General features: G+C 72.4%; 392 protein-coding genes, 1 tRNA gene, 4 pseudogenes and 2 riboswitches (2 of these 399 only partly in view). Of the genes and pseudogenes, 178 read left to right on the top strand and 219 right to left on the bottom strand.

Annotated features, from left to right (window positions below):
- Positions 1–645: the 5' portion of a hypothetical protein gene (locus ACIQGQ_RS16290; RefSeq protein WP_402395843.1), read on the bottom strand. The gene continues 540 nt to the left of window position 1, outside the view; the window shows 645 of its 1185 coding nt (coding positions 1–645); its start codon is at positions 643–645; its stop codon lies off the left edge, out of view.
- The gene (locus ACIQGQ_RS16285; protein WP_402395841.1) at positions 642–1646 is read right to left on the bottom strand and encodes a 5-dehydro-4-deoxyglucarate dehydratase; all 1005 of its coding nucleotides are present in this window, start codon (positions 1644–1646) and stop codon (positions 642–644) included. The genes ACIQGQ_RS16290 and ACIQGQ_RS16285 overlap by 4 nt, the downstream gene beginning before the upstream one ends.
- Before the next feature lie 266 nt (positions 1647–1912).
- Here ACIQGQ_RS16285 and ACIQGQ_RS16280 point away from each other — a divergent pair, with 266 nt between their 5' ends.
- From ACIQGQ_RS16280 to ACIQGQ_RS16270, 3 genes are all read left to right on the top strand, one after another.
- Positions 1913–2722 carry an NAD-dependent epimerase/dehydratase family protein gene (locus ACIQGQ_RS16280; protein WP_402395838.1) on the top strand — a complete coding sequence of 270 codons (810 nt, stop codon included), beginning with the start codon at positions 1913–1915 and terminating at the stop codon, positions 2720–2722.
- Between the two features lie 136 nt (positions 2723–2858).
- The gene (locus ACIQGQ_RS16275; RefSeq protein ID WP_402395836.1) at positions 2859–3077 is read left to right on the top strand and encodes a hypothetical protein; all 219 of its coding nucleotides are present in this window, start codon (positions 2859–2861) and stop codon (positions 3075–3077) included.
- Between the two features lie 110 nt (positions 3078–3187).
- Complete coding sequence (locus ACIQGQ_RS16270) at positions 3188–4414, top strand: TerD family protein (protein WP_402395833.1); 1227 nt, start codon at positions 3188–3190, stop codon at positions 4412–4414.
- Between the two features lie 85 nt (positions 4415–4499).
- Here the strand turns inward: ACIQGQ_RS16270 and ACIQGQ_RS16265 are convergent, their stop codons facing one another.
- From ACIQGQ_RS16265 to ACIQGQ_RS16255, 3 genes are all read right to left on the bottom strand, one after another.
- The gene (locus ACIQGQ_RS16265) at positions 4500–5966 is read right to left on the bottom strand and encodes an alkaline phosphatase PhoX (protein WP_402395830.1); all 1467 of its coding nucleotides are present in this window, start codon (positions 5964–5966) and stop codon (positions 4500–4502) included.
- Between the two features lie 171 nt (positions 5967–6137).
- On the bottom strand, positions 6138–7601 hold the full coding sequence (locus ACIQGQ_RS16260; protein WP_402395826.1) for a hypothetical protein: 1464 nt from the start codon (positions 7599–7601) through the stop codon (positions 6138–6140).
- A gap of 179 nt (positions 7602–7780) precedes the next feature.
- A complete protein-coding gene (locus ACIQGQ_RS16255; protein WP_402395824.1) occupies positions 7781–8497 on the bottom strand; it encodes an antibiotic biosynthesis monooxygenase in 717 nt (238 codons plus the stop codon).
- A gap of 137 nt (positions 8498–8634) precedes the next feature.
- Between ACIQGQ_RS16255 and ACIQGQ_RS16250 the strand changes: the two genes are divergently transcribed.
- Positions 8635–9768, top strand: coding sequence for a lipid II:glycine glycyltransferase FemX (locus tag ACIQGQ_RS16250; protein WP_402395821.1), 1134 nt, complete (start codon positions 8635–8637; stop codon positions 9766–9768).
- A gap of 3 nt (positions 9769–9771) precedes the next feature.
- Here the strand turns inward: ACIQGQ_RS16250 and ACIQGQ_RS16245 are convergent, their stop codons facing one another.
- Positions 9772–10470 (bottom strand): DUF4232 domain-containing protein, encoded by a 699-nt coding sequence (locus ACIQGQ_RS16245; protein WP_402395818.1) that lies wholly within the window; start codon positions 10468–10470, stop codon positions 9772–9774.
- Between the two features lie 152 nt (positions 10471–10622).
- Between ACIQGQ_RS16245 and dapA the strand changes: the two genes are divergently transcribed.
- A complete protein-coding gene (gene dapA, locus ACIQGQ_RS16240; protein WP_402395815.1) occupies positions 10623–11513 on the top strand; it encodes a 4-hydroxy-tetrahydrodipicolinate synthase in 891 nt (296 codons plus the stop codon).
- Here the strand turns inward: dapA and dapD are convergent.
- Positions 11504–12493 carry a 2,3,4,5-tetrahydropyridine-2,6-dicarboxylate N-succinyltransferase gene (dapD, locus tag ACIQGQ_RS16235; RefSeq protein ID WP_366298820.1) on the bottom strand — a complete coding sequence of 330 codons (990 nt, stop codon included), beginning with the start codon at positions 12491–12493 and terminating at the stop codon, positions 11504–11506. The genes dapA and dapD overlap by 10 nt on opposite strands.
- A 175-nt stretch (positions 12494–12668) precedes the next feature.
- Between dapD and ACIQGQ_RS16230 the strand changes: the two genes are divergently transcribed.
- Complete coding sequence (locus tag ACIQGQ_RS16230; RefSeq protein ID WP_402395811.1) at positions 12669–13556, top strand: winged helix-turn-helix transcriptional regulator; 888 nt, start codon at positions 12669–12671, stop codon at positions 13554–13556.
- 31 nt (positions 13557–13587) lie between these two features.
- Here the strand turns inward: ACIQGQ_RS16230 and ACIQGQ_RS16225 are convergent, their stop codons facing one another.
- Together ACIQGQ_RS16225 and ACIQGQ_RS16220 are read right to left on the bottom strand one after the other, a co-directional pair.
- Positions 13588–14124, bottom strand: a complete 537-nt coding sequence (locus ACIQGQ_RS16225) for a TetR/AcrR family transcriptional regulator (protein WP_402395808.1) — start codon at positions 14122–14124, stop codon at positions 13588–13590.
- On the bottom strand, positions 14124–14444 hold the full coding sequence (locus tag ACIQGQ_RS16220; RefSeq protein WP_352275058.1) for a multidrug efflux SMR transporter: 321 nt from the start codon (positions 14442–14444) through the stop codon (positions 14124–14126). The genes ACIQGQ_RS16225 and ACIQGQ_RS16220 overlap by 1 nt, the downstream gene beginning before the upstream one ends.
- A gap of 212 nt (positions 14445–14656) precedes the next feature.
- On the opposite strand from ACIQGQ_RS16220, the gene ACIQGQ_RS16215 reads away from it, so the two are divergent.
- Positions 14657–15688: a hypothetical protein gene (locus ACIQGQ_RS16215; RefSeq protein ID WP_402395804.1), complete on the top strand. Its 1032-nt coding sequence runs from the start codon at positions 14657–14659 to the stop codon at positions 15686–15688.
- Positions 15689–15733: 45 nt separating this feature from the next.
- On the opposite strand, the gene ACIQGQ_RS16210 is transcribed toward ACIQGQ_RS16215, so the two are convergent.
- The 10 genes from ACIQGQ_RS16210 to ACIQGQ_RS16165 all read right to left on the bottom strand — a co-directional run bounded on the left by ACIQGQ_RS16210 (position 15734) and on the right by ACIQGQ_RS16165 (position 24267).
- On the bottom strand, positions 15734–16087 hold the full coding sequence (locus tag ACIQGQ_RS16210; RefSeq protein ID WP_402395801.1) for a VOC family protein: 354 nt from the start codon (positions 16085–16087) through the stop codon (positions 15734–15736).
- A 54-nt stretch (positions 16088–16141) separates the two neighbouring features.
- Positions 16142–17536, bottom strand: a complete 1395-nt coding sequence (locus tag ACIQGQ_RS16205) for a hypothetical protein (RefSeq protein ID WP_402395798.1) — start codon at positions 17534–17536, stop codon at positions 16142–16144.
- 150 nt (positions 17537–17686) lie between these two features.
- Positions 17687–18040, bottom strand: coding sequence for a metal-sulfur cluster assembly factor (locus ACIQGQ_RS16200; RefSeq protein ID WP_352275055.1), 354 nt, complete (start codon positions 18038–18040; stop codon positions 17687–17689).
- A complete protein-coding gene (gene sufU, locus ACIQGQ_RS16195; protein ID WP_402395794.1) occupies positions 18037–18492 on the bottom strand; it encodes a Fe-S cluster assembly sulfur transfer protein SufU in 456 nt (151 codons plus the stop codon). Before sufU ends, ACIQGQ_RS16200 begins: the two co-directional genes overlap by 4 nt.
- Positions 18493–18517: 25 nt before the next feature.
- Entirely contained in the window at positions 18518–19774 is a 1257-nt protein-coding gene (locus ACIQGQ_RS16190) for a cysteine desulfurase (protein WP_402395791.1), read from the bottom strand.
- On the bottom strand, positions 19771–20535 hold the full coding sequence (gene sufC, locus ACIQGQ_RS16185; protein WP_402395788.1) for a Fe-S cluster assembly ATPase SufC: 765 nt from the start codon (positions 20533–20535) through the stop codon (positions 19771–19773). Before sufC ends, ACIQGQ_RS16190 begins: the two co-directional genes overlap by 4 nt.
- 7 nt (positions 20536–20542) lie before the next feature.
- Positions 20543–20860, bottom strand: coding sequence for a bifunctional 3-phenylpropionate/cinnamic acid dioxygenase ferredoxin subunit (locus ACIQGQ_RS16180; RefSeq protein ID WP_402395785.1), 318 nt, complete (start codon positions 20858–20860; stop codon positions 20543–20545).
- Complete coding sequence (gene sufD / locus ACIQGQ_RS16175) at positions 20860–22041, bottom strand: Fe-S cluster assembly protein SufD (protein WP_402395782.1); 1182 nt, start codon at positions 22039–22041, stop codon at positions 20860–20862. Before sufD ends, ACIQGQ_RS16180 begins: the two co-directional genes overlap by 1 nt.
- A gap of 67 nt (positions 22042–22108) precedes the next feature.
- Positions 22109–23530 carry a Fe-S cluster assembly protein SufB gene (gene sufB / locus ACIQGQ_RS16170; RefSeq protein WP_366298799.1) on the bottom strand — a complete coding sequence of 474 codons (1422 nt, stop codon included), beginning with the start codon at positions 23528–23530 and terminating at the stop codon, positions 22109–22111.
- Positions 23527–24267, bottom strand: a complete 741-nt coding sequence (locus ACIQGQ_RS16165) for a helix-turn-helix transcriptional regulator (protein ID WP_402395779.1) — start codon at positions 24265–24267, stop codon at positions 23527–23529. Before ACIQGQ_RS16165 ends, sufB begins: the two co-directional genes overlap by 4 nt.
- A gap of 176 nt (positions 24268–24443) precedes the next feature.
- Here ACIQGQ_RS16165 and ACIQGQ_RS16160 point away from each other — a divergent pair, with 176 nt between their 5' ends.
- The 3 genes from ACIQGQ_RS16160 to ACIQGQ_RS16150 all read left to right on the top strand — a co-directional run bounded on the left by ACIQGQ_RS16160 (position 24444) and on the right by ACIQGQ_RS16150 (position 27224).
- Complete coding sequence (locus ACIQGQ_RS16160) at positions 24444–25370, top strand: ABC transporter ATP-binding protein (RefSeq protein ID WP_402395776.1); 927 nt, start codon at positions 24444–24446, stop codon at positions 25368–25370.
- On the top strand, positions 25367–26134 hold the full coding sequence (locus tag ACIQGQ_RS16155) for an ABC transporter permease (RefSeq protein ID WP_402395773.1): 768 nt from the start codon (positions 25367–25369) through the stop codon (positions 26132–26134). The genes ACIQGQ_RS16160 and ACIQGQ_RS16155 overlap by 4 nt, the downstream gene beginning before the upstream one ends.
- Positions 26135–26210: 76 nt before the next feature.
- A complete protein-coding gene (locus ACIQGQ_RS16150) occupies positions 26211–27224 on the top strand; it encodes a heme A synthase (RefSeq protein ID WP_402395771.1) in 1014 nt (337 codons plus the stop codon).
- 86 nt (positions 27225–27310) lie between these two features.
- Here ACIQGQ_RS16150 and ACIQGQ_RS16145 read toward each other — a convergent pair whose 3' ends face one another.
- Both ACIQGQ_RS16145 and ACIQGQ_RS16140 read right to left on the bottom strand, forming a co-directional pair.
- Positions 27311–27667 carry a hypothetical protein gene (locus tag ACIQGQ_RS16145; protein ID WP_402395769.1) on the bottom strand — a complete coding sequence of 119 codons (357 nt, stop codon included), beginning with the start codon at positions 27665–27667 and terminating at the stop codon, positions 27311–27313.
- Positions 27668–27763: 96 nt separating this feature from the next.
- Positions 27764–28717 (bottom strand): heme o synthase, encoded by a 954-nt coding sequence (locus ACIQGQ_RS16140; RefSeq protein WP_352275043.1) that lies wholly within the window; start codon positions 28715–28717, stop codon positions 27764–27766.
- A 319-nt stretch (positions 28718–29036) separates the two neighbouring features.
- Between ACIQGQ_RS16140 and tkt the strand changes: the two genes are divergently transcribed.
- Genes tkt through pgl form a run of 5 tightly spaced genes read left to right on the top strand, consistent with a single transcriptional unit; the run spans position 29037 to position 35601 of the window.
- Complete coding sequence (tkt, locus tag ACIQGQ_RS16135) at positions 29037–31124, top strand: transketolase (protein WP_402395766.1); 2088 nt, start codon at positions 29037–29039, stop codon at positions 31122–31124.
- A gap of 34 nt (positions 31125–31158) precedes the next feature.
- Positions 31159–32277, top strand: a complete 1119-nt coding sequence (gene tal, locus ACIQGQ_RS16130; RefSeq protein WP_402395763.1) for a transaldolase — start codon at positions 31159–31161, stop codon at positions 32275–32277.
- A gap of 5 nt (positions 32278–32282) precedes the next feature.
- Positions 32283–33815 carry a glucose-6-phosphate dehydrogenase gene (gene zwf / locus ACIQGQ_RS16125; RefSeq protein WP_366298782.1) on the top strand — a complete coding sequence of 511 codons (1533 nt, stop codon included), beginning with the start codon at positions 32283–32285 and terminating at the stop codon, positions 33813–33815.
- Positions 33812–34822 (top strand): glucose-6-phosphate dehydrogenase assembly protein OpcA, encoded by a 1011-nt coding sequence (gene opcA / locus ACIQGQ_RS16120; protein ID WP_402395759.1) that lies wholly within the window; start codon positions 33812–33814, stop codon positions 34820–34822. Before zwf ends, opcA begins: the two co-directional genes overlap by 4 nt.
- Positions 34819–35601: a 6-phosphogluconolactonase gene (gene pgl / locus ACIQGQ_RS16115; protein WP_402395757.1), complete on the top strand. Its 783-nt coding sequence runs from the start codon at positions 34819–34821 to the stop codon at positions 35599–35601. Before opcA ends, pgl begins: the two co-directional genes overlap by 4 nt.
- Before the next feature lie 64 nt (positions 35602–35665).
- On the opposite strand, the gene ACIQGQ_RS16110 is transcribed toward pgl, so the two are convergent.
- The 14 genes from ACIQGQ_RS16110 to ACIQGQ_RS16045 all read right to left on the bottom strand — a co-directional run bounded on the left by ACIQGQ_RS16110 (position 35666) and on the right by ACIQGQ_RS16045 (position 50352).
- Complete coding sequence (locus ACIQGQ_RS16110; protein ID WP_402395754.1) at positions 35666–37207, bottom strand: PH domain-containing protein; 1542 nt, start codon at positions 37205–37207, stop codon at positions 35666–35668.
- The gene (locus ACIQGQ_RS16105; protein ID WP_402395751.1) at positions 37204–37707 is read right to left on the bottom strand and encodes a PH domain-containing protein; all 504 of its coding nucleotides are present in this window, start codon (positions 37705–37707) and stop codon (positions 37204–37206) included. Before ACIQGQ_RS16105 ends, ACIQGQ_RS16110 begins: the two co-directional genes overlap by 4 nt.
- A 4-nt stretch (positions 37708–37711) precedes the next feature.
- Complete coding sequence (pgi, locus tag ACIQGQ_RS16100) at positions 37712–39364, bottom strand: glucose-6-phosphate isomerase (protein ID WP_402395748.1); 1653 nt, start codon at positions 39362–39364, stop codon at positions 37712–37714.
- A 152-nt stretch (positions 39365–39516) separates the two neighbouring features.
- The gene (locus tag ACIQGQ_RS16095; RefSeq protein WP_266720873.1) at positions 39517–39852 is read right to left on the bottom strand and encodes an RNA polymerase-binding protein RbpA; all 336 of its coding nucleotides are present in this window, start codon (positions 39850–39852) and stop codon (positions 39517–39519) included.
- A gap of 109 nt (positions 39853–39961) precedes the next feature.
- A complete protein-coding gene (secG, locus tag ACIQGQ_RS16090) occupies positions 39962–40198 on the bottom strand; it encodes a preprotein translocase subunit SecG (RefSeq protein WP_402395745.1) in 237 nt (78 codons plus the stop codon).
- A gap of 115 nt (positions 40199–40313) precedes the next feature.
- Positions 40314–41102, bottom strand: coding sequence for a triose-phosphate isomerase (tpiA, locus tag ACIQGQ_RS16085; RefSeq protein WP_376688069.1), 789 nt, complete (start codon positions 41100–41102; stop codon positions 40314–40316).
- Positions 41103–41108: 6 nt separating this feature from the next.
- Positions 41109–42320 (bottom strand): phosphoglycerate kinase, encoded by a 1212-nt coding sequence (locus ACIQGQ_RS16080; RefSeq protein ID WP_402395742.1) that lies wholly within the window; start codon positions 42318–42320, stop codon positions 41109–41111.
- Between the two features lie 108 nt (positions 42321–42428).
- Positions 42429–43439, bottom strand: coding sequence for a type I glyceraldehyde-3-phosphate dehydrogenase (gene gap, locus ACIQGQ_RS16075; protein ID WP_402395739.1), 1011 nt, complete (start codon positions 43437–43439; stop codon positions 42429–42431).
- Positions 43440–43698: 259 nt separating this feature from the next.
- Positions 43699–44688, bottom strand: a complete 990-nt coding sequence (whiA, locus tag ACIQGQ_RS16070) for a DNA-binding protein WhiA (protein ID WP_352275030.1) — start codon at positions 44686–44688, stop codon at positions 43699–43701.
- Positions 44679–45713, bottom strand: a complete 1035-nt coding sequence (yvcK, locus tag ACIQGQ_RS16065; protein ID WP_402395736.1) for a uridine diphosphate-N-acetylglucosamine-binding protein YvcK — start codon at positions 45711–45713, stop codon at positions 44679–44681. Before yvcK ends, whiA begins: the two co-directional genes overlap by 10 nt.
- Positions 45710–46693, bottom strand: a complete 984-nt coding sequence (gene rapZ / locus ACIQGQ_RS16060; protein ID WP_402395733.1) for an RNase adapter RapZ — start codon at positions 46691–46693, stop codon at positions 45710–45712. Before rapZ ends, yvcK begins: the two co-directional genes overlap by 4 nt.
- Complete coding sequence (gene uvrC, locus ACIQGQ_RS16055; RefSeq protein ID WP_402395730.1) at positions 46690–48705, bottom strand: excinuclease ABC subunit UvrC; 2016 nt, start codon at positions 48703–48705, stop codon at positions 46690–46692. Before uvrC ends, rapZ begins: the two co-directional genes overlap by 4 nt.
- Before the next feature lie 98 nt (positions 48706–48803).
- Positions 48804–49730, bottom strand: a complete 927-nt coding sequence (locus ACIQGQ_RS16050) for a hypothetical protein (protein WP_402395728.1) — start codon at positions 49728–49730, stop codon at positions 48804–48806.
- Between the two features lie 4 nt (positions 49731–49734).
- Positions 49735–50352 (bottom strand): papain-like cysteine protease family protein, encoded by a 618-nt coding sequence (locus ACIQGQ_RS16045; RefSeq protein WP_402395725.1) that lies wholly within the window; start codon positions 50350–50352, stop codon positions 49735–49737.
- A 229-nt stretch (positions 50353–50581) separates the two neighbouring features.
- On the opposite strand from ACIQGQ_RS16045, the gene ACIQGQ_RS16040 reads away from it, so the two are divergent.
- Complete coding sequence (locus ACIQGQ_RS16040; protein ID WP_352275024.1) at positions 50582–51508, top strand: hypothetical protein; 927 nt, start codon at positions 50582–50584, stop codon at positions 51506–51508.
- Positions 51509–51565: 57 nt separating this feature from the next.
- On the opposite strand, the gene ACIQGQ_RS16035 is transcribed toward ACIQGQ_RS16040, so the two are convergent.
- Both ACIQGQ_RS16035 and uvrA read right to left on the bottom strand, forming a co-directional pair.
- Entirely contained in the window at positions 51566–51994 is a 429-nt protein-coding gene (locus ACIQGQ_RS16035; protein ID WP_352275023.1) for a Rieske (2Fe-2S) protein, read from the bottom strand.
- A gap of 230 nt (positions 51995–52224) precedes the next feature.
- Positions 52225–55197, bottom strand: coding sequence for an excinuclease ABC subunit UvrA (gene uvrA, locus ACIQGQ_RS16030; protein ID WP_402395720.1), 2973 nt, complete (start codon positions 55195–55197; stop codon positions 52225–52227).
- A 175-nt stretch (positions 55198–55372) separates the two neighbouring features.
- On the opposite strand from uvrA, the gene ACIQGQ_RS16025 reads away from it, so the two are divergent.
- The 6 genes and pseudogenes from ACIQGQ_RS16025 (at position 55373) to ACIQGQ_RS16000 (ending at position 62126) form a co-directional block, all read left to right on the top strand.
- Entirely contained in the window at positions 55373–56062 is a 690-nt protein-coding gene (locus tag ACIQGQ_RS16025; RefSeq protein WP_402395718.1) for a maleylpyruvate isomerase family mycothiol-dependent enzyme, read from the top strand.
- Positions 56063–56072: 10 nt separating this feature from the next.
- The gene (locus tag ACIQGQ_RS16020; RefSeq protein ID WP_402395715.1) at positions 56073–56729 is read left to right on the top strand and encodes an MBL fold metallo-hydrolase; all 657 of its coding nucleotides are present in this window, start codon (positions 56073–56075) and stop codon (positions 56727–56729) included.
- A 688-nt stretch (positions 56730–57417) separates the two neighbouring features.
- On the top strand, positions 57418–58692 hold the full coding sequence (locus ACIQGQ_RS16015; protein WP_402395712.1) for a cytochrome P450: 1275 nt from the start codon (positions 57418–57420) through the stop codon (positions 58690–58692).
- A gap of 579 nt (positions 58693–59271) precedes the next feature.
- Positions 59272–59499 (top strand): ferredoxin, encoded by a 228-nt coding sequence (locus ACIQGQ_RS16010; RefSeq protein WP_402396045.1) that lies wholly within the window; start codon positions 59272–59274, stop codon positions 59497–59499.
- Positions 59496–60866 (top strand): annotated as a pseudogene (locus ACIQGQ_RS16005) (NAD(P)/FAD-dependent oxidoreductase); the annotation flags it as partial. The gene ACIQGQ_RS16010 and the pseudogene ACIQGQ_RS16005, both read left to right, overlap by 4 nt.
- 3 nt (positions 60867–60869) lie before the next feature.
- A complete protein-coding gene (locus tag ACIQGQ_RS16000; RefSeq protein ID WP_402396043.1) occupies positions 60870–62126 on the top strand; it encodes a cytochrome P450 in 1257 nt (418 codons plus the stop codon).
- Between the two features lie 149 nt (positions 62127–62275).
- Here ACIQGQ_RS16000 and ACIQGQ_RS15995 read toward each other — a convergent pair whose 3' ends face one another.
- The 5 genes from ACIQGQ_RS15995 to ACIQGQ_RS15975 all read right to left on the bottom strand — a co-directional run bounded on the left by ACIQGQ_RS15995 (position 62276) and on the right by ACIQGQ_RS15975 (position 69409).
- Entirely contained in the window at positions 62276–63277 is a 1002-nt protein-coding gene (locus tag ACIQGQ_RS15995) for a TerC family protein (RefSeq protein WP_402395709.1), read from the bottom strand.
- Between the two features lie 293 nt (positions 63278–63570).
- Positions 63571–65475 carry a TerD family protein gene (locus ACIQGQ_RS15990; protein ID WP_402395706.1) on the bottom strand — a complete coding sequence of 635 codons (1905 nt, stop codon included), beginning with the start codon at positions 65473–65475 and terminating at the stop codon, positions 63571–63573.
- A 134-nt stretch (positions 65476–65609) separates the two neighbouring features.
- Positions 65610–66188: a TerD family protein gene (locus ACIQGQ_RS15985; RefSeq protein WP_352275017.1), complete on the bottom strand. Its 579-nt coding sequence runs from the start codon at positions 66186–66188 to the stop codon at positions 65610–65612.
- Positions 66189–66331: 143 nt separating this feature from the next.
- Positions 66332–68458, bottom strand: coding sequence for an excinuclease ABC subunit UvrB (uvrB, locus tag ACIQGQ_RS15980; protein WP_366294619.1), 2127 nt, complete (start codon positions 68456–68458; stop codon positions 66332–66334).
- A 63-nt stretch (positions 68459–68521) separates the two neighbouring features.
- On the bottom strand, positions 68522–69409 hold the full coding sequence (locus ACIQGQ_RS15975; RefSeq protein WP_402395702.1) for an MHYT domain-containing protein: 888 nt from the start codon (positions 69407–69409) through the stop codon (positions 68522–68524).
- A 216-nt stretch (positions 69410–69625) separates the two neighbouring features.
- Here ACIQGQ_RS15975 and ACIQGQ_RS15970 point away from each other — a divergent pair, with 216 nt between their 5' ends.
- The 3 genes from ACIQGQ_RS15970 (at position 69626) to ACIQGQ_RS15960 (ending at position 72566) form a co-directional block, all read left to right on the top strand.
- Positions 69626–70516, top strand: coding sequence for a glycerophosphodiester phosphodiesterase (locus ACIQGQ_RS15970; protein WP_402395699.1), 891 nt, complete (start codon positions 69626–69628; stop codon positions 70514–70516).
- 102 nt (positions 70517–70618) lie between these two features.
- Complete coding sequence (locus tag ACIQGQ_RS15965; RefSeq protein WP_402395697.1) at positions 70619–71161, top strand: methylated-DNA--[protein]-cysteine S-methyltransferase; 543 nt, start codon at positions 70619–70621, stop codon at positions 71159–71161.
- Positions 71162–71258: 97 nt separating this feature from the next.
- Entirely contained in the window at positions 71259–72566 is a 1308-nt protein-coding gene (locus ACIQGQ_RS15960; RefSeq protein WP_402396040.1) for an MFS transporter, read from the top strand.
- Between the two features lie 193 nt (positions 72567–72759).
- On the opposite strand, the gene ACIQGQ_RS15955 is transcribed toward ACIQGQ_RS15960, so the two are convergent.
- Entirely contained in the window at positions 72760–73122 is a 363-nt protein-coding gene (locus ACIQGQ_RS15955; protein WP_352275012.1) for a cupin domain-containing protein, read from the bottom strand.
- A 142-nt stretch (positions 73123–73264) separates the two neighbouring features.
- Between ACIQGQ_RS15955 and ACIQGQ_RS15950 the strand changes: the two genes are divergently transcribed.
- Complete coding sequence (locus tag ACIQGQ_RS15950; protein ID WP_402395694.1) at positions 73265–74275, top strand: pseudouridine-5'-phosphate glycosidase; 1011 nt, start codon at positions 73265–73267, stop codon at positions 74273–74275.
- The gene (locus tag ACIQGQ_RS15945) at positions 74272–75177 is read left to right on the top strand and encodes a carbohydrate kinase family protein (protein ID WP_402395692.1); all 906 of its coding nucleotides are present in this window, start codon (positions 74272–74274) and stop codon (positions 75175–75177) included. The genes ACIQGQ_RS15950 and ACIQGQ_RS15945 overlap by 4 nt, the downstream gene beginning before the upstream one ends.
- Positions 75178–75203: 26 nt before the next feature.
- Here ACIQGQ_RS15945 and ACIQGQ_RS15940 read toward each other — a convergent pair whose 3' ends face one another.
- Positions 75204–75875, bottom strand: a complete 672-nt coding sequence (locus ACIQGQ_RS15940; protein WP_402395689.1) for a uridine kinase — start codon at positions 75873–75875, stop codon at positions 75204–75206.
- Positions 75876–75905: 30 nt separating this feature from the next.
- Entirely contained in the window at positions 75906–76637 is a 732-nt protein-coding gene (locus ACIQGQ_RS15935; protein ID WP_402395687.1) for a hypothetical protein, read from the bottom strand.
- 138 nt (positions 76638–76775) lie between these two features.
- On the opposite strand from ACIQGQ_RS15935, the gene ACIQGQ_RS15930 reads away from it, so the two are divergent.
- Positions 76776–77141, top strand: a complete 366-nt coding sequence (locus ACIQGQ_RS15930; protein WP_402395684.1) for a nuclear transport factor 2 family protein — start codon at positions 76776–76778, stop codon at positions 77139–77141.
- A 46-nt stretch (positions 77142–77187) separates the two neighbouring features.
- Here the strand turns inward: ACIQGQ_RS15930 and ACIQGQ_RS15925 are convergent, their stop codons facing one another.
- Entirely contained in the window at positions 77188–77856 is a 669-nt protein-coding gene (locus tag ACIQGQ_RS15925) for a winged helix-turn-helix transcriptional regulator (RefSeq protein ID WP_402395682.1), read from the bottom strand.
- An 84-nt stretch (positions 77857–77940) separates the two neighbouring features.
- Here ACIQGQ_RS15925 and ACIQGQ_RS15920 point away from each other — a divergent pair, with 84 nt between their 5' ends.
- Both ACIQGQ_RS15920 and ACIQGQ_RS15915 read left to right on the top strand, forming a co-directional pair.
- Positions 77941–79152 (top strand): pyridoxal phosphate-dependent aminotransferase, encoded by a 1212-nt coding sequence (locus ACIQGQ_RS15920; RefSeq protein WP_402395680.1) that lies wholly within the window; start codon positions 77941–77943, stop codon positions 79150–79152.
- Positions 79153–79199: 47 nt separating this feature from the next.
- Positions 79200–79868: a peptidase gene (locus tag ACIQGQ_RS15915; protein ID WP_402395678.1), complete on the top strand. Its 669-nt coding sequence runs from the start codon at positions 79200–79202 to the stop codon at positions 79866–79868.
- 276 nt (positions 79869–80144) lie between these two features.
- On the opposite strand, the pseudogene ACIQGQ_RS15910 reads toward ACIQGQ_RS15915, so the two are convergent.
- Positions 80145–80230 (bottom strand): annotated as a pseudogene (locus ACIQGQ_RS15910).
- Between the two features lie 32 nt (positions 80231–80262).
- On the bottom strand, positions 80263–80994 hold the full coding sequence (locus tag ACIQGQ_RS15905; protein WP_402395675.1) for a hypothetical protein: 732 nt from the start codon (positions 80992–80994) through the stop codon (positions 80263–80265).
- 233 nt (positions 80995–81227) lie between these two features.
- On the opposite strand from ACIQGQ_RS15905, the gene ACIQGQ_RS15900 reads away from it, so the two are divergent.
- Positions 81228–81746 carry a DUF3574 domain-containing protein gene (locus ACIQGQ_RS15900; RefSeq protein WP_402395672.1) on the top strand — a complete coding sequence of 173 codons (519 nt, stop codon included), beginning with the start codon at positions 81228–81230 and terminating at the stop codon, positions 81744–81746.
- Here the strand turns inward: ACIQGQ_RS15900 and ACIQGQ_RS15895 are convergent.
- A complete protein-coding gene (locus ACIQGQ_RS15895) occupies positions 81692–82321 on the bottom strand; it encodes an HXXEE domain-containing protein (protein ID WP_402395669.1) in 630 nt (209 codons plus the stop codon). The genes ACIQGQ_RS15900 and ACIQGQ_RS15895 overlap by 55 nt on opposite strands.
- 62 nt (positions 82322–82383) lie before the next feature.
- Between ACIQGQ_RS15895 and ACIQGQ_RS15890 the strand changes: the two genes are divergently transcribed.
- Positions 82384–83001 carry a TetR/AcrR family transcriptional regulator gene (locus ACIQGQ_RS15890; protein WP_402395667.1) on the top strand — a complete coding sequence of 206 codons (618 nt, stop codon included), beginning with the start codon at positions 82384–82386 and terminating at the stop codon, positions 82999–83001.
- An 89-nt stretch (positions 83002–83090) separates the two neighbouring features.
- Entirely contained in the window at positions 83091–83402 is a 312-nt protein-coding gene (locus tag ACIQGQ_RS15885; RefSeq protein ID WP_402395665.1) for a hypothetical protein, read from the top strand.
- A 90-nt stretch (positions 83403–83492) separates the two neighbouring features.
- Here ACIQGQ_RS15885 and ACIQGQ_RS15880 read toward each other — a convergent pair whose 3' ends face one another.
- The 3 genes from ACIQGQ_RS15880 to ACIQGQ_RS15870 form a co-directional block, all read right to left on the bottom strand.
- Positions 83493–84800, bottom strand: a complete 1308-nt coding sequence (locus ACIQGQ_RS15880; RefSeq protein WP_402395663.1) for an SWIM zinc finger family protein — start codon at positions 84798–84800, stop codon at positions 83493–83495.
- Positions 84797–87736 (bottom strand): SNF2-related protein, encoded by a 2940-nt coding sequence (locus ACIQGQ_RS15875; RefSeq protein WP_402395660.1) that lies wholly within the window; start codon positions 87734–87736, stop codon positions 84797–84799. Before ACIQGQ_RS15875 ends, ACIQGQ_RS15880 begins: the two co-directional genes overlap by 4 nt.
- Before the next feature lie 150 nt (positions 87737–87886).
- Complete coding sequence (locus ACIQGQ_RS15870; RefSeq protein ID WP_402395657.1) at positions 87887–88837, bottom strand: slipin family protein; 951 nt, start codon at positions 88835–88837, stop codon at positions 87887–87889.
- Between the two features lie 250 nt (positions 88838–89087).
- Between ACIQGQ_RS15870 and ACIQGQ_RS15865 the strand changes: the two genes are divergently transcribed.
- The gene (locus ACIQGQ_RS15865; RefSeq protein WP_402395654.1) at positions 89088–89432 is read left to right on the top strand and encodes a hypothetical protein; all 345 of its coding nucleotides are present in this window, start codon (positions 89088–89090) and stop codon (positions 89430–89432) included.
- A 39-nt stretch (positions 89433–89471) separates the two neighbouring features.
- On the opposite strand, the gene ACIQGQ_RS15860 is transcribed toward ACIQGQ_RS15865, so the two are convergent.
- Together ACIQGQ_RS15860 and ACIQGQ_RS15855 are read right to left on the bottom strand one after the other, a co-directional pair.
- Positions 89472–90170 (bottom strand): class I SAM-dependent methyltransferase, encoded by a 699-nt coding sequence (locus ACIQGQ_RS15860; protein WP_402395651.1) that lies wholly within the window; start codon positions 90168–90170, stop codon positions 89472–89474.
- Positions 90171–90220: 50 nt separating this feature from the next.
- Positions 90221–91432, bottom strand: a complete 1212-nt coding sequence (locus tag ACIQGQ_RS15855; protein WP_402396039.1) for a PucR family transcriptional regulator — start codon at positions 91430–91432, stop codon at positions 90221–90223.
- A gap of 186 nt (positions 91433–91618) precedes the next feature.
- Between ACIQGQ_RS15855 and ACIQGQ_RS15850 the strand changes: the two genes are divergently transcribed.
- The 3 genes from ACIQGQ_RS15850 to ACIQGQ_RS15840 are packed head-to-tail and all read left to right on the top strand — an operon-like array spanning position 91619 to position 95652.
- Positions 91619–92518, top strand: a complete 900-nt coding sequence (locus tag ACIQGQ_RS15850) for an SGNH/GDSL hydrolase family protein (RefSeq protein WP_402395649.1) — start codon at positions 91619–91621, stop codon at positions 92516–92518.
- A gap of 6 nt (positions 92519–92524) precedes the next feature.
- Positions 92525–94516: a hypothetical protein gene (locus ACIQGQ_RS15845; RefSeq protein WP_402395647.1), complete on the top strand. Its 1992-nt coding sequence runs from the start codon at positions 92525–92527 to the stop codon at positions 94514–94516.
- Between the two features lie 41 nt (positions 94517–94557).
- On the top strand, positions 94558–95652 hold the full coding sequence (locus ACIQGQ_RS15840) for a tyrosine-protein phosphatase (protein ID WP_402395644.1): 1095 nt from the start codon (positions 94558–94560) through the stop codon (positions 95650–95652).
- Between the two features lie 45 nt (positions 95653–95697).
- On the opposite strand, the gene ACIQGQ_RS15835 is transcribed toward ACIQGQ_RS15840, so the two are convergent.
- On the bottom strand, positions 95698–96837 hold the full coding sequence (locus ACIQGQ_RS15835; protein ID WP_402395641.1) for an ADP-ribosylglycohydrolase family protein: 1140 nt from the start codon (positions 96835–96837) through the stop codon (positions 95698–95700).
- A gap of 78 nt (positions 96838–96915) precedes the next feature.
- Here ACIQGQ_RS15835 and ACIQGQ_RS15830 point away from each other — a divergent pair, with 78 nt between their 5' ends.
- Complete coding sequence (locus ACIQGQ_RS15830) at positions 96916–97194, top strand: DUF6343 family protein (protein ID WP_402395639.1); 279 nt, start codon at positions 96916–96918, stop codon at positions 97192–97194.
- Between the two features lie 34 nt (positions 97195–97228).
- Here the strand turns inward: ACIQGQ_RS15830 and ACIQGQ_RS15825 are convergent, their stop codons facing one another.
- The 3 genes from ACIQGQ_RS15825 to ACIQGQ_RS15815 form a co-directional block, all read right to left on the bottom strand.
- The gene (locus ACIQGQ_RS15825; RefSeq protein ID WP_402395637.1) at positions 97229–97597 is read right to left on the bottom strand and encodes a tetratricopeptide repeat protein; all 369 of its coding nucleotides are present in this window, start codon (positions 97595–97597) and stop codon (positions 97229–97231) included.
- A gap of 99 nt (positions 97598–97696) precedes the next feature.
- The gene (coaE, locus tag ACIQGQ_RS15820; protein WP_402395634.1) at positions 97697–98302 is read right to left on the bottom strand and encodes a dephospho-CoA kinase; all 606 of its coding nucleotides are present in this window, start codon (positions 98300–98302) and stop codon (positions 97697–97699) included.
- Positions 98303–98350: 48 nt separating this feature from the next.
- Positions 98351–99289: a PAC2 family protein gene (locus ACIQGQ_RS15815; RefSeq protein WP_366294540.1), complete on the bottom strand. Its 939-nt coding sequence runs from the start codon at positions 99287–99289 to the stop codon at positions 98351–98353.
- A gap of 465 nt (positions 99290–99754) precedes the next feature.
- Between ACIQGQ_RS15815 and ACIQGQ_RS15810 the strand changes: the two genes are divergently transcribed.
- On the top strand, positions 99755–100723 hold the full coding sequence (locus ACIQGQ_RS15810) for a right-handed parallel beta-helix repeat-containing protein (RefSeq protein ID WP_402395630.1): 969 nt from the start codon (positions 99755–99757) through the stop codon (positions 100721–100723).
- A gap of 105 nt (positions 100724–100828) precedes the next feature.
- On the opposite strand, the gene rpsA is transcribed toward ACIQGQ_RS15810, so the two are convergent.
- Positions 100829–102340: a 30S ribosomal protein S1 gene (gene rpsA, locus ACIQGQ_RS15805; RefSeq protein WP_352274986.1), complete on the bottom strand. Its 1512-nt coding sequence runs from the start codon at positions 102338–102340 to the stop codon at positions 100829–100831.
- A gap of 397 nt (positions 102341–102737) precedes the next feature.
- Between rpsA and ACIQGQ_RS15800 the strand changes: the two genes are divergently transcribed.
- Together ACIQGQ_RS15800 and hrpB are read left to right on the top strand one after the other, a co-directional pair.
- Entirely contained in the window at positions 102738–103550 is an 813-nt protein-coding gene (locus ACIQGQ_RS15800) for a class I SAM-dependent methyltransferase (RefSeq protein ID WP_402395628.1), read from the top strand.
- A 52-nt stretch (positions 103551–103602) separates the two neighbouring features.
- The gene (gene hrpB, locus ACIQGQ_RS15795; RefSeq protein ID WP_402395625.1) at positions 103603–106107 is read left to right on the top strand and encodes an ATP-dependent helicase HrpB; all 2505 of its coding nucleotides are present in this window, start codon (positions 103603–103605) and stop codon (positions 106105–106107) included.
- On the opposite strand, the gene ACIQGQ_RS15790 is transcribed toward hrpB, so the two are convergent.
- The 3 genes from ACIQGQ_RS15790 to ACIQGQ_RS15780 all read right to left on the bottom strand — a co-directional run bounded on the left by ACIQGQ_RS15790 (position 106088) and on the right by ACIQGQ_RS15780 (position 109127).
- Positions 106088–107083, bottom strand: a complete 996-nt coding sequence (locus tag ACIQGQ_RS15790) for a DUF3068 domain-containing protein (RefSeq protein WP_402395622.1) — start codon at positions 107081–107083, stop codon at positions 106088–106090. The two genes, hrpB and ACIQGQ_RS15790, sit on opposite strands and share 20 nt — an antisense overlap.
- Before the next feature lie 11 nt (positions 107084–107094).
- Positions 107095–107232 (bottom strand): SPW_0924 family protein, encoded by a 138-nt coding sequence (locus ACIQGQ_RS15785; RefSeq protein ID WP_352274982.1) that lies wholly within the window; start codon positions 107230–107232, stop codon positions 107095–107097.
- 149 nt (positions 107233–107381) lie between these two features.
- A complete protein-coding gene (locus tag ACIQGQ_RS15780; protein WP_402395619.1) occupies positions 107382–109127 on the bottom strand; it encodes a lytic murein transglycosylase in 1746 nt (581 codons plus the stop codon).
- Between the two features lie 183 nt (positions 109128–109310).
- Between ACIQGQ_RS15780 and ACIQGQ_RS15775 the strand changes: the two genes are divergently transcribed.
- The gene (locus tag ACIQGQ_RS15775; RefSeq protein WP_402395617.1) at positions 109311–110141 is read left to right on the top strand and encodes a DUF4184 family protein; all 831 of its coding nucleotides are present in this window, start codon (positions 109311–109313) and stop codon (positions 110139–110141) included.
- 32 nt (positions 110142–110173) lie between these two features.
- Here the strand turns inward: ACIQGQ_RS15775 and polA are convergent, their stop codons facing one another.
- Complete coding sequence (polA, locus tag ACIQGQ_RS15770) at positions 110174–112885, bottom strand: DNA polymerase I (RefSeq protein WP_402395614.1); 2712 nt, start codon at positions 112883–112885, stop codon at positions 110174–110176.
- A 203-nt stretch (positions 112886–113088) separates the two neighbouring features.
- Between polA and ACIQGQ_RS15765 the strand changes: the two genes are divergently transcribed.
- The 7 genes from ACIQGQ_RS15765 to ACIQGQ_RS15735 all read left to right on the top strand — a co-directional run bounded on the left by ACIQGQ_RS15765 (position 113089) and on the right by ACIQGQ_RS15735 (position 122310).
- Entirely contained in the window at positions 113089–115386 is a 2298-nt protein-coding gene (locus ACIQGQ_RS15765; RefSeq protein ID WP_402395612.1) for an FdhF/YdeP family oxidoreductase, read from the top strand.
- Positions 115387–115534: 148 nt separating this feature from the next.
- Positions 115535–116005, top strand: a complete 471-nt coding sequence (locus ACIQGQ_RS15760; RefSeq protein ID WP_352274977.1) for a hotdog fold thioesterase — start codon at positions 115535–115537, stop codon at positions 116003–116005.
- A 668-nt stretch (positions 116006–116673) separates the two neighbouring features.
- A complete protein-coding gene (locus ACIQGQ_RS15755; RefSeq protein ID WP_402396037.1) occupies positions 116674–117891 on the top strand; it encodes a branched-chain amino acid ABC transporter substrate-binding protein in 1218 nt (405 codons plus the stop codon).
- Positions 117892–117993: 102 nt separating this feature from the next.
- Positions 117994–118923 (top strand): branched-chain amino acid ABC transporter permease, encoded by a 930-nt coding sequence (locus tag ACIQGQ_RS15750; protein ID WP_402395609.1) that lies wholly within the window; start codon positions 117994–117996, stop codon positions 118921–118923.
- Between the two features lie 5 nt (positions 118924–118928).
- The gene (locus ACIQGQ_RS15745) at positions 118929–120710 is read left to right on the top strand and encodes a branched-chain amino acid ABC transporter permease (RefSeq protein WP_402395607.1); all 1782 of its coding nucleotides are present in this window, start codon (positions 118929–118931) and stop codon (positions 120708–120710) included.
- 5 nt (positions 120711–120715) lie between these two features.
- Positions 120716–121597, top strand: coding sequence for an ABC transporter ATP-binding protein (locus ACIQGQ_RS15740; protein WP_402396034.1), 882 nt, complete (start codon positions 120716–120718; stop codon positions 121595–121597).
- A complete protein-coding gene (locus ACIQGQ_RS15735) occupies positions 121594–122310 on the top strand; it encodes an ABC transporter ATP-binding protein (RefSeq protein ID WP_352274973.1) in 717 nt (238 codons plus the stop codon). Before ACIQGQ_RS15740 ends, ACIQGQ_RS15735 begins: the two co-directional genes overlap by 4 nt.
- Before the next feature lie 69 nt (positions 122311–122379).
- Here ACIQGQ_RS15735 and ACIQGQ_RS15730 read toward each other — a convergent pair whose 3' ends face one another.
- The gene (locus ACIQGQ_RS15730; protein WP_352274972.1) at positions 122380–123030 is read right to left on the bottom strand and encodes a response regulator; all 651 of its coding nucleotides are present in this window, start codon (positions 123028–123030) and stop codon (positions 122380–122382) included.
- 100 nt (positions 123031–123130) lie between these two features.
- Between ACIQGQ_RS15730 and ACIQGQ_RS15725 the strand changes: the two genes are divergently transcribed.
- Positions 123131–123213, top strand: a tRNA-Leu gene (locus ACIQGQ_RS15725).
- Between the two features lie 82 nt (positions 123214–123295).
- Positions 123296–124081 carry a helix-turn-helix domain-containing protein gene (locus ACIQGQ_RS15720; RefSeq protein ID WP_402395603.1) on the top strand — a complete coding sequence of 262 codons (786 nt, stop codon included), beginning with the start codon at positions 123296–123298 and terminating at the stop codon, positions 124079–124081.
- 9 nt (positions 124082–124090) lie between these two features.
- Here the strand turns inward: ACIQGQ_RS15720 and pyk are convergent, their stop codons facing one another.
- On the bottom strand, positions 124091–125524 hold the full coding sequence (pyk, locus tag ACIQGQ_RS15715; RefSeq protein WP_402395599.1) for a pyruvate kinase: 1434 nt from the start codon (positions 125522–125524) through the stop codon (positions 124091–124093).
- A gap of 135 nt (positions 125525–125659) precedes the next feature.
- The gene (locus ACIQGQ_RS15710) at positions 125660–126358 is read right to left on the bottom strand and encodes an SIMPL domain-containing protein (protein WP_402395597.1); all 699 of its coding nucleotides are present in this window, start codon (positions 126356–126358) and stop codon (positions 125660–125662) included.
- A 195-nt stretch (positions 126359–126553) separates the two neighbouring features.
- Between ACIQGQ_RS15710 and ACIQGQ_RS15705 the strand changes: the two genes are divergently transcribed.
- Positions 126554–128365: a bifunctional metallophosphatase/5'-nucleotidase gene (locus tag ACIQGQ_RS15705; protein WP_402395594.1), complete on the top strand. Its 1812-nt coding sequence runs from the start codon at positions 126554–126556 to the stop codon at positions 128363–128365.
- A 67-nt stretch (positions 128366–128432) separates the two neighbouring features.
- Here ACIQGQ_RS15705 and ACIQGQ_RS15700 read toward each other — a convergent pair whose 3' ends face one another.
- From ACIQGQ_RS15700 to pepN, 3 genes are all read right to left on the bottom strand, one after another.
- Positions 128433–129845, bottom strand: coding sequence for a lysine N(6)-hydroxylase/L-ornithine N(5)-oxygenase family protein (locus tag ACIQGQ_RS15700; protein ID WP_402395592.1), 1413 nt, complete (start codon positions 129843–129845; stop codon positions 128433–128435).
- The gene (locus ACIQGQ_RS15695; protein WP_402395589.1) at positions 129842–131245 is read right to left on the bottom strand and encodes a pyridoxal phosphate-dependent decarboxylase family protein; all 1404 of its coding nucleotides are present in this window, start codon (positions 131243–131245) and stop codon (positions 129842–129844) included. Before ACIQGQ_RS15695 ends, ACIQGQ_RS15700 begins: the two co-directional genes overlap by 4 nt.
- 224 nt (positions 131246–131469) lie before the next feature.
- Positions 131470–133974 carry an aminopeptidase N gene (gene pepN / locus ACIQGQ_RS15690; RefSeq protein ID WP_402395586.1) on the bottom strand — a complete coding sequence of 835 codons (2505 nt, stop codon included), beginning with the start codon at positions 133972–133974 and terminating at the stop codon, positions 131470–131472.
- Positions 133975–134171: 197 nt separating this feature from the next.
- On the opposite strand from pepN, the gene ACIQGQ_RS15685 reads away from it, so the two are divergent.
- Positions 134172–134876, top strand: a complete 705-nt coding sequence (locus ACIQGQ_RS15685; RefSeq protein WP_402395583.1) for a hypothetical protein — start codon at positions 134172–134174, stop codon at positions 134874–134876.
- 34 nt (positions 134877–134910) lie between these two features.
- On the opposite strand, the gene ACIQGQ_RS15680 is transcribed toward ACIQGQ_RS15685, so the two are convergent.
- Positions 134911–135237, bottom strand: a complete 327-nt coding sequence (locus tag ACIQGQ_RS15680; RefSeq protein ID WP_352274963.1) for a chorismate mutase — start codon at positions 135235–135237, stop codon at positions 134911–134913.
- Between the two features lie 11 nt (positions 135238–135248).
- A complete protein-coding gene (locus ACIQGQ_RS15675; RefSeq protein ID WP_402396031.1) occupies positions 135249–136142 on the bottom strand; it encodes a helix-turn-helix domain-containing protein in 894 nt (297 codons plus the stop codon).
- Positions 136143–136368: 226 nt separating this feature from the next.
- On the opposite strand from ACIQGQ_RS15675, the gene ACIQGQ_RS15670 reads away from it, so the two are divergent.
- Positions 136369–138174, top strand: a complete 1806-nt coding sequence (locus ACIQGQ_RS15670) for a beta-galactosidase (protein WP_402395580.1) — start codon at positions 136369–136371, stop codon at positions 138172–138174.
- A gap of 167 nt (positions 138175–138341) precedes the next feature.
- Here the strand turns inward: ACIQGQ_RS15670 and ACIQGQ_RS15665 are convergent, their stop codons facing one another.
- Positions 138342–139118, bottom strand: a complete 777-nt coding sequence (locus tag ACIQGQ_RS15665; protein WP_402395577.1) for a S1 family peptidase — start codon at positions 139116–139118, stop codon at positions 138342–138344.
- A gap of 272 nt (positions 139119–139390) precedes the next feature.
- Here ACIQGQ_RS15665 and ACIQGQ_RS15660 point away from each other — a divergent pair, with 272 nt between their 5' ends.
- The gene (locus ACIQGQ_RS15660; protein WP_402395574.1) at positions 139391–140302 is read left to right on the top strand and encodes a hypothetical protein; all 912 of its coding nucleotides are present in this window, start codon (positions 139391–139393) and stop codon (positions 140300–140302) included.
- A gap of 80 nt (positions 140303–140382) precedes the next feature.
- Here ACIQGQ_RS15660 and ACIQGQ_RS15655 read toward each other — a convergent pair whose 3' ends face one another.
- The 3 genes from ACIQGQ_RS15655 to ACIQGQ_RS15645 form a co-directional block, all read right to left on the bottom strand.
- Positions 140383–142062 carry a DEAD/DEAH box helicase gene (locus tag ACIQGQ_RS15655; protein WP_402395571.1) on the bottom strand — a complete coding sequence of 560 codons (1680 nt, stop codon included), beginning with the start codon at positions 142060–142062 and terminating at the stop codon, positions 140383–140385.
- Positions 142063–142252: 190 nt separating this feature from the next.
- A complete protein-coding gene (locus ACIQGQ_RS15650; RefSeq protein ID WP_352274958.1) occupies positions 142253–142456 on the bottom strand; it encodes a cold-shock protein in 204 nt (67 codons plus the stop codon).
- A gap of 218 nt (positions 142457–142674) precedes the next feature.
- Positions 142675–143301 carry a TetR/AcrR family transcriptional regulator gene (locus ACIQGQ_RS15645; protein WP_402395569.1) on the bottom strand — a complete coding sequence of 209 codons (627 nt, stop codon included), beginning with the start codon at positions 143299–143301 and terminating at the stop codon, positions 142675–142677.
- Positions 143302–143450: 149 nt separating this feature from the next.
- On the opposite strand from ACIQGQ_RS15645, the gene ACIQGQ_RS15640 reads away from it, so the two are divergent.
- Positions 143451–144380 (top strand): rhomboid family intramembrane serine protease, encoded by a 930-nt coding sequence (locus ACIQGQ_RS15640; RefSeq protein ID WP_402395567.1) that lies wholly within the window; start codon positions 143451–143453, stop codon positions 144378–144380.
- A gap of 145 nt (positions 144381–144525) precedes the next feature.
- Here the strand turns inward: ACIQGQ_RS15640 and ACIQGQ_RS15635 are convergent, their stop codons facing one another.
- From ACIQGQ_RS15635 to ACIQGQ_RS15625, 3 genes are all read right to left on the bottom strand, one after another.
- Positions 144526–145986 carry a glutamate synthase subunit beta gene (locus tag ACIQGQ_RS15635; RefSeq protein WP_352274955.1) on the bottom strand — a complete coding sequence of 487 codons (1461 nt, stop codon included), beginning with the start codon at positions 145984–145986 and terminating at the stop codon, positions 144526–144528.
- A complete protein-coding gene (gene gltB, locus ACIQGQ_RS15630; RefSeq protein ID WP_402395564.1) occupies positions 145979–150571 on the bottom strand; it encodes a glutamate synthase large subunit in 4593 nt (1530 codons plus the stop codon). The genes ACIQGQ_RS15635 and gltB overlap by 8 nt, the downstream gene beginning before the upstream one ends.
- Positions 150572–151067: 496 nt before the next feature.
- Positions 151068–151802, bottom strand: coding sequence for a VIT1/CCC1 transporter family protein (locus tag ACIQGQ_RS15625; protein ID WP_402395562.1), 735 nt, complete (start codon positions 151800–151802; stop codon positions 151068–151070).
- 266 nt (positions 151803–152068) lie between these two features.
- Here ACIQGQ_RS15625 and ACIQGQ_RS15620 point away from each other — a divergent pair.
- The 7 genes and pseudogenes from ACIQGQ_RS15620 to ACIQGQ_RS15590 form a co-directional block, all read left to right on the top strand.
- A pseudogene (locus tag ACIQGQ_RS15620) lies at positions 152069–153097 on the top strand (ADP-ribosylglycohydrolase family protein); the annotation flags it as partial.
- A 12-nt stretch (positions 153098–153109) separates the two neighbouring features.
- A complete protein-coding gene (locus ACIQGQ_RS15615) occupies positions 153110–154558 on the top strand; it encodes an ADP-ribosylglycohydrolase family protein (protein WP_402396029.1) in 1449 nt (482 codons plus the stop codon).
- Positions 154500–155687: an ADP-ribosylglycohydrolase family protein gene (locus ACIQGQ_RS15610; protein WP_402395559.1), complete on the top strand. Its 1188-nt coding sequence runs from the start codon at positions 154500–154502 to the stop codon at positions 155685–155687. The genes ACIQGQ_RS15615 and ACIQGQ_RS15610 overlap by 59 nt, the downstream gene beginning before the upstream one ends.
- Entirely contained in the window at positions 155684–157063 is a 1380-nt protein-coding gene (locus ACIQGQ_RS15605) for an ADP-ribosylglycohydrolase family protein (protein WP_402395556.1), read from the top strand. The genes ACIQGQ_RS15610 and ACIQGQ_RS15605 overlap by 4 nt, the downstream gene beginning before the upstream one ends.
- Positions 157060–157944, top strand: a complete 885-nt coding sequence (rbsK, locus tag ACIQGQ_RS15600; RefSeq protein WP_402395553.1) for a ribokinase — start codon at positions 157060–157062, stop codon at positions 157942–157944. The genes ACIQGQ_RS15605 and rbsK overlap by 4 nt, the downstream gene beginning before the upstream one ends.
- Positions 157941–159140: a CaiB/BaiF CoA transferase family protein gene (locus tag ACIQGQ_RS15595; protein WP_402395551.1), complete on the top strand. Its 1200-nt coding sequence runs from the start codon at positions 157941–157943 to the stop codon at positions 159138–159140. The genes rbsK and ACIQGQ_RS15595 overlap by 4 nt, the downstream gene beginning before the upstream one ends.
- Complete coding sequence (locus ACIQGQ_RS15590) at positions 159137–159940, top strand: HpcH/HpaI aldolase/citrate lyase family protein (RefSeq protein WP_402395548.1); 804 nt, start codon at positions 159137–159139, stop codon at positions 159938–159940. Before ACIQGQ_RS15595 ends, ACIQGQ_RS15590 begins: the two co-directional genes overlap by 4 nt.
- Before the next feature lie 62 nt (positions 159941–160002).
- Here ACIQGQ_RS15590 and lgt read toward each other — a convergent pair whose 3' ends face one another.
- The 11 genes from lgt to hisI form a co-directional block, all read right to left on the bottom strand.
- The gene (gene lgt / locus ACIQGQ_RS15585) at positions 160003–161040 is read right to left on the bottom strand and encodes a prolipoprotein diacylglyceryl transferase (RefSeq protein ID WP_402395545.1); all 1038 of its coding nucleotides are present in this window, start codon (positions 161038–161040) and stop codon (positions 160003–160005) included.
- Positions 161041–161149: 109 nt separating this feature from the next.
- Positions 161150–161977: a DsbA family protein gene (locus ACIQGQ_RS15580; RefSeq protein WP_402395542.1), complete on the bottom strand. Its 828-nt coding sequence runs from the start codon at positions 161975–161977 to the stop codon at positions 161150–161152.
- Between the two features lie 74 nt (positions 161978–162051).
- On the bottom strand, positions 162052–162864 hold the full coding sequence (gene trpA / locus ACIQGQ_RS15575; protein ID WP_402395539.1) for a tryptophan synthase subunit alpha: 813 nt from the start codon (positions 162862–162864) through the stop codon (positions 162052–162054).
- Entirely contained in the window at positions 162861–164102 is a 1242-nt protein-coding gene (trpB, locus tag ACIQGQ_RS15570) for a tryptophan synthase subunit beta (RefSeq protein ID WP_402395536.1), read from the bottom strand. Before trpB ends, trpA begins: the two co-directional genes overlap by 4 nt.
- 136 nt (positions 164103–164238) lie before the next feature.
- Complete coding sequence (gene trpM / locus ACIQGQ_RS15565) at positions 164239–164418, bottom strand: tryptophan biosynthesis modulator TrpM (protein ID WP_352275103.1); 180 nt, start codon at positions 164416–164418, stop codon at positions 164239–164241.
- 46 nt (positions 164419–164464) lie between these two features.
- Positions 164465–165274, bottom strand: coding sequence for an indole-3-glycerol phosphate synthase TrpC (trpC, locus tag ACIQGQ_RS15560; RefSeq protein WP_352274943.1), 810 nt, complete (start codon positions 165272–165274; stop codon positions 164465–164467).
- 114 nt (positions 165275–165388) lie between these two features.
- Positions 165389–165904 carry a DUF2752 domain-containing protein gene (locus ACIQGQ_RS15555; RefSeq protein WP_402395533.1) on the bottom strand — a complete coding sequence of 172 codons (516 nt, stop codon included), beginning with the start codon at positions 165902–165904 and terminating at the stop codon, positions 165389–165391.
- Positions 165905–165987: 83 nt separating this feature from the next.
- Positions 165988–166239 carry an HGxxPAAW family protein gene (locus ACIQGQ_RS15550; RefSeq protein ID WP_402395530.1) on the bottom strand — a complete coding sequence of 84 codons (252 nt, stop codon included), beginning with the start codon at positions 166237–166239 and terminating at the stop codon, positions 165988–165990.
- 136 nt (positions 166240–166375) lie between these two features.
- Positions 166376–167026 (bottom strand): TIGR02234 family membrane protein, encoded by a 651-nt coding sequence (locus ACIQGQ_RS15545; RefSeq protein ID WP_366294415.1) that lies wholly within the window; start codon positions 167024–167026, stop codon positions 166376–166378.
- 14 nt (positions 167027–167040) lie between these two features.
- Positions 167041–168534 carry an anthranilate synthase component I gene (locus tag ACIQGQ_RS15540; protein ID WP_402395526.1) on the bottom strand — a complete coding sequence of 498 codons (1494 nt, stop codon included), beginning with the start codon at positions 168532–168534 and terminating at the stop codon, positions 167041–167043.
- A gap of 11 nt (positions 168535–168545) precedes the next feature.
- A complete protein-coding gene (gene hisI / locus ACIQGQ_RS15535) occupies positions 168546–168929 on the bottom strand; it encodes a phosphoribosyl-AMP cyclohydrolase (RefSeq protein ID WP_402395524.1) in 384 nt (127 codons plus the stop codon).
- Between the two features lie 84 nt (positions 168930–169013).
- Between hisI and ACIQGQ_RS15530 the strand changes: the two genes are divergently transcribed.
- Positions 169014–169646, top strand: coding sequence for a TIGR03085 family metal-binding protein (locus ACIQGQ_RS15530; protein WP_402395521.1), 633 nt, complete (start codon positions 169014–169016; stop codon positions 169644–169646).
- A gap of 26 nt (positions 169647–169672) precedes the next feature.
- On the opposite strand, the gene ACIQGQ_RS15525 is transcribed toward ACIQGQ_RS15530, so the two are convergent.
- From ACIQGQ_RS15525 to hisD, 10 genes are all read right to left on the bottom strand, one after another.
- Entirely contained in the window at positions 169673–170947 is a 1275-nt protein-coding gene (locus ACIQGQ_RS15525; protein WP_402395519.1) for an MFS transporter, read from the bottom strand.
- Positions 170948–170966: 19 nt separating this feature from the next.
- Positions 170967–171554 carry an ArsR/SmtB family transcription factor gene (locus tag ACIQGQ_RS15520; RefSeq protein ID WP_402395516.1) on the bottom strand — a complete coding sequence of 196 codons (588 nt, stop codon included), beginning with the start codon at positions 171552–171554 and terminating at the stop codon, positions 170967–170969.
- A gap of 154 nt (positions 171555–171708) precedes the next feature.
- Positions 171709–172464: an imidazole glycerol phosphate synthase subunit HisF gene (gene hisF, locus ACIQGQ_RS15515; protein ID WP_402395513.1), complete on the bottom strand. Its 756-nt coding sequence runs from the start codon at positions 172462–172464 to the stop codon at positions 171709–171711.
- Entirely contained in the window at positions 172461–172859 is a 399-nt protein-coding gene (locus tag ACIQGQ_RS15510; RefSeq protein WP_366294394.1) for a RidA family protein, read from the bottom strand. Before ACIQGQ_RS15510 ends, hisF begins: the two co-directional genes overlap by 4 nt.
- Entirely contained in the window at positions 172856–173581 is a 726-nt protein-coding gene (gene priA, locus ACIQGQ_RS15505) for a bifunctional 1-(5-phosphoribosyl)-5-((5-phosphoribosylamino)methylideneamino)imidazole-4-carboxamide isomerase/phosphoribosylanthranilate isomerase PriA (protein WP_352274933.1), read from the bottom strand. The genes ACIQGQ_RS15510 and priA overlap by 4 nt, the downstream gene beginning before the upstream one ends.
- On the bottom strand, positions 173581–174222 hold the full coding sequence (gene hisH / locus ACIQGQ_RS15500; RefSeq protein ID WP_376686885.1) for an imidazole glycerol phosphate synthase subunit HisH: 642 nt from the start codon (positions 174220–174222) through the stop codon (positions 173581–173583). The genes priA and hisH overlap by 1 nt, the downstream gene beginning before the upstream one ends.
- A 10-nt stretch (positions 174223–174232) precedes the next feature.
- On the bottom strand, positions 174233–174400 hold the full coding sequence (locus ACIQGQ_RS15495) for a hypothetical protein (RefSeq protein WP_376686886.1): 168 nt from the start codon (positions 174398–174400) through the stop codon (positions 174233–174235).
- Positions 174397–174990: an imidazoleglycerol-phosphate dehydratase HisB gene (gene hisB / locus ACIQGQ_RS15490; protein ID WP_366294384.1), complete on the bottom strand. Its 594-nt coding sequence runs from the start codon at positions 174988–174990 to the stop codon at positions 174397–174399. Before hisB ends, ACIQGQ_RS15495 begins: the two co-directional genes overlap by 4 nt.
- Positions 174987–176108 (bottom strand): histidinol-phosphate transaminase, encoded by a 1122-nt coding sequence (locus tag ACIQGQ_RS15485; protein ID WP_402395507.1) that lies wholly within the window; start codon positions 176106–176108, stop codon positions 174987–174989. Before ACIQGQ_RS15485 ends, hisB begins: the two co-directional genes overlap by 4 nt.
- On the bottom strand, positions 176105–177427 hold the full coding sequence (gene hisD, locus ACIQGQ_RS15480) for a histidinol dehydrogenase (RefSeq protein WP_402395505.1): 1323 nt from the start codon (positions 177425–177427) through the stop codon (positions 176105–176107). The genes ACIQGQ_RS15485 and hisD overlap by 4 nt, the downstream gene beginning before the upstream one ends.
- Positions 177428–177565: 138 nt before the next feature.
- On the opposite strand from hisD, the gene ACIQGQ_RS15475 reads away from it, so the two are divergent.
- The 4 genes from ACIQGQ_RS15475 to ybaK all read left to right on the top strand — a co-directional run bounded on the left by ACIQGQ_RS15475 (position 177566) and on the right by ybaK (position 181714).
- A complete protein-coding gene (locus tag ACIQGQ_RS15475) occupies positions 177566–179167 on the top strand; it encodes an oxidoreductase (RefSeq protein ID WP_402395502.1) in 1602 nt (533 codons plus the stop codon).
- Between the two features lie 233 nt (positions 179168–179400).
- Positions 179401–180441, top strand: coding sequence for a hypothetical protein (locus tag ACIQGQ_RS15470; protein ID WP_402395499.1), 1041 nt, complete (start codon positions 179401–179403; stop codon positions 180439–180441).
- 5 nt (positions 180442–180446) lie between these two features.
- Positions 180447–181190: an LON peptidase substrate-binding domain-containing protein gene (locus ACIQGQ_RS15465; protein ID WP_402395497.1), complete on the top strand. Its 744-nt coding sequence runs from the start codon at positions 180447–180449 to the stop codon at positions 181188–181190.
- A gap of 17 nt (positions 181191–181207) precedes the next feature.
- Positions 181208–181714, top strand: coding sequence for a Cys-tRNA(Pro) deacylase (gene ybaK / locus ACIQGQ_RS15460; RefSeq protein ID WP_366294366.1), 507 nt, complete (start codon positions 181208–181210; stop codon positions 181712–181714).
- Between the two features lie 177 nt (positions 181715–181891).
- On the opposite strand, the gene ACIQGQ_RS15455 is transcribed toward ybaK, so the two are convergent.
- From ACIQGQ_RS15455 to ACIQGQ_RS15440, 4 genes are all read right to left on the bottom strand, one after another.
- On the bottom strand, positions 181892–182626 hold the full coding sequence (locus ACIQGQ_RS15455) for an ABC transporter permease (protein WP_402395495.1): 735 nt from the start codon (positions 182624–182626) through the stop codon (positions 181892–181894).
- 34 nt (positions 182627–182660) lie between these two features.
- Positions 182661–183470: an ABC transporter permease gene (locus ACIQGQ_RS15450; RefSeq protein WP_402396026.1), complete on the bottom strand. Its 810-nt coding sequence runs from the start codon at positions 183468–183470 to the stop codon at positions 182661–182663.
- An 88-nt stretch (positions 183471–183558) separates the two neighbouring features.
- On the bottom strand, positions 183559–184533 hold the full coding sequence (locus ACIQGQ_RS15445) for an ABC transporter ATP-binding protein (protein WP_366294648.1): 975 nt from the start codon (positions 184531–184533) through the stop codon (positions 183559–183561).
- 141 nt (positions 184534–184674) lie between these two features.
- The gene (locus tag ACIQGQ_RS15440; protein WP_402395492.1) at positions 184675–185961 is read right to left on the bottom strand and encodes an NYN domain-containing protein; all 1287 of its coding nucleotides are present in this window, start codon (positions 185959–185961) and stop codon (positions 184675–184677) included.
- Positions 185962–186185: 224 nt separating this feature from the next.
- Here ACIQGQ_RS15440 and ACIQGQ_RS15435 point away from each other — a divergent pair, with 224 nt between their 5' ends.
- Positions 186186–186365, top strand: a complete 180-nt coding sequence (locus ACIQGQ_RS15435) for a hypothetical protein (RefSeq protein ID WP_366294357.1) — start codon at positions 186186–186188, stop codon at positions 186363–186365.
- Between the two features lie 90 nt (positions 186366–186455).
- On the opposite strand, the gene dnaE is transcribed toward ACIQGQ_RS15435, so the two are convergent.
- A complete protein-coding gene (gene dnaE, locus ACIQGQ_RS15430) occupies positions 186456–189995 on the bottom strand; it encodes a DNA polymerase III subunit alpha (protein WP_402395489.1) in 3540 nt (1179 codons plus the stop codon).
- Positions 189996–190279: 284 nt separating this feature from the next.
- Here dnaE and ACIQGQ_RS15425 point away from each other — a divergent pair, with 284 nt between their 5' ends.
- From ACIQGQ_RS15425 to ACIQGQ_RS15405, 5 genes are all read left to right on the top strand, one after another.
- Complete coding sequence (locus ACIQGQ_RS15425; RefSeq protein WP_402395487.1) at positions 190280–190633, top strand: hypothetical protein; 354 nt, start codon at positions 190280–190282, stop codon at positions 190631–190633.
- Between the two features lie 245 nt (positions 190634–190878).
- Entirely contained in the window at positions 190879–191538 is a 660-nt protein-coding gene (locus tag ACIQGQ_RS15420) for a hypothetical protein (protein WP_402395484.1), read from the top strand.
- A gap of 54 nt (positions 191539–191592) precedes the next feature.
- Positions 191593–192411, top strand: a complete 819-nt coding sequence (locus ACIQGQ_RS15415) for a thioredoxin domain-containing protein (protein WP_402395481.1) — start codon at positions 191593–191595, stop codon at positions 192409–192411.
- A gap of 98 nt (positions 192412–192509) precedes the next feature.
- Positions 192510–194183, top strand: coding sequence for an alkaline phosphatase D family protein (locus ACIQGQ_RS15410; RefSeq protein WP_402395478.1), 1674 nt, complete (start codon positions 192510–192512; stop codon positions 194181–194183).
- 315 nt (positions 194184–194498) lie between these two features.
- Entirely contained in the window at positions 194499–195473 is a 975-nt protein-coding gene (locus tag ACIQGQ_RS15405; RefSeq protein WP_402395475.1) for a zinc metalloprotease, read from the top strand.
- Between the two features lie 55 nt (positions 195474–195528).
- On the opposite strand, the gene ACIQGQ_RS15400 is transcribed toward ACIQGQ_RS15405, so the two are convergent.
- The 6 genes from ACIQGQ_RS15400 to ACIQGQ_RS15375 all read right to left on the bottom strand — a co-directional run bounded on the left by ACIQGQ_RS15400 (position 195529) and on the right by ACIQGQ_RS15375 (position 200707).
- A complete protein-coding gene (locus ACIQGQ_RS15400) occupies positions 195529–196107 on the bottom strand; it encodes a dienelactone hydrolase family protein (RefSeq protein ID WP_402395473.1) in 579 nt (192 codons plus the stop codon).
- A gap of 17 nt (positions 196108–196124) precedes the next feature.
- A complete protein-coding gene (locus ACIQGQ_RS15395; protein WP_402395470.1) occupies positions 196125–197711 on the bottom strand; it encodes a Na+/H+ antiporter in 1587 nt (528 codons plus the stop codon).
- Between the two features lie 180 nt (positions 197712–197891).
- Complete coding sequence (locus ACIQGQ_RS15390) at positions 197892–198374, bottom strand: GNAT family N-acetyltransferase (RefSeq protein WP_402395467.1); 483 nt, start codon at positions 198372–198374, stop codon at positions 197892–197894.
- Entirely contained in the window at positions 198371–199312 is a 942-nt protein-coding gene (locus ACIQGQ_RS15385; RefSeq protein WP_402395464.1) for an RluA family pseudouridine synthase, read from the bottom strand. Before ACIQGQ_RS15385 ends, ACIQGQ_RS15390 begins: the two co-directional genes overlap by 4 nt.
- Positions 199313–199335: 23 nt before the next feature.
- On the bottom strand, positions 199336–199938 hold the full coding sequence (lspA, locus tag ACIQGQ_RS15380; RefSeq protein ID WP_402395462.1) for a signal peptidase II: 603 nt from the start codon (positions 199936–199938) through the stop codon (positions 199336–199338).
- A 58-nt stretch (positions 199939–199996) separates the two neighbouring features.
- Positions 199997–200707, bottom strand: coding sequence for a TraR/DksA family transcriptional regulator (locus ACIQGQ_RS15375; protein ID WP_402395460.1), 711 nt, complete (start codon positions 200705–200707; stop codon positions 199997–199999).
- A 528-nt stretch (positions 200708–201235) separates the two neighbouring features.
- Here ACIQGQ_RS15375 and ileS point away from each other — a divergent pair.
- Positions 201236–204418, top strand: a complete 3183-nt coding sequence (ileS, locus tag ACIQGQ_RS15370; RefSeq protein ID WP_402395458.1) for an isoleucine--tRNA ligase — start codon at positions 201236–201238, stop codon at positions 204416–204418.
- Between the two features lie 144 nt (positions 204419–204562).
- On the opposite strand, the gene ACIQGQ_RS15365 is transcribed toward ileS, so the two are convergent.
- Positions 204563–205090: a MarR family winged helix-turn-helix transcriptional regulator gene (locus tag ACIQGQ_RS15365; protein ID WP_402395455.1), complete on the bottom strand. Its 528-nt coding sequence runs from the start codon at positions 205088–205090 to the stop codon at positions 204563–204565.
- A 117-nt stretch (positions 205091–205207) separates the two neighbouring features.
- On the opposite strand from ACIQGQ_RS15365, the gene ACIQGQ_RS15360 reads away from it, so the two are divergent.
- A complete protein-coding gene (locus ACIQGQ_RS15360) occupies positions 205208–206749 on the top strand; it encodes an MFS transporter (protein WP_402395452.1) in 1542 nt (513 codons plus the stop codon).
- Positions 206750–206841: 92 nt separating this feature from the next.
- On the opposite strand, the gene ACIQGQ_RS15355 is transcribed toward ACIQGQ_RS15360, so the two are convergent.
- The 16 genes from ACIQGQ_RS15355 to rsmH all read right to left on the bottom strand — a co-directional run bounded on the left by ACIQGQ_RS15355 (position 206842) and on the right by rsmH (position 224758).
- Complete coding sequence (locus ACIQGQ_RS15355) at positions 206842–207975, bottom strand: DivIVA domain-containing protein (protein ID WP_402395449.1); 1134 nt, start codon at positions 207973–207975, stop codon at positions 206842–206844.
- 49 nt (positions 207976–208024) lie between these two features.
- Positions 208025–208309, bottom strand: coding sequence for a YggT family protein (locus ACIQGQ_RS15350; RefSeq protein WP_366294318.1), 285 nt, complete (start codon positions 208307–208309; stop codon positions 208025–208027).
- A 71-nt stretch (positions 208310–208380) separates the two neighbouring features.
- The gene (locus tag ACIQGQ_RS15345; RefSeq protein ID WP_352274906.1) at positions 208381–208986 is read right to left on the bottom strand and encodes a cell division protein SepF; all 606 of its coding nucleotides are present in this window, start codon (positions 208984–208986) and stop codon (positions 208381–208383) included.
- 126 nt (positions 208987–209112) lie between these two features.
- A complete protein-coding gene (locus ACIQGQ_RS15340) occupies positions 209113–209832 on the bottom strand; it encodes a YggS family pyridoxal phosphate-dependent enzyme (protein ID WP_402395445.1) in 720 nt (239 codons plus the stop codon).
- A 3-nt stretch (positions 209833–209835) separates the two neighbouring features.
- A complete protein-coding gene (gene pgeF, locus ACIQGQ_RS15335; RefSeq protein WP_402395442.1) occupies positions 209836–210579 on the bottom strand; it encodes a peptidoglycan editing factor PgeF in 744 nt (247 codons plus the stop codon).
- Positions 210576–211793 carry a cell division protein FtsZ gene (gene ftsZ, locus ACIQGQ_RS15330; protein ID WP_402395439.1) on the bottom strand — a complete coding sequence of 406 codons (1218 nt, stop codon included), beginning with the start codon at positions 211791–211793 and terminating at the stop codon, positions 210576–210578. The genes pgeF and ftsZ overlap by 4 nt, the downstream gene beginning before the upstream one ends.
- 277 nt (positions 211794–212070) lie before the next feature.
- On the bottom strand, positions 212071–212862 hold the full coding sequence (locus ACIQGQ_RS15325; protein WP_402395437.1) for a cell division protein FtsQ/DivIB: 792 nt from the start codon (positions 212860–212862) through the stop codon (positions 212071–212073).
- Positions 212863–212921: 59 nt separating this feature from the next.
- Positions 212922–214007: an undecaprenyldiphospho-muramoylpentapeptide beta-N-acetylglucosaminyltransferase gene (gene murG, locus ACIQGQ_RS15320; protein ID WP_402395434.1), complete on the bottom strand. Its 1086-nt coding sequence runs from the start codon at positions 214005–214007 to the stop codon at positions 212922–212924.
- A gap of 6 nt (positions 214008–214013) precedes the next feature.
- On the bottom strand, positions 214014–215477 hold the full coding sequence (gene ftsW, locus ACIQGQ_RS15315) for a putative lipid II flippase FtsW (protein WP_402395432.1): 1464 nt from the start codon (positions 215475–215477) through the stop codon (positions 214014–214016).
- An 83-nt stretch (positions 215478–215560) separates the two neighbouring features.
- Complete coding sequence (gene murD / locus ACIQGQ_RS15310) at positions 215561–216979, bottom strand: UDP-N-acetylmuramoyl-L-alanine--D-glutamate ligase (protein WP_402396024.1); 1419 nt, start codon at positions 216977–216979, stop codon at positions 215561–215563.
- On the bottom strand, positions 216976–218046 hold the full coding sequence (gene mraY, locus ACIQGQ_RS15305; RefSeq protein ID WP_352274899.1) for a phospho-N-acetylmuramoyl-pentapeptide-transferase: 1071 nt from the start codon (positions 218044–218046) through the stop codon (positions 216976–216978). Before mraY ends, murD begins: the two co-directional genes overlap by 4 nt.
- Positions 218043–219449, bottom strand: coding sequence for a UDP-N-acetylmuramoyl-tripeptide--D-alanyl-D-alanine ligase (gene murF, locus ACIQGQ_RS15300; RefSeq protein WP_402395428.1), 1407 nt, complete (start codon positions 219447–219449; stop codon positions 218043–218045). Before murF ends, mraY begins: the two co-directional genes overlap by 4 nt.
- A gap of 4 nt (positions 219450–219453) precedes the next feature.
- Positions 219454–221034, bottom strand: a complete 1581-nt coding sequence (locus tag ACIQGQ_RS15295) for a UDP-N-acetylmuramoyl-L-alanyl-D-glutamate--2,6-diaminopimelate ligase (protein ID WP_402395425.1) — start codon at positions 221032–221034, stop codon at positions 219454–219456.
- 164 nt (positions 221035–221198) lie between these two features.
- Positions 221199–223178 carry a penicillin-binding transpeptidase domain-containing protein gene (locus ACIQGQ_RS15290; RefSeq protein WP_402395422.1) on the bottom strand — a complete coding sequence of 660 codons (1980 nt, stop codon included), beginning with the start codon at positions 223176–223178 and terminating at the stop codon, positions 221199–221201.
- 4 nt (positions 223179–223182) lie between these two features.
- Positions 223183–223758, bottom strand: coding sequence for a septum formation initiator family protein (locus ACIQGQ_RS15285; RefSeq protein WP_402395420.1), 576 nt, complete (start codon positions 223756–223758; stop codon positions 223183–223185).
- 34 nt (positions 223759–223792) lie between these two features.
- A complete protein-coding gene (gene rsmH, locus ACIQGQ_RS15280) occupies positions 223793–224758 on the bottom strand; it encodes a 16S rRNA (cytosine(1402)-N(4))-methyltransferase RsmH (protein ID WP_352274894.1) in 966 nt (321 codons plus the stop codon).
- Between the two features lie 381 nt (positions 224759–225139).
- Here rsmH and ACIQGQ_RS15275 point away from each other — a divergent pair, with 381 nt between their 5' ends.
- The 4 genes from ACIQGQ_RS15275 (at position 225140) to ACIQGQ_RS15260 (ending at position 230825) form a co-directional block, all read left to right on the top strand.
- Complete coding sequence (locus ACIQGQ_RS15275; protein ID WP_402395416.1) at positions 225140–225679, top strand: beta-class carbonic anhydrase; 540 nt, start codon at positions 225140–225142, stop codon at positions 225677–225679.
- Between the two features lie 240 nt (positions 225680–225919).
- Positions 225920–226969: an AAA family ATPase gene (locus ACIQGQ_RS15270; RefSeq protein ID WP_402395414.1), complete on the top strand. Its 1050-nt coding sequence runs from the start codon at positions 225920–225922 to the stop codon at positions 226967–226969.
- Positions 226969–228345 carry a DUF58 domain-containing protein gene (locus ACIQGQ_RS15265; protein ID WP_402395411.1) on the top strand — a complete coding sequence of 459 codons (1377 nt, stop codon included), beginning with the start codon at positions 226969–226971 and terminating at the stop codon, positions 228343–228345. The genes ACIQGQ_RS15270 and ACIQGQ_RS15265 overlap by 1 nt, the downstream gene beginning before the upstream one ends.
- Complete coding sequence (locus ACIQGQ_RS15260) at positions 228342–230825, top strand: DUF3488 and DUF4129 domain-containing transglutaminase family protein (protein WP_402395408.1); 2484 nt, start codon at positions 228342–228344, stop codon at positions 230823–230825. Before ACIQGQ_RS15265 ends, ACIQGQ_RS15260 begins: the two co-directional genes overlap by 4 nt.
- A gap of 158 nt (positions 230826–230983) precedes the next feature.
- Here the strand turns inward: ACIQGQ_RS15260 and ACIQGQ_RS15255 are convergent, their stop codons facing one another.
- The 3 genes from ACIQGQ_RS15255 to ACIQGQ_RS15245 form a co-directional block, all read right to left on the bottom strand.
- Positions 230984–231373, bottom strand: coding sequence for a DUF3040 domain-containing protein (locus ACIQGQ_RS15255; RefSeq protein ID WP_352274889.1), 390 nt, complete (start codon positions 231371–231373; stop codon positions 230984–230986).
- Positions 231374–231664: 291 nt separating this feature from the next.
- Positions 231665–232423, bottom strand: coding sequence for a class I SAM-dependent methyltransferase (locus ACIQGQ_RS15250; RefSeq protein WP_402395405.1), 759 nt, complete (start codon positions 232421–232423; stop codon positions 231665–231667).
- 104 nt (positions 232424–232527) lie between these two features.
- The gene (locus ACIQGQ_RS15245; RefSeq protein WP_402395403.1) at positions 232528–233055 is read right to left on the bottom strand and encodes an SAV_6107 family HEPN domain-containing protein; all 528 of its coding nucleotides are present in this window, start codon (positions 233053–233055) and stop codon (positions 232528–232530) included.
- Positions 233056–233222: 167 nt separating this feature from the next.
- Here ACIQGQ_RS15245 and ACIQGQ_RS15240 point away from each other — a divergent pair, with 167 nt between their 5' ends.
- The 5 genes from ACIQGQ_RS15240 (at position 233223) to ACIQGQ_RS15220 (ending at position 239248) form a co-directional block, all read left to right on the top strand.
- Positions 233223–234014: an ATP-binding cassette domain-containing protein gene (locus tag ACIQGQ_RS15240; RefSeq protein WP_402395401.1), complete on the top strand. Its 792-nt coding sequence runs from the start codon at positions 233223–233225 to the stop codon at positions 234012–234014.
- Complete coding sequence (locus ACIQGQ_RS15235; protein WP_402395399.1) at positions 233986–236073, top strand: YhgE/Pip family protein; 2088 nt, start codon at positions 233986–233988, stop codon at positions 236071–236073. The genes ACIQGQ_RS15240 and ACIQGQ_RS15235 overlap by 29 nt, the downstream gene beginning before the upstream one ends.
- 29 nt (positions 236074–236102) lie before the next feature.
- On the top strand, positions 236103–236714 hold the full coding sequence (locus tag ACIQGQ_RS15230; protein WP_402395396.1) for a TetR/AcrR family transcriptional regulator: 612 nt from the start codon (positions 236103–236105) through the stop codon (positions 236712–236714).
- A gap of 365 nt (positions 236715–237079) precedes the next feature.
- Positions 237080–237700 carry a DUF4126 domain-containing protein gene (locus ACIQGQ_RS15225; RefSeq protein ID WP_402395394.1) on the top strand — a complete coding sequence of 207 codons (621 nt, stop codon included), beginning with the start codon at positions 237080–237082 and terminating at the stop codon, positions 237698–237700.
- Between the two features lie 30 nt (positions 237701–237730).
- The gene (locus ACIQGQ_RS15220; protein WP_402395391.1) at positions 237731–239248 is read left to right on the top strand and encodes a phytoene desaturase family protein; all 1518 of its coding nucleotides are present in this window, start codon (positions 237731–237733) and stop codon (positions 239246–239248) included.
- Positions 239249–239261: 13 nt separating this feature from the next.
- On the opposite strand, the gene ACIQGQ_RS15215 is transcribed toward ACIQGQ_RS15220, so the two are convergent.
- The 5 genes from ACIQGQ_RS15215 to ACIQGQ_RS15195 form a co-directional block, all read right to left on the bottom strand.
- The gene (locus tag ACIQGQ_RS15215; protein ID WP_402395388.1) at positions 239262–240173 is read right to left on the bottom strand and encodes a hypothetical protein; all 912 of its coding nucleotides are present in this window, start codon (positions 240171–240173) and stop codon (positions 239262–239264) included.
- A gap of 50 nt (positions 240174–240223) precedes the next feature.
- Positions 240224–241141, bottom strand: coding sequence for a methylenetetrahydrofolate reductase [NAD(P)H] (metF, locus tag ACIQGQ_RS15210; RefSeq protein ID WP_402395385.1), 918 nt, complete (start codon positions 241139–241141; stop codon positions 240224–240226).
- A gap of 100 nt (positions 241142–241241) precedes the next feature.
- Complete coding sequence (gene thiE / locus ACIQGQ_RS15205) at positions 241242–241895, bottom strand: thiamine phosphate synthase (protein WP_402395382.1); 654 nt, start codon at positions 241893–241895, stop codon at positions 241242–241244.
- Between the two features lie 104 nt (positions 241896–241999).
- A complete protein-coding gene (locus tag ACIQGQ_RS15200) occupies positions 242000–242365 on the bottom strand; it encodes an Rv2175c family DNA-binding protein (protein WP_366294246.1) in 366 nt (121 codons plus the stop codon).
- Positions 242366–242427: 62 nt separating this feature from the next.
- Positions 242428–243684 (bottom strand): NAD(P)/FAD-dependent oxidoreductase, encoded by a 1257-nt coding sequence (locus ACIQGQ_RS15195; protein ID WP_402395380.1) that lies wholly within the window; start codon positions 243682–243684, stop codon positions 242428–242430.
- An 83-nt stretch (positions 243685–243767) separates the two neighbouring features.
- Positions 243768–243880: riboswitch (TPP riboswitch) on the top strand.
- On the opposite strand from ACIQGQ_RS15195, the gene thiO reads away from it, so the two are divergent.
- The 5 genes from thiO (at position 243878) to ACIQGQ_RS15170 (ending at position 249010) form a co-directional block, all read left to right on the top strand.
- Positions 243878–245092 carry a glycine oxidase ThiO gene (gene thiO / locus ACIQGQ_RS15190; RefSeq protein WP_402395378.1) on the top strand — a complete coding sequence of 405 codons (1215 nt, stop codon included), beginning with the start codon at positions 243878–243880 and terminating at the stop codon, positions 245090–245092. It overlaps the preceding riboswitch by 3 nt.
- Positions 245089–245319, top strand: a complete 231-nt coding sequence (gene thiS, locus ACIQGQ_RS15185) for a sulfur carrier protein ThiS (protein WP_402395375.1) — start codon at positions 245089–245091, stop codon at positions 245317–245319. The genes thiO and thiS overlap by 4 nt, the downstream gene beginning before the upstream one ends.
- Positions 245320–245321: 2 nt before the next feature.
- Positions 245322–246116, top strand: a complete 795-nt coding sequence (locus ACIQGQ_RS15180) for a thiazole synthase (RefSeq protein ID WP_402395372.1) — start codon at positions 245322–245324, stop codon at positions 246114–246116.
- Positions 246117–246226: 110 nt separating this feature from the next.
- Positions 246227–248143: a Stk1 family PASTA domain-containing Ser/Thr kinase gene (gene pknB / locus ACIQGQ_RS15175; RefSeq protein WP_402395370.1), complete on the top strand. Its 1917-nt coding sequence runs from the start codon at positions 246227–246229 to the stop codon at positions 248141–248143.
- Between the two features lie 6 nt (positions 248144–248149).
- The gene (locus ACIQGQ_RS15170; RefSeq protein ID WP_402395368.1) at positions 248150–249010 is read left to right on the top strand and encodes a deoxyribonuclease IV; all 861 of its coding nucleotides are present in this window, start codon (positions 248150–248152) and stop codon (positions 249008–249010) included.
- 16 nt (positions 249011–249026) lie between these two features.
- Here the strand turns inward: ACIQGQ_RS15170 and ACIQGQ_RS15165 are convergent, their stop codons facing one another.
- Positions 249027–249659 carry a sulfite oxidase-like oxidoreductase gene (locus tag ACIQGQ_RS15165; protein ID WP_402395365.1) on the bottom strand — a complete coding sequence of 211 codons (633 nt, stop codon included), beginning with the start codon at positions 249657–249659 and terminating at the stop codon, positions 249027–249029.
- A 154-nt stretch (positions 249660–249813) separates the two neighbouring features.
- On the opposite strand from ACIQGQ_RS15165, the gene bfr reads away from it, so the two are divergent.
- Positions 249814–250293, top strand: a complete 480-nt coding sequence (gene bfr, locus ACIQGQ_RS15160) for a bacterioferritin (RefSeq protein WP_352274871.1) — start codon at positions 249814–249816, stop codon at positions 250291–250293.
- 22 nt (positions 250294–250315) lie between these two features.
- Here the strand turns inward: bfr and ACIQGQ_RS15155 are convergent, their stop codons facing one another.
- Together ACIQGQ_RS15155 and ACIQGQ_RS15150 are read right to left on the bottom strand one after the other, a co-directional pair.
- The gene (locus tag ACIQGQ_RS15155; protein ID WP_385211185.1) at positions 250316–250537 is read right to left on the bottom strand and encodes a bacterioferritin-associated ferredoxin; all 222 of its coding nucleotides are present in this window, start codon (positions 250535–250537) and stop codon (positions 250316–250318) included.
- A gap of 167 nt (positions 250538–250704) precedes the next feature.
- Complete coding sequence (locus ACIQGQ_RS15150; protein WP_366294221.1) at positions 250705–252057, bottom strand: class II 3-deoxy-7-phosphoheptulonate synthase; 1353 nt, start codon at positions 252055–252057, stop codon at positions 250705–250707.
- Between the two features lie 98 nt (positions 252058–252155).
- Between ACIQGQ_RS15150 and ACIQGQ_RS15145 the strand changes: the two genes are divergently transcribed.
- Together ACIQGQ_RS15145 and ACIQGQ_RS15140 are read left to right on the top strand one after the other, a co-directional pair.
- Positions 252156–252212 (top strand): trp operon leader peptide, encoded by a 57-nt coding sequence (locus ACIQGQ_RS15145; RefSeq protein WP_078513512.1) that lies wholly within the window; start codon positions 252156–252158, stop codon positions 252210–252212.
- A gap of 91 nt (positions 252213–252303) precedes the next feature.
- Positions 252304–254208, top strand: coding sequence for an anthranilate synthase family protein (locus ACIQGQ_RS15140; RefSeq protein WP_402395362.1), 1905 nt, complete (start codon positions 252304–252306; stop codon positions 254206–254208).
- Between the two features lie 22 nt (positions 254209–254230).
- Here ACIQGQ_RS15140 and ACIQGQ_RS15135 read toward each other — a convergent pair whose 3' ends face one another.
- The 4 genes from ACIQGQ_RS15135 to ACIQGQ_RS15120 all read right to left on the bottom strand — a co-directional run bounded on the left by ACIQGQ_RS15135 (position 254231) and on the right by ACIQGQ_RS15120 (position 258076).
- Entirely contained in the window at positions 254231–255235 is a 1005-nt protein-coding gene (locus tag ACIQGQ_RS15135; RefSeq protein ID WP_402395359.1) for a 2-hydroxyacid dehydrogenase, read from the bottom strand.
- Between the two features lie 131 nt (positions 255236–255366).
- Positions 255367–256059: a response regulator gene (locus ACIQGQ_RS15130; RefSeq protein WP_402395357.1), complete on the bottom strand. Its 693-nt coding sequence runs from the start codon at positions 256057–256059 to the stop codon at positions 255367–255369.
- On the bottom strand, positions 256056–257279 hold the full coding sequence (gene macS / locus ACIQGQ_RS15125) for a MacS family sensor histidine kinase (protein ID WP_402395354.1): 1224 nt from the start codon (positions 257277–257279) through the stop codon (positions 256056–256058). Before macS ends, ACIQGQ_RS15130 begins: the two co-directional genes overlap by 4 nt.
- Positions 257280–257332: 53 nt before the next feature.
- Positions 257333–258076: a lysophospholipid acyltransferase family protein gene (locus ACIQGQ_RS15120; protein ID WP_402395351.1), complete on the bottom strand. Its 744-nt coding sequence runs from the start codon at positions 258074–258076 to the stop codon at positions 257333–257335.
- 181 nt (positions 258077–258257) lie between these two features.
- Between ACIQGQ_RS15120 and ACIQGQ_RS15115 the strand changes: the two genes are divergently transcribed.
- Entirely contained in the window at positions 258258–259037 is a 780-nt protein-coding gene (locus ACIQGQ_RS15115; protein WP_402395348.1) for an alpha/beta hydrolase, read from the top strand.
- Positions 259030–259710 (top strand): hypothetical protein, encoded by a 681-nt coding sequence (locus tag ACIQGQ_RS15110; protein WP_402395345.1) that lies wholly within the window; start codon positions 259030–259032, stop codon positions 259708–259710. Before ACIQGQ_RS15115 ends, ACIQGQ_RS15110 begins: the two co-directional genes overlap by 8 nt.
- A gap of 13 nt (positions 259711–259723) precedes the next feature.
- On the opposite strand, the gene ACIQGQ_RS15105 is transcribed toward ACIQGQ_RS15110, so the two are convergent.
- From ACIQGQ_RS15105 to ACIQGQ_RS15080, 6 genes are all read right to left on the bottom strand, one after another.
- Complete coding sequence (locus ACIQGQ_RS15105; RefSeq protein WP_402395342.1) at positions 259724–260482, bottom strand: endonuclease/exonuclease/phosphatase family protein; 759 nt, start codon at positions 260480–260482, stop codon at positions 259724–259726.
- Between the two features lie 80 nt (positions 260483–260562).
- Complete coding sequence (locus tag ACIQGQ_RS15100; protein ID WP_402395339.1) at positions 260563–261504, bottom strand: ROK family glucokinase; 942 nt, start codon at positions 261502–261504, stop codon at positions 260563–260565.
- A gap of 72 nt (positions 261505–261576) precedes the next feature.
- On the bottom strand, positions 261577–262050 hold the full coding sequence (locus ACIQGQ_RS15095) for a DUF5304 domain-containing protein (RefSeq protein ID WP_402395337.1): 474 nt from the start codon (positions 262048–262050) through the stop codon (positions 261577–261579).
- A gap of 82 nt (positions 262051–262132) precedes the next feature.
- Positions 262133–263401, bottom strand: coding sequence for an ArsA family ATPase (locus ACIQGQ_RS15090; RefSeq protein WP_402395334.1), 1269 nt, complete (start codon positions 263399–263401; stop codon positions 262133–262135).
- A gap of 5 nt (positions 263402–263406) precedes the next feature.
- The gene (locus tag ACIQGQ_RS15085) at positions 263407–263853 is read right to left on the bottom strand and encodes an SRPBCC family protein (RefSeq protein WP_366294194.1); all 447 of its coding nucleotides are present in this window, start codon (positions 263851–263853) and stop codon (positions 263407–263409) included.
- Between the two features lie 109 nt (positions 263854–263962).
- The gene (locus ACIQGQ_RS15080) at positions 263963–264766 is read right to left on the bottom strand and encodes a metallophosphoesterase (RefSeq protein ID WP_402395331.1); all 804 of its coding nucleotides are present in this window, start codon (positions 264764–264766) and stop codon (positions 263963–263965) included.
- 280 nt (positions 264767–265046) lie between these two features.
- Here ACIQGQ_RS15080 and ACIQGQ_RS15075 point away from each other — a divergent pair, with 280 nt between their 5' ends.
- On the top strand, positions 265047–266843 hold the full coding sequence (locus tag ACIQGQ_RS15075) for an AMP-dependent synthetase/ligase (RefSeq protein ID WP_402395328.1): 1797 nt from the start codon (positions 265047–265049) through the stop codon (positions 266841–266843).
- A 63-nt stretch (positions 266844–266906) separates the two neighbouring features.
- Here the strand turns inward: ACIQGQ_RS15075 and ACIQGQ_RS15070 are convergent, their stop codons facing one another.
- Positions 266907–268049 carry a glycosyltransferase family 4 protein gene (locus ACIQGQ_RS15070; RefSeq protein ID WP_402395325.1) on the bottom strand — a complete coding sequence of 381 codons (1143 nt, stop codon included), beginning with the start codon at positions 268047–268049 and terminating at the stop codon, positions 266907–266909.
- A 108-nt stretch (positions 268050–268157) separates the two neighbouring features.
- On the opposite strand from ACIQGQ_RS15070, the gene ACIQGQ_RS15065 reads away from it, so the two are divergent.
- Positions 268158–269390, top strand: coding sequence for a glycosyltransferase 87 family protein (locus tag ACIQGQ_RS15065; protein WP_402395323.1), 1233 nt, complete (start codon positions 268158–268160; stop codon positions 269388–269390).
- Positions 269391–269397: 7 nt separating this feature from the next.
- Here the strand turns inward: ACIQGQ_RS15065 and ACIQGQ_RS15060 are convergent, their stop codons facing one another.
- The 5 genes from ACIQGQ_RS15060 to ACIQGQ_RS15040 all read right to left on the bottom strand — a co-directional run bounded on the left by ACIQGQ_RS15060 (position 269398) and on the right by ACIQGQ_RS15040 (position 274933).
- Positions 269398–270636, bottom strand: coding sequence for a hypothetical protein (locus ACIQGQ_RS15060; RefSeq protein WP_402395320.1), 1239 nt, complete (start codon positions 270634–270636; stop codon positions 269398–269400).
- 52 nt (positions 270637–270688) lie between these two features.
- Complete coding sequence (locus tag ACIQGQ_RS15055; RefSeq protein WP_402395317.1) at positions 270689–271726, bottom strand: NlpC/P60 family protein; 1038 nt, start codon at positions 271724–271726, stop codon at positions 270689–270691.
- A 239-nt stretch (positions 271727–271965) separates the two neighbouring features.
- Positions 271966–272994, bottom strand: a complete 1029-nt coding sequence (locus tag ACIQGQ_RS15050; RefSeq protein WP_402395314.1) for an NlpC/P60 family protein — start codon at positions 272992–272994, stop codon at positions 271966–271968.
- Positions 272995–273288: 294 nt separating this feature from the next.
- Positions 273289–274653 (bottom strand): NYN domain-containing protein, encoded by a 1365-nt coding sequence (locus ACIQGQ_RS15045; protein WP_402396021.1) that lies wholly within the window; start codon positions 274651–274653, stop codon positions 273289–273291.
- Between the two features lie 37 nt (positions 274654–274690).
- A complete protein-coding gene (locus ACIQGQ_RS15040; RefSeq protein ID WP_030933560.1) occupies positions 274691–274933 on the bottom strand; it encodes a hypothetical protein in 243 nt (80 codons plus the stop codon).
- Positions 274934–275095: 162 nt separating this feature from the next.
- On the opposite strand from ACIQGQ_RS15040, the gene ACIQGQ_RS15035 reads away from it, so the two are divergent.
- On the top strand, positions 275096–275848 hold the full coding sequence (locus ACIQGQ_RS15035; RefSeq protein ID WP_402395312.1) for a rhomboid family intramembrane serine protease: 753 nt from the start codon (positions 275096–275098) through the stop codon (positions 275846–275848).
- The gene (locus tag ACIQGQ_RS15030; protein WP_352274848.1) at positions 275845–276126 is read left to right on the top strand and encodes an Lrp/AsnC ligand binding domain-containing protein; all 282 of its coding nucleotides are present in this window, start codon (positions 275845–275847) and stop codon (positions 276124–276126) included. The genes ACIQGQ_RS15035 and ACIQGQ_RS15030 overlap by 4 nt, the downstream gene beginning before the upstream one ends.
- Before the next feature lie 63 nt (positions 276127–276189).
- Here ACIQGQ_RS15030 and ACIQGQ_RS15025 read toward each other — a convergent pair whose 3' ends face one another.
- The 6 genes from ACIQGQ_RS15025 to ACIQGQ_RS15000 form a co-directional block, all read right to left on the bottom strand.
- On the bottom strand, positions 276190–277566 hold the full coding sequence (locus ACIQGQ_RS15025) for an aminotransferase class V-fold PLP-dependent enzyme (RefSeq protein ID WP_402395308.1): 1377 nt from the start codon (positions 277564–277566) through the stop codon (positions 276190–276192).
- Between the two features lie 176 nt (positions 277567–277742).
- Positions 277743–277860: riboswitch (SAM riboswitch) on the bottom strand.
- Between the two features lie 83 nt (positions 277861–277943).
- A complete protein-coding gene (trpD, locus tag ACIQGQ_RS15020; protein ID WP_402395305.1) occupies positions 277944–279008 on the bottom strand; it encodes an anthranilate phosphoribosyltransferase in 1065 nt (354 codons plus the stop codon).
- A 122-nt stretch (positions 279009–279130) separates the two neighbouring features.
- Positions 279131–280756, bottom strand: a complete 1626-nt coding sequence (locus tag ACIQGQ_RS15015; RefSeq protein WP_402395303.1) for a cytochrome bc complex cytochrome b subunit — start codon at positions 280754–280756, stop codon at positions 279131–279133.
- The gene (locus ACIQGQ_RS15010; RefSeq protein WP_402395300.1) at positions 280753–281805 is read right to left on the bottom strand and encodes a Rieske 2Fe-2S domain-containing protein; all 1053 of its coding nucleotides are present in this window, start codon (positions 281803–281805) and stop codon (positions 280753–280755) included. Before ACIQGQ_RS15010 ends, ACIQGQ_RS15015 begins: the two co-directional genes overlap by 4 nt.
- Positions 281802–282611 (bottom strand): c-type cytochrome, encoded by an 810-nt coding sequence (locus tag ACIQGQ_RS15005; protein ID WP_352274843.1) that lies wholly within the window; start codon positions 282609–282611, stop codon positions 281802–281804. Before ACIQGQ_RS15005 ends, ACIQGQ_RS15010 begins: the two co-directional genes overlap by 4 nt.
- A 62-nt stretch (positions 282612–282673) precedes the next feature.
- Entirely contained in the window at positions 282674–283294 is a 621-nt protein-coding gene (locus ACIQGQ_RS15000; RefSeq protein ID WP_352274842.1) for a heme-copper oxidase subunit III, read from the bottom strand.
- A 187-nt stretch (positions 283295–283481) separates the two neighbouring features.
- Between ACIQGQ_RS15000 and ACIQGQ_RS14995 the strand changes: the two genes are divergently transcribed.
- On the top strand, positions 283482–283883 hold the full coding sequence (locus tag ACIQGQ_RS14995) for a hypothetical protein (RefSeq protein ID WP_402395296.1): 402 nt from the start codon (positions 283482–283484) through the stop codon (positions 283881–283883).
- Positions 283884–283932: 49 nt separating this feature from the next.
- Here the strand turns inward: ACIQGQ_RS14995 and ACIQGQ_RS14990 are convergent, their stop codons facing one another.
- The 4 genes from ACIQGQ_RS14990 to coxB all read right to left on the bottom strand — a co-directional run bounded on the left by ACIQGQ_RS14990 (position 283933) and on the right by coxB (position 288393).
- Positions 283933–285189 (bottom strand): Ig-like domain-containing protein, encoded by a 1257-nt coding sequence (locus ACIQGQ_RS14990; RefSeq protein ID WP_402395293.1) that lies wholly within the window; start codon positions 285187–285189, stop codon positions 283933–283935.
- A gap of 116 nt (positions 285190–285305) precedes the next feature.
- A complete protein-coding gene (locus tag ACIQGQ_RS14985; protein ID WP_402395290.1) occupies positions 285306–285704 on the bottom strand; it encodes a cytochrome c oxidase subunit 4 in 399 nt (132 codons plus the stop codon).
- The gene (gene ctaD / locus ACIQGQ_RS14980; RefSeq protein ID WP_402395286.1) at positions 285701–287434 is read right to left on the bottom strand and encodes a cytochrome c oxidase subunit I; all 1734 of its coding nucleotides are present in this window, start codon (positions 287432–287434) and stop codon (positions 285701–285703) included. The genes ACIQGQ_RS14985 and ctaD overlap by 4 nt, the downstream gene beginning before the upstream one ends.
- Positions 287431–288393: a cytochrome c oxidase subunit II gene (gene coxB, locus ACIQGQ_RS14975; protein WP_366294149.1), complete on the bottom strand. Its 963-nt coding sequence runs from the start codon at positions 288391–288393 to the stop codon at positions 287431–287433. Before coxB ends, ctaD begins: the two co-directional genes overlap by 4 nt.
- Positions 288394–288652: 259 nt before the next feature.
- Between coxB and ACIQGQ_RS14970 the strand changes: the two genes are divergently transcribed.
- The gene (locus ACIQGQ_RS14970; RefSeq protein WP_402395282.1) at positions 288653–290032 is read left to right on the top strand and encodes a cysteine desulfurase/sulfurtransferase TusA family protein; all 1380 of its coding nucleotides are present in this window, start codon (positions 288653–288655) and stop codon (positions 290030–290032) included.
- Between the two features lie 177 nt (positions 290033–290209).
- Here the strand turns inward: ACIQGQ_RS14970 and ACIQGQ_RS14965 are convergent, their stop codons facing one another.
- Positions 290210–291184 carry a carbohydrate kinase family protein gene (locus ACIQGQ_RS14965; protein ID WP_402395280.1) on the bottom strand — a complete coding sequence of 325 codons (975 nt, stop codon included), beginning with the start codon at positions 291182–291184 and terminating at the stop codon, positions 290210–290212.
- Between the two features lie 158 nt (positions 291185–291342).
- On the opposite strand from ACIQGQ_RS14965, the gene ACIQGQ_RS14960 reads away from it, so the two are divergent.
- Positions 291343–291540 carry a hypothetical protein gene (locus ACIQGQ_RS14960; RefSeq protein ID WP_402395277.1) on the top strand — a complete coding sequence of 66 codons (198 nt, stop codon included), beginning with the start codon at positions 291343–291345 and terminating at the stop codon, positions 291538–291540.
- A gap of 163 nt (positions 291541–291703) precedes the next feature.
- On the top strand, positions 291704–293158 hold the full coding sequence (locus ACIQGQ_RS14955; protein WP_402395274.1) for a hypothetical protein: 1455 nt from the start codon (positions 291704–291706) through the stop codon (positions 293156–293158).
- A gap of 97 nt (positions 293159–293255) precedes the next feature.
- Here the strand turns inward: ACIQGQ_RS14955 and ACIQGQ_RS14950 are convergent, their stop codons facing one another.
- On the bottom strand, positions 293256–293612 hold the full coding sequence (locus ACIQGQ_RS14950; protein WP_030933606.1) for an iron-sulfur cluster assembly accessory protein: 357 nt from the start codon (positions 293610–293612) through the stop codon (positions 293256–293258).
- Between the two features lie 268 nt (positions 293613–293880).
- On the opposite strand from ACIQGQ_RS14950, the gene nadA reads away from it, so the two are divergent.
- Both nadA and ACIQGQ_RS14940 read left to right on the top strand, forming a co-directional pair.
- Complete coding sequence (gene nadA, locus ACIQGQ_RS14945; RefSeq protein WP_402395271.1) at positions 293881–295089, top strand: quinolinate synthase NadA; 1209 nt, start codon at positions 293881–293883, stop codon at positions 295087–295089.
- Positions 295090–295255: 166 nt separating this feature from the next.
- Positions 295256–297400: a tetratricopeptide repeat protein gene (locus ACIQGQ_RS14940; protein ID WP_402395268.1), complete on the top strand. Its 2145-nt coding sequence runs from the start codon at positions 295256–295258 to the stop codon at positions 297398–297400.
- Positions 297401–297705: 305 nt separating this feature from the next.
- Here ACIQGQ_RS14940 and ACIQGQ_RS14935 read toward each other — a convergent pair whose 3' ends face one another.
- The 5 genes from ACIQGQ_RS14935 to ACIQGQ_RS14915 all read right to left on the bottom strand — a co-directional run bounded on the left by ACIQGQ_RS14935 (position 297706) and on the right by ACIQGQ_RS14915 (position 304301).
- Positions 297706–300852 carry an efflux RND transporter permease subunit gene (locus tag ACIQGQ_RS14935; protein ID WP_402395265.1) on the bottom strand — a complete coding sequence of 1049 codons (3147 nt, stop codon included), beginning with the start codon at positions 300850–300852 and terminating at the stop codon, positions 297706–297708.
- Between the two features lie 255 nt (positions 300853–301107).
- Entirely contained in the window at positions 301108–301821 is a 714-nt protein-coding gene (locus tag ACIQGQ_RS14930) for a response regulator transcription factor (protein ID WP_352280375.1), read from the bottom strand.
- Entirely contained in the window at positions 301818–303086 is a 1269-nt protein-coding gene (locus ACIQGQ_RS14925) for a sensor histidine kinase (RefSeq protein ID WP_402395261.1), read from the bottom strand. Before ACIQGQ_RS14925 ends, ACIQGQ_RS14930 begins: the two co-directional genes overlap by 4 nt.
- Positions 303087–303230: 144 nt before the next feature.
- Entirely contained in the window at positions 303231–303509 is a 279-nt protein-coding gene (locus ACIQGQ_RS14920; protein ID WP_366294129.1) for a hypothetical protein, read from the bottom strand.
- A 9-nt stretch (positions 303510–303518) separates the two neighbouring features.
- Positions 303519–304301, bottom strand: a complete 783-nt coding sequence (locus ACIQGQ_RS14915) for a PspA/IM30 family protein (protein WP_352280378.1) — start codon at positions 304299–304301, stop codon at positions 303519–303521.
- Positions 304302–304573: 272 nt separating this feature from the next.
- Between ACIQGQ_RS14915 and ACIQGQ_RS14910 the strand changes: the two genes are divergently transcribed.
- The 3 genes from ACIQGQ_RS14910 to ACIQGQ_RS14900 all read left to right on the top strand — a co-directional run bounded on the left by ACIQGQ_RS14910 (position 304574) and on the right by ACIQGQ_RS14900 (position 307303).
- Entirely contained in the window at positions 304574–305173 is a 600-nt protein-coding gene (locus ACIQGQ_RS14910) for a DUF3043 domain-containing protein (protein ID WP_402395257.1), read from the top strand.
- Positions 305174–305268: 95 nt separating this feature from the next.
- Complete coding sequence (locus tag ACIQGQ_RS14905; protein WP_402395254.1) at positions 305269–306027, top strand: class I SAM-dependent methyltransferase; 759 nt, start codon at positions 305269–305271, stop codon at positions 306025–306027.
- A 145-nt stretch (positions 306028–306172) separates the two neighbouring features.
- Positions 306173–307303 carry a S1C family serine protease gene (locus ACIQGQ_RS14900; RefSeq protein ID WP_402395252.1) on the top strand — a complete coding sequence of 377 codons (1131 nt, stop codon included), beginning with the start codon at positions 306173–306175 and terminating at the stop codon, positions 307301–307303.
- Positions 307304–307359: 56 nt separating this feature from the next.
- Here ACIQGQ_RS14900 and ACIQGQ_RS14895 read toward each other — a convergent pair whose 3' ends face one another.
- Positions 307360–307569 carry a hypothetical protein gene (locus ACIQGQ_RS14895; protein ID WP_352280381.1) on the bottom strand — a complete coding sequence of 70 codons (210 nt, stop codon included), beginning with the start codon at positions 307567–307569 and terminating at the stop codon, positions 307360–307362.
- A gap of 126 nt (positions 307570–307695) precedes the next feature.
- On the opposite strand from ACIQGQ_RS14895, the gene ACIQGQ_RS14890 reads away from it, so the two are divergent.
- The 4 genes from ACIQGQ_RS14890 (at position 307696) to ACIQGQ_RS14875 (ending at position 312797) form a co-directional block, all read left to right on the top strand.
- Positions 307696–308898 (top strand): bifunctional adenosylcobinamide kinase/adenosylcobinamide-phosphate guanylyltransferase, encoded by a 1203-nt coding sequence (locus ACIQGQ_RS14890; RefSeq protein WP_402395249.1) that lies wholly within the window; start codon positions 307696–307698, stop codon positions 308896–308898.
- Positions 308899–309044: 146 nt separating this feature from the next.
- Entirely contained in the window at positions 309045–310130 is a 1086-nt protein-coding gene (gene cobT / locus ACIQGQ_RS14885) for a nicotinate-nucleotide--dimethylbenzimidazole phosphoribosyltransferase (RefSeq protein WP_402395247.1), read from the top strand.
- Positions 310131–310278: 148 nt separating this feature from the next.
- Complete coding sequence (locus ACIQGQ_RS14880; protein WP_402395244.1) at positions 310279–312081, top strand: phosphatidylglycerol lysyltransferase domain-containing protein; 1803 nt, start codon at positions 310279–310281, stop codon at positions 312079–312081.
- Complete coding sequence (locus ACIQGQ_RS14875) at positions 312078–312797, top strand: hypothetical protein (RefSeq protein WP_402395242.1); 720 nt, start codon at positions 312078–312080, stop codon at positions 312795–312797. Before ACIQGQ_RS14880 ends, ACIQGQ_RS14875 begins: the two co-directional genes overlap by 4 nt.
- On the opposite strand, the gene ACIQGQ_RS14870 is transcribed toward ACIQGQ_RS14875, so the two are convergent.
- Complete coding sequence (locus ACIQGQ_RS14870) at positions 312740–313501, bottom strand: hypothetical protein (RefSeq protein ID WP_402395240.1); 762 nt, start codon at positions 313499–313501, stop codon at positions 312740–312742. The genes ACIQGQ_RS14875 and ACIQGQ_RS14870 overlap by 58 nt on opposite strands.
- Positions 313502–313589: 88 nt before the next feature.
- On the opposite strand from ACIQGQ_RS14870, the gene ACIQGQ_RS14865 reads away from it, so the two are divergent.
- Positions 313590–314369, top strand: coding sequence for an adenosylcobinamide-GDP ribazoletransferase (locus tag ACIQGQ_RS14865; RefSeq protein ID WP_402395237.1), 780 nt, complete (start codon positions 313590–313592; stop codon positions 314367–314369).
- Positions 314370–314380: 11 nt separating this feature from the next.
- Here ACIQGQ_RS14865 and ACIQGQ_RS14860 read toward each other — a convergent pair whose 3' ends face one another.
- The gene (locus tag ACIQGQ_RS14860; protein WP_402395235.1) at positions 314381–315229 is read right to left on the bottom strand and encodes an endo alpha-1,4 polygalactosaminidase; all 849 of its coding nucleotides are present in this window, start codon (positions 315227–315229) and stop codon (positions 314381–314383) included.
- A 245-nt stretch (positions 315230–315474) separates the two neighbouring features.
- On the opposite strand from ACIQGQ_RS14860, the gene ACIQGQ_RS14855 reads away from it, so the two are divergent.
- The 6 genes from ACIQGQ_RS14855 (at position 315475) to ACIQGQ_RS14830 (ending at position 325451) form a co-directional block, all read left to right on the top strand.
- On the top strand, positions 315475–317031 hold the full coding sequence (locus ACIQGQ_RS14855; RefSeq protein ID WP_402395232.1) for a leucyl aminopeptidase: 1557 nt from the start codon (positions 315475–315477) through the stop codon (positions 317029–317031).
- A gap of 402 nt (positions 317032–317433) precedes the next feature.
- Positions 317434–318822, top strand: a complete 1389-nt coding sequence (gene lpdA / locus ACIQGQ_RS14850; RefSeq protein ID WP_352280390.1) for a dihydrolipoyl dehydrogenase — start codon at positions 317434–317436, stop codon at positions 318820–318822.
- A gap of 61 nt (positions 318823–318883) precedes the next feature.
- Positions 318884–320659, top strand: a complete 1776-nt coding sequence (gene sucB / locus ACIQGQ_RS14845; RefSeq protein ID WP_402395229.1) for a 2-oxoglutarate dehydrogenase, E2 component, dihydrolipoamide succinyltransferase — start codon at positions 318884–318886, stop codon at positions 320657–320659.
- 166 nt (positions 320660–320825) lie between these two features.
- The gene (locus ACIQGQ_RS14840; protein ID WP_402395226.1) at positions 320826–321449 is read left to right on the top strand and encodes a GntR family transcriptional regulator; all 624 of its coding nucleotides are present in this window, start codon (positions 320826–320828) and stop codon (positions 321447–321449) included.
- 282 nt (positions 321450–321731) lie between these two features.
- Positions 321732–324401, top strand: coding sequence for a pyruvate dehydrogenase (acetyl-transferring), homodimeric type (gene aceE / locus ACIQGQ_RS14835; RefSeq protein WP_402395223.1), 2670 nt, complete (start codon positions 321732–321734; stop codon positions 324399–324401).
- 42 nt (positions 324402–324443) lie between these two features.
- Positions 324444–325451, top strand: a complete 1008-nt coding sequence (locus tag ACIQGQ_RS14830) for a helix-turn-helix transcriptional regulator (RefSeq protein ID WP_402395220.1) — start codon at positions 324444–324446, stop codon at positions 325449–325451.
- A gap of 198 nt (positions 325452–325649) precedes the next feature.
- Here ACIQGQ_RS14830 and ACIQGQ_RS14825 read toward each other — a convergent pair whose 3' ends face one another.
- The gene (locus ACIQGQ_RS14825; protein ID WP_402395217.1) at positions 325650–326048 is read right to left on the bottom strand and encodes a GNAT family N-acetyltransferase; all 399 of its coding nucleotides are present in this window, start codon (positions 326046–326048) and stop codon (positions 325650–325652) included.
- A gap of 146 nt (positions 326049–326194) precedes the next feature.
- On the opposite strand from ACIQGQ_RS14825, the gene ACIQGQ_RS14820 reads away from it, so the two are divergent.
- On the top strand, positions 326195–326713 hold the full coding sequence (locus ACIQGQ_RS14820) for a DUF4240 domain-containing protein (protein WP_402396019.1): 519 nt from the start codon (positions 326195–326197) through the stop codon (positions 326711–326713).
- 13 nt (positions 326714–326726) lie between these two features.
- On the opposite strand, the gene ACIQGQ_RS14815 is transcribed toward ACIQGQ_RS14820, so the two are convergent.
- Positions 326727–327497: an SDR family NAD(P)-dependent oxidoreductase gene (locus tag ACIQGQ_RS14815; protein WP_402395214.1), complete on the bottom strand. Its 771-nt coding sequence runs from the start codon at positions 327495–327497 to the stop codon at positions 326727–326729.
- 154 nt (positions 327498–327651) lie between these two features.
- Here ACIQGQ_RS14815 and ACIQGQ_RS14810 point away from each other — a divergent pair, with 154 nt between their 5' ends.
- Positions 327652–328287 carry a TetR/AcrR family transcriptional regulator gene (locus ACIQGQ_RS14810; RefSeq protein WP_402395212.1) on the top strand — a complete coding sequence of 212 codons (636 nt, stop codon included), beginning with the start codon at positions 327652–327654 and terminating at the stop codon, positions 328285–328287.
- Positions 328288–328310: 23 nt separating this feature from the next.
- On the opposite strand, the gene ACIQGQ_RS14805 is transcribed toward ACIQGQ_RS14810, so the two are convergent.
- Positions 328311–328829, bottom strand: coding sequence for a GNAT family N-acetyltransferase (locus ACIQGQ_RS14805; RefSeq protein WP_402395209.1), 519 nt, complete (start codon positions 328827–328829; stop codon positions 328311–328313).
- A 125-nt stretch (positions 328830–328954) separates the two neighbouring features.
- Between ACIQGQ_RS14805 and ACIQGQ_RS14800 the strand changes: the two genes are divergently transcribed.
- Both ACIQGQ_RS14800 and ACIQGQ_RS14795 read left to right on the top strand, forming a co-directional pair.
- Positions 328955–329854, top strand: a complete 900-nt coding sequence (locus tag ACIQGQ_RS14800) for a TIGR01777 family oxidoreductase (RefSeq protein WP_402395206.1) — start codon at positions 328955–328957, stop codon at positions 329852–329854.
- Positions 329855–330094: 240 nt separating this feature from the next.
- The gene (locus tag ACIQGQ_RS14795) at positions 330095–331396 is read left to right on the top strand and encodes an NAD(P)/FAD-dependent oxidoreductase (RefSeq protein ID WP_402395203.1); all 1302 of its coding nucleotides are present in this window, start codon (positions 330095–330097) and stop codon (positions 331394–331396) included.
- A 110-nt stretch (positions 331397–331506) separates the two neighbouring features.
- On the opposite strand, the gene ACIQGQ_RS14790 is transcribed toward ACIQGQ_RS14795, so the two are convergent.
- Positions 331507–333159, bottom strand: coding sequence for a regulator (locus ACIQGQ_RS14790; protein ID WP_402395200.1), 1653 nt, complete (start codon positions 333157–333159; stop codon positions 331507–331509).
- 262 nt (positions 333160–333421) lie between these two features.
- On the opposite strand from ACIQGQ_RS14790, the gene lipB reads away from it, so the two are divergent.
- The 4 genes from lipB to ACIQGQ_RS14770 all read left to right on the top strand — a co-directional run bounded on the left by lipB (position 333422) and on the right by ACIQGQ_RS14770 (position 336595).
- Positions 333422–334270, top strand: coding sequence for a lipoyl(octanoyl) transferase LipB (gene lipB, locus ACIQGQ_RS14785; RefSeq protein ID WP_402395197.1), 849 nt, complete (start codon positions 333422–333424; stop codon positions 334268–334270).
- A 144-nt stretch (positions 334271–334414) separates the two neighbouring features.
- Positions 334415–335380: a lipoyl synthase gene (gene lipA, locus ACIQGQ_RS14780; protein WP_402395194.1), complete on the top strand. Its 966-nt coding sequence runs from the start codon at positions 334415–334417 to the stop codon at positions 335378–335380.
- A 278-nt stretch (positions 335381–335658) separates the two neighbouring features.
- Complete coding sequence (locus ACIQGQ_RS14775) at positions 335659–335868, top strand: hypothetical protein (RefSeq protein WP_352280404.1); 210 nt, start codon at positions 335659–335661, stop codon at positions 335866–335868.
- A 19-nt stretch (positions 335869–335887) separates the two neighbouring features.
- A complete protein-coding gene (locus ACIQGQ_RS14770) occupies positions 335888–336595 on the top strand; it encodes a DUF4191 domain-containing protein (protein WP_352280405.1) in 708 nt (235 codons plus the stop codon).
- Between the two features lie 81 nt (positions 336596–336676).
- Here ACIQGQ_RS14770 and ACIQGQ_RS14765 read toward each other — a convergent pair whose 3' ends face one another.
- On the bottom strand, positions 336677–337144 hold the full coding sequence (locus ACIQGQ_RS14765) for an RDD family protein (RefSeq protein WP_402395190.1): 468 nt from the start codon (positions 337142–337144) through the stop codon (positions 336677–336679).
- A gap of 244 nt (positions 337145–337388) precedes the next feature.
- Between ACIQGQ_RS14765 and glnA (ACIQGQ_RS14760) the strand changes: the two genes are divergently transcribed.
- Positions 337389–338798 carry a type I glutamate--ammonia ligase gene (gene glnA, locus ACIQGQ_RS14760; protein WP_366297981.1) on the top strand — a complete coding sequence of 470 codons (1410 nt, stop codon included), beginning with the start codon at positions 337389–337391 and terminating at the stop codon, positions 338796–338798.
- On the opposite strand, the gene ACIQGQ_RS14755 is transcribed toward glnA (ACIQGQ_RS14760), so the two are convergent.
- The gene (locus ACIQGQ_RS14755; RefSeq protein WP_402395188.1) at positions 338795–340105 is read right to left on the bottom strand and encodes an MFS transporter; all 1311 of its coding nucleotides are present in this window, start codon (positions 340103–340105) and stop codon (positions 338795–338797) included. The two genes, glnA (ACIQGQ_RS14760) and ACIQGQ_RS14755, sit on opposite strands and share 4 nt — an antisense overlap.
- A gap of 25 nt (positions 340106–340130) precedes the next feature.
- Positions 340131–340889: a GntR family transcriptional regulator gene (locus tag ACIQGQ_RS14750; RefSeq protein WP_402395185.1), complete on the bottom strand. Its 759-nt coding sequence runs from the start codon at positions 340887–340889 to the stop codon at positions 340131–340133.
- A 252-nt stretch (positions 340890–341141) separates the two neighbouring features.
- Between ACIQGQ_RS14750 and ACIQGQ_RS14745 the strand changes: the two genes are divergently transcribed.
- Positions 341142–342506: a lipase family protein gene (locus ACIQGQ_RS14745; protein WP_402395183.1), complete on the top strand. Its 1365-nt coding sequence runs from the start codon at positions 341142–341144 to the stop codon at positions 342504–342506.
- 22 nt (positions 342507–342528) lie between these two features.
- Here ACIQGQ_RS14745 and ACIQGQ_RS14740 read toward each other — a convergent pair whose 3' ends face one another.
- Positions 342529–343014 carry a hypothetical protein gene (locus ACIQGQ_RS14740; protein WP_402395180.1) on the bottom strand — a complete coding sequence of 162 codons (486 nt, stop codon included), beginning with the start codon at positions 343012–343014 and terminating at the stop codon, positions 342529–342531.
- Positions 343015–343157: 143 nt separating this feature from the next.
- Here ACIQGQ_RS14740 and ACIQGQ_RS14735 point away from each other — a divergent pair, with 143 nt between their 5' ends.
- Positions 343158–343592: a hypothetical protein gene (locus ACIQGQ_RS14735; RefSeq protein ID WP_402395177.1), complete on the top strand. Its 435-nt coding sequence runs from the start codon at positions 343158–343160 to the stop codon at positions 343590–343592.
- Positions 343593–343657: 65 nt separating this feature from the next.
- On the opposite strand, the gene ACIQGQ_RS14730 is transcribed toward ACIQGQ_RS14735, so the two are convergent.
- Entirely contained in the window at positions 343658–343927 is a 270-nt protein-coding gene (locus ACIQGQ_RS14730) for a hypothetical protein (RefSeq protein ID WP_366297975.1), read from the bottom strand.
- Positions 343928–344057: 130 nt separating this feature from the next.
- Between ACIQGQ_RS14730 and ACIQGQ_RS14725 the strand changes: the two genes are divergently transcribed.
- Positions 344058–344417: an arsenate reductase family protein gene (locus ACIQGQ_RS14725; protein WP_402395174.1), complete on the top strand. Its 360-nt coding sequence runs from the start codon at positions 344058–344060 to the stop codon at positions 344415–344417.
- Positions 344418–344435: 18 nt separating this feature from the next.
- Here the strand turns inward: ACIQGQ_RS14725 and ACIQGQ_RS14720 are convergent, their stop codons facing one another.
- Entirely contained in the window at positions 344436–345290 is an 855-nt protein-coding gene (locus ACIQGQ_RS14720; RefSeq protein WP_402395171.1) for an alpha/beta fold hydrolase, read from the bottom strand.
- Positions 345291–345379: 89 nt separating this feature from the next.
- On the opposite strand from ACIQGQ_RS14720, the gene ACIQGQ_RS14715 reads away from it, so the two are divergent.
- Positions 345380–345850, top strand: coding sequence for a MarR family transcriptional regulator (locus tag ACIQGQ_RS14715; protein WP_402396016.1), 471 nt, complete (start codon positions 345380–345382; stop codon positions 345848–345850).
- Positions 345851–345882: 32 nt separating this feature from the next.
- Here the strand turns inward: ACIQGQ_RS14715 and ACIQGQ_RS14710 are convergent, their stop codons facing one another.
- Complete coding sequence (locus ACIQGQ_RS14710) at positions 345883–346794, bottom strand: Gfo/Idh/MocA family protein (RefSeq protein WP_402395169.1); 912 nt, start codon at positions 346792–346794, stop codon at positions 345883–345885.
- 260 nt (positions 346795–347054) lie between these two features.
- Here ACIQGQ_RS14710 and ACIQGQ_RS14705 point away from each other — a divergent pair, with 260 nt between their 5' ends.
- From ACIQGQ_RS14705 to ACIQGQ_RS14655, 11 genes are all read left to right on the top strand, one after another.
- Positions 347055–348518, top strand: a complete 1464-nt coding sequence (locus tag ACIQGQ_RS14705) for a hypothetical protein (protein ID WP_402395166.1) — start codon at positions 347055–347057, stop codon at positions 348516–348518.
- Entirely contained in the window at positions 348515–349666 is a 1152-nt protein-coding gene (locus tag ACIQGQ_RS14700) for an ARPP-2 domain-containing protein (RefSeq protein ID WP_402395164.1), read from the top strand. Before ACIQGQ_RS14705 ends, ACIQGQ_RS14700 begins: the two co-directional genes overlap by 4 nt.
- Before the next feature lie 168 nt (positions 349667–349834).
- Positions 349835–350869: a glutamine synthetase gene (glnII, locus tag ACIQGQ_RS14695; RefSeq protein WP_402395162.1), complete on the top strand. Its 1035-nt coding sequence runs from the start codon at positions 349835–349837 to the stop codon at positions 350867–350869.
- A gap of 397 nt (positions 350870–351266) precedes the next feature.
- Complete coding sequence (locus tag ACIQGQ_RS14690) at positions 351267–351878, top strand: winged helix-turn-helix domain-containing protein (protein ID WP_402395160.1); 612 nt, start codon at positions 351267–351269, stop codon at positions 351876–351878.
- A gap of 156 nt (positions 351879–352034) precedes the next feature.
- Positions 352035–353303, top strand: coding sequence for a sensor histidine kinase (locus tag ACIQGQ_RS14685; RefSeq protein ID WP_402395158.1), 1269 nt, complete (start codon positions 352035–352037; stop codon positions 353301–353303).
- Positions 353288–353935 carry a LuxR C-terminal-related transcriptional regulator gene (locus ACIQGQ_RS14680; protein ID WP_402395155.1) on the top strand — a complete coding sequence of 216 codons (648 nt, stop codon included), beginning with the start codon at positions 353288–353290 and terminating at the stop codon, positions 353933–353935. The genes ACIQGQ_RS14685 and ACIQGQ_RS14680 overlap by 16 nt, the downstream gene beginning before the upstream one ends.
- A gap of 184 nt (positions 353936–354119) precedes the next feature.
- On the top strand, positions 354120–357245 hold the full coding sequence (locus ACIQGQ_RS14675; protein WP_402395152.1) for an alpha-N-acetylglucosaminidase: 3126 nt from the start codon (positions 354120–354122) through the stop codon (positions 357243–357245).
- 71 nt (positions 357246–357316) lie between these two features.
- Positions 357317–359194 (top strand): hypothetical protein, encoded by a 1878-nt coding sequence (locus ACIQGQ_RS14670; RefSeq protein WP_402395150.1) that lies wholly within the window; start codon positions 357317–357319, stop codon positions 359192–359194.
- An 89-nt stretch (positions 359195–359283) separates the two neighbouring features.
- Positions 359284–360189 carry a metal-dependent hydrolase gene (locus ACIQGQ_RS14665; RefSeq protein WP_385205031.1) on the top strand — a complete coding sequence of 302 codons (906 nt, stop codon included), beginning with the start codon at positions 359284–359286 and terminating at the stop codon, positions 360187–360189.
- A 2-nt stretch (positions 360190–360191) separates the two neighbouring features.
- On the top strand, positions 360192–361274 hold the full coding sequence (locus tag ACIQGQ_RS14660) for a PDR/VanB family oxidoreductase (protein ID WP_402395147.1): 1083 nt from the start codon (positions 360192–360194) through the stop codon (positions 361272–361274).
- 49 nt (positions 361275–361323) lie between these two features.
- Complete coding sequence (locus ACIQGQ_RS14655) at positions 361324–362046, top strand: TetR/AcrR family transcriptional regulator (RefSeq protein ID WP_402395144.1); 723 nt, start codon at positions 361324–361326, stop codon at positions 362044–362046.
- 16 nt (positions 362047–362062) lie between these two features.
- On the opposite strand, the gene ACIQGQ_RS14650 is transcribed toward ACIQGQ_RS14655, so the two are convergent.
- From ACIQGQ_RS14650 to ACIQGQ_RS14615, 8 genes are all read right to left on the bottom strand, one after another.
- Positions 362063–364099 (bottom strand): ATP-binding protein, encoded by a 2037-nt coding sequence (locus tag ACIQGQ_RS14650; RefSeq protein ID WP_402395143.1) that lies wholly within the window; start codon positions 364097–364099, stop codon positions 362063–362065.
- Positions 364100–364285: 186 nt separating this feature from the next.
- Complete coding sequence (gene pulA / locus ACIQGQ_RS14645) at positions 364286–369610, bottom strand: pullulanase-type alpha-1,6-glucosidase (protein WP_402395140.1); 5325 nt, start codon at positions 369608–369610, stop codon at positions 364286–364288.
- Positions 369611–369736: 126 nt separating this feature from the next.
- Complete coding sequence (locus tag ACIQGQ_RS14640; protein WP_402395137.1) at positions 369737–371446, bottom strand: carbohydrate-binding module family 20 domain-containing protein; 1710 nt, start codon at positions 371444–371446, stop codon at positions 369737–369739.
- A 452-nt stretch (positions 371447–371898) separates the two neighbouring features.
- Complete coding sequence (locus tag ACIQGQ_RS14635; protein ID WP_352277644.1) at positions 371899–372969, bottom strand: LacI family DNA-binding transcriptional regulator; 1071 nt, start codon at positions 372967–372969, stop codon at positions 371899–371901.
- Positions 372954–374630, bottom strand: coding sequence for a glycoside hydrolase family 13 protein (locus ACIQGQ_RS14630; RefSeq protein ID WP_402395135.1), 1677 nt, complete (start codon positions 374628–374630; stop codon positions 372954–372956). The genes ACIQGQ_RS14635 and ACIQGQ_RS14630 overlap by 16 nt, the downstream gene beginning before the upstream one ends.
- Before the next feature lie 109 nt (positions 374631–374739).
- A complete protein-coding gene (locus ACIQGQ_RS14625) occupies positions 374740–375624 on the bottom strand; it encodes a sugar ABC transporter permease (protein WP_402395132.1) in 885 nt (294 codons plus the stop codon).
- Positions 375621–376637, bottom strand: a complete 1017-nt coding sequence (locus tag ACIQGQ_RS14620) for a carbohydrate ABC transporter permease (protein WP_402395129.1) — start codon at positions 376635–376637, stop codon at positions 375621–375623. The genes ACIQGQ_RS14625 and ACIQGQ_RS14620 overlap by 4 nt, the downstream gene beginning before the upstream one ends.
- Before the next feature lie 21 nt (positions 376638–376658).
- The gene (locus tag ACIQGQ_RS14615) at positions 376659–377930 is read right to left on the bottom strand and encodes an extracellular solute-binding protein (RefSeq protein ID WP_402395127.1); all 1272 of its coding nucleotides are present in this window, start codon (positions 377928–377930) and stop codon (positions 376659–376661) included.
- A 361-nt stretch (positions 377931–378291) separates the two neighbouring features.
- Between ACIQGQ_RS14615 and ACIQGQ_RS14610 the strand changes: the two genes are divergently transcribed.
- Positions 378292–379329, top strand: a complete 1038-nt coding sequence (locus ACIQGQ_RS14610) for a LacI family DNA-binding transcriptional regulator (RefSeq protein WP_366297951.1) — start codon at positions 378292–378294, stop codon at positions 379327–379329.
- 176 nt (positions 379330–379505) lie between these two features.
- On the top strand, positions 379506–380420 hold the full coding sequence (locus ACIQGQ_RS14605) for a phosphatase PAP2 family protein (RefSeq protein WP_402395124.1): 915 nt from the start codon (positions 379506–379508) through the stop codon (positions 380418–380420).
- Positions 380421–380453: 33 nt separating this feature from the next.
- Here the strand turns inward: ACIQGQ_RS14605 and ACIQGQ_RS14600 are convergent, their stop codons facing one another.
- From ACIQGQ_RS14600 to ACIQGQ_RS14580, 5 genes are all read right to left on the bottom strand, one after another.
- Positions 380454–383444: a bifunctional [glutamine synthetase] adenylyltransferase/[glutamine synthetase]-adenylyl-L-tyrosine phosphorylase gene (locus ACIQGQ_RS14600; protein WP_402395122.1), complete on the bottom strand. Its 2991-nt coding sequence runs from the start codon at positions 383442–383444 to the stop codon at positions 380454–380456.
- 49 nt (positions 383445–383493) lie between these two features.
- Positions 383494–384291 carry a putative protein N(5)-glutamine methyltransferase gene (locus tag ACIQGQ_RS14595; RefSeq protein ID WP_402395119.1) on the bottom strand — a complete coding sequence of 266 codons (798 nt, stop codon included), beginning with the start codon at positions 384289–384291 and terminating at the stop codon, positions 383494–383496.
- Positions 384292–384483: 192 nt separating this feature from the next.
- Positions 384484–385509, bottom strand: coding sequence for a TolB family protein (locus ACIQGQ_RS14590; protein ID WP_402395118.1), 1026 nt, complete (start codon positions 385507–385509; stop codon positions 384484–384486).
- Positions 385506–386816 carry an MFS transporter gene (locus ACIQGQ_RS14585; RefSeq protein ID WP_402396014.1) on the bottom strand — a complete coding sequence of 437 codons (1311 nt, stop codon included), beginning with the start codon at positions 386814–386816 and terminating at the stop codon, positions 385506–385508. Before ACIQGQ_RS14585 ends, ACIQGQ_RS14590 begins: the two co-directional genes overlap by 4 nt.
- Positions 386817–386818: 2 nt before the next feature.
- The gene (locus ACIQGQ_RS14580; protein WP_402395116.1) at positions 386819–388141 is read right to left on the bottom strand and encodes a discoidin domain-containing protein; all 1323 of its coding nucleotides are present in this window, start codon (positions 388139–388141) and stop codon (positions 386819–386821) included.
- A gap of 612 nt (positions 388142–388753) precedes the next feature.
- Between ACIQGQ_RS14580 and ACIQGQ_RS14575 the strand changes: the two genes are divergently transcribed.
- Positions 388754–389059 carry a hypothetical protein gene (locus ACIQGQ_RS14575; protein WP_402395113.1) on the top strand — a complete coding sequence of 102 codons (306 nt, stop codon included), beginning with the start codon at positions 388754–388756 and terminating at the stop codon, positions 389057–389059.
- A 90-nt stretch (positions 389060–389149) separates the two neighbouring features.
- On the opposite strand, the gene ACIQGQ_RS14570 is transcribed toward ACIQGQ_RS14575, so the two are convergent.
- From ACIQGQ_RS14570 to ACIQGQ_RS14555, 4 genes and pseudogenes are all read right to left on the bottom strand, one after another.
- On the bottom strand, positions 389150–389716 hold the full coding sequence (locus ACIQGQ_RS14570; RefSeq protein WP_402395110.1) for a hypothetical protein: 567 nt from the start codon (positions 389714–389716) through the stop codon (positions 389150–389152).
- 149 nt (positions 389717–389865) lie between these two features.
- Positions 389866–389949: pseudogene (locus ACIQGQ_RS14565) on the bottom strand (glutamine synthetase); the annotation flags it as partial.
- 232 nt (positions 389950–390181) lie between these two features.
- Positions 390182–390415: a hypothetical protein gene (locus ACIQGQ_RS14560; protein ID WP_402395108.1), complete on the bottom strand. Its 234-nt coding sequence runs from the start codon at positions 390413–390415 to the stop codon at positions 390182–390184.
- Between the two features lie 790 nt (positions 390416–391205).
- The gene (locus ACIQGQ_RS14555) at positions 391206–391556 is read right to left on the bottom strand and encodes an HAD family hydrolase (protein ID WP_402395105.1); all 351 of its coding nucleotides are present in this window, start codon (positions 391554–391556) and stop codon (positions 391206–391208) included.
- A 108-nt stretch (positions 391557–391664) separates the two neighbouring features.
- On the opposite strand from ACIQGQ_RS14555, the gene ACIQGQ_RS14550 reads away from it, so the two are divergent.
- Positions 391665–392339, top strand: coding sequence for a tyrosine-type recombinase/integrase (locus tag ACIQGQ_RS14550; protein ID WP_402395102.1), 675 nt, complete (start codon positions 391665–391667; stop codon positions 392337–392339).
- 77 nt (positions 392340–392416) lie between these two features.
- Here the strand turns inward: ACIQGQ_RS14550 and glnA (ACIQGQ_RS14545) are convergent, their stop codons facing one another.
- A complete protein-coding gene (gene glnA, locus ACIQGQ_RS14545; RefSeq protein ID WP_366297929.1) occupies positions 392417–393778 on the bottom strand; it encodes a type I glutamate--ammonia ligase in 1362 nt (453 codons plus the stop codon).
- Between the two features lie 235 nt (positions 393779–394013).
- Between glnA (ACIQGQ_RS14545) and ACIQGQ_RS14540 the strand changes: the two genes are divergently transcribed.
- The 5 genes from ACIQGQ_RS14540 (at position 394014) to ACIQGQ_RS14520 (ending at position 399858) form a co-directional block, all read left to right on the top strand.
- Complete coding sequence (locus ACIQGQ_RS14540) at positions 394014–394712, top strand: DUF3105 domain-containing protein (protein ID WP_402395098.1); 699 nt, start codon at positions 394014–394016, stop codon at positions 394710–394712.
- 14 nt (positions 394713–394726) lie between these two features.
- Positions 394727–395446 (top strand): DUF305 domain-containing protein, encoded by a 720-nt coding sequence (locus ACIQGQ_RS14535; RefSeq protein WP_402395095.1) that lies wholly within the window; start codon positions 394727–394729, stop codon positions 395444–395446.
- Positions 395447–395614: 168 nt separating this feature from the next.
- Positions 395615–396040 (top strand): CBS domain-containing protein, encoded by a 426-nt coding sequence (locus tag ACIQGQ_RS14530; protein ID WP_366297928.1) that lies wholly within the window; start codon positions 395615–395617, stop codon positions 396038–396040.
- A 287-nt stretch (positions 396041–396327) separates the two neighbouring features.
- A complete protein-coding gene (locus ACIQGQ_RS14525; protein WP_402395091.1) occupies positions 396328–398013 on the top strand; it encodes a multicopper oxidase family protein in 1686 nt (561 codons plus the stop codon).
- Positions 398014–398103: 90 nt separating this feature from the next.
- Positions 398104–399858, top strand: a complete 1755-nt coding sequence (locus ACIQGQ_RS14520; RefSeq protein WP_352277668.1) for an NAD+ synthase — start codon at positions 398104–398106, stop codon at positions 399856–399858.
- Between the two features lie 59 nt (positions 399859–399917).
- On the opposite strand, the gene ACIQGQ_RS14515 is transcribed toward ACIQGQ_RS14520, so the two are convergent.
- From ACIQGQ_RS14515 to ACIQGQ_RS14500, 4 genes are all read right to left on the bottom strand, one after another.
- On the bottom strand, positions 399918–400412 hold the full coding sequence (locus ACIQGQ_RS14515; RefSeq protein WP_402395088.1) for a hypothetical protein: 495 nt from the start codon (positions 400410–400412) through the stop codon (positions 399918–399920).
- Between the two features lie 218 nt (positions 400413–400630).
- A complete protein-coding gene (locus ACIQGQ_RS14510) occupies positions 400631–401659 on the bottom strand; it encodes an endonuclease/exonuclease/phosphatase family protein (protein ID WP_402395085.1) in 1029 nt (342 codons plus the stop codon).
- 201 nt (positions 401660–401860) lie between these two features.
- Positions 401861–402553, bottom strand: a complete 693-nt coding sequence (locus tag ACIQGQ_RS14505) for a TetR/AcrR family transcriptional regulator (protein WP_402395082.1) — start codon at positions 402551–402553, stop codon at positions 401861–401863.
- A 13-nt stretch (positions 402554–402566) separates the two neighbouring features.
- Complete coding sequence (locus tag ACIQGQ_RS14500; protein WP_402395079.1) at positions 402567–404195, bottom strand: MFS transporter; 1629 nt, start codon at positions 404193–404195, stop codon at positions 402567–402569.
- A 193-nt stretch (positions 404196–404388) separates the two neighbouring features.
- Here ACIQGQ_RS14500 and panB point away from each other — a divergent pair, with 193 nt between their 5' ends.
- The 3 genes from panB (at position 404389) to ACIQGQ_RS14485 (ending at position 407453) form a co-directional block, all read left to right on the top strand.
- A complete protein-coding gene (panB, locus tag ACIQGQ_RS14495) occupies positions 404389–405276 on the top strand; it encodes a 3-methyl-2-oxobutanoate hydroxymethyltransferase (RefSeq protein ID WP_402395076.1) in 888 nt (295 codons plus the stop codon).
- Positions 405277–405579: 303 nt separating this feature from the next.
- On the top strand, positions 405580–406602 hold the full coding sequence (locus ACIQGQ_RS14490; RefSeq protein WP_402395073.1) for an ATP-binding cassette domain-containing protein: 1023 nt from the start codon (positions 405580–405582) through the stop codon (positions 406600–406602).
- Positions 406599–407453, top strand: coding sequence for an ABC transporter permease (locus ACIQGQ_RS14485; RefSeq protein WP_402395071.1), 855 nt, complete (start codon positions 406599–406601; stop codon positions 407451–407453). The genes ACIQGQ_RS14490 and ACIQGQ_RS14485 overlap by 4 nt, the downstream gene beginning before the upstream one ends.
- Before the next feature lie 30 nt (positions 407454–407483).
- On the opposite strand, the gene ACIQGQ_RS14480 is transcribed toward ACIQGQ_RS14485, so the two are convergent.
- Positions 407484–410837, bottom strand: a complete 3354-nt coding sequence (locus ACIQGQ_RS14480) for an AfsR/SARP family transcriptional regulator (RefSeq protein WP_402395068.1) — start codon at positions 410835–410837, stop codon at positions 407484–407486.
- A gap of 205 nt (positions 410838–411042) precedes the next feature.
- On the opposite strand from ACIQGQ_RS14480, the gene ACIQGQ_RS14475 reads away from it, so the two are divergent.
- Positions 411043–411849 (top strand): site-2 protease family protein, encoded by an 807-nt coding sequence (locus ACIQGQ_RS14475; protein WP_402395065.1) that lies wholly within the window; start codon positions 411043–411045, stop codon positions 411847–411849.
- A 15-nt stretch (positions 411850–411864) separates the two neighbouring features.
- Here the strand turns inward: ACIQGQ_RS14475 and ACIQGQ_RS14470 are convergent, their stop codons facing one another.
- Both ACIQGQ_RS14470 and npdG read right to left on the bottom strand, forming a co-directional pair.
- Entirely contained in the window at positions 411865–412038 is a 174-nt protein-coding gene (locus ACIQGQ_RS14470; RefSeq protein WP_352277680.1) for a hypothetical protein, read from the bottom strand.
- A gap of 144 nt (positions 412039–412182) precedes the next feature.
- Positions 412183–412893, bottom strand: a complete 711-nt coding sequence (npdG, locus tag ACIQGQ_RS14465) for an NADPH-dependent F420 reductase (RefSeq protein WP_366297916.1) — start codon at positions 412891–412893, stop codon at positions 412183–412185.
- Between the two features lie 119 nt (positions 412894–413012).
- On the opposite strand from npdG, the gene ACIQGQ_RS14460 reads away from it, so the two are divergent.
- Complete coding sequence (locus tag ACIQGQ_RS14460) at positions 413013–413618, top strand: hypothetical protein (protein ID WP_402395061.1); 606 nt, start codon at positions 413013–413015, stop codon at positions 413616–413618.
- Positions 413619–413676: 58 nt separating this feature from the next.
- Entirely contained in the window at positions 413677–415014 is a 1338-nt protein-coding gene (locus ACIQGQ_RS14455; protein ID WP_402395059.1) for an MFS transporter, read from the top strand.
- A gap of 10 nt (positions 415015–415024) precedes the next feature.
- On the opposite strand, the gene ACIQGQ_RS14450 is transcribed toward ACIQGQ_RS14455, so the two are convergent.
- Positions 415025–415261: a hypothetical protein gene (locus ACIQGQ_RS14450; protein WP_352277686.1), complete on the bottom strand. Its 237-nt coding sequence runs from the start codon at positions 415259–415261 to the stop codon at positions 415025–415027.
- Positions 415262–415319: 58 nt separating this feature from the next.
- Here ACIQGQ_RS14450 and map point away from each other — a divergent pair, with 58 nt between their 5' ends.
- A complete protein-coding gene (map, locus tag ACIQGQ_RS14445) occupies positions 415320–416177 on the top strand; it encodes a type I methionyl aminopeptidase (RefSeq protein WP_402395056.1) in 858 nt (285 codons plus the stop codon).
- Between the two features lie 238 nt (positions 416178–416415).
- Positions 416416–417078, top strand: coding sequence for a heme oxygenase (biliverdin-producing) (locus ACIQGQ_RS14440; protein WP_402395053.1), 663 nt, complete (start codon positions 416416–416418; stop codon positions 417076–417078).
- A 77-nt stretch (positions 417079–417155) separates the two neighbouring features.
- Here the strand turns inward: ACIQGQ_RS14440 and ACIQGQ_RS14435 are convergent, their stop codons facing one another.
- Both ACIQGQ_RS14435 and ACIQGQ_RS14430 read right to left on the bottom strand, forming a co-directional pair.
- Positions 417156–418730: an HtaA domain-containing protein gene (locus tag ACIQGQ_RS14435; RefSeq protein WP_402395050.1), complete on the bottom strand. Its 1575-nt coding sequence runs from the start codon at positions 418728–418730 to the stop codon at positions 417156–417158.
- Between the two features lie 61 nt (positions 418731–418791).
- Positions 418792–420216: an HtaA domain-containing protein gene (locus ACIQGQ_RS14430; protein ID WP_402395047.1), complete on the bottom strand. Its 1425-nt coding sequence runs from the start codon at positions 420214–420216 to the stop codon at positions 418792–418794.
- A gap of 132 nt (positions 420217–420348) precedes the next feature.
- Here ACIQGQ_RS14430 and ACIQGQ_RS14425 point away from each other — a divergent pair, with 132 nt between their 5' ends.
- The 7 genes from ACIQGQ_RS14425 (at position 420349) to ACIQGQ_RS14395 (ending at position 427905) form a co-directional block, all read left to right on the top strand.
- Positions 420349–421428 carry a hemin ABC transporter substrate-binding protein gene (locus tag ACIQGQ_RS14425; RefSeq protein WP_402395044.1) on the top strand — a complete coding sequence of 360 codons (1080 nt, stop codon included), beginning with the start codon at positions 420349–420351 and terminating at the stop codon, positions 421426–421428.
- A complete protein-coding gene (locus tag ACIQGQ_RS14420) occupies positions 421425–422528 on the top strand; it encodes a FecCD family ABC transporter permease (protein WP_402395042.1) in 1104 nt (367 codons plus the stop codon). The genes ACIQGQ_RS14425 and ACIQGQ_RS14420 overlap by 4 nt, the downstream gene beginning before the upstream one ends.
- Positions 422525–423382: a heme ABC transporter ATP-binding protein gene (locus ACIQGQ_RS14415; protein ID WP_402395039.1), complete on the top strand. Its 858-nt coding sequence runs from the start codon at positions 422525–422527 to the stop codon at positions 423380–423382. Before ACIQGQ_RS14420 ends, ACIQGQ_RS14415 begins: the two co-directional genes overlap by 4 nt.
- Positions 423383–423572: 190 nt before the next feature.
- Positions 423573–424709 carry an iron uptake system protein EfeO gene (efeO, locus tag ACIQGQ_RS14410; protein WP_402395037.1) on the top strand — a complete coding sequence of 379 codons (1137 nt, stop codon included), beginning with the start codon at positions 423573–423575 and terminating at the stop codon, positions 424707–424709.
- 21 nt (positions 424710–424730) lie between these two features.
- Positions 424731–426020, top strand: coding sequence for an iron uptake transporter deferrochelatase/peroxidase subunit (gene efeB / locus ACIQGQ_RS14405; RefSeq protein WP_402395034.1), 1290 nt, complete (start codon positions 424731–424733; stop codon positions 426018–426020).
- Positions 426021–426050: 30 nt separating this feature from the next.
- Complete coding sequence (gene efeU / locus ACIQGQ_RS14400; protein WP_402395031.1) at positions 426051–427034, top strand: iron uptake transporter permease EfeU; 984 nt, start codon at positions 426051–426053, stop codon at positions 427032–427034.
- Complete coding sequence (locus ACIQGQ_RS14395; protein ID WP_402396011.1) at positions 426967–427905, top strand: hypothetical protein; 939 nt, start codon at positions 426967–426969, stop codon at positions 427903–427905. Before efeU ends, ACIQGQ_RS14395 begins: the two co-directional genes overlap by 68 nt.
- Before the next feature lie 116 nt (positions 427906–428021).
- On the opposite strand, the gene ACIQGQ_RS14390 is transcribed toward ACIQGQ_RS14395, so the two are convergent.
- Positions 428022–428768 (bottom strand): bifunctional DNA primase/polymerase, encoded by a 747-nt coding sequence (locus tag ACIQGQ_RS14390; RefSeq protein ID WP_402395029.1) that lies wholly within the window; start codon positions 428766–428768, stop codon positions 428022–428024.
- A 323-nt stretch (positions 428769–429091) separates the two neighbouring features.
- On the opposite strand from ACIQGQ_RS14390, the gene ddaH reads away from it, so the two are divergent.
- Positions 429092–429907 (top strand): dimethylargininase, encoded by an 816-nt coding sequence (gene ddaH, locus ACIQGQ_RS14385; RefSeq protein WP_392278699.1) that lies wholly within the window; start codon positions 429092–429094, stop codon positions 429905–429907.
- A gap of 65 nt (positions 429908–429972) precedes the next feature.
- Here ddaH and ACIQGQ_RS14380 read toward each other — a convergent pair whose 3' ends face one another.
- Complete coding sequence (locus ACIQGQ_RS14380) at positions 429973–430971, bottom strand: small ribosomal subunit Rsm22 family protein (protein ID WP_402395026.1); 999 nt, start codon at positions 430969–430971, stop codon at positions 429973–429975.
- A 140-nt stretch (positions 430972–431111) separates the two neighbouring features.
- On the opposite strand from ACIQGQ_RS14380, the gene ACIQGQ_RS14375 reads away from it, so the two are divergent.
- The 4 genes from ACIQGQ_RS14375 (at position 431112) to ACIQGQ_RS14360 (ending at position 437838) form a co-directional block, all read left to right on the top strand.
- A complete protein-coding gene (locus tag ACIQGQ_RS14375) occupies positions 431112–432413 on the top strand; it encodes a hypothetical protein (protein ID WP_402395024.1) in 1302 nt (433 codons plus the stop codon).
- A gap of 303 nt (positions 432414–432716) precedes the next feature.
- A complete protein-coding gene (locus ACIQGQ_RS14370; RefSeq protein ID WP_402395022.1) occupies positions 432717–433658 on the top strand; it encodes an ABC transporter ATP-binding protein in 942 nt (313 codons plus the stop codon).
- Positions 433655–435076, top strand: coding sequence for an ABC transporter permease (locus tag ACIQGQ_RS14365; protein ID WP_402395019.1), 1422 nt, complete (start codon positions 433655–433657; stop codon positions 435074–435076). Before ACIQGQ_RS14370 ends, ACIQGQ_RS14365 begins: the two co-directional genes overlap by 4 nt.
- Positions 435077–435078: 2 nt before the next feature.
- Positions 435079–437838 carry an alkaline phosphatase family protein gene (locus ACIQGQ_RS14360; protein WP_402395017.1) on the top strand — a complete coding sequence of 920 codons (2760 nt, stop codon included), beginning with the start codon at positions 435079–435081 and terminating at the stop codon, positions 437836–437838.
- A gap of 104 nt (positions 437839–437942) precedes the next feature.
- Here ACIQGQ_RS14360 and ACIQGQ_RS14355 read toward each other — a convergent pair whose 3' ends face one another.
- Both ACIQGQ_RS14355 and ACIQGQ_RS14350 read right to left on the bottom strand, forming a co-directional pair.
- Positions 437943–438503, bottom strand: a complete 561-nt coding sequence (locus ACIQGQ_RS14355; RefSeq protein WP_402395015.1) for a cysteine hydrolase family protein — start codon at positions 438501–438503, stop codon at positions 437943–437945.
- Between the two features lie 176 nt (positions 438504–438679).
- Positions 438680–440008: a multidrug effflux MFS transporter gene (locus tag ACIQGQ_RS14350; RefSeq protein WP_402395012.1), complete on the bottom strand. Its 1329-nt coding sequence runs from the start codon at positions 440006–440008 to the stop codon at positions 438680–438682.
- Positions 440009–440083: 75 nt separating this feature from the next.
- Here ACIQGQ_RS14350 and ACIQGQ_RS14345 point away from each other — a divergent pair, with 75 nt between their 5' ends.
- Positions 440084–441100, top strand: coding sequence for a Gfo/Idh/MocA family protein (locus ACIQGQ_RS14345; RefSeq protein WP_402395009.1), 1017 nt, complete (start codon positions 440084–440086; stop codon positions 441098–441100).
- On the opposite strand, the gene ACIQGQ_RS14340 is transcribed toward ACIQGQ_RS14345, so the two are convergent.
- The gene (locus tag ACIQGQ_RS14340) at positions 441087–442718 is read right to left on the bottom strand and encodes an alkaline phosphatase D family protein (protein ID WP_402395007.1); all 1632 of its coding nucleotides are present in this window, start codon (positions 442716–442718) and stop codon (positions 441087–441089) included. The genes ACIQGQ_RS14345 and ACIQGQ_RS14340 overlap by 14 nt on opposite strands.
- Before the next feature lie 166 nt (positions 442719–442884).
- Between ACIQGQ_RS14340 and ACIQGQ_RS14335 the strand changes: the two genes are divergently transcribed.
- From ACIQGQ_RS14335 to ACIQGQ_RS14325, 3 genes are all read left to right on the top strand, one after another.
- The gene (locus tag ACIQGQ_RS14335) at positions 442885–443670 is read left to right on the top strand and encodes an SDR family oxidoreductase (RefSeq protein ID WP_402395004.1); all 786 of its coding nucleotides are present in this window, start codon (positions 442885–442887) and stop codon (positions 443668–443670) included.
- Between the two features lie 103 nt (positions 443671–443773).
- Positions 443774–444241: a lamin tail domain-containing protein gene (locus ACIQGQ_RS14330; protein ID WP_402395001.1), complete on the top strand. Its 468-nt coding sequence runs from the start codon at positions 443774–443776 to the stop codon at positions 444239–444241.
- 164 nt (positions 444242–444405) lie between these two features.
- Positions 444406–445308 carry a glycosyltransferase family 2 protein gene (locus ACIQGQ_RS14325; RefSeq protein WP_402394999.1) on the top strand — a complete coding sequence of 301 codons (903 nt, stop codon included), beginning with the start codon at positions 444406–444408 and terminating at the stop codon, positions 445306–445308.
- Positions 445309–445358: 50 nt separating this feature from the next.
- Here ACIQGQ_RS14325 and ACIQGQ_RS14320 read toward each other — a convergent pair whose 3' ends face one another.
- Complete coding sequence (locus ACIQGQ_RS14320; protein WP_402394996.1) at positions 445359–446216, bottom strand: metallophosphoesterase family protein; 858 nt, start codon at positions 446214–446216, stop codon at positions 445359–445361.
- Between the two features lie 181 nt (positions 446217–446397).
- On the opposite strand from ACIQGQ_RS14320, the gene ACIQGQ_RS14315 reads away from it, so the two are divergent.
- Complete coding sequence (locus ACIQGQ_RS14315) at positions 446398–448935, top strand: SpoIIE family protein phosphatase (RefSeq protein WP_402394993.1); 2538 nt, start codon at positions 446398–446400, stop codon at positions 448933–448935.
- 106 nt (positions 448936–449041) lie between these two features.
- Positions 449042–451482 carry the 5' portion of a polysaccharide lyase 8 family protein gene (locus ACIQGQ_RS14310; protein ID WP_402394991.1) on the top strand. It continues 1 nt past the right edge of the window, so only the first 2441 of its 2442 coding nucleotides appear in the window; its start codon is at positions 449042–449044; its stop codon straddles the right edge of the window (only 2 of its three bases are visible, at positions 451481–451482).

Below are 451482 nucleotides of genomic sequence, written 5' to 3'. Positions count from 1 at the left end.
CAGGGCGTCGGCGTCCAGGCCCTGTCCGGCGTAACCGGCGCGGCAGGCGGAGCAGAAGCAGAGCGACATCAGGTACTGCGCCGCGTCGCCGAGCCCGACGCCCGCGGTCTTGTCGTGGGCGTGCAGATGCGCGAGGCCGTACCAGCCGCAGGACTCCAGCTCGGTGCCGCGCGCGCCGGCGCGGGTCGCGGCCTCGGCGGCCAGGCCGGTCAGATAGGCGCGGACCTCGGGCCGGGCCACGCACGGCGCCCAGGGGTAGCGGTCGCCGTACGCGTTGACCACGGAGGTGTCCGGGTGCTCGGCGCCCAGCCGGGAGTTGTGCGCCAGCACCACCCAGCTGTGCACCTCCAGGCCGGCGCCGGTGAGGGCCTCGGCGGCCTCGGCGAACGCGTCGTCCGAGGCCGTCCAGGACTGCGCGCGCGGACGGAGCGCACGCCCCGCCCAGCGGTCGGCGTCCGGCGGGTAGAGCACCGCGGCGTACTCGGCGGTGACGACGCGGTGGGCCGGGTGGCGCGGGGTGAGCGCCCGGGTGGAGTGGTAGGCGGCGGCGAGCGTCACCTGCTGGACGCCGAGGTCGGCGAGGCGGCGGGCGGCGTCCGGGTCGCCGACGACGTCCCAGGGGTAGAGGAAGGCCGAGGTCCTCACCCGCGCGTCCCCGGTCCGGGCTCCGGCTGCTCGTCCCGGCCCTGTCCGAGGTGCTCCGATCCGTACCGCTCCAGCACGGCCCGGCCGCGCGCGGTGATCGCGGTGAGCTCCTCGACGTGGGCGGCGGTCGGCTCGGTGAGCGGGGTGCGGACCGGGCCGACGTCCAGCCCGCCGAGCCGGACCCCGGCCTTGACCAGCGCGACGGCGTAGCCGCGGCCCTTGGCGCGCAGCTCCACCAGCGGCCGGTAGAAGTGGTCGAGGAGTTCGCCCGCCAGGGCGTCGTCGCCGGATTCCAGGGCCCGGTAGAAGGCGAGGGCGATGTCGGGCGCGAAGGCGAAGACGGCGGAGGAGTAGAGCGTGACGCCGATGCCCCGGTAGGCGGGGCCGGTGAGTTCGGCGGTGGGCAGCCCGTTGAAGTACAGGAAGTCCGTTCCGGGCCGTCCGGTGCGGACGGCGCTCACCGTGCGCTGCATCAGGTCGAGGTCGCCGTGGCCGTCCTTGAGGCCGATGATGCCGGGCGTGCCGGCGAGGGCGACGACGGTCTCCGGGGTGAAGACGGCGTTGTCGCGCTGGTAGACGATCGTCTCCAGGGAGGTGGCGGCGGCCAGCGCGGTGTAGTGGCCGAGCAGCCCCGCCTGGTCGGCAACGACGAGGTACGGGGGCATGGCGAGGAGCCCGTCCGCGCCCGCCTCCTCGGCGATCCTCGCGTACTGGATCGCCGGGGCCGTGCCGTAACCGGCCCCGGCGACGACCGGCACCTCCCCGGCGGTCTCCTCGACGGCCGCGGCGACGACCCGGCGGAACTCCTCGGGCGTGAGCGCGTGGAACTCACCGGTGCCGCAGCAGGCGAAGACCGCCGCCGCACCGGCGTCGACACCGGCGCGGACATGGGCGCGGAAGGCGTCGAGATCGACGTCTCCGTCCGGGCCGTACGCGGTGACGGGGAAGAAGAGCGGCCCGGCGACACGAGTGAGGCGGGCGGCAAGAGGTGCTGAGGTCACTGGCGCTCCCTGGGCGTGCAGTTGTACACAATTCTGACTGGCGTCTATATTCGTGAACGACTGCACGCTAAGCCAGCCTCCGGGTGCGGGTCAAGGAGGAGAGCGGCGCACCACGGTCGGAGCGGGTGGCGAACCCACCGGCCCAGGATGCCCCGCGGCCCTCACACTTGACCCGGCACACCGACACTTCCTAGCGTGTCCACGGATATGAATGCCGTCCGTGCTGACGTCCACCCCGACGACGTCCAGGCCGAGGAGATCCGCGCATGCCCGCTCCCCGCACCGTCCTGCTGACCGGCGCCGCCGGCGGTCTCGGCACCCTGATGCGCGGGCTGCTGCCCGGGTACGGGTACACGCTCCGGCTCTTCGACGCCGTCCCCGTCGAGGGCGAACCGGACGCCGTCACCGCCGACCTCGGCGACCGGGAGGCGGTGCGCGAGGCGGTCCGGGGGGTCGACGCGATCATCCATCTCGCGGGGATCTCCCTGGAGTCCTCGTTCGACAGGATCCTCCGGGCCAACATCGAGGGCACGTACCACCTCTACGAGGCGGCGCGGGAGGAGGGCGTGCGGCGCGTGGTGTTCGCCTCCTCCAACCATGTCGTCGGCTACACGCCCCGGCCCCTGCCCGGCGATCCACCGGTGCGCACCGACGCCCCGCGCCGCCCCGACACCTTCTACGGCCTGTCCAAGTCCTTCGGCGAGGACCTCGCCCAGCTGTACTGGGACCGGCACGGCATGGAGACCGTCTCGGTACGGATCGGCTCCTGCTATCCCGAACCGACCTCGGTGCGGATGCTCTCGCTCTGGCTGAGCCCGGCGGACGGCGCCCGGCTCTTCCACGCCGCGCTCACCGCGAAGGACGTGCGGCACACGGTCGCTTACGGATCCTCCGCGAACACCCGGCTGTGGTGGGACCTGGCATCGGCCCGCGCGCTGGGGTACGAGCCGCGGGACGACTCCGAGCCGTACGCGGCCCGGCTCGTCGCCGAACAGGGCGAACTGGACCCGGACGACCCCGACCACGCCCACCTCGGCGGCCACTTCTGCACCCGCCCGCCCCTCTGGCCGCGCTGACCGCGAAGCGCCGCACCCTTCGCCGGAACGCCGCACCACTGACCGCGCGAGCGCCGCGCCACCGACCACGAAGCGCCGCGCCCTCGCCCGAAATCCGCGCGACAGGGCATCTGTGCGGCGGGCAGGATACGGCCCCATGCCGAGACCTTCCGGATTCCTGTACGAGCAGCACGGCGACGCGAGCGTCACCCTCACCCATCACGGCCGCCGCGCGGGCACCCTGCGCGGCGACCGGGCGGCGAAGTTCCTGGCCGAGGTGGAGTCGGGGGACGCGCAGTTGGTGATGGCCCGCTGGACGGGGGCGTACAAGCACGGCAACGAGCGCGCCGCCCGGAACCATCCCCGCAACCGCTGAGCGGCCGGGCGGCACGGGCGACGGGGCCGGAAAGTCCGGGAAGTTCAGGAAGTCCGGAACGTCTCCGAAGGTAAGGGAACGGCAAAGGGACATCGTTCGTTACCCGGAGCATGACCGCTATGACCCCCGGCTCGAACATCCCTCTCTCCGCGGCCCGCGTGGCCGTGGACGTCGCCGCTCCGGTGCGGCTCGACGTCTCGGGCCTGCTCCTCACCGTCGACGGCAAGGTCCGCTCCGACGACGACTTCATCTTCTACAACCAGCCCAACGGCCCCGGTGTGACCTACCGCTCCGGCGGCGGCACCGCGCCGGACACGATCGTGGTGGACACCGCCGCGGTCCCGGCCGGCATCGAGAAGATCGTCGTCACGGCCAGCCCGGACGCGGCGGGCCAGACCTTCCAGGGCATCGAGCCCACCGCGACGGTGCGCAACGCCGACGACAGCAGCGTGCTCGCCACCTTCACCCCGCCGCGGCTGGGCGCGGAGACCGCGCTCGTGGTCATCGAGGTCTACCGGCGCAACGGCGTCTGGAAGGCCCGCGCGGTCGGCCAGGGGTACGCGAACGGCCTGGCCGGGATCGCCACGGACTTCGGCGTGACGGTCGAGGAGGAGCCCGCCGCCGCGCCGCCGCCCCGGATGCCCGCCGCTCCCCCGGCCCCCGCCGCGGCTCCCCTGGACCCTCGCGTCGCTGCTCCCCCGGTCCCGGCCGCTCCCCCGGCGCCGCCCGCCGCCCCGCCCGCGCCCGCGCCGGGCAGCGGAAAGATCAACCTCGACAAGGGCCGTGTCAGCCTCCAGAAGAACCAGACGGTCTCCCTGGTCAAGGGCGGCCGCCCGCTGCTCTCCCAGGTCAAGATGGGCCTCGGGTGGGAGCCCGCGTTCCGGGGCAAGGACATCGACCTCGACGCCTCCGTGATCGCCTACGGCCCCAACCGCAACCATCTGGACAGCTGCTACTTCGGCAAGCTCTCCATCCTGAACGGCGCGGTCAAGCACTCCGGCGACAACCTCACCGGCGAGGGCGCGGGCGACGACGAGGTGATCGTCGTGGACCTGGGCCGGCTCCCCGCCGAGGCGACCGGCCTGGTCTTCACGGTCAACTCGTTCACCGGGCAGAAGTTCACCGAGGTCGCCAAGGCCTACTGCCGGCTGGTCGACGCGGCCACCGGCGAGGAACTGGTCCGCTTCGACCTGACGGGTGCCGAGCCGCAGACCGGCGTGATGATGGCCAAGCTGATCAGGCAGTTCTCCGGCGAGTGGGAGATGACGGCGATGGGCGACTTCGTGAAGTCGCGCACCGTCCGGGGCATGGTGAAGCCCGCCGCCCAGGCGCTGTAGCCGAAGGCGCCGGGCCCGGTCCGGCACACCCCGCACGGGCTCCGGCCGCCACCGGGCGGCGGAGCCCCGCACGGGAAGGCGGACGCTACTTCTGCGGCTGGCGCTTCCACGGGCCGGTGATGGCGACCATGATGCCCGGCGTCTGGATGTTGGCGTACAGCGTCCGCCCGTCGGGCGAGAAGGTGACGCCGGTGAACTCGCTGTACTCCGGCTCCTCCTCGCTGCCGATGTTCAGCTCGTTGCGGGCGATCGGATAGGTGCGGCCGCTCTCGGTCGCGCCGAAGAGGTGCTGGACGCCCTCGCCGTCCTCGGCGATGACCAGACCGCCGTACGGCGAGACGGTGATGTTGTCCGGGCCGTCGAAGGCACCGTCCTTCGACGGGTCGGGGTTGACCCCGAGCAGCACCTTCAGGGTCAGGGTGCGGCGCTTCGGGTCGTAGAACCAGACCTGGCCGTCGTGCTGGACGGGGCTCTCGTCGCGGGCGAACGAGGAGACGACGTAGGCGCCGCCGTCGCCCCACCACATGCCTTCGAGCTTGCGTGCGCGGGTGACCTCGCCGTCGGCGAACTGCTTGCGCACCGAGACGGTCTTGGCGTCGCGGTCGGGCACGTCGGCCCAGTCCACCCCGTAGACCGTGCCGATCTTCGTGGCGCGGGACAGGTCGTCGACGAACGCGCCCTTCTTGTCGAAGCACTTGGCGGCCTGGAGGACCCCGGCGTCGTCGGCGAGCGTGCGCAGCTTGCCCCGGCCGTGCTTGAAGCCCTGCGGCGGGACCCAGCGGTAGAGCAGCCCGTTGGGCTTGGAGGCGTCCTCGGTCAGGTAGGCGTGGCCGAGCTTGGGGTCGATGACGACGGCCTCGTGGGCGTACCGGCCGAAGGCCTTGATCGGACGCGGGTCGCGGTTGGCCCTGCGGTCGTAGGGGTCGACCTCGAAGACGTAGCCGTGGTCCTTGAGCAGGCCGTTCTTGCCCGCCTTGTCCTCGGTCTCCTCGCAGGTCAGCCAGGTGCCCCACGGGGTGGCGCCGCCCGCGCAGTTGGTGGACGTGCCGGCGATGCCGACCCACTCCGCGGTGCGGCCGTCGCGGCGGGTCTCCACGACGGTGCAGCCGCCGGCCGCGACCGGGTCGTAGACCAGGCCCTCGGTGAGCGGGACCGGGTGCTCCCAGCCGGAGCGGACTCCGCTGAGCTCGTGGTTGTTGACGAGGAGGGTGACGCCGCGCGGGCCCTCGAAGGCGGCCGTGCCGTCGTGGTTGGAGGGGGTGTACTCGCCGGACTCCAGCCTGGTGACCCCGCAGTGGGTGACGACCTGGTACGAGAAGCCCTTGGGGAGGGCGAGGAGGCCCTTGGGGTCGGGGAGCAGCGGGCCGTAGCCGGGCTCACGCCCGTGACCGTGTCCATGACCGTGCTCGCCCCGGTCGTCCCGGCCGTGCTTCGGCTCGTCCGCCGCCAGGGCGCCAGGCGCGGTGGCCAGCGCCGCGACGGTGCCGGTCAGCGCGATACCGGCACCGGTGAGGACGGACTGCTTGGTGAATTCCCTGCGCGTGGAGGGCATCACGTAACTCCTGGGGACGACGTGGGCGGGCTGTTGCCGCACCCACGTTCGCGTCCCCACGCCAACATCAGTTGAACTGCGGACGACGTCCGGGGGCACCCTTTCTGTGCAGTTGGCCGGAATACGTGTCCAGATCTCACCTCACAGTCCGCGCCCCCGGTCGACGGGCGGTCAGGAGCCCGTGCGCGAGCGGGCCTTGAACGCCGCCTTGCGGGCTTCCTTCGCCTTCTTCTTGTCGCTGTGCAGCCGCCCCATCGCGTCGAGGACGTCCGCGGTCGCCGGGTGGTCCACCCGCCAGACCTCGTCGAAGAAACCGTTGTGCCGGCCGGCCAGCCCCTCGACCAGGCCCTGGAGTTCGTCGAGGTCGCCGTCGGCCGCCAGCTGGGCCGCGATGGTGTCGACGGCCAGCCAGAAGATCATCGACTCCGACGGCGCGGGCACCGCGTCCGCGCCGAGCTCCACGAGCCAGACCCTGGCCAGGCCGCCCAGCTCGGGATCGTCCAGCACCGTGCGTACCGCGGGCTCCGCCTCCGCGCCGACCAGGGCGAGCGCCTGCTGGCAGTGGAGCCTGCGCAGCGGCGCGCCCGGGTCCGTGCCGCGCGCCGCGGCCAGCAGTTCGGCCGCCGACCCGGCCGCGTCGCCGCGCCGGGCCAGCCACAGCTCGACCTCGCTGCCGGACGCCGCCTCGGGGTAGTGCGCGACACCGGCGAGCAGGGCGTCGGCGCCCTTGTCCGCGAGGTCGCCGACCGCCGGGGCGTCCACCCCGGCCTCCCGCATCCGGGTGCGCAGCCCGTACAGCCCGAGCGGGGTGAGCCGGACCATGCCGTACCGGGTGACGTCCTCGTCGTCCGCGGCCGGAACGGCCTCCTCGCCGGCCTCCACCAGCAGCGACTCGTCCACCGGGCGGTAGTCGACCAGGCCGATCGGCTCCAGGACCCGGAACTGGTCGTCCAGGCGCATCATCGCCTCGGAGACCTGCTCCAGCACGTCGTCGGTCGGCTCGCCCATGTCGTCGGGCACGATCACCGAAGCGGCGAGCGCGGGCAGCGGCACCGGCTCCGGGTCCGTGCCGCCCCGGCCGTCGCCGACGGTGAGCAGGTAGAGGTTGGCCAGGGCCCCGTCCAGGAAGTCCGCCTCGGCCTCCGGGTCCCAGTCCAGCGCGTCGAAGTCGACCGAACCGTCCTCGCCGACCAGTTCGGCCAGGTCGTCGAGGACCGGCGCGGTGGCGTCGGCGTACGCGGCCTCCAGGCCGTCGAGCCAGATCGCCAGCACGTCCTGCGGTGAACCGCCGGTGACCAGCGGCAGGTTCTCCCCGGGGGCGGCCGTTCCCACCGCGTCCGGACCGTCCTCCTCGGCCGGGTCCGTCACGTCGATCAGCCCCGTGTCGACCGCGAGCCGCCATGCCTCGCTCGCCTCCGCCGCACCGTTCTCGTCGGCCGCGAGGCCCAGGTGCTCGGCCGCCGCGGGCAGCTTCTCGTCGACGAGCTCGCCGCCCGCGCCGACACCGGTCTCCGGCCCCGCCCAGCGGGCGAGCCGGACGGCGCGGGCGAGCAGCGGCGCGGCCAGCGCGTCCCGTGCCAGCTCGGCCTCGGTGCGCAGCCGGACGGGCGGCAGGGTGGGGGGCTCTGCGGACATCAGGGGGGTCTCCTCGGGACATACGGTTCGTACGGGGTCGGGCGGGCCCCAGCGTAGACGCAATTCACCCCATGCCGCCCGGCCCATGGGAAGGACCGCGGCGGCCTGTCCGGCGGGCCCTGGCAACCGCCCGGCGCACACCGGGGATTGACGCGCGTAGACCTCCGCCCTCCGGGGTGTCAGCCGCCCGTGCCCGGCGCGATGCTGAGCGCGGGCGCGTACCGGTGGACCCCGCCGCCGGCGGCCACCCCGGGGTAGGACCGGACCCGCTCCCACTGCGGGGTGTCCGAGCCGATCCCCACACCCTTCCCGGCCAGCGCGTCGATGTGGGCGCGGGCGCTCTCCCACTCGGCGTAGTTCACCACCCGCGTCCCGTCGGTGCTCACGTGGAAGTGGCCGGAGATGCCGCCGGGGGCCCGCGAACCGTCGGTCGCCAGTGCCTCGAACACGGTGTCCACCCAGTCCCGTTGGCGCGCCGGATCGGGGCCCTCGAACGCGACGTCGACGATCACCACGCAGCCCGGCTCCCGCGCGTCGTCCTCCCCCGGAAGCAGCGAGCGATAGGGCTCCAGGGTGTGCAGCCCGAGCCGGCGGACGCCCGGTACGGCGGCGTCGATCTCCGCGTTGCGCTCGTCCCGGCCGTCACGGAAGAAGTCCTGGTACGCCGACTCGCCACTCCACTGGCTGTAGTGGAGGAGTGTCCGCCCGTCCTCGCCGGTGTGGACGGTGTACGAAAGAAGTCCGGGGTGCGGCCAGTCGCGGCCGCCCCACGCCGCACGGATCGCCTCGACGGTCGCCCGCATGCGCTCCGGCGTGCCGGTGTCCCAGGTGCTCATCTTGACGAGGCCCACGTCGTTGCGGGCAAGATCGGGGCGGGATGTGAAACGCACGCTCATGGCGGATCCTCCTGACCGGGGCACCGGGGTGGTGCGCCCTCACCGGCCACCCTCGTACGTCAACCGGGGTTGAGGTCAACACGCCGCGTCCGGCCGCCCCACCGTGTCCGCCGGGAGCACGACGAACGGAGTACCGCATGGCACCGCTTCTCAGGACGATCAGCCGCGAGGAGCATCTGGCGTTCGTCGCGGGCCGCCCGTCCGTGAGCCATATGCAGGTCCCGTCGTGGGGCGACGTGAAGCCCGACTGGCGTGCGGAGAGCATCGGCTGGTTCGACCGGGACGGCGCGGGCCGGGAGCGGATCGTCGGCGCGGGGCTCGTGCTGTACCGGCCGATCCCCCGGCTGAAGCGGTACCTGGCCTATCTGCCGGAGGGCCCGGCCGTCGACTGGTTCGGCGCGGAACCCCGGGAGTGGCTCGATCCGATGGTGGCGCATCTGAAGGCGCGGGGCGCGTTCGCGGTGCGGATGGGGCCGCCGGTGGTGACGCGGCGCTGGGACGCCCGTACCGTCAAGGAGGCCATCGCCGACCCGGCGGCCGGGCGGCTGCGCGACGTACCGGCGGACGAGGAGGACCCGGGGGCCGCCGGGCTGGCGGCGGAGCTGACCCGGCTGGGCTGGCGGCGCGGCGAGGAGGAGAGCGAGGACGGGTTCAGCGCGGGGCAGCCCCGGTACGTCTTCCAGGTGCCGTTCGCCGGGCGCACCCTGGAGGAGGTCCGCGGCGGCCTGAACCAGCAGTGGCGGCGGAACGTCAAGAAGGCGGAGAAGGCGGGCGTCAAGGTCGTCGAGGGCGGCTTCGAGGACCTTCCGGCCTTCTACGGGCTGTACCGCGAGACGGCGGAGCGCGACCGCTTCATCCCCCGCCCGCTCGCCTACTTCGAGCGCATGTGGACCTCGCTGCGGGCCGAGGACCCCGGGCGGATGCGGCTCTACCTCGCCGAGCACGAGGGGGAGACGCTCTCCGCGGCGACGATGCTGACCGTCGGCGACCACGTCTGGTACTCCTACGGCGCCTCGACCGCCCACCGGCGCGAGGTCCAGCCGAGCAACGCCGTCCAGTGGCGGATGATGAGCGACGCGCACGAGCGGGGCGCGGCCGTCTACGACCTGCGCGGCATCACCGACACCCTGGACGAGAGCAACCACCTGCTGGGCCTGCTGCGGTTCAAGGTCGGTACGGGCGGCCGGGCGGCGGAGTACATCGGCGAGTGGGACTACCCCATCAACAAGGTGCTCCACAAGGCGTTCAGCCTGTACATGGCGCGCCGCTGAGCCTCAGCGCGTGGTCCGCCAGGCCGTCATGTTCAGCTCGTCGAGCAGACGTACGTCGCTGCCTTCGAGCGGGAAGACGCGGGGCTCCAGGCCGGGGGCCGGGGCGATCTCCAGCGCGTCGCCCTCGATGAGGTCGCCCCCGGTCGGGGTGGAGACCCAGGCCAGCAGCGCGTACATCTTCCGGCCCGGCTCCAGCACGACCTGCTGCGGGCCCCGGTCGGTGCCCATGTAGGAGGAGCCCGGGTTGACCTTGACCGGCAGCGGGTCGCCCGCCTCGTCCAGTGCCCGGACGGAGGGGTAGCCGTGGACCGGGTACGGCTTGGAGCCGCAGTTGGTGAGGGTGAGCCCGACGGCCCGGTGGCCGAGCGCCGGCTCCACCTCGCCCATGTCGACGACGACGCCGGAGGACGGGCAGTCGGCCCGGCCGGTGGGCGTAGGGGTGGGCGTGGGGGTCGTCGGCCGTCCGGCGGGCGGGCGTCCGGCAGCCGTGACGGGGGCGCTGGGGAACGGCGAGGTCAGCGTGTCGGCGTGCACCCGGTACGGGTCGGTGGGCGTCGGCCCCGGCTCGCCCTCGCCCGCCGGTACGAGGAAGCCCGCGCAGCCGGAGAGCGTGAGCCCCAGCGCCCCGGCCAGGAGCGCGGCCGCCAGCGGGCCGCGCCCTCGGTGGACCGTTCCGTGCTCCGTACCCGTCCGTCCCCGCATGTTCGCGCCCCCGCCCGGTCGACCGCCCGCCGTATGGATGTTCGATCATGCCAGAGCGCGGTGGACCGGCATCCATCGTTCAGCGTTGCTTGCCGGTCATCCGGAGCAGATCTAAGTGGACCTTCACGGTCCACTCGGCCGAGACTTCGGGGATGACCTCCCCCTCCACCCCTTTCGGCCGGGCGCTCTGCGCCATGATCACGCCCTTCACCGACGCCGGCGGGCTGGACCCGGACGCCGCCGCCCGGCACGCCGCCCGGCTGGTCGCGGACGGCTGCGACGGCCTGGTGCTGAACGGCACCACCGGCGAGTCCCCGACCACGACCGACGCCGAGAAGACCGCCCTGCTGCGGGCGGTCCGGGAAGCGGTCGGCGACCGGGTGCCGCTCGTCGCCGGGGTCGGCAGCGCGGACACCCGGCACACCGTGGAGCTGGCCCGGCAGGCCGAACGGGCGGGCGCGGACGGCCTGCTGGTGGTGACGCCGTACTACAGCCGACCGCCGCAGGCCGCCGTCGAGGCGCACTTCCGCCGCGTCGCCGACGCGACCGGCCTCCCGCTGATGCTGTACGACATCCCCGGCCGCACCGGGACCCGCGTCGAGCCGGAGACCCTGCTGCGGCTGGCCGGACACCCCCGCGTCGTGGCCGTGAAGGACTGCGCGTACGACCTGCTGGGCTCCACGAAGGTGATCGGCGCGACCTCGCTGGCGTACTACTCGGGCTGCGAGGAGCTGAACCTTCCGCTGTACGCGGTGGGCGCGGCCGGCTTCGTCAGCACGGTCGCCAACGTGGCGCCCGGTCCGCTTCGGGCGGTCCTGGACGCCTTCGACGCCGGGGACACCGCCGGGGCCGCCCGGCTCAACCTGCTGACCGCCCCGCTGGGCGAGGCCATGATGGCCTCGGGGCTGCCCGGCGCGGTCACCGCGAAGGCGCTGCTCGGCGCCGGGCCGGTCCGTGAACCGTTGCAGCCCGCCGGGCGCGGGGCGGCCGGCGGGCTGCGGGAGGTGTACGCGGAACTGCTCCGCGCCCTCGATCAGTTGTGACTGTGCAGGACGTCGTTGAGACCGTCCCAGACCGCGTTGTTCGGGCGGGCCTCGACCGCGCCGGAGACCGAGTTGCGGCGGAAGAGGATGTTCGAGGCGCCGGAGAGCTCCCGGGCCTTGACGATCTGCCCGTCGGGCAGCGTGATCCGGGTGCCGGCGGTGACGTAGAGCCCGGCCTCGACGACGCACTCGTCGCCGAGCGCGATCCCGACCCCGGCCTCGGCGCCGATCAGGCAGCGCTCGCCGATCACGATGCGCTCCTTGCCGCCGCCGGAGAGGGTGCCCATGGTGGAGGCGCCGCCGCCGATGTCGGAGCCGTCGCCGACGACGACGCCCGCGGAGATGCGGCCCTCGACCATCGAGGTGCCGAGGGTGCCCGCGTTGAAGTTGACGAAGCCCTCGTGCATGACGGTCGTACCGGCGGCGAGGTGGGCGCCGAGCCGGACGCGGTCGGCGTCGGCGATGCGGACGCCCTTCGGGGCCACGTAGTCCGTCATCCGGGGGAACTTGTCGACCGAGGTGACCTGGAGGTGCAGCCCCTCGGCGCGGGCGTTCAGCCGGACCTTCTCCAGGTCGTCCACGGCGACCGGGCCCAGCGAGGTCCAGGCGACGTTGGCGAGGAGGCCGAAGAGCCCGTCCAGGTTCTGGCCGTGCGGGCGGACGAGGCGGTGCGAGAGCAGGTGCAGGCGCAGGTACGCGTCGTGCGCGTCCAGCGGCTTGTCGTCGAGCGAGCCGATGACCGTACGGACGGCGACGACCTCGACCCCGCGGCGGGCGTCCACGCCGACGGCCTTGGCGGCGCCCTGGCCCAGGAGGGTGACGGCCTCGGCCGGGGTGAGCCGTTCGGTTCCGGCCGGGCCGGGTTCGGCGGTGAGCTCGGGGGCGGGGAACCAGGTGTCGAGAACGGTGCCGTCGCCGGCGATGGTGGCGAGGCCGGCGGCGACGGCGCCGGTGGTGCGAGCAGGAGTCGTGTCGGTCATGACACGAAACCTAACCGGCCGGACGCCGCGGGAGCCAACCGGTCTCGCCCGATGGTCGTGGCGCCGCCCGCACCGGGCGCCACCTCGAAGAGTTCCTTCAGGGAACCCACTATGGCATCATGCGGTCCGGTGGAAGGCGGACGTCGCCGGACGCGGCGGACCCACGGAGGAACCCATGCCCCAGCGCACCAGCCTGGCCGGCGCCGACTGCGCGATCGCCCAGGCGCTCGACGTGGTGGGCGACTGGTGGACCCTGCTGATCGTGCGGGACACGGCGCGCGGGGTGCACCGCTTCGACGCGCTCCAGGAGGAGCTGGGCGTGTCCCGCAAGGTGCTGACCGAGCGGCTGCGGCTGCTGGTGGACGCGGGGGTGCTCGCCAGGGTGCCGTACCAGGACCGCCCGCCCCGGTACGAGTACCGGCTCACCCCGCGGGGCCGCGCCCTGCTGCCCGTACTGGTCGCCCTCCAGGACTGGGGCGACACCTGGCTGCTCGGAGAAGGGGAGACGATGGCGACCGCCGAGGAGAGCTCGAAGGAGGCGGCCCGGGTGCACGCCCTGGTGGGCACGCGCCTGCCGGAGCTGCGCCTGCCGGACCACGAGGGCGCCCCGCGCGACCCGGTCGCCGGTACCGCGAGCACCGTCCTGTACTTCTTCCCCGGCGCCTACGCGCGCAAGGACGCCTATCCGCCGGGCTGGGCCGCCATCCCCGGCGCGCGGGGCTGCACCCTCGAATCCTGCACGTACCGCGACCAGTTGGCCGAGTTCACCGCGGCGGGTGCGACGGTGCACGGCGTCTCCACCCAACGCCCGGACGAGCAGCGGGACTTCAGCCGGGCGGAGGGGCTGCGGTTCCCGCTGCTGTCCGACGCGGGACTGGAGCTGACGGCGGCCCTGCGGCTGCCGACCTTCCGCGCCGGGGGCGTCAGCAGGCTGAAGCGGCTGACCCTGGTGGTGGACCGCGACCGGACGGTGCACGAGGCGCTGTACCCGGTGACGGACATCGAGGAGAGCGTCCGGGCGGCGCTCGCGGTGGCCCGGTCCCTCGGCCCGTCCGGGGACTGAGCGCCCGGAGGGGACGTCCGGGGCGGGCGCCTCAGCCGGTGATCCGCCCCAGCATCTCGCGCGCGTACGCCTCGTCGTACGTACCGCCGGTGAGCAGCACCTGGAGGCAGATCCCGTCCATCAGCGCGACCAGCGCGCGGGCCGTGGCCGGGCCGGTCCGCCGGGCGAGCAGCGCGGCGGCACCGTCGGCCCACTCGGCGGCGACCGGCCGCAGCGCGGGCCTGCGCAGCGCGGCGAGGTACAGCTCGTACTCCAGCTCGGCCCCGCCGTGCGCGCCGGAGAGGTACCACCCCAGCAGCCGGGCCAGCTCCCCGGCCAGGTCGGACTCCGGGTCGGCCAGGGCCTCGCTGTCCCGCATGATCCCGGCGAAGTTCTCGTTCGACCGGCGCAGCGCCGCGATCAGCAGCTCGTCCAGCGAGGCGAAGTGGTACGTCGTCGAGCCGAGCGGCACATCGGCCTCGGCGGCGACGGAACGGTGGCTCAGCTCCGCGATGCCCCGGGCGCCGACCACCCGGATCGCGGCGTCGATGATGCGGTCGCGCCGGCCGGGGTCGTAGCGGCGGGCCATCAGTGGGCCCCGCCCAGGTTCAGCACCACCACTCCGGCGATGATCAGCACGATTCCGGCCAGCTTGACCGCGTTGCCGGACTCGCCCATGAAGAGGATGCCGATGGCGGCGATGGCCGCGGTGCCGACCCCGGCCCAGATCGCGTAGGCGGTGCCCATCGAGAGCGTCTTCAGCGTCCGGGCGAGCAGCCCGAAGGCCAGGAGGTAGCCCGCGACGGTGATGAGCGAGGGCCAGAGCCGGGTGAACCCCTCGCTGTACTTCATGGCCGTCGTGCCGGCCACCTCCGCCGCTATGGCCGCGGCCAGCAGTCCGTAACCCATGTGTACGAGTGTACGCATCGCCGGGATACGGAGAAGGCGGGAGCTTACGGGCGGCCGAAACGTTACGGTGTCCCGACCGACAGCACACCAGTACGACGAGACACGACGGAGCGACAGTGGCGCAGGACGCAGGGTGGGGCGGAGCACCGTACGGAGGACCCCAGGGACCGCCGGGGTGGGGAGGCTGGGCGCCGCCACCGCCGAAGCCGGGGGTGATACCGCTGACCCCGCTCAGACTCGGTGACATACTCGGCGGCGCCTTCAGCACGCTGGGGCGCTACTGGAAGCAGTTGTTCGGCATGGGCGCGGCCGTCTACGGCGGGGCGCTGGCGGTCATGGCCGTCACGGTCGTGATCGCGTACTCCGCGGTCGGCGGCCATCTGCGCACCCTCCTCTCGCTCGACTCCGACGCGGACCCGAGCCCCTCCGACCTGACTCCGGTCCTGATCGGTTTCGGCGTCTTCTTCCTGGTCGCGATGGTCGTCGGCGTACTCTCGACGGCCTTGATGTACGCGGCCGTTCCCACGGTGCTCCAGGAAGCGGTGCTGGGCCGGCCGACCACCTTCTCCGCCGTCTGGCGCCGGGCCTGGTCCCGCGTCCGGGCGGTGATCGCGACGGTGTTCCTCACCTATCTGATCGCGATGATCCCGATGGTGCTCGTGATGGTCGCGTTCTTCGCCCTCGTCGTCGGAGTGATCGCGGTGGGGCACGACACCGGCGCCGCCCCGTGGATCGCGCTCGGTCTCGTGGGCGCCCTCCTCACCGGCCCGCTGGCGATCTGGCTCTTCGTGAAGTTCTCCCTGGCGCCCTCGGTCGCGGTCTTCGAGGGGCAGTCCGCGGTGGCCTCCATGCGCCGCTCGTCCCGGCTGGTGCACGGCGACTGGTGGCGCGTCCTCGGCATCAGCCTGCTGGGCGCCCTGCTGGCCATGGTCACGAGCTACATCGTCCAGATGCCGTTCTCGTTCCTCGGCATGTTCTCCGGCATCATCGGCGGTTCGACACTGAGCGAGGACCCCAGCCCCGCCGCGGTCCTCTTCGCCATGAGCGGCTACCTGGTGGTCGTGGCCCTGGGCAGCCTGATCAGCCAGTTCATCACGGCGGTCTTCCCGCCGCTGGTGACGGGACTGATCTACGTCGACCGGCGCATCCGCACCGAGAACCTCGGCCCGACCCTCGCCGAGGCGGCGGGCGTACCGGCGCAGTACGGCACCCCGGACGGACCCACGTACCACGGCCCGCGGTAGGGCCCCGGGGCCCTGCCGCAGGCCGGCCGTTCGCCGGGCGAGGGGCTACCTGTTCGACGACAGCACGCAGAATTCGTTGCCCTCGGGGTCCACGAGCACCCGCCAGCTGACGTCCGCCCGCTGCCCGACGTCGGCCGGGCGGGCTCCGAGCCCGATGATCCGCGCGACCTCGGTGTCCCGGTCGTCGGGGTCGAGGTCGAGGTGCAGCCGGTTCTTGACCGTCTTCGGGTCGTCCACGGGGACGAAGGTGATCACGGGCAGGGTGGATTCGTCGACGCCGATGACGTACTCGTCCTCGGCCTCGTGGAGCACCTTCCAGTCGAGCACCGCGCACCAGAAGCGGGCGAGTGCGGGCGGGTCGTGGGCGTCGATGACAATGCTGCAGAGAGAAACGGCCATGCCCGCCAGTCTGCCTGGCGGGCACGGCCGTTCGCGTCCGGGTCGTACGGTCCGTCAGCGGCCGACGGTGAACCAGACGGCCCGCGACTTCTTCCACTCGGCCTGGTCGAGGTCCTTGGCCTCCTTGCCGTCCCCGTACAGATCGGCCGAGCCGGAATCCGTGATCAGCTGCGCCCGGGCCCCCGGCACCGTCAGGTCGGGGACGTCCACGACGGCCTCCCAGCCGCCCGGGTCCGTGGTCGGCAGGTCGATCCGCTTGACCGGGGCGTGCGCCGGGACGCCGTCCCAGGTGTAGAGGGCGTACGGGGCGGAGTTGTCGTCGGCCGCCCAGGAACCCGCGACGATCAGGTACTGGTCGGCGGCGTTCTTGCGGATGTCCCGGATGCTGAGCCCGCCGAGGTCCAGCTCGATCGGCGCGCCCATGACCGCCTTCGCCCCGCTGCCGGCCACCTTGTCGAAGTTGGTGACGGGCACGATCAGGGCCTTGCCGCCCGTCTTCGGCGGCACCAGCGGTGCCCGGAAGCCGAGGTACGCGGTGGTCGTGGAGCCGGGGGCGAACTCCAGGCCCTCGACGTTGAACCCGTCGATCTGCTTGGGCGCCTGGCCGTCCTCCGTACCCGCGGCGAAGCCGAGCCGGTTGCCGTTCGCCTTGTCCCAGGCGACCAGGTCGTCACGGAGCTTCTTGTACGAACCGCCGACCTTCAGCTGGGTGTCGGCACCCGAACCGGTCACCGTCGTGGTGAAGACGGTGTTGCGGGGTGCCTTGTAGACGCCGTCCTTGTTGTTGCCGAGCGAGCCGGTCCAGTAGATCGTGTCGCCGACCCGGGTGGCCGCCTCGATGTCGACCTCCTTCGACAGCCCGAGCTGCGCGCCGACGTCCCAGCTGCGCACCGGGCCGCCGGAGGCGGAACGGTCGTACAGGCGCAGCGTGTTGGACTCGTCGTCGCCGACGACGATGTACCCGCCGCCGACGTCGACGGCGGCCGAGGAGTCGGCGGAGCCGGTGAGGTAGCGGGTGTCGGCGGCGTTCTGCGCGGCGGCGGACGCGGCGTAGTGCAGGGTCTTGGTGGCGGTCTTGCCGCCGAGCCCGGTGACCTTGACGGTGAGGTCGGTGTAGCCGCGGCCGCGTGCGGCGACCGCGAGGGTCCGGGTCGCGCCGCTGCCCGTCACGGTCACGTCGTCCGCCCGGGCGACGGCCGGCTTGGAGCTGGCGGACACCGCGACGCCGAGCTCGCTCGCGTCGGCGCCGCTCTGGGCGACGGTGACGGTGACCACCGGGTCGCCGCTCGCACCGACGGCGCCGGAGAGGTAGGAGACCGGGAGCCCGATCGTCGGGGTCCCGTAACTCGCGGCCTGTGCGGGGGTGTTGACTCCCAGGGCGGCCAGCAGGAGAACTCCGCCCGCGGCGGTGGCCGCCCTGCGGCCGGGAAGCGAAATCTGATGCAGCACGGCATGCCTCTCGTCGGCGTGGTGTCGCGGTTACGTTCCGCTGACCATGCCAACGACGGGCGCACCCCGGGGGTACGGCGGGCGACGCCGAAACGAAGAACGGCCCCCGGATCGGGGGCCGTTCCACCGCGGCGTGCGAACGCGCACCGGTCAGACGTTGAAGCCGAGGGCGCGCAGCTGCTCGCGGCCGTCGTCCGTGATCTTGTCCGGTCCCCACGGCGGCATCCAGACCCAGTTGATCCGCAGTTCGTTGACGATGCCGTCGGTCGCCGACTTCGCCTGGTCCTCGATGACGTCGGTCAGCGGGCAGGCCGCGGACGTCAGCGTCATGTCGAGGGTGGCGATGTTGGCGTCGTCGATGTGGATGCCGTAGATCAGGCCCAGGTTGACGACGTCGATGCCCAGCTCGGGGTCGACGACGTCGTACAGGGCCTCACGGACCTCCTCCTCGGAGGCCGGCTTGATCGTCGGGGTCTCGTCGGTCGTCACCGTGTTGTCGCTCATGCCGTCTTCCCTTCGGACAGCGCTTTGGCCGTCGCGTCCTTCCACGCCATCCAGCTCAGCAGCGCGCATTTCACCCGGGCCGGGTACTTGGAGACACCGGCGAACGCGACCGCGTCCTCCAGCACCTCCTCCATCGCGTCGTCCGGCTCGATCTGGCCCTTCGACTGCATCAGCTCCAGGAAGGTCTCCTGGATCTTCTGCGCCTGGCCCAGCTCCTTGCCGACCAGCAGGTCGTTGAGGACGGAGGCGCTGGCCTGGCTGATGGAGCAGCCCTGACCCTCGTACGACACGTCGGCGATGGTCTCGCCGTCGTACTTCACCCGGAGCGTGATCTCGTCGCCGCACGTCGGATTGACGTGGTGCACCTCTGCGTCGCCGTCCCGCAGGCCGCGCCCGTGGGGGTGCTTGTAGTGGTCCAGGATCACTTCCTGGTACATGGAGTCAAGCTTCACCAGTCAACCCTCAGCCGCTCGTCCATCATGCGAAAAAGTTCCGTACGTGCTCCAGACCGTCCACCAGGGCGTCGACCTCGGCGGGCGTGGAGTACAGATAGAACGACGCTCGCGTCGTCGCAGGAATTCCGTACCGGAGGCAGACCGGCCGCGCGCAGTGGTGTCCGACCCGGACGGCGATGCCCTGCTCGTCGAGGACCTGGCCGACGTCGTGCGGGTGGATGTCACCGAGCGTGAAGGAGATCGTGGCGCCCCGGTCCTCGGCCGTAGCGGGGCCGATGATCCTGAGGTCGGGGACCTCCAGCAGCCGCTTCACCGCGTACTCGGTGATCGCGTGCTCGTGCCGGGCGATCCTGTCCATGCCGATCGCCGAGAGGTAGTCCACGGCCGCGCCGAGGCCGACGGCCTGGGCGATCGGGGGCGTACCGGCCTCGAACTTGTGCGGCGCGGGGGCGTACGTCGACGAGTGCATCGACACGGTCTCGATCATCTCGCCGCCGCCGAGGAACGGCGGCAGGTCCTCCAGCAGCTCCTGCCGGCCCCAGAGCACGCCGATGCCGGTCGGGCCGACCATCTTGTGGCCGGTGAAGGCCACGAAGTCGGCCTGGAGCGCCTGCACGTCGAGCACCATGTGCGGCGCGGCCTGCGAGGCGTCGATGCAGACCAGGGCGCCGACCTGCTGGGCCCGGCGGACGATCTGCTCGACCGGGTTGATCGTGCCCATGATGTTGGAGACCAGCGTGAAGGAGACGATCTTCGTCTTCTCCGTGATGATCTCCTCGATGTTGGACAGGTCGAGGCGGCCGTCGTCGGTGATGCCGAACCACTTCAGCTTCGCGCCGGTGCGCTGCGAGAGCAGCTGCCACGGCACGATGTTGGAGTGGTGCTCCATCTCGGTGGTGACGATCTCGGTGTCGTGGTCGACCCGGTAGGGCTCGTCGGCCCAGCCGAGCATGTTGGCCACGAGGTTGAGCGACTCGGAGGCGTTCTTGGTGAAGATCACCTCGTTGCGGCTGGGCGCGTTGATGAACGCCGCGACCTTGTCACGGGCGCCCTCGTAGAGCGCCGTGGCCTCCTCGGCGATGGTGTACACGCCGCGGTGCACATTGGCGTTGTGCCGCTCGTAGTACTTGTTGAGGGCGTCGAGCACCTGGCGCGGCTTCTGCGAGGTCGCCGCGCTGTCCAGGTAGACGACCTTCTTCCCGTCGTGGACCGTCCGATCCAGCAGGGGGAAGTCCTTGCGGATCGCCTCGGTGTCGAGGAGGCCCGGCAGCTGTGTCACGCGGACGCGCCACCCTTCACGTATGCCTCGTAGCCCTCGTTCTCCAGCTTGTCGGCGAGCTCGGCGCCGCCGGACTCGGCGATGCGGCCGTTGGCGAAGACGTGCACGAAGTCGGGCTTGATGTAACGGAGGATCCGCGTGTAGTGCGTGATCAGCAGGGTGCCGACCTCGCCGGTCTCGCGGACCCGGTTGACGCCCTCGGAGACGATGCGCAGGGCGTCGACGTCCAGGCCGGAGTCGGTCTCGTCGAGGATCGCGATCTTCGGCTTGAGGAGCTCCAGCTGAAGGATCTCGTGGCGCTTCTTCTCACCGCCGGAGAAGCCCTCGTTGACGTTGCGCTCGGCGAACGCCGGGTCCATCTGGAGCCGGCCCATCGTCTCCTTGACCTCCTTGACCCAGGTGCGCAGCTTGGGGGCCTCGCCGCGGACGGCGGTGGCGGAGGTGCGGAGGAAGTTGGAGACCGAGACACCGGGGATCTCGACCGGGTACTGCATCGCGAGGAACACGCCGGCGCGGGCGCGCTCGTCGACGCTCATCGCCAGGACGTCCTCGCCGTCCAGCGTCACCGAACCGCTGGTGATCGTGTACTTGGGGTGGCCCGCGAGGGAGTACGCCAGGGTGGACTTGCCGGACCCGTTGGGGCCCATGATGGCGTGGGTCTCGCCCTGCTTCACGGTCAGGTCGACGCCCTTGAGGATCTCCTTCGTGGCGTTGTCGGCCTCGACGGAGACGTGCAGGTCGCGGATTTCAAGCGTTGCCATGGGTGACTCAGGGCTCCTGGGTGACGGAGACGAGCACATCGTCCCCTTCGATCTTGACGGGGTATACGGGGACGGGGCGCGTCGCGGGAAGGCCGGACGGCTTGCCGGTGCGCAGGTCGAAGCTGGAGCCGTGCAGCCAGCACTCGATCATGCAGTCCTCGACCTCTCCCTCCGACAGGGAGACGTTCGCGTGCGAGCAGATGTCGTTGATCGCGTACACCTCGCCCTCGGTACGGACGAGGGACACCGGGACGCCGTCGAGCTCCACCCGCTTCGGGGTGTCGTCCTCCAGCTCGCTCAGCGCGCAGACTTTGACGAAGGCCATCAGACGGACGCCCTCAGCTCGGCCTCGATCTTGTCGAGCAGCCGGGCCTCGACGTCCGGCAGACCGATCTGCTGGACGAGCTCGGCGAAGAAGCCGCGCACCACGAGCCGACGGGCCTCCTCGGCGGGGATGCCGCGGGCCATCAGGTAGAACAGCTGCTCGTCGTCGAAGCGGCCGGTCGCGGAGGCGTGGCCGGCGCCGACGATCTCGCCGGTCTCGATCTCCAGGTTCGGCACGGAGTCGACCCGGGCGCCGTCGGTGAGGACGAGGTTGCGGTTCATCTCGTAGGTGTCGGTGCCCTCGGCCGCGGCCTGGATGAGGACGTCACCGATCCACACGGCGTGCGCGTCGTCGCCCTGGAGCGCGCCCTTGTAGGCGGCGTTGGACGAGCAGTGCGGGGTGTTGTGGTCGACCAGGAGGCGGTGCTCCTGGTGCTGGCCCTTGTCGGTGAAGTACAGGCCGAAGAGCTCGGCGCTGCCGCCGGTGCCGGCGTAGGCGACCCGGGGGTGGAGCCGGACGAGGTCGCCGCCGAAGGTGACGACGATCGACTTGAACGAGGCGTCCCGGCCGACCAGCGCGTTGTGCTGGCCGACGTGGACCGCGTTCTCGTCCCAGTCCTGGACGGAGACCACGGTGAGCTTGGCGCCGTCGCCGAGGACGTAGTCGACGTTGGCGGCCAGCACCGCGTCACCGGTGTGGTCGATGACCACGACGGCCTCGGCGAAGGCGCCGAGCTCGACGACCTGGTGGCCGAAGGCGGTGCCGCCCTCGCCGTGGACGGCGATCCGGATCGGCTCGGTGAGCACGGCCTCCTTGGGGACCGTGACGACGGACGCCCGGTCGAAGGAGGAGTAGGCCTGGGCGGCGACCCGGTCGACCGGCGTGCCGGCCCTCCCGAGCCGGGCGTCGTCGCGGCCGACGCTCTCGACGGTGACGCCCTCGGGGGCCTCGATCGCCACCTTCACGGCGCCGTCGGTGGCGGTGGCGGTGCCGTCGTGCAGTCCGCGCAGCCGGTCCAGGGGCGTGAACCGCCACTCCTCCTCGCGGCCGTGCGGGACCGGGAAGTCCGTCACGTCGAAGGACGGCGGCGCGCTCATGCGCGTGGCTACGGTGGATTCGGCGGCCACCGCGATGGAACCGGCGGTGGTGGAACCCGTCGGAAGATTCTGAGCCTCAGCCATGGCTGTCGTCGTGCTCGCTTTCTCTGTCAAAAGTAGGGGGTTCGGGGGCGGGCCTGCCGGGCGGGGCCTAGCCGACCGAACCCTCCATCTGCAGCTCGATCAGCCGGTTGAGTTCGAGGGCGTACTCCATCGGCAGCTCCTTGGCGATCGGCTCGACGAAGCCGCGCACGATCATCGCCATCGCCTCGAACTCCGTCAGACCGCGGCTCATCAGGTAGAAGAGCTGGTCCTCGGAGACCTTGGAGACGGTCGCCTCGTGGCCCATGGAGACGTCGTCCTCGCGGACGTCGACGTACGGGTAGGTGTCGGAGCGCGAGATCGTGTCGACCAGCAGCGCGTCGCAGAGCACGTTGGACTTGGCGCCCGGGGCGCCCTCGCCGATCTCGATCAGACCGCGGTAGGAGGTGCGGCCGCCGCCTCGCGCCACCGACTTGGAGACGATGTTGGAGGAGGTGTTGGGCGCCATGTGGACCATCTTGGCGCCGGCGTCCTGGTGCTGGCCCTCGCCCGCGAAGGCGATCGACAGGGTCTCGCCCTTGGCGTGCTCGCCCATCAGGTAGACGGCCGGGTACTTCATGGTGACCTTGGAGCCGATGTTGCCGTCGACCCACTCCATGGTCGCGCCCTCATAGGCCACGGCACGCTTGGTGACCAGGTTGTAGACGTTGTTCGACCAGTTCTGGATCGTCGTGTAGCGGCAGCGGCCGCCCTTCTTCACGATGATCTCGACGACCGCGGAGTGCAGCGAGTCGGAGGAGTAGATCGGGGCGGTGCAGCCCTCGACGTAGTGGACGTAGGCGTCCTCGTCGACGATGATCAGCGTCCGCTCGAACTGGCCCATGTTCTCCGTGTTGATACGGAAGTACGCCTGGAGCGGGATGTCGACGTGGACACCCTTGGGCACGTAGATGAACGAGCCGCCGGACCACACGGCCGTGTTCAGCGAGGCGAACTTGTTGTCGCCGACCGGGATGACGGTGCCGAAGTGCTCCTTGAAGAGCTCCGGGTGCTCCTTCAGCGCCGTGTCCGTGTCGAGGAAGATGACGCCCTGCTCCTCCAGGTCCTCACGGATCTGGTGGTAGACGACCTCCGACTCGTACTGCGCGGCGACACCGGCGACCAGGCGCTGCTTCTCCGCCTCCGGGATGCCGAGCTTGTCGTAGGTGTTCTTGATGTCCTCGGGCAGGTCCTCCCAGGACTCCGCCTGCTTCTCCGTGGAACGCACGAAGTACTTGATGTTGTCGAAGTCGATGCCCGAGAGGTCGGAGCCCCAGTTCGGCATGGGCTTCTTGTCGAAGAGCCTCAGGCCCTTGAGACGCAGCTTCAGCATCCACTCGGGCTCGTTCTTCTTCGCCGAGATGTCGCGGACGACCTCCTCGGAGAGCCCGCGCTTGGCGGCGGCGCCTGCCGCGTCGGAGTCGGCCCAGCCGAATTCGTACGTACCCAGGCCCTCGAGTTCGGGGTGGGCAGTCTCCGTGGGGAGCGTCATGCGGGGTTCCTCCCGGCCTTGCTTGCGGATGCTGATGGGGTGGTCTGTGGTGCGGGGTGGCCGCTGCGCGGGATGTACGTCGTGCACACGCCGTCGCCGTGGGCGATGGTGGCCAGACGCTGCACATGCGTCCCGAGAAGGCTGGAGAAGAACTCCGTCTCCGCCTCGCACAACTGGGGGTACTGCTCGGCGACGTGGGCGACCGGGCAGTGGTGCTGGCACAGCTGCTCGCCCTGTTGCGGACCGGGCGCGCTACGCGCCGTAGCAGCGTACCCGTCTGCGGAGAGCGCCCTGGCCAGTGCTTCGGTGCGGTCCTCGGGGCTCGCGGCCTCGACCGCCTCACGGTACGCCCCGGCCTGGGCCGCGATCCTCGCGCGGGCGAAGGCGCCGACCGCCTCCTCGCCGGAGGTCTCGGCGATCCAGCGCAGGGCGTCCGCCGCGAGCGCGTCGTAGGACTGGTCGAAGGCGTCCCGCCCGCAGTCGGTGAGGGCGAAGGCCTTGGCCGGACGGCCCCGGGTCCGCGCCCCGTAGACCCGCTGCTCGCGGGGTTCGACGACGCGGTCGGAGACCAGGGCGTCGAGATGCCGGCGGACCGCGGCCTGGGTGAGCCCGAGGCGCTCGGCCAGCTCGGCGACGGTGGACGGGCCATGGTCCAGGATCGACCGCGCGACCCGGTTGCGCGTGGGGCGCTCACCGGTCGCGGGTTCCTCCCGCGGAGCCTCGCCGACGTATTTCACAACGCCATTGTTGCGTAATTCATCGGCGCCTGACAACCACGGTCCGAAACGATCTATGGTGCCATTCATCACTTAGGGTTACCTAATCAGGGCCCGGAGACCCCTGCGGCGAGCGGGGGACGGGGGGTCCGGCTCGCCCTCGGGGGCCCGCAGGGCAGCGCTTAGACTTACCGGCCATGAAGAGCGAGTCCGTCGTGGAGCTCCGCGGCCTGGTGAAGCGCTACGGCTCCAAGACCGCGGTGGACGGCCTCGACCTGTGCGTGCGCACCGGCACCGTCACCGCCGTCCTCGGCCCCAACGGCGCCGGCAAGACCACCACCATCGAAACCTGCGAGGGCTACCGCCGCCCCGACGCCGGGACCGTACGGGTCCTCGGCCTCGACCCGGTCGCCGACGCCGCGCGGCTGCGCCCCCGGATCGGCGTGATGCTCCAGTCCGGCGGCGTCTACTCCGGGGCACGCGCCGACGAGATGCTCCGCCACATGGCGAAGCTGCACGCCCACCCGCTGGACGTCGACGCCCTGATCGAGCGCCTCGGCCTCGGCGGCTGCGGCCGCACCGCCTACCGGCGGCTCTCCGGCGGGCAGCAGCAGCGGCTCGCCCTGGCGATGGCCGTCGTCGGCCGCCCCGAGCTGGTCTTCCTCGACGAACCGACCGCCGGGCTCGACCCCCAGGCCCGCCGCTCCACCTGGGAGCTGGTGCGCGAACTGCGCGCCGACGGGGTGTCCACCGTGCTCACCACGCACTTCATGGACGAGGCCGAGGAACTGGCCGACGACGTCGCGATCATCGACGCGGGCCGGGTCATCGCCCAGGGCAGCCCCGAGACGCTCTGCCGCGGCGGCGCCGAGAACACCCTGCGGTTCACCGGCCGCCCCGGCCTCGACCTCGGCTCGCTCCAGAAGGCGCTGCCCGACGGCACCGAGACCGCCGAGCTCACCCCGGGCACGTACCGCATCAGCGGCGACGTCGGCCCGGAGCTGCTCGCCACCGTCACCTCCTGGTGCGCCCAGCACGGAGTGATGCCCTCGGGCATCTCCGTCGAGCGGCACACCCTGGAGGACGTCTTCCTGGAACTGACCGGCAAGGAGCTGCGCGCATGAGCGCCGGTACGTACGCCCCGCGGCCGGGTGCCGCTCCGCTCGGCCGCATGATCACCGCGCAGACCGCGCTGGAGACCCGGATGCTGCTGCGCAACGGCGAGCAGCTGCTGCTGACGGTGGTCATCCCGACGCTGCTGCTGGTGCTGTTCAGCGCGGTCGACATCGTGGACACCGGCGCGGGCGAGGCGGTCGACTTCCTGGCCCCCGGCATCCTCGCCCTGGCCGTGATGTCCACGGCCTTCACCGGCCAGGCCATCGCCACCGGGTTCGAGCGCCGGTACGGGGTGCTGAAGCGGCTGGGCGCCTCGCCGCTGCCCCGCTGGGGGCTGATGACGGCGAAGACGCTCGCGGTGCTGGTCACCGAGGTGCTCCAGGTGGTGCTCCTCACGGTGATCGCGTTCGCGCTGGGCTGGTCGCCTCAGGGCAACCCCCTCGCCGTCCTCCTGCTGCTGGTGCTGGGTACGGCGGCCTTCTCCGGGCTCGGGCTCCTGATGGCCGGGACGCTCCGGGCGGAGGCGACGCTCGCCGCGGCCAATCTGGTCTTCCTGCTGCTTCTGGTGGGCGGTGGGGTGATCGTGCCGCTGGACAAGTTCCCGGACGCGGTGCAGTCGGTGCTCGGCCTGCTGCCGATCACGGCCCTCTCGGACGGGCTGCGCGAGGTGCTCCAGCACGGGGCGTCGATGCCCTGGGGCGACCTCGGTGTGCTGGCGGTGTGGTCGGTGCTGGGGCTGGGCGCGGCGGCGCGGTTCTTCCGCTGGGAGTGAGGGCCCGACCGCGGTACGTCGACGGTTCGGGGTAACTCGTCCCCCTCGTGAAAGCTTGCACAAGCCTCCGCCTACGATGGTGCGCGTGCCCAAGCTGACCCGAGCCGAAGTCGCTCAAGCCGTACGGAATCCCCTCCAGTACATCGCCGAGCGGTGGACGCCGTCCCCCCGTACGGTCCGGCGCGCGGCCATGTCGGCCGTCGTCATGGCCGTGATCATCGTCGTGACCGGAGGCGCGGTGCGGCTGACCGGTTCCGGCCTCGGCTGCCCCACCTGGCCCAAGTGCACCGACGAGAGCCTGACGGCCACGAGCGAGATGGGCTTCCACGGCGTCATCGAGTTCGGCAACCGGATGCTGACCTACGTGCTCTGCGCGGCCGTCGGGTGGGCGATCGTCGCCGCCCGCTCGGCCAAGCCCTGGCGCCGCTCCCTGACCCGGCTCGGCTGGCTCCAGTTCTGGGTGGTCATGGGCAACGCGGTGCTCGGCGGCATCGTGGTGCTGGTCGGGCTGAACCCGTACACCGTCGCCGCGCACTTCCTGCTCTCCACGGCGCTGATCACCGTCGCGATGGTGACCTGGCAGCGGGTCGGCGAGGGCGACGAGGCCCCCCGGCCGCTGGTCGGCAAGGCGGTCTCCCAGCTGGCCTGGCTGCTCGCGGGCGTCTCGGGGCTGCTGGTCGCGGTCGGTACGGTCGTGACGGGCGCGGGGCGCCACGCGGGCGACTCCAGCGACGTGCACCGCATCCCGATCGACTGGAAGATGATCGCCCAGCTCCACGCCGACCTGGCCTGGGCCGTGGTGGCGCTGACCGTGGCGCTCTGGTTCGTCCTGAAGGCAGTCGACGCGCCCGTCGGGCCCCGGCACCGGGCCCGCGACCTCTTCCTCGTCCTGATGGCGCAGGGCCTGATCGGGTACGTGCAGTACTTCACCGACACGCCGGAGATCCTGGTCGGCCTGCACATGCTGGGCTCGTGCCTGGTGTGGATCGCGGTCGTGCGGGTGCTCCTGTCGCTGCGCGAGCGTCCCACGGCCCCCGTGGCGGTGCCCGGACCGGCGGCCGGGCGGCCGGAGCCCGCGGCGGCCGGCTGACCCGTACGGCCCCCTTCACGACGCGGAGAGCCGGACGGTTTCCCTCTCGGGAACCGTCCGGCTCTTCTCGTCGCGCGGGGCGGGCGTCAGGCGGGGTTGGCGGGGCCGCCGACCTGGATGCCGGCCATCCGCGTCCACTCGTACGGGCCGGTGCGGACCTTCGCCGCGAAGTCCCCGTCGAAGGACTCGTGCATCGTGATCCCGGCCTTCCGCGTGGCGCTCTCGGCGATCGCGTACGAGGGGGCGACCAGGTCGCCCCAGCCGCCGTCCTCGCCCACGAGCACGATGCGGGCGCCCATCTGCCCGAGGTAGGCGAGCTGTCCCTCCGCTCCGCCGTGCGCCTCGGCGAAGGCACCGATCTCCTTGGCGAGCTTCGACGCCCTGCGCTCCGCGCGGGCCGCCTGCTTGCCGCTCTCCACCTGGGTGTTAGCCGTCTCAGCCATGCTCAGGATGCTACCGACGGGTAGGGGAACGCGCGATGGGCGGGGTACGTGGGCTGGGCCACGTACCCCGCCCATCGGCGGAGACCGGGAGCGGGACTACCTGAGGAAGGGGTCGACCGCCACGGCGACGAAGAGCAGCGAGACGTAGGTGATGGACCAGTGGAACAGCCGCATCTCCTTGAGCTTGGCCCCGGTCACCCCGGCCTTGGCGCGGTTCTGCAGGCCGTGCGCCTCCCAGAGCCAGAAGCCGCCGGTCGCCAGCGCCACCGCGGTGTAGAACCAGCCGGTGTAGCCCAGCGGGGTGAGCAGCAGGGAGACGGCCACCATCACCCAGCTGTAGATGACGATCTGGCGGGCCACCACCCTGTTGGAGGCGATCACCGGCAGCATCGGGACGCCGACCCGGGCGTAGTCCTCCTTCACCTTCATGGAGAGCGGCCAGTAGTGCGGCGGCGTCCAGAAGAAGATGACGGCGAAGAGGATCACGGCGGCCCAGGACATCGAGTTGGTCACGGCGGACCAGCCGATGAGGACCGGCATGCAGCCCGCGATGCCGCCCCAGACGATGTTCTGCGCGGTCCGGCGCTTCAGCAGCATCGTGTAGACCACGACGTAGAAGAGGAGCGCGCCGAGCGACAGCCAGGCCGACAGCCAGTTGACCAGCACGCCGAACCAGACCGTCGAGATCACCGCGAGGGAGATGCCGAAGGCCAGGCACTCGCGCGGGCTGACCATGCCGGTGACCAGCGGGCGCTGCGCGGTGCGGTCCATCAGCGCGTCGATGTCGCGGTCGATGTACATGTTCAGCGCGTTGGCGCCGCCCGCCGAGAGATATCCGCCGACGGTGGTGGCGAGGACGAGCCAGAGGTTCGGCACGCCCTGGGCGGCGAGGAACATCACCGGAACGGTGGTGATCAGCAGCAGCTCGATGATCCGCGGCTTGGTCAGCGCCACGAAAGCCTTGACACGGGCCCCGAACGGGCGATGGCCCCCTGGGCTGGGAGTCAAGGCGACCCCTGCGGGTCGGGACTCGACGGCCGTCACGCACACCCCTGACAGAGAAATCCCAGCAAGCTCCGGGCGTGAGGGCCCGGTAAAGACTTGCGCGAACCAGACCACTGTAGACGTTGGGGACACGCCGTTCTTCGCGGGGGTGGGTCGTGTTGGGGCGCCGCCCGCGCGTGGGCGGCGGGACCTGCCCGGACAGCTCGTAAGTGACCGCCCGTGCTCATCCGGGAGGCGAACTCGCCGGGCCGCCCGCACCCTGGAAAGCAGCGGAAAAGGCGCGTTCCGGCGAGGGTAGGCTCGACAACGCCCGGTGCGGTCTCAGTCACCGGTTTACGACAGTGGAGAGGAGCCCTGACTCAGGGTGAGCACCAAGCCGATCACCACAGATCTCCAGTGGACCGAATTGGACCAGCGGGCCGTGGACACCGTGCGTGTCCTCGCCGCGGACGCCGTACAGAAGGTCGGGAACGGACACCCCGGCACGGCCATGAGCCTGGCTCCCGCCGCGTACACCCTCTTCCAGAAGGTGATGCGGCACGACCCCGCCGACGCCGACTGGGCCGGGCGCGACCGGTTCGTGCTCTCGGCGGGCCACAGCAGCCTGACCCTGTACATCCAGCTCTACCTGGCCGGGTACGGCCTGGAGCTGGACGACCTCAAGGCCTTCCGCACCTGGGGCTCGAAGACCCCGGGCCACCCCGAGTACGGCCACACCACCGGCGTCGAGACCACCACCGGCCCGCTGGGCCAGGGCGTCGCCAACGCCGTGGGCATGGCGATGGCCGCCCGCTACGAGCGCGGCCTCTTCGACCCGGACGCGGCGCCCGGCACCTCCCCCTTCGACCACATGATCTGGGTCGTCGCCGGTGACGGCTGCCTCCAGGAGGGCATCTCCGCGGAGGCGTCCTCGCTGGCCGGCCACCAGAAGCTCGGCAACCTGGTGCTGCTCTGGGACGACAACCACATCTCCATCGAGGGCGACACGGAGACCGCGGTCTCCGAGGACACCCTGAAGCGGTACGAGGCGTACGGCTGGCACGTCCAGCGCGTCGAGCAGCTGCCCAGCGGCGACCTGGACCCGGCGGGTCTGTACGCGGCGCTCCAGGCGGCCAAGGCCGAGACGGAGCGCCCGTCGTTCATCGCGGCCCGCTCGATCATCGCCTGGCCCGCGCCGAGCGCCCAGAACACCGAGGCCGCGCACGGCTCGGCGCTGGGCGACGAGGAGGTCGCCGCCACCAAGCGGGTCCTCGGCTTCGACCCGGAGAAGACCTTCGAGGTCGCCGACGAGGTCATCGCGCACACCCGTGAGGCGCTGGACCGCGGCCGCGAGGCGCGGGCCGAGTGGGAGAAGGGCTTCGCCGCCTGGCGCACCGCCGATCCGGAGCGCGCCGCCGCGTTCGACCGGATCTCCGCCGGCGAGCTGCCCGCGGGCTGGGAGGACGCGCTCCCGGTCTTCGAGCCGGGCAAGGGCGTCGCGACCCGGGCCGCCTCGGGCAAGGTGCTCCAGGCGCTCGGCCCGATCGTCCCCGAGCTGTGGGGCGGCTCCGCCGACCTCGCGGGCTCGAACAACACCACGATCGACAAGACGTCGTCGTTCCTCCCGGCGGACAACCCGCTGCCGGGCGCGGACCCGTACGGGCGCACGATCCACTTCGGCATCCGCGAGCACGCCATGGCCGCGGCCATGAACGGCATCGCGCTGCACGGCAACACCCGCATCTACGGCGGCACCTTCCTGGTGTTCTCCGACTACATGCGCAACGCGGTGCGGCTGTCCGCGCTGATGCACCTGCCGGTGACGTACGTGTGGACGCACGACTCGATCGGTCTCGGCGAGGACGGCCCGACCCACCAGCCGGTGGAGCACCTGGCCGCGCTGCGCGCCATCCCGGGGCTGAACATCGTCCGCCCGGCCGACGCCAACGAGACCTCCATCGCCTGGCGGGAGATCCTGCGCCGCTACACCAAGGTGTTCGGCAAGGGCGCCCCGCACGGTCTGGCGCTGACCCGCCAGGGCGTGCCGACGTACCCGGTCAACGAGGACGCGGCCAAGGGCGGTTACGTGCTCCTCGAGGCCGAGGGCGGCGCTCCGCAGGTCCTGCTGATCGGTACGGGCTCCGAGGTGCAGCTCGCCGTCGAGGCCCGCGAGGAGCTCCAGGCGGCCGGCATCCCGACCCGGGTGGTCTCGATGCCGTCGGTCGAGTGGTTCGAGGAGCAGGACCAGGCGTACAAGGACAGCGTGCTGCCGCCGTCCGTGAAGGCGCGCGTGGCGGTGGAGGCCGGGATCGCCCTGACCTGGTACCGCTACGTGGGCGACGCGGGCCGGATCGTCTCGCTGGAGCACTTCGGCGCCTCGGCCGACGCCAAGGTCCTCTTCCGCGAGTTCGGCTTCACCGGCGAGCACGTCGCCGCCGCGGCGCGGGAATCTCTCGCGGCAGCCACGCGCTGACGCCGTTATACGACTAGTAGGAGATGCATTTCTCATGACAGACGCACTCAAGCGCCTCTCCGACGAGGGCGTGGCGATCTGGCTCGATGACCTGTCGCGCAAGCGGATCACCTCCGGCAACCTCGCCGAGCTGATCGACCAGCAGCACGTCGTGGGCGTCACCACCAACCCGTCGATCTTCCAGAAGGCGATCTCTTCCGGTGACGGGTACGAGCAGCAGCTCACCGACCTCGCCACCCGCAAGGTCACCGTCGACGAGGCGATCCGTATGATCACCACGTCGGACGTCCGGGACGCGGCCGACATCCTGCACCCGGTCTTCGAGGCCACGGAGGGCCAGGACGGCCGGGTCTCCATCGAGGTCGACCCCCGGCTGGCCCACCACACCGCCGCCACCGTCGCCGAGGCCAAGCAGCTGGCCTGGCTGGTGGACCGGCCCAACACGCTCATCAAGATCCCGGCGACGAAGGCCGGTCTCCCGGCGATCACCGAGGTCATCGCCAGGGGCATCAGCGTCAACGTCACGCTGATCTTCTCGCTGGAGCGCTACCGCGAGGTCATGGACGCCTACCTGGCGGGCCTGGAGAAGGCGAAGGCCGCGGGCCTGGACCTGTCCCGGATCCACTCGGTGGCCTCCTTCTTCGTGTCCCGGGTGGACACCGAGATCGACAAGCGGCTCGACGCCGTCGGCACCGACGAGGCCAAGGCCCTCAAGGGCAAGGCGGCCCTCGCCAACGCCCGGCTCGCCTACCAGGCGTACGAGGAGGTCTTCTCCTCGGACCGCTGGGCCGCCCTCGACAAGGCGCACGCCAACAAGCAGCGCCCGCTGTGGGCCTCGACCGGCGTCAAGGACCCCGCGTACAAGGACACCCTGTACGTGGTCGACCTGGTCGCCCCCGGCACGGTCAACACCATGCCCGAGGCCACCCTGGAGGCCACGGCCGACCACGGCCGGGTCACCGGGGACACCATCACCGGCAGCTACGAGCAGTCCCGCGCCGAGCTCGACGCCGTGGCGAGGCTCGGCATCTCGTACGACGACGTCGTCCAGCTCCTGGAGGACGAGGGCGTCGAGAAGTTCGAAGCCGCCTGGATCGACCTGCTCAACTCGACCGAGGCGGAGCTCAAGCGCCTCGCCCCTTCGGAGGGCTGACCACCTTGTCCGGTGTTCCCGGAGCCAATCCGCTTCGTGACCCCCAGGACCGACGGCTCCCGCGCATCGCGGGGCCGTCGGGTCTGGTGATCTTCGGTGTCACGGGCGACCTGTCCCGCAAGAAACTGATGCCGGCCGTGTACGACCTGGCCAACCGCGGTCTGCTGCCGCCGGGCTTCTCGCTGATCGGGTTCGCCCGCCGCGAGTGGCAGGACGAGGACTTCGCGCAGGAGGTCCACGACGCCGTCAAGCAGCACGCCCGTACGCCGTTCCGCGAGGAGGTCTGGCAGCAGCTCATCCAGGGGATGCGCTTCGTCCAGGGCAACTTCGACGACGACGAGGCCTTCGAGCAGCTGAAGACCACGATCCAGGAGCTGGACAAGGCGCAGGGCACGGGAGGCAACTTCGCCTTCTACCTGTCCGTGCCGCCGAAGTTCTTCCCCAAGGTCGTCCAGCAGCTCAAGAAGCACGGACTCGCCGACCAGAAGGAGGGCTCCTGGCGGCGTGCCGTCATCGAGAAGCCCTTCGGCCACGACCTGAAGAGCGCGCAGGAGCTCAACCGGATCGTGCACGACGTGTTCCCGCCCAACGAGGTCTTCCGCATCGACCACTACCTGGGCAAGGAGACGGTCCAGAACATCCTGGCGCTGCGGTTCGCCAACACGATGTTCGAGCCGATCTGGAACAGGTCGTACGTCGACCACGTCCAGATCACGATGGCCGAGGACATCGGCATCGGCGGCCGGGCCGGCTACTACGACGGGATCGGCGCCGCCCGTGACGTCATCCAGAACCACCTGCTCCAGCTGCTGGCGCTGACCGCGATGGAGGAGCCCGGCTCCTTCCACCCGAAGGCCCTGGTCGCCGAGAAGCTGAAGGTGCTCACGGCGGTCGAGCTGCCGGAGGACCTGGGCAAGCACACGGTGCGCGCGCAGTACGCGCACGCCTGGCAGGGCGGCGAGGAGGTCCTCGGCTATCTGGAGGAGGACGGTATCGACCCCAGGTCGAAGACCGACACCTACGCCGCGATCAAGCTGACGATCAACAACCGCCGCTGGGCGGGCGTGCCGTTCTACCTCCGTACCGGAAAGCGGCTCGGCCGCCGGGTCACGGAGATCGCGGTCGTCTTCAAGCGGGCCCCGTACCTGCCGTTCGAGTCCGGTGCCACCGAGGAGCTGGGCGGCAACGCCCTGGTCATCCGGGTCCAGCCGGACGAGGGCGTGACCGTGCGGTTCGGCTCCAAGGTGCCCGGCACCTCGATGGAGGTCCGGGACGTCACGATGGACTTCGCGTACGGCGAGTCCTTCACGGAGTCCAGCCCGGAGGCGTACGAGCGGCTCATCCTCGACGTGCTGCTCGGCGACGCCAACCTCTTCCCCCGGCACCAGGAGGTCGAACTCTCCTGGAACATCCTCGACCCGATCGAGGAGTACTGGGACAAGCACGGCAAGCCCGCCCAGTACCCGGCGGGCACCTGGGGTCCGGCCGAGGCCGACGAGATGCTCGCACGAGACGGACGGAGCTGGCGCCGGCCATGAAGATCGATCTCACGGAGACCACTTCCAGCAAGATCAACCAGGCGCTGGTCGCGGCGCGCCGGGCCATCGGCACCCCGGCCATCGGCATGGTGCTCACGCTGGTCATCGTCACCGACGAGGAGAACGCGTACGACGCGCTCAAGTCGGCCGGTGACGCCTCGCGCGAGCACCCCTCGCGGATCATCGCGGTGATCAAGCGGGTCAGCCGGTCGGCGCGCAGCCGCCGGGACGCCCGGCTCGACGCCGAGGTGCGGGTCGGTTCCGACGCGGGCACCGGCGAGACGGTCGTCCTGCGCCTCCACGGCGAGCTGGTCGACCACGCCCAGTCGGTGGTCCTGCCGCTGCTGCTGCCGGACGCCCCGGTCGTGGTCTGGTGGCCGCAGGACGCGCCCGCCGACGCGGCGAAGGACCCGCTGGGCGCGCTCGCCCAGCGCCGCATCACCGACGCGTACGCGGCGGAGCACCCGGGCAACGAGCTGGCGGTCCGCGCCGACGCGTACAGCCCGGGCGACACCGATCTGGCCTGGACCCGCATCACGCCGTGGCGTTCGATGCTGGCGGCCGCGCTCGACCAGCAGCAGGTCGAGGTCGTCTCGGCGACGGTCGAGGGCGAGTCGGAGAACCCGAGCTGCGAGCTGCTCGCCATGTGGCTCGCCGACCGGCTCCAGGTGCCGGTGGAGCGCACCGTCTCCGCCGGTCCCGGTCTGACGGCCGTACGGATGGAGACCAAGAACGGCGTCATCGTCCTGGACCGCCCCGACGGCTCGCTGGCCACGCTCTCCATGCAGGGCCAGCCGGACCGCGCGGTGGCGCTCAAGCGGCGGGAGACCTCGGAGCTGCTCGCCGAGGAGCTGCGCCGGCTCGACCCGGACAACACCTACGCGGCCACGGTCAAGTTCGGTGTGGACAAGCTCGGCGGGCGGACGGAGCCGAAGCCGGCCGAGGCCGAGGCAGCCGCCCCGGCCCCCGCGAAGAAGAGCGCGGCCAAGAAGGCGGCGGCCAAGTGAACACCCCGCAGCTCGTCGTGCACCGCGACAAGGAGCTGATGGCCCAGGCGGCCGCGGCCCGGCTGATCACCCGGATCGTGGACGCCCAGGCCGCCCGCGGCCGTGCCTCGGTGGTCCTCACCGGCGGCCGCAACGGCAACGGCCTGCTGGCCGCGCTCGCCGCCGCGCCCGCCCGGGACGCGGTCGACTGGTCGCGGCTGGACCTGTGGTGGGGCGACGAGCGCTTCCTGCCGGAGGGCGATCCGGAGCGCAATGTCACGCAGGCCCGCGAGGCCCTGCTGGACTCGGTGGCGCTGGACCCGGCCCGGGTGCACGCGATGCCCGCTTCGAACGGCCCGTGGGGCAACGACGCCGACGCGGCGGCGGCCGCGTACGCCGAGGAGCTGGCCGCCGCGGCCGGTCCCGAGGACCACGGCCCGGTGCCGACGTTCGACGTGCTGATGCTGGGCGTCGGCCCGGACACCCATGTCGCGTCGCTCTTCCCGGAGCTGCCCGCGGTGCGGGAGACCGAGCGCACCGTCGTCGGTGTGCACGGTGCCCCCAAGCCGCCGCCCACCCGTGTCTCGCTCACGCTGCCCGCGATCCGGGCGGCGCGCGAGGTGTGGCTGCTGGCCGCGGGCGAGGACAAGGCGGAGGCCGCGGAGATCGCGCTCTCGGGTGCCGGGGAGATCCAGGCCCCGGCGGCCGGTGCGTACGGGCGCAGCCGCACCCTGTGGCTGCTGGATGCGGCGGCGGCCTCCCGGCTGCCGCGCGCGCTCTACCCGCCCGCCTCGCCCTGACGCACCGTCACCGCGCTTGGCACCAGGCCCGGTCCGCTCCTCGGAGCGGGCCGGGCCTGCGGCGTCACGGGGTGGGCGGGACGCGCTCCAGGAAGGGCTCCAGGAGGCCGGGGACGGCGCGGGCGGCGAAGTCGAGGCCCTCGCCCGCGTCCGTGTCGTACGCCGTGTACGCGCCCGATCCGGCGGCCGTGGTCGCGGTGACGCTCAGCACCCCGGCCCGGCGTTGGAAGTACGTCCGGCGGACCGTCCAGCCGATGATCCCGGCCCGCTCCAGCGCGGCGGTCGAGCGCCGCACCGTGCCCGAGCGCACCACCAGGTGGTCGCCGCTGAGGGTGTGCCCCAGGCTCCGGTACGCGTCCCGGGCGAGCAGCAGCCCGACGGGGAGCGCCACGGCGGTCCAGCCGAGCGCGGTCCAGAGCAGCACCGGCGTCAGCATCGCGCCCAGCACGGCCTGGAGGGCCGCCGGGACGGCGACGGCCCACAGCGCCCGGCGGATCCTGCGGCCGAGGGCCGCCCGGGGGTGCGCGGTCAGCGGGGCCCCGGTCGGGGACTCCGTCCGGCGGAGCACGTCGGCGGCGACCGCGTCGGCGACCCGGCGGGGCACGGCGGGGAGCAGGGTGTTCTGGTCGGCGTGCCGCTCCTCCTCGTCCTTGGCGAGGCCGGTGGTGATCGCGTCGACGCGGGCGGCGCCCAGGGCCCGGACGCCGAGCGGTTCCACCACGTCCACGCCGCGCAGCCGCCGCTCCTCGATGGAGACGGACCGGGAGGTCAGCAGCCCCCGCCGGACGCGCAGCGTGCCGCCGGGCTCCCGCTCCAGCCGGTAGTTCCACCACATCTCGACCCAGAGGCCGAGCGCGCCGACCACCCCGGCGGCCACCGCGGCCAGGACGAGGATCAGGATCATGGCGGTGACCGAGGTGTCCCGGAACCGGTCGCCGACCCAGGCGATCACCTGTCCCTGCGCGCCGAACCAGTCGCTGACCTGCATCACGGTCCCGGCCGCCGCACCACCGAGCGCGGGGGCGACGAAGGAGACGGGCGCGTAACGGATCCAGCGCGGGTCCAGGGTGGCGAGGCGGCCCTGGCGGTGGGGGCCGGGGGCGGCGTCGGCCGTACGCTCCAGCAGCTCGCGGCGGAGCCGCTCGCCCTCGGGGCGGGCGACCGGGTCGAGCTCCAGGGTGGAGTCGTGGCCGGCCTGCTCACCGGTGCCGATGCGGACGGTGACCAGACCGAGCACCCGTTGCAGCGGATGGGCGGTGAGGTCGACGCTGCGGATGCGCTCGCGGGCCAGGGAACGCTTCTTGACCAGGAAGAGGCCGGTGTGGAGCTCGACCCGTTCGGCACCGATCCGGTAGCGGGTGCGGCGCCAGCGCACGTACTCGCCGGCCGCCACGGAGCCGATGAGCAGGACGGCCCCGGCGACGACCCAGGCGACGGCGGCGGGGGTGCCCAGCCGCCCGGCCAGGCCGAGCGTGGTGGGTACGGCCGCGCCGGCCACCACCCCGGCCATGACCAGCGCGCCGACCAGGACGGTGCGCGGGTCCAGCGGACGCCAGCCGGTGGCGGGGAGGCCGGTGGTGCCGGTCTCCGCCGTCCCGGAGGTCATGTGGCGTCCCCGGGGGTGGACCGGGTGATCCTGGTCAGCCGCTCGGCCAGCTCGGCCGCCGTGGTGTGGTCGAGGCCCTCGACGCGGATCGCGCCCCTGGCCGACGCGGTGGTCACGGTGACCGTCGCGAGCCGGAAGAGCTGTTCGAGCGGTCCGCGCACGGTGTCCACGGTCTGGATCCGGGACATCGGGGCGATCCGCCACTCCTGCCTCAGGAGGCCGGTCCGGACGTACACCGCCTCCTGTGTGACCTCCCAGCGGTGGGTCCGGTACCACCAGAGGGGGAGGAGGACGGTGCCGCCGGCGCCGAGCACGGCGAGGATCGCGGCGGGCAGCAGCAGCCAGAACCGGGCCGGCCCGATGAGCAGGCCCAGTACGGCCAGGACCGCCACCGGGGCCGCCGTCAGCAGCAGACACCGGGTCCGCCACCACCGCACGGCCCTCGGGTCCAACGTGTTGCGCGGCGGCCGCAGCCGCACCGTCCCCTCCCCCGTGGTCATCGGCTCAGCGCCCCCGGCGGTCCCGGTAGGCGCGGACCAGCGCGGCGGTCGAGCTGTCCAGCCGCTCGCCCTCCTCCGCGCCGGTGAGCACCGGCTCGATCCGCTTGGCGAGGACCTTGCCGAGCTCGACGCCCCACTGGTCGAAGGAGTCGATGTTCCAGACGGCGCCCTGGACGAAGACCTTGTGCTCGTAGAGCGCGATCAGCTGGCCGAGGACGGACGGGGTCAGCCGGTCGGCGAGGATCGTCGTCGTCGGGTGGTTGCCCCGGAAGGTCTTGTGCGGCACCAGCTCCTCGGCGACGCCCTCGGCGCGCACCTCCTCCGGCGTCTTGCCGAAGGCCAGCGCCTGGGTCTGGGCGAAGAAGTTGGCCATCAGCAGGTCGTGCTGGGCGACCAGGCCGGGCAGCAGGTCGGCGACCGGCTCGGCGAAGCCGATGAAGTCGGCCGGGATGACCTTGGTGCCCTGGTGGATCAGCTGGTAGTAGGCGTGCTGGCCGTTGGTGCCGGGGGTGCCCCAGACCACCGGGCCGGTCTGCCAGTCGACCGGGTTGCCGTCCCGGTCCACGGACTTGCCGTTGGACTCCATGTCGAGCTGCTGGAGGTACGCGGTGAACTTCGACAGGTAGTGGCTGTACGGCAGCACGGCGTGCGACTGGGCGTCGAAGAACGCCCCGTACCAGACGCCCAGCAGCCCCATCAGCAGCGGGACGTTCTCCTCGGGCGGCGCGGTGCGGAAGTGCTCGTCGACGAGGTGGAAGCCGTCGAGCATCTCGCGGAAGCGGTCCGGGCCGATGGCGACCATCAGGGAGAGCCCGATCGCCGAGTCGTAGGAGTAGCGGCCGCCGACCCAGTCCCAGAACTCGAACATGTGGGAGGTGTCGATGCCGAACCCGGCGACCTTCTCCGCGTTGGTGGAGAGCGCCACGAAGTGCTTGGCGACCGCTTCCTGGCCGGCCCGCAGGCCGGTGAGCAGCCAGTCGCGGGCGGAGGTGGCGTTGGTGATCGTCTCGATCGTGGTGAAGGTCTTCGAGGCGATGACGAAGAGCGTCTCGGCCGGGTCGAGGTCGCGCACCGCCTCGTGGAGGTCGGCGCCGTCGACGTTCGACACGAAGCGGAAGGTCAGCTCCCGGTCCGTGAAGGAGCGCAGCACCTCGTACGCCATGGCGGGGCCGAGGTCGGAGCCGCCGATGCCGATGTTGACGATGTTGCGGATGGGCCTGCCGGTGTGGCCGGTCCACTCCCCCGACCTGATCCGGTCGGAGAAGTCGGCCATCCGGTCGAGCACGGCGTGCACACCGGGCACCACGTTCTCGCCGTCGACCTCGATCACCGCGTCGCGCGGGGCGCGGAGCGCGGTGTGCAGGACGGCGCGGTCCTCGGTGGTGTTGATCTTCTCGCCGCGGAACATGGCGTCCCGCAGCCCCGCCACGTCGGTGGCCCCGGCGAGCGCGCGCAGCAGCCGCAGCGTCTCGTCGGTGACCAGGTGCTTGGAGTAGTCGACGTACAGATCGCCGACCCGGAGGGTGTATCCGGTGCCGCGCTCCGGATCGGCCGCGAAGAGCTCCCGCAGGTGGGTGGTGCCGAGCTGTTCGCGGTGCTTGCCCAGTGCGGTCCACTCGGGCGTCTGGTCGAGCCTGGTTCGGCTAGGTGTGTTCATCCCGGAAATCAGCCCAATTCTTCTCGTGCCTGCAGTTGCCCCGCTGCGCCTCCCAACCTAATTGATCGGGGGCACCGGCGAGGCGCGGGCGGCCCGCGGCACGGCGGAAGCAGCCCGGCCGGGCACCCTGGGGGTGCCCGGCCGGTGAACTTCTAGATCTCGCCCCGGAGTTTCGCCAGGGCCTCGGCGAGGATCGCCTCGCCGTCGGCGTCGCTGCGCCGCTCCCGTACGTACGCGAGGTGCGTCTTGTACGGCTCGGTGCGCGGCGGGGCCGGCGGGCTGTCCCGGTCCTGACCGGCCGGGAAGCCGCAGCGCGGGCAGTCCCAGGTCTCCGGTACCTGCGCGTCACTGGCGAAGCTCGGCTGCGTCTCGTGCCCGTTCGAGCACCAGAAGGAGATGCGGAGGCGCGGCGCGGACTCACCGCGCTCGGCCTCCCCCATCGGCCCCGCTCCGACCCGGCTTCCCCGGATCGCGTTGCCACTTGCCACGGTCGTAACTCCCTGCGTGATGGTGCTCGAAGGTGCACCAGTCTACGTAAGGCCCAACGCGCGTCCAGTGAAAGGAGTTACACCATCACCGGGATTCGCGTACGACGGGTCAGTTGTCCAACTTGATCAGCAGACCAAGCGCCACAATGCACGCGAACCAGGCCAGTCCGACGACCACGGTGATGCGGTCGAGGTTCCGCTCGGCGACCGAGGAGCCGCCGACGGACGACTGCATGCCGCCGCCGAACATGTCGGAGAGGCCGCCGCCCTTGCCCTTGTGCATCAGCACCAGCAGCATCAGCAGCAGGCTGAAGACGATCAGGGCGATCTCGAACGCCAAAATCACGGCTGGTCCCTACTTTCCGGAATTCCTCTGGACTGCATGTGCGAACGGCGGGGGCCGGAAGGCTGCTCCCTCCACGGCCCCCGCAAGGGTACGACGGATCGGCGCTACCGCATACTCACTGGTCGCGGAAGCGGACGATCTTGACGAACTCGTCGGCGTCCAGCGCGGCACCGCCGACCAGCGCGCCGTCGACATCGGGCTGCGCCATGATCGCGGCGACGTTGCCGGACTTCACCGAACCGCCGTACTGGATGCGGACGCCGTCGGCCAGCTCCTGCGAGTACAGCTCGGCCAGCCGGCCGCGGATCGCACCGCAGACCTCCTGGGCGTCCTCCGGGGTGGCGACCTCGCCGGTGCCGATGGCCCAGACCGGCTCGTACGCGATCACGACGGACGCGGCCTGTTCGGCCGGTACGTCCTTCAGGCCCCCGTCGAGCTGCGCGAGGGTGTAGGAAACCTGGTCACCGGCCTTGCGGACGTCCAGGCCCTCGCCGACGCAGAGGATCGGGGTCAGGCCGTGCTTGAAGGCGGCCTTCACCTTGGCGTTGCAGAGCTCGTCGCTCTCGCCGTGGTACTGGCGGCGCTCGCTGTGGCCGACCGCGACATAGGCGCAGCGGAGCTTGGCGAGCATCGGGCCGGAGACCTCACCGGTGTACGCGCCGGAGTCGTGCGCCGAGATGTCCTGGGCGCCGAACTTGATCTTCAGCTTGTCGCCCTCGACCAGGGTCTGCACGGAACGCAGGTCGGTGAAGGGCACCAGGACGGCGACCTCGACGGCGTCGTAGTCCTTGTCGGTCAGCGCGAAGCCGAGCTTCTGGGTGTGGGCGATGGCCTCCAGGTGGTTGAGGTTCATCTTCCAGTTGCCCGCCATCAGCGGGGTCCGGCCATGGGCAGTAGCAGTCATGAAAGGTCAGTCCTCCAGTGCGGCGAGGCCGGGGAGCGTCTTGCCCTCGAGGTATTCGAGGCTGGCACCGCCACCGGTCGAGATGTGTCCGAACGCGTTCTCGTCGAAGCCCAGGGTGCGGACGGCGGCGGCGGAGTCGCCACCGCCGACCACGCTGAAGCCCGGGGAGTCGACGAGAGCCTGGGCGACGGCCCGGGTGCCCTGGGCGTAGTCGGGGTGCTCGAAGACGCCCATGGGGCCGTTCCAGAAGACGGTGGCGGCGTCGGCGAGCTTCGAGGCGTACAGCTTGTTGGTCTCGGGGCCGTTGTCCAGGCCGATGAAACCGGCCGGCATGGCGTCGGCGGGCACCGTGCGGTGCTCGGTCGGGGCCTTGGTCTTCAGGTCCGGGAACTTCTCGGAGACCACGACGTCGACGGGGAGCACGAACTCCACGCCCCGGTCCTCGGCGCGCTTGAGGTACTCCAGCACCGCCGGGATCTGGTCCTCCTGGAGGAGCGAGCTGCCGACCTCGTGGCCCTGGGCCTTGAGGAAGGTGTACGCCATGCCGCCGCCGATCAGGATGCGGTCGGCGCGCTCCAGCAGGTGGTCGATGACGCCGAGCTTGTCGGAGACCTTGGAGCCGCCGAGCACCACGGCGTACGGGCGCTCGACGTTCTCGGTGAGCTTCTTCAGGACGCCGACCTCGGTGGCGATCAGGTCGCCGGCGGCGTGCGGGAGGCGGGCCGGGAGGTCGAAGACCGAGGCGTGCTTGCGGTGCACGGCACCGAAGCCGTCGCCCACGTACAGGTCGGCGAGTCCGGCGAGCTGGTCGGCGAACGCGCCGCGCTCGGCGTCGTCCTTGGACGTCTCGCCCGGGTTGAAGCGCAGGTTCTCCAGGACGGCGACCTGCCCGTCGCCCAGTGCGGCGACCGTGGCGCGGGCCGACTCGCCGACCGTGTCGGTCGCGAACGCGACGTCGGTGCCGATGAGTTCGCCGAGCCGGGCGGCGGCGGGCGCCAGCGAGAAGGCCGGGTCCGGGGCGCCCTTGGGGCGGCCCAGGTGCGAGGCGACGACGACCCGCGCGCCGGCCGCGACCAGCTTCTTCACGGTCGGTGCGACGGCGCGGATGCGGCCGTCGTCGGTAATGGCGGTGCCGCTCAGCGGCACGTTGAGGTCGGCGCGCACGAACACGCGTTTGCCGGTGACCCCTTCGGCGATCAGTTCGTCGATCGTCTTCATCTTGCTGGACTCCTTGGAGAGCGGGAGAGCATGCCACGGGGCCCGAACGGCGCGACGTTGCGCTGTTCGAGCCCCGTGCTCACATCGAGGTACCTGCCGGTTCGACGGTCAGAGCTGGGCGCCGACGAAGACGGTCAGGTCGACGAGACGGTTGGAGTAGCCCCACTCGTTGTCGTACCAACCGAGGATCTTCACCGACGTCCCGTCCTGAACCATGGTCAGCGACGAGTCGAAGGTGCAGGACGCCGGGTCGCTGACGATGTCCGACGACACGATCGGGTCCTCGGTGTAGAAGAGGATGCCCTTGAGGTCGCCGTCCTCCGAGGCCTTCTTGAACGCGGCGTTGACCTCGTCCCGGGTGACCTCGCGCTGGAGCTCGACGACCAGGTCGGTGGCCGAGCCGGTCGGGACCGGGACGCGCATGGCGATGCCGTCCAGCTTGCCCTTCAGCTGCGGGAGCACCAGGGCGGTCGCCTTGGCGGCGCCGGTGGTGGTGGGGATGATGTTGGCCGCGGCGGCACGGGCGCGGCGCAGGTCCGAGTGGGGGAAGTCCAGGATCCGCTGGTCGTTCGTGTACGCGTGGACCGTCGTCATCAGGCCCTTGACGATGCCGAAGTTCTCGTCGAGGACCTTGGCCATCGGCGCGACGCAGTTGGTCGTGCAGGAGGCGTTGGAGATGACGTGGTGGTTGGCCGCGTCGTACTGGTCCTGGTTGACGCCCATCACGATGGTGATGTCCTCGCCCTTGGCCGGGGCCGAGATGAGGACCTTCTTGGCGCCGCCGGCGAGGTGCTTCTCGGCGTCGGCCTTCTTCGTGAAGATGCCGGTCGACTCGATGACGATGTCGACGCCCAGCTCGCCCCAGGGGATGTCGGCCGGGTTGCGCTCGGAGAGCACCTTGATCGTGTGACCATCGACGGTGATGGTGTCGGCGGTGTGGCTGACCTCTGCCTTGAGGCGGCCGAGGATCGTGTCGTACTTCAGCAGGTGGGCCGTGGTCGCGGTGTCACCCAGGTCGTTGACAGCCACGATCTCGATGTCCGCACCCTGCTCCAGCAACGCGCGGAAGTAGTTGCGGCCGATGCGACCGAAGCCGTTGATGCCTACGCGGATCGTCACGAACCGATCTCCTCGTTGAATACGCGGGATTCTCACCCCGGCGAGTTGTATGAGATGTCCCCGACCGCCTCCGACCCTACCTCTCCGGGGCTCCCGGGGTGACATCGAACGGGGCCGTCCGAACGGCGAAGGCCCGTACTCCTCGGTAGGAGTACGGGCCTTCGCCGTTCATCCGCACACGCAGCGGTGATTACGCAACGTCAGCTTCTGCGGAGGTCCCGCGCGACCGGCGCGGGGCCGGACGGGGCACCCTTCCGGATCAGCTCACCAGGCCGTCCGCGAGCTCCTCGCTGAGGGTGGATTCGGTGCCCGGGATGCCCAGGTCCTGGGCCCGCTTGTCGGCCATCGCCAGCAGGCGGCGGATCCGGCCGGCGACCGCGTCCTTGGTCAGCGGCGGGTCGGCGAGCGCGCCCAGCTCCTCCAGGGACGCCTGCTTGTGCTCCATGCGCAGCCGGCCCGCCGCCGCGAGGTGCTCGGGCACCTCCTCGCCGAGGATCTCCAGGGCGCGGCCGACCCGGGCACCGGCGGCGACTGCGGCCCGCGCGGAGCGGCGCAGGTTGGCGTCGTCGAAGTTGGCCAGGCGGTTGGCGGTGGCGCGGACCTCGCGGCGCATCCGCCGCTCCTCCCAGGCCAGCACCGAGTCATGGGCGCCGAGCCGGGTGAGCAGGGCGCCGATCGCGTCCCCGTCCCGGACCACCACGCGGTCCACCCCGCGCACCTCGCGGGCCTTGGCCGCGATGGAGAGCCGCCGGGCGGCGCCGACCAGGGCGAGCGCCGCCTCGGGACCGGGGCAGGTCACCTCCAGGGAGGAGGAGCGGCCCGGCTCGGTGAGCGAGCCGTGGGCGAGGAAGGCCCCGCGCCAGGCGGCCTCGGCGTCGCAGGTCGCCCCCGAGACCACCTGCGGGGGCAGCCCGCGGATGGGGCGGCCCCGGCCGTCCACCAGCCCGGTCTGCCGGGCCAGCTGGTCGCCGCCCGCCACGACGCGCACGACGTAGCGGGAGCTGCGGCGCAGCCCGCCGGGGGCCATCACGATCAGCTCCGAGCTGTGGCCGAAGATCTCCAGGATGTCCCGTTTGAGCCGCCGCGCCGCCATCGAGGTGTCCAGCTCCGCCTCGATCACGATCCGGCCGCTCACCAGGTGCAGCCCACCCGCGAACCGAAGAATCGCCGAGACCTCTGCCTTCCTGCAGCAGGTCCGGGTGACAGGAAGCCGAGAGATTTCGCTCTTCACCGCCTGCGTCATCGCCATGGGCCGATCCTTCCATGCATCCGAAAAATACGGTCGTACGCGGCGGCCAACAGCTCCGGGTCGTGAATCGGAACGCCGTCGGGTGAGGCCACCGGCGCCAGCTCGACCGCGGCACCGAGCCGCTTGGCGGCATCGGCGAGGGACTCACGGTCGGGCACGGCGGCTTCGTCGGCCAACACCACGTCCAGGGCGAGTTTAGGGGCGTGTCGTCCCAAAACCTCCAAATGACGCTGCGGGGAGAAGCCATCAGTTTCACCCGGTTGCGGAGCGAGGTTGAGCGAGAGGACCTTGCGGGCCTTGGTCTCGACGAGCGCGTCGAGCAGTTCGGGGACGAGCAGGTGCGGGATCACCGAGGAGAACCAGGACCCCGGGCCGAGCACCACCCAGTCGGCGTCGAGGACCGCCTCGACCGCCTCGGGGACGGCGGGCGGGGCGTGCGGGACGACGTGGACGGACTGCACCTCGCCGGGGGTGAGCGCCACGGTGGCCTGGCCGCGCACGGTGTCCACGTCGTCGGGGCGGGCCGGGTCGTGCCCGCGGACCAGCGCCTGGAGCTCCAGCGGAACGGCGGACATCGGCAGCACCCGGCCGTGCGCGCCGAGCAGCCTGCCGACCAGGTCCAGTGCCTGGACGGGGTCGCCGAGCTGCTCCCACAGGGCGACGATCAGCAGGTTGCCGACCGCGTGCTCGTGCAGGTCGCCCCGGGACTGGAAGCGGTGCTGGATGACCCGGGACCAGGTCTGGCCCCAGTCGTCGTCGCCGCACAGGGCGGCCAGCGCCTTGCGCAGGTCGCCCGGGGGCAGGACGCCCAGCTCCTCGCGGAGGCGGCCGCTGGAGCCGCCGTCGTCGGCGACGGTCACCACCGCGGTGAGGTCGCCGGTGATCCGCCGGAGCGCGGCGAGGGAGGCGGACAGCCCGTGGCCGCCGCCGAGGGCGACGACCTTGGGCTGGGCGCCGCGCTTGCGGCCGGGGAGCGCGGAGGTGGCTCTGCGCAGCCGCCGCAGGCGCAGATTGCGGCTGGTCACTCGCGCCCCATGTCCCGGTGGACGAGGACGGTCTCGATGCCTTCGGTGGCGAGCCGGGCCGCCAGCTTCTCGGACATGGCGACCGAGCGGTGCTTGCCGCCCGTGCAGCCGACCGCGATGGTCACGTAGCGCTTGCCCTCGCGGCGGTATCCGGCGGCGATGAGCTGGAGCAGCTCGGTGTACTGGTTGAGGAACTCCTTGGCGCCCGGCTGGTCGAAGACGTAGGCGGAGACCTCCTCGTTGAGCCCGGTGAAGGGGCGCAGCTCGGGGACCCAGTGCGGATTGGGCAGGAAGCGGCAGTCGACCACCAGGTCGGCGTCGACCGGGAGCCCGTACTTGAAGCCGAAGGACATCACCGTGGCGCGCAGCTCCGGCTCCTCGTCGCCGGCGAACTGGGCGTCCATCTTGGCGCGCAGCTCGTGGACGTTGAGGCTGGAGGTGTCGATCACCAGGTCGGCGTCGCCCCGCAGCTCGCGCAGCAGGTCGCGCTCGGCGGCGATGCCGTCGACGATCCGGCCGTCGCCCTGGAGGGGGTGGGGGCGGCGGACCGATTCGAAGCGGCGGACCAGGGCGTCGTCGGAGGACTCCAGGAAGACGATGCGCCGGGTGACGTGCTTGGCGTCCAGGTCGGCGAGGGACTCGCGGAGGTTGTCGAAGAAGCGCCGCCCGCGGACGTCGACGACGACGGCGATCCGTGCCACGTTGCCCTGCGAGCGGGCGCCGAGCTCGACCATGGTGGGGATCAGGGCGGGCGGCAGGTTGTCGACGACGAACCAGCCGAGGTCCTCCAGGCATTTGGCCGCGGTGCTGCGGCCGGCGCCCGACATCCCCGAGATGATCACCAGCTCGGGAATGGCCGCATTCCCGTCGCCGGTCTCGATCGTGGTGCCCGTACTCACGTGTGGTGCTCCGTCTGTTCGGTCGGTGCCGTCGTGCTCGACTGCTTGCTCGTGCGCGGTTTCGCGCTCACGCTCGGTCATGGCGTGCTGCCCCCGTCGTCCTCTTCAATGATCTCTCCTGTCGCCGTGTTCACGGCGGGCGTGGCCGGGGCGGTCGAGGCGAGGGCGACGGCCACTGATTCCGCCGTCCTGCGGCCTATCCCCGGAACCTCGCAGATCTCGTCGATTGTCGCCTGCTTCAGCTTCTTCACGGAGCCGAAATGCTTGATCAACGCCTGTTTCCGGGTTTCGCCGAGGCCGGAGATCGCGTCCAGGGGGCTGGAACGGATCCGTTTGGCCCGTTTGGCGCGCTGATAGGTGATCGCGAAGCGGTGGGCCTCGTCACGGACGCGCTGGAGGAGGTAGAGGCCCTCGCTGGAGCGGGGCAGGACGACGGGGTCGTCGTCATCGGGCAGCCAGACCTCTTCGAGGCGCTTGGCGAGGCCGCAGACGGCGATGTCGTCGATGCCGAGCTCGTCGAGGGCGCGCCGGGCCGCGGCGACCTGCGGCTGTCCCCCGTCGACCACGACGAGCTGGGGCGGGTAGGCGAAGCGCCTGGGCCGCCCGTCGTCCTCACGCGGTTCGGTGCCGGCCGGGGCGGAGTCCGACGGTACGGGGGTGTCCTCGGGGGCCTGCTCCCACTCGCCGTCGCGCTCCTTGTCCTGGAGGTACCTGCGGAAGCGGCGGCCGATCACCTCATGCATCGACCGGACGTCGTCCTGGCCCTCGAAGCCCTTGATCTGGAAGCGGCGGTACTCGCTCTTGCGGGCGAGGCCGTCCTCGAAGACGACCATGGAGGCGACCACGTCGTCGCCCTGGAGGTGCGAGATGTCGTAGCACTCGATGCGCAGCGGGGCGGTGTCGAGGCCGAGCGCCTCGGCGATCTCCTCCAGGGCGCGCGAGCGGGTGGTGAGGTCGGAGGCGCGCCTGGTCTTGTGCAGCACCAGGGCCTGCTGGGCGTTGCGCTGGACCGTCGCCATCAGGTCCTTCTTGTCGCCGCGCTGCGGGACGCGCAGGCTGACCTGGGAGCCGCGGCGGCCGGCGAGCCACTGGGAGACCGCGTCCGGGTCATCGGGGAGGGCCGGGACGAGGACCTCCTTGGGCACGGCGTCGCCGGTCTCCTCCCCGTAGAGCTGCTGCAGGGCGTGCTCGACCAGGCCCTGGGTGCCGACGTTCTCGACCCGGTCGGTGACCCAGCCGCGCTGGCCGCGGACCCGGCCGCCGCGCACGTGGAAGATCTGGACGGCGGCTTCGAGCTCGTCCTCGGCGAGTGCGATCAGGTCGGCGTCGGTGGCGTCGGCGAGGACGACGGCGCTCTTCTCCATGGCCCGCCTGAGGGCCTCCACGTCGTCGCGGAGCCGGGCCGCCCGCTCGTACTCCATCTCCTCGGCGGCCGCCGTCATCTCCTTCTCCAGGCGGCGGATGTACGAGCCGGTGCGGCCGGCCATGAAGTCGCAGAACTCCTCGGCCAGGGCGCGGTGTTCCTCGGGGGTGACGCGGCCGACGCAGGGGGCCGAGCACTTGCCGATGTAGCCGAGGAGGCAGGGGCGGCCGGTCCGGGCGGCGTTCTTGAAGACCCCGGCGGAGCACGTGCGCACCGGGAAGACCCGCAGCATCAGGTCGACCGTCTCGCGGATCGCCCAGGCGTGTCCGTACGGGCCGAAGTAGCGGACGCCCTTCTTCTTGGCCCCGCGCATGACCTGGACGCGCGGGAACTCCTCGTTCAGCGTGACCGCGAGGTAGGGGTAGCTCTTGTCGTCGCGGTACTTGACGTTGAACCGGGGGTCGTACTCCTTGATCCAGGAGTACTCCAGCTGGAGGGCCTCGACCTCGGTGGAGACGACCGTCCACTCCACCGAGGCGGCCGTGGTGACCATGGTGCGCGTGCGCGGGTGGAGCGAGGCCAGGTCCTGGAAGTAGTTGGCGAGGCGCTGGCGGAGGTTCTTGGCCTTGCCGACGTAGATCACCCGGCGGTGCTCGTCGCGGAATCTGTAGACCCCCGGGGAGTCGGGGATCTGACCCGGCTTGGGGCGGTAGCTGGAGGGGTCTGCCATGCCTCCCACCCTACTGGCGGGCACCGACAGCACGGCCGACCGGAAGCGGTGCCGGTCCCCGGGGCGCGGAACGTGGGAGCGCGCCCCGGGGGCCGGGGTCAGCCGCCCGCCGGGTCGGCCCGCCGCCGTCCGCGCAGGACGGCACGGCCGGTGAGGGCGAGCACGAGCAGGGCACCGGCTCCGGCCGCGGCCGAGGCGGCGCTCACCGCCGGGCCGGAGACCGCGCCCGCGGCGGCCGTCCGCCGACCGGCGGCGGTGCCGGATGCGGGGACGGTGCCGGATGCGGGGGCGGTGGACGGGGCGTAGCCGCCCGCCCTGCCCGACCGGGCGTATCCGGAGCCGGGGAGCTTGTCCCCATAGGCGGCGCGCACCCGGGTGCGGTAGGCGGCGAGCGTGGTGCCCCGGGGGCCGATCGCCCGGACGGCGTCCTGGTCCAGCGGGAGCACCTTCGTGCCCTTCTGGACGTACCAGGCGTCCACCTGGGGCTCGTGGAAGACCGTCCCGCCGGGCAGTTTCCGGGCGCCGGCGGCGGTGTAGCGGAACTCGTCGTCGCCGGTGGCGATGTTCACCACCTGCCAGGCGCCGTCCGTCCCTTCCTTCGGAAGGGACCACAGGGACGCCTTCTGGCCGTCCGAGGAGACGGCGGTGGTGGCGAGGTAGTCGAGCCGGGCGACCGGCGCCCCCGGCTTCCCGGCCACGAAGTCCGGGTCGAGGGTGCGCACCGGGACGGTGGCGCCCTCGATCCGGGGCGCCGCGGCCGACCTGCCGACCGCGCCCTCCCGGGCGAAGAACCGGGCCAGGGTGTCCAGGGTGGCGGGCTCGGCGGCCGCCTCCCGGGCGGCGGCCAGGGCGGCCGGTCCGGCGGTCGGGCCGGTGGCGGCGGCCGCTCCGGGGGCCGCGACGGTGAGCAGGGCGCAGCCCGCCAGTGCCCCGGTGGCGGCCAGGGCGGCGACGACGGACCGGGTGGTGCGCGGGGAGCGTGCGGGCCGGGCGGGGTGCGCGGCGCGGGTGGCCTCGTGGTTCATCGCGTCACGCTCCGATCCGGTAGAGGGAGTGGGTCCAGGAGAACTCGCTGTTGTTCACGTACCAGGCGTGCGAGGCCCAGTTGTAGCGGTTGCTGGAGGGCCAGGGGTCGCCCCAGTAGACCCAGCTGCCCGAGTCGTCGTACCCGTACAGGACGTGCATGTGGCCGCCGCCTGAGGCCCACTGGATGCGGGTCTCCACAGGGCGCCCGGCGGCGATCTCGGCCTGGACGGTGGGGTAGCGGAGCCAGCCGGTGACGTAGGAGCCGGGGTTGATCCCGGCCCAGTACAGGCCGTCCTGCACATTGTCGAGCGTGGCCTGGGAGTTGGGGCACTCGTAGCCCTGGGCCCGGCCGAAGGCGGCGTTGCAGAACTGGTTCTGCGAGTAGTTCCGGCCGAACCAGGTGGCGATGGTGTTGCCGGACGCCGCCCAGCACCAGTTGCTCTTCTGCTGGGCCTGCATGGTGATGTTCAGCCGCTGGGTGGCGGCGAGCGGGCTCGCCTGGGCGGGGGCGGCGGGCGCCGGGGCGGCGGTGGCGGTCGTCGTCGGTACGGCGAGGAGTGCGGCGGCCAGGGCGGTCGCCGCCAGGAACCGTCCCCGTCGGACTCGTATTCGGTTGCGCATGGCGTTCCTCCCGAGGCGGGGGTGTGGGATCGAAAGGAGCGCGTCCGGACGCTGTGCGAGGAGCATCGACCGTTGTCGGAGGCGGGTCAACACGCTTCAATGCGGGGGAACATCGCGGTGTGAACGGCGTGGCTGGTACGTGAACGGCCCTCCCCCGGCCACCTGCGGCACCACCCTTCCGGCACGGCCCCCCGGGCACCGCGCCGTGAACGTTCACCTGGAGGTCCCCATGCAGCACACCGAGGCCGAGCTGGCGCAGGTGCTGCACACCGGCCCGTTCCATCTGGCGCTGCGCACCGCGCTGTCGGTGCGCGGGCTGCCGCTCCAGCGGGTCCAGCACCATCTCGCGCACCGCGGGGTCAAGGTCGGTGTGACCAGCCTGAGTTACTGGCAGCAGGGGGCCCGGCGGCCGCAGCGCGCCGAGTCGCTGAGGGCCGTGAAGGCGCTGGAGGAGGTGCTGCAACTGCCGGAGAACTCGCTGCTCCGGTTGCTGGGCACCGGGGATTCCCGGCCGGACGCCGACCGCCCGGCGGCGCGTTCGTACCGTTCCCTGCTGGAGTCGTCCGGTGCCGTGGAGCGGCTGCTCGGCCATCTGGGCTCACCGGTGGACGGCGGCCTGCACACGGTGGGGCACCACGAGCGGGTGCGGATCGGTCCGGGCCGGGAGCTGCGGCAGCGCGAGTCGCAGCACGTGGTGCGGGCCCACCGGGACGACATCGACCGCTACCTCGCCGTCCACCGGGGCGATCCGGGCTGCGATCCGGCACGGGTGCGGGTGACGGCCCGGGAGAACTGCCGGACCGGACGGGTCCGCTGGGACCGTGCGACGGGGGTGCTCGTCGCCGAGCTGCTCTTCGACGTCCGGCTGCGGGCGGGCGACACCCACCTCTTCGGCTACGGCTTCCACGACGGCACGGGAGGCCCGTCCCGCGAGTACGTGCGCGGGTTCAGCTTCGGCGGCGGGCAGTACGTGCTCCAGGTGGCCTTCGACGAGGCCGCGCTGCCCGTACGCTGCCGGCGCTTCGCCCAGGTCTCGGCGGGGGCGCCGCGCGGCGGGCGTACGGATCTCACGCTGGCCGGCCGGCACCGGACCGTCCACCTGGTCGAACAGGGGGTGCGGCCCGGTCTGGTCGGCATCGACTGGGACTGGGAGTGATCTTCCGGGCCCGGGAGCGGTGCGCTCCGGGTCCGGTCGCCTCCGGCCCGGGAGCGGTCAGGCCTCGGGGCCCGCGACCAGCTTTCCGCCCTCGACCCTGACCGGGACGGCGGGCAGCGGCGCGGTCGCCGGGCCGCGCATGGCCTTGCCGGTCGTGGTGTCGAAGTGGCTGCCGTGGCAGGGACACGTCCCCACGTTGTCCTCGACCTTGTCGAGCAGGCAGCCCGCGTGGGTGCACTGGGCGCTGAACGCCTTGTACTGGCCCTTGGCCGGGCAGCTCACGATGACCCGCTCGTTGCGGTAGAGCTTGGACTCGCCGACCGCGATCGCGTCCGGCGGGCCCAGCTCGACGGGGGCGGTGGGCGTCGGCGTCTCGGCGTGGCCGAGCTTCGACTCGGTCGAGCAGGCGGCCACTCCCAGCCCGGCGGCGCCGGCGAGAGCGGCACCCTTCAGCACGGTTCGGCGGGCGGCGGGCTGGCCGGGCATGCGGTCTCCAGTGGTCAGGAGGGGCGGATGGGCGCCGGGCGCGGCCGCGCCGCGCGGGTACGCAGGAGTACCGCGGACGGCTCGGGCCATCGGTGCCATCGGTGACGGAACCGACGATACCGGCGGAGACCGACTCCCCTGCGGCCGGGCCGCTCCCCACCCGATCGCCCCTGGTCAGGGCGCGGTGGTGGCCCCGGATGAAGGGGACCACCACCGCGCTCGAACGGCCGTCACGCCTTGCGCGCGCGGGTCGTCCTCTTCGCAGCGGCCTTCTTGGCGGTGGCGGGCTTGGCCGCCGTCTTCCTGGCCGTCTTCCGCGCGGCCCTGGGGGCCGTGGGCACGGCGGCCTCGCTCACCCGGTCCGGGTCCAGGATGTCCTGGAGGAACTTCCCGGTGTGGCTGGCCGGGACCCCGGCGACCTGCTCCGGGGAGCCCTCGGCGACGACCATGCCGCCGCCGCTGCCGCCTTCGGGACCCATGTCGATGACCCAGTCCGCGGTCTTGATGACATCGAGGTTGTGCTCGATGACGATCACCGAGTTGCCCTTGTCGACCAGGCCGGAGAGCACCTTGATGAGCTTGCTGATGTCCTCGAAGTGCAGACCGGTGGTCGGCTCGTCCAGGACGTAGACGGTGCGGCCGGTGGAGCGCTTCTGCAGCTCGCTGGCGAGCTTCACGCGCTGCGCCTCACCGCCGGAGAGCGTCGGCGCGGACTGGCCGAGCCGTACGTAACCGAGCCCCACCTCGTTGAGTGTGCGCAGGTGGCGGGCGATCGTGGGGACGGCCTCGAAGAACTCCAGGCCCTCCTCGATCGGCATGTCCAGCACCTCGGCGATGGACTTGCCCTTGTAGTGGACCTCCAGGGTCTCCCGGTTGTAGCGCGCCCCGTGGCAGACCTCGCACGGGACGTACACGTCCGGCAGGAAGTTCATCTCGATCTTGATCGTGCCGTCGCCGGAGCAGTTCTCGCAGCGGCCGCCCTTGACGTTGAAGGAGAAGCGGCCCGGCAGATAGCCGCGCACCTTCGCCTCCATCGTCTCCGCGAAGAGCTTGCGGACGTGGTCGAAGACACCGGTGTACGTGGCCGGGTTGGACCGGGGCGTGCGGCCGATGGGCGACTGGTCGACGTGGACCACCTTGTCGACCAGGTCGTCGCCGTCGACCCGGGTGTGCCGGCCGGGGACCGACTTGGCGCCGTTCAGCTCCCGGGCGAGGTGGGTGTACAGGATGTCGTTGACCAGCGTCGACTTCCCGGAGCCCGAGACGCCGGTGACGGCGGTGAGCACGCCGAGCGGGAAGGAGACGTCGATGTCCCGGAGGTTGTTCTCCCGGGCACCGTGCACCGTGAGCAGGCGCTCCGGGTCCACCGGACGGCGGATGTCGGGCGTCGGGATGGACCTCGTGCCGTTCAGGTACTGGCCGGTGATCGAGTCGTCGTTGGCCAGCAGTTCCTTGAGCGATCCGGAGTGGACCACCTTGCCGCCGTGCTCACCGGCGCCGGGGCCGATGTCGACGACCCAGTCGGCGACCTTGATCGTGTCCTCGTCGTGCTCCACGACGATGAGCGTGTTGCCCATGTCGCGGAGCCGGACCAGGGTCTCGATCAGCCGGTGGTTGTCCCGCTGGTGCAGACCGATGGACGGCTCGTCCAGCACGTACAGCACGCCGACCAGGCCGGAGCCGATCTGGGTGGCCAGCCGGATGCGCTGGGCCTCGCCGCCGGAGAGGGTGCCGGCGGCGCGGTTGAGCGAGAGGTAGTCCAGGCCGACGTCGACCAGGAACCTCAGCCGCTCGTTGACCTCCTTCAGCACCCGCTCGGCGATCTTCTTGTCACGGGCGTTGAGCTTCATCCGGCCGAGGAAGTCGGCGCACTCGCTGATCGACATCGCGGAGACCTCGGCGATGGACTTCTCCATCACCGTCACCGCCAGGACGATCGGCTTGAGCCGGGTGCCCTCACAGGTCGGGCAGGGCACCTCGCGCATGTACCCCTCGAAGCGCTCCCGGCTGGAGTCGCTCTCCGCGTCGGAGTGGCGCCGCTTGACGAACTGCACCGCCCCTTCGAAGGCCGGGGTGGTGTACGCGCGCTCCCGCCCGTACCGGTTGCGGTAGCGGACCTCGGTCTGGATCTTGTGGCCGAAGAGCAGGGCCTTCTTCGCCCGCTGCGGCAGTCCGGCCCAGGGGATGTCGGTACGGAATCCGAGGGCGTCGGCGAGCGCGCCGATCTGGCGGCCGAAGTACTCCTTGGTGTGGCCGTGCGACCAGGGGTGGATGGCGCCCTCGTCGAGCGACTTCTCCGGGTCGGGGACGATCAGCTCCGGGTCGACCTCCATCCGCGTACCGATGCCCGTGCAGTCGGGGCAGGCGCCGAAGGGCGAGTTGAAGGAGAAGGAGCGCGGTTCGAGCTCCTCGAAGGAGAGGTCGTCGTACGGGCAGTAGAGGTGCTCCGAGTACATCCGCTCGCGCTCGGGGTCGTCCTCGGGGAGGTCGACGAAGTCGAGCACGACCATGCCGCCGGAGAGCCCGAGCGCGGTCTCGACCGAGTCGGTCAGCCGCCGCTTGGCGCCCTCCTTCACCGTGAGGCGGTCGATGACCACCTCGATGGTGTGCTTCTCCTGCTTCTTCAGCTTGGGCGGCTCGGAGAGCTGCACGGTCGCGCCGTCGACCCGGGCGCGGCTGTATCCCTTGGTCTGTAGATCGGCGAAGAGATCGACGAACTCGCCCTTGCGCTCGCGCACCAGCGGCGAGAGCACCTGGAAGCGGCTGCCCTCGGGCAGCGCGAGCACCTTGTCGACGATGGCCTGCGGCGACTGGCGCGAGATCGGACGCCGGCACTCCGGGCAGTGCGGCTTGCCGATCCGGGCGAAGAGCAGCCGGAGGTAGTCGTAGACCTCGGTGATGGTGCCGACCGTCGAGCGCGGGTTGCGCGAGGTCGACTTCTGGTCGATGGAGACGGCGGGCGAGAGACCTTCGATGAAGTCGACGTCCGGCTTGTCCATCTGGCCGAGGAACTGGCGGGCGTACGAGGAGAGGGACTCCACGTAGCGCCGCTGGCCCTCGGCGAAGATCGTGTCGAACGCAAGGGACGACTTGCCCGAACCCGAGAGCCCGGTGAAGACGATCAGCGAGTCACGGGGGAGGTCGAGCGAGACGTTCTTGAGGTTGTGCTCGCGCGCGCCACGGACGATGAGACGGTCGGCCACGCCGGTCCGCACCTTTCTGGAGAGAAATGGGGGAACTGAGCCCCTGTCCCAGGGTATGGGGGGCGCCACAGCGATGTACGAAGCTTTCGACCCCGAGCGTATAGCACGCACATTCGATTTACGGACGGCTCCGGCCTCCTTCACTCGAACGAGTGGCCGGACTAGGCTCGGCCGCATGATTGATCATGCGCACGACCTGGACGCCGTACGTGAAGCCACCGACCGGCTGCTCAGCGCCACCGCGGAACTGGACGCCGCGGCACTCACCGCGCCGTCCCGGCTGCCCGGCTGGAGCAGGGGGCATGTCCTCGCACACCTCTCCCGTAACGCCGACGCGCTCGTAAATGTTCTCCAGGGCCGGCCCATGTACGCGGACGGCGAAACCCGCGACCGCGACATCGAGCGCGACGCGCCCCGGCCGCCGGCCGAGCAGCGGGCCGACCTGTCCGGGAGCGCCGCCCGTTTCGACTCCGCCGCCGCGGCCCCGGCCGACTGGTCGCGCACGGTCACCCTGCGCAACGGAGTGACCGACTCCGCGTCCCGGCTCCCCTTCCGCCGCCTCGTCGAGGTCGAGCTGCACCATGTCGACCTGGGGATCGGCTACGAGCTGGAGGACCTGCCGGAGGAGTTCGTTGCACGGGAGATCGAGTTCCTCGCCGAGCGGTTCGACGGGCACCCGGATGTCGTCGCCACGCGCCTTGCCGACGACCGGGGCCCGGTCCGGACCACCGGCGGCGGCGCGGAGGGCGGCCCGGTCACCGTCCGCGGCACCGCTCCCGAGCTTCTCGGCTGGCTCAGCGGCCGCCGCGACGGGGCCGCCCTGAAGGTCGAGGGAGGCCCCCTCCCGGCCCTCCCCCCGCTATAGGCTGAGGCCCATGACGTACAGCGGAGCGGTCAAGGTCGGCGGGCGCGCGGATGTGCACGAACTGACGGATCTGATGATCTCCAAGGTCGCCGTCGGCCCGATGAACAACAACGCGTACCTGCTGCGCTGCCGGGCCACTGGCGAGCAGCTGCTGATCGACGCGGCGGCCGAGGCCGGGACGCTGCTCCGGCTGATCGGTGACGACGGCATCGCGTCCGTCGTCACCACCCACCGGCACGGCGACCACTGGCAGGCGCTCGCCGAGGTCGTCGCGGCCACCGGGGCACGCACCGTCGCCGGGCGTCACGACGCGGAGGGCATCCCGGTCCCGACCGATGTGCTCGTGGACGACCTGGACACCGTCCGGGTGGGCCGGGTCGCCCTGACCGTGCGCCATCTCGTCGGCCACACCCCGGGCTCCATCGCCCTGGTCTACGACGACCCGCACGGCGCCCCGCACGTGTTCACCGGCGACTGCCTCTTCCCCGGCGGGGTCGGCAACACGCACAAGGACCCCGACGCCTTCGCGAGCCTGCTCCACGACGTGGAGACCAAGCTCTTCGACCAGCTGCCCGACGAGACCTGGGTCTACCCCGGCCACGGCCACGACACCACGCTCGGCGACGAGCGCCCGCAGCTGTCCGAGTGGCGCGCCCGGGGCTGGTGAACCGGAACCCCGTACAGGCGGGGCCACCCTGTCGAAGGGCCCTGCGCCGACCTCGTCGGCGCAGGGCCCTTCGGTCTGCACGGGTCGGGCAGCCGTACGCCGATGGATCGGGTGCGCGCACGCCTCGGTCCGTGCCCGGCCAAGCCGCCGGGGATGAACCACTCCTCCATCACACCGTTCCCTTCCGGTTCCAGGCAGGGCAGGCTCCGGTGGGACCCTCGCCGGGCAGAACGGCACGGAGCGCGGGCCGGGCGACGGGGTGCCACCGAAGAATGTCCGCACGTACTTCCCTTCCTCCTCCAGGGCGATCGCCCTGGTCCGGCACTTGGCGGCGTTCCGGCACCTGGACGACTGTCCGGCGCCCGGCTTGTATCTGCGCGTGCGGCCGACGCCCTGAAGGTGACACATGGGACATGAGTGAAAAAATAGAACTTATACCGCATGAAGCCGAAGCGGGCGAAAGGAGTACGCCATGATCGCCAAGCTGCTCGGCAAGCTGTCCTTCACACGCAACTACGGTGCGTACGGCGTCCACCACTGGAGCACGTACACCGACAGGATGTGACCGTACGGTCGGCGGGCGTCCCCGGGACTCCCGTCGACTCCGCACATCGTGCCGACGGTGTCGGCCTGTCGGGTACGAGAAGCCAGGGGCGATCTCATGGATCGAGCGAATGAGCCGCCACGCTTGCACGGAGGCGGTTTCGCGGCCTGGAGCCGCGACCGGCTGTCGATGGCGCGCCGCGGCGCCGCCGAGTGCGGGGACGTCTGGCAACTGGAGCGGGGTGTCTACGTAGCCGCTGCGGCCGGACCGTGCGAGGAGGTCCTGCACCGCGCGCACGACTTCCCCAGACCGTCCTCACCTCTCTTCCCGCCGCCGAAGCGGTCGAGCGGAGCGCCGACGGCCGAGGAGGGCGCGCACGCTCACACCGCACGCATGCGCGGACTGCGCCCGCAGGCGGTCGCGGCCCGGATCGGTGAGATAGCGCCCGGGACCGCTCGATTCGCCGACCGGTGGCCCACGGGCCGGGACGTCGAGATCCTGCCCCCGGTCCGGCACGCCCTGGCAGAGACCGGCGTCCGCTACCTCTTCTCCGAAGACGCTCCCACCCTGCTGCCCTTCGCCTGGCAGCTCTTCCTGGCCCGGGAGGTACTCGTACGCCCCTCGCGCTGGGTATGGCCGCGCTGGGTCCCCACTCCGGCACGACGGTTCCGCACACGGCAGCAAGTCGCCTTCACCGACGCTCTGCGGCCGGTCGTCCGCCGTCGCCGTTCGTCGGGTCGGCTCGGTGACGACGTGCTGGGACTGATGCTCCGGCCGTCCTCCCGCCATGGCCCACTGCCGGAAGAAGCCGTCCTGGACAGCCTTCCCGGCCTCACCGTCGCCACCTTCGAGACACCTTCCAGGGCGGCCGGATGGATTCTGCTCCACCTGGCCCGGTACCCCCGGGCCGCGGACCGCGTCGCGGCCGAAGCCGCCCTGCTGCCCGCGGACCCGGCCGCGACGACCAGCACGCACCTCGACAGCCTGCGATACACCCGGGCGCTGGTACGCGAGGTGCTCCGCATGTACCCCCCGAGCTGGCTGCTGACCCGGCACGTCGGGCGGCGGACCCAGCTCGCCGACTTCACCATCGACGCCGGGTCCACCGTTCTCGTCTGCCCCTACACCGCCCACCGCGACGCACGGGAGCACTCCGAGCCGGACCGGTTCCGGCCCGAGCGCTGGCTCGACGATTCGGGGTCGCCGACGAAACCCGGGGCCTTCCTCGCCTTCGGTACCGGGCCGCACGGCTGCGAGGGAGTCGCTCTGGCCATGGCGATGCTGACACTCCTGACCGCACAGACCGCTCGCCGCTACCACCTGAGCGAGCCGCCCGGACCGGAACCCGGCTACCAGGTCACCACCTTCGAGGGTCTCGCGACCGACGGCCTGCGCCTGCGTGCCACCGCGCGCGGCTGAGGGCGGTTCCGCTCTTCGGCGACAGGCCGCCGCGGCCCGCGAACGGCGGACGCCGATCAAGTTCGGCGAGCACACCCGTCATGAGAGACCGTGGTGCCGGCCGGCGAAGGAAAAACGCGGTCCCGTAATTTCTTCAGAATTTCGACCCGCCCTCCGCGGAATCGGCATCTCAATGCTTCGTCACGTACACCGGTTCCCGACCAAATTACGCCGCTGTCCAGCGCCGTTGATGCGAACGCCGCATGTCGGACGTTCGCCCCCAGACCATTGGACTGGCCGCTACCGGTGCCGCTGTTACGCTGATTCCGTGACGGTATTCCGGCGCACCGTGCCGCACCTTCTCCGTCGAAACGGAAATCTGGAAGAGCGTCGCTTGCTCAACCAAAATGCAGCCGCACCCAGGGATACGTGGTCAAGCGCCGGTCGCTCCGTCAGCGATGCTCAGCCCTTTCCATGGAGAACTCGACGAGCATGATGCACCCCCTCGCACTTCGAGGGGCGGGCAGCGGCCGAATCCTCCCTCGCCGCGTACCGGAGTGGCGCCGGTTCGAGGGTCTGCAGCTCCCCCTGGAGGCCGGGGTGAAAGTCGTCGTCGATCTTTCCCGATGCGAGGGGCACGCGCAGTGCGCCTTCCTGGCTCCGGAGACGTTCCGGATGCACGGTGAGGAAGCGCTCATGTACGACCCGAACCCCGACAACACCCAGCGCGACCAGGTGCTGCGCGCCGTGGCGGCCTGCCCGGTCCAGGCGATCCTGACCGACCGGCCGGAGGCACGGCACGCACCGGCGGAAGCGTCCCCGTCGTGAACGGTGCCGACGACCTGCGTGCGTTCAAGCACGACGGCCGCATCGTGGTCGTCGGGGCTTCGCTGGCGGGGCTGCGGGCCGCGGAGGCGCTGCGGGACGAGGGTTTCAACGGATCGTTGACCATGATCGGCGACGAGTCGGGCGAGCCCTACGACCGGCCTCCCCTGTCCAAGCAAGTACTGACCGGCTGGGTGCCGGCCACGGACGTCGCCCTGCCCCGCCGTCGAAGCATCGATGCCGAGTGGCTGCTGGGCGTGCCCGCCAGCGGGCTGGACCTCGCCACGAACCACGTGCGCCTCGCCGACAGGCGCGAGGTTCCCTTCGACCGGGTGCTGATCTCCACCGGGGTACGGGCCCGGCCGTGGTTCGTCGCGTCCGAGGCGGCCCTGGACGGAGTGTTCGTCGTCCGCACACGCGAGCATGCCGAGAGCCTGCAGCGGACCCTCGCCACCGGGCCCTCCCGTGTACTGGTCATCGGCGCGGGATTCACCGGCTCCGAGATCGCCTCCGTCTGCCGAGAGCGGGACATCCCGGTGACCGTCGCCGAACTCGCGCCGGCCCCGCTCGTCGGGGCGCTCGGCGCCATGATCGGCAAGGTCGCGGCCGGCATGCAGCGCGCTCACGGGGTCGACCTGCGCTGCGGCGCCAAGGTCACCCGGTTGGAGGGCGACGCGCAGGGACGGTTCCGCCGTGCCCACTTCGACGACGGCACGACGGTCGACGCCGATGTGGCAGTGGTGGCACTCGGCAGCATCCGCAACACCGAGTGGCTGCGGGAATCGGAACTGGCGGCAGGCGTGTGGGGGGTCACCTGCGACAGGAACTGCCGCGCCCTCGACCTCAGCGGCCGCGTCACCGACAGCGTCTTCGCCGCGGGAGACGTGGCACGCTGCCCGAACCGCCTCTACGGAGACCGGCTCATCTCACTGGAGCACTGGGCCAACGCGGTGGAACAGGCCGAGGTCGCGGCGCACAACATGGTCAACGCCCGGGCGGACCACCGGCCCTACCTGTCCGTCCCGCAGTTCTGGTCGATCCAGTTCGGCGTCAACATCAAGTCCGTCGGCGTGCCGGCCTTCGCCGACGAGATGGTCGTCACCCAGGGATCGCCGGACGACCATCGTTTCGTCACCGCATACGGGTATCGGGGCCGCGTCACGGCCGCCGTGAGCTTCGACAACGGCAAGTGGCTTCCCCACTACCGACATTTGATCGAAACGGCCGCCCCTTTCCCGCCCCCCTGCCCCACGCCGGACCAGCCGACCGGCGCGAGACCGGTGCCCGTCGGATTCCCCGGCCCCGCCCTGCTCACACAGGGCGCCACGGTGGTCGTCGCAGGCCGTGACCCGGGCGAGCCCCGCGTCACGGCCGTGCACCGGCACCGGCACCGGCACCGGCAGGAGGAAGGCCGGACGACCACTCCCCCCGGCACGCTGCAACGGATCTTCGACCACTCCGCCCGGGCCGACCCGTACCCGCTGTACGCCGAGCTGCGCAAGACACCAGTGGCGCGGCAGGAGGACGGCAGCTACGTGATCAGCACCTACCGTGAGATCACGGGCCTGCTGAACGATCCGCATCTGAGTTCCGACCTGCGCAATCTGTCACGTTCGGTGCCCCCGGACGACGAAGGAGCCACGTCGTCGTTCATCCACCTGGACCCGCCCGAACACGATCGCTCGCGGCGTATGGTGATGCGCCACTTCGGCCCCCCGCACACCCCGGGGCTGGTGACCGGACTCGAAGGCTTCCTGACCGCCACCGCGAGCAGGCTCATCGACGCCGTGGCGGACAAGGAACAGATCGACGTCGTCGATGATTTCGCCTTCCCGCTCCCCGTGACCGTGACCTGTCACGTGCTCGGCGTGCCACGCGAGGACGAGCCACGGTTCCGCCAGTGGGTGAACGACCTCATGAACGCGATCGACTACACCCCCGGGACCGACCCGAAGGAGAAGCTGGACAAGGGTGTACAGGCCCGCAAGGACTTGCGCCGGCGCCTCGGCGAGCTGGTGGAACGGTTCCATGGCCGGCCGGGAGACGGTCTGCTGTCCCAGCTCGCCAACGACGACGGGCCCGACGGACGGATGACCGACGCCGAGATCGTCGCCACCGCCGGACTCCTCCTCGTCGCCGGCCATGAGACCGTCGTCAACCTCGTCACCAACGGCGTGCTGACGCTGCTGCGCCACCCGCAGGTGCTGCAACGACTGCGCGGCGAACCGGACTTGGTCGTGCCGCTGGTCGAGGAACTGCTGCGCTACGAGCCCCCCGTACACATCATTCCCTGGCGGGCGGCGTACAGCGACATCACCGTCGCCGACACCGTGATCCCCAAGGGCTCGCGGATCATGCTCATGCTTGCCTCGGGCAACCGCGATCCGGACCGCTTCCACGACCCCGACCGCTTCGACCCCGACCGGCGCGACAACCAGCACCTCGGCTTCGGCGGCGGCATCCACCTGTGTTTCGGCGGCCCGCTGGCCCGGCGGGAGACCCAGATCGCGCTGACCGAGCTGGTACGCCGGCTCGACCGCCCCAGGCTGGTCGCCGACCCGCCGCCGTACCGGCCCAGCCCCGTCCTTCGGGGTCCGATCCATCTGGACGTCGAGCAGGGTGGCGGTTGACGCGACAGCCGAGGGCGGCGGACTCGGCAAGGGGCTGCCGGACGGCTTCGAGGGCGCCTCACACTCGGTGCGCCCGGGGCTGGTGGCACCGACGGCGCCGGGCCCGCCCACCTCTGCGGTGGAGCGGGTCCGGCGCCGTCGCGCTTCGGTCAGGCGCCCACACCCGTGCCCTTGTCGGCGGTGTCGTCCCCGGCGACTTCCTCGCGGGCCTGCTTCCGGCTTGCGAGGAGACTGGTGATCGTGGTGATGACCAGCACGCCGCAGATGACGCCGAGCGACACCGGGATGGATATCTCGGGGACGCTGACCCCGGACTCGTGCAGGGCGTGCAGCACCAGCTTCACCCCGATGAAGCCGAGGATGACCGACAGCCCGTAGCTGAGGTGGACCAGCTTCTTCAGCAGCCCGCCGATCAGGAAGTACAGCTGCCGCAGCCCCATCAGCGCGAAGGCGTTGGCGGTGAAGACGATGTACGGGTCCTGGGTCAGGCCGAAGATGGCGGGGATGGAGTCCAGGGCGAACAGCACGTCGGTGGTGCCGATGGCGAGCATGACGACCATCAGCGGGGTCAGGACGCGCTTGCCGTTGTTCCGGATGAAGAGCTTGGTGCCGTGGTAGCGGTCGGCCACCCCGAAGCGCCGCTCGATGCTCTTGAGCAGGCGGTTCTCCTCGAACTCCTCCTCCTCCTCCGCACCGGCCCGCGCCTCCTGGATGAGCTTCCAGGCGGTATACACCAGGAACGCGCCGAAGATGTAGAAGACCCAGGAGAAGTTGGCGATCACGGCGGCACCGGCCGCGATGAAGATCGCTCTCAGCACCAGCGCGATCAGCACACCGACGAGGAGCACCCGCTGCTGGAGGTGCGAGGGCACCGAGAACTTCGCCATGATCAGGACGAAGACGAAGAGGTTGTCGACACTGAGCGACTTCTCGGTGATGAAGCCCGCGAAGAACTCGCCGGACGCCTGGCTCTCACCGAAGAGCAGCAGGCCGAGCCCGAAGAGGGCGGCCAGGGCGATCCAGACGACCGTCCAGATTCCGGCTTCCTTGGTCGTCACGTCATGGGGCTTGCGCCCGATGAAGAAGTCGACGGCGATCAGGGCTGACAGACCAAGAATGGTCAGCACCCAGACGGTCCATGAAACGTCCACTGCGCCTCCGGCAGTTCGCTACGGCTACTGATTCAGCGTCGTCGCTGCCGGAGGTCTCCTCCACCCGGGCGCACGGGCTGCGCACCACGGGCCGACGCCCCGGGACCGGTCACGGTCCGTACTGACGGGAACGTCGCGTATGGGAGTACTCCCCTCCGTTCAAGGAACAGTACAGGAATAACCAAGAAAAGGTAAAGAGAAAGGCAATGGTCCATCAAAGACGCAGGTCGGAAGGGGTAGGGAAGACGGGATACGCCGTCGGCCCCGGCCCGCACCGGGCCGGGGCCGACGGTTCAGCGCCGGGTGTGCCGGGCCGCGGCGACCTGGGTGAGTACCTGCTCCAGGACCCGGCTGCCCGGCGGGACGCGCGGCGGCTCGTACGTCCAGGCGTGCCCCACCCAGGGGTCGGCCAGATGGTCGTCGGGGACCGGGGTGATCCGCAGCAGCGACCGCCACAGCGGGTCGAGCACCGGCCCGTACCCGGCGGCGTCCTCCCGGTCGGCGACCATCATCAGATGGACGCCGACCGAGGGGCCCTCGTCGGCGAGATAGCGCAACTGGGTGACGGCCCGGTCGTCGAAACCGTGCGGGAAGTCGTTGACGATCAGCAGCTGCTCGGCCGGGTCCACGTCCGGCGGCAGCGAGTCGGCGGCACCGGCCCGGAGCGCCATCTGCACCAGGTCGACGCGGCGGGTGAGGTGGGCCAGGACCGAGGACACGCCTCCGGCCCCCGGGACGGGCGGTGTCGCGAGCGCCCCGGACCGGACCAGCGGCGCGAGCGCCCCGGCCGCCGTACCCGCCGGGTCGATGACATGGACGGAGAACTCGTCGGCCGGGTAGACGGCCAGCAGCCGGGCAGCGAGCAGGACGGCGCTCTCCATCGCGAGGCCGCGCAGCCGGTCGCCGTCCAGCAGGGCGGCGGCCTCGGACGACGCACGGCCGCTGTCGATCCAGAGCCCGCGCTCCAGCGGCAGCCGGACCAGGAGCGGGATGTTCAGGTCGGGCTTCTCGGGGAGGTGGAGGTCGCCGAGGCGCAGCGCCATGGGGATCTCCATCGGGACCCGGTAGGCGTGCCAGACGGGGTTGTCCCAGCGGGCGAACGCGGCGGGCAGGGCGGGCTCCACGACATCGGACTCGGCGGCGAGCTGGGCGAGGTCGCGGTCGAGGGCCTCGCGGGCGCGGGCGGTCAGCTCGTCGTGCTTGGCACGGGCCTCGGCCCGGGCCCGGTCGCCCGCGCCGCCGATCCGGCTGCGCGGGTCGGACAGGGCGCTGTCCAGCTCCTTCTCCATGCGGGACTCGGCGAAGTCGACGGCGCTGCGGTACGCGGCGGTGGTGCGGGCCAGGTCCTCGAACATGCCCCAGATCTGGTTGTAGAGGCGCTCGTCCATGGACCAGCCGGTCGCGTCACCGGCGACGGGCCGTGCGGGGCGTCCCGGTTCCGCGGGCGGCGCGGCGGGGGGCGGCGGCGGGGGCGCGGAGGTCTGGCGGCGCGGATGCGCGTAGTCGATGGTGCCGCCGGGCGGGGCGGCGGGCTCCGTGAGCGGCTCGGCCGGCCGGTGGCCCCCCTGGGCCGGTACGGGGCCGGTGCCCGCGGTGCTCCGGCCGGTGTCCGCGGCGCGCGGCGGGGGCGGGGCGACCGAGCGGGCCATCGCCCGGCCGACCGCCTCCTGGATGGAGCGGGCCAGCTCGGCGGCGCCGGGCAGGCCCTGGTCGGCGAGCATGGCTTCGAGCCCGCCGGCGTAGCCCTGGCCGACGGCGCGCACCTTCCAGGCTCCCTGGCGGCGGTAGAGCTCCAGGGCGGCCACCGCGGACTCGCTGTCCAGGCCGGTGAGGGTGAAGGTGGCGATCTCGCCGCCGTCGAGGCCGGTGACGGCGACGAAGGGGGCGGCGACGGCGCCGAACCGCAGCGGGCCACCGCCCCCGGTCGGCAGGGCCAGCAGCACGGTGAGCCGGTGCACCGTGGCGGGCAGGGCGTCGAGGTCCACGGCGAGCCGGTGGTCGGCGGCGGCCTGCTTGGAGACTTCGAGCCCGGGGAGCTGGGGCGATCCCGGGTGCGCGATCCATTCGGTGCCGCGTACCGTGCCGTTCTCGTCGCCGAGCGTGGCGCCTGCCACCACCGGCGTGCCGGCCGCTACCCGGATCTCCAGTCGGGTCTGGGGCAGTGCGTGGTTCTGCCCCCGGACCAGCTCGGCCGTCATTGCCGTGTCCCCTCGACGATGCGCTGCTCTGCGGCGCGCCCCGCCGTGGGGCGCGCGATGTGGTGCAGCTCCCGGCGGCCGATGCCTCCGGGAGCTGCGGGTACTGATGTGTACCGGCTCGGGCCGGGTCCTGGCTACAGGTGCGGCAGGATCGCCGGCATCAGGTCCTGGAAGGTGCGGCCGTTGGCCGGGTTGCCGAGGGCGGTCATCTGCCAGCCGTTGCCCGCGCGGTGCACCTTGGCCATGATCTGGGCGGTGTACTGCCCGCCGCCGTCCAGGGTGTAGCGGGCGAGCTCCTGGCCGTTGGTCTCGTCGACGATGCGGCAGAAGGCGTTCTGCACCTCCTGGAACGTCTGGCCGGTGAAGGAGTTCACCGTGAAGACGATCTGGTCGATGTGGACCGGCACCCGCTGGAGGTCGACCAGGATCGCCTCGTCGTCGCCGCCGGAGCCGGCGCCGCCGACCAGGTTGTCACCGGTGTGGGTGACCGAGCCGTCGTCACTGACCAGGTGGCGGAAGAAGACCACATCGACCGGCTGCTTGTCGGCGAAGAGCACCGCCGACGCGTCGAGGTCGATCTCCCGGGTACGCGAGCCGAACAGGCCCCGGCGCGGCGCTGCCTGCCAGCCGAGCCCCATCCGTACCGCGGTCAGGGTTCCCCCGTCGCTCTTCTGCAGACTGATGGCCTGCCCCTTGGTCATATTGACCGTCACGCGCTGTCCCCTCTCCGCATTTCCCCGCAACCGTCGGTGCGCGGTTTCTCAGAAACCCTACGCAGTCGCGCCGGTGGCACGCGCGCGTCGGGCCGTATTGTGTCGGTCCTGCAACACACCGGGGGTTTCCCGGCGGGGCGGGCTCAGGCGAGGCCCGCCTCACGCATCTGGCGCAGTTCCTTCTTCAGCTCCCCGACCTCGTCGCGCAGCCGTGCCGCCACCTCGAACTGCAGGTCCGCGGCGGCCGCCCGCATCCGGTCCGTCATCTCCTCGATGATCCCGGCGAGTTCGGTGGCGGGCCGGTCCGTGACCGCCGCTTCGCCCTTGGCCCGCCCGGCTCCGGCCCGCTTGGCGCCCAGCGACGGAACCGGGGCCTTGGTCCCCTTGGCGTCCTTGGTGCGGCGGTAGCCGCTGTCGAGCAGCTGCTCGGTGTCGACCTCCTCGCGGGCGATGGTCGCGACGATGTCGTTGATCTTCTTCCGCAGCGGCTGCGGGTCGATGCCGCGCTCGGTGTTGTAGGCGATCTGCTTCTCGCGGCGGCGGTTGGTCTCGTCGATGGCCTGCGCCATCGCCGGGGTGATGGTGTCGGCGTACATGTGGACCTGCCCGGAGACGTTGCGGGCGGCGCGGCCGATGGTCTGGATCAGGGACGTCCCCGAACGCAGGAAGCCCTGCTTGTCCGCGTCGAGGATGGCGACGAGCGACACCTCGGGCAGGTCGAGGCCCTCACGCAGGAGGTTGATGCCGACCAGTACGTCGTACTCGCCGGAGCGCAGCTCGCGCAGCAGCTCGATGCGGCGCAGCGTGTCGACGTCGCTGTGCAGGTAGCGGACCTGGATGCCGAGTTCCTGGAAGTAGTCGGTGAGGTCCTCGGCCATCTTCTTGGTGAGGGTGGTGACCAGGACGCGCTCGTCCTTCTCGGCGCGGGTGCGGATCTCGTGCACCAGGTCGTCGATCTGGCCCTCGGTGGGCTTGACGACCACCTCGGGGTCGACGAGGCCGGTGGGGCGGATGATCTGCTCCACGAAACCGTCGCCCCGGGACAGCTCGTACGTCCCCGGAGTGGCGGAGAGGTAGACCGTCTGGTCGATCCGGGTCAGGAACTCCTCCCACTTCAGCGGGCGGTTGTCCAGCGCGGAGGGGAGCCGGAAGCCGTGGTCGACGAGGGTGCGCTTGCGGGAGGCGTCGCCCTCGTACATGGCGCCGATCTGCGGCACGGTGACGTGCGACTCGTCGAGGACGAGCAGGAAGTCCTCGGGGAAGTAGTCGAGGAGGGTGTGGGGGGCGGTGCCGGGCGAGCGGCCGTCGAAGTGCATCGAGTAGTTCTCGACGCCGGAGCAGGTGCCGATCTGGCGGAGCATCTCGATGTCGTACGTGGTGCGCATCCGCAGCCGCTGGGCCTCCAGCATCTTGCCCTGCTTCTCCAGCTCGGCGAGGCGCTGCTCCAGCTCCTGCTCGATGCCGTTGACCGCCTTCTCCATGCGCTCGGGGCCGGCGACGTAGTGGCTGGCGGGGAAGACGTGGAGGGACTGGTCCTCGCTGATCACCTCGCCGGTGAGCGGGTGGAGGGTGGAGAGCGCCTCGATCTCGTCGCCGAACATCTCGATGCGGACGGCGAGCTCCTCGTAGACCGGGAAGATCTCGATGGTGTCGCCGCGGACCCGGAAGGTGCCCCGGGTGAACGCGAGATCGTTGCGGGTGTACTGGATCTCGACGAAGCGGCGGAGCAGCTGGTCGCGGTCGATCTCGTCGCCGACCTTGAGCTGGACCATGCGGTCCACGTACTCCTGGGGCGTACCGAGGCCGTAGATGCAGGAGACGGAGGCGACCACGACGACGTCACGCCGGGTGAGCAGCGAATTGGTCGCGGAGTGGCGCAGCCGCTCGACCTCCTCGTTGATCGAGGAGTCCTTCTCGATGTAGGTGTCCGACTGGGGGACGTACGCCTCGGGCTGGTAGTAGTCGTAGTACGAGACGAAGTACTCGACGGCGTTGTGGGGAAGCAGCTCGCGGAACTCGTTGGCCAGCTGGGCGGCGAGCGTCTTGTTCGGCGCCATCACGAGCGTCGGGCGCTGCAGCTTCTCGATCATCCACGCGGTGGTCGCGGACTTGCCGGTGCCGGTCGCGCCGAGCAGCACGACGTCCTTCTCACCCGCGCGGATGCGCCGCTCCAGCTCGGCGATGGCCGCGGGCTGGTCACCGCTGGGCTGGTAGGAACTGACGACCTCGAAAGGCGCCATCGAACGTTCGATCTTCGAAACGGGCCGCATGTGACCACCGTACGACCCGCCACTGACAACCGGGCCGGACCGGTCCAAGGAGCGGGCCCGGTTTCACCACTCGCCGGGGGGTGCGGGGTCGCTCCGCCGGGAGTGGAAGGAGGCCGGGTCGGCGTACGTGCCGAAGCTCGGTGCCCGTCGCTGGGCCGGGATCCCGGCGATCCGCCGGGCACCGTCGGCGGACGCGGGGTCGTTCCAGTCCGGGGTGCCCATCACCATCAGCGGGTCGAACATCACGACGACCGCGGCCAGGACGAGGAAGCAGCCGGGCCCGATCAGCAACGGCACCAGCGGGGCATTCACCGTTCCGGCCACTCCGGCCTCGGGGATCGCGCCGGGGTGCAGGTGGACGCTGAGCGCGGCCATGCCGGTGTAGTGCATGCCGCTCACCGCGACGCCCATGACCACGCTGGCGCCGAGGCTGGGCAGGAAACCGTTGACGGAGACGGCGGCCCAGAGCGCGGTGGTGGCGGCCACCACCGCGATCACGACGGAGAGCACCACGGTGAGCGTGTCGTACTCCAGCTGTCCGTCGAGGCGTATTCCGGCCATGCCCAGGTAGTGCATGGTGGCGATGCCGAGTCCGGTGATGGTGCCGCCCGTCACCAGGGCCATTGTGGTGGCGCCCCGGTAGCCGACCACGAAGATGCCGACGCCGACCATGCCGATGGCGACCGCGAGGCTGGCGAAGGTGACCGCCTTGTCGTAGCTGATGGTCACGCCCTCGACGGAGAAGCCCGTCATCGCGATGAAGTGCATGGTCCAGACGCCGGAGCCGATGGACGTCGCGCCGAGCGCCAGCCAGCCGGCCTTGAAGGAGCGTTCGGTGCGCAGTGAGCGGTTGGTGCAGCGCAGGCCGAGGGCCGCGCCGAGGCAGGCCATGAGGAAAGCCGCCACGGGCGTCACCGCTCCGTAGCTGAATCCGTCGATCGTGCCCTGCATGCTCGTACGCCCTTCGCGGAAGCCCGGGGTTCGGGGTGACCCTAAGGCGCGAGTCCCGGCAAACAAACAGAAGAGCTGCATTTTATCCAGTGCGCTTCCGGTCCGTTACCCGGTGTCGGCGACCGCGTTCACGCTGTGGCCATCCTTCACCTGTTCCCCGTTGGTACGCGGCTGCCACTCTCGGCCCGTTCGCACCTTTCGACGCAAGGAGTACACGTGTACGCACGTACCGCAACCGCCGCTTTCGTTGCCGCCGCCGTGGTCGGCACCGGCGCCTTCCTGATGTCCGGCACCGAAGCGCTGGCCGCGAGTGGTCCCGCGGACGCGAAGCAGTCCCCGCCCGTCGTCATCGCCCACCGGGGCGCCTCGGCGTACGCGCCGGAGAACACGCTGCCCGCGATCGACAAGGCCCGTGCCCTCGGCTTCGACTGGGTGGAGAACGACGTCCAGTTCACCAAGGACGGTGTGCTGGTGGTCATGCACGACACCGACCTGAGGCGGACCACCGACGTCGAGGAGGTCTTCCCGGGCCGCGCCTCGTGGGGGGTCAAGGACTTCACGGCGAAGGAGATCTCGAAGCTGGACGCGGGCAGCTGGTTCGGCCCGCAGTTCGCCGGGACCAAGGTGCCCACGCTCAAGCAGTACCTGAAGCGGGTCGAGCGCAACCGGCAGAAGCTCCTCCTGGAGATCAAGAGCCCCGAGCTCTACCCGGGCATCGAGAAGGAGACCCTTCGGGTCCTGCGCCAGAACGGGTGGCTCGACCGCGCCCACGTGAAGAACCGGCTCGTCGTCCAGAGCTTCGGCGCGGACAGCGTGAAGAAGGTGCACCAGCTGCGTCCGGACGTGACGACGGGCTTCCTCGGCACCCCCGCGGTGGCCGACCTGCCGTCGTACGCGGCGTTCACCGACCAGATCAACCCCTCCCACCCCTCGGTCTCGGCCGACTACGTGGCGGCGGTGCACGCGCTGAAGGGTGCGCACGGCAAGAAGCTCCAGGTCAACACCTGGACGGTCAACGACGCCGCGACTGCCACGAAGCTGGCCGGTCTGGGCGTGGACGGGATCATCACCAACAACCCCGACGTGGTGCGCGACGCCACGCGCTGACCCGACGGGCGGGAAGGGCGGAGCAGGACTCCGGGGCCGTCCGTACGGGTCCGCCTCCCGGACCCCGCTCCCGTTGTCAGTGGGCAGCCGTACGGTGGTGCCATGGACAGCAACGGGGTCGTCGAGTGGGCCGTCGTCGGGAGCGGCATCGGCCCACTGCTGCTCGCCGCTACGGGTACGGGGCTGGTGAGCGTGGTCTTCCACGCCCGCCCCGAGGTGCGGGAGGCGGCGGTGGGCCGACTGCGGGACCGGTTCGGCGCGGAGCCGGTGGAGCGGCCCGGCTCCGCCCGGCTCGCGGAGCCGATACGCCAGCTCACGGCGTACTTCGCGGGTGCGCCGCGGGAGTTCTCGCTCGCCCTGGACTGGTCGCTGACCTCGGGTTTCAACCGCCAGGTGCTCCGCGAGCTGGCGACGGGGGTGCCGTACGGGACGGTCGTCGGGTACGGGGAGCTCGCCCGGCGGGTGGGGCAGCCGGGGGCGGCGCAGGCGGTCGGAGTGGCGATGGCGTCCAATCCGCTGCCGGTGGTGGTGCCGTGCCACCGGGTGGTGGAGAGCGACGGCGGACTCGGCGGTTTCGGCGGAGGGCTGGAGACCAAGCGGCAGCTGCTGGCGCTGGAGGGCGTGCTGCCGCCGCCGCTGTTCTGACCCGGCCGCCGGAGCAGCCGGCCGCCCCGGACGCGAGCTGGGCATACGCCCGCTTCCGCGCGTACGCACGGGCTGGCACACTGCGCCGGTGACCAACATGTTCGACGCATCCGACACCCCCGCCGGGGCCGGCGCCCCGGCCGCTCCACCCGCTCCGGTCCCGGCGGCCGATCTGCCCGCCCTGCGGCGCAGAACGTCGGCGGTGCTCATAGCCAGCCAGATACTCGGCGGCCTCGGCGTGCCCATCGGCATCGCCCTGGCCCCGGTGCTGGCCACGGAGGTGGGCGGTTCGGAGGAGCTGTCCGGGCTGGGTCCGACCGCTTCGGTGGCCGGGACGGCGCTGCTCTCCCTGCCGCTGGCCGCGCTGATGACCGCGCGCGGGCGGCGCCCCGGGCTCGTCCTCGCCTATCTCATCGGGGCCCTGGGTGCGGGGCTCGTGGTGCTGTCGACGCTCGTGGAGAGTTTCCCGCTGCTGCTGCTCGGCATGGCCGCGTTCGGCGCGGGTTCCTCCGCCAACCTCCAGGCCCGGTTCGCCGCGGCGGACCTGGCCGAGCCGCAGCGGCGCGGCCGGGCGATCTCCACGGTCATCTGGGCCACCACGATCGGCTCCGTCCTCGGGCCGAACATCGCCGCCCCGGTGGGCCGCTTCTTCCGCGGCGGCCCGGTGTCCGAACAGGCCGGTCCGTTCGTCTTCGCGGCCGGGATCTTCCTGGTGTCCGCCGTGGTCGTCTGGGCGCTGCTGCGGCCGGACCCGCTGCTCACGGCACGGGCGCTGGCGCCGCAGGACGAGGCGTCCGGGGCCAGGCGTTCGCTGCGCGCCGGGTTCGCGGCGGTGCGCGCCTCGCCGATGGCGCGACTGGCGCTGACGACGGTGGCCGTCTCGCACACCGCGATGGTCTCGATCATGGTGATGACCCCCGTCGAACTGGGCCATCACGGCGCCGGACTCCAGCTGATCGGCCTGGTCATCAGCGGTCACATCCTGGGGATGTACGCGTTCTCCCCGGTCATGGGCTGGCTGTCGGACCGTTTCGGGCGGCTCGCCGTGATCGGCCTGGCAGTCGCGCTGCTGGCCTGCGCCACGCTGCTGGCCGGTACCGCGGGCGGCGGCCAGGGACAGACGGCGGCCGGTCTCTTCACGCTCGGCCTCGGCTGGTCGGCGGGGCTGGTCGGCGGTTCGGCGCTGCTCACCGACTCCGTGCCGCAGGCCGCGCGCGCCGCCGTGCAGGGTCTGTCGGACCTGACCATGAACACGGCGGCGGGTGTCGGCGGAGCCGTCGCCGGGGTCGTCGTCGCCCGGGCGGGTTACGGCTGGCTGAACGCGATCGGGGCATGTCTGCTGCTGCCCATGGCGGCACTGGCACTGCGCCGGGCGCTCGCCCCCTCGGCACGGCCCCGGGACTGAAACCGCCCTCACGGAAGGAGCGGTTCCAGGTCCGGCGTCCCGGATTCGGCGGTTCCGGCGCAGCGCCCCGGATCCAGCCGTTCCGGCCCAGCGCTTCCGCTTCATCAGCGGCCGGCACGGCTTCGAGGCAGGGGCGGCTTCTGCGGCCCGAGCGGCTTCCGAGGCAGGGGCGGCTTCAGCTACCGAAGCAGCTTCAGAGGCTGATGTGGTACGCCTTGCGGAGCGTCTCGTGCACCGTCCAGGTCGTGCGGTCGCCCTCGCGCAGCACGCAGGCGTCGCCCGGACCGATCTCCAGCGTCGCGCCGCCCTCGACGGCCACGGTCGCCCGGCCGCTGACGACCACGAAGAGCTCGTTGGCCTCGGTGTCGGTGACCACGCCGGGGGTGATCTGCCAGATACCGCGCAGCTGCTTGCCGTCGGGTGACTCCCAGAGCACCTTGCCGGTCACCACGGGCTCACCGGAGACGATCTGGGCGGGGTCGAGCGGTTCCGGTTCGAGTGCGGCATCCGGGATATGCACGACGAAAGAGGCGGGAGAGTGATCAGAAGTGCTCATGGCCGGTCACCTTAGCGACCGCCTTCGCGGCGCGCCGCAGCAGGCCATGCCCAGGTGGCGGGCGGTGTCCGGGCCGTTGTGCGCCGGCCCGCCCTCCCGGCCGCACGTTTGAGGCGGGCGCACTCGCGACAGGGATGTGGACATGTCATTCAATGCGTCGCACAGCGCGCACTCCGGCGTCCCCGTCCTCTCCGCCGAGGTACGGGACGCCCTCGCCACGCACCACCCCGTCGTGGCCCTGGAGTCGACGATCATCTCCCACGGCCTGCCGCGCCCCCGCAACCTGCGGGTCGCCGCGGAGCTGGAGGATCTCGTACGGTCCGCGGGCGCGGTGCCCGCGACGATCGCCGTGCTCGACGGAAAGCCCCGGATCGGCCTGGACAAGGCCCAGCTGGACCGGGTGGCCATGGACCCGGCGATGCGGAAGCTGGGCCAACGGGACCTCGCCCCGGCCCTGGCGACGGGCGCGAGCGGCTCGACCACCGTGTCCGCCACGGCCTTCCTGGCCGCACGCGCCGGACTGCGCTTCTTCGCGACCGGCGGTCTCGGCGGCGTGCACCGGGAGTGGGTCCGGACCCAGGACGAGTCCGCCGACCTCCGGCTCCTCGCCCGGACCGGCATCACCCTGGTGTGCGCGGGCGTGAAGTCGGTCCTGGACGTCCCCGCGACGCTCCAGCGCCTGGAGACGCTGGGCGTCACGGTGCTGGGCTACGGCACCGACCGGTTCCCCGGCTTCTATCTGACCAGTTCGGGCGAGCCGGTCGACTGGACGGTGCGCACGCCCCAGGAGGTCGCGGCGGTGATGCGGGCCCAGGACGCGCTCGGCGGCCCCGGTTCCGCCCTGATCGTCGCCAACCCCGTGCCCGTGGCCGACCAGTTGGACCCGGAGCTCCACGACCATGTGCTGGCCGAGGCCCTGGCGGAGTGCCGGGAGCGGGGCATCGCGGGGCAGGCGATCACCCCCTTCCTCCTGGAGCGGCTGGCGCGGGGCACCGAAGGCGCCTCGCTGGAGGCCAATCTGGCGGCCGTACGCGGGAACGTGTCGCTGGCCGCGCGGATCGCCGGCGCGTGGACCGCCGACGGTTCCCGGAGCCCCGCGCCCGATGCCCGCCGGGACCGCGACACGCGGCAGGACCCGGCGGCCGGGGCATGACCGGCGGCGGCCTGCTCGTCGTCGGGGACGTGGTCACGGACGTGGTCGCCCGGCACGGCTCACCCCTGACGCACGGCACGGACACCACCGCCCGGATCCGTACGCTGCCCGGCGGCGCGGGGGCCAACGTGGCCTGCTGGGCCGCTCGTTCGGGCCGCCCGGACGTGCGGCTGCTCGCCCGGGTCGGCGCCGACAGCGCGGAGTGGCACCGGGACGCGCTGCGGCGGGCGGGGGTACGCCCCCTGCTGGCCGTGGACGAGCGGGAGCCGACCGCCACCGTCGTCGCGCTCGTCGACTCCACCGCCGAACGCACCTTCCTCACCGACAGCGGCGCGGTCCTGCGCCTCTCCCCCGACGACTGGTCGCCGTCGATGCTGGACGGTGTCGCCCATCTCCATCTCTCCGGTTATCTCCTGTTCGCCGCGACAAGCCGGGCGACGGCGCTGCTCGCCCTGCGGGAGGCGCGGCGACGGCGGATCACGGTGAGCGTCGATCCCGCCTCGGCCGGCTTCCTCGCAGAGCTGGGGACCGGACGGTTCCTGGCCGCCGTGGAGGGCGCCGATCTGCTGCTGCCCAACGCGGACGAGGCCCGGCTGCTGACCGGACTGCCTGAACCGGCCGACGCAGCAGCGAAGTTGAGCCATCAGGCGGGCCGGGTGGTGGTCACTCTCGGCGCGGGCGGGGCGCTGCTGGCGGCCGGGGGTGCGGTGGTCGGGCACGTCCCCGCCGTCCAGGTCACCGGAGCGGTGGACTCGACCGGGGCGGGCGACGCGTTCACCGGCGGCTTCCTCGCGGCGCGGCTGGCCGGGGCGGACGACGTGGCGGCCTTGGCGGCGGGGTGCCGGGCGGGGGCGGCGGCGGTCACCACCGTGGGCGGCCGCCCCGACCCCGACACCCCGTGACGGGTCCCCGCCGGGACCGGCCCTCGTCATGACCCCGTCGCGGCCGGGCCTCCCGCCGCCCCGGTCCACCCCGTCCAGGCCGGGTGCGCGGGGTCGTCGGCGCGCACGACCGCGTCCGCGTGCCCGCCGGGCGCGGTCTCCGTCTCGTACCGGGCGAAGGCCGGCAGCGTCCAGCGCGCGCTCTCCTCGGTGCGCCGCCGCAGCGCGCCCGGTGACAGCCGCAGATGGACGCTCAGGTCGAACGGGAACCAGTGGCCGAGCAGCAGCGGGCCGTGCACCACCAGCACCCCGCCCTCGGGCAGCGGCCGGTACGGGCTGCGCGTGGCCCGGTCCGTCACCGGGTCCCAGAGGTCCGGCAGCACCCGCCCGCTGCCGCCGGGCTCCAGCGGACCGAAGACCTCGCGCCACAGCGCCCCGGTGTCGAACCAGCCGTCGTAGTACGCGTCGGGTTCCTCCTTGCCGTACTCGTACCGGAGGCTCGCCGGGCGCAGGAAGCCCTCGGTGGACACCACCAGTACGGCACGGCCCCGGACCCGCAGGGCCTGTGCGACCCGCTCGGCCAGCTCCCCGGTGCGGGCGGCCGGGGCTCCGTCCACGGCGAGCTTCGGCCAGGGGCTTCCGTCGGCGGGTTCGAGGGCGTCGGCGCGCGCGGCGAGGGCGTCGGCCAGCCGCTCCCAGGTGATCGCTTCGAATCGCACCCCACCATCATCACCGTCGGACGACCCGGGTCAGCCACCGGTCCCCGGGGCCCCGCCACGGGAGCCGTCCGGACCGGGACCGTCGGGGCCGCCGCCGAGGACCGCCCGGTGGCTCTCGGCGAGGGCGCGCACCCGGTCGGCGAGCGGCCCCAGCCCCGGCTCCCGCTCGACCGCGATGCCGACGAGGCGCAGGATGTCGGCGAACCACTGCCCGGACGCCCCTTCCGGCGCGTCGATCCGCCGGAGGCCGCGCTCCAGCAGGCCACGGGCGTCCTCCGGCCGGCCGCGCAGCACGGCCTTCGTGGCGGCGACCGCGTTGGCCAGCGCGCTCGCCGGCCGCGACCAGTCGTCATCGGCGGGCGGTACGGGACCGCCCGCGCCTCCCTCCGCCGCCACGACCTCCAGGTCCACCCGCCAGAACAGCGGCAGCCCGCGGAAGGCGGCGAAGAGCAGCCTCCGTTCACCGGACTCCCGCGTGTCGGGGTCGGTGCGCAGCGAGTCGAGCGGCCGCACCGCGCCGAGTACATCCCGCGCGGCCGCGAGGCAGTCGGCGAACCGGTCGCCGGGCACGGTCCAGGACAGGTCGATGTCGCTGTACGCGTCCGCCGTCCCCCGGGCGAGCGAGCCGCGGGGCTCCGGCCGGGAACCCGGGCAGTACGCGGCGAGCGCCCGGACCAGCTCCTCGGCGAACGCGGCCCGCCGCTCCGGATCGAGCCCCTCCGCACACTCCTGGCCCCGGTTCGCGGGTGCCCGTTCGTCCATGGCCGTGGTCTCCCGTCGCTCGTCGTGCCCGATGCGCCGTGTCCTGTGCCCGCCGTGTCCTGTGCCCCGTCGTCGCGGCGGGCGTCGCATCCGCCGCCGTCCGAGCGCTCCGGCGGACCCGCCTTCTACGATCCCCCCATGGATCTCACATTCGCCCGCGCGTTCGCCGCCGAATGGCTGGACGGCTGGAACTCCCACGACCTGGACCGCATTCTGACGCACTATCACGACGACGTGACCTTCAGCTCGCCCGTGATCCGGCAGATGACCGGTGACTCCTCCGGCACGGTGCACGGCAAGGAGGCGCTGCGCGCCTACTGGGCGACCGGCCTGGAGCGCATCCCCGAGCTGCGGTTCGAGCTGGTGGACGTGCGGGTGAGCGTGGACGCGCTGGTGATCGACTACCGCAACCAGATCGGCGGCCGGGTCAGCGAGGTGCTGACCTTCCGGGACGGCCTGGTGGTCTCCGGCTTCGGCGCGTACGGGGAGACGCTCGCCAACTGACGGCCCGGCCGGGCCCCGCCCGGCGGCAGAGGACCCCGGCCGCCCGTCATCCGCCGCGCAGTTCGGTGGCGAGCGGCCCCTCGCCCGACACCTCGACACGCCCGCCGTCGACCGCCTCGGCGAGGCTCAGCCCGCCGTGCGCGAGCTCCAGGCAGACCTCGACGTCGAGCGCTATGCAGACGTCGGCGCGGGGGGCCGGGCCGTCCCCGTAGACCGGAGCGCCGTCCTCCGTACCGCCGGTGCGGACATGGAACCGGCCCTCGTCCAGCCGCACCTCGACGGTTCCGGCCCCGCCGAGCCCGTCCAGCGCGCGCAGCAGCGGCAGGGCGAACCAGTGGGCCCGCACCGCGTCGGTGGGCCGCCGCTCGGCGAGCGCGGGCGCCCCCCACTCCGCGAGCGCGGTCAGCACCGGCATCAGCCCCCGGCCGCGCCCGGTCAGTTCGTAGACGGAGGCGGCGGCCGGCGGCGGAAGTCTGCGCCGGACGGCCAGGCCGTTCTGCTCCATGTCCCGCAGCCGGGAGGCGAGCACATCCGTACTGACACCCGGCAGGTCGGCGTGGAGGTCGGTGTACCGGCGCGGGCCCGCCAGCAGTTCACGGACGATCAGCAGCGTCCACCGGTCGCCCACGTCGTCGAGGGCGCGGGCGGTGGCGCAGAACTGGTCGTAGCTCCGGCGGCGGACCGGGCGTGCGGCGGACGGTTGCTGACGTGGCATGGGACTCAGTCTAGACATGTTGTTGGACTTTCCAAGGTCGAGCTTGGTAAAACCAAGTATCGCAATCGGGTCGGGGAGGCACGCATGGAGTTCCGGCAGTCCAGCAAGCTCAACGAGGTCTGCTACGAGATCCGGGGCCCGGTCATCGAGCACGCCAACGCCCTGGAGGAGGCGGGCCACAGCGTGCTCCGGCTCAACACGGGCAACCCCGCGCTCTTCGGCTTCGAGGCGCCGGAGGAGATCGTCCAGGACATGATCCGGATGCTGCCGCGCGCCCATGGCTACACCGACTCGCGCGGCGTCCTGTCCGCCCGCCGCGCGGTGGCGCAGCGCTACCAGGAGATGGGGATGACGGAGGTCGGGGTCGACGACGTCTTCCTCGGCAACGGCGTCTCCGAGCTGATCTCGATGGCCGTCCAGGCCCTGCTGGAGGACGGGGACGAGGTCCTCGTCCCGTCCCCCGACTACCCGCTGTGGACCGCGGTGGTCACCCTCGCGGGCGGCCGTCCGGTGCACTACGTCTGCGACGAGGAAGCGGACTGGAACCCCGACCTGGCCGACCTCGCCTCGAAGATCACCGACCGCACCAAGGCCGTCGTGATCATCAACCCGAACAACCCGACCGGTGCCGTCTATCCGCGCGAGGTCCTCGAAGGCATCCTCGACCTGGCGCGCAGGCACGGCCTGATGGTCTTCGCCGACGAGATCTACGACCAGATCCTCTACGACGGCGCGGAGCACCACAGCGCGGCGATCCTCGCCCCCGACCTGGTCTGCCTCACCTTCAGCGGGCTGTCGAAGACGTACCGCGTGGCAGGTTTCCGCTCCGGCTGGATGGTGGTGTCCGGTCCGCAGCAGCACGCCCGCGGCTACCTGGAGGGGCTCACGATGCTCGCATCCATGCGCCTGTGCCCCAACGCGCCGGCGCAGTACGCCATTCAGGCCGCGCTCGGCGGCCGGCAGTCGATCCGGGAGCTGGTCGCGCCCGGGGGCAGACTGCACGAGCAGCGCGACCGGGCCTGGGAGAGGCTGAACGAGATCCCCGGGGTCTCGTGCGTGAAGCCGAAGGGCGCGCTCTACGCGTTCCCGCGCCTGGATCCGAAGGTGCACCGCATCGTCGACGACGAGAAGTTCGTGCTGGACCTGCTGCTGCGGGAGAAGATCCAGGTCGTCCAGGGCACCGGCTTCAACTGGCCCCGCCCCGACCACTTCCGTATCCTCACCCTCCCGCACGCCGACGACCTCGACGCCGCGATCAGCCGCATCGGCCGCTTCCTCACCGGGTACCGCCAGTGACCGGACGCCATCCCTGATCGGACGCCACCAGTGATCGGATCCCGCCAGTGACCTGCTCCGCCTGCCGCTTCCCCGTCCGGACCCAGTTCGCCTCGCCGTCCCTCGTCGGACCGATCGTGGAGGACGGGCTCGATCCGGCCACCGACCCGGCCTGGGCGGAATCGGGAGCGGCCTCCCCGGCGGAGTACGCCCGCTGGTCGGGCCATCTGTGCGGGATGACCTGTCTGCGCATGGCGCTCGGCGCCGATGCCCCCTCCCTGTTCGCGCTGCGCGACGGTGCGCTGCGCCACGGTGCCTACACCGAGGACGCGCGGGGAGGAATCCGGGGCCTGATCTACGCCCCCTTCGCCGAGTACGCCCGCGAGGCGCACGGGATCGACGCCACGGTCCACCGCGAGCTGGCACCGGAGGAGCTGTCCGGGCTGCTGGACGCCGGGCGTGTGGTGATGGCCTCGGTGCACTACGCCATCCGGTATCCGGAGCGGCCGGCTCCGGGGCGGGGCGGGCATCTGGTGCTGCTGACCTCGCGGACGGCCGACGGCCGGGGCGTCCACTTCAACAATCCGTCGGGCACGACGGCCGGGACGCGGACCGCGGAGCTGACGCTCTCCGACTTCACGCGGTTCTTCGCGGGGCGCGGCGTGTCCATGAAGATGGGGAGCACCCGGCCGGAAGGGGAACCGGGCCCGGAAACGGGAGCGGGCCCGGGGGCGTAGCCGGCCCCCAGGCCCTGGTGTGCCACCCATACGGCACGCCGACACGTTTAAGGACCGGTGTCAGGTTGATGTCGCCGCATCCTGCCTTTAGACGACCGCAGATCGAAGCTCTGCGAGCCGGAGTCGAACCGGCATCTCGACGCCCGTGGGCACTGGTCCGTTCGATTCGGCGATGGATGGCCCATGCTGAGTCTGGAGCAATAGTCTGAGATTGATCGCGGCCTGCCTCTGCCAGTTGGGCCACCCCGGCCCGCTCCCGTACGGCGTCGTACGGAGTGCCGGGGGGAGGACTCGAACCTCCACCGGAGCCGCGTCGTCACGACAAGCCTCAGTTTCAGCTTGCGCTCCTCGCGCACCCCGGCCGCAATGAGTCGGCCGGGGAATCAATGGTCGGTCACCCGAAGAGGTAACCGAATACCGCATCACCCACCCGCTGGTCCGTGACCTCCGCGCCGTTGGCCTCCTCGCGGGCGTACTTCACGGCCTGCTGGAGCTTCTCCACCCGGTCCAGCAGCTCGTTGATCCGGCGTGCGGGAAGGGCGCCGGAGAACTTCACCGTCGTCCAGTAGCCGATCGGGATGTCCTCGTAGTAGACCTCGACCTGGGCCGGGTGCTTGTCGGTGGCCTCCGCCTTCACATGGTTGCGGGGCACCTTCTTCGTACGGAGGGTCCGCACCGGCTCCGTCTTCCAGGAGTCCGTCGACGGGTCCTGGACCCAGGCCTCGGCCGCGTCGAGCACCGGCAGCTTGCGGACGAAGGTGTTGAGGTCCGTCAGCTGCTTCTCCAGGAAGAGCAGGTACGAGACCGGGACGTCGCTGACGAGCACCCGCCCGTCGACCTTCACGTCCGCGCGGGCCGTGCAGTTGGCCCAGTCCTTCGTGGCGGTCACATCGAAGAGCCGGGTCAGGGTCGCCGCGGTCTCCCGCAGCACGTCCTCAGCCTTGATCTGCACCAGCGTCGACTCGGGCGGCAGCTGCTCGCCCTCCTCGTCCTTCGGCTGGTACGTACGCGAGAGCCCGGCCAGCAGGCCCGCCTTCTGGAGGCCGTGATGAGCCGCCGTCAGGTCCTGGTTTGCCTTGGACTTGACGCCCTTCTCCACTGCGATGATCTGATTGAGTTTCGCCACACCGGGAACCTAGCAATCCGACAACGAGCGCAACAAACGTATTTTCATACGGCCATTCACCGCGGGGAGACGAGTCGGACCGGGCCGTACGGGTGGATTCCGCGCGAGGTCGCCGTGGACACCCATGTCCTGCCTCCGGCCCCGGGGCTCGGCTTGCCACAGTGGCCCCGCGGACGTGCGCACCGCCGCACCGCCCCTCCCCCTCTTCCCGGATCCCGCAGGGAGACTCCGCCGTGCCCGCTCCCCCTCGTCGCACCGACCCCTCCGACCCCTCCCGCCCGAAGCGGCGCGCCGCGCTCACCGCGACGGCCGCCGCCGTGGCGGTACTGGCCGTGGGGACGCCCGTCGCGTACGCCACTCTCGGCACCGATAACTCCACCGCCGCAAAGGCCCCAGCCGCCGCCCCGGCCCTCGCGCGCGGCCGGGCGTACATCGAGACCCGGCTCCTCTTCGGCACCGAGCGCCCGGACGGCGGGCCCACCGTGACGGACCGCCAGTTCATGGCGTTCATCGACGAGGAGGTCACACCGCGCTTCCCGGACGGGCTGACCGTCCAGGACGGCCGGGGTCAGTGGCGGGACTCCCACGGCGTCGTCGAGCGGGAACGCAGCTATGAGCTGACCCTGCTCTACCCCGTGTCCGAGGCCCGGGTGCGCGACGCCCGGATCGAGCGGATCCGCGCCGCCTACGAGAAGGCCTACGCCCAGGACTCGGTCGCCCGCGTCGAGGAACGCGTCACCGCCGACTTCTGACCCGGACGCACCGCGGATCGGCCGGCCCTGCCGGGTCGGCCGATCCGGCGCGCCAGCGTGTGCACGCCCCCGAGGGCCGCCGGAAGGAGTACCAGAGCCGCCGCCCCCGTGCGGGCGCCGCCGCTTCCGACACCGGCCGCCCGCAGCCGCCGCAGGGCCCAGACCGTGTACGGGACGACCACGACCGGTGCCGTGATCACCCCGGGCGTGTAGCCGCGGTACGCCAGCGACTGCGCCAGGTGCACGCCTCCGTGCGCCCCGAAGCCGACCAGCGCTGCCCGGAAGAACCGGCTGCGCCCGCCGGTGCGCGCCCCGTCGGCGGCGGCCGCCGCGACGAGCCCGCCCATCAGGCCGATCGCCGCACCGGCCTCCCGTCGCGAGATCTCCATCCGCTCCAGGACCGCCTCGGGCAGCCCCGGGAACCGTTCCCGGAGCACCGGCCGGGCCGCCCGCGTCCAGCGGGCCATGGTGGCCAGTTCCTCCAGGTCGTGGACCGCCCAGGCGGCCAGCAGCCCCCAGGTCACCGCCTTGGACACCGTCTCCCGTGCCATGCCGAACCCCCGCTCCGCCGCCATGATGGCGCCACCCTACAATGCAACGCAACGTTGCGTTGCATTTCTTCACACCGGGAGTGCCCGTGCCAGAACCGGCCGCATCACCGTCGCCCTCATCCGCACCGCCCCGGCCGCGCGCGGCCGACCGCCCCGGCCGGGGTCCGCGCGCCGCGGAGGCGATCTTCGACACCACGCTGCGCCACCTCGCCGAGCGCGGCTACGCCCGCCTCACCATCGAGGCCGTCGCCCAGGAGGCCGGGGTCAACAAGACGACCATCTACCGGTGGTGGCCCTCGAAACCGGCCCTGCTGCGGGCCGCCCTCATTCACGCCCGGGCGCTCGAACTCGACATTCCCGACACCGGCAGCCTCCGGGGTGATCTGGTCGCCCTGGTGGAACGGATCATCGGCATGCTCACCAACGGGCGCACGGAGCCCGTGGCCCGCGCCCTGACCTCGGGCACCGGCCTGCCGGACGACGAACTCGCTTCCCTCACCCGCGACTTCTTCGCCAACCGGTTCTCCCGCGAGCAGCCGGTCTTCACCCGTGCCGTCGCCCGTGGCGAACTGCCCGAGGACACCGACCCGATGCTGCTGCTGGACCTGATCGCGGGGGCCGTCTGGGTGCGGGTGCTGCTCCGCCGCGAGCCGGCGCCGCCGGACTTCGCCCGGGATGTCGTGGATGCCGTACTGCCCCGCTGACCGCGCCGGGGCCGGGACCGTCCGGTCGGGGTACTGTGCCGCGGCCGGGTACCGGACCCGCCACGCGCACGGAACGGGGCACGATCCACATGGGCACGCCAGTAAGGCACTTGACGGCCACCTCGGCGGACGGCCGGGAGTACACCGTCCGGATCGAACGGGACTTCCGGTACGAGCCGTACCGCGACTTCGTCGTCTGCGCGCACTGCGACTGGTCGCCGTCGCTGCTGACCACGCGGCGGATCGACGACATGGCCGCCGAGCACCTGGCGTCGGCGCACGGCGCCGAGGGGGGCCTGTCCCAGCGGGAGGACGAAGGGTTCCGCAAGGCGCGGCTGATCGTGCTGCCGATCGTCGCCGTGCTGCTGATCGCGCTCTTCGCCTGGCTCGGAAACTCCTGAGCGTCCGGCAACTGCTGCTGTTCCCGCGGCTCCTGGCGGCCCGACGGCTTCCGGGCCGGGCGGCGGCACGACCGGCTCCCGCCGCCCCGGTCAGTCGCCGCTCAGCTCCATGAGCGCGTCCACCGGGTCGGTACGGGGGGTCGCGCGGGGCCACCAGTCGTCCTCCTCCGGCTCGGACTCGTAGCCGTACCAGCGGCCGTCGTGGCCGAAGCGGAGCTGGAGTGTGCCGCCGGGGTGGGTGAGGTGGTTGCGCCGGGGGTGGAAGCGGGGGAAGCCCGCCGCCGCGAGCGCCGGGCGGGCCCGGTCGAACGGGCCCGCCGGAGGATCCCAGGCGGTTTCGAGGACGGCGAGCCCTTCGGCACCGCCCTGGCGCCAGGCCGCGACCGCGCGGGCCAGGTCGGTGGTGGTGCGGCCGGTGGCGTGGGCCAGCTCGCGGTAGAGCGCGCGGGTGGTGGCGGTGAGCCCGGCGGTGGGGCCGGACGCGGCCAGCCGTACCGCGTCCTGCCAGGTGGTGAGCCCGGCGACCGGGTCGGCCCCGGTGGTGAGGAGCGCGTGCGCGCGGGAGGCGGCGTCCGTGGCGAGGTGGTCGAGGGCGAGCGGGTCGCGGGCGCCGGGCAGGCTCGGGTACGAGGGGGGCTGCGCGGGGTGCGGCGGCACCGGCAGCGGGGCGGGCGGCGGCGGGAGGTAGCGGGCGGCGAGGGCCTCGGCGGCCGGGACGGACGGGATGTCGGGGGTCGCGGGGCGTTCCCGGGCGGAGTGGGCGGCGTTGCGGCGGCCGAGCTCCTCCAGCAGCTCCCGCTCGCCCCGGCCGCGCAGCAGGAGGAGGACGAACGGGTCGGCGTCCAGCAGCCGCGCCGTCTGGTAGCAGAGCGCGGCCACGTGCTTGCAGGGGCGGCCGAGATCCGGGCAGGTGCAGTCGGGGTCGAGGTCCCCCGGGGCGGGCAGCAGCCCGATGCCGGACGCGGCCGCCGTGTCGGCCAGCGAGTGCGGCATCTCCTTGGTGAGCAGCGCGGCGAGGTGGCCGGGGCGGGCCGCGACGGCGTCGAGGAAGGCGTCCCAGTCGGGGTCGTCGAAGGCCCGCAGCCGCAGGTCGCAGCGGTAGGGGCGCACCCGGCTGCCGTGGACGTAGGCGACGACCCGGCCCGGGGTGACGGTGATCGCGGCGACCTTGCCGCTGTCGGCGTACGTACGCCCCCGGGAGAGCCGCGCGTCGTCCATCGAGAGGGACTCCAGGGCGGCCACCCAGGCACGGCCCCACCAGCTGTCCGCGAAGGGCTCGTCGCCCCGCGAGGTGCGGGGCGGCACGGCCTCGAAGGTGCGGCGCAGGTCGTCGGGTCCGGGCCGGGGACGCACCGCGGGGCGGCGGGGGGCCGGGGCGGTGTGCGGGCGGGGGCTCACGCCGGCCTCCGGAGCGAGACGAGGTCGGCCAGATCGCGGTCGCTGAGCTCGGTCAGGGCGCTCTCGCCGGTGCCGAGGACCGTGTCGGCCAGGGCGCGCTTGGCCTCCAGCAGCTCGCCGATCCGGTCCTCCACGGTGCCTTCCGCGATCAGCCGGTGGACCTGCACGGGCTGGGTCTGGCCGATGCGGTAGGCCCGGTCGGTGGCCTGTTCCTCGACGGCCGGATTCCACCAGCGGTCGTAGTGCACGACATGGGCGGCCCGGGTGAGGTTGAGGCCGGTCCCCGCAGCCTTGAGGGAGAGCAGGAAGACGGGGACCTCGCCGGACTGGAACCGGTCCACCATCCGCTGCCGCTCGGCGACCGGTGTGCCGCCGTGCAGGAGCTGGGAGGGGACGCCCCGCGAGGTGAGGTGCGCGGAGAGGAGTCTGGCCATGGAGACGTACTGGGTGAAGACGAGGACGGAGCCGTCCTCGGCGAGGATCGTGTCGAGGAGCTCGTCGAGCAGGGCGAGCTTCCCGGAGCGGCCGACGAGCCGCGTCGGCTCCTCCTTCAGGTACTGCGCGGGGTGGTTGCAGATCTGCTTGAGCGAGGCGAGCAATTTCATGACCAGGCCCCGCCGGGCCATGCCCTCGGACTCCTCGATGAACGCCATCGTCTCGCGGACCGCCGCCTCGTAGAGCGTGACCTGCTCGCGGGTGAGGAAGACGGGGTGGTCGGTCACCGTCTTGGGCGGCAGCTCGGGGACGATCCCCGGGTCGGACTTCCTGCGGCGCAGGAGGAAGGGCCGGACCAGGCGGGAGAGCCGTTCGACCGCCTCGTCGTTGGCGAGCCCGGCGGCCGTGCCGGAGCTCTCGACGATACGGGCGTGCCGGGCGCGGAACGCCTTGAGCGGGCCGAGCAGGCCGGGCGTGGTCCAGTCGAGCAGGGCCCACAGCTCGGAGAGGTTGTTCTCCACGGGGGTGCCGGTGAGGGCGACCCTGGCCGGGGCCGGGATGGTGCGCAGCGCCTTGGCGGTGGAGGACTGCGGGTTCTTCACGTGCTGTGCCTCGTCGGCGACGATCAGCCCCCAGCCGTGACCGGCCAGCTGCGCGGCGCTGGAGCGCATCGTGCCGTACGTGGTGAGGACGAAGCCGCCGTCGGTGCCGTCTAGGGTGCGGTCGGTGCCGTGGAAGCGGCGTACCGGTACGCCGGGGGCGAAGCGGCCGATCTCACGGTGCCAGTTGCCCAGGAGGGAGGCCGGGCAGATCACCAGCGTGGGTTCGGGGCGGGCCCGGTGGAGGTGGAGGGCGATGAGGGTGATCGTCTTGCCCAGGCCCATGTCGTCGGCGAGGCAGCCGCCCAGGCCGAGGGAGGTCATCCGGTCCAGCCAGGCGAGGCCGCGCAGCTGGTAGTCGCGGAGCGTGGCCGCCAGACCGGGCGGCGGGGCGACGGTGGCCCCGTCGTCGGTGATACGGGTGCGCAGCGCGGCCAGCGCGCCGGCCGGCACCGCTTCGACCTGTTCCCCGTCGACCTCGGCGGTGCCGGTCAGGGCGACGGCGAGGGCGTCGACCGGATCGAGCAGGCCCAGCTCCCGCTTGCGTGCCTTGCGCACGAGCGCGGGGTCGACGACGACCCATCGGTCCCGCAGGCGCACCACCGGGCGGTGGGCCTCCGCGAGGATGTCCATCTCGACCTCGGTGAGCCGGTCGTCGCCCAGCGAGAGCTGCCAGTCGAAGGCGAAGAGCCGGTCGGCGTCGAAGAACGAGGTGCCGTCGGTGGCCGAGCCGGGCGCGGGCCGGACCACTGTGGTGGCGGTGAGCGAGCGGACGAGGTCCCGGGGCCAGTGGACGCTCACCCCGGCCGCCGCCAGCCGGGCCCCGGCGTCGCCGAGCAGCTCGTACAGCTCGTCCTCCGTCAGGGCGAGCACATCGGGCACCGGCTGGTCCAGCAGCCGCTCCAGCGGGTCCCAGACGCGGGCCGCCCGGCGCAGGGCGAGCACGGCGTCGACCCGGGCGCGGGGGCCGAACGGCTCGCCCGCCTCACCGCTCCACAGCGCGGCGGCGTCGGTGACGTGGGTGGGGTCGGCGAGGCTGTGCACCTGGGTGACGGCAGCGGCGGCATGGCGGGCGCCGGGTGGTTCCGTAGCGCCCTGCGGGCCGGTGTCGTCGCGGGCGCCGGGAGCCGCTCCCGGACCGGAGGTGTCGAAGAGCTCGAAGGCCGACAGATCGAGGCGGAGCGAGACGCGCACCCCCGCGTCGAGGCCGGATGCCGCCTCCACCGCCCAGGCGCGGGCACCCGGCAGGTGCTGGGCCTCGCGGGCGGCGAACGGGGCGCCCATCGCGTACGCCGCGGCGGGCGTACGGGGCAGGGTGTCGGCGACGGCGTCGAGGAACGCGCCGACCAGCCACTGGGGGTCGGCGACCCGGAGCGGGGTGTGGTCCGGCAGCGGGACCGCGTTGCCCTCCGGCGGCAGGGCCGCGGCGACGGCCCTGAGGTGGGCCATGTCCTCGGCATCGCGCGGGCCGGCCCGCCAGGCGTCGTGGTCCTCGCTGGTCAGCCCGGGGAGGAGGCGGCCGCGCGCGGCAAGATGGAGCGCCTGGAGCGCGGCGGCGCCCCAGCACCGCGTGGCGGGATGGGCCGACGCCCGGTGCCGGGCCCGGACGAGCAGCGGCAGCGCGTCGGCGACGGACAGCAGCACCGCGGGGACCTCGCACTCGCGCACCCCGTCCCCGTACGGGCGGACGACGGTGATCCCGGCCGTACGCGCGCCGGGGGCCGGGCCCTCCGGGTCTGCGGGGTTCCGGCAGATCTCGGCGGGGTCCGGGAGCGGGCCGCCGTCCGGATCCCAGAAGGCGACGCTGCCGTCCCTCGGCAACGGCGCGGGCAGGAACACGGCGGCACAGCTCAGCAGGCGGGCAGCGGAAACGTCCTGCTGCCGGTGGTGTGCCGCACCCATCTCCACGCCTCCCCTCCCGCTCCGGCCGTCGTGGCCGCCGTACTCCCGATGACTCCTGCCGAGTCTAGGCGGGGGGTCCGACAACCGACCGGGCAGCCAGCCGTCCCAGCAGGTCAGAGCCGGTGCGCAGCGCCGGGGAGCGGCCCGGGGTCAGTGCCGGGCGAGCGGCTTCGGCCGGGCGGAGCGTGCCGCGGAGCGCAGCGGCGGCTGCGGCTTCGGCCGGGCGGGCTGCTGCTGTGCGGGCTGCTGCTCAGGTGCGGCCTGCTGTTGCACGGGCCGCGGCTGCGGTGCGGGCGCCTGCCGCGATGGCGCGGGCGACGGTGCCGCTTCCGGCTGGGCGGGCTGGGCGGCCCGTTCCAGGAAGCGGAGCAGCTCCACCGGGAACGGCAGCACCAGTGTGGAGTTCTTCTCCGCCGCGACCGCCACCACGGTCTGCAGCAGACGCAGCTGGAGCGCGGCGGGCTCCGCCGACATCGCGCCCGCCGCCTCGGCGAGCTTCTTCGACGCCTGGAGCTCGGCGTCCGCGTTGATGACCCGGGCACGCCGCTCCCGGTCGGCCTCGGCCTGGCGGGCCATGGAGCGCTTCATCGTCTCCGGCAGTGAGACGTCCTTGATCTCCACCCGGTCGATCTGCACGCCCCAGCCGACCGCGGGGCTGTCGATCATGAGCTCGAGGCCCTGGTTCAGCTTCTCCCGGTTGGACAGCAGATCGTCCAGATCGCTCTTGCCGATGATGGACCGCAGCGAGGTCTGCGCCATCTGCGAGACCGCGAACCGGTAGTCCTCGACCTGGATCAGGGCACTCGCCGGGTCGACCACCTTGAAGTAGATGACCGCGTCCACCCGTACCGTCACGTTGTCCCGGGTGATCCCGTCCTGCGCCGGGACCGGCATCGTGACGATCTGCATGTTGACCTTGCGCAGCCGCTCGATGCCGGGCAGCACCATGGTGAAGCCCGGGCCGCGCACGTCGTCGCGGAGCTTGCCGAGCCTCAGCACGACGCCCCGCTCGTACTGCTTGACGACCTTGGCCCCCGCTGCCGCGTACAGCACGACGGCCGAGATCGCCGCCACTATCGCGATCACGAGCTCCTGGACCATGACGGCCCCCTGAAAGCCGGAAACCACCTGGAGCGTTCCAGGTGAACGAGTAAGTCGCTGATACCACGGTATGCCGGAAATCACCCCATGTGAACATGGTCCGGCAAGCCCGTCCCCCGCCCGGCCGCGCAGCGGATGCCGCGGCCCCGGTGAGCGGGCAGGGTGGCCAGCGTCGGACGAAACGCCCCGTCCCGTCCAGGACGGGACGGCCCCGGACACGGCAGACGAGAGAACAGACGAGGACCCGCCCATGCCCGTGATCGCCCATCGACGCCGCCGCCTCGGCATCGCGGCCGGGACCGCGCTCCTGACCCTCACCGTCGCAGGCTGCTCCGGCCTCGGCCGGACCGCGGTCGGGCCGGTCATCTACTCGACGCAGCGGAACGCGGTGGTCACGATCAACAGCCCGCCCGTGAAGGGGTGCCACCGGCTCGCCCCGGGCGCGAAGGCGATCACCAACAACACCCTGGTCGACCTCGTCCTCTACCGCACGCGCGACTGCACCGGTCCGGGCACGACCTACCTCGGACGGTCGCTCAGCGACGTCAAGGCACCCACCTCCCTGCTCTGGCGCAGCTTCACGACGGTCCACTGACACACGGCGGTCCGGCCGCGCCCGGGACCGCCCCGGCGGCTACACGGGCACGGCACGCACCCATATGCCGTCGTCCGTGAGGTACCGGTCGACGGTCAGCCCGGCCTCCGCCAGACATGCCTCGAACCGTTCCTTCGACAGCTCCCGCGACCGGAACGTCTGCGTCCACCGCGCGTCGTCGAAGACGTACTCCACGTGGACGGAGTCCACCCCGTCGCCCACCGGCTCCGCGGAGACGATCCGTACGGTGTGGCCCTCCGGGTACGTCCGCTCCTTCGGCAGGCCCAGGCGGTAGTCGGCACCCTCGCGCTGGAGGAGCACGACGCCGCCGTCCGCGACGTGCCTGCGGCAGGTGCGCAGCAGCCCGTCGCGGACCCGCTCGTCGCCCGCGTGGACCAGGAACGAGGCCAGCATCACCACGTCGAACCGCTCCTCGCCGAGGTCCAGCGACTCGATCGGGCCGCACACGGTGCGGACGGCGCCCCGCACGTGCTCCAGCATCTGCGGGGACTCGTCCACGGCGGTGACCCGGAAACCCCGCTCGGCCAGCGGACCGGTCACCCGGCCCACTCCGCAGCCCAGCTCCAGGACGCTCGCCCCGGCGGGGACGGCCGCGGCGATCACGTCCGGCTCGTCCTTCACCGGCAGCCGCCGGTACAGCTCGACGGCGCAGCCGTCCGGCGTGATCGCGCCGGGACCCGTACCCGAATAGCCCTCACGTACCAGTTGTCCGCTCATATGGAGTCGAACGAACGGCCGTTCGCCCGGGTTCCGTCGACAGGGTCCGCTCACACCGAACGGCGGGCCACCAGCGCCGCGCTGAGGTGCTGGAGATCGGCCGGGCGGGCCGGGGAGAGTCCGGTCAGCCGGTCGATGCGGCGGATCCGGTAGTCGACGGTGTTGGGGTGGATGTGCAGGGCCGCAGCCGTGGCCCGCCGGTCCAGGCCCAGTTCGAGGTAGGTCTCCAGGGTGCGCAGCAGCTCCGGCTTCGCCTCCAGCGGGCCCAGGAGCCGCGCGAGCCCGCGCAGGGCCTCGCTGGGGCGGCTGAGCTGGTACTCCAGCAGCACATCGGCCAGCCGGTACAGGCCCGGTGGCCGTCCGGTACGGGCGACCAGGTCGACGATCTCGGTGTTGCGGGCCACGGCGGACGGCACCGCCTCCGGTTCGGCGGTCTCCGCCGCGGCCGTGATGGGTACCCCGGCCGCGCGGGCCGCCTCCTCGATCAGCTCGGACAGTCCGCCCGGCCCGTGCCAGCGCGGCGGCCCGGCGGCGGGCAGCAGCACCGTGCCGCCGGAGGCGTCGAGGGCGGTGAGCACCGGCGTACCGGCGAAGCGGTCCAGGGCCGTGCGGACGCGGCGGATCTTGCGCCGGGCGGCGACGCCCGCGCCCGGCCCCGGAGGCTGGTTCAGCTCGTCGGGGTGCGGGGCCAGCGAGAGCGTCATCGCGAGGTAGCGGGCGGCCGGGCGCGGTCCGGTGCGGTGGGCGAACCGGTCCAGGGGTTCGCCGGTCAGCAGGGCGGCCATCAGGGCGTGCCGGCCGCCGTGGTCCTGGCTGTCGAGGATCTGCCGGGCCTCCAGGTACGCGCTGCTGACGGCGGAGGTCAGCTGCTGCTGGAGGACCATGATGCGGTCCATGATCTCCAGGACCGTGGGCAGGTCGCCGGGGAGCGCCCCCTTCGCGGTCTCCTGCCAGCACATCGCGGTGCCGACCTGGTAGGCGGTGAGGATCGCGTCCAGCGGTACGCCCTCCTCGGCACGCTGGGCCGCGGAATCGCGCTGCTGGGCGAGTTCGGCGTCGGTGGCGGGGCGGCGGTGCTCGACGACATCGGCGAAGAGCCGAAGGTTGTGCTGGACGATGTCGGCGATGTCGCCGGAGATCTCCTCGTGCGGCAGGTCGGCGTAGACCGGCAGATCGGCGAGCAGCCGGGCCACGACCCGGCCGGTCAGGGCGGGGACCCGGGCTCTCAGCTGGGCGGCCACCGGACGCCCGGCGATGGCCAGCGGCCGGTCCTTCGGCCCCTCCGTGGCGCCGGACTCCCCCGTGGCGACGGGCGGCCGGTTGTCACGCGTCACAAGTTCCCCCGCGGAAGTCTGCGTTACCCACCAGTTAAACGACGGCACCCGAGTCTGCATGATGGCCCGCGTCACACGCCATGCCACGTCCCGCCCCCACCGTCGGAGGATGTTGTGAACCTGCCCCAGAACAAGGGTTTCTGTCGGACCGTCAGGACTGCCGCGGGGGTACTCGCCCTGGCCGGTCTGGCCGTGGGGACGGGCGCGGTTCCGGCCTCCGCCGCCGAGGCCGGTTCCCTCTCCTACGTCGCGCTCGGCGACTCGATGGCCTCCGGTCCGCTCATCCCGGACTTCACGGGTCCGCTGGCCTGCGGCCGCTCCACGCACAACTACCCGCACGAGCTCGCCTCCCGGCTCGGCGCGTCGCTGACCGACGTGACCTGCAGCGGCGCCGCGTCCAAGCACATGACCGAGGCGCAGTCGCTGTCGGTGCTCGACATCCCGATGGGTTCGGCGCCGCCCCAGTTCGACGCGCTGCGCGCCGACACCGATCTGGTCACGCTGACCATCGGCGGCAACGACACCGGTCTGGTCGGCATCGCGCAGAAGTGCACCACCCTCGACCCGAACGCCACTCCGTGCAAGGAGAAGTACAACGAGGGCGGGGTGGACCAGGTCGGGCAGCGCATCGCCGCGTTCGCGCCGAAGCTCGGCACCGTACTGGACTCGATCCACCAGCGCTCGCCGCACGCCCGGGTGGTCGTCACGGGCTACGGGCTGTACATCAAGCCCGGCGGCTGCTGGCCGCTCCAGCCGGTGCTCCCGGTGGACGCCGACTTCCTCCAGGGCAGCGTCGACCGGATGAACACGGTGATCGCCGAGCAGAGCGCCGCGCACGGCGCCGAGTACATCGACCTCGCCACCCCCAGCAAGGGCCACGACTCCTGCCAGTCCCCGTCGGACAAGTGGGTCGAGGGGTACGTGCCGACCGCGGCCGCCGCCCCGCTGCACCCCAACAAGAGGGGCGAGGCCAACTACGCCGCCATCATCGGCGCGCACATCCAGGGGAGCTGACCGGCCTTGCGTCACCGTCTGCTGCGCGGGCTGCTGGCGGTGGCGCTCGGCGCCGCCGCCCTGCTCGTCCCGGACTCCCCCGCGGCCCGCGCCGCCGGGGCGTCCGGGGCGGGCTGCGACCCGCTGGCCCCCACCGAGTGCCTGCTGCCGTTCCCGAACGACTGGTACACCCGGTCCGATCCGGCCACCGACACCGGCCGCCGGGTCGCCTTCGACACCGCCGCGCTGCCGTCCGGCGCCGCCGGCCGTCCCGTCGACCCGACGGCCTGGAACCGATCCGACGGCTTCTCCCCCGGCTCGACGCTGATCGCGCACGTCCCCGGCCTCGACCCGGCGGCCACCGGCGCGGCCCCGCTCACCGACATCGGCCGCTCCCTGGCCCCGGACGCACCGGTCGTCCTGCTGGACACCACGACCGGTCGGCGGTGGCCGTACTGGGCCGAGGCCGACGCCAACGCCACCGACCCCGCCCGCCGGGCCCTGCTGATCCACCCCGCCCGCAACCTCCACGAGGGCCACCACTACGCCGTGGCCCTGCGCGGCCTCCGGGACCGGGCCGGGGACACCATCCCGGCCGACGCACCGTTCGCGGCCGTCGCCGGAGCGGCCCTGCCCGCCGGGCACCCGCTGCGCGCCCGGCAGGACCGACTGCGGCCCGCGCTGACGGCGCTGCGCCGGGCCGGGGTACGGACCGAAGGGCTCTACCTCGCCTGGGACTTCACCGTCGCGAGCACCCGGAGTCTCAGTGGTGACCTCTTCGCCGTACGCGACGACGCGTTCCGCCGGCTCGGCGGCCGGTCACCGGCGTACACCGTCACCGGTGTCACCGACTTCACCGTCGAGCAGGACCCCCGGATCGCCCGCGAGGTGACCGGACGGATCGAGGTGCCCGGCTATCTGGACAAGCCCGGCGGCCCGCCCGGCTCCGTACTGCACCGCGGCCGCGACGGGCTGCCCCGGCACCTGGCGGGCAGCACCCAGACCGCCGAGTTCCGGTGCGAGATACCGCGCTCCGCGTTCCGGTCCCCCGCACACCCGGCGCTCTACGGGCACGGCCTCCTCGGCCGCCGGGCGGAGGTCGGCGCGGGCAACGTCAAGGACATGGCGGCGGAGCACAACTTCGCGTTCTGCGCGACGGACTGGATCGGGATGGCCGAGGCGGACATCCCCGTGGTGATCGGCGCGCTGACCGATCCCAGCCTCTTCCCGGCCGTCCCCGAACGCACCGAACAGGGCCTGCTGAACGCCCTCTTCCTCGCCCGCGCCCTGATCCACCCCGCCGGGCTGACCGCCGATCCCGCCTTCCGCGACACGGACGGCCGCCCGCTCGTCGACGTCCGGCACGGCATCGGCTACGACGGGAACAGCCAGGGCGGAATCCTCGGTGGCGCCCTGCTCGCCGCCTCGCCCGACATCCGGCGCGGCGTCCTCGGCGTCACCGGCATGAACTACGGCCTGCTCCTCAACCGCAGCGCCGACTTCGCGCCGTTCCAGCAGGTCCTGGACGCCTCCTACCCGGACAAGCTGCGCCAGCAGATCGTGCTCCAGCTCTTCCAGATGGTCTGGGACCGCGGCGAGACCAACGGCTACGCGGCCCACCTCACCGACCGCCACCAGGTGCTGATGCACATCGCGTACGGGGACCACCAGGTCGCCAACGCCGCCGCCGAGGTGGAGGCGCGCACCATCGGCGCCCGGCTGATCACCCCGGCCCTCGCCCCCGGCCGCAGCCCGGACACCGTCCCGTACTGGGGCATCGGGCGACTCGGCGGCACCCAACTCCCCCACCGGGGATCGGTGATGACGGTGTGGGACAGCGGAACCCCTTCCCCGCCGGTCACCAACACCCCGCCCACCGGTCCGCAGTACGGCCACGACCCGCACTCCGATCCCCGCAACTCGTCGGCCGCGCGTCGGCAGAAGGCCACCTTCCTGACCACCGGACGTGTCATCAATGTCTGCGGCACCGCACCGTGCACCGCCGCCCCCACCTCCTGACCCCCCGCCACGCCCCGACCGGGGCGCAGACAAGGAGCACCATGCGCACGCACCGCATCGCCCAGGCAGCCGTCGCGGCCGCCCTGCTCACCGGCACGCTGCTCGCCCCGCCCGCGCTCGCCGCCACCACCGACGGCGCCCCCGCGGCGGGCGCGCGGGCCGCCGCACGGGCCGCCGTGCCGTTCACCGCGGCCACCGCGAAGCGCACCGCCGACGGCGGCTACACGCTCTCCTGGGCGTCCGGCGCCGGATCGGTCACCGTCACCGCCACCACCTCCCCCGACGCCACCACCGGCACCCCGGTGGGCACCGCGGCCGGCACCGGCTCGCTGGCCGTCCCCGCCGGGACCCTCGCCGGGCCCGCGCGCTGGTACTTCCGTCTGGTACCGGACAGCGGCTCCCCGCTCGTCGTCGCCGAGCGCTCGGCCGGCATCGACTCCGCCCGCAACTTCCGGGACATCGGCGGCTACCGCACCACCGACGGCCGCTGGGTGCGCCCCGGCCTGGTCTACCGCTCCAACAAGATCAACAAGCTCAGCGACGCCGAGCAGCAGCAGCTGCTCTCCCAGCGCCTCACCCTCGACATCGACCTGCGCAACGCCGTGGAGCGGTACCAGGACCCGGACCGGCTGCCCGCCGGGGTGACGTACCAGGTCGCCGACGTGGTCTCGCTCGACCACGGCATCCGCTTCCACGACTCGGCGCTGATGACGCTGGCCGAGGCCATCGCGGCCGGGCTGTTCTCCGGCTCGTCCGACCTCGGCCAGTCCATCGGCTATCCGTTCATGGTGAACTTCGTGGGCGCCGACTACGCCTTCCACGACCTGGTCACCGCCGTCGCGAACAACGACTCCGGCGCCACGGTCTACCACTGCAGCTCGGGCAAGGACCGCACCGGCTGGAGCACCGCCGTCCTGCTCACCCTGCTCGGCGTCCCGCGCGAGACCGTCGAGGCGGACTTCCTCGCCAGCAACGACTACCTGGGCAACCCGAAGGCCGTCGAACTGAGCTGGCTGCGCGCCGCGTTCGACCAGGTCGACAAGATCTACGGCGACTTCGACAGCTACGTCCGCAAGGGCCTGCGGATCGACGACGCGACGGTGGCCAAGCTGCGCGCCAAGCTCCTCACCGACTGACGCGCCGCCCGCTCCCGGCGTACCGGCGGACGGCGCTCCCGTCCTTCAGTACGCCGGGTACCGGTCGGCCGGCCAGGCCACCGTGTCCTCGAACTCCAGGCAGAGGTCGTCGGCCAGCTCGCCGATGACCGCCCGGCCCTCGGTCGCCACCAGCCAGGACGCCGGAAGGTGCACGTCGCCGTGGCGGGCACCGAGCAGATTGCCGCAGACCGAACCGGTGGAATCGCTGTCGCCCGAGTGGTTGACCGAGAGCCGCAGTGCCTCGGCGACCTGGTCCGCGCCGGGCAGCACCAGCGCGGCGTACACGGCGATGGCCAGCGCCTCCTCGGCCACCCAGCCCGCCCCCAGGCTCTCCACCTTCTCGCCGGTCGGCGCGCCCTGCGCGGCCAGGTCGAGGGCGGCCCGCAGCGCCGTGGAGGTCTCCTCGTGGCCCGGGTGGCGGCGCAGCAGCTCCATGGCCCGCAGCACGGCGCCCTCCGTCGAGTCGCCCTCCAGGAGGTGGGCGACGATCGCGGCGAAGGCCCCGGCCGCGTACGCGCCGGTCGGGTGGCCGTGGGTGATCTGCGCGCACCAGTAGGCCAGCCGGAACGCCTCGTCGGGGTCGAGTCCCACCAGCCCGAAGGGGGCCGAGCGCATCACCGTGCCGCAGCCCTTGGAGCCCGTGTTGACGGGCCCGTGCCCGCCGAGGCGGTCGGCCGGTTCGGGGACGTGGCCGGTGGCGAGCCCGGTCAGGCAGGCGTTGCCGGGGGCGCGGCGCGCGTAGAGCCAGGGCTGCTGCCTGAGCCAGCCGGTCCGTACCGGGTTGTCGCCGCCCCGGGCCGGCGGCGCGGGGTGGTTCTGGGTGTCCAGCCAGCGCAGATAGGCGTTCCGCACGGTACGGGCGGTGGCCCCGCCGTCGTTGTGGCCGCCCCGGCCGGTCCCCTTCGCCATCGCCAGGGAGTGGGCCCTGATCAGCGCTTCCGCGGTGAACAGGGTCATCTGCGTGTCGTCCGTGACCCGTCCGACGACGCCCTCGTCGTCCGGGAGGAGCCCCGGAACGCCGTGCTCACCGTGGGCGCGCCGGATCCCGGCCAGGGACAGGAACTCCACGGGGTTGCCCAGCGCGTCCCCGACCGCCCCGCCCAGCAGACAGCCCCGGACCCTCGCCCGGCGGCCGGTGCGGTCCTCCCACGATGTGCCGTTCACGCGCGTTCCCCTCGATCAGACGTCGCCCTGCGCCGAAACACCGCCGCGGGTCCATCCTGGTAGGAGAGGCGATGCGCCATGCGTACCGGCAATGAACCGCTGACGGCCCGCAGCCCGTTGCGGCTGCGGCTCTGGCTGAGTCTATGGGGCCTGGCCTGGGCACTCTTCGGCCTGGTCGCCTTCACCCTGGCCGACCGGGACGGCTGGGCCGTCGCCTGCGGGCTGCTGCTCCTGCTGGTCCTGACGGATCTGGTGGTGATCGTCCACCACATCCACCAGGGCCCGCACTACCAGCCCGGCCGCAGGATCCCCCCGTACGAGCCCGACCACGGCGGACGCGGGCGGTACGGGCACTGAGCGGGGCCGGCGCGCGGTGGCGGCCGCCCCCCGCTCAGTCCTGTGCCGGGAAGCGGGCTGCCTTCAGGTACTCCGGGTTCGGGTCCAGCGCCGCCGCCAGCCGGAAGTGCCGGGCGGCCCGGTCGGTGCGGCCGGACCGCTCGAAGGTGCGGGCCAGCGCGAAGTGCGCGAAGGCGTTGTCCGGCTCGCGCTCCAGGACCAGCTCGAATTCCAGCTCGGCGGGGCGCAGCTGGGCGGCGGCGAAGAAGGCGCGGGCCCGCAGCAGCCGGGCCGCGGTGTTCTCCGGATGCGCCGCGATCACCGAATCCAGCAGCTTCACCGCGCCACGCGGGTCACGCGCCTCCAGCAGCCGTTCGGCCGCGCGGAAGTCGATGACGTCGGTCTCCGGGGTCCTCTCGGGCACGCTCTCGTCCTTCCTTCCGGGCCTCGCGGTCGCGTCGCACACGCGACCCGGCCCCGTCGGATCTCCAACACCCGCCCCCGGCCCGGTATTCCGTACGGGTCAGCCGGCCTCGGCGGCCCGCCGGGTCAGCTCCGCCCAGACCTCGCGCACCTGCGGCTCCAGCCCGGCCAGGGGCCCGTCGTTGTCGACGACCAGATCGGCCACGGCCCGCCGCTGCTCCCGGGTGGCCTGGGCGGCCATCCGGGCTCGGGCGTCGGCCTCGGTCATGCCGCGCAGCCGCACCAGCCGGTCGAGCTGGGTCGCGGGGCTCGCGTCCACGACGACGACCAGGTCGTAGAGGGGCGCCAGACCGTTCTCGGCGAGCAGGGGCACGTCGTGGACGACGACCGAGTCCGGCCCCGCCGCCCGCTCCAGCTCGGCGGAGCGGGCACCGACCAGGGGGTGCACGATCGCGTTGAGCGCGGCGCGCCGGTCGGCGTCGGCGAAGACGATCGAGCCGAGCTTCGGCCGGTCCAGGGCGCCGTCGGCGGCGAGCACCTCCTCGCCGAACTCGGCGACCACGGCGGCGAGCCCCGGGGTCCCCGGCTCGACGACCTCGCGGGCGATCCGGTCCGCGTCGATCAGCACGGCCCCGTACTCGACGAGCAGCCGTGACACTTCACTCTTGCCGGCGCCGATCCCGCCGGTCAGGCCCACCTTCAGCATGACCGGAAGCCTAGTGCCCCATGCCCGGGGCACGGCGGTCGGGAACGGTCAGACATCGCCCTCGCGCTCGGCCAGGAAGCGCTCGAATTCCAGGCCGATCTCGTCGGCGGACGGCAGGTCCACCGGCTCGGCGACGAGATTGCCGCGGCTCTCGGCCCCGGCGACCGCGTCGTACTGGTGCTCAAGGCCCTCAACGAGCGAGACCAGCTCCTCGTCGCCCTGGCCGATCTGCCGCTCGATCTCGGTCTGGGTGCGGTGCGCCTCGGTGCGCAGGGCGTGGGCGACGGCGGGCAGGACCAGGCCGGTGGCGGCCGTGATGGCCTCCAGCGCGGTGAGTGCCGCGTCCGGGTACGCGGAGCGGGCCACGTAGTGCGGGACGTGGGCGGCGACGCCGAGTACGTCGTGTCCGGCCTCCATCAGCCGGTACTCCACCAGGGCCGCCGCGGAGCCGGGCACCTGCGCCTCGTCGAAGGGGGTGCGGTGGCCGGGCATGAGGTCGGTGCGGTTGCCGTGCGGGGTGAGACCGACGGGGCGGGTGTGCGGGACGCCCATCGGGATCCCGTGGAAGTTCACCGCGAGGCGGACGCCGAGACGCTCGACGATCTGCTCGACGGCGGCGGCGAAACGCTCCCACTCCACATCGGGCTCGGGGCCGGACAGCAGCAGGAACGGCGCCCCCGTCGTGTCCTGCACGACGCGGACCTCCAGCGTCGGGGTCTCGTAGGCGGTCCAGCGGTCGCGCCGGAACGTCAGCAGCGGGCGCCGTGCACGGTAGTCGACGAGGCGGTCGTGGTCGAAGCGGGCCACGACCTGGTGCGGCAGCGAGTCGAGCACGTTGTCCACGATCTGCTCGCCGGTCTCGCCCGCGTCGATGTAGCCGTCGAAGTGGTAGAGCATGACCAGGCCGGCCGACTCCTGGGCGAGCGCCATGTCGACGACGGCCAGGCCCTTGGGCTCCCATTCGTACAAACTCTGCGGATCAGGCACGGTTACCGCTCCTCCTCGTATTCGTCGGGAAGAACGTCCGGCAGCGCGCATGCATTCCCGGACTGTGCCCCTTCACCCGCCGGTTCATGCCGGGCGGCGCACGGAAGCGCCGGAGCGAGGACAACGGTACTCGCACGCCCCTGCCCCGATCCCTTCCGCACCGGCGCCCGGAAGCAGCCGCGTTGACCACCAGGAACCCGAACAGCACAGGGAATCAACGGAGTTGAGAGCCGAACGGGACCACCACCACCGGCAACGGGCCACACCTAACCTCACCCGCCCCACGCGCACCACACATGCGTTCCCGCCTTCGCCCGGAGCACCGGACCGGCGCCCCGCCGGGCATTGGTCCAGACATTGACACGGCCGCACCGCGTCCCTACCGTCACTGGGCAGCAAGTTCAGAGACTCGCCCCACATTCATGTACGAGAACCTCGAACTCCTTCGACGGGAAGGCACCCCCCATGCGCACCCGCACGCTGCTCCCGGCCCTGCTGGCCACCGCCCTCGCCACCGGCGGCCTCGCCCTCGCCTCCACCACCGCCACAGCGGCCGGTGCGGCCGCGGTCGTCGACGTGAGCACCGCCGCCCAGCTCAAGTCCGCCCTCACCGCCGCCTCTCCCGGTGACACGATCCGGCTCGCCGACGGCACCTACACCGGCAACTTCAAGGCGACCGTCCCGGCCACCGCCGCTGCCCGGATCACCCTCACCGGCTCGGCCAAGGCGGTCCTCACCGCGAGCGGCGGCTACGGGCTCCATCTCAACGGCGCCTCCTACTGGACCGTCCAGGGCATCACCGTCACCGGCGGCCAGAAGGGCATCATGGCCGACGCCGCCACCGGTGTCGTCATCGACTCGGTGACCGTGCACGGCCTCACCATGGAGGGCGTCCACTTCCGCACGTCCAGCAAGGACGGCGTCATCAAGAACTCCCGGATCTACGACACCGGGCGGGACGGACGCGGCATGGGCGAGGGCGTCTACGTCGGCACCGCCAACGACCTCTCCGACCGGAGCGACCGGGTGCAGATCCTGAACAACACGATCGGGCCGGGGGTCGGCGGCGAGAACGTCGACGTCAAGGAGGGCACCACCGGGGTCAGGATCGTCGGCAACACCTTCGACGGCAGCGGGCTGACCGGCGCCCACTTCGACGACTCCTGGGTCGACGTGAAGGGCAACGACGTCCTGGTCGAGAACAACAAGGGCACCCGTACCAGCAACAACGGCTACGAGACCCACACCCAGCAGAGCGGCTGGGGCTGCGGCACCGTCTTCCGGAACAACACCTCCGACCTGACCGGCGCCACCGGCGACAAACGCCTCGCGGTCAACGTCACCAACTACGGCTCCGACTGCCCGACCACCGTCTACGGCAACAACACGGTGACCGGCGGCAAGGGGCTGACCAACATCGCCGTCACCCCGTAGCGGCCCGCGCGGACGCCCGCAGACACGCATGAGGCCCGCTCCCCGAAGGGAGCGGGCCTCACTTTCAGCTACTGCGGTCGATCACCGACCGGAGGGGGCAGAGCGTCAGCTCTGGCCGCCCGCCAGCTTCTCGCGCAGGGCGGCCAGGGCCTCGTCCGACGCCAGGGCGCCGGAGTTGTCCGCCGACTCCGAGGAGTACGAGCCGCCACCGTTGCCGCCGGAGGCGGCCGGGGCACCACCGGCCGGGGCGGCAGCGCCCTCGGCAGCGGCGGCCTCGTCGGCCTCGCGGGACTTGATGACCTGGGCCTGGTGCTGCTCGAAGCGCTGCTGCGCCTCGGCGTACTGGGTCTCCCACGCCTCGCGCTGCGCCTCGTAGCCCTCGAGCCAGTCGTTGGTCTCGGGGTCGAAGCCCTCGGGGTAGATGTAGTTGCCCTGGTCGTCGTAGGACGCGGCCATGCCGTACAGGGTCGGGTCGAACTCGACCGAGGCCGGGTCGGCACCGAAGGACTCGTTGGCCTGCTTCAGCGAGAGGCTGATGCGGCGGCGCTCGAGGTCGATGTCGATGACCTTGACGAAGATCTCGTCGTTGACCTGGACGACCTGCTCCGGGATCTCCACGTGGCGCTCGGCCAGCTCGGAGATGTGGACCAGACCCTCGATGCCCTCGTCGACGCGCACGAACGCACCGAAGGGAACGAGCTTGGTGACCTTACCGGGAACGACCTGCCCGATCTGGTGCGTGCGGGCGAACTGCTGCCACGGGTCTTCCTGCGTCGCCTTGAGCGACAGCGAGACGCGCTCGCGGTCCATGTCGACGTCGAGGACCTCGACCGTGACCTCCTGGCCGACCTCGACGACCTCGGAGGGGTGGTCGATGTGCTTCCAGGACAGCTCGGAGACGTGCACGAGACCGTCGACGCCGCCGAGGTCCACGAACGCACCGAAGTTGACGATCGAGGAGACGACGCCGGAGCGGACCTGGCCCTTCTGCAGGGTCGTGAGGAAGGTCTGGCGGACCTCGCTCTGGGTCTGCTCCAGCCAGGCACGGCGGGACAGGACCACGTTGTTGCGGTTCTTGTCCAGCTCGATGATCTTGGCCTCGAGCTCCTTGCCCACGTAGGGCTGGAGGTCGCGGACACGACGCATCTCGACGAGGGAGGCCGGCAGGAAGCCACGGAGGCCGATGTCGAGGATGAGACCACCCTTGACGACCTCGATGACGGTACCGGTGACGATGCCGTCCTCTTCCTTGATCTTCTCGATCGTGCCCCAGGCACGCTCGTACTGAGCGCGCTTCTTGGACAGGATGAGGCGACCTTCCTTGTCCTCCTTCTGGAGAACCAGGGCCTCGATCTCGTCGCCGACCTTGACGACCTCGTTCGGGTCGACGTCGTGCTTGATCGAGAGTTCGCGGGAGGGGATGACGCCTTCGGTCTTGTAACCGATGTCGAGCAGGACCTCGTCCCGGTCGACCTTCACGATGACGCCGTCGACGATGTCGCCGTCGTTGAAGTACTTGATCGTCTCGTCGATCGCGGCGAGGAAGGCTTCCTCGTTACCGATGTCGTTGACCGCTACCTGCGGGGTGGTGGCGGTGGTCTCGGTGCTGCTCGTCATGTGGGAAAGGGCTCCGGTACGGACAGTGAGTCGTAGGTACTGCTACGCCGGGAGCCCGTATCACCTCTGCCGAATTCCGGACAGCTCGGGAAGCGCCCGCCCCGCTCGGCGGGAGGCGCCTCGTGAACCGAGGGGCATGCAACAGATGCGAGCGCGGCCTGCTAGGTCTGAGGCGCGCAGGCTCGCGGCGCAACTTGTAGCATACGGGGGCAGCCGGGCACGGTCAATGCGCGAAGGCGCACACCGGGGGCGCTCCGGCGCATATCAGGCACAACTCGTGCGCCCCGTGGCCGGATCCGTACCGGAAGAATCCGTGGGCACGGGCACCGTACTCACAAGTACCCCCTGGTGCGTGCCGCATGCGGCGGGGTGAAGGCAAACTACAACGACGGACACGATGAGCCAAGAGATCTACGCGGCCGAACCCGAGGCGACCCGCCGCGCGGCGTCGGAGACCGAGAGCAGCCGGGCCAGTCGCGGCTGGTGGGACCGGAACGCGGACGAGTACCAGAGCGACCACGGCGACTTCCTCGGCGACGACCGCTTCGTCTGGGGTCCGGAGGGGCTCGACGAGGCGGAGGCCGGGCTGCTGGGCCCCGCCGCCGCGCTGCGCGGGCTGGACGTCCTGGAGATCGGCGCCGGGGCCGCGCAGTGCTCGCGCTGGCTCGCCGCCCGCGGGGCCCGCCCGGTGGCGGTGGACCTCTCGCACCGCCAGTTGCAGCACGCCCTGCGGATCGGCGGCGGGGTTCCGCTGGTGGAGGCGGACGCCGGGGTGCTGCCGTTCCGGGACGGCTCCTTCGACCTGGCGTGCTCCGCCTACGGGGCGGTGCCGTTCGTCGCCGACCCGGTGCGGGTCTTCCGCGAGGTGCGCCGGGTGCTGCGGCCGGGCGGCCGCTGGGTCTTCTCGGTGACGCACCCGGTCCGCTGGGCGTTCCCGGACGAGCCGGGACCGGAGGGCCTCTCCGTCGCGGCCTCCTACTTCGACCGCACGCCCTACGTCGAGCAGGACGAGCGGGGCGAGGCCGTGTACGTCGAGCACCACCGGACGCTGGGCGACCGGGTGCGGGACGTGGTGGCGGGCGGTTTCCGGCTGGTGGACCTGGTCGAGCCGGAGTGGCCGGCCTGGAACCACCAGGAGTGGGGCGGCTGGTCCCCGCTGCGCGGCAACCTCATCCCGGGCACCGCGATCTTCGTCTGCGTACGGGACTGAGCCCCGCCCCTCCGCGTACCGGGCCGGTCCGGCGGCGTACGAGACTGGGGGCGTGATCCGTACCGACGCCCTGGACCAGTTGCCCGTACGCACCGCGCTGCCCGCCCTGGAGCGGGCGCTCGACGACCGCGGGACGGCGGTGCTGTGCGCGCCGCCCGGCACCGGCAAGACGACGCTCGTCCCGCTGGTGCTGGCCGGGCTGGCCGGGGGCGGCCCGGTGCGCCGGGTGGTGGTCGCCGAGCCCCGGCGGATCGCCGCGCGGGCGGCGGCGCGGCGGATGGCCTGGCTCCTCGGGGAGCGGGCCGGTGAACGGGTGGGCTTCACGGTGCGCGGGGAGCGCGTGGTGGGGCCGGACACGGTGGTGGAGGTGGTGACCACCGGGGTGCTGCTCCAGCGGCTCCAGCGCGACCAGGAGCTGGCCGGGATCGACGTGGTGATCATCGACGAGTGCCACGAGCGGCACCTGGACGCGGACACGGTCGCCGCGTTCCTGCTGGACGTGCGGGAGACCCTGCGGCCCGAGCTGCGGCTGGTCGCCGCCTCCGCGACGACGGACGCGGCGGGCTGGGCGCGGCTGCTGGGCGACGCCCCGGTGGTCGAGGCGGAGGGGGTCGCGCATCCGGTGGCGGTGGTCTGGGCGCCGCCCCCGGCCCCGGTCCGGCCGCCGCACGGGATGCGGGTCGATCCGGCGCTGCTGGCGCATGTCGCCGCGACGGTGCGCCGGGCGCTGGCCGAGCGGGACGGGGACGTGCTGTGCTTCCTGCCCGGCGTCGGCGAGATCGGGCGGGTGGCCGGGCGGCTGGCGGGGGTGGACGCCGAGGTGCTCCAGGTGCACGGGCGGGCTCCGGCGGCGGTGCAGGACGCGGTGCTGGCCGGTTCGTCCGGCGGGCGGCGGGTGGTGCTGGCGACCTCGGTGGCGGAGTCGTCGCTCACGGTGCCGGGGGTGCGGGTCGTGGTGGACTCGGGGCTGGCCCGGGAGCCGCGTACCGATCATGCCCGGGGGCTGAGCGCGCTCACCACGGTGCGGGCCTCGCGGGCGGCGGGGCGGCAGCGGGCGGGCCGGGCCGGACGGGAGGCGCCCGGGACGGTGTACCGGTGCTGGACGGAGGCGGAGGACGGGCGGCTCGCCCCGTTCCCGTCCCCGGAGATCCGGGTCGCGGACCTGGCGGCGTTCGCCCTCCAGGCGGCCTGCTGGGGCGATCCGGACGCCTCGGGGCTCGCGCTGCTCGACCCGCCGCCCGCCGGGGCGATGGCCGCGGCGCGCGAGGTGCTGGCGGCGATCGGCGCGGTGGACGCGGACGGGCGGGTGACCGACCGGGGCGTACGGATGTCCCGGCTCGGCCTGCACCCCCGGCTCGCACGGGCGCTGCTGGACGGTGCGGGCGAGGTGGGCGGGCTGCTCGCGGCCGAGGTGGTGGCGCTGCTGAGCGAGGAGCCGCCCCGGGAGTACGGGGACGACCTGGCGGCGGCGCTGCGCACCGCGCGCCGGGGCGGGGACGGCTACGCGGCGCGCTGGCGCCAGGAGGTGCGGCGGCTGTCCGCCTCGCTCGGCGGGATGTCCGCGGGGCGGCACCCGCAGGACGCGGCGGTGGGGCTGGTGGCCGCGCTGGCCTTCCCGGAGCGGGTGGCGCGGGCCCGGGGCGAGGGGGCCTTCCTGATGGTGTCGGGGACGGGCGCGCAGACCGGGGAGGGTTCGGGGCTGCGCGGTGCGCCCTGGCTCGCGGTCGCGGTGGCCGACCGTCCGGCGCACGCGGCGTCGGCGCGGGTGCGGCTGGCCGCGGTGGTCGACGAGGGGACGGCGCGGGAGGCGGCCGGGCATCTGTTCCGGGCCGGCGAGGAGGTCCGCTGGGCGGACGGCGACGTGGTGGCGCGCCGGGTGGAGCGGCTGGGCGCGGTCGAGCTGGCGGTGCGCCCGTTGCGGGATCCGGCGCCCGGCGCGGTGCGCGAGGCGCTGGTCGAGGGCTTGCGGCGGGAGGGCCCGGGGCTGCTGCGCTGGTCGCGGGAGAGCGAGCAGTTGCGTCAGCGGCTCGCCTTCCTCCACCGCGAGCTGGGCGAGCCGTGGCCCGAGGTGTCCGACGGGGCGCTGCTGGAGTGTGCCGGGCAGTGGCTGGAGCCGGAGCTGTCCCGGGCCCGGCGGCGGGCGGACCTGGCCCGGATCGACGCGGGGCAGGCGCTGCGGCGGCTGCTGCCGTGGGCGACGGGTGAGGCGGTGCGGCTGGACGAGCTGGCGCCGGAGCGGATCGAGGTGCCGAGCGGTTCCCGTGTCCGGGTGGAGTACGGCGGGGCGCAGCCGGTGCTCGCGGTGAAGCTCCAGGAGCTGTTCGGGCTGCGCGAGACGCCGAGGGTGGCCGGGGTGCCGGTGCTGGTGCACCTGCTGTCCCCGGCCGGCCGCCCGGCGGCGGTCACGGCGGATCTGGCGTCGTTCTGGCGAGACGGATACCGGGCCGTCCGGGCGGAGCTGCGCGGCCGCTACCCGAAGCATCCGTGGCCCGAGGACCCGGCGACGGCGGAGGCTACCCGGTTCACCAGCGCGCGGCTCAGGCGGGAACAGGGGTAGCGGCGGGCGCCTCCTCCGGGGGCCCGTCCCGGCGGCGGGAGCGGGCCTCCAGCCACAGGGCGAGGGCGAACAGCGCGGTCCCGAGGGCGAGGAAGCCCCAGGGCAGGTACGAGGTGAGCAGCAGGACCAGCAGGCGCTGGGACGTGACCAGGTCCACGATGGACTCGACGTAGTCGGGACGCATCTTCACGTGCCCGGCGAACACGGTCATGGTGTCCTCGGGCATTCCCATCTTCCTGGCGTTGCGGAGCTCCTCCCTGTGGATCTCCTCGCCGTTGACGGGGGCTCCGGTGACCGGGTCCACCCAGAACATGCGCTTGGTGGTGTACCAGCGGGTCATGCCGGTCTTGGCGATCTGCTCCGGGCTGACGCCCTGGATGGGCATCTTCTTCGGCATCGGGACCCTGGTCCACGGGATGGTCTGCTCGAAGTAGTAGACCTCCAGGCCGTGGAAGGTGCGGGTGCCCTTGTAGTGGATGGGCGAGCTGGTGCGGGCCTGGGCGTCGAAGTACTCGTAGTCGCGCTTCTCGGTGAGGAAGGGCCATTTGAACTCGATGCCCTCGCGCCGGACGGGGTCGCCGTCGACCATCTCGCCGGTGGCGTGGACGGGCGCCTGGCTGTGCGCGTCGAAGATGTAGCGCTCGGGGATCTCGGAGACCATCTTGCCGTCCGGGCCGACCACGTAGCTGAGGGCGTCCCAGACGACGACGTCGCGGCCCGCGTCGCGTTCGATGCGTTCGGACTCCTCGACGTTGCCCTTGAGGGTCTGCACGATGGTGACCTTGGGGACCTTCTTCACCTTCATGCCGTCGTTGTAGTCGAGGAGGGTGGCGGGCTTCGCCTCCAGCACCGTCTCCTGGTACTGGCTGGGCGGGATCTTCGCCAGTCTGGGGAAGGCGTACCAGCGCAGCAGTGGTGACAGGGCGGCGAAGAAGACGGCGAACGCCAGGAGGACGAGGCTGGCTCGGCGGCGCATGGTGCCACCCCCTAGTTCTTGGGGCCGGGGACGGTGGTCAGCAGGGGTTTGGGCGAGGTCTTTCCGGGCGGGGCGCCGATCGCGCTGATGGTGAGGACGAGCGCGAGGGCCGCGGCCAGTCCGATGGCGGCGGCGACGAGAGCACGCATGCGGGTCCTCCCGGAGAACATCGATCTGATGGGTCGTCAGGGTTGGGGCACCGTAGCAACGCGGGCGCGAGATGAGAACACGTGCAGCAGCCCCTCTGCCGGGTGGCGGCAAAGGGGCTGCTGGGGGTGGTGCCGTGGGGCGGGCCGGGTCAGGCGGTGGACTCCTTGGGGCTCGCGGTGGCCGTGGGGGTCCCGGTGGCCGAGGGGCTCGCGCCCGGCGCGGGGGTGGCGCCCGTGCCGGAGCTCTCGCCGGGCGAGGGGGTCGCGGTGGGCCCGGAGTCCTCGACCTTCAGCTCGACGACGAGCGTGGCGCCGCCCTCGGCGGTGAGGCGCAGCTTGAAGGTGCCCTCGGTGTCGTCGGCGTAGATCTTCGGCAGTTCCAGGGTGCCGTCGGCGCCGGTGCGCAGGGCGGTGAGGGTGCGGACGGGCTTGCCGTCGGCGTCCTTGAAGTAGGGGCCCTTGTCGTTCTCGGCCGGTTCCTCGGCATCGGTGATCATGGTGGCGGTGACGGTGACACCGGCCACCGCCGCGCCCTTGTAGGTGGCCTTGATCCCGACGGTGTCGGCGAACCCGGCCCCCGGGGCGGCGGTCAGCTCCTTGTCGCCGGTACGGGCGATCGCGTCGGCGCGCCGGGCGGTGACGGCGGCGGTGTACGTGACGGGCGGCAGCGAGCTGCCGGTGACCGAGGCCCGCACGGTGAACATGCCGGTCTTCTCACCCGCCTTCAGCACCGGGGCGGTGGCGGTACCGTCGGCCGCGGTGCGCACGACGGCGGTCTTCTTGCCGCCCGCGAAGGCGGCGTCGGTGTCGCTGGTGATGGTGAAGGTCACCGACACCTTGGCGAGCGGGGCGCCCTTCTTGTTCTCGGCCCGCACGGCGATCCGTTCGGCGAAGGCGTCGCCCGCGGTGGCGGTCAGCTTGCCGGTGCCGGCGTTCTCGATGCCCGCCGGGGTGTCGGACGGGGTGGGCTTCGGATCGGGGTCCTTCGAGCCGCCGCCCGGCTTCGAGGGCTTCGGCGGCTTCGCGCCGGAGCCGGGCGTCTTGGACGGCGAGGGGGACGGGCCGGTGCCGGAGCCGAGGTCGGGCGGGAGGGCCCCGGTGCCGTCGGGGACCTCGTGGGTGCCGCGCTTGTAGTAGTCGAACCAGGAGCGGACGGTGCGCAGATAGGCGTCCGAGTGGTTGTAGCTCAGGACCGCCCGGTCGAGGTCGGCGGCGAGCGACAGGTCGCGGGAGCCGGCGCAGAGGTAGCGCCCGGCGGCGAGCGCGGCGTCGTAGACGTTGTTGGGGTCCTTGCGGCCGTCGCCGTTGCCGTCCTGGCCCCAGGTGGCCCAGGTGGACGGGATGAACTGCATCGGGCCGACGGCGCGGTCGTGGGTGCTGTCCCCGTCGTAGGCCCCGTTGTCGGTGTCCTTGATCATCGCGAAGCCGCGGCCGTCGAGGACCGGGCCGAGGATCGGCGAGAAGGTGGTGCCGTTGCCGTCGACCCGGCCGCCGCGCGCGTGGCCGGACTCGACCTTGCCGATCGCGGCCAGCAGCTGCCAGGGCAGCCGGCAGGCGGCGTCACTGGCGCGGACGGTCCGTTCGGCCTTCTTGTACGCGGCCAGCACGGAGGCGGGGATGCCGGATTCCGCGCTGCCGGTGACGGGAAGGCCGGCGGACGCGCCGGGCCTGTCCGGCGTGTTCAGCGGGGGAAGCTCCGTGTAGTACGGCGAGTTCCCGGTCGCCGCGCCGTTCTCGGGCTCGGGCGAGGTGCCGGTGGCCTGCGGGTCGTCGCTCCCGCCGCCGACCAGCGTGGTTCCGGGGGCGCCCGATGCGGAGAGCGCCGCCACGGCGAGTGCGGCCACGGCCGCCGTGGTCGCCCCCTTGCGAAGCCGGCGACCGAATTGCGCTGCCATAACCTCTGGCCCCTCCCCTTCGACGGGTCCGCGCTCCCCAGCGCCGGACTCAGGCGACCCTACGGCAACTCGTACGGCCAAGACACTGCGCACTGACCGGTTCTTACCTGTTTTTCACGTTCCGGACTGCAAGTTGTACGGCCGTGCCTGGATGCTCCTCACACGTCACCCATACTTGCCGCCATGCCGTTCACACTCAGTCATGCCGCCGCGGTGCTCCCGGGGATGCGCCGGGACGGGACCGCACGGGGGCCGCTGTTCGCCCCGGCGCTCGTGGCGGGTTCCTTCGCCCCCGATCTGACGTACTTCGCGGACTCCGTGGTTCCCGGCGCCATGGAGTTCGGCGAGGTCACCCACGCGGTGTGGGGCGTGCTGACGGTCGATGTGCTGATCGCGGCGGCCGCGGTGGGGATCTGGCTGCTGCTGCGCGACCCCCTGGTGGGGCTGGTGCCGGCGCCCTGGCGGGGGCGGGTGCACGCCTTCGTCCGGGGACGGCCCGTCGCACGGGGGCCGCGGGCGGCCGGGTGGTTCGTCCTGTCGGCGGTCCTGGGGGCGGCCACCCATGTCGTCTGGGACGCCTTCACCCATCACGGGCGCTGGGGGGTGCGCCTGGTGCCGGTGCTCGGCGGGAGCGTCGGCGGGTTCCCGGTGTTCCAGCTGGTGCAGTACGGCAGTTCGGCGGTGGCGCTGGTCGTACTGGGGTGGTTCACGGTCTCGGGGCTGCGGCGGGCCGGGGCGGCGCCGGCGCCCCCGTCCGTGCCGGTGCCGGACCGCCGGGAGCGGTGGGCCGTGGGGGCCCTGCTCGGCGTCTGCGTGCTGCTCGGCACCGTCCACCGGTGCGCCCGCTGGTACGCGTACTTCGGGCACCTCGACACCCCGCTGGACATCGTCCCGACCGCCTGCTTCGGCGCCGGGGCGGGGCTGGCCGCGGGCCTGGTGCTCTACGGGGCGTGGGCCCGGCTGCGACGGCCGCGGCACCCCGCCCGGGAGGTCACCGGACGGGCGGCGGGGTGACGCCCCGGCCCGTCCGGTGACCGTCGCACGGCTCAGTGGGCGGCGGACTCCCAGTCCGTACCGACGCCGACGGAGACGTCCAGCGGGGCGCGGAGCCGCACGGCCGTGGACATCTCGTGGCGCACGATCTCCTCGACCCGCTCCCGCTCGCCCCCGGCGATCTCCAGGACGATTTCGTCATGGACCTGGAGCAGCATCCGGGACTTCAGCCCCGCCCCGGTCAACGCCCGGTCGACCTGGAGCATGGCGACCTTGACGATGTCGGCGGCCGTGCCCTGGATCGGCGCGTTCAGCGCCATCCGCTCGGCCATCTCGCGGCGCTGGCGGTTGTCGCTGTTGAGGTCGGGGAGGTAGCGGCGGCGGCCGAAGACCGTCTCCGTGTAGCCCGTGGACCGGGCCTCCTCCACCACCCGGTGCAGGTAGTCGCGGACCCCGCCGAACCGCTCGAAGTACGTGTCCATCAGGCCGCGCGCCTCGGCCGGCTCGATGTTCAGCTGCTGGGAGAGGCCGAACGCGGACAGCCCGTACGCCAGTCCGTAGCTCATGGCCTTGATCTTGCGGCGCATCTCCGGGTCGACGGCCGACTTGTCGACGCCGAAGACCTGCGAGGCGACCGTGGTGTGCAGGTCCTCGCCGGAGGTGAACGCCTCGATCAGACCGGCGTCCTCGGAGAGGTGGGCCATGACCCGCAGCTCGATCTGGCTGTAGTCGGCGGTCATCAGCGTCTCGAAGCCGTCGCCGACGACGAAGCCGCGGCGGATGGCCCGGCCCTCGTCGGTACGGACCGGGATGTTCTGCAGGTTGGGGTCGGTGGAGGAGAGCCGGCCCGTCGCCGCCACGGTCTGGTTGAACGTGGTGTGGATGCGGCCGTCCGGCGCGACCGTCTTGATCAGGCCCTCGACGGTGACCCGCAGCTTGGCCTGCTCGCGGTGGCGCAGCATGATCACCGGCAGCTCGTGCTCGGTCTGCCCGGCGAGCCAGGCCAGCGCGTCGGCGTCGGTGGTGTACCCGGTCTTCGTCTTCTTCGTCTTCGGCAGGCCCAGCTCGCCGAAGAGGACTTCCTGGAGCTGCTTGGGCGAACCGAGGTTGAACTCGTGGCCGACCGCCGCGTGCGCCTCCTTCACCGCCTGCTGCACCGCACCGGCGAACTGCTGCTCCATGCCCTCCAGATGGGCCCGGTCGGCGGCGATGCCGTGCCGCTCCAGGCGGGCCAGCAGCGCGGAGGTGGGCAGCTCCATCTCGTCCAGCAGCTTGTCCGCGCCGACCTCGACCAGCCGGGTGGTGAACGCCTCGCCCAGGTCCAGCACCGCGCGGGCCTGGGCCATCAGCGCCTCGGCCTCGGCCTGGTCGTCCGCGCCGAAGGCCAGCTGCCCGTCGGCGGCCGCGGCGGGAGCCAGCTCACGGCCCAGGTACTCGACCGTCAGCGCGTCCAGCGCGAAGGAGCGGCGGCCGGGCTTGACCAGGTACGCGGCGAGCGCGGTGTCCATCGTGACGCCGTCGACCGACCAGCCGTGCTCGGGGAAGACCCGCATGGCGGCCTTGGCGTTGTGCATGACCTTGGGCCGGTCCGCGTCGGCGATCCAGGCGGCGAACGCCCGCTCGTCGCCCTCGTCGAGCCGGGCCGGGTCGAACCAGGCGGCCGGTCCGTCCGCCGCGGCCAGCGCGATCTCGGTGACCGAGCCGCTGCCCAGCGCCCAGGCGTCGACCGTGGCGACGCCGAGCGGCTGCCCGCCGTGCTCGGCGAGCCAGCCGGCGAGCTCGCCCGCGCCCAGCACCACGCCGTCCAGCTCGACGCCCGCGGCCGGCGCCGGGGCCTCGTCCTCGGCCGCGCCCGGGTCGACGGCCAGCAGCCGCTCGCGCAGGCTCGGGTTGCGGATCTCCAGGACCTCCAGGACGCCCGCCACGGCCGTACGGTCGTAGGGCGCGCGCTCCAGGTCCTGCGGGGTCTTCGGCAGCTCCACGTCACGGACCATCTCGGTCAGCCGGCGGTTGAGCCGCACCGCGTCCAGGTGGTCGCGGAAATTCTGCCCGGCCTTGCCCTTGACCTCCTCGGCCCGCTCGACCAGCTCGTCGAAGGAACCGAACTGGTTGATCCACTTCGCGGCCGTCTTCTCACCGACCCCGGGGATGCCCGGCAGGTTGTCCGACGGGTCGCCGCGCAGCGCCGCGAAGTCGGGGTACTGCCGCGGGGAGAGCCCGTACTTCTCCTCGACCTTCGCGGGGGTGAAACGGGTCAGCTCCGAGACGCCCTTGGTCGGGTAGAGCACCGTCACGTTGTCCGTGATCAGCTGGAAGGAGTCCCGGTCACCGGTGACGATCAGCACCTCGAAACCGGCCGCCTCGGCCTGCGTGGCCAGCGTGGCGATCACGTCGTCCGCCTCGAAGCCGTCGACCGCGAAACGGTCCACGTACATCGCGTCCAGCAGCTCGCCGATCAGCTCGACCTGCCCCCGGAACTCGTCGGGCGTCTTGGAGCGGTTCGCCTTGTACTCCGGGAACTCCTCGGAGCGCCAGGTCTTGCGGGAGACGTCGAACGCCACCGCGAAATGCGTCGGCGCCTCGTCACGCAGCGTGTTCGCGAGCATCGACGCGAAGCCGTACACCGCGTTCGTCGGCTGCCCCGACCCTGTCGTGAAATTCTCCGCAGGCAGCGCAAAGAACGCCCGGTACGCCAGGGAGTGCCCGTCCATCAGGAGCAGGCGCGGTCGGTTGTCTGCCGTCTTCTTCGATGCCGTCTCAGCCACGCCCCCGATCCTGCCACGGACCACCGACATTCCCGACCGACCGGGCTGCGCGGGGCCCCGGACCACCGCCGCAGGGGGTTCCGCCCCGTCCGGGCCGCTGCCGCTGTCGGTGCCGCGTGACAGGATCGTAGGAGGAACGAGGAACACGGACGGCCGCGGCAGGGACCGCACCGCCCCGCAGTCGGCCCGAAGGGGAGCACGCCATGGCCACCAAGCCGCCCACCGGTGACCCGGTCCAGGACGCGCCCCGGGTCGGACCGGCGCAGCACGCCGCCGCCGGACTGCCCGCCGTCGCCCACAGCCTGCGCATCGCCCAGCAGCAGATGGGCCTGCGGCGCACCGCGCAGACCCTGCTCAAGGTCAACCAGAAGGACGGCTTCGACTGCCCCGGCTGCGCCTGGCCCGAGGGCGACCGACGACACACGGCGGAATTCTGCGAGAACGGTGCCAAGGCGGTCGCCGAGGAGGCCACGCTCCGCCGGGTCACCCCGGAGTTCTTCGCCGCGCACCCCGTCCCCGACCTCGCCGGGCGCAGCGGGTACTGGCTGGGCCAGCAGGGCCGGATCACCCACCCGATGTACCTCCCCGAGGGCGCCGACCGGTACGAGGCGGTGAGCTGGGAGCGCGCCTTCGCGATCATCGCCGAGGAGCTGACCGCCCTGGCCTCCCCCGACGAGGCCCTCTTCTACACCTCCGGGCGCACCAGCAACGAGGCCGCGTTCCTCCTCCAGCTGTTCGCCCGCGAATTCGGCACGAACAACCTCCCCGACTGCTCCAACATGTGCCACGAGTCCTCCGGCTCGGCGCTCACGGAGACCATCGGCGTCGGCAAGGGCAGCGTCTCCCTGGAGGACCTCCACCGGGCCGACCTGATCATCGTCGCCGGGCAGAACCCCGGCACGAACCACCCCCGGATGCTCTCCGCCCTGGAGAAGGCCAAGGCCGCCGGGGCGAGGATCATCTCGGTGAACCCGCTCCCCGAGGCCGGCATGGAGCGCTTCAAGAACCCGCAGACCCCGCTCGGCATGGTCCGGGGCACCGCCCTCAACGACCTCTTCCTCCAGATCCGGATCGGCGGCGACCAGGCCCTCTTCCGCCTGCTGAACAAAATGGTCCTGGAGACCGGGGGCGCCGTCGACGAGACCTTCGTACGGGAGCACACCCACGGTTTCGAGGAGTTCGCGGCCGCCGCCCGCGCCGCCGACTGGGACGAGACGCTCACCGCCACCGGCCTCGACCGCGAGACGATCGAACAGGCCCTGGCCATGGTCCTCGCCTCCGAGCGCACGATCGTCTGCTGGGCCATGGGCCTCACCCAGCACAAGCACTCCGTGCCGACCATCCGCGAAGTGGTCAACTTCCTGCTGCTGCGGGGGAACATCGGCCGCCCCGGCGCCGGAGTCTGCCCCGTCCGGGGCCACTCCAACGTGCAGGGCGACCGCACCATGGGCATCTTCGAGCGCCCCTCCGCCGCCTTCCTCGACGCCCTCGACAAGGAATTCGGGATCACCTCGCCGCGCCACCACGGCTACGACGTCGTCCGCTCCATCCGGGCCCTGCGCGACGGCGACGCGAAGGTCTTCTTCGCCATGGGCGGCAACTTCGTCGCGGCCACCCCCGACACGGCCGTCACGGAGGCAGCGATGCGCCGCGCCCGCCTCACCGTCCACGTCTCCACCAAGCTCAACCGCTCGCACACCGTCACCGGCACCCGCGCGCTGATCCTCCCGACGCTCGGCCGCACCGACCGGGACGTCCAGGCCGGCGGCAAGCAGTTCGTCACCGTCGAGGACTCCATGAGCATGGTCCACGCCTCGCGCGGCAACCTGCCGCCCGCCAGCCCCCACCTGCTCTCCGAGCCCGCCATCGTCGCCCGGCTCGCCCGCGCCGTGCTCGGCCCCGGATCGGCCACCCCCTGGGAGGAGTTCGAACGGGACTACGCCACGATCCGCGACCGCATCTCCCGCGTCGTCCCCGGCTTCGAGGACTTCAACGCCCGCGTCGCGCACCCCGGCGGCTTCACCCTCCCGCACGCCCCGCGCGACGAGCGCCGCTTCCCCACCGCCACCGGCCGGGCCAACTTCACCGCCGCCCCCGTCGAGTACCCCGAACTGCCCGAGGGCAGGCTGCTGCTGCAGACCCTGCGCTCCCACGACCAGTACAACACCACCGTCTACGGCCTCGACGACCGCTACCGGGGCATCCGGGACGGCCGCCGCGTCGTCCTCGTCAACCCCGACGACGCCCGCGCCCTCTCCCTGCCCGACGGCGCCCACACCGACCTCGTCGGCGAGTGGAAGGACGGCGTGGAACGCCGCGCCCCCGGCTTCCGCGTGGTGCACTACCCGACCGCCCGGGGCTGCGCCGCCGCCTACTACCCGGAGACCAACGTGCTGGTCCCGCTGGACTCCACCGCCGACACCAGCAACACCCCGGCCAGCAAGTCCGTCGTCGTCCGCTTCGAGAACACCACGGCGGCCCCGGCGGGCGGCACCGCCTGAGACCGGCCGGGAGGACCGGGAGAAGGCCCGCCCGCACGGACGCCTCCCCCGCCACCGGACACGCCCTAAGCGTCCGCTCAGCCGTCTGATAGGAACGACGCACACAGCAGTGATGTCGTGAACCACCGCAGACGATCGGAGCAGGCCCATGGGCGAGCAGACCACTCCCAGGTTCCCCCAGGAGATCATCGACGAGTACGCCGCCCTCGGCGTCGACCTGCCCGCGCTCTTCTCCGCCGGGCACCTCGGCGAACGCATGGGCGTCACCATCGTCGAGGCCTCCGCGGAGCGGGTCGTCGGCACCATGCCCGTCGAGGGCAACACCCAGCCGTACGGACTGCTCCACGGCGGCGCCTCCGCCGTACTCGCCGAGACCCTCGGCTCCGTCGGCGCCATGCTCCACGGCGGGGCGTCCAGGCTCGCCGTGGGCGTCGACCTGAACTGCACCCACCACCGCGGAGTGCGCAGCGGGCTCGTGACCGGCACCGCCACCCCCGTCCACCGCGGCCGGTCCACCGCCACGTACGAGATCGCCATCACCGACGAGGCGGGCAAGCGGGTCTGCACGGCCCGCCTCACCTGCATGCTCCGCGACGCCCCGCGCCCCGGCACCGACTGACGGACCGGGAACACGACCCACCACAACCCAACACAACGCACCACGCCGCACGGCACCCCTGCCCGGCCGGAACACAATCCGGCCGGGCAGCGCCATTTCCACCCACAACAGCCGGTACACGCAACGATGTTGACCATCGAACGCATCAACTCCCTTGACCAGGAACCACGTTGTATGGCCAACTCGGCACGCGCACACCACGCCGCGTCCACCGCACCGGCCAAAAAGTAACGCTGAGTAATCAACATCGGGTCCGCACGCACCCCCACGGCACCCCTCCCGACCCGACCCCGCAGCCACCGGGCACCCCGCCGCACCCGCACCCGCCGCACCCCTCCCCACCTCGGGCGACAGCACCATGATCGGCCCAAGCCCCTTAGCAGAGCTGCGCGTTCTCAAAATGCGGTCACTTCACCGTCCGGTAAAAAGACGTACATGTCCGCACAGCCACCTCAAGCCTTGCTCAAGGGCATAACAAGAAAGTCACATCCTGCGGCGGACCCACCCCCGACATACGCACCTGCGCCTAGAGTCACGGCCAGTCACCGCGCCGCCGGGCGCGTCTGCAAGCACGGCCCTGTACCACCCAGTACGGCCCGGCGAACGTCACGGCACCTCACGCAGAGGAGGCCGCGCCAGGGAAAGGACCTTTCGTGCGACACCGTTCGTTGTTCATACTCACCGCAGTGCTCACCACCGGAGCACTCACACTCACCGCCTGCGGGTCGCGCGACGACAGCAAGAACGGCAGTGGCAGCGGCGACACCCAGACCGTCGTCATCGGACTCGACGCCCCCATCACCGGCGACCTGTCCGCCCTCGGCCTCGGCATCAAGAACTCCGCCGACCTCGCGGTCAAGACGGCCAACAAGGAAAACACCGTCCCGGGCATCAAGTTCGAGCTCAAGGCCCTCGACGACCAGGCACAGCCCTCCGTCGGCCAGCAGAACGCCCAGAAGTTCATCGACGACGACAAGGTCGTCGGCGTGGTCGGCCCCCTGAACTCCGGCGTCTCCCAGTCGATGCAGAAGCCGCTCAACGACGCCAGCCTCACCCAGGTCTCCCCCGCCAACACCGGCACCGAACTGACCCAGGGCGAGAACTGGAAGACCGGCGACAAGAAGCGCCCCTTCAAGACCTACTTCCGCACCGCCACCACGGACCAGATCCAGGGCGCCTTCGCCGCGAAGTACCTCTTCAACGACGCGAAGATCAAGCAGGTCTACCTCATCGACGACCAGAAGCCCTACGGCGCCGGCCTCGCCGCCTCCTTCAAGAACACCTTCACCACCCTCGGCGGCAAGATCGTCGGCAGCGACCACGTCAACCCCGACGACCGCGACTTCAACGCCGTCGTCACCAAGGTCAAGAAGTCCGGCGCCAAGGCCGTCTACTACGGCGGCGAATACCCCGCCGGCGCGCCCCTGAGCCAGCAGCTCAAGGACAGCGTCCAGATCCCCCTCATGGGCGGCGACGGCATGTACAGCGCCGACTTCATCAAGCTCAACAAGAAGGCCCAGGGCGACATCGCCACCTCCGTCGGCAAGCCCGTCGAGGAACTCGACTCGGCCAAGAAGTTCATCGCCGACTACAACGCCGGCGGATACAAGGACGCCTACGAGGCCTACGGCGGCGGCACCTACGACGCCACCTGGTCCATCATCGAAGCCGTCAAGATCGCCGTCGCCGACAACGGCGGCAAGCTCCCCACCGGCGACGACACCCGCACCAAGGTCCTCGCCGCCATGGCCAAGGTCAAGTTCGACGGCGTCACCGGCCCCGTCTCCTTCGACGAGTTCGGCGACACCACCAACACGATGATGACCGCCTACCAGGTCGACGGCGGCAAGTGGACCTCCAAGCTCAGCGAGGCCTACAAGCCGTAACCCGCTCCCGGGCCCACGCCTGACACCCACACCAGACCGCGCGGGAGCGCTACCAGCCTCCCGCGCGGTGCCATATCCGAACCACTCCACGGAGGCCCTGCGGTGCACGAACTGCCGCAACAGCTGGCCAATGGACTCATCCTCGGCGCGATGTACGGACTCATCGCGATCGGCTACACGATGGTCTACGGAATCATCCAGCTCATCAACTTCGCCCACGGCGAGATCTTCATGATCGGAGGCTTCGGAGCTCTCACCGTGTACCTCTGGATGCCGGCCGGTGTCTCCCTCCTCGCAATCATCCCCCTCATGATCATCGGCGGCGTCATATGCTCCGTCGCCGTCAGCACCGCCGCCGAGCGCTTCGCCTACCGGCCCCTGCGCAACGCACCCCGACTCGCCCCGCTCATCACCGCGATCGGACTCTCCCTCGCACTCCAGCAGGCCATCTGGAAGTGGTACCCCGACGCCAAGAAGGACCACCCCTTCCCCCAGTTCAAGGGCGAAGCCCTCGACATCTTCGGCACCCACATCCAGCGCGGCGACCTCTTCGTCCTCATCACCGCCCCCGTCTGCATGCTCGCCCTCGGACTCTTCGTCTCCAAGACCCGCACCGGCCGCGGCATGCAGGCCACCAGCCAGGACCCCGACACCGCCAAGCTCATGGGCATCAACACCGACCGCATCATCGTCATGGCCTTCGCCATCGGTGCCGCGTTCGCCGCCGTCGCCGCCGTCGCCTACGGGCTCAAGAACGGCCAGGTCGGCTTCAAAATGGGCTTCATCATGGGCCTCAAGGCCTTCACCGCAGCCGTCCTCGGCGGCATCGGCAACATCTACGGCGCCATGCTCGGCGGCGTCGTCCTCGGCATCGCCGAATCCCTCGCCACCGGCTACATGAGCGACGTACCCGGCATGGAACTCTTCGGCGGCGGCGGCTGGAAGGACGTATGGGCCTTCGTCCTCCTCATCATCGTCCTGCTCCTGCGCCCCCAGGGCCTGCTCGGCGAACGCGTCGCGGATCGGGCGTGATACGGATGACCACCAACCACACCACCGCACCCGCCCCCTTCCTGCCGATCCCCGCCCCCGCGGCCCGCATCGGCACCCTCGTCGGCGCCGCCGCCGCCCTCGCCGGCACCTTCCTCGCCTGGACCTGGACCAGCGAATTCCCCGGCGACCTCACCGTCACCGGCTACCCCGGCGGCCTCCAGGTCCTCACCCTCATCAGCGCCGCACTCACCCTGCTCCTCGCACTCTCCGGATACGGCATCCGCGGCCTGAACTGGCTCACCCCCGGCGGCACCAACAGCCCCGTACGCCTCCTCGCCCTCGGCACCCTCGGCACCACCGGCTACGCGATCGGCGCCATCTCCTACGAACTCGGCGGCGCCGTCAACCTCGAACCCGGCGCCTGGGTCAGCGGCATCGGCTCACTGATCGCCGTCATCGCCGCCCTCGGCCTCCCCGGCGACCAACCGGCCGACACAACAAGCCCCTGGCAGCGCTTCCGCGAAAGCCTCCGCGCCCCCCAGGCACCCCGGGCCAAAGCCCTCCCCTCCTGGGCCGAGATCCTCATCATCGTCGCCGCGTTCGGCATCGGCCTCTACGTCTTCGCCTACGGCATCGACACCGACTACACCGAACTCTTCATCGGCTTCCTCATCACCGTCGCCTTCGCCTTCACCGCACTCCACCGCGCCGGACTCGTCTCCCGCATCACCGCGCTGACCGCGAAGCACCGCAACATCACCCTCGCCGCAGCCCTCGTCGCCGCCGTCTGCTTCCCCTTCACCCAGCAGAAAGAGGAATACGCGCTCATCGGCGCCAACATCCTCATCTTCGGCACCGTCGCACTCGGCCTCAACGTCGTCGTCGGCCTCGCCGGCCTCCTCGACCTCGGATACGTCGCCTTCCTCGGCGTCGGCGCCTACGCCGCCGCCCTGGTCTCCGGCTCCACCATGTCGGCCATCGGCGTCGAATTCCCCTTCTGGGCCGCCGTCCTCACCGGCGCCGGAGCCTCACTCATCTTCGGCGTACTCATCGGCGCACCCACCCTCCGACTACGCGGCGACTACCTCGCCATCGTCACCCTCGGCTTCGGAGAGATCTTCCGCCTCACCGTCAACAACCTCAACGGCAACAGCGGACCCGACCTCACCAACGGCTCCCAAGGCATCCCCAGCATCCCCGACCTCAACTTCTTCGGCTTCGACTTCGGCCTCAAGCACAACATCCTCGGCTTCGACCTCGGCAGGTCCGCCAACTACTACCTGCTGATGCTCGTCTTCACCGCCGTCGTCGTCCTGGTCTTCCGCCGCTCCGGAGAATCCCGCATCGGCCGCGCCTGGGTCGCCATCCGCGAAGACGAAACCGCCGCCACCGCCATGGGCATCAACGCCTTCCGGCTCAAGCTGCTCGCCTTCGCCCTCGGCGCCACCCTCGCCGGACTCGCCGGAACCGTCCAGGCCCACGTCAACTACACCGTGACACCCGAGCAGTACCAGTTCGCCGGCTCCGTACCCCCCAACTCCGCCTTCCTCCTCGCCGCCGTCATCCTCGGCGGCATGGGCACCCTCAGCGGACCCCTCGTCGGCGCCGCACTCCTCTACCTCATCCCGGCCAAGCTCCAGTTCATGCAGGACTACCAGCTCTTCCTCTTCGGCATCGCACTCATCCTCCTGATGCGGCTGCGCCCCGAAGGACTGGTCGCCGACCGCCGCAAGCAACTCGAATTCCACGAGAACGACCAGCCCGACGTACCCGAACCACGGCAGTCCGAAGAAACCGGCGCCGGCATCGCCAAGGCGGGGGCGTGACCACCATGACCACCACCACACCCGTCCTCGAAGCCAACGGCGTCACCATGCGCTTCGGCGGCCTCACCGCCGTACGCGGCGTCGACTTCACCGTCAACACAGGCGAGATCGTCGGCCTCATCGGCCCCAACGGCGCCGGCAAGACCACCTTCTTCAACTGCCTCACCGGCCTCTACGTCCCCACCGAGGGCAAGGTCAGCTACAAGGGCACCGTCCTGCCGCCCAAGCCCCACCTCGTCACCCAGGCAGGCATCGCCCGCACCTTCCAGAACATCCGGCTCTTCGCCAACATGACCGTCCTGGAAAACGTCCTCGTCGGACGCCACACCAGGACCAAGGAAGGCCTCTGGTCCGCCCTCCTCCGCCTCCCCGGCTTCACCCGCGCCGAACAGGCCAGCCGCGAACGCGCCATGGAACTCCTGGAATTCATCGGCCTCCAGGACAAGGCCGACCACCTCGCGCGCAACCTCCCCTACGGAGACCAGCGCAAACTGGAGATCGCCCGCGCCCTCGCCAGCGACCCAGGACTCCTCCTCCTCGACGAGCCCACCGCCGGAATGAACCCGCAGGAGACCCGCGTCACCGAAGAGCTCATCTTCGCCATCCGCGACAAGGGCATCGCCGTACTCGTCATCGAGCACGACATGCGGTTCATCTTCAACCTCTGCGACCGCGTCGCCGTACTCGTCCAGGGCGAAAAACTCGTCGAAGGCACCGCCGACGTCGTCCAGAGCGACGAACGCGTCGTCGCCGCCTACCTCGGAACCCCCTTCGAAGGCGCCCCCGGCGCCGAAGAAGCCGCCGAGGTCCAGGCCGCCGAAGCCCACGCCGAAGCCGACGCCGCAAAAACCACCAGCACCAGCACAGAGGAGGAGGACACCCGATGACCGCACTGCTAGAGGTCGAGGACCTCCGCGTCGCCTACGGCAAGATCGAAGCCGTCAAGGGCATCTCCTTCACCGTCGAAGCCGGCCAGATCGTCACCCTCATCGGCACCAACGGCGCCGGCAAGACCACCACCCTGCGCACCCTCTCCGGCCTCCTCAAACCGGCCGGCGGCCGCATCACCTTCGACGGCAAACCCCTCAACGACGTCCCCGCCCACAAGGTCGTCGCCCTGGGCCTGGCCCACTCCCCCGAGGGCCGCCACATCTTCCCCCGCCTGACCATCACCGAGAACCTCCAGCTCGGCGCCTACCTCCGCAACGACAAGGCAGGCATCGAAAAGGACATCCAGCGCGCCTACGACCTCTTCCCCATCCTCGGGGAACGCCGCAAACAGGCCGCCGGAACCCTCTCCGGCGGCGAACAGCAGATGCTCGCCATGGGCCGGGCCCTCATGTGCCAGCCCAAACTCCTGATGCTCGACGAACCCTCCATGGGCCTCTCCCCCATCATGATGCAGAAGATCATGGAAACCATCGTCGAACTCAAGGCCCAGGGCACCACCATCCTGCTCGTCGAACAGAACGCCCAAGCCGCGCTCTCCCTCGCCGACCAGGGCCACGTCATGGAAGTCGGCAAGATCGTCCTCTCCGGCACCGGAGCAGACCTCCTCCACGACGAATCCGTCCGCAAGGCCTACCTCGGCGAGGACTGACACCAACGGAGAAGGCCCGCGCCCCGGACAACCGGGACGCGGGCCTTCTCCATACCACGCGCGAACGACCTACTCCGCAGCCTTCTTCTTCTCCTCGGCATCCGCGATCAACGCCTCGGCAAGCTGCTGCATCGAAAGCCGACGATCCATCGACGTCTTCTGGATCCACCGGAACGCAGCCGGCTCCGACAACCCGTAATCCGTCTGCAGAATGCTCTTCGCCCGATCCACCAGCTTCCGCGTCTCCAGCCGCTGCGCCAGATCCGCGACCTCGCTCTCCAGCGCCTTCAGCTCCGCGAACCGCGACACCGCCATCTCGATGGCCGGCACCACGTCGCTCTTGCTGAACGGCTTCACCAGATACGCCATCGCCCCGGCATCCCGGGCCCGCTCCACCAGATCCCGCTGCGAGAACGCGGTCAGCATCAGGACCGGCGCGATCGACTCCTCGGCGATCTTCTCGGCGGCGGAGATCCCGTCGAGCACCGGCATCTTCACATCGAGGATCACCAGGTCCGGCCGGTGCTCCCGGGCCAGCTCGACGGCCTGCTGCCCGTCCCCGGCCTCACCGACGACCGTGTACCCCTCTTCCTCCAGCATCTCCTTGAGGTCGAGCCGGATCAGCGCCTCGTCCTCGGCGATGACGACGCGGGTCGTCGTCGGCGGAACGTGCGACTGATCGTCGTCGGCGACGGGCTGGGGCGACTCGGGGGCGGTCACGGAAGCTCCTCGTTACGGGCCGGGCAGATGCTGCTGCTCCCGAAGCCTACCTAGCTGCGGGAAGCCGCGGAGAACCGGTAGACTCCGACCGGGTTGGCCAGCCGGGTTGGCGGAATGGCAGACGCTGATGTCTCAAACACATCTGTCCGAAAGGACGTGCGGGTTCGACTCCCGCACCCGGCACACCTCGAAGCGGATGTTCACGTTCTCGTGAACATCCGCTTTCTGCTACACGTGGTGGCGAGTGGTCACTCATGGTGTTCACATGAACTTTCACGGCCCCGAGTTACGGCAGAGGGCGCTCACGCTCCTTCGTGACGGCGCAAGGAATGCGGACGTGGCACGGAGACTGAACGTCCCCGCCGGCACGATCAGCTATTGGAAGCACATGGACCGCGCCAAACGCGGCGAGTGCCCAGGAGCCCATCGTCCGTTCTGCCCCCGGTGCGAAGGAGAGCTGGATCAGGCGGCGTACGCCTATCTTCTGGGCCTCTACCTCGGCGACGGACACATCATCCAGAACCGGGCAATGCACGTACCCAGCCTTTCCATCACCTGTACAGATTCCTGGCCCGGCCTGATGGAACTGTGCGAGAACGCCATGCGTGCCGTCTTCCCGCAGAACTCCGTTTGCAGAGTCCGCAGGAAAGGGTGCCATGAGGTGAAGATGTACTCGAAGTATCTCCGATGCCTCTTCCCCCAGCATGGGCCGGGCAAGAAGCACCAGCGGCGGATCGTCCTCGAACCCTGGCAACTGGAAATCGTGGACGCGCACCCCTGGAAGTTCATCCGTGGCCTCATCCACTCCGACGGATGTCGCATCACCAACTGGACCACGCGCCTTGTCGGCGGGGAGCGGAAACGCTACGAGTATCCGCGCTACTTCTTCGCCAACAAGTCCGACGACATCCGCAAGCTTCTCTGCGACACCCTCGATAATGTCCATGTCGAGTGGACGACCCTGGCGCGCGGCAGCGACCCGTTCAACATCTCCGTCGCCCGACGGGCGTCCGTCGCGTTGATGGACGCCCATGTCGGGCCGAAGTACTGACGACCGTCCCTACTTCGGGCTGTCGTCCTCGCCGATGTGGTGTACCCGGACCAGGTTCGTCGAGCCCGGGACGCCCGGCGGGGAGCCGGCCGTGATGACCACGGTGTCGCCCTTGCGGCAGCGGCCGATCTTGAGGAGTTCCTCGTCGACCTGGGCGACCATGGCGTCCGTCGAGTCCACCTCGGGGCCGAGGAAGGTCTCGACGCCCCAAGTCAGGTTCAGCTGGGCGCGGGTGGCCGGGTCCGGGGTGAAGGCCAGGAGCGGGATGGGCGAGCGGTAGCGGGAGAGCCTGCGGACGGTGTCGCCGCTCTGTGTGAAGGCGACCAGGAACTTCGCGCCGAGGAAGTCGCCCATCTCGGCTGCCGCGCGGGCCACCGCGCCGCCCTGGGTGCGGGGCTTGTTGCGGTCGGTGAGGGGCGGGAGGCCCTTGGCGAGGATGTCCTCCTCGGCGGCCTCCACGATGCGGGACATGGTGCGGACCGTCTCCACGGGGTGCTTGCCGACGCTGGTCTCGCCGGAGAGCATCACCGCGTCCGTGCCGTCGATGACCGCGTTGGCGACGTCGGAGGCCTCGGCGCGGGTGGGGCGGGAGTTGTCGATCATCGAGTCGAGCATCTGGGTGGCGACGATGACCGGCTTGGCGTTGCGCTTGGCGAGTTTGATCGCGCGCTTCTGGACGATCGGCACCTGTTCCAGGGGCATTTCGACGCCGAGGTCGCCGCGGGCGACCATGATGCCGTCGAAGGCGGCGACGATGCCGTCGATGTTCTCGACGGCCTGGGGCTTCTCGATCTTGGCGATGACGGGGAGGCGGCGGCCTTCCTCGTCCATGATGCGGTGGACGTCCTCGATGTCGCGTCCGCTGCGTACGAAGGAGAGGGCGATGACGTCGGCGCCGGTGCGCAGGGCCCAGCGGAGGTCTTCGATGTCCTTCTCAGAGAGTGCGGGGACGGAGACGGCGACGCCGGGGAGGTTGAGGCCCTTGTGGTCGGAGATCATGCCGCCTTCGATGACGGTGGTGCGGACCCGGGGGCCGTCGATCCCGGTGACTTCGAGGGTGACGCGTCCGTCGTCGACGAGGATGCGTTCGCCGGGGGTGACGTCGGTGGCGAGGCCGTCGTAGGTGGTGCCGCAGATGTGGCGGTCGCCTTCGACGGGTTCGACGGTGATGGTGAAGGTGTCGCCGCGTTCGAGGAGTACGGGGCCTTCGCCGAAGCAGCCGAGGCGGATCTTCGGTCCCTGGAGGTCGGCGAGGATGCCGATGCTGCGTCCGAGTTCGCCGGAGGCTTTGCGTACGCGGCGGTATCGCTCTTCGTGTTCCGCGTAGGTGCCGTGGCTGAGGTTGAGGCGGGCGATGTCCATGCCCGCTTCGATGAGTGCCTTGATTCGGTCGTACGTGTCGACGGCGGGGCCCAGGGTGCAAACAATTTTCGCTCGGCGCATGCTTCGACCCTAGACCTTACCTACGGGTAGTTGATTGGCGTCCCGTGACTGCTCAACGACCTTTGGATGAAGGGTTATTGACAAGTGCTGAATTGTGCACCGGGGTGCTCGGATGAGCATTTTCGCGGAAACTCGTCAGAGTTTTGGCGGTGACATGATGAAGCGGGCATTGACCTGGGCGTAGACGGTCTGGCGCTGGGGTTCGAGGTCGAGGGCGGGGGCGGGCTCGGCCGGGGCTCCTCCGAAGGCGGCGCGGCCGCGTGGGGCGCCGGGGGCGAGGGGCGCGGGTGGTGCGGTGTTCTCCGCGCCGAGGTCGGCGAGTTCGACGAGGGCGACGAGGTGGGCGTCGAGGGCTCCGGCGTACTCGCGGGCGCGTTGGACGGCGCTGTGGACGGCGAGGCGGCGGGCTTCGGCGTGGGCCGGGGAGTCGGGGCGCAGTCCCCACCAGGGGCCGTTGACGCGGGTCATTTCGAGGTCGGCGATTCGGGTGGTGAATTCGCCGAGTGCGGTGAAGTCGTTGAGGACGGCGGTGATGCGGACGCTGCCGTGGTAGGCGCGGATTTTTTCGTTTCGGCCGGGTTGGGTGAGTTCGGGGGTGAGGGAGAATGCGCCGGTTTCGAGTTTTTCCACGGCCTGTCCGTAGGACCGGGCGAGTTCGAGTACGTGGTGGTTGCGGCGGGTGAGGTCGTCGAGGGTGTGGCGGCGGTCCTTGCCGCGGGCGGTGACGGTGATGGTGATGCGGGCGGTTTCGGGGTCGGTTTCGAGGCGGGCGTCGCCGCGGACGGCGACGCGGGGGTGTTCGGGGGTGCCGTGGGGTGGGGGTGTCTGGGTCATGGTTCCACTGTGGCATCCGGGTCGGACAGCGGCTGGTCATCAGATCGAAACCCGTCAGGGGTGTTGCGGGGTGGGGCTCCTGCGACATTATCTACGCGCGTTGTGCGCGGTCGGCCGTGTGGTGCCGGAGCCGCGCGGGCGCGAACGGAACGCGTGGGAACTGAAGCGCGTGAGAGCTGAGATGTGGGAGTAGAGATGCCGCTGAACCGTAGGACGTTCCTGGGCACATCGGCGGCCGCCGGTGCGGGTGTGGCGATGGCGGGGGGTTCCGCGGTGCCTGCCGCGGCCGAGGGCCCCGGCGGGGGCCACGGTCACGGGCGTCCGCAGAAGCGGTACTCGTTCACCGTGATGGGCACGACGGACCTGCACGGGAACGTCTTCAACTGGGACTACTTCACGGACAAGGAGTTCGACGACAAGGACCACAATGACGTGGGTCTGGCGAAGATCTCGACGCTGGTGGAGCAGATCCGCCGGGAGAAGGGTCGCCGGAACACGTTGATGATCGATGCGGGTGACACGATCCAGGGCACCCAGCTCTCGTACTACTACGCCAAGATCGATCCGATCACGGCGAAGCGTGGTCCGGTGCATCCGATGGCGCAGGCGATGAACGTGATCGGGTACGACGCGGCGGCGCTCGGGAACCATGAGTTCAATTACGGTATTCCGGTGCTGCGGAAGTTCGAGGAGCAGTGCGACTTTCCGCTGCTGGGTGCGAATGCGTTGGACGCGAAGTCGTTGCGGCCGGCGTTCGCCCCGTACGTGATCAAGAAGCTGCGGACGCCGCAGGGGCGGGATGTGCGGGTCGGGATCCTGGGGCTGACCAATCCGGGGATCGCGATCTGGGACAAGGCGAATGTCGGCGGGAAGATGGTGTTCCCGGGGCTGGAGGAGCAGGCGGCGAAGTATGTGCCGCGGCTGCGTTCGATGGGTGCGGATGTGGTGATCGTTTCGGCGCATTCGGGTACGAGTGGTACGTCTTCGTACGGGGATCAGGTGCCGTACGTGGAGAACGCGGCGGCGTTGGTGGCGGAGCAAGTGCCGGGGATCGATGCGATTCTGGTGGGTCACGCGCATCTGGAGATTCCCGAGTACTTCGTGGAGAACAAGGAGACCGGTAAGAAGGTCGTGCTGTCGGAGCCGTTGAAGTGGGGGCAGCGGCTGACTCTCTTCGACTTCGATCTGGTGTGGGAGAAGGGCCGCTGGGTGGTCGAGAAGGCGGGTTCGCGGGTGCTGAACTCGAACACGGTGGCGGAGGATTCGAGGATCACCCGGCTGTTGGCGGACGAGCACAAGAAGGTGGTGGCGTACGTCAATCAGGTGATCGGTACGTCGACGGCGGCGATGAGTACGGCGGAGGCGGCCTGGAAGGACGAGCCGATCATCGATCTGATCAATGTCGTGCAGGCGGAGACGGTGAAGGCGGCGTTGGCGGGTGGCGAGTACGCGGCGCTGCCGGTGCTCTCGCAGGCGTCCTGTTTCTCGCGTACGGCGCGGATTCCGGCCGGGAATGTGACGATCAAGGATGCGGCGGGGCTGTATCCCTTCGAGAACACGCTTGAGGCGCGGTTGATGACCGGTGCTCAGCTGCGGGATTATCTGGAGTTCTCGGCGCGGTACTACGTGCAGACGGCGGCGGGTGTTCCGGTGGACACGTCGAAGCTGACGAATGCGGAGAACACTCCGGATTACAACTATGACGCGGTGTCGGGTCTGACGTACGAGATCGATATCGCGAAGCCGAGTGGTTCGCGGATCGTGGGTCTGGCGTTCGAGGGGAAGCCGGTGGATCCGGCGGCGCGGTTCGTGCTGGCGGTGAACAATTACCGGGCCAGTGGTGGGGGTAATTTCCCGCATGTGGCGGGTGCCAAGCAGGTGTGGGCGAACTCGGAGGAGATCCGGAACACGATCATCGCCTGGGTGCAGGCGAAGGGTTCGGTGGACAGTGCGGAGTTCGCTTCGGTGGACTGGCGGCTGACGCGTGAGGGTGTGCCGGTGTTCTAGCGGTTTCCGGTGGGCGGCCGTCTTCTCCTTGGGGAGGGGGCGGCCGCCTTTTGTGTGTGTGGGGGGGTCAGTTGTTGTGGGCGAGGGGGATGAGGCCGGGGTCGTGGGTGGGGGTGTGGGGGGCTTGGGGGGTGAGGCCGAAGGTGGTGAAGGCGGTGCGTTCGGGGAGGGGGTAGGGGGTGGTGCCGGTGAGGTCGTTGAGGATGGTGGCGCTGCGCCAGGCGGCGAGTCCGAGGTCGGGGGCGCCGACGCCGTGGGTGTGGCGTTCGGCGTTCTGGACGTAGACGTTTCCGGTGACGGTGGGGTCGAGGTCGAGGCGGAAGCGGTCGTCGATGCGGGGGCGTCCGGAGGTGTCGCGGTTCAGGTGGGGGTCGAGGGAGCCGAGGACGCGGTCGAGGGAGCGTTCGCGGTAGCCGGTGGCGAGGACGACGGCGTCGGTGGTGAGTCGGGTGTGGGTGTTCTGCTGGGTGTGTTCGAGGTGGAGTTCGATGCGGGTGCGGGCGACGCGGGTGGCGGTGCGGACGTGGACGCCGGGGGTGAGGGTGGTGTCGGGCCAGCCGCCGTGGAGGGTGCGGCGGTAGAGCTCGTCGTGGATGGCGGCGATGGTGTCGGCGTCGATGCCTTTGTGGAGTTGCCATTGGTGGGGGACGAGTTCGTCGCGGACGGTTTCGGGGAGGGCGTGGAAGTAGCGGCTGTAGTCGGGGGTGAAGTGTTCGAGGCCGAGTTTGGAGTACTCCATGGGGGCGAAGGCCTGGGTGCGGGCGAGCCAGTGGAGGTTTTCGCGGCCGGCGGGGCGGGCGCGGAGGAGGTCGAGGAAGATTTCGGCGCCGGACTGGCCGGAGCCGATGACGGTGATGTGGTGGGCGTCGAGGAGTTCCTGGCGGTGGTGGAGGTAGTCGGCGGAGTGGATGACGGGGATGTCGTCGGCTTCGGTGAGGGGTTGGAGGGGTGGGGGGATGTGGGGTTCGGTGCCGACGCCGAGGGCGATGTGGCGGGCGTGGGTGCGGCCGAGGGCCTGGGCTTCGCCGTCGTGGTCGAGTTGGGTGAAGTCGATTTCGAAGAGGGCGCGGCGGTGGTTCCAGCGGACGGCGTCGACCTGGTGGCTGAAGTGGAGGCCGGGGAGTTGGCCGGTGACCCAGCGGCAGTAGGCGTCGTATTCGGCGCGTTGGATGTGGAAGCGTTCGGCGAAGTAGAAGGGGAAGAGGCGGTCGCGGGTGCGGAGGTAGTTGAGGAAGGTCCAGGGGCTGGCGGGGTCGGCGAGGGTGACGAGGTCGGCGAGGAAGGGGACTTGGAGGCTGGCTCCGTCGATGAGGAGGCCGGGGTGCCAGTGGAAGGCGGGGCGTTGTTCGTAGAAGGCGGTGTCGAGGGGGTGGTCGGGTACGCCGTGGGCGAGGGCGGCGAGGGAGAGGTTGAAGGGGCCGATGCCGATGCCGACGAGGTCGTGTGGCTGGTCGGTGTCGGGGGTGGGGTGGTCGGTCATCGGGGGGTGTTGCCTTCCGGGGTTTCGTGGGCGAGTCGGTGCACCAGGTCGAGGAGGGTGCGGAGGTGGTCGGGGGTGGTGTGGGGGTTGAGGAGGGTGGCTTTGAGCCAGAGGCGGTGGTCGGCGTGGGCGCGGCCGAGGACGGCGTGGCCGCGGTTGAGGAGGGTGCGGCGGATGGTGGCGACGGTGTGGTCGTCGGCGCCGGTGGGGCGGAAGAGGACGGTGCTGATGGTGGGGCGGTCGTGGAGGTCGAGGCCGGGGGTTTTGGTGATGAGGTCGGCGAGGTGGTGGGCGGTGGCGAGGGTGCGGTCGACGAGGTCGGCGAGTCCGGTGCGGCCGAGTGCCTGGAGGGTGACGGCGATTTTGAGGGCGTCGGGGCGGCGGGTGGTGCGGAGGGAGCGGCCGAGGAGGTCGGGGAGGCCGGCTTCGGTGTCGTCGTGGGCGTTGAGGTAGGGCGCTTGGTGGTGGAGGGGGTGGAGGTGGTGGCGGTGGGGGACGGCGAGGATGCCGGCGGGGGCGGGTTGCCAGCCGAGTTTGTGGAGGTCGAGGGTGACGCTGTGGGCGCGGTCGAGACCGTGGAGTTTGTTTCGGTGGGTGGGGCTGAAGAGGAGGGGGCCGCCGTAGGCGGCGTCGATGTGGAGTTCGGCGCCGTGGGTGGCGCAGAGGTCGGCGATGTCGGTGAGGGGGTCGATGTGGCCGGTGTCGGTGGTGCCGGCGGTGGCGGTGACGAGGAGGGGTGGTTGGAGTGTGGTGAGGGCTTTGTCGAGTGCGGTGAGGTCCATGACGCCGTGGGGGGCGGGGAGGACGGTGGGGGTGGGGAGGCCGAGGAGCCAGGCGGCGCGGGTGATGCTGTGGTGGGCGTTGGCGGCGCAGATGGTCTGGATGGGGCCGTTGCGTTCGCGGGCGAGGAGGAGGGCGAGTTGGTTGGCTTCGGTGCCGCCGGTGGTGATGAGGGCGTCGGGGTCGGGTTGGTGGGGGTAGATCTGGGCGGCGAGGGTGGCGGTGGTGTCGGCTTCGAGGGTGGAGGCGGCGGGGGCCTGGTCCCAGGAGTCCATGGAGGGGTTGAGGGCGGAGGCGGCGAGGTCGGCGGCGGCGGCGAGGGCGAGGGGTGGGGTGTGGAGGTGGGCGGTGCAGAGGGGTTCGGCGGGGTCGGCGGCGCCTTCGGTGAGGGCGGTGATGAGGGTGCGGAGGGCGTGGTGGGGGCCGGTGCCGTGTTCGGGGAGGAGGGGGTGGGTGGCGGTGCGGGTGCGGGGGGTGACGGTGTCGGGGCCGCCGGCGGGGAGGGGGCCGTCGCGTCGGCGGGCTCCGTCGTGGAGGGCGGTGAGGACGGTGTCGAGGAGGGGGCGCAGCGCTGTGGGTCCGGTGGTGGTTCCGGCGAGGGGTGGGGGCTGCGTGGGCATGGGTGTGGGGGTCCTTCGGGTGTGTGGGGGCATGGGACGACGTGTCAGCTTGCCCGGGTTTTGTCGGTGCGCGGGCGTGGAGCCGAGGATTCTGAACCCGAAAGGGGGATGGTGGGGGGTGTGGGGGGTGTGGGGGTGGTTTTGGTGCTATTGGGGTGGGGGTGGATATGGCTGTGCCCGGCGCCTTGTGGTGGGGGCGCCGGGCACGGGTGGTGCGGGGTGGGTCAGTGTGCTTCGCGTACGGCGAGGGCGCGGCGCAGGTCGTCGATGCGGTCGGTGAGCTTGCGGCGGAGGGCGGGGGTGAGGTCGCTGTTGTTCAGGGTCTGTTCGCCGAGGTGGAGGTGGTCGGTTTCGACGATGGGGATGGGGAAGGCGTGGGTTCCGGCGGCTTCGGCGATGGCGTTGCCGCGGCGGGTGGCGAGTGCGGTGGCGTCGGGGTAGAAGCGGGTGGTGTAGGGGCGTACGAGGTCGGCCTGTTCGGGTTGCCAGAAGCCTTGGGCGGTGGCGGCGAAGAGGTAGTTGGAGAGGGTGTCGTCGTGGAAGAGGGCTTGCCAGGCGGCTTCCTTGGCCTCGGGGGTGGGGAGGGCGGCGCGGCAGCGGGCGGCGCCTTCCTGTCCGGGGGCGCTGGGGTCCTGTTCGAGTTCGGCGGCGATGGTGGCCTCGTCGGTGGCGCCGAGGATGGCGAGGCGGGTGAGGATGCGCCAGCGGAGTTCGGGGTCGAGTTCGGGTCCGCCGGGGACGGTGCCGTTGGTGAGCCAGTCCTGGATGGTGTCGGGCTGGGTGGCGGCGTCGATGAGGTGGCGTACGGCGACGAGGCGGAGGCCGGGGTTGTGGCCGTCCTCGGTGCGGCGGATGAGGTCGCGGCAGAGGGCGGTGAGGGTGGCGAGGCCTGCGGGGTGCTGTTCGGGGGTGAGGTACTGGCGGATGATGTGGAGGCCCGCGAAGGAGAGGACGCCTTGGGCGAGGGCGAGGTCGGTCTCGTGCGGGAGGTGGGTGCGGGCGGCTTCGAGGTAGGCGGTGGGGGCGAGTTGCCCGTCGCGGACCATGTCGCGGGCGGTGTTCCAGAGGACGGCGCGGGTGAGGGCGTCGGGGATGCTGGAGAGGTTGGTGAGGGCGGTGTCCCAGGAGTGGGGGTCGAGGCGGATCTTGGCGTAGGTGAGGTCTCCGTCGTTGAGGACGAGGAGGGTGGGGCGGTGGCCGGGGCGGGTTTCGGGGGTGCCGGTGTGCGGGACGTCGGTCTCGAAGCGTTCGCGCAGGGTGAGTGTGTCGGCACCGGTGTGGGGGTCGGGGGTGCGGTCGTAGGCGCCGACGGCGATGCGGTGGGGGCGGCTGCCGTCGCGGTCGACGGTGAGGGTCCAGGTGCCGTCGGTCTCCTCGATCTGTGAGGTGAGGGTGTCGGCGCCGGTGGTGCGCAGCCAGGCGTCGGCCCAGGCGTGGACGTCGCGGTCGGTGGCGGAGGCGAGGTTGTCGACGAAGTCGGCGAGGGTGGCGTTGGCGAACTTGTGGCGGGCGAAGTGGGTGTTGATGCCGGCGAGGAAGTCCTTCTCGCCGAGCCAGGCGACGAGTTGGCGCAGGGCGGAGGCGCCCTTGGCGTAGGAGATGCCGTCGAAGTTGAGGAGTGCGGAGGCGGTGTCGGGGACGGCGTCGGGGTCGGGGGCGACGGGGTGGGTGGAGGGGCGCTGGTCGGCGTCGTATCCCCAGCCCTTGCGGATGACGCCGAAGTCGACCCAGGTGTCGGTGAAGCGGGTGGCTTCGGCGAGGGTCTGGTAGCCCATGTATTCGGCGAAGGACTCGTTGAGCCAGATGTCGTCCCACCAGGCGAGGGTGACGAGGTCGCCGAACCACATGTGGGCCATTTCGTGGGCGATGACCATGCCGCGGGTCTGGCGTTCGGTGTCGGTGACGGCGGAGCGGTAGACGAATTCGTCGCGGAAGGTTACGAGGCCGGGGTTCTCCATGGCGCCGGCGTTGAATTCGGGGACGAAGGCCTGGTCGTAGGAGTCGAAGGGGTAGGGCTCGTCGAACTTCTCGTGGAAGCGGTCGAAGCAGGCCCGGGTGATGTCGAGGATCTCGTCGGCGTCGGCGTCGAGGTGGGGGGCGAGGGAGCGGCGGCAGTGGATGCCGAAGGGCAGTCCGGCGTGCTCGGTGGTGACGGAGTGCCAGGGGCCGGCGGCGACTGCGACGAGGTAGGTGGAGATGAGGGGGGTGGTGGCGATTTCCCAGCGGCCCTGGCCGCGGTGGTCGGCGATGCCGTTGCCGAGGACGGTCCAGCCTTCGGGGGCGGTGACGGCGAGGGTGAAGACGGATTTGAGGTCGGGCTGGTCGAACGCGGCGAAGACGCGTTGGACGTCGTCCATGAAGAGCTGGGTGTAGGCGTAGGTCTCGCCGTCGGCCGGGTCGGTGAAGCGGTGCATGCCTTCGCCGGTGCGGGAGTAGCGCATGGCGGCGTCGACGCGCAGTTCGTGGGCGCCGGGGGTGAGGTCGGTGAGGGGGAAGCGGTTCTCGACGAGGTCGGCGGGGTCGAGGGGGTGTCCGTCGAGGCTGATCGAGCGCAGGGTGGCGGGCTTGAGTTCGACGAAGGTGTCGCCGGTGGTGGCCGCGGTGAACTGGATGACGGTGCGGGAGTCGAAGGTCTCCTCCCCCGCGGTCAGGTCGAGGTCGATCGTGTAGTGGTGCACGTCGAGGAACTGGGCTCGGGTCTGCGCTTCGTCGCGCGTCAGTACGGACATGTGTCCATGCTGCCGTACGCGGTGGGCGGTGCGTGGGCGGGTTCTCCCACGGCTGAGCGAGGGGGGGCGGGGCGGGTGTCCGCAACCGTGCGGGGTGTGGGAGGCGTCCCGTCCTGGGGCGGGTGGTTCGGGAGAGGTGTGGGGGTCGGGAAGTGGCTGGAGGGGTGGCGGGGTGTCGGGGTGGGCGGTGGCGGGTGGTGGGGGTGGTGCCGTGCGGGGTGGCGGCGGGGGCCCTGGTGTGGTGTCTCGTCGGGATGTGGCGGGCGGCGCGGTTGGAGAACTATCCGTGGAGTGCCTGGACGCCGGTCGGTTATGGGGCGGTGAAGGGGGTGTTCCTGGGGTTGCTGGCGGGTTGTGCGGCGGTGGTGGCGGTGCGGATCGGCCGGGCCGACGGGGGTCGGCCCGGCCGGTTCGCGGGGCTGGTGTTCGGTGGTGGGCTGGTGGGCGGGGTGGTGCCGGGGACGTTGCGGGACTTCCTGGGCGGGCCCCGGCCGCGGACGCTGTACTACTACGACGGGCCGAGGCCTGCCGCGGAGTGGTACTGGCGGCCGTTGCTGTCGGAGTGGCTGGGGTACACGGTGCTTCCGGCGCTGGGGTGTGCGGTGCTGCTGGCGGTGGGCGCGCTGGTGTCGGTGCGGTCCGCGCGCCGCGGGAGCGTGGGGTGGGTGCTCCTGGCCCTGGTGGGGGTGGGGTTGCTGGTCCTGCCGGAGTGGGCGGGCGGCGGGGCGCCCGAGCCGGTGGGCCAGGGTGGTCATGTGAACGAGTCGGCGGGTGCCGCGATCGTGGTGCTGGCGACGGGGTTCGGGTTGTTGCTGGCCGCGGGGGTGGTGCGGTCGGTGCGGCGCGGGCGGTGCCGGGCGGATGGGCCCGGGGGTGGCCGGCGGGTGTCCTCGGGCGGTTGACCGGTGTTGTCCGGCCGGTCGTCGGAGGGTGTGTTCAGTGTTCGGTGGCGGTGGCGGATTCCTCCGCGATCCGTTCGTGGTGGCGGATGACCTCCGCGACGATGAAGTTGAGGAGCTTCTCGGCGAAGGCCGGGTCGAGGTGTGCGCTCTCCGCGAGCTGTCGCAGCCGGGCGATCTGCCGGCTCTCGCGGGCCGGGTCGGCGGGGGGCAGGTGGTGGGCGGCCTTGAGGTGGCCGACCTGCTGGGTGCACTTGAAGCGCTCGGCGAGCATGTGGACCACAGCGGCGTCGATGTTGTCGATGCTCTCGCGCAGCCGGTTCAGTTCGGCGTTCACGGACTCGTCGATGTCCCTGGTCGTCATGGTCAGCGAGCTTAGACGGCCGGGCCGGGCGGGATGATCGTCGGTGGGTGCTCCGAGTCCGGAATCCGGTCGCTCCAGCCGCCGGGGACGGCGTGTCCCTGCTGTTCGCGGAAGCGGACGGGGGCGGTGCCGACCCGGCGGGCGAAGAGCCGGGAGAAGTAGGCGGGGTCGTCGTAGCCGACGCGGCGGGCGACGGCGGCGACCGGCAGGTCGGTGGCGGCGAGGAGTTCCTTGGCGCGGCCGAGCCGGATGCCGAGGAGGTAGTCCTTGGGGCTGCGTCCGGCGCCCCGTCGTACCGCCGTCCGCAGTTCGGCGGTGGTCATGCCGTGCCGGGCGGCGTGCTCGGCGACCGACAACGGCTGGAAGGCGTCACGGGCGAGGGCCTGCAGGACGGGGTCGCCGTCCGGGCTGACGTCGGCGCGGGCCCGGCGCAGGGCGACGAGCAGTTCGTGGACGGCGGCTCCGGTCTCCACCTCCAGGAGCGGGTTGCCCCGGCGGGCGGCGCGGACGATCCGGCTGATCGCGGCGCGCGGTGCGGCCGTGTCGGCGAGCGGGACGAGCGGCCGGTCGGGCTCGATGTAGCCGAGTTCGGTGTAGGTGGCGGTGGCGGGGCCGGTGAAGTCGACGAAGCTCTCGTCCCAGCCGGTGTCGGGGTCGGCGCCGTAGTGGTGCGGGGTGCCGGGGGTGAGCCAGATCAGGCTGGGTGCGGTGACGGGGACCCGGCGGCCGTCGGCCCCGGTGAACCAGCCGCTGCCGGAGTGGACGACGACGGCCACGTGGTGGTCGAGGGTGCGCGGGCCGACGGTGGGCAGGGTGCCGTGCTGGAGCCCGACTCCCAGGCAGACCAGGCCCAGCCGGTGGTGGAGCGGGCTGGGGGTGAAGAACCGCATCCAGGTGTGGTACATCGGCCGCCCTCGCTCCTCCTTCGACCACTTCCGCGCCGGGTCGGGCACGGGTCTGAACATTTGCGTCCAAACAGTAGTGATCTTTGTCCATGGACCGGCCGGGCGCCAGAGGGCGAGGGTGGAGGCACCATTCCTCCCGGGTCCGCCCGCTCCGTGGTGCGTGCCGCCGCACGCCCCGGGTGCGCGGTGCACGGGGGGCCGCGCGCACAGGAGAGTTACGAGCACGATGGCTGACTTCACCGTGGGGGACGACCACTTCCGGCTCGACGGGAAGCCCGTACGGCTGCTTTCGGGGGCCCTGCACTACTTCCGGGTGCACGAGGCGCAGTGGGACCACCGGCTGTCGATGCTCCGCGCCATGGGCCTGAACTGCGTGGAGACGTACGTGCCGTGGAATCTGCACGAGCCGCGGCCGGGCCGGTTCCGGGACGTGGGCGCGCTCGGCCGGTTCCTGGACGCGGCGCAGCGGGCCGGGCTGTGGGCGATCGTCCGCCCGGGTCCGTACATCTGCGCCGAGTGGGAGAACGGTGGTCTGCCGGTCTGGGTGACGGGGCGGTTCGGGCGGCGGGTGCGCTCCCGTGACGAGGGGTACCTGGAGGCGGTGGAGCGCTGGTTCACGGCGCTGCTGCCGCAGGTGGTGCAGCGCCAGATCGGGCGCGGCGGCACGGTGATCATGGTCCAGGCGGAGAACGAGTACGGGAGTTTCGGCTCCGACCGGGTCTACCTGCGGCGGGTGGCCGGGATGCTGCGCGAGCGGGGCCTGACCGTTCCCCTGTTCACCTCCGACGGGCCGGAGGACCACATGCTCACGGGCGGTTCCGTGCCGGGGCTGCTGGCCACGGCGAACTTCGGTTCGGGGGCACGGGAGGCCTTCGAGGTGCTGCGCCGCCATCAGCCGAAGGGGCCGCTGATGTGCATGGAGTTCTGGTGCGGCTGGTTCGAGCACTGGGGTGCCGGGCCGATGGAGCGCGATCCCCGGCCGGCCACCGAGGCGCTGCGGGAGATCCTGGAGTGCGGGGCGTCGGTGAACCTCTACATGGCCCACGGGGGGACGAACTTCGCCGGGTGGGCGGGGGCGAACCGGTCGGGCCCGCTCCAGGACCAGGACTTCCTGCCGACGGTGACGTCGTACGACTACGACGCGCCGATCGACGAGTACGGCCGGGCGACGGAGAAGTTCCGGATGTTCCGTGAGGTGCTCGCCCCGTACGCGGACGGGCCGCTGCCCGAGCTGCCGCCCGAGCCGGCCGGGCTGGCGGAGCCGGTGCGGGTGCGGCTGACGGGGTGGGCGTCGCTGGATGCGGTGCTGGAGGCGCTGGGTGACGAGGAGGGGGCGCCGTCCGGGATGCCGCCGACCTTCGAGGAGCTGGGCGTGGACCGGGGCCTGGTGCGCTACCGGGTGTCCGTGCCGGGTCCGCGTCAGCCGTACGCGCTGGATGTGACGGGGCTCCGGGACCGGGCCGTGGTCCGGGTGGACGGCGTCCGGGCGGGGGTGCTGACGGCGGAGGAGAGTGTCCTGGCGGAGCCGGTGGCGGGGCCCGCGGAGGTCGAGCTGTGGGTGGAGTCGCTGGGCCGGGTCAACTACGGGCCGCGGCTCGGTGAGTCCAAGGGGATCACGGGCGGGGTGCGGCACGAGCGGCAGTATCTGCACGGGGTGCGGGCGCGGGCGCTGCGGCTGGACGCGTTCGAGGAGCCGGGGGCGGTGGAGCGGGTGGCGTTCGAGGAGGTCGGCCGGTCCGACGGGACGGGGCTGTTCCGGGGGACGTTCGAGCTCGACGGGGTGGCCGGTGTCGGGCACGCGGGGATCGAACTGCCGGGCTGGGCGCGGGGGTTCGTCTGGGTGAACGGCTTCTGCCTGGGCCGCTACTGGTCGGTGGGCGCGCAGCGGACGCTGTACGTGCCGGGGCCGGTGCTGCGGGAGGGCGGCAACGAGGTGTGGGTGCTGGAGGTGGAGGAGGCGGGGGCCCCGTTCGTGGAGCTGGGCCCGGGGGCGCCCGCGTTCAGGGACGCCCCCGGGGTGGTTCGGGGGTGACTCAGAGCCTGTCGGGCGACCTCTGACCGGGGGGACGCGGCCTGGCACGCGCGCTTCCGGCGTTGCCGGAATGTCCGAGCAGCTCCGCTGCAAGGACATTCCGGCGCCTTGGAATCACACGCACCGGGCCGCGTCTGCCCATCGGCCGAAGGTCACCCGGCAGGCTCTCAGAGCGTGGCCGCCGCCGAGGCGATGTTGGCGGCGAAGGTCGAGACCTCGCTGTACACGCCGGGGTAGCCGGGCCGGGCGCAGCCGTTGCCCCAGCTGACGATGCCGACCTGGATCCAGGCTCCGGCGTTGTCCTTGCGGAACATGGGGCCGCCGGAGTCGCCCTGGCAGGTGTCCACGCCGCCGGTGGAGAGGAGTCCGGCGCAGATCTCGTCGCCGGGGACGAGATCGCCTCCGTAGGCGGCCTGGCAGTCGGCGTCGGAGACGAAGGGCACGTTGGCCTTCAGCAGGTAGCGCTGCTGGGCGCCGCCCTCGGTGGCCGCGCCCCAGCCGGCGACGGTGAAGGTGCCGTTGTTGTACGCGGTGGTGGTGGCGATCTTCAGGGTCGGCTGGTCGATGGGCTGGGCGAGCTTGATGAGCGCCCAGTCCTTGCCCGCGCCGTTGTAGCCGGGGGCCTGGAGGACCTTGGTGGACTTGACCTTGACCGCGCTGGCGGACTGGAGGTCGACGACCCCTCCGGTGACGGTGATGGAGGTGTTGTTGCCCGATCCGTCCACGCAGTGCGCGGCGGTGAGGACGATGTCCTTGGCGTAGAGGGCGCCGCCGCAGCCCATCGAGAGCCGGACCATGAACGGGAACTCGCCCTGGGCGGCGCGGGTTCCGCCGACGACCGGCTGGGGGGCCGCGGAGGCGCCGGCGGGCTGGAGGCTGAAGCCGGCGAGGACGACGGCGGCTATGACGGAACATCTCTTCACGGCACGCAGAAGCTGTTTCACGGAACTGCCTTCTTTCGTGGGGGGTGTGCCAGGTGGGGGGTGCTTGTGGGGGTGCGCTTGTGGGGAGTGCCCGTGCCCGGGCCGGGTCCCGACCGGGAGGGCGCGGTACGACACCACGCCCTGGTCATGGACCCGACAAAGGCACGCTTGGGATTATCAGGAAATGATCATGGGCTTCACAAGGATCACTTTCCGGCCAAGATCGCCCGCACCCCTGCCGCTACAGTGGAATCCGGCCGGTACGACCGGCCGATCCTCGGGAACGGGGGGACATGACGGACGGCAGCCACCGGACCATCCGCAGCCCGGTGGTCCATGGATTCCCGCATCTCACGACGGTCCGGTCCGCGATCACCGCGCTGTACCGGCGGCTCTCGTACGACGGCGTCCGCTCCTACGCCACGAGCCTCACCGCCGCCGACACCACCCTCCTCGACGGGGAGAACCTCCACCTCGGCACCCAGCGGGTGGCCCGGTCGGTCGCCCGGCACCTCCGGCTGCCGGACGCCCGGATGATCGTCTCGTTCCGCACGATGGAGCATGCCGCCGAGGTCGAACTGGCCGCCGGACCGGAGTACTTCGTCGAACTCAACGACCGGTTCCGCACCCATCGCGGGGACATCGGCGCCGCGCTCTCCCACGAGATCACCCATGTGCTGCTGCACCGGCTCGGCCTGGCGTTCCCCGGCACCCGGGACAACGAGATCCTCACCGACACCGCGGCCGCCTACCTGGGCGCCGGCTGGCTGCTGCTCGACGCCTTCCGCGAGGACGCGGTCTCCAGCCAGAAGCTCGGCTACCTCACCCCGGAGGAGTTCGGCTACGTCCTCGCCCAGCGGGCGTCGGCCTTCGACGAGGACCCGTCGCCGTGGTTCACCAGCCCGCAGGCGTACGAGGCGTTCCGCACCGGGCGGGACCGGGCGCTGCGGGACCTCCGCCGGCCCCCGCTCGCGGCGGCGGGCGGACCGGACCGCCGCCGCTACGCGAAGGCCCGGCGCCAGGCCCGGGAGCGGCCGGGCACGCCCGGGGCGCCGGACGCCCCGTACGCCTTCGAGGGGGCGCCGGACGCGCTGCGGGTCTCCTTCGGCTGCCCGGTCTGCCACCAGCGCCTCCGCCTCCCGGTGCGCGGCCGGGTCAGGGCCCGGTGCGGGCTGTGCGGGACGGTCCTGGACTGCGACACGTAGGGCGCGTCCCGGGAGTGCCGCCCTCCGGGCGGACGGCGCCACTCCCGGAACACGCCCTGGGACCGCCCCCGGGGCCCGGGCTACGCGGCCCGGCCGCCGCGTCCCTGGCCGGAGCGTCCGGCGCCCTGCGGACGCGCCCCGCCCCGGCCCCGGCCGCCGCCGGAACCCGCGGGTCGGCCGCCGCCGGAACCGGCTCCGCGGCCGCCGCCCGCGCCCGCCGTGCGGGAAGCCCCGCCCGAGCCGTTCGCGCGGGTCGCGCCGCCGGTGCCGTTCGTACGGGTCGCCCCGCCGGTGCCACGGGCCTCGCCGCCGCCCTGTCCTCCGCCGCCGCGCCGGCCGCGTCCGCCGCCGGAGCGGGTGCGCTGCTTGGGCGGGGTCGGCTGCGGGACCTCGACGACGACCGCGACGCCGGACGGCTCGCGGGCGCCGGTGATCCGGACGAGCTCCTCGTCGCCGGAGCTGACCCGGGTGGTCCGCGGGGCGATGCCCGCGTCCGCCATCAGCCGGGCCATGTCCCGCTTCTCCTCGGGCAGCACCAGGGTGACGACACTGCCGGACTCCCCCGCGCGGGCGGTGCGCCCGCCCCGGTGCAGATAGTCCTTGTGGTCGGTCGGCGGGTCCACGTTCACGACCAGGTCGAGATCGTCGACGTGGATGCCGCGGGCCGCCACGTTCGTCGCCACCAACGCGGTGACCTGGCCGTTCTTGAACTGGTCCAGGGTCCGGTTGCGCTGCGGCTGGGAACGCCCGCCGTGCAGCGCCGCGGCCCGTACGCCGCTGGCCAGCAGCCGCTTGGCGAACCGGTCGGCACCGCGCTTGGTGTCCACGAACATGATCACCCGGCCGTCCCGGGCGGCGATCCGGACGGCCACGGCCTTCTTGTCGGTCGCGTCGGCCACGTGCAGGACGTGGTGCTCCATGGTGGTGACCGCACCGGCGGACGGGTCCACGGAGTGCACGACCGGGTCGGTCAGGAACATCGTGACCAGCCGGTCGATGTTCTTGTCGAGCGTGGCCGAGAACAGCATCCGCTGACCGCCCGGCTCGACCTGCTTCAGCAACCCGACGACCTGCGGCATGAAGCCCATGTCGGCCATCTGGTCGGCCTCGTCGAGAACGGTGATCGCGACCCGGTCCAGCTCGCAGTCGCCCCGCTCGATGAGGTCCTTCAGCCGGCCGGGCGTGGCGACGAGCACCTCGGCGCCCCGGCGCAGCGCGGCGGACTGCCGGGTGATCGACATGCCGCCGACGACCGTGGTCAGCCGCAGCCGCAGGGCGGCCGCGTACGGCGTCAGCGCGTCGGTGACCTGCTGGGCCAGCTCACGGGTGGGGACGAGGACGAGGGCCAGCGGGGCCTTGGGCTCGGCACGCCGCCCGGCGGTGCGGGCCAGCAGCGCGAGGCCGAAGGCGAGGGTCTTGCCGGAGCCGGTGCGGCCCCGGCCGAGGATGTCCCGGCCGGCCAGCGAGTTCGGCAGGGTGGCGCCCTGGATCGGGAACGGCTCGGTGACGCCCTGCGCGGCGAGGGTCTTCAGCAGGGCTTCGTCCATGTCCAGCTCGGCGAACGCCTCCACGGCGGGCAGGGCGGGGGTCACGGTCTCCGGAAGGGCGAACTCGCCCTGCGGCGGTGTGGCCCTGCGACGGGACGACGCCTTGCCGGATCCCTTGCCGGAACCCTTGGCGGTCGCCCTGTCCGGGGCCGTGCCGCGCCCCCTCGACGAGCGGGTGCGGGCGGGCCGGTCCGGGCGTTCGGAGCGGGTCATACGGAATTGCCCTCCTGGGGGATTCCTGAGGAGTTCCGGGGTGTCCGGTGGATTTCCTCGGAACTGCGTGGGACTGCTGGGGGTGCCGGTACCGGCGGTTCGGCCCGGTAGGGGCCCCGGGACAGCACAAGCCGGGGCCCGCACCTTCGTGGTGCGGGCCCCGGCTGCGAGGTACGCGTCCGGCGGCTGATCAGGCCGGGACGATGTTCTCCGCCTGCGGGCCCTTCTGGCCCTGCGTGACGTCGAAGCTGACCTTCTGGCCCTCGACGAGCTCGCGGAAGCCCTGGGTCGCGATGTTGGAGTAGTGGGCGAAGACGTCGGCGCCGCCGCCGTCCTGCTCGATGAAGCCGTAGCCCTTTTCAGAGTTGAACCACTTCACGGTTCCGGTGGCCATGTTGTTCTCCTTACGAGGTGCAGTGCCGGAATTCCGCACTTTACGAATTCCGAGTCGCCGCATTGAGCCCCATCCGGAGAAAGCCGGAAAACAATAATGCGCCTGACGAAGCATTCCCGTCAGGCGCACCAAAAGTTCATGGGTACCAAAACTGCAACGCCCCCACCGTAGCACGTTCCGGCGAACCGTGACGGGGACGCGCGGCGTGGCGCGCCGGGTCAGCCCTCCGGCGGGGCGGGGTCCAGGGCGATGCCGTCCAGGACCATCGAGAGGTACTGGCGGGCGATCTCCTCGGGGCTGTGCAGCCCGCCCGGCCGGTACCAGGAGGCCGCCACCCAGACGGTGTCGCGGACGAAGCGGTAGGTGAGCCGGATGTCGAGGTCGGCGCGGAAGCTGCGGTCGGCGACGCCGCGCTCCAGCGTGCCGAGCCAGGCCTTCTCGAATCTCCGCTGGGACTCCACGAGGTAGCCGAAGCGCGGCTGGGCGGCGAGGTGCCGGGCCTCCTTCTGGTAGATGGCGACGGCGGCCCGGTGCCGGTCGATCTCCCGGAAGGACTCGGTGACCAGTGCCTCGATGGTCGCCCTGGGCGGCAGCCCGGCGTCGAGCACCGCGTCGTACCCCTCCCAGAGCTCGTCGAGGAAGGTCGAGAGGATCTCGTCGATCATCGATTCCTTGGAATCGAAGTGGTAGTAGAGGCTGCCCGCGAGCATCCCGGCCGCGTCCGCGATCTTGCGGACGGTGGTGGCGTTGTATCCCTGCGCGGCGAAGACCTCCGCCGCGGTGGCGAGCAGTTCGCTCCGCCGTTCGGGTGAGGGGGTAGCCCGGGGCTTCTTCTTGGTAGGCACCCGGCCATTCTCCGCCCGTTCCCGCGCCCCCGGCCTTCCGGCCCTCCGTACGGCGTTCGCTATCTTGATCGCCGCGCCCCGATCCGCCGTGTCCTGATCCGCCGCCGCCCCACCGGCCGTTCGTGTCCGCCCTACCGAAGGAGCCCGTCGTGGAGGCCGCAGCCACCACCTGTTACCGCCATCCGTCGTACGAGACCTATGTCAGCTGCGTCCGCTGCGAGCGCTTCATATGCCCCGACTGCATGCGGGAGGCCGCCGTCGGCCACCACTGCGTGGAGTGCGTGAAGGAGGGGCAGCGGTCGGTCCGGCAGGCACGCACGGTCTTCGGGGGCGCGGTGCCCCGGTCCGCGGTGCCGATCGTCACGTACGTCCTGATGGGGCTGAACATCCTCGCCTACCTGGGCGAGGTGGTCCGGCCGGGGATCCTCGACCGGTTCGCGATGCTGGGGGCCGAGCTGGTGGGCCCGGACAAGGAGCACTACATCTACCAGCCCGGGGTCGGCTCCGTCCCCGGCTTCGACGTGATCGGGGTGGCCGGCGGCGAGTGGTACCGGCTGCTGACCGGGTCCTTCCTGCACCTGCCGCCGACCGGGGCGACCCTGGGGGCGCTGCCGTTCGGGATCCTGCACATCGTCTTCAACATGTACGCGCTGTGGAACCTGGGCCGGGTCGTCGAGCAGCAGCTGGGCCGGGCCCGCTACCTCGCGCTGTATCTGCTGTCCGCGCTGGGCGGTTCGGTGCTGGTCCATCTGATCGCGCCGTCCGACCTGACGGTGGGCGCCTCGGGCGCGATCTTCGGCCTCGGCGCGGCCTTCTACGTCATCAATCTGCGGCTGGGCCGGGACATGGCGCCGGTCAACCGGTTCATGGCGATGTTCCTGCTCTGGATGGTGATCTCGGCCGGGTTCGCCTCCTGGCAGGGCCATCTGGGCGGGCTGCTGACCGGCGGCATCGTGACCCTCGCGTACGCCTACGCCCCGGCGAACCGGCGTACCGCGTTCCAGACCGCCGCGTGCGTGGTGCTGCTCGCGGTGCTGGTGCTGCTGGTGGTGCTCAAGAACTCCGCGCTGGCGGGCTGAGGGCCTGTCGGGCGGCCTTCCGGTCGAAGGCCGCCCGACAGGCCCGGAACGCACCGCGGCGCCTGCCGAATCGTCCGGTCGGGGACGGGCAGGCGCCGCGTTCAGTTCCGTACGCCGTTGTACGGGACGTCCGGGCGGGCCGCGATCAGACCGTCAGGGCACGGTCGGTCGGGCGGATCGGGGCCGGCAGGGAGCTGGCCCCGGTCAGGTAGCGGTCCACGCCGCGTGCCGCGGAGCGGCCCTCGGCGATGGCCCACACGATGAGGGACTGGCCGCGTCCGGCGTCACCGGCGACGAAGACCCCGTCGACGTTGGTGGCGAAGTCCGCGTCACGGGCGACGTTGCCGCGTTCGTCGAGCTCCAGGCCGAACTGCTGCACCAGGCCGTTGGCCTGGTCGGTTCCGGTGAAGCCCATGGCGAGCGTGACCAGCTGGGCCGGGATGCGCCGCTCGGTGCCGGGCTTCTGCTCCAGCCTACCGTCCTTGAACTCCACCTCGATCAGGTGGAGGGCCTGGACGTCGCCGTTCTCGTCGCCCTCGAAGCGGGTGGTCGAGACGGAGTAGACGCGCTCGCCGCCCTCCTCGTGCGCGGAGGTGACCTTGTAGAGCATCGGGAAGGTCGGCCAGGGCTGGCCCGCGTTCCGCTCCTCGCCCGGCCTCGGCATGATCTCCAGCTGGGTGACGGACAGGGCGCCCTGGCGGTGGGCGGTGCCGACGCAGTCGGCACCGGTGTCGCCGCCGCCGATGACCACGACGTGCTTGCCCTCGGCGGTGATCGGGGCGACGGTCAGATCGCCCTCCTGCACCTTGTTGGCGAGCGGCAGGTACTCCATCGCGAAGTGCACGCCGTTGAGCTCGCGGCCCGGGACGGGCAGGTCGCGCGAGACCGTGGCGCCCGCGGCGACGACCACCGCGTCGTAGCGGCGGCGGAGCTTGGCGGCGTCGATGTCGCGGCCGATCTCCGTCTCGGTGCGGAACTTGGTGCCCTCCGCGCGCATCTGCTCGATGCGGCGGTTGATGTGCGACTTCTCCATCTTGAACGCGGGGATGCCGTACCGCAGGAGGCCCCCGATGCGGTCCGCGCGCTCGTAGACGGCGACGGTGTGTCCGGCCCGGGTCAGCTGCTGGGCGGCGGCGAGACCGGCCGGGCCCGAGCCGATGACGGCGACGGTCTTGCCGGAGAGCCGCTCGGGCGGGCGCGGGGTGACGTCGCCGCTGTCCCACGCCTTGTCGATGATGGAGACCTCGACGTTCTTGATGGTGACGGCCGGCTGGTTGATGCCGAGCACGCAGGCCGACTCGCACGGGGCCGGGCAGAGCCGGCCGGTGAACTCGGGGAAGTTGTTCGTGGCGTGCAGCCGCTCGGACGCCGCCGCCCAGTCCTCGCGGTAGGCGTAGTCGTTCCACTCGGGGATGAGGTTTCCGAGCGGGCAGCCGTTGTGGCAGAACGGGATGCCGCAGTCCATGCAGCGGCCGGCCTGCTTGCTGATGATCGGGAGCAGCGAGCCGGGGACGTAGACCTCGTTCCAGTCCTTGACGCGCTCGGCCACGGGGCGGGTCTCGGCGACCTCGCGCCCGGTGGTCAGGAAGCCCTTGGGGTCAGCCATGGGTCGCCGCCTCCATCATCTTCTCGGTGGTCTCCTGTTCGGAGAGACCGGCGAGCTCAGCGGCGTCCTTGGCGGCGAGCACTGCCTTGTACGTGGACGGGATGATCTTGCTGAACCGGGTCGCGGCGCGGTCCCAGTCGGCGAGCAGCTTCTCGGCGACGGTGGAGCCGGTCTCCTCGTGGTGGCGGCGCACGACGTCGTGCAGCCACTGCCGGTCGGTGGCGGAGAGCTCCTCGATCGCGCCGAGGTTCCCGGGGTTGACGTGGTCGCGGTTGAGGTCGACGACGTACGCGACGCCGCCGGACATGCCGGCCGCGAAGTTGCGTCCGGTCTCGCCGAGGACGACGGCGTGGCCGCCGGTCATGTACTCGCAGCCGTGGTCGCCCACGCCCTCGGAGACAACGGTGGCGCCGGAGTTGCGGACGCAGAACCGTTCGCCGGTGCGGCCGCGCAGGAAGAGCTCGCCGCCGGTGGCGCCGTAGGCGATGGTGTTCCCCGCGATGGTGGAGTACTCGGCGAGGTGGTCGGCGCCGCGGTCCGGGCGGACGACGATCCGGCCGCCGGAGAGGCCCTTGCCGACGTAGTCGTTGGCGTCGCCCTCCAGGCGCAGGGTGACGCCGCTGGGCACGAAGGCGCCGAAGGACTGGCCGGCGGAGCCGGTGAAGGTGATGTCGATGGTGTCCTCGGGCAGTCCGGCGCCGCCGAACCGCTTCGTCACCTCGTGGCCGAGCATGGTGCCTACGGTGCGGTTGATGTTGCGGATCGCGAGCTGGGCCCGGACCGGCTGGGCGCTCTCGGCGTCCGGTGCGCCCAGGGCGTCGGCGGCGAGCCGGATCAGCTCGTTGTCGAGGGCCTTGTCCAGGCCGTGGTCCTGTTCGACGAGCCGGTGGCGGGCGGCGCCCTCGGGCAGTTCGGGGACGTGGAAGAGCGGGGCCAGGTCGAGGCCCTGGGCCTTCCAGTGGGTGACGGCCCGGTCGGTGTCGAGGAGTTCGGCGTGGCCGACGGCCTCCTCGATCGAGCGGAAGCCGAGCCCGGCGAGGATCTCGCGGACCTCCTGGGCGATGAACTCGAAGAAGTTCACGACGTACTCGGCCTTGCCGGAGAACCGGTCGCGCAGGACGGGGTTCTGGGTGGCGATGCCGACCGGGCAGGTGTCCAGGTGGCAGACGCGCATCATGACGCAGCCGGAGACGACGAGCGGCGCGGTCGCGAAACCGAACTCCTCGGCGCCCAGCAGCGCGGCGACGACGACGTCGCGGCCGGTCTTGAGCTGGCCGTCGGTCTGGACGACGATCCGGTCGCGCAGGCCGTTGAGCAGCAGGGTCTGCTGGGTCTCGGCCAGGCCCAGTTCCCAGGGGCCGCCCGCGTGCTTCAGCGAGGTCAGCGGGGAGGCGCCGGTGCCGCCGTCGTGGCCGGAGATCAGCACGACGTCGGCGTGGGCCTTGGAGACACCGGCGGCGACGGTGCCGACGCCGACCTCGGAGACCAGCTTCACGTGGATGCGGGCGGCCGGGTTGGCGTTCTTGAGGTCGTGGATCAGCTGGGCCAGATCCTCGATGGAGTAGATGTCGTGGTGCGGCGGCGGCGAGATGAGGCCGACGCCGGGGGTGGAGTGCCGGGTCTTCGCGACCCAGGGGTAGACCTTGTGGCCGGGCAGCTGGCCGCCCTCGCCGGGCTTGGCGCCCTGCGCCATCTTGATCTGGATGTCGTCGGCGTTGACCAGGTATTCGCTGGTCACCCCGAAGCGGCCGGAGGCGACCTGCTTGATGGCCGAGCGGCGCTCGGGGTCGTACAGCCGGTCGGCGTCCTCGCCGCCCTCGCCGGTGTTGGACTTGGCGCCCAGCCGGTTCATGGCGATGGCGAGGGTCTCGTGCGCCTCGCGGGAGATCGAGCCGTACGACATGGCGCCGGTGGAGAAGCGCTTGACGATCTCGGAGACGGGCTCGACCTCGTCGACGGGGACCGGGGCGCGGTCCTGGGCGAAGCCGAAGAGGCCGCGGAGCGTCATGAGGCGCTCGGACTGCTCGTTCACCCGGTCGGTGTACTTCTTGAAGATGTCGTAGCGCCCGGTGCGGGTGGCGTGCTGGAGGCGGAAGACCGTCTCCGGGTCGAAGAGGTGCGGTTCGCCCTCGCGGCGCCACTGGTACTCGCCGCCGATCTCCAGCGCGCGGTGCGAGGCGGAGATCCCGGAGGGCGGGTACGCCTTGGCGTGCCGGGCGGCGACCTCCTGGGCGACGATGCCGAGACCGGCGCCGCCGATCTTGGTCGCGGTGCCGTGGAAGTACTTCGCGACGAATTCCTCGTCCAGGCCGACGGCCTCGAAGACCTGGGCGCCGCGGTAGGAGGCGACGGTCGAGATGCCCATCTTGGACATGACCTTCAGGACGCCCTTGCCGAGCGCGTGGATCAGGTTCCGGATGGCCGTCTCGGACTCGATGCCCTCGATGAACGTACCGGCGCGGACCAGGTCCTCGACCGACTCCATCGCGAGGTACGGGTTGACCGCGGCGGCCCCGTAGCCGATGAGCAGCGCGACGTGGTGGACCTCGCGGACGTCCCCGGCCTCGACCAGCAGGCCCACCTGGCTGCGCTGCTTGGTGCGGATGAGGTGGTGGTGGACGGCGGAGGTGAGCAGCAGCGACGGAATCGGGGCGTGCTCGGCGTCGGAGTGCCGGTCGGAGAGGACGATCAGGCGGGCGCCGTCCTCGATGGCGGTGTCGACCTCGGCGCGGATCTCCTCGATCCGCGCGGCGAGGGCCTCGCCCCCGCCGCCGACCCGGTAGAGGCCGGAGAGGGTGGCGGCCTTCATGCCCGGCATGTCGCCGTCGGCGTTGATGTGTATCAGCTTGGCGAGCTCGTCGTTGTCGATCACCGGGAACGGCAGCGTGACGGCGCGGCAGGACGCGGCGGTCGGCTCCAGCAGGTTGCCCTGCGGGCCGAGCGTGGAGCGCAGCGAGGTGACGAGTTCCTCGCGGATGGCGTCCAGCGGCGGGTTGGTGACCTGCGCGAACAGCTGGGTGAAGTAGTCGAAGAGGAGGCGGGGGCGCTCGGACAGCGCGGCGATCGGCGAGTCCGTGCCCATGGAGCCGAGCGGTTCACCGGCGGTGCGGGCCATCGGCGCGAGGATGACGCGCAGCTCCTCCTCGGTGTAGCCGAAGGTCTGCTGGCGGCGGGTGACGGAGGCGTGCGTGTGCACGATGTGCTCCCGCTCGGGGAGGTCCTCCAGCTCTATCTCGCCGGCTTCCAGCCACTGCGCGTACGGCTGCTCGGCGGCGAGGGACGCCTTGATCTCGTCGTCCTCGATGATGCGGCCCTCGGCCGTGTCGACGAGGAACATCCTGCCGGGCTGGAGGCGGCCCTTGCGGACGACCTTCACGGGGTCGATGTCCAGGACGCCGACCTCGGAGGAGAGCACCACGAGCCCGTCGTCGGTGACCCAGTAGCGGCCCGGACGCAGTCCGTTGCGGTCGAGGACCGCGCCGACCTGGACGCCGTCGGTGAAGGTGACGCAGGCGGGGCCGTCCCAGGGCTCCATCATCGCGGAGTGGTACTGGTAGAAGGCGCGCCGGGCCGGGTCCATGGCGTTCTTCGCCTCGGGGCTCTCCCACGCCTCGGGCACCATCATCAGCACCGAGTGCGGCAGTGAGCGGCCGCCGAGGTGGAGCAGCTCCAGCACCTCGTCGAAGGAGGCGGAGTCGGAGGCGTCGGGGGTGCAGATGGGGAAGATCCGGTCGAGCCGTGCCTCGTCGCCGTGTCCGCCGTCGGCGGGGCCGAACAGGTCGGTGGCGAGCTGGGACTCGCGGGCCTTCATCCAGTTGCGGTTGCCCTTGACCGTGTTGATCTCGCCGTTGTGGGCGACGAAGCGGTACGGGTGGGCGAGCGGCCAGCTCGGGAAGGTGTTGGTGGAGAACCGGGAGTGGACCAGGGCGACGGCGGTGGCCAGGCGCGGGTCGGAGAGGTCCGGGAAGAACGGCTCCAGCTGCCCGGTGGTGAGCATGCCCTTGTAGACGATCGTGCGGGCGGAGAGCGAGGGGAAGTAGACCCCGGCCTCGCGCTCGGCGCGCTTGCGCAGGACGAAGGCCCGGCGGTCCAGGGCGATGCCGCTGCTCGTGCCGTCCGCGACGAAGAGCTGGCGGAACTCGGGCATGGTGGCGCGGGCGCCCTTGCCGAGGAGGTCGGGGGTGACCGGGACCTGGCGCCAGCCGAGGACCTTGAGGCCCTCCTCGGCGGCGATCTTCTCCAGTGCGCGGACGGCCCCGGTGGAGTCGTCGGCGGGCAGGAAGGCGATTCCGGCGGCGTAGGCGCCGGCCTCGGGGAGGTCGAAGGCGGTCTCCGCGCGCAGGAAGGCGTCCGGGACCTGGAGGAGGATGCCGGCGCCGTCGCCGGAATCGGGCTCCGATCCGGTGGCACCGCGGTGTTCGAGGTTGCGGAGCACGGTCAGCGCCTGCTCGACCAGCTCGTGGCTGGCCACACCGGTCAGAGTGGCCACGAACCCGACGCCGCAGGCGTCGTGCTCGTTGCGGGGGTCGTACATCCCCTGCTGGGCGGGGCGACCGTCCATGGGCGACCAGGCGTCGATACGCATCGGCTCTCCCGTCGTCGTCGTGGCATGTGCGATGCCGAGGGACGACGTTGGCCCTCTGCGAAAGTTGATGCAGGTGTACATGATGGGGCGCTTCTCAAAAAGCGGATAGCTCGTTCCACTATGCGGACACCGGATGAGTCGGTGAGGGGGTTGTCGCAAAGGGAGGATCGGCGCCCTGGGGCCGCAGAGAGCAGGCGTCGTTGCCCGCGGTGTCTACAGCTCTTGCCCGGTGGCGAGGAAAACGAAACCGCCGGGTAATGACTACTTATACGTAGTCCTGCATGGCGACTCATTTTACGCGGGGGGAGGCCGCCCCGCCCAGAGGCGGGAAAGAAGACGTACGTCACACGACCGGCGCACGCACAACGGGGCAGACGGGTGATATCCGGGACGTACGACGGCGGGGGCGGGGTGGACGGCCCTCGGGCCCGCACACACGACGGGCGGGCGCACCCGGCCCCGGATGCGCCCGCCCGTCCGTCCCCGCCGTCGGGGCTCAGCCTCCGACGGCCACGCCGAACAGCATGCCCAGGCCGTAGGTGAGGGCCGCCGCGGCGCCGCCCAGCAGCAGCTGGCGCAGCCCGCTGAACAGCCAGCCGCGGGCCGTCACCCTGGCCACCACCGCACCGCAGGCGAACAGCCCGACCAGCGCCAGCAGCACGGCCGGCCACAGCGCGCTCGCACCGAGCAGGTACGGCAGCACGGGCAGCAGCGCCCCCAGTGCGAACGCGCCGAACGACGACACCGCGGCCACCAGCGGCGAGGGCAGATCGCCCGGGTCGATGCCCAACTCCTCACGGGCGTGTATCTCCAGGGCCTGCTCCGGGTCGCGCGACAGCTGCCGCGCCACCTCTCGGGCCAGCTCCGGCTCGACGCCCCGGGACACGTACAGCTCGGCGAGCTCCCGCTCCTCGTCCACCGGGTGCTTGCGCAACTCCCGCCGTTCCACGTCGAGTTCGGCCTCGACCAGCTCCCGCTGGGAGGCCACGGAGGTGTACTCGCCGGCCGCCATGGAGAACGCTCCGGCCGCCAGGCCCGCCAGACCGGTGATCACGATGGTCTGCTGGGAGACCGCGCCGCCCGCGACACCGGTCATCAGCGCGAGGTTGGAGACCAGGCCGTCCATGGCCCCGAACACGGCGGGCCGCAGCCAGCCTCCGTTGACGTCCCGGTGGGTGTGGTTGTCGCGGTGCGCCTCGTGCAGTACGGCGTCGGTCTCGATGATGGCCATGGATCTCCCCTTCTCCGGAAGCGGGTTCCACTCGCCCCACCCCTGCTCGACACCGTCGAAAGTACGCACGAAACACGACTCCCGCCAGCAAGGCAGGCCGTACTTACCACCGCCCCTGACCAGGTAAGTAAGCCTTTCCTCAGCTCTTCTGACGGATCATCCGACTGGCTCTTTTCTCGTGGCCCGCGGCCTCTGTCGGCGTTCGGCGTGGCACAGATGCGAGGAGGCCGGAGAACTGGCTCGGCGCGAGCGAAGGGGTCGACGCGATGGAGTTGATCACAGGGGGTCCGACGGAGCCGAGCGCGGGCCGCACACCCCGGACGGACCCCGGCGACCGGGCGCGCGGCTGCCTGCTCGGCCTCGCGGTCGGGGACGCGCTGGGGGCGCCGGCGGAGAACATGCGGCCCTCCGAGATCCGCCGCCGCTGGGGCCGGATCGAGGGCTTCGTGAGCGACGACCCCGCCGGTACGGACGACACGGAGTACACGATCTTCTCCGGGCTGCTGCTCGCCCGGCACGGTTCCGCGCTGACCGTCACGCATGTGGAGCGGGCCTGGCACCGGTGGATCGCCGATCTGGACGAAGGGCAGTTCCGCGGCGCCGGGTTCAGCGAGCGGGGCACGCTGGAGAACCTGCGCCGGGGGCTGGCCGCCCCGATCTCCGCCCAGCACCGGCATGCCTGGAGCGACGGGCTGGCGATGCGGGCGGCCCCGTTCGGGGTGTTCGCGGCGGGCCGCCCGGACGAGGCGGCGCGGCTGGTCGCGGTGGACGGGCGGGTCAGCCACGAGGGGGAGGGCATCTACGGCGGCCGGGCGGTGGCGGCCGGGGTCGCCGCCGCGATGGTGGGCACCGGGGTCGCCTCGGTGATCGCCGCCGCCCTGTCGGTCGTACCGATGGACTCCTGGACGGCGCGTTCGCTGCGGCGCGCGGTGGCGGCGGCGCAGCGCTCCTACCCCGACCGGCTCACCATGGAGCGCGCGGTGCGCTCCGCGGTGGTGATCGGCGGGTACCCGTGGACGGATCTGGCGCCCGAGGCGGTGGGGCTGGCCTTCGGCGCCTTCGCGGCGGCGCGCGGCGACTTCCGGGCGGCGGTGCTGACGGCGGTCAACATGGGCCGGGACGCGGACACCACGGCCGCGGTGGCGGGGGCCCTGGCCGGTGCCCTGCACGGGATGGCGGCGATCCCGCCGCACTGGGGGGCGGCGATCGGCCCGGTCCGGGGCAGTTGCCTGCCGACCATGCGGGGCCATCACGTCCTGGACATCGCGGAGTTGCTCACCCCGGACGAGCCCGACGAGGAACCGGCCGTGTACGCGCCCCCGAGCGGCGATCCCTTGGGTCGAACCGTCGTACGACCGGACGTACAGACCGACGAACGCTCCGTCGTACGGCCGGACGTACGGAGCGGCGCGAACCCCGACGCGGGTGCGGAGGTGCGGACCGGCGCGAGCACCGGCGTACGGACCGACACGCGGACCGGCGCGAGCACCGGCGTGCGGGCCGATACCGACTCCGCCCCCACCCCCTCCCCCGCCGCCGGGCCGCGCCACCGGCCCGGCGCCGGGCGCCGCCCACGGATCGAGGGGCTGCTGCTCGGGCTCGCCTCCGGGGACGCGGCGGGCTGGCCCGCCGCGCGGCACCGGGCGGCCCGGATGCCGGAGTGGACCCGGCGGCTCACCCGGGAGCTCGACACCTTCGCCGAGCAGAACGCCACCACCACGCTGCCCGTCCCGATCGCCCTCAACCAGCCGCCCGAGCCCCTGCGCCTGGGCCCCTCCGACGACGCCGAATGGGCGGCCTTCGCCGCCGGGACCCTCCTGGCCTCGGCGGCCGCGCCGCTGCACGGCCTCTCCCCCGGCCACCGGCTGCGGGCCGCCATCGACGTGGCCTGGAACGCGCTGGCCGCCGAGGTCGCGGCGGCCGCCGCCCGCGCCCCCGAGGTCGAGTCCGCGGTGCTCCCGCTGCGCGCCCGGATCTCGGTACGGGCCGGGCTCGGCAACCTCGCCGCCGGGCTGCGCCCGCCCGCCACCGGCCACGACAACCCGCACTACTTCGACGACGCGGCCTGCGTACGGGCCGCCGTGCTCGCCGTCGCCCACCCGGGCGACCCCGAAGCCGCCGCCGACCTCGCCGAGTTCGACGCGCGCTACACCCAGGACGGCGACGGGGTGCACGGCGCCCGCGCGACGGCGGCGGCCCTCGCCTCGGCGCTCGGCGGGGCCGACGTCGACACCGCGGTCAACGCCGCGCTGGCCCAGCTCCCCGAGGGCACCGAGATCGCCCGCAACGCCGCCCACGCCGTCCGGATCGCCCGCGACTTCGTCGGCGAGGCGGCCGGCGCCTTCGCCCTCGTCCCCGTGCTGGAGCACCAGATCGTCGACCACGTCTACAGCTACGGGATCGCCGCCGCCGAGACCGTCCCGGTCGCCCTGGCCCTCGCCACCGCGGCCCGGGGCCGGATCACCCAGGCCGTGCCCGCGGCGGCCTGCCTGTCCCGGGTCGCCGACTCCGCGCCCGCCCTGGCCGGGGCACTGACCGGGGCGCTCGGCGGGATCGGGGCCGTTCCGGGCGGCTGGCGCGAGGCCTGCCGCACCCTCGCCGGCTGTGCGCTGCCCCGGCTCGCCGGGACCGATCTCATCGAACTCGCCGGACTGCTGGCAGACCGGGAACCGGACACCTCGGGTGGACAATTCGGACATGACATCCACGATGCCCCTGCGGCCCGAGGCCGGACCCACGACACCCGCACTCGATGAACGGATCACCGGCGCGCTCGTCGGCGCCGCCGTCGGCGACGCGCTCGGCGGCCCGGTGGAGGGCCGCTCCCCCGAGCAGATCGTGGCCCGCCACGGCGGCCGGATCGACGGCATCGTGGGCCCCTGGGACGGCGGGAACTGGCGCACCGCACGCCCCATCGCCCCGTACCACAAGGGCGACGGACACGTCACCGACGACACCCTGATGACCCATGCGCTGGTACGGGTCTACGGCACCGTGCGCGACCATCTCGACGCCTACGCGGTCGCCCGCCATCTGGTCCCCGAGCTGATCTCCCGGCCCCGCTGGATCCCGGAGCTGGAGGCCGAGGCGCTGCCGCTCCAGCGGATCTTCCTCGCCGAGAAGTGGATCGTCGCCCGGCTGCACTACGGCCACGCCGACCCGCGCGAGGCGGGCAACGGGAACATCGTCAACTGCGGCGCGGCGATGTACATGGCGCCGGTCGGCCTGGTCAACGCCGCCCATCCGCAGGCCGCGTACGCCGAGGCGCTGGACGTCGCCGGGGCCCACCAGTCGAGCTACGGCCGGGAGGCGGCCGGGGTCTTCGCGGCGGCCGTCGCCGCCGCCTGCGCCCCGGGCGCGACCCCCGCGGGCATCGTCGAGACCTGTCTGTCGCTCGCCAAGGACGGCACCCGGTCGGCGATCGAGGCGGTGTGCGAAGCCGCCTCCGGGCACCACGACTTCGAGTCCGCGCTGGCCCCGCTGCGCGCCGCCGTCGCCCCCTTCGACTCGGTCGGCCCCGACTACCGCGCCCCGTCCCTCGGCGCCCGCAGACCCTCCCGGCTGCACTCGATCGAGGAGCTGCCGATCGCGCTCGGCATGCTGCTCGTTGCCGACGGCGACTACCGGCACACGGTGCTCGGCTCGGTCAACTACGGCCGGGACTGCGACTCGATCGCCACCATGAGCGGGGCCCTGGCGGGCGCGCTCGGCGGCGCACGGGCGGTCCCCGCCGACTGGGCCGCCACCGTCGCGGAGGCCAGCCGCCTCGATCTGAACGCCCCCGCACGGGACCTGGCGGCGGTCGCCCGCGAGGTGTTCGCCCGGGACACCGCCCGCCGCCGGGGCCACGAGGCGGCCTTCGCCGCACTGGCGGCGGCCCGATGACCGTACGGGTGACCTGGGTGCAGCCGGAGGACCTGGTCGGGCACGAGCTCCGGCAGGCCGCCGAGGACGGCCGGGACGCCCGCGCCGTCGCGCGCCGGTGGTACGAGGCGGGCGGCGCCCCCGCCCCGGAGCGCGCGGGCGCCTCCCCCGTACCGGCCCCGGAGCTGCGGGTCCTCGCCGAGCGACTGCTCGACGAACTCGCCCTGCTGGAATCCCCGTCGGACGAGGACGAGCCGACCGACCTGGCCGCGATCCGCGCCGCCTGCCCCGACTGGCCGGCGTCCCGTCCCGGTACCCCGCCGGTCTCCCCGGAGCGGCTGCACGCCGCCTGGCTGGGCCGGGCGGCCGGCTGTCTGCTCGGCAAGCCGGTCGAGAAGCTGCCCCTGGACGGCATCCGGGCGCTGGCCCGCGCCACCGGGAACTGGCCGCTGACCACCTGGTTCACCGCCCGCGGGCTGCCCGCCCCACTGGCCGCCGCCCACCCCTTCAACCGCCGCTCCGCGCCCTGCTCGCTGGCTGAGAACATCGACGGCATGCCGGAGGACGACGATCTCAACCACCCGCTGCTGACCCTGCTGCTGCTCCGGCGCCACGGCCCGTCCTTCACCACCGGCGACCTCGCCCGGCTCTGGCTCGACGAACTGCCGGCCGGCCGGACGTTCACTGCCGAGCGGATCGCCTACCGCAATCTGCTGGACGGCGTCGAGCCCCCGCACACCGCCCGGTACCGCAATCCGTTCCGGGAGTGGATCGGCGCGCAGATCCGGGCCGACGTGCACGGCTGGACCCACCCCGGCGACCCCGGGGCCGCGGCCGCGCAGGCCCACCGGGACGCCGTGCTCAGTCACACCGGCAACGGGGTGTACGGGGCGATGTTCACCGCCGCCGCGCTCGCCGAGGCGGCCGGGGGCGCGAGCGACGTGCACGGCTGCCTGGCCACCGGGCTGCGGGTGGTGCCCCCGCGCTCACGGTTCGCGCGCGCGGTCCACGCCGGGATCGCGGCGGCCCGGGCCCACGCCGGTACCTCCTTCGACGCGGTGGCCGACCGGCTGCACGCCGAGTACGGCGGGTACCACTGGGTGCATGTGCTGCCCAACGCCGCGCTGCTGGCCGCCGCCCTCACCCACGCCGACGGGGACTTCTCGCGCTCCGTCTGCCGTGCGGTGGAGGGCGGCTGGGACACCGATTCGAACGGGGCGACCGCCGGTTCGCTCGCCGGGCTGCTGGCCGGGTCGCCCGAACGGCTGCCGGAGCACTGGACCGCCCCGCTGAAGAACCGCCTCGCCACCTCCGTACCCGGCTTCGACGGCATCGGCTTCGACGAACTCGCCCGGCAGACCCACCGGCTCACCTCCGAGGAGACACTGTGCCCATGACCCGCATCGCGGTGCTCGGGAGCACCAATATGGACCTGGTCGCCTACACCGAACGGGCCCCCCGGCTCGGCGAGACCGTCACCGGGCGGGAGTTCCGCACCGTGCCCGGCGGCAAGGGCGCCAACCAGGCCGTGGCGGCGGCCCGCGCGGGCGGCGACGTCCTGATGATCGGCGCGGTCGGCGACGACGCGTACGGCGGCCTGCTGCGGGACAACCTGGAGCACTCGGGCGTCGACACCGATCTGCTGCACACCGCCGAGGGCCCCAGCGGCACCGCGCACATCGTGGTCGACTCCACCGGCGCCAACGCGATCGTGGTGATCCCCGGGGCCAACGGCACCGTCACCGCCCTCGGCCCCGGCGAGACGGCCGCCATCGCGGGCGCCGGGCTGCTCCTCCTCCAGCTGGAGCTGCCGCTGCCCGTCGTGGTCGAGGGCGCCCGCACCGCCCGCGCCCAGGGCGTACGGACCATCCTCACGCCCTCCCCGGCGCAGCCGCTCCCGTCCGAACTCCTCGACTGCGTCGACCTGTTGGTGCCCAACGAGCACGAGGCGGCCGAGCTCTCCGGCTTCGCGGACCCCTGGGCGGCCGCGGACCACCTCCTCGCCCGGGTCCCCGTCGTCGTCGTCACCCTGGGCGCGAAGGGCTGCCTGTACGCGGCCCGGGGCGCCGAGCCCGTCCTCTTCCCCGCCCCCGAGGTGACCGCCGTCGACACCACCGGGGCGGGCGACACCTTCGTCGGCACCCTCGCCGTGGCGCTCGCCGAGCACCGCCCCGTACCGGAGGCGCTGGCCTGGGCGGCGGCCGCCGCCGCGCTCTGCGTGCAACGGCCCGGCGCCTCGGCCTCCATGCCGTACCGCACCGAGATCGAGGCCGCATGACCACGCCCGCGCGGGCACCGCTGACCGGACTGCGGGTGCTCGACCTCGCCACGCTCTTCGCCGGACCCCTCTCCGCCACCCTGCTCGGCGACTTCGGCGCCGAAGTGATCAAGGTCGAGCACCCGCTCCGGCCGGACCCCTCGCGCGGGCACGGCCCGACGAAGGACGGCGTCGGCCTCTGGTGGAAGCTGCTGGGCCGCAACAAACGCACCATGACCCTCGACCTCTCCACGCCCGGCGGCCGGGACGTCCTGCTCAAAATGGCCGCCCGGACCGATGTGGTCGTCGAGAACTTCCGGCCCGGCACGCTGGAGCGCTGGGGTCTGGGCTGGGACGAGCTGCACGCGGCCAACCCCCGGCTGGTGCTGGTCCGGGTCACCGGCTTCGGCCAGTTCGGCCCGTACGCCCACCGCCCCGGCTTCGGCACCCTCGCCGAGGCGATGAGCGGCTTCGCCGCGATCACCGGGGAGCCGGACGGGCCGCCCACCCTGCCGCCCTTCGGGCTCGCCGACTCGATCGCGGCACTGGCCACCGCGTACGCCGTGATGGCCGCGCTCGCCGGGCGCGACCGGACCGGGCGGGGGCAGATCGTCGACATGGCGATCATCGAGCCGATCCTGACCGTGCTGGGCCCGCAGCCCCTCTGGTACGACCAGCTCGGCTACGTACAGCCGCGCACCGGCAACCGCTCCCGGAACAACGCCCCGCGCAACACGTACCGCACGTCCGACGGGCACTGGGTCGCGGTCTCCGCCTCGGCCCAGTCGGTCGCCGAGCGGGTGATGCGCCTGGTCGGCCGGGCGGAACTGATCGACGAGCCCTGGTTCGCCTCCGGCACCACCCGCGCCGAGCACGCCGACGAGCTGGACGCGGCGGTCGGCAACTGGATCGCCCGGCACACCCGCGAGGAGGCGGTCTCGGCCTTCGAGAAGGCGGAGGCGGCCATCGCCCCGATCCACGACGTCCAGGACGTCATGGAGGACCCGCAGTACCGGGCGCTGGACTCGGTCACCGAGATCGACGACCCGGAGCTGGGCCCGCTGCGGATGCAGAACGTCCTCTTCCGGCTCTCCGAGACCCCGGGCTCGATCCGCTGGGCGGGCCGGCCGCACGGCGCGGACACCGAGGAGATCCTCACCGGTCTGGGACTGGCGGCCCCGGAGATCGCCGCGCTCCGGTCGGCGGGCGTCCTGTGACCGCGGCGGTCCCGCTCACCTGGCTGTACGTCCCCGGGGACCGGCCGGAGGTGGTGCGCAAGGCCCTGGGGTCCGGGGCGGACGTCGTCATCGTGGACCTGGAGGACGCGGTGGCGCCGGAGCGCAAGGAGTACGCCCGCTCGGCCACCGTCGAGCTGCTCTCCGACCCGCCCGGGAAGCACACCGTGCCGGTCCACGTCCGGGTCCACACCGAGACGGACGTCCTCACGCTGGCCGGGCTGCCGGGGCTCGCCGCACTCCGGCTGCCCAAGATCACGCACGCGGCGTCCGTCCACCACATCGCGGCCGTGGCCCCGGGCGTCCCGCTCTGCCCGCTGCTGGAGTCGGCGCTCGCCGTCGAGCACGCCTACTCGGTCGCCGCCGCCCACCCCCAGGTGTGCGCCGTCGCGCTCGGCGAGGCGGACCTCCGCGCCGACCTGGGGGTACGGGACGACGCCGGGCTCGACTGGTCACGCAGCCGGGTGGTGGTCGCCGCCCGCGCCGCGGGGCTGGCCCCGCCCGCCCAGTCCGTCTTTCCCGACGTCCGGGACCTGGACGGGCTGTGGGCGTCCTGCGCGCACGGCCGGGCGCTGGGCTTCCTGGGGCGGGCCGCGATCCACCCCCGCCAGCTCCCGGTGATCGAGCGGGCCTTCCGCCCGACGCCCCGGGAGATCGAGGCGGCGGCGGAGATCGTGGCGGCGGCCGAGACGGACGGAGGCGCGCTGGCCCTCCCGGACGGGCGGTTCGTCGACGCGGCGGTGGTGGCCTCGGCCCGCAGGACGCTGGCGCTGGCGGGCTGAGCGGAAAGACACCTGGGGCCCGGACCGTCCGGTCCGGGCCCCAGGTACCAGGTCTCCGTGGCTCAGCCGTTCTTGGCCGGCTCCGCGGTGTCCTTCTTCGTCAGCTTGTCCGACACCTTCGGCTCGTCCCCGGGCCCGTCGCCCTCGGTGTCGGCCTCGTCCTCCGCGGCCGGCCCGGCATCGGCGTCCGCCGCCTTCGCGTCCTCGGCCTCCGCGGCGTCCGCCTTCTTCGCCCCGTCCTCGCCCTCGGAGGCGTCACCCGCGGCCTCGGCGGCCGCTTCCTCGGCGGCGCCGGGCTCCACGATCTCCTCGCGCCCCGGACGCACCTTCGCCGAGACGACCATGTAGACCACGGCCAGGACGAAGACGATCAGCGCGGTCCACACGTTCAGGCGCAGGCCCAGGACGTGGTGGGCCTCGTCGACCCGCATGTACTCGATCCAGCCCCGGCCCGCGCAGTACGCCGCGACGTACAGGGCGAAGGCCCGGCCGTGCCCGAGCTTGAAGCGGCGGTCGGCCCAGATGACCAGCAGGGCGACACCGATGCACCACAGCGACTCGTACAGGAACGTCGGGTGGTACGTGCCCGCGACCCGGTTGGGGCCCTCGCTGATCTTCAGCGCCCACGGCAGGTCGGTCGGCTTGCCGTACAGCTCCTGGTTGAACCAGTTGCCCCAGCGGCCGCAGGCCTGGGCCAGGGCGATCCCGGGGGCCAGCGCGTCGGCCCAGGCCGGCAGCGGGATGCCCCGGCGGCGGCAGCCGATCCAGGCGCCGACGGCACCGAGCGCGATCGCGCCCCAGATGCCGAGGCCGCCCTGCCAGATCTTGAAGGCGTCGACCCAGTTCTGGCCCTCGCTGAAGTACAGCTGGTAGTCGGTGATGACATGGTAGAGACGGCCGCCGACGAGGCCGAAGGGCACCGCCCAGACGGCGATGTCGGCGACGGTTCCGGCTCTGCCGCCCCGGGCGACCCAGCGCTTGTTGCCGAACCAGACAGCGACGAAGACGCCGATGATGATGCAGAACGCGTAGCCGCGGAGCGGGATCGGGCCGAGATCGATCACGCCGGTCGACGGGCTGGGAATGTAGGCAAGTTCCATGGCAGAGTCGACGCTACCTTGCCGGGTGGGGGCTGGGGCAACCCACCCGACAACGTATGGGTAACGGGCCGGTCATCGAATTCCCTTCCGGGCACGGCCCGGTGGCCGGTCAGGAACCCGGCGGGGCAGGGGAGACCGAGCCCGGCTTCTTGCCCTTGTTGGCCTCGGCCACCCACTTCTTCAGGTTCTCCACGGTGATCGGCTCATTGCCCTTCTTCGGGAAGATCGCCTCCCCGTTGAGCAGCGCGGTGGGCGTGCCCTGGAAGCCGCCGTTCTGGAAGGCCGTGTTGGACTTCTTGACCCAGCTGTCGTGCTTTCCGTCCTCCACGCAGCTACGGAACGTGGCGGTGTCGAGACCGGGGACCTTGCCGGAGAGCTCGATCAGCTTGGCGTTGTCGCCGAAGGCGTCGTCGGTCTCCTGCGGCTGGTTGCGGTAGAGCACGTCGTGGTAGGCGGGGAACTTCCCTGCGTCCTGTGCGCAGGCCGCGGCGTTGGCCGCGCGCAGCGAGCCGCTGCCGCCGAGGTTGCCGTCGATGATCGTGGCGAGGTGGTACTCGACCTTGAGCTGTCCGCTGTTCTCCAGCTCGTGGACGGTGTCGCGGAAGGCGTTCTCGAACTGGGCGCAGACCGGGCAGCGGAAGTCCTCCCAGATGGTGAGCGTGGACGGGGCGTCGTCCGCGCCGACCGGGATGGCCAGGCTGTCCTTCCCGGTCGCGCCGGACGGGGCGACGGCGGGGCCCGCCGCCGCGCCCTTGCTGTTCTTGCCGCCGCTGTTCGCGGCGATCACGCCGACGACGGCGGCCAGCGCCAGCACGCCCACCACGGCGCTGGAGACGATCAGCGTGCGCCTGCGGCGCTCGCCCGCCCGCTCGCGCTCACGCTGCTGTGCGAGCCGCTCGCGCGCGGCCCTCTTTCCCTGTTCGTTCTTCTCGCTCACAACCGCAGCAACGAACCGGGGAGGCACACGCGCGCCTCCCCGGTCAAGGTCCACCCGTTCGGGTGACGCCGCGATCAGCGCTTTCGAACGCCCTCGGCGAGTTCGCCCGCCAGGGAACGGACGGCGGCCAGCCCGGCCGCCTCGTCGGGGGCGTCGAGCATCGCCTTGACGAAGGCGGAGCCGACGATCACCCCGTCGGCGAAGCCCGCGACCTCGGCGGCCTGCTCGGCGTTCGAGACGCCGAGGCCGACGCAGACCGACAGGTCGGTGGTGGCGCGGGTGCGCCGGACGAGGTCCTGGGCCTGGTCGCCGACCGATGCGCGGGTGCCCGTGACGCCCATCAGCGAGGCCGCGTAGACGAAGCCGGAACCGGCCGCGGTGATGGTGGCGAGGCGCTCGTCCCTGCTGCTCGGCGCGACGACGAAGACGGTCGCGAGACCGTGCTTGCCGGCGTGCTCCCGCCACAGGGCGGACTCCTGGACGGGCAGGTCGGGCAGGATGCACCCGGCGCCGCCCGCCTCGGCGAGCTCGGCGGTGAAGCGCTCGACGCCGTACCGGTCGATCGGGTTCCAGTACGTCATGACGAGGATCGGGACGCCGGTCGCCCGGTGCGCCTCGCGGACCGTGCGCAGTACGTCGGCGATCTTCACGCCGCCGCGCAGGGCGATGTCGTCGGCGGTCTGGATGACCGGTCCGTCGAGCACCGGGTCGCTGTGCGGCAGGCCGACCTCGATGATGTCGGCGCCGCCCTCGACGGCCGCCTTCACGGCCGCGATGCCGCCGTCGATGGTCGGGAACCCGGCCGGGAGGTAGGCGACGAGCGCGGCCCGGTCCTCCCCCTTCGCCCGTGCCAGGGTGGTTTCCAACAGCTCCACGTTGCCGCTCACTTGCCGTCCTCCGCCCCGTCGTACAGCCCGAAGTAGCGGGCCGCGGTGTCCATGTCCTTGTCGCCCCGGCCGGACAGGTTGACCACGAGCAGCCCGTCCTTGCCGAGTTCCCTGCCGACCTCCAGCGCCCCGGCCAGCGCGTGGGCGCTCTCGATGGCCGGGATGATCCCCTCGGTGCGGGAGAGGAGGCGGAGCGCCCGCATGGCGTCGTCGTCGGTGACCGCGCGGTACTCGCCGCGGCCGATGTCCTTGAGGTACGAGTGCTCCGGGCCGATGCCCGGGTAGTCCAGGCCGGCCGAGATGGAGTACGGCTCGGTGATCTGGCCCTCGTCGTCCTGGAGGACGTAGCTGCGCGAGCCGTGCAGGATGCCGGGCTCGCCCGCGGTCAGGGTCGCCGCGTGCTCGCCGGTCTCCACGCCGTGCCCGGCGGGCTCGCAGCCGATCAGCCGGACCCCCTCGTCGGGGATGAAGGTGTGGAAGAGCCCGATGGCGTTGGAGCCGCCGCCGACGCAGGCGATGGCGGCGTCCGGCAGCCGGCCGGTCCGCTCCAGGATCTGGCGGCGGGCCTCGACGCCGATGACCCGGTGGAAGTCGCGCACCATGGCGGGGAAGGGGTGCGGTCCGGCGACGGTGCCGAAGAGGTAGTGCGTGTTGTCCACGTTGGCGACCCAGTCGCGGAACGCCTCGTTGATGGCGTCCTTCAGGGTCCGGGAGCCGGACTTCACGGCGATGACCTCGGCGCCGAGGATCCGCATCCGCGCCACGTTCAGCGCCTGCCGCTCGGTGTCGACCTCGCCCATGTAGATGGTGCAGTCGAGGCCGAAGAGGGCGCAGGCGGTGGCGGTGGCGACGCCGTGCTGGCCGGCGCCGGTCTCGGCGATGACCCGGGTCTTGCCCATCCGCCGGGTGAGCAGCGCCTGCCCCAGCACGTTGTTGATCTTGTGCGAGCCGGTGTGGTTGAGGTCCTCGCGCTTGAGGAAGACCCGGGCGCCGCCCGCGTGCTCCGCGAACCGCGGCACCTCGGTGAGCGCGCTGGGCCGGCCGGTGTAGTTGACCATGAGGTCGTTGAGCTCGGCGGCGAAGGCCGGGTCGGCCTTGGCCTTGTCGTACTCGACGGCGACCTCGTCGACGGCGGCGACCAGCGCCTCCGGGATGAACTTGCCGCCGAACGCGCCGAAATAGCCCTCGGCGCTGGGGATCAGACCCTCGGGGTCCGGAAGGAAGAAGTCAGATGACATCCGACATGGCTCCTCGTCATCGCAATGGGTGAGTGGACCGTTTGCGCCATGAGCAGAGCACCACCCGGCCGTGAGGAGGCTCGGGCGGTTCGATCGTACGTACGGTGACCGGAGCGGTCCGGTACGTCGGCCGGGGTCAGCTGGGCGCGGACCCCGTGCGCCATCGCATGCCGTTGACCTGTCCGGGTTCGTCACCGATCACGTACCGCACCCGACGGCCGTGGACGCGCCGGGCGGGGGCCCGGCAGCCACGGGGCCGGCAGCCGCGCGCCAGCGGGGCGTGCGGGACCCGGACCGTCGCGCCGGTGGGGCGCAGGCCCTGCCGGGGACGGGACGCGGGGCGGACGTCGGACACGGGTGGGTCAGCCCCGTCCGTGCCGGAGGGCGGGGTGGGCGCCGGCGGCCACCAGGTCGGCGACGGCGGCGCGCGGGTCACGGCCGGTGACCAGGGACTCGCCCACGAGCACCGCGTCGGCGCCCGCGTTGGCGTAGGCGATCAGGTCGTGCGGACCGCGGACGCCGGACTCGGCGACCTTGACGATGTGGTCCGGGATCTCCGGGGCGACCCGGTCGAAGGTGGAGCGGTCGACCTTGAGGTCCTTCAGGTTGCGGGCGTTGACGCCCACGACCTTCGCCCCGGCGGCGACGGCGCGCTCCGCCTCCTCCTCGTCGTGCACCTCGACCAGCGGCGTCAGGCCGATGGACTCGGCGCGCTCGATCAGCGAGACCAGCGCTTCCTGGTCCAGGGCGGCGACGATCAGCAGGGCCAGGTCGGCTCCGTAGGCGCGGGCCTCCCAGAGCTGGTACGACGTGACGATGAAGTCCTTGCGGAGGATCGGGATGTCGACCTTGGCGCGGACGGCCTCCAGGTCGGCGAGCGAGCCGCCGAAGCGGCGCTGCTCGGTGAGGACCGAGATGACGGACGCGCCGCCCGCCTCGTAGTCCGCGGCGAGACCGGCCGGGTCGGCGATCGCGGCCAGCGCGCCCTTGGAGGGGCTGGACCGCTTGACCTCGCAGATGACGTTGACGCCCTCGCCGCGCAGGGCGGCGGCTCCGTCCTTGGCCTGCGGGGCACGCGCGGCGCGTTCCTTCAGCTCGTCGAGGCTGACGCGCGCCTGCCGCTCCGCGAGGTCGGCGCGTACGCCGTCGATGATCTCGTCGAGCACACTCACGCGAGCGGCCCCCTTCCGGAACGGTGATGAGGGAACAGGATCAGCCGTGTCCATGCTATCCGCAGAAGGCCGTCGACCCGAACCTGATAGCCGAATGTCCCACTACCTGGGCATTCAAGGGGCCAGAACCGATCCGAACGGCAGATTCCGCACGACGGAGAAGGCCAGCACCACGGCTCCGACGCCCCACCAGACGGCGGGTCGCACCGCCAGGCTCATCGGTCTGCCGCGGGCGGCGCGGACCATCCAGAGCGTCCACAGGACGGCGAAGGCCGCGTAGCCGACGACGGCGAGGGCGTTGGAGCCGAGGGCGGCGGCGATGTCGCCGTGCGCCACCGCGTGGGCGCTGCGCAGTCCGCCGCACCCGGGGCAGTAGATCCCGGTGAACCGGAGCAGCGGGCAGAGCGGGTAGTGGCCGGGCTCGTTGGGGTCGACGGTGCCGACGTAGCCGAAGGCGCCGACGACGACGGCCAGGACGGCCACCGGTGTGGCCAGTCGCCGGACGCGCGAGGCGGGCACGGGGGCCGGGGGGAAGTGCGGCGGGTACGGCGGGCCGGGCAGGGGGGCGGGCCCGGCTGCCGGGGCGGGTACCCGTTCCGGGGTGACGGCGGGGTCGGTCGATGCGTCCACCCGGTGATTGTCCCCGCTGACGCGTCGAGGCGCAGCCCGGTGGTCCGGGCCGCGCCTCGCGTGCGTACGGGTGCCGTGCGGCGTCAGGCGGAGACCTGCGCCTGTCCGGCGCGGGCCCGGGCGGCGGCCATCTCCGCCGACTCCTTCGGCATGCCGAGGCCCGCGGCCTTCATCGCGAGACCGACGACTCCGCCGAGGAGGACGACGCCGATTCCGGCCCAGAAGCCGACGGGGCTGGCCGCGACCATGAAGAGGCCCGCGACGCAGAAGCCGATGAAGGAGATGATGACACCGGTCCAGGCGGCCGGGGTGTGTCCGTGGCTGCTGCCCGCCATGAGTTGCTCCTTGTTGGTGTTGCGCTGGTGGTTTCGCCGCCGGCAAGCCGCTGTACGCGGCGCTGGTGCCGCCGTGCTGGAAGCTCGGCCCCCATTGTCCCGTACGAACGGGTCGGACGTGATCTCGGGGTACGTCCTAGCGCGTCGGGTCCTCGCCGCGGTCGAGGGCCTTCCAGAGGTCCTCGGGCCGGTCCGGGTCCAGGGGGCGGGCGGTCTTGCGGGGGCGGGGGGTGCCGTCGCGCTCGTACCGGCCCGACATGGTGGGCCAGCGCCCGCCGTACCGCAGGGCGAGCAGGCCGGCGAGGAGGATCAGCAGGCCGCCGGCCGCGGTGACGTAGGGCCAGGCGGTGTGGGCGAGCGCGCCGATGGTCGCGGAGGTGTCGCCGGTGGTCTCGGCGGCCTTCTCGTCGAGCGCCGCGCTGTCGACGGCGCCGAGGCAGGCGCTCAGTCCGGCGCCGAGGCCGCTGAGGGCGAGGAGCCCGGCGACGGCCGTCCGGGAGGCCCCGCGGACGGCGAAGACGGCGACCAGGGCGGCGAGGCCGACGATCGCCAGGGCCGCCGGGACGCCCGTGACGTCGCGGCCGTCGGCGCTCAGCGGCAGCGAGCCGCCGCCGACGGCCGCCACGCCCTCGGCCCAGGTCTGGCCGGAGGCGAGCAGGACGACGGCGGCGCCGGCCGCTCCGAGGAGCAGGCCGGAGGCCAGGGTGCGGCGGCTCGCCGGGGCGTCGGGGGCGGTGACGGCTCGGGCACGGGGCGGGGGTACGGGGACAGCGCTCACGTACTCCACTATCCCCTACCGCCTCACGCGTGGCCGAGCCGGTTGGCCGTATGGACCGCGCGGAGCACCGCGGCGGCCTTGTTGCGGCATTCGGTGTCCTCGGCGACCGGGTCGGAGTCGGCGACGACCCCGGCCCCGGCCTGGACGTACGCGGTGCCGTCGCGGAGCAGGGCGGTGCGGATGGCGATGGCGGTGTCGGAGTCCCCGGCGAAGTCGAGGTAGCCGACGCAGCCGCCGTACAGGCCGCGGCGGGTCGGCTCCAGCTCCTCGATGATCTGCATCGCGCGGGGCTTGGGGGCGCCGGAGAGGGTGCCCGCGGGGAAGCACGCGGTGAGGACGTCGAAGGCGGTGCTGCCCTCGGCGACCCGGCCGGTGACGGTGGAGACGATGTGCATCACATGGGAGTAGCGCTCGATCGACATGAAGTCGACGACCTCGACGGTGCCCGGGGCGCAGACCCGTCCCAGATCGTTGCGGCCGAGGTCGACGAGCATCAGGTGCTCGGCGCGTTCCTTCGGGTCGGCGAGGAGTTCGTCGGCGAGGGCCTGGTCCTCCTGCGGGGTGGCGCCGCGGTGCCGGGTTCCGGCGATCGGGTGGACCATGGCCCGCCCGTCCTCGACCTTGACCAGGGCCTCCGGGCTGGAGCCCGCGATGTCGAAGCCGTCGAACCGGAGGAGGTACATGTACGGCGACGGGTTGGTGGCGCGCAGTACCCGGTAGACGTCCAGCGCGCTCGCGGTGCACGGGGTCTCGAAGCGCTGGGAGGGGACGACCTGGAAGGCCTCGCCGGCCCGGATCCGCTCCTTCACGTCCTCGACGGCGTCCTGGTACGCCGGTCCGCCCCAGCGCACGGTGTACGGGGGGAGCTCGGAGTCCGGGAGGGCGGCGGGGGCGTTCTCGACGGGGCGGGAGAGGTCGCGCTCCATGGCGTCGAGGCGGGCGACGGCGTCCGTGTACGCCTCGTCGACGCCGGTGGCGAGGTCGTTGTGGTTGATCGCGTTGGCGATCAGCAGGACGGTGCCGTCCCGGTGGTCGAGGACGGCCAGGTCGGAGGTGAGCAGCATGGTCAGCTCGGGGAGGCCGAGTTCGTCCTCGGTGCTGTCGCCGATCTTCTCCAGGTGGCGCACGACGTCGTAGCCGAGGTAGCCGACCATGCCGCCGGTGAAGGGCGGCAGCCCGTCGTCGGCGACCAGGTCACGGGGGGTGTGCAGGATCTCGACGGTGGCGCGCAGGACCTCCAGCGGGTCCCCGTCGAGGGGGACGCCGACCGGTGGGACGCCCAGCCAGTGGGCCCGGCCGTCGCGGGCGGTGAGGGTGGCGGCGCTGCGTACGCCGATGAAGGAGTAGCGCGACCAGGTGCGGCCGTTCTCCGCCGATTCCAGGAGGAAGGTGCCGCTGCGTTCGCCCGCGAGCTTGCGGTAGAGGCCCACCGGGGTGTCGCCGTCCGCGAGGAGCCTGCGGCTGACGGGGATGACGCGCCGGTCGACGGCCAGCTTGCGGAAGGTTTCGAGATCCATGGCGGCAGACCCTACTGTCCCAGCGGGAGGACGTCGGCGTCGAAGCAGGTGCGGTCGCCGGTGTGGCAGGCGGCACCCGTCTGGTCGACCTTGACGAGGACGGTGTCGGCGTCGCAGTCCAGGGCGACGGACTTGACCTCCTGGGTGTGGCCGGAGGTGTCGCCCTTGACCCAGTACTCCTGGCGGCTGCGGGACCAGTAGGTGCAGCGGCCGGTGGTGAGGGTGCGGTGCAGGGCCTCGTCGTCCATCCAGCCGAGCATCAGGACCTCGCCGGTGTCGTACTGCTGGGCGATGGCCGGGAAGAGCCCGTCGGTCCCGCGCTTGAGGCGGGCGGCGATCGCCGGGTCGAGGCGGTCGGACGGCGGCGGGGTGCTGGGGGTGGGCGCGCTGGTCATGGGGCCATTGTGCCGTGGCCGGGGCGCCGGTCCGGTGTGCTGTCCACTGGGCGGACCGGGTGCGGCGGTCGTACGCTGGCGACCATGTCGACCCATGCGAAGCGCGAACGACTTCTGCTCGCCGACCTGTTGGAGGCCGTGGGCCCGGAGGCCCCGACCCTGTGCGCCGGCTGGACCGCCCGGGACCTGGCCGCCCATGTGGTGGTCCGGGAGCGGCGGCCGGACGCGGCGGGCGGGCTCCTGGTGGGCGCCCTGCGGAACCGGTTGGAACGGGTGCAGGGCGAGTTCGCCGCGAAGCCGTACGAGGAGCTGATCCAGCTGATCCGCACCGGGCCTCCGAGGTTCTCCCCGTACGCCGTGAAGCAGGTCGACGAGGCCGCCAACACCGTGGAGTTCTACATCCACACGGAGGACGTGCGGCGGGCCCAGCCGGACTGGACGCGGCGCGAGCTGGACCCGGTCTTCGCCGATCTGCTCTGGTCGCGGACCGAGCGGACGGCGCGGCTGCTGGGGCGGAAGTCCCCGGTGGGGCTGGTGCTGCGCCGCCCGGACGGCCGTACGGTCGTGGCGCACAAGGGCGCCCCGGTGGTGACGGTGACCGGTGAGCCGGGCGAGCTGCTGCTCTTCGCGTTCGGCCGGCAGTCGGCGGCGGCGGTGGGGCTGGAGGGCGACAAGGAGGCGGCGGACCGGCTGGGGACGGCGGAGCTGGGGATGTAAGCCCGGCCCGCCCGCCCCCGGGCCGGTCAGGCGGGGAGCTCGGCGCGGCGCAGCCGGGTGAAGGCCAGGCCGGTCAGTGCCCCGAGGACGCAGACGGCGGCGCTGGCGGCGAAGACCGGTCCGGTGCCCCAGAGGGCCACGGCCGCTCCGGTGACCGGGAAGCTGAGCGGGGCGATGGCGTGGGTGAAGAGCGTCGAGACCGAGGTGACCCGGCCGAGGTAGGCGGGTTCGGTGACGGTCTGGATCAGGGCGCCGCACAGGGAGCCGCCGAGCCCGGCGAAGAGGCCGACGCAGGCCGCGGCGGTGGCGGCCAGGGCCACCGAGGGCAGCTGGGCCAGGGCGCCGACGGCGACTGCGCCGCTCAGCACGGTCAGGCACATGACCAGCCCGGCGCGGGGCACCCGGCCGCGTACCGCGAGCACCAGCGCCGAGGCACCGGCGCCGAGGCCGAAGGCGGCGCCGATCCAGCCCATGCCGGAGGCGCCCCAGTGGCGTTCCTCGGCGAGCAGGATCAGCCCGAGGTTGAGCGGGCCGACGAAGCCGAGCTCGCTGACGGCGACGACGATCATCAGCGGGCCGAGCAGCGGGTGGCGGCGGATGTGGCGCAGCCCGTCGGCCAGGTCGCCCCAGGCGGTCCTGGAGGCCGTCGCGCCCTCCTGCGCGGGCGCCGGACGCATCCGGAGCGACATCAGCAGCGGCAGCGACACCGCGAAGAGGATCCCGGCCGCGGCGAAGGCGAGCCCCGGTCCGCCGAGCGCCACGGCGAGACCGCCGAGCGGGGCGCCGACGACGTTGGCGGCCCGGGTGGACAGGCCGCGCATGCCCTGGACCCGGGCCAGCTGGCCGGGGGCGGTGACCCGGGGCGGCAGTGCGCCGACGGCGGGCAGGAAGAGGGCGTCGACCACACCGAAGACCAGGGCGACGGCGATCAGCATCCACAGCGCGGGCGAGGAGACCAGCAGGGCTCCGGCCAGGGCGAGGACGACCAGGCAGCGGACGGCGTCGCTGCTGATGACGACCCGGCGCGGCCCGATCCGGTCGGCGAGCACTCCCCCGCCGAGCATCAGGACGGCCCGGGGTATCGAGCCGACGGCGAGGACGATCCCGGTCTGCGCGCCGCCGCCGGTGCGGGCGGCGGCCCAGGCGAGCGCCATGTAGTAGACGCTGTCGCCGATCATCGAGGCGGTGTAGGCGCCGAGCCAGCGCAGCACGTTGCCGTCGCGGTGGGCGGGGCGCTCGGGGGCCGGTGCGGGTGCCGCGGCGGTTTCGATGGCGGCGGTGGCGGTGTCTGTCGCGTTCACGGGATCGGCCTCCGGGGCGTCAGGGGCGGAACGGGAAGGTGTACAGGTGCACCGCGACGTTCTCGCGGCCCTCGCTGTCCCCGGCCGCCTCGCGGGCGCGGCCGAGGGCCTCGTACCGGTCGATCAGCTGGTGCAGTTCGCGGCCGAGCCCGGCGAGTTCCTCGGCGGTGAGGCGGGCCAGGTACTCGGAGCTGGTGGCGGCGCTGCGCCAGTCGGTCGGCCAGGTGGAGGCCGAGTCGAGATAGCGGCGGTACATCTCGACGCGCTGGTCGAAGGAGAGGCGGCCGACGGCGGCGTGGGTGGCGGCCATCTCGGGGGCGTCCTGGAAGTCCTCCTCGTGGAAGCTGACCCCCTTCGAGGCGGGGCGCCACCAGCGCTCGCGGCCGTCCCTGCCCTGCTGGTCGGCCTCCTCGATCAGGCCGTGGTCGGCGAGCTTGCGGAGGTGGTAGCTGACCAGCGAGACCGCTTCGTCGACCTGGTCGGCCAGCTGGGAGGCGGTGGCCTCGCGGGCGATGTGGAGCGCCCGGTACAGCCGCATCCGCAGCGGGTGTCCGAACGCCTTGAGGGTCTCCAGGTCCGAGACCCGGCGCGATTCGTTGCTTGCCATGCCCTCACCGTAAACAGGAAAGGAAAGTTGCGCAATCTTTGTTGCGCAATAAAAGCTGCGGATTCTGGCCGGGGTGGTCACGGGAAGAGCCCGTCGCCGGGCGGGGCCGACTGCTCGGCTCCGCCCGGCGACGGGCTCTTGGGTACTGCTTCGCTCAGCGGACCGGGTGACCGGCCTCCCGCAGGGCGCCCTTGACCTCGGAGATCCGCAGATCGCCGAAGTGGAAGACGGACGCGGCGAGCACCGCGTCGGCCCCCGCCGTGATGGCGGGCGCGAAGTCGGCGAGCCGGCCGGCACCGCCGGAGGCGATCACGGGGACGGTCACATGCGCGCGGACCGCCGCGATCATCTCCGTGTCGTAGCCGTCCTTGGTGCCGTCCGCGTCCATCGAGTTGAGCAGGATCTCGCCCGCGCCCAGCTCGGCGGCGCGGTGCGCCCACTCGACGGCGTCGATGCCGGTGCCCCGGCGGCCGCCGTGCGTGGTCACCTCGAAGCCGCCCCCGGGGGTGCGCCGGGCGTCCACCGAGAGCACCAGGACCTGGCGGCCGAAGCGCTCGGCGATCTCCCGGATCAGCTCGGGGCGGGCGATGGCCGCGGTGTTGACGCCGACCTTGTCCGCGCCGGCCCGCAGCAGCTTGTCGACGTCCTCGGCGGTGCGGACGCCGCCGCCGACCGTGAGCGGGATGAAGACCTGCTCGGCGGTGCGGCGCACCACGTCGTAGGTGGTCTCCCGGTCGCCGCTGGAGGCGGTGATGTCCAGGAAGGTCAGCTCGTCGGCGCCCTCGGCGTCGTACAGCTTGGCCATCTCGACGGGGTCGCCCGCGTCGCGCAGGTTCTGGAAGTTGACGCCCTTGACGACCCGGCCGTTGTCGACGTCCAGGCAGGGGATCACCCGTACCGCGAGGCTCATCGGGCCCCTCCCCGGTACGCCTCGACCTCGACCTCGACGACCAGGCTCGGGTCCACCAGACCGGCGACGACGACCATCGTCGCGACCGGGCGGACCTCGCCGAAGAGCTCCTTGTGGGCGCGGCCGACCTCGTCGGTGTCCCGCACGTGCGTGACGTACATCCGGGTGCGGACGACGTCCTCGCGGCCCAGGCCGACCTGCTCCAGCGCGCGCAGGGCGACCTTGAAGGAGGTGACGGTCTGGTCGTACGGGCCGCCCGCGGCGATCTGCCCGTTCTCCACGGAGGTGCAGCCGGCCACCAGGACCAGCCCGTTCGGCAGCTCCACCGCGCGGGAGTAGCCGAACTTCTCCTCCCAGGGGGCGCCGGAGGAGACGCGCCGGACCGCCTCGCTCATCCGGACACCGCCAGGAGCGCCTCTTCGAGGGTGAAGGCCTCGGCGTACAGCGCCTTGCCGACGATCGCGCCCTCCACGCCGTCCGGGACGAGGGCGGCGATGGCCCGCAGGTCGTCCAGCGAGGAGACGCCGCCGGAGGCGACGACGGGCTTGTCGGTGGCGGCGCAGACGTTCTTCAGGAGCTCCAGGTTGGGGCCCTGGAGCGTGCCGTCCTTGGCGATGTCGGTGACGACGTAGCGGGCGCAGCCCTCGGAGTCGAGCCGGGCCAGCGTCTCGTAGAGGTCGCCGCCGTCGCGGGTCCAGCCGCGGCCGCGCAGCGTGGTGCCGCGGACGTCCAGGCCGACGGCGATCTTGTCGCCGTGCTCGGCGATGACCTTGGCGACCCACTCGGGGGTCTCCAGGGCGGCGGTGCCGAGGTTGACCCGGCGGCAGCCGGTGGCGAGGGCGGCCTCCAGCGAGGCGTCGTCGCGGATGCCGCCGGAGAGCTCGACCTTGATGTCCATGGCGGCGGCGACCTCGGCGATCAGCGCGCGGTTGTCCCCCGTACCGAAGGCGGCGTCCAGGTCGACCAGGTGCAGCCACTCGGCGCCGGAGCGCTGCCAGGCGAGGGCCGCCTCCAGCGGGGAGCCGTAGGACGTCTCGGAGCCGGACTCGCCGTGGACGAGGCGGACGGCCTGGCCGTCGCGGACGTCGACGGCGGGGAGCAGTTCAAGCTTCGGCATTACAGCGTCTCGATCCAGTTGGTCAGCAGCTGGGCACCGGCGTCGCCGGACTTCTCGGGGTGGAACTGGGTGGCCCACAGGGCGCCGTTCTCCACCGCGGCGACGAACGGCTCGCCATGGGTGGCCCAGGTGACCCGGGGGGCGCGGATCTGGGGGTTGGTGACCTCCAGGCTCCACTCGTGCACCGCGTAGGAGTGCACGAAGTAGAACCGGGCGTCGGCGTCGAGACCCGCGAAGAGCTGGGTGTCCTCCGGGGCCCGTACGGTGTTCCAGCCCATGTGCGGGACGACCGGGGCCTGGAGCGGGGAGACCGTGCCGGGCCACTCGTCCAGCCCCTCGGTCTCCACGCCGTGCTCGATGCCGCGCTCGAAGAGGATCTGCATGCCGACGCAGATGCCCATGACGGGGCGGCCGCCGGAGAGCCTGCGGCCGATGATCCATTCGCCGCGGGCCTTCTTCAGCCCCTCCATGCAGGCGGAGAAGGCGCCGACGCCGGGCACCAGCAGCCCGTCGGCGTTCATCGCCTTCTCGTAGTCGCGGGTGATCTCCACGTCGGCGCCGACGTGGGCGAGGGCCCGCTCGGCGGACCGTACGTTCCCGAAGCCGTAGTCGAAGACCACGACCTTCTTCTGCTCGCTCATCCCCCGCCCCTCAGTCCCAGAGTCCCTGGATGCGCAGCACGCCCGCGACCAGGCACATCACGGATGCCAGCCCGAGCAGCACGATGACCCCCTTGGGCATCTTCTGCTTGGAGAAGGAGTAGACACCGCCGGCCAGGAAGAGGCCGACCACGATCAGGATGGTGTTGAGGCCGGTCACAGCGCGCCCTTCGTGGAGGGGATGATCCCGGCGGCGCGCGGGTCGTGCTCGCTGGCGTAGCGCAGGGCGCGGGCGAGCGCCTTGAACTGGCACTCCACGATGTGGTGGGCGTTGCGCCCGTAGGGCACGTGGACGTGCAGGGCGATCTGCGCCTGGGCGACGAAGGACTCCAGGATGTGCCGGGTCATCGTCGTGTCGTAGGAGCCGATCATCGGCGCCATGTTCTCCGGCTCGGTGTGCACCAGGTAGGGGCGGCCGGAGAGGTCGACGGTGACCTGGGCGAGCGACTCGTCCAGCGGGACGGTGCAGTTGCCGAAGCGGTAGATGCCGGTCTTGTCGCCGAGGGCCTGCTTGAAGGCGGCGCCGAGCGCGAGGGCGGTGTCCTCGATGGTGTGGTGCGTGTCGATGTGCAGGTCGCCGTCGGTCTTGACGGTGAGGTCGAAGAGCCCGTGCCGGCCGAGCTGGTCGAGCATGTGGTCGTAGAAACCGACCCCGGTCGACACGTCGACCTCTCCGGTGCCGTCGAGATTGATCTCGACGAGCACCGAGGTTTCCTTGGTGGTGCGTTCCACCCGGCCTACGCGGGTCATGCGTCCAGCTCCTTCTTGAGTTCGCGTACCGCATCGAGGAACGCGTCGTTCTCCGCCGGGGTGCCCGCGGAGACCCGCAGCCATCCCGGTACGCCGTTGTCCCGGACCAGGACGCCCCGGTCGAGAATGCGCTGCCAGGCGGTGTGGCTGTCGGCGAAGCGGCCGAACTGGACGAAGTTCGCGTCCGATTCGGTCACCTGGTAGCCGAGGGCGCGCAGTTCGGTGACGATCCGGTCGCGCTCGCTCTTGAGCTGCGCGACGTATCCGAGCAGCGTATCGGTGTGCTCCAGGGCGGCGAGCGCGGTGGCCTGGGTGATCGAGGAGAGGTGGTACGGCAGCCGCACCAGCTGCACGGCGTCCACCACGGCCGGGTCGGCGGCCAGGTAGCCCAGGCGCAGCCCGGCGGCGCCGAACGCCTTGGACATGGTGCGCGAGAGCACCAGGTTCGGGCGGCCCTCGATCAGCGGGAGCAGCGAGGGGTGGTGGCTGAACTCCCCGTACGCCTCGTCGACGACGACCATCGACGGTCCGGCCGCCTGGGCGGCGTCGTACAGCGCGAGGACGGTCTCCGCGTCGACGGCGGTGCCGGTGGGGTTGTTGGGGGAGGTGATGAAGACGACGTCGGGGCGGTGCTCGGCGACGACCGCGCGGGCGGCCTCGACGTCGATGGTGAAGTCCTCGTTGCGCGGCCCGGAGATCCAGCCGGTGCCGGTGCCCCGGGCGATGAGGGCGTGCATCGAGTACGAGGGCTCGAAGCCGATCGCGGTGCGGCCGGGGCCGCCGAAGGTCTGCAGCAGCTGCTGGAGGACCTCGTTGGAGCCGTTGGCCGCCCAGACGTTGGCGAGGGAGACCTCGTGCCCGGCGGTGCGGGTGAGGTAGCGGGCGAGCTCGGTGCGGAGCTCGACGGCGTCCCGGTCGGGGTAGCGGTTGAGGTCGCGGGCGGCCTCGCGGACCCGCTCGGCGATCCGGTCGACCAGCGCCTCGGGCAGCGGGTAGGGGTTCTCGTTGGTGTTCAGCCGCACCGGTACGTCGAGCTGGGGCGCCCCGTACGGGGACTTGCCGCGCAGTTCGTCGCGGACGGGGAGGTCGTCGATGCGGGTGGGGCGGGCGTGCGTCACTGCTGCGGTACCTTCCAGCCGAACCTGGCCTTGAGCGCGGCGCCGTGGGCGGGCAGGTCCTCCGCCTCGGCGAGGGTCACGACGTGGTGGGCGACCTCGGCGAGCGCGTCGCGCGTGTAGTCGACGATGTGGATGCCGCGCAGGAAGGACTGCACCGACAGGCCCGAGGAGTGGCAGGCGCAGCCGCCGGTGGGCAGCACGTGGTTGGAGCCCGCGCAGTAGTCGCCGAGCGAGACCGGGGACCAGGGGCCGACGAAGATCGCGCCGGCGTTGCGGACCCGGGCGGCGACGGCGGAGGCGTCGGCGGTCTGGATCTCCAGGTGCTCGGCGGCGTAGGCGTCGACGACCTTGAGGCCGGCCGCCAGGTCGTCGACGAGGACGATCGCGGACTGGCGTCCGGCCAGCGCGGGCTCGATCCGGTCGGTGACGTGCTTGGTCGCGGCGATCTGCGGCGCCAGCTCGGCCTCGGTGGCGGCGGCCAGCTCGGCGGAGTCGGTGACCAGGACGGCGGCGGCCATCGGGTCGTGCTCGGCCTGGCTGATCAGGTCGGCGGCGACGTGCACCGGGTCGGCGGTGGCGTCGGCGAGGATGGCGATCTCGGTGGGGCCCGCCTCGGCGTCGATGCCGATGCGGCCCTTGAGGAGGCGCTTGGCGGCGGCGACGTAGATGTTGCCGGGGCCGGTGACCAGGTTGACCGACGGGCAGTCGGCCGTGCCGTACGCGAACATCGCGACCGCCTGTGCGCCGCCGGCCGCGTACACCTCGTCGACGCCGAGCAGGGCGCAGGCGGCGAGGATCGTGGGGTGCGGCAGGCCGCCGAACTCCTTCTGCGGCGGGGAGGCGACGGCGATGCCCTCGACGCCCGCCTCCTGGGCCGGTACGACGTTCATGACCACGGACGAGGGGTAGACGGAGCGCCCGCCCGGGACGTACAGCCCGACGCGCTCGACCGGGACCCACTTCTCGGTGACGGTGCCGCCGGGGACGACCTGGGTGGTGTGCGTGGTGCGGCGCTGCTCGCGGTGGACGAGCCGGGCGCGGCGGATCGACTCCTCCAGGGCGGCCCGGACGGCGGGATCCAGCCGCTCGGCGGCGTCGGCGATCGCGGCGGCCGGGACCCGGACGGACCCGACCCGTACGCCGTCGAACTTCTCCCCCCACTCGATCACTGCCTCGGAGCCCCGATGGCGTACGTCCTCGCAGATGGGCCGCACCGTCTCCAGGGCGGCTTCCACGTCGAACTCGGCACGGGGCAGCAGGTCGCGCAGGGCTCCACCCTCGGGAAGGACGGTGCCGCGCAGATCGATTCGAGAGATCACACCGCAATTCTCGCAGACCGCCCGCGCCGCCCGAGCGCCCGTATCACTGGCTGATACATGCCTTGGATGTCACTGGTGACCAATAGCTTTCACAAGGTCACTCAGAGGGAAGAACAGCTCCGAGCGGAAGGGGCACCCGTGACCGAGCCGCACGATGGCGATTTTCCGGACGGTCTGAGCGCTGCCGAACTGGGCATGTGGCAGAGCTTCCGGAACGGCAGTACCTACGATCTGCGCACCCGCGACCCCGCGCAGGACGACCCGTTCGCCCCGGTGGTCTGGGGCCCGGAGCGCAGTGTGGACGGGCGTGTCGTCGCCCGGCTGCTGCTCTCCGGCCCGCCGCCGAGGCCCGGCCGGGTCGCGGCGCTGAAGCTCCGGGGTGTCCGGATCACCGGAACGCTCGACCTCGCGGGCGGGCGGGTCGCGCCGTACGTGGAGATGACCGGCTGCCGCTTCGAGCGCGAGGTGGTGCTGCCGGAGTGCCACTTCACGACGTTGCGGATCGTCGGCTGCGCGATGCCGAGGCTGGAGGCGGCGCGGCTGCGCACCGAGGGCGATCTGCATCTGCCGCGCTGCCGCATCCCGTACGGCGTCCGGCTCACCGACGCCCAGATCGGCACCGATCTGCTGCTCAGTCAGATCGAGCTGGGCCCCGACCGCACCGGGCGGGCCCTGGCCGGGGACGGACTGTCGGTCGCCCAGGACCTCCAGGCGGAGCTGGTCGAGGCGCGCGGCGAGCTGAGTCTGCGCGGGGCGAAGGTCGGCGGTTCGCTGAGCCTGCGCGGCAGCCGGCTGCGGAGCACCGAGGGGCGGCGCGCGCTGAACGCCCCGCAGCTCTCCGTGGAGCGCACGCTGTACATGAGCGAGGCGTGGGTGAGCGTCGACACCGGCGTCCAGGGCACCACTCCCCCGTACGGCACGCTCATGGCGTCGACCCCGGCGAGCGGGACGCGTTCGCAGATCCTGGAGTGCCGGGGCGGGGTGCGGCTGGACGACGGGCGGTTCGGCGACGCGGTCGACCTGCACCGGGCGCGGTTCGTGCTGGGCCGGCACGAGGAGCTGTCGCTGCGCCGGATCGTCACGCCGGAGCTGCGGTTCAACGCGGAGCGGCCGGAGGAGGGCCGGGTCGTGCTGAACGGCGCCCGGGTGGTCACGCTGATCGACGTGTCGACCAGCTGGCCGGGGCCCGGCGGGCTGGCGATGGGCGGCTTCGTCTACGAGAACCTCGTCCCGTACGGGCACTTCCCGCTCTCCCGGCGCCTGGAGTGGGTGGCGGCGGCGACCCCGGAGTACGTGCCGGAGCCGTACGAGCGGCTGGCGACGGTGCTCCGCAACTGCGGGGAGGACGCGGACGCCCGGGAGGTGCAGCTGGCCAAGCAGCGGCGGAGGCGCGAGACGCTGCCGCTCGCCGCGAAGCTCTGGGGCTACCTCCAGGACTGGACGGTGGCGTACGGCTACCGGCCGGGGCGGGCCGCGCTGTGGATGGCGCTGCTGTGGGCGGCGGGGACGCTGGCCTTCACGCAGCAGGTGCCGGAGGCGATCAAGCAGGACGAGCATCCGGACTGGAACCCGGCCCTGTACGCGCTGGATCTGCTGATCCCGGTGATCAATCTGGGCCAGGACGGCTACTGGCGGATGGAGGGCGGCTGGCAGTGGGGTTCGGCGGTGCTCATCCTGCTCGGCTGGATACTCGCCACGACCGTCGCGACGGGCGCCTCGCGGCTGCTCCGCCGGGGCTGACGTGATCCGGCCATTCCGGGGCGGGTGGCGGCCGCACCGCCCGTTCCGGGAACACCGTCGAACGGCCGCCCGACCCGCGTCCGGGCGGTCGGACACCCTTGGCCCGAGCAATGACATCCAGCCATATTCCGCGCATTCCTTTACCTCTTCTTGACTCGCACGGATACAACCCCTCCACTCGGCACCAAAGCTTCACAGCGCCCCTCTGGCGCCGCCCCCACCAGCGCTTTTCAATGGTCTGCACCATGCCAATCCTTCGTGCTCTGCTCCGCGCCGCGGGTACGGCCCGGCGCCCCCCGCGGGAGACGTCCACCGGACTCCCCGCGGACGACGAGGTGCTGCTCGACGCCCCCGACGAACGGCTCTCCCCGGCGCTGGTCGCCGCGGCCCTCGGCGAGTACGGCCCGGCCGCCGCCCTTCTCGCCGCCACCCGGGACCGCGCCGAGTGGGAGAACCGCGACCGCTATCTCGGCCGGCTCGTGACCTTCGCCCGCAGCCGCGACGACTGGCTGGCCGCCTGGCTCACCGACGCCCCGCAGGACCCGGACGCCGCATTGGTCAAGGCCGAGCTGGCGGTCCGCCGGGCCTGGGAGTCGCCCGCCCGCGCCGAGCAGCTGCGCGAGGTCGGGCCGCTGATCACGGCGGCGGCCGAGGGCGACCCGCGCGATCCGGTGCCCTGGCGCCTGGCCCTCGACCACGCGCGCGGCACCCACGCCACGCACACCGTGTTCGAAACGCTGTGGGAGCAGGCGGTGCGCCGCTCCTCGCACCACTACGGCTGCCATGTGTCGGCGCTGCGCTATCTCTCCGCCGCCTGGTACGGCTCGCACCGCGAGTGCTTCGACTTCGCCGAGCGGGCCGCCGAGGACGCGCTGCCCGGCTCGCTGGTGCAGGCGCTGCCGCTGCGGGCCGCCTTCGCCCTGCTGGCCGACGGGCCGAGGGCGCGGCCCAACTCGGTCCAGGAGGCCCGGATCGACACGGCGGCGGACCTGGGCATCGCCCTGTCCGCCGGGTATCCGCCGGGCGGGCCCTGGCTCGCCGAGGCGCGCAATCTGCTGGCGTTCGTGCTGATGGCCCGCGGCCGCTGGGCGGAGGCGCTGGAGCAGTTCCGGCGGATCGGGCCGTACGCCGCCTCGTTCCCGTGGTCGTCGGTGGCCGAGGATCCGCTCGGCGGATTCCTCGCGGCACGGGACGACACCCGGCTCCGGGCGGCCTGTACCGCACCGTTCCCGGGACGGACCGGCCGGGGACGGCCCGGCGGCCATTACGCTTGACCGCTGTGACCACCGCCCGACTGCCCCTGTTCCCGCTGAACGCGGTGCTGTTCCCCGGCCTCGTGCTGCCGCTGAACGTCTTCGAGGAGCGATATCGCGCCATGATGCGCGAGCTGCTGAAGACCGACGAGGACGAACCCCGCCGCTTCGCCGTCGTCGCGATCCGCGACGGCCACGAGACCGCCCGCACCGGGACCGGGATGCCCGACGCCCTGAACGGCCCCGCCGAGCGGGGCCCGGCGGAGGGGTTCGGCGCCGATCCGGCACGGACCTTCCACGAGGTCGGCTGCATCGCCGACGCGGCGAAGATCCGGGAGCGGCCGGACGGCACCTTCGAGGTCCTCGCGACCGGCACCACCCGGATCAGGCTGCTCTCCGTCGAGACCGGCGGCCCCTTCCTGACGGCCGAGGTCGAGGAGCTGTCCGAGGAGAGCGGCGAGGAGGCGGGCGCGCTGGCCGAGGGCGTCCTGCGGGCCTTCCGCGCCTATCAGAAGCGGCTGGCCGGGGCGAGCGAGCGGTCCCTGACGACCGGTGCGGAGCTGCCGGACGACCCGGCCGTCGTCTCGTACCTGGTCGCGGCGGCGGCCGTGCTCGGCGTACCGGCCAAGCAGCGGCTGCTCCAGGCGCCCGACACGGCGAGCCGGCTGCGCGAGGAGCTGACGCTGCTGCGCAGCGAGACCGCCGTCATCCGTCATCTGCCGTCCCTGCCCGCGGTGGACCTGACGCGCGCCCCGACCCACCTCAACTGATCCGAGGACGTCTCCCCGTGGCGAAGAAGCCGAAGAAGCAGCAGCAGTCCGGCGGCACCCCGGCGACGGTCGCCCTGACCGCGTCCGGCACCCCGTTCACCGTCCGCTCCTACGAGCACGACCCGGCCGCCGCCTCCTACGGAGAGGAGGCGGCCGAGGCCCTGGGCGTCTCCCCCGACCGGGTCTTCAAGACGCTGGTCGCGGAGGTCGACGGCGCGCTGACCGTGGCGGTCGTCCCGGTGGCCGGCACGCTGGACCTGAAGGCGCTGGCCGCCGCGGTGGGCGGCAAGCGGGCCGCCATGGCCGACCCGGCCGCCGCCGAGCGCACCACCGGCTACGTACGGGGCGGCATCTCCCCGCTGGGCCAGCGCAAGCGGCTGCGCACGGTGCTGGACGCCTCGGCGCGCGACCACGGGACGATCTGCGTCTCGGCGGGCCGCCGCGGGCTGGAGGTCGAACTCGCCCCCGAGGACCTGGCGTCGCTGACGGGGGCGGTGTTCGCGGAGATCGGCCGGGGGGACTGAGCCGCAGGGTCTGTCCGGCGGGCCGGGGCGGGCGGGGCGCGGTGCCCGGTGCGGCGCGTCGCAGGGCGCCGGAGCGTTCTCCCCGGGGGTCTTCTGCTGCTCGAACGGGGTGGGGATCCCGGGGAAGGAGCCGCGCCGCGAGGCGCCCGACCCCGGTCGTGATCCGCCGGACCCGCCCTACGGCTGCGCGGGGCCCTGCGGCGTCCGGCCGTCCACGGGGGCGCCGGGCGCCGCGGGCGTCCCGGGCGCCGGGGGCCACGGCGCGGGCCCGCCCGGGAACCCACCCCACTCCGGCTCCGGGTCGCGCGGCCCGAAGAGCCCGGTCAGCCCGAGGTGGACCGCCATCGCGCCCACCGGCGCCGCCAGCAGCGCCACCTTCGACCGCAGTTCGAGCGGCGCGTCGAAGACCACGCCCTTGCCGACCGCCCGCGCGTGCGCGACCACGTCCGAGGTCGGCCCGAGCGCCACCCCCAGCCGCCAGGCCAGCAGCGAACCGAGCAGACCGCCCACCGCGAGCCCCACCACCAGCGCGATGCCGCCGCTGCGCCGGAACCAGAAGACCAGGGCCGCGGAGACCGCCCCGAAGGCGAGCCCCAGCAGCACGAACGTGCCGTCGGCGCCGATCGCCTCCTCGCCCTCGCTGTCGTTCAGGAAGACGGCGGTGCTGTCCGAGATCAGCGGGACCCGGGGCGCCAGCCACAGCCAGAGCAGCCCGAACGCCGCGCCGAGGACGGTGACGAGCAGGGCCACGACCGCCGCCTGCCCCAGCTCCTGGGCGAGCCCCTTCTCCCCGGGCGCGTTCGGGTAGCCCGTCCCGGCCAGGTGGGATCCCCCGGGGCCGCCCCCGTACGGCGGGGTCTGCCAGGGGTCGTTCGGCGAGGGCTGGTGAGGCGGCGTCAGGGGTGCGGTCACCGTGCCATCGTGCCAGGCGTCCCTCTGCCGCGCCTCACCGGACCGCCGCCCTGCGGTACGCCCAGGTCGCCACGGCCAGCGAGAGGACCCCGACGACGGCGCAGACGGCGAGGTCCAGCACGACGACCGCCCAGTCGGGCCGGGCGTCGAAGGACCGCGCGAGCGCCTCCACCCCGTACGTCGAGGGCAGCAGGTCGCGCGCCCAGCCGACCGGTGCGGGCAGCCGGTCCGCCGGGAGCACCCCGAGCAGCAGCGCCGCCGACATGCCCAGCTGGCCCAGGAGCGTGGCCAGCTCCTGCCGGGGCGCCAGCAGCCCCAGCGCCGCGCCCAGCCCGGCCAGCGCCGCCCCGGCGAGCGGGATCACGGCGACCAGCACCCACAGATGGGCCAGCGGCAGCCCGAAGAGGACACTGCCGGCGACCGCCGTGACGATCGTGCCGGGCACCGTGAAGGAGGCGTACGCCCCGGCCGCCCCGAGCACCACCGCGGCCGGCGGCACCGGCAGGGTGGCGTAGTGGTCGAGGCCGCCGCCGGCCCGCAGCTGCCCGAAGTACTGGGCGAGCAGGTTGAGCGCGACGAAGGCGACCACCAGCACGGCCGACCCGGCCACGACGGCCCGGGACTCCGCCTCCCCGTCGACCACCCCGCGCATCAGGACCATGATCCCGACCGACTGGAACGTCGCGACGAAGAGCAGCGGGATCCGGGCGACCCTGGCCCGGGAGAGCTGGGCGCGGTAGACGGCCGCGAGCGCGGGGAACAGCCGGGCCCGGGGCGCGAGCGGCGCGGGCTCCCCGCCGTGGGCCGGGCGGTCGTCCGGGCCGGTCCGGGCCGGCCCGGTCACCGCGTCCGCGGGCACGATGCTCGTCACCTGGTGCTGCTCCTGTTCGCTCGCTGCCCGGCCGCGCGTACGCGCCCGGTGGTCCCGCCGGTCATGCCTTCACCAGCCCCGCGGTGGTGTCCCCGCCGAGCGCGAGGTAGACGTCCTCCAGGCTGGGCGTGGCCACGGCGAAGTCGTCGAGGGCGGCGAAGGCGGTGGAGCCGGTCACCGCGGCGACCGCCGCCCGCGCCCGGTCGGGACCGAGCCGGAGCACCCAGCGCCGCCCGGACTCCTCGGCGAGGGGACGCAGCGCGGCGACCTCGGGCACGTCCAGCGGCGCCCGCTCCCGCCACACCAGCTCGACGCGGACCTCGCCCGCGACGCGTTCCTTCAGCCCGGCCGGGGTGTCGCAGGCGATGACCCGGCCGTGGTCGATCACGGCGACCCGGTCGAGGACCGTCTCGGCCTCGATGACGTTGTGGGTGACGAGCAGCACCGTGGCGCCGCGCTCGGCCCGGCGCCGGTCCACCGCCGCCCAGACGGCGCGCCGCGCCACCGGGTCCATGCCGGTCGTCGGCTCGTCCAGCACCAGGACGGGCCGCTCGCCGACCAGGGCCGCGGCGAAGCAGGCGAGCCGCCGCTGCCCGCCGGAGAGCTTCTTCAGGGGGCGCCCCGCGATCCCGGTGAGCCCCAGCTCGTCGAGGACGGCGTCGCGCTCGGCGCGGGCGTCCGCCGCGGCGAGGCCGCGCAGCCGCCCGGTGGTCTCGGCGGCGAGCGCGACGGTCAGCTCGTCCAGCGCGGTGGACTCCTGCCCGAGGTAGCCGATCAGCCGGGCGGCCCGGTCGGGGTGGCGGACCAGGTCGTGGCCCAGCACCGTGACGGTGCCGGAATCGGGGCGCATCAGTCCGGTGAGCTGGCGTACCAGGGTTGACTTGCCGGCGCCGTTGGGGCCGAGGAGGCCGAAGATCTCACCGCGCCGGATGTCCAGGCTGATCCCGTCGGTGGCCCGCACCTCGGGGGTGGCCGGTGTGCCCCGGCGGCCGCGCGCGGCGGGATAGGTCTTGACCAGATCACGCACCGCGCACACGGTTCCGGCCGCCTGCTGCGCCTGTGCTGTGCCCGTACTCACGAGGTACGAGGGTACGGGGTCGGACGCCCCCGGCCGCGCCCGGGGCCGGGCCGGGCGGGTGCCGGGGAGCGGGTCGGCGGCGGTCGGGCGGCCCGGCCGTCAGCCCGCGGGCGGGCCGGTCCGCTCGGCGGCGGGGGTGTGCTCGGCGGCGGCGCGCACGTCGATCTCCCGCCAGAATCCCGCCCGGATCGCGTAGCGGTCGTGCTCGTCGATCTGGTCGTCCTTGTGGGCGAGCAGGCCGAACCGGGCCGCGTACCGCAGCAGCTCGCCGTCGATGCGGTGCGGGATGCGCGGGTACATGGTGGACAGCTGCTGGAGGTGGGCGGTCTCCGGGAGCCGTTCCATCCAGCGGCGGGCGAAGACCTGGCCGACCTCGAAGGGGTCGCCGCCGACGGTGGTGATGTCCTCCTCGCGGTCCGCCCAGCGCTGCTCGGCGCTGGTGAGCTGGGCGAGCGTGGGCAGCGAGGCGGTCTCTGCGGGCTCGCCCAGGGGGCCGCCGCGGTCCGTCCAGCTCTTGTCGGAGGACCAGCGCAGGGTGGCACCGGCCTGGGTGGGCTGCGGGAGCTGCCGTTCGGACGGGACGGCGGGAACCGGGCCGCGCAGGCTGCCCGCCAGGTCCTTGGGGGTGGGTACGGCACGGCCGCCGGGCACCGGCCGGTCGGGGGCGGCGGCCTCCTCGGGCGGAGCGGCGGTGCCGTTGGCCGCGGCGGCCCGGGCCTCGGAGGCCCGCTCGGCGGAGGCGGCGAGGGCGGCCTCGGGGAGCGGCGCGGAGAGGATCGCGGCGATCTCCGGGCGGGGGGCGGGCGGCGGGGCGCAGATGCCGCCGGTCTCCTTGGCGCGTACGGCCTGGGTGATCCAGGCCCGGTCGAGGACCCGGCGTTCGTCGGCCTCGGCCACCAGGTCCTCGGACTGGTTGTAGTCGCCGTCTGCGGCCTGGACGGCCCACAGGTGGACGGCGACGCCGTGCTCCTTGGCGGACATCAGTCCGGGCAGCAGGTCCCCGTCGCCGGTCACCAGCACCACGTCGGAGCAGGCCCGGTTCCGGGCCAGTTCGGTGAGCTCGGCGTGCATCGCGGCGTCGACGCCCTTCTGCGCCCAGCGCCCGTCGCTGCGGGTCAGCGCGCCGAGCCGGACGGTCACCCGGGGCATCACGCGCAGCCTGCGGTGCTCGGGCTGCGGCACCCGGTCGGGGGCGCCGTCGAACCAGTAGATCCGCAGCAGCGGCTGCTGCGTGTCGGCCTCGGCCCGCTCGCGCAGCCCCCGGACGAGGGCCGTGTGGTCGACCGTGATGCGGGACCGGGCGGGTTCCCCGGCCAGCAGGCTCGCGGCCGCGCCCAGCAGATAACCGGCGTCCACCAGGACGACGCAACGGTCCACGCGATCCACCCTCTTCCAGAAGTTCGGGTGCGGTCCTTGCCATGGGTTTGCTCCGAGTCTGCCCGACCGTGCGGGGCTTGACGTCCGGAACTCGATCATCGGCGTGGCGGAACGGAAGAACGACGCGTCTCCTACCCCCGCTACGCACGGTAATGATCCAACATGCACGGTTTGTACCGCCATGTGAATCTGAACGCGGTCCTGGCCCCGAGAGTCCCCACAGGAGGAAGACCATGGCCAAGAACAAGAACCGCAAGCAGGGCGGCCAGCAGAACCGCGCGGCGGGTCCGCAGCGCGGTACGGAAGAGGCGCGTACGACCGGCTACGAGTCGCAGATACAGCCTCAGTCGCAGGCCCAGGGCAGCCCTGCCGATGTTGCGCGTAAGCACCAGCGGCGCTTCGGGCACAACTGACCCGGGCGCCGTCGGCCCGGTGACGGGCCGGTTGGCACGAGGGGGCGCACCGCTTTCGCGGGGCGCCCCCTCGTCGTGTCCGCGGTCCGGTCAGCCCGCCAGGCAGGAGGGACCGAGCAGCACCTTCAGGTCACCGTAGAGGGCCGGGTCGGCCTTGACCCGGTGCCGGTCGAGCCGGAGCACCGTGGTCGTGCGGGGGCCCTGGAGCCTGATCCGTACCTCGGTGTCGCCCCGGTGGCTGGCGAGGACCTCGCCGAGGCGGCTGACCATGGGCGGGGTGATCTTGACGGTGGGGATGGTCAGCACCACGGGGGCGTTGGTGCCCGCGTTGGAGATGTCGGGGACCTGCATCTCCATGGCGACGAGGCGGGGCACGTCCTCCCGCTTGTCCAGGCGGCCCTTGACGAAGACGACGGTGTCCTCGACGAGCTGGGTGGAGACCAGCTGGTAGGTGGCCGGGAAGAACATGCACTCGATGGAACCGGCCAGGTCCTCGACGGTGGCGATGGCCCAGGCGTTGCCCTGCTTGGTCATCTTGCGCTGGAGGCCGGAGATGATGCCGCCGACGGTGACGACGGCGCCGTCGCCGTGCTCGCCGCCGGTCAGCTGGGAGATCGAGGCGTCGGCCTTGTCCGAGAGCACGTGCTCCAGGCCGAAGAGCGGGTGGTCGGAGACGTACAGGCCGAGCATCTCGCGCTCCTGGGCGAGCAGGTAGGCCTTCTCCCACTCGACGTCGGAGAACTCCACGTCGAGCCCGAAGCCCGGCTCGTCGCTCTCCTCCTCGCCCATGCCGCCGAAGAGGTCGAACTGCCCCTCGGCCTCCTTGCGCTTGACCTGCACCACGTTGTCGATCATCGGCTCGTGGTGGGCGACCAGGCCCTTGCGGGTGTGGCCCATCTCGTCGAAGGCGCCGGCCTTGATCAGGGACTCGACGGTGCGCTTGTTGCAGACGACCGCCTCGACCTTGTCCAGGAAGTCGGGGAAGGAGCTGTACTTCCCCTTCGCCTTGCGGCACCGGATGATCGAGTCGACGACGTTCTGGCCGACGTTGCGCACGGCGGTGAGGCCGAAGAGGATCACGTCGTCGCCCTGGGCCGCGAAGTTCGACAGCGACTCGTTGACGTTGGGCGGGAGCACCTTGATGCCCATGCGCCGGCACTCGTTGAGGTAGACGGCCGACTTGTCCTTGTCGTCCTTGACCGAGGTGAGCAGCGCCGCCATGTACTCGGCGGGGTAGTTCGCCTTGAGGTACGCGGTCCAGTAGGTGACCAGGCCGTACGCGGAGGAGTGCGCCTTGTTGAAGGCGTACCCGGCGAACGGCACCAGCACGTCCCACAGCGCCTTGATCGCCGCGTCGGAGAAGCCCTTCTCCTTGGCGCCCGCCTCGAAGAGGACGAAGTTCTTCGCCAGCTCCTCGGGCTTCTTCTTGCCCATCACGCGGCGGAGGATGTCGGCCTCGCCGAGGGAGTAGCCGGCGACGATCTGGGCGGCCTTCTGCACCTGCTCCTGGTACACGATCAGGCCGTAGGTGAGGCCGAGGACCTCCTTGAGGGGCTCCTCCAGCTCCGGGTGGATCGGGGTGATCTCCTGGCGGCCGTTCTTGCGCTCGGCATAGTTCGTGTGCGAGTTCATGCCCATCGGGCCCGGCCGGTAGAGGGCCGAGACGGCGGAGATGTCCTCGAAGTTGTCGGGCTGCATCTGGCGCAGCAGGGAGCGCATCGGCCCGCCGTCGAACTGGAACACGCCGAGCGTGTCGCCGCGGCAGAGCATCTCGTAGGTCTTGGGGTCGTCCAGCGGGAGGGCCAGCAGGTCCAGCTTGACGTGCTTGTTGGACTCCACCATCTTCACGGCGTCGTCCATGATCGTGAGGTTGCGCAGGCCCAGGAAGTCCATCTTCAGCAGGCCGAGCGACTCGCACTGCGGGTAGTCCCACTGGGTGATGGTGACGCCGTCGGTGTGCCGCACCCAGATCGGGGCGTGGTCCACGATCGGCTCGCTGGACATGATGACGCCGGCGGCGTGCACGCCCATCTGGCGGACCAGGCCCTCGACGCCCTTGGCGGTGTCGATGACCTTCTTGACGTCCGGCTCGTTCTCGTACATCCCCCGGATCTCGCCCGCCTCGCTGTAGCGGGGGTGCTTGGGGTCGGTGATGCCGTTGAGGTCGATGCCCTTGCCGAGGACGTCGGCGGGCATGGCCTTGGTGAGCCGGTCGCCCATCGCGTACGGGTAGCCGAGGACGCGGGCGGAGTCCTTGATGGCGTTCTTCGCCTTGATCTTTCCGTACGTGCCGATCATGGCGACCTTGTCGGCGCCGTACTTCTCCGTCACGTACCTGATCACTTCGACGCGCCGACGCTCGTCGAAGTCGATGTCGACGTCGGGCATGGAGACGCGCTCGGGGTTGAGGAACCGCTCGAAGATCAGCCCGTGCTCGATCGGGTCGAGGTCGGTGATGCCCATCGCGTACGCCACGATCGAACCGGCCGCGGAGCCCCGGCCGGGGCCGACGGCGATGCCGTTGTTCTTGGCCCACATGATGAAGTCGGCGACGACCAGGAAGTACCCCGGGAACCCCATCTGGATGATGATGTCCATCTCGTACTCGACCTGCTTCTGCCGGTCCTCGGGGACGCCGCCCGGGAAGCGGCGGTCCATGCCGACCCGGACCTCCTCCTGGAACCAGGTGATCTCCGTGTAGCCGTCCGGGATGTCGAACTTCGGCATCAGGTCGCGCTTCTCGAACATCCCGGAGGTGTCGATCTGCTCGGCGACCAGCAGGGTGTTGCGGCAGCCCTCCTGCCAGGCGTCGGAGGAGTCGACGGCGTACATCTCGTCGGCGGTCTTGAGGTAGTAGCCGGTGCCGTCGAAGCGGAAGCGGTCGGGGTCGGAGAGGTTCTTGCCGGTCTGGATGCAGAGCAGGGCGTCGTGCGCGGTGGCCTCGTGCGCGTAGGTGTAGTGCGAGTCGTTGGTCACCAGCGGCGGGATGTTGAGCTTCTTGCCGATTTCGAGGAGCCCGTCGCGGACCCGGCGCTCGATCTCGATGCCGTGGTCCATCAGCTCCAGGAAGTACTTGCCCTCGCCGAAGATGTCCTTGTAGTCGGAGGCGGCCTGGACCGCCTCGTCGAACTGGCCGAGCCGCAGCCGGGTCTGCACCTCGCCGGAGGGGCAGCCGGTGGAGGCGATCAGCCCCTCGGACCACTGGGCGATGGTCTCCTTGTCCATCCGCGGCCACTTCTGGAGCCAGCCCTCGGCGTACGCGTCCGAGGACAGCTTGAAGAGGTTGTGCAGCCCGGTCGCGTTCGACGCCCAGATCGTCTTGTGGGTGTAACCGCCCGAACCGGAGACGTCGTCGCGCTTCTGGTGCGGCTGGCCCCACTGGATCTTCCGCTTGTGCTTGCGGGACTCGGGGGCGACGTACGCCTCGATGCCGATGATGGGCGTCACGCCCGCCTTCTGCGCCGAGTGGAAGAAGTCGTAGGCCCCGTGCAGGTTGCCGTGGTCCGTCATCGCGATGTGGGACATGCCCATCTCGTTGCAGGCGGCGAACATGTCCTTGAGCCGCGCCGCACCGTCCAGCAGCGAGTACTGGGTGTGGACGTGCAGGTGCGTGAAGGGCGGCTTGGTCACGGCGCTGTTCCTCCGGAAGAACGGACGACGGCTGGGTGGGGGGACAGCGTGGAAGTCTACGTCTCCGGGCGCGTGGGCGAGGGGGCTCGCCGACCACGGTCACACACGGTCGCCGTGATGGAGGTCACCGCGACAAAACACGACACCCCGCACCATCCCCCTCGGGAATATGGCGATTTTCCTGGATCCTGATTCCCGCCCGCGACCGTTAACCCATTGCCCCACCCCCCGGGGGGCGTTAGCATCCCCTCGTTCCGAAATAGTGAAGGAAATCGGTGGGGGATATGAACGTCAAGAAGACTCTGGTTTCGATAGCCGCCACGACCGCGATCCTGGGGGGCTTCACCATCGGTACCGCGTCGTCCGCGAGCGCCGCGGGCTACGGCTGCGGGAGCGTCGGCCACAACAACTCCGACGCCGTGCACAAGGTCGTGGTCGGCCACCTGCGCAACGGACCTGCCGAAACGTGTACCCAGACCCTTTCCGTGGCGCCCGGCACCACGTTCTACGCCTGGTGCGGCGTCTACAACAAGTACGGGAACCTCTGGGTGTACGGACGTCTGGCCGGCGGCGAGACGAAGGGCTGGATCTACTCCAAGAACCTGACCCTGGAATCCGGTTCCGTAAAGATTTGCTGACCCGTTTCCGGAAAAGGTCCGCCTGAACAAAGGCGGGCCTTTTCCGTTTTCGCATCCTTGATTCACACCGTAATTCACACGGTTTCGATCCGCGTCTCCCACGCGTCGGCACCACCCCGGACGCGCCGCGACTTCACACTTCCCAGACATCGGTAATTTCGGCGATTTCAGCCACGATCCGGGCAACTGAATCGCTACCGCCGGGCCCTCTGTCCTCCGGGAACCGGCATGGCAGAATTGCCGCGATGGACACGCAGACGACCGGCCTCCGGGCGGCACGGGCAGCGCTCTTCACCGCGCTGTGCCTGACGCTGTCCACGGGCGCCCACGTCCTGCTCTCCTCGGCGCCGCTGCCCCTGTCGCTGATCGTGCCGATCGGCGTGGCCGTCTTCCTGCTGGCCTTCGCCCTGGCGGGCGGGCGCGAGCGGGGCTTCTGGCCCATCGCCGCGCTGCTCGTCCCGCTCGAACTCGCGGCGGACACGGTGTTCACCAGCGGCCAGCACGCCTGCTACGGCCCGGCGGGCGGGCCCGTGGCGGGGTCGTTGCGGTCCATGGGCTGGGACCTGATCTGCGGCGGCGAACCGCTCGGCACGCCGTTGACGCATGTCGCCTCACCCGGTGCCGGCTCCGCGTCGGCGACCCCCTGGCTGCTGCTCGCCGCACACGTCTCGGTCGGGCTCCTCGCGGCGGCCTGGCTGTGGCGCGGCGAGGTGGCGCTGGCCCGGCTGCTGCGCGCGGTGGCCGCCGCCACGTTCCGGCCGCTGCTGATCGCCGTCGCCGCGGTCACGGCCCGCCGGGAGCCCGCCCGTCTCCGCCCGCGCCCGGCACCGCGCACGCCGGTCCTGCGCGGCCGCGTCCTCGCGTACTCCGTCGGTCTGCGCGGACCGCCCTGCCCGGTCCACTGACCCCGAGCACGGCAGTCCCATCCCTTCACCAGATCCACGGAGAGTCGATCCATCATGAGCAAGCGCAACACTCAGCAGGCGAAGACCGCGGCCCGTGAGCGGCTGCGCGCCGAACGCGAGCGCCAGGCCAAGCGGGACAAGACCCGGCGGCAGGCCATAGTCGCCGGTTCGATCGTCGCCGTCCTGGCGATAGCCGGCGGCGCCGGCTACCTGGTGATGCAGAGCCTCAAGCCCTCCCAGTGGGAGGCCGCGAAGGACAAGGCACTGGTGGCCCCCAAGAACACCACCGGCAAGAACCACACGACGGTCACCCTCGGCGAGGAGACCGCCAAGAAGACGATCATCGCGTACGAGGACCCGCGCTGCCCCATCTGCGCCACGTTCGAGCAGACGATCGGCCCGACGATCACGAAGGACCTGAAGGACGGCAAGTACAAGATCCAGTACGTGGGTGCCACCTTCCTCGACACCAACCTCCCCGGCGAGGGCTCCCGCAACGCGCTCAGCGCGCTCGGCGCCGCCCTCAACGTCTCCAAGGACGCCTTCGCCTCCTACAAGGAGGCCCTCTACTCGGCGAAGTACCACCCCGAGGAGACGGACGACAAGTTCAAGAACGACTCTTACCTCATCGAGATCGCGGACACCGTCTCCGAGCTCAAGAACAACAAGACGTTCCAGAAGGACGTCAAGGACGGCACCTTCGATCGCTGGGCGATCGAGATGTCGAAGAACTTCAACGACAACAAGTACGACATCGAAGGCACCCCGTCCTTCGTCATGGACGGCAAGAAGGTCACCGGCCCGGACAACAAGAACGCGCCGATGACCGTCGAGGACTGGAACGCCGCCGTCGACAAGGCCCTGAAGGGCTGACGCGACGCGCGGGAGCGGAGGGACGCTTCACGAAAGAGCGGGTGAACTCTTCGGATTCACCCGCTCTTTGAGCGTACTAGTCAGTAGTCTGATCGCCCGTGACCAGTCGCATACCTTCAGACGCCCGGCCGGACCGTTCCGGCCCCCACGCCCCGCGCCGCCGCACGGTCGTCAAGGCCGCCGCGGCCGGCGCCGTGCTCGCCGCCCCGCTCGTCTCGGCGGCCACCGCGCACGCCTCCGCCGACGATTCCGCCTTCCTGCACGGCGTCGCCTCCGGCGACCCGCTGCCCGACGGCATCCTGCTCTGGACCCGGGTGACGCCGGACGCGACGGCGGTCCCCGGCTCGGGCAACGGCCCCGACGTGCGGGTGGACTGGGAGATCGCCCAGGACAAGGAGTTCCGTACCGTCGTGGCCCGCGGAACGGCCACCGCGAGCGCCGCCCACGACCACACCGTGAAGGCGGACGTGCGGGGGCTCGCCCCGGCAAGCACGTACTACTACCGCTTCGCGGTGGGCACCGTCCTCTCCCCCGTGGGCCGCACCCGGACGGCCCCGGCGGCCGGCGCCGCGACGCCCGGGGTGCGGTTCGGCGTGGTCTCCTGCGCCAACTGGGAGGCCGGCTACTTCTCCCCGTACCGCCACCTCGCCGCCCGCGCGGACCTCGACGCGGTCCTCCACCTCGGCGACTACATCTACGAGTACGCCTCCGGCGGGTACCCGGCGGCGAAGTACACCGTGCGGCCGCACGAGCCGAGGCACGAGATCCTCACCCTCGCCGACTACCGGCTCCGGCACGCCACGTACAAGACGGACGCCGACCTCCAGGAGCTGCACGCGGTCCACCCGGTCATCGCGATCTGGGACGACCACGAGTTCGCCAACGACGCCTGGTCGGGCGGGGCCGAGAACCACACCCCGGAGACGGAGGGCGCCTGGGCGGACCGGGTGGCCGCCGCCAAGCAGGCGTACTTCGAGTGGATGCCGGTCCGCGCCTCCACCGAGGGCACCGTCTACCGGCGGCTGCGCTTCGGCAGGCTCGCCGAGCTGCACCTCCTGGACCTGCGCAGCTTCCGCTCCCAGCAGGCGTCGATCGGCAGCGGCGCGGTCGACGACCCGGAGCGCACGATCACCGGCCGGGCGCAGCTGGACTGGCTGAAGTCGGGGCTGGCCGCGTCGGACGCGGCCTGGAAGCTGGTCGGCACGTCGGTGATGATCTCGCCGGTCGCCTTCGGCTCCGTGCCCGCGGAGCTGCTGGCACCGCTGGCCAAGCTGCTCGGCCTGCCGCAGGAGGGGCTCGCCGTCAACGTCGACCAGTGGGACGGCTACACCGACGACCGCAAGGAGCTGATCGCCCACCTGCGGGACCGGTCGATCACCAACACGGTCTTCCTGACCGGTGACATCCACATGGCGTGGGCCAACGACGTGCCGGTGAAGGCGGCGACGTACCCGCTCTCCGCCTCGGCCGCCACCGAGTTCGTGGTGACGTCGGTGACCTCGGACAACATCGACGACATCCTGCACGTGGCGCCGCAGACCGTCTCGCTGGTCGCGGCCGCCGCGGTCAAGGCCGCCAACCGCCATGTGAAGTGGGTCGACATGGACTCGCACGGCTACGGGGTCCTCGACGTGACCGCCGAGCGCTCCCAGATGGACTACTACGCCGTCTCCGACCGGACGAAGCGGGACGCCACCGCCAAGTGGACGCGCTCGTACCGGACGCTCAACGGGACGCAGAAGGTCGAGCGGGTGAACAGCCCGGTGCTCTGAGAGGCCGTTTTCGGCCATCCCGTCGTTGACTGACGGTTCATCACATCACTACGGCGGGTGGCGTGTTCCGGACCCCAAAGGGGACACACTGCCCGCCGGGGTGACTCCCGCGCACACACCGCCGTCTCAAACTCCGGAACCACCGGAAAGATTCGCCCCGGTTCCACCCCTTTGACACGTGCCGGATCGGGCTTGATCATTTCTCTTCCAGGAATGACATGGACACGTAACCTCCTGGTGGCGGGCGAGGGCCCGCCTCTCCCCCCGCACCCACGAGGAGTCCCCGTGCGCGCTCTCGGCCGTATATCGCCGCTCATGCGAAACCGGATGATCGGCACCGCCGCCCTGGCCGGAACCCTGGCCCTGGCACCGCTCACCGCCCCGTCCGGCGCCTCCGCCTCCGCGGCCCCGACGGCCGCCCGCACCTCCGCCGCCCAGAAGTGCGCGGACACCGCGAGCACGGGCACGAGAGCCACGGCGCGCGAGGCCCGCCCCTCGGGCAAGGCGCACGCCGCCGACCCCAACGAGGTCACCCCGGCCCGCGCCAAGGCCATGGAGACGCAGCTGAAGCAGAGACTCGCGGAGCGCCGGACGAGCGGCCCCACGCTCGCCGCGGGCGCGACCATCCCGGTCTACTTCCACGTCATCCACTCCGGGACGACCGGAAAGCTCAGCGCGTCCGCGATCAACAACCAGATGAACGTGCTGAACGCCGCCTACGCCGGACAGGGCTCGGGCAACACCGGCACCGGTTTCCAGTTCACGCTGGCCGGCACGGACTACACGGACAACAGCACCTGGTACAACGTCTCCCCGGACACCTCCACCGAGAAGTCCATGAAGTCCGCGCTGCGCAAGGGCGGGGCGAACGCGCTCAACATCTACACCGCCAACCTCGGCGGCGGACTGCTGGGCTGGGCCACCTTCCCCAGCTCCTACAAGTCCAGCCCCTCGAACGACGGGGTGGTGATCCTCGACGCCTCGCTGCCCGGCGGCTCCGCCACCAACTACAACGAGGGCGACACCGCCACCCACGAGGTCGGCCACTGGATGGGGCTCTACCACACCTTCCAGGGCGGTTGCAACGGCAACGGCGACTACGTGGCCGACACCCCGGCCGAGGCGAGCCCCGCGTACGAGTGCCCCACCGGCCGCGACTCCTGCACCACCAAGACCGGGCTCGACCCGATCCACAACTTCATGGACTACACCTACGACTCGTGCATGACCCAGTTCACCCCGGGCCAGGTCCAGCGGATGAGCGACAGCTGGACCGCCTACCGCGGCTGATCCCCGCGACGTACGGCACGAAGGGCCCCGCGACACCGCGGGGCCCTTCCGCCGTCTACAGCGTGGCGAGGAAGCCGAGCCCGACCTTCCAGGCCAGCTCGGCCGACGCCTGGTCGAAGTCCGGGAGTTCGGGATCGGTGAAGAGGTGGCCGGCGCCCGGGTAGCGGTAGATCTCGACGTCGGCGCCGGTCCGCTGCATCCCGAGGTACCAGGAGTTCAGCCAGTCGTGCGTCTCGAACGGGTCCGGGTCCGCGACGTGCAGCTGTACGGGCAGCTCGTCCACCGAGGCGTTCTCGGCGATGTCCGAGGTGCCGTGGAACATCAGCAGACCGCGCGCCTTCTCGTCGCCGAGCGCCAGGGTCTGCGCGGTCGAGGCGCCGAAGGAGAAGCCCGCGTAGACCAGGCCCCGGTCGGAGTAGGGCGCGGCGGCCAGCACGGCCCGCCTCAGCAGCTCGTCCTTGCCCACCTCTTCCTTGAAGGCCAGCCCCTCCTCGGCGGTGTCGAAGGTGCGCCCCTCGAACAGGTCGGGCACCTGCACCTCGTGTCCGGCGGCGCGCAGCCGGTCGGCCGCCGCGTGCACCGCGGGGCGCAGCCCGTACGTCGAGTGGAAAAGGATGATGTTCATGGGGTCCATGGTGCCAGCCGCCCGGATCAGCGCAGGCTGCGGACGTCCAGCTGCCGCAGCACCCGGTCGACGACCTCCGGGTCCGATCCCGCCTCGTTGCGGGCCGAGAGCACCGCGTGGCGGGCGGCCGACATCATCTCCCGCTGGACCCGGCTGATCGCCCGGAAGCGTTCGGCGCGCTGGGCGTAGGCCTCGCGCCGCTCGTCGTCGACCATGTCGGGGCTGATCCGAGCCCCCACGTCGTACGCGAGCCGCTGGAGCCGCTCGGTGACCTCGTCCGGGAACTCCTCGACCTCCTGGATCTCCTTCAGGCGCTGCTTGGCGGCCTTGGCGGCGCGGATCGCCAGCTCCTTCTCCAGCGCCTCCTCGGCGTCGGTGTCGGCCTTGACCCGGAGCTTGCGGACCAGCCAGGGCAGACTGAGCCCCTGGACGACGAGGGTGGCCATGATCACGGCGAAGGCGATGAAGACGATCTCGTCGCGGCCCGGGAACGGCTTCCCGTCGTCGGTCGTCAGCGGGATCGCCAGGGCCAGCGCGACCGAGGCCACCCCGCGCATCCCGGACCACCACATGACGACGGTCTCCCGCCAGCTGGTGGGGATCTCCTCGCTGACGTCGCGCCGGGTGTGCAGCCGCTTGGCGAGCCAGGTGGCGGGCAGCAGGTACAGCAGCCGTACGCCGACGACCACCACGACCACCGCGAGCCCCCAGCCCAGCATCTCCAGCTCGCGGCCGTCGGCCGTCCCGAAGACGTTGTGCAGTTCGAGACCGATCAGCCCGAAGGCGATACCGGTGACCAGGGTGTCGACGATCTCCCAGAAGGTACGGCCGGTGAGCCGCCCGAGGACGTCGTCGGCGTCGGCGGTGTGCTCGGCGAGGAAGAGCGCGGTGGTGAGGACGGCGAGCACGCCCGAGCCCATCAGCTCCTCGGCGAGGACGTAGCTCACGAACGGCACCAGCAGCGTGAGGCCGACCTGGAGCGTGGCATCGCCCAGGATCCCCATCAGCTTGATGGTCAGCCAGCCGAGCACCAGCCCCACCACCACGGCCACCACGGCGGAGAGGATCAGCAGCCCGAAGGCTTCCGGCAGCGAGAAGCTCCCGCTCACCGCCGCGGCGATCGCCACGTGGTAGAGCACGATCGCGGTGACGTCGTTGAACAGCCCCTCGCCCTCCAGGATGGAGACGAGCCGGCGCGGCAGCCCGACCGAACCGGCGACGGCCGTCGCGGCGATCGGGTCGGGCGGGGCGACGAGCGCACCGAGCGCCACGGCGGCCGCGATGGGCAGCCCGGGGACTATCGCGTTGGCGACGGCGGCGACGGCCGCGGTGGTGACGAAGACCAGCGCCACGGCCAGTAGAAAGATCGGGCGTTTATTGGCGGCGAACTGCCGCCAGGACGTCCGCTGCACCGAGGCGTAGAGCAGGGGCGGCAGCAGCGCCGGAAGAATGATCTCCGGCGGGATGTCCACGTTCGGCACGAAGCTGAGGAAGGCCAGCCCGACCCCGAAGAGCGTCATCAGCACCGGTGCGGGAAGCCCGAGGCGCTGGCCCAGTGGGACCGTGACCACAGCCCCGAGCAAGAGCAGGAGGAGCAGTGCCATTTGGTCCACGGGGTGCCTTCCGGAGCGCGGCGTGCCGATCCGGGTGATCGGCGGACGGGGACCACAGCCTGTCACGCAAGGTGGGCAATCCAGACAACACCCCCCTCGTTCACACCCCCGCGCCCCTCATTCCTCCGATGTCCGCGCGGTCGGCGGTACGGCCACGGGAGAGGCCGGGCCGCCGCCCGGTCAGTCCCGCAGGCTGCGGCGCATCGCCCGGTGCGGCATGCCCGCGTCCGGGAACTCGGGGCCGTACGCCACATAGCCGAGGCGCTCGTAGAAGCCGAGGGCGTGGGTCTGGGCGTGCAGGTCCACGGCGTCCAGCCCCAGCTCGCGGGCCGCGTCCTCGATGGCCCGCACCAGCGCCGCGCCGACCCCGAGGCCGCGCGCGGCCCCGATCACCGCGAGCCTGCCGAGCGAGCCGACCCCGAGGTCTCCACCGGTCCTCGCCACGGCCGCGGGGCCGTGCAGCAGCCGGCCGGTGCCCAGCGGACCGCCGTCCGCCGCGACGGCCAGCACATGCAGGGCGCCCGCGTCGTACGCGTCGTACTCGATCTCCTCCGGCACCTCCTGCTCGCCGACGAAGACCTCCTTGCGGACCTGGAAGCAGGCCGCCAGGTCCTGCTCCCCGACGGCGGTACGCGTGGTGAACGGCTCCGGACCGGTGGTCACCGGCTCTCCGCCGCGATGGTGTCCAGGGCGTGCTGGAGGTCGGCGGGGTAGTCGCTGCTGAACTCGACCCAGCTCCCGTCGGACGGGTGCTCGAAGCCGAGCCGGACGGCGTGCAGCCACTGCCGGGTCAGGCCGAGGCGCTTGGCCATCGTCGGGTCGGCGCCGTAGGTGAGGTCGCCGACGCAGGGGTGGCGGTGGGCGGCCATGTGCACCCGGATCTGGTGGGTGCGGCCGGTCTCCAGCTTGATGTCGAGGAGGCTGGCGGAGCGGTAGGCCTCGATGAGGTCGTAGTGCGTCACGGAGGGCTTGCCCTCGGCCGTGACGGCCCACTTGTAGTCGTGGTTGGGGTGGCGCCCGATGGGGGCGTCGATGGTGCCGCTCATCGGGTCGGGGTGGCCCTGCACCAGCGCGTTGTACTTCTTCTCCACGACCCGGTCGCGGAACTGCGCCTTCAGCAGGGTGTAGGCCCGCTCGGACTTGGCGACGACCATCAGGCCGGAGGTGCCGACGTCGAGGCGGTGGACGATGCCCTGGCGCTCGGCGGCGCCGGAGGTCGAGATCCGGTACCCGGCGGCGGCCAGGCCCCCGATGACGGTCGTGCCCGTCCAGCCGGGGCTGGGGTGGGCCGCGACGCCGACCGGCTTCACGATCACGACGATGTCGTCGTCGTCGTGGACGATCTCCATGCCCTCGACGGGCTCGGCGACGATCTGCACCGGAGCGGCGGCCTGCGGCATCTCGACCTCCAGCCAGGCACCGCCCCGCACCCGCTCGGACTTCCCGACCACCGCGCCGTCCACCTGCACCTTCCCCGAGGCCGCCAGTTCGGCGGCCTTGGTGCGGGAGAAACCGAACATGCGGGAGATGGCGGCGTCGACGCGCTCGCCCTCCAGGCCGTCGGGTACGGGCAGCGTGCGGACCTCGGGATACGTACTCACCTGTCGAGTATGCCTTGGACCGCTCAGTCCTTGTGCACGGTCCCGTCGGGGTCCAGGCCCTTGAAGGAGAGGATCACGATCAGGACGCCGCCGCAGCAGATCGCGGAGTCGGCGAGGTTGAACACGGCGAAGTGCGCCGGCGCGATGAAGTCCACGACCGCGCCCCGGAAGACGCCCGGCGCCCGGAAGATCCGGTCGGTGAGGTTGCCGAGCGCACCGCCGAGCAGCAGCCCGAGCGCGATGGCCCAGGGCAGGCTGTAGAGCTTGCGGGCGAGCCGGGAGATCACGATGATCACCACCGTCGCGATGCAGGTGAAGATGATCGTGTACGCCTCGCCCATGCTGAACGCGGCCCCGGAGTTGCGGATCGCGGTGAGCTGGAGCCAGTCGCCGATGAGCTTCACCGGCTCGTGGTGCTCCAGCTTGGCGACCACGATCATCTTGCTGATCAGATCGAGGAGGTAGGCGAGCACGGCCACGACGGCCAGCGCCATGATCTTCCGCCGGCCACGGGCCGGAGCGGCCTCACCGGCCCGTGCCTCGGACCGCTCCGTGTCCCCGTCCCCCTCGGTCCCCGCAGCATCGGGGATGTCCGGCGTACCGATGATGCGCTCCGCCTCTGCCACGTGAGCCCCTCGACCTAGGTTCCTGACTGAGGACGAGGGTACGGCACACCGCCGCGGATCAGCCGCGTCGCTCCTGCTTCTGCTTGTCCTCGACACAGAGCGTGGCCCGCGGGAACGCCTGCATCCGCGCCTTGCCGATCGGCTTGCCGCAGATCTCGCAGAGGCCGTACGTCCCGGCGTCGAGCCGGGCCAGGGCCCGCTCGGTCTGGTCCAGCATCTCCTGGGCGTTGGCGGCGAGCGAGATCTCGTGCTCGCGGGTGATGTTCTTGGTGCCGGTGTCCGCCTCGTCGTCGCCCGCCCCGTCGCCGGAGTCGCGCATCAGGCCGGCGAGGGCGGCACCGGCGGCCTCCAGCTCGCTGCGCAGCCGCAGGGCCTCGCTGCTGAGCTCGGCGCGCGCCTCGGCGACCTCCTCCGGGGTCCAGGGGTCCTCGCCGGGCCGGACCGCCAGCTCGCCGGGGACGACCCCGCGGGCCGGGGGGACGGGCGCGGTGTCCGTACCGGCCGTACGGGTCCGGGCCGCGCTCTTCTTGGCTGCCACCGTGTGGTCTCCCGTCTTTCCGGCGGCTGCGGCCGCCTCCTCGGCCGCGGGCGCGGCCTTCTTCGACGCCTTCCCCGGCGTGCTCTTCTTCGCCGCCGCCTTCTTCGCCGCCGCCCCGCGGGCCGTCGGTTCCCCGGCCGCGGACCGCTTCGCCGCGCTCTTCCTCCCGGCCGCCGCGCCCGTGGACCCGGTCGGCGCCGTCTTCTCTGCGGCGGTCTTCTTCGCCACCATGGCCGCGGCCCCTTCACATATTGTGATCTTGCACGCGAATCGTGCTGGGACGATAAATCGGCCCCAGCGCCGCGGCAACGGGGCACGCCGCCGAACCGCCCCTCCCCACGCCCTCGATCCGTCCCGCCCCCATCCGTTGTGCCCAGCTCACCGGCGGGTAATCCGCCCGCCGGACCCCGCACCCCGGCACCGGCCCATTCGGGTCATGCTCCGGCCCCCGGTAAATCCGGTCGGCCCCCGCCCGTACGGGCCCGTACACTGGGGCCAGCGAGAGGCGTGGATGGGACGAGTAGCGTCGTACGCAGCCAGGAGCGACCCGGGGACGGTGGAAGCCCGGGGGCGAGCGCGTCGTGAAGATCACCCGGAGCCGCCGGAAGAACGCCGCACGGCAAGTAGAACCGGCCTCGCGACCCCAATGAGGGGGCAACGGGCGCATGCCCGGGGCCAAGGAGGGTGGTACCGCGGGAGCCGACGAGGCCCTCGTCCCTCCGACGGAAGTGGAAAACGTCCGCCGGAGGAAGTCCGCCCATGACATCGCCGCAGTACCGCCAGGTACCCGCCCAGGTCGACCTGCCCGCGCTGGAGCACACCGTGCTCGATTTCTGGCGCGACAACAAGGTCTTCGCCAAGAGCCTCGAACAGTCCGAGGGCCGCCCCGAGTGGGTCTTCTACGAGGGCCCGCCCACCGCCAACGGCATGCCGGGCGCCCACCACATCGAGGCCCGCGTCTTCAAGGACGTCTTCCCCCGCTTCCGCACCATGCAGGGCTACCACGTGGCCCGCAAGGCCGGCTGGGACTGCCACGGCCTGCCGGTCGAGCTCGCGGTCGAGAAGGAGCTGGGCTTCAACGGCAAGAAGGACATCGAGGCGTACGGCATCGCCGAGTTCAACGCCAGGTGCCGCGAGTCCGTGACCCGGCACACCGACGCGTTCACCGAGCTCACGACCCGGATGGGCTACTGGGTCGACCTCGACGACGCGTACCGCACGATGGACCCCGAGTACGTCGAGTCGGTGTGGTGGTCGCTGAAGGAGATCTTCGACAAGGGCCTGCTGGTCCAGGACCACCGGGTCGCCCCCTGGTGCCCCCGCTGCGGCACCGGCCTCTCCGACCACGAGCTGGCCCAGGGCTACGAGACGGTCGTCGACCCCTCGGTCTTCGTCCGCTTCCCGCTCACCTCCGGCCCGCTGGCCGGCACCGCCTCGCTGCTGGTCTGGACGACCACCCCCTGGACGCTGGTCTCCAACACCGCCGTGGCCGCCCACCCCGAGGTCACCTACGTCGTCGCGACCAACGGCGAGGAGAAGCTGGTCGTCGCCCAGCCGCTCGTCGAGAAGGCCCTGGGCGAGGGCTGGGAGACCACCGGCGAGACCTTCACCGGCCGCGAGATGGAGCGCTGGACCTACGAGCGCCCCTTCGAGCTGGTCGACTTCCCGAGCACCGGCGAGGGAACCGATGGAAACAGCCCGGCCGGGGCGCACTACGTCGTCAACGCCGAGTACGTGACCACCGAGGACGGTACGGGTCTGGTCCACCAGTCCCCCGCCTTCGGCGCCGACGACCTCCTGGTCTGCAAGGCGTACGGACTCCCGGTGGTGAACCCGGTCCGCCCCGACGGCACCTTCGAGGAGGCTCTGCCGCTGATCGGCGGGGTCTTCTTCAAGAAGGCCGACGAGATCCTCACCGAGGACCTGGACGCCCGCGGCAGGCTCTTCCGGCACGTCCCGTACGAGCACAGCTACCCGCACTGCTGGCGCTGCCACACGGCACTGCTCTACTACGCGCAGCCGTCCTGGTACATCCGCACGACCGCGGTCAAGGACCGGCTGCTCCAGGAGAACGAGAAGACCAACTGGTTCCCGGACTCGGTCAAGCACGGCCGCTTCGGCGACTGGCTGACCAACAACGTCGACTGGGCCCTGTCCCGCAACCGCTACTGGGGCACCCCGCTGCCGATCTGGCGCTGCGAGGACGGCCACCTGACGTGCGTGGGCTCCCGCGCCGAGCTGGGCGAGCTGGCCGGCACCGACCTCTCGGGGCTGGACCCGCACCGCCCGTTCATCGACGAGGTCACGTTCACCTGCTCCCACGAGAACTGCCAGCTGGAGGCGTACCGCGTCCCGGAGGTCATCGACGCCTGGTACGACTCGGGCTCGATGCCGTTCGCGCAGTGGGGCTACCCGTACAAGAACAAGGAACTGTTCGAGTCGCGCTACCCGGCGCAGTTCATCTCCGAGGCGATCGACCAGACCCGCGGCTGGTTCTACACGCTGATGGCGGTCGGCACCCTGGTCTTCGACAAGTCCAGCTACGAGAACGTGGTGTGCCTGGGCCACATCCTCGCCGAGGACGGCCGGAAGATGTCCAAGCACCTGGGCAACATCCTCCAGCCCATCCCGCTCATGGACCAACACGGCGCGGACGCGGTGCGCTGGTTCATGGCCGCCGGCGGCTCCCCCTGGGCGGCCCGCCGCGTCGGTCACGGCACCATCCAGGAGGTCGTCCGCAAGACGCTCCTCACCTACTGGAACACGGTCGCCTTCCAGGCCCTGTACGCCCGTACGTCCGGCTGGGCACCGTCCGCGGCCGACCCGGCCCCGGCGGACCGCACGGTCCTGGACCGCTGGCTGCTGAGCGAGCTGAACACCCTGGTCGACCAGGTCACGCAGGCCCTGGAGGGGTACGACACCCAGCGCGCCGGCAAGCTGCTGTCCGCCTTCGTCGACGACCTCTCCAACTGGTACGTGCGCCGCTCGCGCCGCCGCTTCTGGCAGGGCGACAAGGCCGCGCTGCGCACCCTGCACGAGGTCGTCGAGACGGTGACCCGGCTGATGGCCCCGCTCACCCCGTTCATCACCGAGCGGGTCTGGCAGGACCTCGTCGTCCCGGTCACCCCGGACGCCCCCGAGTCGGTGCACCTGGCCGACTGGCCGAAGGCCGACCCGGCGGCGAGCGATCCGGCGCTCTCCGCGCAGATGGCCCTGGTCCGCCGCCTGGTCGAGCTGGGCCGGGCCACCCGCGCCGAGTCCGGCGTCAAGACCCGCCAGCCGCTGTCGCGGGCCCTGGTGGCGGCGAGCGGCTTCGAGGCGCTCTCCCCCGAGCTGCGCGCCCAGATCACCGAGGAGCTGAACGTCTCCTCGCTGGCCTCCCTCTCCGAGGTCGGCGGCTCGCTGGTCGACACGACGGCGAAGGCCAACTTCCGGGCGCTCGGCAAGCGCTTCGGCAAGGGTGTCCAGGCGGTCGCCAAGGCGGTCGCGAACGCGGACGCGGCGGCCCTCTCGCTCGCCCTGCGCGAAGGCACCGCCTCGGTCGAGGTGGACGGGGAGACGGTCACCCTCGCCCCCGACGAGGTCATCATCACCGAGACCCCGCGCGAGGGCTGGTCCGTCGCCTCCGACTCGGGCGCCACCGTCGCCCTGGACCTGGAGATCACGCCGGAGCTGCGGCGCGCGGGCCTGGCCCGTGACGCGATCCGGCTGATCCAGGAGGCCCGCAAGAACAGCGGCCTGGACGTCGCCGACCGCATCGCGGTCCGCTGGTCGTCCCCCTCCGGGGCCACGGCCGAGGCGCTCACCGAGCACGCGACCCTGATCGCGGACGAGGTGCTGGCCCTGGACTACGCGCAGGGCGAGGCGGACGGGACGTACGGCGAGCCGTTCGAGGACGAGGGCCTGGCCCTGACGTTCCGGCTGCGGAAGACGGAGCGGTAACCCGCCCCACCCGCGTCGCGAAGGGCCCGTCCGGATCGCTTCCGGGCGGGCCCTTCGCCGTCCCCCGGGAACCGCCTCAGTACTGGCGGGTGCGTGCGACGGCACCCCGCCGCCCTGCCCGGACCGGCGCCGCGCCCGCCGGGATCACGGCGCCGGCCGGTCGCCGCGGACGCCGGAGGAACGCGGTGGCACCGCGGTCCGCTCGGTGAGATAGGCGTCCAGGGTGGAGTTCAGGTCGGTCATGAACGATTCGAACCGTGCCAGGAGATCCGGCGGGTAGTGCGCCATCGCCGCGTCGAGGCGGTGAGCGAGCGGGCCGAAGAACTCGTCCGCACGTTCCTGGATGTGCGCACCACTGCGCAGGGTGATGACGCGCCGGTCGGAGTGTTCGCGACTGCGGGTGACATGTCCTGCCGCTTCAAGGCGGTTCAGGAGCGCGGTGGTGGCGCCCGTGGACAGCGAGATGCGCTCGCTCAGCCGCGCCGGTGACAGCGGCGTGCCGCGTTCCTCGGCGGCGGCGATCTCCAGCACCGCGGTCGCGTCGGTGGAGTGCAGTCCCAGCCAGGCGGCGAAGCGCCGGCTGAGCTCGGTGTAGTGACCGCCGTGGACTCTCAGTCCTTCCATGAGCCGCTCACGCTGCGCCGCGACGTCGTCGCGCCTTGTTTCCTCCACGGAGGTCCCGCCGCCTCTCTCTCCCGTCGCACGGTCCGCTTCGGCGGCCCGCTTTGACAACCTACCGCCACCACTTTACCTTCACCGTAAAACTATTCCACCATGGAGGTATTTGGCGTGCGAGACCTGTCCCCCACCGTCGAACCCACCGAGCCCTATCGATGGCGGTGGCTGATCCTGGCGGTGATGATCGTCGCGGAGATCATGGATCTCCTGGACGCCTCGATCGTCAACGTCGCCGGACCCGCGCTGGAGAAGTCGCTCCACGCCGGTTCCTCGGGCCTGCAGTGGGTGATCGGCGGCTACTCCCTCACCCTGGGAGCCGGGCTCGTGCTCGGTGGCCGGCTCGGCGACCGCTACGGGCGCCGCCACATGTTCCTGCTCGGCCTGGCCGCCTTCACCGCCGCCTCGCTGCTGTGCGCGATCGCGCCGGACACCGAGTCGCTGATCGCCTTCCGCCTGGTGCAGGGCGCCGCCGGGGCCGTACTCCTGCCACAAGGCCTCGGGCTGCTGCGGGAGAACTTCTCCGGGCCCGAACTCACCAAGGTCTTCGCGGTCTTCGGGCCCGTTCTCGGCCTGGGCGGCATCATCGGTCCGGTCCTCGGCGGCTTCCTCGTCGAGGGTGACTTCTTCGGTCTGGGCTGGCGGTCCGTGTTCCTGGTCAACCTGCCCATCGGCCTCGCCGCGCTGATCGTCGCCGCGAGGTTCGTGCCCCGAAGGCCGGGCGACCGGACCGTACGGGCCGACATGACCGGCGCGGCCCTGATCGTGGCTCCGTGCGCCCTGCTGGTACTTCCCCTGAACCAGGGACAGGAGGACGGCTGGCCGCTGTGGACCTGGCTGTGCATGGCCGCCGCCGCGATCGGGTTCGTCCTGTTCGCCGTGGATCAGCGCCGCGCGACCGCGGCGGGCCGGACGCCGCTGGTCACCCCCGGCCTGCTGCGCAAGCCCGCCTTCACCGTCGGACTCGGCGGCATCGCCCTGTTCTTCAGCGGTCTGGTCGGCACCCAGCTCGTGCTCACCCTGTTCCTGCAGATCGGCCAGGACTTCACCGCCGGAGACGCGGGACTCGGCAACCTTCCGCTCGCGGTCGGCACCGCGATCGGCGGCGCCGTCAGCGGCGCGTTCCTCGCCGACAGAATCGGCCGCAAAGTACTGCAGATCGGCCCGCTGGTCCAGCTCGCCGGAGCGGCACTGCTGTGGTTCGAACTGGACGGTCTCGACTCCGCCTCGTTCTCGATCGGGGACATCGCCCCCGGCATCACGGTGGCGGGTGTCGGAGCGGGCATGGTGATCGCCGCCCTGTTCGGCTTCGTACTCGCCGCGGTCGACGACGACGAGATCGGCTCCGCCTCCGGCGTGCTGTCCGCCGTGCAGGCGGTCGGCGGCTCCATCGGCGTCGCGGTCCTCGGATCGGTGTTCTTCGACCGGGCCGAGTCCGGTGACTTCACGGGAGGCTTCCACCACGCGCTGATCGTCCAGGCCTGTCTGCTGGTGGCGTTCCTCGCGATCACCTTCCTGCTGCCCGGAGAGGGACGCCCCGACGACGAGCAGCACGGCTTCCCCACCGACGCCTCCGCCGGCACCCGGTGCGCCGCCGACGTCCAGGACCGGTCTTCGCTTTCCTCCCGGCGCCTCCGGCCCACCTGCACCGAGTAGCACGCCGCACGCAAAAGGGCCGGGCCCCGGGGATTCCCGGGGGCCCGGCCCTCAGCCTGCCGACGGCTACGCGCTCAGCGCGCGCACCGGGCTCAGTTGTCGTCCTCGTCGATCAGGAAGCCGCGCATCGGCGAAGGGGCCTGCTGCATCGGCTGCGGCGCCTGCGGCCGCACCGGTGCCATCGGCTGGGTCATCGCCGGAGCCATCTGCTGCTGACCACCGTAGGAGGGGGCTCCGCCCATGGACGGGGCGCCGCCCATCGGCTGGCTGCCGTGGCTGCCACCCATGGAGTGGCCCATCGCACCCGCACCGGCCGGAGCCAGCGAGGGCGACGGCGGCAGCGAAGCGGCCGCCGGGGTCCGCGGCGGGGCCAGCGAGTCGTCCGCCTGGGTCTCCAGCTGACGCAGCTGGCTCTCCAGGTAGGACTTCAGACGCGTCCGGTACTCACGCTCGAAGCCGCGCAGGTCCTCGACCTTGCGCTCCAGCGTCGCGCGGGCCGACTCCAGCGATCCCATCGCCACGCGGTGCTTCTCCTGCGCGTCCCGCTCCAGGGCGTCGGCCTTGGCACGGGCGTCCCGCTCCAGGCCCTCGGCGCGGCTGCGGGCCTCGCCGACGATCTTGTTGGCCTCGGAACGGGCCTCCGCGATCGCCTGGTCGGCGGTCTGCTGCGCGAGCGAGAGGACACGGGCGGCGCTGTCGCCACCGGGGCCCTGACCGGGCTGCTGCATCTGCGGCGGCTGCTGCATCTGCTGCATCTGCTGCTGCGGGGCGTGACCGCCCATGGGGCCGCCCATCGGGCCACCCATGGGACCGCCCTGCATCGGGCCGGGGCCGTGCGGGCCCTGCGGACCGGGGCCGTGCGGGCCCTGGGGACCAGGACCGTGACCACTGGGACCGGCGGGCAGCTGCGGAGCACCACCGGGCAGCTGGGGCGGACCCATCTGCGGCGGCTGCTGCTGGACCGGCGGACCCGATATGGCGGCGGGCACAGGTGCACCGGGCCGGTCCTGCGGCTCCGGCTTGCGCATGCCCTGCTGCTGGTTCTGCGCGGCGGCACGCGTGGCGGCGGCCAGCTTCGCGCGCAGGTCCTCGTTCTCACGGAGCAGGCGGGTCAGCTCGGACTCGACCTCGTCGAGGAAGGCATCGACCTCGTCCTCGTCATAGCCTTCTCGGAGGCGGACGGTCGTGAACTGCTTGTTCCGCACGTCCTCGGGAGTCAGCGGCATCTCTTCTTCACCTCTACGTAGTCGTCGGCAGTCGGCAAGACCGTATCGCTCACAGCCTGGTCACAACGTTGATCAGGATGTAGACGATGATCATCAGAACGAAGAAGGACAGGTCGAGTGCCACGCCCCCGAGACGCAACGGCGGGATGAGCCGCCGAAGGAGCTTGAGCGGTGGATCGGTGACAGTGTAAGTGGCCTCGAGTATGACCACCATCGGCTTGCCGGGCTGCCATGAACGCGCGAACTGGAAGACGTAGTCCATGACCAGCCGGAAGATCAGCACGATGAGGAAGCACATCAGCGCGACATAGACAATCTGCACTGCGACGCCCATTTCGTGCTTCCCTCTCCCCTGGCTCTCGTAGCTCCGGCCTCGCGGCCGGGGTTGTTCCCGGTGTCGTGTTCTCAGCTCTGGTTGAAGAATCCGCCCTCAGCAATGCGGGCCTTGTCCTCCGCCGTGACATCGACGTTAGCAGGCGACAACAGGAACACCTTCTGCGTCACACGCTCAATGCTGCCATGGAGTCCGAAGACGAGTCCCGCGGCAAAGTCGACAAGTCGCTTTGCATCCGTGTCGTCCATCTCCGTGAGATTCATGATCACCGGAGTGCCCTCACGGAAGTGTTCCCCGATGGTACGGGCCTCGTTGTAGGTCCTCGGGTGCAGCGTGGTGATGCGGTAGGGCTCCCGCTCGGACACGACCTTGGGCATGATCACCGGTGCGTTCTTCTCCATGTTCGGGCGTTCAGGTGTGATGGATGCCACGGGTGCGATCCGGGCGGGTCGCTCTCGTTCCGCCGGGATCTGGACCGGCTCCCGCTGCGCGGGCGGCTGCACCGCCCGCACCGGCTCCTCGCGCTCCCGCTCCTGATGCGCGGGCTGCCGCCGCCGGTCGCGCTCGGGCTCCGGCTCGGGTTCGAATTCGTCGTCGGGGTCGAACCCCGGACCGTCGTACCCATCGTCCTCCACGAGGCCGAGGTAGACCGCCATCTTGCGCATCGCGCCGGCCATGCTCCGAGTCCTCCGCTCTGTGGTGGATCGGCGTCTGTCACCAAGTGCCCCGCGATCCACTGAGGTCTGCCCGCCGTGAGCGGGGATGACCATATTTTCTGCTGTGGTCCGACCTGCTTGGCGACGTTACCCGAGCCCGGGTCGGACTCCGAGTACCGCCGTACCGACGCGCACATGTGTCGCCCCGGCCGCAACCGCGTCCTCCAGATCCGCGCTCATCCCCGCCGAGACCATGTTCGCAGCCGGATGGTCCCGGCGCAGGCGGGATGAGAATTCCATCAGCCGGTCGAAGGCCGCCCGTTGCCGTCCTGCATACGGTCCCGCCAGCGGTGCGACGGTCATCAGACCGTCGAGCCGCAGCCCGGGCGCGTCGGCCACCGCGGCGGCCAACTCCCCGATCCCGTCCGGGGCGATCCCGCCGCGCTCGCCCCGCGCGCCGCTCTCCGCGTCGAGCGCGACCTGGACGAGACAGCCCAGTTCGCGCTCCTGCCGCACGGCGGCCGACGAGAGCGCCGCGACCAGTCGGAGCCGGTCCACCGACTGCACGACATCGGCATAACCGGCCACGGAACGAACCTTGTTCGTCTGCAATTGACCGACAAAATGCCACGTGAGCGACAGATCCGCACATTCCGCAGCCTTGGGCGAAGCATCCTGATCGCGGTTCTCCGCGACATGACGTACACCCAGTTCGTGCAGAATCCGCACATCGCTCGCGGGATAGGTCTTGGTGACGACGATGAGCGTCACTTCTTCCCGCGCACGGCCGGCGGCGGTACAGGCGGAAGAGATACGTTCCTCCACCCGGGCCAGGTTTTCGGCGAGTTGAGCCTTACGGTCCGTCATGCCCTATCCGTCCAACCAGACATATCCGGCGAGCCGCCCGGTGATGCGGTCGCGGCGGTACGAGAAATGATCGCCCGATTCGAGGGTGCAGACCGGCGAGGCCCGCCGGTCCACGACGCCGAGCGCCTCCAACTGGGCATGGACCCCGGCAGTGACGTCGACGGCCGGGGTGCCCCAGCTGGTCTCGGACCAGGCCGCCGGGACGGTCCGCGCGACATCGGCGCGCATCCCGGCCGGGACCTCGTAGCACCGCCCGCAGACCGCCGGGCCGGTACGGGCGACGATCCGGGAGGCCTCGGCGCCGAGCCCGGTCATGGCCTCGACCACGGCGGGGACGACTCCGGCGACCAGGCCGGGCCGGCCCGCGTGCGCCGCCGCCACGATCCCGGCGACCGGGTCGGCCAGCAGAACGGGGGTGCAGTCGGCGGTGAGCACGGCGAGCGGGAGTCCGCGGCGCGCGGTCACCACCGCGTCCACCGCGGGGATCTCCGCCGCGTCGCCCCACGGCCCGTCGACGACCGCGACGTCCCGCCCGTGCACCTGGTTCATCCAGACGACCCGGGCCGGGTCCAGGCCCCGGGCGCGGGCGGCGCGCTCGCGGTTGGCGAGAACGGCGGCGGCATCGTCGCCGACCGCACCGCCGAGGTTGAGCTCCTCGTACGGAGCGGCGCTCACCCCTCCCCACCGGTCGGTGAAGGAGAAGTGGGCGCCGCCCGCCGAAGACCGTTCGTGGTGCTGGACTATCACTTCAAGAAGTCCGGAACGTCCAGCTCCTCGGCCTGCGAGTCCTGGTAGGGACGGGCCGGCTGCGGGACGTGCGGCGTCACCATCGGCGGCAGGTGGGTCTCGCTCACCACCGGCGCGGGCTCCGCCGGGGCCGACGGCTCCTCACGGGTGGGCACCGAGCCCAGTCCGCCGCTCTGCCGCACGGGCTCGGGGGTACGGGCCGGGGCGGCGGGCTCCTCGCGCTTGACGGAGCTCGTGCCCAGGACGTTCTCCCGGCGGGCCGGCGGCTGTCCGCCGTCGAAGCCCGCGGCGATCACGGTGACCCGGACCTCGTCGCCCAGCGCGTCGTCGATGACCGCGCCGAAGATGATGTTCGCCTCCGGGTGCGCCGCCTCGCTCACCAGCTGGGCGGCCTCGTTGATCTCGAAGAGACCGAGGTCGCTGCCGCCGGAGATGGAGAGCAGCACCCCGCGGGCGCCGTCGATGGACGCCTCCAGGAGCGGCGAGGAGATCGCCATCTCCGCGGCGGCCACCGCGCGGTCGTCGCCGCGCGCCGAACCGATGCCCATGAGCGCCGACCCGGCCTCGGACATGACCGACTTGACGTCGGCGAAGTCGAGGTTGATCAGACCCGGGGTGGTGATCAGGTCGGTGATGCCCTGGACGCCGGAGAGCAGGACCTGGTCCGCCGACTTGAAGGCGTCGAGCACGCTGACCTGACGGTCCGAGATGGACAGCAGCCGGTCGTTGGGGATGACGATGAGGGTGTCGACCTCTTCGCGGAGCTCGGCGATGCCGTCCTCCGCCTGGTTCGCGCGCCGACGGCCCTCGAAGGTGAACGGCCGGGTGACCACACCGATCGTCAGGGCGCCCAGCGAGCGCGCGATGTTGGCGACGACGGGCGCGCCGCCGGTGCCGGTGCCGCCGCCTTCGCCGGCGGTGACGAAGACCATGTCGGCCCCCTTGAGGACCTCCTCGATCTCCTCACGGTGGTCCTCTGCCGCCTTGCGACCGACTGCCGGGTTGGCGCCGGCGCCGAGACCGCGGGTGAGTTCGCGGCCGACGTCGAGCTTGACGTCGGCGTCGCTCATCAACAGGGCTTGCGCATCCGTGTTGATCGCGATGAACTCGACGCCCTTGAGGCCGACCTCGATCATTCGGTTGATGGCATTGACACCACCGCCGCCGACACCGATGACCTTGATGACTGCGAGGTAGTTCTGCGGTGCTGCCACGTCGAAGGCCTCTCGCCTCGAGTTACGTGTCGTCGCTTCGCGGATGTACCGCCGCGACGACGGATGCCGATTGGGGCGGTCCGGAACGCCGACCCGAACCCTAACGTTCAAGTTTAGGGTTACCAGTGTGTCTGTTTCATGGACTCTTCCGAACAGGACACTAAGTCGACAAGTGGCGCGCGTTCAACGAACACGCCGAACCTCCCGTTTTTCTTTTCACCCTATGTGATCACCCGTAGCGATGACCAACCAGGGTCCTGGCCAGGCCGGATGAGCGTCAACTGCCGGACACGGCCGGGGCGGTGGGGGCACTCACGTCGAAGTGTCCCGCTTTGGGTGCCGATTTCATGAGGGCGGTGAGGACCTTGGCCTTCACCGGACCTCCTTCACCACTGCCCCAGAAAACCGTGCGCCCCCGGGTGAGCTCCAGGGAGATCGAGTCGTACGAGACGACCCGTACGACCCGGGTCTCCCCGGCGACACCGCGCGGCAGTTCGCCCGCCACCCGGACCGCCTCCCGCACCAGCCGGTCGCCGCCGAAGCGGCGCAGGCTCGCGGAGCGGTCGGGCTTGAGCTCCAGCAGCGGCACATGTCCGGGCGCTTGGTCCACCGTTGCGAAACGCACGCCTTCCGCGTCCACTTCGATGAACTTCGTGCCCTTTTTGATGAGCAGAACCGGCTGCCGTTCCGTCACCTTAAGTCCGATTCCGTGCGGCCATGACCGAACGACATCCACGGAGTCGATACGAGGCAACCTTTGGCGCAACCGGGCGGCGATGGCGTCGGTGTCCACGGAGATCAGCGGGGCCCCGACCGGAACCGCCGCGGCGGCCTCCACCTCGGCCGTGCCCAGCACGTCGACGCCGGTGGTCCTGACCTTCTCCACCCGCAGCCAGTCCGAGCCGTAGAGCGCCCAGACGGTGCCGGAGACGAGCAGCAGGACCAGTACGCCGACCACGATCAGCGTGCGACGGCCGGGCAGTACACGCCGTCGCGGACGCGGCGGGCGGGCCGGGGATTCCTGCTGCTGCTGTCCTGATCCGCGCTGGGCGGTCGTCGGTCCGGCCACGCTCGCTCCTTATGCCGGGTCCGGGGACATCGCCCCCGGACCCGTCGGCCGTACGCGTCTCAGCGTGCGGCGATCGCCTCGTACACCATGCCGACGAGCAGGTCGTCGGCGTCCCGGCGGCCGAACTCGGCGGCGGCGCGGGACATCTCGTACAGCCGGTGCGGATCCGCGAGCACCGGGAGGACGTTGCCCTGCACCCACTCGGGGGTGAGCGCCGCGTCGTCCACCAGCAGACCGCCGCCGGCGTTGACCACCGGCTGGGCGTTGAGCCGCTGTTCGCCGTTGCCGATCGGCAGCGGGACGTACGCGGCGGGGAGCCCGACGGCGGAGAGTTCGGCGACGGTCATCGCGCCGGCCCGGCAGAGCATCATGTCGGCCGCGGCGTACGCGAGATCCATCCGGTCCACGTACGGTACCGGGATGTAGGGCGGCATCCCGGGCATGTTGTCGACGCGCGGCAATTCGTTCTTCGGGCCGACCACGTGCAGGATCTGGATGCCGGAGCGCTGGAGCAGCGGAGCGACCCGCTGGACCACCTCGTTGAGGCGGCGGGCGCCCTGCGAGCCGCCGGAGACCAGCAGCGTCGGCAGGTTGGGGTCGAGACCGAAGGCGGCGCGCGCCTCGGGGCGGACCCGGGCCCGGTCCAGGGTGGCGATGGTGCGGCGCAGCGGGATGCCGATGTAGCGGGCGCCGCGCAGCTTGCTGTCCGGGGTGGAGACCGCGACGCCGTGCGCGTACCGCGAACCGATCTTGTTGGCCAGGCCGGGGCGGGCGTTGGCCTCGTGGACGACGATGGGCACCCCGGCCCGCTTGGCGGCGAGGTAGCCGGGCAGGGCGACGTAGCCGCCGAAGCCGACGACGCAGTCCGCCCTGGTGCGTTCCAGGACCTGCTCGGCGGCCTTGATGGTGCCGCGCAGCCGGCCCGGGACGGTGATCAGCTCCGGGGTGGGCTTGCGCGGCAGCGGCACGGCCGGGATGAGGGCGAGTTCGTACCCCCGCTCGGGTACGAGCCTGGTCTCCAGTCCGCGCTCCGTGCCGAGGGCAGTGATGCCCACGGTCGGGTCCTGCCTGCGCAGGGCGTCCGCGAGGGCAAGCGCGGGCTCGATGTGGCCGGCGGTCCCCCCACCGGCGAGTACGACATGCACCGAAATTCACCGCTCTCCGGACGGACGCTTCTTGACGCGCCGTCTCATCGTCTTCCAACTCACCCCGGGCTTCCGCACGGCCAGGGCCGCCTTCGCCGCGGGTTCGTCCCGCGCGAACGCGATCAGCAGCCCGACGGCGAACATGGTCGGCAGCAGGGCCGATCCTCCGTAGGAGAACAGCGGGAGCGGGACACCGGCGATCGGCAGCAGGCCGAGCACCGCACCGATGTTGATCACGGCCTGCACCATGATCCAGGTGGTCACACCTCCCGCGGCGTACCTCACGAAGGGGTCCTCCGTGCGTCCGGCCACGCGGATACCCGCATAGCCTAGAGCCGCGAAGAGGGCGAGCACCGACAGCGTCCCCGCCAGCCCCAGTTCCTCCCCGGTGATGGCGAAAATGAAGTCGGTGTGCGGTTCAGGCAGTTGACCCCATTTTTCCACACTTGCACCAAGTCCGGAACCGAACCATCCGCCGGACGCCAGAGCATAGATGCCGTGCACCGCCTGCCAGCAGGAGTCCCCCGGTCCGGGTTCGCTGGCGCCGAGGCAGGCGAGCCGGGACATCCGGTTCGGGCTGGTCTTGATCAGCACGAAGGCCAGGAGGGCGGCGACGCCGAGCACCCCGGCGAAGAGCCGGGTGGGCGCCCCGGCCAGCCAGAGCAGCCCGAACAGGATCGCGGTGAGGATGATCGCGGTGCCCATGTCGCCGCCGAGCATGATCAGTCCGAGGAGCATGAAGGCGCCCGGGACCAGCGGCACGAGCAGGTGCTTCCACTGCGCCAGCAGCCGCTTCTCCTGTTTGCGGGCGAGCAGGTCGGCTCCCCACAGGATCAGGGCGAGCTTGCCGAACTCGCTGGGCTGGAGCTGGAAGGGGCCGCCCAGGGAGAGCCAGTTCTGGTTGCCGTTGACCGACACCCCGATGCCGGGCACCTGGACCAGCGCCATCAGGAAGACGGTGCCCATGAGCAGCGGGTAGGCGCACGCCCGGTGCAGTTTGGTCGGCATCCGGGTCGCGAGCGCCATCAGCCCGGCCCCGATGACGGCGGCGAGGAACTGTTTACGGAAGAAGAAGCTGCCCGGCTTGTCCAGCTCCAGCGCCTTGATCATCGACGCGGAGTAGACCATCACCAGGCCGAGCACGGTGATCAGCAGCCCGGCGCCCAGGATCAGGTAGTACGCGGTCAGCGGCCGGTCCCAGGCCCGGCACAGCCGCTCGTACGCCCCCCGGAGACCGCCCCCGGGCGTGCGCGGGGCGCGTGGGCCTCCGGTGGAGCGCCCCTTGGTGCGTGACGCCGAGGGACGCCGGGGGCCGGTCGCCGAGCGGACCCTCAGGGCGGCCCCGGGCGAGGCCCAGGCAGCCGCTCCGGCCCCCGCGAGCAGGGGCCGGGCGGCGGAGGCCCGACGGGTCGCCGACGGTCCCCGTGGGCAGCCCTCACGGGGTCCTGCGGAGCTTTCTTCGGCCGGCATGGTCGCTGTCCCCTCCACTGCTCGTGCCCGAGACGGCCGCCGGGGCCGGCGGCCGCACCGGTACGGCGCGGGGTCCGGGCCCGTCAGTCGGTCTCGGCGGCGAGCGCGCGGACCGCGTCCGCGAACGCCTCGCCCCGCTTGTTGTAGTTGGCGAACATGTCCATCGAGGCGCAGGCCGGGGCCATCAGTACGGTGTCTCCCGGCCGGGCGAGCCGTGCCGCCTCGCGGACCGCCTCGGACATCGCCCCAGTGTCGGTCCGGTCGAGGTCGACCACCGGGACCTCGGGGGCGTGTCGCGCGAGGGCTTCGCGGATCAGCTCCCGGTCCCGGCCCATCAGGACGGCGCCCCGCAGCCGCCCGGCGGCCGCGCGCACCAGCTCGTCGAAGGTCGCGCCCTTGGCGAGGCCGCCGGCGATCCAGACGATCGGGTCGTAGGCGGCCAGGGACGCCTCGGCGGCGTGGGTGTTGGTGGCCTTGGAGTCGTCCACGTACGCCACCCCGGCGACGTCCGCGACGTGCTCGATGCGGTGCGGGTCGGGGCGGAAGGCGCGCAGCCCCTCGCGGACCGCCCGGGGCTCGACGCCGAAGGCGCGGGCCAGGGCGGCCGCCGCGAGGGCGTTGGCGATGTTGTGCGGGGCGGGCGGATCGACGTCCTCGACCTCGGCGAGCTCCTGGGCCTGCTTCTGCCGGTTCGCCACGAAGGCGCGGTCGACGAGGATGCCGTCGACGACACCGAGCTGGGAGGGGCCGGGGGTGCCCAGGGTGAAGCCGATGGCCCGGCAGCCCTCCTCGACGTCGGCCTCGCGGACCAGGTCCTCGGTCGCCGGGTCGGCCGCGTTGTAGACGCAGGCGACGCGGTTGCCCTCGTAGACCCGGCCCTTGTCGGCGGCGTACGCCGCCATGGAGCCGTGCCAGTCGAGGTGGTCGGGGGCCAGGTTGAGGACGGCGGCGGAGTGGGCGCGCAGCGAGGGCGCCCAGTGCAGCTGGTAGCTGGAGAGCTCGACGGCGAGCACGTCGTACTCCTGGTCGCCGGTGACGGCGTCCAGGAGGGAGACGCCGATGTTGCCGACGGCCGCGGTGCGCAGTCCGGCCGCCTCCAGGATCGAGGCGAGCATCCGTACCGTCGTGGTCTTGCCGTTGGTGCCGGTGACCGCGAGCCACGGGGCCGCCCCGGGGCCCCGCAGCCGCCAGGCGAGCTCGACGTCGCCCCAGACCGGGACGCCCGCCCCGGCGGCCGCGGCGAAGAGCGGCTTGTCGGGCCGCCAGCCCGGGGCGGTGACGACGAGCTCGGTGGACTCGGGCAGGGTCGCCCCGTCGCCGAGGCGCACGGCGATGCCGAGCGCCTCCAGCTCCGCGGCCTGCGTACGGGAGCGTTCGTCGTCCCCGTCGTTGACCACCGTGACGACGGCCCCGAGGCCGTGCAGCACCTTGGCCGCCGGGATGCCGGAGACGCCGAGTCCCGCGACGGTGACGCGCTTGCCCTGCCAGTCCTGGTCGGTCACTTGTCGGCTGCCCATCCCGCGTAGAAGAGTCCGAGTCCGACGATCACGCACATGCCCTGGATGATCCAGAAGCGGACCACGACAAGGACTTCGGACCACCCCTTGAGTTCGAAGTGGTGCTGCAGCGGTGCCATCCGGAAGACCCGCTTGCCGGTCATCTTGAACGAACCGACCTGGATGACCACGGACATGGTGATCATCACGAAGAGGCCGCCGAGGATGGCGAGCAGGAACTCGGTGCGGGAGCAGATCGCCAGACCGGCGAGCGCGCCGCCGAGGGCCAGCGAGCCGGTGTCGCCCATGAAGATCTTGGCGGGCGAGGTGTTCCACCACAGGAAGCCGAAGCAGGCGCCCATCAGGGCCGAGGCGACGACCGCGAGGTCGAGCGGATCTCGTACCTGGAAGCAGGCGTTGGGATTGGTCAGGGCCTCCGCGTTGACGCAGGACTCCTGGAACTGCCACAGCCCGATGAAGGTGTACGCGCCGAAGACCATCACCGACGCGCCGGTGGCCAGGCCGTCCAGACCGTCCGTCAGGTTCACGCCGTTGGACATGGCGAGGATCATGAAGAGCGCCCAGACGACGAAGAGCACCGGGCCGAGCGCCCAGCCGAAGTCCGCGACGAACGAGAGCTTGGTGGACGCCGGGGTGTTGCCCTGGGCGTCGGCGAACTGGAGCGAGAGCACCGCGAAGGCGATGCCGACGATCAGCTGGCCCGCCATCTTCGCCTTGGCCCGCAGGCCGAGCGAGCGCTGCTTGACGATCTTGATGTAGTCGTCGAGGAAGCCGACGAGCCCCATCCCGGCCATCAGGAAGAGCACCAGCACACCGGAGAAGCGCATCTCCTCGCCGGTGATCAGCTTCGCCGCGATGTACGCGACGATCGTGGCCAGGATGAAGGCGATGCCACCCATGGTGGGCGTGCCCTTCTTGGACCCGTGGGTCCGCGGGCCGTCGTCCCGGATGAACTGCCCGTATCCCTTGCGGGCCAGCAGCTTGATCAGCAGCGGAGTTCCGACCAGGGTCAGAAAGAGCCCGATGGCCCCCGCGAAGAGGATCTGCCTCATCGGCCGGCGACCTCGCCCTCGGACGCGTTCTCCAGCAGTGCCATGGCGACCTGCTCCAGGCCGACCGACCGGGACGCCTTCACCAGCACGACGTCTCCCGGGCGCAGTTCACTGCGCAACAGGTCGACCGCGGCCTGTGCGTCGGACACGTGCACCGACTCCTCACCCCACGAACCCTCGTTGTATGCGCCCAGTTGCAGCCAGGAGGCCTCTCGGCCCCCCACCGCGACGAGCTTGCTGACGTTGAGTCGGACGGCGAGCCGCCCGACCGCGTCGTGCTCGGCGAGCGAGGCGTCGCCGAGCTCGGCCATCTGGCCGAGCACCGCCCACGTACGGCGCCCCTTCCCCATGGCGACCAGCGCGCGCAGCGCGGCCTTCATGGATTCGGGGTTCGCGTTGTAGGCGTCATTGACGAACGTCACGCCGTCCGGTCGCTCGGTGACCTCCATGCGCCAGCGGGAGAGGGTGCCCGCCTCGGAGAGCCCTTCGGCGATCTCGTCTGCGGACAGGCCCGACTCATGGGCGACGGCGGCCGCGGCGAGCGCGTTCGACACGTGGTGCTCACCGTACAGGCGCATGGTCACATCGCTGCACCCGGTGGGTGTGTGGAGCGTGAAGGCGGGGCGTCCGTCGTCGGTGAGACGTACGTTCTCGCCCCGTACGTCCGCTTCTTCGGACTCGCCGAAGTACAGCACCCGGGCCTTCGTGCGGGAGGACATGGCGCGGACCAGCGGGTCGTCGGCGTTGAGCACGGCGACGCCGTCCTCGGGCAGCGACTCCACCATCTCGCCCTTGGCCTGGGCGATCTGCTCGCGGCCGCCGAACTCGCCGATGTGGGCGGTGCCGACGTTGAGGACGAGGCCGATGCGGGGCGGGACGAGGCCGGTGAGGTAGCGGATGTCGCCGATGTAGCGGGCGCCCATCTCCAGGACGAGGTGGCGGGTCTCCCCGGTGGCGCGCAGCGCGGTGAGGGGCAGCCCGATCTCGTTGTTGAGGTTGCCCGCCGGGTAGACGGTCGGCCCCTCGCGTTCGAGGAGCTGGGCGATGAGGTCCTTGGTGGACGTCTTGCCCGCGGAGCCGGTGAGTGCGACGACGTTGGTGCCCAGGCGGCGCACGACGGCGCGGGCGAGCGCCCCGAGCGCGGCCACGACGTCGTCGACGACGATCGCGGGAACGCCGACGGGGCGGGCGGCCAGAACGGCTGCCGCGCCCGCCTCGACGGCGCGCTGCGCGTAGTCGTGGCCGTCGACCCGTTCGCCCGCGAAGGCGGCGAACAGGCTTCCCGGCTCCACCTTCCGGGAGTCGATGACGACCGGCCCGCTGACGGTTGCTGCCGGATCGGGTATGTCGTGCGACTGCCCGCCGACGATTTCGGCGATCTCGGCGAGGGAAAGGGTGATCACTTGGTCATCCCTGACTGTTGTTCTCGTGGGTGTGGGCGCGGTGGCCGGCGCTCTCGGTGCGCCCGTGCCCCGGGGAACGTTCGATGGCCGCGCGCAGGACCACGCGGTCGTCGAAGGGGCGTACCACGCCATGGATGTCCTGGCCCTGCTCGTGGCCCTTGCCGGCGACGAGCACCGTGTCACCGGGCTCGGCGCGGGCGACGGCGGCGGCGATGGCGGCGGCCCGGTCGGCTTCGACCAGGACGTCGCCCCGCTCGTCGGCGGGCACCTCGGCGGCGCCCGCGAGCATGGCCGCGAGGATCTTGAGGGGGTCCTCGGAACGGGGGTTGTCGGAGGTCAGTACGGCGGTGTCGGCGAGGCGGGCCGCGGCGGCGCCCATCGGGCCGCGCTTGGTCGTGTCGCGGTCGCCGCCGCAGCCGAGGACGATGTGCAGCCGGCCCTTGGTGACCTTCCGCAGGGAGCGCAGCACGGACTCGACGGCGTCGGTCTTGTGCGCGTAGTCGACGACCGCCAGGTACGGCTGTCCGGCGTCGACCCGCTCCAGCCGGCCGGGCACGCCGGGCACGGCGGCGACGCCGTCGGCGGCGGTCCGCGGGTCGACCCCCGCGACGGCGAGCGTGGCGATCGCGGCGAGGGTGTTGGCGACGTTGAACGGGCCGGGCAGCGGCGCCCTGGCGGCGATCCGCTCGCCCCCGGGACCGACCGCGGTGAACGTGGAGTCGCCGGGCCCGCTCTCGACGTCCTCGGCGCGCCAGTCGGCCTCCGGACGGCCCTCGGCGGAGAAGGTGACGACCGGGACGGTCGCCTCGGTGGCGAGCCGACGGCCGTACGCGTCGTCGATGTTGACGACGCCCCGGCGGCTGCGCCGGGGGGTGAAGAGCTGCGCCTTGGCCTGGAAGTAGTCCTCCATCCCGGAGTGGAACTCCATGTGCTCCGGGCTGAGGTTGTTGAAGACCGCGACGTCGAAGACGCAGCCGTCGACCCGGCCGAGGACCAGGGCGTGGCTGGAGACCTCCATGGTCACCGCGGAGACGCCGCGCTCGCGCATGACGGCGAACAGGGCCTGCAGGTCGGTGGCTTCGGGGGTGGTGCGCTCGGACTTGATGCGCTCCTCGCCGATCCGCATCTCCACCGTGCCGATCAGGCCGGTGGCGCGCCCGGCGCCGCGGAACCCGCCCTCGACGAGGTAGGCGGTGGTGGTCTTGCCGGAGGTCCCGGTGATGCCGACCTGGAGGAGGCCGTCACCGGGGCGTCCGTAGATCTCGGCGGCGAGTTCGCCCATCCGGCCGCGCGGGTCCTCGGTGACCAGCACCGGGAGTCCGGTGGCGGCGGCCCGGTCGGCGCCGGCGGGGTCGGTGAGGACCGCCGCCGCGCCGAGCCCGGCCGCCTGGGCCGCGAAGTCGGCGCCGTGGAGGCGGGCGCCGGGCAGGGCCGCGTAGAGGTCTCCGGGGCGTACCGCCCGCGAGTCGTGGGTGATGCCGGTGACTTCGCCGTCTCCCGGCGGCTCGGCTCCCAGCCGGGCCGCCAGTTCACCGAGCGCGATCGGCCCGGTCCGGTCCGGGCGGGGTGCTCCCGGGTAATTCACAGGGGCGGCCTTCTGAGTGGTTTGGAACTGATCAGCGTGGGGCACGGCGGTGAGCGTACCGGTCGCACCCGGCCTCTCGCGAAGCGAGGGGCCGGGGCCCCGGTGGTCTCCGGCGCGGTTCCCGGGATCGGGCGTGATGGTTGTCACTGGTGGTTTCCCCGAGTTCACTCGCCGGGTTTGAAGGACACCGGCAGCCGGGCTGGGGCGCTGCCGGAGGGCGGGGTCTGGAGGGTCTTGAGCGCGAACTCCATGACCTGCTTGTAGATCGGGCCGCAGATCTGGCCGCCGAAGTAGCTGCCGCTGGTCGGGTTCTGGATGGCGCAGTAGACGGTGATCTGCGGGTCGTCGGCGGGGGCGAATCCGGCGAAGGACGCGGTGTAGCCGTGGTAGCCGCCACGTACCGGATCGACCCGGTTGGCCGTACCGGTCTTGCCCGCCACCCGGTAGCCCGGGATCTTGGCCTTCGTCCCGGTGCCCTCCTCGTCGCCGACCACCGACTCCAGCATGGTGGCGAGCGTGCGGGCGGTCTTCGCGCTGACCACCCGGGTGCGCTCGGGCGCGGCGGCGGGTTCGAAGGTGCCGTCGGCGCTCCGGGTTCCGCGTACGAGGGTGGGGGCGACGCGGACCCCGCCGTTGGCGATGGTCGAGTAGATCGAGGCGGCCTGCATGGCGTTGAGCGAGAGGCCCTGGCCGAACGGGATCGTGTACTGCTGCGAGGTCGACCAGTCCTGGGGCCTGGCGAGGATGCCGGAGGTCTCCCCCGGGTAGCCGAGCCCGGTCGGCGAGCCGATCCCGAACTTGCGCAGGTAGGAGTAGAGCACCTTGTTGGCCTGCGGTTGCGTCTTGCCGAGCTCGCCGGTGGCCAGGATGGTGCCGATGTTGCTGGACTTGGCGAGTACGCCGTTGAGCGTCAGGTACCAGGTGGGGTGGTCGATGTCGTCCTTGAAGAGCCGGTCGCCGCGGTGCAGCCGGTTGGGGACGGTGACATGGGTGCCGGGCGTCGCGACGCCCTCCTCCAGGACGGCGGCCATGGACATGACCTTGCTGGTGGAGCCGGGCTCGTAGGCGTCCTGGAGGGCGGCGTTGCCGAGCGAGGCGGCGTCGGCCCGCGAGAGGTCGTTGGGGTCGAATCCGGGCGCGTTGGCCATGGCGAGGACCTCGCCGGTGCGGGCGTTCTGGACGATCACGTAGCCGCGGTCGGCCTTGGACTGGGCCACCTGCTTGGTGATGGCCTGCTGGGCGGCCCACTGGATGTCGCGGTCGATGGTCAGCTCGATGTCCGAGCCGGGGACGGCCGGGACCTCCTTGGTGCCCGCGGTGGGCACCCGGCGGCCGCCCGACTGGGCGTAGCTGATCTTGCCGTCCTCGCCCGCGAGCTCCTTGTCCAGCTGGGATTCGAGGCCGCCCGCGCCCTTGCCGTCGGCGTTGACGTAGCCCAGTATCCCGGCGGCGAGCTGTCCGTTGGGGTAGACCCGTCTGGTGGTCTTCTCCTGGAAGACCCCGGCCAGCACGTTGGTGCCGGGGCCGCCGCGCGCCCGGTCCTTGCCCGCCTTCTCGGCGAAGGCGGACCTGAGGTCCTTGATCTGGTTCCAGACCTGCGGGGTCTGGAACCGGGCCAGGACGACGTAGCGGCCCTTCGTGGACAGCTTGCGGGTCAGCGCGGCGGCGTCGGTGCGCAGGATCGGGGCGAGCAGGGCGGCCGCCTGCTTGGGCGCGTCGGGCGCCTTGCTGAAGGCGGGGGTGAACATCGAGGGGTCGGCGGTGATGTTGTACGCGTCGACGCTGGTGGCCAGGGCGGTACCGCCCCGGTCGGTGATCTCGCCGCGCTCGGCGGAGATCGTGTAGCTGAGGTAGCGGTTCTCCTGGGCCTTGGCGGCGTACGCGTCGGCGTCGACGGCCTGGACCTGGAGCAGCCGGACCACGAACACGAGCATGACCAGAGTCAGGCCGAGGCTGACCAGGCGGAGCCGGGGGCGCGGGCTGCCGAGCCGCAGTGCGCTCCCGCTCTGCGCGCGGGGCCTGCCGGGGCGTGGGGCCGGGGCGGACGGACGGCGCGCGGCGGAGCGGGGCCGCCCCTCCCCGGCCGGGCCGCGCCGGCGGGCGGGGCCGGGAATCCGGCGGCGCGGTGGTTCCTTGGGCGGCACAGCGTCACCTGCCGGTGCTGGTCGGGGTCTGGTCTGCCGGGGGGAGCGCCCCGGTGGGCGGGGTGGCGGCCGGGGCGCCGTTGGCCGTCGCCGGGGAGGGCTGGACCGGGGCGGTGGCCGGGGACGGGGCGCCGGTGGCGGGGGTGCCCGCGGGCGGTGTCGTGGCCGGGGCGCCGCTCTTCGGCGGCTGTGCGGCCGGCGGGGTGGGATCGGCGGTGGCCTCGGCGGGTACGCCGCGGACCGTACCGTCCGGGTTCAGGAAGACGGGGCTGCCGCCGGGCACCATGCCCAGCTCGCGGGCGCGCCGCTCCAGCGCGTCCGGCCGGGAGAAGTTGTCGACGTCGCGCTGGAGGGCCTGCTGCTCGTCGGTCAGCTCCGTGGTCCGCTTCTTCAGCTCGCTCAGCCGGAACGAGCCCTCGTTGAGGGCCGAATTGAGGACCAGGAGGGTGATCAGGCCGCCGCCGAGCAGCACCACGACCAGCAGGACGAAGGGAGTGCGGGCGGCGTTGTTGGCCCCGGACGGCATCAGCCGGGCGAGCCGGGCGGCCCGCCCCTTCAGCTGCCCGGCCGGTCCGCTCACCGCGCCGCTCCGGGTGTCCGGGCTCCCCGGCCGTTCATCGCTCCTCCTCGCGGATGCGCTCGGCGCCGCGCAGCCGGGCGGGGGCGGCGCGCCGGTTCTCGGCGACCTCCTCCTCCGTGGGCAGCTCCGCGCCGCGGGTCAGCAGTTTCAGCCGGGGCTGGTAGCGCTCGGGCACGACCGGCAGTCCGGGCGGTGCCGTGGTGGCCGCCCCCGCCGCGAAGACCTGCTTGACCAGCCGGTCCTCCAGCGAGTGGTACGAGAGGACGGCGATCCGGCCACCGACCGCGAGGGCCCCCACCGCGGCCGGAATGGCCCGCTCCAGGACGGTGAGCTCGCCGTTGACCTCGATGCGCAGCGCCTGGAAGGTTCGCTTGGCGGGGTTGCCGCCGGTGCGCTTGGCGGCCTGGGGCAGGGCGTCGCGGATCAGCTCGACCAGCCGGGCGCTGTTGCTGAACGGCTCCTTCTCGCGCTCGCGGACGATCGCGGAGACGATCCGTTTGGCCTGCTTCTCCTCGCCGTACGCGCGCAGGATGCGGACCAGTTCGCCCGGCGGGTAGGTGTTGAGCACCTCGGCCGCGCCCATGCCGGTCGTCTGGTCCATCCGCATGTCGAGCGGGGCGTCCTGGGCGTACGCGAAGCCCCGGTCGGCCTCGTCCAGTTGCATGGAGGAGACGCCGAGGTCGAAGAGGACGCCCTGGACCTTGGGGACGCCGAGGCGGTCGAGCACCTCGGGCAGCTCGTCGTAGACGGCGTGCACCAGGGTGGCCCGGTCGCCGTACGGGGCGAGCCGCTCCCCGGAGAGCCGCAGCGCCTCCTTGTCCCGGTCCAGCGCGATCAGCCGGGCGGCCGGGAAGGCGGAGAGCAGCGCCTCGCTGTGCCCGCCGAGGCCGAGGGTGCAGTCGACGACCACGGGCGCCTGCGGTCCGGGCGCCTCCAGAGCCGGGGCCAACAGGTCCAGGCACCGCTGGAGCATCACCGGGACGTGACGGGTCTGGCTCATGCGCCCTCTCAGGCTCAGGTCCCGTGTGGCCGCACGTACGGCCTGGTCCCCGCCCGCTCGGAAGGGGAGGTCGGCGGGCGCCGGGGAAGGGGCGTCAGCCGACCGGCGAGCGGGAGAGGGCCGGGCCCGTACGTACGCCGCGCACACAGGGGAAATCTACGGAATGTGCAGGGTGTCGGTAACTTCCCGTCACTTTAGTCCACCCTGCCATTCGATCGATTCCCGATCAATCAACCCGGCTGCGAGTCGTCCGTCCCCCGGTTCACCCGCCCGACGCAACGGCTGGGCAACTTGTGGGTTACCTCACAACAAGGCTCGTTGACGTTCTTTGTCCCTTCCCGCAGCACGCCGGAGAGGGGTGCGGAGGCTAACGTCGTAGCCATGTCGACTTCCGCGCACTCCCCCGCCGACCCCGCCCCCACCGGGACGGTCACCGACCGCCTCGTCGAGGCGAACGCCCGTTACGCCACCGGTTTCGAAGACCCGGGCATGGACGCCAAGCCGGTCCTGCGCGTCGCCGTGGTCGCCTGCATGGACGCCCGGCTCGACCTGCACGACGCGCTCGGCCTGTCGCTGGGCGACTGCCACACCATCCGCAACGCCGGCGGTGTGGTCACCGACGACGTGATCCGCTCGCTGACCATCAGCCAGCGGGCCCTGGGCACCCGCAGCATCATTCTGATCCACCACACCAACTGCGGCCTGGAGTCGATCACCGAGGAGTTCCGCCAGGAGCTGGAGGCCGAGGTCGGCCAGCGCCCGGTCTGGGCGGTCGAGGCGTACAAGGACGCCGACCAGGACGTACGGCAGTCGATGCAGCGCGTGCGCACCTCGCCGTTCCTGCTGCACACCGACGACGTCCGCGGCTTCGTCTTCGACGTGACCACCGGGCTGCTGCGGGAGATCATCCCCGCCTCCTGACCCCGGCACCGCCCGCCGAGGAGCCAAAAATCCCACCGAAACCGGCATACCACCCCGCGTTGTCCGCAGGCGAGTGACACGAAGCCGTAACGGCAACAAGAATGCCCGTGTGGCATCCCGCCGGGCCTTCCCGGCGGGACGTCCGTTTTCGGGGTGGGTCCGGCCGCCGTGCGCGCCGGCCCGTGATTTGGGGAATCCCCGGGCTCCTTCGTGGGCGCGGGGCAGGGCCGAGGAGGGCCGGTGACGACCTATGACGATCGAGCGAGCCTCACAGATCTGACCACGACCGCGGAGCGGGTACGCAGGTCGGTGGAGAGCGTGATCGAGGGCAAGCCCGAGGTCGTACGGCTTTCGCTGACCGTGCTGCTGGCGGAGGGGCACCTCCTCATCGAGGACGTGCCCGGGGTCGGCAAGACCATGCTGGCCAAGGCGCTGGCGCGGTCGATCGACTGCTCGGTGCGGCGCATCCAGTTCACGCCGGACCTGCTGCCTTCGGACATCACCGGCGTGTCCGTATTCGACCAGCAGCGGCGCGAGTTCGAGTTCAAGCCTGGCGCGATCTTCGCCCAGATCGTGATCGGCGACGAGATCAACCGCGCCTCGCCGAAGACGCAGTCGGCGCTCCTGGAGTCGATGGAGGAGCGCCAGGTCACCATCGACGGGCACAGCTACGAGCTGCCCGACCCGTTCATGGTGGTCGCCACCCAGAACCCGGTGGAGATGGAGGGCACCTATCCGCTGCCCGAGGCCCAGCGCGACCGGTTCATGGCCCGGGTGTCCATCGGCTATCCGAGCGCGGACGCCGAGTTCCGGATGCTCGACGTGCACGGCGGGCTCCCGCCGCTCGCCGACCTCCAGCCGGTGGCCCACGCCCACGACATCGTGAAGCTGATCGACGCGGTGCGCACGGTCCATGTGGCCGACGCGGTGCGGCGGTACGCGGTGGAGCTCGTCGCGGCCACCCGTACCCACCCCGATCTGCGGCTCGGCGCCTCGCCCCGGGCCACGCTGCATCTGCTGCGCGCGGCGCGGGCCTCCGCGGCGCTGGGCGGCCGGGACTACTGCCTTCCGGACGACGTGCAGGCGCTGGCGGCCCCGGTGCTGGCGCACCGGCTGCTGCCCACGGCGCAGGCCCAGCTGAACCGCCGTACGGCCGAGCAGGTGGTGCTGGAGATCGTCCAGGCGACACCGGTGCCGACGGCGGACGGCGGCACCACCCGGGCCAGGACCCCGCAGCAGCCGGGCGGTCCGGCGTACGGCCGGCCGCAGTCCGGCGCGCGGCGGGTCTGATGGCCGCCGGGGGGCCGGCCGCGATGCACGACGGTGACGAGAAGGGCGGCCTGCGGGCCGCGCTGAGCGGGCTGACCACGCGGGGGCGGTCCTTCCTCGCGGCCGGGATCGCCGCGGCGGTCTGCGCCTATGTGCTCGGGCAGACGGACCTGCTGCGGGTCGGGCTGCTGCTGGCCGTGCTGCCGCTGGTGAGTGCGGTGGTGCTCGTCCGTACCCGCTACCGGGTCGCGGGCAGCCGGCGGCTCACGCCGTCCCGGGTCCCGGCGGGCTCGGAGGCCCGGGTCCACCTGCGGGTGGAGAACGTGTCGCGGGTCCCGACCGGTCTGCTGATGCTCCAGGACCGGGTGCCCTACGTGCTGGGGCCGCGCCCCCGGTTCGTACTGGACCGGGTGGAGGCGGGCGGCCACCGCGAGGTGTCCTACCGGGTCCGCTCCGACCTGCGCGGGCGCTATCCGCTGGGGCCGTTGCAGCTGCGGCTGAGCGATCCGTTCGGGATGTGCGAGCTGACCCGTTCGTTCAGCGCCCACGACACCCTGGTCGTCGTCCCGCGGACGGAGCCGCTGCCCGCGGTCCGGCTGGCCGGCGAGGCCCCGGGGTACGGCGAGGGGCGGCAGCGCTCCCTGGCGCTGGCCGGGGACGACGACGTGATCCCGCGCGGCTACCGGCACGGCGACGATCTGCGCCGGGTCCACTGGCGCTCGACCGCGCGCTACGGCGAGCTGATGGTGCGGCGCGAGGAGCAGCCGCAGCGGGCCAGGTGCACGGTGCTGCTGGACACGCGGCGGCTCGCCTACAAGGGGGCGGGGCCCGATTCCGCCTTCGAATGGGCGGTTTCCGGGGCGGCCTCGGCGCTGACGCACATGCTGGAGCGCGGATTCTCCGTCCGGTTGCTGACCGACGACGGGACCGCGGTCCCGGGCGAGGGGGCGGGCGGCTTCGCCGGGTCGTCGCAGGAGTCCGCCGAGCAGGCGGGGCTGCTGCTGGACACCCTGGCGGTGGTCGACCACTCCGGGGGCGGTGGCCTGTCGCGGGCGTACGACGCGCTGCGCGGCGGCAACGAGGGGCTGCTGATCGCGTTCCTCGGCGATCTGGACGAGGAGCAGGCGGCGGTGGTGGCACGGATGCGGCGGAGCAGCGGGGGCGCCGTGGCGTTCGTCCTGGACAGCTCGGACTGGGCGCAGGGCGACGTCCCGCCCGCGGGGGCCGGGGCGGCCTTCGAGGAAAGGCTGCGGCTGCTGCGGGCCGCGGGCTGGACGGCCATGGCGGTACGGCCCGGGACGGGGCTGGCCGACCACTGGCGGCAGGCGGGGCACCAGGGGGCGGCCCGGTCCGCCGCCGGGGGCGGGACGACGGATCTCTCCGGGGGATGGTCATGAGCGGTCGTGGTCGGCTGGCGCTGTGCGCCTTCGCGGCGACTCTGATGGCGGCGGCCTCGATGCTGCCGCTGGTGGAGCCGGCCGGGTGGTTCCTGCAGGCGGTGTTCCTGCTGGCGGTGCAGAGCGGGGTCGGGGTGCTGATCCGCCGGGCGCCGGTGCCGCGCGCGGTGGCCGTCGCGGGGCAGGCGCTGGTCACGCTGGTCGTGGTGACCGTGGTGTTCGCCAGGGCGCAGGCGGTGGCCGGGCTGCTTCCGGGGCCGGAGGCGGTGCAGCGGCTCGCCCAGCTGCTGGCCTCGGGTGCGCAGGACGTCGGGCGGTACGCGGCCCCGGCGCCGGTGACGGACGGCATCCGGCTGATGCTGATCGGCGGTGTGCTGCTGGTGGGGCTGGCCGTGGACGCGCTCGCGGTGACGTTCCGCAGCGCGGCCCCGGCCGGGCTGCCGCTGCTGGCGCTCTACTCGGTGGCGGCCGGGCTGTCCGGGGGCGGCGCGGGCTGGCTCTGGTTCCTGCTGGCGGCGGGGGGCTATCTGATGCTTCTGCTGGCCGAGGGGCGGGACCGGCTCTCGGCGTGGGGGCGGGTCTTCAGCGGTGCGGCCGGGCGGCCCGTCGGCGGTTCGGCGGTCGGCTCGGCGCTGTCGAGCGGCCGGCCGACTGCCCCGGTCCGGACCGGGCGCCGTATCGGCACGCTGGCGCTGGGCGTCGCGCTGGTCGTCCCGGCGGCGCTGCCCGCGCTCGACGGCGGACTGCTGTCCGGCCCGGGCGGCGGGGGCGGCAAGGGGGGCGGCGGCACCATCTCCGCGGTGAATCCGCTGGTCTCGTTGCAGGACGACCTGAACCAGCCGGAGAACCGCGAGGTGATGACCTACCGCACCAATTCGGAGTCCTCGCCCTTCTACCTCCGGATCCTCGCCCTGGACCAGTTCACCGGCGGCGAGTGGCGGCCCTCCACCCGCCGGCTCCAGGACGTGCCGAAACCGCTGCCGGCCCCGGTGGGCCTCTCCCAGGACGTGGCGGTCACGGAGATCCGGACCAACTTCTCCGCGTCCCGTTCCTACCGGCAGACCTATCTGCCGCTCCCCTACCCCGCGACCGAGGTCCGGATCGGCGGGCGCTGGCGGTACGAGCCGGCGGGCCGGACGCTCGTCGGCGACCGCAAGCAGACGACCGGCGGTGAGCAGTACCAGGTCACCAGCCTGGAGGTGGAGCCGACCGCCGGGCAGCTCGCCGCGGCGCGCCCGGCCCCGGCGGCCCTGGTCCGCGAGTACACCCGGGTGCCCGGCTCGCTGCCCGCGGAGGTCGCGGCGCTCGCGAAGCAGAAGACCAGGGGCGCCGCCAACGACTACGAGCGGGCGGTGAAGCTCCAGGACTTCTTCGCCTCGACCGGCGACTTCACGTACGACACCTCGGTGAACTCGGGCACCGGGCCCACGGCGATCAGCCGGTTCCTCAAGGACAGGAAGGGCTTCTGCGTCCACTTCTCCTTCACCATGGCCGCGATGGCCCGGACCCTGGGCATCCCGGCCCGGGTCGCGGTGGGCTTCGCCCCCGGCACGGTGCAGCCGGACGGTTCGGTCTCGGTGGGGCTGCGGGACGCGCACGCCTGGCCCGAGCTGTACTTCGAGGGCGCCGGCTGGACCCGGTTCGAGCCGACGCCGACGCGGGGCGACACCCCCGCGTACACCCGGCCGGACGCCGCCACGGGGGATGCGCAGACCCCGGCCCGTCCCGAGCCTGGTGCCTCGGCCGTTCCCTCGGCCGCGCCGTCCGCCTCCGACGACTGCCCGGCGCAGCTGCGCAAGCAGGGCGAGTGCGGGCAGACCGCGGCGCCGGGGGCGGCGGCTCCGACCGACTCCGGGACGCCGACGGGCACCGTCGTCGGGCTCGTCCTGCTCGGTGCGGTGCTGCTCGCGCTGCCGCTGCTGCCGTCGCTGTGGCGGCTCCGGGCCCGCCGTCGCCGACTGGGCACCGGCGCCCGGCGCCCGTCACCCGGCGGGCCGGGGGATCCGGACGCGGAGCCGGGGCCCGGCGGTGGACCGGGCCGCGCGCCGTCGGCGGCGACGGGCGGGACGCTCGCGGCCTGGCAGGAGGTCACCGACAGCGCCTGGGACCACGGCATCGAGCCGGACGAGTCCCTCACGCCCCGCAAGGCGGCGGCCCGGATGGAGCTGCTGGGGCGGCTGGGGCCCGAGGCGAGGGACGCGGTGCACCGGCTCGCCGGTGCGGTGGAGCAGACGCTCTACGCCCCGCGCCCCCCGGCGGCCACCGGTCTGGCCCAGGACGTGGCGACGGTACGGAGCGGTCTGCGCGCCTCCGTCGGCCGGCGGGCCCGGATCCGTGCGGTCGTCGCGCCCCGCTCGGCCGTTCGGGTGGTGTGGGCGGCTTCGGACCGCTGGACGGCGGCCACCGGCCGGTGGCGGGCACGGTGGGAGCGGGTCCGGTGGACGGGGTGGCCGCGCCGCCCCTCCCGCCAGGAGGGATGACCCCGGGGCGGGACGACCCGGGCCGGCTGTCCGGCTCGTCCCGCCGGAGCCGGGCGACGGCGTGTCCGGGGGCCGTACGGGTACAGCCCCCGGACACGCGTGAGGGGCGGCCGCGTCGTCCGCGGCCGCCCCTCACCCGAAGTTTTTTGTCCGGGGGCCTAATGCCCCTGCTCGTCGCGGCGGCGCTGCCACCGCTGCTCGATGCGGTTCATCACCGTACGGCGCTGCCTGGTCCGGGCGGGCCCGGACGCTGCGGCGGCCGGTTGCTCACCCGGCTTGGGCGCCTTGCGCCAGCCGGTGACCGCGAGGACCGCACAGCCCAGCATGACGAGGAACCCGACCACGCTGATCCAGATCACCGTGGTGACCATTCCCGCCATGAGGAGCGCGATACCCACCAGGAAGCCTGCGACCGCCTGGTAGACCCGTCGCCGGGTGTACGTACGCAGCCCGTTTCCCTCAAGCGCTGTCGCGAACTTGGGATCTTCGGCGTACAGCGCTCGCTCCATTTGCTCGAGCATTCGCTGCTCGTGCTCCGAGAGCGGCACGGAGTCCTCCTCGTCGTCGGCCGCGGGGGCGACCGGTATGCGGCCCTTCCAGGATAGGCAGGGATTCGCCCCCGTGAAACCCGCCTTCGTGCCCATCAGTCAGTCCGGGCCACCACGACGGCTCGGCTGTCGAAGCGTTGATTCCCCGACCTCCGATCCGTCATGCCGGATGGTGTCCCCCGATCATACGGGCAGAAGCCCCCGATCGGGGGGCCCGGTGCGTACTCCGTCTGCCGCTGCGCCGCTGATCAGCCGCGCCGGGGCCGGTCAACCCGCCGAAGCGGACCGCGGTCAGGCGCGCTTGGCGCCCAGGACGTGCAGCTGTGTCGCGACCGCGTGGAAGGCGGGCAGCTCGGCCACCGCGGCCTCCAGCTTGAGCAGCGCGTCCATGGCCCCGGGCTCCGTGTCGACCAGGACCCCCGGTACGAGATCGGCGAAGACCCGTACGCCGTGGACCGCGCCGACCTCGACATCGGCCCCGGCGACGAGCTCGACGAGCTGCTCCGCGGTGTAGCGGTGGGGCACCGGGTCGCCCTCGCCCCAGCGGCCCGCCGGGTCGTCGAGCGCCTGCCGGGCCTCGGTGAAGTGACCGGCGAGCGCCCGCGCCAGGACCGCGCCGCCGAGCCCGGCGGCGAGCAGGCTGAGCGCGCCGGAGGGACGGAGCGCCGCCACCGCGTTGCGCACCCCCTCGGCGGGGTCGTCCACGTACTCCAGGACCCCGTGGCACAGGACCGCGTCGTACCCGCCGCGCTCCACCACCTCGAACAGGCCGTGGATGTCGCCCTGCACACCGCTGACCCGGTCGGCGACCCCGGCCTCCGCCGCGCGGCGCTCCAGCGCGAAGAGCGCGTTGGGGCTGGGGTCGACGACGGTGACGCGGTGGCCGAGCCGGGCGACCGGCACCGCGAAGTTCCCGGTGCCGCCGCCGGTGTCCAGGACGTCCAGGGCGTCCCTGCCGGTCGCCTTCACCCGGCGGTCGAGGGCGTCCTTGAGGACCTCCCAGACCACGGCGGTACGGAGGGAGGCGCGGGGGCGCAGCTGGTCCGTCACGGCAGATGACTCCTCGACACGGCGCCGCCGGGGCGGCGGAGCGTGAACAGTGCAGGTGGTAAGAGCGCTTCCCACCCTATTGCCTCACGCCGCCGCCGCTGCCCTCATCCCGCGTCCGACCGCCTGCCGTCCGGCTGCGGGGGCACCGGGCGCAGTGCCAGCATCCGCTCGACCAGCCGCAGGAACATGGCCGCGTCACGGATCAGGTCGTCCGCGTCCCGCCGGCTGGCGGCGCCGGGGATACCGGCTTCCGCACGGGCTCTGCGGCTGGCGCCCGAGGCGAACAGCGCGCTCCATTCGGTCAGCTCGGGGGCGGTCTCGGGCAGCACCTCCCAGGCGCTGCGGATGCGCTCCCGGCGCTGCCGGGACGCCTCCGGGCGCCCCCGCACGGCGAGCACGGCGGCGGCGGTGCGCAGCGCCGCGAGGTGGGCGGTGGCGTACCGCTCGTTCGGCACGTCGAGAACGGCGGCCTCCGCCAGACCCGCGCGGGCCTTGGCGAGGAGGTCGAGGGCGGCGGGCGGCGCCGAGGCGCGGCGCGGGACGGGGTGGACATCGCTTGCCGGACCGGTCAGTGAGGGGACAGGGCCGGTGGCGCGGCGCCGGGGTGCGGCGGCTGCGGACGGGTGGGCCATGACGAAACCTCCTGTCTCGTGTGACGACTCCGTGGCCGTATGTGTCCATCGTGAGGGGCACCACTGACAATCACCCCCGAATCGGGCACTGACCTGGGGTTTTGCTTCATTGGCAAGCTCGGGCTATCTTTTGAACTGACTGGTCAGTTCAAAACAAGGGGGGACCTGTGGACAGCCCGCACGGGGCATCCGTCATCGCCGAGGACCTCGGCCTCAAGGGACCGCGCGGCTGGGCCTTCCGCGGTGTGGCCGTCGATGCCGCCCCCGGCTCGCTGGTGGCGATCGAGGGCCCGTCCGGCTCGGGCCGCACCTGCCTGCTGCTCGCCCTCACCGGCCGGATGCGTCCCACCGAGGGGCAGGCCCGGGTCGGCGGTCTGCGACTGCCCCGCAAGATGGCCGCCGTGCGCCGCATCGCCGCTCTGGGCCAGGTCCCCGGGGTGAGCGAGCTCGACCCGGCCTTCACCGTGGCCGAGCACCTGCGCGAGCGGGCCCTGCTCCAGCGCCGCTTCGACGGCGCGCTGCGCGCCCTGCTGCGTCCGCGTGCCGAACGGGTCGCCACCGCCCAGGGGCGGATCGACGCGGCACTGAAGGCCGCCGGTCTCGACCTGGAGACCCTGCCCAAGGGCGGCAGGACCTCCGTACGGGACCTGGAGAGGCTGGAGGCGCTCCGGCTCTCCCTCGCTCTCGCCCTGATCGGCGGCCCCCGGCTGCTCGCGGTGGACGACACCGACCTCAAGCTCTCCGACACCGAGCGCGCCGCGGCCTGGGACCTGCTGCGGTCCGTCGCGGACAGCGGTACGACCGTCCTCGCCGTCTGCAGCCAGGCGCCCGCGGACGCGGTCACCCTGCGCACCGACGCCGCCGGCACCGTGAGCAGAACGACCAGCCCGACCAGGACCGACGGGACCACGACCGAGAAGGGAACGGCCGATGCGTTCGCCGAGACTGGCCGCGCTTGAGCTCAAGCGTTTCGGCAGGGGGAAGCTGCCGCGCGCCGCGCTGGTCGCCCTGCTGCTCCTGCCCCTGCTGTACGGCGCGCTGTACCTGTGGTCCTTCTGGGACCCGTACAGCCGCCTCGACCGGATCCCGGTGGCCCTGGTCAACAACGACAAGGGCACCGCCCTGAAGGGCGAGCGCATCGCGGCCGGTGACGAGATCACCGGCAAGCTGCTGGACTCCCAGGTCTTCGACTGGCACGAGGTGAGCTCCGCCGAGGCCCACAAGGGCGTCGAGGACGGTACGTACTACCTCTCGCTCACCATGCCGTCGGACTTCAGCAAGCGGATCGCGTCCAGTTCGGGCGGGTCCCCCGAGACCGGCGCCCTCCAGGTGCGGACCAACGACGCCAACAACTACATCGTCGGGCAGATCTCCCGGACCGTCTTCTCCGAGGTGCGCACCGCCGCCTCGACCAACGCCTCGCGCGGCTTCTACGACCGGATCTTCATCAACTTCTCCGATCTCCACGACGCGACGGAGAAGGCCGCCAAGGGCGCCGACGACCTCAAGGGCGGCATCGGCAAGGCCAAGAAGGGCTCGCAGGACCTCGCGGACGGGCTGAAGGACGCCAAGGTCGGCAGCGACCGGCTGGCCGGCGGGATCGTCCGGCTCAACAAGGGCGCGAGCGACCTGGAGACCGGCTCCCGGCAGGTGGCCGACGGCACCCAGCAGCTCGCCGACAAGGTGAACGGTGTGGCGGCCGACGTCCGCCCGTTCCTGAAGGACAACGGCAAGTCGATCGGCGACACCGCCCGGCTGGTCTCCGACACCGCGCAGACCGTGCAGGACAACCTCGACCTGCTGGTGAAGTCGGCCCCCACCGCCGCCACCGCCGCCCGCACGGCCTCCGACGACCTGGCCGACCTCTACCGCACCAGCTGCGTGGACGAGCCGGACCCCGACGCCGCCCTCTGCACGCCCCTGAAGCGCGCCAAGACCACCGCGGCCGATGTCGCCGCCGTCGCCGCCGACGTGAACGTGCTGGTCACCAACCAGAACGGCGACCTGAAGAAGCTGAGCACCCAGCTGGGCACCCTTCAGCGGCAGGCCGACGACCTGGTCGAGCACGCCCCCCGGCTCGACGAGGACCTGGAGTCCGCCGTCAAGAAGGTCAACGCGCTCAACACCGGCGCCCACAAGGTCGCCAAGGGCGCCGGCGACCTGCACACCGGCCTGGTCACCGCCCGGACCGGCTCCGCCGACCTGGACTCCGGCGTGGGCAACCTCAAGAAGGGCGCGACCAACCTGGACGGCGGGCTGATCCGGCTCGCCGACGGCTCGACCACCCTCGCCGAGGGACTCAACGACGGCGTCGGCAAGATCCCCGACTACGACAAGAAGGACCGTGACGCCCGCACCGCGGTGATGGCCGACCCGGTCCAGCTGGCCTCGCAGTCGCTCCACGCGGCCCCCAACTACGGCACCGGCTTCGCGCCCTACTTCATCCCGCTCTCCCTCTGGGTCGGCGCGATGGTGGCGTACATGCTGATCCAGCCGCTCAACCGGCGCGCGCTCGCCGCCGGGGCCTCCGCCTGGCGGATCGCCCTCGCGGGCTGGCTGCCGGTGGCCGCGATCGGACTGCTCCAGGTGGGCGCCCTGATGGCCGTACTGCACTGGGCGCTCGGGCTCGAAATGGCGCGGGCCGCCGGGACGGTGGGCTTCCTGGCCCTGGTGACCTGCTGCTTCTCGGCGATCGTGCAGTGGCTGAACGCCCGGTTCGGAGCCGCGGGCCGCATCCTCGTCCTGGCGGTGCTGATGCTCCAGCTGACCTCGGCCGGGGGCACCTACCCCGTCCAGACCAGCCCCGGGTTCTTCAACGCGATCCACCCCTACCTGCCGATGAGCTACATCGTCGAGGGGCTGCGCCGGCTGATCACGGGCGGCGGGCTGGGCCCGGTCTGGCAGGGCAGCGCCGTGCTGCTGGCCTTCACCGTCGGGGCGCTCGCCCTCACCGCCGTGGCCGCGCGCCGCAAGCAGGTCTGGACCCTGGACCGGCTCCACCCGGAACTGAGCCTGTGAGCACGCCGGAACCTGTGAGAATCGTCGCCATGGAAAGCAGCAGCACCACGCGTCGCCAGGCCACCCGGCAGAAGCTCTACGAAGCAGCCGTGACCCTCATCGCCGAGAAGGGGTTCTCGGCGACCACGGTGGACGAGATCGCCGAGCGCGCCGGGGTCGCCAAGGGCACGGTCTACTACAACTTCAAGAGCAAGACCGAGCTCTTCGAGGAGCTGCTGCGGCACGGCGTCGGACTGCTCACCGCCTCACTGCGCTCCGCGGCCGAGGAGACCGCGGAACGGGGCGGCACCCGGGTCGAGGGCCTGGACGCGATGATCCGGGCCGGCCTGGTCTTCATCGACCGCTACCCGGCCTTCACCCAGCTGTACGTCGCGGAGCTGTGGCGCACCAACCGGGCCTGGCAGGGCACCCTCCTGGTGGTGCGTCAGGAGGCCGTCGCGGTGGTCGAGGGAGTGCTGCGCGAGGGGGTGGCCGCGGGCGAGCTGAGCGAGGAGATCGACGTCCAGCTGACGGCCGCCGCCCTGGTCGGCATGGTGCTGGTGGTTGCGCTGGACTGGCAGGCGTTCCAGCCGGAGCGGTCGATCGACGACGTCCACTCGGCGCTGTCGCTGCTGCTGCACGGCCGGGTCAGCGGGCACTGAGCCGCCGGGTGCCGCGGCAGGCACCCGGCGGAAACGCGAGGGCGCCGGTCCGGTGAGGCTCGATCCCCCCGAGCCTGCGCCGGACCGGCGCCCTTCGTACTGCCGGAGAGCTTCCCCCGTGGCCTCGTTCCCCCGTGGCCCCGCGCTCTCCGTCGTGCTCCCCCGTTCCGGAAGGAGCGCCGCGGCCGTTCCGCCGCCCCGTGCCGGCGGTGCCGGAGCCGCGCTCTCTCCGTGGGCTCCACTCTTCCGTCCGGGCGGGCCGGAGCCCATCCGCACACCTACTCATCTCTCCGCCTAGGTACGGATACTCAGCACCGCGCACGGGCCCTCCCCGGGTGTCGCACCCTCTGGTTACGATCGCGTGCGTGTCCGTACTTCCTCTGGTGTTCACAAGCGGCTGGGCCAGCGGGATCAACGCCTACGCGGTGGTCCTGCTCCTCGGCGTCTTCGGCGCGACCGGTCTGAGCGACGAGGTGCCCGGGGCGCTTCAGCGCACCGACGTCCTGGTGGTGGCCGCCGTGCTCTTCCTCTGCGAGGTGGTCGCGGACAAGATCCCGTACGTGGACTCGGTCTGGGACACGGTGCACACCGTGGTCCGGCCGGTCGCCGGGGCGGTCGTGGCCGCGCTGCTGGCGGGTGAGAGCGGTTCGCTGCCCGAGATCGCGGCCGCGGCGGTGGGCGGTTCCACGGCGCTCATGAGCCATCTGGTGAAGGCCGGGACCAGAATGGCGGTCAACTCCTCCCCCGAGCCGTTCAGCAACGTCCTGGTGAGCATCGCCGAGGACCTGGGCGTCGCCGGGATCGTCACCTTCGCGATATTCCATCCGGTGGTGGCCGCCGTGATCGCGGGGGCGCTGCTGCTGGCGGGCATCGTGGTCGTGGCCTTCCTGGCCTCCCGGATCCGCCGCTTCTGGCGCCGCAGGGCCCAGCGGCGGGAGGAGAAACGGCTGGCCGGGGCGGCGGGGCCGCAGTGGCCGACGGAGTGACTGCCGGTGGCGGCCGCTAAGGTCGCTGGCATGGCACGTATTGCGGTGATCGGCGCCGGGATGGGCGCGATGGCGGCGGCCGCCCGGCTCGCCGTGGCAGGCCACCGGGTGACGGTGTACGAACGGTCGGAGAGCTACGGCGGTTCGGTGGGCCGGTACGCCCGCGAGGGCTTCGCGTTCGACACGGGGCCGACGCTGCTCCATCTGCCCGCCGTCTACCGCGACCTCTTCGTGAAGACCGGCAAGGAGCCGCTGGAGCGGTGCGTCGAGATGGCCCAGGTCGATCCGGCGAGCCGTCATCTCTTCGCGGACGGCACGGCGGTCTCGCTGCCGAACGCCTCGCGGGCCGGGGTCGTCGCCGCGCTCGACGGTGCGCTCGGCTCCGGGGCGGGCGCGGCCTGGGGGGCGTTCCTGGACCGGGCGCGCGAGGCCTGGGACCGCTCCCGCCGGCCGCTCCTGGAGGAGCCGCTGCGCCCGGACCGGCAGGTCCTCGGCCGTGACCCCTACCCCGCGCTCCGCCGGCGCCGGCTGCTGCGCCCGGCCCGGCAGGCGGACACGGTCGCCGGTATCGGCGCCCTGGAGCTGGCCGACCCCCGGCTGGCCGCCCTCCTCGACGGCTACGCCCTGTCGTACGGGCTGGACCCGGCGCACGCCCCGGCCGCGGCCGCCCTGCTGCCGTACATGGAGGAGACGTTCGGCAGCTGGTACGTGTCCGGCGGCATGCGGGCCCTGGCGCGGGCGGTGTACGAGCGGTGCCTGGCCCGGAAGGTGGAGTTCGTCCTCGGTGCCGAGGTGGTCCGGGTCGTCGAGAAGGACGGCCGGGCGGCGGGCGTCGAGCTGGCGGACGGGACGGTCGCCGAGGCCGACCGGGTGGTGCTGGGGGCCCGGCCGTGGGCCGGTCTGGTGCCCGGTCAGGAGCTGTGGCCGGACGGCGGGGTGGCGCCGCTGCCGCGGCCCGGGCAGGGGGTGGTGCCGGGCCGGTTCCTGGTGCTGCTCTCGCTGCGGGGGGCCCGGCCCGCGGACGCCGTGCACCGGACGCTGGTGCATCCGGCGGACGGTGCGGAGGAGCGCGCGGCGGTCTTCGGCGGGCGGCTCGCCGAGCGGCCCACGGTGACGGTGGTCCGCCCCGACGACCCGTCGACCCGCCCCGACGACGCGCACGAGGCGGTGACGCTGACGGCGACGGTCGCCCCGCACGGAGCGGTGGACTGGACGGACCCGGCGGTGCGGAGACGGTACGCCGACGTGCTGATCGACACGGCCGCGGCGGCCGTCCCGGGGATACGGGAGCGGCTGCTCCACGCCGAGGTGCGCACGCCCGCGGAGACCGCCGCCGAGACCGGTGCCGAGGGAGGCGGTGTGCCCGCGCCCGCGCTGGCCGGGGCGGACGGCCGGTATCTGCACGCCGCGAACCTCACCGGGCTGCCGGGGCTGTACGCCGCGGGCGGCTGGTCGCACCCGGGCGGCGGGCTCGCCCACGCGGGCATGTCCGGGGCGCTGGTCGCCGGGCTGATCGTGGAGGGCGACGGCTTCCGCGGCTCGCGGTGAGCGCCGGGGTCCGTCAGTAGCGGTACTGCTGCTCGTCGTAGCCGCTGCCGTTGTTGTAGCCGTTGGGGAACGGGGCGGGCGGCTGCTCCGGCGGCAGGGGCGGGTAGGGCTCGCCCTCGCGCTGCTGGGGCACCCACACACCGCCCGGCGGCGTCTCGGGGGCGTACTGCTGGGCGTACGGATCGGCGGTGTGGGCCGGGCCGCCGAAGCTGTCGTACCCGTTGCCGAAGCTGTCGTACGCGTCGTACTGGGCGCCGGTGGTGGCGCCGGTGCCCACGTACGGGTCGGAGTAGGCGGCGTACTGCTGGGGCGTGCCGTAGTCGTACTGGCCGGTGAGCGGGTCCTGGCCGGCGAAGGCGCCCTGGTCCTCGTAGCCGCCCTGGCCGGTCCCGTCGAACGCGGAGGGGGCGGCGTACGGGTCGTACGCGGCGAACTGCTGCTGGGGCTGCGGCTCCTGGGCGCCGGGCGCGCGGTGCTGGTCGGAGTAGACGCCGTACTGCCCGGTGTCGTCCGGCATGGGCTCGGGTTCGTAGACCGCCGCCATCGTCGCCGTGGCATCCGTGTGGAGGGTGGCCGGGGCCTCCCCGACCGCCTCCAGGTCCGAGACCTGGAGGGCGGGGCCGCGCTCCTCGCGCGGGCCGCCGCCCCGGCGGCGCCGGCTCGCACCGGGCTTGCCCCCGAGGGCCCAGCCGGTGGAGAAGCCGCGGCGGAAGGAGAGCGTGACGTACGTCTGGCCGACCGCGAAGGCGATCGCCCCGAGGACGATGACGAAGATCGACGGGATCATCACGCCCAGGACCACGAAGGTGAAGCCGCCGAAGGCGAGCAGGCGCCAGCGCAGGCGCGCCTTGTACTGCAGCAGTACCTCTCCGAGCAGCCACAGCGCGACGATTCCGAACGCGATGTAGAGGACCGTCCAGCCCATGCCCGCCCCCTCCTACGGCCGCCGCCCCGGGTCACGGCGGGTACGGCCGGTCACGACTGCCTGTGCAGTCCGAGATTCTCGTAGATTTCGAGCGTCGCCGTCGAGTTGTTGAGCGTGATGAAGTGCAGTCCGGGCACACCCTCGGATCGCAGCCTCGCGCAGAACCGCGTTGCGAAGTCGATACCAATGGAGCGTACAGCGGCGGGGTCGTCCTTGACCGAGAGGATGCTCTCTTTCAGCTCGGGAGGGAATGACGCGTTGCTGAGCTGAGCGAATCTCTCCAGCTGTTTGACGCTGGTCAGTGGCATGACCTCGGGAATGATCGGGGTTTCGCAACCCGCAGCGACCACCCGGTCACGCATACGCAGATAATCCTCCGGATTGAAGAACATCTGGGTGATCGCATAATCGGCACCGGCACGGCACTTGTCCACGAAATGCCGGATGTCGGTGCCCCAGTCGGTCGAGCGCGGGTGCATCTCGGGAAATGCCGCGACGCCGACGCAGAAATCGCCGGATTCCTTGATGAGCCGGACGAGATCGGCCGCGTACCGCACGCCCTGCGGATGCTTGACCCACTCGCCCATCGGGTCGCCCGGCGGGTCTCCGCGCACGGCGAGGATGTTCCTGATCCCGGCGTCCGCGTACTGCCCGACCATGTTGCGCAGCTCGGCGACGGAGTGGTTGACCGCCGTGAGGTGGGCGACCGGGGTGAGGGTCGAGTCGGCCGCGATCTGCTCGGTGGCGCGCACCGTCCCGGCGCGGGTGGAGCCGCCCGCACCGTAGGTCACGGAGACGAAGCTCGGCCGTACGGCCTCGACCCGGCGCAGCGCGTTCCAGAGGTTCCGCTCGCCCTTCTCGGTCTTGGGCGCCCAGAACTCGAACGAGTACGAAGGCTTGCCGGTCGCGAGGAGTTCACGCACCGTACGCGCGTGATCTGTCCTGGTGGATGGTGTGCCAAGGGCCATACCGGCAGGTTAACCAGGCCGCACCTCCCAATGGACCGGACCAGGGGGAATTGCCCGAATTGACCGGTACTTTGTCCATCCTTCGGACACCCGGCCGAAATCACTCCGTGGCGCGCGCCCTGATCCGCCCGGCCAGCTCGGCGGTGGCCGCGGCGGGGTCGGCGGCCTCGGTGATCGCCCGGACGACGACCACCCGGCGGGCCCCGGCGTCCAGCACCTCGTCGAGGTTGCCGGCGTCGATGCCGCCGATGGCGAACCAGGGGCGCGGCCCGCCGAGGGAGGCGGCGTACCGCACCAGGTCCAGGCCGGGGGCGTGGCGGCCGGGCTTGGTCGGGGTGGGCCAGCAGGGGCCGGTGCAGAAGTAGTCCACACCGGGCTGGGCCACGGCCGCGTCGACCTCGGACCGGGCGTGCGTGGAGCGGCCGATCAGCACGGTGCCGCCGAGAACGGCGCGGGCGGCGGGCACCGGCAGGTCGCCCTGGCCCAGGTGGAGCACGTCGGAGCCGATCGCATGGGCGACGTCGGCACGGTCGTTGACCGCGAGGAGCTTGCCGTGGCGGCGGCAGGCGTCGGCGAGGACGGCCAGGTGGTCGAGCTCCTCGGCCGCCTCCATGCCCTTGTCGCGGAGCTGGACGATGTCCACCCCGGCGGCGAGGACGGCGTCGAGGAACTCGGGGAGGTCGCCCTGGCGGCGGCGGGCGTCCGTGCAGAGGTAGAGCCGTGCGTCGGACAGCTGCGCGCGGGCCGTGGACATGGTGCGGTTCCCCCCGGGGAGTGCGTGGTGGAGCGGGCGCGGGCGGGCCGTGAGGGGGTGGGCCGCGGGGCCCGCCCCCTCACCCGCTCACGCGGGGCCTGCGGTCAGACGGCGAGCGCCTGGGCGCGGCGCTTCACCTCCGTACCGCGATTCTCGCTCAGCGCCTGGGCAGGGGTGCCCGGCAGGGTCGGGTCGGGAGTGAAGAGCCACTCCAGCATCTCATCGTCGTTGTAGCCGTCGTCCTTCAGGAGCGTCAGGGTGCCGGCGAGGCCCTTGACCACCTTGTCGCCGTCGATGAAGGCGGCGGGCACCTGGAGCGTCCGGTTCTCGCCCCGGCGCACGGCGATCAGCTGGCCCTCCTTGACCAGCTGGCGCACACGCGTCACCTCGACACCGAGCATTTCGGCGATGTCGGGCAGGTGGAGCCAGGCGGGTACGAGAGCATCGGTCTTCGCGTCAATCTCGGTCACGGGGACAAGCCTGCCATCCCGCACCGACAGCCGATACCCGGACTCCGCCCTTCAGGGCCGTGCTACCTCCGTACCGCCGACTTCAGCGGTACGGCGGGGTCGGCCACCGCCCCGGGGTCCAGCGGCGTTCCCGCCTCGATGAGCTTGCGGCCCTGCGCCAGGTCTCGCGGCCGTCCGACGGCGAGCACCGCGACCAGCACGCCGTCGCGCAGCCAGCACACCGACCAGGCGGGCCCGGCCGGATCGCCGCGCCACAGCAGGGTGTCGGCGCTCCCGTGGTGGCCCGCGTACTGCACGAAGCGGTCGAACTGCTCGGACCAGAAGTACGGCACCGGGTCGTAGACCGGCGGCGCGGGGGCGTCGTCCGGGGCCGTGGCGAGGATGTGGGCGGCGGCCGTGCGCGGGCCCTGGAGGGCGTTGTCCCAGTGGTGGACGAGCAGGCGCTCGCCGTAGCGGGCGGAGGGGAAGGAGGCGCAGTCGCCGACCGCGTACACATCGGGCAGCGAGGTGCGCAGCGCCTCGTCGGCGGTGACCGATCCGTCGGGGCCGAGCGCGATGCCGGAGCCGGCCAGCCAGCCGGTGGCCGGGCGGGCGCCGATGCCGACGACGACCGCTCCGGCCGGGATCGCCCGGCCGTCGGCGAGGACCACCCGGCCCGGCTCGACACGGTCGACCCGGGTGCCGGTGAGGAGCTCGGCGCCGCTCTGCTCGTACCAGGCGGCCATCGGGGCGGCGACCTCGGCGGGCAGCGCGCCGGCGAGCGGACGGTCGGCGGCCTCGATGACGGTGACCGCGCAGCCGGCGGCGCGGGCCGCGGTGGCGAACTCGGCACCGATCCAGCCCGCGCCGACGATCACCACGTCGTGCTGCTCGCCGAGGACCGGCCGCAGCCGGGCCGCGTCGTCCAGGGTGCGCAGCAGGTGGACGCCGGGGACGCCCTCGGTGCCGGGCAGGACGACCGGTTCGGCGCCGGTCGCGATCACCAGGACGTCGTAGGGGACGGCGCCCGCCCCGGTGTCCAGCTCGTGCGCGTCCGGCCGCACTCCGGTGACTTCGACGCCCAGGCGCAGTTCGATGTCCAGCGCCTCGAAGTCGATGTCGAACGCGGAGTCCTCGGCCTTGCCGAGCAGGACCGCCTTGGACAACGGGGGCCGGTCGTAGGGCTGGTGGGGCTCGGCGCCGATCAGCACGACCGGGCCGGTGAAGCCCTGCTCCCGCAGGGCCACCGCGGTCTGCACCCCGGCCATGCCCGCGCCGACGACCACGACGCGGCGCCCGGTCCGCCCGTCCGGCTGCTCTGACTGCTGCTGCTCGCTCACCCGTGACACCTTACGCATCTGATGATCAGTCAGGAAGGGGCGGGTTCTCGGCCCCGGCCGGAACGGGGTCTAGGCTGGCCCCGTAGAGCACTCGCGGGAGCCCGGACGCACCGGGCTGAGAGGGAGGCTGGCCGGCCTCCGACCGTACGAACCTGATCCGGGTCATGCCGGCGAAGGGAGGGGCTGGAAGCCCATGCGTTCCTCTCGGAGCGGAAGCGGGTACGACGTCCTCGTCGTCGGGGGCGGGATCATCGGTCTGGTGACTGCCTGGCGGGCCGCGCAGCGCGGTCTGCGCACCGCGGTCGCCGACCCCGAGCCGGGCGGCGGGGCCGCCCGGGTGGCGGCCGGGATGCTGGCCGCCGTCACCGAACTCCACTACGGCGAGGAGCTGCTGCTCGGCCTCAACCTCGCCTCCGCCGCCCGGTATCCGGCCTTCGTGGCCGAGCTGGAGGCGGCGAGCGGGCGGGAGACCGGTTTCCGCGCCTGCGGCACCCTGGCCGTCGCGCTGGACTCCGACGACCGCGCGCATCTGCGGGATCTGCACGCCCTGCAACGGCGTTCGGGGCTGGAGTCGGAGTGGCTCACCGGCCGGGAGTGCCGTCGGCTGGAGCCGATGCTGGCCCCGGGTGTGCGGGGCGGTCTGCGGGTCGACGGCGACCACCAGATCGATCCGCGCCGGCTGGCCGCCGCCCTGCTGACCGCCTGCGAGCGGGCCGGGGTGGTCTTCCACCGCGAGCGGGTGGTGCGGCTGGCCGTGACGGGCGGCCGGGCCGCCGGGGCGGTGCTCGCCGGGGGTACGGAGCCGGCGGCCGACCAGGTCGTGCTGGCCGCGGGCAGCCTCAGCGGCCGGCTGCCGGGGGTGCCGGAGGAGGCCGTGCCGCCGGTCCGGCCGGTGAAGGGCCAGGTGCTGCGGCTGACCGTGCCCGCCCGGTACGCGCCGTTCCTGAGCCGGACGGTCCGGGCCGTGGTCCGGGGCAGCCACGTCTATCTCGTACCGCGCGAGAACGGCGAGCTGGTCGTCGGCGCCACCAGCGAGGAGCTGGGCTGGGACACCACCGTCACCGCGGGCGGCGTCTACGAGCTGCTGCGGGACGCCCACGAACTGGTCCCCGGCATCACCGAACTGCCGCTCACCGAGACCCTGGCCGGTCTGCGCCCCGGCTCCCCCGACAACGCCCCGCTGCTGGGCCCGACCACCCTGCCCGGCCTCCACCTCGCCACCGGCCACCACCGCAACGGGGTGCTGCTCACCCCGCTCACCGGGGACGTCATGGCCGAGTTCCTCACCGGCGGCGAACCGCCCGAGCAGGCCCGCCCCTTCACCCCGCTCCGCTTCCCGTCCACCGGCCCCGGGAGCCCCGCCGCGGCTTCCGCCGCCTCCTCCGTACGTCAGGAGCAGCCCGCATGACCGAGCCCGTACCCCCTTCCGCGCCGCTCTCCGTCTCGGTGAACGGCGCGCCCCGGCCCCTCGCCGCGGGCACCACCCTGGAGGCCCTGGTCGCCACGTTGACCACGGCGCCCTCGGGGGTGGCCGCCGCCGTCAACGAGACCGTCGTCCCGCGCGGCCGGTGGGGCGCGACCGCGCTGGCCGACGGCGACCGGGTCGAGGTCCTGACCGCGGTCCAGGGGGGCTGACCGTGTCCGACGACGTCTTCGCCCTCGGCTCGACCGTCCTCGGCTCCCGGCTGATCATGGGGACGGGCGGGGCGCCCAGCCTCGACGTGCTGGAGCGCTCGCTGATCGCCTCCGGCACCGAGCTGACCACCGTCGCGATGCGCCGCCTCGACCCGACGGTGCAGGGCTCGGTCCTCTCCGTCCTCAAGCGGCTCTCGATCCGGGTGCTGCCGAACACCGCGGGCTGCTTCACGGCGGGCGAGGCCGTGCTGACCGCCCGGCTGGCCCGGGAGGCGCTCGGCACCGACTGGATCAAGCTGGAGGTGGTGGCCGACGAGCGGACCCTGCTGCCCGATCCCGTCGAGCTGCTGGACGCGGCGGAGATCCTGGTGGACGAGGGGTTCACCGTGCTGCCCTACACCAACGACGACCCGGTGCTGGCCCGCCGCCTCCAGGACGTGGGGTGCGCCGCGGTGATGCCGCTGGGCTCGCCCATCGGCTCCGGGCTCGGCATCCGCAACCCGCACAACTTCCAGCTGATCGTGGAGCAGGCCCGGGTGCCGGTGATCCTCGACGCGGGCGCCGGGACGGCCTCCGACGCGGCGCTGGCGATGGAGCTGGGGTGCGCGGCGGTGATGCTGGCGTCCGCCGTGACCAGGGCGCAGGAGCCCGAGCTGATGGCCTCGGCGATGCGGCACGCGGTGGCGGCCGGGCGGCTCGCGTACCGGGCGGGCCGGATTCCGCGCCGCCACTTCGCCGAGGCGTCCTCGCCGGTGGAGGGGCGCGCGGCACTGGACCCGGAGCGCCCGGCGTTCTGAGCCCGGGACGCCCTCCGCATTCCATGTCCCTGTCACGGCTCGGCTGCAGTACGGCCCCGGGACGCCCCGGACCGTGAGGGGTGTCCGTCGCGGCTCGTAGACTCGGCGGCGTGGATACGACCCTCCAGGACCCGCTCGTCGGGCAGCTGCTCGACGGCCGCTACCGCGTCGATGCCCGCATCGCCGTGGGCGGCATGGCCACGGTCTACCGGGCCATGGACACCCGGCTCGACCGGGTGCTCGCGCTCAAGGTGATGCACCCGACGCTGGCGGCCGACGCCTCGTTCGTCGAGCGCTTCATCCGTGAGGCCAAGTCCGTGGCCCGGCTCGCGCACCCCAATGTGGTCGCGGTCTTCGACCAGGGCGCCCAGGGCCAGTACGTGTACCTGGCGATGGAGTACGTCGCGGGGTGCACCCTGCGCGACGTCCTGCGCGACCGCGGCGCGCTCCAGCCGCGCGCCGCCCTGGACATCCTGGAGCCGGTCCTGGCCGCCCTCGGCGCGGCGCACCGGGCGGGCTTCGTGCACCGCGACATGAAGCCGGAGAACGTCCTGATAGGGGACGACGGCCGGGTCAAGGTCGCCGACTTCGGACTGGTACGGGCGGTGGGCACCGCCACCGACACCACCGGGTCGGTCCTGGGCACGGTCTCCTACCTGGCCCCCGAGCAGATCGAGCACGGCACGGCCGACACCCGTGCCGACGTGTACGCCTGCGGCGTCGTCCTGTACGAGATGCTGACCGGGGCCAAGCCGCACGGCGGCGACACCCCCGCACAGGTGCTCTACCGGCATCTCAACGAGGCCGTGCCGCCGCCCTCGGCCGCCGTGCCGGGGCTCCCGGCCGGGCTCGACGCCCTGGTGGCGGCCGCCACCGCGCGCGATGCCGAGGGCCGTCCGTCGGACGCGGTGGAGCTGCTCGCGCGGACGCGCGAGGCCCGCGCCGGTCTCACCGACGCCCAGCTGGACGCCGTACCGCCGCAGGCCACGGCCGAGGCGCACGACGCCGCCGAGGACCGCACCAGCGTGATCCCCCGGCTGATCCCGGCCGGGCAGGGAGTCTCGCACCACACGAGCCGGCTGGAGACGCCGCCGCTGCCGCCCGCGGGCGGCGGCGCGCCGGACCGGCCCCGGCGCGGGCCGAGGCGCTCCGTGCTCGCCGTGATCGCCGCCGTCCTGCTGGTGCTGGGCGTCGGCACCGGGGTCTGGTACATCAACTCGGGGCAGTTCTCCCAGGTGCCCTCGCTGCTCGGCAAGACGCAGAAGGAGGCCGAGAAGCGGCTCTCCGACGCCGGTCTGGAGCTGAAGGGCGTCCAGCGGGCCTACAGCGACACCGTGGAGCGCGGCCGGATCATCGGCAGCGACCCGAAGTCCGGTGCCCGGGTCCGGGGCAACGACGCGGTGACGCTCGTCGTCTCGCGCGGGCCGGAGATCGTGCAGGTGCCCGACCTGCGGAACCTCTCGCTCGCGGACGCCAAGAAGGAGCTGAAGAAGGTCGGCCTGGTCCCGGGCATGGTCACCAGGGAGTTCGACGAGGAGATGGTACGGGGCGACGTGATCCGCACCGACCCGGCGGCGGGCACCGGGCGCCACCCGGACTCGGCGGTGGCCCTCGTCCTCAGCAAGGGCGCCCCGGTGGCGGTCCCCGACGTCACCGGGCTCTCCGTCGAGGACGCCACCGCCGCGCTGGACGAGGAGGGGCTGAAGGCGAAGGTGCTGCCCGGCCGGGTGCACTCGCCGGAGGTGGCGGGGGACATCGCGCGCCAGTCGCCGGGCGAGGGCGCCGAGGCCGCCGAGGGCGACACCGTCGAGCTCACGGTCTCCAAGGGGCCGCGCATGATCGACGTACCGGACGTCGTCGGCAAGGACCTCGACGACGCCAGGGCCGAGCTGGAGAAGGCGGGCTTCGAGGTCAAGGTCGACCGCCCGTTCCTGTCCTTCAGCGACACCATCGCGAGCCAGTCCGTCAAGGGCGGCGACCAGGCCGCCGAGGGCAGCACCGTCACCATCAAGACCAAGGGACTCTAGATCCACATGCGCAACCCAGTCGGCGGCCATGTCCCGGTGGCCGGGGGGCTCGCCAAGGTCGGCCTCGCCTACGCCCGCGAGATGGGGGCGGAGGCCGTCCAGGTCTTCGTCGCCAACCCGCGCGGCTGGGCCACGCCGACCGGTGACCCGGCCCAGGACGAGCGGTTCCGCGCCGAGTGCGCCGCCGGGTCGATCCCGGTGTACGTCCACGCCCCCTACCTGATCAACTTCGGCTCGCACACGGAGGCGACCGTCGAGAAGTCCGTGGAGTCGATGCGCCACTCGCTGCGCCGGGCCCGGGAGATCGGGGCTCTGGGCGTGGTGGTGCACACCGGCTCGGCGACCGGCGGCCGCCCGCGCGAGGAGGCCCTCGCCCAGGTGCGTACGTATCTGCGGCCGCTGCTGGACGAGCTGACCCACGACGACGACCCGGACCTGCTGCTGGAGTCGACCGCCGGGCAGGGCTCCTCGCTCTGCTCCCGGACCTGGGACTTCGGCCCGTACTTCGAGGCGCTCGACGCCCACCCCAAGCTCGGCGTCTGCCTGGACACCTGCCACATCTACGCGGCCGGGCACGACCTGGCCGGTCCGGCCGGCATGGCGCGGACCCTGGACCTGCTGGTGTCCACGGTCGGCGAAGGACGGCTGAAACTGATCCACGCCAATGACTCCAAGGACGTGGTCGGGGCCCACAAGGACCGGCACGAGAACATCGGTTCCGGCCACATCGGCGAGGAGCCGTTCCGCGAGCTGTTCGCGCATCCGGCGACCGCAGGCGTGCCGCTGGTCATCGAGACGCCGGGCGGCAAGGAGGGCCACGCGGCGGACGTGGCACGACTGAAGGGGCTGCGCGGCCCGCGCGCCTGAGACGGCCGGTCCCGGGTCAGAGCTCGGGGCCCTCGCCGGGCTTCTCCTGGTAGGAGTACCGCTGCTCCCGCCAGGGGTCGCCGATGTTGTGGTAGCCGCGCTCCTCCCAGAAGCCGCGGCGGTCGGCCGTCATGTACTCGACGCCCCGGACCCACTTGGGGCCCTTCCAGGCGTAGAGGTGCGGCACCACCAGGCGGAGCGGGAACCCGTGCTCGGCGGTGAGCAGTTCACCGTCCTTATGGGTGGCGAAAAGTGTTCGGTCCGAGGCGAAGTCGGCGAGCCTCAGGTTGGAGCTGAACCCGTACTCGGCCCAGACCATCACATGGGTCACCTCGGGGGCGGGCGGCGCGAACTCCAGCACCGTACGGGCCAGGACCCCGCCCCATTCGGCCCCGATCATGCTGAATTTCGTGACGCAGTGCAGGTCGGCGACGACCGAGGTGAAGGGGAGCGCGGAGAACTCCTCATGCCCCCAGCAGTGCTTCTCGCCGTCCGCGGTGGCCCCGAAGACCCGGAACTCCCAGCGGTCGGGCTTGAACTTCGGAACGGGCCCGTAGTGGGTAACCGGCCAGCCGCGCTGCAGTCGCTGCCCCGGGGGAAGCCCGGACTCCTCTGACGCGCGGTGTTCCCGGCTTTCCGGCTGACCCATGCCTCCATGGTGACAGACGGGCGGGGATGGTCCCGACCAACCACGGGGCAATTCAGGCAACTCCTAGTAAGTATGTACTTACTGGACGTGTTTGGGCTGCGATGACAGGATGCGGCCAACCTGCCCAGTCCATCGGTCGGAAGGAGCCTCTGCGATGCAGGGCGACCCCGAGGTCATCGAGTACCTGAACGAGCAGCTCACGGGTGAGCTGACAGCCATCAACCAGTACTGGCTGCACTACCGGATTCAGGACAACAACGGCTGGACGAAACTCGCGAAGTACACGCGGTCGGAGTCCATCGACGAGATGAAGCACGCGGACCGGCTCACGGAACGCATCCTCTTCCTCGACGCGCTGCCGAACTACCAGCGGCTCTTCCACGTCCGGGTGGGCCAGACGGTCACGGAGATGTTCCAGGCCGACCGGCAGATCGAGGTCGAGGCCATCGACCGGCTGAAGCGCGGGATCGACGTCATGCGCGGGAAGGGCGACGTCACCTCGGCGAACATCTTCGAGGACATCCTGGAGGACGAGGAGCACCACATCGACTACCTCGACACCCAGCTGGAGCTGATCGAGAAGCTCGGGGAGCCGCTGTACCTGGCGCAGCAGATCGAGCAGCCCGACAGCTGACGCGACGGGGCGGTCCGGGCGGTCAGGCCGCTTCGGGGAGCGAGGGTTCCTGCTTCTTCCGGGCGAGCAGCTCACGGCGCGGACAGGCACCGCGGCCCAGCACCGCCTGGATGGCCCGGACGCAGCCGCCGCAGTCGGTGCCCGCCTTGCAGACGGAGGCGATCTGCCGGGGGGTGCAGGCTCCGGCGTCCGCATGCTCCTTGACCTGCTTCTCCGTGATGCCGAAGCACGAGCAGACGTACACGCGGATTCACCTCCCGGGCGGGACCGGCCGTTCTCTGCCACCCCGACTCTCGGTGAGGCATACCTAACCTTACCCGGCACCGAAAGGTGCTGAAAGCCCCCGAACGCCCTGTGGGGCACGGATCACATCGATCCGTGCCCCACAGTCGTACGCCGGGTACGCGGCGCTCACTGGTCCCGGTACATCTCCGCGACCAGGAAGGCCAGGTCGAGGGACTGGCTGCGGTTGAGCCGCGGGTCGCAGGCCGTCTCGTAGCGCTGGTGCAGGTCGTCCACGAAGATCTCGTGGCCGCCGCCGACGCACTCGGTGACGTCGTCGCCGGTGAGCTCGACGTGGATGCCGCCGGGGTGCGTGCCGAGGGCCTTGTGCACCTCGAAGAAGCCCTTGACCTCGTCCAGGACGTCGTCGAAGCGGCGGGTCTTGTGGCCCGAGGTGGCCTCGAAGGTGTTGCCGTGCATCGGGTCGGTCACCCAGGCGACGATGGCGCCGGAGGCGGTGACCTTCTCGACCAGGGCCGGGAGCTTGTCGCGGACCTTGTCGGCGCCCATCCGGACGACGAAGGTCAGCCGGCCGGGCTCGCGGTCGGGGTCGAGGCGGTCGACGTAGCCGAGCGCCTCTTCGACCGTGGTCGTCGGGCCGAGCTTGATCCCGATGGGGTTGCGGATCCTCGACGCGAACTCGATGTGCGCCCCGTCCATCTGGCGGGTGCGCTCACCGATCCAGACCATGTGGCCGGAGGTGTCGTACAGCTCGCCGGTGCGCGAGTCGGTACGGGTCAGCGCCGACTCGTAGTCCAGCAGCAGGGCCTCGTGCGAGGCGTAGAACTCGACCGCCTTGAACTCGGCCGGGTCCGTGCCGCACGCCTTCATGAAGTTCAGCGCGTTGTCGATCTCGCGGGCGAGCGCCTCGTAGCGCTGGCCGGACGGGGAGGACTTCACGAAGTCCTGGTTCCAGGCGTGCACCTGGCGCAGGTCGGCGTAACCGCCGGTGGTGAAGGCGCGGACCAGGTTCAGCGTGGAGGCGGAGGCGTGGTACATCCGCTTCAGCCGGTCCGGGTCCGGGACCCGGTCCGCCTCGGTGAAGGCGAAGCCGTTGACGGAGTCGCCGCGGTAGGTCGGCAGGGTGACGCCGTCGCGGGTCTCGGTCGACTTGGAGCGCGGCTTGGAGTACTGGCCGGCGATCCGGCCCACCTTGACGACGGGCACGGAGGCCGCGTACGTCAGCACGGCGCTCATCTGGAGCAGCGTCTTCAGCTTGGCGCGGATGTGGTCGGCGGACACGGCGTCGAAGGCCTCGGCACAGTCGCCGCCCTGGAGCAGGAACGCCTCGCCCTTGGCGACGGCTCCCATACGGGCACGCAGCTGGTCGCACTCGCCCGCGAAGACGAGCGGCGGATACGACGCGAGCTCCGCGAGTACATCGCGCAGAGCCTCGGCATCGGGGTACTCGGGCTGCTGCGCCGCGGGAAGGTCTCGCCAGGTGTTGCCACCGGCGACGGAGGTATTGGCGTTCACGGTCACGGGTCCCACACTACGGGGTCCGGCGGCGGCTCCCTTTCGAAAGCTCAATAGTTGAGACGGGCGCTCGTTCGGCGCAGGCGTCGGTTAGGGTTCCTTCCATGTTCGCGCAGACGACCCAGAACTGGTGGTGGACCGCTCATCCGGCGGCCCACTGATCGATCGCGCGCACAGACCACGCGAAGGCCGCCCGAGGGGCGGCCTTCTCCGCGTTCCGGGAGCCGTTCCTCCGTTCGGAAGGAACCTCCCATGCCCCACGTGTCCCCCACGCCCCACCTGACCGCCACCGTCCTCGACCGGCTGCTGCGCGACGACTGCCCGCCGTTCGCGCTGCTGCGCAGGCGCACCCCGGGCCGCGACCACGACACCGTCGAGGTGCTGATCGGCCGGGTGCGGGAGGCCGAGCGGCTCGCCGATCTCCCGGTCGGCCCGCTGCCCTCGCTGGCCCTGGTCCCGTTCCGGCAGATCGCCGAGCGCGGTTTCGACGTCCGCGACGACGGGACGCCGCTGTCCGTGCTGGCCGCCGACGAGACGTACGAGCTGCCGCTCGCCGAGGTGCTGGAGCGGCTTCCGGCGCGGGACGTACGGGTCGGGGGCGGCGCGTTCGACGTCGGGGACGCGGAGTACGCGGAGATCGTCCGGCGGGTCGTGGAGGACGAGATCGGGCGGGGCGAGGGGGCCAACTTCGTCGTCCGGCGGACCTTCCGCGGGGAGATCCCCGGCTTCGGCCGGGCGGACGCGCTGGCCCTCTTCCGGCGGCTGCTGGCCGGGGAGCGCGGGGCGTACTGGACCTTCGTCGTGCACACCGGGGCCAGGACGCTGGTCGGCGCCAGCCCGGAGGTGCATGTGCGGATGTCGGGCGGGACGGTGGTGATGAACCCGATCAGCGGGACGTACCGCTACCCCGCCGGCGGCCCGACCGCCGACGGCCTGCTGGACTTCCTCGCCGACCGCAAGGAGACCGAGGAGCTCTCCATGGTCGTCGACGAGGAGCTGAAGATGATGTGCACCGTCGGCGACATGGGCGGGGTGGTGGTCGGGCCGCGGCTCAAGGAGATGGCCCACCTCGCCCACACGGAGTACGAGCTGCGCGGGCGGTCCTCGCTGGACGTGCGCGAGGTGCTGAAGGAGACCATGTTCGCGGCGACGGTCACCGGCTCCCCGGTGCAGAACGCCTGCCGGGTCATCGAGCGGTACGAGCCCGGCGGGCGCGGCTACTACGCGGGGGCCCTGGCGCTGCTGCGGCAGGAGCCGGGCGGGGCGCAGAGCCTGGACTCGCCGATCCTGATCCGTACCGCCGACATCTCGGCCCACGGGGAGCTGAAGGTGCCGGTCGGGGCGACGCTGGTGCGCCACTCCGACCCGGACGGCGAGGTCGCCGAGACCCATGCGAAGGCGGCCGGGGTGCTCGCCGCCCTCGGGGTGCGCCCCGGCCGGCCCGCGGAGGAGGCGTCCCGGCCCCGGCTGGCGGCCGACCCCCGGGTGCGGGCGGCGCTGGACGCCCGGCGGGAGGGTCTCGCCCCGTTCTGGCTGCGGATGCAGGAGCGTGCCCGGGACCTGTCCGGCCGGGCCCTGGTGGTCGACGGCGAGGACACCTTCACCGCGATGCTGGCGCATCTGCTGCGCTCCTCGGGCCTGGACGTGTCGGTGTGCCGCTTCGACGAGCCGGGGCTGCGGGAGCGGGTGCGGGCGCACCGGGGGCCCGTCGTGCTGGGGCCCGGTCCGGGCAACCCGGGCGACGGTGCCGATCCGAAGATGCGGCTGCTGCGCTCCCTGGCGGCGGAGCTGGTCCGCGACCACCGGCACGGGCTGCTGGGGGTCTGCCTCGGCCATGAGCTGATCGCGGCGGAGCTGGGGCTGGAGATCGTCCGCAAGACCGTGCCGTACCAGGGCGCGCAGACCCGGATCGAGCTGTTCGGGCGGGAGGAGACGGTCGGCTTCTACAACAGCTTCACCGCGCGCTGCGACGCGGACGTGGTCACGGAACTGGCGGCGCACTCCATCGAGGCGAGTACGGACGCGGCCACCGGTGAGCTGCACGCGCTGCGCGGGCCCGGGTTCGCCTCGGTGCAGTTCCATCCCGAGTCGGTGCTGACGCTGCGCGGGTCGGGGATCGTGGCGGAGCTGCTGGCGGGGTTGCCGGTGGCGGGCTGACGGGAGCGGCGGCCCCGGTGGCTCAGCCCGCCGGGGCCGCCGGGACCAGTACGTTCTCGCTGCGGCGGCCGGCCAGGTAGTCGGCGATGTTCCGTACGGTGGCGTCGATGATCTGGCCCACCGCGTCCTCGGTGTAGTACGCCTGGTGGGAGGTGACGACGACGTTCGGGAAGGTGACGAGCCGGGCCAGGGTGTCGTCGTCGACGCCCTCCAGCGACTTGTCGAGGAAAAAGAGTCCGGCCTCCGCCTCGTAGACGTCGAGCCCGACGCCCAGGAAGCGGCCCGCGCGCAGTTGGGCGACGAGCGCGGTGCTGTCGATGAGGCCGCCCCGGCTGGAGTTGATCAGGATCGCGTCGTCCTTCATCAGGGCCAGGGCGTCCGCGTCGATGAGGTGGTGGGTGGCGGGCAGCAGCGGGACGTGCAGGCTGACCAGGTCGGCCTCGGCGAGCAGCTGTTCCTTGGGGACGTACGTCATGCCGAGGCCGGTGCAGGCGGGGTTCTCCGCGACGTCCCAGCCGAGCAGCCGCATGCCGAAGCCGTGGGCGATCCGGGCGAACGCCTCGCCGATCTTGCCGGTGCCGATCACGCCCGCGGTGCGGCCGTGCATGTCGCGGCCGAGGAGCCCGTCGAGCCGGAAGTCGAAGTCGCGGGTGCGGCTCGCGGCCCGGATGATCCGGCGGTTGACGGCCATCGCGAGGGTCCAGGCGAATTCGGCGACGGAGTACGGCGAGTAGAAGGAGACCCGGGCGACCCGCAGGGCCAGGCGCTCGGCGACGTCGAGGTCGATGTTGTTGAAGCCGGTGGAGCGCTGGGCGATCATCTGGGTGCCGCCCGCCGCCAGGGTCTGCAGCACCTGGGCGCCCAGGTCGGCGTTGACGCTGGTGGAGACGATCTCATGGCCGGCCGCGATGGGGGCGGTGTCCCGGTTCAGGAAGACGTCCAGGCAGTGGACCTCGTGCCGGCCCGCGAAGGCCCGCTCGATCAGCGGCTTCTCGTCGGACTGCACGCCGAAGGCCAGGATCTCCACGGCTTCTCCCGTTGATCGCGCGGACCGGCTCCCGGGGCCCGGGACGGGGCCGGGGCCCCGGTGCCGGTCTTCGCGAATATACGGTCCGCCGGGCCGCCCCGCCGCTCGGGCGGCGCGGCCGGACGGACCGCTCAGGCGTCGTCGAGGCCGCGCTCGATGGCGTAGCGGACCAGCTCCACGCGGTTGTGCAGCTGGAGCTTGCCGAGGGTGTTCTGCACGTGGTTCTGCACGGTGCGGTGCGAGATGACCAGCCGCTCGGCGATCTGCTTGTACGAGAGCCCCTTGGCGACCAGCCGGAGCACCTCGGTCTCGCGGTCGGTGAGCCGGGGCGCGTCGGGCTCGTCGGGGGCGGCCGGCGCGGGGTCGGAGGCGAGTCTGCGGTACTCGCCGAGGACCAGCCCGGCCAGGCCCGGGGTGAAGACGGGGTCGCCGGCGGCGGTGGAGCGCACCGCGTCGGTCAGCTCCTGCGTACTGGCCGACTTGAGGAGGTAGCCGGTGGCGCCGGACTTGACCGCCTCCAGGACGTCGGCGTGCTCGCCGCTCGCGGAGAGCACCAGCACCCGCAGCCCGGGGTGCGAGCCGACGAGCTCCTTGCAGACCTGCACGCCGGGCATTCCGGGCAGGTTGAGGTCGAGCACCAGGACGTCGGGGGCGGCGGCCTTCGCCCGGCGGACCGCCTGGGGCCCGTCACCGGCGGTCGCCACCACGTCGAAGCCGGACTCGGACAGGTCGCGGGCGACGGCGTCGCGCCACATCGGGTGGTCGTCCACCACCATCACCCGGACGGTGCGCTCCGGGCCGCCCCCGCTGGTCTCGGTACTCATCTCGCCGACTCCGCCTTCCCCCGTGAAACCTTCGGAACCTTCAGTTCGACCTCGGTGCCCTGGCCGGGAACCGAGAGCAGATCGGCCGTGCCGCCCAGGTCGCGCAGCCGGCCGCGGATCGACAGGGCCACCCCCATCCGGCCCTCCCCCTCGGCCTGGGCGAGCCGCCCCTCCGGGATTCCCGGGCCGTCGTCGCGGACCGTCACGATCACCTCGTCCGGCCAGTCCTCGACGAGGATCCATGCCTGCGCATTGTCCCCCGCGTGCACCCTGACATTGTCCAGGGCGGCACCGACGGCGGCCGCCAGCTCCCGCGCGGCCGCCGGGGCGAGCAGCACCGGGGCGCCCGGCTCCGCGAAGCTGGTCCGGGAACCGGCGTGCGGGGCGAGCAGCGAGCGCAGATCGCAGGGGGCCCCGTCCGGCGGCTCCTCGTCGGCCTCCACCCGGCGGACCACGGCGCCCTCGGCGGCGTCCTCGGAGACCCGGTCGGCGGCGACCAGTCCGCTGGAGACCAGGGTGCGCAGGGCGATCTCCTGCTCCCCGGCGAGCCTGCCCAGCTCGGCCGCCTCGCCGCCGAGCGCGGTGCCCCGGCGCTGGACCATCGCGAGGACCTGGAGCACGCTGTCGTGGATGTCGCGGGCCAGCCGTTCCCGTTCGCGGGTGGCGGCCTCGATCTCCAGGGCGCGGGCGAGGGTGCGCTCACTGGCGCGGGCGACCTCGACGACGTAGCCGATCGCGATGGAGGCGACCCAGACCAGCAGCACGTTGTGGAAGGTGTCCCGGCTGGGGTCGCCGCGTTCGACGATGTTGGCGAGGGCGACGAAGGTGGAGGCGACGGCCGCCCAGCGCCAGCCGCCCTTGATGGCGAAGGCCAGCACCGAGCCCGCGGTCCAGATGGACGGCAGCGTCGGGCCGTCGACCTGCTGGGCCTCGAAGTCGGCGAGCGGGGTGAGCAGTATGCCGGCGAGCGCGATCGTGAGGTCGGCGCCCAGGAACCGCTTGGTGCAGGCGGCGGCGCCCGCGACCTTCGGGAGGGTGGCGAGCGTCCAGACCACCATCACCGACAGGAAGACCACGGCCACCCACGGCCGGTCGTACTTGGCCCGGCCGAAGACGGAGAGCAGCACCGCGTAGATCATCGTGAGAATGCGGTACGCGGTCAGCGCACTCCACAGCGGCTGCTCGACCGACATCCGTACGACGCGCACACGCCCGGCCACTTCCCCCACACCCCCTGGACGGCACCGGCGCGCGCACGCGCCGTACCGTTCCTTCAGCCCTGTGCCCCGGTCTCGCCGTTCCCCTGCTTCTCCGCCTCGGCCCGGCGCTTCGCGTCCTCGGCCATCTGCCGCTTGGCGGCCGTCGCGTAGATGTCGACGTACTCCTGGCCGGAGAGCTTCATGATCTCGTACATCACCTCGTCGGTGACCGAGCGCAGGATGAAGCGGTCCCCGTCCATGCCGTGGTAGCGGCTGAAGTCGAGCGGCTTGCCGATCCGGATCCCCGGGCGCATCAGCTTGGGCACCACCTGGCCGGGCGGCTGGATCTTCTCCGTGTCGATCATCGCGACGGGGATGACCGGGGCGCCGGTGGCCAGCGCCACCCGGGCCAGCCCGCCGGGCTTGCCCCGGTAGAGGCGGCCGTCGGGCGAGCGGGTGCCCTCCGGGTAGATGCCGAACAGGCCGCCGCTCTCGATCACCTCGATGCCCGCCTTGATGGCTGCCTCACCGGCGCCGCGGGTGCCCGAGCGGTCCACCGGGAGCTGGCCGACGCCCTTGAAGAAGGCCGCGGTCAGCTTGCCCTTCACACCGGTGCCGGTGAAGTACTCGGACTTGGCGATGAAGGTGACCTTGCGGTCCAGGACGGCCGGGAGGAAGAAGGAGTCGGAGAACGACAGGTGGTTGCTCGCGAGGATCGCCGGTCCCTGCGCGGGGATGTTCTCCAGGCCCTCCACCCACGGCCGGAAGGCGAGCTTCAGCCCCCCGCCGATGGAGAACTTCATAGCGCCGTAGATCAACTCGGGTGCCTCCTGTGTGCTGTCGGACAGACCATATCCCGTGTGCGGCCCGGCATGGAGCCGTTGCGGCGGCCCGTGCCGGTGACGGCCCTGGTCGGTGTCAGCCCGGTCGCGTACGGTGAAGCAATCCTCTGCACTCCCCCTTGCGCTCCCCCGCGAGCCTCACGAACAGGAGACCTTGGTGCCGGTCCTTCCCGGAGCCGAGCCGTTCCGCCACGAGGGCGGAGAGGTCGGCGTCCTCCTCTGCCACGGATTCACCGGTTCCCCGCAGTCGCTGCGCCCCTGGGCCCGCTATCTGGCGGAGCGCGGCCTGACCGTCTCGCTCCCGCTGCTGCCGGGGCACGGCACCCGCTGGCAGGACATGCAGCTCACCGGCTGGCAGGACTGGTACGCGGAGGTGGACCGGGAGCTGCGCGGCCTGCTGGAGCGGTGCACGCGGGTCTTCGTCTTCGGGCTGTCCATGGGCGGCGCGCTGACGCTGCGGCTGGCGGCCAAGCACGGCGACGCGATCAGCGGCCTGGTGCTCGTCAACCCGGCGAACAAGGTGCACGGCCTGGCGGCGCGGGCGCTGCCGGTCGTCCGCCATCTGGTGCCCACCACGAAGGGGCTGGCCAGCGACATCGCCCTGAAGGGGTCCGACGAGGTCGGGTACGACCGGGTCCCACTGCACGCGGCGCACTCGCTGCGGAAGTTCCTCCGGCTCGTCGACGCCGAGCTGCCGCAGGTCACCCAGCCGATCGTGCTGCTGCACAGCCCGCAGGACCATGTGGTGCCGCCCGCCGACTCGGCGCGCATCCTGAGCCGGGTCTCGTCGACGGACGTCGAGGAGATCCTGCTGGAACAGAGCTACCACGTGGCGACGTTGGACCATGACGCGGAGCGGATCTTCGACGAGAGCCATCGGTTCATCGGCCGCCTCGCCCCGAGCGTCGGCAAGAAGGGGAGCACGTCAGGTGGCTGAGCACGACGCGGAGCGCGCGGGCAGCGAGGAGGAGCGCGAGCCCCTTCCCGCCGAGGGCGCGGCCGTGCCCGACGACGGCACGGGCCAGGAGGAGTCCGCCCCCCGGAAGGCGGCATCGGGCGGCGAGGGCGGCCGGGAGGGTCCGCCGGTCGACGAGGACTCCGCGTGGCGGGCGATCGTCGCGGGGTACGGCGAGGAGCCGCCGGACCCGCCGGGCGCCAAGCCGTTCCGTTCGGTCGAGGACCTCGCGCTGCTGGAGGACGACGGGCCCGCCGGCCCCGAGGTGGACAAGGGGCTCGGCAAGAAGCTCCCGAGGCCGCCGGAGAAGCCGCTCGGCAGTTCGGTCGTCTTCGCCCCCGGGGTGATGGGGCCGCGCGACTACGGGCTCGCCGCGCCGAAGGACGACGACTTCGACGAGAACGACGAGGGGCACTTCGTCCCTCCGGAGCCCCCGCCGCTGCCGGAGGCCGACGCCACGGCGAAGTTCGCCTGGCTCGGGGTGGTCGGCGGTCCGGTGCTGATGCTGCTCGCGGTGGTGCTGGGCTGGGAGATGACCTGGTGGTTCACCACGGTCTGCGTCGTCGGCTTCCTCGGCGGCTTCGTCACGCTGGTGGCCCGGATGAACGACGACGGGGAGGACGACGAGGACCCCGGGCGCGGCGCGGTGGTCTGACCGGGCGCGGCCCTCAGGGCTTCAGGGCGGGGACCCGCAGCGCGGCCAGCACCGGAAGGTGGTCGGTGGCCGTGCGCAGGTCCGCGTCGCCGACCCCCGGCAGCCCGGCGGGGACGCCGCAGCCGAGCACCTCGATCCCGGGCGTCGCGAAGACCGCGTCGATGCGGCGGTCCGGGCGGCTCGCCGGGTAGGTGTGCCCGCCGCCCCAGGGCCGTACCGTCCAGCAGTCCTGGAGCCGCCCGGACAGCCGGTCGAAGGCGGCGCCGGACGGTACGTCGTTGAGGTCGCCGGCCGCGACGGCGTGCTCGACGCCCATCTCGTCCATCCGCTCCAGCACCGCCCCGGCCTGGGCGAGGCGCTCCTCGCGCTGGAGGCTCAGATGGAAGCTCACCAGACCGATGCGGGTGCCCGCGATCCGTACCACCGAGGTGGCCAGGCCCCTGCGGTGCAGCCCGGGGGTGAGCGGGAGCAGGACGTCCTCCGTACGCTCCACCGTGGCCCGCAGCGAGCAGAGCAGCAGCGGGCCGGCCGCCGTGGCGCCGCCGCCGAGGACGACCAGGTCGGTGCGGGCCGCGAGCCAGGCGGCGCGCTTGCGCCAGCGGAAGAAGCGCGGGGCCTCCTGGATGAAGACCAGGTCGGGGGTGCAGGCCGCGATGACGCGGGCCAGCGCCTCGGGGTCGTCGCGCATCGACCGGATGTTGTAGCTCAGCACGCGGACGACGGCCGAACCATCCGGCTCGGTACGGGAGTCGGGCAGTGGCGTCAGGACCATGCGCCTCACGATACGACGGACGCCCGCCGCTCCCCCAGGGGGCGCGACGGGCGTCCGGCCGGCTCGTGCCGGGGTGCGGTTCAGCCCTGGCGGGCCAGGTCCGCCGCGCCGACCAGCCCGGCCTCGCCGCCGAGACGGGCCGCGAGCACCTGGGCGTGCGGGCGCCACTCGCCGCCGATCAGCCAGCGCCGGAAGGACTTGCGGATCGGGTCGAGGACCAGCTCGCCCTCATCCGAGACGCCGCCGCCGACGATGAACGCGGACGGGTCGAAGAGCGAGGCGAGGTCGGCGAGTCCGGCACCGGCCCAGCGGGCCAGCTCGCGGAAGGAGTCGATCGCCACCGGGTCGCCCTGCCGGGCGGCCCGGCTGATGTGCTTGCCCTCGATGCCGTCGACCGTGCCGTCGCCGAGCGACAGCAGGACCGTGGCGTTCTCCGGGGTGGCGTTGGCGCGCTGCCGGGCGTAGCGGACCAGGGCCCGGCCGGAGGCGTACTGCTCCCAGCAGCCCTGGCTGCCGCAGCCGCAGAGCAGACCGTCCGGGACGACCCGGATGTGGCCGAACTCGGCGGCCACGCCGAAGCGTCCGCGGCGCAGCTTGTTGCCGATGATGATGCCGCCGCCGAGCCCGGTGCCGAGCGTGATGCAGATGACGTCGTCGTGGCCCTGGCCGGCGCCGAAGCGGTACTCGCCCCAGGCGGCGGCGTTGGCGTCGTTCTCCACGACGACCGGGAGGCCGACGCGCTGCTCGACCTTGTCCTTCAGCGGCTCGTGGCGCCAGTTGATGTTCGGGGCGAACAGCACGGTGGCGCGCTTGTCGTCGACGTATCCGGCGGCGCCGATGCCGACGGCCTCGATGCTCCGGCCCTCGCTCGCGCCGGACACGGCCGTCGCGATGGCGTCCACGATGCCTTCGGCGGTCGGCGGGGTCGGCACCTTGTGCGTGGAGAGGATGCGGCCCTCTTCGTCGACCACGCCAGCTGCGATCTTCGTGCCGCCGATATCGACGCCGATGGTGAGTCCCATGAATCCCTCAGTTCCGGTCGTGCCCCGCTGGGGCAACCGTACCCGAGCCGGGGGGCCGCCCATCGGCGCCGGTCAGTCGAGGTCGATCTCCTCGCCCGCGGCGGGCGGCTCGTCGCGCGGGTCGCTCGGGTCCCCGGCCCGCTTCTCCGTTCCGGTCCCGTCCGCACCGGCCTCGTCGGCGGCGGTGCGGGTCCAGCGGCGCTCCTGGCCCTCGACGGCGGAGCGGTAGGCGGCGAGGAGTTCGCCGCCGGCCGCGGCGAGGTGGTCGAAGACCTCCGGGTTGCGCTCGATGACCGGCTCGACGGCGGACTTCGCCTGCTTGATGATCTGCTGCACCGTGCCCTGGGCCGTCGCGCCGAGCAGCGGTGTCCGGAAGGACGCGACCTTGTCGGCGACGGCGTCGACCAGCTTGCGCAGCTCCTCGGCGGCGGAGCCGGGCGGCGGGCCGTGCTGGGCACGGCGGCGGGCCTTCTCGGCCTCCAGGTCCTCCGCGCAGGCGCTCGCCCACGCGTCGTCGTCGGCGGGACGATCGGTGGCATCGCTCATGGCGGACTCCTGCGACGTGGCGTACGGCGGCCCGGCGTCCCGGGCGCCCGCTTCCGACGTTACCCGAACGGCCCGGCGGCGTTCAGCCCGTCCGGGGCCAGAGGTCGGGGTCCGGGGTGAAGCGGACCCGGAGCAGCCCGTCGGTGAGCGAGGCGCCCGAGACGGTGCAGCGGCGCAGCCCGGACTCCAGCGGGACGGTCCGGTGGTACGGGCCCACCGTGAGCAGCAGTTCGTCGCCCCGGCGGACCAGCCGCAGGTCCTTCTTCACGGCGCCGGGCAGCGGCAGGCACCAGACCAGGACCGGTACGCCGTCGCCGTCCCCGTCGGGTGCGGTGCGCACGATCCGGCTGCCGGGCAGCAGGGCGCCCAGGCCCTCCGGGGCGTCGGGCACCTCGATCCACCAGGGGTCCTCGGCCCGGCCGGGGCCGCGTACGCCGTGGTCCGGGGCGGGTGCGGTGTGCTCGGCGAGGCGGTCGAGGTCGTCCAGGCCGCGCGGGTCGCGGCCCAGGTGGGGCAGTTCGCGCAGGGCGGCGTGCGGCGCCCACTCGTCCCGCCAGCGGTCGACGGTCTTCTCCTGCTGTGCGGCGAGCGCGGCGAACCAGGGGTCGGCCGAGTGGCGGGGCAGCAGGCGGTTGACCGCGAGGGTGTCGACCCGCAGCCCGTGCAGGGCGAGGCCGGTACGGGCGGTGCGCAGGGCCTCCTCGGCGGCCGGGCCGGGCTCGGCGACCAGCCGGAGCGTGGTTCCGGCGTCCTCGATCAGGGCCTGGACGGCGGCCAGCTCGGCGTCCTTGCGGGCGGCCGCCTCGTACAGCCACTGGGCGGGCATCGGGACCCCGGCGAGCTGGGCGAGCATCGGGCGCAGGGCGCGGGCGGCCTGCCGCTCCGGGGGCAGCAGCCGGCGCAGGTAGCGGCGGAGCCGGGCGGGGAGGGAGAGCAGGTCGAGGGCCTCGCCCAGCGGCGGCAGGTCGACGACGAGGAGGTCGTGGCCGCGGCGCGACCAGTCGCCCTCGGCGGCCCGGCGCAGGCTGTGCAGCAGGGCGAGCTGGGTGCTGCCGGGGAGCTCGGTGATCTCCTCGCCGTCCAGCCGGGCCCCGCCGAGCAGGTCGAGGACGCCGGACGCCCGGTCCTGGAGGGCGAGGAACTCGTCCCGGAAGTGCTCGGCGGAGTCGATCCGGGCGGCCCACAGCCCGGGGGCGACCTCGGTGGGCCCGGTGTCCCGGGGGAAGCCGGGTATGGGGTCCGGGGTGAGGAGCAGGGCGCTCCCGCCGCGCCGGGCGGCGGCCAGCGCGGTGGCCGCCGCGACGGTGGTACGGCCCGCGCCGCCGGGTCCGGTGACGAGGACCGTACGCATCCGGGTCAGGCCTTCGGGACGGACTCGACGCGCTTCTTCAGGCCGGCCAGGGCCCGGTCGATGATGACCTTCTCGGCCTTGCGCTTGATCATGCCGAGCATCGGGATCTTGACGTCGACGGTCAGCCGGTAGGTGACCTCGGTGCGGCCGCCGCCGAGGTCGGTCAGGGCGTAGGAGCCGTCGATGGCGCGCAGCATCTGGGACTTGACGAGCGTCCAGCTGACCTCGTTCGCACCGGTCCAGGTGTAGGCGAGGGTGTGGTCGTCCTTGATCGCCCCGGCGTCGAGGACGAGCCGGACCTGCTCGGCGCGGCCCTGCGCGTCGGTGGCGAGGACCTCGGCCTCCTTGACCTCGCCGGTCCACTCCGGGTAGCGGGCGAAGTCGGCGATCACGCCCATGACGTCGGCCGGTGCCGCCTCGATCGTGATGCTCGACCTGGTGTGTTCAGCCATCGCTGTGGCTCCTCCAGTGCGGTGTAACCGGTGCGTCGGCAGAGAACCTGCCGTCAGAAGGCTATCGCGTGCGCGGGACGGATCGTCCCGGGGTCCGGTGCCGGTGCGGTCACCACTCCAGGGCCCACGGCCTGCCGGTGGACGCGAAGTGACCGACGTTCACACACTCGGTGGCGCCGATCCGCATCCGGCGCACCAGGGGCTGGTGGACGTGGCCGAAGAGGGCGTACCGGGGGCGGGTCGCGCGGATGGCCTCCAGCAGCGCCCGGCTGCCGCGCTCGAAGCGGCGCGCCACGGTGTCGTAGGTCAACTCCGGTACCTCGGGCGGGATGTGGGTGCAGAGCACGTCGACCGGTCCGAGCGCCTCGATCTTCGCCGCGTACTCCTCGTCGTCGATCTCGTACGGGGTCCGCATCGGCGTCCGCAGCCCGCCGCCGACGAAGCCGAAGACCCGGCCGCCGATCTCGGTCCGCTGGCCGTCGAGGACGGTGGTGCCGGGGTGGGCGTACTCGGACCAGAGGTCCGGGATGTCGACGTTGCCGTAGGTGGCGTACGTGGGCGCGGGGAAGGCCGCGAAGAGTTCGGCGTACTGCCTGCGCACCGCCGAGACGATGGCGGCGTCGCGGTCGACGCCCTCCCACAGGCTCCGGTTGAACGCGCGGGCCTCGTCGAAGCGGCGCGCGGTGCGCAGGGCGACGATCCGGTCGGCGTTCTCCACGCCGAAGAGGTCGGGGAAGATGCCGCGCGAGTGGTCGGCGTAGTCGAGGAAGAGCACCAGATCGCCGAGGCAGACCAGCGCGTCGGCCCCGTCCCCGGCGCGGGCCAGCGCCTCGCTGTTGCCGTGCACGTCGCTGACGACATGGACGCGCGTGCGCTTCCCCGTGCTCGCTCCGAACCGCTCTCCCACTGCCATGCCGATCACCCTAGAACTCTGTCCGTCACCTGGGTAGAGCCCGCTGGACCTGCGGTTATCCCCGTCCGGTCGCGGAGGTGGACTACTGTGCGCCCAAGGATCACGGTGATGTGTGACGCATAAGACATCTGGCCGGAACCCCCTATCGGGAACCATGTACTGGTGGGTAACGTCCGGGCAGTCCAGTTGTGCTCGCCCCACTGAGCACGAGCCAGTCTTGGACCGCAGCCGGTGCGTCACACAGAGCCGTGGCACCGGAGCCCGATGAGGAGCAGCAGTCTTGCGCGAGTTCAGCCTTCCGGCCCTGTACGAGGTCCCCTCGGACGGCAACCTGACGGATCTCATCCGCCGCAATGCCGCTCAGCATCCCGATGTCGCGGTGATGAGCCGCAAGGTGGCGGGCGTCTGGACCGACGTCGACGCCCGGCAGTTCCTGGCCGAGGTCAGAGGGGTCGCCAAGGGGCTGATCGCGGCGGGCGTCGAGGCCGGCGACCGGGTGGCCCTGCTCTCGCGGACCCGCTACGAGTGGGTGCTGTTCGACTTCGCCATCTGGAGCGCGGGCGCGGTCACCGTCCCGGTGTACGAGACCAGCTCGCCCGAGCAGATCCAGTGGATCCTCGGCGACTCCGGAGCCGTGCTGTGCGTGGTGGAGTCCGCCGGGCACGAGGCGTCCGTGGAGTCCGTCCGGGCCGACCTGCCCGCGCTGAAGAGCATCCGGCAGATCGAGGGCGACGCGGTCCGCCGGCTCACCGAGGACGGTGCGGACGTCTCCGACGAGACGCTGGACCGGCGGATGGCGACGGCCAAGGCGGACGACCCGGCCACCATCGTGTACACCTCGGGCACCACCGGCCGCCCCAAGGGCTGTGTGCTGACGCACCGCAGCTTCTTCGCCGAGTGCGGCAACGTGGTGGAGCGGCTGAAGCCGCTGTTCCGTACCGGCGAGTGCTCCGTACTGCTCTTCCTGCCCGCCGCGCACGTCTTCGGGCGGCTGGTCGAGGTGGCGTCGGTGATGGCGCCGATCCGGCTGGGCTGCGTACCGGACATCAAGCACCTGACCGAGGAGCTGGCGTCCTTCCAGCCGACGCTGATCCTCGGTGTGCCGCGGGTCTTCGAGAAGGTGTACAACGGGGCGCGCGCCAAGGCGCAGGCCGACGGCAAGGGCAAGATCTTCGACCGGGCCGCCGACACGGCGATCGCCTACAGCCAGGCGCTGGACACCCCGCAGGGCCCCTCCTTCGGGCTGCGGGTGAAGCACAGGATCTTCGACAAGCTGGTCTACGGCAAGCTCCGCGCGGTGCTCGGCGGGCGCGGCGAGCACGCGATCTCCGGCGGTGCCCCGCTGGGCGCGCGGCTCGGCCACTTCTACCGGGGCATCGGCTTCACCGTCCTGGAGGGCTACGGCCTGACGGAGTCCTGCGCGGCCACCGCCTTCACCCCGTGGGACCGGCAGAAGGTCGGCACGGTCGGCCAGCCGCTGCCCGGCTCGGTGGTGCGGATCGCCGACGACGGCGAGGTGCTGCTCCACGGCGAGCACCTGTTCACCGGCTACTGGAACAACCCGGAGGCGACCGCCGAGGCGCTGGCCGACGGCTGGTTCCACACCGGTGACATCGGCACGCTCGACGAGGACGGCTACCTCACGATCACCGGCCGCAAGAAGGAGATCATCGTGACGGCGGGCGGCAAGAACGTCGCCCCGGCGGTGATCGAGGACCGCATCCGCGGGCACGCCCTGGTCGCCGAGTGCATGGTGGTCGGCGACGGACGTCCGTTCGTGGGCGCGCTGGTCACGCTGGACGAGGAGTTCCTGGACCGCTGGGCCCGGGACCACGGCAAGCCGGCCGGTTCGACGGCCCGGTCGCTGCGCACGGACCCGGAGCTGCTGGCCGAGGTGCAGCGGGCGGTGGACGACGGGAACGCGGCCGTGTCCAAGGCGGAGTCGGTCCGCAAGTTCCGCGTCCTGGACGCCCAGTTCACCGAGGAGGCGGGCCACATCACGCCCTCGCTGAAGCTGAAGCGCAATGTGGTGGCGAAGGACTTCGCGGACGAGATCGAGGCGATCTACCGGGGCTGATCCGCGACCGGTACGCGAGAGGGGCCCGCACACATGCCGTGCGGGCCCCTCTCGCGTACCGGATCAGAGCAGGGTGCGCAGCCGCTCGGCCAGCAGGTCCCAGCGCCACTTCTCCTCGACCCAGGCCCGGCCGCGCTCGCCCATCCGCCGCCGCAGCTCCGGGTCCTGGAGCAGGGTGACGATCCGTTCGGCCGACTCCCGCGCGCTGTCGCCGCGCACCACCCATCCGGTCTCGCCGTCCAGCACCGCGTCGGGCGCGCCGCCCGAGTCGCCCGCCACCACCGGCAGCCCGGTCGCGGACGCCTCCAGGAAGACGATGCCCAGGCCCTCCACGTCGAGGCCGCCGCGCCGGGTGCGGCACGGCATGGCGAAGACGTCACCGGCGCCGTAGTGCGCGGGCAGCTCCGCCCACTCCACCGGCCCGGTGAACCGCACCGCGTCGGCGACCCCGGTGTCGGCGGCCAGCTTCCGCAGCTCCTTCGCGTACGGGCCGCCGCCGACGATCAGCAGCACCGCGTCGGGGACCCGCGCCAGGACCGCGGGCATCGCGCGGATCAGGGTGTCCTGGCCCTTGCGCGGCACGAGCCGGGAGACGCAGACGACGACGGGCCGGTCCGCGAGGCCGAGCGCGGCCCGCACCCGCTGCCCGCCCGAGTCCGGGTGGAAGGTCTTCTCGTCGACGCCGGGCGGCAGCTGGACCATCCGCGCCGCGGCCCCGGGGGTGAGCACGGGGGCGATCCGGGAGCGGGTGTACTCCCCCAGATAGGTGATGGTGTCCGTGGACTCGCCGATCCGTCGCAGCAGGTGCCGGGCGGCGGGCAGCTGGGCCCAGCCCGCCTCGTGGCCGTGGGTGGTGGCGACCAGGCGGCGGGCACCGGCCCGGCGCAGCGCGGGGGCCATCAGCCCGAGCGGGGCGGCGGCGCCGAACCAGACGGAGGTGCAGCCGTGCTCGCGCAGCAGCTGCACCGCGCGCCGGGTGGTCCGGGGGGTCGGCAGCAGCATCGTGGTGGGGTCGCGTACGACGGTGAAGGGCTGCTCGGCGTCGAAGGCGGCGGTGGCCGCGACGCCCTCGGCGCTCCGCTTCCAGGTGGAGGCGTAGACGACGATCCGCCCGGGGTCCAGGCGCAGCGCCATGTTGTGCAGGAAGGCCTGGATGCCGCCGGGGCGGGGCGGGAAGTCGTTGGTCACGATCAGGGTCTTGTCCATCGCGGCCGACAGTACCGGGCCCGGTCCGATGGCTCCGGCACCGGCCGGGCGGGCATCATGGCTGCTCGTACCCGCCGGCGGGTACGGGGAGCGGACGGACGGAGCGGCATGACGGGATCGACGGGTGCGCGGTTCGCCGTCGCGGTGTGGGCGCTGACCAGGGTGGCGCTGCTGCTCTGCGTCACCAAGGCGGTCACCCTGCCGGGACCGGACGTGACCAGCGACGTCTCGGCGATCTACCACGGCTGGTCCGAAGTCCTGAAGAGCGGGACGTACCCCCGGGAGGACGTCACCTGGCAGTACCCGCCGCTGGCCGCGCTCGCGATCCTCTCCCCCGGGCTGCTGCCGATGCTGGACTACACCTCGGCGTTCTTCGTCCTCGCCTGCGGCTGCGATCTGCTGGTGCTGGGGCTGCTGCTGTACGCGGGCCGGGGCGGGGGCCGGTCGCAGGCGGGCACCTGGGTGTGGGTGGCGGGGGTGCCGCTGCTCGGCACGACCGCGTACGCCCGGTACGACGTGATGGTGACGGCGGTGGCGGTGGCGGCGCTGCTGGCGGGGGTGCGGCATCCCCGGGTGCTGGGGGTGCTGGCGGCGGCCGGCGCGCTGCTGAAGGTGTGGCCAGCGCTGCTGCTGGCGGGTACGGCGCCCGGCCGGCGGACGCGGCAGGCGTGGGGCGCCGCGGCGGTGGCGGCTGCCGGGCTGCTGGCGGGGTGCGTGCTGGCGGCGCCGGGGGCGCTGGCCTTCCTCGGCTTCCAGCGGGACCGGGGCACCGAGGTCGAGTCGCTGGGCGGGCTGGTCTTCCATGTGGCGCGGCAGTTCGGCTGGTCGGGCCGGGTGGAGCTGCACTACGGCTCGCTGGAGTTCCTGGGGCCGCACGTGGAGCTGGTGAGCACGCTGGCACTCGGGCTCTCCGTCCTCGCGCTGGGCTGGCTGGTGCTGTGGCGGCTGCGGGCGCGGGACTTCTCGGTGAGCACCCCGGCGGACGCGGCGTTCACGGCGGTGCTGCTGTTCACGACGACGAGCCGGGTGATCAGTCCGCAGTACCTGCTGTGGCTGGTCGGTCTGGCGGCGGTCTGCCTGGTGTTCCGGGGCGGCCGGATGGTGCTGCCCGCCGTCCTGGTGCTGGTGGCGACGGGGATCACCCAGTGGGAGTTCCCGCTCGGCTTCGTGCACGTGGTGTCCAGCGACGCGACCGGGGTGACGCTGATGTTCCTGCGCAACGGGCTGCTGGTCGCGGCGACGCTGACCGCCTGCCACCGGCTGTGGCGGCGGACGGTGCCCCGGTCCGGGTCCGCGGTGCCCTCGGCGGCCGGCCGGGCGGTGGAGCCGGTCGGTTCCTGAGCGGGGCTCAGCCGAGGTGGGCGCGGAGCCAGTCGCGCCAGAGCCCGGTGAACTCCGCCGGGGTGGTGCCGAGCACCTCCCGCAGGGCCTGTTCGACCGCGCCGTCCCGCTCCCGGTGCGCGCCGACGGCCCGGTAGAAGGCGAGCAGTTCCGGCTCGCCCCAGCGGTCGGCGATCATCCGGCAGGCCGCCCAGCCGCCTTCGTACGCCCTGGCCAGGCGCTCCGGATCGCCGGTGAAGCCGAAGTCGGTGTCGGTGGGGAGGGCGGCGGGGAGTTCGCCGCGCCGGACGGCGGCGGCCAGTTCGGGGGCGGTGCGGTCGGGGGCGCGGTCCTCGGCGCGGTAGGCCGCCCAGTCCGCGAAGCCCTCGGAGAGCCAGGTCGGGGTGGCGGCGGACGTACGGGCGCGGGTGGCGACGTGGGTGGTCTCGTGGGTGAGGACGACGCGCTGTCCGAAGGCGTCGAGCGTGCCGTACGCCTCCGGGTTGACGATCACCCGGTCCGCCGGGTTGCTGCCCGGGGCGCCGGTCCTGCCGGAGGTGACGGCGGCGACGCCCCGGTAGTCCGCCGAGGAGCCGAGCAGCGCCGCCAGGTCCGCCGTGCTCCGGGGCACCAGGACCACCACCCGCCCCGCCCAGCGCTCCGGCCAGGCGCCGGAGACCGCGGGCACCGCGCGGTCCGTGGTCCGGGCGATCGCGCGCAGCTCCCGGCCGGTGCGGCCGACGCCGAGCACCAGGCTGCGCGCGCCACGCACCACCCGCACCGCGCCCTGCTCCCAGAGCTGGCGGACGCTGTCGGCGCCGGGCCGGTCGCCGGTGACGTACCAGCGGCCGTCCGCCCGGTCCCGGCGCAGTTCGAACACCCGGTCAGCGGTGACCGGGGCGGGGTCGTAGCCGGTGATCCGGTAGCGCAGCTCGACATCGGCGGTGACCCGGTCGCCGCCCCGCGCGGTCGTCCGGACCAGGTGGTACTCCCAGGTGCTCAGCGGTACGTCGGCGAGGTTGCCGAGCTCGCGGCGCTGGGCGGTGCGCAGGCCGGTGGCCCCGGGGTCGGTGGTGGCGAGGTAGGCGGCCGGGTCGTGGTGGAGCACGGCGGAGGCCCGGCGGTCCAGGGTGGCGCGGACGGCCCGGTCGGCACCCCTGGCCGGGACATCGCCGTCGGGGGCCGAGCAGCCGGCCAGGAGCAGCAGCCCGGCGAGCAGCACCGCGACGGCGCCCCGCGCCCCGCCCCGTCCACGTCCGTCGTTCACCCGATCGAGGGTACGGGCTGTCCCGCGCCCCCCGGTGGAGCGGCGTGCGGTGTCAGACGCGGGTGACGGAGGAGACCGGCATCATGCCGACCGGGTCGTAGCGCACCGAGGCACCGGGGTACGGGGCGTGGATGACCTGGCCGTGGCCGACGTACATCGCGATGTGGCTGGCGTCCGCGCGGTAGGCGACCAGGTCGCCGGGGCGGGCCTCGGAGAGCGGCACCATGCGGCCCGCGTACCGCTGGGCCTGCGAGGTGCGCGGCAGACCGACCCCGGCCTGCGCGTACGCCCACTGCATCAGCCCGGAGCAGTCGAAGCCGGACGGCCCGTTGGCGCCCCAGACGTACGGGTGGCCCAGGGCCCGGCGGACGGCGATGACGGCGGCGGCCGCACGCCCGGAGCCGGCCGGCAGATCGGCCAGGTCCGGGAAGCCGAGGTCCCGGCCGGAGCGCGAGGCCCGCTCGAACCCCGCCCGGTCGGCGCCGGTCAGGGTGGTCAGCAGCCGCTTGGCCTCGGCGAGTTTCTGGGTGACGGCCCGTTTGCTGCGGGTGGCCGCCGCCCGTTCGCGCTCCAGCTCGGCCAGGGCGCGGGAGGCTTCCGCACGGGTCTGCTCCAGTCCGCGCCGGGCCTGCTGGAGCTGGTGGAGCCGGGCTGTCTGAAGGTCCGTCACCCGCTCCAGCGCGGCGGCCCGGTCCAGATAGCCGTCCGGGTCGGAGGAGAGCAGCAGGGCCAGCGAGGGGTCGATGCCGCCGGAGCGGTACTGGGCGCTCGCCGCCGCCCCGAGCTCCGTACGCATCCGGTTGACCCGTTCCTGCTCGCGGGCCGCCCGGTCCTGGGCGCGGGCGATCTCGCCGCGCAGCCGCTGGGCGTTCTCACCGGCCCGGTCGTAACTCTGGGTGGCCCGTTCCGCCTCGGTGTACAGCCGGTCGACGCGGGCCTTGGCGGTACGGGGCGCGCCCTGCGGGTCGGCGGAGGCGGCGGAGGCCCCGAGGGCGGCGGCCGCGGTCGCGGTCGCCGCGGCGGCCGTCAGGACGGTGGCCCGGAGGGCCGGACCCGGGCCGGGCTGTGTGGAACGGCGATGGGACACCACAGGACGCCGCACTCCCTTCCGCTGTACGCAGACGCACGCGGCCCCCTGCCGCCCGGGACGGGCGGACCGAGGACGGGGAGCCGCACGGCAGACAGACAGTAGTCGGGTGATCACCCGCCGACCACGGGCCGCGCCGGTCGGGAGCGGGCCGGGAACGACGGCGCCCCGCCGGTGACCTTGTGGTCTCCGGCGGGGCGGGGTGTCTGCGCGGGCGCGGGAATTCGCCCGTTCGGGCGTTCTCAGCCGACGCGTACGCCGAACTGGAAGCTGCCGATGGTGTTCATCGACTCGTAGCGGACGACCGTGCCCGGGTACGGGGCGTGCAGGACGGTGTTGTTGCCCGCGTAGAGCGCCACGTGCGAGGTGTTGTTGAAGAACACCAGGTCGCCCGGCTTCAGGGCGCTGCGGCCGATCCGGACGCCGTCGTTGACCTGGGTGTAGGTGACCCGGGAGATCTGGACGTTGGCCTGGGCGTAGGCCCACTGGGTCAGCCCGGAGCAGTCGAAGGTGCCGGGGCCGGTGCCACCGCGGCCGTACGGCTTGCCGACCTGGGTGGAGGCGGCCCGCAGGGCGGCGGCGCCCCAGGCGGAGGCGGGGGCCTCGTTGCCCAGCTCGACCCGGTCGCCGGCGGCGCGGCTGGCGCGCTGCTCATCCTCGCGCATCTTCGTGCGCTCGGCGGCGGTCAGCGAGTTGAGCATCTGCTGGGCCTTGGCCAGCTTGGTCTGGAGTTCCTTCTTCTTGACGCCGAGCGTCTTGCGGACGTCCTCGAGGTCGCCGAGCTTGGCCTGGGCCTCCTTGCGCTGCTGCGCGAGGACCCGCTGCTTCTCCTGGATCTTGCCCAGGGCCTCGGTCTGCTTGGCCGTCAGCTGGTCGAGCGCCGACGCCTCGTCGAGGTAGGTGTCCGGGTTGGACGAGAGGAAGAGCTGCACCGAGGGGTCGATGCCGCCGGAGCGGTACTGCGCGGCGGCGAGCGAACCGAGGCCGTTGCGGAGCTTGTTGATCTCCGCCTGACCGCGGGCCACCTTGTCCTGCAGCGCGCCGACTTCCTTCTCCAGCTTCTGCTGCTTCTCCTTGGCGCCGTAGTACTGCTCGTTGGCCTCGCCGGCGTCGTGGCTGAGCTTCTCGACCTTGGACTTGACCTCGTCCTTGGACGGCTTGGGGTCGGCCTGGGCCGCCTGGGAGGACAGAGCTACGGCAGCGGTGGCGGCCGCGGTGATCACGGTCACACGGGCTCGGCTCGGCTGCTTGGGACGACGGTGGGACGCCACGAAGGCGAGCTCCTTCTTCCTCCAGCCGCCTACCGGGCTGTGGGGGATACGAGTTCCCCGGCTCCGTGCACGTCACGGACTCGGCGGTTCCTTCGCCGTCACCCCGGATGGGTGATCAACCGAGCGAAGGTTCGAAGGTCGACCCTAGTGACCGAGTTGTGATCAGTTCAAATCCTCGCGCCAAAAATCTCGTCACACCGCGCACTTCTTTACCCGTGACGCACGGGGCGTAGCGGTGAATTGACGGTCCGTTCCCCGATTCCGCCCGAGAACCGGCAAGCGGAATGAGTGGGACTAAACGCGCGAAAGGCGCTTCAGGAGCAAGACGGACGCGACGGGCCTGGCGCCCGCCTTGGCCACCCCGTCCGCGACCTCGCGGTCGGTGGAGACCACCACGACGGGCCGGCCCGGAGGCTCGGCCCGCGCCAGCTGGCGGATCAGCTCGTCGGCGGTCACCCCGGGCTTGCTGAACAGCACCCGGACCCCGCGCGGCGGCGCCAGCAGCACCGGGGCCGCCAGTTCGGCACCGTCGAAGACGCAGGTCACCTCGGCGCCGGTCTGCGCGGCGAGCATCGAGAGCCCGCCCAGCAGCCTCAACCGCTGCTTCTCCAGGGGCAGTTGGGGGTAGCCGGTCTTGGTGACGTTGTAGCCGTCGATGATCAGGTGCGCCTGCGGCAGCGCGAGCAGCTGGTCCAGCAGGGCCGGGTCGGTCTCCGAAAGGGCCCTGGCCGCGATGTCCTTGGGCGACATCCGGCCCGGCTCCACCGCGTCGACCCCGTCGGCCGGGCGCATCGAGGAGGGCGGCAGGGCCAGCTCCCGCCGGAGCCCGCTCGCCGCGTCGAGCACCGTGTCCAGCAGCAGCCGCAGCCGCATGTCCTCGACCGAACGGCCCTCCCGGGCGGCCCGGCGGCCCGCCTCCACGGCCGCCTCCGCCTCCGCGAGCCGCGCCTTGAGCCGGCGGGTCTCGCTCTCGGCCGCCGAGACCTGGGCGGCCGCCTCGGACCGTACGGTGTCGGTCTCGGCCCGGCTGCGGCGGAGCGCCGCCTCGCCGCGCTTGACCTCGTTGGCGGCGCTACGCAGCTTGCGCTGGAGGGCGTCGGCCTCCTTGCGGGCCGCGTCCAGTTCGGCGCGGAGCCGCTCCGTCTCGTCCCTCGTGTGGGAGCGGGCCCGCTCCAGTTCCTCGCGGAGCCGCTCCAGCTCGCGGCGGCCCTCCTCGTCGGCCCGCTCGGCGTCCGCCCGCTGGACCTCCTCGCCCGCGGCGGCGACCAGCTTCACCCAGCCCGCCGGGCGCAGCACATAGGCGGCCGCGGCCACGTCGACGGGGTCGGCCGCGGCGGGCGGCGCACCGGCCTCCAGCGCGGCGGCCAGCTCCGGCTGCCCGTCCCTGAGCCGCTCGCCGATGCGCTGGCGGAACAGCGCGTCGCTCTCCAGCGCGGCCGCCATGGCGTTCCCGGCGAACTTGGCGCGCCGGGTCGGGGTGAAGCGGGCGTACTGGCGCAGCTGGGCCGGGAGTTCGGTGACCGTCAGACCGCCGAACGCGTCCGCCACCAGCGCGACGACCCGGCGCCGCACCCCTTCGGGCAGCGGGCGGTCGAGCACCTCGGCGGCGGCCTCGCCGGCCGGCTCGGCCGCGCCGGCGCCGCTCGCGGGCTGCTCCACCATCCGTCACCCCAAAAAGTCTGTGGGTGCGGCTCCGTCAGGAGTCGGCACCCGGCCTGTCCACCAGTTCGATCTGGTCCACCGCGTTGCACCAACGGCAACGCACCGACTCGATGGTCTCACTGACCACCTCGCGTTCCTCGACGGTGGCCTCACCGGCCAGGTCGAGATGGACGTACTCGACGACCTTCGAGGAGCGCGTCACGTCGAAGCGGGTGAGATTTCCGCAGAGCGTGCAGCGCCAGCGGGTCCCGTCGGTCGGCTGGGGAACCGTCGTCATCGTTGCGTCCTCTTTCGTCGAGCCTCGTGCCGCTTGCTTCAAGGATCTCGCGGTGCGCCGTCGAACTGCGGATGTCCTGCCGTAACCCTACGGCCTCGGCGCGTCCCCCCGACACGGCGAGGCGGTCTGTCCCGTTCTCTCCATGTGCGTCATGCTCTGTTCATGATCGATCCGCGAGCCGTGGCGGGCCGGGTGACCGGCGGGCTGCTCCGTACGGTCACCTCCGGCGGACCGCTGGTGACCCATTCCCTGATCGCGGTCTGCGTCCTGGTCTTCGCGCTCAGCCCGCTCTCCGGGCTCCTCGCGGTCCACGGCACCGCCGACGCCGCGCTCGCCGCCCAGGCCGGGTACTTCGAACGCTGGGGCGTGATCCCGAGCGAGCTGTGGGAGGGGTCCGGCCACGCCCTGCTCACCCCGCTCACCGCCCTCTTCGTGCACGGCAGCTGGATCCACCTGCTCGGCAACATCCTCTTCCTGTACGTGTTCGGGGCGATGGCCGAGGAGCGGATGGGCCGGATCGGGTTCGCCGCCTTCTACGTCATCAGCGGCTACCTCGCCCTGATGGCCTACGCCGCCGCGCACGCCACCTCCGACCAGACGCTGGTCGGCGCCTCGGGGTCGATCTCGGCGGTGCTCGGGGCCTTCCTCTACCTCTTCCCCCGGGCCCGGGTCACCAGCCTCTTCCCGTTCCTCTTCTTCCTGCCGCTGCGCTTCCCCGCCTGGATCGTCCTGGTCTTCTGGTTCGTCCTCCAGTGGCTGGCGGTGCGGGGCGCGGGGAACGGGGGCCCCGGTGTGGCCTACCTGGCCCATGTGGTGGGGTTCCTCCTGGGCTTCCTCTACGCATGGGGGCGCTACCGGCGTACGGATAGAGTGAAGGAACCAGCCGCGGCCACCGAGGGAGAAAGCCAGCCGTGATCAGCGCGATCGTGCTCATCAAAACCAGCGTGGACCGGATCCCCGAGATCGCCGAGGCCATCGCCGCGCTGGACAGTGTCAGCGAGGTCTTCTCGGTCACCGGTACGTACGACCTGATCGCCATGGTCCGGGTCGCCCGGCACGACGATCTGGCCGACATCATCCCCGGCCGGATCAGCAAGATCCCCGGGGTCGAGGCCACCGACACGCACGTGGCCTTCCGCACCTACTCGCAGCACGACCTGGAGGCCGCGTTCGCGATCGGCCTGGACTCGTAGCAGCCCTCCCACGACGCGTCGGCGGGGTACGGACCCACGGTCCGTACCCCGCCGAAGGTCTGTTCAGAGCTGTGCGGCACCCCGGTCCGGGACGCAGCGGCCGCCCTCGGTCCGGTACTTCCACTGGGCGCCCTCGTTCACCAGCTCCTTCACCGCGCGGACGAAGCGCTCGATGTGCTCCTCGGGCGTACCGGCGCCGAAGCTCACCCGGATGGCGTTGAGCGACCGCTCGCCCGGCTCGGCCTCGGGCGCGCCGCACTCGCCGACCTGCTCCGGGTCGCTGCCCAGCAGGGTGCGGACCAGCGGGTGGGCGCAGAAGAGGCCGTCGCGGACGCCGATGCCGTACTCGGCGGAGAGCGCGGCGGCGAAGTGCGAGCTGTTCCAGCCCTCCACCACGAAGGAGATCACGCCGACCCGCGGGGCGTCGTCGCCGAACAGCGACAACACCTTGACCTGCGGCACCTCGGCAAGCCCGGCCCGCACGGCGGCCACCAGGCCCTGCTCCCGGGCGACCAGGGTCTCGAAGCCCGCCTCGGTGAGCGCCTTGCAGGCGGAGGCGATGGAGTACACGCCGATCACGTTGGGGGAACCGGCCTCGTGGCGGGCGGCGGTGGAGTGCCACTCGACGTCCACGCCGCCGTCGGCGCGGCGGGCCACCTTGCGCGAGGCGCCGCCGCCCGCGAGGTAGGGCTCGGCCTCCCGGAGCCAGTCCGCCCGGCCGGCGAGGACGCCCGAGCCGAAGGGCGCGTACAGCTTGTGGCCGGAGAAGGCGACCCAGTCGACGTCCAGCTCCGCGATGTCCACCGGGTGGTGCGGGGCCAGCTGGGCGGCGTCCAGCACGATCCGGGCCCCGTGCGCGTGCGCGGCGGCGGCCAGCTCCTTCACCGGCCACAGCTCACCGGTGACGTTGGAGGCACCGGTGACGCAGACCAGGGCCGGGCCGTAGGGATCGCGGTCGGCGAGCGCCCGCTCCAGGGACTCGACCGCCTGGGCGGGGGTTCGCGGCGCGTTCAGGTACGTCACCCGGGCATCGCGCCACGGCAGCAGCGAGGCGTGGTGCTCGGTCTCGTAGACGAAGACCTGGCAGTCGGCCGGGAGGACCGCGGCCAGCAGGTTCAGCGAGTCGGTGGTGGAGCGGGTGAAGACCACCTGGTCGTCGGCGCGGCAGCCGAGGAACTCCGCGACGGTGGCCCGGCTGTTCTCGAAGAGGTCGGTGGAGAGCTGCGAGAGGTACCCGGCCCCGCGGTGGACGCTGCCGTAGTACGGGGCGTACGCGGCGACGTCGTCCCAGACCCGCTGGAGGGCGGGGGCGCTGGCGGCGTAGTCGAGCGCGGCGTACGTGACCTCGCCGCCGGTCACCAGCGGAACCCTGACATCCTCGCCCAGAACCGGCAGAGGGGCACAAAGCGACTGGTCGGCGGCAGCGGTGAAGACGGACATGGCGAACTCCCGTAAGAGGCAGGCGAAAACCGTGCGCCGGCGGGTACGCGGCAGCGCAGCGGAAAGAAAGGAGAAAGGGGTGCGGAAAAGGGCCGACGGCCCTATCGCATTCGCGTGCTCACAAGAGACTCCCTAGGGACCAGGACCCCGGGGGTTGGCATGCTCCGATGCCGAGGGGCCCGCGCTTGCCGCAGACCTCGCTGCCTACGGCCTGGTCTTCACCCGGGGCACCCCGCCACGGACGGAGGGTTGCCGGACAGCGGGCCGGGGCCGTAGTCGCTGTCACTCATGACCTGCCTGCATCTTGCCACACGTACGAAGACGCGCAAGGGCGCGGTCCACCATCCGGACCGCGCCCCGTGCCCACGCCCGTGTGCTCAGGCGTTGCTGACGGCCACCCAGCGCTCCAGCACCCGGGCCGCCGCGCCCGAGTCGATGGACTCGGCGGCCCGGGCCATCCCGGCCGCCAGCCGCTCGTTCAGCGGGCCGTCCGCCGCGTCCAGCGCCGTCAGCGCCGCCGCCGAGTTGAGCATCACGGCGTCGCGCACCGGCCCCCGCTCACCCGCCAGCACCCGCCGGGCCACATCCGCGTTGTACGAGGCGTCCGCGCCGCGCAGCGCCTCGACGGGCACCAGCTCCAGGCCGACGTCGCGCGGGTCGAACGCCTCCTCGCGGACGGCCCCGTCCCGCACCACCCAGACCCGGGAGGTCGCGGTCGTCGTCAGCTCGTCCAGACCGTCGTCGCCGCGGAAGACCAGCGCGGAGTTGCCCCGCTCGGCCAGCACCCCGGCGACGATCGGCGCCATCTTCGGGTCGGCCACCCCGACGGCCTGGGAACGCACCCGGGCCGGGTTGGTGAGCGGGCCGAGGATGTTGAACGTGGTCGGCGTGCCGAGCTCCTTGCGGGCCCTGGCCACGTGCCGCAGGGCGGGGTGGAAGCGCACCGCGAAGCAGAAGGTGATGCCCGCCTCCTCGGCCACCTCGACGACCCGCTCCGCGGAGAGGTCCAGGTTGACGCCGAGCTTCTCCAGCACGTCGGAGGAGCCGGACGCCGAGGAGGAGGCGCGGTTGCCGTGCTTGACGACCTTGGCGCCCGTGCCGGCGATGACGATCGCCGACATGGTGGAGATGTTGACCGTCTTGGCGAGGTCGCCGCCGGTGCCGACGATGTCGACCGTGCGGCCGGGCACCTCGATGGTGCGGGCGTGCTCGTACATCGCCCGGACCAGGCCGGAGACCTCGTCGACGGTCTCGCCCTTGGCCCGCAGCGCCACCGTGAATCCGGCGATCTGCACATCGGTGGCCTCACCGCTCATGATGCGGTCCATCGCCCAGGCGGTGGCGTCGGCGCCGAGGTTCTCACCGCGCAGCAGGGCGTTCAGTACGGCGGGCCAGGAGTGGGCCGCCACGCTGTCGCCGCCGATCGGGGTCACAACGTTCATGGTCCGCTCCAGGGTCCACACTCGGTACAGGGGTCGATCCCACCCTATCGACCGCCGGGCACGGCAAAGAGCCCCGTCCATCGAATGGACGGGGCTCCTGCCGTGGCGATCAGTTCAGGCGATCAGTGGTGACCGTGGCCGCTGGTGATCTCCTTGTACTCCTCGGCGGTGGGCTTGGCGATCTGGTTGTCCTCGCCGTAGAGGCTCTTGCTCAGCCGGGCCCGCAGCTTCTGCAGGGCCGAGACCTTGCGCTCGACACCGTTCTCGTCGACCGTCGGGCCGAGTTCGAGCGGCTTGTACTGCTCGTGCGCGGTGAGCGTGTGCAGCTGCTCGGGCTTGAGCGGCTCGTGGATCTCGACGAACTCACCGTGCGGCAGGCGCTTGATGATGCCGGACTCGCGTCCGTGCAGCACCTTCTCCTTGTCGCGGCGCTGGAGGCCGAGGCAGATCCGCCGGGTGGCGACGAACGCGAGGACCGGGCCGACGAAGATGAAGATTCGTACGAACCAGGAGATGGCGTTGATCGACAGGTGGAAGTGCGTGGCCCACAGGTCGTTGCCACCGCCGATGAAGACGATGACGTACTCGGTGATCCAGGCGACGCCGAAGGCGGTCCGGGTCGGGGCGTTGCGCGGGCGGTCCAGGATGTGGTGCTCGCGCTTGTCCCCGGTGATCCAGGACTCGATGAACGGGTAGACCGCGATGATCGCGAGGACCACTCCGAAGGCCATCAGCGGGATGAACACGCCCAGGACCAGCGTGTGGCCCCAGAGGTTGATCTCCCAGCCCGGCATGACACGGATCAGACCCTCGGCGAAGCCCATGTACCAGTCGGGCTGGGCGCCGGTGGACACCTGGTCCGGACGGTACGGGCCGATGTTCCACACCGGGTTGATCGTGGCGATCGCCGCGATGACCGCGATGATGCCGAAGACCAGGAAGAAGAACCCGCCGGCCTTCGCCATGTACACCGGCAGCAGCGGCATGCCGACGACGTTCTTGTTGGTACGGCCGGGACCCGCGAACTGCGTGTGCTTGTGGTAGAAGACCAGGATCAGGTGCGCCACCAGCAGGCCGAGCATGATGCCCGGCAGCAGCAGGATGTGGATCGAGTAGAACCGGGCGACGAAGTCGTGGCCGGGGAACTCTCCGCCGAACAGGAACATCGAGATGTACGTGCCGACGATCGGCATCGACAGGATCGCGCCCTGGGTGAAGCGGATACCCGTACCGGACAGCAGGTCGTCCGGGAGCGAGTAGCCGGTGAAGCCGGTGAACATGCCCAGCACGAACAGCAGGAAGCCGAACAGCCAGTTGATCTCACGCGGCTTGCGGAACGCACCCGTGAAGAAGACGCGCATCATGTGCACGAACATGCCGGCCAGGAAGATCAGCGCGGCCCAGTGGTGGATCTGGCGAACCAGGAGACCACCGCGGACGTCGAAGCTGATGTCCAGGGTCGAGGCGTACGCCTCGGACATCCGGATGCCCTGCATCGGCTCGTACGAGCCGTGGTACACGACCTCGTTCATGCTCGGGTGGAAGAACAGCGTCAGATACACACCCGTGAGGATGATGATGATGAAGCTGTAGAGGCAGATCTCACCCAGCATGAAGGACCAGTGGTCCGGGAAGATCTTGCGCATGTTGGCCTTGGCCAGGGAGTAGATCCCGAGCCGGCCGTCCGCCCAGTCGGCTACCCGCTCGCCGGCGGGCGCCTTGCGCTTGGTGTCCGTCACAGTACTCATCCGCGCTCCCAGAATGCAGGACCGACGGGCTCTTCGAAGTCACCGAGCGCTTCGAGGTTGCCCTCGCTGTTCACGCCGATCCGCAGCTGCGGGAGGGCGTGACCGGCCGGACCGAAGATGACGCGGGCGCCGTCGGAGAGGTCGAAGGTGGACTGGTGGCACGGGCAGAGCACGTGGTGCGTCTGCTGCTCGTACAGGCTGATCGGGCAGCCGACGTGGGTGCAGATCTTCGAGAAGGCCACGATGCCCTCGTGGGCCCACTCGCGCTCGCGCTTGTCCTTGATGTTCTCCGGCTGGATCCGGACGATCATCAGGGCGGCCTTGGCGATCTGGTTGTTGAAGTCCTCCGCGTCCTCCTCCAGGCCCTCGGGCATGGCGAAGGTCAGCGAACCGACGGCGACGTCCTCGGGACGCAGCGGCTCCATCGTGTTCATGTTGATGAGCTGCTTGCCCTTGGCCCACAGCGTGCTGCGGAGCTTCTTCTCCGGCAGCGGACCGAGGTCGCGCAAGAGCACCACACCGGAGAGCGGCACCAGGGCCAGCGCACCGAACATGGTGTTGCGGATCAGCTTGCGCCGGCCGAACCCGGACTCCTCGGCACCCGCCGCGAAGTCGGCCATGACCTTCGCCTTGACCTCGGGCTCCGCCTGGATGGCGTGCCGGTCGTCGGCGACCTCCACGTCGGACATCAGCGTGCGCGCCCAGTGGACGGCGCCGGCGCCGATCGTGAAGAGGGCCACACCCAGCGTCAGACCCAGCGAGAAGTTGAGCGCGCTCACGTGGCCGAACGGCCAGATGTACACGATCTTGTCGACCGGGAAGATGACGTACGAGGCGATGAAGCCGACCGTGGCCAGCATCGAGAGCGTGAACAGGAAGGCGACCACGCGCTCGGAGCGCTTGGCTGCCCGCTCGTCGATGTCCTGGATGCGCGGCTTGTGGGCCGGCAGCCCCGGGTCCGCGAACGGGTCGTCCGCGCCCTCTACCGCGCCGTGCGCGGGGACCTGCTCTTCGGGCAGGTTCTCTTCTGGAATCTCTTGGCTACTCATGACTTCTTGGCCTTAGCGGTGTGGGCCGCGACCCAAACGGCAACTGCGATCAGTGCGCCGAGTCCGAAGATCCAGGCGAACAGGCCCTCGCTGACCGGCCCCAGGCCGCCCAGCTTCAGACCACCCGGGTTCTCCGACTGGGCGCTGTTCACGGTCTGGACGTACGCGATGATGTCCCGCTTCTGCTTCTCGGGCATCGTGGTGTCCGGGAAGGACGGCATGTTCTGCGGGCCGGTCTGCATGGCCTCGTAGAGGTGCTTCGGGTCCACGCCCTCAAGGCTGGGCGCGTACTTGCCGTTCGTCAGCGCGCCGCCCTCACCGGTGAGGTTGTGGCACTGCGCGCAGTTGGTACGGAAGAGCTCGCCACCCTTGGCGACGTCCGCGCCGGAGGGGTCGTAGTCCTTCTTGGTCGGCGTGATCGGGCCGGCGCCGAGCGACGCGACGTACGCGGCCAGCTGGTCGATCTGCGCCTGGCTGTAGATGACCTTCTTCTTCGGCACCTGGGCGCCGGGCTGCTGCGCCGGCATACGGCCCGTACCGACCTGGAAGTCAACGGCGGCGGAGCCCACGCCGACCAGGCTCGGCCCGTCGGTGGTGCCCTGACCGCCGGTTCCGTGGCAGCTGGCGCAACCGACGGAGTACAGCTTCTTGCCCTCCTCGATGGCGAGGGACTGGGCGGTTTCGTCGGCCTGTGCCTTACTCGCGGGCGCGAAAGCGGCGTACAGCCCCCCAGTGGCCGCCAGCGCGAGGAGTAGTACGACGACCGCCGCCAACGGATGGCGTCGTCGTGCGGAGAGCTTTTTCACGGATTACCCCGGTGTCAGGATCTTCTGCGTCGATGCTGGATGTGGTTCGGGTTCGAGCCCGATTACTTGATCATGTAGATCGTGGCGAACAGGCCGATCCACACGACATCGACGAAGTGCCAGTAATAGGACACGACGATGGCGGAGGTCGCCTGTTCGTGGGTGAACCTCTTGGCTGCGTACGTCCTGCCCAGAACGAGCAGGAAGGCGATGAGGCCGCCTGTCACGTGCAGACCGTGGAAGCCGGTGGTCAGGTAGAACACCGAGCCGTACGGGTCGGAGGACAGCGAGAGGCCGTCCTTCTTCACCAGCTCGGTGTACTCGAAGACCTGGCCTCCGATGAAGATCGCACCCATCACGAAAGTGATCACGAACCAGGTACGGAGCTTCTTCACGTCGCCCCGCTCCGCGGCGAAGACGCCGAGCTGGCAGGTGAGTGAGGAGAGCACCAGGATCGTGGTGTTCGTCGCGGAGAACGGGAAGTTCAGGGCCGAAGCCATTTCCTTCCAGTGCTCCGGTCCCGTCACCGATCGCAGGGTGAAGTACATCGCGAAGAGGGCCGCGAAGAACATCAGCTCGGAACTCAACCAGATGATGGTTCCGACGCTGGTGAGGTTCGGTCGATTGACCGACGGGTGCGCGTGCCCGGTTTCTACTGTCGTTGCTGTCGCCACGACCGACATTATGTCGGTCGCTTATCCCGCCCTCACCCCGGGGGGTGCCGTTCGGTGTGTCAGGTGGGTGTGTCCGCCCCGAACGGCCCAGGGAACAGCACTCCGAAGCGGTGCTGACAGACCGTCCGGCGGAGTACGATCCGCGCATCGGTTCATGCCCGGAAAGCCCCGAAGACACAGATGTCACGGAGGAACAATGCAGCCGACCGCCACGGTCCTGGTCTACAGCGACGACGCCAACACCCGTGAGCAGGTGAGGCTGGCGGCCGGGCACCGGCCCGCCGCCGACGTACCACCGGTGGAGTTCCTGGAGTGCGCGACGCTGCCCGCGGTCCTGGAGGCCCTGGACGCGGGCGGCGTCGACGTCTGCGTGCTGGACGGCGAGACGGCGCCCGCGGGCGGCATGGGCGTCTGCCGACAGATCAAGGACGAGATCTTCCGGTGCCCGCCGGTCCTGCTGCTGATGGGGCGCCCCCAGGACGCCTGGCTGGCCACCTGGAGCCGCGCGGACGCCGCGGTGACCCTGCCGGTCGAGCCGGTCGAGTTCGCCGAGGCCCTGGCCGCCCTGCTGCGCAACGGGGACCGCGTGAGCGCCTGATCCCCCACCGGCTCCCTCCGAAGGGCAGCGCACCCCCGGCCCGGTCCTCTCAGACCTCGGGGCGCAGTCGTGCCGCCTGGATCGTCTCCGTACGGTCCGGCGCGGTGCTGTTCTGCAGGGCGCTGCCCTTCAGCCATTGCGCCCAGGAGAGGTTCCAGTCGCCGAAGCCGTTGTCGAACGGCGTCATCGTCTCGCCCTGGCTGCCCACCACCGTGACGAGGTCCCCGGGGCGCACGGTGTTGTAGAACCACTCGGCCTGGCCGGTGCTCATGCCCGTGCAGCCGTGGCTGACGTTCGCGTACCCCTGCGAGCCGGTGGACCAGGGGGCGGCGTGCACGTACTCGCCGCTCCAGGTCACCCGTGTCGCGTAGTAGACCGGCAGGTCGTACGAGTCCGAGGAGCCCTGGGCGATGCCGATGGTCTCCCCGCGCATACGTACGTAGTACTCCTTCTCCAGCACGACCTTGACGCCGTTTCGGGTGGCGAAGCCCGGCTTGCCGGTGGTGACCGGAATGGTGTTGATCACTTTTCCGTCGCGTTTGACCGTCATGGTGTGCGCCACGGCGTCGGTGAGGGCCTCGACGCGGGCGCCCGTGGTGAGCCTGAGGGCCTTCGTGGGGGCGCCGTAGAGGGTGTCGGTGAGCTTGACGCCCGCCAGGGCGCTGCTGACCTCGATGGAGGCCCTGGCGGGCCAGTACGCCTCGGGGCGGTAGTGCAGGGTCTGGTCGTCGACCCAGTACCAGGAGCCGGTCACGGCGGGGGTCGAGCGGACCCGCAGGCCGCGCTCCACACGGGCCCTGGACGCCTTGTCGGCGACGGGGGCGCTGAGTTGCGCGGTGAGGGGCTGTCCGACGCCGTAGGTGCCCGTCCGGGGGCCGAAGGAGACCTCCAGCAGCTCTTTGGCCGAGGTGGTTCCGAACGAGAGCGTACGGGCGCCCGGGGCGCCGTCCTCGTCCTCCGTGCTGACCCGGACGGTGTACTTGGCGCCGGCCGCGAGCGGCATCGTGGAGTGCCAGCGCCGGCCGTCGGCGTCGAGTTCGCCCGCCAGGTGGCGGCCGGTGGTGTCGACGGCCGACACGTCCGTGATCCGGCCGTCGTCACCCTTGACGGTGACCTCCAGCGGCCGTCCGGGGACGACCTTCGCGTCGCCGTCACGCGCGTTCGAGGAGATCTCGTCCACGGCGTCGTACGGCTTCTCCGCGAGCGGGTGGTCCCCGGAGGCTCCGCAGGCGGTCGCGGCCGCGACCAGGGTCATGACCAGCAGGGTGCAGCCCACTGCGGGGCGGATACGGGACGTGCGGTTCATGGGGCCACGTTAAGAAGACCGGCCCGGTTCGGCGCGTTGTGTACGTACGAACGGGGGCCCGCCCCCCTCCGGGTGGAGAGGTGCGGGCCCCCGTCAGGTGGAGCGGTGACGCGAGGTCACTGGGTGCGGTTCTCACCGCGGTAGTACTCGAAGACCCAGCCGAAGAGGCCGATCAGGATGATCGGGGTCGAGAAGTACAGCAGCCACCAGCCGAAGATGACGCCCATGAAGGCCATGGCGCCGCCGATGGCCAGGGAGAGCGGCTGCCAGCTGTGCGGGGAGAAGAACCCCACCTCGCCGGCCTCGTCCGCGATGTCGGCCTCCTTGTTGTCCTGCGCCATCGCGTCGACCCGCCGGGCCGTGAAGGCCAGGTAGAAGCCGATCATGAGGCTCAGGCCGAAGGCCAGGGCGAGGGCGGTGGTACCGGCCGGCTCCTTCGACCACACGCCGTACGTGACGGCGATGGCCAGGATGAAGACGCTCAGCCACAGGAACATCTTGCCCTGGATCTTCACTTGCCGGCCTCCTTGCCACCAGCGAGGGCCTTGTCGTCAGCGTGGTGCTCAAGCTGTTCGAGGGCCGCGATCTCCGGGTGGTGCAGGTCGAACGCCGGGGATTCGGAACGGATCCGCGGCAGGGTGAGGAAGTTGTGCCGCGGCGGCGGGCAGGAGGTCGCCCACTCCAGCGAACGGCCGTAGCCCCACGGGTCGTCGACCTCGACCTTCTTGCCGTACTTGGCGGTCTTCCAGACGTTGTAGAAGAACGGCAGCATCGACAGGCCGAGCAGGAACGAGGAGATCGTCGAGATCGTGTTCAGCGCGGTGAAGCCGTCCGCGGCGAGGTAGTCCGCGTAACGACGCGGCATGCCCTCGGCACCCAGCCAGTGCTGCACCAGGAACGTGCCGTGGAAGCCCACGAACAGCGTCCAGAACGTGATCTTGCCGAGCCGCTCGTCGAGCATCTTTCCGGTGAACTTCGGCCACCAGAAGTGGAAGCCGGAGAACATCGCGAACACCACGGTGCCGAAGATGACGTAGTGGAAGTGCGCGACCACGAAGTACGAGTCCGAGACGTGGAAGTCCATCGGCGGCGACGCCAGGATGACGCCGGTCAGACCACCGAAGGTGAAGGTGATCAGGAAGCCGACGGCCCAGAGCATCGGTGTCTCGAAGGACAGCGATCCCTTCCACATCGTGCCGATCCAGTTGAAGAACTTCACACCGGTCGGTACCGCGATGAGGAATGTCATGAACGAGAAGAACGGCAGGAGCACACCGCCCGTGACGTACATGTGGTGGGCCCACACGGTCACGGAAAGACCGGCGATGGCAATCGTCGCGGCGACCAGGCCGATGTAACCGAACATCGGCTTCCGGCTGAATACCGGAATGACCTCGGAAATGATTCCGAAGAATGGCAGGGCGATGATGTACACCTCTGGATGGCCGAAGAACCAGAAGAGGTGTTGCCAGAGCAGTGCGCCACCGTTCGACGCGTCGAAGATATGCGCGCCGAATTTACGGTCGGCCTCCAGCGCGAAGAGCGCGGCGGCGAGGACCGGGAAGGCCAGCAGGACCAGCACACCGGTCAGCAGGACGTTCCAGACGAAGATCGGCATGCGGAACATCGTCATGCCGGGAGCGCGCATGCAGATGATCGTGGTGATGAAGTTGACCGAACCGAGGATCGTGCCGAAGCCGGAGAAGGCCAGACCCATGATCCACATGTCGGCGCCGACGCCCGGCGACCGGACCGCGTCCGACAGCGGGGAGTAGGCGAACCAGCCGAAGTCGGCCGCACCCTGCGGGGTGAGGAAGCCGGCCACCGCGATCAGCGAGCCGAAGAGGTACAGCCAGTACGCGAACATGTTCAGCCGCGGGAACGCCACGTCGGGCGCACCGATCTGGAGCGGCATGATCCAGTTCGCGAATCCGGCGAACAGCGGCGTCGCGAACATCAGCAGCATGATCGTGCCGTGCATCGTGAACGCCTGGTTGAACTGCTCGTTCGACATGATCTGCGTGCCGGGACGGGCCAGCTCGGCGCGCATGAAGAGCGCCATCAGACCGCCGATGCAGAAGAACGCGAACGACGTGACCAGGTACATCGTGCCGATCGTCTTGTGGTCAGTGGTGGTCAGCCACTTGATGACGACGTTTCCCGGCTGCTTTCGCCGGACCGGCAGCTCGTCCTCGTAGGAGTCTTCTGCTGCCGCGGCACCCTGAGGTTCGTTGAGGATGCTCACAGTTTGTTCGTCTCCGCATTCCTGGCCGGGTCAGTCTGCTCGATGCCGGCCGGCACGTAGCCCGTCTGGCCCTTCTTGGCCAGCTCCTCCAGGTGCGCCTGGTAGCGCTCCGGGGAGACCACCTTGACGTTGAAGAGCATCCGGGAGTGGTCGACGCCGCAGAGCTCGGCGCACTTGCCCATGAAGGTGCCCTCCTGGTTGGGAGTCACCTCGAAGGCGTTGGTGTGGCCCGGGATGACGTCCTGCTTCATGAGGAACGGCACCACCCAGAAGGAGTGGATGACGTCACGCGAAGTCAGAACGAAACGGACCTTCTCACCCTTCGGCAGCCACAGGGTCGGCCCCGGGTTGCCGTTCTGCGGGTTCCGCGTTCCCGGGATGCCGAAGTCGTAGACGCCCTCGGCATTCTTCGGGAAGTCCTTGCGGAACCGGTCGGGGATGGCGTCGAGCTCCTTGGGGATCTCGTTGCCCGTGGCGGTCGAGCCGTCCACGTTCTCGATGTAGTTGAAGCCCCAGCTCCACTGGTAGCCGACCACGTTGATGGTGTGGGCCGGCTTGTCGGAGAGCGTGAGGAGCTTCGTCTCGTCGCGAGCGGTGAAGTAGAACAACACCGAGACGATGATCAGAGGGACCACGGTGTACAGCGCCTCGATGGGCATGTTGTACCGGGTCTGCGGAGGAACCTCGACCTTGGTGCGGCTGCGCCGGTGGAAGATGACGCTCCACAGGATCAGACCCCATACCAGCACGCCCGTGGCGAGCGCTGCCGCCCACGAGCCCTGCCAGAGAGAGAGGATCCGTGGTGCCTCTTCCGTAACCGGAGTCGGCATTCCAAGGCGGGGGAAGTCCTTGTATGTGCAACCGGTGGCGGTCACAAGGATCAGGCCCGCAGTCAGCACCTGCGGCAGCTTCCGCCGCATCGGGCGCCGCGACGAGCGGTCGGAGCCGTTGGGACTCACGTAGCGCCTTCCCGAGAGTCTCGCCCACGCGGTCGGCGCGGCCGTCTTTCCGGTCGGTCGCCGCCCTGACGCGGACAGGGGTTTGGATGTTTATGCGGACCAAACCCTACTGGACGCTATTTGGGGTCGCGCGGGGAGGGTGCCCAACGCGCCGTCCGACTCCCCGAAGGGGTGGAATACGGCCCTCCGAACGTCATCTGACGCCCCCTCTCCCGGCCCGGCCCCCGCCCCGTCCCCCGGCGCGGGCTAGCGTGGCCGGATGCCCTACTTCGACGCCGCCTCCGCCGCTCCCCTGCATCCCGTCGCACGTCAGGCGCTGCTTGCCGCGCTGGACGAGGGCTGGGCCGATCCGGCCAGGCTCTACCGGGAGGGGCGGCGGGCCCGGCTGCTGCTGGACGCCGCCCGGGAAGCCGCCGCGGAGGCCGTCGGCTGTCGCCCGGACGAGCTCACATTCACTCCTTCGGGGACCGCCGCGGTCCATTCGGGGATGTCCGGAGCCCTTGAGGGGCGTCGGCGTGTCGGCCGCCATCTGGCCGTCTCCTCGGTCGAGCACTCGTCGGTGCTCCATTCGGCCGCCGCCCACGAGGCACGGGGCGGGTCGGTCTCCGAGGTGCCGGTGGACCGTACGGGGGCGGTGGGCGCGGCGGCCTTCGCGGGCGCGCTGCGCGAGGACACCGCGCTGGCCTGCCTCCAGTCCGCCAACCACGAGGTCGGCACCGAGCAGCCGGTGGCCGCCGTCGCGGAGGCGTGCCGGGCGGCGGGGGTGCCGCTGCTGGTGGACGCGGCGCAGTCGCTGGGCCGGGGGCCGGTGCCGGAGGGCTGGTCGCTGCTGACCGGGAGCGCCCACAAGTGGGGCGGGCCGTCGGGCGTGGGGCTGCTCGCGGTGCGCAAGGGGGTCAGGTTCGCCGTTCCGGGGCCGGCCGACGAGCGGGAGTCGGGGCGGTCGGCCGGGTTCGAGAACCTTCCGGCGATCGTGGCGGCGGCCGCGTCGCTGCGGGCGGTCCGGGCCGAGGCCGGCGTCGAGGCCGCACGGCTGCGGGCCCTGGTGGACCGGATCCGGGCCGTGGTGGCGGAGTCGGTGCCCGATGTGGAGGTGGTCGGCGACCCGGTGCGGCGGCTGCCGCATCTGGTGACCTTCTCCTGTCTCTATGTCGACGGGGAGACCTTGCTCCATGAGCTGGACCGGGCCGGTTTCTCCGTGTCGTCCGGCTCGTCCTGCACCAGCAGCACGCTGACGCCGAGCCATGTGCTCCGGGCCATGGGGGTGCTGTCGGAGGGGAACGTACGGGTGTCGCTGCCGGACGGTACGGCGGAGGCGGACGTCGACCGCTTCCTGGAGGTGCTGCCCGGGGTGGTGGCGGAGGTGCGGCAGAGGCTCGGCGCGGCCGCACCGGCGGCGTCCCCCGCTCCGGCCGGGTCCCTGGTGGTCGACGCGCTGGGCAGGCGCTGCCCCGTCCCGGTGATCGAGCTGGCGAAGGCGATCGGGCGGGTGCCGGTGGGCGGGACGGTCACGGTGCTCGCCGACGACGAGGCGGCGCGGCTGGACATCCCCGCCTGGTGCGGGATGCGTGAGCAGGAGTACGTGGGCGAGGAGCCGGCGGACCGCGGTTCGGCCTATGTGGTCCGCCGGCTCTCCTGACTAGGGCGTGTTTCGAAAGTAGCGTCGTCTGCCCGGAGGGCAGGCCCGGGGGTGTCCGGTGCGTGCGATCGCAAGGCGGAGGGTCGCCCCGATACTGGATGTATCGGGGCGATCCCGACAACGCGGCGAGTGTGCGTGCCGGGCGCCCCCGGGCAGACGGGACTTTCGAAACATGCCCTAGGCGAGGTGCGCGCGGACCTCGGCGGCGGCGTCGTGGCCGTACGCCTTGGTGAAGCGGTCCATGAAGTGGGTGCGGTGCAGGGTGTACTCCTGGGTGCCCACGGTCTCGATCACCAGGGTGGCCAGCATGCAGCCGACCTGGGCGGCGCGCTCCAGGCCGACGCCCCAGGCGAGGCCGGAGAGGAAACCGGCCCGGAAGGCGTCGCCGACACCGGTCGGGTCGGCCTTGGCGGTCTCCTCCGGGCAGCCGACCTCGATCGGCTCCTGGCCGACCCGCTCGATGCGGACGCCGCGGGCGCCGAGGGTGGTGACCCGGTGGCCGACCTTGCCGAGGATCTCCTCGTCGGTCCAGCCGGTCTTGGACTCGATGAGCCCCTTCTCGTACTCGTTGGAGAAGAGGTACGTGGCGCCCTCCAGGAGGATCCGGATCTCGTCGCCGTCCATCCGGGCGATCTGCTGCGAGAAGTCCGCGGCGAACGGGATGCCCCGGGTGCGGCACTCCTCGGTGTGGCGGAGCATCGCCTCCGGGTCGTCGGCGCCGATCGAGACCAGGTCGAGTCCGCCGACGCGGTCGGCGACGGCCTTCAGCTCGATGAGCCGGGCCTCGCTCATCGCACCCGCGTAGAAGGAGCCGATCTGGTTGTGGTCGGCGTCCGTGGTGCAGACGAAGCGCGCGGTGTGCAGGACCTCGGAGATCCGCACCGAGCCGGTGTCGACCCCGTGGCGGTCGAGCCAGGCGCGGTACTCGTCGAAGTCGGAACCCGCGGCGCCGGCCAGGATCGGCTCCGTGCCCAGCAGGCCCATGCCGAAGCAGATGTTGGCGGCGACGCCGCCCCGGCGGACTTCGAGGTTGTCGACCAGGAAGGAGAGCGAGACCGTGTGCAGCTGGTCCGCGACCAGCTGGTCGGCGAAGCGGCCGGGGAAGGTCATGAGGTGGTCGGAGGCGATGGAACCGGTGACTGCGATGCGCACGGGGAAACTGCTCCTGCGGGGGTCGGGGGGAACGGTCGCGTGTTCCCTGGGCGGCGTGACAGTTCACGCTACCCGTTCACCGGACCGGCTCTGAAGAGGCGGAAACTACCCGATAGTAGGGCTTTCCTCCTGTGACACATGGTGCTTACGGTGCCGACATGTCGAACCACATCGCCCTGCGCGAGTCCGAGATGAGCCTGGCCGAGCTGCGCGGGGACTGCGCGCGGATGGCCCCGCACTGGACGGCCCACCCGAAGTCCGCCCCCGCCACGGTCGCCCCGTCCCGCATCCACGGGGTCACCGTTCCGGCCGCGTCCGCCCGGCTGATCGACGCGATGGAGGACTACGCCGGCTGAGCCCCCGCCCGTCGAGGCCCCCGTCGAGGGCCCCCGCCGCACCGCCGTGGAACCGTCCGCGCCGCTGCCCCGTCCCACTGTCGTCCCCGGACACCTCCGGGGCCGACGCACGGGCCGGGCGACGGCGCGTGACGGTCGTACGTCAGGCGAAGGAGCGGATCCGGTGAGCACCGAGCGACCCGACAACGATGTGACCGGCCCCCGGCGGCGTTCGCCGCTCGCCGTGGCCTCGGTGGCGGCGGCCGTACTGCTGGCCGGAGGCGGTGGGGCGTACTGGGCCGCGACGGCGGCCGGCAACGACGGCGGTACGGACGCGGGCGGGCGGGCCGCCCTGCCCGCGCTGGCCCTGGACGGGCCGGCCCGCACCGGCGCCGACACACCGCCCGAGGGCGCCTCGCGCGGCATCGCGCCCGGCGAGCCCGACCCGAGCGGCGGCCGGATGCGCTACCGCGCCTCCGGTGAGCTGCCCGACGGTCCGCGCACGGCCGCCGTGCGACGGGCGGCCGGGACGGTCTCGGCCGCCGAGGTGGCCCGGCTGGCGAAGGCCCTGGGCCTGGCGGGCGCTCCGCAGGAGGAGGCCACGTACTGGAAGGTGGGGTCCGAGGGTGACGGGACGGGCCCGGTGCTGCGGGTGGAGAAGGCCCCGGGCACCTGGAGCTTCACCCGTTACGGCTCGGGTGGCACGGACAACTGCAAGAAGGGCCCGACCTGTTCGGGCGGGCAGCAGTCCCCGGACGGCGGCGCCTCCTCGGCCTCCCCGGTGAGCGGGAGCGCCGCACGGGCCGCCGCGGCCCCCGTCCTGAAGGTGGCCGGGCAGGACGGCGCCGCCCTGGACACCCGCCAGCTCATGGGCTCCGTACGCGTGGTGAACGCCGACCCGACGGTCGACGGCCTGCCCACCTACGGCTGGTCGACCGGTATCCAGGTGGGCCCGGACGGCCAAGTGGTGGGCGGCAGTGGGCACTTGAAGGGGCTGGAGAAGGGCGACAGCTATCCGGTGGTCGGCGCGGCCGAGGCACTGGCGGAGCTGAACGGCCCGGCGCCCCGCAAGAGCGCGGGCGGCTGTGCCGACCCCGTACCGGCGGCGGACGGCAAGGCGCACTGCGGGGCGCTGACCGGGGCGGAGCCGTCGCAGGCGGCGGCCATGACGGTGGAGAAGGCGGTGTTCGGCCTGTCGGCGCAGTACGTGGCGGGCCGGCAGGCGCTCGTGCCGTCCTGGCTCTTCTCGGTGCGCCCGGCCGCGGGCGGTGCGGGCAGCACGGTGGCGCAGGTCGCGGTGGAGCCCGCGTACCTGACGCGGAGCGCGCCCGCGGCGGGGTCGGCGGTGCCCACTCCCCCGGGCAACGCGGCGAAGGGGCAGCGGCAGTCGCTGTCGTACCGGGCCGAGGGGCGGGAGCTGTCGGTGACGTTCTGGGGCGGGGCGTGCAGTACGTACACCGCGAGCGCGACCGAGACCGCGGACACCGTGACGGTGCGGGTCGCGGAGTCCGCGCAGCAGGGGAAGCAGGCCTGCATCATGGTCGCCAAGGAGCTGACCCGGACGGTGACGCTCAAGGCCCCGCTGGGTGACCGCAAGGTCGTCGACGCGGTCTCGGGCGGCGAGGTGCCCCGGGACTGAGCGGCCGACGGGAACAACAAGAACGACGGCGGCGGTCCCGGGTGCCCGGGAACCGCCGCCGTCGTCGTTGCTTCGCTCGCTCCGGCCGGCCGGTGGCTCAGCTGAAGGAGTCGCCGCAGGCGCAGGAGCCCGTGGCGTTGGGGTTGTCGATCGTGAAGCCCTGCTTCTCGATGGTGTCGACGAAGTCGATGGAGGCGCCGCCGAGGTAGGGAGCGCTCATCCGGTCGGTGACGACCTTGACGCCGTCGAAGTCCTTCACCACGTCACCGTCGAGCGAGCGCTCGTCGAAGAAGAGCTGGTAGCGCAGGCCGGAGCAGCCGCCGGGCTGAACGGCGACGCGCAGCGCGAGGTCGTCGCGGCCTTCCTGCTCCAGCAGGCCCTTGACCTTGGCTGCGGCGGCGTCGGACAGGAGGATGCCGTCGCTCACGGTGGTGGTCTCGTCCGATACGGACATCTGCTTCTCTCCCGGGTTGTATGGAGACTGCTTGCCGACGTTGCAACCGTCGGCACCGCGGATTCATTCCGGGCCGAGCGCTTGCCTGCACATTCATGCTCGCACACCGGCCCGCCGAGGGGATGCGTCACATCGACGCTATGGACATCGTCAAAGTGACGTGAAACGGATATGATAGATAGCGTCAATTAGACGAAAAGCATGCGGGCTTCACGGCTCCGCGGAAGCCCTCAGCAAGACCCAGCAGACTTTCAGCAGAGAAGAAAGGGTGCGTGACGTGACCACGGCCCACCCCGTCCAGGATCTCGACGTCCAGCCGACGCCCCTCGCCCTGCTCCTGCTCGGCCGAGAGGCCGACCCGAGGAGCGAGCGCGGCGTCGAGTGCCCCGGCGACCTGCCATCCCCGTCCGACCCGGACCTGGTGGAGCGCGCCCGCGCGGCCAAGGAGAAGCTCGGGGACAAGGTCTTCGTCCTGGGCCACCACTACCAGCGTGACGAGGTCATCCAGTTCGCCGACGTCACCGGCGACTCGTTCAAGCTCGCCCGGGACGCCGCGGCGCGGCCGGAGGCCGAGTACATCGTCTTCTGCGGTGTCCACTTCATGGCGGAGTCGGCGGACATCCTGACCGCCGACGCCCAGAAGGTCGTGCTCCCCGACCTGGCGGCGGGCTGCTCGATGGCCGACATGGCCACCGCCGAGCAGGTCGCCGAGTGCTGGGACGTGCTGGCCGACGCCGGGATCGCCGAGCAGGTCGTGCCGGTCGCGTACATGAACTCCTCCGCCGACATCAAGTCCTTCACCGGGCGGCACGGCGGCACGATCTGCACCTCCTCCAACGCCAAGCGGGCGCTGGAGTGGGCCTTCGAGCAGAAGGCGCCCTCGGAGGCCAAGGTCCTCTTCCTGCCCGACCAGCACCTGGGCCGGAACACCGCCGTCCGCGACATGGGCATGTCGCTGGAGGACTGCGTCGTCTACAACCCGCACAAGCCGGGCGGCGGCCTGACCGCCGAGGAACTGCGCGGCGCGAAGATGATCCTCTGGCGCGGGCACTGCTCGGTGCACGGCCGGTTCTCGGTGCAGTCGGTCGACGACGTGCGCGAGCGGATACCGGGCGTCAACGTGCTGGTGCACCCCGAGTGCAAGCACGAGGTCGTGGCGGCGGCGGACTACGTCGGCTCGACGGAGTACATCATCAAGGCCCTGGAGGCGGCCCCGGCCGGCTCGAAGTGGGCGATCGGCACCGAGCTGAACCTGGTCCGCCGGCTGGCGAACCGTTTCGCCGCCGAGGACAAGGAGATCGTCTTCCTCGACCGGACGGTCTGCTTCTGCTCGACGATGAACCGGATCGACCTGCCGCACCTGGTGTGGACGCTGGAGTCGCTGGCCGAGGGCACCCTCGTCAACCGGATCGAGGTCGACCCCGAGACGGAGAAGTACGCCAAGCTCGCGCTGGAGCGGATGCTGGCGCTGCCGTAGCGCACCGGGTCCCGGCGGGCGGGGCGGGCGGTTCCCGCCCCTCCCGCCGGGGCCGGGGCACCCGCCCCGTATACCGGCAAAGCCGCCCTTACCCCAACGTCGTTCGAGAGTGGCGCATTCGGGGAATCTCCTGCCAGGCCGGACCCTCCCCTTGCACAATCGCCCCATGGAAAGTCCCTACGCCGGAGATCATGAGCAGGCCCTCGCCACCGCGCGGGAGGCGGTCCTCGCCCAACGCGAACTCGCCGCACAGCAACCGGATTCGCTCCGGCCCGAACTGGCCGAGGCCCTCGGCACCCTGTCGGACCGGCTCACCGACGCGGGCGACCCGGAGGGCGCGCTCGCCCCGGCGCAGGAGTGTGCCCGGCTGTACGCCGGACTCGCCGTGGGCGATCCCGAGGCGTTCAAGGCCGACCTCGCGCTGTCCCTGGACACCCTGGCCAACCGGACGGCGGCCACGGGGGACGGGGACACCGCCGCGCAGTTCGCGGGCGAAGCCGTACGGCTCCAGCGGGAGTTGGCCGCGGACCGCCGGACCGCGACACTGCTCCCCCTGGCCCGGTTCCTCCTCAGCTCCGCCGCGCATCACGCCTCTTCCACGGGATCCGTCGCCGCGCTGCCCCTCGTCGAGGAGGCGGTCGGCATCCTCCAGCGGATCGTGCCGGAGGACTCGGACCCGCTCCGCCCCGAACTGGCCGCCGCGCTGAACGTCCTCGGCACGCATCGCGCGCAGGTCGGCGACGTCTCGGGAGCGCTCGACGCCACGCGACGGGCCCTCGCCGTCTACCGCGATCTCGCCGCCCGCCGGCCGGACGCCTTCCGCCCCGGACTGGCCGGAACCCTCAGCAACCTCGCCGGCTGCCTCAACACCGGCGGCGACCCCGGGGCGGGGCGGCCGGCGGCGGAGGAGTCCGTCGCCCTCCACCGCGAGCTGGCCGCGCAGAACCCCGTCGCGCACCGCCCCGCCCTCGCCACCGCGCTCGACTCGCTCGCACGGAGTCTCGCCGGCTCCGGGAGCCCGGAGGAGGCGCTGGCACCGGCGGAGGAGGCCGTCCGGATCCTGCGCGAACTCTCCGCCGGACAGGACGGGGTCTTCCCGCCGGAACTGGCCCGGGCCCTCCTCGGTCTCAGCGGCCACCGGGGGCTGGCCCACGACGACGAGGGAGCCGTGGGAGCGGCGCGGGAGGCGCTCGCGGCCTACCGCTCGCTGGCGCTGAGGCTCCCCGATGCCTTCGAGAACTCCCTGGTCGCCGCGGTCACCGCCCTGTCCGGGGCGCTCGTCCGTACCGGCGACCACGCTTCGGCGGTCCGGGCGTTCGACGAGACGGTGGCGGAGTTCGCCTCCGACCACCCCGCCGTCGCCCGGCGTCTCGGCGTCGAGCGGAGCGTCTTCCTGCTGAACCTCCCCGGTCCCCGGGCCGCGGCCGGCATGCGCGAACTCGCGGCCTTCCTCGGCAGGGACGACGAATCGGACCTCGTGACCGTACGGGCCCGGCGGGCGCTCCGTGCCCATGGCGACATCGAGGCCGTGAGCGCGGCGTGGAAGGAGGAGACCTTCGCTCCCGTACCCGCCTGGCTCACCCTGTCGCAGGAGACCCTGGAGCTCGTCGGCTCCTGGATGTTCGCGCCCGACTGGCCCCATTCACGCGACATCTGGTCCCGGAACGCCGATGTGCTCGGCGGCGAGGAAGCATCGACGGCCCTGGAGGAGCTGGCCTGCCTGGACCTCCGCACCGCCCACCGGCACGCCGTGCTCCGCGAGGCCGTCCTGGTGTACGGCGTGACCGCCGCGTACGACCCGCTGATCCTCGCGGAACAGGTGGCGGAGTGGGTGGACTGTGCCGGCTGGGCGGAGTCGCGGGCCTTCCTGGAGGAGAACCCCCGTCTTCTCCGGGCCCAGCCGCCCGAGTCCACCCCTCTCGCCCACGTCGCGGTCCTCGCCGTCGCCCGCGACGAGGGCCTGGACGCCGCGTACCGCCTGGTCGAGGACCGCACCGCCCTTCAGGCGTACGTGGAGCGGGCGCTGGCGGCCGGGGACGGCAACGCCCTGATGCACGCGGCGGCCGTCGAGGGGCAGGTCTTCGACGACAAGCTGTCCTCCCTCACCCACGCACAGGCCGGCATGGTGCTCTCCGGGGTCGTCGAAGGCATCGAGCCGAGCGATCTGGCCGTGCTCCTCCCCCGCGCGCCCGAGGAGATCCGCGTCCGGCTGCTGGAGGAGATCCAGGCCCTCGGCGTCCGGTACGCCCATCCGCACGGGGAATCGTGGCTCCGGATCGCCGAGGTCCTCACCGGCTCCGCGGCCGAATGACCGGTACCGGCCGGCCGTGCCGGGCTCAGCCCGGGTCCGGCCGGCCGGTTCCTCGATGGTGGGGGCGGCTGCCCCGGTGACCCCCTCCGCAGCCTGCTGGTCCTCCAGCCGCTCGCCCACCACTGATTCACGCAGAAGAGCCCCGCCTCCCCCGCACTCCTCATCCCCGCCCCGCCCGGAACGACTTCGTCGCCTCGCTCCAGCAGTAGGGCGCCGCACAGCACGAACGGCCTGTCCCCGCTTCCGCGCGGGACAGGCCGTTCGGCTTTCTCAAGGGTCCTTTGACGGGACCCCGGGAAGGGCCACTACACGCCCGAGGGCTCCGCTTCGCGGATCTCCTCGGCCGGGGTGGCGGGCGGGCCCGCCTTCTTCTCCCGCTTGGCCGCCTTCTTCTTCGCGCGGCGTTCCTTGCGGAGCTCGACCATCGCGTAGAGCGTCGGGACCAGGAGCAGGGTCAGCAGCGTCGACGTGATCAGACCGCCGATCACGACCACCGCGAGCGGCTGCGAGATGAAGCCGCCCTCGCCGGTGACCCCGAGGGCCATCGGGAGCAGGGCGAAGACCGTGGCGAGCGCGGTCATCAGGATCGGGCGGAGGCGGTGGCGACCGCCCTCGACGACGGCTTCGACGACGCCCATGCCCTGGGCGCGGTACTGGTTGATCAGGTCGATCAGCACGATCGCGTTGGTCACCACGATGCCGATCAGCATCAGCATGCCGATCATCGCCGGGATGCCCATCGGGGTGCCGGTGACGACCAGCAGGCCGATCGCGCCGGTGGCCGCGAACGGGATGGAGACCAGCAGGATCAGCGGCTGGATCAGCGACTTGAAGGTGGCCACGAGCAGCATGAAGACGATCGCGATCGCCGCCAGCATGGCGAGGCCGAGCTTCAGGAAGGCGTCGTTCTGGTCCTCCGAGACGCCGCCGATGGTGACGGTGGCGCCGTCCGGGAGCTTCAGCGAGTCGATCCTCTTCTGGAGGTCCATGCTGACGGCGCCGGTGTTGTCGCTGGTGGGCCGGGCGGTGATGGTCGCGGCGCGCTGTCCGTCGATCCGGGTCATCGAGACCGGGCCGGGGACGAGTGCGACGTCGGCGACCTGGCCCAGCCTGACCGGGCCGAGCGGGAGCTTCTTCAGCTCGGCCAGGGTGGTGGCGGGGTGGGCGGACCTGACGACGATGTCGCGCTCGGTGTCGTCCATGACGGCCTTGCCCGCCGGGGTGCCGCGTACCGCTCCGGCGACGGCCGCGCCGAGGGCGGTCTGGTCGAGACCGGCTTCGGCGGCCTTGGGCGTGGCCTTGACGGAGATGCGCGGGACGCTCTGGGCGAGGTCGCTCTGGACGTCGGTGACGTCCTTGATCCCGGCGACCTCCTTGCGCACCGCCTCGGACGCCTTCTTCAGGACGTCCGCGTCGGAGGCCTTCACCACGACGCTGAGATCCTGGCTGCCGAAGCCGTCGCCCGCGGAGATGGTGGTGTCGCCGATGCCGTCGAGCGCGGCGAGGGACTTCTCGATGCGGTCCTGGACGGCCTCGAACTCGCCCGAGTCCTTCAGGGTGATCTGGTACGACGCCTGGTTGGCGCCGGTGCCGCCGCCGAAGGCCGCCATGAAGCCGGACGAGCCGACGGTGACCTGGTAGTCCTTGACGCCCTTGTCGTCGGCGAGGACCTTCTCGACCTTCTTCGCCGCCTCGTCGGCCGCCGCCAGGCTGGTGCCCGGGGTCAGCTTCTGCTTGATGGAGAGGACTTCCTGCTCGCCCTGGTCGAAGAAGTTCGTCTTCAGCAGCGGGGCCATGCCGAAGGTGCCGAAGAGCACCACGAAGGCGATGACGATGCTGGTGATCCGGCGACGGGTCGCGAAGCGCAGCACCGGGACGTACAGCCGCTGGAGCCGGCTGCGGGCCTCCTTCTCCTCCGCCCGGCGGCGGGCCTCGTCCGGGTCCTCGACGGTGCCCTTCGGGGCGCGCAGGAACCAGAACGAGAGGACCGGGACGACGGTCAGGGAGACCAGCAGGGAGGCCAGCAGGGCCGCCGTGACGGTCAGCGAGAACGAGCCGAACAGCTCGCCGACCATGCCGCCGACGAGGCCGATCGGGAGGAAGACGGCGACGGTGGTGAGGGTGGAGGAGGTGACCGCACCGGCCACTTCCTTCACCGCGGTGATGATCGCGGACTGGCGCTCCTCGCCGTAGCCGAGGTGGCGCTTGATGTTCTCCAGGACCACGATCGAGTCGTCGACGACGCGGCCGATCGCGATGGTCAGCGCGCCCAGGGTGAGCATGTTGAGCGAGAGGTCGCGGGTCCAGAGCACGATCAGCGCGAGGACCACGGAGAGCGGGATGGAGACCGCGGTGACCAGGGTCGAGCGCAGCGAGGCGAGGAAGACCAGGATCACGATGACCGCGAAGACCAGCCCGAGCGCGCCCTCGGTGGTGAGGCCGGAGATGGCCTTGGAGACGGCGGGCCCCTGGTCGGTGACGACGGTCAGTTCGGCACCGGCACCGAGCTGCTTGCGCAGCTCGGGCAGCTTGTCCTTGACCGCGTCGGAGATGGCGACGGCGCTGCCGTCCTTGTCCATCGTGGCCATCACGGCGAGGCTCGGGCGGCCGTTGGTGCGGGTGAGGGCGACCGCGTCGGCCTCCTCCTGCTTCACCGTGGCGACGTCACCGAGGCGGACCGGCTTCCCGGCCTTGCCGGTGGCCGCGTCCTTGCCGGCGACCCGCAGGTCCTCGATCTGCTTCAGGGAGGTGAAGGCGGAGCCGACCTGGACGGTGCGGCTCTTGCCGGACTCGGCGAAGGAGCCGGCGGGGACGGTCGCGCCGGCCGACTGGAGCGCCTGGGCGAGCGTCATCGCGTTCAGCCCGGCGGCGGCGAGCTTCTTGTCGTCGGGGGTGACGGAGACGCGGAGGTCGCGCACACCGTCGACGGTGACCTGGCCGACGCCGTCGATGTTCTCCAGGGCGGGGACGACCGTGCGGTCCAGCTGGTCGGCGAGGGCCTGCTGGTCCTTGTCGGAGGTGACGGCGAGGACGACGGCCGGGATGTCGTCCGTCGAACCGGCGATGACCTGCGGGTCGACGTCGCCGGGAAGCTGGGAGCGGGCGCGGTTCACCGCCTGCTGGATGTCGGCGACGAGCTGCTTCGTGCCCTCCGAACCGAAGTCGAAGGTCGCCATGATGACGGCGCTGCCCTCGCTGGCGGTCGAGGTGACGCCGGTGACGCCGTCGACCGCCTTGAGGGAGTTCTCCAGCGGTTCGACGACCTGCTTCTCGACCACATCGGGGGACGCGCCCGGGTAGGGGGCGATGACCGACACCATCGGAAGCTCGATGGTCGGCAGCAGCTGCTGCTTGAGCTGCGGTATCGCGATCGCCCCGAACACGAGCGCGACGATCGAGATCAGTCCGATCAGGGCCCGTTGCGCGAGGCTGAATCTGGACAGCCAGGACATGGGTGAGGTCTCTCTTCTGTGGCTTGCGCGGCAGGTGGGAAGCTGACTCGGAGGGCGGAACCGGCCCATGACGCATGTGTCAGGCACCCACTCATACGATCTCCTGCCGATCGGGGTGCGGTCGTCGGCCCCAGGTCGCTTTCTTCCGCCGCGCATACCGCAGGTGGAGTACGCCGTCCCTCCACCCCTCACCCCAGCGCGGGCGACCGCGCGCCCCGCCCCGGGCGGTGTCCCGCTCCACCCCTGGGTGGTGCGTCACTCCGTCCTGGGGCGCACCAGACCGGACTCGTAGGCGATGACCACCAGTTGGGCCCGGTCCCTGGCCCCCACCTTCGCCATCGCCCGGTTCACATGGGTCTTGACGGTGAGCGGGCTGACCGCGAGCCGTTCGGCGATCTCGTCGTTGGAGTGGCCGCCGGCCACCAGGACGAGGACCTCGCGTTCACGGCCGGTGAGCGCGGCGATCCGCCCGGAGAACTCCGCGGTGCTCGGGCCCTCCTCCTCCGGACTGCCGCCCTGGGCGAGGAAGGTGGCGATCAGCCCCTTGGTCGCGGCCGGGGAGAGCAGCGCCTCGCCGCCCGCGGCGATCCGGATGGCGTTGAGCAGTTCCTCGGGTTCCGCGCCCTTGCCGAGGAAGCCGGAGGCCCCGGCGCGCAGCGACTGGACCACGTACTCGTCCACCTCGAAGGTGGTGAGCATGACGACCCGTACGCCGGACAACTCCGGGTCGGCGCTGATCATGCGGGTCGCGGCGAGGCCGTCCGTGCCGGGCATCCGGATGTCCATCAGCACCACGTCGGCGCCGGCCGAGCGGGCCAGCTCCACGGCCTGGGCGCCGTCCGCCGCCTCTCCGACCACCTCCATGTCGGGCTCGGAGTCGACCAGCACCCGGAACGCGCTGCGCAGCAGGGCCTGGTCGTCGACGAGCAGCACCCTGATGGGCGCCGCGGTGTCGCTGGGCGGTGTCATGCGTTCTCCCCCGTCCGGCCCGCCGTGTCCTCCTGTCCGGACTCCGCGGTGCGGGCCTCGACGGGCAGGATGGCATGGACCCGGAAGCCGCCTCCGTAGCGGGGTCCGGCGGTCAGGGTGCCGCCGAGCGCGGTGACGCGTTCCCGCATCCCGAGCAGGCCGTGGCCGCCGCCGGAACCGTCCTGTGCCGCCGCCCCGCCGGTGCCGGAGCCGTTGTCGAGGACCGTTATCTCGGCCGTGGAGCCGACCCGTACGACGCTCACCTCGGCCCTGGCGCCGGGGCCCGCGTGCTTGCGGACGTTGGTGAGCGCCTCCTGGACGACCCGGTACGCGGCCAGGTCGACGGCGGCGGGGAGCGGGGGCCGGTGGTCGGCGCCGACCACCTTCACGGGGAGTCCGGCCCGGCGGACGGTGTCGACCAGTGTGTCGAGCACGGCGAGCCCGGGGGCGGGTTCGGTCGGTGCCTTCGGGTCGCCGGACTGGCGCAGCAGCCCCACGGTGGCCCGCAGTTCGTCCAGGGCGGAGCGGCTGGCCTCGCGGACGTGGGCCAGCGCCTCCTTGGCCTGGTCGGGGCGGCGGTCCATGACGTGGGCGGCGACCCCGGCCTGCACGTTGACCAGGGCGATGTGGTGGGCGACGACGTCGTGGAGGTCGCGGGCGATCCGCAGCCGCTCCTCGGCGACCCGCCGCCGGGCCTCCTCCTCGCGGGTGCGCTCGGCGCGTTCGGCGCGCTCCCGGATGGCGTCGATGAAGGCGCGCCGGGAGCGGACGGCGTCCCCGGCGGCGCAGGCCAGCCCGGTCCAGGCGAAGACCCCGAAGTTCTCCTGGCTGTACCAGGGGGCCGGGCCGAAGAGCATCGCCGTGCCGGTCAGCGCGGCCATGGTGAGCACGCCGACCCGCCAGGTGGTGGGCCGGTCGGTGCGGGCGGCGACGGTGAACAGGGCGATGACCGTGCTCATGACGACGGGTGCGGGCGGGTCGAAGCGCAGCAGCTCGACGACGGTCAGCGCGGTGGTGACCGCGAGCACCGCCAGCGGCCGCCGGCGCCGCCAGATGAGCGCCACGGCCCCGGCCACCATGAGCAGCAGGCTGGCCGGCGCGGGCGGACGGGTGGCGAGGTCGAGCCCGTCCCGCCGGCCGGGGTGGACGAACGAGCCGATGATCATGGCGACCAGTACGGCCAGCGCCAGGGCGGCGTCGAGCGCGAGGGGGTGGTCGCGCAGCCAGTTCCGCGGGCGCAGGCCCCGGCTTACGAGGGTGGTCACGTCGGGCTACGTTACGGCGTGTCGCCCGGAAGCCCTCGCGGATCCCGTGCTTCCGTACGTGGCCGGTCCGCCCCCCGGCACACCCGTGCCCCGTGTCCGGCGGACCGGGCACGGGGCACGAAGGAGTGTGGAAGCGTCCCGGTGTCAGCCGGGGATGAGGCCGTCGTCGCGGAGCATGGCGCGCACCTCGTCGAGGGTCGCGTCGGGCGACGGGAGGATCAGCTCGGACGGCTCCAGGGCGTCGTCCGGCAGTGCCGTGCCGAGCTCGCGCACCCGGGCCAGGAGCGCGTGGAGGGTGGCGCGGAAGCCGGGTCCGTCACCGCTCTCCACCTCGGCGAGCAGTTCGTCGTCGAGCTTGCCCAGCTCGGCGAGATGGCTGTCGGCCAGGGCGACCTGGCCCTCCCCCATGATCCGTACGATCATGACGTCGCCTCAACTCTTGTCGAACCTGTGGGGGGACTGCGAGGACTGGCGCTGGGCGGCGTCCTGCGGTCCTCCCTCGATCGCCTGCTGCGGGGTCGAGCCGCCGGCCAGCTCGGCCTTCATGCGCTGGAGCTCCAGCTCCACGTCCGAACCGCCGGAGATCCGGTCCAGCTCGGCGGCGATGTCGTCCTTCGCCGTGCCGGTCGGGTCGTCCAGGGCGCCGGAGGCGAGCAGCTCGTCGATGGCACCGGCGCGGGCCTGGAGCTGCTGGGTCTTGTCCTCGGCCCGCTGGATCGCGAGGCCGACGTCGCCCATCTCCTCGGAGATGCCGGAGAACGCCTCACCGATCCGGGTCTGCGCCTGGGCGGCGGTGTACGTGGCCTTGATCGTCTCCTTCTTCGTACGGAAGGCGTCGACCTTGGCCTGGAGGCGCTGGGCGGCGAGCGTGAGCTTCTCCTCCTCGCCCTGCAGCGTGGAGTGCTGCGTCTCCAGGTCGGTGACCTGCTGCTGGAGCGCGGCGCGCCGGGAGAGCGCCTCGCGGGCCAGGTCCTCGCGGCCGAGCGCGAGCGCCTTGCGGCCCTGGTCCTCCAGCTTGGCGGACTGGCCCTGCAACTGGTTCAGCTGCAGCTCCAGCCGCTTGCGCGAGGTCGCCACATCGGCGACGCCGCGGCGTACCTTCTGAAGCAGCTCCAGCTGCTTCTGGTACGAGTAATCGAGGGTCTCGCGCGGATCCTCGGCCCGGTCAAGGGCCTTGTTTGCCTTCGCGCGGAAGATCATCCCCATACGCTTCATGACACCGCTCATGGGCTTCGCGCGCCCCCTTCTGACGGACTGGGCTCCAGCACTCCAACAGAACCCACACTACGGGTCCTGCCTCTATTACCGCACTGTTCGAGCACGGATGTGCTCCTCCCCAAGAACGACTGCGCCTGGTCACCGCTCCGGCCCAGGGAGTAGGAGGGGAGTCCCGGACACCCGGGTACACCGGGCAGGACGCATGCCGTTGCCGGATCGTTCCCGACCGGCCTGGGGTCGTCGCGATCGAACCCGTACCCTTGGACCTTGTGTTCCGTAGCCGTTCGAAGGAAGAGAAGGCGCCCACCGGCAAGGTGACGGCCGACCTCTCCAAGCAGCCCCGCGACCCGCAGGCTCCCAAGGGTCGCCCCACCCCCAAGCGCAGCGACGCCCAGTCGCAGCGCCGTCGCGCCTCCAGTGGCGCGCCGCTCGACCGCAAGGAGGCGATGCGGCGGCAGCGGTCAGCGCGCCGTGCGGACCTGGCCAGGCAGCGCGAGGCGCTCTCCAACGGGGACGAGCGGTATCTGCCGGCCCGTGACAAGGGGCCGGTGCGGCGCTTCGTCCGCAACTACGTGGACTCGCGCTTCTGCGTCGCGGAGTTCTTCCTGCCGCTGGCCGTGATGATCCTGATCCTCAGCGTGATCCAGGTGCAGAACATCCAGACGATCTCGCTGCTGCTCTGGCTCGTCGTGATCGTGCTGATCGTGCTCGACTCGATCAGGCTCTCGTTCCAGCTGAGGAAGCAGCTCAGGGAGCGCTTCCCCGACACTCCCAAGCGCGGCGCGGTCGCCTACGGCCTCATGCGCACGCTCCAGATGCGTCGCCTCCGGCTGCCCAAGCCGCAGGTCAACCGGGGAGAGCGGCCCTGAGCACGCACATCTCCGGCCCGGTCGGCGGTCCGTCCGCCGGCCGGCCGGACGATGCCCCGCCGGTTCCCGTCAGCGGCTTCACCGGGGCCTCCTCGGTGTGGCTGAAGGGGCTCGGCGGGCTGCGCAACACCGTCCGCCAGGAGCTGGTGGCCCGCCAGCTCGACGAGCAGATAGCCGCCCGCTTCCCGGTGGGGCAGCGGCTGCGGGTGCTCGACGTGGGCACCGGCCAGGGCACCCAGGCGCTGCGCCTGGCGCGGGCCGGGCACACGGTGACCGGCCTGGAGTCCGACCCCGAGATGCTGAAGGTGGCCCGGGAGGCGCTCGGCGGCGAACCGGCCGGCATCCGTGAGCGGGTCCGGCTGATCGAGGGCGACGGCCTGGACACCGGGGTGCACTTCCTGCCCGGCAGTTTCGACGTGGTGCTCTGCCACGGGGTGCTGATGTACGTGCGGGACCCGGACGCGATGCTGGCGGGGCTGGCCCGGATGCTGGCCCCGGGCGGGCTGCTGTCGCTGCTGGTGCGGAACGCGGACGCGCTGGCGATGCGCCCGGGGACGGCCGGGGACTGGGACGCGGCGCTGGCCGCCTTCGACTCGGACACGTACACCAACCGGCTGGGCCTCGATGTGCGGGCCGACCGGCTGGAGGCCCTGACGGCCACCCTCGCCGGCATCGCGGCGCCGCTGCACGCCTGGTACGGGGTGCGCGTCTTCACGGACAACGTGAGCAACGACGTGGAGCTTCCGGCCGCCGCCGAGCTGGAGCAGGTCCTGGCCGCGGAGGACCGGGCCGGGCGGACCGACCCGTACCGCCGGGTCGCCGCCCTGCTGCACCTGTGCGGGGTACGGGGCTGAGTTCCCCCCGGGATCCTCCTGGGTCGCCCCGGTCCGCGCGGGCCCCGTACGGGGCCACCGGGCCGCGGCCGCACCTGACGGCGGGCCGTACCCGACAGGCCGTATCCAGCGGGCCGAAAGCACGGCCGAACGCGACAATCCAGACATGGATGCATCCCTCACGCTCCACCGTGCCCGGCGGCTGCTGCTGCCCCTGACCGCCGGCCTCTGCGCGCTCGCCCTGGTGAGCGGCTGCTCGGACACGTCCTCCGGTTCGTCGGCGTCCTCGGCCTCGTCGCGGACGGGGCCCGGCAGCGCGGACTCCGGCGCTTCGCGGACCGGGGCCGAGGCCGCGGCCACCCCCTCCGGGGCCATCACCGACCTGCAGAACGACTACCAGGCCGTGATCAAGAACGTGCTGCCGTCGGTCGTGCAGATCGAGGCGTCCGGGGGGCTGGGCTCGGGGGTCGTCTACGACTCCAAGGGCCATGTCGTCACCAACGCCCACGTGGTCGGCAGTGCGAAGAAGTTCAAGGTCACCGTCGCCACCGGGGAGAAGGTGGTGAGCGCCTCGCTGGTGTCCGCCTACCCGGAGCAGGATCTGGCCGTGATCAAGCTCGACCAGGTGCCGGACGGGCTCAAGCCCGCGAAGTTCGGCGACTCGGCGAAGGTCGAGGTGGGGCAGATCGTACTGGCGATGGGCTCGCCGCTCGGGCTGTCCTCCAGCGTCACCCAGGGCATCGTCTCGGCGCTCGGCCGGACCGTCAGCGAGAGCCGGGCGGGCGGCGGCACCGGCGCGACGATCGCGAACATGGTGCAGACCTCGGCCGCGATCAACCCGGGCAACAGCGGGGGTGCGCTGGTCAACCTGGACAGCCAGGTGATCGGCATCCCGACCCTGGCGGCCACCGACCCGGACCTGGGCGGCAGCGCCGCGCCCGGCATCGGCTTCGCGATCCCGGTGTCGATGGTGAAGACGGTGGCGGACCAGATCATCAGGACCGGCCGGGTCACCGACTCGGGCCGGGCGGCCCTGGACATCACCGGGCGCACGGTCGTCGACGACAACTACCAGCCGGCCGGGGTGGCGCTGGTGAGCGTCGCCCGGGACGGGGCGGCCGACAAGGCGGGACTGCGCCCCGGCGACATCGTCACCAAGCTGGACGACCAGCAGGTCACCACGATCACCTCGCTCCAGGAGGCGCTCGCGGCGGACAAGCCGGGCGAGAAGGTGACGGTGACCTATCTGCGCGACGGCGCGGAGCGGACTGCGAAGGTCACCCTGGGCGAGATCTAGGGCATGTCCGTCCCCGCCCGGCCCCTGACGGAGGGGCCGGGCGGGGACGGTACGGGTCAGCCCTGGTCGGCGCTGAGGCTCATGGGGCCGTAGATCTTCGTCGCGTCCTCGAAGAGCGTCACCTGTTCCGCCCCGCCGTCGAGGAGTTCCTTCCAGTACTCACCGATCCAGGACTCGGCGTCGCCCTGGGTGGTGAACTCCTCCGGCTGGAGGGCCGGCTCCGTCTCCGTACCGTCGGACTTCTCGAACCGCCACGTCCACGCCATGTCCGCCTCCTGAAGTCATTTCGCTGTCCCGCAGCCTAGTGCCTGGGGCGGCCGGGCGGACCGGGTCCGTCCGGCCGGAAGGCCCCAGGTCGCGCACCGTGCGCGCGTACGCGGGAGGATCGTCTCGTGGAACTGACTCTGCTCGGCACCGGAGCCCCCGACGGGCTGCCGCGGCCCGAATGTCCCTGCGCCGCCTGTGCCGTCGCCCGTGGCCCGGGCGCGCGGGCGGCGACCGCGCTGCTGGTCGACGGCGCGCTGCTGCTCGACCTGACCCCGGGCGCCGGGTTCGCCGCGGCCCGTGCGGGTCACTCGCTCGGCGGGGTGCGGCAGGTGCTGCTCACCCATCCGCACGACGGCCCCGCCGTGGAGCTGCCCGCCGGGCTGCCGCCGGCCGGCCGGGTGCCGGACGGGCGGGAGCTGACGCTGATCAGCGGGCACCGGGTGCGGGCGGTGCCGATGGACGCGCCGGGCACCGGGTACGAGGTCGTGGGGCCGGAGGGTTCCCGGCTGCTGTACCTGCCCCGGGCGGCCGCGCCCGCCGGGCTGCCGGAGCGGGTCGCGGAGCCGTACGACATGGTGGTCGGCGATGTGGTGGGGCGGCCGGACGCGGTGGCGCGGCTGCGGGCCGCCGGGGCGGTCGGCCCGGCCACCGGGATCGTCGCCGTGCACCTGGACCACGACGCGCCGCCCGGCGCCGAGCTGGAGCGGCGGCTCGCCGCGGCCGGGGCGCGGGCGGTGCCGGACGGGACGACGCTGGTGGTGGGCGAGGGTCCGTCGGGCCCGGCGGTGCCCCGGCGCACGCTGGTGACGGGTGGGGCCAGGTCCGGCAAGTCGGTGGAGGCGGAGCGGCGGCTGGAGACCTTCCCCGAGGTGGTGTACGTGGCGACCGGCGGGGACCGGGAGGGGGACGCCGAGTGGGCGGCCCGGGTCGGGCTGCACCGGGAGCGGCGGCCGGCCGTCTGGCGGACCGAGGAGACCTGCGAGCTGGCGGAGCTGCTGGCGGCGGACGGGCCGCCGCTGCTGATCGACTGCCTGTCGCTCTGGCTGACCGACGCGATGGACCGGGTGGACGCCTGGGACGACGCGGTGTGGGCGGGCGGCGGCGAGGCGGCGCTGCGGGAGCGGACCGGCGAGCTGGTGGCGGCGGTGCGGGCCACCCGCCGCACGGTCGTCGCCGTCACCAACGAGACCGGTTCGGGAGTGGTGCCCGCGACGGCCGCCGGGCGGCGGTTCCGGGACGAACTGGGCCGGCTGAACGCGGCGGTCGCCGGGGAGTGCGAACAGGTGCTGCTGGTGGTGGCCGGGCAGGTGCTGACGCTGCGCGGCTGAGCCCGCGCGGGCGCGGTGGGGCGGGTCCCGGAGGGAAGGCTCTCGCTCCGGGCGGGTGCCGGAAGGGCTGCGGGTACTGTTCCGCAGTGAGCCCGCCGCCGGGCTCACCGGCCCACCAGACGCATCGACCCGCGAGGCAGACCCCCGTGAATCTGGACGACTTCTCCGATCTGATCGAACGCCCCGACGGCGGCGTACGGCGCGATGCCGAGGAACGCCGCGAGCGCATGACCGTTCCCGTGGGCGCCCTCGGCCGCCTGGACGAGCTGGGGGAATGGCTCTCGGCCGCGCAGCAGTCCGTCCCGGTCAGGGCGATCGGGCAACCGCGCGTGGTGCTCTTCGCCGGTGATCACGGGGTGGCCTCGCTGGACGTCTCCGGGCGCGCGGCCGGGAGCGCGTACGAGCTGGTGCGGGCCACGCTGGAGGGCACGACGCCGCTCGCGGTGCTGGCCCGGCAGTTCGGCGTGCCGGTGCGGATCGTCGACGCCGGTCTGGACTGCGACCCGGAGCTGCTGCCCGAGCCGGTGGTGCGGCACCGGGTGCGGCGCGGCAGCGGGCGGATCGACATCGAGAACGCGCTGACGGCCGAGGAGGCCGAGCAGGCGGTCCGGCTCGGCATGCGGATCGCCGACGAGGAGGCCGACTCGGGCACCGATCTGGTGGTGCTCGGCGATCTGAGCGTGGGCGGGACGACGGCCGCGGCCACCCTGATCGCGGCGCTCTGCGGCACGGACGCCTCGGTGGTGACCGGGCGCGGCGGCGCGGGCATCGACGACCTGGCGTGGATGCGCAAGTGCGCGGCGATCCGGGACTCGTTGCGGCGGGCCCGGCCGGTCCTCGGGGACCAGTTGGAGCTGCTGGCCACGGTGGGCGGCGCGGACCTGGCGGCGACGACCGGGTTCCTGCTCCAGTGCGCCGTGCGGCGGCTGCCGGTGATCCTGGACGGGGTGGTCTCCGCGGCCTGTGCGCTGGTGGGGCAGCGGGCGGCGTTCCGGGCGCCGGACTGGTGGCTGGCTGGCCAGAGCAGCGGTGAGCCGGCCCAGGCCAAGGCCCTGGACCGGATGGCGCTCAACCCGTTGCTCGACCACGGCGTCATGGTGGGCGAAGGAAGCGGGGCACTGCTCGCCCTCCCGCTCGTCCGGGCCGCCGCGGCACTCGCCGCGGAGCTGCCCGAGCGCGAGGCCGAGGCGGAGGACGAGGCGGCGGGCGCCGCGTACGACGACGCGACGTAGGTCGCGTCCGGCGGTCCCGGGGCCGGGCAGGCCCGACGCCGGGACCGCCGGGCACGGCCCGGGCTCGCGGACCGGCGGTACCGCGGACCGGGACACCGGGCCGCAGCACGGACCCTCTCGCACGTTGTGCCCCATATCATCGCTTTTCATGGGAGAGGTCGGCGTGACCACCGAAGTACCCGGACGGGGTGGCGTCCGGCCGCCGAGCACCACACTGTCGCGGCGCGGCGCGGCCTTCGCGATCTGGTACCTGCGGGTCGTGTGCTTCATCAACTTCCTGAGCGCCGTCTGGGTCACGCTCGGGAACGACCTGCGCCGCCACAACACGGAGAACTACTTCACCCCGTACCTGCTCACCGCGGGTTTCTCCTCCGGGGTCGTCGCGCTCTTCCTGGCGATCACGATGCGCCGCCGCAAGCGGGCCGCCTGGATCGTGAACCTGGTGGTCGGCGGCCTCTTCCTGCTGATCTTCGCCCTGGCGCTGATGTTCCCGGACGTCCGGGGGTACGCGCAGAACTGGGTCTCGCTGCTGCTGACCGCCGCCTTCGTACTGGCGCTGGTCCTCGGCCGGCGGGAGTTCTACGCGAAGGGCGACCGGTCCAACCCGAAGCTGGCGGCCGCCGTCGCGGCCGGCGGACTGCTGGTCACCTCGCTGATCGCCGCGGGGCTGGTCACCCTCACCAACACCGCTCCGCACAGCGGCCGGGCGTCCTTCCCGGACCGCTGGCGGTACGGGGCGCTGCGGCTGGTCTCGGTCGCCGACAACGACGCCGCCTTCCCCGGGATCGTCACCCCGGGCTGGGTCGACGTCTCGATCAACGTCCTCTCCACGCTGCTGCTGATCGCCGTGGTGTACGCGGCGTTCCGCTCCCGCCGTGCGGTCGACCCGCTCACCCCCGAGGACGAGGCCCGGCTGCGCGCGCTGCTCGACCGGCACGGCGAACGGGACTCGCTCGGGTACTTCGCGCTGCGCCGGGAGAAGAGCGTCATCTGGTCCCCGACCGGGAAGGCCGCGGTGGTCTACCGGGTGGTGGGCGGGGTCTCGCTGGCCTCCGGGGATCCGATCGGCGATCCGGAGGCCTGGCCCGGGGCGATCGAGCCCTGGCTGGCCGAGGCGCGCGAGCACGGCTGGGTCCCGGCCGCGATGGGGGTGAGCGAGGAGGCCGGCACGATCTACGCCCGGCACGGCCTGGACGCCCTGGAGCTGGGCGACGAGGCGATCGTGGAGACCGCCGACTTCACCCTGGAGGGGCGGGCGATGCGTACCGTCCGCCAGGCGTACAACCGGGTCCGCCGGGCCGGGTACGAGGTGACCGTGCGCCGCCACGCGGACATCCCCGCGGCGGAGATGGCCGAGCTGGTGCGGCGCGCCGACGACTGGCGCGACGGGGCGACCGAGCGCGGCTTCTCGATGGCGCTGGGCCGGCTCGGCGACCCCGCCGACGGGCAGTGCGTGATGCTGGAGTGCCGGGACGCCCCGGAAGCGGACGGGGAACCGGGCCGGCTGCGGGCGGTGCTGAGCTTCGTGCCGTGGGGGCCGAACGGGCTGTCGCTGGACCTGATGCGCCGTGACCGGGACTCCGAGAACGGGCTGATGGAGTTCATGGTCATCGAACTCCTCCAGCGCGCCGACGAGATCGGGATCACCCAGGTCTCGCTGAACTTCGCGATGTTCCGGTCCGTCTTCGAACGGGGTTCGCGGCTCGGGGCCGGACCGGTGCTGAGGCTGTGGCGCTCGCTGCTCAGTTTCTTCTCCCGGTGGTGGCAGATCGAGTCGCTGTACCGCGCCAACGCCAAGTACCGGCCGATCTGGGAGCCACGTTTCATGCTGTTCGAGAAGAGCGCCGACCTGCTGCGCATCGGCATCTCGGCCGGTCGCGCCGAGGGGTTCCTGGAGGCGCCCGGTCTGCCCAAGTGGCTGCACCGCTCGCAGCTCGGGACCCGTGGATGAGACGTCCGGGCACGCTGCGCCGGGCGGCCCGCCGGGAGTGGGGTCCGCTGGTGGGGACCGTACGCGGGGCTCTGGTGGCGGAGCGCTGGCGGGCGGTGCCCATGACGCTCGCCGCCGTCTGCCTGACCGCGCTGCTCCAGGTGGTGCAGAACCAGTCGTGGGGTGCCGGGCCGGTGCGGACGCTGGGGGCGGTGCGGGCCGAGGACCCGTTGTGGGCGGCGCTGGCGCGTACCCCGCTGTCGCTGTTCGTACCGGCGCCGGACCTGCCGGTCTGGGGGGCGCTGGTACAGATCCTGGTGGTGTTCGGGACGGCCGAGATCTGCCTGGGCCGGTGGCGCACGCTGACGATCGCCTACCTGGCGACGGTGGCGGGCACGCTGTACGCGCGGATCGGGGTCGCGCTCGGCCCGGACCTCCCGCTGGGGCTGCCCGGTTCGGACGCCCGGATCGTGGACACCGGCCCGTCCGCCGCGGTGGTCGGCCTCGCCGTCTACGTCTGCTTCGTCCACCGGGCCCGGTTCACCGGGGCGCTGGTGATCGTCGCGATGGCGGTCGAGGTGGTCGTGAAGGACAACCTGGCGGGCAAGGAGCACCTGGTGGCGATCGCCGCGGTGCTCGTGCTCTGCGCCTGCACGGGGCGCCGGGACCGGCGCCGGGCTCAGGACCTGCGGGCCGGGAGCGGCACCCGGTCGGGGGCGCCGCCGATCAGGTCCTGAAGTCTGCGTTCCGGGCCCGCCCAGCGCACGTCGTGGTGGTACTCGCGCAGCAGGGCGCGGGCCCGCGCCCGGGGCCGGCCGCGGTAGCAGCGCTTCGCCCACGCCGAGGCGGGACGGGCCAGCCGGACCGCCGCGACCAGGGCGACGAACGGGACGAGCGTGCCGACGACCGCGAGCCGCGCCTTGCCCTTGAAGAGGGCGATCAGGACGAAGCAGAAGTTCACGGCGACGGTCAGCAGGACCCCGAGCCGGCCCTGCTGCTCGTCGCTGCTCACCTCGTTCACGCCGAGCGGCGAGAACCCGGCCAGCACGAGCATGACGAGCGCGGCGGTGAGGGCGACCACCTCCACGCTCCGGCGCCCCTCCTCGGTCCAGTAGACGTCGTCGAGGTGGACGATCAGCGCGAACTCGTCCAGCACCAGCCCCGCCCCCATCCCGAAGATCACGGCGCAGATCCCCGCGGTGGCGCCGTGGCGCCCGCTGGCGACCGCTCCGAAGCCGCCGACGACGCTCAGCACCACACCGGGGACCACGTGGTGGATGTGCAGGCCGCCGGGGGTGAAGTTGCGGAACGGGCCCTTCCCCGCCCGGATCATGCGGGTGATGACCCGGGTGACGGCGAAGGTGAGCACGAAGGCGGCCAGGGCGAGGAGCAGCGGCAGCTTTCCCGGCTCGACGATGTTCCGATCGAACCAGTGACCCATGCCACCCACTCCCGATATGCTGGTTCTGTCATGAATTGCTGCGTTACGGGCAATCTATCGGCCGGGGGCAGGGGTTAGCCTGCGCGCCGTGACCTCCCTGAACAGCCACGGCGTCCGATTCGCCTTCGGCACCCTGACCGTGCTCCCCGTCCGCGTCACCCGCTGGGACCGGGAGACCGCCCGGACCGGGATGCTGTGCGCGCCGCTCGCCGGGCTGGTGGTGGGGGTGCTCGCGGCGGCGGCCGGCTGTCTGTCGCTGCTGCTCGGCTCGGGTCCGCTGATGGCCGCCATCGCCTCGGCCGCCGTTCCCGCGGTGCTGACCCGGGGGCTGCATCTGGACGGTCTCGCGGACACGGCCGACGGTCTGGGCAGCGGCAAGCCCGCCGACCAGGCCCTGCGGATCATGAAGCAGTCGGACATTGGGCCGTTCGGTGTGATCACCCTGCTGTTCGTGCTGCTGGCCCAGGTCGCGGCGGGGCAGCAGCTGTACGCACGGGGCTGGGCGGACGGCGCGGTGGCGACGGCGGTCGCGGCGGTGACCGCCCGGCTGGCACTCACCCTGGCCTCCCGGCGGGGCGTGCCGGCGGCGCGCCCGGAGGGGCTGGGCGCGGCGGTGGCGGGCACGGTGCCGGTGCGCGGCGCGGTGGCGGCCGGGGCCGTGGTGGTCGCGGGGTGCGCGGGGGCGGGGGCACTCCTCGGCGGGTACGGGGCGGTGCGGTGCGCGGGGGCGGCGGTGCTGGGGCTGGCGGTGGCGCTGTTGCTGCTGCGGCGCTGTGTGCGGCGGTTCGGCGGGGTGACCGGCGATGTGTTCGGCGCGCTGGCGGAGACGGCGGCGACGGCCGTGCTGGTGGTGCTGACGTTCGGTTAGCCGGGGCCCTGTCAGGATCGGGCCGGGCACTCCTGGCGCCATACGCCGAGCTCGTACTTCTTCAACAGGGAGCTGAGCCCCAGCCGCCGCGAGTCCTCGCAGAACCGGGTGACCGGCAGCTCGTACTCGACGTGGAAGACGGCCTTGCCCGCCTTCACGAACGGCGAGAGCTTCGCGCACTCCTCGTACTGCGCGCACTGCTCGTTGACCGCGAAGTCGAAGTCCGGCTCCAGCGCGGGGATCTGGCCGAGATCGTTCTTCAGGCCCACGGCGAGGCCGTGGCGGTGGGCGATGCGGGCGACGAGCCGGTTGTAGCGCAGCTGGTCGGCGGCGGTCAGCGGGAAGCCGGTGCGGTTGCGGTAGCCGTCCATGTTGTCGGGCTCGACCGCGTCGAAGCCCTTGCGGGCGCACATCGCGATCCGCTTCTCCATCAGCGGTTCCAGGACATCGGTGCGGCGGATGTCGAGCCAGCGCTCGCCCTTCCAGCCATTGCCCTCGCCGAGCACCCGGGCGGGGAATTTCCCGGCGTCCGGGCGGAATTCCTCCCAGGCGCCGGTGGAGAGGTAGCAGATCACCTTGCGGCCGCGGCGGTGCAGGTCGTCGACGGCGGCGGCGTCGTGGTCGAAGCCGTCGATGTCGTACACCGGGACGTCCACCGTGGGGTCGAGCCTGCCGGAGAGCTGCCACTGCCAGCCGAGGCCGGGTTTCGGCCGCCAGTGGTCCCGGGCGGCCGGGCGGGGGCCGTCCGGCTCCGGCGCCGGGGCACAGCCGGTCAGCAGAGCGAGAACGGCCAGCAGCAGTACGGCGGCGGGCAGCGGTGCGCCGCCCGTCCTCGGGCGCGCGGCCCCACGGGCGTGCATGATCCTCCCCCGGTCGGTCCTTCCCCGGGACGACCTTACGTGCTCGCCCGTCCGGTCCGGGCCGGGGTCCCCGGGGCGGGCCCGGAAGGGGCTTCGAGCCATCGACGGCCCGCCGCCGTGATCCCGGCGCAAAGGCGCGCGTAGGCTCCTTACCGGCACATTGCGGGGGCGTCTACGATGCGCCGGGCACGGTCGGCCCATCCCTCGACCACCATCGAACTCAACGGAAGCGAGATTTCACCACCGTGACTGCTCTCACTCTCAGCACTGCCGGGGCGGCGACGCTGCGCGCCGACGCACTCGTCGTCGGCGTCGCCAAGGGCTCTGCATCCAAGACCGGGAGCCTGGTCCTCGCGCCGGGCGCCGAGGCCGTGGACCAGGCGTTCGGCGGGAAGCTCGCCGCCGTCCTCGAAGCCCTGGGCGCCACCGGTGCCGAGGGCGAGGTGACCAAGCTCCCCGCGCCCGAGGGCCTCAAGGTCCCGGTCGTCATCGCGGCCGGTCTCGGCCCCGCCCCGGAGAAGGGCCAGGCGTACGACGCCGAGGCGCTGCGCCGCGCCGCCGGTTCGGCCGCCCGCACCCTGGCCGGTGCGAAGAAGGCCGGCTTCGCGCTGCCCACCGGGTCCGCCGAGGACGCCGGGGCCATCGCCGAGGGCGCCCTCATGGGCGCGTACGCCTTCACCGCGTACCAGCAGGGCGAGAACAAGCTCGCCCCCAAGGGCAAGAAGAACGGCAACGGCCCGAAGCTGCCGCTCGCCGAGGTCGCCCTGATCGGCGCCAAGCCGCGCGACAAGGCGTTCAAGGCGGCCACCGAGCGCGCCGTCGCGCTGGCCGAGGAGATCAACCGCGCCCGCGACCTGATCAACACCCCGCCGAACGACCTGTACCCCGAGTCCTTCGCCGCCGTGGCCACCGCCGCGGGCAAGGAGCACGGCATCAAGGTGCAGGTGCTGGACGAGAAGGCGCTCGTCAAGGGCGGCTACGGCGGCCTGCTGGGCGTCGGCCAGGGCTCCACGCACGGCCCGCGCCTGGTGAAGCTGGCCTACACGCACCCGAAGGCGGAGAAGACCCTGGCCCTGGTGGGCAAGGGCATCACCTACGACTCGGGCGGCATCTCGCTGAAGCCGGCCGGTCACAACGAGACGATGAAGTGCGACATGAGCGGTGCCGCCGCCGTGTTCGCCGCCGTCGTCACGGCCGCGCGGCTGGGCCTGAAGGTCAACGTCACCGGCTGGCTGGCGCTGGCCGAGAACATGCCGTCGGGCAACGCCACCCGCCCGGGTGACGTGCTGCGCATGTACAGCGGCAAGACCGTCGAGGTCCTCAACACGGACGCCGAGGGCCGGCTCGTCCTCGCCGACGCGCTGACCCGCGCCTCGGAGGAGAACCCGGACGCGATCGTCGACGTGGCGACCCTGACCGGCGCGATGGTGCTGGCGCTGGGCAACCGCACCTTCGGCATCATGGCGAACGACGACGCCTTCCGTACCTCGATCCACGAGATCGCCGAGGAGGCCGGCGAGGCGTCCTGGCCGATGCCGCTCCCCGCCGACCTGCGCAAGGGCATGGACTCCCCGACCGCCGACATCGCCAACATGGGCGAGCGGATGGGCGGCGGCCTGGTGGCCGGCCTCTTCCTCCAGGAGTTCGTGGGCGAGGGCATCGCCTGGGCGCACCTGGACATCGCCGGTCCGGCCTTCCACGAGGGCGCGCCGTACGGCTACACGCCGAAGGGCGGCACCGGCTCCTCGGTCCGCACGCTGGTCAAGCTGGCCGAGCGCACCGCCGCCGGCGACCTCGGCTGAGGCCGCGAGCCCCGCAGCACGGGCCCGGCACCGGCCGGACGGCAGCGCGACGCGTGATGCCGTCCGGCCGGTGCCATGGGCCCGCCGTACGGCCCCGGGCATGATTCCGGGGCCGTACGGCGTTGTCCCGTCGGTACCACCGCGCGGAAATCCGGCCGGTTTCGCTCTCGACGAAATCCATGGGCGCCCGCGTGGCGGCGACCGGCCGGGACGGATGATCATCCGTCCCGGACCCGGGCCCCGCGTCCCGCTCACCGTCAACTAGTGCGAAGATGGGTTCTCGGCAGGACAGGGCCCCCACCACAGGGCCGAAAAACACAAAGCGGCCGAACACCAGCCGACCGGCGGTCATCCCCCAGCGACGGGGCCCGGCGTACGGCGCACATGCATGGAGGACGTGACGTGGCGAACGACGCCAGCACCGTTTTCGACCTAGTGATCCTCGGCGGCGGTAGCGGCGGTTACGCCGCGGCCCTGCGCGGGGCGCAGCTGGGCCTGGACGTCGCTCTGATCGAGAAGGGCAAGGTCGGCGGCACCTGCCTGCACAACGGCTGCATTCCCACGAAGGCCCTGCTCCACGCCGGCGAGATCGCCGACCAGGCGCGCGAGTCGGAGCAGTTCGGTGTCAAGGCCACTTTCGAGGGCATCGACATCGAGGCCGTCCACAAGTACAAGGACGACGTGATCTCGGGCCTGTACAAGGGGCTGCAGGGTCTCATCGCCTCGCGCAAGGTCACCTACATCGAGGGCGAGGGCCGGCTCTCCTCCCCCACCTCGGTGGACGTGAACGGCCAGCGCGTCCAGGGCCGCCACGTGCTGCTCGCGACCGGCTCCGTGCCGAAGTCGCTGCCGGGCCTGGAGATCGACGGCAACCGCATCATCTCCTCGGACCACGCGCTGAAGCTGGACCGCGTCCCGAAGTCGGCGATCGTGCTGGGCGGCGGCGTCATCGGCGTCGAGTTCGCCTCGGCGTGGACGTCCTTCGGCACCGACGTGACGATCATCGAGGGCCTGAAGCACCTGGTCCCGGTCGAGGACGAGAACAGCTCGAAGCTTCTTGAGCGCGCCTTCCGCAAGCGCGGCATCAAGTTCAACCTCGGTACGTTCTTCCAGAGCGCCGAGTACACGCAGGACGGCGTCCGCGTGACCCTCGCCGACGGCAAGACCTTCGAGGCCGAGGTGCTGCTGGTCGCCATCGGCCGCGGCCCGGTCTCGCAGGGCCTGGGCTACGAGGAGGCCGGGGTCGCGATGGACCGCGGCTACGTCCTCGTCGACGAGTACATGCAGACCAACGTGCCCACCATCTCGGCCGTGGGCGACCTGGTCCCGACGCTCCAGCTCGCGCACGTCGGCTTCGCCGAGGGCATCCTGGTGGCGGAGCGGCTGGCCGGTCTGAAGACCGTTCCGATCGACTACGACGGTGTCCCGCGGGTGACGTACTGCCACCCCGAGGTCGCCTCCGTGGGCATCTCCGAGGCCAAGGCCAAGGAGCTCTACGGCGCGGACAAGGTCGTCGCTCTGAAGTACAACCTCGCGGGCAACGGCAAGAGCAAGATCCTCAAGACCGCGGGCGAGATCAAGCTCGTCCAGGTCAAGGACGGTGCCGTGGTCGGCGTCCACATGGTCGGTGACCGTATGGGCGAGCAGGTCGGCGAAGCCCAGCTGATCTACAACTGGGAGGCGCTGCCGGCCGAGGTCGCGCAGCTCATCCACGCCCACCCGACCCAGAACGAAGCGATGGGCGAGGCCCACCTGGCCCTGGCCGGCAAGCCGCTTCACTCCCACGACTGATCCAGTCGACCGGGCGCGACGACGACCTACTTCCGCACTTTCGTAAGGAGCAACTGAAACCATGTCGGTTTCCGTAACCCTTCCGGCGCTCGGCGAGAGCGTCACCGAGGGCACTGTCACCCGCTGGCTGAAGGCCGAGGGCGAGCGCGTCGAGGCCGACGAGCCGCTTCTCGAAGTGTCGACCGACAAGGTCGACACCGAGATCCCGGCCCCCGCCGCCGGCATTCTGGCGTCCATCAAGGTCGCCGAGGACGAGACCGTCGAGGTCGGCGCCGAGCTGGCCATCATCGACGACGGCACGGGCGCCCCGGCCGCCGCCGCGGCTCCGGCCGCCGAGCCCGCCGCCGCCCCGGCCCCGGCCCCGGTCGCCGAGGCCCCCGCCGCCGCTCCGGCCCCCGTGGCCGAGGCTCCGGCCGCCGCCCCGGCCGGTGGCGCCGCCGGTACCGACGTCACCCTCCCGGCGCTCGGCGAGAGCGTCACCGAGGGCACCGTCACCCGCTGGCTGAAGGAGGTCGGCGAGGAGGTCACGGAGGACGAGCCCCTCCTGGAGGTCTCCACGGACAAGGTCGACACCGAGATCCCGGCCCCGGTCTCCGGCGTGCTGCTGGAGATCGTCGTCGCCGAGGACGAGACCGCCGAGGTCGGCGCCAAGCTCGCCGTCATCGGTGCCGCCGGTGCCGCTCCGGCCGCTGCCCCGGCTCCGGCCGCTCCGGCGCCCGCCGCCGCTCCGGCTCCGGCTCCGGCTCCGGTGGCCCCGGCCGCCCCCGCTCCGGCTCCGGCCCCGGTGGCGCCCGCCGCCCCGGTCGCCGCTCCGGCTCCGGTGGCCCCGGCCGCTCCGGCCCCGGCTCCGGTGGCCGCCCCGGCTCCGGTCACCCCGGTCGCCCCGGCCGCGACCTCCGGTGACGACGGCGCGTACGTCACCCCGCTGGTCCGCAAGCTCGCCGCCGAGAACGGCGTCGACCTGGGCGCGGTCAAGGGCACCGGTGTCGGTGGCCGGATCCGCAAGCAGGACGTCGTCGCCGCCGCGGAGGCCGCCAAGGCCGCCGCAGCCGTTCCGGCCCCGGCCGCCGCCGCTGCTCCGGCAGCCTCGAAGGCGCCGAAGCTGGAGGTCTCCCCGCTGCGCGGTCAGACCGTCAAGATGACCCGCATGCGCAAGGTCATCGGCGACAACATGATGAAGGCGCTGCACTCGCAGGCCCAGCTGACCTCAGTCGTCGAGGTCGACGTCACCAAGCTGATGAAGCTGCGCAACCGGGCGAAGGACGCGTTCGCCGCCCGCGAGGGCGTCAAGCTGTCCCCGATGCCGTTCTACGTCAAGGCGGCGGCCCAGGCGCTGAAGGCCCACCCGGTCGTCAACGCCCGGATCAACGAGGACGACTCGACCGTCACGTACTTCGACTCGGAGAACATCGGCATCGCCGTGGACGCCGAGAAGGGCCTGATGACCCCGGTCATCAAGGGTGCGGGCGACCTGAACATCGCGGGCATCGCGAAGAAGACCGCCGAGCTGGCCGGCAAGGCTCGCGGCGGCGGCCTGACCCCGGACGACATGTCCGGTGCCACCTTCACCATCAGCAACACCGGCTCGCGCGGTGCGCTCTTCGACACCGTCATCGTGCCGCCGAACCAGGTCGCCATCCTGGGCATCGGTGCCACGGTGAAGCGTCCGGCGGTCATCGAGACCGAGGAGGGCACCGTGATCGGTGTCCGCGACATGACGTACCTGTCGCTCTCCTACGACCACCGTCTGGTGGACGGCGCCGACGCCGCCCGCTACCTGACCTCGGTCAAGGCGATCCTGGAGGCCGGCGAGTTCGAGGTCGAGCTCGGCCTCTGAGCGCGGCTGTAACCAGCCTCACCAACGGCGCCCTCGTCCGGAGCACTTCCGGGCGGGGGCGCCGCCGTATTGTCTAGGACACGCCCTAGGAAACGCCCCAGACACCGCCGGTCGCCCCGGCCGCCGTGATGACGCGGAAGCACCGGTTCGCCCCGAAGGAGCCCTCATGACCCCGCCCGTCGTCCACTCGCTGCGCGAACAGATCCGCGAGCACATCGTGGAGGGGATCGTCAGCGGGCGCTGGAAGCCCGGCGAGCGGATCGTGGAGCGCCGCATCGCCACCGAGCTGGAGGTCAGCCAGACGCCGGTGCGCGAGGCGCTGCGGGAGCTGGAGACGCTCCGGCTGATCGAGTCGGCCCCCAACAAGGGCGTCCGGGTCCGCAACCTCACCGCCGCCGACCTGGAGGAGAGCTACCCGGTGCGGGCCGGTCTGGAGCAGATCGCGGCGGAGCTGGCGGCCCCGTCCCTCGGTGAGGACTGCTCGCGACTCACCCCGCACGTGACGGCGCTCTACGAGGCGGACCGGCTGGCCGACGGCGAGGCGCAGGTCCGGCACACCGTGGCCTTCCACCGCGAGATGGTGCGGGCGGCGGGCAACGCGGTCCTGCTGCACACCTGGGAGGGGCTGGGCATCGAGGTGTTCACGGCCCTGTCGATCCGCTGGCTCGGCACGGTGCAGAAGTCGTACGCGGAGGAGCACGAGGCGCTCATCGATGCGTTCCTGCGCAAGGACCCGGACATCGGCGTGCTGGCGAAGGCGCACGTCCTCGGCTGCGCCCCGCGCGCCTGAGGACACCCTTCCCGGACCGGCCCCGAGGGCGTACGCATCTGTCGGGAGGGGTGCTCTTCCGTGCAGATCGGCGCCCTTTTTATACCTATAGATCCCGTCACTCCGTGCCCCGTTTCGCGGCACCGAATGCCAATTTCTTCATATCGAGAAGTTTTGCCCTTCACCCTTTGATCGATCATCGATCGGCGCCTTACAGTTCATCTCGCGGGCTCACCGCCCGATCGCCCTGTCCTGCCAGTCAGGGCCTTCTCCACCCCCCTCCCACTCCGGAAGGCGGCGATCATGACCGACCCCGTAGGAAAGCTTCCGAGCGAGCTCGATCAGCTCCCGGACCGTGACCCCGAGGAGACCGCCGAATGGGCGGCCTCCCTGGATGCCGTCACCAGGGCCGCCGGCCCGCACCGCGCCGCGTACCTGATGCGCCGCTCGCTGGAGCACGCCGAGGGCGCCGGTCTCGCGCTGCCCAAGCTGCTGGAGACCGACTACGTCAACTCCATCCCGACCGCCGCCGAGCCCGAGTTCGACGGCGACCTGGAGATGGAATCCCGGATCACCGCCTGGAACCGCTGGAACGCGGCCGCGATGGTCACCCGCGGCTCCCGCTTCGGCGTCGGCGGCCACATCGCCACCTTCGCCTCGGCGGCCTGGCTGTACGAGACGGGCTTCAACCACTTCTTCCGGGGCAAGGAGGGGGACGGCTCCGGTGACCAGCTCTACATCCAGGGCCACGCCTCCCCCGGCATCTACGCCCGCGCCTTCCTCGACGGCCGCCTGAGCGAGCAGCAGCTCGACAACTTCCGCCAGGAGGCGGGCGGCGACGGTCTGCCGTCCTACCCGCACCCGCGGCGGCTGCCCTGGCTGTGGGAGTTCCCCACCGTGTCGATGGGCCTCGGCCCGCTCTCCGCGATCTACCAGGCGCGCTTCAACCGCTACCTGGCCAACCGCGGCATCAAGGACACGTCGAACTCGCACGTCTGGGCCTTCCTGGGCGACGGCGAGATGGACGAGCCCGAGTCGACCGCCGCCCTGGCCCTCGCGGCCCGTGAGCAGCTCGACAACCTGACCTTCGTCATCAACTGCAACCTGCAGCGCCTCGACGGCCCGGTCCGCGCCAACTTCCGCGTGGTCCAGGAGCTGGAGGGGGCCTTCCGCGGCGCCGGCTGGAACGTCGTCAAGACGCTCTGGGGCACCGCCTGGGACGAGCTGTTCCAGCTCGACACCACCGGTGCGCTGGTCCGCCGGCTCCGGGAGGTCCCGGACGCGCAGTTCCAGACGTACGCCACCCGCGACGTCGCGTACATCCGCGAGCACTTCTTCGGTGCCGAGCCCGCCCTCGCCGAGCTGGCGAAGCTGCTCACCGACGCGAAGATCGGCGAGTGCTTCTACACCTCGCGCGGCGGCCACGAGGCCCGCAAGGTGTACGCGGCCTACCGGGCCGCCCTGGCGCACAAGGGCGCACCGACCGTGATCCTCGCGCAGACCGTGAAGGGCTTCACGCTCGGCAAGGGCTTCGAGTCCAAGAACGCCAACCACCAGATGAAGAAGCTCTCGGTGGACGAGTTCAAGGACATGCGCGAGCTGCTCGGCCTGCCGATCCCGGACAGCGCGTTCGCCGACGGCCTGGTGCCCTACGGCCACCCGGGCACCGACTCCCCCGAGGTTCGCTACCTCCAGGAGCGCCGCGCCGCCCTCGGCGGCCCCGCCCCGGCCCGCCGCGTCCACGCGGTGGCGCTGCCGGAGCCGGAGGAGCGCGCGTTCGCCGCCCTGAAGAAGGGGTCCGGCAAGCAGGAGATGGCCACCACCATGGCCTTCGTCCGCCTGGTCAAGGACCTGATGCGGGACAAGCAGACCGGGAAGCGCTGGGTGCCGATCGTCCCCGACGAGGCGCGCACCTTCGGCATGGAGTCGCTGTTCCCCTCGGCCGGCATCTACTCGCCGCTGGGCCAGACGTACGAGCCGGTCGACCGCGACCAGCTGATGTACTACAAGGAGGCCAAGGACGGCCAGATCCTCAACGAGGGGATCACCGAGGCCGGGGCCATGGCCGACTTCATCGCCGCCTCGACGTCGTACGCGACGCACGGCGAGACGATGATCCCGTTCTACATCTTCTACTCGATGTTCGGCTGGCAGCGGACCGGCGACCAGATGTGGCAGCTCGCCGACCAGCTCGGCAAGGGCTTCATCGTCGGCGCCACGGCGGGCCGTACGACGCTGACCGGTGAGGGTCTCCAGCACGCGGACGGCCACTCGCACCTGATCGCGGCCACCAACCCGGCCTCGCTCAACTACGACCCGGCGTTCGCGTACGAGATCGCGGTGATCGTCAAGGACGGTCTGCGCCGGATGTACGGCCCCGAGGCCGAGAACGTCTTCTACTACCTGACGGTCTACAACGAGCCGAAGCCGCAGCCCGCGATGCCGGAAGGCGTCGAGGAGGGCATCGTCAAGGGCCTGTACCGCTTCAAGGAGGGCGTGCCCGCCTCGGCGGACGCGCCGCGGGTCCAGCTGCTGGCCTCCGGTACGGCGATCCACTGGGCGCTGGAGGCGCAGGAGCTGCTGGCCGCGGACTGGGGGGTCACGGCCGACGTCTGGTCCGCCACCTCCTGGGGCGAGCTGCGCCGCGAGGCGCTGGAGTGCGACGAAGCGCTGCTCCGCGGTGAGCAGCGGGTGCCGTACGTGACGCAGGCGCTGGAGGGCGCCCCGGGTCCGGTCGTGGCGGTGAGCGACTGGATGCGCCAGGTCCCGGACCAGATCAGCCAGTGGGTGGAGCAGGACTGGTCCTCGCTCGGCACGGACGGCTTCGGCCTCTCCGACACCCGGGACGCGGCCCGCCGCCACTTCGGCGTCGACGCCCGTTCGATCGCGGTCGCGGCCCTGGCCCAGCTGGCCCGCCGCGGCGAGGTCACCGCGACCTCGGTCAAGGAGGCCCGGGAGCGGTACGGCCTCTGAGGCACCGGGGACGGGCGGCGCGCATGCGGACACAATGGCCGCATGCGCGCTGCCCGTCTCATCAGAATGGTGCTGCTCCTGCAGTCCCGCCCGGCCATGACCGCCGCGGAGCTCGCCCGGGAGCTGGAGGTGTCGGAGCGGACCGTGACCCGGGACGCGCAGGCCCTCTCGGCGGCGGGCGTCCCGGTCTACGCGGACCGGGGCCGGGCCGGCGGCTACCGGCTGGTCGGCGGCTACCGGACCGGGCTGACCGGTCTCGCCCGTGACGAGGCCGAGGCGCTCTTCCTGTCCGGGCTGCCGTCCGCGCTGCGCGAGATGGGGCTGGCGGACGCCGCGTCGGCCGCCCGGCTCAAGGTGTCGGCGGCCCTGATGCCCTCGCTGCGGGACGCGCCGGACCGCGCCGTGCGCCGTTTCCACCTGGACGCGCCGGGCTGGTACCAGGAGCCGGCCACCCCCGAGCAGCTGCCGGCCCTGGCCGGGGCGGTGTGGGGCGACCGGACGGTGCGGGCCCGCTATCTCCGCAACGGCGCGGACACCCCGGTCGAGCGGGAGCTGGACCCGTACGGGCTCGTGCTGAAGGCGGGGGTCTGGTACGTGTGCGCCCGGGTGGCGGAGGACTTCCGGGTGTACCGGGTCGACCGGTTCTCGGACGTGGTGGTGGCCGAGGAGCGGTTCGAGCGGGACGAGCGGTTCGACCTGGCGGGCTTCTGGGCGGAGCGGGCCGCGCAGTTCGCCCGGTCGCTGCTGCGGGCGGAGGTGACGGTGCGGCTGTCGCCCGCGGGAGTGGGCCGGCTGCCGTACGTACTGGACCGCTCGGCGGTCCGGGCGGCGCTGGAGGCGGCCGGTCCGCCGGACGCCGAGGGGTGGCTGACCGTCACCGTGCCGGTCGAGTCGGAGGAGATCGCGTACGGCCAACTCCTGGGCCTGGGGCCGGAGTCGGAGGTGCTGGAGCCGACCGCCCTGCGGGAGCGGTTCGCGGCGGCGGCCGCGGCGCTGCACGGGCTGTACGCCCCGGGGCCGACGGACGACCACGGAGCGGACACGCCCTGAGGGCTGTCCCGTCGTCCCCGGCGGGCGCACGGCGACGGCCGCTCCCCCGGGCCCCCGGCCGCGCTCGAACGGGGGAGGCCCCGCTCCTCGCGCGTTGCCGGAGCGTCCGGACACGCCCGGTGTCCGGATGCCCCTCCGCCCCGCGACGCACCGCGTCCGACGCCGTGCGCCCCTCCACCGGGGACGACGGGACGGCCCTCAGCCCAGGGCGATGAGCCCCGCGTCCGTCGGCCGGAAGCCGCACGCGCCGAGGTAGAAGGGACGCAGGTGCTCCTCGAAGTCGACATGGAGCCATGCGCAGTCCGCCGCACGGACGCCCCGCGCCGCGGTCGTCACGAGTCCGGTCCCGACACCGGTGCGGTGCGTGTCCCGGGCGACCATCGTGTCGAGGAGGAAGGCGTGGGCGCCGCCGTCCCAGGCGATGTTGACGAACCCCACGAGCCTGCCGTCTTCCCGGGCGCAGACCCAGCCGAGGCTGTGACGGTGCACCCGTGCCCACCAGTCGACGGACGTGACGGCATGGCCGAACGCCTCCGCGTGGAGCGCGTTGAGCGCGGCGTCCTCGAAGTCGCCGCGCCACTCGTACGTGATCGTCATGGGCCGGATCGTAGATCACGGGGTGTTCGGCCCGGCCCGCTTCTTCGGGGCCCGTGCTCCTTCCGACGGAAGGGGGAGTCCCGTTCGCCCTCGCCGCCCGGTGTCCGCGTGCGCCGCCCGCCGCCAGGGCCGATGCTTGACCCGTGATGGACGAGACGGAGTTCTGGGAGATCGTCGACAGCGCGCGCACGGCCGCCGAGGGCGACCCGGAGGACCAGGCCGAGCTGCTCGTCGAGCGGCTGGTGCGGCTCGACCCCGACGCGGTGCTGGACTTCGCCCGGCACTTCGAGGCCCGTTTCCACCGCGCCTACCGCTGGGACCTGTGGGGCGCCGCCACGGTGCTGCTGGGCGGCGCGGACGAGGGCGCCTTCGACTTCTTCCGGTGCTGGCTGATCGGCCAGGGCCGGGAGGTCTTCGAGGGCGCCCTGCACGAGCCGGACGCGCTGGCCGATCTCCTCGACGACTTCGACGAGGAGATCGACGGGGACGGCGAGGAGCTGGGCTACGCCGCCGACGAGGCGTACGAGCAGCTCACCGGCGTGGTCGCGCCGGACCTCGGGCTGCCGCCCCAGCCGGCCGGGCCCGGGGGCGACCCGGTGGGCTTCGACGACGAGTCGCTGGCGAAGCGCTTCCCCGGGCTCTGGGCGCGGTTCGGGGCCGGCTGAGGGGCCCCGCGGCTCAGAAGTGGGTGCCGCCGTCTATGCGGATCTCCGTACCGGTGATGAACGCACCGTCCCGGGAGCCGAGCATCGCGACGACACCGGCGACGGTGTCCGGGCTGGCGAAGCCGGTGCCGAGCGCCGGGGAGAGCTTCATGAAGAGCGACATGTCGGCGTCGGCGGGCAGTCCCGGGCCGTGGCCGCTGGTCATGTCGGAGGAGATCGAGCCGGGCGCGACGGCGACGAACCGCACCCCCTGCTTGCTGTACTCGCTCGCCAGCGCGTGCGTCATCGACTGGATGCCGCCCTTGCTCGCCGCATAGGCGGACATGTACGGGTGGGCGAAGGCCGCGGAGGTGGAGGAGAAGTTCACCACGGCCGGCTCGTTGCCCTCGATCAGCGCCGGTATCGCCTCGCGGATCATCAGGAAGGTGCCCGTGAGGTTGACCGCGATGATCTTGTTGAAGAACTCCAGCGTGGTCTTGTGGGTGTGCTCGGAGCGCAGGATCCCGGCGGCGTTGACCAGGACGTCGAGCCCGCCGAGGGTCTCCACGGCGGAGGCCACGCCGGCCCGTACCGCGGCCTCGTCCGCGATGTCCAGGACCAGGGTGGTGAGGCGGTCCGCGGCGCCGTTCGCCGCGGCGGTCGCCCGGGTCTCCTCCAGGCCGGCCTCGTTGACGTCGGCGGCGACGACCCGGCCGCCCTCGGCGAGGACGCGGTGGACGGTGGCCCGGCCGATGCCGGAGCCGCCTCCGGTGATGAGGACGCGGCGGCCTTCGTAGCGGTTCATGTCTGTCCCTCCGATACCGGTGACTGGCGTCCCGGAGCGTGTCGACGGCGCCCCCATGGCGTCCCGATCGATGTCCACCGTACGCCTGCATGGCACGATTTGCCATCACGGCATCATGCGCATGCCCGGGACCCCCGGGGGTAATGTCCTGGGAATGAGCACCGAGCCGACGCAGCCGTCCCTCACCGAGCGCCGCAAGGCCGCGACCCAGCTGGAGATCGCCCGCGCCGCGGCCGCGCTCTTCGCCGAGCGGGGCCCCGACGGCACCACGGCGGAGGACATCGCGCAGCGGGCGGGCGTGGCGCTGCGCACCTTCTACCGGTACTTCCGCTCCAAGCAGGACGCGGTGGGCCCGCTGCTCTCCGGGGGCGCCGAGCGCTGGCGCTCGCTGCTGGCGGCGGCCGAGCCGGGGGACGCGTTCGCCGAGGTGCTGGAGCGGGCGGTCACCGAGGCGTTCCGGATGCCCGGCGGGGACGCCGACGAGCAGCTGGGCTGGACGCGCGGGCTGCTGCGGGCGGCCGAGCGGGACCCGGCGCTGCGCGCGGTCTGGTACCGGGTCAATCAGGATTCGGAGGAGCGGCTGCTGCCGGTGCTGGCCCGGCTGGCGGGCGAGGGGGCGGACCCGCTGGAGGTCCGGCTGGCCGCGGCCGCCGCCACGGGCGCGGTCCGGGTCGCGCTGGAGTCCTGGGCGGCGACGGACGCGCCGACGGACGGGCCCGGCTCACCGGCCGAGCTGGCCGTCCGCTGCCTGCACGAACTCATGGGCGGCATGCGGCTGTTCAGGGGCTGAGGCGGCCGCCGCGCCCCGGCCGGTCACGGGGCGAGCGAACGGCCCATCAGGATGTCGTCGACGTACCGCCCGTCCAGGAAGAACTCGCCGGGCAGCACGCCCTCGACGGTGAACCCCTCGGACGCGTACAGGGCGCGGGCGGGCGTGTTGTGCCCAAGGACCCGCAGGGTGATCCGGTTGGCCCCGTCGTCCCGCGCCGTCGCGCAGGCGGCGCGCAGCAGGGCCCGGGCGACGCCCCGGCCGCGCGCCCGGTCGGCGACGGCGAGGCCCTGTATCTGCCGGACGTGGGAGTTGCAGGCCAGCGGGGTCGGCGGGACCAGCCTCACGTATCCGGCCGGGCGCGGGTCGTCCGCGACCTCGGCCACCAGGAAGTCACCGGGCACGTGGCGCTCGTCGAAGAAGGGCGCGTAGGGCGGCTGGGGGCGGGGCATGACGGCGTGCAGGGTGGACCAGGTGGCGCGGTCGAGCTCGCCGAGCGCGGCCTCGTCGGAGAGGGCAGCGGGGCGGACCCGGCAGGCGGGGTGCAGTTGGATCTCGGGCATGCCCGCCACTGTGTCAGAGCCGGCCGGAACGGTCAGTTCCTTTCTTCGCGCGGTACGCCGGTGACACACGGCGCGTCCGTACGCCACGGGTGGGCCCGGCACGGCCGTTGGGGCAGGATGGGGCCATGGTGCACTCCCGTATCGCTGTGACCGGAGCGTCAGGACTCGTCGGAGCGGCGCTGGTGCGTTCGCTGCGGGCCGACGGGCTGGAGGTGGTCCGCCTGGTCCGCCGCCCGGCCCGGGCCGGCGACGAGGCGGAGTGGGACCCCCGGCGCGGCTACGTCGACGCGGCGGGCCTGGTCGGCTGCGACGCCGTCGTCCACCTCGCCGGGGCCGGGGTCGGCGACCACCGCTGGTCCGAGGAGTACAAGCGGGAGATCCGGGACAGCCGGGTGCTGGGCACGGCCGCGATCGCCGAGGCCGTCGCCTCCCTGGACCCGGCGCCGAAGGTGCTGGTCTCCGGTTCGGCGATCGGCTACTACGGCGACACCGGGGACCTCGCCGTCGACGAGAGCGCCCCGGCCGGGAAGGGCTTCCTGCCGTCCGTCTGCCTGGAGTGGGAGGCCGCCACGGCCGCCGCCCAGGAGGCGGGGGTGCGGACGGTGCACGCCCGCACCGGGCTGGTCGTCGCCCGCGAGGGCGGGGCCTGGGGCCGGCTCTTCCCGCTGTTCCGGGCGGGGCTCGGCGGCCGGCTGGGCAACGGGCGGCAGTACTGGAGCTTCATCGCGCTGCACGACGAGGTCGCGGCGCTGCGCCACCTCCTGGAGACGGAGTCGCTGTCCGGGCCGGTGAACCTGACCGCCCCCGCCCCGGTCACCAACCGCGAGGTGACGGCCGCGATGGGGCGGGTGCTGCACCGCCCCACGCTCCTCACCGCCCCGGCCCCGGCCCTGCGGCTCGCCCTCGGGGAGTTCGCCGAGGACGTGCTGGGCAGTCAGCGGGTGGTGCCGCACCGGCTGCTGGAGTCGGGCTTCGCCTTCGCCTTCCCCGGCATCGACGGAGCGATCCGCGCCGCCCTGCGCTGAGCGCCCCGGCGGATGCGCCGCCCCCGCCACCGAATCGGACAGACATGCGACCCCGTGCAACGGTGCCCCGGGTGCGCGCGACTGCGTCCGCACCCGCCGCGCTCCTAACCTCCCGGTAGTGCCGTCGGCCGCCCGTCCTCCGGGCGGCGGCCCGGAGGCACGGCCTGGCGAACCCGGTCGTTCCGGGAGGCCCGTCGGGGTCGCGGTCCCCCACGGCCGCGCCGACTCGGGGAGGGGCACATGCTCAGCACGGCACACCACGCGGACGTCGTCATCATCGGGGCCGGGATCGCCGGCCTGTCCGCCGCCCACCGATTGACCAGCGCGGGGCTGAGCGTCAGCGTCCTGGAGGCCGCCCCCCGGATCGGCGGACGGATGAGCACCGCCGAGGTGGACGGCTTCCGGCTCGACCACATCGGCCCGCTCCTCACCACCACCTGCCCGCAGCTGCGCGTGACGCCCGGCCTCGAAGGGCTGGTGCTGCGCACCTTCGCCCCGGGGGTGCTGGTGCACAGCGAGGGCCGCCAGTACCGCACCGGCGATGTACGGGGCGCCCGGGGCGCACTCAAGGCGGCGCGCGCCCTCGCGAGCGCCCCCCGGCCGCCGATGGGCGGGCCGATCGACCAGGCCCGGGTGGCCGCCGCGCTGACCCGGCTCGCCGCCACCCCGGCGGCCCGCATCCTGGCCCGCCCCGAGCAGACGGCGCTGGCCGCCCTGTCCCACCGCGGCCTGCCCGCCCGTACCGTCAACGGCTTCCTGCGCCCGCTGCTCGCCGCGCTGCTCGCCGATCCCGGGCTCACCACCTCCAGCCGGTGCGCCGACCTCGTCCTGCGCGACTACGCGCGCGGTCGGCTCTGCGTGCCCGAGGGCGGTTCGGCGACGCTGCCCGAGCTCCTCGCGGCCGCGCTGCCGCCGGGCACCGTGCGTACCGGGGTCCATGTCACGGCCGCCGACATCACCTCGGTCCGCACCGAGGAGCACGGCGAACTGGGCTGCCGTTCCCTGCTGGTGGCCACCGGCGCCGGGGCCGCCGCCGAGCTGCTGCCCGGCCTCCGGGCGCCGTCCTTCCACCCCGTGACGGTCCTTCACCACACCGCCCCCGCTCCCCCGCCGACCGGCACCGCCCTGCTGCTGGACGCCGACGGCTCCGGCCCGGTGGCGCACACCGCGGTGATGAGCGCCGTCGACCCCACGCGCGCCCCGCGCGGCCGCACGCTGATCAGCTCCACAGTGCTCGGCACCCCGCCGCCCGGTCTGGAACGCGCGGTCCGCACCCATCTCGCCGCGCTGTACGGGGTCCGCACCGACGACTGGGAGCTGCTGGCCGTCCACCACGACCCGGAGGCGGTCCCCGCGATGCCCGCCCCGCACGACCTCCGCCGCCCGGTGCGGCTGCTGGCCGGTCTCTATGTGTGCGGCGACCACCGGGACACCAGCACCGTCCGGGGCGCGCTGTACTCGGGGCGCCGCGCGGCCGACGCCGTCCTCGCCGACCTGGGCGTACGGCCGGCCGGCCACACGCCGCTGCCCGAGGCGGCCTGACCGGGGGAACACCAAGCTCGCGGCTCCGGCCCGGTGAGGTCTGTGGACCCGGCCCGGAGCCGCGCTCGAACAGCCAGGGGGCGCACCGGCGTGCGCCCCCTGTGCCGTGCTCAGCCCAGCGCGGCGACCCGGTCGCGGTAGCCGCGTACGGCGGCGGCGTCCCGGTAGGGTTCCAGCCGCCGCTCGAAGTCCTGTACGTACTCCGTGGCCCGCACCGACCGCATCTCCGCAGCCTGCTGGGCGGCCTCCACGCCGAGCGCGCACGCCTGGTCGAGCTCGCCGAGCCCGAGCCGGGCGGAGGCCAGCACCACCTGGCAGAACAGCCGGCTGCGGGCGTACGCCGGGGAACGCAGCTGGAGCGAGCGCTCCGCGTACTGCGCCGCGGCCCGGTACTGCTGGAGGTCGCGGTGGCAGTGGCCGAACTCGTCGGCGAGCTGGGCCTCGTCGAAGTGGCGCGCCCAGTGCGGCACCTCGTCCCCGGGCCGGGCGATGTCCAGCGCCCGCTCGGCCCGCGCCAGCGAGGTGGTGCAGGCCCGGGTCTCGCCGAGCACCCCGTGGCCGCGCGCCTCGACGGCGTGCAGCAGGGCCTGGACGACGGGCGGAGCGGAGGAGCCGATGCCCTGCTGGGCGACCCGGGCCAGCTGCACGGCCTCCCGGCCGTGGCCCAGGTAGACCGCCTGCCGGCTCATCGTGGTCAGCACATAGCTGCCGTAGGCGCGGTCACCGGCGGCCTGGGCGAGCCGCAGCGCCTGGACGAAGTACCGCTGGGCCAGGCCGTGGGCGGCGATGTCGTACGAGGTCCAGCCGGCCAGCCGGGTCAGGTCGGCGGCGGCCGCGAAGAGCCTGCGCCCGGTCGCCTCGCCGTAGGTGCCCCGGAGCATCGGTTCCGCCTCGTGCTCCAGGTAACGGACGAGCGCCTGGCGGGCGTGGCCGCCGCCGTAGGCGTGGTCGAGGGTGCGGAAGAGCTCGCCGACCGAGCGCAGGGCGGCCACGTCGCCGCCGCTGACCCGCTGGCCGGAGTCCCGCCCGGTACGCCGCTGGCGGGGCAGGCCGAACGCCTCGGGCAGCCCGGGGACGGGAACGGGGCCCTGCGGGGACAGGGGGCCGCCCGGCGGCCCGGGGGCTCCGGCGGGACGGGCGGCCGCCGGGGCCCGGGTGCCGGGCGCCGCACCGGGCGCGCCGTACACACCGTGCGCCCCCGGCACCGGGCGCGCCCCGCCGGGACGGGGGGAACCACCCGCCCCACCGTCCCCCGCCGCCCCGTGCGCCCCTCCCGTCGCGCCGTGCGCCCGGGGCGCGGGCCCTCCGCCCCGGCCCACCGACTCGTCGGCCCGGCCGATCAGCCAGTCCCGGCTGGGGACGACGAGCCCGGCCGGGGTGAAGGCGATCTTGCGCAGCTCGGCCTGGCTGCCGGAGTCCTTCCGCCACAGCCCGCTCACGATGTCGACCGCCTCCGTGGGCGTGGCCGCGAACTCCAGACCGGCGTAGACCGGGGCGCACGCGTCCAGGCCGAGGTCCTGCGCGGAGAGCCGGCGCCCGAGCCGCCGGGTGAAGACCTCGGCGATCAGCGCGGGGGTGGTGCCGCGCGGCTGCTGGCCGCGGAGCCAGCGGGTCACGGAGGTCTTGTCGTACCGGAGGTCGAGGCCGTGTTCGAGGCCGAGTTGGTCGACTCTGCGGGCCAGACCGGCGTTGGAGAAACCTGCCTCGGTGATGAGCGCGGCCAGCCGGCGGTTGGGGGTGCGCTGCGGAGGTCGTTCCGACATCAGCTGTACGGTCTCCTGCCTTCCGGGCCGGGCGGGCAGCCCTTGGGGAACGGCGCGAATTTAGCGGCCTCCGCCCCGGTCACAGCCGCCTTCGCTTCACTTTCATCCGATCGTGTGAGGATTGGGGGCGGTGCTGACGGGAAGACCTGCCGGACCACCGCCCGCGGACCGGTCGTACAGTGGCCAAAGGCGTGAATCAGTGCATGGTGACGCGGCTCCGGGCACCCCGCCGCCCGCGCACTACAAGAGGAAGGCATCTGTCGTGGCTGAGCTTCGGTTCGTCCGGCTGGGATTCGGTGAGGAAGCCGTCGACTACCAGGAGGCCTGGCAGAAGCAGCGCGAGGTGCACGCGGCCAGGTTCGAGGACACCGTCCCGGACACCTGCCTGCTGGTGGAGCACCCGCCCGTCTACACGGCCGGCCGGCGTACGGCCGACAGCGAACGCCCCCTCGACGGCACCCCCGTCATCGACGTGGACCGCGGCGGCAAGATCACCTGGCACGGCCCCGGTCAGCTGGTGGGCTACCCGATCCAGAAGCTGCCCCGCCCGGTGGACGTCGTCGCGCACGTCCGCCGCCTGGAGGAGGCGCTGATCCGGACCGCCGCCGAGTTCGGCGTGGAGACCACCCGGGTCGAGGGCCGCAGCGGGGTCTGGGTGCTGGGCGACCCGGTCGAGGAGCGCCCGGCGATCGGCGAGCTCTCCCTCGACTTCGACCCCCGGCTCCAGGACGAGGAGTTCGACGCCCGGCTGAACGGCCCCGAGTACGCCCCGTCCAACGCCGGGCAGCGCCGCGAGGACCGCAAGCTGGCGGCGATCGGCATCCGCGTCGCCAAGGGGGTGACGATGCACGGCTTCTCGTTCAACGTGAACCCGGACAACACCTGGTTCGACCGGATCGTGCCGTGCGGCATCCGGGACGCGGGCGTCACCTCGCTGGCGTACGAGCTCGGCCGCGACATCACGATCGCCGAGGTGCTCCCGGTCGTCGAGAAGCACCTGCGGGACATCCTGGAGAACGCCGCACCGGCACCGCGCGTCGTCGAGCGTCCGGCCTCCGGGCCGGCGGACGCTCCGGACGGCGCCCCGACCGATGCCGTGGCCACGGCGTGACGGCCGGATCACGCGGCCGGGAATAGGCCCCGCCTGCCACAGGTTGGCCGGACGTAAAGCCGTGCGAACCACGGGCGTACCCTGGTGTTCGCCGAAGAATCCAAAGAAGCATCCAACGCAGTGAAAGCAAAGGGGAGTGCCGGAGTGTCCGCTGTCGCACCCGACGGGCGCAAGATGCTGCGCCTGGAGGTCCGGAACAGCCAGACCCCCATCGAGCGCAAGCCCGAGTGGATCAAGACCCGGGCGAAGATGGGCCCCGAGTACAACCAGCTGCAGAAGCTCGTGAAGAGCGAGGGCCTGCACACGGTGTGCCAGGAGGCCGGCTGCCCCAACATCTTCGAATGCTGGGAGGACCGCGAGGCCACCTTCCTCATCGGGGGCGACCAGTGCACCCGGCGCTGCGACTTCTGCCAGATCGACACGGGCAAGCCGCAGGCGCTGGACCGGGACGAGCCCCGCCGGGTCGGCGAGTCCGTCGTCACGATGGACCTGAACTACGCCACCATCACCGGCGTCGCCCGCGACGACCTGGAGGACGGCGGTGCCTGGCTGTACGCGGAGACCGTGCGCCAGATCCACGCGCTGACCGCGGAGCGGGAGGCCGGCCGCACCAAGGTCGAGCTGCTGATCCCCGACTTCAACGCGGTGCCCGAGCAGCTCGCCGAGGTCTTCTCCGCCCGCCCCGAGGTGCTCGCGCACAACGTGGAGACGGTGCCGCGAATCTTCAAGCGGATCCGCCCCGGCTTCCGCTACGAGCGCTCCCTGGAGGTCATCACCCGGGCCCGTGAGGCCGGTCTGGTGACCAAGTCCAACCTGATCCTCGGCATGGGCGAGACCCGCGAGGAGGTCAGCGAGGCGCTCCAGGACCTGTACGACGCGGGCTGCGAGCTGATCACGATCACGCAGTACCTGCGCCCCTCGGTGCGCCACCACCCGGTGGAGCGCTGGGTGAAGCCGCAGGAGTTCGTGGAGCTGAAGGAGGAGGCCGACGAGATCGGCTACTCCGGTGTGATGTCCGGGCCGCTGGTCCGTTCCTCGTACCGCGCGGGCCGTCTCTTCCAGCAGGCGATGGACCGTCGCGGCGCCGCCGCCGCGACGCCCGCCGTGTGAGTCCCGGCACAGCGAACCACTGACCGGTCATGGCCGACGCGAAGCGGTCCGTACGCTCCCCCGCAGGTCGGGGGCGGGTACGGACCGCTTCGGCGTGCGCGCCCGCCGGATCGGGGTTTTCATTGGTGTTTGACCGTCCGGTCACCCGCTGGTAACACCGGGCAGTGACGCTGGGTGCACACGCCGCGCGGTACGGGCCCGGACGGTCCGGGCCGCCGGGTCCGCGCGAGCCACCCGCCCGCCCATTCGCGCACATCCGCTCCGAGGAGATCTCCACGATGCAGGCCGTGCCGGTACGTGCCGCCGCCCTCCCGTCCGTCACCGCGGCCCTCCGCGCCGTCGAGTCGCTCGTCCTGGCCGGCGGCCAGCGCACGGCCCGCCGCAACGCCTGGTCCGCCGTCCAGGAGGACCGGCGCCGGGCCAAGGACCGGGTCGAGGCCGAGTCCGTGCTGTCCGTACTGGAGGCCGCGGCCGACCGCCGTTCCTGAGCCACGTAAACTTCTTTACATGGCGAGGAAGGCAAAGACTGAAGGCGCGGACAGCGCCGAGAACGCGGGGCGGCTCAAGCAGATCGCCCTGACCTACAAGATGGCCAGGCGGACCGACCCGAAGATCGGTCTTGTCGTCGCGGGCGTGGGAATCGTCACCTTCGGCGTCCTCCTCGGGATCGGTTTCGCGATCGACCACCCGGTCTACCTGGGCATCCTGGGCTTCGTACTGGCCCTCCTCGCGATGGCGATCGTCTTCGGACGGCGTGCCGAGCGTGCGGCCTTCGGGCAGATGGAGGGGCAGCCGGGCGCCGCCGCGGCGGTGCTGGACCGGGTGGGCCGGGGCTGGACGACAACCCCCGCGGTCGCGATGAACCGCAGCCAGGACGTGGTGCACCGCTCCGTGAGCAAGGCCGGCATCGTGCTGGTCGCCGAGGGCAACCCGAACCGGGTGAAGCCGCTGCTCGCGTCCGAGAAGAAGAAGATGGCGCGCATCCTGGTCGACGTACCGGTGCACGACATCATCGTCGGCAACGGTGAGGGCCAGGTCCCGCTCAAGAAGCTGCGCACCAAGATGCTGAAGCTGCCGCGCGTCCTCACCGGTCCGCAGGTGACGGCCGCCAACGACCGGCTGCGCGCGATGGGCGACCTGATGAGCAACATGCCACTCCCGAAGGGCCCCATGCCCAAGGGGATGCGGATGCCGAAGGGCGGAAAGACCCGCTGAGACGCGTACGCGCCTCTTCGCCGTTCACGGGATGTTCCCGGCTCCGGACGCGTGCTTCCTGACGCCGGACCTGTACGTCCTCTAGCTCCGGACCTGCACGGAGCGGGACAGCCGGTCGTGCAGGCCGCGGCCGTCGCGGTCCCAGACCAGGGCCGGGATCACCAGGCAGACCAGCACGCTCCGGACGACCGCGCGTCCGAACGTCAGCCGGTCGCGGTTCTCGGCGACGACCCGGATGCCCAGGACGCGCTTGCCCGGGGTGCAGCCGATGGTGCCGACGGTGAGCACACTCAGCACGAAGAAGATGCCCAGCGCCCAGTTTCCGGCCGCCTGCTGGTCACCGCGAGCGAACAGCCCGTATGCGATCAGCAGGCAGAGCGCCCAGTCGATGAAGATCGCGCCGAACCGGCGGCCGAGGGGGGCCATGGCCCCCGGGCCGTGCTCGGGCAGACCGAGCCGCTTGCCCCGGTAGCCGAAGTCGGCCCCCATCTCCTCGGCGGCCGCGCGCGGGCCCGAGAGCCACGATCCGATTGCTTGCCTATTGTCCACCCGGACACGGTACTGCGCCCGCCCCTCCGCCCGGCCCGGCGGGTGCCGCTACCGGGCCCGCCGCCGGGGTGCGTAGCGGCTCGCGAGGCGCCGGTCACACCCGCCCCGGTTAACTTCTGCGAAACAAATGGGTCATGCTTGAGAAATCCGGCCTGCCTATGGTCAGGTCCAGCGTGTGCAGGCGCACTGGCCGCACCACGAGCCGCAACCCCGTCCCGCCCGGGCCGGGAGTAGGAGGAGTTGGATGTTCCAGAACGCCGAGGACGCGAAGAAGTACATCGCCGACAACGACGTCAAGTTCATCGATGTCCGGTTCTGCGACCTGCCCGGTGTGATGCAGCACGTCACGGTTCCGGCTCCGACCTTCGACCCGACCGAGGAGCTGGCCTTCGACGGCTCGTCGATCCGCGGCTTCCAGGCCATCCACGAGTCCGACATGTCGCTGCGCGCCGACCTGTCGACCGCCCGGCTCGACCCCTTCCGCCGGGACAAGACCCTCAACATCAACTTCTTCATCCACGACCCGATCACCGGCGAGCAGTACAGCCGTGACCCGCGCAACGTGGCGAAGAAGGCCGAGGCGTACCTCACCTCCACCGGCATCGCCGACACCGCGTACTTCGGCCCCGAGGCCGAGTTCTACGTCTTCGACAACGTCCGCTTCCAGACGTCGGCGAACGAGAGCTTCTACCACATCGACTCCGAGGCGGGCGCCTGGAACACCGGTGCGGTCGAGAACAACCGCGGCTACAAGGTCCGCTACAAGGGCGGCTACTTCCCGGTCCCGCCGGTCGACCACTTCGCCGACCTGCGCGCCGAGATGTCCCTGGAGCTGGAGCGCAGCGGCCTCCAGATCGAGCGCCAGCACCACGAGGTCGGCACCGCCGGCCAGGCCGAGATCAACTACAAGTTCAACACGCTGCTCGCCGCGGCCGACGACCTGATGCTCTTCAAGTACATCGTGAAGAACGTCGCCTGGCGCAACGGCAAGACCGCGACCTTCATGCCGAAGCCGATCTTCGGCGACAACGGCTCGGGCATGCACGTCCACCAGTCCCTGTGGACCGGCGGCACCCCGCTCTTCTACGACGAGCAGGGCTACGCGGGCCTCTCGGACACCGCCCGCTACTACATCGGCGGCATCCTCCAGCACGCCCCGTCGCTGCTGGCCTTCACCAACCCGACGGTGAACTCCTACCACCGCCTGGTCCCGGGCTTCGAGGCCCCGGTCAACATGGTGTACTCGCAGCGCAACCGCTCGGCCGCGATGCGCATCCCGATCACCGGCTCGAACCCGAAGGCCAAGCGCGTCGAGTTCCGCGCGCCGGACCCGTCGTCCAACCCGTACCTGGCCTTCTCGGCGCTGCTGATGGCCGGCCTGGACGGCATCAAGAACAAGATCGAGCCGGCCGAGCCGATCGACAAGGACCTCTACGAGCTGGCTCCCGAGGAGCACGCCAACGTCCAGCAGGTCCCGACCTCCCTCCCGGCCGTCCTGGACGCGCTGGAGGCGGACAACGAGTACCTCCAGGCCGGCGGTGTCTTCACCTCCGACCTGATCGAGACCTGGATCGACTACAAGCGCACCAACGAGATCGCCCCGATCCAGCTCCGCCCGCACCCGCACGAGTTCGAGCTGTACTTCGACCTCTAGGCCGTACCCTTCCGGGCCGAGGGCCGCTGTCCCGCAGTCGGGGCGGCGGCCCTCGGCGTGTGCGGGCCGGCGGGCCCGGGGAGCTCGCGCATCGTCCGGAGCGGTGACAGGAGGTGCGGGAGGGCGCTCAGCGTCATGCCGGCCGTGCCGATCCACAGGGTGGTCGCCGCGCCGAACGCGGTGCCCGCGAGTCCGCTCAGGAGGCCGCCGACCGGGATGGTGCCCCAGGACACGAAGCGGGTCGTCGCGCTCATCCGGCCGAGGAGCCGGTCCGGGGTCACGGTCTGCTGGAGGCTGGACTGGGCGACAACGCGGACGACCCCGCCGAGCGAGAGGGTCGCGAGACCCGCCGCGGCCGCGCAGAGGCTCCAGCCGGGTCGTGCCATCGGCATGAGGGCGGTGAGCGGGCAGGTGACCAGTACCGCGAGCCAGATGGTCGGGCCCTGGCCGATCCGCCGCGCGACCGTGGTCGCCGTCAGGGCTCCGAGCAGGGCGCCGCAGCCCATCCCGGACAGGACGAGGCCGATGCCGAAGGGGCCGAGGCCCGCCTCCCGTTGCAGGAAGATCAGCAGCATGGGCTGGTAGACGGCCAGGAAGAGGTTGAACCACGCGTCCCCGAGGGTGATCGCGCGCAGGACGGGGTTGCGGACGACGAAGGCGAGACCGTCCTTGATCTCGCGCCACAGCCGGGGGTTCCCGCTCGGCTCCGGTGCCGGTTCGCTTCTGCGGATGGCGAGGGCGAGCAGACCGGACAGCGCCATTCCGGCCGCGCTCGCCAGGAGGGTGGCGGGGGCTCCGACCAGGCCGACCAGTGGCCCGGCCGCCGACGGCCCGCCGATGCCGGTCACCGAGCGCACCGCCGAAAGCTTCGCGTTCCCCTCGACGAGGTTCTCCCGCCCCACCAGGTGGGGGAGGTAGCTGACGTACGCGACGTCGAAGAAGACGGTCAGTACGCCGTGGAGCAGGGCGACCAGGTAGAGCCACTCGACGGTGAGCGTCCCGGCCCACCACGCGGCCGGCACGGTCAGGAGGACCAGGGCGCGTGTCAGATCGGTGCCGATCAGGACCGGCCGCTTGCGCATCCGGTCCACCCAGGCGCCCGCCGGCAGGCCGACCAGGAGCGAGCCCGCCGTGGTCGTCGCGGCGAGCAGACCGACCTCGAACGCGTCGGAGTCCAGGGCGGCGACAGCCACCAGGGGCAGCGTCAGGAAGACGATGCGGTCGCCCATCTGTCCCAGTGCGGTCGCGGCGAACAGCCGTCTGAAGTCCCGGTCCGCCAGGAGCCCGGGGCGTGGGATTCCCGGCATGCTTCGTTTCCCTTCCTCGCGGATGTCATGGGCGGGCGGCCCCGAATTCGTAGACCACCTCCCGGCGGGCGTCGGGGACGACCATGTCGGCGGTCTCCACCGGGCGCCCGGTGGAGTCGTACAGGGTCCGTTCGATCAGGAGCACGAGGTCCCCCACGCCGATCCCCAGCAGGTGCGCCTGGGTCGGGGTGGCGCGGGCGGGGCGCGGGATCTCCACCACGGTCGAGACGATCACGCCGATCGACCGCATACGCTCGACCACCCCCCGCCCCGCGAGGGGGCCGGTCTCCGGCAGCACGACCGGCGTTCCCTCCGTGAGGGCCATCGGCTCCCAGGACTCGGAGAGCTGGACGGGCAGCCCGGCGGCGAGGAACTCGTAGTGCGTGGTGACGCAGAGGTCCCCCGGGCCGATGCCGAGCCGGGCGGCGACGCCCTCGGGTGCGGGGACGCGGGTTGTGCTGTGCGAGTCCCAGGCGTCGGCCCGGCCCCGCTCCTCCTTCTCCCGGCGGGCGGGGAGGGGGTACGCGCGGTCCCGGTGCCGCGAGCGGACCAGACGCAGGCGCTCGCGCGGAACGCGTACGTAGGTGCCCGAACCGGCCCTCCCGTCGAGCAGCCCGTCGATGATCAGGCGGTCCACGGCCCGCTGCACGACGTTGCGCCCGACCCCGTACTCCTCGGCCAGCCGCACCCGCGACGGCAGGCGTTCGCCGATCTCCCACTCCCGTGCGAGGACCCGCGCGCGCAGGTCCTCGGCCACGGCGAGGTACGGAGCTTCTCGGGGCACGGGGATCCTCCGGTCGTTCTGCGCTGCGGCGGGCGGCCTCCGCCGGGGAGTGCTGGAAAGCTACCGCGCCGCGCGAAAGCTGCTGGAGTAGCCGCACGCCCGGTCGTCCTCGGGGCCGCAGACGTCTTGTCCCCTGCCCGCACACGGACTTACTCTCAAGTAAGTACCAGCGAGTAACCGTGCCGTTCCCCGGGTGCCCCATGGTGTGCCGCCCCGGCGCGGTCCTCCCCCACGACGAACGAGGAGCCCGTCATGAGCCGCGTGAAGACCCGTTCTCGTTCCATCCCCGCCCCGGCCTCGCGTCTGGTGGCCTGTGCCGCCGTCGCGGGTGCCGTGTGTGCCGGGGTCCTGGCCGTGCCGGCCTCGGCCACCACGGCGGAGCCCGTTGTCTCGCGCGGGGTGACCATTCCCGCGTTCTATACGCCGCCCGCCGGACTCCCTTCGGAGAACGGGGCGTTGGTCCGTACGGAGGCCATGCCGCTCGGGCTGGGCATTCCCGGGCTGGACGGGCGGCCCATGCCGGGGACCGCGACCCGGCTGATGTACCGGTCCACCGACTCCAACGGGGAACCCGTCGCCGTGACCGGTGCGTACATCGAGCCCTCGGCCGCCTGGAAGGGCGGCGGGCCGCGGCCGCTGGTCGCGCTGGCGTCGGGGACCATGGGCCAGGGCGACCAGTGCGCGCCGTCCTTCGCCCTTCAGCACCCGCTCACCCTCACCGGCGACACCCTGTCCGTGGGGTACGAGGCCCTGGCGGTCTACCGGCTGCTGGCGAAGGGGGCCGCGGTCGTCGTGACCGACTACGTCGGCCTCGGCGCCACCGACCGCCTGCACACCTACGTCAACCGCGTCGACGAGGCGCACGCCCTGCTGGACGCGGCCCGCGCCGCCCGCGCCGTGCCCGGCGCGTCGGTCACCGCGGCCTCGCGGACCGGGCTGTACGGGTACAGCCAGGGCGGCGGCGCCAGTGCCGCGGCCGCCGAACTCCAGCAGTCCTACGCGCCCGACGTCCCGCTCTCCGGCACCTACGCCGGCGCTCCCCCGGCGGATCTGACCGCGGTCATGAAGGGCATCGACGGCAGTGCGCTCGCCGGTGCGCTGGCCTGGTCGATCAACGGTTTCGCCCAGTCCGACCCCGATCTGCGGGCGGTCGTCGAAGCGAACGTCAACGCCGCCGGGCGGGCCGCCCTGGCCGACGCCTCCACGATGTGCGTCGGTGACGCGATCCTCGGCTACGGCTTCACCAAGAGCAACAAGTGGACCAACAGCGGCGCATCCCTCGGGGAGGTCATCGCCGGCGATCCCCGGGCGCAGGCGGCCCTGGACAGGCAGCGGATCGGCACACTCAAGCCGGCCGGGCCGGTCCGGCTGGCCACCGGCGTCCAGGACGACATCGTCCCCCACGGCCAGGCCCGGAAGCTCGCCGTCGACTGGTGCGGCAAGGGCGGCAACGTCACCTACGACGCCGTCGTGCTGCCGAACCTCGGAGACAAGATCCTCACCAACCACCTCGCCCCACTCATCACCGACCAGGGCAGCGCCGTCTCCTGGCTGACCGACCGCCTCGCCGGGAGGCCGGCCACCTCCAACTGCTGGTCGATGCCGGTCCAGCCCTGATCCCGGGCCCGTCCGGGGGCGGTCAGTGCCGCAGGGCCGTCCCCACCTCGGCCTTCACCCCGCCGGAGAGCTTGCGGTTGCTGCGGGCCGTGGCCTTCTTGGTGGTGTGGGAGGCCACGTCGTCGACGGTCACCACCACGACGTCGAGCAGCTTGCCCTTCGGGTCGCGGAAGTTGACCTGGACCGCGTAGGACTTCGTGGCGTCGGTGCTGTTGTCGACGGTGACCTCGGTGGTGGTGCGGCCGTCGGCGGCGGTGTCCGGGGTGGACAGCTCGACGTCGGAGGTGGCGTCGACGCCGTTCTTGAAGTTCTTCAGCTTCTCGCCCGCGGCGGCCGTCGCGGAGGCCACCACGTCGGCGCCCCGGGAGGCCGCGGACGCCGCGGCGGACGCGGCCCTGGACGCGGTGCCGGAGGCGCCGGTGCCGCTGTCGTTGCAGGCGGCGGCCGTCGCGGCGAGGGTCGTCGCCAGCAGTGCGGCGCACAGTCCTCGGGTGGCCTTCGCGGTCATCGTGCCTCCAGCGGTCGCGCTCCTCGGGGTGCCCTGCCCAGTGAACGGGGTGGCGGGGCGCGGCGCACCGCCGTGTCTGCCGGTCGGGTGGCGGTGGGCCGGCCCGGCTCGCGGGGCGGTGGGCGGCGGGCGAGGCTGGGGGCATGGACGACGGCCTGCCGGACGGTGGCCCCGCGGCGGTGCGGTCCCGGCGGCGGTGGCCCTGGGTGCTGCTGGTGGTGGTGCTCACGCTGACCGCCGGGGGCGCCGCCGCCGTCGCGCTGACCGCCGCCGCGCTGTCGCGGGACGGGACGCGGCCGCGCCTGGTCACCTACCGGGTCACCGGGACCGCCGAGGACGTCACCGTCACCTACCCGTCCTGGCAGGGGGACGGGGTCGCGGCCGCGCGGCTGAGGCTGCCCGCGCTGCCCTGGGCCGGGACCACCCGGACCAGGGGTTTCATGAGCGGCGGCGCCTTCACCGTCACCCTCGGCGCGTCGGGCGGCGAGGCGTCCTGCACCGTACGGGTGGACGGCGGCCCGGTCCGCACCGCCACGGCGTCCGGTGCCTTCGCCTCGGCGAGCTGCGACGGCTTCTGAACGGGGCCGGGCACGCCCGCGCCCCCGCGTACGAGGACACGGGGGCGGGGGCGTGGACGCGGCCGTCAGCGGCCGTAGCGGATCAGCGCGCGCACCATGCGGCAGGTCGTGTCGGACGGCGGGTGGATGCCGGCGCGCTCGGCGGTGGCGCGTATCTTCACGTTGGTCGCCGTCGACGGGTAGTAGACCCCCGCGTCGAGCAGGGCTATCGCGAGCCGCATGGCCTTCAGGCGGCGGTTGTGCGAGACGTACCACTCGCGGGGTCGGCCCGCGGGCAGCGGCTTCTTGGTCAAGGGCTGGTGGAGCGGCTTGGTCGTGACTGCGGCAACGGCCATGAACAACCTCCTGGCACGGTCGTGGAACCCTCACGAACTGCCTCCATTTTACTGCCGGGCACTGACAATCGGCCCTGGCCAGACGGGCTTTCGCGGGGTTTCGCCAGATCCCTCGCGTACCGTTGGCCCCATGGAGATCTGGATCAATCCCGCCTGTTCCAAGTGCCGCAGCGCGGTGCGGCTGCTCGACGAGGAGGGGGCCGAGTACACCGTCCGCCGCTACCTGGAGGACGTGCCCTCGCCGGACGAGATCCGGGCCGTGCTCGACCGGCTCGGCCTGGAGCCGTGGGACATCACCCGGACCCAGGAGGCCGACGCGAAGGAGCTGGGGCTCAAGGAGTGGCCGCGCGAGCCCGGTTCGCGCGAGCGCTGGATCTCGGCGCTGGCCGGGCACCCGAAGCTCATCCAGCGCCCGATCATCACCGCGGACGACGGCAGCGCCGTGGTGGCGCGGACGGACGAGGCGGTACGGGACGCCCTGGGCCGCTGAGCCGGCGGGGGCGGGGCGTCAGCCGGCGGCCAGGAAGTCGGCCGCCCTGCGGTTGACTTCGTCGGCCCCCCGCCCGTGCAGGGGCAGGGTGTGGTGGGTCGCCCCGGGGATCGTCGCCGTCCTGGCGCGGGGCAGCAGCCGGGCAGCCCGGGTGGCGACGCGGGCCGGGTCGTGCACCCGGCTCTCCCCCGCCAGCAGGATCAGGGTCGGCACGTCGAGGCCGCGCAGGGCCCCGGCACCGGGACGGCGGCCGGTGACGGGGCGGGCGGAGGGGAAACCGGCCGCCTCGCAGCGCAGCCCCAGCCACGTCGGGTCCAGCGCCGCGCCGCCCGTCTCCCACGCGAGGAAGGCACGGATCCGCCGTGCGTCGGGGCGCAGCAGCATCGGCAGGGCGCGCAGCAGATAGCCGGGGCGGAACCCGGCGAAGCACTGGGTGGGGTCGAGGAGGATCAGCCTCCGGACGCGCCGGGGTGCGTGCAGCGCGTACTGGAGGGCGATCCAGGCGCCGTACGAATGCCCGCACAGGGCGGCGCGGTCGGCGGCCAGCCCGTCCAGCACGGCGTCGAGCCAGGCCGTCAGGTCGTCCGCGGTGCGGACCGGGCGCCGCCCCGCGACACTGCGGCCCGGTTCGCCCACGAGGTCGACGGCGTGCACCCGGTGGGTCCGGCCCAGGTGGGCGGCCTGGGCGTACCAGACGGTGGAGGTGGCGCCGCCGCCCGCCAGCAGCACCAGGGGCGGGGCCTCCTCGGGTCCGTAACTGTTGACCCGGGTGGTGCCGTACGGGGTGGGAAGGTCCGAGGGGGTCGTCGCGGCGGGCCACGCGGTGGCCAGTACGTCGTCGTAGGCCGTGAGGAAGGACGTGCCGACGGTCATGGGTGTGCCTCCGCGGTCGGGTGCCGTGGGCCGATATTATCTCGCTGAGCGAGATAATATCGGGGTGGCCGACCAGGAGGTGTGCCGTGGTGGACGACGAGGGTCCCGAGCTGGAGCTGGTCCATCTGCTGCGCAGGGTGACCGTCGAATTCGGGCTCCGGCAGGCCGAGTTCGCGAGTCTGCACGGAATGCACAGCACCGATGTCCGGGCGCTGATCTGCCTGCTGGACGCGGAGCGGGCCGGTACGGCGGCCACCGCCGGGTGGCTCGGTTCGCAGCTGGGGCTGAACTCCGCGGGCACCACCTCGCTCATCGGCCGGCTGGAGCGGCTCGGGCATGTCGGCCGGGTCCGCGACGACCGGGACCGGCGGCGGGTGCTGCTGAGTGTGACGCCACGGGCGAGGGAGCTGGGGCGGGCGTTCTTCGGTCCGCTGGTCGAGGACACCACGAGTGTGCTGCGCGATCTCGACGGGGACGGGACGGCGGCCGTCCGGCGCTTCCTGGAGGCCGCGCACCGGGCGGTCGCCACACCTCCGCCACCGTCCGGCCCCACGGCCTGAGCTCCGCGCTGCCCCGCCCCGCCCCACCCCGGTCAGCGGGCCAGCTGCGCCTCCGCCTCGGCCAGCAGCTCCGTCAGGCGCAGGCCGAACCGCACGTCGCAGGGGTGCGGTTCCCCGGTCCGGGCCGAGTGGATCAGCGCGTCGACCGCCGAGCGGAACGAGCCGACCGCGTCGCCCCAGCGGGGCAGCGCGACCCGGCCCTGCTCGCCGCGCAGCTCGATCTCCGTACCGGCCGCGGCCTGGGGGGCGCCCAGGGAGAGCGTCACCGTGCTGGAGGCGCCGGAGGTGTGGCGGAGCACCAGATGCGTGGTGCCGGACGGGCCGGCGGCCGCGGTCAGCCGGGTCACGTCGCCCAGCACCGGGATCAGCACCGACAGCACGTGCGGGCCGACGTCCCACAGCCCGCCCTTCTCCTGGCGCCACGGCGAGGCGGCGTACTCGCTGGTCGAGCCGGGCGCGAAGAGGGAGCCGATCCATTCGGCGCGGGCGGTGAACCAGCCGTCCAGGGCGGCCTGTTCGTCGATCCAGGCGGTGGTGTCGGCGGCGAACCTGAGGGTGCAGAAGACGATGGAGGCGACCCCGGTCCCCTCGACGGCCCGGACCACCTCCCGGGCGCCCGTGACGCCGGTCGCGACCGGCTTGTCCAGCAGCAGGTGGCGGCCGGTGGCGGCGGCGCGCGCGGCGAGCGGGGCCTGGACGTCCGGCGGCAGGGCGAACGCCACGGCGTCACTGGCGGCGAACAGCTCGTCGATGCCCGCGTCGCCGGTGTACGCCGGGGCGCCGTGCGCGTCGGCCAGCTCCCGCGCGGCCTCGGGGCGGCGGCCCCAGACACCGCTCAGGACGGCGCCGGGGTGGGCGGCGAGGGCGGGGGCCTGGGTGTTGCGGGCCCAGGGTCCGGTGCCGACCAGGCCGATGCGCAGGGGGGTCGCGGGAAGTGTCGTCATGGGGCAAGTCTGCCGGTTGCGCCGGTCCGTTCCCGTATTTGCGGCCGGTCCGCGTCCCCGGGCGGGGCCGGGCGGCCTCCTTATCCGTTTGGCGCCGGGCGGTGGCGGTGGTTACGTTGGCGGGGCCGGCCGCGGGACTCCGGCGCGACTTCCGGGACATGCCTTTGAAGCAGTGATTTCGCTGTTCGCGCCCCCATTCCCCGGCCGGCACCCCGCTCCGGGACCAGGGCGCGCGACATCACCACGGGGGACCAGGGACGATGGACACCGGCACCGGGGCCGACCCGGGTCGCGTCGCGGCCGAGGACGTTCTCCTCTTCGTCAACGCCGCCATCACCGCGACCGGCCAGCGCGAGTTCCGCTCGACCGCGGACCAGCAGCGGCTCTCGCTGGACTTCCTCCACGAGTACGTCCGGGTCAACTACCGCCGGGTGTACGCCGCCGCGCTCGCCCTCGACATCAACGACCACAACGCCGCGCGCATCGTCCTCGGCCTGCTGGAGCACGCCGCCGACGCGAGCCCCGGGGAGCGGCGCGCCGAGGGCCGGCTGATCGCCGCCCGGCTGGCGAAGCTGCCGCCGCAGCGGGTGTACCGGCTGTTCCGCGCGGTGCGCTCGGCCGGGGTGAACAACCGGCGGACCCGCGCGATCATGCGGGACTGGCTGGCCGCCCGGCCCGATCCGGCGCACGACGCGGTGAAGTACCGCGCCGGGGTGAAGGCCACCGTCCGCCATGCCCACCTCGGGCTCGGCGGGGACGGCGAGCTGGGCGACTTCCTGTTCCGGCCGGGGCACCGGGCGCGTTACGAGCACCGGCTGCTGGACGCCTGGCGGCGCGCCCACTACGAGCAGGGGGCCCTGGCGGAGCTGCCGTTCACCGTGGCCGAGGGCTTCGCCGCCCGGCGCGGGACGGAGCGCGCGGACCTCCTGGAGCTGGCGGCGCCCCGGATGACCCGGCTGGAGCGGCTGCGGACCCTGGAGCGGCGCACGGCCGGGCCGGGGGGCGCGGACGTGGCCGCGGACCTGGCCGCGATGCCGCTGACCCGGCTCGCCCTGTACGTCCTGTCGCTCGGCACCGAGGACCGGCTGGCGCGCCGCGCGGAGCTGACCGGTGCGCTGCGGGCGGCGGCCCGGCGGGCGGCGGGCCCGCACGCGGGAAGCTGGGGCCGGGTCGCGGCCGTGCTGGACGACAGCTACTCCGCGTCCGGTTCGGGCGAGAAGCGGCGGCGTCCGCTCGCCGTGGCGCTGGCCTGCTCCTTCCTGCTGGAGCAGTTGGCCGCGCCGGGGGCGTGCGCCGGGTTGTGGACCTCGGGGCGCACCGATCCGCTGCTGGTCCGGCCGTGGGGGCCGACGCCGCTCGGGATGCGGGTGCTGGACGCCCTGGAGCTGGGCCCGGACCGGCTGGTCGTCGTCTCGGACGGCTGGGACAACGCGCCGCCGGGGCTGGCGGGCGAGGTGCTGCGGGTCTGGCGCACCCGGCTCGACCCGGACCGGCGCACGGCGGTGGTGCATCTGAACCCGGTGTACGACGCGGACGGCTTCGACGTGCGGCGGCTGGCGCCCGAGGTGCCCACGGCGGGCATCCGGGACGCGGAGGACCTCCCGGCGCTGGTGGAGCTGGCCGGGTTCGCCGAGGGGCGTACGGGGGCGGCGGAGCTCTACGCGTACCTGGACCGGCAGGTGGCCCGGTTCGTACACGACGAAGAGGCGGGGGCGACGGCGTGAACCGGCTCGAACTGACCGGGCTGACCGCCCGGCCCGCGCAGGTGTGGGGCGGCATCCGGCTGGTGCCGCTGGTGCGGGAGGCCCCGGTGGAGGGGCTGCGCCTGCACGAGGAGCTGTACGCGGAGCACGGCCTCGGTGTGGTGGACCTCGGGCCGCGCGCCCGCTACACCTCGGTGATCCCGCACGGTTTCGTGGCCGACTGGTCGGGCGGCGGCGAGCAGTCCGCCGCGTACGGGACGCAGCTCGGCGGGGCGGACGGCCGGCCGGCCCGGACGGCCCGGCTCCAGCGTCACCACCATCACCGGATGGCCAAGCGGAAGCCGGGCGACCGGCTGCGTTTCCTGCCGCTCCACCTCGCCCTGGAGGGCTATCTCTCGCTGCACTTCGGCGGGCCCGCCACCGCCTGGGAGGAGTGGTCGCACCAGGCGCTGCGGGACGGGCTGTCGCCGCGCGCCGAGGACGCCTACCTGGGCTGGTCGGTGCGCGGGCTCGGGGACGCGCTGCGGGTCTTCGAGATCCACCCGGGCCAGTGCGGGCTGATGGTGTACGCGGCCGACGCGCTGGCCGCCGCCTTCGTCGTACCGCACCCGGAGGACTACCGGCTGCTGCACCCCTCGCTGGTGGAGGACCTGTACGGCGAGCTGATCCACCAGTACGCCCTGTACGGCGCCCCGGTGCCGGAGTTCGCGGCGCGGATCGCGGACGGTCCCGGGCCCGGCTCGCTCGCCGGGCTGCGGGCGGCGGCGCGGGAGCAGGTGCGGGAGTGGGCCGAGGCGCACGACACGCTGTTCGCGGGCGAGCTGCTGGACTCGTCGTACGCCTTCGACCGGGTGTACCGGATGGGGGCGTTCACGCTGTGGCGGTTCCTGCCGCCGTTCCGGCCGGGCGGGCCGGGGCAGCACATCGGGGAGACGATCACCGACCACCGGGGCCGGGTGGCGTATCTGAAGACGTTCCGGCTGTCGGAGGCGCAGATCAGGCGCGGCCACCTGCTGCACCGGCTGGCGGCGGCGGACTGGCGGATCGCGGGGGCGGCCGAGGCGCTGGGCACCACGAAGGAGGAGGTGGTGCGCCGTATCCGGTCGGCCGGTTTCGAGTCGCTGCTGAGAGACCGGGGGCGGTCGTTCCCGAAGCGGAACAAGTCGTAAGGCCAGGGTGAAGCCCTGGTGGCGCGGGGCGGAAACCCAGGCGAAACGGGGCGGAAACCTCGGTAACACGGGGTTCACATGCGGGCAACGGACGGGAAATCGCGGCTTGCGAAGCTGCGGAGCAGAGACCGGACCCGCAGGACCGCAGCACCGCAAAGGATGGCTTCCGTGACGTTCAAGGCCGAGTACATCTGGATCGACGGCACCGAGCCGACCGCCAAGCTCCGCTCCAAGACGAAGATACTCACCGGGGACGCCGTGCCGGAGGCGGCCGGGCTGCCGCTGTGGGGCTTCGACGGCTCCAGCACCAACCAGGCCGAGGGGCACGCCTCCGACCTGGTGCTGAAGCCGGTGTTCAGCTGCCCGGACCCGATCCGGGGCGGCGACGACATCCTCGTCCTGTGCGAGGTCCTGAACATCGACATGACGCCGCACGCCTCCAACACCCGGGCCGCGCTGCGCGAGGTGGCCGAGCGGTTCGCCGGCCAGGAACCGGTCTTCGGCATCGAGCAGGAGTACACCTTCTTCGCCGGCCACCGCCCTCTCGGCTTCCCCGAGGGCGGCTTCCCGGCCGCGCAGGGCGGCTACTACTGCGGGGTCGGCTCGGACGAGATCTTCGGCCGCGAGATCGTGGAGAAGCACCTCGACAACTGTCTGCGGGCGGGGCTCGGCATCTCCGGCATCAACGCCGAGGTCATGCCCGGCCAGTGGGAGTTCCAGGTCGGCCCGCTCGCCCCGCTGGACGTCTCGGACCAGCTGTGGGTGGCCCGCTGGCTGCTGTACCGCACCGCCGAGGAGTTCGACGTGTCGGCGACCCTGGACCCGAAGCCGGTGAAGGGCGACTGGAACGGGGCGGGCGCGCACACCAACTTCTCCACCCGCTCGATGCGCGAGGGGTACGACGCGATCATCACGGCGTGCGAGTCGCTGGGCGAGGGCTCGAAGCCGCTGGACCACGTCAAGAACTACGGCGCGGGCATCGACGACCGGCTGACCGGTCTGCACGAGACGGCCCCGTGGAACGAGTACAGCTACGGCGTCTCCGACCGCGGCGCCTCGGTCCGCATCCCCTGGCAGGTCGAGCGGGACCGCAAGGGGTACATCGAGGACCGCCGCCCGAACGCCAACGTCGACCCGTACGTCGTCACGCGGCTGATCACCGACACCTGCTGCACCGCGCTGGAGAAGGCCGACCAGGTCTGATCCGGGTCCGCCGCCGCCCGTGGGGCGCCCATCCGTCCGGGTGGGCGCCCTTTCGCGTCCGGCGGCCAATCCCCGTTTCCGTGAGAGGCGTTGACGCGGGGCGGGGCGGGCAGGGTGAGGAAGGTAACTCCGCGGGACCGTCCTGACGGGTGGAAGGGGTCTGCTGCGCCGTCCGGTTGTCTGGTTCAATGGGCCCATGGCCAGCCTCCAGCACACCTCGACGGGTCGCAGCGACCTCGAACCGTTCTGGCCGTCCCGTCAGCACCACGACTTCGACCGGGTGTGTTGTCGCGCGTCGAACGCGCAGGCCCTCTAAAGCCGCCTCACCCCGGCCTTCGGCCCGCGCGCAAGCAAGTCCGTCCACCGACGACTCCTTCGCGCGAAAGAGCTGACCCTCATGGCGAACACCCGTTCCTTCTCCGTCGCGGCCGCCGCCACCCCGGCGTCCCCGTCCCCCGTCGCGGCCGCCACCTCGGCCCGTCACCTCCCGCCCAACCGTCACCGGCTGCGGGCCGTCACCTCCGAGGAGGCCGGCCGGCTCGCCGACGCGGCCGCCCTGCTGCCGCCGGGCGCCACCTGGCTGCCCGCGCCCCAGCACACCCTTCCGGCGCTGCCGGGGCAGCCGCCGATGATCGGCTACCTGGTCCTCGTACCGGCCGACCAGCAGCCCTCCGCCTCCGCCCCGGGCGCCCAGTTCGTGGTGGCGGCGCCGGAGCCCGCCGCCGAGGCGGGGCCGGTGCGGATCGACGCCGTCCAGCGCACCGCCTCGGTCGACGGGGCCGCCCTGGACCTCACGTACCTGGAGTTCGAGCTCCTCGCCCATCTGGTCGCCAACCCGCACCGGGTGCACACCCGCGACCAGTTGGTGACCACGGTCTGGGGCTACGGGCACGTCGGCGACGGCCGCACGGTGGACGTCCACGTGGCCCGGCTCCGCCGCAAGCTGGGCGCCGAGCACCGCCGTTCGATCCAGACGGTGCGGCGGGTCGGCTACAAGTACATCCCCTGAACCGTGTTCCCGGCCGGTACGGGCCGGGGCTGCCCGGGGGTGGTGCTGGGTACACCCCTCCCGGGTGGCGGGGCGGCTGCCGGCAGGGGCCGCGCCGGGTGAGACTGTTCCCCGAGCGGGCCCGGACCGGGGCCCGGCGAGGGGGGACGTACCGGCATGGCAGCGGCAAGGCGACGGATACGCGGCTCGGTACGGGCCGCCTGGCGGGGGTTCGTGCTGTCGCTGGCGGCGCTGGTCGGCTCGCTGACCCTGCTGGTGTGGGCGACGCTGTCGATCGCGGCCGTCCCGCTGGGCATCGGGCTGCTCACCACCCCCGGTGTGCTGGAACTGGTCCGCAGGCACGCCAACCGGCGGCGGCTCCTCGCGGCGGACTGGGCCGGGGTGCGCATCCCGGTCCCGTACCGCCCCTTCCCCGAGGATCTGCGGAAAGGTTTCCTCGGCCAGATGCAGCGGACCCGGCTGCTGCTGAAGGACCCGGCGACCTGGCGGGACCTGCGGTGGCTGCTGGTCGACTCGACGGCCGGCTATCTGGTGTCGACGCTGGCCGCCGGGCTGGTCCTCTACCCATTGGAGGGCTTCGTCCTGGCGGCGGGGCTGTGGCGGGTCTTCACCGACGACCGCTACTGGTACGGCTTCGTCCCGGTCTCCGACCAGGCGACCGGGCTGGCCGCCGCCGGGCTCGGCCTGGTGCTGTTCGGGGTCGGGGTACTGGTGAACGAGCGGCTGCTGCGGGCGCACTTCCTGCTCGCCCGCTCCGTCCTGGCCCCCACCCCGCAGGAGGAGCTGGCCCGGCGCATCGACCGGCTGACCGAGACCCGGCACGAGGCGGTGGACACCGCCGCCCTGGAACTGCGGCGCATCGAGCGCGATCTGCACGACGGCGCACAGGCCCGGCTGGTCGCGATGGGCATGAGCCTGGGCGCGGTGGAGGCGCTGATCGAGAAGGACCCGCAGCAGGCGAAGAAGGTCCTGGCGATGGCCCGGGAGTCGTCCGCCGAGGCGCTGGCCGAGCTGCGCGACCTGGTCCGGGGCATCCATCCGCCGGTCCTCGCCGAGCGCGGACTGGGGGACGCGGTACGGGCGTTGGCGCTGCGGATGCCGTTCGCCTCGGAGGTCGGGGCGGAGCTGGCCGGGCGCGCGGACGCGGCGGTCGAGTCGGCGGCGTACTTCGCGGTGAGCGAGACCCTGACCAACGCCGCCAAGCACTCGGGGGCGGACCGGGTCCAGGTCGACATCCGGCACACCGACTCCGCGCTGCGGATCACCGTGATCGACAACGGGCGGGGCGGCGCGGTGGTCGGCGGCGGTTCGGGACTGAGCGGAATCGAACGCAGACTCGGTACATTCGACGGCGTCATGGCCGTCAGCAGTCCGGTCGGCGGCCCCACCATGGTGACCATGGAGATTCCTTGCGAGTTGTCCTAGCGGAAGACCTCTTCCTGCTCCGCGACGGGCTGGTCCGGCTCCTGGAGGCGTACGACTTCGAGATCGCCGCCGCCGTCGAGACCGGGCCCGAACTGACCCGCGCCTTCGCCGAGTCGGCGCCGGACGTCGCGATCGTCGACGTACGGCTGCCGCCGTCGCACACGGACGAGGGCCTCCAGTGCGCGCTGGCGGCCCGGCGGGCGAAGCCGGGGCTGCCGGTGCTGGTGCTCTCCCAGCACGTGGAGCAGTTGTACGCGCGCGAGCTGCTGGCGGACGGCGACGGGGGCATCGGCTATCTGCTCAAGGACCGGGTCTTCGACGCCGGTCAGTTCGTGGACGCGGTGCGCCGGGTCGCGGCGGGCGGCACCGCGATGGACCCGCAGGTGATCTCCCAGCTGCTGACCCGGCGCTCCCACGACGCGCCGATGGGCCGGCTGACCCCGCGCGAGCTGGAGGTCATGGAGCTGATGGCGCAGGGCCGTTCGAACACGGCGATCGCCTCGCAGCTGGTGGTGACCGAGCGGGCGGTGGCCAAGCACACCTCCAACATCTTCGCCAAGCTCGACCTGCCGCCCTCCGACGACGACAACCGCCGCGTCCTCGCGGTCCTCGCCTATCTGGACCGGGGCTGAGCGGAGGGACACCCCGGGAGCGGCCGCCCGGGGTGTCCCGGCACGGCTCCGTGCGGCCGAACGGCTGGATCGGCACAACCCGCCGGACGCGCCATTGCCCACCCCTTCACCCGTCGTTAACGTGCGCTGCGCACGCACCTGTTGTCGCATGCGCCACCATGAACGACGCCGAGGAGTGCGGATCATGACGGAACCCTCCCTGCCCTTCAGCTCCTCCCTCCCCTCCGGGCCCGCCCGGCCTACGCGGCGTGCCCTGCTGGGCGCCGCGGGGGCCGTCGGCGCCGCCGCCGCGCTCGGGGCCGCGCCCTCCCCCGCGCACGCCGCACCGGCCGCCGCGGCCGGGGACCTGGCGGCGGCGGGGGCGGCGCTGCGCCGGCTGCTGCCGGACCACGCGGACCAGTTCCGGCTCCGCGCCCTGGCCCGGGGCGGCGGTGCGCCGGACCGCTTCCGGGTCACCGGCGCCACCGGGCGGATCGAGATCGCGGCGACCACCCCGGCGGCGGCCCTGACCGGGGCGCACTGGTACCTCAAGTACACCTGTGACGCGGTCGTCTCCTGGGCGGGGAGCAACACCGCCGGGCTGCCCGGACGGCTGCCCGCGCCCCGCACCCCCGTGGAGCGTTCGGCGACCGTCCCGCACCGGTTCGCTCTCAACGACACCCACGACGGGTACACCGCCCCGTACGCCGACTGGCCGCGCTGGGAGCGGATGCTCGACGTGCTCGCCCTGCACGGCTGCAACGAGGTCCTGGTCACCGCCGGGCAGGAGGCCGTCTACCACCGGCTGCTCCAGGACTTCGGCTACAGCGACGCCGAGGCCCTCACCTGGCTGCCCGCCCCCTCCCACCAGCCGTGGTGGCTGCTCCAGAACATGAGCGGCTACGGCGGACCGCTCGGCCCGGAACTCGTCGGACGCCGTGCGGAGCTGGGGCGGCGGGTCTGCGACCGGATGCGGGAGCTGGGCATGGCGCCGGTGCTCCCGGGCTACTTCGGGACCGTCCCGGACGGTTTCCCCGCGCGCAACCCGGGGGCCCGGGTGGTGCCCCAGGGCACCTGGAACGGGCTGCGCCGGCCGGACTGGCTCGATCCGCGCAGCCCCGTCTTCGCGGAGGTGGCCGCCGCCTTCTACCGGCACCAGGAGGAGCTGTTCGGTCCGGCGGCCCACTTCAAGATGGATCTGCTGCACGAGGGCGGCACCGCCGGGGACGTCCCGGTGCCGGACGCCGCCCGCGCCGTGGAGACGGCGCTGCGCACGGCGCACCCCGGGGCGACCTGGGTGATCCTCGGCTGGCAGGCCAACCCCCGGCCCGCGCTGCTGGAAGCGGTCGACACCGGCCGGCTGCTGATCGTGGACGGCCTCTCCGACCTGGACACCGTCACCGACCGGGAGAAGGACTGGGGCGGGGCCCCGTACGCCTTCGGCACCATCCCGAACTTCGGCGGCCGTACGACGATCGGCGCCAACACCGACCGCTGGACGGAGAAGTTCACCGCCTGGCGCGACAAGCCGGGCAGCGCGCTCGCGGGCACCGCGTACATGCCGGAGGCCACCGAGCGCGACCCGGCGGCCTTCGAGCTCTTCGGCGAGCTGGCCTGGCGGACGGAGAAGGTGGACCGGGAGGCGTGGTTCCGGGCGTACCCGGCGTTCCGGTACGGCGGGCGGGACCGGGCGGCCGAGACGGCGTTCGCGGCGCTGGCCGCCACCGCGTACCGGCTGACGAGCGCCGACGGCCGCCCCGTGGACTCGCTCTTCTCCCGGCGGCCGAACATCGCCGCCTCGGTGAACACCGCCTTCGACCCGGCCGGTTTCGACCGGGCGTTCGCGGCGCTCCTCGACGTCCGCCCGGCGCTGCGCGACTCGGACGGCTACCGCCACGACCTGACCGATCTGGCCCGGCAGGCGCTCGCCAACCGCTCCCGCACCCTGCTGCCCCGGTTGCGGGCGGCGCGGGACGACGGGGACGTGGACCGGTTCCGGGTGCTCGCCGCGCTCTGGCTGAGGCTGATGCGGCTGGCGGACGCGGTGGCGGGCTGCCACCGCTCGTTCCTGCTGGGGCCGTGGCTGGAGGACGCGCGGCGGCTGGCGACGAGCCCGGCGGAGGCGGTGCGGCTGGAGTGGACGGCGCGCACCCTGATCACCACCTGGGCGGACCGGGCGGCCGCCGACGCGCTGAGCAACTACGCCAACCGGGACTGGCACGGGCTGCTGGCCGAGGTCCATCTCCCGCAGTGGCAGGCGTACTTGGACGAGCTGACGGACGCCCTGGCGGAGGGCCGGGCGGCGAAGTCGTTCGACTGGTACCCGGGCGAGGAGGAGTGGACCCGCCGGACGGACCGCCTCCCGGTGCGGCCGACCGGCGACGCGTACCGCACCGCCCGGCGGGTCTTCGAGACCCTGTCCACCGCCCCGTACCAGGGCGCCGTCACGGTCACGGCCGAGCCGGTGACGTTCACCCCGGGCAGCACCGGCGCGGTGAGTGCCGTCTTCCGCAACCTGAACGGGCTGCGGGCCACCGGCCGGGTCGACCTCACGCTGACCGGCCTGGCCGCCGCCCCGACGGGCGCCACCTCGCTCGACGGGGTCGCGGCGGGCGGCTCCGGCTCGGTGGGCTGGCGGGTCACCGCCCCGTCCGAGCCGCTGACCGCGCCGCTGCGGCCGATGCCGTTCGAACTGGCCACCGCGTACGGGCCGCTCGGCGAGGAGCGGGTGACCGAGGTGCGGCGCGGCGCGGTGTACCTGGCGGCGCCGCTGGGGCCGGGCTGGCGCACGTACACCTCGAACGCGGCGGTCTTCGGGGAGCTGGACGGGCGGTACGCGGTCGACGGGGCGGGCCAGGACCTGTGGAAGGGCACCAGCCAGTTCGGCACCGCGTACCGGGCCGGGGCCTGGTCGGACGGGGCGGAGGCGACCGTACGGGTCGACGCCCAGCAGAACACCGGGGGGTGGGCGCGGGCCGGGCTCGTGGTCCGCGACGCCCTCGCCGTACAGGGCTCCGGCGGCTTCCTGAACCTGGCGGTGACCCCGTCCAACGGGGTGGTGTTCTCGTACGACACCAACGGCGACGGCACCCTGGACGCCTACCGGCGGATCACCGGGATCAAGGCCCCGGTGCTGCTGCGGCTGACCCGGTCGGGGAGCGCGTGCACGGCCGCCTGCTCCACCGACGGCGGGACGGTCTGGCAGGAGGTGGGCACGGTGACGGTGCCGGGCACGGCGGCGGTCCAGGACGTCGGGTTCTTCATGACCGCGACGAACGGCGGCAGCGGACTGCGCGGCACGGCCGAGTTCAGCTCCTGGCACCTGGGGTAGCCGCGCCCGGCGGGCCGGGGCCGGGGCTCGCGCTGGGGTGACCATCGCACGATTCGCTCGTTCTGCTGAACGTGTCCCCGTTGCCCGAAGTACCCGCCCCGGCACCCGTCGAGCACTACGCGCGGCTGGTCCGGCTCGGCTACCTCGTGCTGCCGCCCGGCCCGGACGGCCACCGCCGGGTGCTGACGGCGCACGCGCTGGCCCAGCGCTGTCTGCTGCCGCGCCGCCGGGCGATACCGGAGACCGGGCCGCTCCGGGCGGATCCGGCGGTCGATCCGTCGTACGCGCGGGCCCGGCTGCGGCTGGTGCGGGCGGCCCTGGAGGCGGGGCGGCCGCGCCGTACCGGGCGCGCCCGGCTGCCGTCGTTCCTCCCGCTGGTGTGGGGACTGCGGCTGCTGCCGCACGCGGGCGGGGCGGACGGGCTCGCCCTGGAGAACGCGCTGGCCGCGCTCTCCGGGCCGGGCCGCGCCGTCCACGCCCTGCGCGGCCTGGAGGGGCTCGCCGACGCGGAGGTGCGGCGGGTGCTCGCGGCGGCCGGGGTCGCCGATCCGCACGCGGCGCTCGCCGAGGCGGAGGCGGTCTCGGCACCGTACGCGCTCCTGCGCTCCCCGGAGTTCGACCCCTGCTCGCTCCAGGCCCGGCCACCGGACCTGGAGCGCCGCCGCCGGTACGCGAAGGCGGCGCTGGCGGCCGGGGCGGCGGTACTGGTGTGCGGGGCGCTGCTGGGTCCGGCGGGCCGGGTACCGGAGCGGGGCCGGGCGCCCGATCCCCGGGCGGCCGCCGCGACCGAGGCCCTGGACCCGGGGCGGCTGGGCCGGGTGGAGGGGGCGTCCTGGCGGCGCTCGCCGCGTACCGACTTCACCGCCTGGCCCACCCGGGGCGACCGGGTGGGGGACGCCGGGCTGCTGCGCCGGGCGCTCGCCGCCTGGGCCCGGCCGGGCGGGCCGGTGCGGGTCTCGGCGGCCCCGGGCACCCCGGCCGGTCCGCCGATGGGCGCGCCGCAACTGCTGTACGCGGGCGGGGTGGACCGGGCGGCGGTGGTGCTCCTCCACGACGGGCTGCGCGTGGTGCGGTACACCGAGCCCCGCGGGCCGGGCCGGGCGCGGGGCGCCGCGCTGGACTTCGCCCGGGTCGACGGTGCGGACCGGGCGTCGGCCTCCGCCCTGGTCGTGGCCCGGTCCGGCGGCCGCGTCCGCTACCTCACCGCGCCCTGGGTGACCGCGGTGCGGGTGCGGGACCTGCTGGCGCCGGACACCGCCCCGCACCCGCTGGGGCGTCGCGCCGACGGGGTGACCGGTGCCCTGGCCGCCCCCGACGGCACGCACGGCTGCCGGTCCTGGCCGGCCGTCGAGCTGCGCGACGGCCCGGCCGCCCGGCTGCTGACGGACCTCGGGGAGCCGACCCCGGTCCTGCTGACCTCGGGCCCGCCGTACGCCCCGCACGACATCGCCGGGCGGGCGGAGCGGGACGGCTGGGCGCGGACCGCCTGTCTGCTGCCGTCGCTGCGTTCGCTCGGGGTGCGGACGGTGAACTCCTGGCGCTTCGCCGAGCAGCCGCTGCCCGAGGGCAACGGGACGGCGCACTGGTTCTGCACCCGGGCGGAGACCTGGCGGGGTACCGGGAGCCGGGTCCTCGCCCAGTTCCAGGCCCCGGCGGCGCCCGCCTCGGCGACGGGCGGTCCGCCCGGGGTGGTCGCGGCCCACGCCGAGTCCACCCCGGCCTGCGGGGTGCGTGATCCGCGGGTGCTGGCGGGGGTGTTGTGGAGGTCGCGGGACGGCGGCTGGTACGTGCTGGCCGCAGGCAGCGAGCAGTTCGCCTCGCTGGCGGCCTCGGGCGGGGTGGAGGGGCGGTCGGGCGGCCGGCTGCTCGTGGTGCCGGCCCGGGCGGGCGACCGGGCGCGGCTGAACGGGACGCTGGCGGACGGGAGTCGGGTCGGCGGGCTGCGGTGAGGGGGCGGTTCGGGGCGGGCCGGGGGCGGGTGCCGGGAATTCGCCGCACGCCCCTGTTCCTGGGGCCTACCTCTCAGTACATTGACACCATGTCTAACACGCAGCCGGCGCCGGTCACGTCGGAGCGGATTCCGCTCAAGGCCCGTCAGGTCTCCTTCTCCTGGGAGAAGACGCCCCTGCACTGGGTGCCGGGCGATCCGTTCACCACGCACACCATCAATGTGCTCCACCTCCTGCTGCCCGCCGGGGAACGCTGGTTCATCCACGTGTACCGGCAGGTGCTGCCGTACATCCACGACGAGCGGCTGCGCCAGGACGTCATCGGTTTCATCGGCCAGGAGGCGGTGCACTCCCAGGCCCACGACGACGTACTGCCCCGGCTGAAGGAGCTGGGGCTCGACCCGACGCCGTACACCGCGCAGGTCGACTGGTTCTTCGAGAAGCTGCTCGGCGACCGGACGCTGCCGCCGGGGCGGGCGCGCACCTGGTGGCTGATGGAGCGGGTGGCGCTGATAGCGGCGATCGAGCACTACACCGCCTTCCTCGGCGACTGGGTGCTGAACGCCGAGGAGCTGGACCGGCGGGGCGCCGACCCGATGATGCTGGACCTGCTGCGCTGGCACGGCGCGGAGGAGGTCGAGCACCGCTCGGTCGCCTTCGAGGTGTTCATGCACGTCGACGGCGGCTACCGGCGGCGGGCCCGCACCTGGGCCACGGCGTTCAGCGCGCTGGTCTTCCTCTGGCAGCGCGGCATCCGCTTCTTCATGGAGAACGACCCGACCCTGCTGAACGGCAAGGGCTCGTTCAAGGAGTTCTACGTGAGCGGCAAGCGCGGCACCCTGCCCGCCACCGGCGACCTGCTGCGCTCGGTCCCCCGCTACCTGAGCCGCGGCTACCACCCCTCGCAGGAGGGCAGCACCGCCCAGGCCGTCGACTACCTCGCCCACTCGCCCGCGGCCACCGCCGCCGAGGCCCGTACGACGGGAACCCGCTGACCATGTCACCGTCCCGGCCCCGCCTGCGCACCGTCGTCCTGGTCGCGGGCGCCGCCCTGCTGGCCAGGCGCGCCCTGCGCCGCCGCATCCAGCACTCCCCGCTGTGGCCGCTGCCCGCCCTGGAGGAGCCGGTCTCGGGCCATGCCGAGCGGCGCACCACGACCACCTGGCGGCTGCTGGTCACCGAGCGGACCACCCCGGCCGAGGGGGTCGTCCAGCTCCGCCTCAAGGGCACGGGGCTGCCCGCCTGGCAGCCCGGCGCCCATCTCGATCTGCTGCTGCCCTCCGGCCTGGTCCGGCAGTACTCGCTCTGCGGCGACCCGGCCGAGCCCGACACGTACACCATCGCGACCCGGCTGGTGGAGGACGGCCGGGGCGGCTCCCGCGAGGTGCACGAACGGCTCCGGGAGGGCGAGGAGGTGGAGGTCCGCGAGCCGCGCAACCGCTTCCCGCTGACCGGGGCGCCCGCCTACCTGTTCGTCGTGGGCGGCATCGGGATCACCCCGGTGCTGCCGATGCTGCGGGCGCTGGCCGCCGCCGGCGCCGACTGGCGGCTGCTGTACGGGGGCCGGTCCCGTGCCTCGATGCCGTTCCTGGACGAGATCGAGCGGCTGGACGCGGGGAGCGGCCGGGTGACGGTGGTCCCCGAGGACGAGGCGGGCCGCCCGGACACCGCCGCGGCCCTCGCGGGGACGGCGCCGGGGACGGCCGTGTACTGCTGCGGTCCGGAGCCCCTGATGGACGCGGTCGCCGCCGCCCTGCCGGACGGCCGCACCCTGCACCTGGAGCGGTTCGCGGCCGCGTCCGGCCCGTCGGCGGACGCCACGGCCTTCGAGGTGGAGCTGCGCCGCTCGGGCCGTACGGTCCAGGTCCCGGCGGACCGTTCGGTGCTGGCCGCGGTGCGCGAGGAGGTTCCGTACGTCTCGTACTCCTGCGAACAGGGCTTCTGCGGCACGTGCCGGCAGCGGGTGGTGGAGGGCGAGGTCGACCACCGCGACGAGCTCCTGACGGATTCCGAGCGTGCGGAGGCGATGCTGATCTGCGTGTCGCGCTGCCGCGGGTCGCGGCTGGTACTGGATCTGTGAGCGGTCCCGACGCCGCTGACCTGGTCTCCCACTCGGTACGCTGTGCTCCATGACGACCGGGGTGCGCCGCAGAATGGGCGTCGAGGAGCGCAGACAGCAATTGATCGGTGTCGCGCTGGAGTTGTTCAGTCACCGCGCCCCGGACGAGGTGTCGATCGATGAGATCGCGGCGGCCGCGGGGATCTCCCGGCCGCTGGTCTACCACTACTTCCCGGGGAAGCAGAGCCTGTACGAGGCCGCGCTGCGGCGGGCCGCCGACGAGTTGGCGGCCCGGTTCGTGGAGCCCCGGGAGGGTCCGCTCGGGGCGCGGCTGCTGCGGGTGATGGAGCGGTTCTTCGACTTCGTCGACGAGCACGGCCCCGGTTTCTCGGCGCTGATGCGCGGCGGTCCGGCGGCGGGGTCCTCGGCGGCGAACGCCATGATCGACGGGGTGCGGCAGGCGGCCTGTACGCAGATCCTGGAGCATCTGGGCGTCACCGACCCGCCGGCCCGGCTGGAGCTGGTGGTGCGCTCCTGGGTGTCGCTGGCCGAGTCGACGGCGCTGATCTGGCTGGACGGGCGGAAGATCCCGCGCGCCGAGCTGGAGCGCCAACTGGTGCACGACTTCGCGGCGCTGGCCGCGGTGAGCGCCGCGTACGACCCGGAGACGGCCGGGGTCGTCCTGCGGGTGCTCGGGCAGGAGCCCCCGGACGGGCCGTTCGGGGAGCTGCTGGAGCGGCTGTCCGTGCTGGTGCCCGCCGCGCCGACGGTGGTGGCGCAGCGGGTGCCGTAGGGCCGGGCCCCGGTCGCTACAGGAGGAGTTCGCCCTGGAGGGCGGCGGCCAGGCCCACCTCCGCGTTGTCCCGTCGCCCCCGCTCGAAGGCCCGCTGGTACGCGGCGTCGCCGACGGCGGCGCGGGCCTGGCGCTCGCACGCCTCGCGCAGCGGGCCCAGCTCCGGCGTGCCGCGCTGCGGCTGGCCGACCATGCGCCAGTACACCTGCCCGGTGCCGTAGACCCGGGCGGCGCGGGCCCCGGCGCCCTGGGCGGCGATGGCCGCGGCCAGGACGTCCAGGCCCAGCGCGATGCCGAAGCGGTCGCGCATGCGGTGCTTGCCCGCCAGCATGGCGCGGGCGTGGGCGGCGGACTCCTCGGCGTCGCCGCGCATCAGGGCGATCAGGGCGAGCTGGTAGTCGACGTAGCTGCGGGTCCAGCACTCGTCCAGGGCCTCGCAGGCGGCCCGGAGCATCGTCGCCGCCTCGGCCGCCTCGTCGAGGCGGCCGAGGCCGGTCAGCGCGAAGACGGTGATGAGGCGGCACCGCAGCCGGTAGGCGCGCTCCAGCGGGGTGTCGGTCCCGGCGGTGTGCAGCACCCGGGCGACCTCGCGCAGGCCGGACTCGGGGCGGCCGGTCATCAGGTCGGTGAAGCCGCGGAGGTAGGCGGCGGCGAGGATGCCCTCGGCGGTGCCGTCCCGCTCGGCCTCCCTGGTGCACTGGCGGCCCAGTCGGCGGGCGGCCGCGTAGTCGCCCTGGAGCATCAGGGTCATGCCGAGGACCCAGAGGACACGGGTGCGGTGCGGGCCCACGATGGGTCCGGCGTCCAGGGCGCGCCGGGCGTAGTCGCGGGTCTGCGGGAGGTGGCCGCAGCAGCACCAGAAGAAGCCGATCCGTCCGGCCATCTCCTGGGCGGCCGCGGTGTCGTGGGCCAGCAGGTGGTCGAGGGCGGCGCAGAGGTCGGCGTGGGCCTCGGCGATCCGGTGGTACCAGCTGATCTGGTCGTCGCCGGTCCAGCCGGCGTGGGCGTCGCGGGCCAGGCCGAGGAAGCAGGCGGCGTGCCGGTCGGCGGCGGCGCGCTCCTCGCGGAGCTCGGCGAGCCACATCCGGCCGTACTCGCGGATGGTGTCGAGCATCCGGTGGCGTGCGCCGTCCCGCTGGACGACGGACTTGGCGACCAGGCCGTCCAGGGCCCGGGTCACGCCGTCCGGGGTGAGCGGTCCCCCGGCGCAGACCTTGCGGGCGGTGGCCTCGTCGAAGGGGCCGCGCAGGACGGTGAGCCGGGCCCAGAGCAGCCGCTCCAGCGGGGCGCACAGCTCGTGGCTCCAGCCGATGGCGGTGCGCAGGGCGCGGTGGCGCGGCGGCCAGAGCGAGTCGTCGGCCGGTACGTCGAAGCGGGACCTGATCCGGGCGGCGACCTGCTCGACGGTCTCCCGGCCGAGGGCCCCGGCGGCCAGTTCGATGGCGAGCGGGATGCCTTCGAGGCGGCGGCAGATCTCGATGGCGGCCTCCGCGCCGCCCGGCTCGTCGAGGGAGAGCCGGGGGGCGGCCGCGGTGGCCCGGTCCCGGAAGAGGGCCAGTGCGTCGGCCGCGCCCTCCACGGGGAGCGGGCCGACCTCCACGGCCTGCTCTCCCCTGATGCCGAGGGGTTCCCGGCTGGTGGTGAGCACGGTGAGGCCGGGCGAGGTGGTGAGGATCTCGCCGAGCAGATGGGCGCAGGCGGGGCGCAAGTGCTCGCAGGAGTCGAGGACGAGCAGCAGCTCCTTGTCGACGAGCCATTCGCACAGGGCATCGATGGGCATGCGCAGGGTGTGGTCGGAGAGCCCGACCGCGTCGGAGACGGTGGCGATGAGCAGTCCGTCGTCGTGGAGCGGTGACAGGTCGGCCCACCAGGCGCCGTCGCGATGGGACGCCGCCGCCTGCCGGGCCGCGCGGACGGCGAGCCGGGTCTTGCCGACGCCGCCGGGGCCGGTGAGCGTGGTCAGCCGGTGCGCGGCGAGGGTGTGTTCCAGCCTGGCGAGCTCCGCCTTCCGTCCGACAAAGCTGCTGTTCTCCTCGGGGATGTTGCTCGCCATGGTCACCGTCGCCGAAACAGGTGGACCGGCCGGCCCCGTCCCCTGCCCCGGTACGGCCCGGGCGTGTGGGGGACGCCCGGTGCAGCGGGGAGGGGCCGGGACCGGCCGGGGGTGGGAGGACGTGCGCCGGGGTGCGGTACTGCGGCATTCCCGACGACTGCTCCCCCAAGGTAGCGCCGTCCTGGCCTACTTCAGGGAGAACACCGCCGCCGTACGACCCGGAACGGTGAAACTTCCCGAACTCTGCTCATATCCGGACTTCTTGACGGTACTATCCGCGCCTTTCGCCTGGACCGGGTGGAGTGCGTACGCGCGGCCGGCCAGGGCGGGGACCGTCTGGGTCGTGGTGCCGGGGGTCGCGTTGAGGACGACCACCAGCTTCCCGAGCCGCATGGTGATCACGCCGGGGGTCTCGTCCTTGCCGGAGAGCGGGAAGGAGAGGTCCGCGCGCACCTGCCCGGCGGTGGCGAGGGAGAAGTCCTCCTCCGTGGCGCGGATGGTGAGCAGGTCCCGGTAGGCGGCGGACGCCCCGTCGATCTGTGCGCAGCCGGGCCGGAGCGCGGGGTCGGCCAGCAGCGGTCTGGCGTAGGACCACTTGTCGGCGTTGTCGGCGGCCGGGGGAAGTCCCCGGCCGAAGCCGTTGCCGTCGCGGCAGTCCCAGTGCAGGGCGTTGAACCAGTCGCCGCTGTCGTAGGAGTTGCGGTCCAGGGACTTGGAGCGCAGCAGGTCGGTGCCCGCCTGGGAGAGCGCGGGGCCCTGCGAGAGGGCGGCGGTGGCCATGGCCAGGACCTGCATGCGGGCCCGGTCGGCGGCCGGGGTGCCCGCGGGGAGCTTGAAGGCGAGCGTGTCGTACAGCGACTCGTTGTCGTGGGCGTCCACGTAGGCGAGGGCGTCGCCGGGGGCCTTCGCGTATCCGGCGGGGGCGCCGTTGTAGTCGACCTCGGAGCCCTTGACGGTGCGGCCGGAGGTGTCGGTGAAGGTGTAGTCGGCGAGGTTGCCGGTGAGGCCGACCTTGATCAGGTCCTGGTAGTGCAGCAGCCGGGCCTTCTGCTCGGCCGCGGTGCCGTTGGCGGGCGAGGTGTTGGGGTCGGTGTACAGGCCGCTGGCGAAGCCCTGGACGCGCGGGTCCTCGTCGAAGGGGCTGCCGCCGCGCACGGCGTCGCGGGCCCGGTCGGAGAAGGTCGCGATGCCGGTGCCGGCCATGTTCTTCTGGGTGGCCTGGACGAAGCGGGCGTCGTCGGCGATCTCGCCGAAGTTCCAGCCCTCCCCGTAGAGGATGATCTTCTTCCCGTCGACGCCGTCCTTCGCCGTGGTGAGCGCGTCGAGCGCCTTGCGGACGGCGAGGATGTTGGCCTTGGGGTGGTGGCCCATCAGGTCGAAGCGGAAGCCGTCGACCTTGTACTCCTTGGCCCAGGTGACGACCGAGTCCACGACGAGCTTGCCCATCATGGTGTGCTCGGGGGCGGTGTTGGCGCAGCAGGTGGAGGTGGCGACGGTGCCGTCCTCCAGGAGCCGCTGGTAGTAGCCGGGCACGATCCGGTCGAGTACGGACTTGTCGTCCTGGCCGGCGGCGACGGTGTGGTTGTAGACGACGTCCATGACGGTGCGCAGGCCGGTGCCGTTGAGGCCCTGGACCATCCGCCGGAACTCGACGGTGCGCCGGGTGCCTTCCGGGTCGGAGGCGTAGGAGCCCTCGGGGACGGTGTAGTGGAGCGGGTCGTAGCCCCAGTTGAAGCCGTCCTTCGCGGCGGCCTTCGTCACGCAGGCCTGCTGCTCCTCGGAGTCGGGGGCGTAGACGGAGAGGTCGCAGACGGGCCGCTGCTGTGCGGACTTCTTCTCGGGGATCGTCCCGATGTCGAAGGCGGGCAGCAGGTGGACGTAGTCCGTTCCGGCGTCGGCGAGCTTCTTGAGGTGCTTCATCCCGTCGGAGCCGGTGTCGGTGAAGGCGAGGTACTCGCCGGGGTGCTTCGAGGTGCGGTCCGCGACCGAGAAGTCACGGATGTGCAGTTCCTGGATCTGCGCGTCGCGCAGCGGGGTGGCGGCGGGCTTCCTCAGTCCGGACCAGCCCTTGGGGGCGAGCTTCGGGTCGTCGAGGTCGACGACGAGGCTGCGGGCGGAGTCGGTGGTCAGCGCGGTGGAGTAGGGGTCGGTGACCTTGTTGGTGACGAACCTCCCGACGGTGGGCGCCCAGACGTCGACGACGTAGCGGTAGGGCTTTCCGGTCCAGCCCCTGGTGCCGGTGGCGGACCAGACGCCGGTGCGGTCGTCGCGGTTCATCGGGACGCGGCGGCCGTCGAGTTCGAGGGCGACGGTGCGGGCGGTGGGGGCCCAGACGGAGAGGGTGGGGCGGCCCTTGGCGTCGAAGACCGGGCCGAGTGCGGCGCCGGCCGCGTTCGTCCCGTACAGGTCGTCGAGGGCGCCGGCGCTCTGTACCCCGGTGGCGGCGAGCAGGGCGCCGGTGGCGGCGCGCTGGGTGGCGATGAGCTGGCCGCGCAGTGCCTCGCGGACGCGGCCCCGGTCGCGGGGGTCGACGGTGAACGCCGGATAGTCCTTGAGGTGCGGGTACTTCGCCTTCTGCGCGTCGGTGAGCGCGGCGGGGGTGAGCCGCAGCCACTGGCCCTCGTCGGAGAGCGCCCCGTCGACGACGGAGATGGAGCCGTCCTTGGCGTGGACGAGCTGCTGGCTGGTGGCTCCGGTGGCCTTCACCTTCCATACGACGGTGTCGGCGTCGATCCACTGCGCCTCGGCCTTGGAGAGGTCGGGGGCGGGGACGCCGCCGGTCTGGGGCAGCAGGTAGCCGGGGGTGGCGCCGAGCAGCCAGACCTCGTGGCCGTAGGTGGTGAGGTCGAGGGACTGGTCGCTGGGGAGGTCCTTCTCGTCGCCCTTGTGCAGGATGTAGGAGAGCGAGGTGGCGCCCTCGGCGAGCGGCACCTCGAAGGTGGCGCCGGAGGCGTCCCGCTTCACCGGCTGGAGCGGCTTCGCCCAGTCGGTGGGGTTCTTCGCCCCGGTCCAGGTGTGCAGGCCCCAGCCGTCGTAGTCGCCGTCGGGCCGGTAGTAGTGGAGCACGGCCTTGGTGGCGTCCTGCGGCGGGCGGGCGCCGTCGGGGGCCTCGTCGGCCTGGCCGTCCTTGCCCTGCTCGATCCAGACCTCGCCGGTGCGCGCGAGGTCGACGGTACGCTGCGGCCCGTCGGCGGTGCCGTTCTTCTCGACGGTGTACGGGAGTTCGGCGGTGCCCTCGTCGAGCTTGATCCAGGCGAAGGCGCCGTAGGCGTCGCGGCCGGTGAAGGCGGCGGTGGTGTCCCCGGAGCGGAGCTTCCAGCCGTCGTAGTCGCCGTCGGGGCGCTGGTAGTGGACGACGGCGTAGTCGCGTTCGACGGCCACCGGCTTCGGTTCGGCGGGGGCCGCTCCGGCGGTGGTGGCGGCGAGGGCGCTCGCGGTACGCCCGGCGCCGTCGACGACGACGGCCTTGTAGCGCAGCGGCGTACCGGCCTTCACGGTGGCGTCGAGATGCTGGGTGACCTTGTACGGGGCGTGGTCGGCGGAGCCGAGGGTGGTCCACTTGCCGTTGCCGGTCTGGGCGGCGAAGACGACGCGGTCGAGTCCGCCGCCGTCCACGTCGGCGGAGATCTCGACGGTGCCGGTGGCTCCGGCGGCCGGGGCCTTCAGGGTGACCGAGGGCCTGGCGGCGGGGGTGTCCAGGGCCCGGTCGGCGCGGAGCACGACGCTGGAGAGGGCGGGGACGGTGACGGTGAGCTTCCTGTCGGCGCCGCTGCGGAGGGTGCCGGAGCCGCCGTACAGGGTGCGGAAGTCCGTCTTCGCCGTGCCGGTGGGCAGTTCGACGGTGCGCGGGGCGGTGCCGTTGTTGGCGGCGACCAGGTACTCGTACGGCTTGGCGGGGTCGGTGCGGGAGAAGGCGTACACGGAGCCCTCGGCGTACCGCTCGGTCTGGACCCCGTCGCGCAGGGCCGGGTGGTTCCGGGTGAGCGCGGAGAGCGCGGCGATGTTCCGGTACAGCGGGTGGCCGGTGTCGTACGCGTCGGAGGCGTGGGTGCGGTCGGTGCCGAGCTGGTCGTCGTCGAGGTAGTCGGCGGTCTTCGAGGCGAACATGGTCTGCCGGGCGTCCTTGTCGCCGCCCGCGCCGGTGAAGCCCTGTTCGTCGCCGTAGTAGACGACGGGGTTGCCGCGGCCGAGGAACATCAGCTCGTTGGCGAGCTTCGCGCGGGCGACGAGTTCGGCGTCGTCGGCCTTGGGGTTGTCCTGCTCCAGGAACGTCCCGATGCGGCCCATGTCGTGGTTGCCGAGGAAGGTGACCTGCTCGTAGGCGTTGGCCTTGTCGGTGGTGTAGCGGTAGTCGTCGGCGAACACCGCGGCGAGCTTCCCCGCCGGGGCGCCCTGGGAGGCGTACTGGCGGGCGGCCTCCTGGAACGGGAAGTCGAGGGTGGCGTCGAGCCGGCCCCGGGTGACGTAGGGGGAGGTGACGGCGGTGTCGGAGGAGTAGACCTCGCCGAACATGAAGAAGTCCTCGCGGCCGCGCTTGGCCGCGTAGGTGTCGAGGGCGGTGGCCCACTGGGTCCAGAAGTCCAGGTCGACGTGTTTGACGGTGTCGATCCGGAATCCGTCGATGTCGAAGTCGCGGACCCACTTCTCGTAGATCTTCTCCATGCCGGAGACGACCTCGGGGCGTTCGGTCCACAGGTCGTCGAGGCCGGAGAAGTCGCCGTAGGTGGCGGACTCGCCGGCGTAGGTGGAGTCGCCCCGGTTGTGGTACATCGTGGGGTCGTTGAGCCAGGCGGGGACCTTGCTCCCGGCGTTCTCGGCGTCGGTCGGCGTGTACGGGAAGGAGCCGGCGTCCACCTTCGCCATGCCCTTGGCGTCGTCGAAGGGGCGGCCGTTCCGGTCCAGGTAGGGGTAGGCGCCCTTGGGCCGGTAGCCGTAGGCCTTCTCGGCGTAGTCGACGGTGTCGGCGGTGTGGTTGGTGATGACGTCGAAGAAGACCTTCATGCCCTTGGCGTGGGCCTTGTCGATCAGCTTCGTGAGGTCGGCGTTGGTGCCGAAGTGCGGGTCGACCCGGGTGAAGTCGGTGATCCAGTAGCCGTGGTAGCCGGCCGAGGCGTCCTTGCCGGTGCCCTGGACGGGGCGGTTCTTGAAGATCGGGGCGAGCCAGATGGCGGTGGTGCCGAGGCCCTTGATGTAGTCGAGGCGCTGGGTGAGGCCCTTGAGGTCGCCGCCCTGGTAGAAGCCCTTGTCCGTGGGGTCGTAGCCGGTCTCCAGGCGGGAGCCGGTCAGTCCGCCCCGGTCGTTGGCCGGGTCGCCGTTGGCGAACCGGTCCGGCATGACGAAGTAGAACTGCTCCCGCGTCAGGTCGTGGCGGGCGGGCTCCTTGGCGAGCTTCGCGTCCGAGGGCTGGGCCGGCGGTCTCGGCGCGGCGGAGGCGGACGCCGCCGGGACGACGGGGAGGAGTGCCGCGCAGAGTGCGGCGACGGCTCCTCTCCGGAGGGCGGAACGGGACACGGGGCGGTTCTCCTTGCGTGCGTGTACGGGGGTCTCAGGAGGCGGGTTCGGCTGTGGGACCGCCCCGCCCCGGCGCGTTTCGCGGAGGGGGCGGGGCGGTGGGGTGGGGTGCGTGCCGGCGGGCGGTCAGCCGCGCCAGACGTCGCCGGTCAGCGTGACCCGGCCGGTGGCGGGGACGGTGGCGGTGCGGTTCGCGCCGCTCTCCCAGGTGACGTTGCCGTTCGCGTCCTTGCGGAGGTACTTGTACGCGAACGTGGTGCCCGCGGGCAGGGCCACGTCGAGCTTCCAGACCGGGTACGCCGCCGGGTCGAGCTTGAGGGCGGCGCCGGTGTTCCAGTTGCCGAGGGCGCCCTGGTCGCCGGTGACGTAGATGTTCTGGCCGGGCTGGGTGGTGGCGTTCACCCCGAAGGAGGCGCCGGAGGTGCCGGTGCCCGGTTCGGTGGTGCCGCCGCCGGAGCAGGTGCGGGCGTTCACCTGGAGGGCCAGGGCGGTGTTGGCGCCCAGGGTCGCGGTGAACCGGCCGGAGCCGTCGACCGTGACGCCCTTGCCGGACTGGACGTCGCAGTAGTCGCCGGCGGGCAGCGAGCTCTGGAACGTACGGGTCAGCGCGGAGCCCTCGTGGTTGATGGCGACGTACGCCTTGGCGCCCCGGCCGAAGGCGATCTGGTTGGCGCCGTTGTCCCACCAGTCGGTGACGGCCTCGCCGCGCGCGGTGTTGCGGAAGCCGACCATCGAGGAGATCTCGCGCCAGGCGTGCTGGCACTTCCAGCCGTCGCTGTAGCAGGCGTTCACCGTGCCGCCGTTGGGCGGGCCGGCGTCCTTGTCCGACCACTCGTAGCCGGAGTGGACGTCGGGCGATCCGTACGGCCAGGCCAGCATGAAGACACTGGCCAGGGTGTAGTTCGCGCCGTCCTTGTAGTTCAGGGTGTCGCCGCCGCGCTCGGTGTCGTGGTTGTCGACGAAGACGGCGGCCTTCGAGGAGGGCAGGAAGCCCCAGCCCTCGCCGTAGTTCTTCAGGTACGCGAGTTTCTCGCCGGTGAAGACCTGCTTGAGGCCGCGGGCGTAGCGGAACTCCTGGACGTCGCCGGTGCCGGTGTACTCGTCGGGCTGGACGGCCTCGCCGGCGCCGTAGATCGCCTCCTGCTTCCAGTACGCCCCGGGCGTGGTCAGCCGGGACTTGATGTTGGCGAGGTCGGCGGCGGGCATGTGCTTGGCGGCGTCGATACGGAAGCCGTCGACGCCCAGGGAGAGCAGGTCGTTCAGGTAGGCGGCGATCCTGCCGCGTACGTACTCCTCGCCGGTGTCCAGGTCGGCGAGGCCGACGAGTTCGCAGTTCTGGACGTTGGCGCGGTCCTGGTAGTTGGTGATCTGCGCGGTGCAGTCGTCCATGTCGGCCGCGGAGTACACACCGGGGTAGTCGTACTTGGTGTAGGAGGAGCCGCCGGTTCCGGTGCCCGATCCGGCCGACATGTGGTTGATGACGGAGTCGGCGACGACCTTGACGCCCGCGGCGTGGCAGGTGTTGACCATGGCCGCGAAGGAGGAGCGGTCGCCGAGGCGTCCGGCGATCTTGTAGCTGACGGGCTGGTAGGAGGTCCACCACTGGCCGCCCTGGATGTGCTCCTGGGGCGGTGAGACCTGTACGTAGCCGTAGCCGGCCGGGCCGAGGGAGTCCGTGCACGCCTTGGCCACGGAGTCGAATTTCCACTCGAAGAGGACGGCGGTGACGTCCTTCTCCCCGGGGGTGGCGGCCTGGGCGGTGGTGGCGGCGGGGGCCACCAGGACGGCGGCTCCGGCCGCCAGGGCGAGCACCGCGGACAGCGGTCTGCGTGCCATGTTTCCTCCTGCTGTGGGGGGAAATGCGGGTGACGGTGCAGCCTCGCGCGGCAACGCGCCCTGCCTTCAAGGCTCCTGAAGGTTCTTGCAGCAAGAATGCAAACCCTGCTGCGCCGACGACCGTACGAGCCCGTCAGGTTCCGGTCAACCCTTTGGACACATCCCGCTAACTTCCAGGAAATACAGCAGTTTTCTTCCTGCAAGGACTTACGCAAGACATTGCAGCGCTGTTACATTCGCCTCTGACTCCGGTCCGGTCGGCCGGGGGGTTCCGGCGACCCCGGACCCCCACGCGCCCGGCCGGCCGGGCCGGTCACGCACAAGAGAGGCACCCGGAGCCGTTCATCTCCCCGCTGCGGCCCGTCAGGGCCGGGGCTCCCGGTGCCTCTCCTGTCGCGTCGGGGCTCAGAGCCCGTCGGGCGACCTCTGGGCGAAGGCCACCCGGCAGGCTCTCAGTCGCCCCGGGCCGCCGCCGTGGATCCCCGTACCACCAGCTCCGGCTGGAACACGTACTCCGTGCGCTGCACGGGGCTGCCGGCGATCTCCTCCAGCAGGGCGCCGACCGCGGCCGCCGCCATCGCCTGCACCGGCTGGCGCACCGTCGTCAGCGGCGGGTCGGTGAACGCGATGAGCTGGGAGTCGTCGAAGCCCACCACGGACACGTCGCGCGGCACCCCGAGCCCGCGCTCCCGGGCCGCGCGCACCACGCCCAGCGCCATCAGGTCGCTGCCGCAGACGATGCCCGTGCAGCCCCGGTCGAGCAGCGCGCCCGCCGCCACCTGACCGCCCTCGACGCTGAACAGCGTGGGGCAGACCAGCAGTTCGGCCTCGGCGCGGTCCAGGCCCAGCAGGCTCACCGAGGCGTCGAGGAAGCCCTCGCGCTTGCGCCGGGAGGGGACGTAGCGCTGCGGCCCGATCGCCAGCCCGACCCGGCTGTGCCCGAGGTCGGCGAGGTGCCCGACCGCCATCCGCACGGCCGCGGCGTCGTCCGGCGAGACGAAGGGGGCGCTGATCCGGTCGTTGTAGCCGTTGATCAGGACGAACGGCACGCCGCGGTCGGTGAGCGCGGCGTACCGGGCCGGGTCGGCCGACAGGTCGGCGTGCAGCCCGGAGAGGAAGACGATCCCGTCGACGCCGCGCTCCACGAGCTGTTCGACCAGCTCGTCCTCGGTGGCGCCGCCGGGCAGCTGGGTGCAGAGCACCGGGGTGTAGCCGTGCCCGGCCAGCATCTGCTCCACGGCCTGCGCGAACGCCGGGAAGATCGGGTTGGTGAGCTCGGGGGTCACCAGCCCGATCAGTCCGGCGCTGCGCCTGCGCAGCCGTACGGGGCGTTCGTAGCCGAGGATGTCGAGCGCCGCGAGGACCCGCTGGCGGGTGGGGTCCGCGACGCCCGGCTTCCCGTTGAGCACCCGGCTGACGGTCGCCTCGCTGACCGCCGCCTGGCCGGCGATGTCCGAGAGCCTCGGCGCACCGCCGGCCGGGGGGCCGCTCCGGGGCGGGGGGACGGTCACACCGTCCACCACACCGTGGTGTCCGCGGGCAGCTCGATCGCGTCGCCGTCGACGGCGACCGGGGCACTGGACAGCAGGACGTTGCCGGGCGCCGTCAGGCGGACCGGGGCGCCGGTGGTGTTGACGGTGCAGACGAAGCCGGGGCGGGCGAAGGCCAGCAGCCCCTCGGGGGCGTCCTGCCACTGGACCGCGTCCCCGGCGCCGAGGCCGGGGTGGGCCCGGCGGGCGGCGATGGCGGCCCGGTAGAGCTCCAGGGTGGAGCCGGCCACGCCGGTCTGCGCCTCGACGCTCAGCCCGCCCCAGCTGTCGGGCTGGGGCAGCCAGCTGCCGCCGTCGCCGAAGCCGTACGAGCTGCCCTCGCGGGTCCACGGGATCGGCACCCGGCAGCCGTCGCGGAAGCCGTCCTGGCCCTCGGCGCGGAAGAACGACGGGTCCTGGCGGACCTCGTCGGGCAGGTCGGTGACGTCGGGCAGGCCCAGCTCCTCGCCCTGGTAGACGTAGGCGGAGCCGGGCAGGGCCAGCATCAGCAGGGTGGCGGCGCGGGCGCGGCGCAGCCCGAGTTCCCGGTCGCCGGGGGTGCGGATCTGGGTGCCGAGGCCGGGCGGGTTGGCGAAGCGGGTGGCGTGCCGGGTCACGTCGTGGTTGGAGAGCACCCAGGTGGTGGGGGCGCCGACCGGGCGCATCGCGTCGAGCGAGGCGTCGATGACGGTGCGCAGCTCGGCGGCGTCCCAGGCGGTCCCGAGGTACTGGAAGTTGAACGCCTGGTGCATCTCGTCGGGGCGGACGTAGTTGGCGGTGCGCTCGACGGTGGGCGTCCACGCCTCGGCGACCAGGATCCTGGCGCCGGGGTACTCGTCGAGGATGGTGCGCCAGGAGCGGTAGATCGCGTGGACCCCGTCCTGGTCGAAGAACGGCATGACGTCGTTGCCGAGCAGCTTGAGCTGGTCGTGGCTGCCGAGGTCGGGCAGTCCGGCGGCCTTGACCAGGCCGTGGGCGACGTCGACCCGGAAGCCGTCGACGCCCGTGTCGAGCCAGAACCGCAGGATGGAGCGGAACTCGTCGGCGACGGCCGGGTGCTCCCAGTTGAAGTCGGGCTGCTCGGGGGCGAAGAGGTGGAGGTACCAGTCGCCGGGGGTGCCGTCCGGGTCGGTGGTCCGGGTCCAGGCGGGGCCGCCGAAGACGGACTCCCAGTCGTTGGGCGGGAGTTCGCCGTTCTCGCCCTTGCCGGGGCGGAAGTGGTAGCGGTCGCGCAGGGCGGAGCCGGGGCCCTCGGCCAGGGCGCGGCGGAACCACGCGTGGCGGTCGGAGGAGTGGTTGGGCACCAGGTCCACGATGATCCGCAGGCCCAGGTCGTGGGCGTCGCGGATCAGCGCGTCGGCGTCCGGCAGGGTGCCGAACATCGGGTCGATGGCCCGGTAGTCGGCGACGTCGTACCCCGCGTCGGCCTGCGGGGAGGCGTAGAACGGGCTGAGCCAGACCGCGTCCACACCGAGGTCCCTGAGGTACGGGAGTCTGCCGCGGACACCGGCGAGGTCGCCCATGCCGTCGCCGTTGCCGTCGGCGAAGCTCCGCGGATAGACCTGGTAGATCACCGCGTCCTGCCACCAGCCGGTCTGGTGGGCCGGAGCGGCGCCGGACGTGCCGGTGACGGGGGCAGCGAGGTGCTGGGTCATGTCGTCCCTGAGGTGTCGGGGTGGGTGGCGGCGCCGGGACCGGGGTCGGACACCGGCGGCCGCCGTGACTTGGTGCGTGCGGGTCGTGCGAGGGCCCTGCCGGATCGGTTCAGCCCTTGACGGCTCCGGCGGACATGCCGGTGACCAGATGGCGCTGGGCGAAGAGGAAGACCAGGGCCGCGGGTATCGCGATCAGCACGGACGCCGCGGTCATGGGGCCCCACTGGGCCCCGTACTGGTTGACGAACTTCTGCAGTCCGCCGGCGAGCGTCAGGTTCTCGTCGCCGACCATGAAGGCCGAGGCGTACGCCACCTCGCCCCAGGCGGTGATGAAGGAGTAGAAGGCGGTGACGGCGAGTCCCGGCTTGGCGAGCGGCAGGATGAGCCGCCAGAAGGTGCCGAACGGGGTGAGGCCGTCGACCTGGCCGGACTCGTCGATCTCGCGCGGGATGGTGTCGAAGAAGCCCTTCATCATCCAGGCGCAGAACGGCACCGAGATGGTGAGGTAGGTGATGACGAGCCCGGCGGGCTGGTTGATCAGGCCGATGCTCGACATGATGTTGTAGATCGGCACGATGAGGACGGCGACCGGGAACATCTGGGTGATCAGCAGGGTCCACATCAGCCCGCGCTTGCCGGGGAAGCGGAAGCGGCTGACCGCGTAGCCGGTGGTCGCGGAGACGAAGACGCCGATGACGGTGGTGAGACCCGCGATGACCACGGAGTTGCCGAACCAGGTCAGGAACTCGGTGTCCCGGATCAGGTTCGTGTAGTTCTCGAACGTCGTCTCTTTGAAGAAGTCGGTGGTCGTGGCGTACTGGGCCGGCTTCAGCGAGGTCAGCAGGACCCAGAGCACGGGGAAGACCGCGATGACGGACGCGGCGATCAGCGTGAGGTGCAGGGCCACGGAGGCGACCGGCGAGCGCTCCCCGCGCCGCCGGGGCCGGCGGGCGGGGCGCCGTGCGGTGGTGGTGGTCGGTGCGGCGGTGGTCACCAGTTGTCTCCCTGCGTGCGGAGCACTCGCCGGTAGACCACGGCGAAGAGCATCAGGAGGACGAGGATCAGCACGCCCCAGGTGGAGGACTGCGCGAAGTCGCGCGGGCTGATCTCGAAGGAGAATTTGTACGCCTGGGTCACCAGGATCTGGGTGGACTCCCCCGGCCCTCCCCGGGTCAGCAGGAAGATCACCGGGAACATGTTGAACGTCCAGATGGTGGAGAGCAGGGTCACCGTGGCGGAGACCGGGCGCAGTCCGGGCAGGGTGACGTGGCGGAAGCGCTGCCACGCGGTCGCGCCGTCCATCTCGGCGGCCTCGTACTGCTCGGTGGGTATGGACTGCAGACCGCCCAGCAGGGCCACCATGATGAACGGGACGCCGAGCCAGACGTTGACGGCGATGACGGAGAACTTGGCCCAGGTGGGGTCGTTCAGCCACGGGATGCCGTCGATGCCGGCACCGCCGAGGATCTTGTTGAGCAGGCCGCGCTCCTCGTTGTAGAGGAAGCGCCAGGCGAAGACGGAGACGAAGCCGGGGATGGCCCAGGGCAGGATGAGGGCCATCCGGTAGGCGGAGCGGCCGGCGATCCTGCGGTTGAGGATGTTGGCGAGCGCCATGCCCAGGCAGAAGGTGATGCCCACGCAGGAGACCGTCCACACCAGCGTCCACCCGAGCGTGCCGAGGAACTGACCGCCGGTCAGGGCGTCGCGGTAGTTGTCCAGACCGACGAACTTGTACGTGGCGGGCATCTCGTTGACGCCGATGGACCGGGCGACGTTGCGTTCGTTGGCGTCGGTCAGCGACAGCCAGATACCGCGGACCAGGGGGTAGCCGATGATCACGCCGATCACGACGACGACCGGGGCCACCATGGTCCAGGCGTACCAGTGGACCGAAAGGGCCCGCCGGAGCCTGCTCGGCGGCGGGGGGTTACCAGTACCGCGGCTCCGGCCGCGGGCGACGTCGTCGCCCGCGGCCTTCGCCACCGACTGGCTGGTGTGGACAGCCATCAGCCGGCCTGCCTTCCTGGGTTACTTCCAGTCCTTGAGGAGCTTGCGGTAGGAGTCGCCGGTCGCCTTGGCGGCCTTCTCCGGCGTGGTCTGGCCGGTGAGGACCTTGGTGTACTCGGTGTTCAGCGGGGCGAAGAGGCTGCCGGTCTCCGGGATCCAGGGACGCTCGACGGCGGTCTCGACGACCGGCTTGAAGAACTGGACGATCTCGCTGTCCACGGCCTGCTGCTTGGCGTACGCGGAGTTGCGGGTCGGCAGCAGGTTCAGCTCGCCGGCGGCCTGCGCCTGGGACTCGACGGAGGTCATGTACTCGACGAAGGCGTAGGAGGCGTCGAGGTTCTTGGAACCGGCGTAGACGGCGAGGTTGTGGCCGCCCTGCGGGGCGCCCTGGGCGGCGGAGCCGGCCGGGACCGGGGCGATGCCCAGGTTCTCCTTGTCGGTGAACTGCTTGCCGGTCAGGGTGTCGGCCACGGCCCAGGGGCCGTTGATCATCATCGCGACGTCGCCGTTCTTGAACGACTGCATCATGTTCTCCCAGCCGTCCGTGGCGTCGGTCTTGGCCGCCCCGGAGTCGACGAGGTCCTTCACGACGCCGAACGCCTTGACGCCCGCCGCGTTGTCGACGGTGATCTTCTTGGCACCCGCGTCGACCAGGTCGCCGCCCTCGCCGTACAGGAAGGAGAGGAAGTAGTACGAGTCGTCGCCGCGCAGGTAGAGGCCGGTCTTGCCGGTCTTGTCCTTGATCTTCTTGGCGACGGTCTTGAGGTCGTTGACGGTCGCGGGCGGCTCGACGCCGGCGTCCTTGAACATCTTCTTGTTGTAGAAGATGCCCATGGAGTCGATGACCTGCGGCACCGCGTACGTCTTGCCGTTGTACTTGGTGGAGGCGGCGGCCTGCTTCAGGAAGTCGTCCGCGTTCTTCAGCGCGGGGGTGCCGTCGAGCGGGGCGAGGTAGCCGAGGTCGGCGAACTCGGGCGTCCAGGCGACCTCGGAGCGGATGACGTCCGGGGCGCCGGAGCCGGCCTGCGCGGCGTTCTTGAACTTGTTCTGCGCCTCGCCGAAGGGGACGTTGACGTACTTGACCTTGACCTTCGGGTGCTGCTTGGTGAAGCCCTCGGCGATCTTCTTGAAGACCTTGTCCTCGCTGCCCACGCTCGACGTGTCCCACCACGTCACGGTGCCGGAGAGCTCGCCCGAGCCGTTGCTCGTGCCCCCCTTGTCGTCGCTGCCGCAGGCGGTCGCCGCGAACGCCAGGGCCGCGACCAGGGCGGTGGCCGTTATGCCACGTCGCATCTGAACTCCTTCAACTGCCGAACCGCTCCGTCGCGGCGCCGGGTCGACGTGAACGTAACAAGGATGAAAGAACGCCGAAAGAGTTTGCGGAAGATTTCTGCAAGCTCCAACGATCGTTACATTCGCGTGTCCTCACGGTTGCCGTCAAGCCTCTTGACGGAAGAGGTCACACCTTGGCAACGGCGGGCCACGCCCCGGAGTCGCACGGCGCGCACCGTCGGATCGGCAGCCCTGGAGCCGCCCGCAAGACCTTGCAAGACATTGCCGGATCCCTCACCCGAACCGCCGTACGAGCCCGGCCGGGCGCCCCGCTCCGGCCCCTGGTGGGCAATCCGACACCCGCCCGGTACAGTCCACTCCCATGACCGCAAGGCTTGCCGATATCGCAGCTCAGGCGGGGGTCAGCGAAGCGACGGTCAGCCGCGTACTGAACGGCAAGCCCGGTGTAGCAGCGGCCACCCGTGAATCCGTTCTCGCCGCCCTCGACGTCCTCGGCTACGAGCGCCCCGTGCGACTGCGCCGGCGCAGCGCCGGTCTGGTCGGCCTGATCACGCCGGAGCTGGAGAACCCGATCTTCCCCGCCCTGGCCCAGGTGATCGGCCAGGCGCTGACCCGCCAGGGCTACACCCCGGTGCTGGCGACCCAGACGCCCGGCGGCTCCACCGAGGACGAGTTGACCGAGATGCTGGTCGACCGCGGCGTGGCGGGCATCATCTTCGTCTCCGGACTGCACGCCGACACCTCGGCGGACATGCGGCGCTACGAACAACTGCGGGCCAAGGGTGTTCCCTTCGTCCTGGTCAACGGCTTCGCCCCGGAGGTCCGGGCGCCGTTCATCTCGCCGGACGACCGGGCGGCGATGCGGCTCGCGGTGACGCACCTGGTGTCGCTGGGGCACCAGCGGATCGGGCTGGCGGTCGGCCCGAAGCGGTTCGTGCCGGTGCTCCGCAAGATCGAGGGCTTCCGCGCCACCCTGCAGGAGCAGTTGGGCCTCGCCCCCGGCGCGGCGGAGGAGCTGATCCAGCATTCGCTGTTCACTCTGGAGGGTGGTCAGGCGGCGGCCTCGGCGCTGATCGAGCGGGGCTGCACGGCGGTGGTGTGCGCGAGCGACATGATGGCGCTCGGCGCGATCCGGGCGGCCCGCCGGGCCGGGCTGGAGGTGCCGCGCGACCTGTCGGTGGTCGGCTACGACGACTCGCCGCTCATAGCGTTCACCGATCCGCCGCTGACCACGATCCGCCAGCCGGTCACGGCGATGGGCCAGGCCGCCGTACGCACCCTGCTGGAGGAGGTCGGCGGCACCCCGGCCCCGCACAGCGAGTTCGTCTTCATGCCCGAGCTGGTCGTGCGCGGCTCGACGGCCGCGGGCCCGGGACCCGCCCCGGCCACCGCCGTCTGACGGCCCTCGCGGGGCCGTCGGCACCGGCACCCGACCCGCCCAGCATCGCACGCGCGCCCCCGTTCCGCAGTTCGCGGACGGGGGCCTTCTCCTGCGCGCCCCGACTTCCCCGCACACCCCCTGACCCGCCGGAGGATCGTCGGGCGGACAGGCGTTTTCTGGCAGACTCTATGCCTATGGGTGAATTGAGCGTGATGCCACAGGAAGGCCGGTCGGAGGGGCGTTCCCCGCGCCCCTTCCGTTCCCTCCGCCCCTTCCACCGGCTCCGTGCCCCCCGTCGGCCGCGCGTCTGGTTCGAAATCCTGCTCGTCGCGGCCAGTTACTGGCTGTACTCGCTGGTCCGCAACGCCGTTCCGGAGCAGCGGGCCGAGGCCCTGCGCAACGCCGACCGGATCTGGTCGGCCGAGCGGCATCTGGGCATCGCCGTCGAACAGTCGGTCAACCACGCGGTGAACTCCGTGACATGGCTGATCGTCTCGATGAACTACTACTACGCGACGCTGCACTTCGTCGTCACGGTCTGCGTACTGGTGTGGCTGTTCCACCGCCACCCCGGCCGTTACGCGGCGGCCCGGCTGACCCTGTTCGCGACGACGGGCGCGGCGCTGCTCGGCTACTACCTGTACCCGCTCGCACCGCCCCGGCTGATGGCCGGCAGCCGCTTCGTCGACACCGTGCTGGTCCACCACACCTGGGGTTCGATGGCCTCGGGCAACTTCAAGAACATGTCGAACCAGTACGCGGCGATGCCCTCGATGCACATCGGCTGGTCGCTCTGGTGCGGGCTGACGGTGTTCGCGCTGGTCTCCGCGCCGTGGGCGCGGATCCTGGCCCTGCTGTACCCGGCCCTCACCCTGGCCGTCATCGTGTCGACCGCCAACCACTTCTGGCTGGACGCGCTGGGCGGCACGGCCTGCCTGGCCTTCGGCTACGCGGTGTCGTACGTCTGGTACGGATCGCTGCCGCACCATCTCGCGAAGCGGGTACCGGTGCCGGGCGGACGGGCCCGACTGGCCGGCCTCTCCTCGGCGGCGCCCGCCCGGACGCGGCGGCCGGCCCCGGAACCGGCGGCCCCGCCGCAGGCCCGGTAGCGGCACGCCCCGGCACGGTCCGCGCCCCGGCGCTCACGCCCCGTAGAAGCGCTCCTCCACCACCGCGCGGGCCCGCCGGGTGATCCGCCGGTAGTCGTCGAGCATGTCCCCGACATGGCCCGGCTCGTACCCCAGGTACCGGCCGACCGCGGTCAGTTCGCGCGGGCCGGACGGGAAGGTGTCGCCCGGGCGGCCGCGCACCAGCATCACCGCGTTGCGCACCCGGGTGGCCAGCACCCACGCCTCGTCGAGGGTCGCGGCCTCCTCCCCCGGGATCAGACCGGCCGCGCAGGCGGCCGCCAGGGCCTCGCGGGTCCGGGTGGTGCGCAGCCCGGGCAGCCGCCAGCCGTGCTGCATCTGCATCAGCTGGACCGTCCACTCGACGTCGCTCAGCCCGCCACGCCCCAGCTTGGTGTGGAGCGTGGGGTCGGCGCCGCGCGGCATCCGCTCGGACTCCATCCGGGCCTTCAGCCGGCGGATCTCGCGGACCGCGTCCTCCCCCAGCCCCTCCATCGGGTACCGCAGCGGGTCGATCAGATCGATGAACCCGCGCCCCAGGTCCGCGTCGCCCGCGACCGGCTCCGCGCGCAGCAGCGCCTGGGCCTCCCAGACCAGCGACCACCGGCGGTAGTAGGCGTCGTAGGACCGCAGGGTACGGACCATCGGACCGTTCTTGCCCTCCGGGCGCAGATCCGCGTCGATGATCAACGGCGGGTCGGCGGTGGGCAGTTGGAGCAGTCTGCGCATCTCGGAGACCACCGCGTTCGCCGCCCGGCCCGCCTCCTGCTCGTCGACGCCCTCGCGCGGCGCGTGGACGAACAGCACGTCGGCGTCGGAGCCGTAGCCCAGCTCGTGGCCGCCGAACCGGCCCATGCCGATGACCGCGAACCGGGTGGGCAGGGTGTCCCCCCACTGGGCGCGGACGGCGGCGCGCAGGGCGCCCGCGATGGTGACGGCGGTGAGATCGGTGACCGCGTCGCCCACCCGGTCGACGAGCGCCCCGGGGTCCTCCTCCGCCGGGTTCTCCTCCGTGCCGTACGAGCCGATCAGGTCGGCGGCCGTGGTCCGGAACAGCTCGCGCCGCCGCACCCCGCGCACCACCGCCACGGCGGTCTCCGCCCCCTCCGCGCGCCCCACCGCGGCCAGCACCTCCTGTTCCAGGTGCTCCCGGGTGCGCGGCCGCAGCCCCTGCGGGTCGCCGAGGAGCGCCACCGCCTCCGGGGCCCGCAGCAGCAGGTCGGGGGCGAGCCGCCCGGCCGACAGCACCCGCGCCAGGTTCTCCGCCGCAGCGCCCTCGTCCCGCAGCAGCCGCAGGTACCAGGGGGTCTTGCCCAGCGCGTCGGAGACCTTGCGGAAGCCGAGCAGTCCGGCGTCCGGGTCGGCGGAGTCCGCGAACCAGCCGAGCAGCACCGGCAGCAGCGTGCGCTGGATGGCGGCCTTGCGGGACACCCCGGACGACAGCGCCTCCAGATGGCGCAGCGCGGCGGCCGGGTCGGCGTAGCCGAGGGCTTCGAGCCGGTGCCCGGCGGCCTTCGCGCTGAGCCGGGTCTCGCCGGGGGCGAGCTGGGCGACGGCGTCGAGCAGCGGCCGGTAGAAGAGCTTCTCGTGCAGCCGCCGCACCACCGAGGCGTGCCGCTTCCACGCCTGGTTGAGCTCGGTGATCGGGTCGGTGCGCATCCCGAGGGAGCGGCCGATCCGCCGCAGGTCGGGGGCGTCCTCCGGGACGAGGTGGGTGCGGCGCAGCCGGTGGAGCTGGATGCGGTGCTCCATGGCGCGCAGGAAGCGGTAGGCGTCGTCGAGCTGGGCGGCGTCCACCCGGCCGACGTAGCCGCCCTCGGCGAGTGCGGCCAGCGCCTTCAGGGTGGTGCCGCTGCGCAGGCCGGTGTCGCTGCGGCCGTGCACCAGCTGGAGGAGCTGGACGGCGAACTCGACGTCCCGCAGCCCGCCGGGGCCGAGCTTGAGTTCCCGGTCGACCCGGTCGGCGGGGATGTTGTCGACGACCCGGCGGCGCATCCGCTGGACGTCGGGGACGAAGTTCTCCCGGTCCGCGGCCTGCCAGACCAGCGGCGACACGGCCTCGACGTACTCCGCGCCGAGCTCCGGGTCGCCGGCGACCGGACGGGCCTTGAGCAGCGCCTGGAACTCCCAGGTCTTGGCCCAGCGCTGGTAGTACGCGAGGTGCGAGGAGAGCGTGCGCACCAGGGGGCCGTTGCGGCCCTCGGGGCGGAGGTTGGCGTCGACCGGCCAGATGGTGCCCTCGACGGTGGTGTCGGAGCAGATCCGCATCATGTGGGCGGCCAGCCGGGTGGCGGCCTGTACGGCCTCGCCCTCCTCGAAGCCGTCGGCCGCCTCCGCGACGAAGATGACGTCGACGTCGGAGACGTAGTTCAGCTCGTGGCCGCCGCACTTGCCCATCGCGATGACGGCGAGCCGGCAGCGGGCCGCGTCCTCGGACGCGGCCGTACGGGCGATGGCGAGCGCCGCCCGCAGCGTCGCGGTGGCCAGGTCGGCCAGTTCGGCGGCGGCCTCCGCGACGTCGGTGGTGCCGCACACGTCGCGGGCGGCTATGGCCAGCAGGCAGCGGCGGTAGGCGACGCGCAGCGCGTCGGGGTCGTCGGCCCCGGCGAGCCCCTCCTCGAACTCGGCCACGCCGGGGTGCAGGTCGGCGGCCTCGTACGTGGCCAGGGCCTGCCAGTCACGGGGGTGGCGGGCGAGGTGGTCGCCGAGCGCCTCGGACGCGCCGAGCACCCCGAGCAGACGGTCGCGGAGCGGCTTGGCGGTGATCAGGGTGTCGAGCAGCATCTGCCGGTCGTCCGGCGTCTCGGCCTCGACGATCCGGACCAGGCCGTGCAGGGCCAGATCGGGGTCGGCGGTGGCGCCGAGCGCTTCGAGCAGCACCGGGTCGGCGCGGACCGAGGACAGCTCGGGCTGGTCGAGCAGGCGCTCGGCGGTGGAGGGGTCGGTGAACCCGTGCCGCAGCAATCGGGTGAACGTGCTGCTCCTGCGCCCCGGCGCTGTCGTCATTACGTGCTCTCCCGCTCCGCCGCCCACACACCGTCCAGCGGTCCCGAGCCTAAGGGATGTCCCCGGCACGGGTCGCGACGACGACGGTGGCGTACAGCTCGTCGGAGGCGGCCACCCGGGTGGTCAGGCCGTGCCGGGCGAGGGTCTCCTCGGCGCGGGCCGCCTGCCGTTCGCTGGTCTCGACGAGCAGATGGCCGCCCGGGGCCAGCCAGTGCGGGGCCTCGGCGGCGACCCGGCGCAGGACGTCGAGGCCGTCCGGTCCCCCGTCGAGCGCCACCCGGGGTTCGTGGACGCGGGCCTCGGGCGGGAGCAGCCCGACGTCGTCCGTGGGCACGTACGGCACGTTGGCGAGCAGGATCTCCACCCGGCCGCGCAGGGTGCCGGGGAGCGGTTCGAAGAGGTCGCCCTCGTACACCCGGCCCGTGCCGGTGACGTTGCGGCGGGCGCAGCGCACGGCGGCGGGTTCGACGTCGGCGGCGTGCAGTTCGACCGGGCCGGTCCGGGCGGCGAGCGCGGCCCCCAGGGCGCCGGAGCCGCAGCACAGGTCGACGACGACGGCCCCCGGCCGGGCCAGCGCGGCGGCCTGGTGGAGCAGGAACTCGGTGCGGCGGCGGGGTACGAAGACGCCGGGGCCGACGGTGATCCGCAGCCCGTCGAACTCGGCCCAGCCGAGGACGTGTTCCAGCGGGTGGCCGGCCACCCGCCGGCCGACCATGGCCGCGAGGGCGGCGGGGTCACCGGCGGCGGCGAGGATCAGATCGGCCTCGTCCTCGGCGAATACGCAGCCGGCGGAGCGCAGGGCGGTGACGACGGTGGAACGGGTGGGCGGAGCGGGGACGAGCGACATGGCGGAGCCTTTCGGGAAGCCGATGGGCGCTCCGCCGGACGGCCCTACCTCGGGTCGGTCGCGCGGTCGCGGGCGGTGAGCACCCAGCCTGGTACAGCGGTAATGGGTCTCACCTCCTTGGTCGGCCCCCGGGTGGGGACGCGTCACCTTACACCGCGCGCCGGTCCGTGCGCCCCCGCTCCGCCGGTCCGTTCAGCCGGTCACCGCAACGGGGGACGAGCCTCCTTCCACGGCGAGCCGGGGGGTGCCCGTTCCGTCGGCGGGGACGGTCCAGATGTCGTTCTTGCGGCCGCCGGTGCCGGGCAGGGCGTAGGCGAGGGTGCGGTCGTCCAGCCAGGCGGCCTGGTCGTCGACGCCGCGCTGTTCGGCGAGCGGGGTCTCGCGCAGGGTGCGCAGGTCGAGCACGTACAGCCGCCAGGGCGCGGAGGCGTCGTCGGAGACCTTCTTCTTGAAGGCGAGCCGGGTGTTGTCGGGCGAGAGGGAGGGGCATTCGACGTTCTCCCGCAGCGCCTTCGCCGTCCAGTCCCGCATGTTCCCCTCGACGAGGTAGGTGCGGCCCTTGGTGGAGACGGTGGCGTAGAAGCGGTTGTCGTCGCGGGCGAAGGTGACGCCCCAGTAGTTGACGTCGGGGGCGTGGTAGCGGGCGCCGTCGAGGGTGAGCTGGATGTTCTCGATGGACTTGACGAGGTAGCCGGTGCGCAGGTCGAGGATGGCGGTGCGGGTGGAGAAGGCGGTGGTGGCGTACGAGTCGCCGGTGGCGAACACCGTCCAGGACAGCATCCGTCCGGAGGCGGAGACCCGGGCCCGGGTGGGTACCCCGGGCACGGTGATCCGGCGTTTCTCGCGCAACTGCCGGTCGAGGACGACGGCGTACGTCCTCGGCAGCACCCCGGGCTTGGCGCGCAGGCAGAGCGCCCCGTCGCCGGCGGCGTAGAAGCGGTCGCAGACGGGGCCTCCGGCGGTGCGCGTCCCGGTGGTGCGGGCGGCGGTGAGCGGCTGGTGGGCGACGCGTCCGCCGTCGGCGTCCCGGAAGTAGAGCGCGGGCCCGGCGAGGGTGAACGAGGCGTCCGCCCCGTCCTGTCCGCCCCGGGCCCGCTGCTGGGCGTGGAGTACGTAGCCGAGGGAACCGCCCGCGAGGAGCAGCACCGCGGCCGCCACGACGGCGATCCTCGCCCGGGGCCCCAGCGGGGTCGCGGTGGTCGGGAACCTGGCACTCATGCGGTCCGCCTCTCGGGGGTGGTGGCCTCCGACCCGCCGGGGGCGGGGGCGGAGGGGGTGCGCGGCAGCAGCGCCCAGCCGCCGACGAGGGCGACGAGCAGCACCGACGCGGCGGCCCGGAGCGCGGGTCCGGGCCCCCACAGCGTCCAGGCGGCGCCGAATCCGGCGGCGGCGAGCATCCGGGCCAGGGCCTGGCCGGTCTGGAGCACGGCGAGTCCGCCCGCCCGGCCGTCGGCGGGCAGGACGGGGCCGGCCAGCGCCATCAGGACCCCGTCGGTGGTGGCGTAGAAGACGCCGAGCAGGGCGAGGACGGGCACCAGGAGCAGCGGCGCCGGGCCGCCGGCGGGGGCGAGGAGGACGGCGTACACACCGAGCAGCGCGAGGTGTCCGTAGAGGAACGGCAGCCGTCGGCCGACCCGGTCGGCGATCCGGCCGGCCGGTATGGCCAGCAGCAGGTAGCAGGCGGCGGCGCCGAGCGGCAGCAGCGGGAACCAGCCGACCGGGAGGTCGAGGCGCTGCTGGAGCAGGAGGTAGACGAACGAGTCGCCGACGGTGGCCGCGCCGAGCAGGGCGGCCGCCGCGAGGATGCGCCGGAAGGCGGGGTCGCGGAGCGCCGCGAAGGCCTTGCGTCCGCGCCGGGTCCGGGCGGCGGGCCGAGGCTCCGGGCGGGGCGCGGGGCGGTCGGCGGGGACGTAGAGGGCCAGGAGCAGCACGCCGAGCAGCCCGACGCAGAAGCTGACGACGAACACCGCGTCGTAGGCGTCGGCGGTCGCCCAGAGCAGGGCGAAGGCGGCGAGCGGGCCGAGCAGGGCGCCGGTGGTGTCCATGGCGCGGTGGACGCCGAAGGAGCGGCCGAGGGTCTCGGGCGGGCTGCTCAGGGTGATCAGCGCGTCCCGGGGCGCGGTGCGGATGCCCTTGCCGACCCGGTCGGTGGCGAGGGCGGCGGCGATGCCCGCGGTGGCGCCGCCCGCGAGGAGCAGGCCGATCCGGGAGAGGGCGGAGAGGGCGTAGCCGAGGCCGGCGACCCGTTTGTGGCCGCGGCCGTGGTCGGCGGCGTATCCGCCGAGGAGCCGCACGACGGCGGCGACACCGTTGAACAGCCCGTCCAGGAAGCCGAATTGGAGGGGTGAGAGACCGAGTCCGAGGACCAGGTAGAGCGGCAGCACCGCGGTGACCATCTCCGAGGAGATGTCGGTGACGAGGCTGACCGTGCCGAGCGCGAGGACGGTGCCGGGGACGTGCCGGCCCGCTCCGCCGGTGCGGGGCGGGGCCGGCAGGTCCCGGCGGCCTGTGGTCGCCAGGTACATCATCAGTGGCAGGTGTAGTTCGGGCTGGTGTCCTTGGCCTTGCCGTCGGTGCCGACGTAGGTCCAGCTGTAGCCGTTGTCGGCGAAGTTCATCTTGAGGACGCCGTACTCACCGCTGATCCGCTTCTGGCTGTTGGGCTGGACCTCCTCGATGGGGTACGGCTCGGCGCCGCCCATTCCGCCGACGATCTCGGTGATGCCGTCGGCGACGGCCTTGCCGTCCGGGTTCTGCGGGGCGAACCGCTCGTAGTGGTGGTCGTGGCCGTTGAGCACGAGGTCGGCCTTGGCGCCGTAGAGCAGCTTCCAGACGGGGCGGCTGACGGGGTCGTTGCCGTGTCCGCCGGAGGAGTACAGCGGGTGGTGCCAGTAGGCGGCGATGCAGGACTTGGCGTTCTTGGCGAGGTCGGCCTTGAGCCAGTCGATCTGGGCGGTCTTGTCGAAGGAGTTGGAGTCGAGGGCGATGAAGTGCCAGTTGCCCTCGTCGAAGCTGTAGTAGGTCTTGCCCTGGGGGTAGGCGATGTCGCCGAAGTACGCCTTGTAGCCGGCGAGCGATCCGGCCGGGTCGTAGGTCTCGTGGTTGCCGGGCACCGGGTGGGTCTTGGCCTTGAAGGCGCCCCAGGTCTTGTCGTAGTAGGCGCGGAAGTCGGCGATCCGGGCGTCGTCGTACTGGCTGTCGCCCATGGTCAGGTAGAACTTCGGGTCCAGCTTCTGGGCGAGCGCGGCGGTCTTGGGGTGGGCGCAGCCGCTGTCGGAGGCGGTGCACTGGGCGGCGATGTCCCCGGCGGCGACGACGGTGAAGCCGCCGGTCTGCGGGGGCTGGCTGCCGGCGGTGCCGTAGACCTCGACCTCGTACAGCGAGTAGCCGTAGGAGGTGGCGCGGGCGGTGCCGTACACGCGCAGGTAGCGGCCCTTGCCGGTGAGCGAGGCCCAGTCGTCGGTGCCGCCGTCACCGGCGGTCTCCTCGGCGAGCTTGGTCCAGGTGGAGCCGTCGGCGGAGATCTCGATCCGGTACGCCTTGGCGTACGCGTCCTCCCAGCCGAGCTTCACCCGGCTGACCTGGGCCCCGTCGCCGAGGTCGACGGCGATCCACTGCGGGTCCTTGCCCTCGGCGCTCGCCCAGCGGGTGGCCGGGTCGCCGTCGAAGGCGTTCTGCGGCCCGAGGTCGGAGGTCTCGTCGGAGGAGGAGGTGGCGGTGCGGTCACGGGAGATGAGGGGGTCGGCGGCGCCGGCCCGTTCGGGGTAGGCGAGCAGCAGCCCGCCGACGAGGACGAGTACGGCGGCGACGACCACGCCCACCGTGCGGTGCCGCCCGGGCGGGCGGAGCAAAGCAGAACCGTTCGGTTGCATCCCTGAACTCCTGGCCTGTGTGGGGGGTTGGCGAGAGCTGGGCAGCTGTGCGGGTGACCCGCGCCCGGCCCGCGTACGGGCGCGTGGGGACGGGGGTCGTGGTGGCCGGGCCAGAGCTCTCACTGAGCGCGTCATGCCCCGAGGTGCGTCGAACGGAGGGCACCGCGCCGAGCCACCGCCGGGAATGCTAGCGAACAGGAAACTTTCCTACCAGTCCCCCAACGGGCTTGAACCCAGGGCCAGTTCGAGCGTTTCGGCCTGTCGTTCGAGAGCGGTTCACGGCTGGTCCAGGGGTGCGAGGAGCGCTGCGGGCCGGGGCTCGCGGAAGCCTCCGTCCCCTGGTAAGGAATGCGGGGCCAGAGCACCGGCAGCAGGTTCCTCGGCTCGAAGGCGGCGACGGCTTCGAAAGCCCAGGAACGACCGACCGGTGCCAGAGCAGCCCAAGGGCCCCGGAGGGCTCCCTTGGAGTCTTGGTACTCTCCGCACATCTACGACGGGGCGGGGGAAATCGTGGGAGCGGAGCCGTCGAGCCCCGGGGCCCGCCGGTTCGGAAGAGCCGGCTCGGGGGTCCTGTTCGGTGGGCTGACCGCGATGGTGACCATTACCGCCATCGGAAGAGCATGGGCTTCTTGTGACATCGGCGCCAACGCGGCGGCCAACAGCTCGACGTTGCTGTTTCTCGCGCCTCTCATATGGATCGCCACTGCGGTTCCGTGGGTGGTCCTGAACAACACCCTCGGGAAACGTCATCACAGAGCGGCCCTGATCGCAGGGCTCGTCTTCACTCTGTGGTTCGCCTGGTTCCTCGTCACGTGGCTCGGTATGCCGGACTCCTACCCCACCCCGTCGTGCCCGGCGAACGTTCCACCCTGGTGGCCGGACTTCCTCCCGGCATGACCCCGGCGAAGCCCGTGGACGATCCCGGCACCGGGAACGGCACACTGCCCGACACCCCGCGGGCGCTCCGCCATTGCTGTCGACTGCGCGTCACTCCGAGGGCGAAGCCCCCGTCGCAGGACGCCATGCCGCCGGCCAGGCCACGTCCTGGGCCACGGCCCCCGGCACGCCGAGGCTGGCTCGGGCGTGCGCGACGTAGCGGCTCCGGGCCTCCCGGAAGTCCAGATAGGCCTGATCCCAGTCCTGTTCGACCTCCGTGGCGATGCCCCGGGCCAGGAGCTCCAGCCGCCACAGGCAGTGGTCCACCGTCTTGGACGCGGTGTTCGCCTCCGTGTCACCGAGCAGCCCGAGCGTTTCCGACAAGGCGGAGCGCCGGGATTCCAGCTCACCCACCTCCTTCAGCACTTCGGGAGTCGGCTCCAGAGGCACCGGACCCGAGACGAGTCCGCGTGCGGCGGCGATCATCTGATAGCGGGCCGCCAGTTCCTTGACGGCGTGGGCGTACTCGGCGTAGGCGGCCAGCCGACGTTCATCCCAGCGGACGGCTTGCTGTCTGCGCCATCTCGTCCGCTCGTTCAAGCTGCTCACCAGGAACGACATCACCGCGCCCAGGACCACACCCGCGAGCGGCAATATCTGTCCGGCCAGACTCACCATGGACCCCGATCATCTGACGTTCGAAGTCCCTCATCCTCGCCTCGGCGGCCGGACAGCACAACGCCCCGCGAGCACGACCGGGGCCGGGTCGCCCCCACCGAACCGGGCGACCCCGCCCACGTAACGCCTTCCAGGCCGCCGACCTGCGTCTACAGCACCGGCAGCAAGTTCTTCAGCTCGAAGGCGGTGACCTCGCTGCGGTACTCCTCCCACTCCTGCTTCTTGTTGCGCAGCAACTGAATTGAGAGGTTTCTGACCTGCGGTCACGCACTGAGCGGCGCTGCGACCTGCTGTCGAGCTGTTAGTGGTTGTCAGCGTTGTTCATCGTTGAGCGACCTTCCACGGCCCCGAGACGGCCCGGAGCGCTGTCTACTGTGGTCCCTGCTGGCAGCCACAGTTCCCCGCGAGCCCCCGCCCATCCAGCCATCCAGCGCGGGTGTGGCACGGGGAACCGCGCCGCCTGGCCTAGCTGAGGGTGGGCAAAGCCGACCTGATGTTACGGAGCATGCCGGTAGCCGGATCCTTGAGGGCGGCCCCCATCTCGGCAAGGAAGGCCGAGAGTGCGAGCGCCTCCCCCGTGCTACGCACGAAGCCGGAGATCGCCGGGTACACGTGAATGATCACGACAATGATCGCGATCACCACCAGTCGAAGGAAGAACCATGCGCTTGACTGACGGGCACAATGCGTCAGACTCATGTTGAGCCTCCTGAGGCTTGTGGCCACCTTCACCGTCCGGGCGCCTAACTCAGCCGGTGAGGTGGCCCTCTTGCTTGGTGAATGCATCATGGCCCATGGCACGGCCGTCGGGTATGCGCGCACCTACCCCCTCCCTTTCACGCTTTCCGACTGCCAATTTACTCGGCCGCCATAAATGTCGATAAGGCTGTACGTACAACAAGGTAGCGATTGAAAACGCGCTGGTAGGGCGCAGATCCGAAAGTTAGGAGCTTCCTAATTTGGGAAGCTGCAAACCCTGTGTCTCATCGACTAAGTGGCGACAGCAAGCTATCCGACGGGCGGGCAGTGTGACGCAAGTCATGAAATGGCGCGGTGCGTGCTCCCCATCAGCCCACCACTCACCCCAGCTCCCATCCAGTCCGCCTTCGACCCACACACCGTGGAGCGGTCGTGGTTCAGGGCGTCAAGGTGGAGCGCGCCACTGTACGAACGAGCTTGACGCCCTGGGCCGCGACTGCTCGGCTCTGCCTGGGTCGAAGGTGGTCGGGATGGGAGCCCACGACGCTCGCCACGCTCCGGCCGGCACTCGCGAACGGCGCCCCGTCCATCCCGGAGTCTGAGCGCCCCCGCCGGAGGCATATCCTTAACCCGCGGATTGGTTCTCGCCTCAAGGCCAGAATAGTTGCTGAGACCACTGGGGCGGGCCCTGGCGCCGAAGGCGCTGAGGGCCAGGCCCAAGGGGCCAGCCCGCGCCTTGCGCGGGCACCTTGATGAGGTAGAGAAACCTGTAACCCGGTCTGGGTGCTGGCTAGGAGATCTGCCCGACGGAGAGGGCGTCCGCGATGGCCTGCATCTCATAGGTGATGGCGTTGGCACCCAGCGAAGCGAACGTTTCGGCCTTGGTGGGCTTGTTGGCGTAGCCGATCACGCTGGCTCCAGCAGCCCGCGCGGCTTGGATGTCAGTCACTGAGTCACCGATCAGAGTGCATACAGAGACGTCTACGTGCATCAGTTCAGCGGCGTGGATCAGCGGATACGGGTTCGGCTTCATGAGATGCGGCTGCTCCGACGGGCGGCCCACGATCGCGGCGATGTATCCCCCCAACCCATGACGGTCCAAAAAGGCCCTCACGCACTGGGCAGAGTTGTTGCTCACCACCGCAACTCCTCGGTTTATTCGCAAGAACCCATGCAGTGCCAGCACCGTACGGGCCCGGCACGCAATCCTCAACAGGTCGCGCCCTGGTGTGCCGGCCGAGTCTTTGCGGTGCAGAGCGCGCTGCCTGAGCAGTACCGGGCGATGGTCGATCTCGGTGCGGGTTGCGGCCTTCGCCAGGGTGAGATCTTCGGCTTGTCTGAGGAGGAGATCCGATTCGGCGCAGGATGGGTGCACGTCGGATACCAAGTCAAATTAGTGCAGGGCGAGTTGGTGTTCGCCTTGCCCAAGCGACAAAAGGTGCGGGACGCACCTCTGTCACCTCAGGTGGCCGACGCGTTGAAGAAGCACCTGGCAGACTTCCCTCCCCTGGCTGTGACCCTGCCGTGGGCACGCCCGGACGGAAAGCCGGTCACCAAGCGCCTCCTCTTCGTGCGGCCGGACGGCAAGGGCGCGGTAAGGCGTACCGACTTCAATACTCGACTCTGGAAGTCCGCCCTCGTCGCGGCCGACGTCATTCCGCCGGCCGAACCGGGCAAGCGCCATACCGCCGCGCGAGAGCACGGGATGCACGCGCTGCGGCACTTCTACGCGTCCGTGCTCCTGGACGCCGGGGAGAACATCAAGGCATTGAGTACGTACCTCGGGCACACCGACCCCGGGTTCACTCTCCGGACGTACACGCACCTCCTCCCGAGCAGCGAGGGGCGGGCCCGCGTCGCCATGGACAAGGTGTACTTGGGCCGCCCGTTCGGGCCTGACGGCCCACAGACGGCCCAGAGCTGATCATGACTGCGGGCGGGTCACCTCGGTTGAACCGGGTGGCCCGCCCGCTTTCTGGTCTCTGGGCGCCTGACCTGCGGTTACAGCACCGGCAGCAGGTTCTTCAGCTCGAAGGCGGTGACCTCGGAGCGGTACTCCTCCCACTCCTGCTTCTTGTTGCGCAGGAAGAAGTCGAAGACGTGCTCGCCGAGGGTCTCGGCGACCAGTTCGCTCTTCTCCATCAGCGCGATCGCCTCGCCCAGGTTCTGCGGGAGCGGCTCGATGCCCATCGCGCGGCGCTCCGCGTCGGAGAGCGCCCAGACGTCGTCGTCGGCGCCGGGCGGGAGCTCGTAGCCCTCCTCGATGCCCTTGAGGCCCGCGGCGAGCAGCACCGCGTACGTCAGGTACGGGTTGGCGCCGGAGTCGATGGAGCGGACCTCCACCCGGGAGGAGCCGGTCTTGCCCGGCTTGTACATCGGGACGCGGATGAGCGCGGAGCGGTTGTTGTGGCCCCAGCAGATGTACGAGGGTGCCTCGCCGCCGGCGCCCGCGGCGCGGGAGGAGCCGCCCCAGATCCGCTTGTAGGAGTTGACCCACTGGTTGGTGACGGCGGAGATCTCCGCCGCGTGGGTGAGCAGACCGGCGATGAAGGAGCGGCCGACCTTGGAGAGCTGGTACTCGGCGCCCGACTCGTAGAAGGCGTTGCGGTCGCCCTCGAAGAGCGAGAGGTGGGTGTGCATCCCCGAGCCGGGGTACTCGGAGAACGGCTTCGGCATGAAGGTCGCCTGCACACCCTGCTCCAGCGCGACCTGCTTCATCACCAGCCGGAAGGTCATGACGTTGTCGGCGGTGGAGAGCGCGTCCGCGTACCGCAGGTCGATCTCCTGCTGCCCGGGGGCGCCCTCGTGGTGGCTGAACTCGACCGAGATGCCCATGGATTCGAGCATGGTGATCGCCTGGCGGCGGAAGTCCATGCCGACGTTCTGCGGGGTGTGGTCGAAGTAGCCGGAGCTGTCGGCGGGGGTGGGGCGGCTGCCGTCGACCGGCTTGTCCTTCAGCAGGAAGAACTCGATCTCCGGGTGGGTGTAGAAGGTGAAGCCCAGGTCGGAGGTCTTGGCGAGGATGCGCTTGAGGACGTAGCGCGGGTCGGCGAAGGACGGCGAGCCGTCCGGCATCAGGATGTCGCAGAACATCCGGGCGGTGCCCGGGGCCTCGGCCCGCCACGGCAGGATCTGGAAGGTGCCCGGGTCCGGCTTGGCGATCATGTCGGACTCGTACACCCGGGCGAAGCCCTCGATGGCGGAGCCGTCGAAGCCGATGCCTTCGTCGAACGCCTGCTCCAGCTCGGCGGGGGCCACGGCGACGGACTTGAGGTAGCCGAGGACGTCGGTGAACCACAGCCGCACGAAGCGGATGTCGCGCTCCTCAAGCGTCCTGAGGACGAATTCCTGCTGCTTGTCCATAGCCACATCCTTGCAGTTCAGACGGTCCGTGCACCACCGCCCGGGACAGGGGGAGGAGCTCCAGTGTCACGACCCGGGATTTCACCCAGATTACGCACACGGAGTGAGATGGAGCACCCGGCCACCCACTACGATCGGCGCCCACGGCGCGCCGGGGGCGAAGCGTCTTCGCGACGGTCCCGCGCACGCCGGTGTCCCTGTCCGTGACCGCCCCTTCGCAGAAGGACCTGACGCCATGAGCTTCGCCCCGCACAACCCCGTGGACCAGCCGCAGGACGCCTACCGCCCCGGCGGTCGCCGCGACCGCGCCCTGGCCATAGGTCTGAGCGTGCTCGTCGTCCTGGGCCTGGTCGGCTTCGGCTCCTATCTGGTGCTGACCACGTCCGAGGCGTCCGAGCAGAAGCCGTCCACGCCTGCCGACGGCGCGATGGGCGACGGCAAGGCGCCCGCGACCGGGCACGGCGGCCCCACCGGCAAGCCGGACGGGAAGATCGAGGGGCTGCGGAGCTGGGACGCGTCGAAGCTGACCCGCAATCACGTCAACGGTCCCGTCACGTACCCGATGAAGCCTCCGGTCGGGGGTGACCACAACCCCGTTTGGATGAATTGCGACGGCGCGGTCTACCCGAAGGCGATCCCCGACGTGAACGCCGTGCACGCGCTGGAGCACGGATCGGTGTGGGTGACCTACACCGCCAAGGCGCCGCGCGCCGATCTGGACAAGCTCTCCGAACGGGTGTCCAGGACGCCGTACTCGCTGATGAGCCCGTACGCGGACCAGTCCGGGACGATCATGCTGACCGCCTGGGGCAAGCAGCTGACGGTGGACGGCGCCGACGACCCCAGGGTCGACCAGTTCTTCTCGCAGTTCGTCCAGGGGCCGCAGACCCCCGAGCCCGGTGCCACGTGCTCGGGCGGGCTGGAGGCGCCGTGACCGGGCCGGAGCGCGTGAGGCGCGTACGCCGCGGCCGGCGGGCGGCGGCCTCCGTCGCGGCGCTCGCACTGCTCTGCGCGGGGGTGGCGACGGTCGCCTCCGCGCACGGGGACGGGAGCGGGAGCGGTACGGACCACCGCGCCACGGCGGCGGGCCCGCCCTCGGTGGACTCGGCGGACGCCGGGTTCGCCCGTGACATGGCCGTCCACCACCAGCAGGCGGTGGAGATGTCCTTCGTCGTGCGCGACCGCACACGGGACGAGGAGGTGCGCCGGCTCGCGTACGACATCGTCAACACGCAGGCCAACCAGCGCGGCATGCTGCTCGGCTGGCTGGACCTGTGGGAGCTGCCGAAGGCGGTGTCCGGCCCGCCGATGGCGTGGATGTCGGCCGGGCACGCGGAGCACCCGATGGCGGACATGCCCGGGATGACCGGGGCGGGCGAGCCGGGCACCGCGTACCGGCCGCACGACGGCTCCCTGATGCCCGGCATGGCCACCCGGACGGAGCTGGACCGGCTCCGGAAGGCGAGCGGCCGGGCCGCCGAGGTGCTCTACCTCCAGCTGATGACCGACCACCACAAGGGCGGCATCGACATGGCCCGCGGCTGCGCCGAGCTGTGCGCGGTGCCCGCGGAGCGGCGGCTGGCCCGAGGGATGGTCGAGGCTCAGCAGTCGGAGCTGGACGCGATGGCCGGCATGCTGACCGCGCGCGGGGCCGCACCCCGCCCCTGAGGGGTCCCCTCCGGCTGCGGAGCGTGTTCCGAGCGGCCCCGAGCGTGCGCGAAAGGCGCCAGATACACCCGAACGGGTGATAGCGGTCGCATCCCCCGAACGGACCCATGACGATGGGTTCGCTCGGGGGCGTACGGCATGCCCATCGGCACGCAGGAGGAATCCCTCATGACCACCGCCAAGGACATCATGCACACCGGGGCCACCTGGATCCCCGCGCACGAGACGCTCGACCGGGCCGCGCAGCTGATGCGCGACCACAAGGTCGGCGCGCTGCCCATCTCGGCCAACGGCGAGCAGGACCGGATGATCGGCATCCTCACGGACCGCGACATCGTGGTCGGCTGCGTGGCCATGGGCCACGATCCGGCGAAGATGACGGCGGGCGACCTCGCCCATGGCACGCCGCGCTGGATCGACGCCGAGGCGGAGGTGGAGACGGTGCTGGAGGAGATGCAGACGCACCGCATCCGCCGGCTCCCGGTGGTCGAGAACAAGAAGCTGATCGGCATGATCAGCGAGGCCGACCTGGCGCAGCACCTCAGCGACGAGCAGATCGCCGGCTGGGCGGCGCAGGTCTACGCGCACGGCTGACCGCGCCGGCGCACCCGTCCCGCGGCCACGGCCCGGAACCCTCCTCCGAGGGGTTCCGGGCCGTGGCACGTCCTCCCGCCACCGGGGCCGTACGGACACGGTCGCGGGACGCGCGGCCGCTCGGCGCGCGAGTGATACCCGGCGGGGGTAGTGTGCTCGGCATGACCCTGTGTGGACGTACGACATACGGACAGTCGCACCTGTTCGGTTCGCTGATATAGAAGGGGCGCGCCTCCCCCTCCCCCAGCAGCCAGACCCACCGAACAGACTCCGAGGTGCACTCCGTCATGCGTACTTCCCCCACCAGGCGCGCCGTGCTCGGCGCCGCCGTCGCCACCGCGGGTGCGGCGGCACTGGCCGGCTGCTCCGGCGACTCCGGCAGCGGCCACGACGGCCGGAAGACCGACGGCCCGGCCGCCGGCGGTACGGGCAACGGCGGCGCGAACCGCGGGGGCGGCCCCGGCAAGCGCTCGAAGGGCGAGTACGTCTCCCCCGACGGGCCGGAGGTGGCCGCGGCCGAGGCCAAGCGGGGCGTCGGCCCGCTGCGGAAGGTGAGCCTGGTCGCCGCCCCCGCCCAGCTCGACCTGGGCGGGCTCACCGTCGGCTCCTGGGCGTACGACGGCCGGCTCCCCGGCAAGGAGCTCCGGGTCACCATGGGCGACACCCTGGCGCTCACCCTGGCCAACAACCTCCCCGCGGAAACGTCACTGCACTGGCACGGCCTCAACGTCCGGAACAACATGGACGGCGTCCCCGAGGTGACCCAGGCGCCGATCGGGCCGAAGACCGAGTACTCCTACCGGTTCACCGTGCCGCACGCCGGGACGTTCTGGTTCCACCCGCACACGGGCGTCCAGCAGGACCGGGGGCTGTACGCGCCCCTGATCGTCGACGACCCGAAGGAGCCCCTGAAGTACGACAAGGAGTGGGTCGTCGTCCTCGACGACTGGGTCGACGGGGTGGACGGCTCGACGCCCGACTCGGTGATGAACGAGCTGAGCCACGGCCGGGGCGGCATGGGCCACGGCATGAGCCACGGCGCGGGCGCGCACGGCGCGCCCGGGAAGCCCGCCAAGTCCAACGGCGGGAAGCCGCTCAGCGGGCCCTCGCGGCTGGAGAAGCACTCGTACAGCAAGCTGCTCGGCAGCCACGGGGGCGACGTCGCCTACCCGTACTACCTGATCAACGGGCGCGTCCCGAAGGCCCCCACCACCTTCACGGCCAAGCCCGGCGAGCGCATCCGCATCCGGATCATCAACGCGGGCGGCGACACCGCCTTCCGGGTGGCGCTCGGCGGCCACCGGATGACGGTCACCCACACCGACGGCTACCCGGTCCGGCACGCCACGACCGACGCCCTGCTGCTGGGCATGGGCGAGCGGTACGACGTGGTGGTCACCGCGGGCGACGGAGTCTTCCCGCTGACCGCGCTGGCGGAGGGCAAGAACGCCACGGCGCTGGCCCTGCTCCGCACCGGCAAGGGGACCGCCCCCGCCGCGAACGTCCGCCCCAAGGAGCTGGACGGGCGGCTGGTCGAGGCGTTCGACCTGAGGCCGGACGAGTCGGTGGAGCTGCCCGGGCGCGGGTTCGACCGGACCCTCCGGTTCAAGCTGACCGGCAACATGCGGGACTACAACTGGGCCTTCAACCACGATCCGTACAACCCGCACCAGCGCCACCCGGTGCGGGCGGGCGAGCGGGTCCGGCTGGAGTTCTACAACGCCACGGAGATGTGGCACCCGATCCATCTGCACGGGCACTCCTTCGGCGTGGTCGGCCCGGCCGGGCGGCGCCACTGGTCCACCGAGCGGGGCCGGTCGCACTGGGCGCGCAAGGACACCGCGATCGTCCGGCCGAACAGCTCCCTGGGCGTCGAGTTCGAGGCGAACAACCCGGGGCTGTGGATGCTGCACTGCCACAACATCTACCACTCGGACATGGGCATGATGACCGTCCTCGGCTACCGGACCTGATCCGCCACCGGGCGGGGCCCCGGCGGGCCGCGGCGACCGTTCCGCGGCCCGCGCGGACATTGCGTCAGTCAGACGATTACACTGGTGCCCGTGCCTCAACTACGTCTCGCACTGAATCAGATCGACTCGACCGTCGGCGATCTCGCCGGCAACACCGAGGCGATCGTCCACTGGACCCGGCACTCCGCCGAACAGGGCGCCCACCTGGTGGCGTTCCCTGAGATGGTGCTGACCGGCTACCCCGTCGAGGACCTGGCGCTGCGCCCGTCCTTCGTCGAGGCGTCCCGGCGGGCACTGCTCGCGCTCGCCGCCCGGCTCGACGCGGAGGGGTTCGGGGAGCTGCCGGTGGTGGTCGGCTACCTCGACCGCTCCGAGACGGCCCAGCCCCGCTACGGGCAGCCCGCCGGGGCCCCGCAGAACGCCGCCGCGGTGCTGCACCGCGGGCAGGTGGCGCTGAAGTTCGCCAAGCACCACCTGCCCAACTACGGGGTCTTCGACGAGTTCCGGTACTTCGTGCCGGGCGACTCGATGCCGGTGGTGCGGGTGCACGGCGTCGACGTGGCGCTCGCGATCTGCGAGGACCTCTGGCAGGACGGCGGCCGGGTGCCCGCCGCGCGGGCCGCAGGTGCCGGGCTGCTGCTGTCGATCAACGCCTCGCCGTACGAGCGGGACAAGGACGACACCCGGCTGGAGCTGGTCCGCAAGCGGGCCCAGGAGGCCGGCTGCACCACCGCGTACCTGGCGATGATCGGCGGCCAGGACGAGCTGGTCTTCGACGGCGACTCGATCGTCGTCGGCCGGGACGGCGAGGTCATCGCCCGCGCCCCGCAGTTCGCCGAGGGCAGTGTGGTGCTCGACCTGGATCTTCCGGCGGCCGCCGCCGAGGCGCCGTCCGGGGTGGTCCAGGACGGCCTGCGGATCGACCACGTGGTGCTCTCCGAGGAGCCCCTTCCGGCCTACCCGGCGGAGCTGACCGGCGGCTACGCCGAGCGGCTGGACGACGACGAGGAGCTGTACTCGGCGCTGGTCGTGGGCCTGCGGGCGTACGCCGCGAAGAACGGCTTCCGCAGTGTGCTGATCGGGCTCTCCGGCGGGATCGACTCGGCGCTCGTGGCGGCCATCGCCTGCGACGCGCTGGGCGCGCAGAACGTGTACGGCATCTCCATGCCGTCGAAGTACTCCTCGGACCACTCCAAGGGCGACGCGGCCGAGCTGGCCCGCCGCACCGGGCTGAACTTCCGCACCGTACCGATCGAGCCGATGTTCGACGCGTACATGGGCTCGCTGGGGCTCACCGGGCTCGCGGAGGAGAACCTCCAGTCCCGGCTGCGCGGCACGACGCTGATGGCCGTCTCCAACCAGGAGGGCCAGATCGTCCTCGCCCCGGGCAACAAGTCCGAGCTGGCGGTCGGCTACTCCACCCTCTACGGCGACTCGGTCGGCGCGTACGGCCCGATCAAGGACGTCTACAAGACGTCGATCTTCCGCCTCGCGAAGTGGCGCAACCGGGCCGCCGAGGAGCGTGGGCAGACCCCGCCGATCCCCGAGGCGTCCATCACCAAGCCGCCCAGCGCCGAGCTGCGCCCCGGCCAGGTCGACACGGACTCGCTGCCCGACTACGACGTACTGGACCGCATCCTGGAGCTGTACGTCGACCGGGACCAGGGCCTCGCCGAGATCGTCGCGGCCGGTTTCGACCCGGAACTGGTGGCGAAGACGCTGCGGATGGTGGACACCGCGGAGTACAAGCGCCGCCAGTACCCGCCGGGCACGAAGATCTCCCCCAAGGGCTTCGGCAAGGACCGCCGCCTCCCGATCACCAACCGCTGGCGCGAGTCGGCCTGAGCGGCCCCGGCTCCAACGGCCGTCCGCCCCTGACACCGGTCAGGGGCGGACGGCCGTTCTCATGGCCCCTGCTTCTCCAGAACGGACTGGCCCCCGTCGTCCACCCACGCCCACATGACGGTGTCCCCGTCCAGGGCGGCCACGTAAAGGGTCAGAACTCCGCCGCCGGTGAACCTCAGGTCCACTTTGGGCCCGGCGCCGTAGTCCCCGAAGGTCCACGAGCCGGAGCCTTCCACCGTCTCCTCGGCGACGACCTTTATCCCGGCGCCTTTCGTGTAGGAGGAGTTCAGGCTTTCCGCGGAGAACTTCCCGTCCGCACCCAGGACGAGAGAGGATCCGCTCCGACTCGTCCAGCGACCGGACAGATCACCTTCGACCACATGCTTCGCCTTCCCCAGCCTGCTCTGGCTTCCGCACCCCACGACGGAGACGGAAAACAGCAGGCCGAGCAGCCACACGGACAGAACACGCCGCCCGAAAAAGGATCTCCTCCTGCTTCTGCGCACGGACACCCTCCCCCTCTCGATGACCCGCGCGTAAAGACCTCGCGCCACGTCACCACCTGGTCCACCGGACGCGTGAGTCAACGACCGGCCGACTCCCGGTGTCAACAGCGGAAGGCCACGACCAGGCCTGCCGGGGTCCCGCGCTTGGGCGGCTTCCGGCATCGGTCGAGTGCCACCGCACAGCGAGACGCCCCGACCAGACCGGGCCGTCACCCGCCTCCGAGGACAAAGTCTGTCCCCGGGGGCGGCCCGCTCGGGTCGAGGGGTCAGAGCTTCACGCGGGCCGCGATCGGGAGGTGGTCGCTCTCGGTCCGCTCCAGCGTCCAGGACGACACCGGTTCGACGTCCCGTACGAGGATCTGGTCGATCCGGGCCATCGGGAACGAGGCCGGCCAGCTGAAGCCGAAGCCGTTGCCCGCGGCGCCCTGGGTGGAGCGCAGTTGGGAGGTGACCGCCGTCAGGGCGCGGTCGTTCATCGTGCCGTTGAGGTCGCCGAGGACGATCACGCGGTCGAGGCGTTCGTCGGCGATGGCCTCGCCCAGGGCGTCCGCGCTGTCGTCGCGCTGGTTGGCGGTGAACCCGGCGTGCAGCTTGACGCGGACGGACGGCAGGTGGGCCACGTAGACGGCGACCTCGCCCTTCGGGGTGGTGACCGTGGAGCGCATCGCCCGGGTCCAGCCCATCTTGATGTCGACCGGCCGGGTGGCGTGCAGCGGGTACTTGCTCCAGAGGCCGACGGTGCCCTGGACCGAGTGGTGCGGGTAGCTGTCGGCGAGGGCCTTCTCGTACGCGGCCACCTTGCCGGTGGGCAGCTCCTCCAGGGCGATGACGTCGGCCCCGGAGGCCGCGACCTTGCGGGCGGTGTCCGCGGGGTCGGGGTTGTCGGCGTTGACGTTGTGGGTGGCGACGGTGAGGTCGCCGCCGGTGCCGGTCTTGTCGGTGAGCAGCCCGCCGAAGGCGTTGAGCCAGACCACGGCCGGGAGCAGCAGGGCGACCAGGGCGGTGGCCGAGCGGCGCACCAGGGCCAGGACCAGCAGCAGCGGCACGAGGAGCCCGAACCACGGCAGGAAGGTCTCGGAGAGGCTGCCCAGGTTGCCGATGGTGTTGGGGATCTTGGAGTGGAAGGCCAGTACCAGGGTGAGGAGGACGGAGCAGCAGGCGAGCACGATGCCGCGCCGCCAGATGCCGGGGTCGCCGGCCAGTCTCGCGCGCAGGCCCCTCGGCCCGGAGCCCGGTCCGGCGGGCTCCGGATCCGTGCGGTCGTTCCCGGTGTCCGCTCCGTACGCCTGCACCATCGCTGTCCTCACTGCTGCCTTGCCGTGCGTGTCGCCGCGCCCTCGACCCTAGGCGATGGGCGGCGTGTTTCCGGTCGTCCGCGACGGCCGTACTGCCACCAGGACGAACGGTGGGGGCCGGTGGGTTCCTGCCGGGGCGGGTCCGGCGGGGGCTGTGACAGAACAAGGACATCCGGGCCATTCCGCTCCGGCCCGGGCGCGTCAGCGGAGGTCGGCCGGGTGCGGGGCGGGCCCTTCGGCCGGGCGCGGCGCCAGTCCTTCCACCAGGGTCCGGACGATCCGGTCGGCGAGGTCGTCGGGCAGCGGCGCGTCGGGGCGGTGGACGGTGCGTACGAGCATGGGGCCGAGGAACAGGTCGCCCATCAGCTCCACGTCCAGGTCGGCGCGGAGTTCGCCCGCCTCGACCGCGCGCCGGACGGCGGCCGTCATGGCGGCGCGGCGGGGGCCGATGACGTTGCGGTGGTACTCGTCCCAGAGTCTGGGGTGGCTCTTCATCTGCGCGAACACGTTGTGCAGCAGGGCCGAGGAGCGGTGGGCCAGGCCGCGCCCGCGGATCGACTCCAGGAGCAGGCGCAGGTCGGCGAGGCCCGCGGTGCCGGAGACGGCGGGCTCCGGCGGCTCGATGTCGCGCAGGACGTCGACGAAGAGCTCCTCCTTGCCGCTCCACCGCCGGTAGATCGTCGCCTTGCCGACCCCGGCGGTGCGGGCTATCCGTTCGATGGACAGGCCGCCCAGCGGCTCGCCCGCCTCCAGCAGCGCGGCAACGGCGTCCAGGATGGCCCGCTCGGCGGCCGCGCTGCGGGGGCGGCCGCGGCGCGGTTCCGGTTCCGCCTCCGCCGTCGTACCGGCCCGCGAGGAGTGGTCCCGGTCCTGTGTACCCGCCCGTTCCCGCACGTCGTTCCGCCTCTCACCGCACCGCCCGGCCGCCGGGCCGATTGTCGCCGACGGGGTCCGCGGCCCCGTCCACCGCCCCCGGTCCGGGCGGCGCCGCCCGCTTCCCGGGCAGGAACAGCAGGACGACCAGGGCGCCCAGCAGGGCCACGGTGGCCGATCCCGCGGCGGTGACGTGCATGGCCTTCAGGAACGCGTCGTCGGCGGAGGCGGCCAGGGAGTCGCCCGCCGGGCCCATCCGGTCCGCGATGCCGAGGGTCGCCTCGATCGACTCCCCCGCCGCGTCCCGGGCACCGGCCGGGACCGCCCCGAGGTGGCCCTCGATGCCGTGCCGGTAGACGGTGGAGAGCACCGAGCCGAGCACGGCGACGCCGAGCGCCCCGCCGACCTGCCGGAAGGTGTTGTTGATCGCCGAGCCGGAGCCGGCCTTCTCCCGGGGCAGCGACTGCATCACCGAGACGGTGACCGGGGTCATCACATGGGCCATGCCGGTGCCCTGGACGAAGAAGAGCAGGCACAGCACCCAGACCGGTGTGGTGGCGTCGAACAGGGTGAACGACGACAGCCCGACGGCGACCAGCAGCATGCCCCCGGTGCAGGTGGCGCGGGCGCCGAAGCGGTCCACGAGCAGCCGGGCCCGGGGCGCGAAGATCATCTGGGAGGCGGCCAGCGGCAGCAGCATCACCCCGGACTGCAGCGCGCTCCAGCCGCGCACGCTCTGCATGTAGAACGCGGAGAAGAAGGTCACCCCCATCAGCGCGAAGAAGATCAGCGCGATGGCGGCGACGGCCGCGGCGAAGGACGGGTCCTTGAAGTACCCGATGTCGATGGCGGGGTGGCTGCTGCGCTTCTCGTGCCAGACGAATCCGGCGAGCACGAGCAGACCGCCGATGCTCGACGCCAGCACCACCGGGTCGGTGAAGTCGGCGAGCTGGCCGCCGCGGATGATGCCGTACACCAGCAGCACCAGGCCGACGATGGAGAGCAGCACGCCCAGGGGGTCGATCCGGCCCGGGTTCGGGTCCTTGGAGTCGGGCACCAGCAGGGCCATCGCGGTCAGGGCCACGATCACCACCGGCACGTTGACCAGGAAGATCGAGCCCCACCAGAAGTGTTCGAGCAGCAGCCCGCCGGTGATCGGGCCGATCGCGATGGCGACGCCGACGCTGCCCGCCCATATCCCGATGGCCCGGGGCTGCTCCTCGCGCTCGAAGACGTTCATCAGGACGGCGAGGGTGGCCGGCATCACGAACGCGGCGCCGAAGCCCATCAGGGCGCGCCAGGTGATCAGCTGGGCGGGCGAGCCGGACATGGCGGCCAGCGCGGAGCCGGCGCCGAAGAGCAGGATGCCGAAGAGCAGCACCTTCTTGCGGCCGATGCGGTCGCCGAGCAGGCCCGCGGTGAACAGGAGGCCGGCGAAGACCAGCGTGTAGGCGTTGATCGCCCACTCCAGCTGGCTCTGGGTGGCGCCGAGGCCGGTGGGCGCGGGGCTGGCGATGGTCTTGACCGCGACGTTCAGGATCGAGTTGTCCAGCACGACGATGAGCAGGCTGAACATCAGGACGACGAGGATCGCCCAGCGGCGGCGGTGGATCGCCTCCGGAACGCGGGGCGCGGCGGCGCGGGCACCTGACGGCATCGACATGGCAGGAGCGTAGCCGATTTCCGATACGAGACCGTCTCGTATTGGAAAGTCTTGACCCGGTGCCCGGGGCGGCCGGACACCGGGTCACCGCCGTACGGACACCCACTTCACGGGAACCGGCACGGGATGCCACCATGGAACCGGTCCGGGGACGCCGTCAGGGCGCCTCGAGATGACGAAGGAGCCGTTCGCCATGTCGCTTCAGGCTGCGCGAAACCAGTCCGTACCCACCCCCGCGGGGGCCTCCGCCGACAGCAGCAAGGCGCTGTACGGAGGAAAGAGCACCCGCCGTATCACCGTCCACGACATCACCGCCGCCACCGCGCGCGGCGAGAAGTGGCCGATGCTCACCGCCTACGACGCGATGACCGCGTCCGTCTTCGACGAGGCCGGCATTCCGGTCATGCTCGTCGGCGACTCCATGGGCAACTGCCATCTCGGTTACGAGACCACCGTGCCGGTCACGATGGACGAGATCGCGATCCTCTCGGCCGCCGTCGTCCGGGGCACCCGGCGTGCCCTGATCGTCGCCGACCTGCCCTTCGGCTCGTACCAGGAGGGCCCCGTCCAGGCCCTGCGCAACGCCACCCGGCTGATCAAGGACTCCGGGGTCGGCGCGGTCAAGCTGGAGGGCGGCGAGCGGAGCCACGAGCAGATCCGGCTGCTGGTCGAGGCGGGCATCCCGGTGATGGCCCACATCGGCCTGACCCCGCAGTCCGTCAACGCGATGGGCTACCGGGTGCAGGGCCGCGGCGAGGAGGCCGCCCAGCAGCTGCTGCGGGACGCTAAGGCGGTGCAGGACGCCGGGGCGTTCGCCGTCGTGCTGGAGCTCGTACCGGCCGAGCTGGCCGCCGAGGTCACCCGCACCCTGCACATCCCGACCGTCGGCATCGGCGCCGGTCCGGACACCGACGCGCAGGTGCTGGTCTACACCGACATGGTCGGGCTGACCGGCGGCAAGGTGCCGCGCTTCACCAAGCAGTACGCGAACCTGCGCCAGGTGCTGGGCGACGCGGCGAAGGAGTTCGCCGAGGAGGTCGTGGGCGGCGCGTTCCCGGCCGCGGAGCACACCTTCCACTAGGGGGTGGTCTGATAAATGAGTGCGGGTGAAGGAGCGGGGTCCGGTGCGTGCGGTCGCAAGGCGCCGGGGCGTCCGCGTGGCGGAGCCACGTGGGCGGTTCGGCAACGCCGCGAGCGTGCGTGCCGGACCCCGCGACGCCGCAGGCATTTGTCAGACACCCCCTAGGAGGCGGGTCCGGTTCCGCCGGGACGTGCGCCCGGCGGAACCAGCAGACCACTGCCCGCACCACCGACAGCCCGCCGACATCCCCCATCGGCGGGCTGTCGGCCCGCTGTCGGCGGCTTGTCGGCGGCGGCTGGTCCCATGGTGGGCATGACGCGAATCGACAAGAACCCCAGGAGCGGCGCGAACGCCGTGGAGGTCCGGGGTCTGGTCAAGCACTACGGCTCGACCAAGGCTCTGGACGGTGTGGACCTCGACGTCCGGGAAGGCACCGTGCTCGGTGTCCTCGGCCCCAACGGAGCCGGCAAGACCACGCTCGTACGCTGCCTGTCCACGCTGATCGTCCCGGACGCCGGGCACGCCGTGGTGGCGGGCTACGACGTGGTGAAGCAGCCCCGGCAGCTGCGCCGGACGATCGGGCTGACCGGGCAGTACGCCTCGGTCGACGAGAAGCTCTCCGGCTGGGAGAACCTCTACATGATCGGGCGGCTGCTCGATCTGTCCCGCAAGGACGCGCGGGCCAGGGCGGACGAGCTGCTGGAGCGCTTCTCGCTCACCGACGCGGCGAAGAAGGCCGCCATGGACTACTCCGGCGGCATGCGGCGCCGGCTCGACCTGGCCGCCTCGATGATCGGCAACCCGGCCGTCCTCTACCTGGACGAGCCGACGACCGGCCTGGACCCCCGGACCCGCAACGAGGTCTGGGACGAGGTGCAGCGGATGGTCGCGGAGGGCGCGACCGTGCTGCTGACCACGCAGTACATGGAGGAGGCCGAGCAGCTCGCCAACGAGCTGACGGTCATCGACAAGGGCCGCATCATCGCCCGGGGCGGCGTCGACGAGCTGAAGGCGAAGGTCGGCGGCCGCACCCTCCAGATCCGCCCCTCGGACCCGGCGCAGCTGCCCGCGATGGCGCAGGCGATCCGGGAGGCCTCGCTCGACGGGGTGGCGGGCGCGCAGGCGGTCCCGGACGAGGGGCTGCTGTACGTGCCGATCCTCAGCGACGAGCAGCTGACCGCCGTCATCGGGCTGCTCGGCACCCGGGGCTTCCCGCTGGCGCACGTCGCCACCGCGCTGCCCAGCCTGGACGAGGTGTTCCTGGCCATCACCGGCGAGAAGTCCTCTTCCGCCGCCGAGACGATCCCCGAGGAGGTCGCGGCATGAGCACGGCGACTCTGACCCCCGCACCCGCGTCCACCGGTTCCGCCCGGCCCAGGGAGGTCCGGGACGAGGGCCGGATCGGGCTGCGGAGCAATCTGCGCCACATCGGGGCGCTGGTGCGACGCAATCTGCTCCAGATCAAGAAGGATCCGGAGTCGATGTTCGACGCGCTGCTGATGCCCGTCATCTTCACGCTGCTGTTCGTGTACGTCTTCGGCGGCTCGGTCGGCAGCAGCATGGGCGGTGGCCGGCAGGAGTACCTGAACTACCTGATCCCCGGTCTGATGGCGATGATGGGCATGAACATCGCCATGGCGGTCGGCACCGGGGTCAACGACGACTTCCGCAAGGGCGTCATGGACCGGTTCCGGACGATGCCGATAGCCCGTTCCTCGGTGCTCATCGCGAAGATCGTGGTGGAGCTGGGCCGGATGATGGTGGCCACGCTGATCCTGCTGGCCATGGGCTTCGCCCTCGGCATGAAGCTCCAGGAGTCGGTGCTCGGGCTGATCGGGGCGATCGCGCTGTCGGCCGCGTTCGGCGCCGCCATCATGTGGATCTTCATCCTGCTCGGGCTGACGATGAAGACGTCGCAGGCCGTCCAGGGGATGGGGATGCTGGTGCTGATGCCGCTCCAGTTCGGTTCCTCGATCTTCGCCCCGACGCAGACGATGCCGGGCTGGCTGCGGGCGTTCACCGAGTACAACCCGCTGTCCAACCTGGCCGACGCGGCGCGCGGGCTGATGATGGGCGGCCCGGTCGCCCACTCGGTCCTGGTGACGCTCGGCTGGACCGTGGTGCTCACCGCGGTGATCGCGCCGCTGGCGGTCTCCAAGTTCCGCAAGAAGTCCTGACGTACGGGTGACGGGTCCGGCCCGCGCGGCTCAGAGCCTGTCGGGTGGCCTTCGATCGATGGGCTCTCGGGCCCGGTACGGCTCCAGCAGGGCGGTGGCCTCCTCCAGGGAGAGGCCGCCGCCCTCGGCGTACGCGCGCGCGTAGGCGTCCGGGCCCAGCACGGCGAGGGCCTGCTCCTCGGCCAGGTTCCGGTCCTGGCGCTCCATCGCCGTCGGCACATGGCCCCGGGGCAGCAACTGCTCACCGGCGCCCAGCAGCCGGGCCGCCGCGTCCGCCCGGACCTCGCCGCCGAGGCCGGCCAGCGAACGGGCGACGGTCACCAGATGGATGACGGTCATCTGAGGGGCCATCAGCTGGGACAGCTGGTCCGTCGACCGGTCCAGCGAGGTCAGGGCGCGGGGCAGGGCGTCTTCGTACCGGCCGTCCTGGTTGTCCAGCCAGGCCGAGACGCCGATCACGAGCCCCTCGAAGAGGGCCATGGTCTCGGTGTGGAACTCCCGGCTGAGCAGGGCCAGTTGCTCGCGCGCCTCGTCGGTGCGCCCCTCGCGGCCCAGCCACATGGCCAGGTGGAGCCGGGCGAAGGACATCGCCTCGTGGCCCTCTTCGAGGACCTCGCGCAGGATCGCCTCGCCCTCGGCGCCGCGGCCCATCTCGGTGGCCACGGCGGCGTACCGGGTGCGCAGGACGGCCACCTGGGTCTGGGCTCCGAGCCGCCGCGCGTAGTCGACGGCCGCCGTGTAGTCCGCGGCCGCGCCGGCGTAGTCACCGTGCCGCTCGTTGGCCTCGCCGCGCGCCGAGAGCGCCTCGGCCGCGCCCCAGTCGTCGCCGAGCCGGCTGAAGATCTCCAGGCTCTCGTCGGCGTCGCCCCGGGCCTCGCCGGACCACTCGGGCCGGTTGGCCAGCACGTTGGCCCGCATCTGGAGGGCCGCGCCAAGCTCCCACTCGTAGCCGTACGAACGGCAGGCATCGACCCAGGCGTCCAGCAGTTCGCGCAGCTTGCCGGTCTCGCCGACGAGCATGACCGCGAAGAACCAGAGCGAGGCCGGGCCCCGGCAGGTCTGCGGCTGGCCGGGCCGGTAGGTGTCCGCGATGATCCGCAGTCGGGCCATGCCCTTCTCGTCGGTCCACCGCTCCATGGCGTGGTCCATGCTGACCAGCCGGAGCATGGCGTTCTGGCGCCGGGCCTCCTGGAGCAGTTCGGTCCGCATCGGCGGCGGGGCGTCGATGCAGCGTTCGGCGAGGTCGGGGGCGGTCTCGGCGGGGCCGGCGAAGGGGTCGGGGCCCAGTGCGGCGACCGCGTCGGCCCACTGGAGGGCCTCGGCGCGCAGATCGCGCATCTGCCAGTACCAGCAGAGCGAGAGCACCATGCTGAGCGCCTCCTGCTCGTCGCCGGTGGCGACGGCGTGGCGCAGCGCGGTGCGGATGTTCTCGTACTCGCGCTGGAGGAGCGCGATCGCGTCCCGCTGGCGGGGGCCGCGCAGTTCGGGGTCGGTGGTACGGGCCAGCTCGCGGTAGAAGACCTGGTGGCGGCGGACCACGGGGGCCCGTTCGGCGGCCTCGTCGAGCCGTTCGGCGGCGTACTCGCCGACGGTCTCCAGCAGCCGGTAGCGCATCTCGCCGTCCTCGGCGGGGGCGGCGACGACCAGCGACTTGTCGACGAGCGAGCCGAGCAGCGCGGCGATCTCCGGCTCCTGGGCCGGGCCGTCCGCGCAGACCGCCTCGGCGGCGGTGAGGGTGCAGCCGCCCGCGAAGACGGAGAGGCGGCGCAGGACGGCGCGTTCGGGCCCGTCCAGGAGGTCCCAGGACCAGTCGACGACGGCGCGCAGGGTCTGCTGGCGGGGCAGGACCGTGCGGGCCCCGCTGGTGAGGAGGCGGAAGCGGTCGTCGAGTCGGTCGGCGATCTGGCGCGGGGTGAGCATCCGCAGCCGGGCGGCGGCGAGTTCGATGGCGAGCGGCATTCCGTCGAGGCGTCGGCAGATCTCCGCGGCGGCGGCCCCGGTCTCCGCGTCGGCGTCGGTGCGGAAGCCGGGCCGGGCGGCGGCGCCGCGTTCGGCGAGGAGGCGGAGCGCCATCGGGTCGGGCAGCGATTCGACGGGGCGGACGAACTCGCCGGGTACGCCGAGGGGTTCGCGGCTGGTGGCGAGGACGGTGAGGTGCGGGCAGTGGGCGAGGAGGTGGTCGGCGAGGGCGGCGGCGGCCCCGATGAGGTGCTCGCAGTTGTCCAGGAGCAGCAGCATGCGGCGCCGGGAGCAGTGCTCGGTGAGCCGGGCCAGGGCGTCGCCCGCACCGCCCTCGACGGCCCGGAACTCCCCGGCACCGGCGCCGCGCAGCACCGTCTCGCGGGCGCCGAGCGCGGTCAGCACGGCCTCCGGGACGGCCTCGGGGTCGTCGACGGGGGCGAGTTCGGCCAGCCAGACGCCGTCGGGCCAGGAGGCGGCGGCGGATTCGGCGGCCTCCTGGGAGAGCCGGGTCTTGCCCGCGCCGCCGGGGCCCAGGAGGGTGACCAGCCGGGCGTGCGCCAGGTCCTCGCGCAGGGCCTCGATCTCCTCCTGGCGCCCGACGAAGCTGGTGAGCCGGGCCCGGAGGTTGCCCTGCGGCGCGGCGGCCGGGGCGGGCGCGGGGGCCGGGGCGGCGGGGGCGGTGGTCCGGGCGGGTGGTGCGGGGTCCTGGTGGAGCAGTTCGGTGTGCAGGGCGCGCAGCTCGGGGCCGGGGTCGGTGCCGAGGCGGTCGGCGAGCCCCGTGCGTACCTCGTCGTAGGCGGCCAGGGCCTGGGCGGTGCGGCCCGCGTCGCGCAGGGCCCGCAGCCGCAGCGCCTGGAGGGGTTCGTCGATCGGGTGCTCGGCGCAGAGGGCGACCAGCTCGGGCAGGGCGTCGTCGGCGCGGCCGAGCGCGAGGAGGGCGCGCAGCCGGGTGCGGCGGGCGTCCAGCCGACGGGCCTCCCAGCGGGCGGCGGGGCCGGTGCGGTCGGGCAGATCGGCCAGGACCGGGCCGGTCCACAGGGCGAGCGCCTGGTCGAGGAGGGCCGCCGCCTCCGCCGCGTCGCCCCGTTCCAGGGCCCGCGCGCCCTCTCCGGCGAGCCGCTCGAAGCGGTGCAGGTCGACCGCGTCCGGCTCGGCGGCCAGCCGGTAGCCGCCGGCCCCGGAGGCGACCGCGTCATGCCCGGCGGCGCGCCGGAGCCGGCCGACGAGCGCCTGGAGCGCGCCCACCGCGTCGGCGGGCGGTTCGCCGTCCCACACCTCGTCGACGAGGACGGTGGCGGGGACCGTGCGGCCGGGGCGCAGCGCGAGGACGGTGAGCAGGGCACGCAGCCGGGCTCCGCCGAGGGGGACGGCCGTGCCGTCGTCGTGGAGTGCCCGGGTCGTTCCGAGGATGCAGTAGCGCACCGGCCTATTCTCCGCGACCGGAACCGATACGGGCACACACGTCCGATCGTTCCCCTGTCCGATACTCCGCGTGCGGTGCTCCGGCTGGGTTCGTCATGCCCCCACCCTTTCCGGATCCACCGCCCGGACGCGAGACGTTCATGGCGTGTCGGCGGTACGGTCGCCGTCCGGTCCCCCGCTCCCGCCCCTCCCCCTGGAGTCGCCGATGCCCCCCGCAGCAGCCCGCAGCGACCGGCGGATCAGCCCGGTCTTCCTCGGGATCGCCGCCGTGACGGCGGTGGCCGGCTGGGCGGTGTGGGCCGGTGCCGGATATCCGTACGGCCTCGCGGCCTTCGTCTTCGTCACGGGCGCCTGGGTCGTCTCGCTCTGCCTGCACGAGTACGCGCACGCCCGGACGGCCCTGCACAGCGGGGACGTCTCGGTCGCCGCCAAGGGCTATCTCACCCTCAATCCGCTCGCCTACACGCATGCCCTGCTCAGCATCGTGCTGCCGGTGCTGTTCGTGATCCTGGGCGGTATCGGCCTGCCCGGCGGCGCCGTCTTCATCGAGCGGGGCCGGATCCACGGGCGGTGGAGGCACAGCCTGGTCTCGGTGGCGGGGCCGCTGACCAACGTGCTGTTCGCGGTGGTGTGCACGGCGCCGTTCTGGCTGGACGCGCTGAGCGGCGTGCCCGCCGAGTTCCGGTACGCGCTGGCCTTCCTGGCCCTGCTCCAGGTCACCGCCGCGATCCTGAACCTGCTGCCGGTGCCCGGCCTGGACGGCTACGGGGTGATCGAGCCCTGGCTGCCGCACGGGGTGCGGCGCGCGGTGGCGCCGTACGCGCCGTACGGGCTGCTCGTGGTCTTCGCCGTGCTGTGGATCCCGGGGATCAACCAGGCGTTCTTCGACGGGATCCGGGGGCTGCTGGAGTCGCTCGGCGTGCACGGGCTGGACACGGAGTGCGGCCGGGCCGCCTACCGCTTCTGGGAGCACTGGGACGCCGAGTACCCGGTCTGCCGCGCCGGGCGGTGACCGGCGGCGGGCGCCTCACCCGGTGGTGCGCGCCCGCTCCTTGCGCAGGTAGAACCACGCCATGTTCGAGGAGAGCCCGGCCAGCAGCACCCAGACGATGCCGAGCAGGCTGCCCTGGACGAACGAGATCACGGCCGCGACGACCGCCAGGACGCAGACGGCGATGGCGTAGAGAGCGAGTCGGGGCATGGGGGCGGCTCCTGTCGGGGGTGGTGCTCGGTCCCGTCCAGTGTCCCCCATGCCCCTTTCCGTCCGCCGGAGGGTGGGCCCCGGAGCGGGTCCGGGGGTGTGCGGGCCCGGGGCGTACCGGCCCCGGGGGCGTGCGGGACCGGCTCAGACGTCGGTGGTCCGCAGACCGGCGTGCGCCTTGTAGCGCCGGTTGACCGAGATCAGGTTGGCGACCAGCGACTCGACCTGGTGGGCGTTGCGCAGCCGTCCGGCGAAGACGCCCCGCATGCCGGGGATCCGGCCGGCCAGCGCCTGGACGGTGTCGGTGTCGGCGCGGGCCTCGCCCAGGACCAGCACGTCGGTGTCGATCTCCTCGATCGACTCGTCCTGGAGCAGCACCGCGGAGAGGTGGTGGAAGGCGGCGGTGACCCGGGAGTCGGGCAGCAGGGCGGCGGCCTGCTCGGCGGCGCTGCCCTCCTCGGGCTTGAGCGCGTAGGCGCCCTTCTTGTCGAAACCGAGCGGGTTGACGCAGTCGACGACGAGCTTGCCCGCCAGCTCCTCGCGCAGCGACTCCAGAGTCTTGGCGTGGCCGTCCCACGGCACGGCGACGATCACGATGTCGCTGCGGCGGGCGCACTCGGCGTTGTCCGCGCCCTCGACGCCGTGGCCGATCTCCTCGGCGGCGGTCCGCGCGCGGTCGGCGGCCCGGGAGCCGACGACCACCCGCTGTCCGGCGCGGGCGAACCGGTAGGCGAGGCCGCGCCCCTGGGGGCCGGTGCCGCCGAGCACGCCGACGGTCAGCCCGGAGACGTCGGGAAGGTCCCAGGGGTCCTTGGCGGGCGGCTTGGCCGCCTGGTCATTGCTCTTCGTAGTCATGGCTCCGACATTACTGCTTGTCACGTGAACGGACCCGCTGTCACCCGGAGGTCCCCTTTCGAGTGATCCCACGGCGTTCCACGGCACGGAGCCCGGTCGCCGGAGGACGATGCCGGGCCATGGATGCCGTACGCGTCGCCCTGCTCCGTGAAGTGCTCGCCGGGACCGAGTGGCCCACCGCCACCCGGCGGTTCGCCGGGGCCCTGCGCTCCTCGGTCGTCCCGCACGGAGGCGGTCTGCTGCTGGTGGGGACGGAGGCGTACGAGCCGTGGCACCTGGCGGCCCATCTGACCGACGAGTCCACCTGGTCGGGGCTGCCCGAGCTGGCCCCGACCCTGGTGCGCCACCGGGTGGAGCCGGGCGGCCCGGCGCATCTGGCGGTCGGTCCGGGCCGGATCGAGACGGCCGGGCGGGGCGAGACGCTGCTGCTGGTGGCCCCCGGGCAGGCCGGTGCCGGGCTGCTGGAGCGGGTGCACGGCGCGCGGCGCGCCGGGGCCACGGTGCTCACGCTGAACGGCGGCGACCCGGAGGTGCTCGGCCTGGCCCATGAGGCGCTCACGGTGACCGACGCCGACGGCATCGACCTGGACACCGTTCAGCACCTGGTGAGCGCGGCGGCCGGGGAGAACGGCGCCCCCGCCCCGCGCGGCCGCCGCGGCGGCTTCCGGGACCGGCTGTCCCGCCTCGCCGACCAGCTGACCGCCCCGCCGCCCGCCCGCTGGTGACGCAGGTCCGCGGAAATTCCGTTGCGGTGACGGCGGCGGGCTCGGAGCATGGCCCTCCGTGACCTCTGCTCCATCCCCGGCCGCCCGGCTGGCCTCGCTCCTCCCCGACCTCTCGCCGCTGCGCTCCTCCGCCGACTTCCGGCTGCTGTGGATCCAGGGCCTGGTGACGTACTTCGGCAGCTTCATGGCGATGATCGCGCTGCCGCTCCAGATCAAGGAACTGACCGGCTCACCGCTGGCCGTCGGCGCGATGGGCGCGGTGGAGCTCGTACCGCTGGTGGTCTTCGGCCTGTACGGCGGGGCGCTGGCGGACGCGGTGGACCGCCGCAAGGTGATCCTGGCGACGGAGGCGGGGCTGGGGCTGCTCGCCCTGGTCCTCCTGGTCAACGCGGCACTGCCGGCCCCGCTGCTCTGGCCCCTGTACGTGGTCGCGGCCGGGGTCTCCGCGCTCTCCGGGCTCCAGCGGCCCGCGCTGGACTCCCTGATGGCCCGGATCGTGCCGCACGAGCAGCAGACCGCGGCCGCCGCGCTGAACTCGCTGCGCTGGCAGTTCGGCGCGATCACCGGCCCGGCGGTGGCCGGGCTGGTGGTCGCCTACGCCGGTCACGCCACCGCTTACACGGTCACGGTGGCCACCTTCGCCGTCTCCGTGGTGCTGTGCCTGCGGCTGACGCCCGCGCCGCCCGTGCGGGAGAACACCAAGCCGTCGCTGCGCGGCATCGTGGAGGGCGCCCGGTACGCCTGGAGCCGGCCGGTGCTGCTGGGGACGTACGCGATCGACATGGCGGCGATGTTCTTCGCCTTCCCGAACGCGGTCTTCCCCTTCCTCGCCGACGAGCTGCACGCCGACTGGTCGCTGGGGCTGATGTACGCCGCCGGCTCGGTCGGTTCGCTGGTGCTGGGCCTGACCAGCGGATGGACCTCCCGGGTGCGGCGGCACGGGCTGTTCGTGGTGTTCGGGGCCGCCGTCTGGGGGCTGGCGATCGCCGGGGCCGGGTGGTTCGGCAACGTGTGGCTGGTGCTGGTCTGCCTGGCGGTGGCCGGTGCGGGCGACATGCTCAGCGGGCTGGGCCGCTCCACGATCTGGAACCAGACCATCCCGGAGGAGCTGCGGGGCCGGCTGGCGGGCATCGAGGTGCTCTCGTACAGCGTCGGCCCGCAGCTGGGCCAGGTGCGGGCCGGCGCGATGGCGGGCTGGACGGGGACCAGGGCGGCGGTCTGGAGCGGGGGCGTGGCCTGCGTGGCCTCGGTCGCGCTGCTCGCCGCCCTGCTCCCCAAGCTGCTCACCTACGACTCCGAGACCGACGAGGACGCGCTGCGCAGGCGGCGGGCCGCGGAGGCCGGGGCGACGGAGACGGCGGCCCCGGCCCCGGAGGCCGGTCTCTCCGGGGCGTGAGCCCCGGCGCTCACCCCTCCCGGTCGGGCGGGGTGTCCGTGTCCCGGTCGTGCCACTTGGGGTCGTTCTCCCACTCCAGGTTGCGTTCCCGGGCGGTGTCCATGGCGTGCTGGGCCTCCTCGCGGGAGGTGTACGGGCCGAAGCGGTCCTTGGCCGGGCACTCGGGGCCCTCCTCGACCTTGTGATGCTCCAGGCAGTAGTACCATTCGCCCGGTTTGCCCACCGTGCGCTTCTTGAACAGGGCCATCGGGGTCTCCTTCCCTCGGGGCCATGCTGCCCCAAGCACGCTGGTTAGACTCGCTGACATGTCTGGCCAGTCGCTGCTCGCACCCGGGGAGATCTCTCCCATCCGCACCGTGCCCGGAAAGATCCGGCGCCCCGAATACGTGGGCAAGCCGGCCCCGACCCCGTACACCGGCCCCGAGGTCCAGGACGCCGACACCGTCGAGCGCATGCGGATCGCGGGCCGGATCGCCGCGCAGGCGATGGCCGAGGCCGCGAAGCTCATCGCCCCCGGCGTCACCACCGACGAACTCGACCGGGTCGCCCACGAGTTCATGTGCGACCACGGCGCCTACCCCTCGACGCTCGGCTACCGCGGCTTCCCCAAGTCACTGTGCACCTCGCTCAACGAGGTGATCTGCCACGGCATCCCGGACTCCACGGTGCTGCGCGACGGCGACATCGTGAACCTCGACGTGACGGCGTACATCAACGGCGTGCACGGCGACAACAACGCCACGTACCTCTGCGGCGAGGTGGACGAGGAGTCCCGGCTGCTCGTGGAGCGCACCGAGGAGTCGCTGAACCGGGCGATCAAGGCGGTCCGGCCGGGCCGCCAGATCAACGTCATCGGGCGCGTCATCGAGTCGTACGCCAAGCGCTTCGGCTACGGCGTGGTGCGGGACTTCACCGGGCACGGGATCAACTCCTCGTTCCACTCCGGTCTGATCATCCCGCACTACGACAGCCCGCACGCCACCACCGTGATGAAGCCCGGGATGACGTTCACCATCGAGCCGATGCTCACGCTCGGCAGCCACGACTACGACATGTGGGACGACGGCTGGACCGTGGTGACGAAGGACCGCAGGCGCACCGCCCAGTTCGAGCACACCCTGGTGGTGACGGAGACGGGCGCCGAGATCCTGACCCTCCCGTAACCCGATCCCCCACCGAAGCGGCCGTCCCCAGGGACGGCCGCTTTCGCGTGTGTGCGGTGCGTTCTTACCGACAGACTGTCGGTAGTTTTACCGACACTTCGTCGGCAAGATGTTGACTTAGGTAAACCTAAGTAGCAGGATCGGATGTGTCGCCGACCTCCGCCGCGACAGGCGGGAGCTGGCGTTTTATCCGTGCTTTCCCGGACGTACTGTCCCTCTCGGCCCCCGGAGGCCCGCCTTGGACGCAACCGCCGCCACCCCCTTCTCGACGCTCATCCGTACCGCGTCGCACCAGCAGCACACCGAGGCGGAGTCCTCGGCCTTCATGGGCGACCTGCTGGGCGGCCGTCTGGGTGTGGACGCGTACACCCGCTACACCGAGCAGCTGTGGTTCGTGTACGTGGCGCTGGAGGAGGGGGCACGGGAGCTGGCCGACGACCCGGTCGCCGGTCCCTTCGTCCGTCCCGAGCTGATGCGCACCGCCGAGCTGGAGCGCGATCTGGCCCATCTGCGCGGCGCGGACTGGCGCGAGGGGCTGGAGCCGCTGCCCGCCACGGCCGCGTACGCCGCCCGGGTCGCCGAGTGCGCCCGCGACTGGCCGGCCGGTTACGTCGCGCACCACTACACCCGCTACCTCGGCGACCTCTCCGGCGGCCAGATCATCCGCGACCGGGCGGAGCGGACCTGGGGCTTCGCGCGCAAGGGCGACGGGGTGCGGTTCTACGTCTTCGAGGGCATATCCAACCCCGCCTCCTTCAAGCGGGACTACCGCGAGCTGCTGGACGCGGTGGAGGTGGACGACCTGGAGAAGCAGCGGATCGTGGACGAGTGCCGGCGCGCGTTCGCGCTGAACACCGCGGTCTTCCGGGAGCTGGGCGAGGAGTTCCCGCTCAGCGCGTAGGACCGCGCGTCGGGATCGGAAGGGGCGGGGCCGGTGCACCATGTACCGGCCCCGCCCCTTTCCGTACCCGCGGACGGTCAGGCGGTACGGCGGCGACGGGCCACGGCCACCGCACCCGCACCGGCCGCCACGACCACGCCCGAGGCGGCGATCAGGGCGCCGGCCGGGACGTCCGAGCCGGTGGCGGCGAGCGAGCCCGCCCCGCCGACCGAACCGCCCACCGAACCGCCCACCGAGCCGCCCGCGAGCCCGCCGGTGGAGCCGGACCCGCCGGTGGCCGAGCCGGAGCCCGTCGAGCCGGAGCCGCCGGTGGCGCCCGGGAGTTCGGCGTCCTTGTCGAGGGCGACCGCGACGGTCAGGGCGTCGAGCTTCTCACCGGCCCCGTACATGCCGCCGAAGGCCTTGGTGCCGTCGGCGGTGAGCGTCGCCGGGACGGCGGTGAGCGTCACCACGCCGTCCTTCGCGGCCAGCTTGCCCGCGGGGAGTCCCAGGTCGGCGACGGTCAGGCCGGTGTACGTGGAGACCTTCTTGGTGGTGCGGTCCTTGGTGGTGACGTCCGCGACCAGGGTGCCCCTGGTGCCGTTCACCCGGATCTCCATGCCGGTGAGGGAGAGGTCGAGGGTGTACGCGCCGTTCTCCTCGTGGCCCAGGAAGCGGACCGTGCCGTCGAACGCGGCGTTCAGGGTCTGCTGGTCCGCGTCGAAGCGGCCGGTGGCGTCGGGGAAGCGGTAGCCGCCGCCGGTGGCGGTGGCGCCGTCCGCCGTCTCGACCTTGCCGTGGGCGATCGGGCCGGTGACGTAGGCGCGGAAGGACTCCTTGACGCCCCAGTCCAGGGTGCCGTCGACGATCTCGCCCCGGGTGGCGGCCGGCTTGTCGGTGGTGGGCTTGCCGGTGGGCTTCTCCGTACCGGGCTTCCCGGTGTCCGTGGGGGACGGGGAGGCGGGGGTGGTCGGCCCGGTGGTGGGCTTCCCGGTCGGCTCCGTGGTGGGCTGCTCGGTGGGCTCGGTGGTCGGGGGCGTGACCGCCTTCACGGAGAGGGTGGCCGCGTCGAGCGCGTCGCCCTCCTTGTACTGGCCGTTGAACGCCTCGGAGCCCGCCTTGGTGAGCGTCGCCGGGATGTCCGCGAAGACCATCGTGCCGCCCTCGCCCCGGCCCGGCTTGACCGACGAGAGGTCGAGGTCGGCGAAGTCCACGTCGTCCTTGGTGCCCTCGGGCGTGGTGACGTCGACGGTGATGGTGCCGCCCGTTCGCGTGGTGGCCAGCTTCACGTCGGAGATCGTGATGTCGAGGACACCGCCGTGGGCGAAGAAGTTGACCCCGCCGTCGAAGGCGGTGTCGGTGCCGTGGGTGGTCGTGTCGTAGCTGCCCCTGCCGCCGGAGAAGGTGAACACCCCGTTGTCGGGCGCCTGGACGGCACCGTCCCGGACGGTGATCCTCCCGCCGGAGAACGGCGAGGCGAGGTACTTGCGGAAGGACTCCTTGACGCCCCACTCCAGGGTGCCGTCCGTCAGTTCCATCGTCGGCGCGGCGGCGGACGCCTGGGCACCGGTGGTGGTGTCGGCGAGCGCGGGAAGGGCGAACACGGTGGCGCCGAGCGCGGCCGCGGTGGCGACCGCGGCGGTACGGGCTATGCGGCGGCGGGTTGCTGCCATGGTCGTGGATCTCCTCGGGGAGGGAAGGAAAGGGGGATGGGGAAAGGGGGGTGAACGGGGGTTACTGGTCGTCGGTCCGCGTGGTGCGGTGACGGCGGATCAGGAGGAACGTGCCGGCCGCGGCCACGAGCACGGTCGCGCCGCCGGCGGCGAGGTACGCGCCGGTGCGGGAGTCGGTGCTCGCGGCGGCCCGCTCGGTGGCGGGAGCGGCGGGTGTGGCGGACGCGGCGGTGGAGGGGTCCGGCGACGGGTCGCTGCCCAGGTCGGGCAGGGCGGGCAGTTCGGCCCCGGCGTCGACGGCGACGGCCAGCGAGACCGGGTCCATCGCGGTGCCCGCCCGGTACAGGGTTCCGAAGGTCTTCGCGCCGCCGCTGGTGAGGGTGGCGGGGGCCTCGGTGAGGACGGCGAGCCCGTTCTTGGGTGCGAGGTCCTTCGCGGGGAAGGTGACGAGCGGGACGGCCCGGCGCCGTTCGCCGTCGCCGCTGACGTCGGCCAGGAGCGTGCCCCGGCCCGCCTCGATCCGGACGGCGACCGCCGAGAGCTCCAGGTCGAGCCCGTCGGCGGCGGTGAAGCGGACGCTGCCCGCGAACTCGGCGTCCAGGGTGCGCTTCGCCGGGTCGTACGTGCCCGTTCCGCGCGGGAAGCGGAAGAGCGCCCCGCCGTCCCGGGCCCCGTCGGCGAGGGTCCACTTCCCCTTGCCGACCGAGCCGGTGACGTACTCGCGGAAGGTCCGGCGGACGCCCCAGTCGACGGCGGCGTCCTCGAAGCGCCCGGCGGCCTTCTTCGTGGACTTCTCCGGCTTCGGCGTCGAACCGGCCTTCTTCTCCGGGGACTTGCCGGCGGCGGGCTGCCCGGCCGGGGCGACGGTGTCCACGGAGAGGCTGACCGGGTCGAGCGGGGTGCCCGCCGGGTAGTAGCCCGCGAACGCCTTCGCGCCCTGGGCGGTCAGGGTCGCCGGGACGCCCCGCAGGACGATCGGGGTGGAGCCGCCCCGCATGTCGATCCCGGACAGGCCGAGGGTCGCGAGCGGCACCTGGGCGGCCGAGGTGACCCGGCCGCTGCCCCGGTCCTTGCTGACCATGTCCGCGTACAGGGTGCCCGCGCCGCCCGCGATCCGGACGGAGGGGCGGCTGATGGTGAGGTCCAGTTCATGGCCGCCGCCGGACTTCGGGTGGCCCAGGAAGCGCACCCCGCCGGCGAACCGCGCGGTGAACGCGCCGGTGTCCGGGGCGTACGAGCCGGTGGCGGAGTGGAAGCGGAACTGGCTGCCGCCGGCCGTGGCGGCGCCGCCGGTCAGGCTCCAACTGCCGTTGGCGATCGGCCCGGTGACATAGCTCTGGAAGGAGGACTTGACGGCCCAGTCCAGCCTGCCGCCCTGCACCGTACGGGCCGTCGCCGCCTGTGCGGCGGTGGCCGGGAGCACGGCCCCCAGCACCGTCAGCAGCAGCGTGACGGCAAGTGTGCGGGCAGGTCTGGGCGACAGCATGGAACCCCTCCGGAACGTGGAAATTGAGGTAAGGCTAACCTAAGCTAAGCAGGTCATCCGGAGGAACCCCTTCCGCAGCACTTGCTGACAGACCATGACGAACTGCCCCGCACGAGAACAGGACGGTGCCCCGTGCGCTTCTCCCCGGACTTCGCCCCGCCGGGCCGACGGCCCCCACGGGCCCCGGCCCGCGGCCGGCTCGGCGCCCTGGCCGCCGGGCTCGCCCTGGCCCTCGGCCTGACCGGCTGCGGGGCCGCCACCACCGGCGGCACGGACGGCGCGGCCCCGGCCACCACCGGGACGGCGGCCACCGCCGACCGGGTCGAGCCGCTGGCCGCCACCCCGCGCCCGGAGCTGCCGGCCACGGTGGAGTCGGCGGACGGCGCCCGGACCACCGTCACCTCGGCGGACCGGATCGTCCCGCTGAGCGGCGGGCTGAGCGAGATCGTCTTCACCCTGGGCCTCGGGCCGAAGGTGGTGGCCCGGGACATCACCGCCACCTTCGAACAGGCCGCGAAGCTCCCGGTGGTGACCCGTGCCCATGACGTGTCGGCGGAGAGCGTGCTGTCGCTGCGGCCGACCGTGGTGCTCGCCGAGACCACCACCGGCCCGGCGGAGGCCGTCGAGCAGATCCGGGAGGCCGGCATCCCGCTCGTCGTCGTCGATCCCGCCGGACAACTCTCCGACGTGGGCCGCCGGATCGAGGCGGTGGCCGCCGCCCTGGGCGTCCCGGACGCGGGCGCCGAACTGGACGCGCGGACCGCCTCGCGCATCGACGCCGTGCGCGGGTCCGTACCCGCCCCGGCCGACGGACGGAAGAAGCCCCGGGTCGCCTTCCTCTATCTGCGCGGCTCCGCCTCCGTCCATCTGCTGGGCGGCCGGGAGTCCGGCGCGAGTTCGCTGATCGAGGCGGCGGGCGGCATCGACGCGGGCAAGGCCTCCGGACTGACGAAGGACTTCACCGCGATCACCAGCGAGGCCCTGGCGAAGGCCGCCCCCGACGTCTTCCTGGTGATGAGCAAGGGACTCGAATCGGTGGGCGGCGTCGACGGGCTGCTGAAGCTCCCCGGGATCGCCGAGACGCCGGCCGGCCTGGACCGGCGGGTCGTCGCCGTCGACGACGGGGTGCTGCTGAACTACGGGCCGCGCACGGACCGGGTGCTGGCCGAGCTGGTCGCGAAGCTCCACCCGGAGAGCGGGGCGGAAGGATGACCACCGCCTCCCCGCCGCTCCCCCGCGCCGACACCCCCGAGGCACCCGGGACGCCCGCGCCGCGCAGGCCCCGGCACTCCTCGTCCTTCGTCCTGACCGCCGGGCTGCTCGCCGCCCTCCTGGTGTGCTGCCTGGTCTCCGCCGGGACCGGGGCGTACGGCATCCCGCTCGGCGACGTACTCGGCTCCGTGCAGCACCGGCTGGGCCTCGGCGGGGCCGCGCTCGACCGGGTCGGCGAGAGCGTCCTGTGGAACGTGCGGCTGCCGAGGGTCGTCCTCGCCCTGCTGGTCGGGGCGTCGCTGGGCTGCGCGGGCGCCCTGATGCAGGGGGTGTTCGGCAATCCGCTGGCCGAGCCCGGGGTGATCGGGATCTCCTCCGGCGCGGCGGTCGGCGCGGTCGGGTCGATCGCCCTCGGGCTGACCTTCCTCGGCAACTGGACCGTGACCGTCTGCGCGTTCGCCGCCGGGCTGGTGACCGTCCTGCTGGTGTACGCGCTCTCCCGCTCGGGCGGCCGGACCGAGGTGGTGACGCTGATCCTCACCGGGATCGCGGTCAACGCCTTCGCCGGGGCGCTGATCGGGCTGTTCGTCTTCTTCGCCGACAACGCGCAGATCTCCCAGATCACCTTCTGGCAGCTGGGCTCGCTGGCGCAGGCGACCTGGCCCAAGGTGCTCGCCGTGCTGCCGTGCGCGCTGCTCGGGCTGCTCGTCGCGCCGTTCTACGCCCGGCGGCTGGACCTCCTCGCGCTCGGCGAGCGGCCCGCCCGCCACCTGGGGGTCGACGTCGAGCGGCTCCGGGTGGTGCTGGTGCTGGTGGTGGCGCTGCTGACCGCCGCCGCGGTGGCGGTCGCCGGGATCATCACGTTCGTGGGGCTGCTGGTGCCGCATCTGCTGCGGATGGCGAACGGCCCCGGTCACCGCTTCCTGCTCCCCGGCAGCGCGCTCGGCGGCGCCCTGGTGCTGGTGGCCGGCGACCTGGCGGCCCGTACCGTCGCCGCCCCCGCCGAGCTGCCGCTCGGTGTGCTGACCGCGCTCATCGGCAGTCCGTTCTTCTTCTGGCTGCTGCGCAGGACCCGTCGCAAGCAAGGTGGTTGGGCATGACGTCACCGAGGAACACCTGGGCCGCCCGGATGCCGTTCCGGGTACGGGAGCGGCGGCTGCCCGCCCCCTTCGCCCCCGGCTCCACCGTCGCCGAGGCCCGCGGGCTGGGGGTGGCGCTGGGGCGGCGGCCGGTGCTGGACGGGGTCGACCTGGCCGTGCGCGCGGGCGAGGTGCTGGCGCTGGTGGGTCCCAACGGGGCGGGGAAGTCGACCCTGTTGGCGGCGCTGGCCGCCGATCTGCCCGCCGGACGGGGCGAGGTCCTGGTCGACGGGCGCCCGGCCGGTGCGTGGTCGGCCGCCGAACTGGCGCTGCGCCGGGCGGTGCTGCCGCAGTCGGCCGCGCTGTCGTTCCCGTTCCCGGTGGCGGACGTGGTCCGGATGGGGCGGGCGCCCTGGGCCGGTACGGAGCGGGTGGACGAGGACGAGTCCGCGGTCGCCGGGGCGATGGCCGCGACCGAGGTCACCGCGTTCGCGGAACGCCCCTTCTCCGCGCTCTCCGGCGGTGAGCGGGCCCGGGTCGCGCTGGCCCGGGTGCTGGCACAGCGCGCCCCGCTGCTGCTGCTCGACGAGCCGACCGCCGCGCTCGACCTGCGCCACCAGGAACTGGTGCTGAGGATCTGCCGGGAGCGGGCCGCCGCGGGCGACGCGGTCGTGGTCGTCCTGCACGACCTGGGGCTCGCGGCGGCGTACGCGGACCGGGTCGCGGTGCTGCACGGCGGGCGGATCGCGGCGGCCGGACCGCCGGCCGGGGTCTTCACCGGCGCCCTGCTCGGCGAGGTCTACCGGCAGCCGGTCGAGGTGTTCCCGCATCCGCGGACCGGGGTGCCGCTGGTCGTGCCGGACCGAGGTGCTTGACCTCCGCTTGACCTTCTCGTGAGTCCTTCATGGGCTGCCCGTGATCGACCCGTTCCCGTACCCCCGGGATGAGAGCTGAATCACTGCACGAGTGGGTACGGCTCAGGTAAGCCTCGGTTAAGTTAGGTCCGCCTCACTTGTCTTTGTCCGTTCTTCTCCCGCTTCTCTTCGTCCCCCTTGTGGAGCCCGCATGCGAGCCGTTCGTTTCTCCGTCGTCACCGCTGCCGCCGCGGTGGCCGCTCTGACCGCCGTCACGGGATGCGCGCAGAAGAGCGACGGCAAGGGCGACAAGGCCCTTGAGGTCATCGCGAAGGACGACTCCTGCGAGGTGTCGAAGAAGGAGCTGCCGGCCGGTCACATCGAGCTGGCCGTGCAGAACAAGGGCTCCAAGGTCACCGAGGTCTACGTCCTGTTCCCGGACGACCGCATCGTCGCCGAGCGCGAGAACATCGGCCCCGGCACGAAGGCCACCATCACCGCCGAGATCAAGGCCGGTTCGTACGAGATCGCCTGCAAGCCCGGCATGAAGGGCCACGGCATCCGGCAGAAGCTGGAGATCACCGGCGGCACCGCGGCCAAGCGCAGCCCCGAGATGGACAAGGCCGTCGCCGAGTACCGCACCTATGTGCAGGCGCAGGCCGACGAGACGCTGCCGAAGGCCAAGAAGTTCACCGACGCCGTCGCCGCCGGCGACATCGGGGCCGCGAAGAAGCTCTACGCGGACTCCCGGCTCGGCTGGGAGCGCACCGAGCCGGTCGCCGAGTCCTTCGGCGACATCGACCCGAAGGTCGACATCCGCGAGGACGGCCTGGAGGACGGCCAGAAGTGGACCGGCTGGCACCGCCTGGAGAAGGCGCTGTGGCAGGACAAGAAGCTGGGCGCCGAGGAGAAGGCGCTCGCCCCCGCCCTCTACAAGGACCTGCTGGACTGGCAGAAGCGCGTCGGCACCGCCGACATCACCCCGACCTCGATGGCCAACGGCGCCAAGGAGCTGCTGGACGAGGTCGCCACCGGCAAGGTCACCGGTGAGGAGGAGCGCTACAGCCACACCGACCTGGTCGACTTCAAGGGCAACGTCGAGGGCGCCGAGAAGTCCTACCAGCTCCTGCGGCCGATCGCGGTGAAGAACGACGCGGCGCTGACCACCACCCTGGACAAGCGCTTCGCCGAGCTGAACACGCTGCTCGACAAGTACCGCGAGGACAAGGACTCCTACGCGTTCGTCAGCTACGACAAGGTCGGCAAGGCCGACCGCAAGGAGCTGTCGGACGCGGTCAACGCCCTGGCCGAGCCGCTCTCCCGGCTCGCCGCCGCGGTGACGAAGTAACGGATCCGGAGGGCTCTGGTCATGTCCGAACAGACACAGTCCGACGCCACCGCCGCCGAACCGGCCCCGGAGCCGGCCGCCCGCACCGCCCCGTCCCGCCGTGCCCTGCTCGGCTGGGGCGGCGCGGGGCTCGCGCTGGGTGCCGTCGCGGCCGGCGGCGCGGTCGCCGCGGTGCGCGACGGCGACGACGCGGTGCCGGCCGCGGACAGCGGCTCGGCGGTGCCGTTCCACGGGGCGCACCAGGCCGGGATCGCCACCGCCGTGCAGGACCGGCTGCACTTCGCCGCGTTCGACGTGACGACCAAGGACCGTGCCGAGCTGGTCGCGCTGCTGAAGGAGTGGACGCGGGCGGCGGAGCGGATGACCGCCGGGCACGCGGTGGGCGACGGGGCGTACGGCGGCCTCGCCGAGGCCCCGCCGGACGACACGGGCGAGGCGCTGGGGCTCAAGCCGTCCCGGCTGACGCTCACCATCGGCTTCGGCCCCTCGCTCTTCGCCAAGGGCCGGTTCGGCCTGGAGGACAGGCGGCCCGACGCGCTGGTGGACCTGCCGAAGTTCCCCGGGGACAACCTGGACGCGGCCCGCAGCGGCGGCGACCTGTGCGTCCAGGCGTGCGCGGACGACCCGCAGGTCGCGGTGCACGCCATCCGCAACCTGGCCAGGATCGGCATGGGCCGGGCCGCGATCCGCTGGTCCCAGCTGGGCTTCGGCAAGACGTCCTCGACGACGCCGGACGCCCAGACCCCGCGCAACATGTTCGGTTTCAAGGACGGTACCCGGAACGTCTCCGGCACCGACACCGCCGCCCTGGACCACCATGTGTGGGCCGACGGCAAGGGCGGCGCGGAGTGGATGACCGGGGGTTCGTACCTGGTGGCCCGCCGCATCCGGATGCACATCGAGACCTGGGACCGCACCTCGCTCCAGGAGCAGGAGGACGTCTTCGGCCGCGACAAGGGCGAGGGTGCCCCGGCCGGGAAGTCCAAGGAGCACGACGAGCCGTTCCTGAAGGCCATGAAGCCGACGGCACACGTACGGCTCGCCCACCCGAGCAGCAACGACGGGGTGATGATCCTGCGCCGCGGCTACTCGTTCACCGACGGCACGGACGGCCTCGGCCGGCTCGACGCCGGGCTGTTCTTCCTCGCGTACCAGCGCGACACCCGCAAGGCGTTCATCCCGCTCCAGCGGCGCCTGGCGGCACACGACGCACTCAACGAGTACATCCAGCACGTGGGTTCGGCGCACTTCGCCGTCCCGCCGGGCGTCCGCGACAAGGACGACTGGTGGGGCCGGGCGCTGTTCTCGTAACGGGACTCGGGACAGAAGGAGAACCGAAACGTGTTCAGCAATTTCCTGATCGGCCTGCGCGAGGGTCTTGAGGCCAGCCTGGTCGTCTGCATCCTCATCGCCTATCTGGTGAAGACCGGCAACAAGGACAGGCTGGTACCGATCTGGATCGGTGTCGCCATCGCCGTCGTCGTCAGCCTGGCGTTCGGCGCCGGGCTCGAATTCGGCTCGCAGGAGATGACGTTCAAGGCCCAGGAGGCGCTCGGCGGTTCGCTGTCGATCATCTCGGTCGGCCTGGTCACCTGGATGGTGTTCTGGATGCGGCGCACCGCGCGCCATCTGAAGACGGAACTCCACGGCAAGCTGGACGCGGCGCTCGCGATGGGCACCGGCGCGCTGGTGGCCACGGCGCTCCTCGCGGTGGGCCGGGAGGGCCTGGAGACCTCGCTGTTCGTGTGGCGTGCGGTGCACGCGGCGGACGACGGCTGGCATCCGATGATCGGCGCGCTCCTCGGCATCGCCGCCGCGGTCGTGCTCGGCTGGCTCTTCTACCGGGGCGCCCTGAAGATCAACCTGTCGAAGTTCTTCACCTGGACCGGCGGCATGCTGGTCGTCGTCGCCGCCGGGGTCCTCGCGTACGGCGTCCACGACCTCCAGGAGGCGGAGTTCATCGGCGGCCTGCACAACCAGGCGTTCGACATCAGCGGCGCCGTCCCGCCGGACAGCTGGTACGGCACGCTCCTCAAGGGCACGTTCAACTTCCAGCCCGACCCGACCGTCCTCCAGGTCACGGTGTGGGCGCTGTATCTGATCCCCACCCTCGCGCTGTTCCTCGCCCCGGTAGGGTTCGGACGGGCAGGGGCCCCCTCCGGAGGGGCGACGGATCAGAAGGCGCGGAAAGCAACGGATGAGAAGTCTGAGACCGGTTCGGCTGGCGACGGGGCTCGCGGCGGCGACGGTGCTGTCGATGACGGCGAGCGGTTGCGTGACGGTGCACGGCGAGCTGGCAGTGGTGCCGGCGGCAACCAGGGCTGAGGCCGCGCAGGCCCTGAAGGACTTCACCGCCGCGTACAACGCGGCGGACAAGGCCTACGACCCGGCCCTCGACGAGGACCGGGTCACCGGCTCGCTCGGGGCGATCAACCAGGCCGGGCTGAAGGCACGGCGGAAGAGCCACCCGGACGGCAACCCGGACCACCGGCCGCTGGTGCTGTCCGACGCCACCTACCTCATCCCGAAGAAGGCGGGCTGGCCGCGCTGGTTCCTCGCGGACACCGACTCCGACCGCGACCAGGACAGCGGGAAGCTCGACACCCGCTGGCTGATCGTCTTCGTCAAGTCCGGTCCCGGCGACGGCTGGAAGGCCGCCTATCTGTCGGTGGTCGCCCCCGACCAGTTGCCCGCCCTCGCCAGGAACGGTGACGGCACCGCCCGGCCGGTGGCCGCGGACAGCGCCGCGACGGCCGTCGCGCCGAAGGACCTGAGCGCCCAGTACACGCGGTATCTCCAGAAGGGCAGCCCGGACGTCTTCGCACCGGGCTCCGCCACCTCGGGCTGGCGGGAGACGCGCCGCACCACGCGGCAGGCCGGCTTCTCGTACCAGTACATCGACCAGCCGCTGGACAGCGGTGCCTTCGCGCCGCTCGGGCTGGAGACGGAGGACGGCGGGGCGCTGGTCTTCTTCAGCAGCAAGCACTTCGAGCAGCAGACCGCGGCGGAGGGGATGCGCCCGCCGCTCAACGAGGACGTGGAGGCGCTGCTGACCGGTGAGGTGCGGTCGACCCTCACCAAGGAGCGGATCTCCAGCGAACTGGTGTACGTCCCGAAGAAGGGCTCGTCGCAGGGGGGCGGCAAGGTCGTCGTCCTGAACCGGCTGCCGGGCCTGACGGCCGCGAAGGGGTCGTGACGGTTCCGGGCCGCGCTTGACGGGGCCGGCCCGGACGCGCCGCGCCGGGCCACCGCCCTCCTCGGGAACTCCGCACTCAGGAACTCAGCACTTCGGAAAAACGGCAATTCAAGGGGTCAGCGACTGAGCGGCCAGGCCACCGCGTCATGGTCCAGTTCGCTCTGGTCGGCCTCGTCGGCGTACCGCGCGCAGGCGTCCGTGAGGGTCTCCAGCAGGGTCAGCGGGTCGGGCAGCGGGTGCTCCGGCCCGCGCACCCAGGCCACGTCCAGCTCCCCGGGGAGCCGGGCGGGCGGCAGGAGCACGTAGCTGCCCCGGCAGTGCCAGCGCATCCCCGGATGCTCGTCCATCGTCTCGGGGTGGCAGTCCAGCTCGCACGGCCACCACTCGTCCTCGTCCTCGGGCGTGCCCCGGGTGGCGGTGAAGAAGAGCATCCGGTCGTCCCCGGACCGGGCGACGGGGCCGACCTCGATCCCCGCGGCGAGGAGCCGCTCCAGCGCCCGGCCGCCCGCGGACAGCGGCACGTCGAGGACGTCGTGGATCATGCCGGTCGCGGTGATGAAGTTGGCCTGCGGCTGACTGCGGGCCCAGCGCTCGATCTGCGCCCGGTCGGTGGTGGACTGCGTCTGCCAGGCGAAGGAGAGGGGGTGCCGGGCGGGGGTGGGACAGCCGATGCGTTCGCAGGAACATCGGTACCCGACCGGGTGGGCGGCCGGCGCGATCGGCATTCCGGCTTCGGCGACGGCGAGGAGCAGCGCCTCCCGGGCGGTGTCGTCGACCTCGCTCTGCTGGGGTCTGGGCCGACGGCGAAGCCATTGGGAAAGTTTGCTCTCTGAGCCGCGATAACGGCCGAAATCGGCGCCCATCTATCCCCTTACCTCAAGTTTGCCCACGCCCATGGTCCCACCATCCTGCGCTCCAGGTGGCCGGAGTCCGGAAGCGGGGTACGGATGACCGGACGATGATCTTGACCATATGCCCGCACTTGTCACGAAATGATGGATACGGGTCCGCGCATCGGCCCGTACGGGACGGGGTCCGGGGCGCCTCGCACCGCCGTTCCCCGGGCGGACGGAACCACCCGATCGGATCACTGTTCGCGGCCGCCCGCAGAGCGGACCATGGGCTCACGCACCGATCCGTGCGCCGCCCCCGGCAGGCGATCCCTGCCTTTCGTGAGGAGCTTTCCTTGCCTCGTGAAGCCACACCCCGCCGCTACCTGATGTGTGCGCCCACGCACTTCAGGGTGACGTACTCCATCAATCCGTGGATGGACCCCAGCAAGCCGGTGGATCTGGCGCTGGCCCGGACCCAGTGGGAGGACCTGCGCGACCGGTACCGCGCCCTCGGGCACACCGTGGAGCTGCTCGACCCCCGCCCGGACCTGCCCGACATGGTGTTCGCCGCCAACGGCGCCACCGTCGTCGACGGCCGGGTGCTCGGCGCCCGCTTCGCGTACCGGGAGCGGTACGAGGAGGCGGGGGCCCACCGCGACTGGTTCCGGGCCCACGGCTTCACCGAGATCCGCGAACCGGACCACGTGAACGAGGGCGAGGGCGACTTCGCGGTCACCGCCTCGTACGTGCTGGCCGGGCGGGGCTTCCGGTCCAGCCCGCTCTCGCACGGGGAGGCGCAGGAGTTCTTCGGCCGTCCGGTGATCGGGCTCGATCTGGTCGACCCGCGCTACTACCACCTGGACACGGCGCTGTCGGTGCTCGACGAGGCGGGCGACGAGGTCATGTACTACCCGGGCGCCTTCTCCCCGGGCAGCCGGGCCGTGCTGGCCCGGCTCTTCCCCGACGCACTGATCGCCCGGGAGGCGGACGCCGCCGCGCTCGGGCTGAACGCGGTGAGCGACGGGCTCCACGTGCTGCTGCCGCAGGGGGCGACGGGGCTCTTCGACCCGCTGCGGGCGCGGGGCTTCGAGCCGCTGCCGATGGACCTGGGCGAGCTGCTGAAGGGCGGCGGCAGCGTGAAGTGCTGCACGCAGGAGCTGCGGGGCTGAGAGCCGGGCGGGTGGCCTCCGGCCGGTCGGAGGCCACCCGACGGGCTGAGAGCCGGACGGGCCGCTCAGTCCTCCTCGCCGGGCGGCGGCCAGTCGTCGCCCCACGCGGTGTCCCGGGCGGCCCGGTACAGCCCGCCGTGGCGTTTGGTGACGGTCTCGCGCCGCAGCCCCTCCTCGCGGGTGCACAGGTCGAGCAGGACCTGGCCCTTGCGGATCTGGGGCTTGCGGGTGACCCGGGCCGGGGCGGGGGCGACCGGGAAGCGGGTCGCCACGACGTAGCCGAACTTCTCGTCCTCGTACGGCAGGGAGCCGCCCTTGACCCGGCGGTGCAGCGAGGAGCGGCTGACCCGGGCCGCGAAGTGGCACCAGTCGGTGCCCGGCTCGATGGGGCAGTTCCCGCTGTGCGGGCAGGGGGCGGCGACGGTCAGCCCGGCGGCGGTCAGCCGGTCGCGGGCCTCGATGACGCGGGCGTAGCCGTCCGGGGTGCCGGGTTCGACGATCACGACCGCCTGGCCGGCGGCCGCGGCGGCATCGACGAGGGCGGTGCGGGCGGCCGGGGTCAGCTCCTTGAGCACGTAGGAGACGGTGACCAGGTCGGCGGGGGCCAGGTCGAGTCCGGCGTCGATCCGGGCCCGGCGCCATTCGGCCGCGCGCAGCGCGGGGACGCCGGAGAGCCCGGCCAGCTCGCGGCCGAGGGCGAGGGCGGGCTCGGCCCAGTCCAGCACGGTCGTCCGCGGCCCGTCCCAGGCCCCGGCCACGGCCCAGGTCGCGGCGCCGGTGCCGCCGCCCACGTCGGTGTGGGTGGCGGGCACCCAGTCGGGGGCGGCGGCCCGGAACGCGGCGAGGGCGGACCGTACCGCCTCGAAGGTGGCGGGCATGCGGTACGCGGCGTACGCGGCGACGTCGGAGCGGTCGCGGAGCACCGGGGCGTCGGTCGGGGTGGTCCCCCGGTAGTTGGCGATGAGCCGGTCGACGGCCAGGGCGGCCTGCTTGGGCGGCAGTCCGTCGAGCAGTCCGGCCAGCGCCGCACGCAACGTTTCCGCGAGAGGAGGGGTGGCATTCACCGGCGAATTGTAGGCAAAGAAGACGCACCCGCGGCCGCCGCGCTATCCGCGTAGAACTGTGTGGAATCCGAACTGCCGAGAAGGGTGCCCGAGTTGCTACGCTGACCGCCGCGAGGTCGGGATGCCCACCGAGGGAAACCATGAGACAGAAGATCGTGCGCCTGGTTCTGGCCGGCGGAGTGCTCGTACTTGTCCCGCTCCTGCTGCTCGCCACCTGTGGCAGCGGCGCGAAGAGCAAGAAGGAGCCGGAGGAGCGGGCCAAGGAGGAACCGGCCGGGGTGACCCAGCTCACCGTGCCCGCCGCGTACTCCACCGAGCACGGCTGGGAGCTCATCGGGACGTCGCCCGACTACGCGATATCCCGGACCACCGGCGGTCTGGCGTATCTGGTGCGGGTCTCGGAGGGCACGTACCAGCTCCAGACGATCGACCCGAAGACGGGCCGGCGGGGCTGGCACGGTGAGAGCTGGCGGCCGCCGTCGCCCAAGAAGTTCCCGAGGCTGCTGTCGGTCACCGTCGACGACCACGAGTACTTCGTCACCTGGGCGTACGGCAAGGTCGGCGAGAACGCACTGACCCCGGCCGACACGATCGTGTCCCTGGACGTGTACGACGTGGAGGACGGCTCCCGGCGCCGGGTCGAGGTGCCGTGGAACTCGGTCCCGACGGTCTCCACGACCGGCCCCGGCATCCTCGTCAGCGACGGCCGCACCAACAGCGCGGTGGTCGACCCGACGAACGGCCGGATCACCAAGGTCAACCCCTCCTCGCTGAAGTACCCGAAGGGCTGCGGGACCTGCAAGCAGCTCACCGAGGTCCGCGGGCTGACCACGAAGGGCCTGCTGGTCAGCGGCTCCAAGGAGTTCTGGGTGCAGGGCGGCTGGTTCAGCCGGAACGTCGCGCCCAAGGGCACGGACCGGACCAGCGGGGTCCCGACCTCGTTCCTGCCGGGGCTGATCCTGGCGAAGTGGCAGCTCGCGAAGGGCGCGAAGCTGGCCGCCACCCACGACATGTGGGCGGTGCACGACGCGGAGACGGGCAAGCTGCTGGCCTCGACGCAGTGCAGCAAGCCCGCGATCAAGCCGGGGCAGTACCCGCAGCTCGTCGCGGCGCCCTCGGGCTCGTACCTGGTGGCCGGGCCGCTCGCCTTCGACCTGTCCACGAAGCGGGGGTTCTGCTTCGAGGGCGCCGACGGGACCAAGCCTCTGACACTGGCCTCGGTGAACGACGAGGGCACCGCGTACGGCGCCTCCAGCGTGCGCAACGCGGCGGACGTACTGGCCGGTGAGGGCGCCCCGGTCGCGGTGGCGGTCCGCAGCGGGTCGACGGGCGCGCTGCCGTCGAACGTGCTGGTGCCGGGCATGGAGACCTCGGACGGCGTCGGCCTGTTCCGCTGGACCGACGAGAAGGACCGGCCGCATCTGATCGGCTACCCGCGCTAGGGGTCTGAATAAATGAGTGCGGGTGAAGGAGCGGGGTCCGGTGCGTGCGATCGCAAGGCGCCGGGGCGTCTGCGTGGCGGAGCCACGTGGGCGGTTCGGCAACGCCGCGAGCGTGCGTGCCGGACCCCGCGACGCCGCAGGCATGTGTCAGACACCCCCTAGGCGCTGTCTTCACACTGCCGTCTGCCGTGCGGTGACCGGGGCCGCGCCGATCGGGTTCTGTTCAGCCACCGTTCAACTCGCGGTGCACGACCGGGCGGTGCCCTGCTCCTAGGGTCTTGGAGTCTTCGAAGGGAGGACTCCGTGGACAGGCCTTTCGCGATCCGGGCGCACGGGATCACCAAGTCGTTCGGCGACGTCGTCGCACTCGACCATCTCGACCTGGAGGTGGAGCGGGGGCGGATCCACGGACTGGCCGGGCCGAACGGCGCGGGCAAGACGACCCTGCTCGGGCTCCTGCTGGGCCTGGCCACGGCCGACGGCGGCCGTCTGGAGATCCTGGGAACGCCGGTGGAGCGGGCCCTCGACACGCCCCGCGGGGTCGCCGGGTTCGTGGACGGGCCCGGCCTCTACCCCTCGCTCACCGCACGGCAGAACCTCGCCGCACTGGCCGCGCTGGGCGGCCACGGCGCCTCGCCGGCCGCGGTCGGCGAGGCGCTCGACGAGGTCGGACTCACCGAGGTCGCCGACGACCGGACCCGCGGCTTCTCACTCGGGATGCGCCAGCGGCTCGGGCTGGCCGCCGCGCTGCTCAGCAGGCCCCGGCTGCTCGTGCTCGACGAGCCGTCCAACGGTCTCGACCCGGCCGGCAAGCAGCATGTGCACGGTGTGCTGAACCGGCTGGCGGAGCGGGGCAGCAGCATCGTGCTCTCCAGCCACCGCATGGACGACCTGGAGGCGCTCTGCTCCGAGGTCACCATCCTCGCCACCGGACGGGTCGCCTTCTCCGGACCGCTGGACGAACTGGCCGACCGGGGGCGCGCGTTGGACTACCGGCTGCTGACCTCCGACCCGGACGCCGCGCGCCGGCTGGCCGAGGACACCGCCGGGATCCGGGTCGTGGACGCCACGGGTGCCCGGCCCGACGCCCGGACGCTCGTCGTGCACGCCCCGGTGGACGCCCTCGACACCCTGGTGGACCGGCTGGTGCGGGCGGGCGTCGCCCTGCGCGAGCTCGCCCCGGTGGTGTCGCCGCTGGAGGCCGCGTTCCTCGCCCTCACCGAACCCCAGGAGGCGGTCCGATGACCACGTCCGCACCCGCGTCCTCGTCCTCATCCACCGCACCCTCTTCGGCACTGTCCGGGGCCGGGGCGAAGGAGGGTGCGGAGGACGGGCCGGAGGAGCGCCGCGTACCGCTGTTCCGGGTCTTCCGCTTCGAGCTGGTCAAGGTCGTCTCGCAGTGGCGGACCCGGCTGCTGCTCCTCGCCTGCTGGGTCGCGCCGGGGCTGTTCGTCGCCGCGGTCGGCCGGCAGAGCACGCTGCCCTCGGACACGCTCTTCGGCCGCTGGATGCTCGCCACGGGATGGGCCGGGCCCCTGGTGGTCCTCGGTTTCGCGGGCGTCTGGGCGCTCCCGCTGCTGACCTCGGTGGTCGCCGGTGACGTGTTCGCCGCCGAGGACCGGCTCGGTACCTGGCGGCATCTGCTGGTGGCGGTCCGCTCGCCCCGGCGGATCTTCGCGGCAAAGGCGCTGGCCAGTCTCGTCGTCCTGCTGCTGCTGGTGGCCGGGCTGGCCTGTTCCAGCGCGGCCGGCGGGCTGCTGACGGTCGGTCACCGGCCGCTGGTCGGCCTCGACGGCGGTCTGCTGGCGCCGGGGGACGCCGCCGGCCGGACCCTGCTCGCCTGGCTGTGCGCCCTCGCCCCGACCCTGGCGCTCGCGGCGATCGGCCTGCTCGGTTCCGTCGCGCTGGGCCGCTCCCCGATGGGGCTGCTGCTGCCCGCGCTGGTCGCGCTGGTGATGCAGCTCGCCCAGATGCTGCCGCTCCCCGTCGGCGTACGCCTCGCCCTGCCCGGTTACGCCTTCATCTCCTGGAACGGCCTCTTCACCGGTCCGGCGCAGATCCGCCCGCTCCTGATCGGGGTCGTCGTCGCCCTGGTGTGGGCGGTGGTCGCGACGGCTCTGGCGTACGCGCTGTTCCTGCGGCGCGACTTCACCAACCCGGCCGACGACGTCCCGGGGCGCCGTGCCGTGGCCCTCGGGGTCCTGCCCCTGGCCGCGCTGCTCGTGGTGACGGCCGTGGCCGTGCCGGCGGCGACCGGGGCTACGGGCTCCGGGATCGACCGGGCGAAGGTGCAGCGCTCCGTCGCCACCGCCTTCGCCCACCTCTACCGCCTGCAGACCGAGCAGCTCAACCGCCCCGACGTCACCGAGGAGCGGTTGAGGGCCACCGCGGCGTGCGAGAAGGGCGGCAGCGGCGCCGACCCCCAGGGGGCGGGCAACGACTGGCGCTGCGTCGTCTCCTGGCACCTTCCCGGCGTCGAGGCCGCGGGCACGGCCGTCTACCAGCTCGACGTCACCGCAGACGGGCGGTTCGTCGCCGACGGCGACGGACCGAAGGAAGTGAACGGCTACTTCCTGGTGCGGACCCCGGCCGGGGACGCGCCGAACCCGCTCTGGCAGTTCGACAGCAGTGTCGAACTGCTTCCCGCAACCCCGAAGGGATGACTATGCAGGTCACACGCCGAAGGCGGGCGGAGAGACACCGGGCGGGAGCGCGGCTCGGACGCCTCGTCCGCCGGGCCCCGGTGATCACGGCGGGCGTCACCGCCGCCGCCGTCGCCGCCGCGGGCGTCGCGTTCGCCCGCACCGACCAGTTCGGCACGGACCGGGTCGGCGAGACGACCGCCCGGGGCCAGGTCGTCTCCAGCGACCAGTACATCGCGCCGTACGGCGAGCGTCTGGTCGTGAACAACGGCAAGATCATGTCGTCCTCGGTCAGCCCGGACGGCAGCCACCTCGCGGCCTCGGTCGCCGACGGCGGCGCGGCGCTGGCCATCATGGACCTGAAGAGCTGGAAGGTTCAGCAGGTCGTCGGCAGCTCCGCCGCCTCGCAGCCGCGCATCGGCGGCAACGACGTGGGCCAGGAGGGCCCCGCGTACTCGCCCGACGGCACCCAGCTCTGGCTGGGCCAGAACGACGGCTACACCCGGTTCACGGTGGGCGCGGACGGCGGTGTCAGCAACCCGGTCGTCGTCAGGATCCCGGCGGACGGGGCGAAGCACGCGCTCGTGGGCGAGGCCGTGTTCTCCCCCGACGGGTCCACCGTGTACGCGGCGGTCAACGGCCAGAACCGGGTGGTCGCCATCGACGCGGCCTCCGGCGCGATCCAGCGCAGCTGGGCCGTCGGCAACGCTCCACGTGACATGCTCATGATCGGATCCAAGCTCTATGTGAGCAACGAGGGCGGCCGCCCGGCGAAGCCCGGGGACACCACGCTCAACTCGTACAACACCCAGGTCCCGGCCGACCCGGTGACCGCGGCCACCACGAGCGGCACGGTCAGCGTCATCGACCTGGCCGCCCCGGAGTCCGCCGTCGGGAGCATCCGCGTCGGCCTGCACCCGACCGCCCTGTACGCGAAGAACGGGGCCCTGTTCGTCACCAACACCGCCACCAACGACGTGTCGGTCGTCGACCTCCGCAAGGGCAAGGTCGTGCAGACCATCGCCACGCAGCCGTGGCCGGAGGCGTCGGTGGGCTACGAGCCCGACGCGGTGGCCCTCACCGACGACGGCCGTCTGCTGGTGGCGCTGGGCCGGGCCAACGCGATCGCCGTCTACCGGTACACCTCCCCGCAGGAGCCGGTGAGCTACGTCGGCCTGCTGCCGACGGACTACTTCCCGGCGGAGATCGCCACGGTCGGCAAGGAGGTCGTGGTCTCCAACACCCGGGGAATCGACGCCCGCCGCCCCAACAACCCCGCCGGGCACGGCACCCACGACACGACGTCGAGCCTCCAGCGCTTCACGCTGCCCTCCGACCGTGTGATCAAGGCGCAGACCCGGAAGGTCTTCGAGCAGAACGGCTGGAGCGACGGCTCGGTCGAACGGGTCCGGGGCAAGGGCGGCGGCCGGGCCAAGGCCGTCCCGGTCCCGGCGCGGATCGGCGACCCTTCGACGATCAAGTACGTCTTCCTCCTCGTCAAGGAGAACCGCACCTACGACCAGCTCTTCGGCGACCTGCCGCAGGGCAACGGCGACCCGGCGCTGGCGGAGTTCGGTGAGAACGTCACGCCGAACCAGCACGCGATGGCCCGGCAGTTCGGGCTCTACGACAACACGTACGACATCGGCACCAACTCCGCCGAGGGCCACAACTGGCTGATGCAGGCGGACAACCCGGAGTACACGGAGTCCACGGCCGGTGCGTACAAGCGGAGCTACGACACGGAGGACGACGCCCTCGGGCACCAGCGGACCGGGTTCCTGTGGACCGGTGCGCAGGCGGCGGGCAGGACCGTGCGGAACTTCGGCGAGTTCCAGAGCTTCCTGACCAAGCCGCCGGACGCGACCTGGCAGAACCTGTACTGCGACGCCCGGAACATGGCGTCGACCGGCCAGGACACCGCCTACCCGCTCCACTCGTCCTCACCGATCCCGTCCCTCAACGACGTGTCGGTGCCCGGCTACCCGATGTTCGACACCAGCGTCCCGGACGTCTACCGGCACCAGATCTGGAAGCGCGACTTCGAGAAGAACGGTCCGGCGAACCTGAACATGTTCTGGCTCTCCAGCGACCACACCGGCGGGCCGGCGAACGCCCCGGCCCAGGTCGCGGACAACGACCTGGCCACCGGCCGGATCGTGGACCGGATCTCGCACAGCAAGTACTGGAAGAACTCGGCGATCTTCATCCTGGAGGACGACTCCCAGGCCGGTCTCGACCACGTCGACGGCCACCGCGCGCCGATCCAGATCATCAGCCCCTGGGCCCGGCACGGCGTCGTCGACAGCCGCTTCTACTCCCAGATCACGGTGATCCGGACCATCGAGCAGATCCTCGGGATCCACCCGATGAACCAGAAGGACAGCGCGGCCACCCCGATGCGGACCGCCTTCACGAAGAAGGCCGACCTCACCCCGTTCACGGCGCTGCCCAACCGGACCCCGCTCACCGACGGTCTGAAGACCCCGCCGTCGTGCGGCGTGGACACCCCGGCGGCGCAGAACCCGCGCGCGGCGGCCGTACCGTCCGCGAAGGTCCCGGCCGCGAAGCGGTCGGTCGCGGCGGCGTGGGACGCCTGGAAGTCCGGCCAGCGGCTGACCGGGCCCACTGCCCGGGCCGACGCCGCGAACCCGGCGCAGATGAACCACTTCACCTGGTACCAGTCGCACGAGTGGAAAAAGCCGTACCCCGGTGAGGACCGGATCCTCACGCCGAAGGAGGTGCCGGGCGCCTACATCCCGGCGGCGGATTCCGACGGCTGACCCCGCCCCGCCCGGCCCACCAGGCCCCGGCCCCGGCCCCTCACGGGGTCGGGGCCGGGGTCGTCCCGTCCGCCCGCCGAGCGCGGGACCGGACGGGCCGGCGGCTACCGGGGGGCGAGCGCCGCGACCCAGTCGTCGACGGTGACGACGTCCGCCCACTGCGGGAAAAGCCGCTCGACCAGGAACCGGTGCGTCTCCGGGTCCAGGTCCAGACAGCCGTCGGACAGGACGGTGAGGCCGAAGTCGAGGTCGTTCGCCTGGCACAGGGTGTACAGGACCACGGCGCTGGTGGCGATCCCGGCGAGGACGAGGCTGTCGATGCCGCGCGCCCTGAGCACCATCTCCAGGTCACTGCCCGCGAACGCGCTGGCCCGCCTCTTGGTGACCACGACGTCGCCCGGCCGGGGCGCGATCGCGGGGTGGATCCCGGTGCCCGGCGCGCCCTCGACGTGGAGGCCGTTGCGCGCGACGGCGGCGAGCGCCCTGTTGTGCGTACCGACCTCGGGGAAGCCGGGGCGGAGCGCGATGACCACGTAGATCACGGGAATGCCGGCGGCCCGGGCGCCGTCGATCGCCCTGCGGACGCGCGGAAGGTATCCGGTTCCGTCGTCGGCGATGTCCACGACGTCCTGTTGGACGTCCATCACGAGAAGGGCGCTGCTCATATCGGCTCCAGGGACGGGTACGGATGCGGCCGGGCCGGAACTCCGCGCTCCCGCGCGGGACGTTCCGGCCCGGCCACGACCCTAGGGCGCGTCCCGGGCGCCCTGAAGGGTGTTTCGAAAGGAGCCCCGTCCGCCCGGAGGGCGCCCCCGGGCGGACGGGGCTTCCGGAACACGCCTCAGAGGCGCTCCTGTCCGTCCGCCCGCTGCTGCCACGGGCGGCACAGCCCGAGGAAGGCGGCCATCGCGCCCACTCCGCACACCAGCTGCACCACGGCCATCGGAACGGCCGTGTCCTCGCCGGCGATGCCGACGAGCGGCGAGGCGACGGCGCCGATCAGGAACGACGAGGTGCCCAGCAGCGCGGAGGCGGAGCCCGCGGCGTGCTTGGTCCGCATCAGCGCCTGGGCGTTGGTGTTGGGTGTCGCGAGTCCCATCGCCGCCATCATCACGAACAGCCCGGACGCGACCGGGACGAGGCCGACGTCGCCGAAGACCCCGGTGGTCATCAGCAGCAGCGCGGTCGCGGCCAGCACGATGACCGTGAGGCCGACGGTGAGCACCTTGTCCAGGCTGAACCGGCCGACCAGCAGCTTTCCGTTGATCTGGCCCACGATGACCATGCCGACGGAGTTGACGCCGAAGAGCAGGCTGAAGGTCTGCGGCGACGCCCCGTAGATCTCCTGCACGACGAACGGCGAGGCGCTGATGTAGGAGAAGAGGACGGCGAAGGCGAGGCTGCCCGCGATGGTGTAGCCGGTGAAGACCCGGTCGGCCAGGAGCCCGCGCATGGTCCGCAGCGCTTCGCCGACCCCGCCGGTGTGCCGCTCCCCCGGCGGCAGGGTCTCGTGCAGCCACTTCCAGACCACCAGGGTGAGCGCCAGGCCGACGACGGTGAGGACGGCGAAGACCCCCCGCCAGTCGGTGAACCGGAGCACCTGCCCGCCGATCAGCGGGGCGACGACCGGGGCCGCCCCGGAGATCAGCATCAGGGTGGAGAAGAATCTGGCCATCTCCACGCCGTCGTACAGGTCGCGGACGACCGCGCGGGCGATGACGATGCCCGCCGCACCGGCCAGGCCCTGGAGGGTGCGGAAGGCGATGAGGAGCCCGGCGGTGGGGGCGAAGACGCAGATCGCGGTGGCGACGACGTAGACGATCATGCCGAGGAGCAGCGGGGTGCGGCGGCCCCAGCGGTCGCTCATCGGGCCGACGACGACCTGTCCGAGCGCCATGCCGGTGAGGCAGGCGGTGAGGGTGAGCTGGACGGTCGAGGCGGGGGCGCTCAGGGACTCGGTGACCTCGGGGAGGGCGGGGAGGTACATGTCCATGGAGAGCGGCGGCAACGCGGTGAGGCCGCCGAGGACCAGGGTGACCAGGAGCCCGGTGCGCCGGGTCGCGTCGGCGGCGGCCCCGGTCGGGGCGGGGGTGCCGGAGGCCTCGGGGCCCTCGGCGCTCGGTATGTGTGGGTTTTCCGGCTGGGTCCGGCTCGCGCCGTGCTCCGGCATGCTCATCTCCATGTCGTTGAATCCGCATCTATGCTCTCAGCTCAGCCGGACTGGTCGAACCTCTGGGGAGTGGGCATGACAGGCGTGAGCGGTGCTGTGCGGTGGGGTGTGCTGGCGACCGGCGGGATAGCCGCGACGTTCGCCGAGGATCTCCGGTCCATGCCTGACATGGAGGTGGTCGCGGTCGCGTCCCGGACCGACGCCTCGGCCCGCGCCTTCGCGGACCGGTTCGGGATCCCCCGGGCGTACGGCGACTGGGCCGCGCTGGCCGCCGACGAGGAGGTGGACGTGGTCTACGTGGCCACGCCGCACTCGGCGCACCGGGAGGCCGCCGGGCTCTGCCTGGAGGCGGGGAAGCCCGTGCTGTGCGAGAAGGCGTTCACGCTCAACGCCCGGGAGGCGCGGGAGCTGGTGGGGATCGCCCGGGAGCGGGGGGTGTTCCTGATGGAGGCGATGTGGACGTACTGCAACCCGGTGGTCCGGCGGATGACGGAACTGGTGCGGGACGGGGCGATCGGCGAGATCCGGACCGTGCAGGCGGACTTCGGGATCACCGGCCCGTTCGGCCCCGGCCACCGGCTGCGCGACCCGGCGCTGGGCGGCGGCGCGCTGCTGGACCTCGGGGTCTACCCGGTCTCGTTCGCACAGCTGCTGCTGGGTGAGCCGGACCGGGTGCGGGCCGACGCGGTGCTGTCGCCGGAGGGCGTCGATCTGCACACCTCGATGCTGCTGGGCTGGTCCGGTGCGGGCGCCACGGCGCTGCTGAACTGCTCGATCGTCGCGGACACCCCGCGGACCGCCTCGGTCACCGGCACCGCGGGCCGGATCGAGTTCCCGCGCGGCTTCTTCTACCCGGAGCGGTTCGTGCTGCACCGGGAGGGCCACGATCCGGAGGAGTTCACCGCCCCGGACGGCACCGCGCTGCGCGGGATGCAGTTCGAGCAGGCCGAGGTGGCACGGGCGCTGCGGGCGGGCGAGACGGAGTCGCCGCTGGTGCCGCTGGACGGCACGCTCGCCGTGATGCGGACGCTCGACGCGGTACGGGACCGCATCGGCGTCCGCTACCCGGCGGACGAGGTCACGCCGGGGTGAGGCCCTGGTTGCCGACCTCGGTGACGAAGGAGGCGGCGGTGGCGAGGGGCGCGCCGGGGGTGGTGACGGCCGGGACCGTGCGGAAGTCGGCGCGCGCCGCCTCCCGGCCGAGGCTGACGACGGCGTAGCCGCGCCGGCCGTTGAAGAACTTCATGTGCGGGTTGGCCCGCATCTGGTTGTTCCAGCTGCCGGGCCGGTCCGAGCCGTCCTTGCCGCTGGTGATGGAGGTGGCGACGATCTCGGTGCCGACGGTGCGGGAGTCGGGGTCGTCGAAGTCGCGCTTCAGGTCGAAGCCGTAGCCGACGTGCACGTCACCGGTGAGCACCATCAGGTTGGCGACCCCGGCCTCCTCGGCGCCCCTGAGCACGCGGGCGCGGGAGGCCGGGTAGCCGTCCCAGGCGTCCATGGAGAGCTTGAAGGCGTCGGTGGGCACGTCGCGCCGCTGGGCGAGGACGACCTGCTGGGGCACGACGTTCCAGGTGGCCCGGGAGGTGCGCCAGCCGTTGATCAGCCAGCGTTCCTGGGTGGTGCCGGTCAGGGTGCGCGCCGGGTCCTCGGACTCCGGTCCGGGCCGCTGCCAGCCGTCGCCGTACGCCTGGTCGCTGCGGTACTGGCGGGTGTCGAGGATGTCGAACTGGGCGAGCCGGCCGAACCGGAGGCGCCGGTAGAGCCGCATGTCGGGGCCGGTGGGACGCTGCGGGGCGCGCAGTGGCTGGTTCTCCCAGTAGGCGCGGTAGGCGGCGGCGCGGCGCAGCAGGAACTCGGCGGGCGGGACGTCGTTCTCGGGGATCCCGCCCGCGTAGTTGTTCTCGGTCTCGTGGTCGTCCCAGGTGACGACGAAGGGGTGCGCGGCGTGGGCGGCGATCAGGTCGGGGTCGGACTTGTAGAGCCCGTACCGCAGCCGGTAGTCCTCCAGCGTCACGGTCTCCCGGTCGAAGTGGGCGGGGAGCCGCCGGTCGGTGTAGCCGCGGGCGCCGCCGGTGGCGTTGACGGCGTACTCGTAGAGGTAGTCGCCGAGGTGGAAGACGACGTCGACGTCCTCCCGGGCGAGGTGGCGGTACGCGGTGAAGTGGCCGTCGTGGTACGCCTGGCAGGAGACGGCGGCCAGGCTGAGCGCGCTGTTGCGGGCGCCGGGGGCGGGGGCGGTGCGGGTCCGGCCGACGGGGCTGGTCCAGTTCCCGGCACGGAAGCGGTAGTGCAGGACCCGGTCGGCGTCCAGGCCCTTGACCTCGACGTGGACGCTGTGGTCGAACTCCGGGTGGGCGGTGGCGGTTCCGCGCCGGACGACGTGGCGGAAGCGCTCGTCGCGGGCGAGCTCCCAGCCCACCTGGACCCGGGCCCGGGGCATGCCGCTGCCGGGCTCGTAGGGGCGGGGCGCGAGCCGGGTCCACAGCAGGACCGAGCCGGGCAGCGGGTCGCCGGAGGCGACGCCGAGGGTGAACGGGTTCTCGGTGAGCCTCCGGCCGTCCAGTTCGGCGGCGCTCGCGGCGCCGGCGGTCGGCAGGTTGACCGAGAAGGCCAGCGCGGCGGCGGCGCCGGTGACGGTGAGGAAGCGGCGGCGCCCGACGTGTTCGGCGGCCCGGCGGAGCTCTTGCCGGTGGTCGGATGTGTCTGTCATCTGTCCCTCCCTGTCCGGTGGTGTGCACGGGCAGTCCATCGGTCCCGCACATCGGACGGTTGTCGTGCTCGCGTCGCCCGGACGTCGGCCGGATGAGGAATGGGAGGGCGGGCGCGCAGCGGCGCGGCCGGTACGGAGGGCGAGGGGAGGCGTACGCTGCGGCGTCATGAGCAACAGAATGTTGAACTCCGGTACGGACGCGGCCCCGAGGACCGCCGTGGTGACGGGTGCGGGCTCCGGGATCGGCCGCGCGGTGGCGCTCGCCCTGACCGGGGCCGGCTGGTCGGTGGCGCTGGCCGGGCGGCGCCCCGGGCCGCTCGCCGAGACCGCCGAACTGGCCGGGGCGGACGCCCGGGTGATCACTGTGCCGGCCGATGTGTCCCGGTCCGAGGACGTGGACGCGCTCTTCTCGTCGGTACGGGAGTGCTTCGGCCGCCTGGACCTGCTCTTCAACAACGCCGGCACGTTCGGGCCGCGTTCGGTGCCGGTGGAGGAGCTGTCGGTGGCGGACTGGCGCGCGGTGGTGGACGTGAACGTGACGGGCGCGTTCCTGTGCGCGCAGGCGGCGTACCGGCTGATGAAGGACCAGGACCCGCAGGGCGGCCGGATCATCAACAACGGCTCGGTCTCCGCCCACGCGCCGCGCCCGCACTCGGTCGCGTACACCACGACCAAGCACGCCATGACGGGGCTGACGAAGTCGCTGTCCCTGGACGGGCGTCCGTACCGGATCGCCTGCGGGCAGATCGACATCGGCAACGCGAGCACGGACATGACGGAGCAGATGCGGACCGGCATCCTCCAGGCCCATGGCGGACTCGCCGTCGAGCCGGTGATGGCGGTGGCGGACGTGGCCCGGACGGTGCTCCACATGGCGGAGCTGCCGCTGGAGGCCAACATCCAGTTCGCGACGGTCCTGGCGACGGCGATGCCGTACGTGGGCCGGGGCTGACCGGGGCCCGGGGAAGGCCGGATTCCGGCATACGGGCGTACCGACCGGCGCGTTGCGCATATGCTGACAGACCTTCACCAGTACTTCACAGAAGGAACACCGCATGCGCATACGCTCCACGGCCCCGCTCGCCCTGGCCGCCGTCACCGCCCTGGCCGGATCGCTGCTCCTGGCGGCCCCCGCGTCGGCCGCCAAGCACAAGGGCGGGCTGCACCTCGGCAAGATCCAGTACGACAGCCCCGGCAAGGACAACCGCAGCAACGCCTCGCTCAACGCCGAGTGGGTGGACATCCACAACAACGGCAAGACGAAGCTCCAGCTCAAGGGCTACAAGCTGAAGGACAACACCGGCTACACCTACACCTTCGGCAGCCACACGGTCGGCGCGGGCAAGACCGTCCGGGTCCACACCGGCAAGGGGAAGAACACCTCGGGCCACGTGTACTGGAACCGCGGTTCGTATGTGTGGAACAACACCGGCGACAAGGCCCGGCTGATCAAGCCGAGCGCCAAGCTGCTCGACTCCTGCTCCTGGACGAAGGCGAACAAGGGCACCAAGAACTGCCACTGATCCGCCGGAACCACCGGCCGGGCCCCTTGTCCGGCCGGTGACCGCGACCCGCGCCCGGCCCGTACCCGGGGGCCGTGTCGGTACGGCGACGGGTGGCCGAACAACGGGCGACCATCTCCTGGGACTACGATCGCGGCACCGCAGCGAGACCAGGAGTACCGACCGTGTCCGAACCGCGCATCGCCGTTTCCGTCGTCACCATGGGCGACCGTCCGCAGCAGGTCGAGGCCCTGCTGCGCTCGGTGGCCGGGCAGGACGTCCGTCCCGCCCGGCTCGTCGTCGTGGGCAACGGCACCTCCCTCCCCGACTTCGCCGCTTTCCCCGGCCTGTCGGACCTCTCCGGCGGGGTGACGGTGATCGAACTGCCGGAGAACCTGGGCTGCCCCGGCGGCCGCAACGTCGCCCTCGCCAGACTCGCGGAGCTCGGCGACGTGGACGTGGTCATCGAGCTCGACGACGACGGACTCCTGGTCGACGACGGGGTGTTCCGCAAGGTCCGGGACATGTTCGCCGCCGACCCCCGGCTCGGCGTCATCGGCTTCCGGATCGCCGACGAGCACGGCGAGACCCAGCGCCGCCACGTCCCCCGGCTGCGGGCGGGCGACCCGATGCGGGGCGGACCGGTCACCGCCTTCCTCGGCGGCGGCCACGCCTTCTCGATGAAGATGCTCGCCGAAACCGGGCACTGGCCCGCGGAGTTCTTCTTCACGCACGAGGAGACGGACCTGTCCTGGCGGGCGCTGGACGCCGGCTGGAAGATCCTCTACGAGCCCGATCTGCTGCTCCAGCACCCCAAGACGTCACCCGCCCGGCACGCCGTCTACTACCGGATGACGGCCCGCAACCGGGTCTGGCTGGCCCGCCGCCACCTGCCCCTCCCGCTGGTCCCGGCCTACCTGGGCACCTGGACCCTGCTCACGCTGGCCCGCACCCGATCGGCGACCGGGCTGCGCGCCTGGGCCGGCGGCTTCGCGGAGGGCGTCCGCACCCCGTGCGGGCGGCGGCGGCCGATGCGCTGGCGCACGGTGTGGCGGATGACGAAGCTGGGGCGCCCGCCGGTCATCTGACCCACCGACAGCCCGCCCGCCCCGCCCGCCGCCGGGCGGGGCCGGCCGCGTCAGCCGCCGTCGTACGGAAGGATCCGGCGCAACAGCCCCCTGGGATGGCCGCGTTTGCGCCATTCCCTCGGGTAGCCGATGGAGACCTCCTCGAAGCGCACCCCGTCGTACCAGGTGGTGCGCGGGATGTGCAGATGGCCGTAGACCACCGCCGCCGTGTTGAAGCGGCGGTGCCAGTCGGCGGTGAGCGAGGTGCCGCACCACTGGGCGAACTCCGGGTACCACAGGACGTCGGTCGGCTCGCGCACCAGCGGCCAGTGCCCGGCGATCACCAGCGGGACGGCCGAGTCGTGGGCCGCCAGCCGCCGCTCCGTCTCCGCCACCCGGGCCCGGCACCACTCCTCGCGGCTCGGGTACGGGTCGGGGTGGAGCGTGTACTCGTCGGTGCACACCACGCCGGTCCGGCGCGCGTACGCCAGGGACTCCTCCTTGGTCGTGGTGCCCGGCGCCCGGAAGCTGTAGTCGTACAGCAGGAAGACGGGCGCCACCGCCGCCGGTCCGCCGGGCCCGCGCCACACCGGGTACGGGTCCTCCGGGGTGTCCACCCCGAGCCCCCGGCACACCTCGACCAGAAGCTCGTACCGCTCCCGGCCCCGCAGTTGGACCGGATCGCGCGGGGTCGTCCACAGCTCGTGGTTCCCCGGCGTCCAGATCACCCGGGCGAACCGGTCCGCGAGCAGCCGCAGCGACCGTTCCACGTCGTCCGGCTGCTCCGCGACGTCACCGGCGACGATCAGCCAGTCCTCGTCCGAGCCCGGTCTCAGGGCCTCCAGGACAGGTCGGTTGTCCGCCACCGCGGCGTGCAGGTCGCTCACCGCCAGCAGTGCCCCGCGGCTTGCCCCGGTATGTTCGGACATGCAGAACCTTCCCGCCGGTCGACTGGTCGACATACTGCCCCACCCAGCTGCGGTCCGGGCCCCGAGCGGCGAAAGCCCGTCCGCCGGAACTGGCGGCGGCGGTGGGCGGAGGGATGATGGAGACGTCCGCGGACGCGGCACGGGACCGTCGGCAGTGCCGGGAGAGGGAGCTGAGCGACAGGTGGACGGCAAGACCCTCCCGGGCGCGCCCGGGTACGGCGGGCTCCCGTTCGCGGACAGCGCCGCCGGAGCGCTGCTCGACGCGGACGGGCTGGTCGTCGGCTGGACGCCCGCGGCGGCGGAGCTGTTCGGGCTGACGGCCGAGGAGGTCTGCGGCCGCCCCGCCGTGGAACTGCTCGCGGCCCCGGCCTCCAGGCCCCCGGCGCCCGAGGGGCACCGGGACGCCGCCTGGTCCGGCGAGACCGTGGTGCGCACCGGCCGGGGCGAACCCATGAACATCGTCTTCCACGCGCTGCCCCTCGCGGACACCGACGGGGCGGCCCGGTACTTCGTGCTCTGGGCCCCGGTCGGGACGGTCGACCGGTGGCGGCAGGACCAGGCGTTCACCCGGGAGCTCTTCCTCCAGGACCGGCTGGGGCTCGCCGTGTTCGACGCGGAGCTGCGGCTGGTGCGGACCAACACCCATCTGCTGCCGTACACCGGCCTCGCGCCGGATCTGCGCGGCAAGCGGCTGGCGGACTTCCTGGAGCCCGAGGGCGCGGCGGCGGTCGAGGCCCTGCTGCGCGAGGTGCTGCGGACGGGGCGTCCGCTGATCCTGGCGAAGGAGACCGTACGGACCATCGAGGACCCGGCCGGCGGGGCGGTGATGGGCATCTCCGCCTTCCGGCTCCAGGCGCCGGACGGGGAGGTCTTCGGGGTCACCGCGCTGTTCACCGACGTCACCGAGCAGCGCCGCTCCGACGAGCGGCTGGCGATCCTGCACCGGGCCACCGCGGCGGTCGGCGGCTCGCTGTCGGTGGCGGGGACCGGTGAGGAGCTGGCCGACGTGCTGGTGCCCGAGCTGGCCGACCTCGCGGTGGTGGAGATCGCCGAGGCGGTGTTCACGGGCGAGGAACCGGTGCCGGGCGAGGACGGGCTGCTGCCGCTGCTCCGGACGGCGGTGGCCGGAGCGCTTCCCGACGGGGCGCCTTCCGGAGGAGCACCTCCCGGAGGAGCGCCTTCCGACGGTGCGCCTTCCGGTGGACCGCTTCCCGGGGACGGCGAGGTTCCGGCGGACGGGGGTGCCTCCGTGACGGGCGGTGCTCCCGCGGCGGACGGTGCGGCGGTGCGGGCCGATCCGCGCTGCGCCCCGGTGCTGAACCGTTTCCCCGCGTCGATGACCGTCCCGCTGCGGGCCCGGGGCAGCTTCCTGGGGCGGGTGACGGTACGGAACGGCCCCGGCCGGCCCGAGTACGCCCTGGCCGACCTGGACCTGCTGGGCGAGATCGCCGGGCGCGCCGCCCTCGCCCTGGACAACGCCCGCCGCTACACCCGGGAGCACCGGGCCGCCGTGGGCCTCCAGCGCAGCCTGCTGCCGCCCGCGCAGGCGGAGACCGTCGCCGTGACGACGTCCGGTTTCTATCTGCCCGCCGACACCGCCACCGGCGTCGGCGGCGACTGGTTCGACGTGATCCCGCTGTCCTCGGCCCGGGTCGCCCTGGTCGCCGGGGACGTCGTCGGGCACGGTCTCGGCGCCACCGCCACCATGGGGCGGCTCCGTACCGCCGTGCGCACCCTCGCCGATCTCGACCTGGAGCCGGACGAGCTGATGGTCCACCTCGACGACCTGGTCTCCCAGCTCCGCGACGAGCCGGGCGAGGGGGCCGAGGACAGCGGGGAGGACGGAGCGACCGGGCCCGACGACCGGGCCGCGCGGTCCGACCCGTTCACCCGTACGGACGAGAGCAGGGCGGAATTCGGCCACCGGGCCGCCGATCCGGTCGGCGCGACCTGCCTGTACGCGGTCTACGACCCGGTCTCCCGGCGCTGCGCGATGGTCTCCGCCGGGCACCCGCCGCCCGCCGTCGCCGCCCCGGACGGCACCGTCTCGTACGTACCGCTGAACCCCGGACCTCCGCTGGGCGTCAACGGGCTGCCGTTCGAGATGACCGAGATCGAGCTGGCCCCCGGCAGCCTCCTCGCGCTCTACACCGACGGGCTGATCGAGGGGCGCGACAGCGACATGGACGCGGGCATGGCCGAACTCCGCAGCCATCTGGCCCGCCCCGGCGCCACCACCGCGCCGCTGCGCGAGCTCGGCCGGGAGATCATCGCCGCCCGTCCCCCGCACCAGCTCGCCGACGACGTCACCCTGCTGCTCGCCCGCACCCACGCGGTGCCGGCCGGGAACACCGCCGTCTGGCCGGTGGAGGCCGATCCGGTCGCCGTCGCCCGGGTCCGCCAGGACGCCGCCCGCCAGCTGCGCGCCTGGGGGCTGGAGGAGCTGGTCTTCACCACCGAGCTGGTCCTCAGCGAACTGGTCACCAACGCCATCCGGCACGCGGGCGGCCCGGTCGAGGTGCGGCTGATCCGCGCGAAGCAGCTGACCTGCGAGGTCTCCGACCCGAGCGCCACCCAGCCCCGGATGCGCCGGGCCCTGCTCACCGACGAGGGAGGCCGCGGCCTGTATCTCGTCGCCCAGCTCACCACCCGCTGGGGCAGCCGCTACACCCGGCGCGGCAAGACGATCTGGGCCGAGCAGCCGATCCCGGACGCGTGATCCGGCCCCGGACCCGGCGCACCTCTTGAGGGCCCTGTCGCTCCCATGCTAGAAAACGCTTACTACGGCGCCGTTCCACGCATTGGCTCACTCCCCCGGAGCTTCGATGACATCTGCCTGGTCCCGTCGCACCCTGCTGGCCGCGGGCGGTGGTACGGCGCTCGCGCTGAGCCTGCCGTCCCCCGCCTCCGCCGCCACCTCCCTCGCCAGAGCCACCACGGCCGCCACGTCACCGGCGGCCGCCGCCGGTGACGACGCGTTCGCCGCGCTGCGCGCGAAGTGGCGCGAGCTCTATCTGGGCACCGGATTCAGCCCGACCGCCGAGCCGTTCCGGACCAAGCTCGCCGAGCTCGGCGCCCAGGCCGCCGCCCACCGCGCCGCGATGGCACCCGCCACCGGCTCGCTCTGGCCCGACCTGGTCTACCTGGACCCCGATCCGGACACCGACACCGAGTCCTTCGGCTTCTCCGCCAACATGAACACCGGTTACAACCGGCTGCGCACCATGGCGGAGGCGTACTCCCAGCCCGGCACCGGGCTCACCGGCGACACCGCCCTGCGCGACGCGGTGATCACCGGCCTCGACCACCTCCACGCCGAGGTCTTCAACCCGTCGACCGCCCGCTACGGGAACTGGTGGAACTGGCAGATCGGCGCACCGCAGGCCCTGCTGGACACCTGCGTACTCCTCCACGACGAGCTGACGGACGATCAGCGGGCGGCGTACTGCGCGGCGGTCGACCACTTCCTGCCGGACTCGGCCGTCGGTTCGTACACCGGCACCAGCACCGGCGCCAACCGGGTCGGCCTGTGCCGCGGGATCATCCTGCGCGGCATCGTCGGCGCCGACGCCGCCAAGATCGCGCTGGCCGTCGCGGCGCTCTCGCCGGTCTTCCCGTACGTCACCAAGGGCGACGGCTTCTACCCGGACGGCTCCTTCGTCCAGCACACGTCCATCCCGTACATCGGCGGCTACGGCGCGGTGCTCAACGACGGGCTCGGCCGGCTCTTCGCCCTGCTGCGCGGGTCGGCCTGGGAGATCACCGACCCGGGCAGCCGGCAGTTCCTCGACACCATCGAGGCGGCCATCGCCCCGTTCGTGTACGACGGGCTGATGATGGACAACGTCTCGGGGCGGGGCGTCACCCGCGCCGGCACCAGCGACCACACCCGCGCGCACGGGGTCATGGCCTCCATCGTGCTGCTCGGCCTGGGCGCCGAGCCCGAGGAGAACGCCCGCTGGCGGGCGATGGTCAAGGGCTGGCTGGTCCGCGACCACTACGCCCCGGCGCTGGCGGCCGGTTCGCTGAGCCTGGTCAACACCGCGCGGCTGCAGACCCTGTTGGACGACGCGGGCGTCGCCCCCGCCCCCGAGCCGTCCGCGCACCGCGTCTTCCACTACATGGACCGGGTCACCCACCGCCGCCGCGGCTGGGGCGCCGGGCTCTCCATGGCCTCGGCCCGGATCGCCCACTACGAGTTCGGCAACGGCGAGAACAAGCGCGGCTGGCACACCGGGGCGGGCTGGCTCCAGTGGTGGGGCTCGGAGACCGGCCAGGACCAGTACTCCGACGCGTACTGGCCGACCGTCGACCCGTACCGGCTGCCCGGCACCACCGTCTCCCGGAAGAAGCTGGCCGACGGGCAGGGCGGCGCCTGGGCCAACCCGGTGCCGGCGACCAGCTGGGTGGGCGGCACCGGCGACGGCGAGTTCGGCACCACCGGCCAGCACCTCCAGGGCCTGGCGAGCACGATGCACGCCCGCAAGTCCTGGTTCTGGCTGGACGACTGCGTGGTCTGCCTCGGCTCCGGGATCACCTCCGCCGACGGCGCGGCGGTGGAGACGGTGATCGACAACCGCTTCCTCGGCGCCGACGGCACCCGGCGGCTGCTGCTGGACGGCCGGGCACAACCCGCCGACCAGGGCTGGACCACCACCCGCCGCACCAAGTGGGCCCATGTCGACGGGCACGCGGGCTATGTCTTTCCCGGCACCACCACCCTTCACGCCCTGCGCGAGGAGCGCACCGGCGCCTGGCGGGACGTCAACGACGACGGCCCCGCCGCGCCGCTGACCCGCCGCTACCTGACGCTCTGGCAGGACCACGGCACCGACCCGGCGGACGGCTCCTACGCGTACGTGCTCATGCCGGGCGCGAGCGCCGCGCGCACCGCCGCGCGCGCCGCGGACACCGGCTGGCTGCGCGTCCTCGCCCAGGACGCGGACCGCACCGGCATCCACGTCCCCTCGCTCGGCTTCACCGGGATCACCTTCTGGGCGGCGGGCACGGCGGGCCCGGTCACGGCGAGCGCTCCGGTCTGCGTGCAGATCCGCGAGAAGCGCGACGGCACCGCCACGGTCTGCGTCGCCGACCCGTCCCGCACCGTCACCGGCCTCACCCTCACCTGGCGCCGCCCGGTCAGGTCCGTGCTGTCCCGGCCGGGCAGCGTCACCGGCGTACGGACCGGCTCCGCGCTGACCCTGACGTACGGCGACCTGAGCGCGAGCGCGGGGGCCACGCACACGGTGCGCGTCCGGCTGGGGTG

The sequence above is a fragment of the Streptomyces sp. NPDC092952 genome (assembly GCF_044754785.1).
Classification (GTDB): domain Bacteria; phylum Actinomycetota; class Actinomycetes; order Streptomycetales; family Streptomycetaceae; genus Streptomyces.
Note: the sequence above shows the minus strand (reverse complement) of the source record. Positions and strands in the feature narration are given on the sequence as shown.

What these genes read in the sequence shown, in the direction of transcription:
- ACIQGQ_RS16280 (WP_402395838.1), top strand. Translation starts at nt 1,913, where the DNA reads ATGCCCGCTCCCCGCACCGTCCTGCTGACCGGCGCCGCCGGCGGTCTC.
- ACIQGQ_RS16275 (WP_402395836.1), top strand. Translation starts at nt 2,859, where the DNA reads ATGCCGAGACCTTCCGGATTCCTGTACGAGCAGCACGGCGACGCGAGC.
- ACIQGQ_RS16270 (WP_402395833.1), top strand. Translation starts at nt 3,188, where the DNA reads ATGACCGCTATGACCCCCGGCTCGAACATCCCTCTCTCCGCGGCCCGC.
- ACIQGQ_RS16265 (WP_402395830.1), bottom strand. Translation starts at nt 5,966, where the DNA reads ATGCCCTCCACGCGCAGGGAATTCACCAAGCAGTCCGTCCTCACCGGT.
- ACIQGQ_RS16260 (WP_402395826.1), bottom strand. Translation starts at nt 7,601, where the DNA reads ATGTCCGCAGAGCCCCCCACCCTGCCGCCCGTCCGGCTGCGCACCGAG.
- ACIQGQ_RS16255 (WP_402395824.1), bottom strand. Translation starts at nt 8,497, where the DNA reads ATGAGCGTGCGTTTCACATCCCGCCCCGATCTTGCCCGCAACGACGTG.
- ACIQGQ_RS16250 (WP_402395821.1), top strand. Translation starts at nt 8,635, where the DNA reads ATGGCACCGCTTCTCAGGACGATCAGCCGCGAGGAGCATCTGGCGTTC.
- ACIQGQ_RS16245 (WP_402395818.1), bottom strand. Translation starts at nt 10,470, where the DNA reads ATGCGGGGACGGACGGGTACGGAGCACGGAACGGTCCACCGAGGGCGC.
- dapA (WP_402395815.1), top strand. Translation starts at nt 10,623, where the DNA reads ATGACCTCCCCCTCCACCCCTTTCGGCCGGGCGCTCTGCGCCATGATC.
- dapD (WP_366298820.1), bottom strand. Translation starts at nt 12,493, where the DNA reads ATGACCGACACGACTCCTGCTCGCACCACCGGCGCCGTCGCCGCCGGC.
- ACIQGQ_RS16230 (WP_402395811.1), top strand. Translation starts at nt 12,669, where the DNA reads ATGCCCCAGCGCACCAGCCTGGCCGGCGCCGACTGCGCGATCGCCCAG.
- ACIQGQ_RS16225 (WP_402395808.1), bottom strand. Translation starts at nt 14,124, where the DNA reads ATGGCCCGCCGCTACGACCCCGGCCGGCGCGACCGCATCATCGACGCC.
- ACIQGQ_RS16220 (WP_352275058.1), bottom strand. Translation starts at nt 14,444, where the DNA reads ATGGGTTACGGACTGCTGGCCGCGGCCATAGCGGCGGAGGTGGCCGGC.
- ACIQGQ_RS16210 (WP_402395801.1), bottom strand. Translation starts at nt 16,087, where the DNA reads ATGGCCGTTTCTCTCTGCAGCATTGTCATCGACGCCCACGACCCGCCC.
- ACIQGQ_RS16200 (WP_352275055.1), bottom strand. Translation starts at nt 18,040, where the DNA reads ATGAGCGACAACACGGTGACGACCGACGAGACCCCGACGATCAAGCCG.
- sufC (WP_402395788.1), bottom strand. Translation starts at nt 20,535, where the DNA reads ATGGCAACGCTTGAAATCCGCGACCTGCACGTCTCCGTCGAGGCCGAC.
- ACIQGQ_RS16180 (WP_402395785.1), bottom strand. Translation starts at nt 20,860, where the DNA reads ATGGCCTTCGTCAAAGTCTGCGCGCTGAGCGAGCTGGAGGACGACACC.
- sufD (WP_402395782.1), bottom strand. Translation starts at nt 22,041, where the DNA reads ATGGCTGAGGCTCAGAATCTTCCGACGGGTTCCACCACCGCCGGTTCC.
- sufB (WP_366298799.1), bottom strand. Translation starts at nt 23,530, where the DNA reads ATGACGCTCCCCACGGAGACTGCCCACCCCGAACTCGAGGGCCTGGGT.
- ACIQGQ_RS16160 (WP_402395776.1), top strand. Translation starts at nt 24,444, where the DNA reads ATGAAGAGCGAGTCCGTCGTGGAGCTCCGCGGCCTGGTGAAGCGCTAC.
- ACIQGQ_RS16155 (WP_402395773.1), top strand. Translation starts at nt 25,367, where the DNA reads ATGAGCGCCGGTACGTACGCCCCGCGGCCGGGTGCCGCTCCGCTCGGC.
- ACIQGQ_RS16150 (WP_402395771.1), top strand. Translation starts at nt 26,211, where the DNA reads ATGGTGCGCGTGCCCAAGCTGACCCGAGCCGAAGTCGCTCAAGCCGTA.
- ACIQGQ_RS16145 (WP_402395769.1), bottom strand. Translation starts at nt 27,667, where the DNA reads ATGGCTGAGACGGCTAACACCCAGGTGGAGAGCGGCAAGCAGGCGGCC.
- tal (WP_402395763.1), top strand. Translation starts at nt 31,159, where the DNA reads ATGACAGACGCACTCAAGCGCCTCTCCGACGAGGGCGTGGCGATCTGG.
- opcA (WP_402395759.1), top strand. Translation starts at nt 33,812, where the DNA reads ATGAAGATCGATCTCACGGAGACCACTTCCAGCAAGATCAACCAGGCG.
- ACIQGQ_RS16110 (WP_402395754.1), bottom strand. Translation starts at nt 37,207, where the DNA reads ATGACCTCCGGGACGGCGGAGACCGGCACCACCGGCCTCCCCGCCACC.
- ACIQGQ_RS16105 (WP_402395751.1), bottom strand. Translation starts at nt 37,707, where the DNA reads ATGACCACGGGGGAGGGGACGGTGCGGCTGCGGCCGCCGCGCAACACG.
- pgi (WP_402395748.1), bottom strand. Translation starts at nt 39,364, where the DNA reads ATGAACACACCTAGCCGAACCAGGCTCGACCAGACGCCCGAGTGGACC.
- tpiA (WP_376688069.1), bottom strand. Translation starts at nt 41,102, where the DNA reads ATGACTGCTACTGCCCATGGCCGGACCCCGCTGATGGCGGGCAACTGG.
- ACIQGQ_RS16080 (WP_402395742.1), bottom strand. Translation starts at nt 42,320, where the DNA reads ATGAAGACGATCGACGAACTGATCGCCGAAGGGGTCACCGGCAAACGC.
- whiA (WP_352275030.1), bottom strand. Translation starts at nt 44,688, where the DNA reads ATGGCGATGACGCAGGCGGTGAAGAGCGAAATCTCTCGGCTTCCTGTC.
- rapZ (WP_402395733.1), bottom strand. Translation starts at nt 46,693, where the DNA reads ATGACCGAGCGTGAGCGCGAAACCGCGCACGAGCAAGCAGTCGAGCAC.
- uvrC (WP_402395730.1), bottom strand. Translation starts at nt 48,705, where the DNA reads ATGGCAGACCCCTCCAGCTACCGCCCCAAGCCGGGTCAGATCCCCGAC.
- ACIQGQ_RS16050 (WP_402395728.1), bottom strand. Translation starts at nt 49,730, where the DNA reads ATGAACCACGAGGCCACCCGCGCCGCGCACCCCGCCCGGCCCGCACGC.
- ACIQGQ_RS16045 (WP_402395725.1), bottom strand. Translation starts at nt 50,352, where the DNA reads ATGCGCAACCGAATACGAGTCCGACGGGGACGGTTCCTGGCGGCGACC.
- ACIQGQ_RS16040 (WP_352275024.1), top strand. Translation starts at nt 50,582, where the DNA reads ATGCAGCACACCGAGGCCGAGCTGGCGCAGGTGCTGCACACCGGCCCG.
- ACIQGQ_RS16035 (WP_352275023.1), bottom strand. Translation starts at nt 51,994, where the DNA reads ATGCCCGGCCAGCCCGCCGCCCGCCGAACCGTGCTGAAGGGTGCCGCT.
- ACIQGQ_RS16025 (WP_402395718.1), top strand. Translation starts at nt 55,373, where the DNA reads ATGATTGATCATGCGCACGACCTGGACGCCGTACGTGAAGCCACCGAC.
- ACIQGQ_RS16020 (WP_402395715.1), top strand. Translation starts at nt 56,073, where the DNA reads ATGACGTACAGCGGAGCGGTCAAGGTCGGCGGGCGCGCGGATGTGCAC.
- ACIQGQ_RS15990 (WP_402395706.1), bottom strand. Translation starts at nt 65,475, where the DNA reads ATGACGGCCGAGCTGGTCCGGGGGCAGAACCACGCACTGCCCCAGACC.
- uvrB (WP_366294619.1), bottom strand. Translation starts at nt 68,458, where the DNA reads ATGCGGCCCGTTTCGAAGATCGAACGTTCGATGGCGCCTTTCGAGGTC.
- ACIQGQ_RS15975 (WP_402395702.1), bottom strand. Translation starts at nt 69,409, where the DNA reads ATGCAGGGCACGATCGACGGATTCAGCTACGGAGCGGTGACGCCCGTG.
- ACIQGQ_RS15965 (WP_402395697.1), top strand. Translation starts at nt 70,619, where the DNA reads ATGGACAGCAACGGGGTCGTCGAGTGGGCCGTCGTCGGGAGCGGCATC.
- ACIQGQ_RS15960 (WP_402396040.1), top strand. Translation starts at nt 71,259, where the DNA reads ATGTTCGACGCATCCGACACCCCCGCCGGGGCCGGCGCCCCGGCCGCT.
- ACIQGQ_RS15955 (WP_352275012.1), bottom strand. Translation starts at nt 73,122, where the DNA reads ATGAGCACTTCTGATCACTCTCCCGCCTCTTTCGTCGTGCATATCCCG.
- ACIQGQ_RS15950 (WP_402395694.1), top strand. Translation starts at nt 73,265, where the DNA reads ATGTCATTCAATGCGTCGCACAGCGCGCACTCCGGCGTCCCCGTCCTC.
- ACIQGQ_RS15945 (WP_402395692.1), top strand. Translation starts at nt 74,272, where the DNA reads ATGACCGGCGGCGGCCTGCTCGTCGTCGGGGACGTGGTCACGGACGTG.
- ACIQGQ_RS15935 (WP_402395687.1), bottom strand. Translation starts at nt 76,637, where the DNA reads ATGGACGAACGGGCACCCGCGAACCGGGGCCAGGAGTGTGCGGAGGGG.
- ACIQGQ_RS15930 (WP_402395684.1), top strand. Translation starts at nt 76,776, where the DNA reads ATGGATCTCACATTCGCCCGCGCGTTCGCCGCCGAATGGCTGGACGGC.
- ACIQGQ_RS15925 (WP_402395682.1), bottom strand. Translation starts at nt 77,856, where the DNA reads ATGCCACGTCAGCAACCGTCCGCCGCACGCCCGGTCCGCCGCCGGAGC.
- ACIQGQ_RS15920 (WP_402395680.1), top strand. Translation starts at nt 77,941, where the DNA reads ATGGAGTTCCGGCAGTCCAGCAAGCTCAACGAGGTCTGCTACGAGATC.
- ACIQGQ_RS15895 (WP_402395669.1), bottom strand. Translation starts at nt 82,321, where the DNA reads ATGGCGGCGGAGCGGGGGTTCGGCATGGCACGGGAGACGGTGTCCAAG.
- ACIQGQ_RS15885 (WP_402395665.1), top strand. Translation starts at nt 83,091, where the DNA reads ATGGGCACGCCAGTAAGGCACTTGACGGCCACCTCGGCGGACGGCCGG.
- ACIQGQ_RS15875 (WP_402395660.1), bottom strand. Translation starts at nt 87,736, where the DNA reads ATGGGTGCGGCACACCACCGGCAGCAGGACGTTTCCGCTGCCCGCCTG.
- ACIQGQ_RS15870 (WP_402395657.1), bottom strand. Translation starts at nt 88,837, where the DNA reads ATGGTCCAGGAGCTCGTGATCGCGATAGTGGCGGCGATCTCGGCCGTC.
- ACIQGQ_RS15865 (WP_402395654.1), top strand. Translation starts at nt 89,088, where the DNA reads ATGCCCGTGATCGCCCATCGACGCCGCCGCCTCGGCATCGCGGCCGGG.
- ACIQGQ_RS15860 (WP_402395651.1), bottom strand. Translation starts at nt 90,170, where the DNA reads ATGAGCGGACAACTGGTACGTGAGGGCTATTCGGGTACGGGTCCCGGC.
- ACIQGQ_RS15840 (WP_402395644.1), top strand. Translation starts at nt 94,558, where the DNA reads ATGCGCACGCACCGCATCGCCCAGGCAGCCGTCGCGGCCGCCCTGCTC.
- ACIQGQ_RS15830 (WP_402395639.1), top strand. Translation starts at nt 96,916, where the DNA reads ATGCGTACCGGCAATGAACCGCTGACGGCCCGCAGCCCGTTGCGGCTG.
- coaE (WP_402395634.1), bottom strand. Translation starts at nt 98,302, where the DNA reads ATGCTGAAGGTGGGCCTGACCGGCGGGATCGGCGCCGGCAAGAGTGAA.
- ACIQGQ_RS15810 (WP_402395630.1), top strand. Translation starts at nt 99,755, where the DNA reads ATGCGCACCCGCACGCTGCTCCCGGCCCTGCTGGCCACCGCCCTCGCC.
- rpsA (WP_352274986.1), bottom strand. Translation starts at nt 102,340, where the DNA reads ATGACGAGCAGCACCGAGACCACCGCCACCACCCCGCAGGTAGCGGTC.
- ACIQGQ_RS15800 (WP_402395628.1), top strand. Translation starts at nt 102,738, where the DNA reads ATGAGCCAAGAGATCTACGCGGCCGAACCCGAGGCGACCCGCCGCGCG.
- ACIQGQ_RS15790 (WP_402395622.1), bottom strand. Translation starts at nt 107,083, where the DNA reads ATGCGCCGCCGAGCCAGCCTCGTCCTCCTGGCGTTCGCCGTCTTCTTC.
- ACIQGQ_RS15785 (WP_352274982.1), bottom strand. Translation starts at nt 107,232, where the DNA reads ATGCGTGCTCTCGTCGCCGCCGCCATCGGACTGGCCGCGGCCCTCGCG.
- ACIQGQ_RS15780 (WP_402395619.1), bottom strand. Translation starts at nt 109,127, where the DNA reads ATGGCAGCGCAATTCGGTCGCCGGCTTCGCAAGGGGGCGACCACGGCG.
- ACIQGQ_RS15775 (WP_402395617.1), top strand. Translation starts at nt 109,311, where the DNA reads ATGCCGTTCACACTCAGTCATGCCGCCGCGGTGCTCCCGGGGATGCGC.
- ACIQGQ_RS15765 (WP_402395612.1), top strand. Translation starts at nt 113,089, where the DNA reads ATGGCCACCAAGCCGCCCACCGGTGACCCGGTCCAGGACGCGCCCCGG.
- ACIQGQ_RS15760 (WP_352274977.1), top strand. Translation starts at nt 115,535, where the DNA reads ATGGGCGAGCAGACCACTCCCAGGTTCCCCCAGGAGATCATCGACGAG.
- ACIQGQ_RS15745 (WP_402395607.1), top strand. Translation starts at nt 118,929, where the DNA reads ATGACCACCAACCACACCACCGCACCCGCCCCCTTCCTGCCGATCCCC.
- ACIQGQ_RS15740 (WP_402396034.1), top strand. Translation starts at nt 120,716, where the DNA reads ATGACCACCACCACACCCGTCCTCGAAGCCAACGGCGTCACCATGCGC.
- ACIQGQ_RS15735 (WP_352274973.1), top strand. Translation starts at nt 121,594, where the DNA reads ATGACCGCACTGCTAGAGGTCGAGGACCTCCGCGTCGCCTACGGCAAG.
- ACIQGQ_RS15720 (WP_402395603.1), top strand. Translation starts at nt 123,296, where the DNA reads ATGAACTTTCACGGCCCCGAGTTACGGCAGAGGGCGCTCACGCTCCTT.
- pyk (WP_402395599.1), bottom strand. Translation starts at nt 125,524, where the DNA reads ATGCGCCGAGCGAAAATTGTTTGCACCCTGGGCCCCGCCGTCGACACG.
- ACIQGQ_RS15710 (WP_402395597.1), bottom strand. Translation starts at nt 126,358, where the DNA reads ATGACCCAGACACCCCCACCCCACGGCACCCCCGAACACCCCCGCGTC.
- ACIQGQ_RS15705 (WP_402395594.1), top strand. Translation starts at nt 126,554, where the DNA reads ATGCCGCTGAACCGTAGGACGTTCCTGGGCACATCGGCGGCCGCCGGT.
- ACIQGQ_RS15700 (WP_402395592.1), bottom strand. Translation starts at nt 129,845, where the DNA reads ATGACCGACCACCCCACCCCCGACACCGACCAGCCACACGACCTCGTC.
- ACIQGQ_RS15695 (WP_402395589.1), bottom strand. Translation starts at nt 131,245, where the DNA reads ATGCCCACGCAGCCCCCACCCCTCGCCGGAACCACCACCGGACCCACA.
- pepN (WP_402395586.1), bottom strand. Translation starts at nt 133,974, where the DNA reads ATGTCCGTACTGACGCGCGACGAAGCGCAGACCCGAGCCCAGTTCCTC.
- ACIQGQ_RS15680 (WP_352274963.1), bottom strand. Translation starts at nt 135,237, where the DNA reads ATGACGACCAGGGACATCGACGAGTCCGTGAACGCCGAACTGAACCGG.
- ACIQGQ_RS15675 (WP_402396031.1), bottom strand. Translation starts at nt 136,142, where the DNA reads ATGTACCACACCTGGATGCGGTTCTTCACCCCCAGCCCGCTCCACCAC.
- ACIQGQ_RS15670 (WP_402395580.1), top strand. Translation starts at nt 136,369, where the DNA reads ATGGCTGACTTCACCGTGGGGGACGACCACTTCCGGCTCGACGGGAAG.
- ACIQGQ_RS15660 (WP_402395574.1), top strand. Translation starts at nt 139,391, where the DNA reads ATGACGGACGGCAGCCACCGGACCATCCGCAGCCCGGTGGTCCATGGA.
- ACIQGQ_RS15655 (WP_402395571.1), bottom strand. Translation starts at nt 142,062, where the DNA reads ATGACCCGCTCCGAACGCCCGGACCGGCCCGCCCGCACCCGCTCGTCG.
- ACIQGQ_RS15650 (WP_352274958.1), bottom strand. Translation starts at nt 142,456, where the DNA reads ATGGCCACCGGAACCGTGAAGTGGTTCAACTCTGAAAAGGGCTACGGC.
- ACIQGQ_RS15635 (WP_352274955.1), bottom strand. Translation starts at nt 145,986, where the DNA reads ATGGCTGACCCCAAGGGCTTCCTGACCACCGGGCGCGAGGTCGCCGAG.
- gltB (WP_402395564.1), bottom strand. Translation starts at nt 150,571, where the DNA reads ATGCGTATCGACGCCTGGTCGCCCATGGACGGTCGCCCCGCCCAGCAG.
- ACIQGQ_RS15625 (WP_402395562.1), bottom strand. Translation starts at nt 151,802, where the DNA reads ATGGCCATCATCGAGACCGACGCCGTACTGCACGAGGCGCACCGCGAC.
- ACIQGQ_RS15610 (WP_402395559.1), top strand. Translation starts at nt 154,500, where the DNA reads ATGACATCCACGATGCCCCTGCGGCCCGAGGCCGGACCCACGACACCC.
- ACIQGQ_RS15605 (WP_402395556.1), top strand. Translation starts at nt 155,684, where the DNA reads ATGACCGTACGGGTGACCTGGGTGCAGCCGGAGGACCTGGTCGGGCAC.
- rbsK (WP_402395553.1), top strand. Translation starts at nt 157,060, where the DNA reads ATGACCCGCATCGCGGTGCTCGGGAGCACCAATATGGACCTGGTCGCC.
- ACIQGQ_RS15595 (WP_402395551.1), top strand. Translation starts at nt 157,941, where the DNA reads ATGACCACGCCCGCGCGGGCACCGCTGACCGGACTGCGGGTGCTCGAC.
- lgt (WP_402395545.1), bottom strand. Translation starts at nt 161,040, where the DNA reads ATGGAACTTGCCTACATTCCCAGCCCGTCGACCGGCGTGATCGATCTC.
- trpB (WP_402395536.1), bottom strand. Translation starts at nt 164,102, where the DNA reads ATGTCATCTGACTTCTTCCTTCCGGACCCCGAGGGTCTGATCCCCAGC.
- ACIQGQ_RS15550 (WP_402395530.1), bottom strand. Translation starts at nt 166,239, where the DNA reads ATGGCGGGCAGCAGCCACGGACACACCCCGGCCGCCTGGACCGGTGTC.
- ACIQGQ_RS15540 (WP_402395526.1), bottom strand. Translation starts at nt 168,534, where the DNA reads ATGGATCTCGAAACCTTCCGCAAGCTGGCCGTCGACCGGCGCGTCATC.
- hisI (WP_402395524.1), bottom strand. Translation starts at nt 168,929, where the DNA reads ATGACCAGCGCGCCCACCCCCAGCACCCCGCCGCCGTCCGACCGCCTC.
- ACIQGQ_RS15530 (WP_402395521.1), top strand. Translation starts at nt 169,014, where the DNA reads ATGTCGACCCATGCGAAGCGCGAACGACTTCTGCTCGCCGACCTGTTG.
- ACIQGQ_RS15520 (WP_402395516.1), bottom strand. Translation starts at nt 171,554, where the DNA reads ATGGCAAGCAACGAATCGCGCCGGGTCTCGGACCTGGAGACCCTCAAG.
- hisF (WP_402395513.1), bottom strand. Translation starts at nt 172,464, where the DNA reads ATGAGCCTCGCGGTACGGGTGATCCCCTGCCTGGACGTCGACAACGGC.
- ACIQGQ_RS15510 (WP_366294394.1), bottom strand. Translation starts at nt 172,859, where the DNA reads ATGAGCGAGGCGGTCCGGCGCGTCTCCTCCGGCGCCCCCTGGGAGGAG.
- priA (WP_352274933.1), bottom strand. Translation starts at nt 173,581, where the DNA reads ATGCCGAAGCTTGAACTGCTCCCCGCCGTCGACGTCCGCGACGGCCAG.
- hisH (WP_376686885.1), bottom strand. Translation starts at nt 174,222, where the DNA reads ATGAGCGAGCAGAAGAAGGTCGTGGTCTTCGACTACGGCTTCGGGAAC.
- hisB (WP_366294384.1), bottom strand. Translation starts at nt 174,990, where the DNA reads ATGACCCGCGTAGGCCGGGTGGAACGCACCACCAAGGAAACCTCGGTG.
- ACIQGQ_RS15470 (WP_402395499.1), top strand. Translation starts at nt 179,401, where the DNA reads ATGGTCTGCACCATGCCAATCCTTCGTGCTCTGCTCCGCGCCGCGGGT.
- ACIQGQ_RS15435 (WP_366294357.1), top strand. Translation starts at nt 186,186, where the DNA reads ATGGCCAAGAACAAGAACCGCAAGCAGGGCGGCCAGCAGAACCGCGCG.
- ACIQGQ_RS15425 (WP_402395487.1), top strand. Translation starts at nt 190,280, where the DNA reads ATGAACGTCAAGAAGACTCTGGTTTCGATAGCCGCCACGACCGCGATC.
- ACIQGQ_RS15420 (WP_402395484.1), top strand. Translation starts at nt 190,879, where the DNA reads ATGGACACGCAGACGACCGGCCTCCGGGCGGCACGGGCAGCGCTCTTC.
- ACIQGQ_RS15415 (WP_402395481.1), top strand. Translation starts at nt 191,593, where the DNA reads ATGAGCAAGCGCAACACTCAGCAGGCGAAGACCGCGGCCCGTGAGCGG.
- ACIQGQ_RS15405 (WP_402395475.1), top strand. Translation starts at nt 194,499, where the DNA reads ATGCGAAACCGGATGATCGGCACCGCCGCCCTGGCCGGAACCCTGGCC.
- ACIQGQ_RS15400 (WP_402395473.1), bottom strand. Translation starts at nt 196,107, where the DNA reads ATGGACCCCATGAACATCATCCTTTTCCACTCGACGTACGGGCTGCGC.
- ACIQGQ_RS15375 (WP_402395460.1), bottom strand. Translation starts at nt 200,707, where the DNA reads ATGGTGGCGAAGAAGACCGCCGCAGAGAAGACGGCGCCGACCGGGTCC.
- ileS (WP_402395458.1), top strand. Translation starts at nt 201,236, where the DNA reads ATGACATCGCCGCAGTACCGCCAGGTACCCGCCCAGGTCGACCTGCCC.
- ACIQGQ_RS15355 (WP_402395449.1), bottom strand. Translation starts at nt 207,975, where the DNA reads ATGCCGCTGACTCCCGAGGACGTGCGGAACAAGCAGTTCACGACCGTC.
- ACIQGQ_RS15350 (WP_366294318.1), bottom strand. Translation starts at nt 208,309, where the DNA reads ATGGGCGTCGCAGTGCAGATTGTCTATGTCGCGCTGATGTGCTTCCTC.
- ACIQGQ_RS15345 (WP_352274906.1), bottom strand. Translation starts at nt 208,986, where the DNA reads ATGGCCGGCGCGATGCGCAAGATGGCGGTCTACCTCGGCCTCGTGGAG.
- ACIQGQ_RS15340 (WP_402395445.1), bottom strand. Translation starts at nt 209,832, where the DNA reads ATGACGGACCGTAAGGCTCAACTCGCCGAAAACCTGGCCCGGGTGGAG.
- ftsW (WP_402395432.1), bottom strand. Translation starts at nt 215,477, where the DNA reads ATGCCGGCCGAAGAAAGCTCCGCAGGACCCCGTGAGGGCTGCCCACGG.
- mraY (WP_352274899.1), bottom strand. Translation starts at nt 218,046, where the DNA reads ATGAGGCAGATCCTCTTCGCGGGGGCCATCGGGCTCTTTCTGACCCTG.
- rsmH (WP_352274894.1), bottom strand. Translation starts at nt 224,758, where the DNA reads ATGAGCCAGACCCGTCACGTCCCGGTGATGCTCCAGCGGTGCCTGGAC.
- ACIQGQ_RS15275 (WP_402395416.1), top strand. Translation starts at nt 225,140, where the DNA reads ATGTCGACTTCCGCGCACTCCCCCGCCGACCCCGCCCCCACCGGGACG.
- ACIQGQ_RS15265 (WP_402395411.1), top strand. Translation starts at nt 226,969, where the DNA reads ATGGCCGCCGGGGGGCCGGCCGCGATGCACGACGGTGACGAGAAGGGC.
- ACIQGQ_RS15260 (WP_402395408.1), top strand. Translation starts at nt 228,342, where the DNA reads ATGAGCGGTCGTGGTCGGCTGGCGCTGTGCGCCTTCGCGGCGACTCTG.
- ACIQGQ_RS15245 (WP_402395403.1), bottom strand. Translation starts at nt 233,055, where the DNA reads ATGGCCCACCCGTCCGCAGCCGCCGCACCCCGGCGCCGCGCCACCGGC.
- ACIQGQ_RS15235 (WP_402395399.1), top strand. Translation starts at nt 233,986, where the DNA reads ATGCGTTCGCCGAGACTGGCCGCGCTTGAGCTCAAGCGTTTCGGCAGG.
- ACIQGQ_RS15230 (WP_402395396.1), top strand. Translation starts at nt 236,103, where the DNA reads ATGGAAAGCAGCAGCACCACGCGTCGCCAGGCCACCCGGCAGAAGCTC.
- ACIQGQ_RS15220 (WP_402395391.1), top strand. Translation starts at nt 237,731, where the DNA reads ATGGCACGTATTGCGGTGATCGGCGCCGGGATGGGCGCGATGGCGGCG.
- ACIQGQ_RS15215 (WP_402395388.1), bottom strand. Translation starts at nt 240,173, where the DNA reads ATGGGCTGGACGGTCCTCTACATCGCGTTCGGAATCGTCGCGCTGTGG.
- metF (WP_402395385.1), bottom strand. Translation starts at nt 241,141, where the DNA reads ATGGCCCTTGGCACACCATCCACCAGGACAGATCACGCGCGTACGGTG.
- thiE (WP_402395382.1), bottom strand. Translation starts at nt 241,895, where the DNA reads ATGTCCACGGCCCGCGCGCAGCTGTCCGACGCACGGCTCTACCTCTGC.
- thiO (WP_402395378.1), top strand. Translation starts at nt 243,878, where the DNA reads ATGCGTTCCTCTCGGAGCGGAAGCGGGTACGACGTCCTCGTCGTCGGG.
- thiS (WP_402395375.1), top strand. Translation starts at nt 245,089, where the DNA reads ATGACCGAGCCCGTACCCCCTTCCGCGCCGCTCTCCGTCTCGGTGAAC.
- ACIQGQ_RS15170 (WP_402395368.1), top strand. Translation starts at nt 248,150, where the DNA reads ATGCGCAACCCAGTCGGCGGCCATGTCCCGGTGGCCGGGGGGCTCGCC.
- ACIQGQ_RS15165 (WP_402395365.1), bottom strand. Translation starts at nt 249,659, where the DNA reads ATGGGTCAGCCGGAAAGCCGGGAACACCGCGCGTCAGAGGAGTCCGGG.
- bfr (WP_352274871.1), top strand. Translation starts at nt 249,814, where the DNA reads ATGCAGGGCGACCCCGAGGTCATCGAGTACCTGAACGAGCAGCTCACG.
- ACIQGQ_RS15140 (WP_402395362.1), top strand. Translation starts at nt 252,304, where the DNA reads ATGCCCCACGTGTCCCCCACGCCCCACCTGACCGCCACCGTCCTCGAC.
- ACIQGQ_RS15130 (WP_402395357.1), bottom strand. Translation starts at nt 256,059, where the DNA reads ATGAGTACCGAGACCAGCGGGGGCGGCCCGGAGCGCACCGTCCGGGTG.
- ACIQGQ_RS15105 (WP_402395342.1), bottom strand. Translation starts at nt 260,482, where the DNA reads ATGGTCCTGACGCCACTGCCCGACTCCCGTACCGAGCCGGATGGTTCG.
- ACIQGQ_RS15100 (WP_402395339.1), bottom strand. Translation starts at nt 261,504, where the DNA reads ATGGGACTCACCATCGGCGTCGATATCGGCGGCACGAAGATCGCAGCT.
- ACIQGQ_RS15095 (WP_402395337.1), bottom strand. Translation starts at nt 262,050, where the DNA reads ATGAGCGATGCCACCGATCGTCCCGCCGACGACGACGCGTGGGCGAGC.
- ACIQGQ_RS15090 (WP_402395334.1), bottom strand. Translation starts at nt 263,401, where the DNA reads ATGCGTACGGTCCTCGTCACCGGACCCGGCGGCGCGGGCCGTACCACC.
- ACIQGQ_RS15085 (WP_366294194.1), bottom strand. Translation starts at nt 263,853, where the DNA reads ATGGCTGAACACACCAGGTCGAGCATCACGATCGAGGCGGCACCGGCC.
- ACIQGQ_RS15080 (WP_402395331.1), bottom strand. Translation starts at nt 264,766, where the DNA reads ATGGCAGTGGGAGAGCGGTTCGGAGCGAGCACGGGGAAGCGCACGCGC.
- ACIQGQ_RS15070 (WP_402395325.1), bottom strand. Translation starts at nt 268,049, where the DNA reads ATGGACAAGACCCTGATCGTGACCAACGACTTCCCGCCCCGCCCCGGC.
- ACIQGQ_RS15065 (WP_402395323.1), top strand. Translation starts at nt 268,158, where the DNA reads ATGACGGGATCGACGGGTGCGCGGTTCGCCGTCGCGGTGTGGGCGCTG.
- ACIQGQ_RS15040 (WP_030933560.1), bottom strand. Translation starts at nt 274,933, where the DNA reads ATGACGACGGTTCCCCAGCCGACCGACGGGACCCGCTGGCGCTGCACG.
- ACIQGQ_RS15035 (WP_402395312.1), top strand. Translation starts at nt 275,096, where the DNA reads ATGATCGATCCGCGAGCCGTGGCGGGCCGGGTGACCGGCGGGCTGCTC.
- ACIQGQ_RS15025 (WP_402395308.1), bottom strand. Translation starts at nt 277,566, where the DNA reads ATGTCCGTCTTCACCGCTGCCGCCGACCAGTCGCTTTGTGCCCCTCTG.
- trpD (WP_402395305.1), bottom strand. Translation starts at nt 279,008, where the DNA reads ATGAACGTTGTGACCCCGATCGGCGGCGACAGCGTGGCGGCCCACTCC.
- ACIQGQ_RS15015 (WP_402395303.1), bottom strand. Translation starts at nt 280,756, where the DNA reads ATGAGTACTGTGACGGACACCAAGCGCAAGGCGCCCGCCGGCGAGCGG.
- ACIQGQ_RS15010 (WP_402395300.1), bottom strand. Translation starts at nt 281,805, where the DNA reads ATGAGTAGCCAAGAGATTCCAGAAGAGAACCTGCCCGAAGAGCAGGTC.
- ACIQGQ_RS15000 (WP_352274842.1), bottom strand. Translation starts at nt 283,294, where the DNA reads ATGTCGGTCGTGGCGACAGCAACGACAGTAGAAACCGGGCACGCGCAC.
- ACIQGQ_RS14995 (WP_402395296.1), top strand. Translation starts at nt 283,482, where the DNA reads ATGCAGCCGACCGCCACGGTCCTGGTCTACAGCGACGACGCCAACACC.
- ACIQGQ_RS14990 (WP_402395293.1), bottom strand. Translation starts at nt 285,189, where the DNA reads ATGAACCGCACGTCCCGTATCCGCCCCGCAGTGGGCTGCACCCTGCTG.
- ACIQGQ_RS14970 (WP_402395282.1), top strand. Translation starts at nt 288,653, where the DNA reads ATGCCCTACTTCGACGCCGCCTCCGCCGCTCCCCTGCATCCCGTCGCA.
- ACIQGQ_RS14960 (WP_402395277.1), top strand. Translation starts at nt 291,343, where the DNA reads ATGTCGAACCACATCGCCCTGCGCGAGTCCGAGATGAGCCTGGCCGAG.
- ACIQGQ_RS14950 (WP_030933606.1), bottom strand. Translation starts at nt 293,612, where the DNA reads ATGTCCGTATCGGACGAGACCACCACCGTGAGCGACGGCATCCTCCTG.
- ACIQGQ_RS14940 (WP_402395268.1), top strand. Translation starts at nt 295,256, where the DNA reads ATGGAAAGTCCCTACGCCGGAGATCATGAGCAGGCCCTCGCCACCGCG.
- ACIQGQ_RS14935 (WP_402395265.1), bottom strand. Translation starts at nt 300,852, where the DNA reads ATGTCCTGGCTGTCCAGATTCAGCCTCGCGCAACGGGCCCTGATCGGA.
- ACIQGQ_RS14930 (WP_352280375.1), bottom strand. Translation starts at nt 301,821, where the DNA reads ATGACACCGCCCAGCGACACCGCGGCGCCCATCAGGGTGCTGCTCGTC.
- ACIQGQ_RS14920 (WP_366294129.1), bottom strand. Translation starts at nt 303,509, where the DNA reads ATGATCGTACGGATCATGGGGGAGGGCCAGGTCGCCCTGGCCGACAGC.
- ACIQGQ_RS14915 (WP_352280378.1), bottom strand. Translation starts at nt 304,301, where the DNA reads ATGAAGCGTATGGGGATGATCTTCCGCGCGAAGGCAAACAAGGCCCTT.
- ACIQGQ_RS14900 (WP_402395252.1), top strand. Translation starts at nt 306,173, where the DNA reads ATGGATGCATCCCTCACGCTCCACCGTGCCCGGCGGCTGCTGCTGCCC.
- ACIQGQ_RS14895 (WP_352280381.1), bottom strand. Translation starts at nt 307,569, where the DNA reads ATGGCGTGGACGTGGCGGTTCGAGAAGTCCGACGGTACGGAGACGGAG.
- ACIQGQ_RS14880 (WP_402395244.1), top strand. Translation starts at nt 310,279, where the DNA reads ATGGGAGAGGTCGGCGTGACCACCGAAGTACCCGGACGGGGTGGCGTC.
- ACIQGQ_RS14875 (WP_402395242.1), top strand. Translation starts at nt 312,078, where the DNA reads ATGAGACGTCCGGGCACGCTGCGCCGGGCGGCCCGCCGGGAGTGGGGT.
- ACIQGQ_RS14870 (WP_402395240.1), bottom strand. Translation starts at nt 313,501, where the DNA reads ATGGGTCACTGGTTCGATCGGAACATCGTCGAGCCGGGAAAGCTGCCG.
- ACIQGQ_RS14860 (WP_402395235.1), bottom strand. Translation starts at nt 315,229, where the DNA reads ATGCACGCCCGTGGGGCCGCGCGCCCGAGGACGGGCGGCGCACCGCTG.
- sucB (WP_402395229.1), top strand. Translation starts at nt 318,884, where the DNA reads ATGTCGGTTTCCGTAACCCTTCCGGCGCTCGGCGAGAGCGTCACCGAG.
- ACIQGQ_RS14840 (WP_402395226.1), top strand. Translation starts at nt 320,826, where the DNA reads ATGACCCCGCCCGTCGTCCACTCGCTGCGCGAACAGATCCGCGAGCAC.
- aceE (WP_402395223.1), top strand. Translation starts at nt 321,732, where the DNA reads ATGACCGACCCCGTAGGAAAGCTTCCGAGCGAGCTCGATCAGCTCCCG.
- ACIQGQ_RS14830 (WP_402395220.1), top strand. Translation starts at nt 324,444, where the DNA reads ATGCGCGCTGCCCGTCTCATCAGAATGGTGCTGCTCCTGCAGTCCCGC.
- ACIQGQ_RS14825 (WP_402395217.1), bottom strand. Translation starts at nt 326,048, where the DNA reads ATGACGATCACGTACGAGTGGCGCGGCGACTTCGAGGACGCCGCGCTC.
- ACIQGQ_RS14820 (WP_402396019.1), top strand. Translation starts at nt 326,195, where the DNA reads ATGGACGAGACGGAGTTCTGGGAGATCGTCGACAGCGCGCGCACGGCC.
- ACIQGQ_RS14815 (WP_402395214.1), bottom strand. Translation starts at nt 327,497, where the DNA reads ATGAACCGCTACGAAGGCCGCCGCGTCCTCATCACCGGAGGCGGCTCC.
- ACIQGQ_RS14810 (WP_402395212.1), top strand. Translation starts at nt 327,652, where the DNA reads ATGAGCACCGAGCCGACGCAGCCGTCCCTCACCGAGCGCCGCAAGGCC.
- ACIQGQ_RS14805 (WP_402395209.1), bottom strand. Translation starts at nt 328,829, where the DNA reads ATGCCCGAGATCCAACTGCACCCCGCCTGCCGGGTCCGCCCCGCTGCC.
- ACIQGQ_RS14800 (WP_402395206.1), top strand. Translation starts at nt 328,955, where the DNA reads ATGGTGCACTCCCGTATCGCTGTGACCGGAGCGTCAGGACTCGTCGGA.
- ACIQGQ_RS14795 (WP_402395203.1), top strand. Translation starts at nt 330,095, where the DNA reads ATGCTCAGCACGGCACACCACGCGGACGTCGTCATCATCGGGGCCGGG.
- ACIQGQ_RS14790 (WP_402395200.1), bottom strand. Translation starts at nt 333,159, where the DNA reads ATGTCGGAACGACCTCCGCAGCGCACCCCCAACCGCCGGCTGGCCGCG.
- ACIQGQ_RS14775 (WP_352280404.1), top strand. Translation starts at nt 335,659, where the DNA reads ATGCAGGCCGTGCCGGTACGTGCCGCCGCCCTCCCGTCCGTCACCGCG.
- ACIQGQ_RS14770 (WP_352280405.1), top strand. Translation starts at nt 335,888, where the DNA reads ATGGCGAGGAAGGCAAAGACTGAAGGCGCGGACAGCGCCGAGAACGCG.
- glnA (WP_366297981.1), top strand. Translation starts at nt 337,389, where the DNA reads ATGTTCCAGAACGCCGAGGACGCGAAGAAGTACATCGCCGACAACGAC.
- ACIQGQ_RS14755 (WP_402395188.1), bottom strand. Translation starts at nt 340,105, where the DNA reads ATGCCGGGAATCCCACGCCCCGGGCTCCTGGCGGACCGGGACTTCAGA.
- ACIQGQ_RS14745 (WP_402395183.1), top strand. Translation starts at nt 341,142, where the DNA reads ATGAGCCGCGTGAAGACCCGTTCTCGTTCCATCCCCGCCCCGGCCTCG.
- ACIQGQ_RS14740 (WP_402395180.1), bottom strand. Translation starts at nt 343,014, where the DNA reads ATGACCGCGAAGGCCACCCGAGGACTGTGCGCCGCACTGCTGGCGACG.
- ACIQGQ_RS14735 (WP_402395177.1), top strand. Translation starts at nt 343,158, where the DNA reads ATGGACGACGGCCTGCCGGACGGTGGCCCCGCGGCGGTGCGGTCCCGG.
- ACIQGQ_RS14730 (WP_366297975.1), bottom strand. Translation starts at nt 343,927, where the DNA reads ATGGCCGTTGCCGCAGTCACGACCAAGCCGCTCCACCAGCCCTTGACC.
- ACIQGQ_RS14725 (WP_402395174.1), top strand. Translation starts at nt 344,058, where the DNA reads ATGGAGATCTGGATCAATCCCGCCTGTTCCAAGTGCCGCAGCGCGGTG.
- ACIQGQ_RS14720 (WP_402395171.1), bottom strand. Translation starts at nt 345,290, where the DNA reads ATGACCGTCGGCACGTCCTTCCTCACGGCCTACGACGACGTACTGGCC.
- ACIQGQ_RS14710 (WP_402395169.1), bottom strand. Translation starts at nt 346,794, where the DNA reads ATGACGACACTTCCCGCGACCCCCCTGCGCATCGGCCTGGTCGGCACC.
- ACIQGQ_RS14705 (WP_402395166.1), top strand. Translation starts at nt 347,055, where the DNA reads ATGGACACCGGCACCGGGGCCGACCCGGGTCGCGTCGCGGCCGAGGAC.
- ACIQGQ_RS14690 (WP_402395160.1), top strand. Translation starts at nt 351,267, where the DNA reads ATGGCGAACACCCGTTCCTTCTCCGTCGCGGCCGCCGCCACCCCGGCG.
- ACIQGQ_RS14685 (WP_402395158.1), top strand. Translation starts at nt 352,035, where the DNA reads ATGGCAGCGGCAAGGCGACGGATACGCGGCTCGGTACGGGCCGCCTGG.
- ACIQGQ_RS14675 (WP_402395152.1), top strand. Translation starts at nt 354,120, where the DNA reads ATGACGGAACCCTCCCTGCCCTTCAGCTCCTCCCTCCCCTCCGGGCCC.
- ACIQGQ_RS14665 (WP_385205031.1), top strand. Translation starts at nt 359,284, where the DNA reads ATGTCTAACACGCAGCCGGCGCCGGTCACGTCGGAGCGGATTCCGCTC.
- ACIQGQ_RS14660 (WP_402395147.1), top strand. Translation starts at nt 360,192, where the DNA reads ATGTCACCGTCCCGGCCCCGCCTGCGCACCGTCGTCCTGGTCGCGGGC.
- ACIQGQ_RS14655 (WP_402395144.1), top strand. Translation starts at nt 361,324, where the DNA reads ATGACGACCGGGGTGCGCCGCAGAATGGGCGTCGAGGAGCGCAGACAG.
- ACIQGQ_RS14650 (WP_402395143.1), bottom strand. Translation starts at nt 364,099, where the DNA reads ATGGCGAGCAACATCCCCGAGGAGAACAGCAGCTTTGTCGGACGGAAG.
- ACIQGQ_RS14640 (WP_402395137.1), bottom strand. Translation starts at nt 371,446, where the DNA reads ATGGCACGCAGACCGCTGTCCGCGGTGCTCGCCCTGGCGGCCGGAGCC.
- ACIQGQ_RS14630 (WP_402395135.1), bottom strand. Translation starts at nt 374,630, where the DNA reads ATGACCCAGCACCTCGCTGCCCCCGTCACCGGCACGTCCGGCGCCGCT.
- ACIQGQ_RS14620 (WP_402395129.1), bottom strand. Translation starts at nt 376,637, where the DNA reads ATGGCTGTCCACACCAGCCAGTCGGTGGCGAAGGCCGCGGGCGACGAC.
- ACIQGQ_RS14615 (WP_402395127.1), bottom strand. Translation starts at nt 377,930, where the DNA reads ATGCGACGTGGCATAACGGCCACCGCCCTGGTCGCGGCCCTGGCGTTC.
- ACIQGQ_RS14610 (WP_366297951.1), top strand. Translation starts at nt 378,292, where the DNA reads ATGACCGCAAGGCTTGCCGATATCGCAGCTCAGGCGGGGGTCAGCGAA.
- ACIQGQ_RS14605 (WP_402395124.1), top strand. Translation starts at nt 379,506, where the DNA reads ATGGGTGAATTGAGCGTGATGCCACAGGAAGGCCGGTCGGAGGGGCGT.
- ACIQGQ_RS14600 (WP_402395122.1), bottom strand. Translation starts at nt 383,444, where the DNA reads ATGACGACAGCGCCGGGGCGCAGGAGCAGCACGTTCACCCGATTGCTG.
- ACIQGQ_RS14595 (WP_402395119.1), bottom strand. Translation starts at nt 384,291, where the DNA reads ATGTCGCTCGTCCCCGCTCCGCCCACCCGTTCCACCGTCGTCACCGCC.
- ACIQGQ_RS14590 (WP_402395118.1), bottom strand. Translation starts at nt 385,509, where the DNA reads ATGAGTGCCAGGTTCCCGACCACCGCGACCCCGCTGGGGCCCCGGGCG.
- ACIQGQ_RS14585 (WP_402396014.1), bottom strand. Translation starts at nt 386,816, where the DNA reads ATGTACCTGGCGACCACAGGCCGCCGGGACCTGCCGGCCCCGCCCCGC.
- ACIQGQ_RS14575 (WP_402395113.1), top strand. Translation starts at nt 388,754, where the DNA reads ATGGTGACCATTACCGCCATCGGAAGAGCATGGGCTTCTTGTGACATC.
- ACIQGQ_RS14570 (WP_402395110.1), bottom strand. Translation starts at nt 389,716, where the DNA reads ATGGTGAGTCTGGCCGGACAGATATTGCCGCTCGCGGGTGTGGTCCTG.
- ACIQGQ_RS14560 (WP_402395108.1), bottom strand. Translation starts at nt 390,415, where the DNA reads ATGAGTCTGACGCATTGTGCCCGTCAGTCAAGCGCATGGTTCTTCCTT.
- glnA (WP_366297929.1), bottom strand. Translation starts at nt 393,778, where the DNA reads ATGGACAAGCAGCAGGAATTCGTCCTCAGGACGCTTGAGGAGCGCGAC.
- ACIQGQ_RS14540 (WP_402395098.1), top strand. Translation starts at nt 394,014, where the DNA reads ATGAGCTTCGCCCCGCACAACCCCGTGGACCAGCCGCAGGACGCCTAC.
- ACIQGQ_RS14530 (WP_366297928.1), top strand. Translation starts at nt 395,615, where the DNA reads ATGACCACCGCCAAGGACATCATGCACACCGGGGCCACCTGGATCCCC.
- ACIQGQ_RS14525 (WP_402395091.1), top strand. Translation starts at nt 396,328, where the DNA reads ATGCGTACTTCCCCCACCAGGCGCGCCGTGCTCGGCGCCGCCGTCGCC.
- ACIQGQ_RS14510 (WP_402395085.1), bottom strand. Translation starts at nt 401,659, where the DNA reads ATGGTGCAGGCGTACGGAGCGGACACCGGGAACGACCGCACGGATCCG.
- ACIQGQ_RS14500 (WP_402395079.1), bottom strand. Translation starts at nt 404,195, where the DNA reads ATGTCGATGCCGTCAGGTGCCCGCGCCGCCGCGCCCCGCGTTCCGGAG.
- panB (WP_402395076.1), top strand. Translation starts at nt 404,389, where the DNA reads ATGTCGCTTCAGGCTGCGCGAAACCAGTCCGTACCCACCCCCGCGGGG.
- ACIQGQ_RS14490 (WP_402395073.1), top strand. Translation starts at nt 405,580, where the DNA reads ATGGTGGGCATGACGCGAATCGACAAGAACCCCAGGAGCGGCGCGAAC.
- ACIQGQ_RS14485 (WP_402395071.1), top strand. Translation starts at nt 406,599, where the DNA reads ATGAGCACGGCGACTCTGACCCCCGCACCCGCGTCCACCGGTTCCGCC.
- ACIQGQ_RS14475 (WP_402395065.1), top strand. Translation starts at nt 411,043, where the DNA reads ATGCCCCCCGCAGCAGCCCGCAGCGACCGGCGGATCAGCCCGGTCTTC.
- ACIQGQ_RS14470 (WP_352277680.1), bottom strand. Translation starts at nt 412,038, where the DNA reads ATGCCCCGACTCGCTCTCTACGCCATCGCCGTCTGCGTCCTGGCGGTC.
- npdG (WP_366297916.1), bottom strand. Translation starts at nt 412,893, where the DNA reads ATGACTACGAAGAGCAATGACCAGGCGGCCAAGCCGCCCGCCAAGGAC.
- ACIQGQ_RS14460 (WP_402395061.1), top strand. Translation starts at nt 413,013, where the DNA reads ATGGATGCCGTACGCGTCGCCCTGCTCCGTGAAGTGCTCGCCGGGACC.
- ACIQGQ_RS14450 (WP_352277686.1), bottom strand. Translation starts at nt 415,261, where the DNA reads ATGGCCCTGTTCAAGAAGCGCACGGTGGGCAAACCGGGCGAATGGTAC.
- map (WP_402395056.1), top strand. Translation starts at nt 415,320, where the DNA reads ATGTCTGGCCAGTCGCTGCTCGCACCCGGGGAGATCTCTCCCATCCGC.
- ACIQGQ_RS14435 (WP_402395050.1), bottom strand. Translation starts at nt 418,730, where the DNA reads ATGGCAGCAACCCGCCGCCGCATAGCCCGTACCGCCGCGGTCGCCACC.
- ACIQGQ_RS14430 (WP_402395047.1), bottom strand. Translation starts at nt 420,216, where the DNA reads ATGCTGTCGCCCAGACCTGCCCGCACACTTGCCGTCACGCTGCTGCTG.
- ACIQGQ_RS14420 (WP_402395042.1), top strand. Translation starts at nt 421,425, where the DNA reads ATGACCACCGCCTCCCCGCCGCTCCCCCGCGCCGACACCCCCGAGGCA.
- ACIQGQ_RS14415 (WP_402395039.1), top strand. Translation starts at nt 422,525, where the DNA reads ATGACGTCACCGAGGAACACCTGGGCCGCCCGGATGCCGTTCCGGGTA.
- efeO (WP_402395037.1), top strand. Translation starts at nt 423,573, where the DNA reads ATGCGAGCCGTTCGTTTCTCCGTCGTCACCGCTGCCGCCGCGGTGGCC.
- efeB (WP_402395034.1), top strand. Translation starts at nt 424,731, where the DNA reads ATGTCCGAACAGACACAGTCCGACGCCACCGCCGCCGAACCGGCCCCG.
- ACIQGQ_RS14395 (WP_402396011.1), top strand. Translation starts at nt 426,967, where the DNA reads ATGACGGCGAGCGGTTGCGTGACGGTGCACGGCGAGCTGGCAGTGGTG.
- ACIQGQ_RS14390 (WP_402395029.1), bottom strand. Translation starts at nt 428,768, where the DNA reads ATGGGCGCCGATTTCGGCCGTTATCGCGGCTCAGAGAGCAAACTTTCC.
- ACIQGQ_RS14375 (WP_402395024.1), top strand. Translation starts at nt 431,112, where the DNA reads ATGAGACAGAAGATCGTGCGCCTGGTTCTGGCCGGCGGAGTGCTCGTA.
- ACIQGQ_RS14365 (WP_402395019.1), top strand. Translation starts at nt 433,655, where the DNA reads ATGACCACGTCCGCACCCGCGTCCTCGTCCTCATCCACCGCACCCTCT.
- ACIQGQ_RS14360 (WP_402395017.1), top strand. Translation starts at nt 435,079, where the DNA reads ATGCAGGTCACACGCCGAAGGCGGGCGGAGAGACACCGGGCGGGAGCG.
- ACIQGQ_RS14355 (WP_402395015.1), bottom strand. Translation starts at nt 438,503, where the DNA reads ATGAGCAGCGCCCTTCTCGTGATGGACGTCCAACAGGACGTCGTGGAC.
- ACIQGQ_RS14350 (WP_402395012.1), bottom strand. Translation starts at nt 440,008, where the DNA reads ATGCCGGAGCACGGCGCGAGCCGGACCCAGCCGGAAAACCCACACATA.
- ACIQGQ_RS14345 (WP_402395009.1), top strand. Translation starts at nt 440,084, where the DNA reads ATGACAGGCGTGAGCGGTGCTGTGCGGTGGGGTGTGCTGGCGACCGGC.
- ACIQGQ_RS14340 (WP_402395007.1), bottom strand. Translation starts at nt 442,718, where the DNA reads ATGACAGACACATCCGACCACCGGCAAGAGCTCCGCCGGGCCGCCGAA.
- ACIQGQ_RS14335 (WP_402395004.1), top strand. Translation starts at nt 442,885, where the DNA reads ATGAGCAACAGAATGTTGAACTCCGGTACGGACGCGGCCCCGAGGACC.
- ACIQGQ_RS14330 (WP_402395001.1), top strand. Translation starts at nt 443,774, where the DNA reads ATGCGCATACGCTCCACGGCCCCGCTCGCCCTGGCCGCCGTCACCGCC.
- ACIQGQ_RS14320 (WP_402394996.1), bottom strand. Translation starts at nt 446,216, where the DNA reads ATGTCCGAACATACCGGGGCAAGCCGCGGGGCACTGCTGGCGGTGAGC.